This window comes from Bradyrhizobium sp. I71, from assembly GCF_022354745.1.
Classification (GTDB): domain Bacteria; phylum Pseudomonadota; class Alphaproteobacteria; order Rhizobiales; family Xanthobacteraceae; genus Bradyrhizobium; species Bradyrhizobium liaoningense.
Genome location: NZ_CP059398.1, coordinates 5,146,839 through 5,601,342, shown reverse-complemented (window position 1 = coordinate 5,601,342; position 454,504 = coordinate 5,146,839). Strand labels below are relative to the sequence as shown.

Below are 454,504 nucleotides of genomic sequence, written 5' to 3'. Positions count from 1 at the left end.
TGCCGACGGTGCCGAGGGCGTCGGCTACACCTACACGGTCGGGCGCAATGGCGGCGCGACTGCGGATATCCTTGCACGCGAGATTGCGCCGCTGGTCGAAGGGCGCGAGGCCGACGACACCGAAGCGATCTGGCATCATGTCTGGTGGGCGCTGCATTATGGCGGCCGCGGCGGGCCGACGGTGCTGGCGCTCTCCGCGCTCGACATCGCGCTGTGGGACCTGAAGGCGCGGCGCGCCAAGCTGCCGCTGTTCCGCCTGCTCGGCGGCTTCGATGCGGGCGTGCCGTGCTATGCCGGCGGCATCGACCTCGATCTCTCCGTCGATGCACTGCTCAAGCAGACCGACGGCAATCTCGCCAAGGGCTTTCGCGCCATCAAGATGAAGGTCGGCCGGCCCGACCTGAAATCCGACGTCGCGAAGGTCTCCGCGATGCGACAGCATCTCGGCGACGGCTTTCCGCTGATGGTGGACGCGAACATGAAATGGACGGTCGAGGAAGCGATCCGGGCCGCCCGCGCATTCGTTCCCTATGACCTCACCTGGCTCGAGGAGCCGATCATCCCCGACGACGTCGCGGGACACGTGCGCATCATGCAGGCCGGCGGCGTGCCGATCGCGGCAGGCGAGAATCTGCGCTCGCTGTGGGAGTTCAAGAACTACATCGCATCAGGCGCGGTGTCCTATCCCGAGCCCGACGTCACCAATTGCGGTGGCGTCAGCACCTTCATGAAGATCGCCCGGCTGGCGGAAGCGTTCAACCTGCCCGTCACCAGCCACGGCGCGCACGACATCACCGTGCATCTGCTCGCGGCCTGCCCGAACCGCTCCTATCTGGAGGCGCACGGCTTCGGGCTCGACAAATATATCGAGCATCCGCTGGTGCTGCAGGATGGTAAGGCGCTCGCGCCTGATAGGCCCGGCCACGGCATCAACTTCGACTGGGCGGGGCTGGCGAAGCTGATGGCTTAGAGAGATGCGACAACAAGCGAGGTGCGCCCCCTCTCCCGCTTGCGGGAGAGGGTTGGGGAGAGGGTGTCTCCGCAGTGAGACTCCCAATGACGATCCAGCCCTCTCCCGGCCTCTCCCGCAAGCGGGAGAGGTGAAGTGGAGCACTTCGGCACTGTTGGTGCCCCCGCGATCGCCGATCTGCACGCGAGGCATTCCAAGGCGCGTGATGCATGGCGCGGATAATCCGTTATGGTGTCGACAACCGACACCTTGCGAGAGAGCGTTGCCTTGACACCCGAGTTGCACCAGAAACTGACCGAATGGCGTCGGCACCTCCACGCCCACCCGGAGCTGTCGCTCCAGGAAAAAGCCACCGCCGCCTTCGTGCAGGACAGGCTCAGCGAACTCGACATTCCCTTCGAGGCTGGTATTGGCGGGCACGGCATCGTCGCGACGTTGACGCGGGGCCACGCACGAAGCCGGGTCGGCCTGCGCGCCGACATGGATGCGCTGCCGATCACCGAGGACACCGGCCTGCCCTATGCCTCAAAGACGCCCGGCGTGATGCATGCCTGCGGCCATGACGGCCACACCGCCGCGCTGCTGGGCGCGGCCGCGGTGCTCGCCACCGATACCAGCTGGAGCGGCACGGTCGATTTCATCTTCCAGCCTGCGGAGGAGGGCTTTGGCGGCTCGCGCGCGATGGTCGCGGCCGGGCTGTTCGACCGCTTTCCGATGGAGCGGGTGTTCGGCTTCCACAACTGGCCGGGCCTTGCCGCCGGCACCATCGCGGTGCACGACGGCGTCGTCATGGCCTCCGGCGGGCGCATCACCATCACCATCGAGGGCCATGCCGGACATGCCGGCATGCCGCATCTGACGCGCGACCCGGTGGTGGCGGCGGGGCATTTGATCGTGGCGCTGCAATCGATCGCATCGCGCAGCGTCGATCCGCTCGACACTGCCGTGCTGTCGCTGTGCACGATCGAAGGCGGCACCGCGCCGAACCAGATCGCCGGGCGCGTCACCATCCGCGGCACGCTGCGCTACCATCGCGAGGCGGTCAAGGACACCATCCTCGACGGCATCGAGCGCACCTGCGCGGGGATTGCGACCAGCTTCGGCGTCAAGGTCACGCCCGAGATCGTCTGGGGTGTGGGCGTCGTGATCAACTCGCCGGCCGAAGCGGAGCTCGCGCGCATCGCTGCGGAGAAGGTGCAGGCGCCGGTGCGGCGCGACCTCGCGCCGAGCATGGCCGGCGAGGATTTTGCCCATTATCTGCAGCAGCGGCCGGGCGCCTTCGTCTGGATCGGCAATGGCGCGTTGCGCGACGGCGCAGAGCTGCACGGGCCGCGCTACGATTTCAACGATGAGATCCTGCCCGTGGCGTCGAGCTGGATGGCTGAGGTCGCCAAGGCGGCGCTGGCCTCGAACTGATCCACGCGCGCCCGCCACGCCGACAGCAACATATCTCGCGCACGAACGTTGCCTCCAACAAGGCGCGGCCTCCCGCTGCGCCCAACGGATGGCAGATCGATGGCGCGCGTTCTGATCGGAACCTCCGGCTGGCACTACGCCTCCTGGCGGGGCCCGTTCTTTCCCGAGGGCGTGACGCTGAAGCAGCAGCTGCGCTACTATGCCGGGCAGTTCGACACCACGGAGCTGAACGGAGTATTCTACCGCACGCCGACGCCGGAGGCGGTGAAGGGCTGGCGCGAGCAGACCGGCCGCGACTTCGTGTTCGCCTGGAAGGCCTCCAAGTTCATCACGCACTGGAAGCGGCTGTCGGACCGCTCCGTCAACAGCCTCGAGCTGCTGGAGGACCGCATCTCGCGGCTCGGCGGCAAGGCCGGCCCGATCCTGTTCCAGCTGCCGCCGCAATTCGAGGCCAACGCGGACCGGCTCGCCTCCTTCTTCAAGCTGTTGTCGCGAAAGCGGCGTTACAGTTTCGAGTTTCGCCATCCGAGCTGGTATCAGCCGCGCATCCTGCGGATGCTGGCCGACGAGAACATCTCGCTGTGCCTGTCCGACCATCACGATGCGCCGGCGCCGTGGAAGCGCACGGCGGATTTCGTCTATGTGCGCGGACACGGGCCCGGCGGGCGCTATCACGGCCACTACACCAAGGCCACGCTGGGGCAATGGGCGAAGCGCATCAAGTCCTGGAAGCGGCAGGGCTGCGACGTCTACGTCTATTTCGACAACGACCAGAAGAGCGCAGCGCCGGCCGATGCGCTGGCGCTGAAGCAGCTGCTGTGACGCTAGATGATGCCGCCTTGCCGAAGCGCGGCGATCGCGGCCTCGTCATAGCCGAGCTCCGTCAGAACGACATCGGTGTGCTCGCCGAGCGTCGGCGGGCGGTTCACGATTTCGCCCGGCGTTTCCGACAGGCGCACCGCGGCGCGCGCGACCGGTGCCTGCTTCGGCAGGCCCGGATAATCGACGTCCTGCATGAAGCCGGCGGCGCGGATGTGCGGATGATCCAGCGCCTGCTGCGGTGAGAGCACGGGGCCGGTCGGAATCATGGCCTGGCCCAGCGCATCGACGGCCTCCTGCGTGGTGCGCTCGGCGCACCAGCGCGCCATCCGCTCGCTGATGATGCGCCCGTTGTTGCCGCGGCTGATATCGTCGGCGAAGCGCGGATCGTTCAGCCAAAACGCCTCCTCGCCCATCAGCCTGGCCCAGCGCTTGAACAGCGGATGCCCCGTCACCTGGCACAGCACCCAGCCGTCCCTGGTGCGGTAGATGTCGGCGGGAGCCGCGGTCTGGCCGAGATTGCCGGTGGGTACGCGGTTGACGTTGATGACGGCCTGCTCGATCAGTGTCGCATTGGTGAAGGACAAAGCGGTTGCAAGCAGCGCGCCCTCGACGATCTGCCCGCGTCCGGATTTGCCGCGCTCGATCAGGGCGGCCAGCGTGCCGAACGCGCAGTGCAGCGCGGTGCCGAAATCGACCCAGTTCACCGCGGCCCGGTACGGCGGATCGCCCGCGCCCGTCATGTAGACCGCGCCCGACATCACCTGCCCGACGCCATCGAAGCCGACGCGGTCGGACCAGGGACCCGGCCCGCCGAACGCGGTGGCCGTGGTGAGGATGATGTCCGGCTTGATCGCCTTCAGGGACTCGTAGTCAAGCTTCATCGCACGTAACGTCTGCGGCGGCAGATTGGCGACCACGACGTCCGCGGTCGCGACCAGGCGGCGCATCACCTCCTGCCCTTCGGCCTTCATCGGATCGAGCGTGATGCACTTCTTGTTGCGATTGACCTGGAGAAACAGCGCGCCCTCACCGCCTTCACCCACCGGCGCCACGAAACGGTCCTCGCTGCCGTCGCGCTTCTCGACGCGGATGACCTCGGCCCCGAACTCCGCCAGCAGGGTGGCGCAATAGGGCCCGGCGATATAGCGCCCGAAATCGAGCACGCGCACGCCCTCCAGAACTCCTCCCATCGGCTTCTTCCCCAGCGTTTTGCTCAGATTACAGGGAATGATTGCCGCGGCAAGATGGCGCCGGCGCTCAGGCCTCGCGGTAGTCCAGCAGGACGAACCCGACCAGAATGAAGGCGACCGGCCAGATCCACGCCGCGACGCTGCGGACGCGACCGTCTAGCCGCAATTCGAGCCACCGCGCCCAGCCCGCGGCGATCCCGCACAGCGCAAGCGGCGTGTGGCTCATCTCGATCAGGAGCTGGTCCTTGATGTTGGCGATGGCATGGGAATGCGTGAGCAGGAGCGCGCCGCCGAGCGCGGTCGTCAGGGGAAACACCAAGGCCGCGCGGCCGGCCTTGTCGCCGCGCAGCCGCACGCGCCATTCGAACAGTCCGAATACTGCGATCAGCAGCACGAAGATGCGGTGCTGCGCCACCTCGGGATCGCGCAACGATTCGAAGAATCCGGCCGGCCCGAGCGGCCAGGCCTGCTCGTCGGCGCGGAGGAACAGGAAGGCCGCCATGCCGAGAAACAGCAGCGGCCAATGCCTCGCCCAGCGGCCCCAGCGAAAACGCTCGATCAAAGCGAGCAGGCCGATCAGCACCACGAAGACGCCGGCCCAGTGATGATTGTACTCGGACCAGGCGATGTCCTCGGCGTTGCGCGGCAGGATCGTGCCTTCGCCGGGAACGTAGGCGGCCGGTGCGCTGCTGCGCCCGGCATCGGCCAGGGTGATCCTGGCCTGGAGCTGCGCGATGGTCAGCTTGTCGTAGTCCGGGCTGGTCAGGCGCGGCGGCCATTGCGGCGTGGCGCGCTCGACGATCTCCTGCCAGCTCAGTCGGTCGCGCGACAGATCGACGCCGGGCGGTAGCGACGTCAGCGACGCAGCCGCGAGCAGAACGGTGAGACCGATGCCGACCTCGACCTCGGCGAAGCGCTTGAGGCGGAGGATCCGCGTTGCGGGATCCCGCCGCAGCCGCTCGACCAAGAGATAATTGCCCGCGCCAAGCGCGAGCAGCATCAGCAGCAACCCAATCTTGGCGAGGATCATGACGCCATAGGCGGTGCCGTAGATCGCCTCGATCGAGCCGATGTAATCGAAAGCCATGAGGAGGCCGCCGCCGACGATGGCCGCGACTGCGGCCATGGACATCAGCGAGTAGCGCCGTGCGATGAGGCGCCAGTCGGAGGGCTCCTTGCAGCCGTTCAGCGCGATCAGGAAATAGGGAAGCCCGCCGATCCAGATCGCTGCGCCCAGCATGTGGCCGGCATCGGACAGGAGCAGCGGCCAGCTGAGGACCGGCCGGCTCGCCGCGTGGGTCAGCCGGGTCTGCATCGCGAGCGCGAGCAGCGCAAGCGCGAGGAGTGCCAGGGATCGCGGGCCCTGCGCGCGTCCATTTGCCAGCATGGCGAGGCCGAATGCGCTCGCCGCAATGATGAGACCGGCCCGGGCGAAATCGGCACTGATCGCCTCGCGCCACGACACCTGAAGCGTCCCGACCAGCGCGGCGGCATTGAGACCCAGCGAAGCGATGGTGAGGAGCGCCCAGGCGAAGGCGCTGACCTTCAACACCGTCAGGCATTTCTCCTCGATCGTGAGACCGAACACCGACAGCTGCGGCTGCAACGGCCACCACAACAGCATCTGAAAGGCAAGACCGCCGAGCGTGAAGGCTTGGGCGATCAGGATCAGGCCGCGCAGAACGACCGACAGATAGCCGAAGATGTCGAGAAACAGGTACAAGGCGAGGTCAATGAACGATGAACGGAATGTCGCCGCGCGTGATGTGTCCGTCGACGCTCAGCACCTGCCAGCGCAGGCGCCATGCGCCGCCGGAAAGCCGCGTCGCCTCGGCCTTGAGCTCGTCGGCCGGCGCATTGGCCGCGGGCGTCAGCGCCTGCGTGGCGCCGTTCGGCGCCAGCAGCGTCAGCTTGGAACGGGCGCGATCGATCCGGCTGTTGAAATGCAGGCTAATCGCGACGGCGTCCCCCGAGACGGTCGCACCGGCCGCCGGCGAGGACGACACGATGATGGCGTGTGCCGAGGCTGCATTTGGGTCGGCAAGACACCAGATGGCGGATAGAAGGATCGCGATTCGAACGAATACGCGCATGGTTGGTCACTCGCTGTCGGCAGCCGTCCCGCCACCGCACCGCCCCCCGGCGCGTGGTCCGTGCCTATGTTGGAACCGCGGCGCAGTTCGCCAAGGGCGCGCGAGCGCCGGGCCGGTTACAATCGGCGGAAAAGGATCGGCTGTTGCCGCTGCGACACACCGGCCGCGGCAAAATGCCGATGCGGGAGTCACGCGTCGAGCCAAGCACGGAGGCTGAAGTCGACGCGACCTTCTGCATGGCGTCCGCCAGGAAGCAGCCGATCTCGGTGTCGCCATTGGCGGAGATGGTGCCGACCTGGGCGATCTCATCGTTGGAGGTGATCTTCTTGGCGTGCGACTTGATCGGAGACGATCGCGTCCACCGCAAGGTGAGCGCGGCGGACGGCGCAGCGACGGACGCGGAACGGCCGCTCCGGCCGGTGGAGTGATGGCGTTATCGCGGGCGCGGCTCTCACCGCGTCAAGCATGTGAGGGATCAGGCTGGGCGCCAAGACCGGCTGGAGCTGTAGTCGTTCGACGCCGGACGATTCCCTTCGCTCAACATCTTGCCAGTGGCAATGTTGACGAAGTGCAGCGAGCCGCAAGCGGGACATCGGACGGAGACGTGCGCATCCGCGGCGTCGGAGATTGCGCCGGAAAGCCAGTGCTGCACGTTCATGCCAGTGCGCGGGCACTTGAAGATGATGTTGCGCTCCATGTTGACAATATGCGTCCGCCGCGCCGGCATTGAAATTGCGGACCAATACTTAGGCAACTGTCCTGGACGGATCCACACGGGAACGGCGAGGATATCGCGCAGCGCTGGCGCGCAAGTCGCCAATCGAGAGCGGTCAGTCGTGCGTTTCCGACCAAGCCGACTTACGCAAGCATACGTAAGGAGATTGCCTTACGAATCCTCCCGAAATGTCCGGGCACGATGCGCTGGCGTATTGGACCTCCATCAGAGATCGTGCTGCGCAATCGTCGGCACCTCAGGGACATGAACGCCTGATCGCGCCTTTGAGCTGGATCAAGGCATGTTGGTGACCCTGATTGTAGCGTCATGACGGCATCGGGAACGCTTGCTGAGGTACCGTTGCCGGAGGAAGCGAAGTTCGGATTTTCAGGCATTCCGGGCGGCGCCTTCATAGACAGGTACAGAAAACCGCGAGCATGGAGCAGGCCGGAGCGCGGCTCCGCCGGAGAGTTCGATGGAACGAAAGTCGGCAACGCGGGTTTGTTGGACGGGCTCGGACCCTGAATGGAAGAACCAAGCGAACAATCGGCCTCGGCGCTCCCATGGAGCCCGGGGCCGATTTTCGTCGAACCCTTGGGATCGTCCGGGCAAAGGAGTACGCTGATCAGGAGAGCCGACATGCTTACCGACACTCACACCGACGATCTCACCGCGGTCGTGCGCTACGCACTGGAGACGACCCGTGCGACGACTGTTTGCCCCTTCCACCGCGACGTGATCGTCCGCATCGGAGATGACGCTGCCGAGAGCCACGCCTTCGAACGCGTGAAGCGAATGGCCCGAAGTGACGGCACGAAATGGGAGAAAGAAACTCTCAGGACGGAGATTGGCCGCCAGCTCGGAGCAGCCGCCGACGGATGCTGCCCCAAATGCGATCCGACGGCCCCGGGGCGTTGAGCCCGGCGCGAGTGGAAGGGATCAGGCGGATGGAACTGGTTCTTATCCTGAACAGTGCGCGCAGCTCTATCCAGAGGCCAGAATTCCCGTGAAGCCGACAAAGCCCCCTGCCTCCATCATCCGCGGGGGATCCCGGACGGATACTCCGTCAGCGGATGAAGGCGATGATTGTCGGCTTTCGCCATCGGCCGAGAGGCGTCAGGTCATCGACGAGTACGCCGACAATTTGAGGAAGATCATCCGCAGACTTCTTGGAAGGCTGAATTGATCCCGCTCGGGCGCTTCGCGCCGAGGCACCAAATTCGAATTGACCGTCCGCTGCTTCTCTCGACCCTGTTCGCTGCGCCTCTTCCTGACAAGATCCGGTGGCGGGAACGCGAAAGCTTGATTCAGCGCAAGGGCCTGGAACAGGAGCCTGATAATAAAGGGCGAAGCTGACAGGGAATGCTCGGATGACGCTAAAACATTGGTGCGTGGTTTTCGCGATTTCGGCGGGTGCGGTCACATCCGCGATTGCTCAGTCCGACTTTCCGCCGTCCGCGAGCGCGAAACAGGAGGTCCCTCGCCTCGTCGAGGTCATGAGCATGGCGCAGCTTGAGCATCTCAAGCTGTGGTATGCAGGCAAGGCGAAGAATTGGGACCTGGCCGCGTATGAGCTCAGGCAGCTGACGAATAGCCTGGCCGAAGCAGCCGTCTTCTATCCGGCGGTGCCCATCAGCAACGTGACCACGATGAGGGAGCCGCTGGTCTCGGTCGCCGACGCGATCGCGGCGGGAGATGATCGCAAGTTCGTCGCTTCCATGCGCGCGCTGACCGACGGCTGCAACGCCTGCCACACCGCGATGGGCCGCGGCTTCGTGACCATCGCCGTTCCGACCGGCGGGCAACCGCCTGCCAACCAGATATTCTCGCCATCGGCGAACAGCCGGAAGAAATGATGCGCCGAAGCAGCGCCTGAAGCGCGATGAGATCCGGATGAATCGTCATCACGCTTCAGGTCATCATTGAGCATGGTCTATTCGGAAAACCGCTGCACACTTTTCCGGATCATGCTCCGGCTCAGAACATCAGCACGAGAGGGTGACATGCCGGCAGCCAGCTTTGCGCTCAGTCGCGCCCCCAGCAGGAACATCGAGCGCTATCACCGCTTGCTGAAGACGCGTCTCACCGATGTCGAGCGCAACTACATCGAATGGCGCCTGTCGCACGAGCAGGCCGCCCTCGCCGCCGTCGAGCGGCCGCATCACGATGGTTCTCACGCAGACGCAGGTCGTGCTGTGTCCGTCTATTAGGAATGCGAGGCGCGGTCGGTCCAGGGCGTCGGGTGCGCGCGGCTCTCGGCTTTCGTGGCCGCGGCTCGCCTCTCCCCGACGGACCACAGCCCGTGTCACCCCGAAACCGGATTGAGCTGCGTCAACCCAGGGATCGAGCAGCCTCTTACCCTCGCCTAGCCCAGATGTCAGTGACCGGCGAGCCCTTCCAATGATCGCGCAATCCATTCCGGCGGAAGCTTTTACTGCCGAGTTCTGGCAAACACCAAAGGACGAGCTCTGCCGCGCGCTCGGCTCAGGTCCGGAAGGCCTGACACAAACCGAAGCGAAACGAAGGCAAGCAATCTTCGGAGCAAACCGCGCTGACGCCTCCCAAAGCCGGTCAGCCCTGCGCAAGCTGGGCCAACGCCTCTGGAATCCCTTGGTTGCGATGCTGCTGGCAGCTGCGCTCGTATCCGGGCTGAGCGGCGACGTCGGCAGTTTTGCCATCATCGCGGCCGTGCTGTCCCTGTCCATCACGCTCGATATCGTTCAGGAGCATCGCGCCGAGCGGACGGCCGAAGCGTTGCGGGAATCCGTCGCCATTCAGGCCGACGTCATCAGGGACGGCAGGGACATGACCGTTTCGGTGACGGCTCTCGTCCCCGGGGACGTCGTGAAGCTCCGCATCGGCGATCTGATACCGGCCGATGGCATCGTCCTCGATGCCCAGGAATTGCATGTCAATGAAGCCCTGATGACGGGCGAGCCGTTTCCGGCCTTCAAGACGGACGCTCCTTGCGCGGCGGCATTGCCGGCGGACGCCACGAACGCCCTGTTCGCAGGCACCAGCACCGTGGGCGGAAGCGGCAGGATGCTGGTCGTGAAGACCGGTGGCCGGACGCGCTTCGGCGCGATCGCCTCGGCAATGGCCGCCGACGCACCGCCGACGGCTCTCGAGGAAGGCGTCCGAAGGCTCGGAGTGCTGATCCTTCGACTGACGCTCTTTCTCACCCTCTTTGTGCTGATGACTCATCTCGTCGCGCATCGTCCCGCAATGGAGTCCTTCCTCTTCGCCGTCGCACTCGCCGTCGGCCTGACGCCAGAATTGCTGCCCATGGTGATGACGGTCACCCTCGCCCGCGGCGCGCTGCGCATGGCGAGGCGAAAAGTCATCGTCAAGCGATTGTCCGCCATTCACGACCTGGGCGCGATGGACACGCTTTGCGTCGACAAGACCGGCACGTTGACGGAAGCCAGGATCACGCTGGAGTCGCATATCGATCCGCAGGATCGGTCCAGTGATCGCGTCCTGAGCTTCGCGCGCCTGAACAGCACGTTCCAGGCCGGGGTCAGAAGTCCTCTCGACGACGCGATCCTGTCAGCGGGCCGCGATGGCGCGGACGGCTGGGTCCGGCTTTCGGAAGTCCCGTTCGACTTCGAGCGGAGGTGCTTGTCCGTTCTCGCCGCACGGCACGACGAGCACATGCTAATCGCAAAGGGAGCTCCGGAATCCATCCTGGCCCGCTGCGCTGCCGTGGAGATCGATGGCCTGGCCCATCCGCTCGACGCCGCGTGGCAACAGAAAATGGCAGACATCCAGGCTCGATATGCCCGCGACGGCTTCCGGCTTCTTGCCGTCGCGATCAGGTCCATTCCGGTTGGGCAACGGACGATTGCCGTCGGTGACGAGACCTGTCTGACCATGCTCGGCTTCTGCGTCTTCGCCGATCCGCCGAAGCAGGATGCGGCCTCGGCGATTGAAGCGCTCACCTCGCTCGGCGTGACGATAAAGATCCTCTCGGGTGACCATGACGCCGTGGTCTCCCATGTCGCGCGAGCGGTCGGTCTTCCCTCGGGACGAGTCATGACCGGAGCCGAGATCTCCGAGCTCACCGATGCCGCGCTCGTCGCCCGGGTCGATGACGTCGATCTGTTTGCCCGGATCGACCCCGATCAGAAGCGGCGGATCATTGTCGCACTCCGGCGCCGCAATCACGTCGTCGGTTTCATGGGAGACGGCGTCAATGATGCGCCGGCGATCCACGCAGCACATGTCGGCATATCCGTCACGGGCGCGACCGAGGTCGCCCGCGCTGCCGCCGACATGATCCTGGTGACTCCCGACCTGTCAGTGCTTGCGGCCGGCGTGCGCGAGGGCCGCAGAACCTTTGCCAACATCCTGAAATATGTCCGAATGGGAACGAGCTCGAATTTCGGCAACATGCTTTCGATGGCCCTGGCGTCGATCGTTCTTCCATTCCTGCCGTTGCTGCCGCTGCAGATCCTGCTGAACAATCTGATCTACGATCTCTCCGAAATCGGAATCCCGTTCGACGAGGTCGACCGCGAAGACGTGGCCCAGCCCGAAACGTGGAACATGGCCGGCATCATGCGTTTCTCCATCATCATGGGAATGGCGTCTTCCCTGTTCGATGCGATCACCTTCGTCGTTCTCCTCGAGGTGTTCGAGGCGGATGCAGCACTGTTTCAAACCGGATGGTTCGTGGAATCGATCTGCACCCAGATCCTGGTCATCTTCGTCATCCGGTCTCGCCGCATGCCATGGCGCGCGAACCGCCCCCACAACATCCTGATCGCGACGTCTATCGGCGCCCTTCTCGCCGGGCTGGCGCTTGCGCTTGGTCCGTGGCGCGGGCTGTTCGGCTTTACCGCGCTTTCCGGAGGAATACTGGCGGCGATCATTGCCATCGCAGCCGCCTATCTGATCTCGGCGAACGCCGCCAAGCGCCTCGCAATCCCGGAGCCTTGACACTCGAGACGATCGAACGGGTTCGACGCCGTGCGTGAAGGCGACAGCGCGCCGTCTGGCCCGCATCCAGCTGGAAGCAAGGCAACCCTACTTTGGCGGCTGAAGACCGCGAGAGTTGATCCATTCGTCGAGGTGAGCCGTGACGTCGGCCTGACGAACCTTCGCGCGCAGGTCGTCCCGCTCGCGGCCGGGCTTCAGCCTGGCGGCCTGCTTACGGAGCTGTTCGGCCCACGCCGAAAGGCGGTCCTGAAACGATACGGTTTGCTTGATCTGATGCGGCTTCACGGTGCTTCGCCCCTCCCAGGCACCTTCCGTTCAGCACCTGTTGGGCGAGGGACACGAGCACTCCGACCCGGCGCTTTGACTTAAGCTAGAAGCCGAACGGCCTGCGGCTTTGCGCCAAATCAATGAGGCGGCCGAATTCCGCGATCTGGAGCAGCTATCGGCTCAGGCAGAGAGAGCCGCACCACATCGCATTACCGGTGCTCAGGTCGCGTCTCCATAAATTCGTTCGCGGTGAACTTCCCGGCCGCTCTCGTCGATGACGACGATCTGGAGCGCGGGATGGCCTTTCGGTTTCTCTCTGCGCACCTTGTCGGCGAGGTTCTTGCTGTGTGCGATGGCGGCACCATCACTTACAAGCTCCAGTCCTGACTTGTCCCGGACGGGCACGCCGTCCTTGATATCGAAGTAGTAGGTTGGCATCGGCTCATTCCCGCAGCCCACACAGCTTGGCTGAAATCATCATCCAGAAAAAAAGCCGCCGAGATGCGGTGGGATGGACTCAGCGGCGACTTGAAGACGTAACCGTGGGGTCGTGTTACGCAAGCCAAGCATTAATGAGCCCGCGCATCCCGGGCTTGATCCGGATCAAGCCCGATTGGCCGCGACATCTGTTTCGCGACCTCGATTGCCATCCAGAAGATCATGTACATCCTGGATGGGCTGCGCCTTCGCCTTCAACTACTATAATACCGCAACGACCCACCTGCCCAAAGAGGTTTATCTTCCCCGCCTGCCCCTGCGGTGGTACTATCGGGTGGGAGCGTGCCATGCACCACTACATCGCTCGGGCGAATGTTGACCATTACATCGCGCTGTTGACCGGCGCCGATCTCATGCCTGACCGCCGGAGCGCGATCACCAAGATGCTGATCACCGAGGTGGACGAGCTCGAACATGATCTGGAGCAACTCGAGTTCTTCGAAAATCGAGCCGCAGCCGGACGCAAACGCGTAGAACACGTCGCACATCAGCGCGACGGTTTGGCTTTCGGGACGCTCGAACGGCGGCACGGAGAAGAGCTGCTGGTGAACGTCGAGAATCTTCAAACTCTCCTGGAAGATACGTGTCATCGCCTGCGCCGGAAGATCCACTCGCGCGGCGTTTGATCGCATCGGTAGGCTTGACGCGCGCTCCTGCAAAGCGAGCCGCAGCCGTTGATGCGGGCCGCGATCACGCGGCGACCGGCTTGCTCTCCTCGCTGCGCTGGCCGAGCAGCGGCGCGAACTGCTCGGACGTCACCGTTTCGTTCGCGATCAACAGCTCTACACCGGCATCCAGGTCACCACGCCGGCGCTGCAGGATGTCCCGGGCACGGCGGTCCCCCTCCTCGATCAGGTTGCGGACGGCGAGATCGATCTCGCGGCCCGTTGCCTCGGCAGCCCCGACGATCTTGTCCTGGGCCGCCCCGAGAAACGCCTGCGGCTTGGGCGCGTAGGTGCGTTGCCCCACCGTCTCGTCCATGCCGTACTTGGTCACCATTTCGATCGCGACTTCGGTCGCACGCTGAAGATCGTCGGCGGCGCCGGTGGAGATCGCACCGTCGAAGATCAGGCGCTCCGATGCGCGCCCCCCCCATCAGCACCGCGATGCGGTTCTTGAGCTCCTCGATCGTCAGCAGGAATCTGTCCTCGGTCGGACGCTGGATGGTGTATCCCAGTGCGCCGATCCCGCGCGGAATGATCGAGACCTTCTGCACCGGGTCGACGCCGGGCAGGCTGGCCGCGACGAGGGCATGGCCCATCTCGTGATAGGCAACCCTGCGCCGTTCGTCCTTGCTGAGCACCCTGCTCTTCTTCTCGATGCCGGCGACGATCCGCTCGATCGCCGTGACGAAATCGTCGAACGTGACCTCCTCACCGCTCCGTCTGGTCGCGGCGATCGCGGCTTCGTTGATGAGGTTTGCGAGGTCGGCGCCGGTAAAGCCGGTCGTGAGTCCCGCCACCTTGTCGAGGTCGACGTCGTTGCCCATGCGGATCTTGCGGACATGGACCTTGAGAATGGCAACGCGCCCGTTCTTGTCCGGCCGGTCAACCAGAACCTGGCGGTCGAACCGGCCCGCGCGCAGCAGCGCGGGATCCAGGATCTCGGGGCGATTGGTGGCCGCCAGCAGGATGACGCCGGCGCTCGGGTCAAAGCCGTCAAGCTCGGACAGGAGCTGGTTCAGGGTCTGCTCCTTCTCGTCGTAGCCTCCGAACGACAGCGGCCCGCGGCTGCGTCCCAGCGCGTCGAGCTCGTCGACGAAGATGATGCAAGGTGCCGCCTTTCGGGCCTGCTCGAACAGATCCCGGACGCGCGCTGCGCCGACACCAACGAACATCTCCACGAATTCCGAGCCCGAGATCGAGAAGAACGGAACGCCGGCCTCTCCCGCCACGGCGCGGGCCAGCAGCGTCTTTCCCGTTCCCGGCGGTCCGACCAGCAATATTCCCTTGGGCACATGCGCCCCCAGGCGGCCATAGCTCTTGGGGTCCTTGAGAAAAGAAACGACTTCCTGAAGCTCGAACTTCGCCTCGTCCACTCCGGCTACGTCCGCGAAGGTGACCTTGATGTCCTTTTCGACATAGACCTTTGCGCGCGACTTGCCGATCGCCATCAGCCCGCCCAAGCCCTGACCGCCGCCCATGCGACGGCCGATCCAGAACCAGATCACGAAGAAGGCGATGACCGGAAAGATCCAGGACAGCAAGCTCTGCAGCCCGCCGGCACTGGGGACACCGGTCACACTCACGCCTTTTGCCGCGAGCTTTTCGGCCAAAGCCATATCGACGCGCGCGGTGATGAATGCGGACTTGCCGCTCGGAAGCGGTTCTTTCAATTTCCCCTGAATCATGTCCGAGCCGACGGACACCTCGGCAAGCTTGTCCTGCGCCAGCAGCTGCTCGAATTGACTGTAGGGAATGGTTTCGACTGAATTGTACGTCGTGAGACCGAACTGCAGCACGACGAGCAGCAGGCCACCTGCCAAGATGGCGGCCATGACCAGGGCCTGCTTCCGTGAAACTTGATCGGACTCCACTCTGCTTCTCCCATCGCCGTCGGCTGCGCTGTGAATGGTAATGGGGGAGCGGCGGCCTCTGCTTGATTCAGGTCAACGCGGTGGCCCCGTTGCCGGGCCGGCGAACTCGACGGGACTGAAAGAACATGTCGACGCTTGCGCCGGAGTCCCAGCGTTCACTGCTGCGCAATCCGGCCGTCGACCACCTCGATGATGCGGTCGCAGCGACGCGCGAGGTCCAGATTATGTGTGACGAGCAGGAAGCTCGTGCCGCTCTCCCGATTGACCCGTCGCATCAGTTCGAAGACGGCATCGGCCGACTTCGAATCGAGATTGCCGGTCGGCTCGTCCGCCAGCACGAGATCCGGATTCATCGCGAGCGCCCTGGCCACGGCCACCCGCTGCTGCTGGCCGCCCGACATGTTGTTGGCGAGATTGTTTCCGAATCTCTCGAGACCGACCTCGGCGAGGAGATGATCGGCCCGGGCCGCGATCTCCGCGCTCGGAAATCCGCGATCCGCGAGCATCGGCATCATGATGTTTTCGCGCGCGGTGAAGGCAGAGATCAGCAAATGATGCTGAAACACGAAGCCGATGGTGTGGCCTCTGAGATGCGTGAGTTCGTTGTCGTCCAGCAGCCCGGTGTCGCGCCCCTTGATGAGGAGCCGGCCGGACGTCGGCCGATCGAGCAGACCGACGATGTTGAGCAGCGTGCTCTTGCCGGAGCCTGACGGACCCATCAAGGCCAGGAACTCCCCATGGCCGAGTTCGAGATCGATGTCGTGCAATACCTCGACCTCCGATGGCAGGCCCACATTGTAGGTCTTGCAGACGCGCTCGAGCCTCAGGATCTCGTCAGCCACGGATCGCTACCACCGGATCGAGTTTCGCGGCGCGCACCGCCGGCGCTGTCGCAGCCAACAGGCCGGTGACCGTGGCCAGCACCGCCGTGTAGATGAAGAGATTTCGCTCCAGGATCAACGGAAAGAACTCGCTTCCATCCGCCTGACGGGCGACAGCGTGCCAATAGATCAGCGCAAGGGCGCCCATCGTCGCGCCGAACAGCGAGCCGACAAAGCCGAGCAGACCACCCTGGAGCAGGAACACCCGCAGGATCTGGCCGCGCGAGGTGCCCATTGCCCTGAGGATGCCGATCTCCCTGGAGCGCTGGATCACCGACACGATGAGCACCGCGGCAATGCCAAAGGCCACAGACAGGCCCACGAACACACGGATCAAGGTGTTCGTGTAGATCTGCGCCCGGACGGCGGTGTAGAACTGCGCGTTGGTGGCGATCCAGCTATCGGCCTCGACGGCCGTCGCGGCCTGGATCCGCTTGGCGATGGTTTCGGCCGCGTAGATGTCCTTGATCGTCATGTCGATGGTGGTGACGCCGCCGATCATGCCGAGCAGAGACTGTCCCGTCCGCAGTGCGATGAAGGCCACCCGCTGATTGGCGCCCTTGTTGCCGAAATCGACCAGGCCGGAGATCGTCAGCACCCGGTTGGCGGAGCTTGCCGCCTGGAGGTTCAGCTTGTCGCCCACGGTGGCGCCGAGATTCTTGGCGAGCTCGGTGCCGATGATGATGTCCTCGCTGGTCAGCCGCGCGCTGCCGGCGACGATGTAGTCCGGCACCCTGACGATGTCGAAATAGGTGTCCGGCTCGATTCCGGTCAGCGTCACCGCCCGGTTGGCGTCGCCGCGGATCGCCAGCGCGGATCCGGTGATGGTGGGCGAGACCGCGGTGACTTCGGGCATCGCCAGCATCTGGACTCGGATCTTCGGCCACTGGTCGATCGAGATCACCCGCTGGCTCGGCCGCTGCACCACCGCGTCCTCGATCTCGCCGGCGGCGTTGCGCAAAGGGCGCGCGACCTGATCCGGCGTGAGGAGCTGGATCTGAGGCTGCGAGGTCAGCACGCGCTTGATGAAATTCGCCTCCATCCCCGCGAGCATCGCCGACATGAAGACAATGACGCCAACGCCGATCGAAATGCCGCCGATGATGAAGGCGGTCTGCAATCTCCCCTCACGCAGGAAGCGCACGGCAGCGATCCACTCAAATGGAAGCCAGCGATTCATGGCCGGACGGGCCGCAAGCGCTGCCCGGTCACGACGCCGGAGCTTTGCGGAATCGCGACATCACCGGCTTCGAGCCCCTCGACGATCTCGATGTTGCTGTTGCCGCGCAGGCCGAGCTTCACCGGACGCTTGACCGCACGACCGCCCTCCACGGTCAGGACCCAGGGCTGTCCGGAGAGAACGTCATGGACCGAGCGGACGGGAAGCACCTTCGCATTGTCCTTCGCGGCAACCTGGATGTCGACCGAGACGGTCATGTCCTGGCGCAGGTCGTCGGATGGCTCCACCACCGTCAGCTTCACCTGGACGGTCGCGCGGGAAATGTCGATGCCCGGATTGATGTAGGAGACCTTTGCGGCGAAACGCCGGTCCGGGTAGGCATCCGCGGAGGCCAGCGCGCTCTGTCCGAGCGCGAGCTTGCCGAGATTGCGCTCGTCGATCTGCAAGACCAGCTGCAGGTCACCCGACGGCGCCAGCACCAGGAGCGCTTTCCCAGCCTGCACCACGGTGCCTCGCTCGACGTTCCGGGTGATGAGAACGCCGTCGCGAGGGGCCACGATCGTCGCATAGCCCAGGCGGGAGTCCGCCGTGTCCAGATTGGCGCGCGCCTGGTTGAGCTGCGTCTGCGCCATGACATAGTCGCTGCCGCCGGGGCTTGCCGTATAGACCTGGAACTCCGCCGCGCGCTTCACGGCGCGCGCGACGTCGAGCGTCTTCTGCGCGTCATCCAAGGCCGCCCTCGTCGCGTAGCCATTGCGTTCGAGCTGCGCCGTGCGGTCATAGGTCTGCTGGGCGTTCAGAAGCGTCGCTTGTGCTTGTGTCAGAGCCTCCTTCGCGGAAGGCAGCGTCAGCTCCTCGAGCTGCCTGATCCGGGCTTCGGCCTGGGCTACCGCCCCCTGCGCCTGGATCACGCTCGCTTTGAGTTCCCGTGCCTCCAGCGAGATCAGCGGCTGCCCCTTGCTGACCTTCTCGCCTTCCTGCACCAGCACGTCCGCAACCGTGCCGGTAATCTGGCTGCCGATCTCGACGCGGTACGGTGTCTCGACATGCCCGCTCGCCACCACCGTCTCGATCAATCGCCCGCGCGCGACCTGGTCGACCACAACGGCAGGTCCGAACAGGATACGGACTCCCTGCCAGGCACCAAGGGCGAGCAGAACGAGGATCGCGAGCACGAACCATTTGTGAGCGAGGACTCCCGACCACGCCGACGCGGCGGAGAGCCGGCTCATATGCTCCTGCTTGGGAACAGATAGTGTTTGCTCGTCCATGACTCTGCGCTGTTGCGAATTCCCCCGAACTGAATACCGCACCGCACCGGTTCCAGATTGCGCCAGGTCAACGCGCTGCCAGCAAATGCGCGACGTCGGAATGGGAATTGACCAGCGCCGGGACCGCATCAGGCATGATCATCCTATGACCTGCCGACACACCCGATCTCGCACGCGATGCTCCCGAGTTTGAGCGAAATCAACCAGTACGCGATGCGCCATGACTATTCTTTCCGGCGACCGGGATGGTCAAGCTCGATGGAGACAATGATCATGGCAACCGAAACCAAGCTTCCTGTCACCAAGACATCCACCGCACCTGCAGCCGCCGGCGAGGCATGGCAACCGTTCCAGGCGCTGAGAAACGAAATCGACCAGATCTTCGACGATTTCGGCAACGGCTTCTGGAAACGGCCGTTCCGCTCGCTCGCACGGCTGGAGCGCGACCTGTCCAAGAACTTCGATGCGCCGGCCGTCGACGTCGCCGAAAGCGACAAGGCCTACGAGATCACGGCTGAGCTTCCCGGCCTCGACGAGAAGAACATCGACGTCAAGCTCGTCAACGGAGGTCTCACCATCAAAGGCGAGAAGAAGGAAGAGACCGAAGAGAAGAAGAAGGACTACTACGTCTCCGAGCGCCGTTACGGCTCGTTCGAGCGCTACTTCGCGCTCCCCGACGGGGTCAACACCGACAAGATCGAGGCGACGTTCAAGAACGGCGTGCTCAAGGTCGTCCTTCCCAAGACCGAAGAAGCCCAGAAGCCGGCCAAGACCATCAGTGTGAAGGCCGCCTGACGGCCGCCGACGCGAGGCTGCGGCCGCCGCAGCCTCGCCTCACCCAGGACATTCGCCAGCGAATTCGAGGACACACCATGCGCGCGCATCATATCATGACGAAGGACGTCGTTGCCGTAACGCCGCACACGACGATCGAGGAGGCGGCCAAGATCATGCTCCGAATGCACATCAGCGGCCTGCCCGTCATCGACGATGTCGGCAATCTCGTCGGCGTGGTCTCGGAAAGCGACTTCCTCCGCCGTAGCGAGATCGGCACCGGCCGCAGGCACGCCGCCTGGCTGAAGTTCTTCATGGGACCAGGACGCGCGGCCGCCGAGTTCGTTCACGAGCGAGGCCGCAAGGTCGAGGACGTGATGACGAAGCAGGTCGTCGCGGTGGAGGAAGACACGGATCTGGCCGAACTGGTCGACCTGATGGAGAAGAACGACATCAAGCGCGTCCCCGTGATGCGGGGCAAGACGCTCGTCGGGATCGTCACGAGGTCGAACCTGCTGCAGGCCGTGGCGAGCCTCTTGCACGAAATTCCCGATCCGACCGCCGATGACGAGCACGTTCGCGAGCGCATCACGCGCGCGGTCAACGCCACGGACTGGCGTCCGATCGGCTTCGAGGTGAATGTCCGCAATGGCGTCGTGCATCTGCACGGCCTCGTCACCACCGACGAGGCGCGTCGGGCCGCAATCGTTGCCGCCGAGAGCACCGCCGGGGTCAAGGAAGTTCACGACCATCTCTGCTTCGTCGACACCTATAGCGGGTTCTATGTGGAATCGCCCGAAGACATGAAGGCCGCCGGCTGAACTCCCTGCAAATCGAGGCTGCCATGCTCGGATGGTTCGTTCGGATTCTCTTCGCCATAGCAGCGCCGATCACGGCGCTGTTCGTGGCACGTGACGCGCTGAACTTCGGCTTGATCCAGACAATCGTGACCATGTTGCTCGTGACTGCCCTGGTCGGGCTGGTCGCAGCCTATACCGGGCGGGACCGACAGGCCCCGCGCTAGCTGCCGACGCGACACGGTGGCCGGGGCCCCTGAAGCCACCGCCGACCGGCTCGCCCGCTCCTGCCGAACCGATGCGCGAAGCCGCCCGATGGCACCGGCAAGGCACAGCAAAGGTAACGCGGTGGGCCGGTACTCCGGGAGTGCAGGTGTTCGCCGTGTGGCTCCGGACATCACCTTAGGTGAAGCTCCCAAATTTCGGCCGGACAGTTTATCCGCTAGTAAGGGTTTGTCAGCACGCACCGGCGAGGCGCCTGCAAATGAACCACTCGATCTACACTGCGGACAGGACAACGCATCTGAAAGTGGCCGTTACCGGATTGCTGGCCGGCATCGCCGTCGTAGCGACCACGCTGACCGTGCACTTGGCCCAGCCCGAATTGAGCTTGCAGAAGGCGAAGACTCTGGCCGTTCACCAGGCACGTCCGATGCACGCACTGACCGAAATAGCCCAACGCTAGTCGAGATCGGGCTGTTGGAGGATATTCAGATGACCAACGAAGCAATCAAGGCGCTGATGATATTCGCGATGTATGGCATCCTCGAACTCGCGCTCTATTTTTCGTCGATGGCCAGATCTGCCAAGCAATCGGTGCGTTCGACACCCGGCCGGACTGGGAATCCCGATTTCACCCGTCCCGTGGCGGAGGACTAGGTCGATCCACGCGGTCGCCCGTCGCGAGACCGCGGCGTCAGGGACGATCGTCACAATGGTTCGTCATCGCGCGTGGATGGCTCTGCCTGCAGCGAGACGAAGTCACCGCCGCCGTAATCGTCCTCCGGATCGGCGCTGGTCGACTGAAGGCACAGGCGGTCATCGACGCCGCGAACGCCTGGAGCGTTCTCGCAGGCCACGATCGCCGCCCGGCGGGCGTTGTCGCCCTTGACGACGCCGTGCAGCGTCACCACGCCATCCCTGACGCTCACGTTCAAGCCGACGGGCTGCCAGGGCATCCCGGCCATGGCCGCAAGGACCGTACGGCGGATCTGATTGTCGTCTTCCGAATAGCCGGGTGCGCCGGTCAGCGGACCGGCAACGGCGGACAGGAAGTCGGACCGTGTGATGATGCCGACGACGCGATCGTTGCGCATCACCGGAACGTGGTTGAGGTCTCGACGCTCCATCAGATCGGCAATCTCCTCGAGGGGAGTATCCTCCTTGGTCGTCGCCGGATCTCGCGTCATCACCTGCTCGACCTTGCGCCCGTGCTCCTTGATGAATTCGCGCGCGATTCGGTCGGTTCCGAGCAGGACGGTCAGCAGCCGGCTACGCTTGTGCTCGGTTTCGAGCTCCGCCCGCCTGAGGAAATCGCTTTCGCAAATGATGCCAACGAGCTTTCCCGCCGCATCCGTGACCGGCAGTCCACTGATGTGGTGAGCGAGCATGACCCTGATGGCATCGGCGATGGAAGCCTCGGGCCGAATAGTCATCACCCGCCGGGACATGATCTGGTGCGCGCGCATGTCTTAACTCCAGAGAACTCACAGGTAGTTGCCGCCCCCAACAGGGTCTTGATCGAGATCAACCGCCCGGCCGCGATCGAGTACCGCAGGCTCGGACCTGACCAGGCGATCCCGAACCCGCAGCTCGCGGAGTACCAGATCGACGAGGTCGCGGCGTATCTCGAAATGTTGAGAGCCGGCCCGCTGCGCCAGAACCCGTCCCGCTCCACTCGCGCGTTGCTTGCCCGGCGGTTGATCTCGGTCAAGCCAGGAAGGGGAAAGAGCAGCATTGTGGACTAAACACGATCTGAACTGCGCCATCGCAAGGCAGGCACATGACGACGACAGACCGAGCCGCTCCTCCACCTCAGACGCGCGTGCCGGCAGCGAATCCGCAACGCTTCGGTCTCGTTCATGTCGATTTTGCCACGCAGAAGCGAACCCCGAAAGCGTCGGCGAACTGGTACTCGGATCTCATCCGGTCGGCGCGAAGATCGCAGATTGCCACAGACCGTGCGGGGGCTCGACGACGTGACGGAAACGCCCGGCGCGAGGGCCGCCTCCACGGTCCCCAGCTAGGCCGATGAGCGGGATTCTCACGATCACGCCCAATCCGGCGGTCGACGTGTCGACAGCGGTGGACAGGATCGTTCCTGTTGCCAAGCTGCGCGGCATCGGGCAGCGTCGCGATCCCGGCGGCGGCGGCATCAACGTTGCGCGCGTGGTCAAGCGCCTCGGCGGCAATGCCACCGCGCTGTATCCGGTGGGCGGCCTCACGGGAGGCCTGCTGCGTCAACTGCTGGACAAGGGGGGCGTCGAAAGCCTGACCTTTCCGATCGCGGGCGAGACCCGGCAAGACTTCTTCGTCCGCGAGATCGGCACGGGCCAGCCCTATCGCTTCATCCTGCCAGGGCCGCCTCTTGCCGAGGACGAATGGCAGAGATGCCTTGCCCTGCTGTCGGCGCTGCAGCCGTTTCCCAGCTTCGTGGTTGCCAGCGGAAGCCTGCCGGCAGGGGTGCCCGACGACTTCTATGCAAGGGTCGCCAGGATCGTCAAACAGCGCGGCGCCAAGATGATTCTTGATACCTCGGGTCAGGCCCTTGTTGCTGCGGTGGCGGAAGGGGTCGAACTGGTCAAGCCGAACCTGCGGGAGATGCGCGAGCTGGTCGGCCACGAGCCGTCTGATTCCGCCGAATGGGAAGCCGCCGCCGGAACGCTGGTGCGCAGCGGCAAAGCGGCGATGGTCGCGCTTACGATGGGACATCTCGGCGCCGCGCTGGTGACGAGCGACCGCGTGTGGCGCGCCAAACCTCTGGCGATCGTGCCCGTCGGCGCCGTTGGTGCAGGTGACAGTTTTCTCGGCGCGCTGGTTTACGGGCTGGCATCTGGAGCCAGCCTCGAACACTGCTTTCGACAAGCGGTCGCCGCCGGCGCCGCCGCCCTGCTCAATCCCGGCACAGAACTCTGCCGGCCCGACGACATCAAGCGTCTCGCCGAGCAGGTCATTCTCTCTACGGCAATTTGACCGAGCCAGTCGGAAGCGCCGGAGCGACGACATCCAATCGGCAATGCGGCATGTGCTGCGCACTTGATCTTTCGCAAGCCGACGGCGTGGAGATGCGCGAAAGTTGTCGCCATTCAGACCCAATTTGCAGCGCGGGAGAATGCGCGATGGACGCATCGAGCTACATTCGCTGGTTCAGGGACATACGTCTCGCCGACGTGCCGCTGGTCGGAGGCAAGACGGCATCCCTGGGCGAATTGTATTCGGCGCTGACGCCGGAGGGCGTCAAGGTCCCGAACGGCTTTGCGCTGACCGCGGCCGCGTATCGGGACGCCCTGACCGAGGCGGGCGCATGGGACAAGCTCGGCCGGCTCCTCGCCGGGCTGGACAAGCGGCGGATCGCCGATCTTGCCCGCCGCGCCGCCGCCGCGCGCGCGATCGTTTACGCGGCGACCGACCGGGAGGATCTGCGCCATCAGGTCAGACAGGCGTATCGGCAGCTGGAGCAGGAATACGGACGCAACGTCGCGGTCGCGGTCCGCAGCTCGGCCACGGCCGAGGACCTTCCGACCGCAAGCTTTGCCGGTCAGCACGACAGCTTTCTCAACATCCGGGGCGCAGACGGGCTGATGGAGGCCTGCCGCCGCTGCTTTGCTTCACTGTTCACGGATCGTGCGATCTCCTATCGGATCGACAATGGCTTCGATCACTTCAAGGTCGCGCTGTCGGTTGCCGTGATGAAGATGGTCCGCTCGGATCTCGCGGCAAGCGGCGTCACCTTCACGCTCGATACCGAGACCGGGTTTCGCGACGTCGTATTCGTGACCGGCGTCTACGGACTCGGTGAAAATATCGTGCAGGGTGTCGTCGACCCCGATGAATTCTACGTTCACAAGCCGACGTTCAATGCCGGCTTCCGCGCGGTTCTGTCGCGCCGCCTGGGATCGAAGGCAAAGCGGATGGTCTACGGCCGCGGGCACAATACGACCCGGAACGTAGCAACGCCGGCGAATGCGCGCCGGCAATTCTGTATCAATGACGACGAAGTCCTGACGCTGGCCGAATGCGCGATGCTCGTCGAGAAGCACTACTCGCAAAAGTCCGGCAAGCCGACCCCGATGGACGTGGAATGGGCCAAGGACGGCAAGGACGGTTCGCTCTACATCATCCAGGCCCGGCCCGAGACGGTCGCCTCGCGGCGGAAGCCGGAGGCGCTCGAGAACTATGTCCTGAAATCGTCCGGGACGGCGCTGGCCGAAGGCCGCGCCGTCGGGGAAAAGATCGCGACAGGACGCATCCGACTGATCAGGAACGAGCGGGATCTCCAGAAATTCCGTCCGGGCGAGGTGCTTGTCGCGACGGCCACGCGCCCGGACTGGGAGCCCGTCATGAAGCTCGCCGCCGCGATCGTGACCGATCATGGCGGCCGGACCTGCCATGCCGCCATCATCGCACGCGAGCTCGGGGTGCCCGCGGTGGTCGGAACAGGCGGTTTCAGCAAGAGAGCCAAGACGGGCGTGGCGGTGACGGTATCCTGCGCGGAAGGTGATATCGGCCACGTCTTCGAGGGGACCCTGCCATACGAGGTCGAACGGACCGCGGCCGAAAGCGTGCAGAAGCCGCGCACCGAAATCATGGTGAACCTCGGCAATCCCGAGGTCGCGTTCAAGACCGCATCCCTGCCGAGCGATGGCGTTGGCCTCGCGCGCATGGAATTCATCATCAACCAGCATATCGGAATCCATCCGATGGCGCTCGCCTGCCCCGACAAGGTGACCTCAGCGCGGGACCGGCGGAAGATCAAGCTGCTGACCGCACGCCACAAGCAACCGTCCGAATTCTTCGTCGAGCGGCTTTCGGAGGGCGTCGGCACCATCGCCGCGGCATTCTATCCCCGGCCGGTGATCGTGCGCCTCTCCGACTTCAAGACCAATGAATATGCGAACCTCCTCGGCGGCGCCGATTTCGAACCTCACGAGGAGAACCCGATGCTCGGCTTTCGGGGCGCCGCGCGCTACGCGCACCCTGCCTATGCGCAGGGTTTTGCGCTGGAATGCGCTGCATTGAAGCGGGTGCGCGAGGCGATGGGCCTCACCAATCTCAAGATCATGATTCCGTTCTGCCGGCGTGTCGAGGAGGCGCGCAAGGTCATTGCAGCCATGGCAAGTCATGGCCTCAAGCGAGGCGAGAGCGGCCTGGAGATATTCATGATGTGCGAGATCCCGAACAACGTCATCCTGATCGACCAGTTCGCGCAATTGTTCGACGGCTTCTCCATCGGCTCCAATGACCTCACCCAGCTGACGCTCGGCGTCGACCGGGACTCCGAGATCGTCGCCTTCGACTTCGACGAGCGCGATCCCGGCATGCTGCAGATGCTGTCGATGGCCGTGCTTGGCGCCAAGCGCAACCGGCGCCACGTCGGCATCTGTGGCGAGGCTCCCGCCAACTATCCGGAGATCGCGAAATACCTGGCTGAGCTCGGGATCGATTCGATCAGCGTGAATCCGTCGAGCGTGTTGCGGACCATCGAGATCGTCCGCACCGCAGAGCGCGACAGTGGGGAAGGCCGGCGGGCTGTGGGCTAAAGCATGATCCGGAAAAGTGCGCAGCGTTTTCCCTCACGACAAACGCGGAACGCGTTTGCGCGAAGATCACGCTAAAGCGTGATGGGATCAGGTTGGATTGCTACAAACGAAGGTGCACTCCCTCTCCCGCTTGCGGGAGAGGGTCGGGGAGAGGGTGTTTCCGCAATGGGACAATCCCCAAGAGGAGAAAGCCCTCACCCGGCGCACGGGACGAAGCTTCGCTTCGCCCGGACGCGCCGACCTCTCCCGCAAGCGGGAGAGGTGAACGAGCCGCCGCCGCAATCGATTCAACCTAAAGCCATTCCGATTTAAAACTTAAAACAACAGCCCAAAGCGCGATGACGATTCATCCTGATCGCATCGCGCCTTAGCAGCGCTTGTTCCTGCGATGTACGCCAAGCGCCTCACGCACCTCGTCGTCCTCGAGGGCATCCCTGATCGCGCGGTCGGCCGGCCTGGTCTCCAGCACCGGCGCGCTCCGATCCGGCGCGGGGACCTCCGCCTTTCGCTCGGCCGCGCCCTTCTTCGCCGCCTGGCCATCCTGGTCCATTGCACACTCTCCTGGGACGTGGACGTCAGTGCGACATCAGCAGGCAGACCGGCGCGTGCCGCAGAAGGCTCTGCGTCATGCCGCCGAAAACCCACTCGCCCAACCGGCTGTGCCCGTAGCCTCCGGTCACGATGAGGTCGGCGCCGACATCGGCGGCCAGCCGAACGAGGTAGCCCGCGTCAGGCTCCGCCGTATGCACGCGCACCTCGTGCTGGCAGCTCACGCCGTGACGCTGAAGATATCTGGTCACGTCCCGCACCCGGTCTCGCGCCGCATCCTGTTCGCTCGACGTGCAGATTTCGGCGACCGTGACCTGCGAGGCCCGGGTCAGAAATGGCAGCGCGTCCCGAACGGCCAGGCGCGACTCCCGGGCATCCTTCCAGCCGACCACGATCCGATCGCCCGAAAATCGGGTGACGCCGTCCGGCACCGAGAGGATCGGACGGCCCAGCCGCAACATCGCTCCCGCCGCATCGAGGTGGCGGGAGTAGTTCGGCTTCAGCTGGCTGCGCCTCACCACGACGAGATCCGCCGCCCTGGACTGCTCGACCAGGAACTCGGTCGGGAAACCGATCGTCCAGCGCCATTCCACCTTTTCATGCGGCAGGCGAACGATGCGCCTGAACCACGCCTCCTTGTCCGACAACGTTGCGCGTATGCGCTCGAGATCCTCCGCACTCGTCTGTTCGATGATCACGCCTTCGGCGACGAACGGTGGATCGATTGCGATGGCCGAGACGCCGAGCAGGGCGGCTTCAAAGCCGTTCGCGACCGCCTCGGCGACGGCAATCTGCCCTTCGTCCTGCTGCTCGGCATCGACGTAGACCATGACGCTGGCAAGAGACATGTCATTGCTCCATTGCTCGAATGGAACCTTTATCCCGCGTTTCCCAATCGTCCCGTTGACGCAAATCAAGCGGTCCACCCGCTCCCTGGTCCCGATCAATCCCTTCGGCACGAAAGGCGGCAAGATGCCGAGAACCAGCTCCCGCTCGAGACGTGTCAGATCAAGCGTGTGCGATCATCGCGTGCTCCGGCTCCGAGGCGACCTTGATGGCGATCAAGAGGCGCGCACCCGCCACAGCGTCGCGGCAAGCAGGAGATAGGCGGCGCAAGTCCACATCGCCTGCCAGTTCGCCGGCCCTTCGTTGAACCCCACATAGACCGCCGCTCCGACAAACACGCCCGCAAACAGCGTCTCCGCCACAGGACGGCTTCCCTTCCCGGGTGGATTGAGCAATGTGACGGTCGCGAGAGGTAACGCCGCCATGGTGAGAGCCGCAAAAGGAAAGTCGATAAAGCGCGGGTCGAACACAAGCCCGAGCGCGGTGGCCGTACCGATCACGGCCGTTCCGATCAGGGCCAACCCGTGCATGGTCACGAGCATCGACTCCGTCCGATAGCCTTTGGGGCCGAGCAATTCCTGACAACTGGGCAGTGGGCGCCCCGACATCAGGGCGTTGGCACCGAGCACCGGCGAAACCGTGGCGGCCACCAGCAGAGAGCTCCACAGGAGCCAGCCACCCATTCCGATACTTTCAAAGAACACCTTCTGGGCGGCCACGCCAAACAGGATTCCGGCTGTCGTCGCCGATATTGCGACCCCAAACCATGAAGCAAGGCCAGCGCGCCCGGGCTTACGACGCGAGGTCAACCACGCCGCGCCGAAGACCAGCGTCGCCAGCGCAATTCCACTGCACATTTGCAGCTTCCAGAGCGGAAAGTTGCTGACGGGAATGCCGGCAGGATATTTGAGCACGCGCTCCTCGCCTCCGAACAGACCCCATGATCCGCCGACCGTGCCCTCGATCTCTCGCTTCCAGGATTCGTCATAGGCTTCGAACAGGTTGACGCGGAAATGCTCGCGTCGGGCAAGGTCGAGGACCTCCGAGACCACCCGAGCCTGATTGACAGGGGACGGCAACGCCGATTCCCGCATCCGTCCCTGGCTCGGCCAACCTATTTCTCCGATCAGGATTTCCTTGCCCGGAAAAGCCGCCGCGACCTGTCGGCGTATTGCGTCGGCGTGCGTAACAGCGGATTCCGCTGGGATTGGCACGTTCTCCCAATAGGGCAGGATATGAATCGTGACGAAATCGACGACGTCATAGAGTTCACGATTGCTCAGCCAGAATTCCCAGACGTCGGCATAGGTCACGGGGACACTGACCTGCGCCTTCACCGAGCGGATCGTGTCGGCGAGATCGGATACAGTTATGTCCTTGCGCAGCAGCGTCTCGTTGCCGACCACGAGCGCGATCACGGTCTCGGGATATTCCCTGGCGAGGCGTATCGCCGTCGAGATCTGCGTTCGGTTCTTCTGCTGGTCCTTGTCGAGGAAAATGCCCTGGATGACCTTCAGCCCCGCTCTGGCCGCAAGTTCGGGGATCTGGTCAAGACCAAGATCGTTCGCATAGGTCCGGATGCAGTCGGTTATCTCCGCCAGCTGGGCAAGATCCTCCGCGATCTGCTCCCGCGATACCTGCGTCGCAGGCGAAAGTGACGTCTGATGGTTGCGGAATGGAGCGTATGAGATGCACTGGACCTTGTCGTTCGGATCGATGGGTGCGCGCACCAGATGGACTGGAGTCCCCAACCACCACCACACGACGGCGATGGCGCCCAGCGATATCAGGAAGAGCGCAAGCGAAACGCGGACAGCATCCCGGGGTCTTGCGGCAGGCGCGACGTGACTGGCTTCCCCGCTTGGCGAGAGCAACAGCCTGGAGAACCAGCTTGCTTTCCGAGGATAGACCAACTGATCACACGTGAGATGCCGCTTTTCACCTGCCGCCATGTCGCGGACGCGCCGCATTGCTTCAGTTGCGCGCCTGCGATCGCGACTGCATGAGAAGCAAGGGGATCATGCAATTGAACTTGTTCGACGGTCGCTCCCGAAGGAATTATAGGATCGCTCGCATTTCCACAAGCCGGTTGATTCTGGCCAATTCCGGTGCGGCGAACGCACGGCCCGTAATGGATGGGCCCATACGGTGCATAGTAACGTCCCGCAGGATAGGAGACCGGGGCCGGATAGTAGGGATATGGGCCCAATAAAGCCTCCCACGGCGGCTCCTGTCAGCATGCCAACGGCAAAACCGCCGATCACCCCCGCGGAGATGCCGCCCCCTGGACTGGCACGGATCACGCGACGGACGACCGATCGAAATGAGACATGACGATTGCCGGGCTGCGATGCGCGCCCGTCATCTCAGAGAGATCGTGATGCGGCTGAGATTGGCGGCGAATTCCACCCCAGCCTTGGGTCCCTGCAGCACCATCGTGACGCCCTTGTCGTTCCGGAGATGGACGCCATTGACGCCGCCGACCAGAGCGGCGCCGCCACCGACAGAACTGTAGGTGCCGGCGAAGTCGCCGATGTGGCGAATTCCTGACGCCCAACCATCGAGCCGACCGACCGTCGCACCAGCGGTGATGCCCAGGCTGACGCCAGTCATGCGGAACGGATAGTTGCGGCCACGATAGGTCAAAACGCCGCTGCCGGCGCCACCACCGACCAGCAGGCCCGCCTTCACGATCTTGACGCGCACCTGACCGGATGCCTGGGCAAGCGAAGGCGTCACCGGCACTGAAACTGCCAGCAGCGCCAGCGCCGCCAGACGAATGACGAACGCTCGCCGTGCAGGGCGCATGTGGTCAAGGCTTGGCAGCATCGACTTTCTTCCAGGTCTGGTCGGGATCGAACAGCGTGGTGCGCTGCGCGACGAACTCCGTCCGCCTGCCGAGGTCCTTCTGGTAGACGGTGCCGGCGTGATTGACCAGGAAGGTCATGACGCCGGAATTTCCGTACTCCGCAGGCCAGGCGATCAACGCAAAGCCACCGATCATCTTGCCCTTGACCACGTAGTTGAGCGCGCCGCCCGGCGCATCGGACCCCTGCCCTTTGAGGATACGGAAGTAATAGCCGTGATACGGCGCCGACTTCTCACCAGCCTTGTAGCCTTCGGCCGAGGCCTGTGCCGCCAGCGCGCCAAGCGGGCTCGGGTCGCTGTCGTCCCACCAGAACAACCCATCCTTCTTGCCGGCCGTGGAGACAATGCGTTGCGCGTAGACGCCTGCGCCCTCGCCGCGATCCTTGTCGGCATATTCGTTCTGGGCATCGACATAGGCGAGACAAGTCTGGATCGCATCGAGCTCGTTGCGGCCGATACGGCGACGAAGCACCTCGATGCGTCCTTCGTCGGTGTCGAACTCCCAGCCCGTTCTGGTGTTGACGAGCGGAATCGGGAACGGGAAGTCCTCGGGTCCGAGCATCAGCGTGGCCTTCTTGTTGCCCTCCGCCTTGATCGCATGCTTGGAGTCATACATGGAGACGAAGCGTGCACGGATATCGGCATCGGCGACCTCGTCTCCGGACGAGACGATGTCGGCCGCCGATCTGCCGAGGACCTTCAGGATCTCACGCGGACCACTCTTGATCGCGGCTGCGAGCGCGGACCCCGCCTCCTCAGGCGTCCGGTAGGATTGCTGTGCCAGGCCCGCGGTGCACATCAGCGCGAGCGCCATGACGCTCGGCAGAACAGCGCGACGACATGATTTCAGACCGATCATGGCGTCACCTCCGCCGGGATCGTTGCGCCGGCGGCGAGCCAGTCGCGGTAGGTGCGGAATTTCAGGCCGAGCTTCTCGTAATGGACCCGCAGATACCCGTCGCTGCCGCGCATGACGGCGTTCGGCATGATCTGCTCGACCTCCTGCGCCATGACGCCGACATAAGCCTTGTCGCTGCCGATATAGCTGAAGCGATAGTAGCCGAGCCCATTGCCGAGATGGCCGAGCAGGACGACATCATGCTTCAGCGCGATGTCGGAACGCCGGCCGCCGCCGCCACCACCGCGGCCGCCTCCTCCGCCTCCGCCGCGGAAGCCGCCGCCACCCCCCATCGACATTCCGCCGCCACCACGGCCGGCCATGCTCGGTCCGCCTCCGCCGCGCGGCATGCTCGCCATGCTGGATCGACCGCGCGCTGACGCCGCGGCCGCCGACCGCCCGGACGAGACGTTCATGGCGCCGCCACGATTGCCACCACCGCCGCGGTTTGCCGCACCGCCACCGGCGCGGTTCGCCGCCTTGGCGCGATCGCCGCCACCTTTGGCACGATTGCCGGCACCTTTGGCACGATCGCTTGCGCCCGCGCGATCGCCGCCACCGGGACGATCTCGCGTACCGGCACCGGCGCGATCCCCTGCTCCCTGACGATCGCCGCGATCGCCCGCACGGTCACCTGCACGGTCACCCGCGCGGTCACCCGCGCGATCTCCAGCACCCTGATTGGGACGCAGCACCTGATTGCCATCGCGGCCGCGGAAATCCATCCGGTCCGACGCGCCGGCCTTGATATTGTTGTTGCCAAAACGCTGCGACACGTTCGCGTTGTTGTAGCGCACGCCCTGACGATGCGTCGGATTATGCTGCCAGCCGGCGTTGATGTTGGTGGCCCGGTGATTGACGTAGACGTTGCGATTGCCCCAATTGCAGCCGCCTCCCCAATAATTGCCCCAGCGTCCGATCGCCCAGGCCGTACCGAACGCGAGACCCGCGGCGATTACGCCGGCGCCGATATACGACGGATATCCGAAGTAATAGGGAGGATACTCCGCATAGGGCCACGACCCATAGACCGTTGCCGGATCATAATACGGAACGTAGATCGCTTCGGGATCCGCCGACTGAATCACGACGACCTGCTTGTTCTCCTGGGTCTGAACGCTGACCTTCTGCTGCTTCGTCGTAACAAGCTTCTTGTTGTCATAGGCCTTGGTACGCAGGCGCTGGATCGCGTCCATCACGTCCGGCTGCTGGGCGAGGAACGCATCGCCCAGATTCTTGGTCCAATCGATCTTGTCGCTCATCATGGCGAGAACGTCCGCCGTGCTCGCGAGCGCCTTGACACTGTCGTCCCAGGGCTGCTTGTCGACCTCGGTTTTCAATGCATCGCCCTTCAGTGACTTGCGCTCCTTGAGCCATCGGTCTGCCTGCACCACCTCAAGTGGGTAGGTGGAGGCGGCCAGCACGTTTGCGAGCAGATCGTCCGGGTAAAGAGCGATCGGTGCCACGAGAGCTTCGATCTGCTCGGGCTTCAGCAGTTCCGCGGACGCCGCGGCCGGGCTCGCCGGTTGCATCGCCGGGGCCGCCGGCTTGTCAGACGTCTGCGCGAACGTTGCGACGGGTGTCGCCATAAGCATCATGAGCGCAATCAGGGTCTTGCCGCTACGAAACATCGCATCCTCCATCGTCGAGGCAAGTGTCAGCATCGGTGCGCCAAGCCGGCCTTCGTTGACAAAGATCAAAGAAACCGCGCGCATGCGATTTGCTGCGATGCGCCCGTCGACAGTTCGGCGACCGACGGTCAATGCGCGATGGGCAGCCGGATCGTGAACAGCGCACCGCGCGATGGCTGGTTCTCGGCAACGATCTTGCCGCCGTGGGCTTCAACGATGGTCCTGACGATGGCAAGGCCCATGCCCATGCCTTGCGGCTTGGTGCTGAAGAACGGGTTGAAGATATTCTTCACGTCCGCGGGAGCAATTCCCGGCCCGCTGTCGCCGATCCGGATCTCCGCAAACGCATCGGACTGGGCCGTTGCCACATTGATCTCCCGCTCCGTCGCACCGGCCTGCGAGATCGCGTCGATCGCGTTGATGATCAGGTTGAGAATGACCTGCTGCAGCTGAATGGGATCGCCCTTGACCCGCAGCACGCTGGCGGATGGCGCAAACTTCAGGGCAATTCGGCGCCCATCGCTGACAGCGGACAACAGCCTGATTGCCTCGCCCACCGTGTCGTTGAGGTCGATGTTGGCGATCTCGAACGGCGTCTTCTTCAGGATGCTGCGCAGCCTGCGGATCACCTCGCTGGCCCGCTGATCGTCGCGCCGGATATCGGCGAGAATTTCTCCGATTTCCGCCAGATTGGGCGACTCGCTCTTCAACATCAGCTCCGCCGTCTCGGTATTCGTCAGGATCGACCCCAACGGCTGATTCAGCTCGTGGGCGATCGACGTGGTCAGCTCCCCTGCCGCCGCGTACCGGTTGACGTGGGCCAGCTCCGCAAGACGCTGCCGGGACTCGACCTCGGCCACGAGCCGCCGGCGTCGCTCGTAAAGCAGGCCGCCGATCAGACCCGCCTGGATCAGGATGACGGCGGCGAGCATTGCGATCTGCCAGCGGTACGTCTCCCAAAGGCCAGCCTGCCGAAACAGAACCTCGCTTCCAGCGGGCAGGTCGCTCTCGCTGATGCCCCAGCGCTGCATTTCACGCCAATCGTATTTCGGAGACCCCAACTGGAGGGGCTCGAATTTCATCGTGCCTGGTCTCTCGCCGGCCAGGATGCGGATCACGGCATCGACCGTCTTCGTGGTGGTCGCGCCGATCGAATGCATCGGCCCGCCGACCGTATAGCCGTTGAAAAACGGCTCCTGGTAGGAAAATATCGGAGCGTTGGCGACGGCGCGAAGGCTGCGCAGGGCGAGATCGCTTTCATGGACAATGCCGGCCCCGTCGACCGACATCAAGCCCCAGAACAGAACGGTGTGCGGCGGAAGCACCGATGCTCTCCTCAGAATCTCGTCGAACGACAGTTCATTGTACCAGACGAAGGCCACGCGCCCTTCGAAAGGTGTCGTCTCGCGCTTGATCTCGTCGAGCCAGAACTTTTCCAGGCGAGAAGCGCCGATCACGACAGCGATCGTCTTCGTGTCCGGCAGGACCTTGAGGACGCCGTTGAAGGCAGCCGAGAAGTTGTTCTGGACGGAGATCACGGTGTCGTTGTCGGTCAAGTCCGCGCGGTTCACCAGCCGCTCTTCGACCACGGTCAGAACCATCGGCGTATCGGGAAAAAGCTGATCGCGATATTTCTGGGCAAATCGCGCAGCCGGCGCCCCGATGCTAACAACAACATCTGGAGGTACGCCCGCGTAGAGGGAGCGAAGATAGTTGACGAACGGCTCTTCCGGCCCGGGGTTGTTGAACCGTGCCGTCAGCAGGGTGTGCTCCTGGACGTCGAGCGGCCACTGCGCCTGCTGCTCCAGCACGGCCTTGATGCTTAGCGCATACTCGCTCCATGGGCGAAAGTCTCGCCCGAAGGAATGCAGCAACAAGATCCGTTTGGGCGCGCTGCGCTCGGCCCCCATCGCCGGCGCGGCGACGACGACCAGAAAGGCGACCAGGCAAGCGGCGAGACACGCGGCCCGGCCGGACGAGGCGCCTGCAGCACTGGGGACACGTCCGCTCATGCTCTCTTTCGGCGGCCACAATGATCGAACGGCTCTCATCAAAGCACAATTCGAGCACGGCCGCACGGAAGAAGCGTCTCGCCCTGCCGGGTGTTGTCAGCAGCGCGTCACGACCCGGCCATAGGCATCGACGACCTGCACGCAGGAGGAGCCGTAGTAGGCACCGGCAGCAACTCCCGCCGCTCCTACGGCGACCGCGCGGCGTGTGGTTCTCCGGGCAACACCGGCATAGCTCATGGGAGTCAACGGGCGCCCGACCCTCGCCTGGGCCTCGGCAAAGAACCTTCCTTCGATGAGGCCGTTTGTTTCATTCGAGGACAATCCGGCGCTGAAGGCGGTTACCCCTGCGGCAAACAGGATGACTTTTCGAAGCGCGATCATTTCTTTACTCCTGTCGGTGTACCAGCGGGAAGCTCGTCGAAATCTGCAATTGCGGCACCCTCCAGATCGACCTTGGTGGCGCCCGCCGGCGCAACGAATGCGAAGGCATCGGCGTTCAGAGCGTCAGTCTTCCAATCCTTGATCCGGAGCGTGTATTGCGGCGCCCCGGCGAGTGTTTTGCTGGTGATGACGTATTTGTGCGGCACGGGCTTGGCTCCGGCCTCGATCCAGATCTGCCAGTCCGTGTCCGGCGTGCGGAACGCAAGATGCTCGCACTCGACGCCATCGACGACACCCTGCCCGATATGCTTGCCCTCGATGACGGTGGCCATCAGTTCGTCGAACGTATTGGAGAGCAGCAGGTCGGCGCCCGGCATCCCGGCGCCGGAACGCGCCTGAAGCGCGTCGATCATCTTGTCGATGGTCCCGGGCGCGTCTGCCTGAACATAGCTCTTGGCATTGTTGCCATAGATCGAGATCAGCTTTCCGTCATAGACCAGCTCGACATCGGCATAACCGCCGGTGCGCCTGACCCGGAGCTTGTCCGGGCGGCTCATCTTGATCTCGCCGGAGCTCGCGAACTGGATCTTCTGGAGTTCGGGCGTGATGATCTCGATGTCGCTGTCGAAGGACGCGGACAGCGTCTTCTGACCGGCGAGATGGTCCGACATCGACTTGAGAATCTTGGCCGGATCGTCCGCGTGCGCCCGGATGCCAGGAGCGACCACAACCGTCGCCGCTCCGAGCATCGCGTAGATCGTCTTGTGAACACGTCTGTTGGATTTCATGTCTATCCTCCCGGGGATGAACGGCACTTGACGCCTACGCGCACGCAGTTGCTTGACATGCATCAAGCCTGCGCGACCGCTTGCTCAATTGAACGGGCAGCGATGATAGATGATCTCCATGTCCGCCATTCCCGGAAACAGCCGGGCGATGCTGTTCGCATCGAGCTGCTTCAGGCTGAACTGAACACTGGACAGCATGATGTCCGTCGCGCAGGACGCGACCAGGTTGACATTTGGACCATCGTCCTTTCGTGCCTTGACCGTGCACCGCGCGAACTTGCCGATCAGCTGCCTGCCATCGACGATGAAGCCGCCGCCGTAGACTTCGGACATGTCCGTGAAGCCGAGCTTCCCGCCTTCGCGAGTGAACACCTTGTCGCATTGATCCGCGCTGCTCGCCCAGGCGCCGTTCAGCTCGACGGCCCCCGCGCCACTGGCTGATGCGAACAAGGCGCCGAGCGATAGCGCTGCCGCGGCGACCAGCGCGCTCACATCATGCATGCATATATTCGTCATCAGTGACCGCCCCCGAACACCAGCGTCTTGAATGGCAGCAGCAAAGCCTGGATGCGCAGCAGCAAGGCATGCACGAACCCGATGCCGTCGATGACATGGAGTGCGATCTTGCGGCCGGTCGACGTCTTGGGGTCGACGATCTCGTCGTGATTGCTGGTGTAGGCATTGACGATGCAGCTGCTGCCGGCCGTCACCCCATCGAGACCGCCTTTGAAAAGCGGGTCGAGGAACACGAGAATGGTGCCGGGTTTGGCAAGGTTCTGCGCCTCGATGAGTTGCTCGCCGGACCGGAACTGACCCGCTGCGATGTAGTCCTGAACGGACGTCACCACCAGAGGGATGATTACCCATGGCTTCGAGATGCAGGTCGCCTCGGCGACCATCCCCTCCCGCATGATGCCGGACTCGATCTGGCCGAATCCGGCCTGCAACTTGGCCTGACCGGCCCCCTCGGGAATGAGGATACCGGCCGGCCGCATCAACTGATTGACCACGTCGCCGGAGCGAATGAGGAATTGTTCAACGCGTCCGTCGACGCCGGCGCGAACGAAGGTCTTGTCCAGGTCAACCTGAGCCTCGGCCTGCGCGGCTTGAGCGCTCGCCTTCTCCGCCGGCAAGAGCGTCGAGACCCGCAAGGCCGCCGACTGCAACGTGGCCGTCGCCGCGTCAATTCCCGCCTGCCGCTGATCGACCATGACCTGCAGCTTCTCGATATCGCGCTGCGGCACGATGCCGGGATTTCGGCGCTGCAGCTCGATCTTGACGTCCAATTCGTCCTTTGCCTGCTGATAGTTGGCCTTTGCTTCCCCAAGCTGCGCTTCAGCCTTGGCCACGTCGGACTTCGCGGTCTCCAGTGAGGCATCGATTTCCGCGACCTTGCGCGTGGCGGTTTCGAGCGCGGCTTTCTGCTTCGAACTGTCCAGCGTGAACAGGACGTCGCCCTTCTTCACCGCCGCGCTGTAGCCGAAATTGACGTCGACCACGCGCCCCGAGCCCTCGGGCAGGATCGGGACGGTCCGGAACAACAGCGCCGCGTTCTGGGTCGCCGGATGGAAGAAGAAGACGCTCGTGATCAACGCCACCGTCAGCATCAGGCAGCCGGTGATGCCCCATCTGAGCTCGTACCAGACGGAGAAGAGCGTGATCTCTTTGCCGAACCGCTTGCCCTGCACGAAACGCCGATAGAGATAGTCCGGAAGAATCGTCAAGAGCGAGCAGATGGTAAGCTCAAGCATGGCTGGGTACCTTGCTGCTGGATGCCGCCGGATGCAGTTCCTGGGGCCGTGTTTCCGTCGAAGGCGTATCAACGGCGGTCACCCGATCGTCGTCGCTCGGCGACGCACCGTCCGCGATCCGCTCGACCGATCCTGCGATGCTGCGCAAGGGCGTCCCAAAATCCGGAAGCTCGATCATCGCGAGCACCAACGCCGCAATCCAGTAGAGATGCTCGTGCGTGAACAGCGCGATCAAGGCCAGCACCGCCACAATCTCGAACTGCAGCTTCTGCGTCTTGTGGGCCATGCGCTCGGGCAGGCTGTGCAGATACAAGTAAAACAGCCCGACGCTGAAAACTGCGCCGATCAAGAATAGCCCGGTCACTACCATCAGCCAGTCGGTCTCACCGGGCGCAACAATGTAGAAGGGCAGATGATGCGGGCCCATCGGGTGCAGCTGCTCGCTCAACATTCCCTCCTGACCGGGACGGCGTGTCCCCGAACTGCGCAGAGAGTGACGGCGCCGGCCCCGAATTGCTTGATTTGCATCAAGGGAATGCACTTCGCCCCGCCTAGCCTCGATCTCCGGAACAAACCAGCAATCAGGAGCCGCCGCCATGCCAGGCATTGACGATCTCATTCCCAGTGCAACGCAGATCCGGAAGGAAGCCGCGCTGAAGGAGGCCGAGAAGGCGGAGCAGTATGTCCGCCTCGCCGCCGCCGCCGAGGCCGAGAAGCAGGCCCTGATCGAGCGGCTGACCAAACCATCCGGGAAGTCGGAGGAGGAGAAGATCAAGCTCGCCTCGACCGTCATTCAGCGTGCGGTGCGAAACGGCCTCACGGAAGTTCAGGTCTATCGCTTTCCCAACACGCTGTGCACGGACAAGGGACGCGCCATCAACCAGATGGAGCCCGGCTGGGAGAACACGCTGACCGGCATTCCGAAGGAGATCTTCCAGCTCTGGACGGATTATCTGAAGCCGCGCGGCTATCGCATCGCCTACCAGATCATCGATTTCCCGGGTGGCATGCCGGGAGACATCGGCGTGACCATCTCCTGGGGAGACGAGTAGCGATTTCCTGAGGCCGTCGGAGCAGACGTTACGAAGAGGGACGCATGGCAAAGAACGAACCTGCGGAACGAATGAAGCGCAAGGATTATGAGAAGCAGCTCCAAAAGCTTCAGGTCGAGCTGTGCCAGCTGCAGGACTTCGTGAAGGCGACCAAGCTGCGGGTCATCGTCCTCTTCGAGGGCAGAGATGCCGCCGGCAAGGGCGGCACGATCAAGGCCATCACGGAGAAGGTCAGTCCGCGGGTGTTTCGCGTCGTCGCGCTTCCGGCGCCGTCCGATCGGGAAAAGACGCAGCTCTTCTTCCAGCGCTATATGGAACAGTTTCCCGCCGGCGGTGAGATCGTGATCTTCGACCGGAGCTGGTACAATCGCGCTGGGGTCGAATATGTCATGGGCTTCTGCACGCCCAGGGAGCACGACCGGTTTCTGACCCTCTGTCCCCAAATGGAAAAATACGTGATCGACGGCGGAATTATCCTGGTCAAGATCTGGCTCGAGGTCGGAATGGACGAGCAGGAACGCCGTTTCAGGGCCAGGATCGATGATCCAGTACGACAATGGAAGCTGAGCCCGATGGATCTCGAATCCTATCGTCGCTGGTACGATTATTCGCGGGCCCGCGATCTCATGCTCAAGCGGACCAGTACGAAACACGCGCCATGGTACATCATCCGCTCCGACGACAAGCGCCGGGCACGGTTGAACTGCATCGCGCATTTGCTGAAGGCAATCCCCTACAAGCGGATCAAGAAGGACAAGGTCAAGCTGCCGCGACGCTCCGATAAGGGGCGCTACAATGACCAGGCGGGCTTGCGCGGAATGAACTTCGTCGCCGAGCGATATTGACCGCAGCGACACTCAACGAACATCCTGCCCCTCGGCAGACGATCCTCCGAGCGGCGCGATCACGCATCCCGACTGGACCGGCATCTCTGCCGGCCCGCATTTCAAGCGATACGAAGTCGGATCGGTCAGTATCTTGCCACCGGCTGGGACATGGGGCCGAACCGGTAGTTGATGCGCAAGGTGACCATATCCACGTCCTGGCTGATCCGATTTATCGCCCCCGCAACGATCGGATTTGCGACCGAGAACGAGTTGTTCGCGTCACCCATGAACAGGTGGTCGTATTCGATGCCTGCCGACCAATTCGGAGCAAAGCCATACTCGAAGCCGACGCCCACGACGCCACCCCATCGGGTCGAGCTCGCGGAGGCGACGCTAACTCCTGCCGCGTTGAATACGTCGAAGGTATTGCCGGTGACGGCCGCGCCTCCCTTGACGTACAGCAGGGCGGCGTTCCAGGCGTAGCCGATCTGGCCGGTCAACAAGCCGATGCCGTCGGTCCTGGTGCGGGTGGAGAAGGCCGGGTTGATCAAGCTGGTGCGTGAACTGCTGAGGTCGGCCCAATCGCCCTGGCCTTCAAGGCCGAACACGAATTGACCGGCTTGCCAGCGATAACCGAGCTGGCCGCCGATGACACCTCCAGACCGGTCCCGACAGCCGTCGGCGACCACGCCTCCGGGCGTCACGAAATCCCAGCAATTATGGCTTTGACCCCAGCCGCCATTGGCGCCGATATAGAAGCCGGTCCAGTTGTAGACCGGAGCCATGACGGGGAGCGGTGCTGCCTTGACGGCCATATCTGCCGCAGACGCGGGCGCCACACCCAACAATGCCAGCACCCCAGCCGTGACCAAAAAATACGTCTTCATCTAAGTCTCCCTGCTCATCGCTGGTCCGTTCGGATTTGAACGACGGTTGATTTTTTCAATGCGCGCTTCCAATTCACGACAGTACGTACGTCGTCCCGCTGACCATGTATCAAAATGGCCACACGCGGGAAAAAACGGCAAATCGATCGTTTAGACGTCCGTGCGGATGATGTTGCCGGCCTGCTCGTCGCCTTCGAGCCCAGGCCAGAGTGCAAGCACGTCGCACCGCCGAGGTTAGACGAAGCGCTCCTGCTGAACTCGCAGCTCCACTCGCCCAGCTCCGCATGAAGCGGGCTGCCCTCGCGGACAAGCCGCTGCCGCTCCAGCTTATCCGGTGCCTTCGCTATCAGGATCGAGGATCCCTCGATCCTGTCCGTCTTCAATCCAATGCGAGATTTCGCTGGAGGGAATCAATCGTCTCGGGATCGATGGGTTGATCGTGCCGGCGTAGACGATCAGCCCCTCGTTGGATTTGGCTCGCGCAAAGTTCTTGGCTTGCGTCTCCGTTTCAAACGTTCTGGTCTCCCGCGGGCTTCGCCTTTTGGGCAGAGCACCGCGCTTGTGAACTTCAAAAGTGACGTACCAGGTGAAGACCATTGGCTGCCCCAGGCTGCATTGCCGCCGCGCCAAGCTGGCCGTAAGTCGAGCCCTCAGGTTGATCCGCATCAATTGTCAGCACGGCTGCCATGATGCGAGATCTTCAGACTGCCGATCGGATTCTACGTCCCCTCATATATCCATCGACCTGGAGTGCCCGAGGGCATGCATTGCATGCCGGCAAGTTCAAGCGTGCAGAGCACAGCGCGCAATGCGTGACGGCGGGTGATCAGTTTTTTGTTCTACGTCAATCCCAGCCTGCACAAGAGGAATAGCGTGACAATTGATCAGCCTTAGAAAGGAGATCAATCATGTCACGTAAAATCATTACCTGCCTCGCCGCATCGGCGATTATGGGAATAAGCTGCATTGCGATGGTTTCAACTGACGCATTTGCACGCGCCGGACGCGGCGCCGCGGGCGTCGGACGCCCAGGGGTTGGCGTTGGCGCTCCCGGTGTTGGCGTCACCCGGGCACCTGTACGCCGCGGAGTGGCGGTCGGCGTCGGGGCGGCTGCGGTCGGAGCCGCCGCGACCGGAGCCTATGTACGTTGCGGATACGCACCATACCCGCCTTGCTACTAGACTACGCTCACAGGCCTGTCCCCGATTGAGGGGACCGGCCTGCCGCCGATACCGCGGCACTCAGCGTGATTGGGAGATCGGCATCACCCCTCAATCGACACGCATATGGCATTTTCTTCAGATCCGGGCGGGGACGAAGGAGCCAAGATGCCCCTGGCACGGTACTTTCTCTTTGTCGGCGCAGGCTTGTTTGCGCTGCTGCTCGTCTCCAGCGCATACTTTGCGAGATCGCAGGTCACAGACAGCGCGGAGGACACCTCGCCCGTCATCCGCATTCACTCCGATCGGAAATGGCCGGAGCGCATCGTTTTTGATACGAGCGCCCCGCTAGTCATTCCTCCACAAGTCTCGAGCAAGGCCGGCGTCGCTGCGCCGGCATTGGCCGCCGACATGCCTGCCACGGCGCGGGACGCAATGGCGCTGTTGCCTCCGCCGAACGCGATCCAGCTACCGCCTGCGCAGAAGGTGCGAGACACAAAGCCGCAACGTAACCGCAAAATTGCGCACAGGCGTACGATGCCGCCCGCGTTTCAGGTCGCGCGGCAATGGAGATTTTTCGAGGGATTCGGCAATGGCTTCTGATGAACTCGATCGAGACTCATGAGACGCCACCGCTCGCTCCAGTCGTAAATCGTCAGAAAGATGGATCCATGCAACGCATCCCACCGCGCAGGAGGACGGGCCACGCATCGACGCGGCCCGTCGTCCCGCTCATTTCAGGCGAATGGTGACACCGCCCACGGCAGCCGAGACCTCCGCGCCGATTTTCGGGCCGCTCAGCTGCAGGATGACGCCGTTCGCGTTCTGCAGCTGAACCGCGCCGGCTCCCGCGGCAACCGCCCCGCCCGCTCCGCCTACGGCATAGGAGCCTTCGATCGAAGCGGGGCCCCTCAGGTTGAGAGCGCGGCCGACCAGCTTGGTGGTCGAGGCGCCGATCGTGAAGCCGACGCTCATGCCCGACACCGTGAAGGGATATCTCTTGCCCCGAAGCAGCAGAACTCCCTCGCCGCCCCCGACGCCGACGATGAAGCCACCCTTGGTGAAGACGACCGAAACCTCGCCGGTCTCGGCACGCGACGGCGTGCTGAATCCGACGACGCCGGTGAGGGAGGCGATCAGGGCCGCATAGATGACAGGCTTTCTCATGGTTTCATTCCTCTTGGAGTTTGACGCCGGACTATTGGGCGAGCAGCATCGCGAAGTAGCCGAACACGGTAAGCAGGATGCCGGAGACCGCATAGGCGACCGGGAATCCGATCCAGGGCACCGTGCTCTGGATTTCAACCGCCGCTTCACGACATGGCCCGGAATGCGACCGGGCGCCGGCAACGCCGCCCATCAGCACGGCCGGGTTGATCTTGAAGACGTGGAAGCCGATCGCCCAGACGACGAAGGGCGGGATCGTGCAGGCGATGAAGCCGGCAACGAAGATCTTCAGGGCAACCGCACCGGTGAGCTGCGCCAGCAGCCCGGCACCGGCGTTGACACCGACGATCGCGACGAAGACGACGAGGCCGAGATCCTCCAGCACGTTGCGCGCCGCGTTCGGCGTGTTGCCGAAGAAGCGCAGCCGCGAGACCAGGGAGGAGACGATCACGCCCGAAAGCAACAGGCCGCCTGCATTGCCGAGGCCGATCTTGGCGCCAAAGGCCGGAAATTCGATCATGCCGATCAGGAAGCCGATGATCATGCCGACGGCGAGCGTCAGCAGATCGGTCGAGGTGTTGGTCCGCGCAATGCGTCCCCACATCTCGCCGAGTTCGTTGACGGCAGACTTGAGGCCAACCACCGAAACGATGTCCATCCGCTGCAATTCGGTCTTGAGACCGGCGGCAAGCGGCACACCACCGCGCTCGACCTTGGTGACCTGCAGCTGGCCGGCGATCGCCGTGTCGCGGAAGGATTCAAAGGTGCGCCCGACCATCTCCTTGTTCGTGACAAGAATGTCCGCCTGATCCATGGGAATGCCCAGCGCCGTAGTGTCAGCGACCTCAGGCCCGATCAGGCCCATCTTGTCGGTGAGATGCTCCGTCGAGCCGCCGAGTGCGACGACATCGCCCTTTTGCAGCACCAACTCGGGATCGGCTCCCTGTGGCTCGCCGCCGCGAGCCACGTTGACGATGCGGTATTCCGGATGGATCGAGCGGAATTTGGCGATGCTCATGCCGACCTGCGCCGGATTTTCCAGTCGATAAGCACGCAGGCCGAACTGGCGATAACCGGTCAGGCCTCCTCCCTCGAGATCCTTGACGCCGAAGTCCTTCTCGTACTTTTTTGCCGCCGCCTTGGCGTCGACGCCCCACCAGCGCGGCAGGTATTTGCAGATCAGGATGATGCCGACCGTGCCCCAGATATAGGTGATACCGTAGGATAGCGCGATCATGCCCGTCGCGTCCTCGGGCTTCATGCCATCAGGAAGCCTGACGACACCCGAGGTGATGGCCTGTTCAGCCGAGCCGATCGCAGCCGACATGGTCTGCGAACCCGCCAACATGCCGCCAGCGGCGCCGGTCGGGAGATCGAAAAGCTTCGCGAATATGACGACCAGCGCGAGGCCCAGAACGCTCGACACCACCGCCAGGAACACGAATTTGATGCCGTCGCCCCTCAAACTGTTGACAAAGGATGGCCCGACTCGCAAGCCGACACCGTACATGAAGAGGTAGTAGAACAAGCTCTTGGTGAAGTTGTTAAGCTCGAGCTTGACGCCGTAGCTCGAAGACCAGACCGCGAGCCCCGCGCCTACCACGATGGCACCGGCGACCATGCCGAGGCCATAGCCCTTGATGCTGACCCGACCGATGTAGACGGCGAGCCCGACGACAAAGAACAGCAGCAGATAGGGATTCTGCTGCAAGAACGTGAAAAAGCCCTGCATGATCGTCCCCTCTTATGACGCGGCCTTGAGCTTCGACGGAGCGGCCGGCTTCGGTCGGCCCAGCTTCGCCAACGCTTCGGTGCGGACGAGCTTCAGCCCCTCCTTGGCGTCGTAGCCGTGGATCTCCTTCACATCGAGCTTGCGCATGAAGTCGATGGTTTCCTGCGTGATGACCTGGCCCGGCACCATGATCGGGAAGCCCGGCGGATACGGGATCACGAAATTGGCGGAGACGAGCTCGGGCCCGGCCTTCAGCCGCCGGTCGATCTCGGGATCGTCGAGGCGGATATGCTCGCACCCCGCCACATCATAGGCGGCATAGAAGCCGGTGCGGATGTCGCCCTCGTTCGTCCTGGTGCCGGCATCGCCGCGGAAGCTCGGGTGGAAATGCGAGAAGTTCGGCAAGTCAGGCACGTCGGTCATCAAGCTCTTGACCCGCGCTTCGAAAGTCTTCTTCGCGTTGGCGCCGCCTTGCGCGAGCCCGCGATCGACCTCGCCCGCGATCTCGGCGAGGACTCGGATCAGATGCGCGACGTCGCTGCGGGTGTTGTTGATGTTGGACTGGACCAGCACCGAGTTGCGTGAGGTCTTGTTGACCTGGATGTTGTACTCGTTGGCGAGGATGCCCTTGAACTGGGTGCCGTCGTAGCCCGCCGTGCCGCATACCAGCGTCATCCGGGTCGGATCGAGGCAGAACTCGTCCTCGTCGAAGCTCTTCAGAGAATTTACCCAGTTGACGCCCGGTGCGAGATAGTCGGTGAAGCCGCTCTGGCGGTATTGCGCCGGCACCATGGCGTCGGCGCCGAGGATGCGGAAATATTTCGACAGCAGCGGGTTGTTGTTGACGGCATGGCGAATGGCGAGCGCGATTTCCATCGCGTTGGCGACGAGGCCGTAGCCCTCCAGCTCCATCTGCCGCCGCGAGATGTCGAGGCTAGCGATGAGCTGCTGGTTCGGACTGGTGGAGGCATGGGTAAAGACGGCCTCCTTGAACTGCTGCTCGACCGTGTGGAATTCGACGTCCTTGACCGAGAGCATGGAGCCCTGCCGGATCGCCGACATCGATTTGTGGGTCGAGTTGGTCTGATAGACGCGCAACCGGATCTGGCGCGGATCGGGAATCAGCCGCGTCTTGAGCAGCACCTCGTCCGACGGGCTCTTGCCGAGCTCGGCCTGTTGTTTCTCATAGGCCGCGACCGACTTCGGATCATGCATCCAGGCCTCGATCTCGTTGGCAGCCCCCATGGCTGTGCGCCGGCGCAGGAAGGGCGAGAAGCGCGCGAAGCCGAACCAGGCTTCGTCCCACAGGAAGATCAGGTCGGGCTTGATGGCCAGGCATTCCTCCATGACACGCCGGGTGTTGTAGATGTGGCCGTCGAAGGTGCAGTTCGTGAGGTCCAGCATCTTGACCCGCTCGAGCCGGCCGTCGGCCCTGGCGCTGAGCAGCGCCTGCTTGATCGTCTTCAACGGCACGGCGCCGTACATCGAATATTCCGTCATCGGGAAGGCTTCGACATAGAGCGGCTGTGCGCCTGCGAGCACCATTCCGTAGTGGTGCGATTTGTGGCAGTTGCGGTCGACGATCGCGATGTCGCCCGGCGCGAGCAACGCCTGCACCGCCATCTTGTTCGAGGTCGAGGTCCCGTTGGTCACGAAGAAGACGCGGTCGGCGCCGAGCGCGCGGGCGGCCTTCTCCTGCGCCTTCTTGATGTTGCCGGTCGGCTCCAGCATGCTGTCGAGGCCGCCGGTGGTGGCGCTGCTCTCGGCCAGGAACAGGTTCGGGCCGTAGAACTCGCCCATGTCGCGGATCCAGTCCGACTTGAAGATGGATTTGCCGCGGGCGATCGGCAGCGCATGGAACGTCCCGATCGGGCGTTGTGCGTATTTCTTGAGATTGTCGAAGAACGGCGTGTCGTAGCGATCCTGGATGCCTTCGAGGATCGACAGATGCAGCTCGAGCAGTTCCTCGACCGAATAGAAGATGCGGCGGATGACGCTGGCTTCGGGATTTCCGGCCAGCTCCTCGACGTCGCGATTCGAGATCATGTACAGGTCGAGCTCGGGCCTGACGCGCTTGATGATCTGTGCAAGCCGCAGCGCGGAGGCATCGGACTCGTCGTTGAGGCCAGCCGACGCCGTGATCGAACGGAGCACCGGCGCATTGTGCCGCGAGCGCAGGCCAAACCCCTCGTTGATGATGACGGCCCCGATGTTGGGGTTGAGCATCGTCGCGCAGAAGGCGTCTTCGAGGCTACCGACGATGACCGGCTCATAGATGAAGGCATCGACCGGGCGCCGCAGCTTGCGCCATTCGGCAGCGAGCGCCGGCCAGTGGCCGGGAGACAGCCCGGTGACGATCAGCGTCTCGAAATAGGGCCTGCGCGTCGTATGCGCACCGAAGGTCGGTGGGACCAGCTCGGGCACATCGCCGTCGCCCTCGTCCTTCGCGCTCCAGTCGCCGGAATGCTGGCGGAAGGATCGCGTCGCCAACGCCTGGGTGATCCGTGTCGCAAGGGCAAGCGAGGTTGCCCCATCGCCGGCCGCCGCTGCTTCGCGTAGCGCCCCCATCAATTGCAGGCCGGGATAGCCGTGAAACTCCTCCGTGACCGAGAGATCGGCCAGCGCCGCATCGTATTTCGCGCGGTCGCCGCCGCGGGCCCACGCTTTGGCAGCATCCACCAGATCACGCCAATCGTCAGCCCGTGCACCGGGCCCCGAAAAGAACTGATCAATGCGCTTCTGCGTGGGCTTGGCGTCCTTCGACATATGTATCTCCCGATTATTATCGGTTCGCGTGGAAGGTGATGATGGACCGTGGACGGCGGGGGGCCCGCTCCTTTGATCCAAATCAACGGTCGCGAGATATCGGAGACGCGCTGGTGACTTCTCGCTCGGACGCTTCGCGCTGCAGCAGAGGCTATTTGACTTGAGAGTCACCGAGGACGCTGTCGAGCGATCGCAGCCACTGCGAGCTGTCGGTCTTCTCCGCGAGCCCCTCCGCCTGCAGCAGGTCGCGCAATTGCGCATGAGCGCCAACAATGCAGAAGGCGATGCGACGGGAGGCGAGCTCGTCATGGAGATCCCGCAGCATGCGCGCGCCAGCCAGATCGATGTAGGGCGATGCGGAGAGGTCGCAGGCCACCAGCCTGATGTCGGACGACTTGTGAAGGGCTTCGAGGACCACCGCCAGGATGGTTTCGGCATTGATGTAGAGGAGCGACGCCTCAGGACGGAACGCAATGACGCCAACGAGCGGCTCGACGCCGTCGTGCCTGGCGTTGTCGGAATAGCGTCCGGTTCCCGGAAGCCTGCCGAGGAATGCAATGTTCGGCTGCGATGCGCGGGCCAGCAGGAGGAAGATCGATGCAATCGACGCAAGCAGGACACCCTGCAGGATGCCGAGCAGCAGCACGGCCACGAGCGCAATCGCCGCAGCATAGAAGTCGAGCCTGCTGACCTTCCACATCCGCAGCAGGGCCTGGACGTCCACCAACCGATACACTGCGGCAAAGACGATGGCGGCCAAGACGGCCTTCGGCAGATTCGTCAGAAGTCCCGTGAAGAACAGCAGGCACAGCGCCAGCGCGATCGAGCAGATCAGCAGGGCCAGTGGCGTGCGCGCCCCCGCGTTGTCGTTCACAGCGGATTGCGACAGCCCGCCGGCGACGGGATAGCCGTGACCACAAGCCGCAGCGAGATTCGCGGCCCCTAACCCCAGGAATTCCTGCCGCACGTCCAGTGCGTAGCCATGTTTGGCCGCGAAGCTGCGAGCAGCCGAGACGCCCTCAATGTAGGCCAGCAGCACGCAGCCTGCGGCGAGCGGAAAGAGATCGTCAAACTGCAGGAGACCAAACGTCGGCAGAGCCAGTGTCGGCAATCCCTCGGGGATCTTTCCAGTCACCGGTACGCCGGCGGCCGGAAGGGAGAGCAGCGTGGCAGCGAGGATCGACAGCGCGACGATCGTGATGCCGACAGGCTTTCCCGGCAAAAGCCGTTCGCCAAGCAGCAAAAGCGCGAGCGCCACCGCGCCGATCGTCACGATGAGAAGGTTGGTGTCGCCGATCTGCGCGACGAGTCGCAACGCACGATCGAAGAAATTATGCCCACCGCCCGCGACGCCGAACAGGCTCGGCAATTGGCTCATGATGATGGTGAGCCCGGCGCCGGCCTTGAAGCCAACCAGTATGCTGTCGCTGACCAGGCGGACGAGGACGCTGAGCTTGAACAGCCAGCAGACGAAGCACAGGACCGCGACCGCAAAAGCCGCAAGACTGGCGATCTGCGCGTATCGCACCGCGTCCCCGCCGGCGAGCACCCCGACCGTGGAGGCAATCATCAGCGAAATCGCCGAAGTCGGACCGATTGCGAGCTGCCGCGACGACCCGAGCAGCGCATAGCCGATACCGCCGAGCATGTAGCCATAGATGCCAACCTGCGGCGCCAGGCCGGCGAGCGTCGCATAGGCCAGCGATACGGGAATCGCGTACGCGGCCAGCGTTATGCCGGCCACTGCGTCCGATGCCAGCCATTCGCCACGATAGGCAACAAGCCAGCCGGAGACTGGGAAGAATCGCGACCATCCCACGGGTCGGTCGGGCGGCGAGTTCATGCGGGCACCTCGCTCCGTTCGATTTCGCAGCGCAACAGGATGATCAGCAGAGCGGTCACGGGAATGCCAAGCGCGAGATCGGGAATGCCTTTGGTCGCAAAGGCCCCGACGGCCGCGCCCACGCCGAAGGCGACGCAAAGCGCGGCAAATATGCCGGAGCGTCGCAGCGGCCCGGGCGGACCGCCACCCGAAAGAGCCATGAGAACGCCTTCAATGGCCTGGCGCATGTTGCCGGTGATCATCACCGAGCTGTAGGCCACGCCCTCGACCTTGGTAAAAGCGGCCGTCTGCATCGCAGCAACGAACGAGATTCCGAGCGTGCCAGCGAGATCCGGCAGGCGGTTGTGCAGGATGCCGATCGTCACCAGCAGCAGGATCTCGAGGAGTGAGCTGATGGCGCTGATGCGCTGTCCGATGACGCCGCGAAGCCAGGTCACCAGCAGAATGCCGACTGCAAATGCGAGAATTGGCGGCACGAAATGAAGCGCATCATCCCAATTCCCGGCCGAACCATGGACCCATAGCAGAACGAGGTTTGCCGTCTGGGCATTCGCCATCACGCCATGGATGATCCAGGTGTAGGCGTCGAGATAGCCGCCAACGAAAGCCAGCAGCAGCGCGATCGACACCGTCTCGTCGCGGCGCAGCGAAGGACTGGCGGTATTCGTCAGGCTCATGTTCGTGGCGTGGTTCGTCGCGGGTGCATTGGACCATCAAGAGTGGTCCCGCCCGCGAAAGGGTTGACTTGGATCAACCATCCCGGCCGCTTGCGAGCCCAGCTTGGCCCGCCACGAGGCGCCGGGATCCACGACGATGAACGCAGTCAGGGGAATCATTTCAACTGCGCCGGAGATCTTTCTGCTATTGTCGATGGCGCTCGGGACCATTCTCGGCCGCCTCAAAATTCGCGAATTCTCCCTCGGCACGACGGCGTGCACGCTGATCGTGGCGGTGCTGATCGGTCAGCTCGGCACCTTCACGTTCCCCTCCGTGCTCAGGATCGTGCTGTTCAGCCTGTTCGTGTTCACCATCGGCTATCGGTCCGGGCCTGAGTTCTTCGCCTCTCTGAGCGTCCGAACGCTGGCACAGGTCGCGCTCGCGCTGGTGCTCGGGGGCACCGGCCTGATCGTCGTGCTCGTCTTCGCCTTCAGCTTCGGTCTCGATCCCGGCACGGCGTCGGGACTTGCCGCCGGCGCATTGACGCAGTCCTCGGTGATCGGCACGGCCTCGGGTGCGCTGGCCCAGCTCGGACTTCCCAAGGACGTGCTGGAGCATCAGGAGGCGAATATCGCTGCCGGCTATGCCGTCACCTATGTGCTGGGCTATATTCTCACGCTGATATACGTCCCGCTGCTTGCACCGAAGGTGATGGGGATCGACCTGAAGGTCGAGGCGAAGAAGCTCGAGGCTGAACTCTCCGGCGGCGAACCACCCAAGACAGAGAACCTGCACTATCGCAAATTCCAGGCCCGCGCCTATCGCGTTGCCGCAGCCGCAGGCCGCACCGTCAAGGCGATCGAAGAAGAGATCGGCAGCCGCACCGTCGTCGAACGCATCGTACGCCAGGGCGCCGATATCGAGCCGCATCTGGATACTGTGCTCGAAGCCGGTGACGACATCGTCATTGCCGGGCGAACGGCCGCCATCGTCGCCGCTCGCCCCATCATCGGGACCGAGATCGATGCCGATGAGATTCTCAAGGCGATACCGGGCAACGTGGTCGACGTCCTGGTCGACAACCGCAAGCTCCACGGCCGTTCCCTCCAGGAGGTCGCCGATCGCCTTGGCAACGACGCACGCGGCGTCTTTCTGCGCGCGCTGACCCGCATGGGCCGCGAGGTTCCCTTGAGCCCCGACACACGGCTCTATGTCGGCGACGTCATGACGATGGTCGGTACCACCCGCAACATCGAGCGCGCCGCCGCCCAGGTCGGACAGATCGTGCGCTCCGGCGACCGCACCGATATCGCATTCCTCGCGGCCGGGATCGCCGCAGGTCTGCTCGCGGGGCTGATCAGCTTCAAGGTCGGCGGCATCGCGCTGACGCTCGGCGGCGGCGGCGGCGCGCTGATCGCGGGCCTCGTCTGCGGCTGGTTGCGCTCGCGCCGGCCAACCATCGGCGCCATGCCGCCGGCCGCGCAGCAGACCCTGAGCGACTTCGGCCTCGGTGGGTTCATCGCGGCAATCGGCCTTGCGAATGGACACGCTGCCTGGCTCGCGATCCAGGAGCACGGCGTGATGCTGGTCGGCATGGGCCTCGTCGTCACACTGGTTCCACTGATCGTCGCGACCCTGTTTGCCTATCACGTGCTTGGCATGAATCCGGTCATCACCTGCGGAGCGCTCGCCGGAGCCATGACGGTCGATGCGGCCGTGACGGGATGCTGCGAAGTTGCCGAAAGTCAGACGCCGGTGCTCGGCGTGGCCGTTCCCTATGCGGTCGGCAACGTCGTTCTGACCGTGCTCGGACCGATCATCGTGGCCTGCACGTTCACCGGGTGAGGACACACGCATGAAGTCTCGCCGTCATCAAAGCGTTCGACTGCTCCTGAAAACGTTGCTGCTCCTGGCCTGCATCGCGGCGCCAGCCCGGGCAGACGATCAAGCCGCTTCACGCCGTATCCAGGAAGAGGTCTGGGCGCTGCCGCTGCCGCTGCCGACCTTCGCCTACGTGGTGCGCCCAATCGGTGACGGTCCGTTTCCGCTCGTCATCATGAACCATGGCGTGTCGCTCAATCCGACGGAGCGCAGCTTCTTTCCGCTGGTGGAATTCCGGGATGCTGCCAAATGGTTCGCCATGCGCGGCCATTTCGTCGTCGCACCGGTCGGTACCGGTTATGGCGCCTCCGCCATCGACATCCCGGAGCGCGCGCTGTACGGCCCGTTCTTCGCCAAGATCGGCAAGTGCAGCAACCCCAGCTTCCGCTCCGCCGGCATGGCGGTCGCACAGGCCGACCTGTGGATCATCGACCACATGGTCGCCGACAAGCGCATCATGCCCAAGGACGTCATCGTCGTCGGGCAATCCGCAGGCGGCTGGGGGTCTATCGCCTTGTCCAGTCTCAATCCGCCTCAGGTCAGGGCGATCATCACCTTTGCGGCCGGCCGCGGCGGCCGTGTCGACGGCAAGCCGAACAACAACTGCGCGCCCGACAAGCTGGTCGAAGCAACCCGCGAATTCGGTCGCACCTCGCGTATACCGATGCTCTGGATCTATATCGAGAACGATACGTTTTTCGGCCCCGCATTGTCGAAGCGCATGCACGATGCATTCACCGCCTCAGGCGGCAGCGCGGAATATCACCTGATGCCGCCGTTCGGCAACGAGGGCCACTTCTTCATAGGATCGCCGGACGCAATCCCGATCTGGTCGCCGCTCGTCGCGAAGTTTCTCGAGGCTCGACGATAGCCGAATTGCCATGTTTGGAGACACGGCCATGATCACCGCGCGTTACTGCCTGTCGGCCTGGCTGATTGCAATCATCGTCACGACGGCGCCGGTTGTGGAGGCGGTCGCGCGCGAAAAGCCGCGCGCGGCCAAGCCTGCGGAAGTCGCACCCCGGGGCCAGCGCGAGGCAAAGGACATCACGTATGGAAGCTGGCGCAAGCTGTGCTTCAAGGCAGCTGGAGCTCCGACGCTGTGCCGGACCTCGATTACCGGCACCTTTCCAACCGGTCAGATAGCCGTCCGTGTGGACTTGATCGAGCGCGACGGCGACCGCAACGGGCGCCTGCAAGTGTTCGTGCCCGTCGGCATGTTCTTGCAGCACCCTGTCAAGCTCACGGTCGATCAGGGCAATTCCTATCATGTGCCCTACACCTGGTGCCTCAGCAACGCCTGCATCGCGGCGGATGTCGCAGACCCAAGGATCATCAGAGACATGGAAGCGGGAAAGGCTCTCCTGTTGGAAGTGGTCGATTCCAATCTGCTGTCGCTGACGACTTCGCTGCCGCTGGCGCAGTTCGGCTCTGTCCACAAGGGGGCTCCGGCGCAGATGCTCGAGCAGGACATCGACGAATGAAACGGCGAACCCACCGAACATCGTCCCTGTACCGTCAGGCATCGAGCTGCGCCAGCGCTTTGCGATCCAGAAGCACGAGCTGGCGCTGCGTCTGCCCGTCAAACCGCAGCATGTTGTCATCACGCAGGATCGAGAGAGCGCGCGATACCGTCTCGAGCGTCAATCCAAGATAGTCAGCGATGTCGCGGCGGCTCATCGGCAAGCTCATCACGTCTGGATGATCCTGTCGCCGATCCATTTCCAGAAGGAATGCGGCCACCTTCTCGACGGACGTCTTCCGGCCCAGGAGAAGCATGTGGTTCTCCGCGTGCTGAAGATTGCGCGTGACGAGGGTGAGCAGGCTTGCCTGGCCCTCCTCCTGGTGCTCGATCCTGTCGAGCAAGTGTCGCCGGCTCGTGATGCGAACCTTGGTCTGAATGACTGCTTCTGCGGTGAAACGATGAACCGCGCCGTTCTCCAGCCCGAACAGGTCGCCCGGAAGATGGAACGAGTTGATCTGCCGGCGGCCATCGCAGAGCAGTTTGTAGGTCCGGATCGCACCAGACACGATCTGGTAGACGTACCCGGCCTCCTCGCCCTCTCCAAAGACTTCCGTTCCCCTCCGATAAGTGAACTCGCTGCAAAAGACCTGTTCGCCGGCGAGGGCCGCCAATTGCCCGTCATTGGCAGGACGGCTCACTGTCCTGGTCCTGATCAACATTGCAGAACTCCCTACAAATTGAATTGGCAGTGAATTCGGGAACTTTAGGCAATAGCATACGAGCGCATTTGATCTAGCTCAACTCCAAGCGGTGGCTACGTGATTGCCCGCGGCGAGCGAGGACGGGCACCAGGAGTTCGAAAGGCCATGTGCTGCTCTGCGCCACCATGGGGGGAAGTTTGCGCAATTGGGCCCTACGCCCTTCTTATATAGGTTGGTGGTCGAGCCATGTTGGTCGGCATCAAGCCGCCACAGGGTCTTGTCGACGGATTTGGCTCATTTCGCCCTGCGACGTGACGGCGCAGGCGGCGGCACATAGCGCTGCCAGATGGTCCCGTTGTCGAACTGGATCGTCATGCCGTCAGGCGTATAAACAGCGCTTATGTCGTAAGCATCGATCCAGATGCGGCTCGCTGGCGAGTACCAGTCCGGCCATGCGCGCGACGGCACGCCCGCCTCGGTGGTGAGATTGAGCTCGGGTCCGTTCTGCGTAACGTGGGCCGGCAAATCACCACGGCACATCTGGACGCATGTGTAAGTGCCGGTAAGGTCAACCGATTGGGCGAGCGCCGCGCCGGACGTCAGCGCAGCAGCCATGCCAGTGACCATCAATAAGCGTTTCATACCTCATCTCCCTGCATAGGCGATTGCTCCCAATGAGAAGCAGACTTCAATATCCAGCGCCACGGATGATGGGGTTGATCCGCGTCAACCGACACCCCCAATTCGGGATGAAGAGGCAATCGCTGGCCGCTAGTCTGCCGCCGACCAGGCGCTATGGATGGGGTCGATTAGCGCCTTTGCCGCGAAAGGCTTGGTCAGATAGGCAATACATCCGGACTCGATTGCGGCCGTGCGGCTCGAATGGTTGTCGTTGCCGGTGATATAGATGACCGGTGCCGCAACGCCATGCTCAGCAAGCCTGCGGCGCAACTCGATCCCGGAGGCATCGTCCAGATTGATGTCGATGATGATGCATGCTGCCTCGCCGCAGCCGCCATGGCCGAGCAGCGCATGTGCCGAGTCGAACAGCAGCACAGTGAAGCCGTGCGCGCGCAGAAGGCGCTTGATGCTCATGCGCATCGACGCGTCGTCGTCGACGACAAGAACAGGCTTGCACGAGGACAAGTTCGGCGGTCCTTCCAGGTATTGGCTGGCGTCAGTTTGCCGGACGATTTGGATCCAGTCGGACAACAAGCCCGACTGCAGCCCGCGCATCCGGACTACAGCATACCCTTGCCGAGCTTTGAAATAGTCCTTGTGTGCAGGTTGCTTGGTGAAGACCCGCCGGAACCACAGGCGTCGTCAGCCGGGCCGGTTGGCTTCGGGATCCAGTACGCCCAGCCGCTCCGCCATCGACACAAGTTCCGCCAGAGACTGCACCTGCATTTTCTCCATCACCTGATGGCGATGGGCCTTTACGGTGCGTTCGGCGGTGCCGAGTTCGTGGGCAATTTGCTTGTTGATCTTGCCGCGCACGATCAATTCGAACACCTGGCGTTCGCGCGGCGTCAGTGACTTCAGCCGCATCTGGAGCAAACTGAGCTTCGTGCGCTGGATGTGGTCGGCCTGCTGGCGGATCAAGGCACGCGCGAGCGCATCGAGCAGCTGTTCCGACGAGACGGGCTTGGTGAGAAAATCTTCGGCTCCGGCTTTAATGGCGCGCACGGTCGTCGCCGTATCGGCGTAGCCTGTCACGAACACGATCGGGAGCGTGGACCCGAGCCCGGTGAGGTGGCTCTGCAGCTGGGGACCGGAGAGCCCGGGTATCTGCACATCGAGCAAGATGCATCCGGGGCCATCGCCGTCCGGCAGCCGCTCGAGCAGGTCCTGGGCCGATGAATAGGTGGCGACCTCATAACCAGCGAGCTTCAGCCGGCGCTCGACGGCCGTGCGGAAGGAGGCGTCGTCGTCTACCACGTGAACCAAGCCGGGCATTTGACCTCCTGGGGGGGTCCGCAACCTTCAAATGCGCAACAAAAGCAACCAAAGAAAAATGCGCCTGAGGCAATTCATGTCGTGCAACGTATTCCGCCCTGCCCCTTGGTACAATGACCTGAGAGACAATGGCTTATAACACGGCCTTCATCGTACACCAATCGTCCGGGAAACAGCGAGGCGCTCCCGGCAGCGAAATAATCTCAGCGACGAACCAGTCAAGCGACCAGAGGAGGCGGTCCATGTTTGTGCGTATCGCAACCGACCGGTCCCCGCGCCCCAATTCTCTCCGTGACTTCGGAATGACCAGCGATCCGAATACGATCGTCAGTCTAACCGAATTCACCTACAAGAAGGGCACTGAAGTCTACGGGGAGAAAGAGCCGGCCGAGTACGTCTATCAGGTCAAGGTTGGTGCAGTGCGAAGTTACAAGCTGCTGACCGACGGCCGGCGCCAGATCGGCGCGTTTCACCTCCCGGGCGACATTTTCGGCCTCGAGAATGGCGGAGCTCATCGCTTCACGGCGGAAGCCATCATCGACACCACCGTTCACCTGATCAGGCGTCAAAGTCTTGAATTGGTGGCGAAGAGCGACGTCATGGTCGCCAAGAACCTGTTTCGCATGACCACCGCCAATCTCCATCATGCCGAGGACCACATGCTGCTCCTGGGCCGCAAGACGTCGCTTGAGCGGGTTGCAGCCTTCTTGCTCGAGATGGATAAGCGCCTGACCGCCGCGGGCGTTATCGCGCTGCCGATGTCGCGGCGCGACATTGCGGATTACCTCGGCCTGACGCTGGAGACGGTGTCCCGCGCTTTGTCGCGGCTGCACGAATTGGGCGTTCTCGGCTTCGTCGGCAATACCCAACGGCAGATCGTGCTGCAAGACCGGGCGAAGCTTGCCAGCCTCGACCTCCAGAGCTGAAGCCGAGAGTCGTTGGCAACCTACGCCGTGATCATGCAGCCAACCGTACTCGGCGGTTGATTTCAATCAACGAAAGACGACGGCTTCACCGTCCAGGTAGCAAGGTCGGAATACTTCGAACGCGAAGTACGACATTTCAGGGAGGGATTCATGCGATCGCGCAACTCATTTTCGGCCTCGTTCACGTTGGCCTCCTTGGCCATCGGGACAACGGTGGCATTTTCGAGCTTGATGGCGACGACCCGGCCGGCCGGAGCCGTCGTTTACTGCCAGTACGTGGATTATCCGCCGAGTTGCGTCGCGAGAGCCGGGGTCGTTCTACGACCGCGCCCGATCGCCCGCGAAGCAGTGCGACCTGGAACCCCGGCGAACCGAGGGGGCCCCGTCAATCGAGCTGGCCGTCGCTGAAACCGACGAGTCGTCCTCGTTCGCTCGCATCAGGAGCTAAGAGATGTCACGCATGATCTGGATTGTCATCGGCGGCACCATGCTCGCCGCTGTACCCGCGGTTGCACAGGTCGAACTGAAGACCTACGCGAATGCGGACGGCTATATCGACGTCCAGGCGCTGACCTGTGCTCAATTGGCCAACACCTTCCAGGAGGACGCGGACTACCTGATGGTCTGGTACAGCGGCTGGTACAACGGTCTTGGCAAGAAGCATCTGATGCGCGTCGACCGCACCAAGGCGCTCGAGCACGAGATCATCGTCCATTGCAAGGCAAATCCCGGCAAGAAAGTCATCCAGGCGATCGACGTTGTCTTCAACGATTACCGGGCCCGCGAAGGGATCAAGCTGAAGCGATAGATCAGTCGCGGATCTCGAGCGCCGCCAGGTGCTTGACGGTCTTGCGCAGAACCTCGAACAATACGGCGGTCGACCAGCCGAACAACAGGATGCCGTTCATCGCAGTCATGGGGCCCAGCAGGCGGCGCGCCTCGACCGGCGTGATGTCGCCATAGCCGAGCGTGGTGTAGTTGACGAAGGCAAAATAGACCAAGTCACTCCCGGCAGGCGCCACGCCGGCCATCAGGTAAGCCGCCGACCAGACGACGCTCTCCAAAGTATGCGCCACCATCAGAACGGCGGCGGTGACGACCATCACGGCCATCAGGTGCAGTCTCGGCCATACCGTATGTCGCAGCCCGGCCGAACGGGCGATCCCGATCGCGCCGACCGTGACCAGCGCGTGGATCATGATGTTCATCAGGCTGACAATGGTGCCAAGCAGGAATTGAAGCACCATTGTCCCTCCTCCCCGCGTGCCCGGTCGCCAGGCTTGCCCGCCCCGATGGCGTGAGCGCACTTCAACCTTGCTTACCCGGCTTCCGGTCGAGGCGCAGCCGTTGAGCTCTCATGCGCTTGATCTCTTCGTGAAGCGCTTCGGTCTTCTCGTCCTGCCGCTCAGTCCTTGACTTCGTCTGCTCTTCGCCGCGCAGCTTGTCGAGCGCCTTCTCGACGGAAAGCTTTCTGGTTTCAGCCATGCGCATCCTCCATTGAACAATTGCTATTGCGCCAATCCTCCGAACCAGGCGCCGAAATAGCCGGCATAAAGCGCCGGCAGCTCCAGATTCATGGAATGACCCATCCGGGGTACGGTCACGAGCCGGCAGTCCGGCATCGCCGCCGCCATGCTTTCGAGATCCGCCGGCGGTATCCACCCGTCCTGCTCGCCCCAGAGCACGAGATGCGGATGCTGGATTTCCGGCATGCGGCGCTCCAGCTCCCGGCTTTCCTTTTCCCGGTTGAGGTTGACCGGCGTGCCGATCCAGATGCCCTCGGAGACGCCAAAAGTCTGCTCAATGATGCGATCGAACAGCGCCGGGATCTCGCCGAGGCCCTCGCGGAATCGCGGGATCGCGTTCGGCGCAAGGCTTTCAGGCACGAACAGCGAGGATGCCGCGGTGGCCATCACCGTCCGCGTCAGCTGCTTGCTCGCCATCATCGCCCGGAAAAGGCCGATCTGATCGGCATTGAAGGACATTCCGAGCGGCGTGACCGGGTCGAGCGCAAACACCCGCCCGAACCGCTGCGGCTGCATCAGCAGCATCCTTGCGGCGATGATGCCGCCGGTCGAGTGGGTCGCGAGATGGCAAAATCCGACGCCCAGCGCATCCAGTGCCGCCAGCATGTCGTGCGCATGCTGCTGCATCGAGTAGTTGGCATAGTCGGCCGCGGGTTTCGGCCGATCGCTGTCGCCGCAGCCGCGCCAGTCGATTCCGATCACGCGCAGTCCGCTCGGAAACATCGGCGCAGCGAGCTCGATCCAGTCCTTGCTGGCGAGATTGCCGTGGATGAAGACGACGGTGACATCGCCTTGGCCCCACTCTCGCCAGCCCAACCGGACCTCACCCGCCTCAACCGTTGACATGGTCCGGCCTATTTGTTCAGGCCGGCCGTCGGTGCGGCGCCCGGTGGAGTCGGCGCCACCGGCAAGGCCGAGACGGCCGAACCTTTGATCATCCGATCCGTACCGAGCGGCGATGACGTATCGACCGTTCCCTTGATCACGAAGTCCACCACGTCGACCGGGAATTCCACCGGATTGTCGGTGTGGATGAAGTGACCGGTCTCCGGATAGATCTTGAGGATCGGCCGGTTGCCCGCACTGGTCATGCGCGACATGAACGGCGTGATGACGTCGCGTCCGAGGTCCGTCAAGCCGTTGAACGCCGGCGTCGGGATGAACGGCTCCTTGTCGCCGAAGGAGATGAAGATCGGCGCCTTGATCTGGGCCACCCGCTGGTAGAGGTTCTTCGGGTCATCCTGCTGCAGCTCGGACCCTATCGAATAGATGTCGTAAATGAAGACGTTGGCCCATTGCTCGAGCTCCTTCGGGTTGCCCTTGATGAGCCCGACGCGCTGCTCCGTGTGGAAGCGGGCATATTCGCTGTCGCTGTAGAAATAGCCGCTCTTCGCCGCCGACACGGCGTTGGTCTCCGGATCACGCTTCTTGAAATAGAAGAAGTCGCGGACACTCTGCTCCGGGCGTCCGACCTCCGCGGCAAGGATGCCGGTCGGACCCCAGGTTTCCTTCCACTTGTCGAAATCATGATCGAACACCTGATCGAACAGGCGCGCCTTCTTGTCCTTGGCGATCGTGATGTCGCGCGGATACTCTTCAAGGCCCGAGGGTGCTTCGAGCGCAAGGCCCAGGACGGCGTCCGGCCACGTGAGCGCATAGCCCATGACGACCTGGCCGCCGAGCGAATGACCGAGGTAATAGGCCTTCTTGACGCCGAGCTGATTGACCACGAGATCGTACACGGCCTCGCGCATGTCCTGCATCGTCCGCGCCGGGCTCTTGTCGAGATTACCGGGACCGGACATGCCGTAGTGCGGCAGGTCCGGCACGATCACGCGCAGGCCGCTACGCAGGGCATATTGCATGACGTTACCGTAGTGCCCGCCGAACGCGCCTTTGCCATGAATGATGACGAGCACCTTTGGATCCTTATCGGTGCCCGCGTACTCGTCCATGTAGCCGATCTGCCAGGACGTGCCCCGCTTGTCTTTCGTGGTCGCGTATTTGACAGGATAAGGGTAGGTCACAAAGTCCTTCCAGAACGACTTGTCCGGATCGATGTTCGCGGCCACGCCGGGCGCGCGATAATTCTTGTCGACGTATTTCTGCGCGCGGTCGAGGCTCGCCACGTCGTCCATGAAGGCGACGAACTTCGGATCGTGCTTGCGGTGGTTGACGATCGAGAACACGCCGTAATGGGCGACCGGGCTCTCCTCGGAGATCAGCTGGGCCCCCGGCACGCGATCGACGGCGCGCTCGGCAAGCTTGAAGTTCAGCCAGCCATCGTTGGTGATGTGCATCACCATCGTGCGCGCCTGAATGCGGCCCAGATAGGGATTGACGTTGTGAATCTCACCCACCCTGTTGCGCCAGACGAGATCGACCGCGTCGTAGAGCTTGGCGCGCGTGATCACGCTGCTGGCGGCCTTCTCGTTCGGCGGGTCCCAGTAGAATACTTCCGGCTGCACGGCCGCAAAGCTCTGCGTCGTGCGGAAAGCGAAGTCGTAGCCGGTCAGGCCGAGCACCGACCAGCCGAAGGCGATGCCGGGAATCGGGTGCTTCTCTTTCGGCAGCTTGTAGTAATCGCCTTTGGTCTGCTGCCACACCGGATCGGCCTCGATCGCGGCGGTCATGAGCTGGAAGGTCCAGTTGCCGACGGGGTCCTCGGAATCCGACTGGGTGGTGCCGCCGATCGGCATCAAGCCGCCCATGAACTCCGGATGCATGACGCCCCAGACATAGGTCTGCGTGCCTCCCATCGAGACGCCGGTGACCAAGGCAGCGCGGGCGATCTTCAAGCCGTCCCGCAGCATGCGGTAGTTCGCCTGGACCATGTCGTAGTAGCTGTATTGCGGAAACTTGATGCCGAGACCATCGGACGGTTTGCTCGCACCCCAGGTGCCAAGCGGATCGACCATGACGACATAGTAGCGATTGGTATCGATTGGCCGGCCCGGCCCGATGATCGGCACGCCACCCGACAAGGCAGCACCCTTGACCCACTGCTCGTACATGTCCGTCGAATCGCCGGAATAGTACGAGTTGATGATCACGGCATTGGTGATCTCCCCGGCAGCATTGCGCCGCGGCGTGCCGACGGCGATGTAGGCCGAGTGCAGCTTGCCCGCCCCGAGCGACTCCAGCGTCACGCCGCCTTCGCCACCATTCTCCCATTTCGACGGATCGGACAGATCGTACTTGCCGCCGAGGCGAAAGTTCGGGATCTCGACCGTCTTCTTCAGCTCATCATGCTGCATCTGCGACGAGCGGCGGCTGTAGGGCTGCGCGACCGCCAACGCGGTCCCCACCAACAGCAACAGCAGACTCACACAGCAATGCCGAATGAAATTCTTTCCGGCCATGGCGGCTTCCTCCTGGCAATTTTGTCAAAAGGCTAGGTACGCGATCGTGGCCGACCCTTGATCTAACTCAATGGATCGCTGTCTTCGTGGACGAGCATTGTGGTTGCCATCCATCTGGTCCGGACCTCGCAATGCCCTTTCTCAGTCACGGCTCGTATCGCATCCGCTATGAGCTTGACGGGCCAGCGAACGCTCCCGCCTATGTGCTGGTCAACGGGCTTACACAATATGCCGCGCTCTGGGCCGCGTATCGTGAAGCCCTGGTTGCGCGGCAATTCCGCGTCGCGACGTTCGACCTGCTCGGCCAGGGGGAGTCCGACAAGCCCGCTCTCTTCATCAGCCAGGATGATCAGGTGGCGGCGCTTCATCTCCTGGTCGACGAACTCGGCGACGGACCCATTTTTCTCGCCGGTATCAGCTTCGGCGGCCTGATCGCGCTACGCTACGCGATCGAGCACGGCGAGCGGCTGGCCGGGCTGGCGCCGATGAGCTGCTTCGCGGAGCTTCCGCCGCAACTGTTCCTGCTTGGCAACGCACTCCGCACCGGGCTGATCCTGGGCGGCACCAGCTACCTGCAGGATTTGTTGCTGCCAATGAACGTCTCCGATCAATGGCTAGGGCCTGTACTGGACAAGCTCGACAGCGTGAAACGGCAGGGCTGGCTGGTCAACGACGTCTTCGCGTTGCAAAACTTGATGGAGTCCTTCCTCGACTTCCGTCCGCTGACGCCGCAACTGTCGTCGATCACCCTGCCGACCATGATCCTGAACGGCGAGTTCGACTTCCTGACGCCCCGCGCAGTCCATGAGACCCTGCGCGCCGAGATTCCGAACAGCGCGCTCGTGATCATCCAGCGCGCCTATCACGCCTTCACACTGGAGAAGCCGGCGCTGACCGCAGACCTGCTCGCCCGCTTCGCCGAGGGCGTGCTGGCCGGCCACTGGCAGGGCAACAAGGCTGTCTGGATCGCGCCGGAAGAGGCCGGCGGTGAGCTCATTGCGTTTCCCGCCGGCTACGATCATCTGCGTGCCATTCCCGTGCAGGGACCGGCCACATGAGCGAATTCCTTGGACCGCTCGACCCGCAAGGCCGTGTGCCGCCGCAGCAGCAGACTCGCGTCGCCGCGTTCTTGACCTCCGCCCATGGCGCGTTGGCGCGGCAGTTCGCGTTCGCGCTGCCCGCAAAGCTCGTGTCCGCCTGGCAGACCGAATTGAACGCGCAGGTCTACCATGAGGCGGAGATCGTCTCCCTGCTGCTTCGGGCGACGTCCTGGGTCCCAGACCTTGCGCTGGGGTACCTATCGATGTCCTGGGAGACGGCATGGTTTCCGCAACCAGCCGAAGGCATTCCGGATCAGCCGCTGGCGCGGGCAGTCGGCCTGGCAACACTCGCGCATGCCGTGCATGCCGGCATAAGGCCGGCAGCTTTGCTCCCGAGGGAAGCCAATGCCGACGATCCCTTCGTCATGGCCTTGCGGCGCATCGAACTGGAGAGCGGCAGGCTGCTGCAGGCGCAAATCCTGTTTCTGAAAGGACCGGAACTACTGCCCCATCGCGACGCTGTCAGCGCTACGCTCGAACATCGCCACGTCGAGATTCGCAAGCTATGGACCAGCGCGCTCCAAGGCGTCGGCATCGCGGTCCACGAATCATGAGAAGCCTTGACGCAGATCAAGGGACCGGGATGAACGCAAAGCGAGCATTCCACCCTCGCTTCCTTGATCTCTGCCGACTGGAGTTGGAACCATGAGGGCCGTTTCCATCGAAGAAGCCGTCGCGATGATCCCGGCGGGCGCAAGCATCATGGTCGGGGGCTTCATGGGGGTCGGCACGCCGTTGCGTCTGCTCGACGAGCTCGTCCGGCAACGAAAGGCAGGGCTCTCCATCATCAGCAACGACGCTGCGTTGCCCGGCAAGGGGGTCGGGAAGCTGTTCGATGCGGAACTGGTCTCGCGTCTCACCGCGACCCATATCGGCCTCAATCCGAAGGCGCAGCAACAGATGCTGGCCAAGCAAATCGCAGTCGATTTGATTCCACAGGGCACCTTCGTCGAGCGCATCCGCGCAGGCGGGTGCGGTCTCGGTGGCGTCCTCACGCCGACCGGCGTCGGCACGCTGGTCGCGGAGGGCAAGCGCCAGATCGAAGTCGACGGAAAACCGTTCCTGCTCGAGACCGCATTGCGGGCGCAGTTCGCGCTCGTGCACGCTTTTCTCGCCGATTACCTCGGCAATCTCTCCTATGCGCTGACCGCGCGCAACTTCAATCCGGTCATGGCGATGGCGGCGGACACCGTGATCGTGACGGCGGAACACATCGTGCCCGTTGGCGTCATCGCGCCCGACCACGTCGTGACGCCGGCGCCGCTGGTCGACTATCTCATTACCAACCCAAACGGGTGAAGCCATGGACGCACAGGAGATCATCGCCCGACGCGTCGCCAGGGAGCTCAGAAGCGGCGACCTCGTCAATCTCGGCATCGGCATTCCGACGCTCGTCGCCAACTACGTCCCGGCGGGGCTGAGCGTGTTCTTTCAGTCGGAAAATGGATTGATCGGCACGGGCCCGATTCCGGAGCAAGGGTTGGAGCACCCTCTTCTGACCGACGCCGGCGGCCGCCCGATCAGCGCGCTGCCGGGGGCCAGCACCTTCGACAGCGCGATGTCGTTCGGACTGATCCGCGGCGGCCACGTCGATGTCACCGTGCTCGGCGGGCTCCAGGTCGATGCACACGGACTTCTCGCCAACTGGATGATCCCCGGCAAGATGGTTCCGGGCATGGGCGGCGCGATGGACCTCGTCAGCGGCGCCAAGCGGGTCATCGTCGCCATGCAGCACGCTGCGAAAGGCAAGTCCAAGATCGTCGCCAAATGCACGCTGCCGTTGACGTCGGTCCGGCCGGTGCAGCTGGTCGTGACAGACATGGCGGTGATCGGCTTTCCTGACGGCAAGGCCACATTGCTGGAGATTGCTCCCGGCATCAGCGTGGGCGAGGTCATGGCGGTGACGGACGCCGAACTCGTCGTGCCCGACGACATCCCGGAAATGAAGATCTGAGCAGGCCACCATCATGCGCATATTCAGCAACTTCGACGAGATCAAATCCGCGGTCGGTACCGAGATCGGCGTCAGCGACTGGATCGAGGTGACGCAGGATCGCATCAACCAGTTCGCCGAGGCGACTTGCGACGAGCAGTGGATCCACGTCGATCAGGAGCGCGCCAGGAGGGAAGCGCCAGGCGGCACCACCATCGCGCACGGCCTGCTGTCCCTGTCGCTCGCGCCTCTTTTCATTCGTTCGGTGATGGGCCTGAAGGGCCTGCGCAACACCCTGAACTACGGCGCGGATCGAATCCGATATCTTGCCCCCGTCCCCGCCGGATCGAGGCTGCGCGGGCGGATCACGGTCGCCGAAGCCGAGGACGTGCCGCCGGACGGCCTGCGCGTCAACTATCATCTCGTCATCGAGATCGAGGGCGGCAAGAAGCCGGCCTGCGTCGCCGAGCTGATCGCGCTGCATTATCGCTAGGTGTGCAGCCACGGCTGGGCTGCCGCAATCCGGAGGATGCCGTCAATAGGCTCGTGGATATCGCGGGTATCCCCCACGGGGGAAAGCCTGAGCGAAGTACGGGTTTATCACGCATGTGGCGGCTCGACCGAATGCTGAAGCCTGACACTGCGGCAGCGATGTGTAGCTGCAATCGATCCATTCGCCTCCGCCCAAGGACCCTTCATAGACCTTCATGCATACGGCGTAGCGGGGATCGTAGGTTTGTGCCTGCGCCGGCACGAAATGGATCGCGAGCAGAAACAGGCTCAACCCAAGCGCACGCACCTGAACCTCCTCCGTCAATCAGTCGATGATGTGATAGCCGCCGTCGATATAGAGAACGCCGCCGGTGATCAGCTTGGCCCCGTCGAGCGCCAGGAACGCCGTGGCATTGCCGACGTCCTCGATGCTGACGAGACTGCGGGTCGGCGCGGTGGACTGCGCCTTGTCCATGAGATCATCGAATTCCGGGATGCCCGATGCCGCGCGCGTGGCGAGCGGGCCCGGTGAGATCGCGTGAACACGGATGCCCTTCGGACCGAGTTCGGCCGCAATGTAGCGGACCGCCGCTTCAAGCGCGGCCTTGGCCACCCCCATCACGTTGTAGTTCTTCACGACCATCTGGCTGCCGTAATAGGTCATCGTGAACATCGTGCCGCCGTTCTTCATCAGCGGCTCGGCGAGATGCGCCATCCGCATGAACGACCAGCAGGAGACATCCATCGTCTTCAGGAAACCGTCGCGCCCGACATCCACAACGCGGCCGTGCAGCGCCTCCTTCGGCGAAAATGCAATCGAATGCAGCAGGAAATCGAGTTGCCCCCACTCGCTTGCAATCCGCTCGAACACCTGTTCGGTCTGGCCTTCCACCATGACGTCCAGCGGCATGAAGATCGGCGCTTCCAGCGCATGCGCGAGCGGTTCGACATGCTTCTTGGCACGGTCATTGAGGTAGGTGACGGCGAGCTCCGCCCCGAGGGCGCGAAACGCCCTTGCGCAGCCCCAGGCGATGGATTGGTCGTTGGCGATGCCGACGATGAGGCCTTTTTTACCCTTCAGGGCAACCTTGGTATCCGGGAACACGGGGATCATGACGCCCTCTCTTGTCTGGAGTTGCTTGATGGCTGCTTCATCAGCAGCGACAGCGTGTGCTGCGCGATCATCAGTTCCTCGTCGGTCGGTACGACATAGACGGGGATACGACTCTCGGCACGCGATATCAGCCGCGAATTGCGAGAATTGCCGGCGTGGTCGAGGCTGACACCGAGCCATCCGAGCTGCTCGACCACACGGGCGCGAATCGTCGCGGAATTCTCGCCAATGCCGGCAGTGAAGACGAAGGCGTCCAAACCTTGCAATGCGGCCGCGAGCATGCCGGCATTGAGGCAGATCCGATGCACGAAATAGTCGATCGCCAGCTTGGCCTTGGCGTCGTCGCTGGCCTCGAGCTCCCGCATGTCGTTGCTGACGCCCGAGAGTCCCTTCAGTCCGCAATCGCGATAGAGAAAGTCCTGAACGTTCGATGCCGACATGCCCTTCTCGGAGATGAGATAGAGCACGACACCGGGGTCGAGCTGGCCGGGCCGCGTGCCCATCGGCAGCCCGTCCAACGCCGTGAAGCCCATGGTGCTTTCGACGCTTCGTCCCTCGTTGAGCGCGCACATCGAGGCGCCGCTACCCAGATGAGCCACGATGACCCGCCGGTTCGCGATGTCGGGCGCAATCTGCGGCAGGGCCTTCGCGACATATTCGTAAGACAGCCCGTGGAAACCATAGCGGCGCACCCCCTCGGCATGGAGCTGATGCGGGATCGCGTAGTGATCGGCGACCGCGCTGTGCGTTCGATGAAAGGCGGTATCGAAGCAGGCCACCTGCGGCAAGCTCGGGAAGCCGGCAAGGATCGACCGGATCGGCGCCAGATTGTGCGGCTGGTGCAGTGGTGCGAGATTGACGAAGCGTTCCAGGCGGGCGACAATGCCGTGATCGATCGATACCGGCCGGTCAAAGTCCGGGCCGCCATGCACGACGCGGTGTCCGACCGCGATCGGGTGGATGCGAAGCTCGTCCCGCAACCAGCTCCCGGCGATCTCCATCGCCGCCGGAACGTCCGCGACGGCCTCGATCGGATACGCTCGCTCGGCCAGCGTCTCACCGTTCGCACCACTCGCCCGCAACCGTGGTCGGCTGGCAATGCCGTCGATCTGGCCCTTGATCTGCCGGCGAAGGATACCCTCTCCCTCGACAGAAAAGATCTGGAACTTGACGCTCGAGGAACCTGCGTTGACGACGAGGATCGTATCCATCGCGGTCACGCAGCGACTGTCGGCGCATGTTGGCGCCGGGCGTTGGCATAGAGCGACGCCACCGCGCAGGACGCCATGCGCGCACGGGGCGTGTCTGCCCGGGACGTCAGCACGACCGGCACCCGGGCGCCGAGCACGATGCCGGCGCCGTCGGCCTTGGCGAAGTAGGCGAGATTCTTCGCCAGCATGTTGCCGGCTTCGAGATCGGGAACGACGAGGATCTGGGCTCGCCCGGCAACTTCGGACTTGATGCCCTTGATCCGTGCCGCCTCGGGATCGATGGCGTTGTCGAAGGCCAGCGGCCCGTCGAGCACGCCGCCACTGATCTGGCCGCGGTCGGCCATCTTGCACAGGGCGGCCGCCTCGATCGTCGATGGGATCTTTGATGTCACGGTTTCCACGGCCGACAGGATCGCCACGCGCGGCGATTTTCCAAAGCCGGCCTGGTTGTACAGATCAATGGCGTTCTGGATGATGTCCCGCTTGGCATCGAGATCGGGAAAGATGTTGATGGCGGCGTCGGTGACGAGCAGCGTGTCGGCATAGGCCGGAACATCCATCACGAAGACGTGGCTGATACGGCGGTCGGTGCGCAGGCCGCCCACTTTGGCCGTGATGGCGCGCATGAGTTCGTCGGTATGCAGGCTACCTTTCATCAGCATCTCGCCCCTGCCTGCATGGATCAGCTCGACGCTCCTGGACGCGGCCTCCTCGCTATGCGCGGCATCGACGATCTCGAAGCCGGAGATATCGAGATCGTGCCTGCCCGCCGTCTCCCTGATCTTTCTCTCGGGTCCGACCAGGATCGGTCGGATGATCCCGGCTTGCGCGCTATCGACGGCTCCGCGCAACGAGGTTTCATCGCAAGGATGCACCACCACGGTCGGCACCGGCGGCACGGCCTTCGCTGCCGCAATCAAGCGATCGTACTTGCTGGGAGACTGCGCTGGCCTCGTATCGGCTGACATGATCTCGCTCCCGCCTCTTCCATGAACGCCTAAGATGCTTTCGCCTTTGGGTCGAAAGGGGTAATGTTTGACGTTCCCCCTTCCGCCTCGACGCCGAACAGCGCGGCAATACGCTGCAGGCGGCTTGCACGCTCGCCGGTGATTTCGCCGCTCGCGGAAAGGACCTCGCGGATCATTGTGAATGCCGCGAGTCGTTGCGCGACATCTTCTGGAAGCATCTTCGGGATCGCGGCCAGGGCGCCTTGCTGGTCGAGCAACAGCATGAAGAACTGCTCGCGCACCAGCATCTTGAACTCGGGCAGCGTCAAACGCGAACCGCCGGCATCGCGGCGTATCTGACGCAGCGCCTCGATGCTCCGCTCGTCGACCATTCCGCGGGCCGAGCCGATATAGAGCAGGCCGCGAATGGCGGCTTCACGAAGACCGCCCTCGCCCACCCTGGACTTCAGTTCGGCGATTCGCTTCTCGAGCATTGTCCGGTGCTCCGCCGACATCTCGCGCTTGCGCGAAGACTCCCAGTTCGGATCGATCCCGACCGCCGCCTGAAGTGCAGGCGAGCCATAGACATTGAGGAAGATCGTCTCGCTCAGGGCTTCCTGTGCGTCGCGCCAGCTATCCAGCGCATGAACGATCTGCTTGGACATCTGCTCCTGGAAGGCCAGGAACGGATTGTCCTTTGCCACAGGCTTGCGTTTTTCCTCGATCTCCTCGGCGGCCGTCTTCACGGCGCCCATCCAGGGATTCCGGCTGCTGAGGACCTCGTACTGCAATCGCAGCGGATGCAGGTTGCGCATGGTCTCCGCCATCTGTGGCGTGACCATCTTCTTGATCCAGGGCTGCACGAACTTCCGGTACGCCGCGAGATTCATCTCGGAGACGCGTTTTGCGGCCGCAAAGCGCCGCTCGTCCTCGGGCGAATTGCCGCCCATGGCGCGGATATCGTCGAGCGTTCGCGCCTCGCAGCGCATCACCCATTGTCCAACGACGAGATCGGAACTCGTGGTCTCCTCACCCTTGGCCTCGAACGTCGCTTCATAAAGTCCAGGCGGCAGGATATCGATCAGGTCGATGTTGCTGGAGAACTCCGCATGCTCCTTCTTCGCGACGCCGCCGGAGACGAAGATGCCGAGGTGCCCGATGCTTTCGTGAACGGTGTAGACGATGGTTTGTCCATATGCCCTGATCTCGTTGACGTCTGCATAGCAATCGAGAATCCAGTCCAGTGCCTGCTGCGGCGGCGTGACATTGTCGCCCTTGGAGCAGAACACCACGATCGGCGACCTGATATTGCGCAGATCGACCTTCTGCCCGTCCGACATCTCGATCTTGCCGGCCGCGAGATTGTTGCCGATGAAGAGCTCATCGACGATGAACTGGATCTCCTCGGCGTTCAGGTTGACGTGCCCACCCCACCAGCGCTCGAAATCCAGGTAGCGATCGGCCTCGGTATCGACCTTGGAATAGACGTTGTATTGCTTGGTCCAGAGCGTGTTGGATGGATTCTGGTTCTCGAAGTTCTGCACCAGCCAGGCGCCATCGAACTTTCCGGCGCCGAGATCGCTGGTCAATGCAGTCAGCCAGCTCCCTCCCAACAGGCCGCCGGAATAACGCATCGGATATTTGCCGTGCACACCGGCCCAGTAAGCGAGCGGCGCGCCGGCGATGATCAATGGCCCGAATAATTCAGGCCGCAGCGACGCCAGGATCATGACGGCCCAGCCGGCCTGGCAATTGCCGATCACGCAGGGCTTGCCGTCGGCTTTCGGATGCAGGCTGATGACCTTCTCGATGAACAGCGCCTCGGCGCGAGCGATGCGCTCGATGGTCTGCCCCGGCATCGGCTCCGGCAGAAAGCCGATGAAGTAGCAGGGATGCCCCGCTTTCATGGCAACGCCGATCTCGCTGTCCGCCTTGAAGCCGCCGATTCCCGGACCGTGTCCCGCGCGCGGATCGACCACGATGAACGGCCGCCGTTCGAGATCGATCTCGACCCCCTTGGGTGGAATGATGCGCACCAGCGCGTAGTTGACGGGCTCGTCGAGCTTGCGCCCATCGATGATCAGTTCAGCGGCATATTGGAGGACATGCGGCGCCGTCTGCGCGACGTGCTCGCGATACTGGTCGCCGCGCTGGCGCATGATGTCCAGAAACAACACGCTCCGCTGCCCTGCATCGACCATGTATTCGACGGCCGCGGCGACGACCCCGGACAGGGGACCACCCGGCAGGTTCAAGTTTTCCATCGTCATGTCCCGATCTCGCTGTCGTACGCATTCAGAAGGCGCTTCCGCGAGGCGCCACCGTTGATTTAAGTCAACGTTCGACGACGGACGGCAGTTGGGCGGCGTCCGTCTTGATCCAGGCGACCGCAAGCTCCCAGGCGACCGACAGGATGATGGGGCCGATGAAGAGACCGATGATTCCATGCCCCAGCGTTCCGCCGATCACGCCGATCAGGATGACGAGTGTCGGCGTGGTCAAGCCGCGTCCCATCACCAGGGGCTTCAAGACGTTGTCGAGGATGCTGACGATTCCGAGGAAGAAGGTCAGCAGCAATGCGGTGGTGACGTCCTTGTCGGTCCAGATCCAGACGATCACGGGAATCATGACGAGAGCTGCGCCGACCTGCACGATCGAGAGCAGCAGGACCAGAACCGCCAGCAGGCCGGCGATCGGGATGCCCGCGAGCTTGAAGCCGATACCGGCCAGCAGCGCCTGGACCACCGCGATACCGATCACGCCTTGGGATACCGCTCGAATGGTCGCTCCCGCCAAATCCAGGAAATGCTCGCTCTGCTCGGGCACGATCCGCGCGAGAAAGCCTCGGCCCGCGGCCACGAGCTGCTGGCCATAGGGAAGCATGACGCCAGCGACGACGACCGAGAGCAGGAACTTGACGGCTCCCACGCCAGCATCACCCACCAGACCGAGCAGCGTGCCGGCGAACGGCTTCAGATAAGGCGCGACTTGCTGCAGGGCCGAGCGAAGATTCGTTGAGGCCTGCTCCCACAGCTCGTAAAGCTGCGCTCCGATCAGCGGCCAGGTCTTGAGGGCCTGCGGCGGCAATGGAATTGTCAGTTCACCCGCGGCCAGCTCGGCGGCGAAGTCCTTGATGCCATCCGCCGCACCCATGCCGAGCCAGGCCGCAGGGCCGATGAAGATGGCGAGATTGATTGCGGTGAAGATGGCCGCCGCGAGCTTTGGGCGCCCGCCCAAAGCGTTGGCGAGCAGGACGAAGGCGGGATGGAGCGCGACCGCAAGCACGAGGGCCCAGACCAGTATGGTCACGAACGGGCGGACCAGGTAGAATGTCCAGAAGATCAACAGAGCGAGCAATCCAAGGCGCATCAACAGCTGGATTGTGTCTTCGCCGGTGAGGCGTTGAAGGAGTGTCCTCATGACCGCCCCTCTCCGCCATCTCGATGGAGACAGATGCTGATGCTCACCAGGAGACCCCGGAACAGAAGGACGACACCGCTCCAGTCAATGTAGGAATTCCCGAGGGGAAGAACCGCGGCGATGTGAAATCCGCCGCAAGCGAGCCACCCCGGCGTGAGACCGGTGTAGGCTACTGCAGCGACGCGTGGCGCCCGCAACCTCACGCGCGTCAATCCTGAGGAGCCGGCGCTCATGATGCCGCCCGCCCCTGTCCCCCGAGGCTGATCGGGTCGTTCTCCTCCTGGCGATGAGACAGGCCGAGGCCCTGTCGATCCTCGATGCGGGCCGCGGCGCGATCCTCCGGATCGAAGCCGGACCGTTCGATTCCGGAATCCAGATGACCGAGATAGGCGTGGACCGTTCGTGCGCGCTCGCTGTCGACGCATTCGGCAAGTTCGACGAGGGCCGATCGAAGGCGACGCATCACCTGGATGGACGTCGATCCGAACTGCCGGATCTCGTCGAATGCGAGTGCGAGGTAATCCTCCCATGTCGGCATTCGATAGATCACCCTCGGAATGCCGTCCTCGTCGAACGCCCGACAGGCTTCCAGATCGCATTTGGCCAGCCGGCGCAGAAGGTCTTCGATCTGGTCGATGGCCTGAACGGCCGTCGTCGGATCGTTGATGGCTGGAGACAGGGCCTTGATGGCGATATCGACCAGCAGGCGCATGGCATATTTCGGATCCTGCTCGAATGTCCGCTGGTCGCCAAGATGGATGGACGCGCGCAGCTGGCTCTCGAACCCGGCGCTGGCCGCACCGCGAACACGCAGGATTACGGTGCCTTCAAGCAGGGTATCGCCGACGGCGCACTCCAGCACGACGAGGCCGTCCATCCGGCGGCCAAGCCCGACCAGCTTCGCAACATCGATCGAGGTCACCGATTGCGGGTTTCCGACGTGCCGGATGGCTAGCGCCGGTACCTCGGAGTGCCGTGGGGCGGGACCTGCGCTTGCTGCGGTCGACGACTGCACTTCTTGATATGTGCTTGCGATGACCTCCCTTCCGGAATCGCCCAGCGACTGCAGCACGCGTGTGATCTGAAGGTTGTTCAGGCGCTGGACCAGCTGTGCAAGCATCAAGACGCTCGCCATCAGCATGGCACCGACAATCATTGCGGACAACAAAGGAACGCCTTGAGTGCCTTGGCGATCCACCCAGGCCAGCGTCGCAAGACTGTACATGAAAGTCGCGACGAACATGCCCAGCGAGTGAAACAGCAGCCGGTCGCGCGCGAACCAGACCACCAGCCGCGGCGAGTAGACGATGGCATTGAACTGAACGAGCACAAAGGCGATCGAGAAGACGATGCCGGTCAACGCCATCATGCCGGAAGCGACGGCCGAGAGGTACGCCTGGGCAGATGATGTCGAGAGATCAAGACCAGACGCCAGGAACCTGGCTTCCAGCCGCGGCACCAACAAGCCTGCGACGATGCTCGCAGCGGCATAGAGGGATGGTATCAGCCAGAGCTGCATTCCGCGTCGTCTCCATGGCTCAGCGCCAGGAGGGCTTGTCGCCCCTGTTGGCCACGATCAGCATCGGCGCGGATACCTCCGGTTCGTTGATCTCGATCAATGGTCGGGATGCAGTCGGCAGATCGATGGCCCCTGCGAGTTGACAGAATGGGAAATCACGCAGGCGGTGGCGCTCTGCGCCGCTGAACAAACAAGCTCTCGATTCTATTGGTGCCGCGGGATACCGATCGAATGACTGCGCCAATGATGACGTCGATCCCGGCCTGGCGAAGAGACCGGGCGCAGACGCCCGCCAATTCGGCTCATCGGAGCGAGCAACGAGACCGTTTCGCCCCGCTCGGTGCGCCGAGGCAACGCGTCGCCGGAATTCGCGCAGCACATCCTCGGCGAAGCCGTACGTGAGTTGATAGGATCCGGATTTGCGAAAGCGCATCCCGATGTGAGCGCCACATCGCGATGACCGCGTTCCAGCTTGAACGGGGGCGAGCTTCATTCCGCGGAAGCATGCGCGGCAGTGATGCGTCGCAGGGCCATGCCGCGGCTCCCCGCGAGTGATGTCAGGCGGGCGGGCGATCTGGCTGGGGCGGGAGGGATCGAACCTCCGAATGGCGGAATCAAAATCCGCTGCCTTACCGCTTGGCTACGCCCCACCAGGCGACTGACGGAATGGCGGAAGATCGGGCTACCGCGGATTCTCTCCAGTCGCAGCCGGTCTATAGGGAGCGGGGCGGCATTTCAACCGTCTGGAGGGGCAAAATACCGCAGGCCCGGGATCGGCCGCGCTTGATGCTCTATGGACCCGAACCGGCTCCGTTTCCGGCCGGCCCCTGCCCACCTTCCGACCATTGAGACTGCCTCCGTTTCGTGAGAATACGGCGTCGATATTTGTCCCCCGGGAGTGAGCCATGACCTACCGCGCGCCGATTTCTGACATGCTGCTGTCGCTCAACCATGGCGCGGGCCTCAAGGCCGCCGTGGAGGCCGGCCATTACGGCGATTTCGACGCCGATCTCGCGGCCGCCGTGCTGGAGGAAGCCGGCAAATTCGCTTCGGACGTGCTGGCGCCGCTCAACAAGGTCGGCGACGAGCACGGCATCAAGCTGAGCGACGGCGAGGTCAGGACCGCACCCGGCTGGCCGGATGCCTACAAGCGCTGGACCGAGGGAGGCTGGAACGCGGTGTCCGGCCCGGAAGATTTCGGCGGCCAGGGCCTGCCGCTCGCGATCAACGCCGCCTGCACCGAGATCTGGAGCGCCGCCAACGTCGCCTTCGGCCTCTGCCCGCTGCTGACCGCCTCGGCGATCGAGGCGCTGGACACGCATGGCAGCGACGAGCTGAAAAGAATCTATCTCGGAAAACTCGTCTCCGGCGAATGGACCGGCACGATGCAGCTGACCGAGCCGCAGGCCGGCTCCGACGTCGGCGCGTTGCGCACCCGGGCTGATCGGCAGGCCGACGGCACCTATCGCATCAAGGGGACCAAGATCTTCATCACCTATGGCGAGCACGACATGACCGACAACATCGTGCATTTCGTGCTGGCGCGTCTGCCGGACGCGCCCGCCGGCACCAAGGGCATCTCGCTCTTTCTCGTCCCCAAGTTCATGGTGAATGCCGACGGATCGCTGGGTCAGCGCAACGACATCTACGCCTCCGGCGTCGAACACAAGCTCGGCATGCACGCCTCCCCGACCTGCACCATGACCATGGGCGATCACGGCGGCGCCATCGGCTTCTTGATCGGCGAAGAGAACCAGGGCATGCGCTGCATGTTCACGATGATGAACCAGGCCCGCCTCGGCGTCGGCCTCGAGGGCGTCGGCGTTGCCGACCGCGCCTACCAGCAGGCCTTGTCGTATGCGCAGGAACGCAAGCAGGGCCGCGCCGTCGGCAAGAAGGGCGACGGCTCCGATGCGATCTTCGTGCATCCCGACGTCAAGCGCATGCTGATGCGGATGCGGGCGCAGACCGCGGCCGCGCGCACCATCTGCTATGCGACCGCCGTTGCGATCGACGTCTCGACGCGCGCCAAGGACCCGAAGGTGCGCGCCGATGCGGCAGCACGCGCGGCGCTGCTCACGCCAATGGCCAAGGCCTATTCCACCGACATCGGCAACGAGGTCGCCTATCTCGGCGTGCAGGTGCATGGCGGCATGGGCTTCATCGAGGAGACCGGCGCGGCTCAGCACTACCGCGATGCCCGCATCACCGCGATCTACGAGGGCACCAACGGCATCCAGGCGATCGATCTCGTCACGCGCAAGCTCGCAGCCCATGGCGGCGCGTCGGTGTGGGCGCTGCTCGACGAGCTCGCAGCGACCGTCAGCCAGGTCGAGGCCTCCAACGATCCCGGCTTCGGCACCACGGGTGCAAAGCTGCGCGAGGCGCTGAACGCCTTGGGGCGCACCAGCAAATGGCTGCTGGAGCGCGTTGCCTCCGCACCGAACGAGGCGCTCGCCGGTGCGACGCCCTATCTGCAGCAGTTCGGCGCCACGCTGGGCGGCTGCCTGCTCGCTTCCGAGGCGCTCGCCGCCAAGGCCGACGGCAATTCGGACGCTGCGCGCTACGTCACGCTGGCGCGCTTCTTTGCCGAGAACATCACGGTGCAGGCCGGCGCACTCGAGCGCACGGTCACGGAAAGCGCGGAATCGGTCGCGGCGGCGGATGCGGTGCTGCTGGGGTAAGTCGGATCGGCTCGCCACGACCTCGAATGTCTTGCGCGAGCCTTCCCGTTAGCCTGGCCTTAGCTTGCGGAGATTCGGGCTGCGCTCTTCCCCGGCCGCCACAGCACGATGCCCGTCGCGACGAGATCGAGCACGACGCACAGCGCGAACGCGGTGGTGTAATTGCCCGTCAAGCTCCGCACGACACCGACGATGCCCGGGCCAAAGGCGCTGACGACACCGCTGATCGAAGTGCCCAACCCCATCGCGGCGGCAAAGGCGGTAGAGCCGATCTCGCGCTGGATGATCAAGGGCGGGAACGTGATCATGTTGCCGATCGAGAAGCCGTAGACGGCGCAGCAGGCCAGCAGCACGGTCGGACTCGTGCTTTGGAGAAGCACGAACAACGCCGCCGCCTGGCTCGTCATCGACGCAGCGCAGGCGAGACGCGGGTCGAGCCGGTCGACGAACAGGCCAAGCGACAGGCGCCCGACCACCGCCATCGCCGCCATGATGGTGACCGCGAGCCCTGCCGCGGAGCGGCCGATCAGCGGTTCGAGAAACGTCACCTGGTGGATGATGAAGCCCATCTGCGCCAGCAGCGCCATCGCGATCGGCAGCACCATGGTCCAGAACGCCGCGTTGGCGAGCAGCGCCTTGCGGGAATGGCCCGGCGCGGCCGCGCCGCCAGCGGTCCGGCCTCCGTCCGATGCCGGTGACATCCGTGCCGGCCAGCCGATGAAGGTCACGACCACCGGCAACAGCAGCACCATCATCGCGAGCGTGACCGCCAACATGGCGGAACGGAAGCCGATGCTGCCGGTCAGCGACAGCAGCAGCGGGACGAGGATGATGCCGCCGCAGGTCGCGCCGTTGAAGGCAAGGCTGAGCGCGAGCCCGCGGCGCCGCTCGAACCAGGAATTGAGCACGGTCGCGATCACCACGGTCCCCATGCCGGTCCAGCCGACCGACATCAGCGCATAGGCGAGATAGAGCTGCCAAGGCGTCTGCATCAACGCCAGCAGCACGGTCGAAGCGCCGAGCGCCGTCAGGCCGCTCAGGATCAGCGAGCGCAGCCCGATGCGCTCGAGCAGATCGTCGGTGAAGATTACGAGGACGGAGCTCAGGAGAAACGAGAAAGTACTTGCCGCGGAGACCAGCGTGCCCGGCCAGCCGTGGGCGCGCTGAAGCTCGGCAAGATAGACGCCCTGGCCGTAGAGACCGAAGCCGAACATGAAGAAGGCCATCAGGAAGCAGGCCAGCACGACACGCCAGCCGCGATAGTGCAGCGAGGATTCGTCAATCCGGGTTGCGGCAATCATCAATCGGGCGGTCGGCCATGGAACGGCGCGAGATCATGCACCACAACCAAAGGTTATTCAAATGAAACATTGTAGCCAATTGTTGCGACACGCGACGGCAGCGGGTACCATGCATCAAAATTATCGGACGTCGGCGTCGAAAAGGTTGAGCGGCGCATTGGCACGCCTGCGAGATGATGCAGGCTGATGCTTCGCAAGACCCGCGAGCGTCGCGGCGCGCGATATCCGCTGCATGATCATCGCCGCCGGCTCCAGCGACTTTACCGCCGACATCAAGGATTTCATACGTCTCGACACGCGTGTTCACGACAAAGCATCGTGAAATCTTCGCGCGCTGCGTCTAGTCTTGTCCCATGCGATACGTCTTCCTGATCCTGACCGTCCTCGCCGCCGTCCCTGCCTCGGCCCAAACCGTCGTTCCAGTCGAGCTGCGCGTGCTCGCGATCAACGATTTCCACGGCAATCTGCGCCCGCCACCGGGCGGCATCCGCATCAATGACCCTGAGGACAAGACCAAGAAGGTGACGGTGGCGGCCGGCGGCGCCGAGTACATGGCGACGCTGGTGAAGCAGCTGCGCGAGGGGCACAAGAACACCATCTTCGTCGCCGCCGGCGATCTGATTGGCGCGAGCCCCTTCCTGTCGGCGATGTTCCACGACGAGCCTTCGATCGAGTCGCTCTCGATGATGGGCCTTGCGATCAGCTCGGTCGGCAATCACGAATTCGACGAGGGCAAAACCGAGCTCTTGCGAATGCAGAACGGCGGCTGCCATCCCGTCGACGGCTGCCAGGGACCGCATCCCTTCACGGGCGCCAAATTCCGCTATCTCGCGGCTTCCACCATCGAGACCACGACCGGCAAGAGCGTGCTGCCGCCCTACGAGATCAGGGAATTCGACGGCGTTCCCGTCGCCTTCATCGGGCTGACCTTGAGGGAGACCGCCGGCATCGTCTCGCCATCGGGCATTGCCGGGCTCGAATTCCGCGACGAGGCCGAGACGGTGAACGCGCTCGTGCCGCAGCTGAAGGCGCGTGGCGTCGAAGCGATCGTGGTGTTGATCCATCAGGGCGGCGAGCCCGCCGGCGACTACAATGAATGTCCGGGCATTGCGGGGCCGATCGTCGACATCGTCCACAAATTCGATCGTGCCGTCGACGTCGTGGTCAGCGGCCACACCCACCGCGCCTATGTCTGCGATATCGACGGGCGCCTCGTCACCAGCGGCGACAAATACGGCACGCTGGTCACCGCAATCGACCTCAAGCTCGATCCCGCAACCCGCGACATCGTCAGCGCCAAAGCCGAGAATGTGATCGTCGCCAACGCTTCGCTGGCCAAGGATCCCGAGCAGACCGCATTGATCGACGCCTACGACAAGCTGTCTGCGCCGATCGCCAACCGGCCGGCCGGCTCGGTGACGCAGACGCTGTCGCGCGTGCCGAACGAGGCCGGCGAAAGCCCGCTCGGCAATATCATTGCCGACGCGCAATTGCTCGCAACCCGCGACGCGAAGGATGGCAGCGCTGTCATCGCGCTGACCAATCCCGGCGGCATCCGCACCGACATCGTTCCAAGGGAAAATGGCGCGATAACGTTCGGCGATGTCTTCGCCAGCCAGCCGTTCCGCAACCGGCTCGTCACCATGACGCTGACGGGCAGCCAGCTCAAGGACATGCTCGAGCAGCAATGGCTCGATCCGAAGCGACCGCGGATTCTCCAGGTCTCGAACGGCTTCAGCTATACTTGGGATGCATCGAAGCCATTCGGCGAGCGCGTCATCCCCGCCAAGATGACGCTCAACGGCAGGCTGATCGAACCTGGAAACGGCTACCGCGTCACGCTCAACGACTACCTCGCCGTCGGCGGAGACGGCTTTAGCGTCGCAAAACAAGGCACGGCGCCGCAATATGGCGGCTACGACGCGGACGCGCTGTTCGCCTTCTTCCGGGCACACGGGCCGGTCGGTCCGCTGCCGCCGACCCGCATCCTGCGCGTGAATTGATCCGGATCAAACCGCCGGCGCTTTGCCATTCCCGGCCAAGCGCTTAGATTGGGTTTTGCATTGCGTTTTGGCGCTGGATGCGCCAACGACGTCAAAAGTCCGCATCCCATGAGGCCGACCTGATGAGCACGCTTCTCCTTTCCCACAAGGCCTGCCTCGACCATGTCACGCCGCCGGGACACCCTGAGAGGCCGGATCGTCTGCGCGCGGTGGAAGAAGCGCTGTCGCAAGAGCGTTTCCAGTTCCTGGTGCGAGAGGAGGCGCCGGAGGGCGACCTCGATCTCGTCACGCTGTGCCACAACGAGCATTACGTCACCGAGCTGCGCCACATCGCCCCGTCCAGCGGGCAGATCTATATCGACGGCGATACCTCGATGTCGCCGGGCACATGGGAGGCCGTGATGCGCGGCGTCGGCGGCGCAGTCGCGGCGACCGAGGCGGTGATGGCGGGCGAGCACCGCAACGCCTTCGTCGCGATCCGCCCACCCGGTCATCACGCCGAGATCGGCAAGCCGATGGGCTTCTGCTTCTTCGACAACGTCGCCATCGCGGCGCGCCACGCACAGCGCAAATACGGCATCAAGCGCGCGGCCATCGTCGATTTCGACGTGCATCACGGCAACGGCACGCAGGACATTTTCTGGTCGGACCCGACCGTGATGTACTGCTCGACGCACCAGATGCCGCTGTTTCCAGGCACCGGCGCTAAGAGCGAGCGCGGCGATCACGACACCATCGTCAACGCGCCTCTCGCTTCCGAAGACGGCGGGCCGGAATTCCGATCCGCGTTCGAGAACCTGATCCTGCCGCAGCTCGAAAAATTCAGCCCCGAGCTGGTGGTCATCTCCGCCGGCTTCGACGCGCATTACCGCGACCCGCTGGCCTCGCTGAACCTGCGCGCCGAGGACTATGCCTGGGTGACGCGCAAGCTGATGGACCTCGCCGACAAGACCGCAGGCGGCCGCGTTGTTTCGGTGCTCGAGGGCGGCTATGACCTGCAAGGACTGAAAGAATCTGTTACGGCGCATGTCGGCGCCTTGATGGGCGCCTGACGACGCCCGCCACATTAAGCCCGCAAAACCCGCCTTCACTGTAAGGCAAGCGAATCGGGCAATCGGAAACGGATATGGCCGAAAATACTCAAGTCGACGTCTCCCGGCTCACCTTCGAGCGCGCGATCGAGGAACTCGAAACGATCGTGAAGCGGCTCGAAGACGGCAAGGTCCCGCTCGAAGAATCCGTGACGATCTATGAACGCGGCGAGGCCCTGAAGCGGCGCTGCGAGGAGTTGCTGCGTCAGGCCGAGGCGCGCGTCGACAAGATCACCACCGATGCCAGCGGCCAGGCCACCGGCACCGCGCCGCTCGACGTCCAGTAAGTCAGCCGGGAACTTTCCCCGCTCGGTCGCCTGACGACCGGCGGCCCGCAAAAACGTCTTCGCGGGGCGTGGTTCCTGTGTCGCTTTCACGATCGCGCGGGGCTGTTCCACCGAACACCGCGGTTTCGGGCGGGCGGGCCAATGCCAAACCCTTTCGGGATTCGGCCGCCGAGGGCAAAAAAGCTCTCCGTCAGGTGAAAAAAGCCTGCCGCGGAACCCAGCAAGGCCGGAACCCCTCATCCCGGGCCAGGGTTAACCAATCCGGCCCGCAAGTTGCACCTGCATACCACTCATCGGTGCGGCGGGTTGGCTTTGGCCCAAGCTTTGGTGTAAAGCTGCGCGGAGTGTGGCTTTTTGCAAGCCTTGCTTAGGCACCGATTGCCGAAGACAAGCGCTTCAAACTGCTAATGAAATTGGCTTGGGACTGGCGAAGCCGATCTGAGTGACAGGGATCACAGAGACTGAACCGGAGCGCACTTAAGCTTACCTAAGCTTGAAGACGGGGCCTTGCCCCATGCAGGTGGCTCCGACGGTTTGAGGACTCGCGCTGCGCCGATATTGTGCAAACCCATCGCGCACCGGAATGACCTTCCGGCGCTGACAAATTGGAAATCGCCGTGAACGCATACAGTAAGACGCCGCTTCTCGACACCATCCGGACGCCGGAAGACCTGCGCAAGCTCAAGGTCGAGCAGGTTCGCCAGGTCGCCGACGAGCTGCGGCAGGAGACCATCGATGCCGTCTCGGTGACCGGCGGTCATTTCGGCGCGGGCCTCGGCGTGGTCGAGCTCACCACCGCGATCCATTACGTGTTCGACACGCCGCGCGACCGGCTGATCTGGGACGTCGGCCATCAGGCCTATCCGCACAAGATCCTCACCGGCCGGCGCGACCGCATCCGCACCCTGCGCACCGGCGGCGGCCTGTCCGGCTTCACCAAGCGCAGCGAAAGCGACTACGATCCGTTCGGCGCGGCGCATTCCTCGACCTCGATCTCCGCCGGCCTCGGCATGGCCGTGGCGCGCGACCTCTCCGGCGGCACCAACAACGTTATCGCCGTGATCGGTGACGGCGCGATGTCGGCCGGCATGGCCTATGAGGCCATGAACAATGCGGGTGCGATGAACTCGCGCCTGATCGTCATCCTCAACGACAACGACATGTCGATCGCCCCGCCGGTCGGCGCCATGAGCGCCTATCTGTCGCGGCTCTATTCCGGCAAGACCTATCGCACGCTGCGCGATGCGGCCAAGCAGATCAACAAGCGGCTGCCCAAGATCCTCGCCAACCGCGCCAATCGCGTCGAGGAATATTCCCGCGGCTTCATGATGGACGGCGGCACGCTGTTCGAGGAGCTCGGCTTCTACTATGTCGGCCCGATCGACGGCCACAACCTCGACCATCTTCTGCCGGTGCTCAAGAACGTCCGCGACATGGAAGAAGGCCCGATCCTGGTCCACGTCGTGACGCAGAAGGGCAAGGGCTACGGCCCGGCGGAAGCGTCCGCCGACAAGTACCACGCCGTCGTGAAGTTCGACGTCGCGACCGGCACCCAGGCCAAGGCCAAGCCGAATGCGCCGGCCTACCAGAACGTGTTCGGCCAGAGCCTCGTCAAGGAAGCGCAGAAGGACGACAAGATCGTCGCCATCACCGCGGCGATGCCGTCGGGCACCGGCGTCGACATCTTCAACAAGGCCTTCCCCGACCGCACCTTCGACGTCGGCATTGCCGAGCAGCACGCGGTGACCTTTGCCGCCGGTCTTGCGACCGAAGGCTACAAGCCGTTCTGCGCGATCTACTCGACCTTCCTGCAGCGCGGCTACGACCAGATCGTGCATGACGTCGCGATCCAGAGCCTGCCCGTCCGCTTCGCGATCGACCGCGCCGGCCTCGTCGGCGCCGACGGCGCGACCCATGCCGGCTCGTTCGACAACGCCTATCTCGGCTGCCTGCCCAACATGGTGATCATGGCGGCGGCGGATGAGGCCGAGCTCGTGCACATGGTGGCGACCCAGGTCGCGATCGACGACCGTCCGAGCTCGCTGCGCTATCCGCGCGGCGAAGGCCGCGGCGTCGAGATGCCTGACGTCGGCGTTCCGCTCGAGATCGGCAAGGGCCGTGTGATCCGTCAGGGCAGCAAGATCGCCCTGCTCTCCTTCGGCACGCGCCTCGCCGAATGCGAGAAGGCCGCCGACGAGCTTGCCGCCCACGGCCTCTCGACCACGATCGCCGATGCTCGCTTCATGAAGCCGCTGGATACCGAGCTGGTGCTCAAGCTCGCCCGCGACCATGAGATCCTGATCACGATCGAGGAAGGCTCGGTCGGCGGCTTCGGCTCGCATGTCGCGCAATTCCTGACCGACCAGGGCGTGCTCGACAGCGGCATGGTCAAGTTCCGCTCGATGGTGCTGCCCGACGTGTTCCAGGATCACGACACGCCCGCCGCGATGTACGCCCGCGCCGGCCTCGACGCCAAGGGCATCGTCGCCAAGGTGTTCGAGGCGCTCGGCAAGGACGTCAAGGCCGAGACGGTGAAGTTGGCCTGATAGTCATACGGGCGCTGATCCCCACCTCTCCCAAAGGGAGAGGTGTTGCACCGCGCTCGGCGTTCGGCAGGTTCGTCTCATGAAGATCTACCTGGCAGGTCCCGACGTTTTCCTGCCGGACGCGGTCGAGATCGGCCGGCGCAAGGTCGATATCTGCGCGGCTCACGGATTGACCGGCCTCTATCCGCTCGACAACGCCATCGACCTCGCCGCGCCCGACGCCTCGCGACAGATCTTTTGCGGCAACGAGGCAATGATGGACGAGGCGGTTGCCATCATTGCCAACCTCACCCCGTTCCGCGGCGCCGGCGCCGATCCCGGTACCGTCTACGAGCTCGGCTACATGGCCGGCCGCAGCAAATTCTGTCTCGCCTATTCCAATGACGGCGCAGCCTATGCCGACCGTGTCGGCCGTTTCATGGACGTCACCACGGAGGACGGCCGGCTGGTCGATGCACAGGGGCTGATAGTCGAGGACTTTGGCCTCGTCGACAATCTCATGATGATCCATGCGCTGGAGCTGCGCGGCTGCCCGCTGGTAACTCCGGCCACGATGCCGATCGACGTCTGGCACGACCTCGCCGCGTTCGAGGCTTGCGTCCGGATGGCGGCCGCGCGATTGATCGCTACATAAGCTCTTCAGTCGTCTTTCGGAGATTCGATGCCCCCTCCCCGCAAGCGCGCGGATGTCCTGCTGGTCGAGCGCGGCCTGTTCGAGAGCCGGGCGCGGGCGCGCGCGGCGATCGAAGCCGGGCTCGTCACGGCCGACGACAAGCAGGTTTCAAAGCCGTCGGAGACGATCGCCGAAGACGCGATGATCCAGGCCGAGCCGGCACATCCCTACGTCTCCCGCGGCGGCGTCAAGCTCGCCGGGGCGCTGGAGCGCTACCCGATTGAAATCGAGGACCATGTCTGCCTCGACGTCGGCGCCTCCACCGGCGGCTTCACCGAGGTGCTGCTGGCGAACGGTGCGAGCCTGGTGTTCGCGATCGATGTCGGCAGCAGCCAGCTGCATCCCTCGCTGCGCGATCATCCCAGGATCGTGTCGATGGAAGAGACCGATATCCGCAGCTATGAGGGCAAGCGCCTGCCGGCGCGGCCCGATGTCGTCGTGATCGACGTCAGCTTCATCTCGCTAAAGGCGGTGCTGCCGGTGGCGCTGTCGCTGGCGGCCGCGCCGATGAGCCTGCTGGCGCTGATCAAGCCGCAATTCGAGGCGGACCGGAAGCACAACAAGAAGGGGATCATCCGCGATCCCGCCGTGCACCAGGAGATCTGCGGCGATATAGCCGCCTTTGCCGCTTCGCTCGGCTGCACCGACATCGAGATATTCCCCTCGCCGATCACCGGCGGCGACGGCAATGTCGAATTCTTCCTGGGCGCGCGCCGTGGTTGAGCGCGTCAAGATCGATCATGTCGGCCATCGCGGCGACGGCGTCTGCCTCGAGGCCGGCGAAGCCATCTATGTGCCCTATACGATCGGCGGCGAGACCGTCGAGGTCGATCACGTCCCGGGCCATCATCCCGATCGCCGCAAGCTGCTCGCGGTCGATGTCGCAAGCCCCGAGCGCATCGAACCGTTCTGCCCGCATTTCGGCGTCTGCGGCGGCTGCGCGATCCAGCATTGGGCGACTGAGCCGTATCGCGCCTGGAAACGCAACATCGTGGTGGAAACGCTGGCGCAGGCCGGCATTGATTGCGAGGTGGCGCCGCTGGTCGACGCCCATGGCGCCGGGCGCAGGCGCATCACGCTGCACGGCCGGTTCGGCACGCATGACATCCTCAAGGTCGGGTTCTCCGCCACGAGCTCGCACGACGTCATCCCGATCCATCGCTGCCCCATCCTCGATCCCGGACTCGACGGCGCGCTCGACGCGGCCTGGGCGCTGGCCGAGCCGCTGACGTCCAGGATGCCGGTGACGAAGCCGCTCGACATCCAGGTCACCGCGACCGCCAACGGCCTCGATGTCGACGTGCGCGGCTCCGGCCCGCTGCCGACCCCGCTGGTCACGGCGCTGTCGCGCGTCGCCGAGCAGCATCGCCTGGCGCGGCTGACGCGGCACGGCGAATTGGTGCTGCAGCGCCTGCCGCCGACGGTGAAGATGGGCCGCGCGGAGGTGACGCTGCCACCGGGCTCGTTCCTGCAGGCGACGGTGGCGGGCGAAGAGGCACTCGCCGCACTGGTCGCCGAGCGCATCGGCAAGGCCAAGGAGGTCGCCGATCTCTTCTGCGGCGTCGGCCCGTTCGCCCTGCGGCTTGCCGAGAAGGCCCGCGTCACGGCCTATGACAGCGACGCCGGCGCCGTCGCGGCCCTCGCGAAGGCCGCGCGCACACCGGGCCTGAAACCGATCAAGGCCGAGCCGCGCGATCTGTTCCGCCGCCCGCTGGTGCCGCCGGAGCTGCGCGACTTCGACGCGGTGGTGTTCGACCCGCCGCGCCAGGGCGCGCAGGCGCAGGCGTTGAAGCTCGCCGCGAGCAAGGTGCCCGTCGTGATCGCGGTGTCCTGCAACGCCGCGACCTTCGCCCGCGACGCGCGGCTGCTGATCGACGGCGGCTATCGGCTGGAGGCGGTGGTGCCGGTCGATCAGTTCCGCCACACCTCGCATGTGGAGCTGGTGGCGCGGTTTGCGCGATAGGCTGCGAAATCCGCATCGAGCCGACAACCTTGATACCAGTCAATCGCTCTGCCCTCCGCTGCCGCTAAAAGTGTTCCGCGCCACGAGATGCGGAGCGGACGTTCGTGCTTGACCGACGACAATTCATCGCGACCGCGCTGGGGCTCTCCGCGGCGACCATCACCAGCCCCTCTGCCGCAGCGGCGGCGAAGACCTATGACGAGGAGGTAAAATCGTCACGAGCTCCGCTGCAAACCGTGCCGAGGGATCGTGAGCTCGTGCGCTTTGCCACCCTCGCGGCCAACAGCCACAACACCCAGCCGTGGATATTCTCGGTCCGCGGCAACGTCATCGCGATTGCGCCTGACTTCACACGCCGCTGTCCGGCCGTCGATCCGGACGATCATCATCTGTTCGTCAGTCTCGGCTGTGCCGCCGAAAATCTCATCCTCGCCGCGTCCACGCTGGGCTGGCACGCCGATGCCGCCGTCGACGGCGACCGCATCGTGATCACGCTCGAGGAGGCCCCACAGGGCACATCGGCATTGGCGGCCGCGATTCCGATCAGGCAATGCACCCGTGCTGCGTTCGACGGCAGGCCGGCCGCACCGGAGACATTGCGTCGGCTCGAGGATGCCTGTCGCGAACCCAACGTCGCGGCGATCCTGATGACCGAACGCACCGCGATCGCCGGGGTCACCGACTACGTACTCGAAGGCAACTCGGCGCAAATGCGCGACAAGGCCTTCATGCGCGAACTCGTCAGCTGGATTCGCTTCAACGAGGCGGAGGCACTCGCGACCTTGGACGGGCTATTCTCGCCCGCGTCCGGAAACCCCTCGCTGCCCTCGTGGGTGGCACGGCCGCTTCTCAAGCTCTTCTTCACCGAGAGCGGAGAAAACAAGAAATATCGCGAAGAGCTCGACAGCTCTGCCGGCGTCGTCGTGCTCGCTGCCGATCGCAGCGACAAGTCGCACTGGATCGCCGTCGGCCGCGCCTGCCAGCGCTTCGGATTGCAGGCGACCGCGCTGGGACTCAAATATTCCTTCATCAACCAGCCGGTCGAGGTGGCGGCGCTGAGGCAGCAATTCGGGGCCTCACTCGGCCTCGGCGAACGGCGTCCCGATATAGTGATGCGTTTCGGAACCGGTCCAGACCTGCCGAGATCGCTGCGGCGTCCGCCGGAGCTGGTGATGCAATCCTAGAGCCCGATGAGATCTGGACGTATCGTCAGCTCGCTTTGGATCTTTGTTCAAGCATGATCTTTTCAGAAAGCCGCTTTGTCATGTTCTAGCGCCGAAGGCCGCCCAGCGCAGGAGACTCGCCAGGCAGCATCGACGAGTTGATGTCACTGTCCACGAGTCCCGATTGCTGCTGGATGAACCCGGCCCCAAACGACAGGCTGAGGTTGGAGGTCGGCTTGAATTCGACACCCGCAAACCCGCCATAGCCGGGCGCAGCGCTGGAGGTGAGCGGCGCCAGCGAGCTGCCAATGCCGTTGCCGAACTTCAGCGTGTCGAAACCGGCAAAGAACGTGACGGGCATGCCACCCGGAGTCTTCATGTTATAGCCGAACTGCGTGCTGTCATAAGAGAGCGCGCTGAAATTGCCGATCGCGCCCACCTGACTGAAGCCGCTCAAACCAAGATTGCCGCGTTGGCTGCCGACGAAGAAACCGTTCGCAGAGCTGGTGCGCCAATCGGCATCGCCGGCATTGAAGCTCGCGAAGTTGCCGTAGCTGTCGGAGCTCTGGCCGGCACCACCGCCGAGGCCGAAAGGTCCGCCGGGAATCCAATATCTCAGCGGCGCGACTTGCGCATGAACCGGCTCTCCGCCGAGGCAGAGCACTGCGAGAGCTGCAAGAGCACATGAAAGTGCAAGCTTGAACATTCAGATTACCGTCAACAATTTCGCAAACTATACTCCGCGAACATCATCAATGCCAGCGGAGCGACGGCGCCGGTGTCACGGCTGCAGGTCTCCCCGGGGAACTGCACCTGATGCCGCACAATCCCTTACTCACCCGCCTGACGTCCGTTCTTGCCGAGGTGCCGGGCGTTCAGGCCGTCGTGCTCGGCGGCTCACGCGCGCGGGGCAGCGCGCATCCCTCCTCCGACTACGACATCGGGCTGTATTGTTCTAGCGCGGGCCCGCTCGATACGGACCGGCTCCTGACTGCCGTGACGGAAATCGCCGACGATCCCGGCGCTGCGACCGTGACGAGGTATGACGAATGGGGGCCGTGGATCGTCGGAGGCGCGTGGCTGTCGGTCGAGGGACAAAAGGTCGATCTGCTGTACCGTCACGCCGACAACGTCGAGCGAGTCATGATGGACTGCCGAAACGGTACAGTCCTCATGGCCTACCAGCCCGGCCATCCACACGGCTTCTGCTCGGCAATCTGGATGGGCGAGATCGCATATTGTCAGCCTCTGCACGATCCGAAAGGCCTGATCGCGCGTCTCAAAACAATCGCGCTCCCCTATCCGGAGGACCTGGGCCGCGCCTTGTTGCGGCGCTTTCAATGGGAAATCCTGTTCAGCATCGACAATGCGGAACTGGCGACAGCTCGCAACGAGCGGACCCACGTCGCGGGCTGCGTCTACAGAGCGCTCGCGTGCATCGCGCAGGTGCTGTTCGCACTGAACCGTCGATATCTCATCAACGAAAAGGGGGCACTCATCGAGACGGCCCGCTTGCCACTGACGATTCCCCATCTGGTGGAACAGTCCGACGAAATCTGGCGGCTGATCGGGAATGGCGGCTTGGCACAGGCCTGCGCGATCCTGCGGCAGGTCGATCACCAATTGAAGGCGCTGATACGATCCGGCGGAACGACGCTGTGAACGGCTATGCCGTCTTGTCGACGGAGGACGACGAATCCGCCGGTGGATACTTCGTCACCGGCACCACGAAGGATTTCGTGCCGACCTGGTAGATGACCTTGCCGTTCTTGCCGTCGTCGGTCGCGATCTGCGTCTGTCCGAACATGATGACGTTCTGGTAGACGATGCCAGTGCCCTGGCGGGTGACGCCGTCGGTGGTGACGCTGACCTGCGCTTCCTTGCCGTTGACCGAGAGCACCTTGAAGCTCGCGCTCTTGCCGTTGTCGCTGGAATAGCCACCCCAGCTTCCCATGAGACGGCTGTCGGAAGCCGGCGGCTCCTGCTTCTCCAAATTCGCGGTCTGCTTGCCAACGCCGCCGACCGAGAACAGCAGCACCATACTCTTACCGTCCTTGGTGCCGACCGTGACTCCGCCAAAGGTGATGAGCGTGCCCTTGACCTCGCCAAAGCCGCGCTCGGTGCGACCGTTATGCGTGTACTCGACCTGCGCCCGGGCACCACGGATGTTCACGACCTTGAAGCCGACGGGCTGGTTGTTGCCCACCCAATTGCCCTTCCAGTCACCGACCAGAGCACTCTGGCGATACATCCGCTCGTTGGCGGGCGAAATCTGGTTGGTGCTCGATGTGACGATGGCCATGGCTTGCTCAAAGGCAGGTTGGAAAAACCCGCTTTCGTTCGCTCCAGCAATGTCGGGATGCCGGCTGGAAACGGAAGGAAACAGTCTGATTAGGGCCATGCACCGGTTAATGGGCAGTTAAGTTCAACTTCCGGTTGGGATGGGCAAAAGGTCTCAGCCGGGACGTTAACGTCCCCAGCGGTCGGACCAGATCTTCTCGCCAATCAGGCAGTTGACGCGCGGCTCCTTGTCGGCAACGCGCATCACGGGGCGCTCCGGCGTGCGGCCGGCGACTTCCATCAGCAGCTTGGTGCGGATCGCTTCCTTGAACTTGTCGCGATCCTTGATCGTGATGACGAAGGAGCCGGGACCTCCGATGACGCAGTCCTCATAGTATAAATCGAGATTGTCGATATCCATGGTCGAGTAGGACGGCTCCTTGACCATGATCGGCAGGCCGTTGATGACGATGCCCTTCTCCAGGGCGGCATCGCGCGCCACCGTGACCGGACCGCCATTGTTGTTGGGACCGTCGCCGGAAATGTCGATGACGCGGCGCAAGCCCCGATAGGGATCCTCATCGAACAGCGGCATCGCGAACGTGATCGCACCGGAGATCGAGGTGCGCGAGGCGCGCCGGATCGGCGTTTTCATGATCTCGGCGGCGACCGCGTCCGCCGTCTCCGGTCCGTCGACCAGGCGCCAGGGGATGATCATCTTCTGGTCGCTGGAGGCCGCCCACTCGAAATAGGTCACCGCGATCCGGCCGTTCGGGCCTAACTTCAGCGCCTGCAGGAACTCCTTCGACTGGATTGCCTGCGCATAGCCCTCGCGCTGGACCGCGAGCTCGTCCATGTCCATGGAGTAGGATACGTCGACCGCGAGGATCAGTTCGACGTCGACCATCTGCGCGTCCTTGTCGGCCGCCAGCCGCTGCGATTGCGATCGACTCTCGGGCGATTCGAATTTGGGTCCCGGTGCCGCGATGCCCGCGACGTCCCCTCCGGCAAACATGCCGGCTAACAGCACAGCCCCGATCGAGAACAGCAAACGCATCGCAGTCTCCCGTCGTATGACGCGATGGTGACATGCAATTGCCTTGCCGCAAAGGCCGAAGATCGCTTGCGCTTCACATTCGAGTTAAGAATTTGCGTGCCAGCGCGAAACTGCCGCCGTGTCGCCGCGCTTGCGTCGCCGGAACACGCGCGATCACAGGATTCGTCAATCCGGGGCGGCTCGAACAGCCGAAGCGGTAATGGTGAGATTCTCAGGCGCGCAAGGGGCGCGCCGGAGTTCTCGCTTCGCGAGCCCTGGAATGGCGGCGGCGAGCCTGGAGTGTACGCTCGCCCACTTGTCCGGCACGATTTCCATGCTAGGGTTGGTCGCACAGATGGGGATGGAGTCCCCCGACAACCGCCCGGCGGTCGATGACCGTGCTTGGCTGATGACTCCTGCTCGAGGAGAGGCAATCTCAAGGCCTCTGCCTTTGGCGGGAGCATGGACATACCCGCCGATGGCGGGTTTTTTGTTGCCTTGTAACGAAGGCCAGCCGGAGAAGGCCAGGAGAAGACGACGACGTGACGATGCCGACACCGAATGCTGCGCGCACGACGCTGCCCAGAGGGATCTGGGTGCTCGGCTTCGTCTCGATGCTGATGGACATCTCCTCCGAGATGATCCATGCGCTGCTGCCGATCTATCTCGTCACCGTGCTCGGCGCCTCCACGCTCACCGTCGGGTTCATCGAAGGCATTGCGGAGGCCACCGCCTCGATCACGAAGATCTTCTCCGGTGCGCTGTCGGACTGGCTCGGTCGCCGCAAGCTGCTCGCCGCGCTTGGCTACGGGCTGGCCGCCTTCACCAAGCCGCTATTCCCGCTTGCGCCCAGCGTCGAATGGCTGGTGGCGGCGCGCTTCATCGACCGCGTCGGAAAGGGCATTCGCGGCGCGCCGCGCGATGCGCTGATCGCCGATATCGCCCCGGTCGGCCTGCGCGGCGCGAGTTTCGGGCTGCGGCAATCGCTCGACACGATCGGGGCCTTCGTCGGGCCGCTCGCAGCGATCGGCCTGATGTGGTGGACGGTCGATAATTTTACGATCGTGTTCTGGGTGGCAGTGCTGCCGGCGTTCCTGTCGTTTGGACTGATCGCCTTCGCTGTGAACGAGCCTGAGCCCGACCCGAGCCGGGGGCCTGCGAAGAATCCGCTCAATCTCGCCGCAATGCGGCAGCTTGGAGCGGTGTACTGGCGCGTCGTCGCGATCGGAATCGTCTTCACGCTCGCGCGCTTCAGTGAGGCCTTCCTGATTTTGCGCGCACAGAACATCGGACTCAGCGCCATGTGGGTGCCGGCGGTGCTGGTGCTGATGAACATCGTCTATGCCCTGTCGGCCTATCCGGCCGGCGTGCTGTCGGACCGGATCGGCAGGACCGGCCTGCTCGCACTCGGTCTGGTCTTCCTCGCCGGCGCCGACCTCGCGCTGGCGCTGCTGCCGAATCTGGCCGGCCTCGCGCTCGGGGTCGTGCTGTGGGGGCTGCATATGGGACTGACGCAAGGGCTGCTCTCGGCCCTCGTCGCCGACGCTGCGCCACCGAGCCTGCGCGGCACCGCATTCGGCTATTTCAACCTTTTCACCGGGCTTGCCCTGCTGGCCGCGAGCGTGATCGCCGGCGCACTTTGGGACGCATATGGTCCCCAAGGCACGTTCCTCGCAGGGCTCGGCTTCGCGCTGGTCTCGCTCGTCGGGCTGCTCACGGTCGGCAACGGGCTGGCGGCGGCCAAGGACGAATAATGCAGGTCACAAACCAGGGAACGAGACGTTGAACATCCATTACATTCTGGCTGTAGCCGCCGGCGGAGCGCTCGGCGCGGTCGTGCGCTACCTCGTTGCAATCGGTTCGGGCCGCGCTTTCGGCACCGACTTTCCTTGGGGCACCCTGATCATCAACGTGACGGGATCATTCCTGATCGGCATCTTCGCTGCGCTGTTCGCGACGAGATGGAACCTGCCGCAGACCGCCCGGATATTCTTGACGGTGGGGATTTGTGGCGGATACACCACATTCTCGACGTTCTCGCTGGATGCCTGGTATCTGATCGAGCGCGGTCAGACCGTCGCCTCGGCCGTCTACATGATTGCATCGGTGGTGCTGTCCGTGGGGGCGCTGATCGCCGCAATGCAGTTTGTTCGCGCTCTTCCGTAGGGCGCAGCGCAACCGGCGCATCCCTGCCCGTCTGCAACGACATGATGGCGGCGCACCGACCACCTTGGAGAAGCCCGGGCGCCTGCAATATGATGAGAGGGCTGGAGCTCATCAGGGCCGGGTTTCAGGAAACGATGAACGACACCGTCACCAAGCCGAAAACCAGGACAAAGACCAAGGTCGAGCGGCCGCGGCTGCACAAGGTCATCCTGATCAACGACGACTACACGCCGCGCGAGTTCGTCACCATGGTGCTGAAGGCCGAATTCCGCATGACGGAGGATCAGGCCTACAAGGTGATGATCACCGCGCACAAGCTGGGTGCCTGCGTCGTCGCGGTGTTCACCAAGGATGTTGCCGAGACCAAGGCGACGCGCGCCACCGACGCCGGCCGCGCCAAGGGCTATCCGCTGCTGTTCACGACCGAGCCGGAGGAATAGGACGCGGTCTTCCACTTCGGATCAATTTTACCGATCCGCGCTACCGCAGCTTCAATCTCCTGTGTCACCACGGCGACATGACAGTCGCACTGCGCAAACGGCTCGACCTCAGGCCGGCCCGCCCCGAGACCTCTTTCGGTCCGTTCAGGCTGCTGCACGCCCTGCCCTGGCTGATCCTTGCAGCGGCAATGCGGGTGATCGCATTTGGCGGCGGCGCGATCGCCTTGCCGGCAATTGTCGTCGCGGACATTTCGGTGCTGCTGGCCTTCTTTGCCACGGCACATCAATCGATCGAGGCGGCCGGAGGCCAATCCTCCCTCGGTGAGTTGACGCTCGGCGAACAGTTGAAGCTGTCCTTCTCGGTTCTGTGGCGGATCGCCTTGGTGATGATCGCGGCCGCGCTCGGCACCGCAGCCGCGGGCCACGTCGCGTTTGCGCCTCACCTGATGGCCGGCCTCGATGGCGTTGCTTTCGACCAGTTCACGCATCTCGGGCGATTCTGGAGCGCGTTGATCGCGACGTTGGTGCTCCTCATGATCGTCCATGCCGAGCGCAATGACGGCAAGATCGCATTGTTCGCCGCCATCGGTGAGTTCGCGCGGCGCGGCGTGTGGCTCGGCGTCAGCGTGATCGTGCTCGGTGTCATCAACGTCGCCCTCGCCTATGGGCAGGAAGCGGTGCGCAGCGCGATCTGGAACTTCTGGCAGACCTCGTCGGCGACACAGTTCACCAAGAACCTGGTCTACTTCGTGTTCATCTTCAGCTTCGCGATGCTGAGGCTGTGGATCACTCTGAGGATCATAACTCTGGGCCTGAAGCAGTCATATCTTCGCGGCAGCTAAAGCGCGATGCGATTGGGACGAATGCTGCACATGCGCTGTCCGCTAGGCCATGATCGCCGGCGCTTCATCCGAAATCCCGTACACACGCTGCGCCTTCGAAAATCCCGCAATCGGAAATTCACCGAGCTCCTGCCAATCGTGCCGGCAGACATTGGCAAAGCCTTCCGAGGCCACGATCGTGCGGCCGAGCCGGCTCGCGATCTTCTCCAGCCGCGCGGCGAGATTGACGGCAGGGCCGATGCAGGTGAAGTCGAGGCGGTTGCCGCCGCCGATATTGCCATAGAGAATGTTGCCGACGTGGAGCGCGACGCCGAAGCGGAAACGTTCGACGGCGTCGCCGACCGGAAAGGCGAGCGCCTCGACACTGGCGCGGGACTCGCGCGCCGCCTCCAGCACCTGCGTGCAGACATGCGCGGCATCGCCGACATATTCGTCGATCGGAAACACCGCGAGCAAGCCGTCGCCCATGAACTTCAAAACCTCGCCGCCATGTGCGAGGATCGCGCTGACCTGGCAGTCGAAATAACCGTTGAGGATCTCGACCACGGTCTCGGCCGGCAGCCGGTCCGACAGCGCAGTGAAGCCGCGCAGGTCCGAGAGCCAGATAGCCGCCTGCATGGTGTCGGTATGACCACGGCGGATCTGGCCGCCGAGGATGCGTGCGCCGGCGCGATTACCGACATAAGTGTCGAGCAGCATCTCCGCGGTGCGGCGCAGGGTGATGATCTCGCTGACACGCGCGAGCGGCGCGATGATGGCCCGGATCGACGCGATGTCGTCGTCGCTGAAGCCGCCGGGACGCCGCGTGATCCAGCTCGTCGCGTGGATGGAGCCATCGAGAAACGGCAGCGGCATCGCAATATAGTCGGTCGCACCCTCGGCGCGCATGTCGTCGAGAAACGGAAAGCGCTTACCATCGGGATCGTTCGCGCGCCCCCTGACCTCCAGCCCCTGCTCGAACACGATGCGGAGGGGGCTGCGGGCAAATTCGGGAGTCTCCAGGATCTCGAAGGCGACGCTGCCGATTTCGAACTCCTGCCCTTGCCGCCAGATGAAGTTGCGGCCGAAGACTTCGGGATGCAGCGTGCGGATGAAGATTCCGAACCGCCACACCGGCAGGCCGACCGCGACCAGACGTTCGCAGAATTCGGTGATCATCTCGGCCGGCTCAACCGACCAGGCGCCGTCGATCAGCCAGTTGCAGACGCGCTGGAGCTCGGAATTGTTCATGGCCCATTTGCGGATGAAGTGGTGGGCCCGTCAAGCTGCGCGGTGGGTTAGTCCGGCGACATCAACGTCCAACCTGCCCGCGATCTCGCAGGAGGTGATCGGCCAGCACACACGCCATCATGGCTTCGCCGACGGGAACGGCGCGGATGCCGACGCAGGGGTCGTGGCGGCCCTTGGTGAAAATCTCGGTATCAGTGCCCTTGCGATCGACGGTGAGACGCGGCTGCAGGATCGACGAGGTCGGCTTCACTGCGAAGCGAACCACTACCGGCTGTCCGGTGGAGATGCCGCCCAGCACGCCGCCGGCATGGTTGGACAGGAAGCGCGTGCCGTCATTGCCGGTGCGCATCTCGTCCGCGTTCTCCTCGCCGGTGAGCTCGGCCGCGCCAAAGCCGGCGCCGATCTCGACGCCCTTCACAGCGTTGATGCTCATCATCGCGGCCGCGAGATCGGAATCGAGCTTGGCATAGATAGGCGCGCCGAGACCTGCCGGCACGCCGTCGGCGACGACCTCGATCACCGCGCCGATCGAGGATCCGCTCTTGCGGATGCCGTCGAGATAGGTCTCGAAGAATGCGGCCTTGTCCTTGTCGGGACAGAAGAAGGGATTCTTGGCGATCTCGTCCCAATCCCACTTGTCGCGATCGATCTTGTGCGGGCCGATCTGCACCAGCGCGCCGCGCACCCTCACATCGGGCAGGACTTTTCGCGCGATCGCGCCGGCGGCAACGCGCATCGCGGTCTCGCGTGCGGAGGAGCGGCCGCCGCCGCGATAGTCGCGCAGGCCGTACTTGGCCTCATAGGTGAAGTCGGCATGGCCCGGACGAAACTTGTCCTTGATCTCGGAATAGTCCTTGGAGCGCTGGTCGGTGTTCTCGATCAGGAGTCCGATCGGCGTGCCCGTCGTCACCTGTACGCCGGTCTCCGGATGCGCCATCACGCCGGACAGGATTTTCACCTGATCCGGCTCCTGACGCTGCGTGGTGAAGCGCGACTGGCCCGGCCGCCGGCGATCGAGATCACGCTGGATGTCGGCCTCGGTGAGCGGGATCATGGGCGGGCAGCCGTCGACCACGCAGCCGATCGCCACCCCGTGGCTCTCGCCGAAGGTGGTGACGCGGAACATGTGGCCGAAGGTGTTGAAGGACATCGCTGCTCGCTGGCTCGTAAGTCAGTGCTGACTTGTGGTAGCGCCCGGGAACACGGCATTCAACCCCGTTCCCCGTCATTCCGGGTTCGCCGCTCGGGCGAACCCGGAATGACGGTGAGGAGCCTAGCTAAACTTCTCCAGCCGGCCGTCGCGGAACACGTAGACTGCGCCCTGCTCGATAAAGAGCTCCGCAGCGCTGCCAGGGGTCTCGATGCCCAGGGCCACCATCAGGGCCCGGCAGGTGCCGCCATGGGCGACGGCCACCGTATCGACAAGAAGCGACTCATACCAGTCGAGCATGCGCAGCTGCACGGCCGCGTAGGTCTCCCCGCCCGCGGGCGCGACGGTCCATTTGTCGGCGAGGCGCCTCGCATAGACGTCCGGATCGGAGGCTTCGCTCTCGGCCAGCGTCAGCCCCTCCCAGACGCCGTAGCCGATCTCACGCAGGCGATCGTCGAGCGAATAGTCCGAAGCCGGCAATTCAAGCTTCTCGCGCGCGAGTTCCATGGTCTGCCGCGCACGGCCGAGCGGGCTCGACACGTAAGGCAGCGCCGCCCTGTCCCTGCCCTCGCGCCTGAACAGATCGGCCAGAATGCTGGCCGCCTGCACGGCCTGGGCCCGGCCACGCGCATTCAGCGGGACGTCCTTGGTGCCCTGGAGTCGCCCGAGCGCGTTCCACTCGGTCTCGCCATGGCGGAGGAAGTAGATCGTGGGCACGGGCATTCCGGCTCAGGGCTAGTCCTTCCCGCCCAGCGAGATGTCCGGCGCATCCGGCCGTTTCATGCCGAGCACATGATAGCCGGAATCGACGTGATGCACCTCGCCGGTGACGCCGCGCGAGAGATCGGAGAGGAAGTACAGCGCGCTGCCGCCGACGTCTTCGGTCGAGACGTTGCGCCGCATCGGCGCGTTGTATTCGTTCCACTTCAGGATATAGCGGAAGTCGCCGATGCCGGATGCCGCGAGCGTCTTGATCGGTCCCGCCGAGATGGCGTTGACGCGAATGTTCTTCTCGCCGAGATCGGCGGCGAGATAGCGCACGCTGGCCTCCAGCGCCGCCTTGGCGACGCCCATCACGTTGTAATGCGGCATCCATTTCTCGGCACCGTAGTAGCTGAGCGTGATGAGCGAGCCGCCATCCGTCATCAGCTTCTCGGCGCGCTGCGCCACCGCGGTGAACGAATAGCAGGAGATCAGCATCGACTTCGAAAAATTCTCCTGCGTCGTGTCGACGTAGCGACCGTCGAGCTGCTCGCCATAGGCGATCGCGTGCACCAGGAAATCGATCTTGCCCCACTTCTCCTTCAGCACCGCGAAGGCAGCGTCGATGGTCGCGGCATCCGTGACGTCACAATGGCCGAGCACGAGACCGCCGATCTCGGCGGCAAGCGGCTCGACGCGCTTCTTCAGCGCATCGCCCTGATAGGTGAAGGCGAGCTCGGCGCCGGCCGCGTGGCATGCCTTGGCGATGCCCCAGGCGATCGAGCGGTTGTTGGCAACACCGAGGATCACCCCGCGCTTGCCTTGCATCAGACCTGAATTCTGCGCCATTTTTGAACGTCCCGTCGAACTCTCGCTGAGGTCTGGAGGTACACCAGCCCTCCCCTGCGGTACAGCCCTAATACGCGGCGTTAACGCTGTTTCGAGTGCCGGAATAGCCGTTCCGCTCGGGTGTTATGATCGTTGAGGCGCTCGCGCCGAACGCTGGGACTTCAAGACCGCAATGAACGCGTTTCGCCAGAGTGTGGAAGTCATGATCCCGGCGTTGCGCCGCTACGCCCGCGCGCTCACGCGCGATGCGGATGCGGCCGACGATCTGGTGCAGGATACATTGGTGCGCGCGCTGCGTTCGGAACGCCTGTTTCTCGGCGGCGACGTCAGGAGCTGGCTCTATACGATCCTGACCAACCTCAACAAGAACCGGCGGCGCTCACTGGCAAGGCGGCCGCAATTCATGCCGCTGACGGAGAACAACCCGGATGCCAGCGGGACCGAGGCCGAAGGACGTGACATCGAGAAGGCGCTGGCCACCCTCGTCGAGGAACAGCGTTCGGTGCTGCTCCTGGTGATGCTGGAAGGCATGAGCTATCGCGAGGTCGCCGACATCCAGGGCGTGCCGATCGGCACCGTGATGTCGCGCCTGGCACGCGCACGGGCCCACGTTAAAGCCTCGCTGGAGGGTGAGCGCCCGGCGCTCAGGCGGGTGAAATGAGGACAGCGATGCATTGCACATCGTCCGCCCGCAGCCTGCCGAGGACGCGAGCGAAGTTGAGCCACGAACGATTTTTTGGGCCGCAGAGCCAGAGACGACCGATATGAACGACCGCAATATCCCGGTGACCGAAGACGAGCTGCACGCCTATGTCGACGGCGAGCTGCCGGCGGAACGTCGCGCCGACGTCGAAGCCTGGCTCGCCGCCCACCCTGACGATGCCGAGCGGGTCCAATCCTGGCGGAGCATGGCCGAGATGCTGCACGCCCGCTACGATTCCGTCGCGCAGGAGCCGGTGCCGGCACGGCTGGAGCTGGAGCGGCTCGAACGCCGCCCGCGGCAATGGCTCTATGGCGCCGCCGCGGCCGTGCTGGTTGCTTTCGTTGCCGGCGGCACGGCCGGCTGGGTGGCACATGGCGCCGCCAACGCGCCCTCCACGTTCCAGAGCCTTACGGCAGACGCGCTCGATGCCCACCGCCTCTACGTCGTCGAGGTCCGCCATCCCGTCGAAGTCGGCGGCAACGAGCGTGACCATCTCCAGGCCTGGCTGACCCGGCGCTGCGGCTGGACGGTGTTCGCTCCGAACCTGGAGGCGAGCGGGCTGAAGCTTGTCGGCGGCCGGCTTCTGCCCGGGCCGAGCGGTCCGGCGTCGTTCCTGATGTATGAGGGCGCCTCGGGTGAGCGGTACACGATTTACACCGCCAAGACCGAGAATGGTGCGACGCAGATGCGCTACGCCAGAACGGACAAGGACGGAGCGCTGTTCTGGGCCGAACGCGGCGTCGGCTATGTCGTCAGCGGCGGCGGCGATCGCGAGCGGCTGACCAAGGTGGCGCAGGCCGTGTACGATCAGGCAGAGAAGAACGGCACCTGACAGCAGCGCCATGGCCGAAGCCACGCTCTCGACGTGCTTCGCGACGCGGATGCCTCGATTCCGTCATTGAAAATTTGGAATCAAGACATCGGCGCGTCTCATTATCGCACCGGATGATCACGCGAAAATGAGCAGCGTTCGATCCGCCGATCGACGCGGGCGGCCTCGATTGGGGCTTTTGGTACCGCGCTGGTCCCCCTCTCGAGGCCGCACCTTATGCACGGCTGCCCCGCCGGACAGCCGACATGTCTTGAAGCCAGCGTCGAAGCGCGCTGCGCTTCAGACCCAAGTTGAGCATCATCCTTTCGGGAGAGAATGCTCCGATCGTCGAGGTGGCCTCGGATAGCGCCCTAGCCGAGCCCGCTACGCGGATTGTAGGGGTGGTGGTCCCGCCACTTCTCCATCAATGCTTCGAGCTCGGCGTCGTTCCCGTCCGGTAGCATAATCCTGATGGTCACGAAGAGATCCCCGGTTCCACCAGATTTCGGCAAGCCCTTGCCCTTGAGGCGGAAGGTCCGGCCGCTGGAGGTGTTCTTCGGGACCGAAAGCTCCACGGCATTGCCGAGGGTGGGCACGCGGACCTTGCCGCCGAGCACCGCCTCATACAACGTCACCGGCAGGTCGATCCTGAGGTCGGCGCCCTCGACCTTGAAGAACGGGTGCGGCGCGATGTTGATGGTGATCAGGAGATCGCCGGGCGGATGGCCTTGCGCGCTCTCGCCCTGCCCCCGGAGCCGAATCTGCTGGCCCTCGGTGACGCCGGCCGGAATCTTGACGTTGAGCTCCTTGCCCGTCGGCAGCCGGACGCGCTTCTCGCCACCCTTGGCCGACTCTTCCAGCGAGACGGACATGGCGACATTCACATCGAGATCGAGCCCAATGCCGCCGGTATCGAATTCGAACTGGGCGCCGCCACCGGCCCCAGGCCGGGCGCCGCGCACCCCGCCGCCGAACATGCTGTTGAGGATATCCTCGAACGCGCCGCCGCCCGGGCCGCCACCCGCACCGCCGCTACGGAACGTATAGCTTTCGAACCCGCCGGGACCCGCGCGGCCGCGCGGCCCCCCGCCGCCAGGAAAACCCTGGAAGCGCGGCTTGCCCTCGGCATCAATCTCGCCGCGGTCAAACTGCTTGCGCTTGTCCTCGTCGCCGAGGATCTCGTTGGCCGAGTTGATCTCGGCGAAGCGCTCGGCGGCCTTCGGATCACCCTTGTTGCTGTCCGGATGATGCTTCTTGGCCAGCTTGCGATAGGCGCTCTTGATCGCGGCAGCGCTGGCGCTCCGCGGCACCCCCAAGACCTCATAGGGGTCGCGCATTCGTCACGTCTCCTTCAAGAAATCGAATTGTTCAAAGGGCTCCCCGCCCCACCTGCGGATCATGTGGGAAGAGAGTGGCATTTTTGCAACTAGCAGCGTGGTGAACTTAGCTCCGCCACGGCTTTAGCGTATGAATCTCCCAACGGCCACGGCTCCTTTGGCAGCCGGCGCCCTGAAGCCAGCTTTCGGTGGTGCCGTTGACATAGCTCGCCAGGAAGTCGCGGCATCTGCGTCCGTCCTCGGCGGCATAGGACTGGGCGATCGGCGTCACCGAGCCGCGCGCCCCGGTCTCCGGATTCTCCCAGTGCTGGCTGGAATCCTTGTCGCCCTTGCTGAGGACGTCGGAGGCGGCATTGCGCGCGAAGGCGAGATCGGTCTCGGTGGGCGCCGCGTCTCTCGCCGGCCGCGCGATCGAGCCGGTGAGATCGCTGTCGTCAGTCTTGGCGTAGGCACTCGTGTCATTGCGGGAGAAGCTGCAGCCGCCGGTGCCGAGCCCGATCAGAATCATCGTCACGACGAGGCCGGAGGGCCGGATCGCCGATAGGCCAACGTGATCCCATGCCCTATATAGGGCGGTAGCGGACAAGGACGCATTTTGGGCCGCGGGACGCAACTCGGACTCCAGACATGACCGACACGACCTCGATGAAACACCAGACACCCTTAACATCCGGTGATTTCACCGCCGCCGACGAGCCATTTGCGCTGTTCGAGGCCTGGCTGAACGAGGCGACCAAGAGCGAGCCGAACGATCCGAATGCCATGGCGCTCGCAACCGTCGACCCTGACGGGCTGCCGGACGTCCGCATGGTGCTGATGAAGGGCTTCGATACCGAGGGTTTCGTCTTCTACAGCCACATCGCCAGCCAGAAGGGCCGCGAACTCGCCGCAAATCCTAAGGCAGCGTTACTGTTTCACTGGAAGTCGCTGCGCCGTCAGGTCCGCATCCGCGGCAACGTGACGCCGGTGACCGACGCCGAGGCCGACGCCTATTTCGCCACCCGCCCCAAGCAGGCCCAGATCGGCGCCTGGGCGAGCAAGCAGTCGCAAGAGCTTGAGAGCCGCTTCGCCTTCGAGCAGGCCATCGCCAAGGTTGCGGCCAGATATGTCATCGGCGAAGTGCCGCGGCCGCAGGGCTGGAGCGGCTGGCGTATCACGCCGCTGCGGATCGAATTCTGGCACGACCGCCCGTTCCGCCTGCACGACCGCATCGAATTTCGCCGTGACGCCGCCGGCCAGCCGTGGTCCAAGACGCGGATGTATCCTTGAGCCTTGATCTTAGCCTTGATCTTTAGCCTTGATTTTAGCCTTGGGCCGAACTGAAAGATGTCCATGCCGCATTCGTCCAATGCGCCGCGCCGCACGCTGCTCCTGACCGGAGCAAGCCGCGGCATCGGCCACGCCACCGTGATCCGCTTTTCCTCGGCGGGATGGCGCGTCATCACCTGCTCGCGGCATCCTTTCCCGGAGGACTGCCCGTGGGACGCGGGGCCCGAGGACCACATTCAAGTCGACCTCGGCGATCCCAAGGACACTGCGCGCGCGATCTCCGATATCCGCAACCGGCTGGAGGGCGGCACGCTGCATGCGCTGGTCAACAACGCCGCGATCTCGCCGAAGGGCCCGGGCGGCTCCCGGCTCGGCTCGGTCGACACCGACCTCGACACCTGGACGCATGTCTTCCATGTCAACTTCTTCGCGCCGATCATGATGGCACGCGGGCTGATCGAGGAATTGAAGGCGGCCAAGGGCTCGGTCGTGAACGTCACCTCGATCGCGGGCTCGCGCGTGCACCCCTTCGCGGGCGCCGCCTACGCCACCTCGAAGGCGGCGCTCGCCTCGCTGACGCGCGAGATGGCGTCCGATTTCGGCCGCATCGGCGTCCGCGTCAACGCGATCGCGCCGGGCGAGATCGATACCTCGATCCTGTCGCCGGGCACCGAGAAGATCGTCGAGCAGCAGATCCCGATGCACCGCCTCGGCACGCCCGACGAGGTCGCCAAGATCATCTACGTGCTGTGCACGGACACAAGCTCTTACGTCAACGGCGCCGAAATCCACATCAACGGCGGCCAGCACGTGTAGGCGTCACTGTCATTGCGAGCGCAGCGAAGCAATCCAGAATCTTTCCGTGGAAAGACTCTGGATTGCTTCGTCGCAAGAGCTCCTCGCAATGACGGAATTGGAACCAGCGTTCGGGAAGCAAGGCGATCCAGACAACGCCGCCGCAAGGCCTGGATCGCCCTTACCTTCCGTTCCTCAATCGAGTCGAATCCGACGCGACCTCTCGCGCGGCCGCGGAGCGGCCGTGCTGAATGCAGTCGAGCAGTCGTCGTCGTTCTCACCATCGAGCAGCGGAGCACCACAGTGCCGGCACATGCGTGCCGACATCGACGGCGCCTTGCCGCTCGCCAGGACCTGGCGATAGTTCGCCAGATCGATGACGTTGCGGGGCGTCGTTATGTGTTTCTCAACCATGGCTGTTCCTCGCGGCTACGCACTGCTTATCGCAGACAAGTTTCGCGCAAACGTTCAGTCCACCGCTCAAATTTTACCGGAGGAATTGCGGCACGGCGCGGACATCACGGCACCGCCTCAATCCCGATCTATTCTGCGACACGTTCTACTGTGTCTCCGCGAGCGGCGTAAGGTCTCGGTAGGTATCTTCGCTCGAGCACGACTCCTACAGCCACTTCTTCCATTTGAAGATCCAGTACGGGACGACCGCGGCGACCAGCATCATCACCAGCGCCATCGGATACCCGTGCACCCATTCGAGTTCCGGCATCACCTTGAAGTTCATGCCGTAGACCGAAGCGATCAGCGTCGGCGGCATCAGGACGACGGCCATCACCGAGAACAGCTTGATGATGTTGTTCTGCTCGAGATTGACGACGCCGAGCATGGCGTCGAGCACGAAGGTGATCTTGTTGGAGAGATAGGAGGCGTGGTCGGTCAACGAGGCGACGTCGCGCTGCATGGTCTTGAGCTGCTCGCGCATGTCCTTCGACCATTTCACGCCCTCGACCACCGCGGACAGGAACGTCACGACGCGACCGATCGACACCAGACTCTCGCGAACCTTCGAGGTCAAATCACCCTTGCGGCCGATCGAGATCAGGATCTGGGAGTACCTCTTTGCCTGCCCGTGGCGCGCGCTCTCGGGCTCGAAGATGTCGTGCGAGACCTGATCGATCTCGGCGCCGCAACGCTCCAGAATATCGGCGCAGCGGTCGATCACCGCATCCAGCAGCTCCATCAGCACCATCTCGCCCGTGACGGAAGGCGTGCAGGAGCGAGAGAGCTTGGCCTCGACCAGCGCGAACGGCTTCGGCTGGTCATATCGCACCGTCACCAGGCGGTGGTCGCCGAGGATGAAGGTCACCGCCGTGGTCCGGGGCATGTCGGTATCGGAATGGCACATCAGCGTCGCAGTCATGTAGCGCGCGCCGTTCTCCATATAGAGGCGGCTGGAGATCTCGATCTCCTGCATATCTTCCCGGGTCGGGATGGCGATGCCCGCGAGCCGCTCCACGGCTTTGTCCTCGGCCGCGCTCGGATTGACGAGGTCGATCCAGACGGCGTTCTCCGGCACGGCCGCAAGATCCTCGATGACCGCCTTCTTGAGGGCGGACTCGGAGGGAACAAACACCGAAAACATGAAAAGCTCCAGAGATCCTGCGACAGCCAGCCCTTAGCGCGATTCTGGCAGGTTCACGATGACAACTACATTAACGGAGCGTTTGGACTTGCGGCGACCCGAGGCTCAACTGTGGCACGGAATCGACAGTTTGCCGCATCTCGCCGAAAAAACCGCACAACACCGCAAAATTTGCGGCAGAAAAGCCACAGCTAGGATCTCGTAGCGCGGGAAAAGACCTTCAGAGCTGGAATTGTGGCGGATTTCAACGATAATGGGCTTAACGGAGTCGAGGAACTTGGGCGCCAAGCTCAAGCCTTCCGTGCGGTATTGTTTTGATTGGAACCAAACCATGTCGTCGCTGAAAGTTATGTTTGGGATTTTTGCCGCCGGCCTGATGCTGTCGGGCTGCATGCAGGCCACTCACTATGAGGCGACCGACACCAAGGCCTTCAAGCCGAAGGACAAGGAACTGCTCGCCAAGGTCAAATACGAGAACACCCCGGTCGCAGAGCCGTTCCGCCGCGCCATCGTCGAATACCACCGCAAGGAATCGCCGGGCTCGATCGTGGTCGATTCCGACAACCATTACCTCTATTACGTGCTGGATGGCGGCAAGGCGATCCGCTACGGCATCACCGTTGGCGAAGAAGCCATGGCCTGGTCGGGCATCGCCAAGGTGGGCAGCAAGACCGAGTGGCCGGCCTGGCACCCCACCCCCGGCGAAATTTCGCGTCTGGGCGTACCGACCTATGTCGCCCCCGGCCCGGACAATCCGATGGGCTCCCGCGCGCTGTACCTCTATTCGGGGGGCAAGGACACGCTGTTCCGCATCCACGGCACCAACCAGCCGGAATATATCGGCGCCTCGATCTCGTCAGGCTGCATCCGCCTGACCAACGAGGACGCGATCGATCTCTATGATCGCGTCAAGGTTGGCACCCTCGTCGTGGTGCTCGAGCCCAAGCACGGCGACTCGCCGTACAATTCGCGATTGGCGCTCGGCAACAGCCAAACCGGCCAAGCGGCCAGCTACTGATCGTCTCCGACCTTTGGAAAACAAAAGGCGCCGGTTTCACCGGCGCTTTTTTGTTGCCTGCCTGGACGATTGAGACTTCTTGGCGGGAAGCGATTTCTCTTCAGGTGAAGACGATTTCTCCGCCGGCTCGTCGTCAGCACCTTCCTTCGCCTCAGGCTTGGCCGCGACCTCGCGCGGCGGCGCCTCCTCGGGACGTTCCGCCGGCAGGAGCGGGGCGACCTGCGGCAGAGGATCCCAGACGTTCCACTGGCAGATGCGATAGTCGTTGCGGCGCTGCGCCAGATCGAGATGGATGTGGTCCTCATGGTACCAGTCCGAGCCAGGACCGAGCACGGTGGAAAAGCGCGCGCAGACCGAGTGCAGCACGCGCTCGCGAACGTCGCGCGACAGGGTGCGGTCCGTGAGGCCGATCGACTGCCCATTGACAAGCTTGATGGCGCGGATGTCGATGGCATTGGCCTTGCCGTGCTCGGACAGCAGCGCGCCAGCGACGCGGTTGCGACCGCGACACTCGAAGGAATCGAAATTGTCGAGGTCGCTGATGGGCGAGCCGAGGCTGGCGGCCAGCGGCACCATGTCCTTGCGCAGCCAATCGGCGATCGCGGACGCCATGGTGCAGCGAAGGATGGCCGCCGGCTTGACCGTCACCTTGCGCTTGTCCGGCAGCACGACGGCTTCCAGCCGCACCAGATCCTCACCGCCGCAGGCGCCGGGGCCGCGGATGTCCGGGATCGAGGGCGCGATCGCAATATCCTCTGTCAGCGCGAGGCGGCAGGCTGAGGCCTGTTTCTGGGGTGACGGCGCAGCCTCGGCAGGCTTGTCGGCGCTCGGCTGGTCTGGAGACGACTTTCCCCCTGCCTCCGGCGGGGCCTCGTCCGAGGCCTTGCTCGGTGCCTTGGGAGCCTCTTCGGGGCGCGGTCTTGGCAGCGGAATCTTGGCGGCATGAGCGGCAGCGCGCGGCCGTGGTGTACCAAGGCCGAAGATATCGAATGGCGCAGGATATTTCCGTGCCTCTGCGCTCTCGGCAGGCACGAGCAGCAGCCCGAGCGCGGCGGTAACCATTGCCGCGCCGACGGACATATAGCCGCGACAAGACCATTTGCGGCGAAAGTCCGGCACGCTAAAAGTCATGACAAGTCTTTGGCCCAATGCTGAGAGCGACAACGCGCCCAGCGACTTTTCGGAGGAACGTCGGAATGCTTGGTTTGATGCAAGATTGGCCCCTGCTCTGCCACCGGATCATCGAACACGCCGCCAGGATTCATGGCAAGCAGGAGGTGGTCACACGCTCGGTCGAGGGACCGATCCACCGCACCACCTACGCCGAGATCCACAAGCGCGCGCTCAAGGTCTCGCAGATGCTGGAGCGCGACGGTATCAAGCTCGGCGACCGGGTCGCAACGATCGCCTGGAACACCTGGCGCCATCTCGAGGTCTGGTACGGCATCATGGGGATCGGTGCCATCTGCCACACGGTCAATCCTCGCCTTTTCCCGGAGCAGATCGCCTGGATCATCAATCATGCGCAGGACCGCATCGTGATGACCGACATCACCTTCGTTCCGATCCTGGAGAAGATCGCCGACAAGCTGCCGAGCGTGGAGCGCTACGTCGTGCTCACCGACAAGGCGCATATGCCGGAGACCACGCTGAAGAACGTGGTCGCCTACGAGGACTGGATCGCCGAGGCCGACGGCAAATTCAAGTGGAAGGAGTTCGACGAGAACACGGCAGCCGCGATGTGTTACACCTCCGGCACGACCGGCGATCCCAAGGGTGTGCTGTATTCGCATCGCTCCAACGTGTTGCACGCGCTGATGGCCAACAATGTCGACGCGCTCGGCACCAGCGCGTCCGAGACAATGCTGCCGGTGGTTCCGCTGTTCCATGCCAACAGCTGGGGCATCGCCTTTTCCGCGCCCTCGCAGGGCACCAAGCTGGTCATGCCCGGCGCCAAGCTTGACGGCGCCTCGGTCTATGAGCTGCTCTCGACCGAGAAGGTGACGCACACCGCCGGCGTCCCGACGGTGTGGCTGATGCTGCTCCAGCACATGACCGCCAACAATCTCAAGCTGCCGGATCTGAAGATGGTGATCTGCGGCGGCTCGGCGATGCCGCGCTCGATGATCAAGGCCTTCCTCGACATGGGCTCCCACGTCCGTCACGCCTGGGGCATGACCGAGATGAGCCCGATCGGCAGCGTCGCGGCGCTGAAGCCGCCGTTCCAGAATGCCACCGGAGAGCCGCTGCTCGACGTGCTCCAGATGCAGGGTTATGCGCCCTTCGCCGTGCAGATGAAGATCACCGACGATGCCGGCAAGGAGCTGCCTTGGGACGGCAAGACGTTCGGCCGGCTCAAGGTCTCCGGTCCCGCGGTGGCCAAGGCCTATTACCGCGTCGACACCAACATCCTCGACGAGGAAGGCTTCTTCGACACCGGCGACGTCTCGACGATCGACGAGGACGGCTACATGCGGATCACCGACCGCTCCAAGGACGTGATCAAGTCCGGCGGCGAGTGGATCTCCTCGATCGACCTCGAAAACCTCGCAGTCGGCCATCCGGCCGTGGCGGAGGCCGCCGTGATCGGCGTATTCCATCCCAAATGGGATGAGCGGCCGCTCTTGATCGTACAGCTCAAGCAGGGCCAGCAGGCCACACGCGAGGACATCCTGAAGTTCATGGACGGCAAGATCGCCAAATGGTGGATGCCCGACGACGTCGCCTTCGTCGAAGGTATTCCACATACGGCCACCGGCAAGATCCTGAAGACGGCGCTGCGCGACCAGTTCAAGGATTATCGCTTCCCGAACGCGGCGGCTTAGCGCGCGAAGCCACGCTCCGTCATTCCGGGGTGGTCCGGAGGACCAGACCTCAGGTGCGCAATTGCGCACCGGGGAATCCAGAGATTCCGGGCTCGATGCCGTTGGCATCATCCCGGAATGACGGGCCAGTAACAGTCCGGTCTCCCTTGAATTTGCTCTCGGGCCGTGGTCTCAACGGCGTATCGTCGCGCCAGATCGGCCGGCGCCGCCCTCACATCCGGCAGAGCTCACCCGATGGCCCGCAGGTTTTCCGCTCCCTACCAGTCGGAGCCCGTGTCCAGCCTGGCGAGCTGGGCGCGCAATCTGGCCGTGTTCGCGGTGGTGGCGGTGGTGGTGTCGGTCATCGTCGTCCGCTTCGATTTCCTGGAGCCGAAGCCGGCGCTTGCGACTTTCTTCGGCGGGCTCGCGATATCAGGCCTCTCGATCTTGTTCGGGCTCGCGGGCTTTGCCGCGATCTGGCAGAACGGCTCGCGGGGCATGGCGCGCATCCTGCTCGCCTTCCTGATCGACGGGGCAATCCTCGCCTATCCCGCCTATCTCGGCCTGCAATATCGCAAGCTGCCGTCGATCTACGACATCACCACCGACCCGATCGATCCGCCGCGCTTCGACGCGATGGCGCGGCTGCGCACCGGCGAGGGCACCAACACCGCGGTCTATGCCGGCCTCTACTCGGCGGAGCAGCAGCGCCGCTTCTATCCCGAAATCGTGCCCGTCGAGCTCGAGATTTCCGTCGACCGCGCCTATGCGATCGCGCTCCAGCTCGTGCACAAGCGCAAATGGATCGTCATCGACGAGCGCGCGCCGCAGCCGCCGCGCCGCATCGGCCGCATCGAGGCGGTGGCGCGCACGCCGATCATGGGTTTTCGCGAGGACGTTTCGATAAGGGTCGTGCCGGATGGCGATGATTCCCGGGTCGACATGCGCTCCGCTTCGCGCAATTTCGACAGCGATCTCGGCAGCAACGCCGCGCGCATCAAGAAGTTCATCGACGATCTCAACACCGCCGCCGATGCCGACGCGCTCAAGCCGGTGAAGAAGACGCCGGTCGCGCCGCCCAAGGCGCCGGCGAAGACGGTGAAAAAATAGCGAATTGGCGAGTGGCGAATAGCGAATGGAGAAACACAATTCGCCACTCCCTATTCGCCATTCGCCCCTAGGCCAGCCGATACGTCCCGCCGATCACGGGATCGCCATCGGTCGCGACCACGCCGCGTGCGACCAGGTCTTCGAGGTGCGCCAGCACGGAGTAGCCGGCGGCCGTCGTCAGCCTCGGATCGATACCGATATAGATCGCGCGGACCATCGTCGGGATGTCGGTCTCGCCCTTGGCGAGGCGGTGCAGGATCGAGGCCTCACGCGCCTTGCGGTGACGGATCAGGAAGCGCACGAAGCGCTGACCCTCGGGGATCTCAGGGCCGTGGCCCGAGAAATAGAGATCCTCCTCGCGTGCCGCGAGCCGGTCCAGCGAATCCATGTAGTCGATCATCGAGCCGTCGGGCGGCGCCACAATGGAGGTCGACCAGCCCATCACATGATCGCCGACGAAGTTGAACTTTCGCTCGGGCCAGGCGAATGCCAGATGATTGGCCGTGTGGCCCGGCGTCGCCACGGCCTCGAGCCGCCAGCCGTCGCCTTCGACGACGTCGCCATGTGCGAGGTTGACGTCTGGCGCAAAATCGCGGTCGACGCCGGATTCCGGATTGTGCTTCTCGCTCTCGAAACGCGGGCGCGAGGCGCGATGGGGGCCTTCGGCATAGACCGGCGCACCTGTCGCCTGCTTGATGCGCGCGGTGTTCGGCGAATGGTCGCGATGGGTGTGGGTGACGAAGATATGGCTCACCGTCTCGCCGCGCACGGCATCGAGCAGCGCAACCGCATGCGCCTCATCGTCCGGACCGGGATCGATGATGGCAACATTGCCCTTGCCCACGATGTAACTGACCGTGCCGGTGAAGGTGAACGGGCTCGGATTGTTGCAGAGCACGCGCCGCACGCCGGGGCGGACCTCCTCGACGATGCCGGGCTTCAGCGGAAAGTTGCGGTTGAACGGGACGTCGTCATTGTCGGACATGGCTTGCTCATATCTTGCTGACTTCGTCATGCCCGGCCTTGTGCCGGGCATCCACGTTCGTCGCTTGGGCCAGAACGTGGATGGCCGGGACGAGCCCGGCCATGACGGAGTTTTTGGCGAGTTCTCTTGCCTACCACCCCTAGCCGCTTTGGCTCAGAAAAACGCCTGGATGCCCGTGATCGCACGGCCCAGGATCAGGGCGTGGACGTCGTGGGTGCCCTCATAGGTGTTGACCGTCTCGAGGTTATGGACGTGGCGCATCACGTGGTACTCGATCGAGATGCCGTTGCCGCCGTGCATGTCGCGGGCGGTGCGGGCGATATCGAGGGCCTTGCCGCAATTGTTGCGCTTGACGATCGAGATCATCTCGGGCGCGAACTTGCCCTCGTCCATCAGGCGGCCGACGCGCAAGGAGGCTTGCAGGCCCAGCGCGATCTCGGTCTCCATGTCGGCGAGCTTCTTCTGCACCAGCTGGGTCGCGGCGAGCGGCTTGCCGAACTGCTTGCGGTCGAGCGTGTACTGGCGGGCGCGATGCATGCAGTCCTCGGCGGCCCCCAACGCACCCCAGGAGATGCCGTAGCGAGCGCGGTTGAGGCAGCCGAACGGGCCCTTCAGGCCGGAGACGTTGGGCAGCAGGGCGTCTTCCGGAACCACGACGCCGTCCATCACGACTTCGCCGGTGATCGAGGCGCGCAGGGACAGCTTGCCCCCGATCTTCGGCGCCGACAGACCCTTCATGCCCTTCTCCAGCACGAAGCCGCGGATCTGGTTGTCGTGCGCGGCCGACTTGGCCCAGACCACGAACACGTCGGCGATCGGCGCGTTCGAGATCCACATCTTGCTGCCGGTGAGGCGATAGCCGTCCGAAACCTTCTCCGCGCGGGTCTTCATACCAGCGGGATCGGAGCCGGCGTCAGGCTCCGTCAGGCCGAAGCAGCCGACCCACTCGCCGCTGGCGAGCTTCGGCAGGTACTTCTTGCGCTGGTTCTCGTCGCCATAGGCGTAGATCGGGTACATCACCAGCGAGGACTGCACCGAGTTCATCGAGCGATAGCCGGAATCGACCCGCTCGATCTCGCGTGCGACGAGGCCATAGGCGACGTAGCTCGCATTCGCGCAACCATATTCCTCGGGTAGCGTGATGCCGATCAGGCCGAGCTCGCCCATCTCATTGAAGATCTCGCGGTCGGTCTTCTCTTCGAGATAGGCCTTGGCGACCCGCGGCAGCAGCTTGTCCTGGGCGTAGGCGCGGGCGGTGTCCCGCACCATGCGCTCGTCTTCGGTCAGCTGCTCGTCGAGCAGGAATGGATCGTCCCACTGGAAAGAAGCCGCAGCCGGCTTGTCCTTGGCCTGAGGGCGCACGCTCATGAAACGTCCTTTCGCGTCTGGTTCCGTCAATAATTGCCCGACAAACTAAAGCGCCGCGGCAACAAGTTCAATTGCATCCTGGTTTCGGTCATTCCGGCTCGCGCCACGGCCTGAACCTGGAAACGTTCTGGTCAGCTTTCGAGCTGCTCGTTGGCGACGATCTCGATGCCGAAGCCCGACAGACCCTTGTAGTCGTGCACCGAGGAGGTGAGATGCCGGATCGAGGTGACGCCGAGGTCGCGCAGGATCTGCGCGCCGACACCGACCTCGCGCCACTGGCGGTTGCGGTCGGCCTCCGTCGACGACTCGTCCGGCAGCGGCGCCACGGGGACGCCGGCCGCGCCATCGCGCAGGTAAACCAGCACGCCACGGCCCGATTTCTTGAAATGCTCGAGCACCGCCGCCATGCGCTTGTGACCGGTGAAGGTGTCCTTGACGATGTTCGGCTTGTGGAAACGCGTCAGCACGTTCTTGCCGTCGCCGACGCCGTTATAGACGAAGGCGACGTGAGCGATGGAATCGAACGGCGAGCGGTAGGCATAGCCCTGCAAGGGACCGATCGGGCTCTCGGTGACGAAGGTCGAGACCCGCTCGATCAGTTTTTCGCGCGCCTGGCGGTAAGCGATCATATCCGCGATGGTGACGTGCTTGAGCTTGTGCTGGGCGGCGAAGCGGGCGACCTGTTCGCCCTTCATCACGCTGCCGTCGTCGTTCATGAGCTCGCTGATGACGCCGACCGGCGGCAGGCCCGAGAGCTTGCAGAGGTCCACGGCAGCCTCGGTATGGCCGGAGCGCAGCAGCACGCCGCCATCCTTGGCGATCAGCGGGAAGATGTGGCCGGGCCGGGCGAAGTCGTTGGCGCCGACATTGGGATTGGCGAGCGCGCGGCAGCACGAGGCGCGCTCCTCGGCGGAGATGCCGGTGCCGCCATCGGGCTTGTAGTCGATCGAGACCGTGAACGCGGTGGTGTGCGCGGAATCGTTGTGGGCGACCATCGGATCGAGCCGCAGGCGGCGCGCATCCTCGGTCGTCACGGGCGCGCAGACGATGCCGGAGGTATGGCGGATGATGAAGGCCATCTTGTCGGCGGTGCAGAGCGAGGCTGCGACGATCAGATCGCCCTCGCCCTCGCGGTCCTCGTCGTCGGTGACGACCACGAGCTCACCCCGGGCAAAGGCCTGCAAGACTTCCTGGACGGTATCGGGCATTCCCAATCTCTATCGGTTATGGGCCGGAGGCTCAGCCGGACGCCTTAGCTGGACTTGGCCCTGGATGCTAGTGTCCTGGACGCAACCGCATATGCCCCGGGGCAGGCCCGTCCACGCGGTTTCAGGCTTGCACCGAAGATACCAGGGATATAGGCGCGCAGGGCCCGCAAGGAAGGCGGCCGGACGCCGTCAGGGCAGCACCTCGCGCCGCTCGCCGAGCCGCTGATCGAGTTCGGCCCGCTTGTCGGCGAGCAGGCCGGCCTGGGCGGCTTCGATCACGGTAAACAACTCATGGGCGTCGCTGAGCCTGGTCACGGTGACGTAGCTGGCGCCGGCCTCGTAGAGCGCCCCGACGTCGGCCAGGAGGTCGGCCGTGGCGACGATCAGCGCGGTCGGATTGAGCGCGCGCACGTGGCGGACCAGCTTCTCGTTGGTGGCGCCCTTCAGCAGCGAATCCGGCACGCTGAGGATGATCATCTCGGACTTGCCGATGCCGGCATGGAGCAGCGTATCGACATTGCTGATGTCGCCGTAGATCACGTGCAGGCCGCGCGAAAGCAGGGTCTGGTACACATTGGGGTTGAAGTCGACCACCGTGATCTGCTCCAGCAGCACCGGCGCCTGCCGCTCGATCTCGGCCAGCAGCGCGCTCGCGGCGCGGAAAAAGCCGAGGATGACGACGCGGCGGGCCTCGCCATGGCCGCCCTCGTGCCCGTCCTCGGCATGGCCGCTGCCGTGATCGAGGTCGCGCAGGCCGATCCGCTTCAGGGGACCGATCGCCCAGCGGGTGATCTCGTCGCTGCGGGTCATCACGAAGGTCGAGAGCACCGCCAGCACCACGAAGGCGAAGGAGGCGGCATTTGCCGTCTCCGCGGCGATATGGTGGTCGGCGATACCGGTCTGGATCACCACCAGCGAGAACTCGGAGATCTGCGCGAGGTTCAGCGCCGGCAACAGGCTGGCGCGCAAGCCCTGCTTCATCAGGTAGAGCGGGGTGAAGGTGGTGACGAGGCGGCTCACCACCGTGAACGCCGCGATCATCAAGGCAAGTCCGATCACCGAGAGGCCGGGCACGGGGATGGTCATCCCCAGCGCGACGAAGAACAGCGTGATGAAGAAGTCGCGCAGCGTGGTGACCTTGGCGGTCACGTCGAGGGCGTAAGGGAAGGTCGAGAGCGACACGCCGGCAATCAGCGCACCCATCTCGCGCGACAGCGAGAGCCGCTCGGCGGTCTCGGCAACGAGGAAGCACCAGGCCAGCGCGCCGAGCAGGATCAACTCGGGCCGCCGGGCGATCTGATGGAACAGGCGCGGCAGCACATAGCGGCTGACCAGAAGCGCGGCGGCAACCAGGACCGCGACGCGACCGATCGAGAGCAGGATGACGCTGACCTGCAGATTGGCCAGGCTCGGCTGCACTGCCAGGAAGAGAATCGCGAAGATGTCCTGGAGCACCAGGACGCCGAGGGTGATGCGGCCCGGCAGCGTGTCGAGCTCGCGTTTCTCATAGAGCACCTTGACGATGATGACGGTGCTGGACAGCGCGCAGGCGACGCAGAGATAGACCGCATCGAAATGCCCGCCGCCGAGCGACAGGCCAATGCCGACGAAGAACAGGCCCCCGAGCAGACAGCCGCCGAGCAGCTGACTGCCCGCCGCGAACAGGATCACCCGCCCTGCCCGCACGATCTTCTTCAGGTCGATTTCGAGCCCAATCATGAACAGCATGAAGATCAGGCCGAGCTCGGAGATGACGCTGATCGATTCCTGCGAATGGACCCAGCCGGCGCCGAATGGACCTATGCAGAAGCCGGCGATAAGGTAGGCCAGGATTAGCGGTTGCCGGGAGAAATGGGCGAGCAGGCCCAGCATCCAGGCAAACAGGATAGAGAGAGTGATGTCGCGAATGAGCTCGTGCATGCCAAATTGGTCCGTTTTGCCGCACCCTAGAGGCGGGTTGCGGTGCGGCAAGCGAGCAATTCGTCACATGCTGAGAGCGCTCGTCGCAGCCATGCTGCTAGGTCCCCTCGCCTTTGCCGATTCGCTCGCCGCGCAATCCAAGGTCAATATCGAACAAAACTTTGCCGATTCGCTCACCGCTCTACCGAAGGAGGACCTCGCCGTTTCCGGTGGGTTCTACGTGCCCGCCTATTCCAGCGTCGCGATGAGCCAGGGCAAGCTGCGCGTCGACTTCTCGGTGACCTTGAGCGTGCACAACGCCTCCGAGACCCAGCCGCTGGTCGTCAAACGCATCGCCTATTTCGACACCGCAGGCAAGCAGGTTGAGAGCTATCTGAACGCGCCGGTCGCGCTGAAGCCGCTCGCCACCGTCTCGATCTTCATTCCGACCGATGACGTGCGCGGCGGGACCGGGGCCAACTTCCTGGTCGACTGGGCCGCCACGGGCGAGATCGCCGAGCCGGTGGTCGAGGCCCTGATGGTTGGCGGCATCGCCAATGCGCATTACGCTTTCATCAGCCAAGGCCGCCCGACCAGGACGGCCGGCAAGAAGTAAGGCGGCCGGTGCAAAGCCGCCGCTCAACAAGAACAAAACGAGGAACGCCCCATGACGTCCAGCTTCGATTTCGCACCCCTGTTTCCGGCAGGGCTGCCGGCCCCCGCTGCGCGCTGGACGGGCCTTGCCAAATACAGCTTCGTCGGCGGCAACAATGATTCCGAACAGGTGCCGCTCGACGAGCTGATCGAAGCGACCAACGCGGTGCTGCGGCGCGAGGGCCGCTCGCTCGCCACCTACGGGCTGGCCCATGGCCCCCAGGGCTACCTGCCCTTGCGCGAATTCCTGGTGACGAAACTCAAGCGCGATGCCGGCATCACCTGCACGGTGGACGACCTGCTGATCGTCTCCGGCTCGCTCCAGGCGCTGGATCTCGTCAATGCCACGCTGCTGGCGCGCGGCGACACCGTGATCTTCGAGCAGGATAGCTATCAGGGCTCGCTGAACCGCCTGGCGCGGCTCGGTGTCAATGTCGTCGGCATTCCCCTCGACAAGGAGGGCATGCGCATGGACGCGCTGGCGACGACGCTGGCCGACCTGAAGAGCCGCGGCATCCGCCCGAAATACATCTACACAATTCCAACGGTGCAGAACCCCACCGGCAGCATCATGCCCGAGAGCCGGCGCGCCGAACTGGTGCGGCTCGCGGCCGAATACGGCGTCCCCATCTTCGAGGACGATTGCTATGCCGACCTCGTGTGGTCAGGGCAGCGGCCGCCGGCGATCTACGCGATGAGCCCGAACGGCGGCGTGATCCATATCGGCTCGTTCTCGAAGTCGATCGCGCCAGCGCTGCGCGTCGGCTTCATCGTCGCGCCCTGGGAGGTGATGTCGCGGATGCTGTCGCTGAAGACGGATGCCGGCTCCGGCGCGCTCGAGCAGATGGTGCTCGCCACCTATTGCAAGCCGCATTTTGCAACCCACGTGCCGGCCCTGACGAAGGCCTTGCGCACCAAGCTCGACACGCTGATGGAAGCGCTCAACGAGCAGTTCGGCACGGCGGCCGAGTTCGAGGAGCCCAAGGGCGGAATCTTCCTGTGGGTGAAGCTGCCCGACCAGGTCGATACGCTGAAGCTGTACCAAGCCGCGCTCGCCGCCGGCGTCTCGATCAATCCGGGGCCGGAATGGTCGACCAACAAGAGCCATTCCAGCTCGCGGCTGCGGCTGTGCTTTGCAAGCCCCACGCATCAGCAGATCCGCGAGGGCGTCGCCGTGCTGGCCGAGGTCTGCCGCAAGGAATTCGGCGTGCCGGCCCGCAGCGCCAATGTGGAGAAGCGGGCCTGAAGCTGCTGCCTCACGCCCCGACGTGGAATTCCACGTTGACCTGGCCGCTCCCGGAGGATGGAAAATAGTCGCAAAGCTGCTCGGCGGCGCCGCGGTAGTCATACCAGCCCAGCGCGGCGAACAGCATGATGGTGTCGGCCATGCCGCCTTCGCCGTTGCACTTGGTGGCGTAGTCCGGAAGCATGTCGAGGAATTCGCGATAGCGGCGGCTCTGCCACAGCTCGAGCACGCGCAGGTCGACCTGACGATTGAACTCGCTGGCGACCGACGTCCACGCCTCGGGGCCGAGCTTCTTGTTCGGCCAAAGCCGGTGCGAGAGCGACCCGCTGGCGAGGACGGCGACCCGTTCATCGGATTCATCGATTGCGCGGCGAGTGGCTTCACCGAGGATCCGGCTCTCCTCGAACGAGGTGAACAGGGGCGAGGCGACCGAGACCACCTTCGCAAAACCGTCCGGGTTCATGTAGTGCATCGGCACGATCGTGCCGTATTCGAGCCCGAGGCTGGCCACCTGGTGGGCGGTGACGTTGAGACCCGCATCTGCCGCCCTGCCCGCGATTGCCTCGGCGAGGCGCGTATCACCCGGCAGATCGTAGCGCAGATCCTGGATCATCTGCGGCGCCTCGTGGCTCGTGAACGAGCCGCGATGCTGCGCATTGGCATTGACGTGGTAGCCGAAATTGGAGAGCCAGTGGGTATCGAACACCACGAAGCAGGTGACGCCGCGCTCTCTCGCCCGCCGGCCGAGCTCGCGCAAGGAGCTGACCGCCGGCTCGCGCGCGGCACGCAGCGGGCTGCCGGGCTGCTCCGACAGCATCAGTGATGGAACATGGGTGACCTTGGCCGCGAGTACGAGCTGCCCCATGGCCGTCACCTCGAAGCGTCAGGCCGCCTGCGGCTGACTGCTGTGGATCGCGGAGGCGAGCCTCAGCAACAGGACGATCGAGACGTTGCCCTTGCCGGCCTCGATCTGGGCGATATAGCGCTCGGAGATTCCGGAGCGGCGGGCCAGCTCGCGGCGCGAGAGGTCGCAGCGCATGCGCGAGGACCGTAAGCGATCGCCCAGCTCGGTCAGAAACGCCGCTTCGGAATAAGGCGGTACGGCGCAGCTCCCCGGCAGCACTTCGCCCGCAAAATCCACGACTTGATTCAGCATTGGTCTATCCACGTTCGCCTTCGGGAATGCCATCCTACCCTCGAAATGCCCTGCCTCATTGACGCGGATCAAATTCGCGAGCGATCGCCGGCCGCCGTGGAACCGCCGCCGGCGCGATGCTACACTTTGGAAGTCTTCGAGGCGGGGTTTTTCAGGACATGATGCGACGTTTGGACCGCTGGATCGCGGCTGTAGTGCTGTGGGTTGCGTTCACCTCCATGGCCGGTGCCGAGACGCTGGCCGCGACCGTCGAGCAATGGGGCCTGCTCGGCTCGTGGGCGGTCGACTGCGCGGCCCGGCCGGACCGCGACAAGGGCGCGCTCCTGACCTACGAGATCAGGAAGGATGGCCGGGTGATGTACCGGCGCAATTTCGGCGAAGCCAAAGACGAGAACGAGGTGGTGTCGGCCACAGTCAATGCCGAGGGCCTGCTCGACGTGATGGTGTTCTTCCCCTCGCTGCATCAGACGCGCGAATTCGGGCTCCTGCTGCAGAAGGACGGAAGTCTGCGCGCGATCTACAATCGCAGCGAGCGCGGCGAGTACACGATCAAAGACGGCAAGTACGTCGCCACCGGCGCACCAACGCCCGCGCAGCAACGCTGCGATTAGCCGTCATTCCCAGGCATGATCTGATCGGAAACCGCCGCACACTTTGCCCTGACGCGGCTCTTTGAGTCCGGATCATGCTCACCTGAACATCCATTCAGAATTCTCTCCCCGTTCCTCCGGAACGTTCGCGTGGATACACGGTTTAGATGTGCATTCATTTGGAGAAGGACATCATGAAGAAGCTTGGTTATGTGGTTGCAGCTCTCGGTGCGCTCGTGATCGCGGCGCCGACGCTGGCAAGCGCAGAGACGGTGGTGATCAAGCGCGGTCATCATCATCACGGTCCGCACGGCGCCCGCGCCGAATATCGTATGCATCACCATGACCGCGGCTGGCATCGCCACCATCGCGGAGACCGAGTGGTCGTGATCAAGCGCAGCCACCGCCACCATCACTGGGACTAATGCGCAACGCAAATGAAAATGGCCCCTCACGGGGCCATTTCTGTTGCCCAAGCACGCGAGCTAATCCCACGCCGGCGCGAAGCCGGGATTGACGCAGCGCCTGTCCTTCGACAGCGCGGCGATTTTCTTGCGGTCGGAATCGTCGAGCGTGATCTTCAGCGCGTCGAGATTGGCCTGTTGGCTCTCGCGGCGCGAGGCCTTCGGGATTGCGGCGACGCCGTTCTGGTCGAGCAGCCATTTCAACGCGACCTGCGCGGCGGTCGCGTCGTGCCTGGCGCCGATCTCGGCCAGCACCGGATCCGAGGCGATGCGCCCCTGCGCCAGCGGACAATAAGCGACGAGCGGAATCGACTTGGCCTGGAGATAGGCCAGCACCTTCGATTGATCGAGCATGGCGTGATATTCGACCTGGTTGCAGGCGATCGGCGCCTTGATGTCCTCGACCGCGACCTTGAGCAGCGCCGTGGTGAAATTGGCAACGCCGATGGCCCGCGTGCGCCCCTCCTCCTTGAGCTTCATCAGCGTCTCGAACACCGCGCCCCAGTTCGCAGCCTTCGACGGCCAATGCACGAGATAGAGATCGACATGGTCGAGCCTGAGCTTCTTCAGGCTGGCATCGAACGCACGCCGGATCGCGTCAGGGGCGAGGTTCTCGTGCCAGACTTTCGTGGTGACGTGCAGTTCGCCGCGCGGCACGCGGGACGACGCGATGGCCGAGCCGATCGGCTCCTCATTGGCATACATCTCGGCAGTATCGATGTGGCGATAGCCGATCGACAGCGCGCTCTCGACTGCGGCGCGGCAGGCATCGCCCTGCATGCGGAAGGTACCGAGGCCGAGCTTGGGCAAGCTGATGCCCTGCGTTCTCAGATGGTCCATGAAGCAGCTCCTGACGCATTTCAGCCCGCAGGATAGCCGCGGGAGCAGACTTTTCGGTGATGAAGAGTGGGTGGCGGGATAGCCACCATAGCGCGGGAGGCGTGGCGCGGCCAGTCAAGATCGGGTTAGCGGCCTACGAATGCTCTGCGATCAATGCCGGACGCGCTTGCGGCTGCGGATCGATCTCAACCGACCAGAGGTCGCGATTTTCCACATCCTTCAAGGTCACCGTCATCACACCGCTACGGCCATCGATGTCGACCCTGCCGAAGAACTGCAGTCCGAAACATGGCGCGAGGTTCTCGCCCTGCGCTGCACTGCAGCCCTGCTGATACATCGCGACCGGGCCAAAGGTGTCGTCGAGCTCGCCAGGCCCCCAGCTGCCGGCATGCAACGGACCGGAGACGAACTCCCAGAACGGCTCGAAATCCTGGAACTGCGCTTTGTTCGGGTCGTAGTAGTGCGCAGCGGTGTAGTGCATGTCGGCGGTGAGCCAGACGATGTTGCGGATGCCGGCGCGCTTGATGGAAGAGAGCAGATCGGCGATCTCGTGCTCGCGCCGGTCGGGCGGCCCGTTGCCGAGCGCGACGGCGTCCAGGCTGATCAGGCCGATCGGCAAGTCGGCCGCGATGACCTTCCAGGTTGCGCGCGAGGCGGCGAGCTCCCGCTTGAGCCAGGCGAGCTGCTCGGTTCCGAGGATCCAGCCGCGATGGTCGTCGCCCTTGTTCCAGGTCTCGTCGCGAAAACTGCGCATGTCGATCATGAAGACGTCGAGCAGCGGGCCGTAGCCGATCTTGCGATAGACCCGGCCCTGCCGCGCGCCGATGTCGCGGATCGGCATGAAGTCGAAGAAGGCGCGGCGGGCGCGCGCAACCAGCCGCGGCGTGCCGTCGTCCTCGCATCCGGCCTCGTCATAGCTGCCGGTCGGCGACCAGTCGTTGGTGACCTCATGATCGTCCCATTGCGCGAACATCGGCACCTCGGCGTGGAAGGCACGGAAGTGTTCGTCGAGGTGGTTGTATTTGTAATTGCCGCGGAACTGCGCCAGGGTATGCGCGACGTCGGACTTTTCCTCGGTCACGACATTGCGCCAGGTCTCGCCGTTCGGCAGTTTCAACTCGGAAGGAATCGGGCAGTCGGCATAGATGTGGTCGCCGGAGTGGATGAAGAAATCTGGCCGGTTGTCGAGCATGGTCCGATAGCTGCGATAGCCGCCGCGCGAGACGTCGATGCCCCAGCCCTGCCCCGCGGTATCGCCGGACCACAGGAACGATATCGACTGGCCCGCAATCGGCGCCGTGCGGAAATGGCCGAGCCGGCTTTCGCCGGCGACACCAGTGGCAATGTCGTCGAAGCACACGCGGTAGAAGATATCCTGGCCCGGTGGCAGATCGGTCAGCAGCAGTTTTGAGGTGAGATCGGCGTCCGGCAATGCATCACTGGAAGCCGACGCAATGATCGTTTTGAAGCTCTCGACGGTCGAGCACTCCACCTGCATCCGCGCAGGCCGGTCGGCGCGCGCCCAGATCACGGCCGAGCCCTCCGAGACGTCGCCGGACTGGATCCCGCCCGCGATCTGCGGGCGGTCGGCGGCACGACTGATGGAGGGCTTCGCAAGCGAGGCGACCGCGAGGCTGGAGGCGGAGCGGACCAGGAACTGCCGCCGGGTCCATGCGCGCGGAGCGCGGAGCGTTGCCATTCAGGAAACCTTCGTCGAATCACGACGGAAGGTGCCTGCGCTCCTTAACTTCCAGCTTACGGTTTCTTGACTCCGCGCCTACGGTTTTGCGACGCGGCGATGACGGCTTTGGCCTCGACTAACGCTTCCAGTTGCAGATACCGCCGGAGCGGCATGGCCAGGTCTGGATGCGGGTATCCATTGCCTGCGCGTCGAGCGGATTGCCGTGGCGGCGCGCAAGCTTCGCACGGGCCGCGCCGCGCGCCTGTGCGCTCCTGGTATGAGCGGCCTTTGGCTCGGCAACACGAACGCGCTCGGCAGCAACCTTCTTCGGCACGTCGACAGGCTCAACTCGAGCCTGCGCCTCGTTGCCGCCGCGCGCTTCGAGTGCCACCGGCGCGAAGCGCGTCTCCGGCCCGAGACGCTTCGGCGACAGGACGGCCTTGGAGAGATTGAGGCCGAGATATTCGCCGGGCTTGTAGTCGTCAGCGCGCGCAATGCCGCCCCCTGCGATCACAAGGGCAAAGGCAATTGCGAAGGGAACGTTTTTCAGGACCACGGACGCCTCCTGAAATTGATTCATTAAAGGGGTAATTTACCCCTATTTAGGAGGCGTCGCGCGCAATTCCAGCGGTCCAATGCCGCCGTGGTTAAGAAGTTTGACGGTGTCAGGCGACCTTTCGCGCCGCTCCCGTCCCGTCCAGGAACCCGATCAGACGGCTGCGGATGATGGTCTCCGCCTCTGCCATGATGCGATCGATCAGCTCCTTGCAGGACGGGATGTCGTGGATCAGGCCGGCGACCATGCCGCAGCTCCAGGCGCCGGCGTCCATCTGGCCGTCCAGCATGATCCTGGGATAGACGCCCGCGACCTGATCATGGATGTCGTCGATCGTGAGCTTGTCGCCCTTCTCGCGCTCGATCTCGAGCAGGCGGTCGACATTGGCGTTCTTCAGCACGCGCTCGGTGTTGCGCAAGCTCCGCATGATCAGGCGGGTGTCGAGCTCGGTCGCCGCGACGAGCGCATTCTTCACGTTCTGATGCACCGGAGCTTCCTTGGTGGCGATGAAACGTGTGCCCATGTTCATGCCCGCCGCGCCCAGCGCGAGCGCCGCGACCAGGCTGCGTCCATCGGCCATGCCGCCGGAGGCGACGAACGGAATCTTCAGCTCTTCCGCCGCGCGCGGCAGCAGGATCATGTTGGGAATGTCGTCCTCGCCGGGATGTCCGCCACACTCGAAGCCGTCGACGCTGACGGCATCGCAGCCGATGCGTTCGGCTTTCAGGGAGTGGCGGACCGAGGTGCATTTGTGGATGACCTTGATGCCGGCCGCCTTCAGGGCCGGCATGTAGGCTTCCGGGCTGCGGCCTGCGGTCTCCACCGCCTTGATGCCACCTTCGACGATGGCCGCAATGTACTCGGGATAGGGCGGCGCCGAGAAGGTCGGCAGGAAGGTGAGGTTCACGCCGAACGGCTTGTCGGTCAAGTCGCGGCAGCGCGCGATCTCCTTCGCGAGCAATTCCGGCGTCTTCTGCGTGAGACCGGTGATGATGCCGAGCCCGCCGGCATTGGAGACGGCGGCGGCCAGTTCGGCAAAGCCGACGAAATGCATGCCGCCCTGAATGATGGGGTGCTCGATGCCGAACAGTTCGGTGATCGCGGTCTTCACTTAAGTACCTCCCGGAATTTGCTTGATGTTGAGATCAGTCTAGCCGGACTTTTGCACCGCGGTCACCATTTCTCTCCGAACGGGCGGATATCCATCTCGAAGGTCCAGGCGCTCTTCGGCTGCTGGTAGAGCTGCCAATAGGCGTTCGCGACCGACGACGGCGGCATCAACAGATCGGGATTGTCGAGCGCATTCGGCCCGAGTGCTTCGAGCCTGCGCTGCCGCACCCATTCGGTGTCGACCCCGGAATCGATGATGAGATGGGCGACGTGGATGTTCTCCGGCCCGAGCTCGCGCGCCATCGCCTGCGCCACCGCGCGCAGGCCGAACTTGGCGCTGGCGAAGGCGGCATAGCCGCTGCCGCCGCGCAAGGAGGCGGTGGCGCCAGTGAAGAAGATGTTGCCGCCGCCGCGCGGCAGCATGAGCCGCGCCGCCTCGCGCCCCGCAAGGAAGCCGGAATAGCAGGCCATCTCCCACACTTTCCGGAACACGCGCTCGGTGGTGTCGAGGATCGGAAAGTTGACGTTGGCGCCGACATTGAAGATGCAGACTTCCAGCGGCGCGTGCTTGTCGGCGTCATCGAGGAAGGCGATGACTTCATCCTCCTTCCGCGCATCGAGCGAGCGCGCGTGGATGTCACCGCCGGCGGCTTCGATATCTTGCACCAATGGCGCGAGCTTGTCGCCATTGCGGCGGCCGGCGAAGATCGAGAACCCCTCGGCGGCAAACTTCCTGGCGATTTCGGAGCCGATGAAATCGCCGGCCCCGATGACGGCCGCTGTGGCGTTTCGCTTGGGCAAGGTCACCTCCTCCGGTGAGCCGCTATGGGCATGCGGCGGGCAGTGTACCGAATATTATAGTTCTGAAATAGAACTATCACACTCAAGGGAATATTGGTAGTATTGTTTCGATAATGCATTGACTCTTCATGTCAGTTCCTTTTTTAGACTGACTGTCGCCGGAGACCGCACCATGAAGTGGGACACGCTGGACGAAGAGCCCTGTTCGCTATCCCGCGCCTTCTCACCCCACCGCCTGGTCCCGCCCCGGCCCCGCATGCACATGCACCTGCTTGGCGTGCAGCGGCTCGCCGCATTCCGAGCACACCATCACGGGATCGAACAGCTTGACGGGATCGAACAGCTTGCCGCAGATATTGTGCTCGAGCAGCAGCGGCCGGCCGCGCTCGTCGCCCCGCCCTGCAACAGCAGCGCTGTCATTCGTGATCGCGCGGCTCAAAGGAGCAGCCCGGCACCCATGGACGCCGCGCTTGCTCACTAGGTTGCCATGGGGCACACGCACCTTCAGTGCGTCTTCGCCTCGTGCCACTTCTCGAGATCGGGTTTGACCTTGTCCGATCCCTGCTCCTTCTCGGGGTTACCCTTCCAGGGCTTGTCCGTCTGTCGATGCGAACCCCAGTCGTTCTGCTGCCGGGGATCGTCGTTGGGCCGTTCCTTGCTCATCGATCTCACTTTCCTGAAACGTCAAGCGAAGGGGACGCCGTAATAGGAGTTGATACCACGCACGGCGGCGTCATCACCCCAGTTCCAATCGCTTCGTGAGCCATATTTGGGCGCGCCTTCCAGCTCCTTGGTGGTGATGCCGGTGACATAACCGCCAAGCTCTGTGTCGTATTTCAGCGACTGCCAAGGCAACGGATAGTGGTCGTTGCCCAGTCCCAGGAATCCACCAAAGCCGAGCACGGCGTAGGACACCTGGCCACTGATCTTGTCGATCATCACGCGTTCGATCGAGCCGATCCGGTTGCGATCGGCGCCATAGACCGATGTTCCCTCGACCTTGTCGCTGCCGATCAAACGGCCCGTCTCACTGCGATCCAGTTCGTCTTGGTTCAACATCGCAATTCTCCACTCGGCCACGTGCAAAACCAACCGGATAGGCACGGGATCGTTCCGGTGCATGTTCCGCGAGCGGTCAGGAACATCGCACCAAACGAGCCGTTCTCTGAGTTTCACGCACCTGACAAAACAAGGGCCACACCCAATGTCCCAGACCGTCTCCGACTTCATCGTCCAGCGTCTGCATCAATGGGGCGTGCGCCACATCTTCGGCTATCCCGGCGACGGCATCAACGGCGTGTTCGGTGCGATGAACCGGGCCGGCGGCAACATCGGCTTCGTGCAGGCGCGGCATGAGGAAATGGCAGCGTTCATGGCGACCGCCTACGCAAAGTTCTCGGGCGAGCTCGGCGTCTGCATTGCGACCTCCGGCCCCGGCGCCTCGCATCTCGTCACCGGGCTCTACGATGCGCTGCTCGATCACCAGCCGGTGCTGGCGATTGTCGGCCAGCAGTCGCGCAACGCCCTCGGCGGCCACTATCAGCAGGAACTCGATCTTCTCTCGATGTTCAAGGACGTTGCCGGCGCCTACGTCATGCAGGCATCCTCGCCTGCGCAAGTGCGGCACCTGATCGACCGGGCGGTGCGGATTGCGCTGGCGCGGCGGACTCCGACCGTGATCATCCTGCCCAACGACCTGCAGGAGGAGCCTTACGAGGATCCGCCCCGTGAACACGGCACGCTGCATTCCGGCATTGGCTACAGCCCACCCAGCATCACGCCGCGTGAGGCCGATCTCGACCGCGCCGCGGAGGTGCTCAACGCCGGCAAGAAGGTCGCGATGCTCGTCGGCGCTGGCGCGCTTCACGCCACCGACGAGGTGATCGCGGTTGCCGAGCGGCTGTCGGCCGGCTGCGCCAAGGCACTGCTCGGCAAGGCCGCGCTGCCCGACGACCTGCCGTGGGTCACAGGCTCGATCGGCCTGCTCGGCACCGAGCCCAGCTACAACATGATGATGGAGTGCGACACGCTGCTGATGGTCGGCTCGGCCTTTCCCTACGCCGAATTCCTGCCCAAGGAAGGCAGCGCGCGCGGCGTTCAGATCGATATCGACGCCAGCATGCTGTCGATCCGCTTTCCCATGGAGGTCGGTCTCGTCGGCGACGCCGCCGAGACGCTGCGCGCATTGCTGCCGCGACTCGCGCCCAAGGCTGACGACGCCTGGCGCCGCGGCATTGAGGACGATGCTGCGAGATGGTGGAAGACGCTGGACGACCGCGCACATCAACCCGCGGCGCCCGTCAACCCGCAGCTCGTCGCCTGGGAACTGTCCCCGCGCCTGCCCGACCGCGCCATCATCACCAGCGATTCCGGCTCGTGTGCCAACTGGTTCGCGCGGGACCTGAAGATGCGGCGCGGCATGACGGCTTCGCTGTCCGGCGGTCTCGCCTCGATGGGCGCCGCGGTTCCCTATGCGCTCGCCGCGAAATACGCCCAGCCGGACCGGCCGGTGATCGCGCTGGTCGGCGATGGCGCGATGCAGATGAACAACATGGCCGAACTGATCACGGCTGCGAAATACTGGCGCACGTGGCGGGATCCGCGCTTCATCGTCTGCGTCTTCAACAACGAAGACCTCAACCAGGTCACCTGGGAGCAACGCATCATCAACGGTGATCCCAAATTCGAGGCTTCGCAGCGCATTCCCGATGTCTCCTATTCGCGCTTCGCCGAGCTGATCGGCCTCACCGGCATCTTCGTCGACAGCCCACAGCTGCTCGGCCCGGCCTGGGAGCAGGCGCTGGGGAGCGAGATGCCGGTGGTGCTGGAGGTGAAAACCGATCCCGAGGTGCCGCCGCTGCCGCCGCACATCACGCTCCAGCAGGCGAAGAATTTCTCGCTCGCCTTGATGAAGGGCGATCCGAACGAGAGCGGGATGATCAAGGGTGCGGCGCGCCAGATGTTCGAATCGATCCTGCCCGGGAAGCAATGAGGTGAACAATGAGTGACTTCCGCGACATCCAGCACGGCGTCAACGATCCGGTCGGAGGCCTCGACGTCAAGCGGCAGATCAACGACAACCGCACGCCGCATGAGCGGGCGCAGCACCACGCGGACGTACGCGCTGATGCGACCCCCACGCCGGCGGAGCCTTTCCTTCCGGAGCGGCTGCGGCGAAAGGCGACCGATCCGCTCAATCCGCGGACCGGTCGCCGTCCTGCGGGCCGGTGATTAGGAACCTCGGCTGTTGCGACGTGTTGGTCGGCGCACATTCGCCGGCAAACGGCCGCGCGACTTATCGGAGGGATCTGACCATGAAGCGAACCATCATCGCACTTGCCTGCGTGGCTCTCGCGGGCCCCGCGCTCGCCCAGTCGCTCGGCGAGAAGACCGGCGTCAACTCGGCGCTCGGCGTCGCGCCATCCACTGCCGACTTCGTCAAGCAGGTGGCGATCAGCGACATGTTCGAGATCGAATCGAGCAAGCTCGCCCAGCAAAAGGGCAACGCGCAGGAAAAGAGCTTCGCCCAACAGATGGTGACCGATCACACCAAGACCAGCACCGAGCTCAAGGGGCTTGTCAACGACAGCAAGGTGCAGGCGACGCTACCGACCGCGCTCGACAGCTCCCATCAGAGCAAGCTCGACAAGCTCAAGAACGCCTCCGGCAAGGACTTCAGCTCGGACTACAATTCCTATCAGGTCAGCGCCCATGAGGATGCCGTCTCCCTGTTCGAACGCTATGCCAAGGGCGGCGACAATGCCGCGCTCAAGGATTGGGCCGGCAAGACCCTGCCGGCACTGAAGCACCACCTCGACATGGCCAAGGAGCTCGGCAAGGCGCCGAGCGTCGGTCAAACCAAGTAACGCATTGCTGAAGGACGCCGGCGCGTCCGGCGTCCTTCGCTTGGCAACGACGACCGTCTCCGCGCATTGAGGTTCGAACATCGCGGAGAGCATGATGTCGAACCACGGCAAAACCTCGCTGTCCCGCCGGCACGTCGTCCACGCCGCGAGCGCGACACTCGCGGCGGCTTCGCTGGCGTCCTCAGCAGCGCAAGGAAACGCTGCAATGCCGTCGCGCCCGGACCGATCTGGACGCCGCTTCAGGTCTCCGGCGCTGCCACGATGGACAAGCTCAAAAAATTCGGCGGCATGACACCGCTCGGCCGTCCCGGCCAGCCTGTCGAGCTCGCGTCGATCTACGTGCAGCTTGCCGCCGCCGATGCAAGCTATGCGACGGGACAGGTCTTTGGCGCCGCCGGCGGCTCCGGACAACCGTAGTTGCGGCGCGGCGGGCTAAGGCCCCGTGAGAGTTCAGGAACCTTCCTTGTCTCCGGGCTTTACAAAACTGTCATGGAGGAAAACTCGCCGGCGGACCGATGGCGCTCGTAACAGTGAAACCCACCCGGATCGATACGGCGATCGCCGACGAGATTGCACGCAATACCAACTCAGGCCTCGAGCATGCCGCCCAGGCAATGACCTGGGGCGCCGACGAGCATGTGCTGCTCGCGCTCGCTGCTGCCGGATGGCTCTACACCTGCCTCCGGCATCCGCAGCGGCGTCCCGTTGCCGATCACGTCCTGGTGGTATCGCTGGTGACGGCGATAGTGCCGCATGTCTTGAAATCCGTATTCGACCAGACGAGGCCTGACCGGCTGACCGTGAGCGGCCACCGGCACGGTATTCCTTATTCGGGACGCCCCCACGACGCGTTTCCCTCCGGTCACGCCGTGCATATGGGCGCCCTCGCCTCGGCGGCCAGCCTGTTGCCGCCGGCCTCGCGCCGCGTGGCACGCTCGCTCGCCGTGGCGTTGTCGCTGACGCGCGTGGCGCTGCTGGCGCACTGGATCAGCGACGTGGTGGCAGGCTTCACGCTCGGCATCGTCGTCGAGCGACTGGTCAGGCGGTTCACGCTGGCGAAATCACCGCAGCAGCGGACCGAAGCCTCGCGGGTACGGCCATGACGGAATATCTCGTGCGCTTCGTCGCCGGCGGGCTGATCGTATCCATCTTCGCAATCCTCGGTGACATGCTACGGCCAAAGAGCTTTGCCGGGCTTCTCGGCGCAGCTCCGTCGGTCGCGCTGGCCACCCTTGGCATCGCCGTGGTCCAGCACGGCCCGCAATATGCCGCGGCCGCGAGCTGGACGATGATCTATGGCGCCATCGCGCTCGCCTGCTACAGCCTCGTCGTCTGCCATCTCCTGATGAGGATCCGTCTCGGCGCGCTCCCCGCGACGGTCCTTGCATTTGTCGTATGGCTCGGGGTTGCCTTCGGTCTGCTCGCGGGTTTGGGAGGTGCCGCCTGATGCTGGTGAAGCTGTCGTCATCGGCACTGAAACAGACGCGGTGGTACGAATACGCCGTTCGCTTCCTGCTCGGCGGCTGCGCGACGGTGCTCGCGGGAGTTATCGGCTCGCATTTCGGCGTTTCTGTCGGCGGGCTCTTTCTTGCACTTCCGGCCATCTTCTGTGCCAGCGCGACGCTGATCGAAAGCCACGAGCGTCACGCCAAGGAGAAGGCCGGGCTGAACGGGCGGCGTCGCGGACAGAAGGCCGCAGCGCTCGATGCCGCAGGCGCAGCACTCGGCGGCATCGGCCTCGCGGCGTTCGCTGTCGTCTTCCATGCCACCGTCGGTACAAGCGTCGCACTCGGTTTCATCGCCGCGTTGACGGTCTGGGCCAGCGTTTCCGTGACGGCCTGGTGGCTCAGGCGCAAGCTTCGCATCGTCTCGCACAGTCGCGGTACCCACTCGCCATCGGCGGAGGGCTCCCGCTTCGTGAAGCCCTGAACTAGCCCGCTTTCGCCGTCGTCGACGTCTGCGATTGCGGCGGCTGGAGCCCCGGGCTGTTGGCCCAGCGCTCGACCTGATCGATGATCTTCTGGTGGCTTGGCCGCACTGGCTTGGACGCTTCCTTGGACGCTTCCGGCTCTTCGGAAAGCTTGCGAGGTAACGTGACTTCGTCCGTCATGGCCTCTCCTCCCTTTCGAGAAGAATGCGCCATGGCAGGATATGTTTCCAAAATTAACTTATTGATTTTACTGTGTATTTTTACTCATTGAGAGACTTTGCCGACTCTGGCGGAACTCCCGCCAGCTTTGTTCGTTGAGTAAACTACTCAACTTACTCAATTTGCGTGATCGCCATGAACGACCTTCGCGCCGAGCGCCTTCAGGTCATGCTCTCGCCGGAAGAGTTGGCCGCCATCGACGATTTCCGGTTCAAGCACCGAATGCCGACGCGGGCGGCCGCAGTCCGCGAACTCCTCAGGTTCGGACTGACCGCCGTCGGCGTCGATGCCGCCGTGGGCGTGAAGTCAAGCAGCTTTGGCGTGCTCGGTCGCGGACCTGACGGACATACTCAGGGAGATCCAGAGAGCGGCACCAGCGGCTGACGCACGCACAGAAGGCCCTCTGCCCATAGGAAACGGCCCTGGCACGGTGGGTGCCAGGGCCGTCCTTGGAGATTGCTTCCGGCGCACCGGGGGCATGACAACCGAAAGCAATCCGTCGACTCTTCCCGCGGGGATTCGTTCCTCGTGAAAATTAACCTGTCGCGTCGCTAGAGCCGTCCGGCATCACGCCGGAGCCTGGCGTCTTGCTATTGTCATTCAGCTTGGGATCGCGCGTCGCTTCACGCGAAGGCGAACCTTTCGGGTTCGTCTTGTGCACGGACTGTGCACGCTCCTTGTCACGCGGCTGCTCCTCCCCGCGCTTGTCCTTGACGATGCCTTGGTCGGAATGGGCCATGGTGGGGTTCTCGCTTGTTCTGGTGTCTCGGAACGCCTACGCACCGCGGCGTCGAATGTTCCGGTACAGCGCTAACTGCGCACCGCGTGGATCGCGGCAGATGCGTTCTCGAGATGCACCTGCCGCAACGTCGTCACCGTCGCGAACGCGACCGAGACGCCAAAGGCGAGAATGAGGGAAAGAAGAGCCAGACGTGGAGCCATCGCCAAAACCTCCTTCTGAACTGGAAATCGACGCGATCGAATGTTCCCGGATGATCGCAAATCGGTCGCTTGCCTTCCGTGAGCGGTCTCACACGCAGATTCGCGAGAACGAGCGGCTCACGCCTTCCGCTTTGGAGGAGCGCGGACCGCAACGGGCGGGACTTCGCCGTCGAGCCAATCCTGCTCGTTGGCGAGCGCCGTCCAGGCGTCGGCCATGCGCGAATAGCGCTTATGGGCGGGTTGTCCCTCGGCTCGCTCGGCAAGCTGAAGACAATTGTCGGCGTTATCCCTGAAGATGTCAGACTGTTTCATGTGGAGGACGTGGGGACGGAACTCTCGCGCCGCAACCCGCTTACCGGATCGTAATGGTCAGGGAACTTCGCAAGCCGTTCATCATTGATACCGATGCGAGTTCTTGCCGTCCTCATCCTGGCGTTCATCAACACTGCGGCGCTTGCCGACAGCACCGGCGAGCGAAAGCCCGGCGAACGGTCACCGACCGCGATCGAGGTTATCAGCGGCGTCTACAATTTCAGCCGATTTCAACAGGGTCTTCTCGAGAATACCGACCTCAAGGGCAATGCAGAAGTCAAGAACCTCGCTGCCCTGCGCGCCGAGGAAGCGGCCAAGCGCGACAAGAGCCTGAAGAAGGTCCAGGAGGCCATTGGCGCAGAGCCGCGCGTCGGCAAGGCAACATCCTCGACTGCGAGCCTGGTCGAGCCCGAGATGTCGGATGGCCCGACCTACGTCAGGAGCTTCTATGCCGCGCAGATTCCCGAATATGAATCGGTCATCGGACTGCTCGAGCGCTATCTGAAGGCGCCCGACAATGCAGCGCTCGCAGCGTTCGCGCGCGAACAGCTCCCGATGTTGCGCTCGCAAGTCAGGGACGCCGAGCGTACCATGGCGGACAAGTAGCCGTTTCTACTTGTCGTTAGGATGACGTTGCTGGCTCTGCGGCCGTACGGTGCGATCACTCTCCGGCATCTTGTCCCGACCCGCATCGCCATTGTCATCCTTGCCGCCCGAAGATGACGTGCCGCTGCCGCTTGGATTCGACTGGCTGGCCGTTCCGGTGGTCGGTGTTTCCGCCCGCGGGCTGGCGGAGCTTGCGGCGGGATCGCCAGTCACGGCGCCGCGCCCGCTGGGCGCACCGCCCTGTGCCAGAGCCGATCCCGCGGCAAAACACAGTAATGGCGATGACGGCGAGTCCTGCTTTCATATCCGTTCTCCCTGGGTCTCTCGGCGGGTTAACCTTAGGGCTCGGTGCTCCGTTCCGAAGGATGGAATGCCGGGCAAGGGACGAGCAGAGCGGCGGCTCCCACGAGGGCATCCTTCTGGGCGTGGAACCAATTCGGCGGATCATTGTTAATTCCGTCGGGCTGAGCAAAGCGGGTTCCAATTCCTCGCGCCGCACCTTGGCGCTTGATTTCGAATTTGGCTGACGCTCTATTTCATTTCGACCAAACGCGTCGTGCCGCGGATTCGGCGAACGCCTGCGGGGGAATCAGTATGAGCGACCTCGATCCCGGAACTGCATCAGGCTCCGGTCGTCGCGTTCCAAAGCCCAAAACCAACGGTACGTCGGAGACGGATTCCCGGGCGGAACTGTTGCTCGCCTTGCAGGCCATGCGCAGCGGTGACTTTTCGGTGCGCATGAGCGGCGACTACCTCGGTATCGACGGCAAGATCGCCGACACTCTCAACGAAATCATCGCCGCCAACCAGCGCATGGCGCAGCAGCTCGAGCTGGTCGGCCAGGTGGTGGGCCGCGAGGGCAAGACCCGCCAGCGCGTCAAGTTCGGCCTCGCCTCAGGCTCCTGGGCCGACATGGAAGGTTCGGTCAACACGCTGATCGACGACCTGCTGTGGCCGACGCGCGAGGTGACGCGCGCGGTCGCCGCCGTCGCACAAGGTGACCTGCTCCAGACCGTCAAGCTCGACGTCGATGGCCGTCCGCTCGGCGGCGAGTTTTTGCAGTCGGCGAACATCGTCAACACCATGATCAAGCAGCTCGGCGTGTTCACCTCCGAGGTGACGCGCGTGGCGCGCGAGGTCGGCACCGAGGGCAAGCTCGGTGGTCAGGCCCAGGTGCCCGAGGTGACCGGCGTCTGGAAGGACCTGACCGAGAGCGTCAACTCGATGGCGAACAACCTGACCAACCAGGTTCGCAACATCGCCGAGGTGACGATCGCGGTCGCCAACGGCGATTTGTCGAAGAAGATCACGGTCGACGTCCGCGGCGAGATCCTGCAGCTCAAGGAAGCCATCAACACGATGGTGGACCAGCTCCGCTCCTTCGCCTCGGAAGTGACGCGCGTCGCGCGCGAGGTCGGCACCGACGGCAAGCTCGGCGGCCAGGCGATCGTGCCGGGCGTCGCCGGCACCTGGAAGGACCTGACCGACAGCGTCAACGCGATGTGCGGCAACCTGACCGCACAGGTGCGCAACATCGCCAACGTGACGACCGCCGTGGCGCGCGGCGACTTGTCGCGCAAGATCACGGTGGACGTGCGCGGCGAGATCCTGGAGCTGAAGGACACCATCAACACGATGGTGGACCAGCTCAACTCGTTCGCCTCGGAAGTGACGCGCGTCGCGCGCGAGGTCGGCACCGAGGGCAAGCTCGGCGGCCAGGCCCAGGTGCCCGGCGTGGCCGGCACCTGGAAGGACCTCACCGACAACGTCAACTTCATGGCCTCGAATTTGACGGCGCAGGTCCGCAACATCGCCGACGTCGCCACCGCGATCGCCAGCGGCGACCTGTCGAAGAAGATCACGGTGAACGTCTCCGGCGAGATCCTTCAGCTGAAGGAGACGCTCAACACCATGGTCGACCAGCTCAACGCCTTTGCCGGCGAGGTCACGCGCGTCGCGCGCGAGGTCGGCACCGAAGGGCGGCTCGGCGGCCAGGCCAACGTGCTCGGCGTCGCCGGCACCTGGAAAGACCTCACCGAGAGCGTCAACTCGATGGCCTCCAACCTGACTGCGCAGGTCCGCAACATCGCGGAGGTGACGACGGCGGTCGCCGGTGGCGACCTGTCGAAGAAGATCACCGTGGACGTGCGTGGCGAAATTCTGGAGCTGAAAGATACCATCAACACCATGGTGGACCAGCTCAACGCCTTCGCCGGCGAAGTGACGCGCGTGGCGCGCGAGGTCGGCACCGAAGGCAAGCTCGGCGGACAGGCCGTCGTGCGCGGCGTCGGCGGCACCTGGAAGGACCTCACCGACAGCGTCAACTCGATGGCCTCGAACCTCACCGGCCAGGTCCGCAACATCGCCGAGGTCGCAACAGCGGTCGCCAAGGGCGATCTGTCGAAGAAGATCACGGTGAACGTGTCGGGCGAGATCCTTCAGCTGAAGGAAACGCTGAACACGATGGTCGACCAGCTCAACGCCTTTGCCGGCGAGGTCACGCGCGTCGCGCGCGAGGTCGGCACCGACGGCAAGCTCGGCGGCCAGGCCGGCGTGCCCGGCGTTGCCGGCACCTGGAAGGACTTGACCGACAGCGTGAACTCGATGGCGGGCAACCTGACCGCCCAGGTCCGCAACATCGCCGAAGTGGCGACCGCGATCGCCGGCGGCGACCTGTCGCGCAAGATCACCGTCGACGTGCGCGGCGAGATCCTTCAGCTCAAGGACACGCTGAACACGATGGTCGACCAGCTCAACCGCTTCGCGGGCGAGGTGACGCGCGTGGCGCGCGAGGTCGGCACCGAAGGGCGCCTCGGCGGTCAGGCCAACGTACCCGGCGTCGCCGGCACCTGGAAGGATCTCACCGACAGCGTCAATTCGATGGCGGGCAACCTCACCGCCCAGGTCCGCAACATCGCCGAAGTGACGACCGCCGTGGCGCGCGGCGACTTGTCCCGCAAGATCACCGTGGACGTGAAGGGCGAAATCCTCGAGCTGAAGAACACCATCAACACCATGGTGGACCAGCTCAACGCCTTCGCCGGCGAGGTCACGCGCGTGGCGCGCGAGGTCGGCACCGAAGGCAAGCTCGGCGGACAGGCCGAAGTTCCCGGCGTCGCCGGCACCTGGAAGGACCTCACGGACAACGTCAACTTCATGGCCTCGAACCTGACGGCCCAGGTCCGCAACATCGCCGAGGTCGCGACCGCGATCGCCGGCGGCGACCTCTCGAAGAAGATCACGGTGGACGTGCGCGGCGAGATCCTTCTCCTGAAGGACACGCTGAACACCATGGTCGAGCAGCTCCGCTCCTTCGCCGCCGAAGTCACGCGCGTGGCGCGTGAGGTCGGCACCGAAGGCCGGCTCGGCGGTCAGGCCGTCGTGCCCGGCGTCGGCGGCACCTGGAAGGACCTCACCGACAACGTCAACCTCCTGGCGGCGAACCTCACCACGCAGGTCCGCAACATCGCCGAAGTGACCACCGCCGTGGCGCGCGGCGACCTCTCCCGCAAGATCACCGTCGATGTCAAAGGCGAAATCCTCGAGCTCAAGAACACCATCAACACCATGGTGGACCAGCTCAACGCCTTCGCCGGCGAAGTGACGCGCGTGGCGCGCGAGGTCGGCACCGAGGGCAAGCTCGGCGGCCAGGCGCAGGTGCCAGGCGTCGCCGGCACCTGGAAGGACCTCACCGACACCGTGAACTTCATGGCGGCCAACCTCACCGAGCAGGTGCGCGGCATCGTCAAGGTCGTCACGGCCGTCGCCAACGGGGATCTGAAGCAGAATCTCACCGTCAAATCGAAGGGCGAGGTCGCGGCCCTCGCCGACACCATCAACAACATGACCGAGACGCTCGCGACCTTCGCCGACCAGGTGACGTCGGTTGCGCGCGAGGTGGGCGTCGAAGGCCGGCTCGGCGGCCAGGCCAACGTGCCGGGCGCCGCCGGCACCTGGAAGGATCTCACCGGCAACGTGAACCTTCTGGCTGCCAACCTCACCTCTCAGGTGCGCGCCATCGCGGAAGTGGCGACCGCCGTGACCAAGGGCGACCTGACGCGATCGATCCAGGTCGACGCCCGCGGCGAAGTCGCGGAGCTGAAAGACAACATCAACACGATGATCACTAATCTCCGTCTGACGACGGACGTGAACACCGAGCAGGACTGGCTGAAGACCAACCTCGCCAAGTTCACCAACATGCTCCAGGGCCAGCGCGATCTCACCACCGTCGGCCGGCTGCTGCTCACCGAGCTGTCGCCGCTGGTCAACGCCCATACCGGCGTGATCTACCAGGTCGAGAACGAGGACAACTCCCAGCTGCTGCTGCTCGCATCCTACGCCAGCGACGGCATCTATCCCTATCAGCGCGTGCTCCAGTTCGGCGAAGGCCTGATCGGCCAGTGCGCCCTCGACAAGCGGCCGCGCATGGTCTCGGACATTCCGTCCGACGTGGTGCCGATCAACTCGGCGCTGTTCCGCGTCGCACCGAAAAACCTCGTCGTGCTGCCGGTCCTGTTCGAAGGCCAGGTCAAGGCCGTGATCGAGCTCGCCTCCCTCGTCTCCTTCACGACGTCGCAGATGACGTTCCTGGAACAGCTCACCGACTCCATCGGCATCGTTCTGAACTCGATCGAGGCGACGATGCAGACCGAAGGCCTGCTCAAGCAGTCGCAGCAGCTCGCCGGCGAGCTGCAGACCCAGCAGCGCGAATTGCAGCAGACCAACGACCAGCTCGAGCAGAAGGCGCAGCAGCTCGCCGAACGCAACGTCGAGGTGGAACGCAAGAACCAGGAGATCGAGCAGGCTCGCCGCGCGCTCGAGGAGAAGGCGACCGAGCTTGCGCTGACCTCGAAATACAAGTCCGAGTTCCTCGCCAACATGAGCCACGAGCTGCGCACGCCGCTGAATTCGATCCTGATCCTCGGACAGCAGCTCAGCGACAACCCGGACGGCAACCTTTCGGCCAAGCAGGTCGAATTTGCCCGCACCATCCACGGCGCCGGCACCGACCTGCTCAACCTCATCAGCGACATTCTCGATCTCTCCAAGATCGAGTCCGGCACGGTCACGGTCGACGCCGAGGAGATCCTGACCGCGAACCTGCTCGAGACAGTCGGCCGCCCGTTCCGGCACGAGGCGGACAACCGCAATCTGTCGTTCAAGATCGACGTCGATCCGAACCTGCCACGCAGCATCGTCACCGACTCCAAGCGCCTGCAACAGGTCCTGAAGAACCTGCTCTCCAACGCCTTCAAGTTCACCGCCGAAGGCGAAGTGCGCCTGAAGGTCGCCGGCGCGATCGGCGGCTGGGGGACGGATCACCCGGTGCTGAACTCCGCGCCGGCCGTGATCGCGTTCGAAGTGTCCGATACCGGCATCGGCATTCCCCTGGAGAAGCAGAAGCTGATCTTCGAGGCGTTCCAGCAGGCGGATGCCGGCACCAGCCGGAAATACGGCGGCACCGGCCTCGGGCTGGCGATCAGCCGCGAACTCGCGAGCCTGCTCGGAGGCGAGATCCATCTCCGCAGCACACCGGGCAAGGGCTCGTCCTTCACGCTCTATCTGCCCTTGAAATATTCCGGCCCGACGCTCGCGCCGCGGGCCGCGCCGGCGCCGCAGCAATACAGCCAGCCGCCTGCGCTGCAGCCGGCCGCGCCGGAGCAGCAGCGCGTCATCGAGCAGCTTCCCGACGACCGCTTGAACCTCGAGCCTGGCGACAGCATCCTCCTGATCGTCGAGGACGACCCGCATTACGCGCGTGTGCTGGTCGACCTCGCGCGCGACAAGGGATTCAAGGTTCTGGTCGCTGCACGGGGCGCGGAGGCGCTGGAGCTCGCCAAACAATATCAGCCGAGAGCAGTCTCGCTCGACGTGTTCCTGCCCGACATGCTCGGCTGGACCGTGCTGAGCCAGCTCAAGCACAATCCGTTGACCCGCCACATCCCCGTGCAGATCATCACGCTCGACGAGGACCGCCAGCATGCGCTGGCGCGGGGCGCGTTCTCATTCGTCAACAAGCCGACCACGCCTGAAGGCGTCTCAGCCGCGCTGACGCAAATCAAGGAATATGCGCGGCCGCGGCGCAAGCGGCTGCTGATCGTCGAGGACAACGAGGCCGAGCAGCTTTCGATCCGCGAGCTGCTGTACCATGACGACATCGAGATCGTGTCGACGGCCACCGGCGCGGAGGCACTTTCGACGCTGCGCGAGCAGCCGTGTGACTGCGTGGTGCTCGATCTCCGGCTGCCCGACATGAGCGGCTTCGAGGTGCTGGACCAGATCCGCAACGACGAGCGACTGTCGAACATCCCGGTCGTGGTCTTCACCGGCCGCGAGCTTTCGGCGGAGGAGGACGCGGAACTCCACACCATGGCGCGCAGCATCGTGGTCAAGGGCGTGGAATCGCCGGAACGCCTGCTCGACGAAACCGCGCTGTTCCTGCACCGCGTGATCACGGAGCTGCCGATCGAGAAGCAGCGTATGCTGGAGAAGCTGAACAGTTCCGACGAGGACTTGATCGGCAAGACCGCCCTGCTCGTCGACGACGACGCCCGCAACATATTCGCCCTGTCGAGTGTGCTGGAACGGCGCGGCATGAAAGTGCTGACGGCGACGACCGGCAGCGAGGCTGTGACACTGGTCGAATCCAATCCGGAGATCGCGATCGTGCTGATGGACATCATGATGCCGCAGATGGATGGCTATCAGACCATCGGCGTGATCCGCGAGAACCCGGCCTTCGCCCGTCTTCCGATCATCGCGCTGACCGCCAAGGCGATGAAGGGCGACCGGGAGAAATGCCTCGAAGCCGGCGCGTCCGATTATCTCGCCAAGCCGGTCAACACCGACCAATTGCTGCTTGCGATCCGCATGTGGCTGCACCGCTGAGTTGGGCCCGCATATGGACCAGGAAAAGGTCAACATCCTGCTCGTCGACGATCAGCCGGCCAAGCTGCTCGCCTATGAGGTGATCCTGAAGGATCTCGGCGAGAACCTCGTGATCGCCTCCTCGGGGCGCGAGGCGCTGGAGGTGCTGCTCAAGACCGAGATCGCAGTGATCCTGGTCGATGTCTGCATGCCCGAGCTCGACGGCTTCGAGCTCGCCGCGATGATCCGCGAGCATCCGCGTTTCCAGAAGACCGCCATGATCTTCATCTCGGCCATCCAGGTCAGCGACATCGACCGGTTGCGCGGCTATGAGATGGGCGCGGTCGACTACGTGCCGGTGCCGGTCGTGCCGGAGGTGCTGCGCGCGAAGATCAAGGTATTTGCCGAGCTCTACCGCAAGACGCGCGAACTCGAACGGCTGAACCACGAGCTCGAGGACCGCGTCCGCGCACGCACCGCGGAACTGGAGAGCTCCACCGCGAAGCTGCGCGAGAGCGAGCAGCGGCGCAGCATGGCGATCGCTGCCGGCAAGATGGGATCCTGGGACTGGGACTGGATCAGCGGCGATTGGATGTGGGACGAGGGGCAATACCGCATCTTCGGCGTCGGCCCCGAGAGCTTCGAGGTCAATCCGGCCAACGTCCAGGCGCTTTTGCATCCCGATGACGTCGATCAGTTGCGCAAGGCGATCGCCGAATTCAACAAGGGCACGCGCGCCTATGAAACGGAGTTCCGCATCGTGCGGCCCGACGGCGAGGTGCGCTGGTGCGTCGGCACGGCGGCGGCGACGGTCGACGAGAGCGGGCGCGTGGTGCGCGTCAGCGGCGTCACCGTCGATATTACCGAGCGCAAGCGCGCCGAGGAGCGGCAGAATCTCCTGGCGCGGGAAGTCGATCATCGCGCCAAGAACGCGCTGGCGCTGGCGCAATCGATCGTGCGCCTCACCCGGGCGGACGAGGTCAAGGACTATGTCAACGCCGTCGAGGGACGCATCAATGCACTGGCGCGCGTGCACACCATCCTGTCGCTGTCGAGCTGGGAGGGCGCCGAGCTCTCGAGGCTGATCGACGAGGAGCTTGCGCCCTATTCGCTCGGCGACCAGATCAGATTGGCCGGTCCCGAAGTTCAGTTGCTGCCGGCGACGGCCCAGACGCTTGCGCTCGCGCTCCACGAGCTCTTCACCAACTCGGCCAAGTATGGCGCACTCTCGACTCGATCGGGGCGGCTTGCAATCGATTGGCAGGTCGAGGACGAGCTGCTCACGCTGAGCTGGGAGGAATCCGGCGGTCCGCTGGTCATGGCACCGAAATCTCGCGGCTTCGGAACGCGAAGCCTGCTTGCGAGCGTCGAGTCCCAGCTTGGCGGACAGGCGCAGTTCGATTGGCGCGCCGAAGGTCTGTTGTGCCGCCTGGAGGTGCCGCTGACGCGCAGGACGGCCACCGCCGGACCCGGCAAGTTCGACACCGGCGGCTCCGCAGAATTGCAGCGCGCATCCGGTTAACCGGACACTGCGCTCGTCATGCGCTGGGCCATCCGCGGTTCGCGCGGAACCCGCCCTTCCAGCCAGGCTTCCGTCCGGGCGAGATCGCGCAGGGCCCTGGCGTAGCGGCGCGCCGCGCTTCGCTCTGCTCCGCGCGGGAGCCTGCGGGCCTTGCGCAGGATGTCCGCAGCCGCGTTGCGATAGGCCAGCGAGCGGTAAAGAAAGACGACCTTACCCATATCCATGTTCCCGTTTTGATGGCACTCATCCTCGCAAGCCCGGCATGAACGTCGGATGAAGCGGGCGATGACAATTATTTCAACCGAATGGAACCGGACAAGCACGCGGGTGTTTGCATGCCAATTCGGGATGCACTCCCATGCGCACGAAGAAGTCGTCTGAGCTGATCTCTGCCAGCGGACTTATCAAGCTGATGACGCATGCAATGATGGGCGCGGCCCTCGGCCTCACCTTCAGCCTCATGCTCGTCCTGTCCAATCCAGCCGTGGCCAACCTGCTCAATAACGGCGGAAGCCAGGCCATTCTGGTCTTCACTCTCACCTTGGTGACGACGTTCGCGATCGGTGCGACGCTCACCGGCGTCGTGTTCATCATTGAGGAGGACAAGCAATCTTGAAGCGCGCGTGACCCGCGGGAGATGCTTTGTCGGGAACTCCTGCGGCGAAGAGCGGTTGGCTGCCTGCGTCAAATTAACTCAGGGAGTTTCCCGCATGAAGACGACCAAACTCGCTCTCGCCGTAATGTTGGCAACCGGCCTTGCCGCCGCGCCGTTCGCCGTGCAGGCCAAGTCACACAAGGCCAAGCATGGATCCTCGATGTCATCGTCGCAGACCACCGGCGCCAACACCAAGTCTTCCAAGGGCGCTGATCCTTCCGGCCAAGGCGGCTCCGGCCCCGGCTCCGATCAGGGCGGTACCATGACGAACAAAGGCGGCATGACCAACACCAAATAGGCCACTCCCTGGAAATCCATCGAGGGCCCCGCCCGTTGCGGGGCCCTTTCTCTTGGGACTCGGGCGCAGTTTCAAATCCGGTGCGCGTCCAGCTCCTCCTCCGCCGCGCTCCCTGATCAGCGGGGCCCGCTCGCGCGCACGGGATTGCCCGTCTTCGCGGGACGAAGGCGCACCCGGTCGCGGACGTCAGGCAGAACGTCGCTGCCGCCAGCTGCCTTCCATTCGCCGATCAGGAGGTTGATTCTCCGGCGCAGATCCATCTGCGCCAGGGCCCTTTCCGTGCAGTCGCAGCCGCGCTCGACGAGATCGCGCACCGACGCCTCGACGTCGGCCATTTCGAGCCTCAAGACTCTGATTTTACGTCGAATTTCATTAATTCTGTTGTCCATGGCTTGTTAGAACAAAATAAGAACATATAGTCAAGTCACGATTTCAGAACGGAGAATGCAGATGCAGGTTCAAGGTAAATACGACGCCAGGGTTTTTCTCGGCGAGCAGATGACGCGGGCGCAGGGTCTCAGGCTGAAGCGGCTGAGCGATGAGGCCTATCAACCCGCCCAATTTGCACGGGACCTGTCCTTCGGTGAGGCTGCACGGCGCATCCAGGCGCTGGAGGCGGAGATCGAATTGGCGAACTCCTTCTAGCTGCGCCGCGCACCTGCACGTTGTGTACGCGCTGCCGGAACCATGGCGGAGCCGAACGGTTCTCCTCGCCAAGGGAGAGCATGGATGGCACGCAAGGCAAAGAAACGTCGCTACTCACGCAGCTCCGGCAGCGATGTCGAAAGCGAGATGCGGCGCTACAAAAAGGGTACCGCGAAGAGCGGGCGCGGGGGACGCGGCGGCCGCGTGAAGAGCCGCAAGCAGGCAATCGCGATCGGACTGTCGAAGGCGCGCAAGAAGGGCAAGAAGGTCCCGAAGAAGGCATCGAAGCGGAAGAGTGCCAAGAAGACGTCGAGAAAATCGTCTAAGTCAAGCAAGTCGTCAAAGAAGTCGTCGAAGCGCAAATCCAGCAAACGCTGACGCTGACCTGTCTCAGATCATGCTGCCCGGCATGAAGCAGCGGATCGAAATCCCGAACGCCGTCTTCACCGGCCACACCATGGTGCGGCCGGCCCGGTTTGGCTCGGTGATGACGGCTTCGTCCGGCACATCTATCCACTGCCCGTCCAGACGCACGCGGTAACGCCCGTTGTGCGACTCCCAGTCGGGATCGGCGACGGCAAATCCATCCGCATCCGAGCAGCACGGGCCGAGCTGGCTGCGCAGACTGTCGAACCATGGTTTCAGGGGGGAGTTCGCGTAGCGGCCGTCGTCACGCCCGAGCGCGTTTCCGCCCCAGAGCACCAATGACGCTACGAACAGTGTACTCCTCCGCGAGAGCTTCAATCGAACCATGTCGGCACCGATCAAATGCGAACCGCCGGCAAGTTCCACAAAGCAGCGGCAGGCTCGAAGTTCCACGACTGCAACCCACCTTTGCGACTCCCTTGCCGCAGCGGTGCTGGAACTGTGATGAGCGAACACGGCTTTTTCGGACGAACTGCGTCACCATTCCTGTGGTTAACGAGAATGTTATCAATAACCCAACGGGAATTTCGAGGCTGAACGGGAAAGGCGGCCCGAGGGCCGCCTTTTTTGATCTGCGTCGCTCGATGCGCGCGTCTCTACGCGAGCGGAACTGCGACGAATCTCGTCGCCTCCGCGCTTTTGACCTGCAACAGCACGCTGCGCTTGCCCGACGATTTGGCCTGCGCCAGCTCCGAACGGACGTCGCCGACATTGGCAACGGCCTTGCCGCCGACATTGAGGATGACGTCGCCGGTCTGAATGCCGCGCTGTGCCGCCGGCCCTTGCGGATCGACCTCGGTGACGACGACACCCTTCTGGCCCGCGCCCTGGACGTCACCTGCCGGCGCCAGGCTGAGGCCGAGGCGCGGCGTGCCGGCATTCGGCTGCCCTCTGCCCTCGTCGGCATTGCCATTTCCTTTGGCTTGCCGCTCGTTCGGCAGCTCGCCGAGCGCCAGGGTCACCGTTTTGCTGTCGCCCTTGCGGAAGACGTCGAGCTTCACGGACGTGCCCGGCGCCAAGGTGGCGATGGTGCGGGCGAGGTCGCGGGAGTCCTTGATCGTGGTGCCGTTGACGGCGGTGATGACGTCCCCCGCCTCGATGCCGGCCTTCGCCGCCGGGCTGCCATCCTGCGGATTGTCGACGATCGCCCCGCGCGCCTCCTTGAGGCCGAGGCTGTCGGCAATATCCGATGTCACGGGCTGCACCTGCACGCCGAGCCAGCCTCGGGTGACCACACCCTTATCCTTCAATTGCGCGACGACGAGCTTGGCGGTCGAGGCCGGAATGTCGAAGCCGATGCCGACCGAGCCGCCCGAGGGCGAGAAGATCGCAGTGTTCACGCCGATCACGTTGCCGTTCATGTCGAAGGCCGGGCCGCCGGAATTGCCCTTGTTGATGGGCGCATCGATCTGGATGAAATCGTCATAGGGACCATTGCCGATATCACGGCCGCTGGCCGAGACGATGCCCGCGGTCACAGTGCCGCCAAGACCAAAGGGATTGCCGACCGCGACCACCCAGTCGCCGATGCGCGGCTTCTGGTCGGAGAATTTGACGAACGGAAAGTCCTTCTTGCCATCGACCTTGATCAGCGCGAGATCGGTCTTCGGATCGGTGCCGACGACTTTCGCAGTGTAGGTCGTGCCGTCATCCATCGTCACCTGGACGGACTCGGCGTGGTCGACGACGTGGTTGTTGGTCACGGCATAACCGTCGGCGGAAATGAAGAAGCCGGAGCCTTCGCCCGTGATCATCTGATGGCGCTGGCGCGGCATGCCGTTCATGCCGCCCGGGGAGCGGAAGCCGAACTGTCGCGAGAACTGGTCGAACGGCGTATTCTCGTCCGAATCCATCCGGTTCTGCTGCAGCATCGCGGTCTTGTCGTTGTTCTGGTCGATCTTCACCCGCACCGAGATCACCGCGGGTTTGACCTTGCTGACCAGATCGCCGAAGCCCGGCGGCGTCGCGGCGGCTTCCGCAGCCTGAGCCGGCGCAATGAAGGAGTTCGTACCGAACGGCGCAGAGCCTGGCGCCATTGACAGGGCGGCCACGCCCAGCGCGGCCACGGTGCCGAGCAGCACGAGCCGGCGCGGCCTCAAGATCTTGCGGGACGTGGTGGTGTCGGAATTGACGCGATCGTTCATGTCGAAATATCCATGTTGAGCTGATGTCGCCTTGCCCTCAACATGGTCGCTGCCACCTTACGGCGTCCCGTCCATCCGATTAAATCTCGGCAAAGAACGGGAGAGCGGGCGCAGCAGGCAGATCGCCGCCGCCCATTTGATGCAGCTCAACACGGGCGCTTCGCGCAGTGAAAAACTGCGCTCATGAGGTCCACCGGAGGCGCGCCATGTACAAAGACATTCTCGTCCACATTCCCACCGAACGTCCCATGCGGCCCGCGATCGAGGGCTCGATCTCGCTCGCGTCGTATCTCAACGCCCATCTCGACGCGGTCGCGGTCGGCTATGTCGCAACCAGTGCAGCTTACGTGATGGAGGGCGGCGCGGCGGTGGCGGCCGTGTTCGAACTGGAGCGCGAGCGGGCCGTGGAGCGGGCCGAGGCCGCGCTCGCGGTGTTCAGGAGCGAAGCGGCGAACGCCGGCATCTCCTACGCCTGCCACGCGCTCGGCGCGATCCCGGCGGATGCAGCCGTCTCGCTCGGCGAGATGGCGCGCCTGCACGATCTCAACATCGTGCTCCAGCCGGATCCGACGCAAGGCGCGTTTGACAACGACGTGCCAGGCGAGATCCTGTTTCAGGCGGGCGGCCCGGTGCTGTTCCTGCCCTACACCTTCCGTGGAGCCTTCAAGGCGAACCGGATCGGCATCTGCTGGGACGGCAGCCGCCTCGCTGCCCGTGCCGTGCGCGACGCAGCGACGTTCCTGGCGCGCGCCGCAGAGATCGTGATCATCACCATCAACGAGGCCGACGCCGTCTCCGGCGAGGCTTCAGCGAGCAGTCTGGCAAAACATCTCGGCCGGCGCGGACTGCCGACCCGCACGGTCAGCCTGTCGGCAGCGCGCGCCGACATTCAGCCGACCATCCTGTCGCTGGCGGCCGACGAGAGCCTCGATCTCCTGGTGATGGGCGGCTACGGCCATTCGCGGTTGCAGGAGCGCGTTCTCGGGGGCGTCACCCGCGCCATGCTGGAAGCCATGACAGTGCCGACGCTGATGTCGCATTGAGGCGAGCCGGCTTGGCGCCATTACGCCGCGACGGGAGCCTGCCAGGGCGGGGGCGCAGCAGTGTTGTCCCCGTCGCGTTGCACATTGCAGGCGTCGAAATGCGCCTTGAGTTCGACTTCGGCGAGGTGTTCGAAATGTTCGGCCTGGCCGAGGAGTTCCCAGGTCTGGAGCGGCCGGTAGGCTGCCTGCTGACGACAGAGGGACGCCAGCGCCCGGTAGCGACGTACGTTCTCCATGAGACCCTCCCTCGCATCTGCCGAGGTTATTGCCTTAGTTTACGTCAGGCCGATGGCGATTGTGCAAAAGATTTGCTGCGCCCCCTCGCCTAATCTCGGCTCGTTCTTGGGAAATGCGTAGGCGGGTCAAAGTTCCAAATTGCGCCCAGGAGCGCTCGGCCTTCTCTAGACTACCGGCTACGGCCTCCATCGCTTGCGCGCATCCGCTGCGCAGAACTGTTTTGCAGGTGCGGAACTCGGCCGGCCTCGGCGGCGGCGCGAATGGCCGCGATATTGGCGGCATATTCGGCCGCGCCCCTGCCACGAAACACGGCGGAACCCGCGACCAGCGTGTCGGCGCCCGCTGCAGTCACGGCAGCGGCATTGTCGCGCGTGACGCCGCCATCGACTTCAAGACGGATCGGCCGCTCGCCGATCATGGCCCTAATCCGCCTGATCTTCTCGATCTGCGACCCGATGAATGATTGGCCACCAAAGCCTGGATTGACCGTCATCACCAGCACGAGATCTATACGGTCGAGCACATATTCGATCGTCGCCTCCGGCGTCGACGGACAAAGGCTGACGCCAGCCTTCCTGCCGAGCGAGCGGATCGCCTGGAGCGAGCGGTCGAGATGCGGGCCGGCTTCGGCGTGCACCGTGATGAGGTCCGCTCCGGCTTTCGCGAACGCCTCGAGATAGGGATCGGTCGGCGCGATCATCAGATGCACGTCGAAGACCTTGTTCGTCAACGGCCGGATCGCCTTGATGACGTCAGCACCGAAACTGATGTTCGGCACGAAATGCCCGTCCATGACGTCGCAATGGATCCAATCGGCGCCGGCGGTGTCGATGGCCGCGACCTCCTCGCCGAGACGTGCGAAATCCGCAGCCAGAATCGAGGGCGCAATGACGATCTCTCCGGTCATGGCTTTGCACTCCGCGCATCGGCGCCGCCGCTGAAGACGCGGCTCGCAAGGACGTCCGCGGGATCAATGGTTTCGAGGTCGGCGACATCGAGCATGCGGTCGAGATCGGACACCAGGCGATCGGCCTGCCGCAGACGAATGCGGTCGACGGCGTTGCGGATCGAACGGGCGTTGGAGAAAAACGGCTGGGTCCGGCGAAATTCGATATACTTCTCGAAAGCCTCGCGCGCGGCCGCCGAGAAGCGATAGCCGCGCTCCTTCAGCATCAGCTCGGCGATCACGAGCAGCTCGGCTTCCCCATAGTCAGGAAATTCGATGTGGTGCGCGATGCGCGAGCGGAAGCCGGGATTGGAGGCGAAGAAGCTCGTCATCCGCTCGCCATAGCCGGCAAGGATCACCACGAGGTCTTCGCGCTGGTTCTCCATCACCTGGAGCAGGATCTCGATGGCTTCCTGACCGTAGTCGCGCTCGTTGTCGGGCCGATGCAGGTAATAGGCTTCGTCGATGAACAACACGCCGCCCATCGCCTTCTTCAGGATCTCCTTGGTCTTCGGCGCGGTGTGGCCGATATACTGGCCGACGAGGTCGTCGCGCGTCACGGAGATCACCTGCCCGCGCCGCACGAAGCCGAGGCCGTACAGGATCTTGGCCATGCGTAGCGCCACGGTCGTCTTGCCGGTGCCGGGATTGCCCGTGAAGGACATGTGCAGCGTCGGCGGCGCGGAGGCCAGTCCCGCCCGCTGCCGGATGCGTTCGACCAGCAGCAGCGAGGCGATCTGGCGCACGCGGTCCTTCACCGGCTTGAGCCCGATCAGCTCCTGATCGAGCTGTTGCAGCGTATCGGTGATCCCGGCCGCTTCGGCCTCCTTGCGAAGATCGAAACGAGTCTCGTTCTGTTCGGTCGTCGTTGCATGGGGAACATCGAGCATCGGCACCTCGAAGAAAAGAGCTTCGCCGCCGGGAGCGGCGAAGCAGTGGTCCGCCAAGGATGCGGAGCAGGGAGAGCTCCGCGCGGAGGAGGATGGCTATTGAGCGGCGTGGGCGGCCGGCTTGCGCATCGTGGTGTAACGGATCGCGCGGCCGCCGACTTCCTGCCGCACCAGTTCGAACTCCGCCTCTTGCGGCGGCCGGTTGACGAGGAAGGAGATCCGCACCGATTCCCAGCCATGGCCGGAATCGAAGCCGCTGATGCGGATGTAGCGGTCGCCGTACACCCTGCGGCATTCGGCGAGCTCCATCATCACGCCGGCGGCGTCCTGAAGGTCGAACATCGGCAGCCCCCACATCTCCCAATAGGTGTTGCGGGGATGCGGATCGTCGGTGAACTCGATATTCACCGCCCAACCCTTGGTCAGACAATATTGCACCTGCTTGGTGATCTGATCGTCGGTGAGATCGGGCAGGAACGAGAAGCAGCCTTGAGTCAGCTTCATGTCAAATCTCCTCAAACGGTTTCGAGCGCGGTCGGCACGAAGTCCGGCGTGTCGGTGGATTCATAATTGAAGGTAACGTCCTTCCAGACTTCGAGCGCCGCCTTCAGCGGCGTGCAGGTCTCGGCCGCCCTGGCCAGGATCTCCGGGCCCTCGTGGACGTAGTCGCGGCCCTCGTTGCGAGCGAGGATCATGGCTTCCAGCGCCACGCGGTTGGCGATCGCGCCGGCGGCAATGCCCATGGGATGGCCGATGGTGCCGCCGCCGAATTGCAGCACCACGTCTTCGCCCAGGAGATCGAGCAGCTGATGCATCTGGCCGGCATGGATGCCGCCGGAAGCAACCGGCATCATTTTGTTGAGGCTCGCCCAGGACTGGTCGAAGAACAGGCCGTGCTCGAGCTTGGCCGGATTGAAGTCCTCGCGGCAGACGTCGTAATAGCCGCGCGTGGTATTGGGGTCGCCTTCGAGCTTGCCGACCACCGTGCCGGCATGGATGTGGTCGACGCCGGCAAGCCGCATCCACTTGGCGATGACACGGAACGACACGCCATGGCTCTTCTGCCGCGTATAGGTCGAATGCCCGGCGCGGTGCAGATGCAGGATCATGTCGTTGCGCCGCGCCCATTTGGCCATCGACTGGATCGCGGTGTAACCGATCACGAGGTCGATCATGACGATGCAGGAGCCGAGCTCCTTGGCGAACTCAGCGCGCTCGTACATGTCCTCCATCGTGCCCGCGGTGATGTTCAGGTACGTGCCCTTCACTTCGCCGGAGGCGGCCTGCGCGCGGTTCACGGCTTCCATGCAATAGAGGAAACGATCGCGCCAATGCATGAAGGGCTGCGAGTTGATGTTCTCGTCGTCCTTGGTGAAATCGAGCCCGCCCTTCAGCGCCTCATAGACCACGCGGCCGTAATTGCGCCCGGATAGACCGAGCTTGGGCTTCACCGTTGCGCCCAGCAGCGGCCGGCCGAACTTGTCGAGCCGCTCGCGCTCGACCACGATGCCGGTCGCCGGCCCCTGGAACGTCTTCACATAGGCGACGGGGAAGCGCATGTCCTCCAGGCGCAGCGCCTTCAGCGGCTTGAAGCCGAACACATTGCCGATGATCGAGGCCGAGAGGTTCGCGATCGAACCCGGCTCGAACAGGTCGAGGTCATAGGCGATATAGGCGAAATACGAGCCGGGCGAGCCCGGGACCGGATCGACGCGATAGCACTTGGCGCGATATTTCTCCGCAGCGGTGAGGCGATCGGTCCACACCACGGTCCAGGTGGCGGTCGAGGATTCGCCGGCCACCGCAGCAGAGGCCTCGATCGGATCGACGCCCTCCTGGGGCGTGACGCGAAACAGCGCGATGACATCCGTGTCCTTTGGCGTGTAGTCGGGCTCCCAATAGCCCATGCGCTTGTATTCCATCACGCCGGAGCGATAGCGCTCTTTGCCGCGGACCGTGCCTGCATGTGCGTTCATGTCTCTCTCCTGCTCTTTTCTCTGCTCTTTCCGATTGACTAGGCCGCCACGGACTCGCGGGCGTCGACGCGCGGATCGAGCTCGCCGGCGCGGTAGCGCCGCGCCATCTCGCTCATCGGGACCGCCTTGATCCTGCTCGCATGGCCCGCGGTGCCGAACTGCTCGAAGCGCTCGCGGCAAAGCTCGCGCATCGCATCCATCGCCGGTTTGAGGAACTTGCGCGGGTCGAACTCACTGCGGCTTTGCGCCGCCACCTTGCGAAACACCGCAGTCATAGCCAGCCGACAGTCGGTGTCGATATTGACCTTGCGCACGCCGCTTTTGATGCCGCGGACGATCTCGTCCACCGGCACGCCCCAGGTCTGCGGCATCTCGCCGCCGAACTGGTTGAACATGTCCTGGAGCGACTGCGGCACCGAGGAAGAGCCGTGCATGACCAGATGGGTGTTCGGCAGCCGACGATGGATCTCCTCGACCACGCGCATCGCCAGGATGTCACCATCGGGCTTGCGGCTGAACTTGTAGGCGCCGTGGGAAGTGCCCATCGCGATCGCCAGGGCGTCGACCTTCGTTGCGCGGACGAAATCGACGGCCTGGTCGGGATCCGTCAAGAGCTGATCGTGGCTGACCTTGCCCTCGACACCGTGGCCGTCTTCCTGCTCGCCGCCGCCGTGCTCCAGCGAGCCGAGCACGCCGAGCTCGCCTTCGACGGAAGCGCCGACCCAATGGGCGAGATCGACGACGCGCCGGGTGATCGCGACATTGTAGTCATAGTCGGCCGCCGTCTTTGCGTCGGCCTTGAGCGAGCCGTCCATCATCACCGATGTGAAGCCGTGGGCGATGGCCGAGGCGCAGGTCGCCTCGTCATTGCCGTGGTCCTGGTGCATGCAGAGCGGGATGTCCGGATAGGTCCGCTCCAGTGCGTCGATCATGTGCGAGAGCATAAGATCGCCGGCATAGCTGCGCGCGCCGCGCGAGGCCTGGATGATCACCGGCGCGTCGACCTCGGCCGCCGCCTGCATGATCGCGATGCCCTGCTCCATATTGTTGATGTTGAATGCCGGCACCGCGTAGCCGTGGCTGGCCGCGTGATCGAGCAGTTGGCGAAGGGTGATACGAGCCACGATTGATCCTCCTTATCGACTCTTGCGGGCGATCGCCCGGCGGGCGGCTTCTGCAATGCTTTGCGGCGTGATGCCGAACTCGCGGTACAGCACCGGCGCGGGCGCCGAGGCACCGAAGCCGCGCATGCCGACGAACTCGCCGTCGGCACCGATCCAGCGTGGCCAGTCGCCCAGCACCGCCGCCTCGATGCCGACGCGCGGCGCGGTGCCGAGCACGGAGGCGCGGTAGTCTTCCGGCTCCTCCTCGAACAGCGCGAAGCAGGGTGCGGAGACGACGGCCGCTCGGATGTGCTCGGTCGCGAGCAGGCGGGCGGCTTCCAAGGCGATCGAGACTTCCGAGCCGGTTGCCATCAATGTCACGTCGCGGCCGCCGTCCGGGGAGACAACGAGGTAGGCACCGCGCGCGACGCGGTTCTTGCCGCGAGCATCGCTGCGGAAGGTCGGCAAGGCCTGCCGCGACAGGCACAGCACGGACGGGCGATGCTCCGCCGTAAGCGCACAGTCCCAGGCCTCCAGCGTTTCCACGGCATCAGCCGGCCGGAACACGAGCAGGTTGGGAATGACGCGCAACGCCGCGAGATGCTCGACCGGCTGGTGCGTCGGGCCATCCTCTCCTAGTCCGATGGAGTCGTGCGTCATCACATGGATCACGCGCAGCCGCATCAGGGTCGCAAGCCGGATCGCCGGCCGGCTGTAGTCGGAAAACGCGAGGAACGTGCCGCCATACGGGATGAAGCCGCCATGCAATGCGAGACCGTTCATCGCAGCCGCCATGCCGTGCTCGCGAATGCCGTAGTGGATGTAGTCGCCGGTGAACGCACCGCGCTTGACCGGAGCCTGCGCCTTGGCATGCGTCAGGTTCGAATGAGTGAGGTCCGCGGAGCCGCCGACCAGACCGGGGATGGTCCCGGCGATACCGTCGAGCACCTGTTGCGAGGCCTGCCGTGTCGCGAGCTTCGGACGCTCGGATGCGAAGCGTTCACGCAATTTCGCCGCAGCCAGCGCATAGACGGCGGGCAGAGCCACGGCCTTGCCCTCGACGAACAGATCGCGCTGCTCGGGCGTTGCGCTTTCATAGCGATCGAGCCAGGCGAGACGGTCGACCTGTCCGCGCTGCCCGATCATCCGCCAGGCCTTCTGAATCGGGATCGGCACGACGAAGGGCTGATAGTCCCAGCCAAGCGTCCGCCGCGCCGCTGCCGTCTGGTCGGTGCCGAGCGGCGCGCCATGCGCCTTCTCGGTGCCCTGCCGTTCCGGCGCGCCATAGCCGATGATGGTGCGGCAGGCGATCAGCGACGGCTTTGCGGTCTCCCGCTCCTCGGCGATGGCCTGCGCAATCGCTTCGGGATCGTGCCCGTCGATGCTGCGCACCGACCAGCCGGAGGCGGCGAAACGCGCGAGCTGATCGTCGGACGTGGCCAGCGAGGTCGGGCCGTCGATGGAGATGCCGTTGTCGTCGAACAGGACGATCAGTCGGCCGAGCCCGAGATGGCCGGCAAGCGAGATCGCCTCCTGGCTGATGCCTTCCATCAGGCAGCCGTCGCCCGCGACGACGTAGGTGAAGTGGTCGACAAGGCCGTCGCCATGCCGTGCATTGGCCATCCGCTCGGCGAGCGCCATGCCGACAGCGGTCGCGATGCCCTGCCCCAGCGGCCCCGTCGTGGTCTCGACACCAGGCGTATGGCCATATTCGGGATGACCCGGCGTCTTCGAGCCCCATTGCCTGAAGGCCTTGATGTCGTCGAGGCTGACGTCGCCGCCGGTCAGATGCAGCAGCGCGTAAAGCAGCATCGAACCGTGGCCCGCCGAGAGCACGAAGCGGTCGCGGTCGGGCCAGTTCGGATGCGCCGAGTCGAATTTCAGAAAGCGCGAGAACAGCACGGTCGCGACATCGGCCATGCCCATGGGCAGCCCGGGATGGCCGGACTGCGAGGTCTCGATGGCGTCCACCGCGAGGAAGCGGACAGCGTTGGCGAGATCGTGGTGCGTGACCGCCGTGAGGTCGGCTTCGGCGTGGACGGAGATGTTCATCGGATTCTCTCCTCGTTCACTTCAGGTTTCGCTTGCGCTCGATCAGCTGCATGATCAGCGGCGTCAGGATCAGCTGCATCGCGAGGTCGAGCTTCGCGCCCGGACACACGATCGAGTTCGCGCGGGACATCCAGCTTTGCGGCAGCATCGAGAGCAGATAGGGGAAGTCGATGCCGCGCGGGTTCTTGAAGCGGATCACGACCATCGATTCGTCCGGCGTCGGAATCCAGCGCGCGACGAACGGGTTGGAGGTGTCCACCGTCGGCACGCGCTGGAAGTTGATGTCGGTCTCGGTGAATTGCGGGCAGATGTAGTGGATGTAGTCCGGCATCCGCCGCAGGATGGTGTCGGTGACGGCCTCGGTGGAATAGCCCCGCGCGCTGCGGTCGCGGTGCAGCTTCTGGATCCATTCGAGATTGATGACGGGCACGACGCCGATCTTCAGATCCGCATAGCGCGCGACATTCACCTTGTCCGTGACTACGGCGCCGTGCAGGCCCTCGTAGAACAGCAGGTCTGAATTCTCCGGCAGCCCCTTCCAGTCGGTGAAGGTGCCGGGCGCAGCGCCGTGCAGCGCGGATTCCTCGGCGTCGTGGACGTAGTGCCGCGTCACCGCCGTGCCGGTCTCGCCGTAATCGCGGAACGCACGCTCCAGCTCCTCGAACAAATTGGTCTCGGGGCTGAAATGGCTGAAGTGCTTGTTGCCGCGCTCGGCCTCCTTGGCCATCTGCGCGCGCATCTCGGCGCGGTCGTAGCGATGGAAGGCGTCGCCCTCGATATAGGCGGCGTTGACCTTCTCGCGGAAGAAGATCTGCTCGAAGGTCTTCTTGACCGAGGTGGTGCCGGCGCCGGAGGAGCCGGTGATGGAGATGATCGGATGCTTCCTGGACATGGCGCGCCTCGCTCAGAGCCGGAAGAAGCCGCGGCGCGCGAACAGCGGCGCGGAGACGCTGGCAACCAGCAGCGGATCGCAATGCAGCTCCTCGACCCGCCGGACCTCGTTGCTCGAGCCCATGATCAGCGGGACGCGCTGGTGCAGGCTCTGCGCAGACAGTTCGAGGATGCGCTCGCGCCCGGTCGAGGCAGAGCCGCCGGCCTGCTCGATGATCATGGCCATCGGATGCGCCTCGTAGGTGAGGCGCAGGCGGCCGTCGCCATAGCCGGGGCGCGCATCGGAAGGATACAGGAACACGCCGCCGCGGGTGAGAATGCGATAGGCTTCCGCGACCAGCGAGCCGATCCAGCGCATGTTGAAATCGTGGTTGGCCGGCCCGTCGACGCCGGCGAGGCACTCGTCGACGAAGGCGCGCACCGGCGGATCCCAGTGCCGGCGATTCGATGCGTTGATCGCGAACTCCTCGCAGGCCTCCGGGATCTGCACCACGCTGCGCGCGAGGCGGAAACAGCCGGATTTGCGGTCGAGCATGAAGATGTCGACGCCGTCGCCGAGCGTCAGCACCAGCGAGGTCTGCGGACCGTAAGTGACGAAGCCGGCAGCGAGCTGCGCCGAGCCGCGCTGATGGAAGGCGAGCGAGAGATCATCGGGCGCCGGCAGGATCGAGAAGATCGTGCCGACGGTCATGTTGATGTCGATGTTGGAGGAGCCGTCGAGGGGATCGATCGCGATGCAGATGCGCCCCTGACGGTCGACGATCTGGGCCTCGCGCATCTCCTCCGACGCCAGCGCCGCGATCGGCAGCCGGCTGAGGCAGCGGCGCAGGATCGCATCGGCCTGGACGTCGAGATCGCGCTGGAGATCGCCATCGCTGTTGCGGCCCGTGGTCAGGCCCGAGGCGTCGGCGAGATCGCCGGATGCGATGAGATCGGCGATCTCGATCGCCGCTGCCGCGATGGCATCCACCGCGCCCGCCACCGCCAGCGCGTGGGGTGCGGTCTCTGAATACCGTTGAAGGTGGTCGTCCAGCCTGAGTTGCCCGGTCATCTGCGTCCATCCCCTCTGTCGGCGCCGCATCCAGTTTCCTCCCCGCTGGAGGTCGGTGCGATCAGTCCCGGCATCAGGAGATTGACAGGGGCGGCTTAATAAGGAAAATTTCTATTCATAATGAGCCTCAAAGAATTTTCTTATAATGGCCCCGGCCATGCGGCGGCCCAGCTCCGGCATCTGACGATCCGGCAGCTGCGCTCGCTCGCGGCGCTCTCGGCCAAGGGCAGCGTGACGGCGGCATCCAGCCATCTCGGGCTGACCCAGCCGGCGGTGACCCAGCAGCTCCGGCAGCTTCAGGACCTGGCCGGCCTGCCGCTGGTGCAGCGGACCGGCGACGGCATGCTGCTGACGGAAGCGGGCAAGGAGGTGCTGGCGCTGGCCGAGCGGGTCGAGGCCGCCATCACGGATTGCCAGGGCGCGCTCGACCTGCTCGCGGGGCGGACCGGCGGCACGGTGAAGCTCGGTGCGGTCTCGACCGCGAAATACTTCGTGCCGCATGCGATCGCGGCGTTCTCCAAGCGCTACCCCAAGATCGAGATCAAGCTGACCATCGGCAATCGCGAGGAGATCCGCGAGGCCATGCACGGCTACGACCTCGACTTCGCGGTGATGGGTCGGCCACCGGCCGACGTCACCGTCGACGTCCGCCAGCTCGGGCGCAATCCGCACATCATCGTCGCGCGCAAGGGCCACTGGTTGGAGAAGGATTCCGGCCTCAACCTCACCGACCTCGTGCACGAGACCTTCCTCACCCGTGAGCCCGGCTCGGGGACGCGGACGCTGATGGAGGGCCTGTTCCAGAAGTCGGATCTCGAGCCGGTCATCGGCATGGAGATGAGCAGCAACGAGACCATCAAGCAGGCGGTCATCGCCGGGCTCGGCATCGCCTTCATCTCGGCCCACACCGTGGCGCATGAGCTCGCCGAGGGCCGGCTCGTCGTGCTCGACGTCGCCGGCCTGCCGATCGTCCGGCAATGGTACGTGATCCGCCGCAGCGACAAGGTGCTGCTGCCGCCCGCGCAGGCGATGTTCGATTTTCTGGGCTCGGAAGGATCGAATTATCTGCCCGACGTGCCCGAACTCGGCGGGCGATAGCCGGCCGGCGCTCAGCTCATCAGCTTCATGGCGACGGTCGCCGCCAGCACCACGATGATCTGGAGCAGACGCTCGGTCGTGAAGATGCGGTTGAAGGTGGTCATCGCTTGCCCGGGCCGACGTGAAGGAGATCTCGATCGGCCCGTTGCTAGCACACAAGGATGCGGAGACAACTCCGTAATTGTCCCGTGGGTGATCGCACCTTCGGCGAGCCGGTTGCCGGCCGCGCCGATGACTGGCGATCAGGCCGCGAGCGGGGCGGTGCAGTCCGTGCGCGCCGCGAAATAGGCCTCCAGCTCCGACAGCGCCCGCGCTTCCCAATCCCTCGCCTGCTCCAGCAGCGACCAGCTCTGGCCCGGGCGGAATGCGGCGGTCTGGCGATAGAGCGATGCGATGCCGCGATAGCGGCGCACGTTCTCCAAGATGGCGTGACCGTTCATGTCCGAAAACTCCCTCGTCATTCCCGCGGGAGAAACTGCGGCCAAATCTTTTTCGAAAAGTTAGCGGCGCGCGGCAAGTTCGCGGATGGTTGCCGGACTGTTGCACGTCCGCAACGCGCACGGTCCTGCCCGGCCGATTTATTGCGGATTCGTTGCCGCGCTCTCGCCCGAAGGCTTCAGCCCGCTGCGGCTGACGATCGTCATCGTCTCGCGGCAGAGATCGGCAAGGCCGATCAGCAGCACGGCCAGGAGGCAGAACAGGTTGATGGAATCGGCGTTCGCGCTGGTCAGCGTGGTGAACTGGAAGAAGGGCGGTATGAACGCCCACCACACCAGCGGAATCGTAAGCAGCGCGGCGAATGCCGCCGCCGGTGCGCCCGCCACCAGCGCCAGCACGAACAGGCTGGGCAGGAACGCAGCGAAATAGAGCTTCGCGCCGAGCGCGACGCAGATGCCCTGAAGCACGGCCGACATGGCGACGACGGCTAGCCCGAGCAGAAACGCCTGCCACGACCATGGCCGTACCCGCGGTACGCCAAACAGCCCCGCACGCCTCATCCGCCTCTCCCTGCCGCCCATTAACTTGGTGCGTTTGTGGCAAAAATACTCCAACCGCCGGCAGGCCGCGAGATGGAAATTGGAGCGCCGCAAGCTTCATCAGGCGCCGGACGGATTCTTGTCCGAGGCTGGTTAACGCGCGCATCGTCCGAGCGCGCCCCGCAACTACTCGGTGGCCGCATAAAGCAGGCCGGCGACGGGCAGGGCAAGGCCAATGGCCGATGCGAGTGCCCAGCCGCCTTGCGCGAAGGCGAAGGCTCCGACCGCGGAGCCGGCCGCGCCGGCTGCGAAGAACGTCGCCATGTAGAGGCCGTTGAGGCGGCTGCGGTGCTCGTGCCCGAGCGCGAAGATGGCGCGGAAGCCGAGCACGACGTTGCCCTGGACACCGATATCGATGGCGATCGCGGCCACCACCAGACAGGAAAGGTTCAGCATCGAGCCGGGCGCGCCGACATAGGTCACGAGGAAGCCGCCGGCCGCGAGCAGCATCGCGACCAGCGTCGCGATGCGGCTATGGCCGTGATCGGCGAGGCGTCCGGCGATCGGTGCGGCGAACACGCCGGCGACGCCGGCCAGCGCAAACAGCGCGATGCCGCGCTGGGAGAAGCCGAACTCGCCGGCGAGCTGGAGCGGCGCCACCGTCCAGAACAGGGTGAAGGCGCCGAACAGGCTCGCCTGATAGAGCGCGCGGCGCCGCAGCAGCGGCGTGGCCCGCACCAGATGCGGCATCGACAGCAGCAATTCGCCGTAGTGCATCCGCGTCACCGGCTTGCGCTTCGGCAGCGTCATCCAGAGCGCGACCGCGAGCACGATCATCAGCGCTGCGGAGCAGAAGAACACCGCGTGCCACGACAGGGCCGCGGTGACGAAGCTCGACACCGGACGCGCCAGCATGATGCCGAGCATCAGGCCGGTCGAGACGTTGCCGACGACGCGGCCGCGGATGGCTGCTGGCGCCAGGTGCGCCGCATAGGGAATGATGATCTGCACGGCCACCGAGCCGAGGCCGATGAACAGCGCGGCGATCAGGAACGGCAGCGCATGGGTGGCGAACGCGGCGGCGAGCAGCGCGGCCGCACCAAGCGTGATCACCGAGCAGATCAGGGCGCGGTTCTCGACGAGATCGCCGAGCGGCACGATCAGCAGCAGCCCGGTGCCGTAGCCGATCTGCGTCATGGTGACGATCAGTCCCGCCGCGGCATGCGACAGGCCGAGCGCGGCGCTGATCGGGGCGATCAGCGGCTGCGCATAGTAGATGTTGGCGGCGACCATGCCACAGGCCGCGGCGAGCACGAAGGTCAGGCGCTGCGACACCGCATCCGGCCCGGGCGCGGTCTCGATCGTGGCATTCATCGTCATTCGCATAGACTCCAGATAATATATAGGGAATGACCATTCCCTATTATGACAAAAAATTCAGGCGAGCAGCTTCATGGCGACGCCGACAAGGCGCTCCCCGTCGAGCGGCAGGCGCGCCTTGCCGACGACGCGCATCCCCTGCGTGATGCAGAGCATCAGCCGTGCGGTGTCGTCGGCTGCGACATGGCGAGGGATCGAGCCGTCGGCCTGCCCCGCGCGGATGAGGCCGGCGATGAAATCTTCGTTGGTCGCAAGCTGCGTGCTGACGCGGGCCGCGACCATCGCGTCGTGCGCGGACAGTTCGACGGCGCTGCCGACCACGAGGCAGCCGCGCCGTCCCTCGATTCCGTGGGAGTGCTCGACATAGGACAGCAGCACGTTGCGGATCTGCTCACGGCCGTTTGCGCCCCGCGCCGCCGCGCTGCGGGTCTGCTCCTGGCGCAGCGCCGTGTAGCGCTCGAAGGCGGCGAGGAACACCGCATGCTTGTCGCGAAACGCCTTGTACACGCTTCCGGTGGCGAGCCGCATCGCCGCGGTGAGGTCGCCGATCGAGGTGGCATGGTAGCCCCGCTCGCGAAACACGCGCACGGCGCGGTCGAGCGCGGTATCCATGTCGAACTCCCGGGGACGACCGGGACGACGGGCAGACTGAGATCGGCGGGCAGTCTTTTGCATCGCGGCATAATAGGGAATGATTGTTCCCGAATAAAGACACGTGGTTGTGAGCGGGTCGAGGGGGGGAGGATTCGAAGGTTCTGACGAAGCGGCTCTCACTCGTGTCCCGGACAAGCTGCAACGCGACAGCGTTGCGGCGCAGCGCCAGGACCCAGAGCCACACGGTACGACAACAACGATATGGGCCCCGGCTCTGCAGCGCACCGTCGAAGGGACGCTGCGCTGCGTCCGGGGCACGAGAGTGGAGTATGGCGCACGCTCTCTCCTCCGCGTCATTGCGAGGAGCCCTTGCGACGAAGCAATCCAGAGTCTCTCCGAGGAGAGATTCTGGATTGCTTCGTTCCGCTCGCAATGACGGAGTACGACGCAACAGCACGCTCTTCCACTACATCTCGCTTGCCGACGCGCCTTCGCATTCTCGCGGCGCTTTTCGCCCGAGCTTTGCTGGTCTCGCCACCCTCATGAAGCCAAGAGGGCACAGGGAAGGCCGGGTGCCGGCCGGCACCCGCGGTCCGCTGCGCGAAATGCACACGCAGGAAGAACCGCACAGCAGCATACAGGTGTAGCCAATCACTCGGCCTTCCCTGCGCGATGGTCGGACGGCTTATGCCGTGCTCTCCCGGGAGCCGAACTTTCCTTCTGGCCTCCCTCGCCCCGCGAATTGGATGATGCAGTCTGCCCGGTTGGGCTCGCTCGCACCTTCGCGGAAGCTTGACCGTAGCAACGACGGCCAGGACCACACGGTTTTGCCGTACGCACGGCCCGCCATTCGCCGCAGTCTTTCCAGCCCTGTCGACGGAGCCGGAAACTTGCAAGACGAGACGAAGCCTGACAGCGCCGCTCGTCCGCACGCGGGTCTCGAGCTCACAGGGACTACCCGCCCTGCCCGCCCCATCTCGTGCCGACGTTGCCGCGTCCACCGCAAGCCCGGCTCGCGATCAAGACGACACCGAGATCGCCCCTCTTGGATGAGCCGGGATGGGCAACACATACGCCATTTCCGAATTTCGGTAAAGCGGAATATTTTCGTAGGGGGGATTGACAGAGAGCGACACAGCCGCCGCTCCGTCATCCTGAGGTGCGAGACATGGGACGCCATGCGTCGCATGTCGAGCCTCGAAGGATGAGCGGCCACAGTCGGGCCGTCGCCCTTCGAGGCTCGCCGAAGAGGCGAGCGCCTCAGGGTGACGGTGGTGCAGATGGCGTAGCCCGGATGCAGCGACAGCATCATCCGGGGCATCGCGAGATGCCGGGCGAGCGGCCCCGGATTGCGCTTCGCTCCATGTGGGCTACGAGAGTCATTCCTTCCGCGGCACCGGCGTCCCATCCGCCATCGTCGTCACGCCCTTCCGTTCCACGATCAGCCCGTAGGCCTGCGGCTGGCGGTGGACATCGAAATTGAAAGTGGTGCGCTTATAGGAGTTGCAGAGATCGAGATCGCAGCGCGCCAGCGCGATCTCGTCACCCTTGGTGGTGCAGGCCGCCATGATCTCGCCGGAGGGCGCAATGATGCAGCTGCCGCCGATGTGGTCGACGCCCTCCTCGATGCCGGCCTTGGCGACGCCGACCACGAAGGTGCCGTTCTGATAGGCGCCGGCCTGCATCACCAGATGATTGTGGAACAGCGAGAGATCGTCATGCTCGGGCGCGGGCGGATTGTGCACCGGCGTGTTGTAGCCGATCAGCACCATCTCGACGCCCTGCAGGCCCATGACCCGATAGGTCTCGCTCCAGCGGCGATCGTTGCAGATCGCCATGCCCATCACGCCGCCGAAGGCATCCGTCACGCCGAAGCCGCTGCCCGGCTCGAAGTAGCGCTTCTCCAGATGCTGAAACTCGCGCCACGGCTCGTGCTCGGCATGGCCCGGCAGATGGACCTTGCGATACTTCAGGACGATCGCGCCGCTCTTGTCGACGAGAATGGAGGTGTTGTAGCGCCTGACAATTCCGGCCTCGACCGTCAGCTCGGCATAGCCGAGGCAAAAGCCGATCCCGAGCTCGCGCGCCAGATCGAACAGCGCCTGCGTTTCGGGGCCCGGCATCTCGCGCTCGAAGAAACTGTCGATCTCGGCCTGATCCTCAAAATACCAGCGTGGAAAGAACGTGGTCAGCGCCAGCTCGGGGTAGACGATCAGATCGCAGCCGCAAGCCCGAGCCTGGCGCATCAAGGCCATCAGCCGCGCCATCACCGCGGTCCTGGTCTCGCTCCTCGCGATCGGGCCGAGCTGGCCGGCTGCAATCGTCACAAATCTCGCCACGCGTCATTCCTTCGTTTTTCCGGGTGCGGCGGGCTTGAGCCTGCGCCGCACGCATAGGCCGCTTCGGCCCATCATCCTGATGGCACAATCAAATTCCGTGCCTGCGGGTATCATCTTGCGGCGCCAGGCGAGTGCGCGCCGAAACTCAGGGAATTTCGTTGCCGATCTGCAACGGTTCCCCGCGATCTGAAGCCGGACAAAACAAACTCCCATTCCGGCCACGAACCGCTCTCACAAGGCCGTGAGACTATCAGGGGAACGACGATGCGTGCACAACGCGTTTGGAAAGTGAATGGGGCGGCCAGCATCGGGCAGCTTCAATCGAGACTGGACGATCTGAACAAGCGTCTCGGCCAGCTCGAAAACCAGCAGCCGGATAGCGGGACGCTGGAAGAGCTGAGAGCGATCGCGCTCAGCCTGTCGCGCGAGATCGACGACATCCGCTGCGCCGAGGCGACGGCGGCCCTGAGCGAGCTGTTGCGGAAGTAGCGGACGCCCGCGATTCGCATCGCGCGCAGGGAACTAAGTTCCGCCGCCGCCATTTCCATGCAGAGCATGGAGCAAGATCATGACCAGGCACCTGACGCGAGCCGATCCCGCGCGCGCCGTGGCTGGCACGGTATTCATGCAGGTCCTGTGCGCGGCGACGGCCTTCACCGTCGCGGCATTTCGCGCTGCGAGGGATTTGGCATGACATCGGACCCCGAGGAGTCGGTGCGGCTGCAAGGCTACGGCGAGATGACGTTGCGCACGGCCGTCGAGACGCTGATGCTGCTCGCACCGCGCGAACGATACGAAGCCGCGGTCTTCCGCGTCCGCGACGGCGTGCGCCTCGCGCAAAGCGAGATCGCCGAGCTCGCATCAAGCTGGGGCATCGAGCCGGCGCCCAAGGTGCGATCGCCGAGACCGGTCCCCGAGCAGCACTGGCAAGACATCGTTCGCGGCATGGTGCGCGAGGCCCCGCTGCCGTCGCTGATGGTGGCGTTTCTGGTGGGGATGCTGGTGGCGCGGAGGTAGTCCTCTTCGAGCGACAGCGAAACTCTCTCAGCGCAGCCGATCCATCCCGAAAAATACCCGGCCGTCGCAACGGCCGGGTACTCACTAGTTGCCTTATCAGTGGTGCATGTTCTTTGCACGGGCCGGGGGCAGCAGCACCGTGTCGATGACGTGGATGACGCCGTTCGAGGCCTCGATGTCCGGCTGGATGACGTGCGCGTCGTTGACGCGGACACCGAGGCTTCCGTCGACGTTGAGGGACTGGCCTCCGACGGTTGCCACTTTCAGCGATTTGCCGGCGACGTCGGCAGCCTTCACGCGGCCCGGAATGACGTGATACTTCAGGACCGCCGCGAGCTTTGCCTTGTTCTTCAACAGCGATTCGACCGTTCCGGGCGGCAGCTTGGCGAAGGCTGCATCGTTGGGCGCGAACACCGTGAACGGGCCCTTGCTCTTGAGCGTCTTCACCAGACCGGCGGCTTTCACGGCCGTCACCAGCGTGGTGAACGACCCCGCGGAAACAGCGGTGTCCACGATGTCGGCAGCGCGCGCCACGGATGGACCAAGCAGGGCAGCGACCATGGCCGCTCCGGCCACGAACGAACGAATTGCAGGCGTCATCAGGTTCTCCAAAAATATGATTCAATCCATGTCGACGCGATGGCTGCACCCGACATGGCGCATCCATCGTGCGATCAGTTGCGATCGGCCTCTACGAAACGAAGCCTCGCGACGGTTGGATCACTGCCCTTATCAAATATCCGCTGGGTCACGTCGAAACGTTGCAAGGCGCTCGGACGACCCCGTTGTATCCAGCCCCCGCGTCCTAGTGCCGCGCTCGCCCTTCACCGTGGCGCACGAACTTCTGACTCTTGATCTGCGGATGAAGGACTCAGCATCTGCGGATGAAGGACTCAGCTCAGCGCCTTGGTGCCGAAGGAACGGCATGGCAGCCGAAGTTCGAGCACATCCCGCGGGCGAGATCGCCCCGGTCTCTCCTACGCATCTGGAAGTGACGCTCGCAATTTCAGGAGCCAGCAGCGCGATCGTCGAGCGGCGTGCGCACGGCCGCATCCAGAGAACTTGAAGCAAGAAACGTCCGTGGGAAGACTGCTCGTCGAACAGCTCAGCATCGGGCGCCTTGAAGACACGTGCCAGCTCTTGGTGAAGCAAGAAGTGTCAGTCGCGGAGGTCGCTTCTGCTTGCAGCTTTTCGTCCCAGACGAACGGGCGTCTCGTCTACCGGCCTGTTCTCATGTTCCAGCAGCGACCACTCCGTGGGGCAGCTCGTACGGGAGAAGTCTGACGCGCCAAGCCATGCCCGCGCAACAGGCCGCCCCTGCCCCGCCAAATCGGCCGTGGACCCGCCCCGAAGATCGTTGCTAAAAGGCGCCCACGAGGCGCTGGCGGCCGGTCTGCCAAGCCTCTGGAAAACGTCGACTTTTGGAAGAATGGTCGGAGTGGCAGGATTCGAACCTGCGACCCCTGCGTCCCGAACGCAGTGCTCTACCGGGCTGAGCCACACTCCGACAAGAAGGCGGCTTATAGCGTCGGGTTTGACGCACTGCAAGCGGCCGAGCCGAGGAATTTTGCCCTAGTGAAAACGGGACTTGAAACGCTGATTTTACCGGCCGGCGAGGCCGGCGCGGAAGCTGCCGCCAGGGCCTTGGCCGCCGGCGGGCTGGTCGCGTTTCCGACCGAGACGGTCTACGGACTTGGGGCGGACGCTGCCAATGCCACGGCGATCGCCCATCTCTATGCCGCCAAGGGGCGGCCGGCGTTCAATCCGCTGATCGCGCATGTCGCCGATATCGCGGCCGCGCTGCGGATCGGGCGGTTCGACGCCCGCGCGCTGAAGCTCGCGGAGGCGTTCTGGCCGGGGCCGCTGACGCTGGTGGTGCCGAAGACGGAAGGCTGCCCGGTGGCGGATCTTGCCACCGCGGGTCTCGATACCGTCGCGATCCGCATCCCCGCCCACAAGGTGGCGCAGGCGATCCTGCGCGCGTTCGGCGGCGCCGTGGTGGCGCCGTCGGCCAACATCTCCGGCCACGTCTCGCCGACGCTGGCCGCCCATGTCGAGAGCGACCTCGCGGGGCGGATCGACCTGATCGTCGACGGCGGGCCTGTTACGGTCGGGGTCGAATCGACCATCGTCGGCTGCTTCGAGATGCCGATGCTGCTCCGCCCCGGCGGACTGTCACGCGAGCGGATCGAGGCGGTGCTGGGCGCGCCGCTGGCGCGGCCGCCGATGCAGGCCGAAAGCGATGACAGCCAGCCGCTGGCCCCGGGCATGCTGGCCTCGCACTACGCGCCGCGCGCCCATGTGCGGCTCAATGCGCGCGACGTCGCGCCGGGCGAAGCGCTGCTGGCGTTCGGCCCCGCGCGGCTGCCGGGCGTCGATGCTGCTGCGGCCGTCATGAATCTGTCGCCCACGGGCGATCTCGATGAAGCCGCCGCCAATCTGTTCGGCTATCTTCGTAGCCTCGATGCCCGGGCGCCACGCGCGATCGCGGTGATGGCGATCCCCGAACAAGGACTTGGCGAAGCCATCAATGACCGGCTGCGCCGGGCTGCGGTTGCCAGATAAGAAGCTTGAGAAGAGACACGAGAATGAACGTCGATCAATCCGCCACCCCGCCGCTTGCGCCCGAGCTGATCGCCCAATTCCGCAAGATCGTCGGCGACCGCCACGCCATCACCGATGCGACCGACATCGAGCCTTACGTCACCGAGGAGCGCAACCTGTTCCACGGCCGCTCGCCGCTGGTGCTGCGCCCGGGCTCGACCGCGGAAGTCTCGGACATCTGCAAGCTCGCCTCCGCGCACAACATCGCGCTGGTGCCGCAGGGCGGCAACACCGGGCTCGTCGGCGGGCAGACGCCGCACAATGGCGAAGTGGTGGTGTCGCTGCGCCGGCTCGACAAGATCCGCGAGGTCGACACCGCCTCCAACACCATGACCTGCGAGGCCGGCGTGGTGCTGCAGATCGCGCAAGCGAAGGCGGCGGAGGTGGACCGGCTGTTTCCGCTCTCGCTCGGCGCCGAGGGAAGCTGCACCATCGGCGGCAATCTCTCGACCAATGCCGGCGGCACCGCGGCGCTCGCCTATGGCGTTGCGCGCGAGATGGCGCTGGGCCTCGAGGTGGTGCTCGCCGACGGGCGCGTGCTCAACCTGCTGTCGAAGCTGAAGAAGGACAACACCGGCTACAATCTGCACAACCTCTTCATCGGCGCCGAAGGCACGCTCGGCATCATCACGGCGGCGACGCTGAAACTGTTCCCGAAGCCGCGGGCGGTGGAAACCGCCTTCGTCGGGCTGAAATCGCCGGCGGCGGCGCTCAAGCTGCTGACGATCGCGCAGGGCGAGGCCGCCAATGCGCTGACGAGCTTCGAGCTGCTGTCGGAGATGGCGGTGGATTTCTCGGTGCGGCACGGCATCGACGTGCGCGATCCGCTTGAGGCGAAGCATCCCTGGTACGTGCTGATGGAATTGTCCTCGCCGGGCGAGGATGCCCGCACGCCGCTGGAGACGATTCTCGCCCGCGCCATGGAGGAGGAGATCGTCGACGACGCGGTGATCGCGGCCAACCTCACCCAGCGCGGTGCGTTCTGGAAGCTGCGCGACGAGATGTCCGCGGCGCAGAAGCCTGAGGGCGGCTCGATCAAGCACGACATCTCCGTGCCCGTCGCGGCCGTGCCCGCCTTCATCGCCGAGGCCGATGCCGCGGTGGTGAAGCTGATCCCCGGCGCGCGGCCGGTGCCGTTCGGCCATCTCGGCGACGGCAATCTGCACTACAATGTCAGCCAGCCGATCGGCGCCAACACCGCGGATTTCCTGGCGCGCTGGCACGATGTGAACGCCGTGGTGTTCGAGATCGTGCTGCGCATGGGCGGCTCGATCTCGGCCGAGCATGGCATCGGCGTGCTCAAGCGCGACGAGCTGCCGGAGGTGAAGGACAAGACCGCGATCGAGCTGATGCGCTCCATCAAGGCGATGCTCGATCCGCTCGGCATCATGAATCCGGGGAAGGTGCTGTGAGCGTGCCCCCTGCTGCGCTCGCGATCAGCGCGATCGCGGATGCCGATGTCGAGAAGGTCGTCGCGCTGTGGCAGCGCTGCGGCCTGACGCGGCCCTGGAACGATCCGCAGGCCGACATCGCGCTGGCGCGGCGGCGCGACAATTCCACCGTGCTGATCGGCCGCGACAACGGCGCGATCGTCGCCACCGTGATGGTCGGCCATGACGGCCATCGCGGCTGGGTCTACTACGTCGCGGTCGATCCCGACTGCCGGAAGCGCGGCCATGGCCGTGTCATCATGGCGGCCGCGGAGGACTGGCTGCGCGCTGCCGGAATTCCAAAACTGCAGCTCCTGGTCCGCCGCGAGAATGCGCAGGCCAATGCATTCTACGGATCGCTGGGCTTCGAGCTATCCACCTCCGTGATGTTCCAGAAGTGGCTCGACGGCCGCGCGACCACGCCAAGCAACTGAGATCGAGCCATGACCATTTCCGATCGTGTCCGCATCAAGGACGTTCGCCTGCTCTCGGACAACTGGACGCCGCTGAAGAACACGACCCTCGAATACCGGCGCGCCAATGGCGAGTGGCAGACGCAGCACCGCGAGACCTATGAGCGCGACAACGCCGCCGCCGTGCTGCCCTACAACCGCGCCCGGCGCACGGTGATCCTGGTGCGCCAGTTCCGCCTGCCGGCGTTCATCCGCGGCTACGACGATCTCCTGATCGAGGCGGCCGCCGGCGTGCTGGATAACGCCGAGCCCGAGGCGCGCATCCGCGCCGAGGCCGAGGAGGAAACCGGCTATCGCCTGCACGACGTGCACAAGGTGTTCGAGGCCTTCATGAGCCCCGGCGCCATCACCGAGAAGCTGCATTTCTTCGTCGCCGAGTACGAGCCTTCGATGCGGGTCAGCGACGGCGGCGGCCTCGAGCACGAGGGCGAGGACATCGAGGTGCTGGAGCTCGGCATCGACGAGGCACTTGCGATGATCGCCGACGGCCGCATCATCGACGCCAAGGCGATCATGCTGCTGCAATACGCGGCGCTGCATCTGTTCAGGTAGGTGCATCTGTCCGCGCGTACGGTGCAGACCCTTCTCCCCTTGTGGGAGAAGGTGGCGCGAAGCGCCGGATGAGGGGTATCTGTCCACGAGCTCTCTGAGAGTTGGACTCGCAGAGCCAGACCCCTCACCCGTCTCGCCGCTCACGCGGCGAGCCACCCTCTCCCACAAGGCCCACAAGGGGAGAGGGAAAGCGCAACACTGGCCCCAGCTTGATTTGCAATTCTGTCCTGCGTCGCCCCGCCCCCCGTTGAGCAACCCCGAAACTATCTCTAGTCTGGTCCCAACCAAGAACCAGGAGACGCGCCCATGTCCGCTCCGCGCGACGACGAATTCGGCTTTGCGCCCGACTGCGACTCCCCCGTCCCCTATATGCAGCGGACGCGGGACTATTACGCGGCGATCGGCTACACCACGCCGTATCGCTGGGCGCATCACACCGCGTCGCCGTTCCAGCCGCTGAAGAAGCCGCTGGCGCAGTCGCGCGTCACCATCATCACGACGGCTGCGCCATACGATCCGGCCAAGGGCGACCAGGGGCCTGGCGCGGCGTACAATGGCAGCGCGAAATTCTACGAGGTCTATGACGGCGACACGTCGAAACAGCACGACCTTCGCATCTCGCACATCGGCTACGACCGCAAGCACACCAGCGCCACCGACAGCGGCACCTGGTTTCCGCTGCCACAGCTCTTGAAGGCCAGCGCCGCAGGACGGATCGGCGAAGTCGCTCCGCGCTTCTTCGGCGCGCCGACCAACCGCAGCCATCGCGTCACGCTCGATACCGACGCGCCGGAGATCCTGGCGCGCTGCCTCACTGATGCGGTCGACGTCGCCGTGCTGGTGCCGAACTGCCCGGTCTGTCATCAGACCACCGCTCTGGTGGCGCGGCACCTGGAGCGGAACGGCATTGCGACCGTGATCATGGGCTGCGCCAAGGACATCATCGAGCACGCGGCCGTGCCGCGCTTTCTGTTCAGCGACTTCCCGCTCGGCAATTCCGCCGGCAAGCCGCATGACCTCGCCTCGCAGGCGCAGACGCTCGAGCTGGCGCTCAAGCTGCTGGAGACCGCAAGCGGTCCGCAGACCACCATGCAGTCGCCGCTGCGCTGGAGCGAGGACGCCGCCTGGAAGCTCGACTACAACAACGTTGCGCAGCTCTCCCCTGAAGAGCTGGCGCGGCGCCGCGCCGAGTTCGACAAGCAGAAGGAGATCGCGCGCGGCAACCGCGCCGCCTGACGTCCTCCGACAACAACAAATAAAGGGGAGAGCGACGTGACGCGACCGTTCGAGGGCGTGAAGATCCTGGACTTCACGCAAGTGCTGGCCGGCCCCTATGCGAGCTACCAGCTCGCGCTGCTGGGGGCCGAAATCATCAAGGTCGAGCGGCGCGAGGGCGAGGACATGCGCCGCACGCCGCTTTCCCGTGAATGGGCCGAGCGCGGCCTGGCGCCGGCGTTCCAGGCCGTCAACGGCAACAAGCGCAGCCTGACGCTCGATCTGCAGAAGCCGGAGGCGATCGCGATCGTGACGAAGCTCGCGAGCCAGGTCGACGTCGTCATGGAGAATTTTCGCCCGGGCGTGATGGACAAGCTCGGCATCGGCTACGAGGCGCTGTCCGCGATCAATCCCAGGCTGGTCTATTGCGCGGTCTCCGGCTTCGGCCAGACCGGCCCGGACCGCCTGCGGCCCGGCTATGACGGCAAGATGCAGGCGCTGTCGGGCATCATGGCCATCACCGGCCACCCCGAAACGGGACCGACCCGCGCCGGCTTTGCCGTATGCGATGTGCTGTCGGGCGCGACGGCGGCATTCGGCGTCTCGAGCGCGCTCTACCAGCGCGACCGCACCGGCAAGGGCCAGCTCATCGACGTCTCGATGCTGGAGGCGACGCTGGCATTTCTGTCGGGCCAGGTCGCGGACTGGTCGGTCGCCGGCCATCGCCAGACACTTTCGGGCAACCAGGCGGTGAGCCGCAGGACCACGGCCAACCTGTTCAAATGCGGCGACGGCCATATCCTGCTCGCCGTCAACAACGAGAAGCAGTACCGCGCGCTGATGAGCGCGCTCGGCCGCGAGGACACGCTGAGCGACCCGCGCTTCACCGACTGGTTTTCGCGCAACGAGAACGAGCCCGCGCTCCGCGCCATCATCGAGGAGGCGCTCGCGGCAAGGCCGGCGCGCGAATGGGAGACGATTCTGGAAGATGCCGGTGCGCCCTGCGCCAGCATCTGGAAGGTCGAGGAGGTGATCGACCATCCGCAAGTGAAGGCGCGCGGAGCGATCCAGGAGCTCGACACGCCCTATGGCCGCCTTCGTTTCGCCGGCAGTGGGTTCAAGCTCGCGCATGGCGGCGGCAGGCTGGACCGGATGGCGCCGGAGCTGGGCGCGGATACGGATGCGGTGCTCGGCGAGCTGGGGTTTGATGCGGGGGAGATCGCGGAGTTGCGGGCAAGAGAGGTCGTGTAGGCCGTCACACACTCCGCTGCCGCAGCTAGAACAACGAGCCCTGCCCGTCATCTGACGAGGCAGCAGCAACCTTCCGCACCGCCTTCCTGGGCTTCACAGCCTCCGCCTCCGCTTCCATCTCCTCCACGCTGATCGGCAAGAGCAGTTGCTCGTCGTCATTGGCGACGCGGTTGACGCGGGTGGAAACGGGGTGCCAGGCGAATTCGCCGATGCGCGGAGCCTTCATCAGCGGCAGGATCGCGTCGACTTCGTCGCCTTTGATGTCGAGCCAGCGCTCGAAATCGCGCGGGCTGATGGTGACGGGAACGCGGTCATGCAGCGCGGCGAGGTCCTCACCCGCCGCCGCGGTGACGATCGCGACCGTGTCGAGCTCCTCGCCGTTCGGCCCGACCCAGGTTTCGAACACCGCGGCAAAGCCGAGCGGCTCGCCGTCGGCGCGGTGGATGAAGAACGGCTGCTTGCGGCCGCCTTCCGTCTTCCACTCGTAATAGCCATCGGCCGGAATCAGGCCGCGCCGGCGGCGAATCGCCTTCTTGAAGGCGGGCTTCTCCAGCACCGTCTCGGCGCGGGCGTTGATCAGGAGCGTGAATCCGCGGGGATCCTTGACCCAGCCCGGCAGCAGACCCCAGCGCATCAGCCGGAAATGGCGCGCGCCGTTCTCGACCAACACGACCGGAATCGGTTGTGTCGGGGCGACATTGTACCGGGGCGGGAAATTCGGCTGCTCGACATAGCCGAACAATTGCCGCAAAGCCGCGGGGGCTGAAGTTATGACGAAGCGTCCACACATGCCTGCGCGTCTATATAAGGTCCGTTCAGGTCCTTTTAACCCCGAATGCTAACACTGCGGCAGATGAGCTCAACGGCCTCCCGACCCGCGCGGACGCATGTACAGACGGGCCCCGAGGCCGAGGCCTGGGCCGAGCGCCTGCGCGTGGCCAATATCAACCCGCGGACCGGGCTTGCCACCGACTATCTCAACCATTTCAATGAAGCCGTGATGCTGCTCGAAATGGTCCCGGACATGCCGGAATGCGCCGACGACTTCCTGACCTGGACGCCGCTGTCCTATGCCGAGCATTTCACAGCGTCGAATTTCAAGGCGCGGGATTTGGCCATCGAGGCCTATGAGAAGGCCGATCCCAACGTGCGCGCCCAGTTCGACCACATCACGGACACCATGACATCGATCCTGACCGCAGTCGGCTCGGCCATGCGCGAAGTCGAGAAGGACACCACCCGCGTCCGCCTCGCCGAGCAGGCCACCCTCTGGGTCAAGCCGCTGATCGCGGCTTGCGGCGGCATCATCAATGGCGGCGCGGAAGCGGACGTCGACACCATCATGGCGAATTCGGCCGGATAGGTGGCGAGATTGGCCGCGGTCGTCCAGCCCACCCATCCCCAGCTCGCGGTCAGCGCAGCCATCTTCCGCGGCGGCAAGGTGCTGCTGGTCCGACGCGCCCGTTCGCCTGCCAGGGGGTTCTATTCGCTTCCCGGCGGCCGGGTCGAATTCGGCGAATCGCTGCATCAGGCCCTGAGCCGCGAGGTTGACGAAGAGACCGGCCTTCGTATCGAGATCATTGGCCTCGCCGGCTGGCGCGAGGTGCTGCCGGCCGCGGCCGGCGCCGGCCATTACCTGATCATGTCCTTTGCCGCCCGCTGGGCGGCCGGGGAACCGGCCTTGAACGATGAGCTCGACGATTACCGCTGGATCGCGCCGGACGCCCTGGCGAGCCTCGGCGACCTCAAGCTGACCGGCGGGCTGGAGGAGGTCATCCAGTCCGCCGCCCGGCTGATCCAGGCATAGGCGGCTCCGCCTTGCTTCCCTGGGCTCGACGGGGCATACAGCCCGCCGATGTCCACGCGATTTTTGGCCATTTTCGCCCTGATTCTCGCCTGCGCCGCCGGGTCCGCCCGGGCCCAGGACGTGGCGGCGCCGTTTGACGGCGAATTGCAGCGGCTGGCCGAGATCCTCGGCGGCCTGCACTATCTGCGCGGCATCTGCGGATCCAACGAGGGCAACAAATGGCGCAACGAGATGCAGGCGCTGATCGATGCCGAAACCCCCTCAGGGGAGCGCCGCACCCGCATGATCGCCGGTTTCAACCGCGGCTATAACGGCTTTCAGCAGACCTATCGGAGCTGCACGCCGGCCGCGACGGTGGCGATCCGCCGCTACATCGAGGAAGGCTCGAAGATCTCGCGCGACCTGACGGCACGCTACGCGAACTGACCCCTCTTCGTCATTCCGGGACGCGAGAAAACGCCTTGCGGGACCCCTGTCATCGAGTTTGTGCACAGCCGTTAACCGTTCTTAAAGATGTGGCCTAGCGGTCATTAACGACCGTGCTACACCTCTCGCACAGCGCATCGCCGTGGATCGCGCCCCAGCCCTGACCGAGTTTCATGAGCCAGCCGATTTCCTACGCCCGCGCGCCGCTGCCCGATCACGAGCAGAAACAGGCTGCCCTCAGCTATCTCAACGAGGCCTGGGCCGAGGCGCGCCATGACGGCGTCGACGGCGATTGCCTGGCGCAGGCGAGCCTGTTCGCGGCACTGGCCGAGCTGGTCGGCACCTATGGCGAGGACGCGGTGGCGAAGTTCGTCGAGGGCTTTCCCGGCCGCATTCGCAACGGCGAATTCTCGGTCGGCATCTCCAGGCAGTAAGCCTGTCGAAAATGACCCCGCCACCGGGCGGGGCCAGTCGACGGATGAATGACTCTGCGAAAAGCATCGCGAAGTCTGCCGCCTTTATCGCACGGAAGCTGTTTGCTCCCGACAAGCATTAATCTCACACTGGCCGGGAATATTCCCGGACGCATCGGGATTGCGTTCAATCCGTCTCAATCGGCAGCGACGGATCCCTCGCCCACTCGCCCATGGAGGCATCGTAGAGCGTCAGCTTGTCGTAGCCGAGCTGCGCCAGCATGAGCAGATCGATTGTCGCCGAGATGCCGCCGCCGCAATACAGGATGACATCCTTGTCTCGCGTGACGCCTTGGGCGGCGAATTTCGCTTCTGCGTCTGCGAGCGTCGTCAGGGTCCTGTCGGGATTGACGAGGGTTGCCGCCGATACGTTGACGCTGCCGGGAACGCGGCCGGGCCGGCCATAGCGGCTCGGTTCGAGGCCGGAATGAAACTGCGGTCCGAGAGCATTGACGATCACGGTCGAGGGATCGCCGATCCGCGACATCACCGTGGCCTTGTCGACGAAGCAGCCCGTGCGCGGCGTCGCCTTGAAGGTCGTCGCCGGATATCCCTTCGGTGCGCCTGTCTCGATCGGCCGCCCCTCCTCCTTCCACTTGTCGAAACCGCCGTCGAGTACAAGCGCATCGACCCCGAGCGAGCGCAGCATCCACCAGAACCGCGTCGACCACATCATCGTGCCGATGCTGTAGAGCACGATGGTCTTGGATGCGTCGGCGCCGTGGCGGCCGAAGGCGGCCTCCAACTGGGCCACACCAGGCATCATGAAGAACTGTTGCGACGAGGTGTCGGAGAATTCGCCTTGCAGGTCGAGGAAATCGGCGCCGGGGATGTGGCCGGCTGCAAAGGACTTGTTGCCTGGCACCGCGCGATAAGGCACGTCGCTGCCGGGTGGGACAGGCTCATTGTAGGTCGTGCAATCGTAGAGGCGGAGGTTGGGATCGGCGAGTATGGCGGCGAGTCGGTGGGTGGTGATGAGGGGGGATGGCTGGGACATCGGAATGCACTCCCGTTCGAGAGGAAATGTAGACCCATCCCCTCGTCATTGCGAGCGTAGCGAAGCAATCCAGGCTGCCGTCGCGGGGAGATTCTGGATTGTTTCGCTGCGCTCGCAATGACGGGTGGGGAAGCAATTCGCTCCCCGCACAGCCCCTACGCCTTCAGCGTCTCCAGAAACCGCACCGGCTCGCCCTGCGAGGCCGTCACGAGCTCGCCCTGCCACATCACGCGGCGGCCGCGGATGAAGGTGCCGACGGGCCAGCCGGTGACGCGGACACCGTCATAAGGCGTCCAGCCGGCCTTGGACGCGACCCATTTGTTGGTGATGGTCTCGCTGCGCTTCAAATCGACGATGGTGAAGTCGGCATCGTAGCCGGCGGCGATTCGCCCCTTGCACGCGATGTTGTAGAGGCGCGCGGGACCAGCGCTGGTGAGGTCGACGAATCTCGCCAGCGACAGCCGGCCGGCGTTGACGTGATCGAGCATGATCGGCACCAGCGTCTGCACGCCGGTCATGCCGGAGGGCGAGGCCGGATAGGTCTTCGACTTCTCCTCGAGCGTATGCGGGGCGTGGTCGGAGCCGAGCACGTCGATGATGCCCTGCTCGATGCCGCGCCAGATGCCGGCGCGATGATCGGCCCCGCGCACCGGCGGGTTCATCTGCGCGAGCGTGCCCAGCCGCTCGTAGCATTCGGGCGCGACCAGCGTGAGGTGATGCGGCGTCGCTTCGCAGGAGGCGACATCCTTGTGGTCGCGCAGGAACTCGATCTCTTCCTTGGTCGAGATGTGCAGCACGTGAATGCGCTTGCCCGTCTCGTGCGCGAGCTTGACCAGTCGCTGCGTCGCCATCAGCGCCGCGGTCTCGTCGCGCCAGACCGGATGCGAGCGCGCATCGCCCTCGATGCGCTGCGGTTTGCGCTCGTTGAGCCGATACTCGTCCTCGGCATGGAAGGCCGCACGACGGCGGATCACCTGGAAGATGCGGCGCAGGCTTTCGTCGTCCTCCACCAGCAGCGCACCGGTCGAGGAGCCGATGAACACCTTGACGCCGGCGCAGCCGGGTGCGCGCTCGAGCACCGGCAGGTCCTGCACGTTCTCGCGGGTGCCGCCGATGAAGAAGGCGAAATCGCAATGCATGCGGTGATTGGCCCGCTTCACCTTGTCGGTGAATTCGGCCTCCGTCACCGTCAGCGGCGCCGTGTTCGGCATTTCGAACACGGCGGTGACTCCGCCCATCACGGCGCTGCGCGAGCCGGTCTCGAGGTCTTCCTTGTGCTCCAGCCCGGGCTCGCGGAAATGCACCTGCGTGTCCATCACGCCGGGCAGGATGTGCAGGCCCTTGCAGTCGATCACCTCCGCGGCGCTGCCTTGCGACAGCGGCCCCAGCTCGGCGATGCGGCCGCCCGTGATGCCGATGTCGCGAACAGCCTCGCCGTCCTGGTTGACCACGGTGCCGCCCTTGAGGATCACATCGAAACGCTGGCTCATGGCTGAGGGCCTCTCTCGTCCCCAAGCGCAGGGCTCGAGGTCTTGTCGTTTATGCGTTGCGGGCTTACGTTCCGGAGCAACATGTCGCAAGAGATTTTCGCATGAAATCGGCGTTTCTTCCCGACCGGGGCGTGCTCAAGGTCGCGGGCGAGGATGCGCGCAACTTCCTCAACGGCCTGGTCACGACCGACGTCGACAGGCTGAAACCGGGCCTGGGGCGATTCGGCGCGCTGCTGACGCCACAGGGCAAGATCATCGTGGATTTCCTGATCACGGAGGTGCCCGCGGGTCACGGCGGCGGGTTCCTGATCGACTGCCCGAAACCGCTGGCAGATAGCCTCGCCACCAAGCTGAAATTCTACAAGCTGCGGGCCAAGGTCACGGTGGACAACCTTTCCGACGATCTCGGCGTGCTTGCGGCCTGGGACGGCCAGCCCGCCGCCCAGCCGGACCTCGCCTTCGTCGATCCGCGGAACGACGGGCTCGGCTACCGCATCCTGATCCCGGAAAATCTCAAGCAGAAGCTGTCCGACCTGATCGGTGCCCAGCTGGTCGATGCGGCCGAGTACGAGGCGCACCGCATCGCGCTCGGCGTGCCCCGCGGCGGGCTCGATTTCATGTACAGCGATGCGTTCCCGCACGAGACCAACATGGATCGTCTCGCCGGCGTCGATTTCGACAAGGGCTGCTACGTCGGCCAGGAGGTCGTCTCGCGCATGCAGCATCGCGGCACTGCACGCACGCGCAGCGTGAAGGTGCTGCTCGACGGTGCGTCACCCGAGCCGGGCACGACCATTCTTGCCGGCGACAAGCCGGTCGGCACCATCGGCTCGACCGCCGGCGGCAAGGGCATTGCCCTCGTTCGCATCGACCGCGTTGCCGAAGCGCTCGACGCGGGCCAGCCGCTCACCGCCGGTGGGCTGCCGCTCACGCTCGCTGAACCAGACGTCGTTCGAATTCCAGCCAAGCAGCCCATCGCATGAGCCGTGCCGCCCGCCTGCATCCCGACGGCCTGAAACGGTGTCCCTGGCCTGGCGAAGATCCGCTTTACGTCGCCTATCACGACACCGAATGGGGCGTGCCGGAATATGACGACCGCGCACTGTACGAGAAGCTGATGCTCGACGGCTTCCAGGCCGGCCTGTCCTGGATCACGATCCTGCGCAAACGCGACAATTTCCGCAAAGCCTTCGACGATTTCCAGCCGGAGAAGATCGCGCGCTACAACGCGAAGAAGGTCCATGCGCTGATGAACGATGCCGGCATCGTGCGCAACAAGGCCAAGATCGATGGCGCGATCCTGAGCGCGAAATCCTATCTCGACATCATGGAGAAAGGCCCGGGCTTCTCGAAGCTGCTGTGGGACTTCATGGACGGAAGGCCGCTGGTCAACCAGTTCAAGACCACCGCGAGCGTGCCCGCCTCGACGCCGCTGTCGGTGCAGATCTCCAAGGAGCTGTCCTCGCGCGGCTTCAAGTTCGTCGGCCCGACCATCGTCTATGCCTTCATGCAGGCGACCGGCATGGTCAACGATCATCTCGTCGACTGCCACTGTCACGCCGCCTGCGGCAAGACGCAGCGCAAGCCGCGCCTCAAGGCCAGATGACGGCGAAGAAGACCGCGCGCGATGCGCAGTCCCGCGCCTGGCAGCGCATGCTGTCGGGCCGGCGGCTCGATCTGCTCGATCCCTCCCCGCTCGACATCGAGATCGCCGACATCGCGCACGGCCTTGCCCGCGTCGCGCGCTGGAATGGGCAGACCATCGGCGCGCATATCTTCTCGGTCGCGCAGCATACGCTGCTGGTAGAAACCGTGCTGCGGCACGAGATGCCGCGGGCCGACCAGCGCATGCGGCTGGCAGCCCTGCTGCACGATGCGCCGGAATATGTGATCGGCGACATGATCTCGCCGTTCAAGGCCGTGCTCGACGGCCATTACAAGGCGGTCGAGAAGCGCCTCCTCGGCGCCATCCATATCCGCTTCGGCCTGCCGCCGGTGCTGCCCGACGAGATCACGCAAGCCATCAAGGCCGCCGATCGCGGCGCAGCCTACCTCGAGGCAACCGAGCTCGCCGGCTTCAGCGAGAGCGAGGCCAGGCGCCTGTTCGGCAAGGATCCCGGCCTGTCCGACAGCGTCCGGCGCGACTACATGACGCCCTGGACGGCGGCACGGGCCGAGAAGCAGTTCCTGGAGCGGTTTGGCGCCGTGTTTGCGTAGGTGCTGCAGGGTGGGCAAAGGCGAGCTGCGCCGTGCCCGCCATCCTTTCGCTTTTGCGACGGAAGCGGCGCGCACGCTTCCGCCTTCGCTCTTCGAGCTACGGCGGACATGTCGCTTTGCCCACACTCCAATGGCTGGCTATAATCGGCGCCAAAAAGGTCTCCCATGATCCACGTCTGTTCCCTCGCCGCGCTTCCCGAAACTGTCCGCATCACCGGCGCCAGCCATGTGCTGACGGTGATGGCCAATGTCGAGCAGGTGGCACGTCCGGTGTCGGTGCTGCCAGCCAACCATCTCAAGGTGTCGATGGATGACATCACCGAGGAGATGGACGGTTTCGTCGCACCATCGGAGGCGCATATCGAGCAGGTGCTGAACTTCGTGCGCGGCTGGGATCGCGGTGCACCGCTGGTGGTGCATTGCTATGCCGGCATCAGCCGCTCCACCGCCAGCGCGTTTGCAGCGGTATGCGCGCTCAATCCGAATCGCGACGAGATCGAGATCGCGCGGAAGATCCGCGCGGCCTCGCCGATCGCCTCGCCGAACCGGCGCATCGTCGGCCTCGCCGACCGCGCACTCGGGCGCAACGGCCGCATGCTGCGCGCGCTCGACGAGATGGGCCCGGGCGCGATGATGGTGGAAGGCCGCCCCTTCGTGATCGAGCTCGAATGAGAATTACGCGCCACAACGCAGGTGAGCCCCCTCTCCCGCTTGCGGGAGAGGGTTGGGGAGAGGGTGCGTCCTCATCGGGACACTCCCGGCGTGGAGGCAACCCTCTCCCGGCGCTACGCGCCGACCTCTCCCGCAGGCGGGAGAGGTTGCAGCGCCCCCGCGGAGAGACCGACTCAATCAACCAACAAGCCGTTTTCACAGCACCTGCGATCCCGGCCGCATGAGCGACACGCAGCTGACGCCGATCGAGATTGGCCTCACCGCCGCAATCGTTGCGATCGAGAACCACGAGCCGCTGATCCTGACCGCGCCAGGTGCCGACGGGCTTGCCGGCCTGCCGTTCGGCCCGTTCGACGCGGTGAGCCATCGCACCTTCGAGATCGGCCTGCGCGCCTGGGTCGAGCAGCAGGCGGGCCTGCGGCTCGGCTATGTCGAGCAGCTCTACACCTTCGGCGATCGCGGCCGCCATGCCGAGGCCGGCGACACCGGCGCGCATATGGTGTCGATCGGCTATCTCGCACTGACGCGCCCTGTGGACGGCGAGCTCGCCGCAAACGCGGCGAGCTTCGCGCCATGGTATCGCTTCTTCCCCTGGGAAGACTGGCGCGAGGAGCCGCCGGGGATCATCGCCCGCGACATCATCCCGGCGCTGACGAAGTGGGCCGAGGAGGAGACGCCGGAGACGACGCGCGCGCTGCCGCGGAAGGATCGCGTGCGGTTCTATTTCGGGCTCGACGGCGCGCCCTGGGATGAGGAACGCGTGCTCGACCGCTACGAGCTGCTGTACGAGGCCGGGCTGATCGAGGAGGCGCGGCGCGATGGCCGCCCCGCGGCATTGGCGCGCAAGACGCTTCCCCCGCTCGGGACCTCGATGCGGTTCGACCACCGCCGGATTCTCGCCACGGCCATCGCGCGGCTGCGCGCAAAGCTGAAGTATCGCCCTGTCGTCTTTGAACTTTTGCCAGCTGAATTCACACTTACCGAACTGCAGCACACGGTGGAGGCGATCTCCGGCCGGCATCTGCACAAGCAGAATTTCCGTCGCCTGGTCGAAATGGAAGCCCTGGTCGAACCGACCGGCGTCATGTCGACACAGACGGGCGGACGGCCGGCGGCGCTCTATCGCTTCCGCCGCGACGTGCTCCAGGAGCGGCCCGCGCCGGGCTTGCGCGTGCGCTCCCGGCGCTAGATCCTGATATTTGGGGTACCGGCCCCTGCCCGCCGGTTGCCTGGAGGCTTCATGTTCGACGGCCCGTTCGACGTCTTTGCGCTGATCATTGCGATCATCGCCTTCCTGATCGCGATCAAGGCGTCCAGCCAGGCCGCCGAGCTGCGCCGCCGGCTGAGCTCGCTCGAAGAGATGTTGTACGCGCAGCGGCAGGTGCAGCCGCCGCCGTTGATGCCCGCGCCGGTAGAGACTGAGGCGCCCGCAACAGCGCCGGCAGAGCCGCCGCCGCTTGCGCCCGAGCCCGAGCCTGCGCCGCCTCCGCCGGCCGCCGCAGATGTTTCGCCGCCCCCACTCGAAGCCGGCCTTGAAGCCGGCGCACCACCGCCGCTGCTCGCGCCGGCGCCCGGTTTCGAGGAGCGGCTCGGCACCCGCTGGGTGGTGTGGATCGGCGGGCTCGCGCTCGCGCTCGGCGGCTTCTTCATGGTGCGCTATTCGATCGAGGCCGGCCTCCTCGGCCCCGGCGTGCGCGTGTTCCTCGGCGGATTGTTCGCCGTCGCGCTGCTCGGCGCCGGCGAATGGACGCGGCGCAAGGAGGCCATATCGAGCATCCAGGCGCTGCCGATCGCCAACATCCCCGCGATCCTCACCGCGGCCGGCACGGCGGTGGCGTTCGCCACCATCTATGCCGCTTACGCGCTCTACGGCTTCCTCGTGCCCGCAACCGCCTTCGTGCTGCTCGGCCTCGTCGCGCTCGGCACGCTTGCCGCCGCGCTGTTGCACGGCCCGGCGCTCGCCGGCCTCGGCGTGGTCGGCGCCTTCGTGACACCGATCCTCGTCTCCAGCGGCAAGCCGGACTATTGGGCGCTTTACATCTATCTTGCGATCGTCACCGCCGCGAGCTTTGGTCTCGCCCGTATCCGGCTTTGGCGCTGGCTTGCAGTCACGACAATCGTGTTCGCCGTGCTCTGGATCTTCCCCGGTCTCGACGCCGCCGAACTGCAGGTCGCGCCGCACGCCTTCCATGTCATCGCCGGCTTCGTGCTGGCCGCGCTGCTCGTCGTCTGCGGCTTCATGTTCGGACCCGGCATCGAGGATGGCGAGATCGAGCCGGTCTCGTCGAGCGCGCTCGGCGCCTATCTGTTCGGCGCGATGCTGATTGTGCTGTCGAGCGCGCACGCCGATCTGGCGTTGATCGCCTTCACGCTGCTGGTCGCGGGAACGCTGTTCGTCGCCTGGCGTGCGCTGGCGGCCACGGGCGCCCTGGGTGCGGCCGCGGCGACCGTCTTCATCGTCTTCGCCGAATGGGCGGTGCGCGCCAATCCCGATATGCTGGTGCTGCCGGGCGGCCCCATGCCCGGCATCGGACCGACAGCGACCGACGGCGCGGTGACGCTGCACCTGGTCACGGCCGCGATCTTCGCCGCCGGCTTCGGCATCGCCGGCTTCCTGGCACAGGGCCGGTCGAATTCGGCGATCATTCCGGTGGTGTGGTCGGCGGCCGGCGTCGCGACGCCGATCGCGATCCTGGTCGCGCTCTACGCGCGTATCGCTCATCTCGACCGCTCGATCCCGTTCGCGATCCTGGCGGTGCTGCTTGCCACCGCCTTCGGCGCTGCAACCGAGGCGCTCACACGCCGCGAGACCCGGCCGGGCGTCGCGATCTCCACGGCCCTGTTCGCGACCGGCACGCTCGGCGCACTCGCGCTGGCGCTGACCTTCGCGCTGGAGAAGGGCTGGCTGACGATCGCGCTGGCGCTGATGTCGCTCGGCACGGCCTGGATCTCGATGCAGCGGCCGATTCCGTTCCTGCGCTGGCTTGCCGCGATCTTCGCGGCGCTCGTCACCGCGCGCATCGCCTACGATCCTCGCATCGTCGGCGACGCCGTCGGCACCACGCCGATTCTGAACTGGCTGCTGTGGGGCTACGGCCTGCCGGCCCTTTCGTTCTGGGCCGCGAGCGTCTTCCTGCGCCGCCGCGCCGACGATGCGCCGCTGCGCATGGTCGAGGCCGCCGCGATCCTGTTCACCGCGCTGCTCGCCTTCATGGAGATCCGGCACTTTGCGACCGGCGGCCGCATGACCGCGGCCCCCTCGCTGCTCGAATTCGCGCTGCAGGCCTGTATCACGCTGGCGATGGCGATCGGGCTGGAGCGGTTGCGGCTGCGCAGCCGCAGCATCGTGCACAATGTCGGCGCGGTGGTGCTGACCGCGATTGCCGGACTCGTCAGCGTGTTCGGTCTGTTGATCCTGGAGAATCCGCTGCTGTGGCACACCGACGTCGGCGGCGCCGTCTTCAACCTGCTGCTGCTGGGCTACGCGCTGCCGGCCGTGCTGATGCTGCTGCTGTCCTATGCGGTGGTCGGCGAGCGTGGCAAGGTCTACGCCAATACGATTGCGGGCGGCGCGCTCGTGTTCGCGCTCGCTTATGTCACGCTGGAGATCCGCCGCTTCTATCACGGGCCGATCCTGTCCACAGGACCGACCACGGGCGCCGAGCAATACACCTATTCGATCGGCTGGCTCGCTTTCGGCGTGGTGCTGCTCGGCGTCGGCATCCTCGTCAACTCGGAACGGGCGCGGCTGGCGTCTGCCGCCGTCATCGCGCTGACGATCCTCAAGGCCTTCGTCATCGACATGTCGACGCTGACGGGCGTCTACCGCGCGCTCTCGTTCATGTGCCTCGGCGTGGTGCTGGTCGCGATCGGCTGGCTGTACCAACGCATCCTGTTCCGGCGGCAGGTTACACCGCCGCCGGCCGCGCCGCAGACGGGCAGTTGAGGATCAGGCCGCGCGGACCGATTCCAGGAACTGCGCGACTTCGACCTTCAGGCGGGTGCTGTCGGTCGCCAGCGACTTCGCCGCCGACAGCACTTCGCCCGAGGCCGAGCCGGTCTCGATCGCACCGCGCTGCACGTCGGTGACGTTGGAGGAGACCTGCTGGGTGCCGAGCGCGGCCTGATGAACGTTGCGCGAAATCTCCTGCGTGGCCGCGCCCTGCTCCTCGACGGCAGCAGCGATGGCCGAGGACACCTCCGACAGCCGCTCGATGGTGCCGCCGATCTCCTGGATGGCGTTGACGGATTCCTGCGTCGCGGCCTGGATGCCCGAAACCTGCGCGCCGATTTCACCGGTCGCTTTCGCAGTCTGCTCGGCGAGTGCCTTGACCTCGGAGGCGACGACGGCAAAGCCGCGGCCGGCCTCGCCGGCGCGCGCCGCTTCGATGGTCGCGTTCAGCGCGAGGAGGTTGGTCTGGCCCGCGATGGTGTTGATGAGCTCGACAACGTCGCCGATGCGGGAGGCCGCCTGCGACAGCGCGTTGACGCGTTCGTTGGTCCGCGCCGCCTGCTCGACGGCTTCCGCAGCCATCCGCGCCGAATCCTGCACGCGGCGGCTGATCTCGGTGATGGAGGACGACAGCTCCTCTGAGGCGGACGCCACCGCCTGCACATTGGTGGAAGCTTCCTCCGAGGCGGCCGCAACGACGGTCGCGAGCTCCTGGCCGCGCTGCGCCGTGCCGCTCAGCGTGGCCGCGGAGGCCTCGAGCTCGGTCGAGGCCGATGACACGGTCTCGACGACCTCGCCGATCATGACCTCGAAATTGCGGGTGATGGCATCGACGCGGCGGCCACGCTCGATCTTGGCCTCGGCGTCGCGCGCCGCCGCCTCGTCGGCGGCCTTCTTGGCGATCAACGCGTCCTTGAAGATCTGGAGCGCATCCGCCATCGAGCCGATCTCCGTCTTCTCGCCGCGATGCGGCACCTCGGCCGAGAGGTCGCCTTCGCCGAGCGACTGCATCGGACGGATGATCGAGGCGATGCCACGAGACACGTCGCGCACGAGATAGTAGGCGGCAGCGATCGCGATCGCGACGGCTGCAACGATGATGCCGACGAGCACGCGGAAGATGGTGGCGTAGCTGTCGGCCGCCTCCTTGGTTTCAGCCTCGGCGCCGCTGTTGTTGAGCTCGATGCTCTTCAGGAGCAGGGGATCGGCCGCCTGAGCCATCTTCGCAACCTTGGTCTGCAACAGCTCGTTGGCATCTGTCGGGAAGCGGCCGGTGCTCTTGCGCGACAGCGCCATCGTCTCCTGAACGCCGTTCAGGTATTCGGCCCAGGCCTTGGTCCACTGCTCATAGATCGCGCGTTCCTGCGGCAAGGTGATCAGGCCTTCATAGACCTTGCGCGTCTTCTCGATGCGCTCGCGTAGCGGAGCCATGCGTTTCTCGGCGGCATCCTTGCCTTCGATGCTCTCCTGCATCAGGTGGAGTCGCAGGACGACGCGCAGCTCGTTGATGTCGGCGCGCATCGAGCCGAGCGCACGCACGCTCGGCAGCCAGCTCTCCGCGATCTCGACCGTATGGGCGTTGATGTTCTGCATCGTGCCGATCGCCATCACGCCGACGCCGGCAAGCGAGAGCACGAGGACCGACAGCACGGTCAGCAGCTTGAATACGATCGACAATTTCGACATCACGACAATCCCGACAGTAGCCAGCAACGCGCGAATCACCTGCGCCGCAGTCGTCGCGACGGACGACAGGGCGGAAGTCAGTTCAACAATGCTGGCTGGTTCTTGTCCCGAGAGATTGCGCCCATAATCGCAAACAGGCGTTAACAGGAACCTACGTAAAACTACGGTTCGCGCCCGTGATCGCCGTTCACTGCAACCCGTCTGTTGCAGCCGCATGGAGCAATGCGGATGCGGCTTGATGCGCGGCATCATTCGAAAAGGCCGGCGGATTCCTCCGAGGCGGACCGCGAGCGTCAGGCCGCGCGCACGGTACCCAGGAACTTTCCGACCTCCAGCTTCAGCCGGTTGCTGTCACCGGACAGCGATTGCGCCGCCGCCAACACCTGCGAGGACGCCGAGCCGGTCTCGCTCGCGCCGTGCTGCACATTGATGATGTTGGACGACACCTGATGGGTGCCCGCCGCCGCCTGCTGCACGTTGCGGGAAATCTCCTGCGTTGCGGCGCCCTGCTCTTCGACCGCGGCTGCGATGGTCGAGGAGATCTCCGACAGCCTCTCGATGGTATGGCTGATGTCCTTGATCGCGCCGACCGAATGCTCGGTGGCGGTCTGGATGCTGGCGATCTGCTGGCCGATCTCGCCGGTCGCCTTCGCGGTCTGCTCGGCAAGCGCCTTGACCTCGGAGGCGACGACGGCAAAGCCGCGGCCCGCCTCGCCGGCGCGCGCGGCCTCGATGGTTGCATTGAGCGCCAGGAGATTGGTCTGGCCGGCGATGGTGTTGATCAGTTCGACCACGTCGCCGATCCGCGCCGCGGCAGCGGAAAGCTCGCCGACGCGATCTGTGGTGGTGCGGGCCTGGTTCACCGCATCGCTCGCGACGCGAGCCGATTCCTGCACCTGCCGGCTGATCTCGGTGATCGACGACGACAGCTCTTCGGTCGCCGACGCCACCGACTGCACATTGGTGGAGGCTTCCTCGGAGGCGGCAGCAACCATGGTGGTGAGCTCCTGTCCACGCGCCGCAGTCGACGTCAGCGTCGACGCGGAAGCTTCCAGTTCGGTCGAGGCCGAGGAGACGGTATCGACGATCTCACCGATCGCGGCCTCGAAGCTGTCCGCGAGCTTGTGCATCTCGGCCTTGCGCTGCGCGGCCGCAATCTGGTCCTGCCTGATCTTGGCTTCGGCCTCCTCCCGCGCCTTCTGTTCCGACACGATCTTGAACTTTTCGACGGCCGCAGCGACGCCGCCGACCTCATCCTTGCGGCCGAGACCGGGCAGCACCACTGAGAGATCGCCGCCGGCGAGCTTGTCCATGGCAACCGTGAGCGCGCGGATCGGCCGCGCGATGGTCACGAACGACATCAGCCAGGAGCCGACGAGGACGAGCATGGCAAGTGTACCAACCAGCATCGCGAGTTGCTCGCTCGATTTCATTTGCACGGCGGCCGCGGCATTTTTCTCGTCGGATTTGTGTCTTGCGTAGTCGGCAATCTGACCGATCAGCACATCGAGCTCGCCGGCGATCGGCAGGGTAACCTCGCGTGCGATGCGAACGACGTCTTCATTGAGCTTCGCAGCACGCGCCGGCCCGTCTGCACCGTTGGCGGCCAAGGCTTCGCCGCGCACGCCCGCGATCTGCTGCGCCGCCTTTGCGTAGTTCGCGGCCAGCGATCTCAGTTTCTCCATGCGAGCGCGATTCTCGGCCTCTTGAGAAAGCTTCAGCATCTGATCGACCAGCAGGTTCGCCGATTTCTGCTGGTCGCCCAGGCTCTGGGTGGCCTTTTGAATGTCGGCCGAGCTATTGGCGAGACGAAGGTCGCGTACGGCGAGCTGCATGCCGCGAACCGCCACCTCGGCCTTAACTGCGTCGCGCGCGATCTGCTGCTGCGCAAGCGCGCTCTGGCTGCTCTCCCGGATGCTCGCATTGCCGAGCATCTGACTTGCGATCATGGCGCCAACCAGGAGGACCCCTAGTGCAGACGCAATCGCCAGCTTGGTCCCGATCTTCAGATTCTGAACAAGGCTCAACATGGGCATGTTTCCCCCGAAGGAAATGCGCAACCGAGTCATTGTCGGCCGCCCCGGGCATTGACTGCGCCGTTGCACAAAAATTGAGCGCCTCACGTTCCGATTTGGTTAACGGAATCCCTCGCAGAAATACTCACTTTCTTCGCCAAATGATTGAAGCCGAAGGGAAACGATCTCGTCATAGTTGTAAATTGCAGCTTGAGATCGGAGCTATGACGCTTTGCATCCGACGGTTTCTCCGACCAGACTGATTCGAAAGACCGGCTTCTTGCTCTCGTCGAGCAGCTCCATGCACCACTCGGCGTTCGGCTTCAGGCCGCGTGCGATGCTGCCGAGCAGATTGGCGCAGACTTCAGTCATTTCGGTCCAGGCGGCTGCACGATCCTCGAACTCGTACGGCTGGTCGGCGGCGCCGGAATAGCGACCGGTGCTGATGCGGAAGAAGTATAGCGACATCGTTGGACCCTTGATCGGGCCGCCCCCGGCCGCACGCAAACTGGGGCGCGAACAGCTACCAACGCATGAAAGCCGTCGTCCGTATGATTACGGCGCCGCGTCTTCATGTTCGATAGACGTCTTCAACGAGAAAGCGTGCAAGCCGATGGCGCGCGACCGTCTCACTGGGTCGAGCGGCGCAGCTCCAGCGGGGCTTCGGCCTTCGCGGGCTCCGACTTGATTTCCGCCTTCGCCGGCTCGAGCCGGTTGCTCTCGACACGCGGGGTCTCGACGCGCGCGGCGACCTCGGTGTTCGAGACGGCAACCGAACCGGTGTGCTCCGGCTTGTGCAGCGAGCGCGGGCGCGCTGCAGCGCGGGCCATCAGCATTTGGTTGCCGCCCTGGTGACGGAAGTCGCAATAGGCGAAGCCCATGCCCGACACCGAGCCCCGGAAGCTGCGATCGTCGGTCTTTTCCAGGTTGAAACAGGGCTCGAAGGGGATGCCCTTGATCGAGGCGCAGACGTTCTGGCCGCGGATCTGGAGCGTATTGCCGGGAAGTCGGAGATGCTTGACCGGGCCTGCTCCCGAGAACTGCACCGCACCGGCGGCGCCGAGATCGTCGAGGATGCGGCCTGCGCCGCGGGTGCCGTCGAAGCAGGTGAAGGCGAACACCTTGCCGGCTACGAAGCGGCGCGCCTCGTCGGCGTTCATGCTTCCAGCAATGGCGGGCGCAAACGTTGCTGCCGCCGTGACAGCCCCCAACACAATACGCGCAAGCATGCTCAACTCCGAACCCAACCCCCGCAGCGGGCGATGCCTCTATCTCTTTACCCGCTGCTTACCATACGAACCAAGGCAACATTGGAGCAGCTTGGTTGGTAAAGTCTAAACGCCGTTAGCCAATTTTAACCACGATGCGGCCCCGGACTTGGCCGGCAAGGATTTTCGCGCCCCACTCCGAAACCTCATCGAGCGAAATTTCCTTAGTGATTTCAGATAGTTTCTCCCGGTCCAGATCGGACGCGAGGCGTTGCCAGGCTGCCTTCCTCGGCTCAATCGTGCACATCACGGAATCGATGCCGAGAAGGCACACTCCGCGCAAAATAAACGGCGCGACCGAGGACGGCAGGTCCATGCCCGCCGCCAGGCCGCAAGCTGCAATCGCTCCGCCGTACTTCGTCATCGAGAGCAGGTTGGCGAGGGTGGTCGAGCCGACGCTGTCGACGCCGCCAGCCCAGCGCTCCTTGGCGAGGGGTTTTGCCGGTGCGGACAATTCGTTGCGGTCGATGACTTCGGCTGCTCCCAGATGTTTCAGATAGTCGGCCTCGGAGGCCCGGCCGGTTGAGGCGATGACGTGGTAGCCGAGCTTCGAGAGCACGGCGATCGCAACCGAACCGACTCCGCCGGCCGCCCCCGTCACCACCACCGGGCCGCTCTTCGGCGAGAGACCGTGCTTCTCGAGCGCCAGCACAGCGAGCATCGCAGTGAAGCCGGCGGTGCCGATCGCCATGGCGTCGCGCGCCGACAGGCCATGCGGCAAGGGGACCAGCCAGTCGCCCTTCACCCGCGCCTTCTCGGCATAGGCGCCGAGGTGGGTCTCGCCCATGCCCCATCCGGTGCAGACCACCTTGTCGCCCGCCTTCCACTGGGGATGCGAGGAGGCTTCGACGGTGCCGGCGAAGTCGATGCCGGCGATCATCGGGAAGCGGCGCACCACCGGCGCCTTGCCTGTGAGCGCAAGGCCGTCCTTGTAGTTCAGCGTCGACCACTCCACACGGACGGTAACGTCACCGTCCATCAGCTCAGCTTCGTCGAACTGCGTGAGCTGGGCGGTGGTGCCCTTGTCCGCCTTGTCGATCCGGATCGCCTTGAATGTGGCCACGACTTCACTCCCTGACTTGTTTCAGGGATTGTTTAGCCGATCAGGCAGGCTGTGCAACCGCCCGCTCGACAGGTTTCTCCACAATCGGAAGATTGATCAGCGCGGAAAGCACGCCGAACAGGATCGAGAGCCACCAGATCGGCGTGTAGGAACCGAACCGCTCGAATACGATGCCCCCTAGCCAGACACCGAGGAAGCCGCCGACCTGATGGCTGACGAAGGCGAAGCCGTAGAGCGTCGCGAGCCAGCGCGTGCCGAACATCAGCGCGACCAGTGCCGAGGTGGGCGGCACCGTCGACAGCCAGGTCAGGCCGGAGATCGCGCCAAACGCGATCGCCGAGAACGGCGTGATCGGGAACGCGATGAAGGCGAGGGTCGCAAGCGCACGGGTGAAGTAGATGGTCGAGAGGATGTAGCGCTTGGGCAGATAGTTCTGGAGATAGCCGACGCTGAGCGAACCGATGATGTTGAACAGGCCGATCGCCGCGATCACCCAGCCACCGGTTTGCGTCGAGATGCCGCTATCGACCAGAAAGGCCGGCAGATGCACGGTGATGAAGGCGAGCTGGAAGCCGCAGGTGAAGAAGCCGAGCACCAGGAGCACGTAGGAGCGGTGGCCGAAGGCCTCCGCAAGCGCCCTGGTGAAGGTCTGCTCATCCGCAGGCGCCGTGTTGGCCGTGCTTGCGACAGGCGGCGTCGACAGCGCCAGCGACAGCGGGATGATCAGCAGCATCAGGAAGCCGAACACGGAGAGCGCCTGCTGCCAGCCGAAATTATCGATCAACGCGACGCCAATCGGTGCGAACAGGAACTGCCCGAACGACCCCGCCGCCGTGCCGGCACCGAGCGCAAGGCCGCGCTTCTCGGCCGGCAACAGCTTGCTGAACGCCGACAGCACCAGATTGAACGAGCAGCCGGCAAGACCAAAGCCGATCATAACGCCGGCGCCGATGTCGAGCGAGAGCGGCGTCGAGGAGTAGCGCATCAAGATCAGGCCGCCGGCATAGAGCAGGGCGCCGACGCACATCACCCGGAACAGGCCGAAGCGATCCGCGACCGCGCCGGCGAGCGGCTGGCCCAGCCCCCACAACAGATTCTGCACGGCAATCGCGAGGCCAAACACGTCGCGGCCCCAGCTGAATTCGTGACTCATCGGCTGCACGAAGAAACCGAGCGCCGAGCGCGGACCGAAGCCGAGCATGCCGATCGCACAACCGCAGAGAATGATGACGGCCGGGGTGCGCCAGTTGGAGGAACGTGAGGCCGGAGCGAGTTCGCCGATCTGTGTCGACATGGTCTTCCTCGTCTGTCGTTGGCGAATCCGCGATCAGCAGCCGCGGGAGAGCCCGTTTAATGCATCTGCATGAAGATCCCAAGTCAAAAAGATTGCCAAGCCAAAGACGATTGCATTCCACGAGGAGCTGCCGCGGGAGCATTGCGTTTCAATGCTGACTCGCCCCACGCCGCAGCCGCGAACTGACGGGAATGTGTGCGGCAGGGCCTAGCGGCCCGTATCGGAGCATGCTATCTTCGATTTACTCAGATTGAGCATATTTAGGGCAACCTGCTCTGACCGGCCTCTCGGCCGGATTTCTCAGGCCCCATATATTCTCAATTTGAGCATAATAACCATGCCTGGGAGGCTTCAATGCCGATCACTGGAATTTACGGCCCCGACGATTTTGCCAACCGGCCGCAGGGCCACCTCATCACCCCTCCCCGCGCCGCGCCGGTGCCCGCGGGACCGACGTGGCCAATGCCGTCACTGGAATGGACGCCAGGGGTCGAACGCGCCACCGCCCCGCTCTACGAGCGCGTGAAGCACGTGATCCCGCCGATCGAATGGCCGCTGATGGCACCGACCATCAACGCGATCAACGAGCTGAAGCGCGCGCGGGGCGCGGTGATCCTCGCCCACAACTACCAGGCCCCGGAGATCTTCCATTGCGTGGCCGATATCGGCGGCGACTCGCTCCAGCTCGCGGTCGAAGCCACCAAGGTGAAGGCAGGCATCATCGTCCAGTGCGGCGTGCACTTCATGGCGGAGACCTCGAAGCTGCTCAATCCGGACAAGACCGTTTTGATCCCGGACTCGCGCGCGGGCTGCTCGCTTGCCGCCAGCATCACCGGCGCGGATGTCCGGCTGCTCCGGGAGAAATTTCCGGGCGTGCCCGTCGTTGCTTACGTCAACACCTCGGCAGAGGTGAAGGCGGAGGTCGATATCTGCTGCACGTCATCGAACGCGGTGCAGGTGGTCGAGAGTCTGGGCGCTCGAAGCGTGATCTTCCTGCCCGACCGATACCTCGCTACCTATGTGGCTTCGAAGACCGACGTGAAGATCATCGCCTGGAAAGGCGCCTGCGAGGTGCATGAGCGCTTCACGGGCGAGGAGCTGCGGACCTTTCGCGAGGCCGATCCGTCCGTCCAGATCATCGCGCATCCGGAGTGCCCGCCGGACGTGCTGGCGGAAGCCGACTTCACCGGTTCGACCGCGCACATGATCAACTGGGTGCGCGCGAAGCGGCCGCGGCGCCTCGTCATGATCACCGAATGCTCGATGGCCGACAATGTGCGGGCCGAGCTTCCCGAAGTGGAGATGCTGCGGCCCTGCAATCTCTGCCCGCACATGAAGCGCATCACGCTCGCCAACATCCTGGAGAGCCTGCTGACGCTTCGCGAGGAGGTGACGATCGATCCCGCGCTTGCCGAACGCGCGCGGCGCTCGGTCGAGCGCATGATCAATCTGAAGAACTGAGAGCACGGCATGCAGCACAAGGTCCACGACCTCACCCGCAGCACCGACGACGTCGTCATCGTCGGCGGCGGCCTTGCCGGACTGTTCTGCGCGCTGAAGCTTGCGCCGCGACCGGTGACGCTGATCTCGGCGGCACCGCTCGGACAGGGCGCGTCGTCTGCATGGGCGCAAGGCGGCATCGCCGCGGCGGTGGCCGAAGGCGACACGCCGGAGGCACATGCCGCCGATACCGTCGCGGTCGGCGGCGGCCTTGTCGATGAAGCCGTCGCACTCGGGATCGCGCGCGAGGCGGCGCCGCGCATCCATGACCTTCTCGCCTACGGGGTGCCGTTCGACCGCGATCTCGAAGGCAGGCTTGCCGTCGGACGGGAAGCTGCGCATTCCGCGCGGCGCATCGTGCATGTGCGCGGCGATGGCGCTGGCGCCGCGATCATCGCGGCGCTGAGCGAAGCCGTGCGGCGAACGCCCTCGATCCGCCTGATAGAAGGCTTTGTCGCCGAAGCCCTGCTGACCGAGGACGGCGCCGTCACCGGCCTTCAATTGCGCGAGGCCGGCAATCCCGCTGCACGGCCGGCCGTGCTCGCTTCACGCGCGATCGTGCTTGCGACCGGCGGAATCGGCCATCTCTATGGCGTCACCACCAATCCGCTCGAGGCCAGCGGCTCCGGCCTTGCCATCGCAGCCCGCGCCGGCGCCGTGATTGCCGATCCCGAATTCGTGCAGTTCCACCCCACCGCCATCATGGTCGGCCGCGACCCGGCGCCGCTCGCCACCGAAGCCTTGCGTGGCGAAGGCGCAACGCTGATCAACGGCAACGGCGAGCGATTCATGAGGGCATGCCACCCGCTCGCCGAGCTCGCACCACGCGACATCGTGGCCCGCGGCGTCTTCACCGAGATCGCGGCCGGGCGCGGCGCCTTCCTCGATGCGCGGCAGGCGCTGGGCGCACGCTTCGCCGAGAAATTTCCGACCGTGCATGCGAGCTGCATCGCCGCCGGCATCGATCCCGCGGCGCAACCGATACCGATTGCGCCGGCCGCACACTACCACATGGGCGGCATCGCGGTGGACATGCGCGGCCGCAGCTCGATCGACGGGCTCTGGGCCGGCGGCGAAGTGTCCTCGACCGGTGCGCATGGCGCCAACCGGCTCGCCTCCAACTCGCTGCTGGAGGCCGTCGTCTATGCCGCACGCATTGCCGACGACATCGCCGGCCGCCTTGTGCCCTCGCCCGGCCGCCTTCCCGACGCGTTGGTGATGCCGCGCGCCGGCACGCCGGATGCGGTAGCGGTGAAGCGGTTGCGCGCGATGATGAGCGCACATGTCGGCGTGATCCGCGACGGTGACGGGCTTGCGGACGCCGTGCGCCACTTCGCCATGCTCGAACGCGAGGCCGGAGACATCGCCCTTCGCAACATGGCGACTTCGGCCCTGCTCGTCGCGGCTGCGGCCTGGACGCGGCGCGAGAGCCGCGGCGCGCATTTCCGTTCCGATCATCCCGCTGACGCTCCCGGACCGGCTCGGAGAACGATGACCACGCTCGTCGCGATGCGCGAGGTCGCGGAGAGCCTGAACGAGCGTCCGCTGCCGCGCATCGCGCAATCCATGATCGCCTGAAGGAGGCCCCATGATTACCCCGACCTCACTGCTCTATCTCGACGCCTTTCTCTCTCCGCTCGCGATCGACGAGGCCGTGCAGCGCGCGCTCGACGAGGACCTCGGCCGCGCTGGCGACATCACCTCGCTTGCGACGATCCCGGAAGCGACGAGGGCGCAGGCGATCCTCGTCGCGCGCCAGTCCGGCGTGATCGCCGGATTGCCGTTGGCGCTCGCGACCCTGCAGAAGCTGTCGCCCGACATCGAGTTGCGTGCGCATGTTCGCGACGCCGCGCGGGTTGCCCGCGGCCAGCATGTGCTGACGATCTCGGGCCCCGCGCGCGCCATTCTCACGGCCGAGCGAACCGCGCTGAACTTCGTCGGCCGCCTGTCCGGCATAGCCACGCTCACGGCGGACTATGTCGCTCGCACCGAAGGCACGAAGATGCGCATCTGCTGCACCCGAAAAACCACGCCTGGATTGCGCGCACTTGAGAAATACGCGGTGCGCTGCGGCGGCGGCTTCAACCATCGCTTCGGGCTCGACGACGCCATCCTGATCAAGGACAACCACATTGCGGTCGCCGGCGGCATCCGTCCGGTGCTGGAGCGCGCCCGTGCCCACGCGGGCCATCTCGTCAAGATCGAGATCGAGGTCGATACGCTGGCACAACTGCGCGAGGTGCTCGACAGCGGGATGGCCGACGCGGTGCTGCTCGACAACATGGACCTTGCGATGCTGCGCGAGGCGGTGCGGATCAACGAAGGCCGCCTCGAACTGGAGGCGTCCGGCGGCGTCACGCTGGATTCGATCGCCGCGATTGCGGCGACCGGTGTCGATTATGCGTCGGCGGGCGCGCTGACGCATTCGGCGCCGAACTTCGATTGTGCGCTGGATATCGAGGCGTGATTGGCACTCTAACGCCTCCACAACGTCATGGCCGGGCTTGTCCCGGCCATCCACGCCTTGCCACAGCACGGAGAACGTGGATGCCCGGGACAAAGCCCGGGCATGACGACCTCTTTTTTGAACGGCTACCTGCGCTCGCTCGCACCCATCTCGGCCGAGCTCTTGGCCTCCTGCGCGAGTTCGGCGGACAGCGCGGCGGTCTGGGCCGGGGTGCCCCAGCTCGGCTCCTCGCTGCCGTCGCCCCAGTTGCGCGGGCGATAGAAGGTGTGCACGCCGGTCTTGTACAGCTTCTTCATCTCGGCGACCCAGGACGGGCGGACCCAATAGGCGTGGTAGTGCGTGGACTTGCCGACCTCGGGCAGCCAGATCTGGCCGTCGAGCATCGCCTTGGAGATCTTCTTGGCCCGCTCCCACATTTCGGGCTCGCGGATCACGTCCGGATTGTTGTCGCAGGCGAAGGTGAACTGGCAGGCGAAATGACGGTACTTGTTCTGGTAGACCACGCCGCACACGGTTTCGGGATACTTGCCGGAGAACACGCGGTTCATCACCACCTGCGCCACCGCCATCTGGCCGCGCACGGCCTCGCCGCGGGATTCGAAATAGACGGCTTCGGCGAGGCATTTCTCCGATTTCGCGCGCGACTTGTCGTCGAGCGCGAGCCGCTCCGCCGGCGATCTGGCGCGCTGGTTGTCGGCGTTGACCTCGCCCTTCGGCGCAACGCTCTCGCCGCCTTCGACCTCCTTGGCAATCTCCGCCGATGGCGGCGACAGCGAAGCCGTCACCTTCATGTCGGGATCGGGCATCACGATCAGCGGCTCGGCGCCCGGCTGCCAGCTCTCGATGGGCTCGAGATTGCCGCCGAGCGATGAGCTGCCGAAGAACAGGCTCGAGGTCTTGACGGCGAAGGGCTCGCGCGCCGGTGCCGGCGCGGCGGGAGCCCGCTTCAACGCCTCCAGTGGCGCCGTCGCGAGCGCGCGCGCAGCGTCGCTGGCCTGCGGCGGATTGGAGTATTGCGGCAGCGGCGGCGCGCGCAACGCCTCCTGGAGCTCGGGATCGAGCACGGCTGCGGATTCCGGCGACATCGCCTGCGGCAACTCGGCGGTCTTGGCGCCGAACACCGAGCGGTTCGACGTCGCGGGATCTTCCTCGGCCGGCGCCGCAGCAGGTGCGACCGTCTCGGGAGCCTGCGTCGGCGCGACGGTTGCGAGGCGATCACCCTTCAGGGAGCGATCGACTTTGGGAAAGTCGGAGGCCTGGTAGCGCGGCGGCGCCTGAAGCGCAGGATTGCGGCTGATCGCGCCGGTGACGTCGCGGCCGTCGAGGCTCGCGAGCCGAACCATCGCGCTCTGCGGAGCGGAGGTGCCGATGGGCCGCGAGAAGCTGTAGGTCGCAAGCTGGATCGAGGACGCAGCGGAAAACACCTGCTTCTGCCACCGCTCGGCGACGCCGGGCTGGCGCGCCAGCAGGGAGGCAATGTCCTGATAGCCGGTCTCTCTCGGCATCAATGCGAAGATGCAGAGACCGATGCCGAAGGACGCGAACCGCGCGCCCTTCGGATGGTTACGCAACACTGACATCGATACGCTCACGCTACGCTTACGCTCGTCTGATCGAACTCAGTACATCCGTGCAATTCGATCCTTATCGTAAGTATCTAATTTAGGTTGCCGGGGCGTTAATCCGCGTGGCGCATACGGCACACTCAAGCGAACAGAGGGGTTTTCACGTGGCGATGTCGCGCATTGGTAAATGCGGCCTCACGCGAAGCGGTAAACGTCCGGTCAACGCGCATGGTGAAGGAACTCTTGCGCATGCGTATCATTACGGGACGCGTGATGAGTTCCCGGTGCTAGCATTTGCACACAGCGCCTCCACGCCACAGCGGTCATGCCCGCGAAGGCGGGGCATCCAGTACGCCGTGGCGTTTCGATTCAACCACTGCTGTCTCGGAGTACTGGATCGCCCGGTCAAGCCGGGCGATGACAGCGGAGTGTGTGGCGAACACGTCCCACGAACTCGTCATTGCGAGCGCAGCGAAGCAATCCAGAATCCCTCCGCTGAAAGACTCTGGATTGCTTCGCTGCGCTCGCAATGACGGCGTGGCGAGAACGGCGTCAAAAATGAAAGAGTCGTCCGTGAAGAACTCTGTCCTCAGGCTGGAACGGTCTGAGGCGCGGCAGTTAGAGCCGAGAGGATTTGGCGCAACAAAAGCCTGAGCCAGCGGATGAGGCGTCGGAAGTTGTAGCCAGCGGCGGCGAGGACGGCGTTGGCGGCATCGCCGCGACGGAACCAGAGATAATTGCGGCCCATGCGGTGCTCGGCTTTGAGATGGCCGATGACGGGCTCGACAGCGGCCCTGCGACGCAATTCGCGTTTGATGCTGGGTGTCACTCCTCGCTTCTGGCCGGAGATGAAGACCCTGAACCTGTAATCGGGCGGCGCGTTGTGGCCGCGATATCCCTTGTCGGCGAGGAGGCGCGCGATGGTGTTGCCGATCAGCGCCTCCATGTCCGGGATCACGGTGGCCAGCGTGTGACCGTCATAGGGATTGCCGGGCAGCGCCTTCACATGAGTGACGAACTGGCCGCCTTTGGCGTGGCCGATCGTGGTGGCGACGGAGACTTTGACGCCGAACTCGTAAGGCTTGTGAGCCTTACCCTTGCCGATGCACTCGACCTCCGGCGCGTGCAGGGAATAGACCTTCGGCCCCCGTTGACGCTGCTGCTGCTCGCGTACGCGCCGCGCCAGCAACAGCAATTTGGCGAACGCCGCTTCGAGCCCACCATTGCCCTCGATCTTGCGGCCGATGTCGCGGATCACGCGGCCCAGATAGGTTCGCAGCGTCTTGAGCGCCCGGTTGGCGCGCTTGAACTGCTTGGCGTGGGCATGGCGCTGGTGCTTGATCAGGGCGAACTTGCCTACCCGCGCATAGGACTGCCGCAAAGCCACCCCATGGCGCTGCGCCAGCCGCACCAGCTTCTCGCGCGCCCGGTTCAGAAGCTTTGCATCGGTGGGAAACGTCACGTTCTTGGGCTGAACCGTGGTGTCGACGATCACCCGCGACAGCTCCGACGGCTTGATTGCCTTGGTCCTGACGGCAACCGACAGGCTCTCCTGGATCAGTGCCGCCAGCCGTTCCTCACCCATGCGGTTGCGCCAGCGCGTCAGCGACGAGCGATCGAACACCAGCCGGTGCTGGAAGAACTCCTCGCCGCAGAAATGTTGGTAATAGGGGTTCTCGACCCACCGCTCGCACAGAACTTCGTCGGACAGGTCGTAGGTGTGCTTGAGGATCGCCAGCCCCGCCATCAGGCGCGTCGGCAGCGGCGGCCGGCCGGGGTCGTCGTCGTAAACCTCGCCGAACCGCTGTTCCAGAAAGCCCCAGTCCACGGTGCGCGATAGCGTCACCAGCGGATGCCTCATGTCGATGATCTGATCGAGCCGGGAGCGGAAAAGATCCTGCTCCCCCGTCTCGCGACGCTCTGGTGGCCGCATCGAATTCCCCGCCAATGCCGGTTCTTGGGCGAGTGAATCACAAATCAAGTTTGCAAGGAATCCCGCTCCAAAGCCCCGCTTTCCGGCAAATGCCGTTACCGCAAAATGCCGTTTCCTGATTCCAAATCAACGACTTGGGAATTCTTCACAGACGACGAAAGAGGCGGGGTCTTGGCCCCGCCTCTCTCTTTCCGGCATTTTAGTTCTGCTTATGCCTGGCTGGCGACGGCCTTGCCGAGCGCGGCTTGCGCCGCTGCGAGCCGGGCGATCGGCACGCGGTAGGGCGAGCACGAGACGTAGTTGAGACCGATGTGGTGACAGAAGGCGACGGAGGCGGGATCGCCGCCATGCTCGCCACAGATGCCGACCTTGAGCTTCGGGCGCGTCTTGCGGCCGCGCGCGACGCCGATCTTGACGAGTTCGCCGACGCCTTCCTGATCCAGGGAGATGAAGGGATCGATCGGGAGGATGCCCTTGGACACGTAGGTCCCGAGAAAGCTCGCCGCATCGTCGCGGCTGATGCCGTAGGTGGTCTGGGTGAGATCGTTGGTGCCGAACGAGAAGAATTCGGCGCTCTCGGCGATCTCGGCCGCAAGCAGGCAGGCGCGCGGCAACTCGATCATGGTGCCGACCTGATAGGCGAGCTTGGTGTTGTTGTCGCGCATCACGGCCTGTGCGGTGGCGTCGATGCGCGCCTTGACGAGGTCGAGCTCCATCTTGGTCGCGATCAGCGGCACCATCACCTCGAGGCCGACGGCCTTGCCGGTGCGCTTTTCGGCCTCGACCGCGGCCTCGAAGATCGCACGCGCCTGCATCTCGGCGATCTCCGGATAGGCGATCGCGATACGGCAGCCGCGGAAGCCGAGCATCGGATTGAACTCCGAGAGCTCGCGCGCGCGGTCGGCCAGGCGCCGCGGATCGGTATTCATGGCGCGCGCCACTTCCTCGACCTCGGCGTGGGTGTGCGGCAGGAACTCGTGCAGCGGCGGATCGAGCAGGCGGATCGTGACGGGCAGGCCCTTCATGATCTCGAACAACTCGACGAAGTCGGCGCGCTGCATCGGCAGCAGTTTCGCGAGCGCGGCACGACGCGACTGCTCATCCTCGGAGAGAATCATCTCGCGCACCGTGCGGATGCGCGTCTCCTCAAAGAACATGTGCTCGGTGCGGCAGAGGCCGATGCCTTCCGCGCCGAACTTGATCGCGGTGCGCGCATCGTCCGGGGTATCGCCATTGACGCGCACGCCGATCTTGCGGACCTGGTCGGCCCAGTTCATCAGCGTGCCGAACTCACCGGAGAGCTCCGGCTCGATCATCGGCATGCGGCCGGCGAGCACCTGACCGAGCGAGCCGTCGATGGTGATGACGTCGCCGGTCTTGAAGGTGCGGGAGCCGATGCTCATGGTGCCGCGGCCGTAGTCGACGCGGATGGTACCGCAGCCGGAGACGCAGGGCTTGCCCATGCCGCGCGCGACGACCGCCGCATGCGAGGTCATGCCGCCGCGGGTGGTCAAAATGCCTTCGGCGGCGTGCATGCCATGGATGTCTTCCGGGCTGGTCTCGATGCGAACCAGAATCACCTTGCGTCCGTCGGCCTGAAGCTTGGCCGCTTCATCCGAGGAGAACACGATCTCGCCGGAGGCCGCGCCGGGCGAGGCCGGCAGGCCGGTCGCGATCACGTCGCGCTTGGCGTCGGGATCGATGGCCGGGTGCAAGAGCTGATCGAGCGAGGCCGGATCGATCCGCATCACCGCTTCCTTCTTCGAGATCAGGCCTTCATTGGCGAGCTCGACTGCGATGCGCAGCGCCGCTTTCGCGGTGCGCTTGCCGCCGCGGGTCTGGAGCATCCAGAGCTTGCCCTGCTCGACCGTGAACTCCATGTCCTGCATGTCGCGGTAGTGCTTCTCGAGCAGCGTGTAGATCCGCGTCAGTTCCTTGAAGGCCTCCGGCATCGCCGATTCCATCGATGCCTTGTCGGAGCCCGACTCCTTCCGCGCCTCCTCGGTGATGTCCTGCGGCGTGCGGATGCCCGCCACCACGTCCTCGCCCTGCGCGTTGATCAGGAACTCGCCGTAGAGCTTGCTCTCGCCGGTCGAGGGGTTGCGGGTGAAGGCAACGCCGGTCGCCGAGGTCTCGCCCATGTTGCCGAACACCATGGCCTGCACGTTGACCGCGGTGCCCCAGGATTCCGGAATGTCGTGCAGCTTGCGGTAGGTCACCGCGCGCGCGTTCATCCAGGAGGAAAACACCGCGCCGATCGCGCCCCAGAGCTGGTCGTGCGGATCCTGCGGGAAGTCCTTGCCGGTCTCGCGCGCGACCGCGTCCTTGTACTTGCCGACCAGTTCGACCCAGTCGTCGGCGGATAGGTCCGTGTCGAGCGTGTAGCCCTGCGTGTCCTTGAAGGTGTCGAGGATTTCCTCGAAGTGATGATGCTCGAAGCCGAGCACCACGTCGGAATACATGGTGATGAAGCGGCGATAGCTGTCAAAGGCGAAGCGGCGGTCACCCGACAATTCGGCCAGCGCTTCCACGGTCTGGTCGTTGAGGCCGAGATTGAGCACGGTGTCCATCATGCCCGGCATCGAGGCGCGCGCGCCGGAGCGCACGGAGACGAGCAGCGGGTTCTTGGCGTCGCCGAAGATCTTGCCGGTCAACTTGCCGACATAGTCGAGCGCCTTCTCAACCTGCGACTGCAACTCCTTCGGGTAGGTCTTGTCGTGTGCGTAGAAATAGGTGCAGACCGAGGTCGGGATGGTGAAGCCGGGAGGCACCGGCAGGCCGAGATTGGCCATTTCGGCGAGGTTGGCGCCCTTGCCGCCGAGCAGGTCGCGCATCTCCGAGCGGCCCTCGGCCTTGCCGTCACCGAATGTGAACACCCATTTGCCGGCCTTGGCCGCGGCTGGCGCCGCCTTGGCGGGCGCAGCCTTCTTCGGTGCGGGCTTCGCGGCGACCTTCGGCAGAGCCGCCTTGGTCACGGCCTTGGCCGCCGGCTTGGCTGCGGGCTTTGCAGCGGGCTTGGCAGCGGATTTGGCGACCGGCTTCGGCGCGCTTTTGGCCAGCGTCTTGCGGGCCGGCGGCGCGGCCTTCGCGACGGCAGAGGACTTTGATTTCGCTGGCATTTTCTTAGGCTTCGAGGCGGCTTTGGCCATAGCTTGCACACAACCTGCGAGAGGAATGGGAAATCGCGGGCCTTACACCATTTTGGGCGGGCCCGCGCAAGTCGGACAGTTCCGAAAAGTGACGCCTAGAAGCGGAGCCACTTCAGGAGCCCGAGCCCGATCGCGCCGTTGACGATGAGGAAGATCGCGACGATGAGGTTGAGGAGTCGCGGCATGATCAGGATGAGCACGCCCGCAATCAACGACAGGATCGGCGAAATGTGGGCGACGGTGATGTGCATGAACTATCTTTCTGTGGAGGTGAGGCGAATCGCGCGCGGATCATAGCCGGCCCGGTTCCGGGAGTAGAGATGCGCAGGACGCGCTGCGAGTTCCGTCCTTCGCGAAAACTGCCCGAAATTGCCGCGAATGCGGCAGGCCTTTTCCCGGAACATTGCCATGAGGCACGCATTGGCAACCGGTCGCGCCACTGGCGCGTCCGGAAAAACACGTCGAAGGAGTTGTCCATGCGGAACAGGATTCTTGCTCTTGCAGCGCTCGCGGCCGCGACCGGCTCGCCCCTTGCGGCGCAGGCGCAAAGCGGTGTCACCGTCGGACGCGCGCCCGCCGTGGTCGACAGCGCCCCGACCATAGCGGCCGACCAGCGGCCGGCCTTCCGCGAATATGTCGTCGAGCAACGTGTGCCGCCCTTCCGGATTACGGATCGCGTGGTGGTCGGCACCACCTTACCCGAAAGCGGCGTCACTTATTATGACGTGCCGCAACGTTTCGGCGCCACCACCTATCGCTACACCGTCGTGAACGGCGAGACCGTTCTGGTCGAGCCGCGCTCGCGCCGCATCGTCGAGGTGCTGGACTGATCGGCTAACAGAAATCGACTAGATGTCCGGCGCGCCATATCAGGCTGGCGCGAGCAGTTTGAAGCGGACATCAGGCCCCGCCCGGTCCTTCCCCCCGCCGGGTGGGGCACTTTTTTACGCGCTCTGTCACTCCTGTATCCCGGACGCGGCGCACTGCGCTGCGTCCGGGGCACGAGAGCCGCAATATCCGCGCCTCAATCCTGGATCTTCGAGAAATCCGCCACCGCCCGCGTGGCGCTGCGGATCTCGTTGAGCAGCCTCAGGCGGTTCTCGCGCACCTTCGCATCGTCGTCATTAACGCGAACCTTGTCGAAGAACGCATCGACCGGCGGACGAAGTTTCGCCATCGCACTCATGGCGGCAGCGAAGTCCTCCCTGGCGACGGCGGCGCTTGCTTCCGCCTTCACCTCGCCGATCGCTTTCGCCAGCGCCTTCTCCTCGTCGAGGCTGTAGAGCGCGGCGTCAGGCGCACCGTCGAAGCTGCGTTTGTCCTTCTTCTCCTCGATCGAGAGGATGTTGCTGGCACGCTTGGTGCCGGCGAGCAGGTTCTTGCCGTCGTCGGACTCGAGGAATTTGCCGAGCGCCTCGACGCGGCGGACGATCATCAGCAGGTCGTCCTGGCCACCGAGCGCGAACACGGCGTCGACAAGATCATGCCGCGCGCCCTGCTCGCGGAGCTGGACCTTGAGGCGGTCGGCAAAGAAGGCGAGCAGCTCGCTCGGAAGCTTCTGCGCATCGGCGGGCTTCAACGATAGGCCGGCGAGCGCCGACGCCGCCACCTTCATCAACGACAGACGCAGCGCATTCTCCGCGATCAGCCGGATCACACCCAGCGCCGCGCGACGCAGCGCATACGGGTCCTTGCTGCCGGTCGGCTTTTCGTCGATCGCCCAAAACCCAACCAGCGTATCGATCTTGTCGGCAAGTGCGACGGCCACGCTCACCGGATCGGTCGGCACACGATCGGCCGGGCCCTGCGGCTTGTAATGCTCCTCGCAGGCGGCGGCGACGGAAGCGTCCTCGCCCTGGGCCAGAGCGTAGTACTTGCCCATCAGACCCTGCACCTCCGGAAACTCACCGACGACTTCGGTCAGCAGATCCGCCTTGGCCAGATGCGCGGCACGCGTCGTCTTGCCGACATCGGCGCCGACCAGCGGTGCGATCTCCGCGGCAAGGCGCTCGATGCGCTTGATGCGCTCGGCCTGGGTGCCGAGCTTCTCGTGGAACACGATCTGCTCGAACTTCGGCAGCCGATCCTCGAGCTTGGTCTTCAGGTCCGTTTCGTAGAAGAACTTCGCATCCGACAGCCGCGCGCGGATGACGCGCTCGTTGCCGGCGATGATGGTCGCACCACCGTCGGTCGCCTCGATGTTGGCGACCAGGATGAACTTGTTGGCGAGCTTGCCCGTCTTGGGGTCGCGCACCACGAAGCACTTCTGGTTGTTGCGGATGGTGGCGCGGATCACCTCGGCCGGCGTCGCCAGGAACTCCGGCTCGAACGAGCCCATCAGCACGACCGGCCATTCGACGAGGCCCGCGACCTCGTCGAGCAGGTTCTGGTCCTCGACGAGTTCGAAGCCCTGCGCGAACGCCAACTGCTTGGCGTCGGTGAGGATCGCATCCTTGCGGCGCTCGGGGTCGAGCACGACCTTGGCGTCGAGCAATTTTGCTTCGTAGTCCTCGAAGCGGCGCACGGAAATAGACGCGGGCGCAAGGAAGCGATGGCCGTAGGTCGTCTGGCCGGCTTCGATGCCATCCACCGAAAACTTCACGACATCCGGCTCTTCGGTCTCGAGTCCGAACGTCGCGGTAATCGCGTGCAGCGGGCGCACCCAGTTGAGCGAGCCGGGTTTTCCGGAACGCGCGCCCCAGCGCATCGATTTCGGCCAGGGGAAGGTGCGGATGATGACGGGGAGGATGTCCGCGAGCACGTCGATCGCATCGCGACCGGGCTTCTCGATCAATCCGATGTAGAAATCGCCCTTGGGGTCGCGCTGGATCTTGGCCTCGTCCAGCGACTTCAGACCGGTCGCCTTCAGGAAGCCCTGCACGGCCGCATCGGGCGCGCCGATTTTGGGGCCGCGGCGTTCGGTCTTGAGGTCGGGCTGGCGCGCCGGGATGCCGTGCACGGTGAGCGCGAGGCGGCGCGGCGTCGCGAAGGCTTTCGCGCCCTCGTAGACGAGACCTTCGGCGACGAGCTTGTCGGTGACCATGCGGCGCAGATCGTCAGCCGCCTTGGCCTGCATGCGCGCGGGAATCTCTTCCGAGAACAGTTCAAGCAAAAGATCGGGCATCAGGCCGCTCCGCCCGCTTCAGTGTGGATCCAGGCCTCGCCGCAGGCCTTGGCCAGCTCACGCACGCGAAGAATGTAGCTCTGCCGCTCCGTCACGGAGATCACGCCGCGCGCATCGAGCAGATTGAAGACATGGCTCGCCTTGATGCACTGGTCGTAGGCCGGTAGCGCCATCAGATGCTGCTTCCGATTGCCGCCTTCGCGCCAGCCGGCGTCGAGATATTTCCGGCAGGCCGCTTCCGCCATCTTGAACTGCTCGAACAGCATCGCGGTGTCGGCATGTTCGAAATTGTGCCGCGAATATTCCTGCTCGGCTTGCAGGAAGACATCGCCATAGGTGACCTTGGCGTCACCCTCGCGGCCGTTGAAGTTGAGGTCGTAGACGCGGTCGACGCCCTGCACATACATCGCGAGGCGCTCGAGGCCATAGGTGAGCTCACCTGCGACCGGCGCGCATTCGAAGCCTGCGACCTGCTGGAAATAAGTGAACTGACTGACCTCCATGCCGTCGCACCAGCACTCCCAGCCCAAACCCCAGGCGCCCAGCGTGGGGCTCTCCCAATCGTCCTCGACGAAGCGGATGTCGTGCACGGCGGAATCGATGCCGATCGCGGCAAGCGACTTCAGGTACAGATCCTGAAGATTCGGCGGCGACGGCTTCATGATCACCTGGAACTGGTAGTAGTGCTGCATCCGGTTCGGGTTCTCGCCGTAACGGCCGTCCTTGGGCCGTCGCGAGGGCTGCACATAGGCCGCATTCCAGGGCTTTGGCCCGAGCGCGCGCAGGGTGGTCGCCGGATGGAAGGTGCCCGCGCCCATCTCCATGTCGTAGGGCTGCAGGATCACGCAGCCCTGCTCGGCCCAGAACCGCTGGAGCGCGAGGATGAAGCCCTGGAACGAGCGTTCCGGGCGCATATGGGCGGGCAATGAGGCGTCCATCGTCAGATCGGGCTCTCGCGGGGGGTTTTGAATCGCGCGGGACCGTATCGACGGCGGGGATGGGAATCAAGGCGAAGGGGGCCGGAAAGCGGCCCTGTACTCCGTCATGGCCGGGCTTGTCCCGGCCATCCACGCCTTGTGTAACCGCACGAGAACGCGGATGCCCGGGACAAGCCCGGGCATGACGACTGTGGCAGCTAGCCCGGACGATAAGCTCCGGTCACGGGGTCACGCTTCAGCGTCTGGATATCCCCCATGCGGGCGGTTTCGGCGACGCGCGACAGGCGCATCTCCTCCAGCTCCTGGTTGATCCGGACAGCGGTCTTGTAGGCCCAGCGGACCACGGCAAGCCCGCCCAGGACGCCCGCGAAAGCGACGAACGGCGGCATCGGTCGATCCTCGTCTAGTGCTCAGCCCCCACCTGCATTGTTGCGCAGATGGGCCAGCGCCGCAATTGGCGCGGCCCGGGCCAAATGGCGCTGCCTAGAACCCGAATTTCGCCCAGATCGCCCGTGTCTCGACCGCCGAGATCAGCTCGTCCGGCAAGCCGGCCATTGATTCCAGGGCTGAAAGCTGCCCCGCGCCGGGCGATTTCCGCCCCAAAAGACCGGAGAGCAGCCCGGTCGGCTGCGCGATCACGGGGGTGAGAACCTTCTCGCCATAGCGGGCACGAAGAGTTGAGCGGAGATCGCCGATGCCGTCGGCGAGCCCCAGCGCGATGGCACTGTCGCCAGCCCAGTATTCGCCCGTGAACAGGGTCTCGTCCGCTCCCTTCAGCCGTGCGCCGCGGCTGTCCTTGACCAGCGAGATGAAGATCCGGTGGATCTCGCGCTGGATCGCCTTCAGCTTGGCGACGTCATCGGGGTTTTCGGGAAGGAACGGGTCGAGCATCGCCTTGTGTTCGCCGGCCGTATAGAGGCGCCGCTCGATGCCGAGCCGCCTGATCGCCTCCTGGAAACCAAAACTGCCGCCGACCACGCCGATCGAGCCGAGGATCGAGGACGGATCGCAGATGATCTCGTCGCCGGCACAGGCGATCATGTAGCCACCAGACGCCGCGACGTCCTCGACGAACACGAGCACCGGCAGCTTCTTCTCCGCCGCGAGCTGCTTGATGCGCAAGTAGATCTGACGCGACTGCACTGGCGAGCCGCCGGGCGAATTGATCACCAGCGCCACGGCCTTGGCGTGCCGATACGAAAACGCGCGCTCGAGCACCCGCGCGATGCCGGCAAGCGTCAGCCCGGGGCGCAGCGGCGTCACCGCACCGATCACCCCTGACAGCCGCACCACCGGCACCACTGGGGTACCCGGTCGAAAGCGTGCCGGCAGATATTGCATGAGCTTGTCGGCCAGGCCGGAACTCTCACGATCGTTCAATTGTTCGGCCATGTCGTTACCTCTGATTAACCATTTCTTATCACGCGACTGTCATTGGAAGTGCCCGGAACGTGCTTTGCAGTTTTCCCGTTGGAAGGCTGCAATGAGGCAGCGGAGAACACCATGAAAATCTATCTTCTGATGCTGCTGATCGGCGCGCTGTTCATGGCGATCCGCCTCACGTCCCCGCAAGAGCAGCAGTCGGAATCGCTTCCCCGGTAAGCCCTCACGGTTCCACCAGCGGCAACGCCGCTCTCCCTTCCAGAATCTCCGTCACCTCGCTTTTGGACAAGCGCGACTCGTCGTTGAGCATGAGGCCCGGCAGCAATCGCGTCGGGGCCCGGCCACCCTTCACCGCACGCACCAGCACGCGGATCGCGGGCCGCCCGGCCTCGCCGTGAACCGGCAGGATCGAGAGACTGCCGAAACCGCGTGACAGCGCTGCCAGGACATCGGCGATTCCATCTGCACGCCAGATCAGGGTCAGCACACCATTGGATCGGAGGATACGGCGCGCTGCATGCACCCACGCATGCAAGGTCTCTTCCGTCGCCACATGCGCGCTGTGACGCGCCCGGTCCGGCGAGCCGCGATGCCGGGCCGGATCGTTGAAGGGCGGATTCATCAACACCACGTCGACGCTTTCGGGCGACAGCCCGTTTGACGCAAAGGCCTGCGGCTCGCCCGTGACGTCGAGCACGATCGTCTCGGCGGCAATCGCATTCGCCGCCGCGTTGCTGCGCGCGAGCTCGGCCAGCTCGGGATCGATCTCGACCAGACTGAGCCTGATGCCCGCGACGCGGCGGGCCAGCGCCAGACCGGCCGTACCGACACCGGCGCCGAAATCGACCACGCGGTCCCCCGCCAGGGCGTCGGTCGCCGCTGCAAGCAGGATGGCGTCATGCCCGGCGCGATGGCCGGATCGCTTCTGCTTCAACCGCAATTGCCCGCCGAGAAAGGCGTCCTCGGTAATATCTGCGGCCTCAATCATCGCCGCGCAGTTCGTGGCTGAGGCCGGCTTCGGTGAGGAGAGCCCTGGCTTCCTGGACGTCGTCCTCATGGACCAGGATCCGCCGCGGCAATATGCCGAGCGAGCCCTCGATGATGCTCATGTTCTGGTCCAGCACCAGATGATGGATGTTGGCACCGTCGAGCAGCGCGCCGATCGCCGACACCAGCACCATGTCATTGGTCCGAACCAGTTCGCGCAAAACGCAGATCTCCTGCCTGAAAGGGGGGCATGCGGCAAATGTCAATGGTTCCGAGGTCTTGCCGCATCCGCCGCCAGTTTCTATTGTCTTTCCATCAGAATAGCCCTTCCGGGGCAAATATTGGAGACCGGCGTGGCCGTCATCGTACCTTTCGAAACTCCCGGCGCGTCGATCGAAGAGCTGGTTGCCCTTGTCGCCCCTGACATGGAGCGCGTCAACGCCACGATTCTGTCGCGGACCGGCTCCGAGGTGACCATGATCCCCGAGGTCGCCAATCACCTGATCTCCTCCGGGGGCAAACGCCTGCGCCCGATGCTGACGCTCGCCATGGCCAACTTGGCCGGCTATACCGGCGACGGCCATATCAAGCTCGCGGCCTCGGTCGAGTTCATGCATACCGCCACCCTGCTCCACGACGACGTCGTCGACGAGAGCGAGATGCGCCGCGGCAAGCTGTCGGCGCGCATGCTCTGGGGCAACGAGGCGAGCGTGCTGGTCGGCGACTTCCTGCTCGGCCAGGCCTTCCGCATGATGGTCGAGGTCGGATCGCTCCGCGCGCTCGACATCCTCTCCGCGGCCGCCGCCACCATCGCCGAGGGCGAGGTGATGCAGCTGGCCGCCGCCAAGAACACCGCGACCACCGAGGACGAATATCTCGCCGTGATCCGCGGCAAGACCGCCGAATTGTTCGCCGCCGCCTGCGAGGTCGGCCCCGTCATCGCCAACCGGCCGAAGGCGGAGCAGACCGCCTGCCGCTCGGTCGGCATGAATCTCGGCATCGCCTTCCAGCTCGTCGACGACGTGCTCGACTATGGCGGCAAGAGCGCCAAGCTCGGCAAGAACACCGGCGACGATTTCCGCGAGGGCAAGATCACGCTGCCGGTCGTGCTGGCCTTCCGCCGCGGCAACGACACCGAGCGCGCCTTCTGGATTCGCGCGCTGGAGCGCGGCGAGATCGGCGACGGCGATCTCGACCACGCCATCGGCCTGATGAACAAGCACCGCGCGCTCGAGGATACGCTGAGCCGCGCCCAGCACTACGGCGCCATGGCCGTCGACGCGCTCGCGCTGTTCCCGCCCTCGCCGATGAAGAGCGCGCTGGAGCAGGTCGTGGCGTTCTGTTTGGCAAGGTCGCACTGAGCCGCTGACGCTCTTTCCGCTTCCACTGAAGCGGAATGGCTTTAGGTTGAATCGATCGCCGCGGGCCGTTCACCTCTCTCGCTTGTGGGAGAGGTCGGCGCGTCCGGGCGAAGCGAAGCTTCGTCCCGTGCGCCGGGCGAGGGCTTGCTCCTCTTGGGGATTGTCCCATTTGGGATACACCCTCTCCCCAGCCCTCTCCCGCAAGCGGGAGAGGGAGTGCACCTCCGTCGTTGTAGCAATCAAGCTTCATCCCAGCACGCACCATCGTCATTGCGAGCGCAGCGAAGCAATCCAGACTGTCTCCGCGGACGGAATCTGGATTGCATCGCTGCGCTCGCAATGACGGTGAGGGTGGCGCACCGCCATCGTTCGCAAAGTCGAGTTCGACCTGTGCGATAGCGTCGCGGTCTCGCGGCCGTCTTCATCCTATACATCGCGGCCCACCTGTTACTTGCATTTTGAAAGTTACTACCCTAGTCTCCTGCATATGCAGCCAAAATCTCCCTCCATCCAGGAATGCCCCGTCGGCCGCGCCGTGGAGACCGTCGGCGAATGGTGGAGCATCCTGATCCTGCGCGATGCGTTTCAGGGCGCGACGAAGTTCGACGAATTCGCGCAAAGCCTCGGAATCGCGCCGAACATCCTGTCGCGGCGTCTCGCCCATCTCACCGCGAGCGGCATGTTCGCCCGGCGCCGCTACAACGAACGTCCGCCGCGCTACGAATACGTGCTGACGGACAAGGCGCGGGATTTCTTTCCGGTCATCGTCGCGCTGCTCGCCTGGGGTAACAAGCATCTCGCGCCGAGGGGCGAATCCATCCTGCTCGCGAACCGGAGCGACGTTCGCCCGCTCGATCCGATCGTGGTCGATGCCGCCGACATGCGCCCGATCACGCTCGCCAATGCGGTCGTCATCGCGGGGCCCCGCGCCAGCCGCGGGATGCGCGCGCGGCTCGCTTCGCTCAAGGCCATGAACCCGGCCGTTGCGCCGGCTGGAGACTGACATGCGTCGTATCGTCGTGACCGGCATGGGCGCGGTGTCGCCGCTCGGCTGTGGGGTCGAATTGTCGTGGCGGCGGCTGCTCGCCGGCCAAAGCGGGCTGCGTCCTCTGCCCGATTGGGCGCAGGCACTGCCGGCGCGCATCGCCGGTCTCGTGCCCGACAACGCCGATGATGCCGATGGCGGCTTCGATCCCGCGCAGGCCGCCGCGCCAAAAGACCAGCGCAAGATGGACCGCTTCATCCTGTTCGCGCTGCTGGCCACTGCAGAAGCGGTCGCACAGGCCAAATGGATGCCGCAGGACGCAAACGCGCTGGAGCGCACCGCGACGATCATCGCCTCCGGCATCGGCGGCTTTCCGGCGATGGCGGAGGCGGTCCGCATCACCGAGAAGCGCGGTGCGCGCCGGCTCTCGCCGTTCACGGTCCCTTCGTTCCTCGCCAATCTCGCCGCCGGCCAGGTCTCGATCAAATACGGCTACAAGGGCGCGCTGGGCACGCCGGTCACGGCCTGTGCCGCCGGCGTGCAGGCGATCGGCGATGCCGCCCGAATGATCCGCGCCGGCGAGGCCGATGTCGCGATCTGCGGCGGTGCAGAGGCCTGCATCGACATCGTCAGCCTCGGCGGCTTTGCCGCGGCCCGCGCGCTGTCGAGCGGCTTCAACGACGAACCCGCGCGCGCCTCGCGCCCGTTCGATCGGGACCGCGACGGCTTCGTGATGGGTGAAGGCGCCGGCATCCTGGTGATCGAGGCGCTGGAACATGCACTGGCGCGCGGCGCGACGCCGATCGCGGAGATCGTCGGCTACGGCACGACCGCGGACGCCTATCACATGACCTCGGGTCCGCCCAATGGCGACGGTGCCCGCCGCGCCATGGAGATCGCGCTTCGGCAGGCGAAGCTCGAGCCTGCGGATCTGCAGCACCTGAACGCGCATGCGACGTCGACGCCGGCCGGCGACGAGAGCGAGCTCGGCGCGATCGCCGCGCTGTTCGGCCGCAACCGCGGCATTGCCGTGAGCGCGACCAAATCGGCCACCGGGCACCTGCTCGGCGCCGCTGGCGGGCTGGAGGCGATCTTCACCGTGCTCGCTTTGCGCGACCAGATCGCACCGCCGACGCTCAATCTCGAAAATCCGGATCCCGGCGCCGAAGGCATCGACATCGTTGCCGGCGCAGCGAGAGCGATGGCGATGCAGAGCGCCATCTCCAACGGGTTCGGGTTCGGCGGAGTGAATGCCAGCGTGATCTTCCGCCGGATGGGCTGAGCGAGAGGCCTTGCAATCGCCGCTCGCTCCGCTACGAAAACAGGATGACCGAAACGAATTTCTGGCTGTTCCTGGCCGCAGCTTGCCTCATTGCCGCCGTTCCGGGCCCCGGCATTTTCTACGTCGCGGCACGAACCCTGTCGGAGGGACGCGCCAGTGGCCTGGCGTCGACCGCAGGCACGGCGCTCGGCGGGCTCGTTCATGTCGTCGCAGGCAGCCTCGGCATCTCCGCGATCATCCTGGCCAGCGCGGAACTGTTTGCCGTCGTGAAATTCATCGGCGCGCTCTATTTGGTCTGGCTCGGAATCAAGACGTTTCGCAGCGCCGGCCGCGCGCTGTCGCTCAAGAGCGCGGCAGTCGGCGACAAGCACGCCTTCCGCGACGGCGTGCTGGTCGAGGCCCTGAACCCAAAGACCGCGGCGTTCTTCCTCGCCTTCATTCCGCAGTTCCTCGATCCCTCGGGATCGAGCCCGACGCTGCAATTCATTGTGCTGGGTGCGATCTCGGTGACGCTGAACACGCTCGCCGATGTCGTGGTGGTGCTGATGGCATCCGCGACACGCACGCAGCTGATCGGACGGCGGCAGCTGATGCGACGTCTCACGCAGGGCTCCGGCGTCTTCATCGCCAGCCTCGGCCTCTCGCTCGCGCTGGCGCGGCGGCCGGTGAATGGATAGCGCCACGATGCTCGCCCCGCAAAGCCGCTTCCATGAATCGCACGGCCTGCGGCTGCATTACGCCGACTGGGGCAATGAGAGCGCGCCACCACTCATCCTGGTCCATGGCGGCCGCGATCATTGCCGCAGCTGGGATCACATTGCCCGGTCGTTGCAGCCGCATTTTCACGTGCTCGCGCCCGACCTGCGCGGCCACGGCGATTCCGACTGGACCCGAGGCGGCAGCTACGCGCTGACGGAATATGTCTACGATCTCTCCCAGCTCGTCCGCAATATCGCAGCGCCTCAGGTCACTCTCATCGGCCATTCGATGGGCGGCATGGTGAGCCTGATCTTTTCGGGCTCATTCCCCGAGCAGGTCTCGAAGCTCGTGATCCTCGACGGCGTGACCATGTTGCCGGATACGCCAAAACCGCCGGCGCATGAGCGCATCGGCAAATGGGTCGGCCAGCTCGACAAGCTGCACGACCGCACGCCGCGCCGCTATGCCACCCTCGAGGAGGCCGCCGCGCAGATGATGCTTCACAACAAACGGCTATCCCGCGACCTCGCCCTGCATCTCGCCACGCATGGCGCGCGGCAGAACGAGGACGGCACCTACAGCTGGAAATTCGATCCCTACCAGCGCGCCGCTGCGCCGCACCGGCTCTGGCCCGACGATCACATCGAGCTGTGGTCGCGCATCATTTGTCCGACGCTGCTGCTCAATGCCGGTGAAAGCTTTCTCGCCGGCGCCAGGGCCGCAGGCCTGGAACGGTACTTCCCGCAGGCGCGCATCGAGACCATCGCGGGCGCAGGACATTGGCTGCAGCACGACAAGCCGCAGCAGGTGTTGGGTGAGATCCGAAGGTTTCTCGGGCTGGCTGAGGACCACGGCTAGCTCAACTGCCGTACCTAGCTCAATGTCCCCGCATGCACCCACCAGCCGTGGTGGTCGCGCCGGATCTTCTCGGCGGCGGCATGGGCTTCGGCCCGCGCGCCGTAGATCGCAAAGCATGTCGCGCCGGAGCCGGACATGCGGGCGAGCTTGACGCCGGCGGAGGTGCGCAAGGCTTCCAGCACCTCGCCGATGACAGGCTCGATGCGCAGCGCAGGCGCTTCAAGGTCGTTGGCGACGGTTTCCAGAACCTCGACCCAATCGGAAATAGAGGCGCCCTCCCCGGGCCAGGCCGGAGCGCGGATGACGTCGGTGACGCCGACCAGAAGCTCGCCGTTGCGCAGCCCCAGTGCCTGGAACACGTCCTTGGTCGCGACCGGCACGCGCGGATTGACCATGACGCAGGGCATGCTCGGCAGCGCGAGCGGCAACAGCTGCTCGCCGACGCCGGTCATGTCGCAGGCGCGCGAAATGAGGCACACCGGCACGTCGGCGCCGGTCGCGAGTGCGACCTTCTGAACGCGGGGATCATCGAGCGACAAATCGTTGAGACGCGCCAGGAGCCGCAGCGCCGCCGCGGCATCGGCCGAACCGCCGCCGATGCCCGCCGCAACGGGAAGCACCTTGTCGAGCGCGAACGCGCCCAGCTTCAGGCCGGGCACCGCCTCGGCCAGAAGCTTGGCGGCCTTGAGCACGAGATTGTCGGACGTCTCGCCGCAGGCGTCCGCCAGCGGCCCGGTGGTGGTGAGCTTCAGCTCGCTGCCCGGCTCCAGCGTCAGCCGGTCGGCGCAATCGGCGAATGCCACCACGCTTTCGAGATCATGATAGCCGTCGGCACGACGGCCGACGACGCGAAGGCTCAAATTGACCTTCGCCCGCCCCTCTTCAATCAACGCCGACATCGGCGACACGCCCCCAAACAAAACCTCAGCCGCCGTTGCCGTCGTCCTTCTTCTTCTCGGCCTGAGCCGCGGAAGAGTTCGAATTGTCGTCGGCGAGACCGTTGGCGATCTTGGCCTCGATCTTCGGAAGTTCTTCCGGCTCGGGCTTGAGATCGCGGGCATGCGACCACTGGAATTTTGCCTCCAGCGTGCGGCCGACGCGCCAATAGGCGTCGCCGAGATGGTCGTTGATGGTGGGATCCTCGGGCTTGAGATCGATCGCGCGCTCGAGGTTCTTCACCGCCTCTTCGTAGTTGCCGATACGGTAATAGGCCCAGCCGAGGGAATCGACGATGTAGCCGTCGTCGGGACGCTGCTCGACGGCACGCTTGATCATCTTCATGCCTTCGTCGAGATTCACGCCCTGGTCGATCCAGGAATAGCCGAGATAGTTGAGGACGTGCGGCTGGTCGGGCTGAAGCTCCAGCGCCTTCTTCATGTCGGCCTCGGCCTTGGCCCACTGCTTGGAGCGCTCCTCGCAGATGCCACGATAATAGTACCAGACGCTGTTGGCCTTGTCGTTGCCGGGCTGCAGCACGTCGATTCCTTGCGAATAGGTCGCGCCGCAATCCCCGAACCGCTTGCGACCGCGCTCGATATTGCCGAGCGCCATGATGGCTTCGAGGTCCTTGGGGTCCTCTGACGTGACGCCCTTGAGGATCTTGATCGCCTCGTCGGTGCGGTCGGCGGTGTCGAGATCAATGGCGAGCTGTATCTGCGCATTGCGCTTGAGCGGCGAGGTCGCGGGCACGCGCTCATAGACCTTGATCGCCATCTTCGGCCGCTTCACCGATTCATAGAGATCGGCGAGCGACAGCAGCGCCAGCGGATGGGTCGGCTGGAGGTAGAGCGAGAGCTGGAGATAGACCAGCGCCAGATCCTCGCCGCCGCGGCGGGTCAGCGTGGCGCCGATGCCGTAGAGCGCTTCAGCGGCGCCGGCCTGCGCGGAATCGACGAGTGGCGGCATCTTCTTGCCGGCCTTGGTCTCGCGCAGGCCCTCCTGGATCAGCGGATGACGGGCGAGCTTCTTGTCGAAGGCCTGGTACACGGTGGTCGCGGCGGCGGAATCCTTGTTGCGCGAGAGCCAGCGCGCATAGGCCTCGGTCACGCGCAGCATGGAATCGTCGAGCTTGTAGGCGCGCTCGAAGCGGGTGCCGGCGTCCTTCTCCCTGCCGGAGAGCTCCAGGATCATGCCGGCGTGAAGATCCTTGAACAGCGGATACCATTCCGGGCCGGCCAGCTTGTCGATGGTGGCGACGCCACCCTTGGCATCGCCGGCACCATAAGCGGCCCAGCCCGACAGCAGCGTGGCGACGAGATCGGTGATCGGGCCGCGGATCGACTGGTTGATGTTGGTCTGCGCGGCCGCATACTTCTTCAGCTTGAGATCATGCACGCCGACGACGAGACGCGCGACGCGGTTGGTCTTGTCGATGGTGAGGATCCGCTCGGCGAGCTTGACCGCCTCCTCGAGGTCGCCGTCGGCGACCGACGAGATGAAGGCACGGTCGAGCAGCTCGTTGTTCTTGGGATCGGTCCGGAGCGCCGAACGGTAGAATGCGGCGGCGGAGGCCGCGTCACGCTCGACGCTGGCGTGGCGGGCGGCGAGATAGCTGCCGGCACCGGTCAGCGATTTCAGATCGTTTCGGGTCGGAAACTGCGCCGCCGTGTTCTCCGGGTGGTCCGGCGTCTGCGCCAGGACCGCACCGGGGGCCGCCACGATCGCGGTGCCCATGAGGGCGATGGCGGCAGCAGTCCGGCGGATGAAACGATTTGAAAACATCAGGGGCTCGCCTTGAGTTGGTAGTGCCTGGGTTTGCAACAGGGGGCCGTATCGCATGCGAACGCGGCCGGTGGCATAGGGACCCGGAACCGTCGGGCCGACAATGCCGCTTTTGGCGCTTCGCCGCAAGGATTCGGGCCGGACGTTCTCCCCGCCGCATGCCCCAAATCGGCCAGGCGAATCCGCCAAGAGCGCCCCAAGACGCCGCTACTGTGGCCTTATCGTGACCGCGGCGCGTGGCCGCAGCCGGGTCCTCACGCGAACGTGCGCCAGATCACCAGACCTGCCCTTACATCGCCTCGTAGTTCGGGCCGCCGCCGCCCTCGGGCGGAACCCAGGTGATGTTGCCATTGGGGTCCTTCACATCGCAGGTTTTGCAGTGGACGCAGTTTTGGGCGTTGATCTGGAAGCGCGGGCCTGAGCCCTCCTCGATCCATTCATAGACGCCGGCCGGGCAATAGCGGTTCGAAGGACCGGCGAAGACGTCATGTTCGGAGGTCTTCTGGAGGTTCATGTCCGTGACCTTCAGATGGACCGGCTGGTCCTCCTCATGATTGGTGTTGGACAGGAACACCGAGGACAGCTTGTCGAAGGAGATCTTGCCGTCCGGCTTCGGGTAGTTCTTCGGGGTGTGGCTCTTCGCCGGTTCGAGCGTGGCGCGGTCGGGCTTGGCATGAGACTGCGTGCCGAACAGCGAGGCGCCGAACAGCGTGTTGCACCACATGTCGAAGCCGCCCAGCGCGACGCCAAGCACGGTGCCGAACTTCGACCACAGCGGCTTGACGTTGCGGACCAGGAACAAATCCTTGCCGACGGACGACGTGCGCCAGGCATTCTCGTATTCGACGAGTTCGTCATTGGCGCGATCGGCGGCAATCGCGGCTGCGACGTGCTCGGCGGCGAGCATGCCGGTGCCCATCGCATTGTGCACGCCCTTGATGCGCGGCACGTTGACGAAGCCTGCCGCGCAGCCGATCAGCGCGCCGCCGGGGAAGCTGAGCTTCGGCACTGACTGGTAGCCGCCCTCGGTGATCGCGCGCGCGCCGTAAGCGAGCCGCTTGGCGCCCTCGAAGGTGCTGCGGACCGCGGGATGAGTCTTGAAGCGCTGGAATTCGTCGAACGGGGACAGGTAGGGATCGTCGTAGTTGAGATGGACGACGAAGCCGACGGCGACGAGATTGTCGTCATAATGATAGAGGAACGAGCCACCGCCGGTCTTCATGTCGAGCGGCCAGCCGAACGAATGCTGGATCAGGCCCTTCTGGTGCTTGGCGGGATCGATCTGCCAGACTTCCTTGAGGCCGATGCCGAACTTCGGCGGCTCGCTTTTGGCGTCCAGGGCGAATTTGCCGATGAGCTGCTTGGTCAGGCTGCCTCGGGCGCCTTCGGCGAAGAGGGTGTACTTACCGAGCAATTCCATGCCGCGGGTAAAAGAGTCCTTCGGCTTGCCGTCGCGGCCGATGCCCATGTCTCCGGTGGCGATGCCCTTGACCTTGCCGTCCTCGTCATAAAGCACTTCGGTCGCCGCAAAGCCCGGATAGATCTCGACGCCGAGCGCCTCGGCCTTGCGCGCCAGCCAGCGGCAGACATTGCCGAGCGAGCCGATGTAGCAGTGATGATTGTCCATCAGCGGCGGCATCAGAAAATTCGGCAGCTTGATCGCGCCGCCGGCCGTCATCCAGTAGAAGCGGTCGTCCTTGACCTGCGTCTTCAGCGGGCAGTCGGCATCCTCGCGCCAGTCCGGGACCAGCTTGTCGAGCCCGGCCGGGTCGATCACCGCGCCCGAGAGAATATGCGCGCCGACCTCGGAGCCCTTCTCCACCACGACCACGTTGAGATCGGCGTTGAGCTGCTTCAGCCGGATCGCAGCGGACAGACCGGAGGGGCCGGCGCCGACGATGACGACGTCGAATTCCATGGATTCGCGCGGGGGAAGTTCTTCGGTGCTCATCTGATCTCAGCCCTTGAGACGGTCCTCGGTCGTTTGCGCCCTCTTGTTTCCGATTTTTCCGGGTAGGACAACCATGGAAATGCGTTTCGTCGGGGTGCAAGGCCGTCCAAGGTGATATAAAAGTCAGACTTTCCCATGATCCCCGAACCCGCACCCACCGTCCGAGAGCTGCTCGCCTTCTATCTGGAGGCCGGTGTCGACTGCGCGCTTGCGGAGGAACCGATAGATCGCCTGGCGGAAATCGATCCTCCGCCGCCCAGCCCGCGCACGGCGCCGGTCGAGGCACCGCGGCCGGTCGCCGCGCCCGCGGTCATGCGCGGCGAGGCCGCGCCTGCACCGGACGCCGCCATCGCCTCGGCACGCGAGGCCGCGCGCACAGCGCCGACGCTGGAGGCACTGCGCGAGCTGATGCAGGGCTTCGAAGGCTGCGCGCTGAAGCACACCGCAACGCGGCTGGTGTTCGCCGACGGCAATCCACAGGCGCGCATCATGTTCGTCGGCGAAGCGCCGGGCCGCGACGAGGACATTGAGGGGCTGCCTTTCGTCGGACGCAGCGGCAAGCTGCTCGACCTCATGATCGGCGCGATCGGGCTCAACCGCACCACCGCCTACATCGCGAACGTCATTCCCTGGCGACCGCCCGGCAACCGCACGCCGACGCCGCAGGAAACGCAGATCTGCCTGCCCTTCATCCAGCGCCATATCGAGCTCGTGAACCCGGACGTGCTGGTGACGCTCGGCAATCCCTCGACGCAGACTCTGCTCGGAACGCGCGAAGGCATCATGCGCACCCGCGGCCGCTGGTTCGATTACGATACCGGCGGGCGCACCATCCGCGCGTTGCCGACGTTTCACCCGGCCTATCTCCTGCGCTCGCCATCCTACAAGCGATTGGCCTGGCAGGATCTGCGATCGATCGCAAAGGTGTTGGCGGGTTGATGCTCTCGTGTCCCGGACGCGGTGCGGCACGTAGTGACGCTCCGCAGAGCCGGGACCCAAAGAGCACCACGTACCGTGCGGCAAGATAGGCCCCGGCTCTGCAGCGCATCACTTCGTGCTGCGCTGCGTCCGGGGCACGACAGTCACGTCCCCTTCGGCCGCACGATGGCCCAGCCGATGCGGAGCAGCTGCTGGCGGCCGGTCACCAGCCATTCGAAGGCGCGCGGGACTTCCGGCACGATGCCGGGGAAGCGCTTGAGGATGTCCGGCGGCGGGGTGCCGGCGGTATCGGACGCGCGCCAGACCACGACGCCCCCGGTCTCGCTGAATTTTGCCTGATTCATCCACGGCGTGCGCGCAGGATCGGCATCGATGAACAGATGCGGCCGGCCGGAATGCAGCGCGATCAGGCTGGCGAGTTGCGTCTCGCCGGCGACGGCACGCAGGCGATGGTTGGTGCGACGGGCAAAGCTCTCGTCGAAGAAGTCCGAGATTGAGCGCGCCGGCATCGAGGTCGCAATTTCGTTGGCGCCGGTCCAGGGCAGGAACAGGACGGCGAGCACCACGCCGGCGGCGGGCGCGATGATGGCCGCAGCCCATACCATGCGCAGCATCCGCGTGCGGCGCATCGCGATGAGATCGCCGGCCGCAACGACCACGGCAAGCCCGGGCATGACCAGCACGACGCCGGCGCCGCCGACGACGGAGTCGAGCCCGAGCAGGCCGGAGATCAGCACCGCGCCGAGCGGCGGAGCCAGCGCGAAGAAATACACGAAGTTGCGCGCGAGCGGCTCGACCGACGGGCGGTAGATGATCGGCGGTTCCTCGCCCTTGCCGTCGAACAACCCGGTGTTGAGGAAGGTCAGCGCCGGGATCGCGGCAGCCCCCAGCACGAGTCCGCCGAACAGCCAGGCCGCATGCAGCGCGCGGGCGCTGAGCTCGGCGACTTGCGGCAAGGCCGGCATCGTCAACGTCTCGGCCCGCATCAGCCACACCGCATAGGGCAGCGCCAGCACGGCGACGACGATCAATGCAAAGAGCGGATCGAGCCCGCGCAGCGTCCGCCGGCCGCCGGCGGTCGAGACCGCGAAGACGACGATCAGCAGGAGGAAAAAGATCGCCGCCGGTGTCGTCAGCAGCAAGAGGCCCGCTTCGATCGACCAGGCGAACCAGGCGTTGCCGCGGCGCTGGCCGATGATCTGCCAGGAATGCAGCAGCAAGAGCGCCCAGAGCGGCCGCGCCAGCACCAGGGGGCCGAAGTCGAGCGCAGGCGAGGAGAAGGCCAGCACTGTCATCGTCAGCAGCACGGCGAGCACCGCCTGCTGCGAGCCGACCACGGCACGGGAGAGATGATAGAGCGCGATGAAGGTCGCGATCTCGCAGAGCTGGGCGAGGACATAGACGCCCAGCATGTGGCCGCCTGCGGCGCGATAGGCGATGTCGGCGAGCCAGATCGGCAGCGGCGGGCCGAGATCTGTGCCGACCTGGTATTCGCGTCCGAAAGCCAGCAGCGTCGCGAGGGTGCCGGGCGGGCTGCGGTAGAACACCAGCGCCACGAACAGCCACATCAAAGCCTGGAGCAGCACGGCAATCCACACGATCAGCCGCGGCCGGGCGCGAATGAGCTCGATGACCAGGGAGGTAAACCGCATGCAACGTCCGAATGATGCAGCCAGTCCAGCCGGCCCTATTCGCTCACGAATACTTTGATAAGGGGCACCGCGCGTCGTGGCAACTTCGGTCTGCTCCCTCTCCCCGTTCTTACGGACTGAGGCACAAGCACATCTGAGCACACCTGCGCTACCGATCGTCATGCCGGGGCTTGTCCCGCCTGCGCGGCCGAAGTTGCTCCGGCGCGGCGAAGGCCCGGGCATCCACGTTCTTCGGACGCTGTGGGGTCGATTTAGAGATTTGCCGAGACGTCGATCTCGACGGCCGCGTCCACTTGCACCTCGATCTCTGTCACCGCGAACAGATCCCGCACCGGCTCGACGGTCCACGGCATGTGCTTGGCGCGGGCGGCGGCGACGGGGGCGAAGAAGCTGCGGTGGTGGATGGACGGGCCCAGCCGGTCGAGCGCCTCGAGATGTTCGGGGACGGCGTAGCCCTTGTGCTGCTCGAAGCCGTAGCCGGGGCAGTCCTGCGCCAGCGCGCACATCAGCCGGTCGCGCGTCACCTTGGCGACGATGGATGCCGCAGCGATCGACAGCACGATACCGTCACCGCCGATCACGGCCTCGCAATCGCATTCGGTGTCGAGTCGGTCGCGGCCGTCGACGAAGACGTGCCTCGGCGTCTCGGGCAGTGCCACCACGGCGCGCTTCAGCGCCCACAGCGAGGCACGCAGGATGTTGTCGCGGTCGATCCGCGAGGGCGAGGCGACGGCGACCGAGACCTGCGCGGTGGCGCAGATCTTGTCGAACAGCTTCTCGCGCTCCTCGGCAGTCAGCCGCTTCGAATCATCGATGCCGCGCGGGATGCGATCGGGATCGAGGATCACAGCCGCCGCCACCACGGGACCGGCCAGCGGGCCGCGGCCGGCCTCGTCGCAGCCGGCAACCGGCCAGACGCCGCGCTTGATCAGCGCGCGCTCGCGGCGGAAGCTGGGGGGAGCAATGGCAATGATGCCTTTCTTGCCGGCAGGAACCTTCGAAGCCTTGACTGCAGATGTTTTGGCCGCAGGCGTCTTGGCCGACGCAGCCTTCTTCGCAGCCTGCTTTTGTGGCGCGTCTTTGGCTGGGTTCTTGGCGGACTTGTCCCGAATCATGGCCGGGATCGTGCGCAAGGGGCTTCGCCGGCGCAACCGGGAACCCAGGATATTCCCACTATTCAGGCCGTCCTAATCCGCCAGATGCCCGTCGGTCCTCGCCCACCTCGATACCGGGCGCGACCACGACCTCCCAAGGATGGCCGTCGGGGTCGGTGAAATAGCCGGAATAGCCGCCGTAGTCGGTCTCGTGCGCCGCCTTCAGCGAGCTGGCTCCCTTCCCGATGGCGAAGGCCAGCACCGCATCGACCTCCTCACGCGTCCGGCAGTTCCATGCGAGCGTCATGCCGCGAAAAGTCGACGGCCTCGGCGCATCCTGCAAGGTCGCATTTGCCGCGAGCTGATCCCACGGATACAGGGCGAGCACCGGACCGCCGGTATCGTAGAAGGCGACGGCCTCGCCGGTTGCCTTCAGCCGGCGCGAGAAGCCGAGTGCATCGTAAAAGGCGATGCTGGCGCGGATGTCGCTCACGCCAAGCGTGACGACGGTGAGCCTCGGCACCGGCGCCGCCAATTCCTGACTCATGCCATGCCTCTTCCACCTTCCCGTCAGAACAGGCTGAGCTGATCGCCGTTCCGCTTCGGCCGCGCAAAGTGATCCGTGGTCAGCTTGGAGCGCCGCTTGTTGAGGCCGAGCCTGTCGCAGGCGATCTCGAAGCGGCGGCCGATGGTCCAGGCCATCGGGCCGGTGCCCTTCATCCGCTCGCCCCATTTCGCATCGTAGTCGCGCCCGCCACGCATGTCGCGAATCAGGGTGAAGACGTGGCGATAGCGGTCCGGATAGTTCGCCATCAGCCATTCGCGGAAGAGATCGCGGACCTCCAACGGCAGCCGCAGCAGCACATAGGAGGCTTCCTTGACGCCGGCATGGGCGGCGGCATCGAGGATGCGCTCGATCTCGGAATCGTTCAGCGCGGGGATCACGGGCGCGACCATCACCGTGGTCGGAATGCCGGCCTCCGAGAGCCGCTTGAGCGCCTCCAGCCGCTTCGGCGGCGTCGCGGCGCGCGGCTCCATGGTGCGCGCGAGCTTCGGATCGAGCGAGGTGACCGAAATCGCGACCTTGGCGAGGTTGCGCTTGGCCATCCGTGCCAGAATGTCGATGTCGCGCACCACAAGCGCCGATTTGGTGACGATGCCGACCGGATGGCTGGCGCGTTCCAGCACCTCGAGGATTCCGCGCATGATCTTTCGCTCGCGCTCGATCGGCTGGTAGGGATCGGTGTTGGTGCCGATCGCGATCATCCTGGGTTCGTAGCCGGGGGCGGCGAGCTCCTTCTCGAGCAGCGCCGGCGCCTCGGGCTTCACGAACAGCTTCGACTCGAAATCCAGCCCCGGCGAGAGGCCGAGATAGGCATGCGTCGGTCGGGCGAAGCAGTAGACGCAGCCGTGCTCGCAGCCGCGATAGGGATTGATCGAGCGGTCGAAGCCGATGTCCGGGGAATCGTTGCGGGTGATCACCTTGCGCGAGGTGTCGACACCGATACTGGTCTTGAACGGCGGCAGCTCTTCCAGGCTCTGCCAGCCGTCATCGAAAGCGACGCGCGCCTCGGCCTCGTAGCGGCCGCTGGCATTGGATTGCGCGCCCCGCCCTCGCCTTCGCGCACGATCGATGGCGACGCCAAGCTCGGGGAAATCTGAAGGCGCACCCGCCGGCTCGGAGGGCGCCGTGACCGGCGGGTGCTTGAGAGCATGAGAGGATGCTGGACTCATGCGATCAAGATAGCACGCACACGGAACAAATCAAGAACACAAACAAAAAACGTGAAAACAACCCCATGCAAAGTAGCCGCCCAAATTTCGGGCGCGCGGCTTTGACCTCACGCAATACGCCCGTCACGGCGATCTCGTTTGATCCCGCACAGGGATCGATCGTGCCGGAACAAAGTTGGTGACATCGCTGGGTGAAAGCCGAAGGAACATGACAATTCAACAAAAAACGGCCGCCGCGACCGGCGACCTCGATCTGCTCGATCGCTATTGGCGCGCCGCCAACTACCTCTCGGTCGGGCAAATCTACCTGCTCGACAATCCGTTGCTGCGCGAGCCGTTGCGGCCCGAGCACATCAAGCCGCGTTTGCTCGGCCATTGGGGCACCACGCCCGGCCTGAACTTCATCTATGCCCATCTCAATCGCGTGATCCGCGCGCTGGACCTCAGCATCATCTATGTCTGCGGCCCCGGCCATGGCGGCCCCGGCATGGTCGCCAACACCTATCTCGAAGGCAGCTACAGCGAGATCTATCCTGACATCGCGCGCGATGCGGACGGATTGCGCAAGCTATTCAGGCAGTTCTCCTTCCCCGGAGGCATTCCGAGCCACGCGGCGCCGGAAACGCCGGGCTCGATCCACGAAGGCGGCGAGCTCGGCTACGCGCTGGTGCACGCCTATGGCGCGGCATTCGACAATCCTGATCTGATCGTCGCATGCGTGGTCGGCGACGGCGAGGCCGAGACCGGCCCTCTCGCCGCGTCCTGGCACTCGAACAAGTTCCTGAACCCGGCGCATGACGGCGCCGTGCTGCCGATCCTGCATCTCAACGGCTACAAGATCGCAAATCCCACCGTGCTCGGACGGATGGGAGATGCGGAGATCCGCGATCTCTTCCGTGGGTTCGGCCACGAGCCGCTGTTCGTCGCCGGCGAGGATCCCAGATTGATGCACCGTGCCATGGCGGATGCGCTCGATGTCGCACTCGCCAGCATCCGCTCGATCCAGCTGCACGCCCGCGACGGGCGGACGAGCGTCGAGCGGCCGCGCTGGCCGATGATCGTGCTGCGCAGCCCGAAGGGCTGGACCGGCCCGAAGGAAGTCGACGGCAAGAAGGTCGAGGGCTTTTGGCGCGCGCATCAAGTGCCGGTCGCCGGCTGCCGCGAAAACCCGGCGCACCTGAAAGTGCTCGAAGACTGGATGCGCAGCTACGAGCCGGAAAAACTGTTCGACGCGAACGGCGCGCTCGCTCCCGAGCTTCAGGCGCTCGCACCTGAAGGTGTCAGGCGCATGGGCGCCAATCCTCACGCCAATGGCGGACTCCTGAAGAAAGAGCTGAAGCTGCCCGACTTCCGCAGCTTCGCAGTCGAGGTGCCGCAGCCGGGCGGCACCATCGCCGAAGCGACGCGCGAGCTCGGCAAATTCCTGCGCGACGTCATCCGCCTCAATGCACAACAGCGCAATTTCCGCATCATGGGGCCCGACGAGACCGCGTCGAACCGGCTAGATGCCGTGTTCGAGGCCACCGAGCGCGTCTGGATGGAGCCGATCGAATCCTACGACGTGCACCTCGCCCAGGACGGCCGCGTGATGGAGGTGTTGAGCGAGCATCTCTGCCAGGGCTGGCTCGAGGGTTATCTGCTCACGGGACGGCACGGCTTCTTCTCCTGCTACGAGGCCTTCATCCACATCGTGGATTCCATGTTCAACCAGCATGCCAAATGGCTGAAGGTCACGCGCGACCTGCCGTGGCGGCGCCCGATCGCCTCGCTCAACTATCTCCTGACCTCGCATGTCTGGCGCCAGGACCATAACGGCTTCAGCCATCAGGATCCCGGATTCGTCGATCTCGTCGCCAACAAGAAGGCGGACATCGTCCGCATCTATTTCCCGCCGGATGCCAACACGCTGTTGTGGATCGCCGATCACTGCCTGCGCACCTACAACCGCATCAACGTCATCGTCGCCGGCAAGCAGCCGGCGCCGCAATGGCTCTCGATGCGGGACGCGGCGACGCATTGCGATGCCGGGATCGGCATCTGGACCTGGGCCGGAACGGAGGATGGAACGGGCGAGCCCGACGTGGTGATGGCCTGCGCCGGCGACGTGCCGACGCTGGAAACGCTCGCCGCCGTCGACCTCTTGCGCAAGGCGCTGCCCGACTTGAAGATCCGCGTCGTCAACGTCGTCGACCTCATGACGCTGCAACCCAGGGAGCAGCACCCGCACGGCCTCTCCAGCCGCGACTTCGACGGGCTGTTCACGTCGGACAAGCCCGTGATCTTCGCCTATCACGGCTATCCCTATCTCATTCATCGGCTGACCTATAACCGCACCAACCATGCCGGCATGCATGTGCGCGGCTTTGCCGAGGAAGGCACCACGACGACGCCGTTCGACATGGTCGTGCTCAACGGGCTCGACCGCTATCATCTCGCGATCGAGGCAATCGAACGCGTACCGGGTCTGGCGACCAAGGCCGCACATGTGAAGCAGCGGTTCCGCGACAAACTGATCGAACACTCCCGCTATATCCGCGAGCATGGCGAGGACATGCCTGAGATCCGCAACTGGGTCTGGCCGAACAGTGCCGGCGGCGACACGCCGGCCGAAGCCGGCGACTAGCCATGCCGGACACGATCCTCGTCCTCAACTCGGGATCGTCGAGCATCAAGTTCGGCCTGTTCGATATCTCGGCGGCTGAGCCCACCCTGCTCTGCAAGGGCCTGCTCGACGAGCACGAGGCAAGACCCCGGCTCGTGGTGAAGGGCACCGCGGGCGAAGACCTGTTCGAGACACGAAGCGACGCGCCGGACGCCGCCGGCGGCCATCTGTTCGCCGACGTGCTCGGCTTCATCGAGGACCGGTTCGGCGAACGCAGCCTGCGCGCCGTCGGTCACCGCATCGTTCACGGCGGGCCGGATTATTCCGGCCCGGTCGCGCTGACGGACGACATCACCGCGAAGCTGGAGGCATTGACGCCATTGGCGCCGTTGCACCAGCCGCGCTGCCTTGCGCCGGTTCGCACGTTCGCGGCGATCCGGCCCGAGCTGACGCAGATCGCGTGCTTCGACACCGCCTTCCACCACGGCCTCGCGCCGCCGGCGAGCCGCTTCGCCATTCCCGGGCGCTTCGAGGCGCGTGGTGTCAGGCGCTACGGCTTCCACGGCCTCTCGTTCGAATATGTCGCGGGACGCCTGGCCGAGATCGCGCCGGAGCTTGCAGCCGGGCGCACAATCATCGCGCATCTCGGCAACGGCGCCAGCCTCTGCGCATTGCACGATGGCCGCAGCATCGACACGACCATGGGGCTGACGCCGCTCGACGGCCTCGTGATGGGCACACGCTGCGGCACGATCGATCCCGGCGTGCTGCTCTATCTGCAGCAACACGAGAACATGTCGGTCGAGGAGGTCCAGCAGCTGCTCTATCACGAGTCAGGCCTCTTCGGCGTCTCCGGCATCTCCGCGGACATGCGCACGCTGCTGGCGAGCGGCGAGGTTGCGGCGCGAGAGGCGGTCGATCTCTTCAGCTTCCGCGCGGCGCAGGCTGTCGCGATGATGGCGACCACGCTCGGCGGCCTGGACTGCCTGGTCTTCACCGGCGGCATCGGCGAGCACGCCAAGGAGGTCCGCGGCGCGATCGGCGAGCGTCTCGCATGGATGGGCGTGCGCATCGATGCCGCCAGCAACGACGCGGTGCGCGGGCGCATCAACGGCAGCGACAGCACCGTCGATGTCTTCGTCATCCCGACCAATGAAGAGATGACGATCGCGCGCCATTGCGCGGCTTTGATCCGTGGACGCCACGTCACGTGACAATTTTATGAATGATCTGCCGCAATGCTGCCGCCGCGGTTTCGCGGCAAAGAGAGCGCATCATCCTGGTTGCGGACAGATCATGAAGACCCACATCATCGAAGAGCTCGGACAAGGCAGCATCCTGTTGCCCGCGCTGGTGGCGGAAGGGCTCGCCGCCAACGACCGCATCAAGGTGCGGATGAGCGCATTGCAGGCGGCGGCCCAGCATGCGCAGGAGCCTGACCGGCCCGCGAATGACCTCGCCGTCGAAAGTCAGACTGCAGGCATCGCCCCCGCGGGGATCGCGGCGCTGATCGGCGGCGCCCGTCTGATCGGACAGGGCCGGCTCGCGGCCCCCGATCTTGCGGAGCTGATGCAGGAGATTGCGGACGATGCAGCGACCATGATCCGCGCCGTCGGCGCCGGCGCGGTGAGCGAAGGCGAAAGGGCGCAGGCGCGGCTCAACGCGATCCGCACAGCCGGCCTGCTCGATGCCACCGGCGAGATCGAGATGTCCCGCATCTCGCGTCTGACCGGCGTGGCCGACGCAGGCAGCGACAGCCTGCATCGCCTCGTCATGGACCTGCACAAGCAGCTCAACAGGCTTGCAGCGAGCTGCTCGGAAGAAGCGCTCGACGGCGCCCATGTCTTCGGCCTGCACAGCGAGGACCGGCCGGCCGTCGCGGCCTTCATGAAGGGCCTGAACGCGACGCGGGGTCTCAAGTTCAACCATCCAGGCCTCGACACCATGGCTACGCGCGCCGGCGGCCGGCTGCTGATCCAGAACGACATCGGCACCACGGACGCCCATGTCGTCGTGATCGCGGTGAAGAATAACGCGGTCACCGTCACCTACACCGACGTGCATCTGGCGCGAGCAAAATTCTTCATCTCGCTGTTCGACGCGTTCGAGGTGACCTGGAGCGGCCTTGATCGTCACACAGCGGCCGGCCTCGGCGAAGACAATTCATTCTATCTCGTCACCGGGCAGCACCAGGCCGACCACGCCGCCGATCGCAACGATTTCCTCGCCGCGCTCGGTGCCGCACTGGTTTTCCTGATCGACTGGAACAAGGCGCGCAAGCTGCTCAGGACCTGGGTCGCCAAGGATGACGCGGCACGCATCCTCGAATGGGCTGCGCGTCAGCGGATCGGCCATCGCGGCTTCCTCGAGCTCGGCGGCAACGATCTGCTGGGCTCTGCTGTCCGGAACGCCGCCCCCACACGGATCGGCTTCGGCGAGCGGCTCGACCAGGCGCTCGGCCGCAACGCTGCGATCGATTTTCTGAAGGCATCTCTGCGCGCCTCCACCGAGGCACTGCTTGCGGGCCGCTCGGTCAGGACGGTGCGCGACCAGATCGAAGCCGACCTGATGCGGCACCTCGATCGCGTCGACGGGACGCTGCTGGCAGCCGTGCTGCGCCAGATCGGCCTCGCCCACGATCTCGTCGCGGCGATCTCGCGCCATATTGCCGCGCTGCGCGCGAACCAGCCCGTCGACGGCAAGCTGTTGACGCAACGCTGCGGCGCGATCGAGCAGAAGGCCGACAGAATCGCGATCGAGAGCCGCAACGAGGTCGACCGCCTCAATGCCCGCCCGCTGATCGGACAATTGATCGATCGCGCCGAGGAAGCCGTCGACGAACTGGAGCAGGCCGCATTCATCGCAGCACTGATGCCGGAAAGGACCGATCCATCCCTGCTGGTGTCGCTGGTCGAGCTTTGCACAGTGGCCGAGACCGCGACCGAAGTGGCCGCGAGCGGCGTCGCGGCTGCGATCGACGTCCCGGAAGGACGGCGCGCAGATTCCGAGGACGCGCTCTCCGCCGTGACCCGCCTGATCGACGCCGAGCACACCGCCGACAGCCGCGAACGCGCGATCACTGCGCTGGTCTTCCGCGGCGGCTTCGACGTCGCGACCTCGCTGTCGGTGATCGAGCTCGCCCGCGCCGTCGAGCGTGCCACCGACCGCTTCGCCGCCTTCGGCCATCTGCTCCGCCGTCACATCATGATCGACCTCGCAGCTTGAGGAAGCCCCCATGCATATCGTCCGTATCGGCGCTGAAGCCGCCGAATTGCGCCCTGCCGAGGAAATCGGCGCCAAAGCCGCCAATCTCGCCCGCATGGCGGCGCTGGGCCTGCCGGTACCGCCTGCCTTCGTGCTCCCGGTCAAGCTCTGCGCCGACATCATCGCCGGCCATGCGCACGCCACGCGATACCTGCGCGATGGCTTGAAGGAGGGAATCTCGTTCCTGGAGAGCGCCACCGGAAAGCGCTTCGGGGACCGCCGGCAGCCGCTCCTGGTGTCGGTGCGCTCGGGGGCGGCGCGATCGATGCCGGGCATGCTCGACACCGTTCTCAACGTCGGCTGCACGCTAGACGCCGTGCACGGCCTGATCCGTGCGACCGGCCGGCCGCGGCTCGCCTGGGATTGCCGCCGCCGTTTCCTGGAGAGCTTTGGCGAGACCGTGCTCGAGCTCGACCCGGCCGCCTTTGCCGCCTGCATCTCGGAACTCGTCGCAGCCGAAGACGTCGGCAGCGACCGTGAACTCGACAGCGAAGCGCTCGAGCGGCTCGCCAGCCGCGAGCAGGCGCTGGTCGAAGATCGCGCCGATGCCCCGCTGGAGGACGCCTTCGCGCAGCTGGAGGCGGCGGCCCAGGCGGTTTATCGCTCCTGGATGAGCGAACGTGCACTGACGTATCGAAGCCTCCAGCACCTCGAAGCGCTCGAGGGTACCGCCGTGACCGTGCAGGCGATGGTCTTCGGCAATGGCGGTCTTGCCTCCGGCGCGGGCGTGGCATTCTCGCGCGATCCGTCCACGGGCGCGCGGCGTCCGATGATCGACCTCGTACTCGATGCGCAGGGCGAAGACGTGGTTTCCGGAAGACGCACACCTGATACGGCCGAGGCGATCGCCCGCGAGCTGCCGAAGCTCGAATCGGAACTCGGCGATATCCTGAGGCGACTCGAGCACGCGTTCGCAGACGTCCAGGACGTCGAGTTCACGGTCGAGAACGGCCGGCTCTGGATCCTCCAGACCCGCACCGCCAAGCGCACGCCGCGGGCCGCCGCCAGAATCGCGATCGACCTCGTGCATGAAGGCCTGATTTCGAAGGACGAGGCCTTGGAGCGGATTGCGGAGATCGACCTCGCCTCGCTCACCGAGACCAGGTTGGTTGCTCCGGGCAGGCCAGCTGTGACCGGCATCGGCGCCTCCGGCGGCATCGGGATCGGACGCGCGGCGTTCTCGTCCGAAAGCGCCCAGCGCCTCTCGGCGGCGGGCGAGCCGGTCATCCTGCTGCGTCCCGATACCAGCACCGCCGACGTCGCGGGTTTCGCGCTGGCTGCCGGCATCGTCACATCGGTCGGTGCGCGCACCTCGCATGCGGCGCTCGTAGCACGCCAGATGGGCAAGCCTTGCGTGGTCGGCTGCCGCGAGTTGAAGATCGATCCCGTCGCGAAGCGGGCCCAGCTCGCCCAAGTCAGCTTTGCCGAAGGCGAGTGGGTGACGATCGAGGGCGATGCCGGAGAGCTCTATTTCGGACGCTGCGAGACGATCCGGACACGGCCCGAAGCCGAGCTTGCCGAGATCGCCACGTGGCAGGCGCAATCCGGCCAACATGGCAGGCACGCCGCCGCGCCTTGAAGCGCGATGAGATTCGGATGAATCGCCGTCGCGCTTTAGGTTTTCCGGAAAATCGCTTCGCACTTTTCCAGATCATGCTTTAGTGACCGCGGCCGGTCAGGAGCTGGAAACTCCCCATCGCGACCTCGATCAGGATCAGCACCACGACAGCAATCTCCAGGCGGAGCGAGCGCTGGGTGTCGATGATGTCGGTGAGCGCGTTGGCGGTCTCCGACACCGCGGCAAGCTTGCGCTCGAGCGTGTCGAGGCGCTCCTTCAGCTCGTACTCGTCCTCCAGGCGCGAATAGAGACGATCGAGCTCGGGCTTCTCCCAGAGCACGTCGGGCTTCTCGGCAATGGCGACGCGGCCGGCGACCCGCTGCTGCACCAGCAGTGCGTTGCCGATCAATTGCAGGATGCCCTTGCGCCGTTGTGGCGTGCGGCCGTGTTCGGCGAGCTCCCGTGCAAACGGCTCGATCACGTCGAAGACCCCGGCAACGCGCCGCTCGTCGCGCGCCAGCGACGTGCTCTTGGCGAGCGCATCCGCAACCAGCAGCAGCCGGTCGTCGGAGAATTTGGCAAGGCAGATCGGCCCGCCCGGCTGGATCGCCTCGGCAGCCTCGTCGTGGCAGAGCTGCGCCTGCGCGATCTCCTCCTCGTAGGGGCTGAACTCTCCGGTCACCCGCGATTTCAGGGTGTCGACGAGAACCTTCTCTTCCGACGGAAGCAGCCCGATGAGGACCACGACGCCGTAGCGAAAGATCACGGCAAGGCCGGCATGGACGCGGAAGGCGGCCGGCGTCGAGGACACCAGGGTTCCGATCTCCAGGTTGGAAGCATTGATGCGGTCGCCCAGCATCAGCGCCCGGATCCGCAGGGTAGGCGCGGCCTGCTTCGGCGAGAGCGGCGCCGCGCCGACGGCGATTTGATCGGCGTTCATATCAGGCCTCTCCTGCGCGTAAGATCACACATTTCATTCGACCTTTCCTGCAAGCTGCATCCTCAGCTGCGAGGGAGCGAGTGCCGGCGCAGCGACAATGCCGCCATGAAGCCCCGGATTAATACTGTCGGGCGGGGCTTGTGCCGAAACAATCGGCAATATTACCAGCCCGCGCAGGACACTTTTGGCTGCAATGACTGGCGACGGTTTACCATCGCATGCCGCGGCACCGCCGGAAAGTTGCACTCGGCCACGCTACGGGTTTATGACAACGTCATGCAGCGCTACGCTTCTCCCGAAGTGCGGACATTGAAGCCTCAATCATGCTGAGCGTCATCATTCCGACCGAAGGTGTCGAGCAGACGGCGGTCGCAACCCTGGCCGCGCTGGTCCCCGGCGCCGCCGCGGGCGTCATCCGGGAAGTCCTTCTGGTCGACCGCACTCGCAACGGCGTCATCGAGCGCGTTGCCGACGTCGCAGGCTGCCGCTTCATCGCGTTCGAGGGACACTCGCAAGGCGCCGCGCTCGCCGCCGGCGCGCTCCAGGCCCGATCGCCCTGGCTGATGTTCCTTCCCGCAGGCGCCGTGCTGGAAACCGGCTGGATCGAGGAAACCAGCCAGTTCATCCAGGCGGTCGCAAATAGCGGCCGGGATCGCGCGGCCGTGTTCCGCTATGCACGCTCGCCTTACGCAAGTACCACCTTCCGCGACATCGTCTGGACCGTCGCACGCAAGCTCGGCGGTCCGCTCGGCGATCAGGGCCTGTTGATCGCGCGTGATCATTACGACCGGATCGGGGGCTACCCGCCCCAGGCCCGCCATTCCGAGGCACGGCTGCTCCGGCGGCTAGGCCGGTCCTCCCGGACCATGCTGCGCAGCCGGATCGTCATGGTCGCCTGAGCCGCTCCAGATACTTGCCAACGTCAAATAATTAATTGACAATGGCAAATATCAGAGTGATCCCATGCCGTCCCAATCTTCACCATCAATCCCAGCGACCGAACGGGTCGCCGACGACCAGATCGCGGCGGTCCGCGCCTTCAACCGCTTCTATACCCGCAAGCTTGGCGTGCTCGACCAGCACCTTGGAAAGAGCCCGTTTTCGCTCAGCGAGGCCCGGGTGCTCTATGAACTCGCACATCGCGACGAGCTAGCGGCGAAGGAGATCGGAAACGAGCTTGGTCTCGACCCCGGCTATCTCAGCCGCATCATCCAGAGCTTCGACGAAAAGGGGCTGATCACGCGAAGGCCCCTGCCCGCAGATCGCAGGCAATACCAGCTCAGCCTCACCACCAAGGGCCGCCAGGCTTTCGCCAAGCTGAACCTGAGCTCGCAAAACGAGGTTGCCGCAATGCTGGCCCGACTTTCGGCCAGCGATGCAACGCGGCTCACCCAGGCCATGGCGACCATTGAAGCGGTGCTGGAGCCGCATCACAGCCAGCCCGCGGCTTTCATGCTGCGCAGCCATCGTGTCGGCGACATGGGCTGGGTCGTCTCCCGACAGGGCGCCGCTTATGCCGCGGACTACAACTGGGACATCAGCTACGAGGCACTGGTCGCCGAGATCTGCGCACAGTTCATCAGGAACTACGACGCCACGCGCGAGCACTGCTGGATCGCGGAAGCGGACGGCGAGCCGGTCGGCTCGATCTTTCTGGTCAAGGCCACGGACGAGATCGCCAAGTTGCGCCTGTTGCTGGTGGAGAAGAAGGCACGGGGCCTCGGTGTCGGCCGCGCGCTGGTCGAGCAATGTATCCAGGGCGCGCGCGAGCGGGGCTACAGCAAGATGACGCTGTGGACGCAGAGCATCCTGGTTGCCGCACGCGGCATCTATCAAAGTGCAGGTTTCAGGCTCGTCGCCACCGAGCCGCATCGCAGCTTCGGGCAGGATCTTGTTGGGGAGATCTGGGAACGGGATCTATGAGCTTGCTGCCGGCGAAATGCGCATCGGGGCGAGATGCGCATTGATGTGCCCTCTCCCCTTGTGGGAGAGGGCGTCTCCGCTGGCTGACACGGATTCGCTTGGGTGAGGGGTATGCCTCCGCGAGCGTCAGTGCATGTGGATAGCACCCCTCATCCGGCGCTTCGCGCCACCTTCTTCTACAAGGGGAGAAGGGAAGAAGTCCGTGCCTCGATCAACTGGACATCATCCGCACAACCCGCCTACACCGTCGCGCCTTGCGCCTTCGGCCGGCGCAGGTGCTCGTCCAATCGCGGCATGATCTCGACGAAATTGCAGGGGCGCGTGCGGTAGTCGAGCTGGGCTGCGAGGATGCCGTCCCAGCCATCGCGGCAGGCGCCGGGCGAGCCAGGGAGACAGAAGATGTAGGTCGCGCCGGCGACGCCCGCGGTGGCGCGGCTCTGGATCGTCGATGTGCCGATCTTGGCATGGCTCAGCATGTGGAACGCGATCGAGAAACCGTCCATGCGCTTCTCGAACAGCGGCTCGATCGCCTCCGGCGTGACGTCGCGTCCCGTAAAGCCGGTGCCGCCGGTGGTGATGACGACGTCGACGCCGCCATCTGCAATCCAGCGGCGGATGACGGCGCGGATCGCCTCGACATCGTCGGTGACGATCTCGCGCGCGGCGAGATGATGACCCGCCGCGGTGAGGCGATCGACCAATGTCTGGCCGGACTTGTCATCCGCAAGCACGCGCGTGTCGGACACCGTGAGCACCGCGATGTTGAGCGGGATGAACTGCTTGGTTTCGTCGATGGAAGCCACGACTTCACTCCTGTTTCCCCAACCTCCGCCGTCATCCTGAGGTGCGCGCCCTGCGATGCACTTGCATCGCAGGGCGAGCCCCGAAGGATGGGCCAGGGGCTCGTCCTCCTTCGAGGCTCGCCGAAGAGGCGAGCACCTCAGGATGACGCCACTACTTCTGAATCCTAAGATGCACAATCACGCATCATAATTCGTGCTGCGTCGGGGCACGAACTCGTGACTACAACGCTCCCGCGCCGAACGTGTTGCAGGCCTGGACCGTGCCCTGCTGGTAGCCGGTCATGAACCATTGCTTGCGTTGCGCCGCCGAGCCGTGGGTGAAGGAGTCCGGCACGACGCGGCCCGTCGACTGGCGCTGCAGCGTATCGTCGCCGATCGCGCTCGCCGTGGTCAGCGCAGCCTCGATGTCGCCGGGCTCCAGGAAGTTCGGACGCTTCTTCGCCTCGCGGTTGACCCAGACGCCGGACAGGCAGTCGGCTTGCAACTCCACCTTCACCTGGAGCGCATTCGCCTCGGCCTTCGAGCCGACCTGCTGCTGGAGCCGCGTTACGCGCGGAATGATGCCGAGCAGGTTCTGGATGTGATGGCCGGCTTCATGCGCGATGATGTATGCCGTCGTGAAATTGCACGCCGACTTGCCGGCGCAGCCGCGAAAGCGTGTCTCGACTTCGCGGAAGAAGGCGGTGTCGAGGAAGATGGTCCGGTCGGGCGGACAATAGAACGGCCCCATCGCCGACTGCGCCATGCCGCAGCGCCCGCCGTTGGTGGCGTTGCGGAACAGCACGATCTTCGGACCCGTGTAGGACTGGCCGCTGGCCTGGAAGATCTCGCTCCAGCGATCGTCGATCTCGCCGAGAATGCCGGAGATCATGCTGCCCATCTCGTCGGTCGGCGCGCCGCGCTTGCCCGAGGACGCCTGGCGATCGGTCTGGTAGGTCGGCGCATGGCCGCCGCCGGTCAGAATCTCGGCGCCGCCGATCAGGATGCGTGGATCGATGCCAAAGGCGTAACCGACCAGACCGAGGATAATGATGGTACCGATGCCGAGCCCGCCGCCGCCGATCGGCAGGCCGAACCCGCCTCCTCCGCCGCCGCCAAAGCCACCACCTTCGTCGCGACGATCCTCGATGTCGTCGCTGCGGCGGAAGTCATCGTAACGCATGGCGGCTTTCCCTCGGGGGTCCCTGATTCAGTTTCGACGGCGCACAAGTATGCGAGAAGCTCAACGCGCCACACACGTAAAATTTCCGTTGCCTTTATCAATATCGTGGCCGGCAAAAATTGCCTAGTGCGACAGCATGTCGATGCCAGCAATTTTTTCCGAGGGTCGAGCAATTTTTTCCGAGAGAAATTTGCGGCCTTCTTGCGGCCATGATTGCTGCAGCGAGCCGAGCAAACGCGAAATACACTGTAAAACACGGCGAATGCGCACAACCACGTTCGCACAACCGGCAAGGCGAGGGCTGCTCACGAAAGCGGCGGGTTAAGTCGTTTTTTACTTTGCCCCTTCAATGTAACGGCCAGTCGGTTGTTTGGTCCCGCGTCGCCGACAGCGTCGCCTGAGTCAGAGTTCTTGAGTCATGGTAGAGTCGCGTCGCGGGGCGTCTGCAAGGGCGCCCCGCACAAATTTCGAGTCTCCTTCGCATCGCATCATTCTCGGCGATTGCGTCGCCGAAATGTCGAAGCTTCAGGCTGGTTCGGTCGACCTGGTGTTCGCCGACCCGCCCTACAACCTCCAGCTCAAGGGCGATCTCAAGCGCCCCGACGAATCCCATGTCGATGCCGTCAACGACGACTGGGACAAGTTCGATTCGTTCGCCGCCTATGACGATTTCACCCGCGCCTGGCTGCTTGCCGCCCGCCGCGCGATGAAGCCATCGGCGACGATCTGGGTGATCGGCTCCTATCACAACATCTTCCGCGTCGGCGCGATCATGCAGGACCTCGGCTTCTGGCTCCTGAACGACATCGTCTGGCGCAAGTCGAACCCGATGCCGAATTTCCGCGGCCGCCGCTTCACCAACGCGCACGAGACCATGATCTGGGCCGCGCGCGACGAGAAGGCCAAGGGCTATACGTTCAACTACGAGGCGCTGAAGGCCGCCAACGAGGATGTGCAGGCGCGGTCCGACTGGCTGATCCCGCTCTGCACCGGCGAAGAGCGCCTCAAGGGCTCGGACGGCAAGAAGGTGCATCCGACGCAGAAGCCGGAAGGCCTGCTCGCGCGCGTGCTGCTGTCGTCATCCAAGCCCGGCGATCTCGTGATCGATCCCTTCAACGGCACCGGCACCACCGGCGCGGTCGCCAAGCGCCTCGGCCGCTCCTATATCGGCTTCGAGCGCGACAAGACCTACGCCAGGGCGGCCGAGGCGCGCATCGCCGCGGTCGAGCCGCTGCCGGAAGAGAGCCTCGCCCCGTTCATGACCGCGCGCGAAGCGCCGCGGGTGGCGTTCTCCGAGCTGATCGAGCGCGGCATGATCATGCCCGGCACGAAACTGTTCGACGCCAAGAAGAAGCTGGGCGCGCTGGTCCGTGCCGACGGCGCCATCATGCTGGGCGACAAGGTCGGCTCGATCCACCGCATCGGCGCCGTGGCGCAAGGCGCGCAGGCCTGCAACGGCTGGACCTTCTGGCACGTCGAGACCAAGAAGGGTCTCAAGCTGATCGACGAGCTGCGCGCCGAGATCCGCGCCGGCATGGCGGCGGAGTAGTCGCTTCCGATCTCGTTGGGTGGGCAAAGACGCAAAGCGCCGTGCCCACCATCTCCCCCGGAGACACGGATTTCGTGGGCACGCCTCGCTTTGGCCACCCTACGGCGCCTTGAACATCGCCTTCACGAGGACTAGACTCCCCCGATCAGCCCCGTCCTGACCGGTTGGGCTCCATGCGACGACATTCCGAGACATTGCTGCTGGTGCCGCTGCTGCCGATCTTCCTGGTCGGCATGTTTCCGATGTTCCTGATCGCGCTGTTGGGATTTTTCGGGCTCGCGCTGTTCGGCATGCTCGTGATTTGCGTCGGGCTCGCCAGCAGCAACGAGGCGCACGACAATTTCAACCACGACGTCATCGTCCACGGCTACGCGCGCGGGCCGGAGCGCGCGGCGCGAGCCTCCGACATGCATCTGGCCGCGCGGCTCGGGCTGCGGCTGGAGGCCGTGGGCGCGGCCATGGTCATTACGGCGGCAATCGGCCTTTGTTACGCCGCTTGACCTGCGCACCGCGCAGACACCGCCCGGCAAACTCGCCGGTTGCTCTCCCGCAGCGGGTTCAGGCAAGACAAGGTCCGCCTAACCACGCCGCGTTCGCGCGCGCAACAGACACCGAGGAGATGCTCGATGCTCAGATTCTATTTCAACGGATCGCCGAATCCGACCAAGGTTGCGCTGCTTCTGGAGGAGTCCGGACTGGCCTTCGAGCCGGTCAAGATCGACACCCGCAAGGGCGAGCAGTTCGCGTCCGAATTTCTGAAGATCAATCCGAACGGCAAGGTGCCGGCCATCGACGACAACGGCACGATCGTGTTCGACTCGAACGCCATCCTGCTCTATCTCGCCGAGAAGACCGGCAAATTCCTGCCCTCGAACCGCGCCGAATTGCTGTCCTGGCTGATGTTCGTGGCGACCGGCGTCGGGCCGTATTCGGGTCAGGCCGTCCACTTCAAGCATTTCGCGCCGAAGGACCAGAACCACGACTACGCCCATAATCGCTACCAGTACGAGACCGATCGCCACTACAGGATTCTCGACGGTCACCTCGAAGGCCGCCGCTACATGGTCGGCGACAGCTATTCGATCGTCGACATGGCACTGTGGGGCTGGGCGCGGATGGTGCCGTTCAAGCTCGGCGATGACGCCTTCGCGCGATACCCGAACGTGAAGCGGCTCGTCGACGAGATCTCGGCGCGGCCCGCGGCGGCGCGCGCCATCGCCCTGAAGGACAAGTTCACCTTCAAGGCCGAGATGGACGACGAGGCGCGCAGCAACATGTTCAAGCACATGACGACCAAGGTGGCCTGATCGCGCCGCTCCTCGAGGCCACGCGCATGCGCGTGGCCTTTTGCGTTTGAGATTTTAGGCGGCGTGGACCGAGCTCAGGAACTTGGCCACTTCGAGCTTGAGGCGGTTGCTGTCGGCCGAGAGCGAGCGTGCCGCCGAAAGCACCTGCGAGGACGCCGAGCCGGTCTCGGAGGCGCCGCGCTGCACGTCGCCGATGTTGGACGACACCAGCTGGGTGCCGTGGGCCGCCTGCTGGACGTTGCGCGAGATCTCCTGCGTCGCAGCGCCCTGCTGCTCCACGGCGGCGGCGACCGTCGACGAAATTTCCGACAGCCGCTCGATGGTGCCGCTGATCTCCTTGATCGAGCCGACCGACTCCTCCGTCGCGGCCTGTATGCCGGAGACCTGCTGGGCGATCTCGCCGGTGGCCTTCGCAGTCTGCTCGGCCAGCGCCTTGACCTCGGAGGCGACCACCGCAAAGCCGCGGCCGGCTTCGCCCGCACGTGCCGCCTCGATGGTGGCGTTCAGCGCCAGCAGGTTGGTCTGGCCGGCGATGGTGCTGATCAGCTCGACCACGTCGCCGATCCGCGCGGCGGCCTTGGAGAGCGCGCCGACGCGCTCGTTGGTCCGGCTCGCCTGACCAACGGCCTCGGTGGCGATGCGGGCGGATTCCTGAACCTGGCGGGCAATCTCGGATACCGAGGAGGAGAGCTCCTCGGTCGCCGAGGCGACCGCCTGCACATTGGCCGAGGCCTCCTGCGAGGCGCTGGCGACCTCCGTTGACAGGTCCTGGGCGCGCGCCGCGGTCGTGGTCAGAGTACCTGCAGAGGCTTCGAGCTCGCTCGACGCCGACGACACCGTGTTGACGATCTCACCGACCGCCTGCTCGAACTGATCGGCAAGCCTCGCCATGTCGGCCTTGCGGTTCTCGGCCTGCCGCGCCTCGAGCTCGGCCTGCTCGGAGCGCATGCGCTCGGTCTCGATCATGTTGTCCTTGAACACCTGGATCGCCTTGGCCATGTCGCCGATCTCGTCGGCCCTGCCGCGGCCGGGAATCTCGACATCGAGATTGCCGCCGGCAAGCCGCCCCATCGCACCTGTCATCGAGGTCAGGGGACCGACGATGCTGCGGGCGATCAGGAAGGCGACGATGCCGCCGAACAAAATGGCGAGACCGCCGGCGATCTCCTGAACGGTCGTCGTTCCGGCGATCACGGCTTCGGCGATGGCGCGCGATGCCTGGTAGTCCTGCTTCAGCGTCGTTTCCGCCACCTTGAGCTTGCCGATGCTGTCGACGATGAGGGGCGCGAGGTTCTTATGGTAGATCTCGTCCGCCTGAAGCATCGCTGCCGAGGTGGTCTCGAATGCCGATTTGTAGATTCCGAGCGCGGTCTTCACCGGCGCCAGCGTGGCTCGCAACTCCGCCGCCTGCGGGCTCTTTTCGAGTGCCGCGAGCCGTTGCGCTGCCCTGTCGACGCTCGCCCTGAAGGTCGCAGGGCCCTGCGTATCGCGAAGGGCCAGAAAACGCCAGTTTGCGATCCTCACGAGCAGGATTCGCGATTCGAGATCGGCGACGAGGGCCGCGGTATCTTCGTCGACGGCGGCGCGCGCCACGTCGACAAGCTTGCCCGTCTTGACGGCGAGATCCTCCCCGCTCGGCAGCAGCGTCGCCTTGCCCGTTCTCGCCTCGTTGACGGCGTCTCCGAGATTGTCACGCAGGCGTCGCATTTTGGCGATGTCGTCGATCAGGCCGTTGTAGAGCGTTCTCCGCTCCTCCGAGAGCGTGCGCTTCGCCTCGGCCTGCAACAGTGTGATCGCGGCAGTTTCCCGCTCCTGGGCCTCCTTCATCGCAGGCTCGTTCGCATCGTAGACGTAGCGCAGATTGGCGCGCTGGATCGCCTGAAGATGGGTGGACATCTCCAGCACCCGCGCCGTGCTGTCCGAGAGCGCGGATTGTCTTGCGACCTGATCCTGCACGTCCTGCAAATTCCAGACGGCAACCACGGCCATCACGAGACCGACCGCCACCAGGGCCATGAAACCTGCGTACAGGCGTCCCCTGATCCGCAAACGAAACTTCGGCATTCCCACTGTCCATCCAGATGATGTGAATTCGAGGGGCCGAACAACTCCGGCGATCGTCACGGCCACCCTGACAGCCGCACGTCGCGTCCTGGCGACCCACGCTGCACCGCGACACAATGGGGGACACTTGTTAATTGAACCTTCCAATTGTTCGCGCGCGCCGGTTCGGGCCCGCGCCAAATCTGCTGATTTTATCGGCAGCTATGCAAAGCCGCATGCGAATCCGCCGGGGCATGCAGGACTCCGCATGCAGTCCGTAACGGATGCTTATCGGGCGCCCGCCTGCTGCAATTTGCCGAGCGCGTTCTCGACCACTTCCAGAGTGTAAGGTTTCTGGACCACCGGCGCCGACGCCAGTTGCTCCGGGAGCGGCGCGCGCTCGCCATAGCCGGTCGCGAAGATGAAGGGCACCCCGATCTCCTTGAGCTTCTGAGCCACCTTGATGCTGCTCTCGCTGCCGAGGTTGAGGTCGAGCAGGGCAAAGCTCGGCCGGGTGCGCTCGATCGACCGCAGCGCCTGATCGACGGTCGCGGCGGTGTCGACGTGGCGGGCGCCGAGATCGAGCAGGATGACCTCCGCCGCCATGGCGATGATCAGATTGTCCTCGACGATTAATGCCGTGTCGGAAATCCTGGGTCGGGCGGACTGCTGCTCCTCGACGCGCATGGCGGCTCCTGCGATGGACGGTACCAATTCGACGAAATTGGGGGGAATCACGAACTTCGCCTGCACGCCCAACAGGTCGAAGCGGATCTCGGCATCGCCCTTGAGGTCGAACGGCACCGATCGCTCGATGATCGTGGTGCCAAAGCCGCGCCGCGACGGCGGCTGCACCGGCGGACCGCCGCTCTCCTTCCATTCGATGACGAGGCTGGAGGATGGGTCAAGACGCCAGACCACTTCGACACTGCCGGTGGAATCGGCAAGTGCGCCGTATTTGGCGGAATTGGTCATCATCTCATGCACGACGAGCGCCAGCGTGGCGAACGCCTTTGGATCGAGCGCGACGTCCGGACCGCCCATCTTCACCCGTTCCGCGCGCGCACCAAGATAGGCGCCGGCCTCGGACTCGACCAAGGTGCGGAGCGCGACCGGGGCCCAGTTCAGGTTTGTGATCTGGTCGTGGGCGCGCGCCAGCGCCTGGATGCGGCCGCCGAGCACGCCGGCGAACTCCTCGACGCTGGTCGCGGTGTCCTTGCTCTGCGCCACCAGGGCGCGCACGAGGCTCAGGATGTTGCGGACGCGGTGATTGAGCTCGGCGATCATTAACTCCTGCCGCTCCTGCGCCCCGCGGCGCTCGCGCGCGGCGAGGTCGGACAGTTGCAGGATCACCTCGAGCAGCGTGACGCGCAGGCTCTCGGCGATGCGGATGTCGGCCGCGGACCACGGCTTCGACTGTCCTGCCACCGTTTCCTGCCAGAGCTCGAAGCTCTTGCGCGGCGTCAGGCGCGGCCCGTGCGGACCTTCGTCGTAGACCTTGTTGGGATCGACCGCCCACTTGACCGAGCGCGTCACCTCGCGCCGGAAGAAGATCAGGCAGTCGCGCGGGGTGCGCGAGATCGGGATGGCGAGAAAGCCAGCCGCGCGGTCACGGAAGGCCTGGCCGGCGGCATAGACTTTGGCGATCTCGGCGGTCGCGAAAATCCGCCCCGGCGAAGTCCGGTTGATGAAGGCGACGAGATCCTTCACCTCGTCTTCGGTCGGCGTCTCGCCCTCAAGCGCGATCTTGTTGTCGGACCAGACCGCGACGCCGTCGCACTCGACCATCTTGCGGTAGTCACCAAGGAAATCGACGATCGCACGGCGGCTGTGCTCGTGGGAAGCCGCGATCTCGATCAGTCGCTCCTGGACCTGATGAGCGCGGGCCTCATAGGCGACGTCGCCCTCGCGCTCGCGGCCCTCCACGATCCAGGAGAACATCTGCCCGAACAGCTCGGAGGCCGTACGCTTGTCGAACGAAATATAGCGCGGCGAATAATGATGGCAGGCAAACAGACCCCACAGCTTGCCATCGCGCAGGATCGACACCGACATGGAGGCGGCAACGCCCATGTTGCGCAGATATTCGATGTGGATCGGCGAGACCGAGCGCAGCACGCTCATCGAAAGATCGAGCAGCCCTGCGTTGTGCGTAGCCGTCGACACCAGCGCGGCCGGCCCGGCATTGACGTCGGCGATGATGCGCAGCCAGTTGCGCTGGTAGAGGGTCCGCGCCTGCCTTGGAATGTCCGATGCCGGATAGCGCAGGCCGAGGAAGGATTCGAGCCCCGCCTCCACGGTCTCGGCGATCACCTCGCCTGATCCGTCCGGATGAAACTGATAGACCATGACCCGGTCGAAGCCGGTCAGCACCTTGAGCTGGCGCGCCGCCTCCCGCGCCAGATCGGCCATGCCGCGCGTCTTGCGGATCCTCTCGAGCATCAAGCGCACGAGTTCGCCCGAATTGACGCCGGGCTCGTGCGCGCTCGGCTCCGCCTCGATGATCAGATAAACGCCGGAAAGATGAATCGAGAGATCGAAGGGCGGCCTGCCTGGCTGCAGCTCCACGCCGAACAGGCGTTCCGTCGCGTCCGGACCACCGAGATGATCAACGCGTCCGCGGATCGTTTCGACCGCCGTCGCAGAGACGACGCTCGACAGCGGCTGCTGGAGCAGGTCGGCAACATCCGTCCCAAGGAAGCTCCCTACGTTGTTCGATGCCATGCAGATCGTGAAATCCGACAGCACAGCCAGCAGGAAGCCAAACGGCTGCACGCTGCCGGGAATGTGAATCGGCTCGCGGTCGCAATTGGTGAGATTGACCGCCTCGTTCATGCCCGGTCCGCCGCCCGCTCGAATGCGTCGAAAGCAATGCGAGCGAAATCGATGATCTCGTCCTCGTCCCCCGGCTCTTCGCTTGCGAGCTTCATCAGAAAGCTCTGCCAGAGCCGCTTGCCCGCGCCATGGCGGAGATAGGTGGTGGCTTCACTGATGCGCGAATCGCCCGCGTCCGCGACTGTCTTCAGCAGGAACTTCGCGCCGAGCCGCGAGCCCTCCAGCACATACATCGTGCCCAGCACCCCGCTGCGCGTCAGCCGCGGCACCGACACTGTCGACGCCGCGCTCGGGCCTAGGCGTCCAAGATCAACCGCAATCGCAGCGCTGCGCGACCGTTCGGGCCAGTCCGGAAACATGCGCTCCACGCCCGCCTCGACGAGCGCGGCTTCGAGCGGAAGAAGAGCTCCGGCGCTGGCCTGAAGAAAGCGGCGATAGCCGGCGAGCCCGCCGAGATCGAATGCGGAAAGCCGGGTGTCGAGCGCGCGGTGCGCAGCCGAGGTCGCTTCTCTCAGTCGTTCGCGGAGTCCGGAGAAGCTGCAGCCCACCTGTGTCGAAACGTGCGAAGCCCCAGCCAGCATGAAATTCCCGGAAATGCAGGTTGCCGGGGCGCGATCGCTCCCGAGCGAAGGGAACGCCGGCGGAAACCGAAGGTTCCGCCGGGCTCGGAAGGAAATAGAGGCGCCTCCGCTCTATTTCCGCCGGACAGGTTTTCTCAGCTCGTACGCAATCTCCGACCGCGTCATTCCGCAATCCAGAAGTTCCCGCTCGCTCATGGCGGCGAGCTGGCCGTGTAACCGCGTGCGCTCTCGCCGGAGCCGGATGAACTCCGCCAGCTTTCGCCAGACCCACACGACCCTCGCAGACGGGAACGAATGGCGCCAGCCGGCAGGCCAGATGGTGCTCAAGCCGTTAGCCCGCGACCCTCGCGACCGTTTGTGGAAACGGACCGAGCGCCCTCTCGGTCAGGATCGAGTCGCAGTACTCGCGGATCTCCTTGATCTTGCCGTCCGCGAGGCGAAACACCAGGCAATAGTCGTTGTCGTAGCGCACGCCTTCGGGCGTGACGTTGTCGCCCTTGGCTTCCACGACGACGATGTCGCCGTCGGCGATGAAGCGGTGAGCGATTGTCCGCGTCCGGTCGCGCAGGCGTGTCCGCACATAGCCGTGCAGGTCGTTGAGGATCGCCTCCTTGCCTGAAAAGGTGCGGGACCAGGAATATTGCCCGGTCACGACCCATTTGGCGTCGTCGGCAAGACTGGCGGTGAACAAGGCGCGGTCGCGCGCGGCCGGATCGGGATTGGCGGCGGCGGCAAAGATATCCTGCATCAGTTTCTTGTTGGCGGCTGCGCTCATGGCGGCATCTCCGTGGTGTGACATCCCGAAGATCATCACCGGCCGATCAGCATTCTTCAAATCGATAGTCTATATGATATATATTCGCCTTATGAATTTGAATTCGCTTGACCTCAATCTGCTGACCGCGCTCGATGCGCTGCTGCGCGAGGCCAATGTCAGCCGCGCCGCGCTGCGGCTCGGGCTGTCGCAGCCGGCGGCAAGCCACGCGCTCCAGCGCCTGCGCGACATTTTTGGCGATCCGCTGCTGGTACGCACCGGCGCGCGGATGGAGCTGACGCCACGGGCCCTGGCGCTGCGCGCCCCGCTGGCGCAGGCGCTGGACCAGGTGCGCGGGCTGTTCGTGCCCGACGATTTCGACGCCGCGCGCAGCGAGCGGCAATTCCGCCTGATGATGCCGGATCTCGCGGTCGAGCTGTTGATGCCGCGCTTCATGGAGAAGGTGACGCAGGCCGCGCCCAACGTCCGCATCGACGTCGTGCCGTGGCGGGGATCAGCGATCTTCCATGCCGAATTCGCCCGCACCATCGACCTCGTGATCTCGATCGGAAACGCCTTCAAGGGTTTTCACCGCCAGCTGCTCTATACCGACAGCGACGCATTGGCGGTGCGGCGCGGCCATCCGATAGGCGCGAAGTTGAAGCGGCGCGAGACGTTCCTGGCTGCGCGCCATGTCGGCGTGATCATCCGCGGCGGTGCCGAGGACCTGATCGACCCCTGGCTGCGAGCCAAGGGCATCGAGCGGCATATCTCGCTGGTGGTGTCAGGCTATCTCGAGGCGCTGCACGTCGCCGCCCGCACCGACCTCGTCGCCTTCGTGCCGCGCCGGCTGATCGCGGCGCTGTCGAAGCAGCTCGGCCTCATCACGGTGACGCCGCCGCTCGACCCCGGGATCGACGAGCAGTTCATGTTCCATCCGACCCGCGCGCAGATGGACCCCGGCTCGATCTGGCTGCGAAGGCTGATGCTGGAGACCGGGCGGGAGCTGGAGAAGCGGCGCGCCGGTTAGGATGCCCCCTCACCGAACACGGTGTCGTCCCGGACAAGCGCGCCTCTAAGCGCGCGCCGATCCGGGACTGATAGCCACAGGGAGATGTTTGGCGAAGACCGGTCATTCGGGACTTCAACCGATCGCAATCGACAGATTCCACAGTATGGATCCCGGATCAGCGCTCGCTAGGCTCGCTTGTCCGGGACGACGGCGGAATATGACGCCGAACCTTACGCCTTCTGTGCCGCCATCACCTTGCTCACCGCGGGGCGGTCGGACATGCGCTTGAAGTGATCGGCGATCTTCGGCGTCGCATTGATGTCGACGCTGTCGCCTTCGAGCCAGGTCGAGAGCGTGTAGAGATAGGGATCGCAAATCGTGAACTGCTCGCCCATGACCCAGGGTCCCCGAAACATCTTCTGCTCGATGAGCTTGAAGCAGGCCGCCATGGTCTTCGGGACCATTGCCTTCATGTCGGCGAACGAGCTCTCCTGCGTCGCCCAGCGCGCACCGCGCATCTTGTGAGCGTGGTTGATGTGCACGGTCGAGCAGAGATAGGAGTTGAACGACTGCACCTCGGCAAAGTCGAAGGGATCGTCGAGCGGTGCGAGCTTCGCCTTGGGGAAGGTCTGCGCGATGTAAGCCAGCATCGCCGGCGTCTCGGTCAGGACGCCGCGGTCGGTGACCAGCGCCGGCACGCGGCCCTTCGGGTTGATCGCGAGATAGTCCGGGCTGTTCTGCTGGTTGTCCTTGAAGCTCAGCCGCTCGGCCGTGTAGTCGGCGCCGGCTTCTTCCAGGGTGATGTAGGTGGCGAGCGCGCAGGTGCCGGTGGCGTAGTAGAGCTTGAGCATGTCGGACCTCATGGGAAAACCGAAAATTAACGACTGTCGGGCCCGACGTCCATAGCACAACATCCTCTTCGCAGTTGCCCACCGCCATCCGGCTGTGCCAAGAGGCCCTACGATAGGGAGGGGTTCTCATGACGGTACTCATCGCCGGTGGCGGCATCGGCGGGCTGACACTTGCGCTCAGCCTGCACGGAATCGGCGTTCCCGCAAAAGTGTTCGAGAGCGTCGCGGAACTGAAGCCGCTCGGCGTCGGCATCAACGTGCTGCCGCATGCGGTGCGCGAGCTGATCGAGCTCGGCTTGATGGACAAGTTGGACGCCAGCGGCGTGCGGACGCGCGAGCTCGCATATTTCTCCAAGCACGGCAAGCCGATCTGGAGCGAGCCCCGCGGACTGGAAGCCGGGTACAAATGGCCGCAATTCTCGATCCACCGCGGCACGCTGCAGCAGCTCCTGCTCGACACCGCGATCGAGCGGCTCGGCCGCGACAACATCCTCACCAGCCACCATCTGACCGGCTGGACCGAGACGGCGGACGGCGTGCGCGCCGAATTCATCGACAAGGCGACCGGCAAAGCCGCAGGGACCTACGACGGCGCGATTCTGATCGCCGCCGACGGCATCCATTCCGCCGTGCGCGAAAAGCTCTATCCGGGCGAAGGCCCGCCGATCTGGAACGGCCGCATCCTCTGGCGCGGCGTGACACCCGCGAAGGCCTTCCTCAGCGGCCGCACCATGATCATGGCGGGGCACGAGATCCTGAAATTCGTCTGCTATCCGATCAGCAAGGCGCCGGATGCGGCGGGCAACCATCAGATCAACTGGGTCGCCGAGCGCCACATGCCCCCGACCTATCAGTGGCGGCGCGAGGACTATAACCGCACCGCGCGGCTGGAAGAGTTTTTGCCCTGGTTCGAAAACTGGAAGTTCGACTGGCTCGACGTGCCCGGGCTGATCAAGAACTGCCCGCATGCCTATGAATATCCGCTGGTCGACCGCGATCCGGTGTCGCAGTGGACCTTCGGCCGCGTTACGCTGATGGGCGATGCCGCGCATCCGATGTATCCGATCGGCTCGAACGGCGCCTCGCAGGCGATCCTCGATGCCCGCGTCATCACCCGCGAGATTCTCGCGCATGGGCCGACGAGCGCCGCCCTGCTCGCCTACGAGGCCGAGCGGAGGCCCGCGACCACCGACCTCGTCCTGCTCAACCGCAAGAACGGCCCCGAGCAGGTGATGCAGCTCGTCGAGGAGCGCGCGCCCGACGGCTTTGAGGTCGTCACCGACGTCTTGTCCCAGCAGGAGCTGGAAGGCATCGCCGCGAACTACAAGCGCGTCGCGGGATTTCAGGTCGACGCGCTGAATGCGAAGCCGCCGATCGTGAGCGCGGGTGCGCGCGCGAGGGCGTGATGCTCTCGCACGAGGCGAGATGCCCGTTGATGTGCCCTCGCCCCTTGCGGGAGAGGGCAGCGATGCCGGTAGACGCGGGCTCACTCGGGCGAGGGGTATCTCTCCGCGAGTCCAACTCGCAGTTTAGACTCGCGGAGAGAAACCCCTCATCCGGCGCGTCGCGCCACCTTCTCCCACAAGGGGAGAAGGATGAGCAGTGCGCAACACCAAACTATTTCCCCACCACCCTCGCCGCCTCCAGCAGCCGCTCGCTCGCGCTGGCCGTCGCCAGCAGGGTGCCGTCCTCTGCCATCAGCTTGGCTTCGACGAAGGCTATCGTCTTGCCGAGCTGCGTCACCCTCGCCTCGCCGATGATCGGCCCGGGCCTGGCTGGGGCCAGAAAGTTCACGGTCATGCTGATGGTGGTGGTGTAGAGCCGGCCCTCGCTCATCACCAGCACGGCCGGGCCCATCGTGTCGTCGAGCATGGCCGAGAGCATGCCGCCCTGGATGAAACCCGCGGGGTTGCAGAACTCCGGCTTGCCGTCGAAACCGAGCTTGATCCAGCCCTCCTGCGGGCGGGCATCGAGCAGGCGCCATCCCAGCAGCTCGGCACAGGGTGGTCTTCGGAAGTTGTCGAGCGCGGTCTTGACCATGCGAGATCTCCTGTTGCCCGCTGGTACCGCAAGGCTGCTGACAGCCTGTTGTCAGCAGGGTGGGGTCCTAGAAACCCAATCCATGCGCGATGACCTTGCGCATGACGTTGGGCAGCGCTTCGCCGGCCAGGGTTGCGATCGGCACCCAGCGCATGCCCTCGGGCGCGCGGGTGCGGGCTTCCACCTTCGCGGTGTAGACCACCAGCTCCAGCGGGAAATGCGTGAAGACGTGGGTGACGACGCCCACCTTGCGCTGCCAGCGCGACAGCCCCTTCAGCTCCGGTGCCTGCTGCTTCGCCGCCGCATCGTCCTGGCCGGCCAGCCAGTCCGAGCCCGGCACTTCCGTCATGCCGCCGAGCAGCCCCTTGTCGGGCCTCGAGCGGACGAGCAGCTCGTCGCCGCGCGTGACCACGAAAGCCGCGCCCCGCCGCAGCGTCCCGCTCTTCTTCGGCGCCTTGCGCGGAAAGGTCTCCTGCGTGCCCTGCGCACGCGCGATGCAATCCTCGCTCAGCGGGCACAGCGCACAGGCCGGCTTCTTCGGCGTGCAGATCGAGGCGCCAAGATCCATCAGCGCCTGCGCGCTGTCCCCCGCGCGAGACGTCTCGTCGCCGGCGCGAGAATCCACCAGCAGCGTCGCGGCCAGCTGCTGGATCAGCGGCTTGGCCTGCGGCAGCTCCTCCTCGACCGCGAACAGGCGCGACACCACCCGCTCGATATTGCCGTCGACCGGCATGGTGCGGCGGTCGAAGGCGATCGCAGCGATCGCCGCCGCCGTGTAGGGCCCGATCCCCGGCAGCGCGCGCAAGCCCTCCTCCGTATCGGGAAAGACGCCGTCATGCTCGCGCGTCACCGCGACCGCGCAAGCATGGAGGTTTCGCGCGCGCGAGTAATAGCCGAGCCCCGCCCACATCCGCAACACGTCGTCCTGGGAAGCCCGCCCCAGCGCCGCGACATCCGGCCAGCGCGCGACGAATTTTTCGAAATAGGGGCCGACCGCCTTCACTGTGGTCTGCTGGAGCATGATCTCCGACAGCCAGACGCGATAGGGGTCCGATGTCTCACCGGGGGCCGCGCGCCAGGGCAGGCGACGACGGTGGCGGTCGTACCAGGCGAGCAGCAATGCAGGGCGAGCCGGCGAGCTCGCCGTCGCGCTCCGTTCCTTCTTGCGCGCGGTCGGGGAGGACATTCGCCTTTTCTAGAGGAGGATTCCGCCTGTGGCCAGCGAGACCAGACCATTGCGGACTATAACGCCTTGCGTTATACACAATCATGATCCAGAGCTTCGCCAACTCCGAGACGGAGTCGATCTGGTCCGGGCGGCGAAGTCGAAAATTGCCGCCTGACATTCAAAACGCAGCCTTGCGCAAACTGCGCTTGCTGAATCAAGCGCGGGTGCTGGCCGATCTCAGGGTTCCCCCGGGCAACCGGCTCGAAGCCCTGAAAGCCGACCGCCAAGGACAGCACTCGATCCGGATCAACGATCAGTGGCGCATCTGTTTTGTCTGGGATGCCGGAGGACCGAGAGATGTCGAAATCGTCGACTACCACGCCTAGGAACGGGCTGCTCCGCAATCCCCATCCGGGCGAGATCCTGCTGGAGGAGTTCCTGAAACCGATGGATCTCAGCCAGAACGCGCTAGCGCGCGCCGTTCGCGTGCCGCCGCGGCGGATCAACGAGATCGTCCTCGGCAAACGCGACATCACCGCGGACACCGACCTGCGGCTCGCCCGCTATTTCGGTCTGTCGGAGGGCTTTTTCCTGGGGCTCCAGATGGATTACGACCTGATGCAGCGACGGCGCGAGATCGACCGCGACCTCAAGGCCATCCGGCCCCGCGCGGCAGCCTAGTTTGGTCCCATGTCCAAATTCCCTCCCAAGCCCGGTCCCATCAGCGCCAAGCCGCTCGGCATCCTGCTCGACGACGTCTTCGCCGAGGCCTATGCCAAGCAGGGTTTTGCCGCGCGCGAGCTGGTGACCCGGTGGGCGCAGATCGCGGGGCCGGAGATCGCGGCCCACGCCGAGCCGCTCAAGATGCAATGGCCGCGCCCGGTGGAGGGCCAGCCGCAGGAGCCGGCCACCCTGGTGCTGCGGGTCGAGGGACCGATGGCGCTGGAGATCCAGCACTCCGCCGATGTCATCCTGGAGCGGGTCAACCGCTTCTTCGGCTGGAATGCGGTCGGCAAGCTCGCCTTCCGCCAGGCTCCTCTGTCGCGCGCCCAGCGCCGGGTGCGGCCCGGCCCTCCGGACCCCAAGAGCGTCGCCAAGGTGGCGGAGAGCCTGGGCGGCATTGAAGATGACGAGCTCAAGTCGGCACTGGCCCGGCTCGGGGCCGCCATCAAGCGAAATTGAGCCTCATTCCGCCGCCAAACTGGACCCGTCCGTGCGGCCCGCCATTGCCTCAATCGACGTTTCAAGCTAGCGACAGGCCGTCCGGGCGGGAACCTCGGACGAACCTTACCAATCCCGGGAGCCGACCTTGATCATCACCCGCCGCGCCTTCACCACGATGCTGTCGCTGACCGGGCTTGCCGCGCTCACCGGGCTCCCGCCGCTGCGGTTCGTCTCCGAGGCCATGATCCCTGAAGCCATGGCGCAGTCCGCCGCCGATGTCGCCAAGCCCGTGTCCCTGCCCGACATGGCGCTCGGGCCGAACGATGCCGCCGTCACTATCACCGAATACGCCTCGATGACCTGCCCGCACTGCGCCGCCTTCAACGAGCAGGTGTTCCCGAAGATCAAGAAGGAATACATCGACACAGGCAAGGTGCGTTATATCTTCCGCGAGTTTCCGCTCGACATCAAAGCTGCCGCCGGATCGATGCTGTCGCGCTGCATCGCCAATGGCGACGCGCAGAAATATTTCGCGGTCACCGACATGCTGTTCCGCCAGCAGAACGACTGGGTGCTGAAGAACACCACAGAGACCTTGACGCGGATCGGCAAGCAGGCCGGTCTCACCCAGCAGCAGGTCGAGGCCTGCCTGAAGGACCAGGCGCTGCTCGACAAGATCGCCGCTGACCAGAAATATGCCAGCGACGTGCTGAAGGTCGATTCGACGCCGACCTTCTTCATCAACGGCGAGAAGATCAAGGGCGAGGCCTCGTTCGAGGAATTCGCCAAGAAGATCAATCCGCTGCTCAAGAGCTGATTCGCACGCGACAATCCTGATTCGCGCATCTCAAGCCGCATTCTTCCCGACACAAATCCCTTGGGAAAAGCGGCTTTCGCTGGTTGCCCTCGCGGCGCACCGCGGCCATTGTCCAGCCGCATGAGCCGCCTCGCGCGACTCACCCAGACAGCGACATTGCCTTCCATGGTATTGTCCCGGCAGGGAGATTCGCGCCTGCCAACAGAGATGCGTGTTTATGAAAATCACCCGCCTGCGCCTTCACGGCTTCAAGTCCTTCGTTGAGCCCACGGACTTCGTCATCGAGCCCGGCCTGACCGGCGTGGTCGGTCCCAACGGTTGCGGCAAGTCGAATCTCGTCGAAGCGCTGCGCTGGGCGATGGGCGAGACCTCGTACAAATCGCTGCGCGCCGCCGACATGGACGCGGTGATCTTCGCCGGCTCCGGCAACCGTCCCGCGCGCAACCACGCCGAAGTGACGATGACGATCGACAATGCCGATCGTACCGCGCCGGCGGCGATGAACGACAGCCAGCTTCTGGAAGTCTCCCGCCGCATCGAGCGCGAGGCCGGCTCGGTCTACCGCATCAACGGCCGCGACGTGCGCGCCCGCGACGTACAGATCCTGTTCGCGGACGCCGCCACCGGCGCGCGCTCGCCGGCGCTCGTCCACCAGGGCAAGATCGGCGAGATCATCCAGGCCAAGCCGGAACAGCGCCGCCGCGTGCTGGAAGACGCCGCCGGCGTCGCCGGCCTGCACGCCCGCCGTCACGAGGCCGAGCTGCGGCTCAAGGCGGCCGAAACCAACCTCACCCGCGTCGAGGACGTGATCGGCCAGCTCTCCGGCCAGATGGAAGGCCTGAAGAAGCAGGCCCGCCAGGCGGTGCGCTATCGCGAGGTCGCCGCCAAGGTCCGCAAGGCCGAAGCCACGCTGTACCATCTGCGCTGGATCGGCGCGCATGCCGACGTCAACGAGTCCGGACAGACCCACGATCTCGCGGTGCGCGAGATGGCCGAGCGCACCCAGCACCAGGCCGAAGCCGCCCGCATCCAGGCGATCCGCGCCGCCGAAATGCCGGCGCTGCGCGACGCCGAGGCACGCGCCGCAGCCGGGCTCCAGCGCCTGACCAATGCCCGCGAGCAGCTCGACCGCGAGGAAGAGCGCGCCAAGGAGCGCGTCGCCGAGCTCGAGCGGCGCCTCGCGCAGTTCGAAGGCGACATCTCCCGCGCCCAGCAGCAGACCATGGACGCCGACGTCGCCCTGCAGCGGCTCGACGCAGAAGACGCCGAGCTGAAGGAAGAGATCAAGTCGCGCGTCGAGAAGCGCTCCGGCGTCGACGAACGCGTCGCCGAAGCCGAGGCGGTGCTGACCGAAACCGAGCAGAAGTTCGCCGAGCTCACCACCGCGCTCGCCGACCTCACCGCCAAGCGCAACCAGCTCGAGGCCAACGTCCGCACGCACCGCGACAAGCTCGCCCGGCTCGACCAGGAAATCGCGAATGTGGCGGCCGAAGAGCAGAAGCTTGCGCAGGAGACCGGCGGCTTCGGCGATCTCGACGAGCTGACCGCTCTGGTCGAGACCGCGGAGCAGACGCTGGCCGCTTCGGAAGCCGCCGCCCAAGCGAGCGAGGCCGCGCACGTGGCTGCGCGCCAGACGCTGGATTCCTCCCGCTCGCCGCTGGTCGAGGCCGACAAGCGCGTGCAGCGGCTCGAGACCGAGGCGCGCACGATCTCCAAGATCGTCAATGGCGAGACCAAGAATCTGTGGCCGCCGATCATCGACGGCATCAACGTCGACAAGGGCTTTGAAAAGGCGATCGGCGCCGCGCTCGGCGACGATCTCGATGCGCCGATCGACCCGTCGGCGCCGATGCGCTGGACCAATGTCGGACACACCGAAGGCGATCCGGCGCTGCCCGAAGGCGTCGTGCCGCTCGCCAATCACGTGCAGGCGCCGGCCGAGCTGGCGCGCCGCCTGGCGCAGATCGGCGTGGTGCCGCGCGAGCGCGGCGCGGAGCTGGTCTCGCAGCTCAAGACCGGCCAGCGGCTGGTCTCGCCCGAGGGCGACGTCTGGCGCTGGGACGGCTTTGTCGCCGCGGCTCACGCCCCGACCGGTGCCGCCCGCCGCCTTGCCGAGCGCGCCCGCCTCGTCGATATCGAGAACGAGCTGGAGCAGGCCCGCATCGACGCGCAGATCAAGCGGCAGGCGCTGGAGAACGCCGAGTCCGAGCTGCAGATGGCGGCCAGCACGGAAGGCGCTTCGCGCGAAGCCTGGCGCGCCGCGCAGCGCGAGCTCAATGTCGCGCGCGAGCGCCATGCCACCGCCGAGCGCGAGATCAGCCGCCACGCCGCGCGCAAGGCGACATTGTCGGAAGCGCACAGCCGTCTCGCCGCCGACCGCGCCGAAGCCGAGGCCGCCTACGAATACGCCGAAGCCGGCATCTCCGAGCTGCCGTCGAGCGAGGACACCGAAACGCGTCTCGCCGCCGTCCGCAGCGACATCGAAGGCCATCGCCGCATGGCCGCCCAGGTCCGCGCCGAGGCGCAGGCGCTGGCACGCGAAGCCGAGCTCGCCGACCGCCGCGTGCAGGCGATCCTCGCCGAGCGCACCGAGTGGCAGAACCGCAAGGAGAGCGCGGCTTCCCACATCGACACCATCCAGGCCCGCATCGCCGAGCTCACGATCGAGCGCAGCGAGCTCGAGAACGCGCCGGCCGTGTTCGCGGAGAAGCGCAGCGCGCTGATCACCGAGATCGAGTACGCCGAGAACGACCGCCGCATGGCCGCCGACGCGCTCGCTACCGCCGAAAGCGCGATGGCAGAGACCGATCGCGTCGCCAAGCTGACGCTCGAGGCACTGTCGAGCTCCCGCGAGGCCACTGCCCGCGCCGAGGAGCGCATGGAGGGTGCGCGGCGCCGGCTGGAGGATGTCGAGCGCGAGATCCGCGACATGCTCGAGGTCGAGCCGCAGGCGGTCGCCGGCCTTGCCGAGATCGAGCCAGGCGCCGAGCTGCCCCCGCTGCACGACATCGAGGAAGACCTCGAAAAGATGCGGCGTGACCGCGAGCGGCTGGGCGCGGTCAACCTGCGCGCCGAGGAGGAGCTGCGCGAGGTCGAAACCCAGCACACCGGCCTCGTCACCGAGCGGGACGACCTCGTCGAAGCCATCAAGCGGCTGCGCCAGGGCATCCAGAGCCTCAACAAAGAGGCGCGCGAGCGGCTCCTGACCTCGTTCGAGGTCGTCAACAACCACTTCAAGCGGCTGTTCGTCGAGCTGTTCGGCGGCGGCGAGGCCGCGCTGCATCTGATCGAGAGCGACGACCCGCTGGAAGCCGGTCTCGAAATCATCGCCAAGCCGCCGGGCAAGAAGCCGCAGACGCTGTCGCTGCTCTCGGGCGGCGAGCAGGCGCTGACCGCAATGGCGCTGATCTTCGCGGTGTTCCTCACCAACCCCTCGCCGATCTGCGTGCTGGACGAAGTCGACGCGCCGCTCGACGACCACAACGTCGAACGGTACTGCAACCTGCTGCACGAGATGACCAGCTCGACCGACACGCGCTTCATCATCATCACGCACAACCCGATCACGATGGCGCGGATGAACCGCCTGTTCGGCGTCACCATGGCCGAGCGCGGCGTCTCGCAGCTGGTGTCGGTCAGCCTCGCCGAGGCCGTGGACATTCTCGATCAGAATGTGGCGTGAGGCTGCTCTCGTCCTCCACCCATTGACGTCATCATCCGCGAAGGCGGATGATCCAGTACGCCGTGACATCTCGGTTTACGGCACTGTTTCGGAGTACTGGATGCCCCGCCTTCGCGGGGCATGACCGCGGATGATGATCGCCCCCACCCTCCCCGCTGAACTCAAAGCCGCCCTCGACGGCAAGCTGCAAGGCTTCTCCCGCACCGACGCGGCACAGCGGTCGCAGAAGATCTCGACCACCTATCGCGCCGGCGGCGGCTCCGGCGCGATCAAGTCGGAGGCCGATGCCCTCGCCTACGCGCTGGCGCGCATGCCGGCGACCTATGCGGCGGTGGCTGCGAGCCTGAATGCGCTCGCCGAGATCGCGCCCGACTTCGCCCCGGAAACGCTGCTCGACGTCGGCGCGGGCCCGGGCACCGCGAGCTGGGCGGCCGCGGAGGCGTTTCCGTCGCTGCAGGATTTCACGCTGCTCGACGCCAATGCCACGCTGAGCCGGCTCGCGCTCGAGCTGGCACGCGGCAGCTCGCGATTGGCGGAGTGCCGCTATTTGCCCGGCGATGCCGGCGGAAACCTTGCAGAGGTCTCGCAAGCCGATCTTGTCATCGCCAGCTACGTCATCGGCGAACTCGGTGAGACCGAGCAGCGCGCGCTCACCGAGGCCATGTGGGCCAAGGCGCGCCACGCGCTGGTCGTGATCGAGCCCGGCACGCCCGCCGGCTACGCCCGCATTCTCGCACTGCGCCAGCAGCTGATCGCGGCCGGCGCCTACGTCGCCGCGCCCTGCCCGCACGAAAGGTCGTGCCCGCTCATTGCGCCCGATTGGTGCCATTTCAGCCAGCGCCTGCCGCGCTCGCAGGCGCACCGCCAGATCAAGGGTGCCGAGGTGCCGTTCGAGGACGAGCGCTTCATCTACGTCGCCTTGACCCGCGCGCAGCCCAATACGCGCGCGGCGCGCGTGCTGGCCCCGCCGGATGTCGGCAAGGCCGAGATCACGGCAAAGCTCTGCAGCCAGGGCGGCGTTGAACTTGCGAAGGTGCCCCGCCGCGACAAGACCGCCTATGCACGTGCCCGGCGCTGGCGCTGGGGTGATGCCGTCATTGCCGAAAGTTAACCCTGTCAAGGGCTTTCACCTTGAACTCGGATGGCTCCCGATCCGACGAAGTCTAACCTCCCCTCTGCGTCGGGCTCTCATCCTGCGCCAATTTGGTCTACCCTAAGCGCTCGTCTTCTTCCCTCTTCAGGAGTTCTCCATGTCGACCGGCTGGATCGTTCTCGGCGTCATCGTCGTCCTCGTGCTGTTCGCCTTCAGCGCCTATAACCGCCTGGTGGCGCTGAGCCAGCGCGTCGGCCAGGCCTTTGCCGATATCGACGTGCAGCTCAAGCAGCGTCACGACCTGGTCCCGAACCTGGTCGAGACCGTGAAGGGCTACGCCTCGCACGAGCGCGGCACGCTCGATGACGTCATCAAGGCGCGCAATTCGGCGATGTCGGCGCAGGGACCGGCCCAGGTGTCCGCGGCCGAGAACCAGCTGTCCGGCGCGCTCGGCCGGCTGATCGCGCTGTCGGAGGCCTATCCCGACCTCAAGGCCAACGCCAATTTCCAGCAGCTCGCCAGCGAGCTCTCCGACCTCGAGAACAAGATCGCGGCCAGCCGCCGTTTCTTCAACAGCGCGGTCCAGGAATACAACACCGGCATCCAGCAGCTGCCCGCCGCCCTGTTCGCCGGCATGTTCGGCTTCACCAAGAAGGACTTCTTCGATCTCGGCGCCAGCCGTACCGAGGTCGAGACCGTACCTCAGGTGAAGTTCTGATCGTCTGACATGTCCATTGTTTTTCTCCGTCATTCCGAGGGGTCGCAAAGCGACGAACCATGTTGCGCAGTTGCGCACCAGGGAATCTCGAGGTTCCGGGTTCACGCCTTCGGCGTGCCCCGGAACGACGGACACTGACAAAGGCGCGTCATGGCCGCGTATGGTCTCTACACGCACATCGCCTCGAACAAGTTTCGTTCGATGCTGCTGCTTGCCGGCCTGTTCATGCTGGTCTACGTGCTGGTCTATGCCGGCGCACTGGTTGCCGAGGTCGTCATCAACGGCAATGGCACGGTCGCCTACTATCTGAGCCGCGCCTTCACCGACCTGCTCAAGGCCGCACCGTTCGCGACGATCGCGGCGGCGCTCTGGACCGTGATCGCCTATTTCTTCCACCAGTCGATGATCGATGCCGTGACCGGCGGCCACGATGTGACCCGGCAGGAGGAGCCGCGGCTCTACAATCTGCTGGAAAACCTCTGCATCTCGCGCGGCATCACCATGCCGAAGCTGAAGATCATGGAGAGCCCGGCCCTGAACGCGTTCGCGACCGGCCTCAATCCGCGGCAATACTCCATCACCGTCACCACCGGTCTCCTCGCCGCGCTGAACGACAAGGAGATCGAGGCGGTGCTGGGCCACGAGCTGACCCACATCAAGAACGGCGACGTGCAGCTCATGGTCGTCGCCGTCATCATTGCCGGCGTGGTCGGATTCTTCGGAGAGTTGTTCTTCCGCCTGTTCACGAACTTCAACTGGAGCTCCGGGGGCTCGGGGTCCTCCTCGTCCCGGTCGTCCTCGTCATCGAGCGACAGCAAGAGCTCCGGCGGCGGCGCGGTGATCGTGATCATCATCGCGATCGTGCTGATCGTGGTGGCCTGGCTGCTGTCCCAGGTGGTGAAGCTCGCACTGTCGCGGTCGCGCGAATTTCTCGCCGACGCGGGCTCCGTCGAGCTGACGAAAGATCCTGATGCGATGATCTCGGCGTTGCGCAAGATCGAAGGCCGCGGCGAGCTGCCTGGCGCGACCTCGGCGGTGATGGAGCTCTGCGTCGACAATCCACGCGAGGGCTTTGCCGATTTGTTCGCGACCCATCCCTCGGTGCAGTCCCGGGTCGATGCGCTGGTCAAGTTCGCCGGCGGCCACGACCCCGGTCCGCTGCCAGACCCCGCAGAAGAGACGGATCCCCCCGAGACGGAACAACCCGAGGCACAAGCCAACCCGCAGGATGCGCAGCCGCCGCCGCACGGGCCGTGGAACGACGCAGGCAACCCGGCTGGACCACCACCCGTGCCGGCTCCAGGCCCCTCAGGAGCTCCGGCGGGCAATGCGATCGGACCTTGGGGCCGCCATTGAGCGCGTGATTTACCGCTACACGCGGCGGTTTTCCGGGTGATCCGGAAAAACCACTGGAATTGCCGCAACTGCGGCCCAAGGAATTGAATTCTCCCTTGTTTCTGCCATGTTCGCGCCCAACAGCAGACTCGGGACATCGATCTGGGGCCCGGCCGATTGCGACCTCGCGATCGGGGGCGCGCGTTAGGGGACAGCAATGGCAAAGCCGGCAGTGGTTGTGGTGGGCGCGGACAAGGGCGGGGTCGGCAAGACCACGGTGTCGCGGACCTTGCTCGATTATTTCTCAGCCAACAACGTGCCGACCCGGGCGTTCGACACGGAGTCCCCGCGCGGAACCCTGAAGCGCTTCCACCCTGATATCACCGAGATCGTCGACATGACGACGACGGCGGACCAGATGAAGATCTTCGACACGCTCAATGCGGTGAGCCCGTCGGTGACCGTGATCGACGTCCGCGCCGGCCTGCTCTCGCCGGCCCTCGCCTCGCTGCGCGACATCGGCTTCCTCGATGCCGCCAAGGCCGGGCAGATCACCTTTGCCGTGTTCCACATCCTGGGCCCCTCGATCGCCTCGCTGGAGGAGATCGCCGAGACCGCGGGCTTCATGAGCGGCGCGAAATATTTCCTGGTGAAGAACTTCATCAACGACACCCAGTTCTTCCAGTGGGACCAGGCGACCTACAATTCCTATTTCCACCGCATCAAGGACGCGACCGAGCTGACCATCCCCAAGCTCAACGAAATGGCCTATGAGCAGGTCGAGGTCTCCTCCGTCCCGTTCCTGAAATTCGTCGCCAACAAGGGCATCAACGACGAGGCCGCCAACTACTCCTTCGTGCTGCGCGGCTATGTCCGGCACTGGCTGGCCAATGTCTGGAGCGAGTTCGACCGCATCCGGCTGACCGACATCGTCGGTTCGAAGCCCGCGACCCGCAACAGCGAAAAATAGTTGCGCAGTCCGGGCGGATACGGCTGGATTGGGTGGTGAGTTGGCCTGATATAGCTGCCGATGCCCGCGACACCCGTCTACATCATCTGTTCGCCCCGCCCGCAGGTCGGCAAGACCCTGCTGGCGCGGCTCCTCAGCGAATTCCTGCTGCTCAAGAACGGCAACGTGGCGGCCTTCGACGTCAACCTGAAGGAGCCGTCGCTGCTCGACTATCTGCCGAAGGTCACGGAAACCGCGGACGTGATCGACACCTACGGCAAGATGCAGCTGATGGACCGCGTCATCCTCGATGACGGCGTCGCCAAAGTGATCGACCTCGGCTTCCACGCGTTCGACGAGTTCTTCAAGATGACCGACGAGATCGGCCTGTTGAAGGAGGCGGCGCGCCGCCATGTCGCACCGCAGATCCTGTTCGTCGCCGACACCGACCGCGCCTCGGCCCGCGCCCATGAGATGCTGCGCGGGCAGATTCCGCGCATGAACCTGATCACTGTGGACAACGAATATGTCGTGCGCGGCGAGTTGCCGCCCGCGATGGAAGGCGGCCGGCTGTTCCGCCTGCCCGCGCTGCCCGGCTTCCTCAAGACCTATATCGACCGGCTGAGCTTCTCGTTCACCGGCTATCTGCGCCAGGAAAAGGACGCCTCGACTGAGCTGCACCAGTGGACCCGGCGGAACTACATCGCCTTCCGGGAACTCGAGCTCAGCCTGATCCTGCAGCGGTCCTGATCGCAATCCATCCGGGCGTATCCTCCGCCCGTCCCGCTCAATGCCCCTCGAACGTCATCAGCGTGCGCACCGGCACGTCCATGGCGCGCAGCTTGGCGGCGCCGCCGAGCTCGGGCAGGTCGATGATGAAGCAGGCGGCGACGACGTTGGCCCCGATCTGACGCAGCAGCTTCACCGCGCCCTCGGCGGTGCCGCCGGTGGCGATGAGGTCGTCGACCAGGATGACGCGTTCACCTGGCTGGATCGCGTCGACATGCATCTCCATCTCGTCGATGCCGTATTCCAGGGAATAGGCGATGCGCACGGTGGTGTGCGGCAGCTTGCCCTTCTTGCGGATCGGCACGAAGCCGGCCGAAAGCTGGTGCGCCACCGCGCCACCGATGATGAAGCCGCGCGCCTCCATGCCGGCGACCTTGTCGATCTTGTTGCCGGCCCAGGGATTGACGAGTTCGTCCACCGCGCGGCGGAACGCGCGCGCGTCCGCGAGCAGGGTCGTGATGTCGCGGAACATGATGCCCGGCTTGGGATAGTCGGGGATGGTGCGGACGCTCGCCTTGATGTCGTGGTCAAAAGTCATTCGTTTCTCGTTTCGTTGTCATTCCGGGGCGGCTCGAAGGGCCGAACTCCGGTGCGCAATTGCGCACCTGAGAACCTCGAGATTCCGGGTTGGATGCTGCGCATCGCCCCGGAATGACGAGCATGAAGCATGCACTCAATTCGCCCCCGCTTCCAGCCGGAAGGCATTTTCGACAATACGCAAGCCCACCTCGCCGCCGAGCGACATCAGCGATTCCGGATGAAATTGCACGCCCGCCACCGGCAGGGTCTTGTGCTCGAGCGCCATGGCGACGCCGTCCTCGGTGCTGGCGGTGACAGACAACACCTCCGGCATGCTGTCGCGCTCGACATAGAGCGAGTGATAGCGGCCGATGACGATCTCGTTCGGCAAATTGCGCATCAAGCGCCCGCCGCGCACCTGGACCCGCGACGGTCGGCCGTGGGCGGGATGGGTGAGCTGGCCGAGCTCGCCGCCAAAATATTCACCGATCGCCTGCACGCCGAGGCAGACGCCGAATACCGGCAGCTTGTTCTCCAGCGCCGCATCGATGGTCTTCTTGATCCCGAAATCTTCGGGCCTGCCGGGGCCCGGCGACAGCACCAGCAAATCCCACATCTTCTGCTTGAGCATGTCGAGCGCATGCACATAGCGCACCACGGTGACGCTGGCGCCGACCTGGCGGAAATAGTCGGCGAGCATGTGCACGAAGCTGTCGTCGTGGTCGATCAGCAGCACCTGCTTGCCCGAGCCGGTGGCATCGGGTGCAAAGGTCGACAGCGGCTTTGGCGGATCGCCGCGCAGCGCCTGGAACAGCGCCGCAGCCTTGACTTGGCACTCGCGGTCCTCCGCGGCAGGATCGGAATCGAACAGGCAGGTGGCGCCGACGCGCACCTCGGCAAGCCCATCTTTCATGCGGATGGTGCGGATGGTGAGGCCGGTGTTGATGCTGCCGTCGAAATTCACCGCGCCGATCGCCCCCGCATACCAGCGCCGCGGCGAGCGCTCGTGATCCTCGACGAACTGCATCGCCCAGAGCTTTGGCGCGCCTGTAACGGTCACCGCCCAGGCATGGGTGAGGAAAGCGTCGAGCGCGTCGAAGCCGGGGCGAAGCATGCCCTCGACATGATCGACGGTGTGGAACAGCTTTGAGTAAGTCTCGATCTGGCGGCGCGCCAGCACCTTGATCGTGCCCGGCACGCAGACGCGCGCCTTGTCGTTGCGATCGACGTCGGTGCACATGTTGAGCTCGAACTCGTCCTTTTCCGAGTTCAGCAGCTGGCGGATCTGCTCGGCATCGCCGATCGCGTCGGCGCCGCGCGCGATCGTGCCCGAGATCGGGCAGGTCTCGACCCGGCGACCGTCCGAGCGCACGAACATTTCCGGCGAAGCCGAGACCAGAAACTCTCCCTCTCCGAGATTCATCAGCGCGCCATAGGGCGACGGGTTGATGACGCAGAGCCGCTGGAACACTTCGGCCGGCGAGCGGTCGCAAGGCTCGGCGAAGAGCTGCCCCGGCACGGCTTCGAACAGATCGCCCCGCGCGAAGGCCGCGCGCGCGGTCTCGACGGTGGCCTGATATTCGCCAGGCGCGTGATCGGCGAAGCCCTGGCGCGGCGTCTTCAAGTACGGGCTGTCGGCGGTCTCGCGCGGCAGGCCCTCGGTGGATTTGCCGTTCCATGCGAAGTCGTACGAGAGCACCACGCCGCGCCCGGTGGCGCGGTCATAGGCCAGCAGGCGATCGGGCACATAGAGCACGATGTCGCGCTGGTCGGCCTCGCGCGGGCGCTTCTGCACGAGATCCTCGATCTGGAAGACGAGGTCGTAGGCGAAGGCGCCGAACAGGCCGAGCAGCCCGTCATCATTGGCGTAGAAGGCGGCGACGAGATCACGCACCAGCGACATCACGCTGGCGCGCCGCGTGCGCTGGTCCTCCTCGACCGGCGCATCGCCGCGGATGATGTGGCCGGCAAGGCGCGTGGCCGACTTCTCGGAGATCACCACGCAGGGCTCGCGCAGCACGTCGCCGAGGAAGGCGATCAGCACCTGCCCGCGGTCGTTCAGCGCTTCCAGCTTGAAATTGACGCCCACAGTCTCGAGCTTGAGCGGCGGGTCGGAGAAGCCGAGATCGAAGCTCTCATAGCGGCCCGGCACGGTCGTGCCCGAGGACAGCACCACGCCGCGGCGGCGGTCGAGTAGGTTGACGAGGTCGTCGAGCCTGTTGGCGCCGCCGGTAAACTGCTCCGCCACGCGCGTGATCGCAAGACCCGCGCGGGTCACATAGTCGCTTCGGGCCGGGAGGGCAAAGACGGTCCTGTTCATGGGGTCCTCTTACGAAACTTGCCGAGGGAACGCCACACAGGACAAACGATCAGGCCGCCGCGCTGTGCTGGCGACCTCAGACGATTTGGGAAAGGAAAATCGCACCGGCCACCTCTTCAGGAGGTGCGCCACCAAAGACGGGCTGGGCGGACGGCGGTGCTCATGGGCGGATACTCACCATGGCGGACGGACGACGTCAAGAGCCGCTTGTTGGGAGCCGAGTTGCCGACTATTGCACGCCGGGGTCAGGCTGACGGCCGAACTTGCGCCTCTTCCGATCCCATTTCAGGATCGAAAAGTCGTCGCACTGCATGCATGTCAAGACGACGATGCTGCTGTCCTTTCCCTTCTGCAAGGCACCGAATTGACGGTCCTCGCGCACCGCGCTCACAAAGCGGATATTCGGCGTCCCAACGGTCGGCTGGTCCAGGATCAGGATGAACCTGCCCTTCGGACCTGCGCATTCCTGGAAGACGCCGACCAACGCGACCTGTCTGGTGGCCGTCCCGTCGAACTGGCCTTCGATCGCGAAGGACAGTTTACTCTCCTCCATCGCATCCGTGCCGTCCTCGAAGAGCAAGTCCCTGGGAATGAGGTCCTTGCGGAATTCGGTCGCCTTGCACCAGTTCTTGCGGATCTGGTTCGCCGGAATGCCGCGAACCTCGGTCGTGAACGGATGGAAATCCGCAATGAGCCACCAGGCCTCCTTCTTGGGATCGCCGTGCAGCGTCACGAAAGCCTGCTGCGCCATTGCGTGAGTCGCCGCCCCCAGGAGCAGGCCGACAGCGGCCACGCTCGTTCGCACGATCCGGCCAACGAGGCGGTGCGAGAAAGACGAGGTCGACATGCCGGCTGCCTTCTTTCGCATCATCCCAGATGCTTCCGGAAAAACTCCGTCGCCCTGCCCCAGGCGAGCTCGGCGGCTTCGCGGTCGTGCACGGCCTGGCGCTGCTCGTTGACGAAGGCGTGCTCGGCATCATAGCGGAACAGCTCCAGCGACTTGCCGGCGGCCTTCATGGCCTTTTCGAAGCCATTGACCAGCTCCGGCGTGCACCAATCGTCCTTGTTGGCGAAGTGAGCCTGGAGCGGGATACTGACGTCGGCGGGCTTGGCCGCCTGCTCGGGCGGAATGCCGTAGAACACGACACCGGCCGCGAGCTCCGGAATCTTGGTCGCGCCGATGATGGTCACGGCGCCGCCGAGGCAGAAGCCGGTCAGGCCGACCTTGGCGCCGTTGCGCGCAAGATATTGCGCGGCGCCACGCACCGTCTGCGTCGTCGCGTCCATGAAGTCGAGGGAGCTCATCTCCTTGTTGGCGGAATCGGTGTCGTGATAGGGCACGACCTTCCCCTTGTAGAGATCGGGCGCCAGCGCGTCGAAGCCGGCCAGCGCAAAGCGGTCGCACAGGCCCTTGATCTGGTCCGACAGCCCCCACCATTCCTGGATCACGACCACGCCCGGCGCGTTGCCGCGCGCCGCATTGGCGAGATAGCCCGAGGCGTCCTTGCCGTCCGGTCGCTTGAAGGTGATGGCGGTTCCCATGGTGTCCTCCGGTGATTGGGGAGCGGTTGGCGGTATTTTGGCGGGTGCGGACGCGTGAAGCAATCCTCACTCGCGTCATTCCGGGACGGTGCGCAGCACCGAACCCTGAATCTCCAGATTCCGGGTTCGCGCTATCGCGCGGCCCGGAATGACCACTCAACAAAAAGCCCCCTCACGGGGGCTCTTTCTTTTCTCGTTCGTCTTGCACCGCTCAGTGCGAGGCGGCCCAGACCTTCTTCTTGGTGAAATACATCAGGCCCGCGAAGATGATCAGGAACACGAAGACCTGGAAGCCGAGGCGCTTGCGCGCTTCCATGTGCGGCTCGGCCGTCCACATCAGGAACGTGGTGACGTCCTTGGCGTACTGGGCGACCGTGGCCGGCGAGCCGTCGTCATAGGTCACCTGGCCGTCGCTGAGCGGCTTCGGCATCTTGATGGCATGGCCCGGGAAGTACCTGTTGAAGTAGGAGCCCTCCGGGATGGTGACGCCCTCCGGCACCTTGTCCTCATAGCCCTGGAGCAGCGCGGCGACATAGTCAGGCCCCTGCTCCTGATACTGGGTGAAGGCGTCGAAGATGAACCAGGGGAAGCCGCGCTTGTAGGAGCGCGCCTTGGTAATCAGGGACAGGTCGGGCGGCGCCGCACCACCGTTCGCCGCACGCGCAGCCTGCTCGTTCGGGAATGGCGAGGGGAAATAGTCCGCCGGCCGGCCCGGCCGCTCGAACATGTCACCCGCATCGTTCGGACCGTCCTTGACCTTGTACTCGGACGCAAACGCCGACGCCTGCGCCACCGAATAGCCGGGCCCGCCGGCCTCGGCGAGGTTGCGGAAGGCGACGTAGGACAAGCCGTGGCAACTGGAGCAGACCTCCTTGTAGACCTTCAGGCCACGCTGCAGCGCCCCGCGGTCAAACGTCCCGAAAGGGCCCGAGAACGACCATTTGTTGCCGGGCGGCGTATCGCTGCCTTCAGATGCTTTCGCGCTGTCGATCGAGCCCGCGAACAACGAACCGGCGAGCGCCAGCACGATCGCGGTCGAGACCATCGGCGTCGACCTGCTCCCGGTCTTGGCCAGCACTGCATCCGAGATCGAGTTCGGCACCGGCCGCGGCTTCTCGATGCGCGCGAGCAGCGGCAGCACGATCAGGAAGTAGGCGAAGTAGCAGACCGTCAGGACCCGGCCGGCAATGACGTAGATGCCCTCCGGCGGCTGTGCACCGAGATAGCCGAGCAGGATGCAGACCGCGACGAAGATCCAGAAGAACTGCTTGGCGAGCGGACGGTACTTCGACGACCTGGTCTTGGCGCCGTCGAGCCAGGGCAGGAAGCACAGGATGATGATCGCCCCGAACATCGCGATGACGCCAGCGAGCTTGTCCGGAATCGAGCGCAGGATCGCGTAGAACGGCAGGTAATACCATTCCGGCACGATGTGCGGCGGCGTCACGCCCGGGTTCGCCGGAATGTAGTTGTCGGCGTCGCCGAGATAGTTCGGCATGTAGAAGATGAACCAGGCGTACAGCAGCAGGAAGCAGGCGACGCCGAACATGTCCTTGATGGTGGCATGCGGCGTGAACGGCACCGTGTCCTTTTCCGTCTTCGGCTCGACGCCGTCAGGATTGTTCTGGCCGGCGACGTGCAGCGCCCAGACGTGGAGCACGACGACGCCCGCGATCACGAAGGGCAGCAGATAGTGCAGCGAGAAGAAGCGGTTCAGCGTCGGGTTGCCGACCGAATAGCCACCCCACAGCAGCGTCACGATGCTCTCGCCGACATAGGGAATGGCCGAGAACAGATTGGTGATGACGGTGGCGCCCCAGAAGCTCATCTGGCCCCAGGGCAGCACGTAGCCCATGAAGCCGGTCGCCATCATCAGGAGGTAGATGATGACGCCGAGGATCCACAGCACCTCGCGCGGCTCCTTGTACGAGCCGTAGTAGAGACCGCGGAACATATGGACGTAGACGGCGACGAAGAACATCGAGGCACCGACCGCGTGCATGTTGCGCAGCAGCCAGCCGTAGTTCACGTCGCGGACGATCAGCTCGACCGACTTGAAGGCGAGGTCGGCATTCGGCGTGTAGTGCATCGCCAGAATCACGCCGGTCAGGATCTGTATCCCCAGCATGAAGGAGAGGATGGCACCGAAGGTCCACCAGTAGTTCAGGTTGCGAGGGGTGGGATAGGCGACGAAGGAGGAGTGGATGAGACCAAAGATCGGCAGACGCCGCTCGATCCATTGCAGGGCCGGATTGCTCGGCTGGTAGTCGGATGGTCCGCTCATGATGCGATCCTGAGGAAATAGTACGACGAGACGGCGCGAAGCTTCGGACGAAAGTCCGAAGCTCAGCCGATCTGGATTTTGGTGTCGGAAACGAACTGGTACGGCGGCACGGCCAGGTTCGAGGGCGCAGGGCCCTGGCGGATGCGGCCGGACGTATCGTAAACCGAACCATGGCAGGGGCAGAAGAACCCGTCGTAACTGCCTTCATGAGCGATCGGGATGCAGCCGAGATGGGTGCAGATGCCGATCACGACCAGCCATTGATCGTGACCGGACTTGACCCGGGCCTCGTCGGTCTGCGGATCGGGCAGGCTCGCCACGTTGACGGCGCGCGCTTCCTCGATCTGCTTCTTGGTGCGGTGGCTGATGTAGATCGGCTTGCCGCGCCAGAACACCTTGATGTCCTGGCCCTCGGCGATCGGGCTGAGATCGACCTCGATCGGCGCACCGGCGGCGATGGTCGAGGCGTCAGGATTCATTTGGGAGATGAAGGGCCAGAGCGCAGCCGCGCCCCCTACTGCTGCAGCTGCCCCCGTTGCAACGAATAAGAAATCACGGCGTGTCGGATGGTCCGCCGAAGACGCTGTCGTCACGATTCCAACCCTTTCTTCTTGTGCTACCGGTGGAACCGCTCCGAGGGGCGCCCAAGAGGTCCCCGGAAAGGCTGCCGGCGCCCGCGGCCCCCCGCGGCGGCAGAACTTCGCTTGTCCACCTCTAAACGGGTGAAACAGCAGTCCAGAATCGTTCTATTGGCACCCTTGCCGGGCGAGCGCAAGCCCGCTAACGGCGTGGGAGCGTGCCATGCACGAATTCCCGGGCGGGCGATGTTTTATTGAGACATTCCCGCCCGCATCGACCCCCGACACAGCTCATGCAGATAGCGCTTTTTCAGCCTGACATCGCTCAGAACACCGGCACGATTCTCAGGCTTTGCGCCTGTCTGGGCATGGACGCCCATATCATCGAACCTGCGGGCTTCCCCGTCTCCGACCGCTTGTTCCGCCGGGCGGGAATGGATTACCTCGACCATGTCCGGCTGACCCGCCACGACTCCTGGTCGAAATTCGAGGACTGGCGCGCGGCACAGGGCTACCGGCTGCTGCTGTTCACCACCAAGGCTGCGACCGACTACCGCGATTTTCATTACCAGAGGTCGGACATCCTGCTATTCGGACGCGAGAGCGCCGGCGTCACCGACGCGGTGGTGGAGGCCGCCGATGCGCGGCTGGTGATCCCGATCGAGGCGGGGCTGCGGTCGCTCAATGTGGCGATGAGCGCGGCCATGGCCGCAGGCGAGGCGCTGCGGCAGATCCGGAACCCGCAAGTCTGACAGGTTGAGGAGAGACGATTGAGTTACGCGGTCAAGGAGATCTTCCTGACCCTGCAAGGCGAAGGCGCCCATGCCGGGCGTGCGTCCGTGTTCTGCCGTTTTGCCGGCTGCAATCTCTGGAGCGGCCGCGAGGCCGACCGCGCCGACGCGACCTGCAAGTTCTGCGACACCGATTTCGTCGGCACCGATGGCACCCTCGGCGGCCGTTATGCTTCGGCCGTGGAACTCGCGGACACCATTGCCGCGCAATGGACCGCCTCAGGCGGCAATCGCTACGTGGTGCTGACCGGCGGCGAGCCGCTGCTCCAGGTCGATGCCGAGCTGATCGAAGCGCTCCACGCCCGCGGCTTCGAGATCGGCGTCGAGACCAACGGCACGATCCCTGCGCCGATGGGACTCGACTGGATCTGCGTCAGCCCCAAGGGCGGCAGCGAGCTGGTCCTCCGCCAGGGGCACGAGCTGAAGCTGGTCTATCCCCAGGCGCTGGCCGAGCCCGAGGCCTTCGAAGCCCTCGCCTTCGAGCGCTTCTCGCTGCAGCCGATGGATGGGCCCGAGGTCATCAGGAACACCGCGCAGGCGATCGACTACTGCCTGCGCCATCCGCAATGGCGGCTCAGCGTGCAGACGCATAAATCGCTCGGCATCAGATAGGACGCGACCGGGAATGCAGATGGACGCCTCAACGATAGACGACCGCAAGGCCCGCGCCCGCGCCTGGTTCGAGCGATTGCGCGACGACATCTGCGCGAGCTTCGAGCGGCTGGAGGACGACGCACCGCCACGCCTCTATCCCGGCGAAGCCGGCCGCTTCAAGCGCACGCCCTGGGAACGCACCGATCATACCGGCGCGGCCGGCGGCGGCGGGGTGATGTCGATGATGCATGGCCGCCTGTTCGAGAAGGTCGGGGTGCACTGCTCGACCGTGCACGGCGAGTTCGCGCCCGAATTTCGTGCACAGATCCCGGGTGCCGCGGAAGACCCGAAGTTCTGGGCCTCCGGCATCTCGCTGATCGCGCATATGCGCAATCCGAACGTGCCCGCCGTGCACATGAACACCCGCTTCGTCGTCACCACCAAGGCCTGGTTCGGCGGCGGCGCCGACCTCACGCCGGTGCTGGAGCGAAGGCGGACGCAGGAGGATGCCGACACGATCGCCTTCCATGCCGCGATGAAACAGGCCTGTGCGCAGCCGGACGGCGTTGCCGACTACGACAAGTACAAGAGGTGGTGCGATGAGTATTTCTACCTGCCGCACCGCAAAGAGGCGCGCGGCATCGGCGGCATCTTCTACGACTGGCACGACAGCGGCGACTGGGACGCCGACCTCGCCTTCACCCAGGATGTCGGCCGCGCCTTCCTGAAGATCTATCCTGAGATCGTGCGGCGCAATTTCGCGACAAGCTGGACCGCGGAGGATCGCGAGGAGCAACTGATCCGGCGCGGCCGCTATGTCGAGTTCAACCTGCTCTACGACCGCGGCACCATCTTCGGGCTCAAGACCGGCGGCAATGTGGATTCCATCCTGTCGTCGCTGCCCCCGGAGGTGAAGTGGCCATGACCACGATGAAGCTCGCCGTGAGGCCGCTGCCGCGCGCCATGCTGATCGACATGGACGACACCATCCTGTCGGCCTATGGCCGGCCGGAGATCGCCTGGAACACGATCGCGAACGAGTTTGCCGAGGAGCTTGCGCCGCTGCCGCCGGCCGAGGTCGCAACCGCGGTGCTGGCTTTCGCGCGAAACTTCTGGGCGAACGCGGAAGCGGCGTGGCGGATGAAGCTCGCCGAGGCGCGGCACCTGACGGTCAAGGGCGGCTTTGCCGCGCTTGCGGCGGCCGGCCATCGCGCCCTGCCCGACGATCTCGCCGTTCGCCTCGCCGACCGCTTCACCGCCTATCGCGAGGAGGAGATGTTCGTGTTTCCCGGTGCGCACGAGGCGATCGACCAGTTCAAGGCGCTCGGCATCAAGCTCGCGCTGGTCACCAACGGCGCCGCGGACATGCAGCGCGCCAAGGTCGAGCGCTTCGAGCTGGCGCACCGCTTCCACCACATCCAGATCGAAGGCGAGCACGGCTTCGGCAAGCCCGAGGAGCGCGCCTATCTGCACGCCATGCAGGCGCTCGGCGTCACCGCCGAGGAGACCTGGATGATCGGCGACAACCTCGAATGGGAAGTCGTGACGCCGCAGCGTCTCGGCATCTACTCGATCTGGATGGACGTGCATGGCGACGGCCTGCCCGAAGGCTCGACGGTCAAGCCCGACCGCATCATCCGCTCGCTCGGCGAGCTGCTGCCTGACCAGGCGTAACCAGGCAAACCAAAAACTGCGAAAACAACCCCATGCACAGTAGCCGGCTGCTGCAAAATCAATGACTTGCGGATTTAGCGAAATCCGCTTTGACCCGTCGGGCAAAACAGGGGTATGATGTCATCGTCGACATCTCGGCAGTGGTGCGCTTTCAAACGGCCGCCCCCATTTGACCGGACCGATCGGCGCGGAAACTGGAGGCCGGCCGCCAACCGCCGACGGTGGCGCAGGTGAGAGCGGACGAGGTGCTCTGCCTCCGGATGGGCATGGAAGACGATCCGTTCCGCGGGACGCTGCCGCTGGCTGCGCCTCGCCGGGGTCGCCTTCGCACCAACTATTCCGCAGTGTATCTCGCAGTCAGTGAATGACCGTGCAAGCTCGCCGAGAACACCACGATAGCCTTTGGCGACAGCTCGGCCTGCAGCTTTCCCGTCATCATGTTGGGATTGGCCGGCGCAAGCGGAACGGTGACCGTCTTGCCACCATCCTGAATCGTTGCGCGTCCCCGCATATCCTTCGTCGAAAGGGGCGATCCATCGTCGTCTCCGACATAAAAGACTATGTCCGTCCCCTTGCTGACAAATTCGATCGGATGCCCTTGCGATTTGACGACGGGGCCGCCGTTGCTGCCCTTCGTCTGCGCCGCGGCAACGTCCGGCGTAGCGAGGATCACAGCCATCATGGCCAGGAAGATGTATGTTCTCATTGTTGGCTCCTCGATGGTGTTCTGCGCGAATCAGTAGGCTTCCGCGGGGGTGAACGTTGCGACATGTCCGGCCACCAGCCGCGCCAGCGGCTGCTTGCCGAACATCAGAAACAGAATCGGGGTCACGACGGTGTCGAGGATTGTGGCACTGAGCAGGCCGCCGAAGATTGTCACGGCCACGGGATGCAGGATTTCCCGGCCCGGCTCGCTCGCACCGATCAAGAGCGGCGTAAGCGCCAGTCCTGCGCAAAGCGCCGTCATCAAAACGGGGCTCAGGCGTTCCATGCTGCCTCGAAGGACAAGCCCGGTCCCGAAACGCTCGCCTTCATCAATGGCAAGATTGATGTAATGGGAGATCTTCAAGATCCCGTTTCGCGCCGAGATGCCGGCAAGCGTGATGAAGCCGATCATCGACGCCACCGACAGAGGCTGGCCGGATATCTTCAGCGCCGCAACGCTGCCGATCAGGGCCAGCGGTATGCCGCCCATGATGATCAGCGACAGCGCGGTTGATCTGTACCGACTGTAGAGGACGGTGAAGATCATCGTCAGCGACGCCAGCGACAGAATGCCGATTCGCCACGATGCCTCCTGCTGGGCCTGAAAGGCGCCTTCGAGGTTGGTCGTGTAGCCTTGCGGAAAATCAAGCTCGCGGACCGCCATCTGAATGTCCGCAGCGATATCGGCGATGTCGCGACGTCCATCTCCGTTGCCATAGACAACGATCCTGCGCTGGGTCCCCTCCCGCTGAATCTGGTTCGGCCCGTCTGTCTCGACGACTTCGGCCAAAGCGCTCAGCGGAACGAATTCCAGGCCGGTCGGGATGAGCAGATTTTGCAGTCCCGTCGTCGAACGGTCTTGCTCCGACAGACGCATCACGACGTCGAAACGGCGATTGCCATCGACGATCTGGGAGACCTTTCGGCCATTGGACAGCGCGTCGAGCGCCTGGGTGATCGCGGCCGGCGTCAGGCCATGAAGTGCGGCGCGAGCATGGTCGACCTGAACCCGCACTTGCGGAATGAGCACCTGTTTTTCGACCTGGAGATCGACCAGACCGGGAATCGACGATAGTCGTTGGCGCACCGTTTCGGACAGCCGGCGCAACATCTCGATGTCCTGCCCGAAGATCTTGAGCACGATCTGGGCACGAATACCCGACTGGAGATGATCCACGCGGTGGCTGATCGGCTGTCCGATGGCTACCGACGCCGGCAGTGCGGACAGGGCCTCCCGGATGCTCGCATAGATATCCGCCTTCTGCCGTCTGGACGGAACGAGATCGACATCGACCTCGCTGAAGTGCACGCCTTCGGCGTGCTCATCGAGCTCCGCGCGGCCGGTGCGGCGGCCGACCGATTTCACTTCGGGCACCCTTGCGAGCAATTGTTCCGCCAGCAGCCCAAGACGGTTCGATTCCGCGAGCGAAATGCCGGGATTGTACTGCAGCGACAGGACCAGCGTCCCTTCGTTGAAGGGGGGCAGAAAACTGCGGGGCATCTGGCTCGCGCCGTAGCCGGCCACCACGACCGCCGCCGCGACGGAGCCGAGGACCAGGCCGCGCTGCTCGAACGCCCATCCGAGCACCCGCCGATTGGCCTGCTTCAGCTTGGTGACGATCAGGCCCTCGCGGCCGGCGGAGCGAGCTCGTCCCGAAAGCAGATAGTAGGACAGAACCGGCGTTACGGTGATCGATGTCAGCAGTGAAGCAAGGATCGAGACCACATAGGCCACGCCAAGCGGAGTAAACAGCCGCCCTTCGATACCCGGAAGGGCGAACAGCGGCACGAAGACGAGAACGATGATCATGGTTGCATAGACGATGCCGGAACGAACCTCCTGGCTTGCCCCGGAGATCACCTCCAGAACAGGACGCGGCGTGCTCGACGCGGCGTTCTCCCGCAAGCGCCGCAGGATGTTTTCAACATCCACCACGGCATCGTCGACCAGTTCGCCGATCGCGATGGCGAGACCGCCAAGTGTCATGGTGTTGATCGTGAGGCCGAAGGCGCGGAACACCAGGACTGTCACGAGGATCGATATCGGAATGGCCGTCAGCGAAACGAACGCTGCGCGTCCATTCATCAGGAAGACGAACAGGACCACGGCGACGACGATGGCCGCCTCGGCCAGAACCCGCTCGACATTGCCTATCGACGTCTCGATGAACGTGGCCTGACGGAATTGCACGTTGGTGACGTTGATCCCCCCGTGCATGGTGCGTTGCAGCTCCCGGAGCGAGGCTTCGATGTTGCGCGTCAATGCCACGGTATCGGCTGCCGGCTGCTTCATGACGCTGACGATGACGGCGGGCTTGCCGTTGTAACCGGCGTCACCCCGCTTGGTGCGCGCTGCAAAATCCACGGAAGCGACCTGCTTCAACAGGACCGGCTGCTCGCTGCGGGTGACGACGACAGTGTTGCCGAGATCCTCGATGCGCCTGCTGAGTCCGACATTGCGGATCAGATATTCGCGGCCATGCTGGTCAATGAAGCCACCGGCGCTGTTGGTACCGAACTTTGCCACCGCCTGCTCGATCTGCTCGTGGGTGACGCCGAGCGCCTGCATCGTCGCAACGTTCGGCGTCACGCGATACTGGCGGACGTCGCCGCCGATGGGTATCACCTGGGCGACGCCGGGAATGGCGAGAAGCTGAGGCCTGACGACAAAGTCGGCGATCTCGCGCACTTCCATGGGCGAAGCCGTGCCATCGCTCATCAGCGCGATCAGCATGATCTCGCCCATGATCGACGTCACCGGGCCCATCTGGGGATTGACCGAAGACGGCAATTGATCGCGGATCAGTGCCAGCCGCTCCGAGACGAACTGCCGCGCGCGGTAGACGTCGACGCCCCAGTCGAACTCGACATAGACGACCGATAGACCGACGCCCGAGACCGAGCGGACCCGGATGACGCCGGGCATGCCGTTCATTGAGGTCTCGATCGGGAACGTCACCAACTGTTCGACCTCCTGGGGCGCCAGTCCCTCTGCTTCGGTCAGGATGTTCACGGTCGGGCGGTTGATGTCCGGCAGGACGTCGACGGACACGCCCGGCAGGACAAACAGGCCGTAGCCAACCAACACGGCGGCTACCGCCAGCACGAACAGGCGATTGCGCAAACTTGTCTGGACGATGAGCTTGAACATGATCGCTCTACCGGATCTGGTTGATGAGGTCGGTGCCGCGAACGACGATGCGCTCGCCCTCGTTGATGCCGGCCGCCACAATCACGCGCGCCGCGTCGACCGGCAGCACGCGAGCGGGTTTCGGCTCAAAGCGCTCAGGCGCGGTGTGCAGCCAGACGATATTCTCACCGTTGCTGCTCCGAACGACCGCGTTGCGCGGAAAGATCAGGCCAGCCACGGGTGCGCCGCTCTGGACCATCACGTTCAGCGGCTGACCGATGTTGAGGCCCGCCGGCGGCTCCGACATCGCAAACTGAACGACGGATGCATGCTGGCGGAGGGCCCGGCTCGTTCCGACGAAGGTCAGCGCAATCTGCTGCCCGTTAGGGGTCATAGCCGTTGCGGCTTCAGGCTGCTTCAAACCGAGATCGTCATATGCCAATGCCTCGACCCAAAGGCTGCCGGGGTCCGCGATCTGAAACAGGACGTCTTGCGGCTGAACAACCTGCCCCGGCACGACCTTGGCGGACGTGATGATGCCGTCGGTCGATGCGCGCAGCTCCTCAAACCCGGTGCGGGAGTTTCGGACGGTTTCGCGGCGCGCCCGCAGGCCCTCCAATTCGCTTTCGAGGTCGTTGACCTGCCCTTGCGGCACCGCGCCGCGCTCGGCCAGCGGCCTCAGACGCCGCAGCTTGTTCTCCGTGACTGCCATCAACTGTTCGATCTCGCCGACCTTCTCGAGGATCGTCGTGCGGTCCGCGACCGGCAGATGCGGCTCGATCTGGATGAGCAGATCGCCCTTGCGGACGTTCTGTCCGATGCGAGGTATGTCGCCATTGCCCAGAACGACGCGGCCCCCGTAGACGCTTTGCACGATGCTACTGCGGTTCGGGTCGGCAATGACGCGGCCGATCAGCGTGGCAGCGGGTCGAATTGTCTGCGGCTCCGCCGCAGCGGTCCGCACATCGAGCAACCGCTGCGTCGGCTTGGCCGCGAAGACGGTGCCGTCTTGCAGGCGCCGCGGGGCGTCGCTCAACGCGGGAGCATCCGGCGGATTTGGTTGTGTTGCGTTCGTCCGACCCTCGCCGAGCATGATGGCGGCGAGGATGACGAACGCTCCTGCCATCGCGGCGGAAATGGGAGCGGCCGTGCTGCGGCCGCCTCGCCACCAATGAGCGAAGAGAAGGCCGAGTCCCAAGACAGCAAGCGCGGAGGCGGCGACGGCGGTTCGACTTGGGAAAAACCAGCCATGCTCGTGCTTCTGTTCCGGGGGCCGGGCATCGCCGGCACGCGTCGGCACGAGCGAGTCCACCAGCAGATCATTTCCCTTGCTGGCACTGATCGAGAAGATGACTTCAACCGATTCCTGCGGTGTGCCATTCGGGATCGTGGCGGTGTGAACTCCGTTCTGGCTCGGAGCCTCGATCGGGGCGGCGTCGCCGATCATGACTTGCAAGGTAGCGTCCGAAACCGGTTCGTTCGTAACGGCATCGTCAATGAAGACGGAAAGCTTGCCGTCCTTCAGGATGCCGACGATCTCATAAAGGTCGGAGCGCGCGGCTACCCTCGGATAGGCTGATGACACAATCGCCGGATTGTCGGCATCGCCGTGATCGTGGCCTTCATGGGCAAGAGCGCCTGAGACACCAAAGAACAGGCTCGCCAGGCAGACAAACCCGGCCAGCCAAAGGGTTGCGAGCCGCCCTCTCGGGCAGCGCTGATTCATGAACATGGAGAATTCCTTCAGGCAAGCGAAAGGGCGGCGGCCAAAGGGCCGCCCCGACTACGCGATGCTGAAGGTACTTGGTGGCCGGATGAGTGCTTCAGGACTCACCCCGACAATGGCGCGCGCAAAAGGAAATTCGACAGCGCCGAGCACTTTGAAGGAACTCAGCAGGTGAATGGCCTGCGGTGAGGCGATCGAGGGACCAAACATGTCCCAAAGCACGCTTGGAGTGCCCTCGTCGTCATGATCGGGCCCATCATGTACGTGACCTTCCGCGTCGTCGTCCGCGTGAGAATGCACGTGGCCTGCCAACTGATCGTGGAAATGCAGGGAACCGCCCAGCATAACGGAAGGCATCGGCATGGCGCCAGCTGCCGCCTTCACCCGCGAGACCGAAATCAGGGCCACCTGGAGCACAAATGCCCCCATCGCCAGGAACATGGCCGTTCTGGCGAGTTGACGAAGACGTTGGACCACACCGTGCTGCACGGCAAAAGGCTAGATGATCCTGCCTGCGACTTCAAGGCGACGTTCCGCGCAGAAGCATCGCATGAAAGGTGCTGCAGGCAAGCTTCTCCGCTCGCATCGACGACCTGCCGCCGCCCGACATCCGACAGCCCGCGACCCACACTTGACGGGCAATCCGGCTCGCTGAAGCGCAGGCAAGTCCGGCCTTCATACCGGTGGGCTCGAAGACGCTCGAACCACTCGCGGACTATTGGAAGGCACGCGCATTCTTGCGGCGGAGCGGCGCCATTTTCGCACGCACCCGCTCGACCAGGATCCCCTGACGGCACGCTGCTCACGAAGTACAATCTCGATTGCGCCTCCGAAGCCAATCTTCCGCAGTCCAAGCGGGCGATCTACAACGGCGGCGATCCCGGACGCCTCAGCGAGGAACACTGCAACGACCCCACGCCCAATGGGATGAAATCCTGCGTCGATCTCTGTGCCAGGCGGGCGGACGGCGCGATCGATCCGTTACCGCGACGCGCCCGCGGAATTTGCCGGAACGCGCAGCCGGCGTGATCGGCATGTCATGACGGCCTGTTAGCCTCACGGCCGATCAACCCGAAAGGACAATCCATGGAATTGAAAGCCGGCGATGTGGTGATGCTGAAATCCGGCGGCCAGCCGCTGACCGTCGCGGAGGTGAAGGCGGACGAGGTGCTGTGCCTGTGGATGGGCATGGAAGGCGACCTGTTCCGCGAGACGCTGCCGCTGGCCGTGCTCGTGCAGGTGGAAGAGGATGATGATGAGGAGGAGGACGACGACGAGGAGGAGTAGGCGCGCCTGACACGGCATCCTCGTTGGAACGGAGCGTTCCGCTGCGACGCTCCGCTTCTCTGCCAACAGCAGTGCAGCAGAGGACATCGCTCGATGTCGCAGGAGGGCCGGAAGCGGACATCGCTGATCTGAGCCTGCAAGCGTGTCCGGCCCGAGCCTCACCTTCCTTTCCGATTCAGTATGATGCAGCTCGCGCCAAGTGCAGCGCGGCTTCGATACCGCCATCCAAGATCTGCTGCGCTTCGGCAACGTCGGGCACGGCCCGCGCAAACTGTAGCGTGCTCACCATGAGGCTGAAGATTGCCATCGCCCGGCGGTGGTTCGCCGCGGAATCTGCGCCGGGTAGCTCAGGGCGGCTTTGATCCCCGTTCGGTAAGAGCAAACCAATTTTTTCCGCCTACATTGAACTGCCTGGCGAACTCCTATTCGCAAGATGCCTCGCGGTTAGCGCACGCGCTCAATGCAGTCGGGATTGATGATTGCCACGAGCCAAGAGGACATGGAGCGCCTCAACAACGACGTGACCAGCATTATCAGGCAATATATCGCGCAACGTCATTGAACCCTCTACACGACATGCAAACCATAGCGCACCCGCGGTAAGCGTTACATGCCTCACTTTCCGGACCTCGACGAGGTGGGCGGACACTTCGCTGATGGGCCATTTTCGGACTCATGCAGTGCAGCAAAATGCCTTTACTTGATCGTCTCATCGGCGGTCGTGCCCAACGTTCTCGTATCGTCAGTCACGCGGCTTAAGTCTCGCGGCTCCCAACGTCACTGAGGTACTTTTCGTACTCTGCTCGCGAGAGCAGATTGCCTTCTCGCTCGACGCGAGCGCGGTCCTTCGCGGGTACACGCCCGAACAGCTCAGGTCTTGATATCGGCCCACCGGTTTTAGCCAGTAACGATGTGCCGAGATACGGCAGCGTTACTGTCTCTTGCGAACCCTGAACCAAAATCAATCGATGAAGACAAACCTTCATCGAGATTGCATTGGGGTTCGCTCCCAAAGGTCACTCGATACATGCCTCTTGGACATTTTACATCGCTAAGGAGGTAGTCCCATGCCGATCGTTCAATTCACTCGCTTCAAAACCGACAAGCCCGAGGAAATGACCAAGGTTGTCGGGCGGGCGAAGAAAATCTTCGAAAAACACGGCGCCGAATTTCTTCGGCTGTCCCGTTTCCACACTGGCCATTGGGCAGGAGAGTTGCTGGTTGCGACGCGCTACGCCAATTGGGAGGTCTACGGCAAAGTGCAGGAGGCCGTGGCAAAGGACCCGGAGTTCGCGCAGGTGATGGCTGACGGATTGAAGATTGCCGAACTACAGGGCCGTAACATTGCTGTTAGCATCGATCTCTAGTCCGGGCGCCACCCGGCGACAAAGAGCGCGGAGGCCGCTGGACATATTGCCAGCGGCCTTTTTTCAATCTTGGGCGCCCTCGCCGACCAATGTCCGCTTCGGGTCCAAAAGCGGTAGTAGAGGCGAAGTCAGCCCCGCGTCCGGTTCACCACTGACAGCCGACGTGAAGATGGGCGCCTCGTGGTTCGGCTTGGGGGCCATGACGGGACTCCCTGCACCGCAGCAACACGGCGCCTCTACTCGATCACCTCATCGGCGCGGACGAGTAGCGAGGGCGGCACGGTGAGGCCGAGCGCCTTGGCGGTCTTCATGTTGATGACCAGCTCGAATTTCGTCGGTTGCTCTACCGGTAGGTCGGCAGGCTTGGTGCCTTTGAGTATCCTGTCGACGAGACTGCCTGCACGGCGGAACAGATCGGCTGTATCCGCGCCGTAGACGGACAATCCGCCATTGGCGTAGACTTGAAACAAGTAGTTTGCGGGCAGACGATGTTTCGCGGCGAGTGCGATTATTCGCGGAGCCTCGACATAGGTGAGCGGATCACCGAAATCAATTATCGCATCGGCATTTTGGGCAGAGGCCGAAGCAAAGGCGCTGTCGAGTTCCTCGGCCGTGGCCGCTTCAACTGTCAGCAGCTCTATGCCGAGCCTCCGCGCCATGTTGCGTGTCTCTTCCACCAGGTAGAGCATTGGGTTCTTTGGATTGATCAAGATCGCGATTTTCGAGGCGCCGGGCACGAGCTCGCGAAGGATCTCGACACGCTTTCCGAAGAAATCTTCAGGCACGTTGGTGGTAATACCCGTTATGTTGCCACCCGGTCGCGATAGACTTTGCACGAGGCCGAGGCGGACGGGATCAGCCACGGCCACGAATACGATCGGAATGGTGGCGGTTGCCGATTTCAGGGCTAAGGCGGCTGGAGGTCCCGCCGCGACTAGTACATCGGGATTGAGAGCCAGCAGGTCGGCAACTGAAGCTGGCAATCGATCGGGAGGATGAGAGAAGCGGAATTCGATAATCAGGTTTCCATCCGCCCAGCCGTAGCGTCGAAGCCCATCAAGGAATACACGCTCGGCTGGATTAAGGGCCTGCCCGCTCCCATCACCTATGGCAAGAAAGCCGATGCGACGAGGCTTCCTCTGCGCCCACAAACGCCGAGGCGAAACGAGCAACACAGCAGTCGCCGCTATGAACTTCCGCCGCTTCATTTGATCCTCATCAGATGTTGAGGACGCCGGGCGCGAGAGTATCACGTCTTGATAGTGGTCGCACTCACTGCGGGCATAGGGTCGCAGCTCCGCTAGGGTCACAAGTGGCGGCTGTGGTGAAACCACTCCCGCGATCGGACTACCGCCGACATGACGGTGGGCGCCTCGTTGTTCAGCCAGGATCCACCAGCTGATCCATCAAAGCTGCACACGCGACGGCCATCTGATCCGCGCCTTCGGCGCCGGAAAGCGCGCGTGCCTGCTTCGCAGCAGGGCAAGCGGCGAGATCTAAGACGGTTGCGAGCTCCGGCGCGCTGACTGGTGCAGACTACCGCTGCAATAGACGGCCGACCTGTCAGCCTCCAGCAATTCGATGGCGCATCGGATCATCGAAAGGCTGAGCGCGTCCATTCCCGGCGATATCAATCGGCGGAACTGTTCGATCTCATTGTCGATCTGGTCGCACTTGTTGCACATGTGCATCCCGCGGCGTGCAGGCGGGAGCAACGAGCTCTCAGTCACCCATAGCAGCCCAGGAATTCGAAAAGGTGATGGAGCTTAAAGCCGATCTCCCGGCGGCGTTCCGCGAGAGCCGTATGAAAATCGCTTCCGGCCTCCAGACGTTGCATCGGGCGGCTTGCCGACGCACGCAAAAACGCCGCCCGCTTGAAATAAAGCGCAGGCGGCGTCCTTCCAGCCCCGGGAGGGTGAGAGTAAAATCCCGACAAGAGTTAGTCGCCGCGTTGCGCGCCAAGGTTCATCACATCGGGCCATGGCGCGACCTAAAAAGCGATGTGATCAGGATGAATCGTCATCGCGCTCCAGGCTATCGTTTGAGCAAGATCCCTTTCGCAGAACCGATGCACACGTCTCCGGATCATGCTGCAAATCTCAACCTGGCGGCTGCAGTCCCGGCGAGGTCAGCCACTTGTTGACCTCTCCGGCGGCATCGATCTGCCGGGCTTTTCGCAAAAGCTCGGTGCGGCGGATGCCAAGGGGCATCCCTTTGGCCTGCTGACGAAGGTTGAGTGCCTCTTGCGCCAGGCGGTATTCGAATGTCGATGTTGGTTCCGGGGATCGGCGAGCCGACATGTTTGATGCTCCGCTGCGGGGTTGAGCGGGAGCGCAACTCGCGTTCACACCACCGGTAAATGCTGCGGGCCGCTCGGCGGTAGCGAGACAATGCTCCCTTATCTGCTGGATAGCGAGCGCTTTGTTTCGCGTCGCGCGGGAACCCATCTGCAGATGCACGGGTTTGCCGCTATTGAATCAATTCTCGTCGCTTGAAGTCTCGTTTGAACGATCGACCCGGACCTCTCTAAATTCCGTGGGCCCATCAAGCAGGTGCTGCTTTCTCGTCGATTGGTCCTTCGAGCTCGCGGAACCGTCGGCCCTGTCGTCCAGTGCCGCACCGGCCAGATGAACCGCGCGCTTTCGTTGGCGAAGCACGCGGCTCCCCTTCGCATCTTCTTTCGTCATCCAGCTGGCCCTCTGAATTGGAGCGCGACGTTCAGAAGCGCGCCGCGGTCGGTGCCACTCAGCAATCGCGGCAAATATTCTTCAGCTTCGCGGCGGTTCGGGCTTCTTCGGCGAGAAACGGGTCCTTGTAGCCGGACGACGAATCGACGGTAGTTTTGGCGGGCCGCCCCGTTTTTGGAGGAAAAGCCGCATCGTAACAGGAGAGGCGCGCGTTGGCGCTTTCGATCGCACGGCAGTTCGGCTCCGCGGCAAGAGCTGCAGGCGTGGATGTGCCCAGCGCCGATGCCAGCAAAAGCGCCGCGATCCATGTGCCTAGTCGAGCCATCTTCATGCTGAACACTCCATCGCTATTTGGTTCCGCTCGCCCAAACGGGGCGCTCGCCGGTCCAGGCCGGTAGAGCATCCCATTCGGACCAGCGCATCCTGCGCTCCTCGCCTCCGACCCTGACGAAAACAAAGGGAGCATCGTCCCGACCGGTTTTCGAACCCACGAAAATCGCCGGAACGCCGTAGGCATCCCTGATCACTGCTGTATTTGCCATTCCCGCCTCCTGTCTCGGTTCACGCCCTGGCTCGAGTCCTTGCTTGAAAGCGGCTCCCATTGAACGGACCTGCCGCTCATAGAACGGCCACGATCGCGATCAGCAACACGAGGAAGATCGGCACCAACAGCGGTGGCACCAGCCACTCACGAATATCGAATTTGACCTGATTGGACATCTGACCGCCTTCTTTCGGGTGGAGGCGGGAGCGCAAAGCTCTCAGTCACCGATAACAGCCACGACGCGTGCGGTGATGCCGGCTGTGTAGCACCCCACTCACCAACTAGCGAGGCCAATCTTGGCGATGGTCGATTGCGACAGGGGTTGCTTCGAGTGACGTTGCGCCCACTGCAACAGGCAATCTCCTGGCTTCCGGTGAACTTGATCGAACGCCAGGTTCCACCCCTGGCAATGCATGTTGCCGCTCTCTACCCGGCTAAGAACGTGCTCCGGGCTCGCTCAGCGAAAAGCGCATGCGAAGCAAGGTCTCTCTTGCTTCATTCGTGACGACCATTTGCCATTCCAGCCCGTTGGGATATTTCGGCGCCAGATCTCTCAGGCAATGTCCTGCCATGGTGATCGCCTGCATACGCATGTCCTCCCAGGAGGAACAAAGGGTTCCTTCTTCATCAACGATGAGCTTGCCGTCCATGACCGTGAAGAAGTAACGCGTGCTGGCCATGTTCGCTCCCTTTCCATCAGGCGGGAGCGCACGCATCTCTCAGCCACTGAACGCCTGGGGTTCACTGCGCAGTGATGGTTGTAAACTAGGCCAGAGCATCTTCGTTCGAAAGAGAATAGAAGCTGGCTCCCGACGACAGTCAGCACGCGCGGAGCGGGTGGCGATTCCATGTGGGCGTCCGTTGGGAGCTGCAACGACCAGTTCCTCCTTGGGTCAAGCAGGAAAGTGACAGCCAATCAGACCCTTTTCGGCGTCATCTCCAGAGACGTATCAGCGTCGAGATGGCGATGCTAGATTTCCTGCTCCTGCCCAATAGGAGGACCACATGCCCGATAGCGTCTACAAGGTCATTGAACTGGTCGGTACCAGCACGGACTCATGGGAGAAGGCAGCCGCCAATGCGGTCGAACGAGCTGCAAAATCTCTCCGAGATCTTCGAGTTGCAGAGGTCGTCAAGCTCGATATGCAACTGGATGACAAGGGGAAGATCGAGGCCTATCGCGCCAAGCTCAACGTATCGTTTAAGTTCGAGGGCTCCTGAGCCTCGGCACCTCGCCCCCACTTGCGGGGCGAGGATGGCTCATTGGAAAGGACGCGTTGCGCGGCGCCCGGCCGGACGATGTCGCCCGTATCGAAAGTTGCCCTAGTCCGACCGGGACGATATGCTTTGATGCGAGGGGCGTGTGGCGCGTGGTGGCCCCATGTATATGGTCATTCGCAAGTACATCAGGGTTCGTTCGGTCGCGGACGCCGCGCGTCGCGCCAAGAGCGGCGTCGGTGAGATCCTGAGGCAATCGCAGGGATTCAGATCCTACCATGTGATGGACGCGGGCGACGGTGTCGGTATCGCCGTGATGATATTTGATGACCGCGAAAGCGCCAACGCAGCGAACGCCAAGATACTTGCGTTTGTTCAGGCGAGTCTGCATGACCTCGATCTTGGGGTTCCCGAAGTCACCACCGGCGAGGTCTTGGTGGACATAGAGCAAAATGGGCTTCGGGTTTGAAGTAGCCCCAAACGTCACAGTTGCGTGGTGGGTGCGGCCGTTGCTCGCGTAATCGACCTGATGTCATCCTCGCGCCCGCAACGATCGCGCCCTGGACATACGCGCACCGCCCGGCGGGAATATTCGACGGCGCGTGCTTTTCGAGGAGCAGCAACGACATGAAGCAACACACCTCCGAAGCATCTTCCACCACAGCGAACGGCTGGACACCACTCATGCTCATGGGCGTCGTGATGCCGCCCCGGGATCCCGATGAAGACGAGGAGGACGAAGACGACGATGAGGAAGGTGATGCTGACGAACCGGCGGTCGTGCGCGAGCCCGACGAAGACTAGACTAGCCCGCGTCCGGCAGTCGGCGCTATAATGTCTCTCATGAGCTGGGATGCAAAAGACATAGCGCTTCTCAAGAGGCTCTGGTTCGAAGGACAGAGCGCGGCGCAGATTGCGCGCCGTCTCGGCTGCAGTCGCAACGCGGTCTGCGGCATGCTGACCCGTCTTGGCCTGAAGCGCGGCCATAAGTCGCCCACGGCACGGCCCAAGATAAGGCCGGCCCCGAAGCTGAGGCCGTCGTCGGCCCCCTGCCCCCGTCCGGTCACACAGAAGGTGTCGTCAAGGACAACGGAGAGGCAGCAGCCCAAGGAATTCAGCAGGCAGCAGCTTTACGCCATTCTGGCTGAAGCGGTCAGAAACACCGGCTAAGCGACACACCACGAGCGTCCTTGCGCTCCGTGAGTGTCTTGGCCCAGCTCGATGGGTTCGGCCGTCCGTATCTTCCCAAGCCTTCGTCGGCTTCGGGCCGCGGGTGAGCCCGTCAGCAAGCCAATGCATCTCGTCTTCAGGCGAATAGGAAGTCGTTTGCTGTGAGCGAACCTGCGAAGTTGTGCAGAGTCACTTGATCCGCTCCCGCGGTGACGAGGGTGTCAGTTCCGGATTGGGTGATGACCAGATCGTCGAATGAGTGCACGCCCGCCACATTGCTGAACTTGATCTGATCATGCTGGTTTTGGCTGAAGTCTTCGATAGTGTTCTGGGTCCCGACTGTCGCCGGGCCATCGTCCTTGAACACGAACAGATCTCGGCCGCCATCAGCGTCGCCTAGCAACAATCCGTCACCCCACATCGCATTGCTGACTGTCCCGCCGGGGGCCGCGGTTCCCGCGAACAAGATATCGTCGCCGCCTTCGGCGCAGCCGGACATCGATTCCGCATCACCAAAGAGAATGTTGCTCGCCGAGCCAGTGCCGAAGTTGCTGCCGCCGACAAGAGTATCGTCGCCGCCCTCGGCGCAGCCGGACATGGATTTCGCGTCACCGAGAAGAATGTTGCTCGTCGAGCCAGGACCGAAGCTGTCGCCGCCTGCGAAGGCGTCGTTGCCGCCCTGAGCGCGGCCGGACATGTCGCCGCCCGCGTCGCCGTAGAAGGTGGTGGAGCCTGTAAGGGAGCTGTTGCCGCCCGTGAAGGTGTCATCGCCGCCCCGAGCACGGCCCAACATGTCGCCGCCGGCATCTCCGTAGAATGTGTTGATCGAGTCGTTGCCTCCGCTGAAAATGTCGTTGCCGCCCCAAGCATGGCCGGCCATGTTGCCCCCCGCATCGCCATAGAACGTGTGAGAGGAGAGGACGCCGCCGGTGAAGCTGTCGTTGCCACCCTGAGCATGGTCGGACATGCTGCCGCCCGCATCGCCGTAAAAAGCGTTGGAGGCCTTGCTGGAGCCCGTGAAGGCGTCGCCCCCGCCCTGAGCGTGGCCTGACATGTTGCCGCCCGCATCGCCATAGAAAGTGTTGGATGAGGGAACAGGGAAGTCGATGGTGCCCGCGAAGATATCGTCGCCGCCCTGAGCACAGCCGGACATGTCGCCGCCCGCATCGCCATAGAAAGTGTTGAAGGAGAAGGCGCCGCCGGTGAAGGTATCGTTACCGCCCCGAGCGTGGCCCGACATGTTGCCGCCCGCATCGCCATAGGAAACGTTGGAGGTGAAGGCGCCGCCCGTGAAAGTGTCGTTGCCGCCCCGAGCATGGCCGGACATGCTGCCGCCCGCATCGCCGTAGAAAGTATTGATGCCGCCACCGCTGCCGCCCGTGAAGGTATCGTCGCCGCCACGAGCATGGCCGGACATGTCGCCGCCCGCATCGCCATAGAAAGTGTTGGTAGCGGGGCCGGTTCCGCTGAAAATGTCGTTACCACCCTTACTGTGATCGGACATATCATCGCCCGCGTCGCCGTAAGCGGTGTTGCTCGGTGAAGCGAACGTGAAGGTATCGTCGCCGCCACGAGCAAGATCGAACATGCCGCCGGCCGCATCACCGTAGAAGGTGTAGTGGATGAGGGCGCCCTCCGCAAACGAGGGTCCCGTAAAGGTGTCGTTGCCGCCCCTCGAAGAATCGAACATGCTGCCGCCAGCATCCCCGATCAGAATAGTTTTGGTTGGATCACCCGCGAGGACGTCATCGGTGCCCCATTGATGATTGGTCAGATCACCAGGGGTAAATGGAACGCGCTTAAACTTGAACATGGCAAGTTCCCCGCGATTCAGATTACCACCTCAGAACGCGCATGATGCTCAAATCGGAGCGGGATTATTGACGAAGGTCAACTCGCGGGGGCGTCTCCGCAATTCCATCCGCGCTAGAGCGTTCTCCAGCGAATTACATCCCGGCTCGCTCGAAGGATAAAGCGTCTCCGTTCCGATCCATCGGGGCGGAAACCGCTTCAGGCCAACCAAGCGGCCGAGGACGGCCAAGCCGGGCGGCTTCCGGCTTGTGCTCGGGGCCGACGTCTGCGGGTACGATGGTCCGGTGCGAACGCCAACTGAACCGGCGTCATCTACGCGACGAGCTGTCTCGCCGCGGCCGAGATCATCACCAGCCCGCCCGTGATGACCGCGACGTCCAGGATCGCGGCGTGGATGTGCACCGGCATCCGTTCGACGACGGCCTTTGCGAGAAATGCGCCGGGGATTGCGATGCCGCCGATCAAAAGTGCGAAGGCGAGCACCTGCGCCGTCACGGCGCCGGCGAGGCCGAACACCGAGATCTTGATGAGGCCGGTGCCGAGCGAGATCATCGCATCGGTCGCGATCACGGCGGCGCCTTCGAGCCCCGTGGCCATCAGGAGCGACAGCAGGATCACGCCGGAGCCCGAGGTGCCGCCGACCAGCACGCCGTAGCCGACGGAGCCGGCGGCGAGGCCAGTGTCGCCGATCCGCACGCTGCGCCGACGCAGCACGCGGCGCAGCGGCACGCTCAGGATCAGCATGGTGCCGATCACGAGCGCCGCGCCCGCACTGGTCAGGCGCGTATAGCCGTAGGCGCCGAGCGCCGTCGTCAGTGCCGCGCAGGCGAGCACGATCAGCGCGCGGCGGCGGTCGGCGTAGCGCAGATAAGCGATGGCGCGGCTGAGATTGGTGAACATCGCGGAGATCGCGATGATCGGCACCACGGGCTCGGCGCCGACCAGCGGCACCAGCACCAGCGGCATCAGGGCGCCGGTGCCGTAGCCGGCAAGACCACCGATGATCGAAGCAAACAACGCCATCGTTGCCACCAGCAGGAGCTGCAGAAGCGAGATGTCAGCGAAGCCTGAGACGATGGTCAATTTTTCTGATCGCGGCTAATTCGAGCCGCAGCCTGATCTGCGATGGAAGCGAGCACGGCCTCGTCTAGTGGAGAATCCGCGGCAAGGCAACCGCCGAGGCACGCGGCGGCCGAACCGGCCGCCGCGTCCGGCGTCATGCGGCGAACCGGCCCGCCCTGATGACGGGGGTGAACCGCGGGCGGCCCTTGGCGCCGCCTTTGGCCATCGTCGCCGGCACCGAGGCGTCGGATCGAAAGGCGTCGCAGGCCGCTTCGTCCCGCCAGTCGATCAGGACGATCACCCTGTCCGAGCCATCCGATGCGAACAGCACTTCGGCCCCGAGGCTCCCATGCGCCTCCCGCTTGCTGCGGCCGTCCGTTGCGAAGATGGAAAGAAAGCGCGCGAGATCCTCGATCTCGACTTCGGCAATGGTCGTGTACATCGCTTGCCCTCTCACAGCGGCGCGCGCGTCATGCGGGACAGCGGCAGATTGAGGCTGAAGGACGAGATCACCGGGTCGGTCACGCCGAAGGCGGCGAGACGCGGCCGATGCTTGACCACATAGGCTGCGGCAGCTTCCGGCGTCTCGAACAGATAGACGCCCCCCGCGCGGCCCGCACTGCGGTTCTCGACCCAGAGCTTCCAGATCAGCCCGGGCTGGGCCGCGATGTCGTCCGCAAGATCGCGGCAGGCGATTTGAAGATCTTCGCCCCACGGCCCATCGAACGCGAAGTCGAATTGCAGCAATGTCCTCATGTGGTACCTCTTGTTCGCAATCGCCCGATCGGGCTCGCGCAGCGGTCTATGTCGCCGTCACGTTTGCGAGAATTCACCGTCTGGTAGGATCGATGCTGACTGGGAGTGTGGGATAGGCCATGGATACGCTGAGCAGCATGCGTGTTTTCGTGCGGGTGGTTGAGCTCGGCGGCTTCAACGCGGCGGCGCGCGCCTGCGCGATGTCGGCCGCGATGGTGGCCAAGCATGTCGGTCATCTCGAGGAGCGCACCGGAGCCCGGCTGCTGGACAGAACCACCCGGTCGGTCCGGCCGACGCCGGAGGGGCAACTCTATCTCGACAAGGTGCTCGCGATCCTCGAAGCCGTCGACGAGGCGGAGGGCACCGTGGGGGCTGAGAACCGGGAGTCGCGTGGGACGCTCCGCGTGACGGCGCCGGTCGAGCTCGGCCAGGACCACCTGGCGCCGCTGCTCGTCGATTTCATGTCGCGGCATCCCGGCATTGCCGTCGTCGCCGACCTGACGAACCGCCCGGTGGATCTCGTGCAGGAAGGCTTCGACATGGCGATCCGGGTCGCGCCGTCGCTCGACACCGCGCTGATAGGACGCAAGCTCGCGACGACCCACTTCCACGTCGTGGCAAGCGCGGACTTCCTGGCCCGACACGGCGTTCCCGACACGCCCGAGATGCTCTCGGCCTTGCCCGCGCTGACCTTCTCGCAGCCCGCACCTCGTCTCGATTGGTCCTGGCGCCGGCGTGAGATGCAGGGGAAGGTCAGGATGACCGCCCGGCTCGCCTCGACCAGCGCCGATACGTTGCGCAAGGCGGCGGTGGCGGGGCTTGGCGTCTCGTGGCTTCCGTCATTTGTCTGCGGCAGGGACATCGAGGCGGGCCTGCTGGTCCCGATCCTGGAGGATTGCGACTGGGGCAGCCTCGGCGTGCATGTCCTGTACCCGCATCGGCGTTTCGTACCGAGCCGGCTCCGCCTCTTCATCGACTTTCTTGCAGAGAGCCTCGGTGACGATCCCTCGGGCGACCCGTGGGCGCCCCGGTCGGACCGAAGCGTTATGCGTGCAGGAAGGCGGTCGGCCTAAAGCGGAATGGCTTTAGTTGAATCGATCGCCGCGGGCCTTTCACCTCTCTTCCGCTTGCGGAAGAGGTCGGCGCGAAGCGCCGGGAGAGAGAGTGCACCTCCGTCGTTGTAGCAATCAAGATTCATCACCGCGGGGGCTCGGCACCGAAGGTCACGTTTTCTGATCGCGGCGGATTCGCGCCACAGCTTGATCGGCGATGGAAGCGAGCGCGGCTTCCTCCAGCGGAAAATCCGCCGCGAGCCAGGCGTCCTCGGCGAGCGTCAACACATGTCCGAGCGCGGGTCCTTCGGACAGACCGCGCGCGATGAAGTCGGCGGCCTTGAGCGGAAATTTCGGTGCGGTCCAGCGCTGCGGCAGCTCGGCGAGCGCCCGCCAGCGCGACGAGGCGACGTCGCCGCCGTTCCTCGCCCAGCCCAGCAAGACGCGATCGTGATAGCGCTCGGCACCGAGCCGGTAGAGCAGCCGCCGTGCATCGGCTTCATCCTTGGTGGCCAGGCGCCACCAGCGGTGCCCCATCGAATCCAGCGCCTTGGTTTCGGCGTTGGAGAGACGCAAGCGCACGGCAACGCGCTTGGCGTCTTCGGTGACGGCGACCGACAGCGCGGCCAGGCGTCGCGTGCTGCTTGGCGCGAGCCCGAGCTCGCGCTCGATCGCGATCATCGTCGCCAGGGGGCCCGTATAGACGACGCCGATCAGCGCCTGCAGCAATCCGCCCTCGGCCATTGCCAACACCGCCGCGGCTGCGCCGCCGGCCACCAGCAATTTCAGCATCTCCATGCGCACCCGCTCGGCCGAGAGGCTAGCCAGGCCCGCGCGCCCGCGGATGCAGGCGAGATAGCCGTCGCGGTCGGGCTCGCCGGCACCAAAAGCGGCATGGATGCGGAAGAAGCGCAGGATGCGCAAATAGTCCTCGGCGATGCGCTGGTCGGGATCGCCGATGAAGCGCACGCGGCGGGCTCTCGCATCGGCGATGCCGCCGACATAGTCGTACACGACACCATCAGCATCGACCGACAAGCCGTTCATGGTGAAGTCGCGCCGCTCGGCATCCTTCACCCAGTCGCGGCCGAACGCGACCCTGGCCTTGCGGCCGAAGGTCTCGGTGTCCTCGCGCAGCGTGGTGACTTCATAGGGGTGTCCGTCGATCACCAGCGTGACGGTGCCGTGGTCGATGCCGGTCGGCACGCCCTTGATGCCGGCGGACGCGGCACGCCGCATCACCTCGTCCGGCAGCGCCGTGGTCGCGATGTCGATGTCGCCAGGCAAGAGACCGAGCAGCGCATTGCGGACGGCGCCGCCGACCACACGCGCCTCCTCGCCGTCGGTGGCGAGCAGTTGCAGGACACGCGCGGTCCCGCCTGCGGTCAGCCAGGGCGCATGGGCAAGCAGCGGCTCCGCGCTCATCGGTCGGCCCCTATTTTTCCGTGCCCGGCACGAGCTTGCCGTTCTCGACATGGGCGGGAACGTAGGTCGAATCCGGCGGCGCGCCGGAGAAATGCGCAAGACCGATCAGGCCCGCGATGACGAGCACGATCGCCACCAGCGCGAGACGCGCGACGATCGCGACCGGCCAGGAGGATCGCGCGAACAGGCCGGACCGCGTTGCGGCCAGGAACAGCGCATAGACGGCAAAGGGGATGAGGAAGATTCCGATCTCGGTCAGAATCGTCCGGATCATGATGAATAGATCCGCTCATACAGCACACGCAACATTCCGGCCGTCGCACCCCAGATGTAGCGTTCCGCGAACGGCATCGCGTAATAGGATCGCGCCATGCCACGGAATTCCTTGCTGTGCACCTGGTGGTTCACCGGATCCATCAGGAAGGATAGCGGCACCTCGAACGCATCATCAACCTCGGAATGGTTGATGGTGAGCGAAAATCCGGGCCTGACCCTCGCGACCGTCGGCAGGATGCGGAAGCCGAAGGCGGTGCCGTAGAGATCGAGATAGCCGAGCGGCTCGACGAAGTCTCTGGACAGCCCGACCTCCTCCTCTGCCTCGCGCAGCGCCGCATCCAGCGGGGAGGAATCGGTCGCATCGATCTTGCCGCCGGGAAACGCGATCTGGCCGGCATGGTCGTTGAGATGGGCCGAGCGCTGCGTCAGCAGGATGGTGGGCTCGGGATGGTCGACCACCGCGATCAGGACCGCCGCCGGCCGCACCGGCTGCTCGCGCGCGATGATCTCGAGCATCTTGTCGGTGCCGGGATCGCCCGAGGCCGGGATGATGTTCGGATCGTACAGGCCCGGCGGCACGTCGAAGCCTAGCTTCGCCCGCGAACGGGCGAAGAAATCCTCGGCTCCCATCGCGACGGGCGCGTTCGTCAGGATAGGCTTGTTCAAATTCAAAGCGCGGCCCTCACCTGCTCCGCATCGGCCATGGCGAAGAACTCGCCGGCCGACTCGACGCCGAACATCGGCTGGCCATCGACCATCCGCTCCTCGCCCATGTCAACCAGATCGTAATAGAGCGCCCTTGTGACCTTGGCCCAGAGATCGGCGCGGACGTGCAAGTAGGGTGTCAGCCCGCCATCCGGTGCCTGCTCGAAACGCAGCCGGTGCGCGGCATCGCAGGTGACCCAGTCATCGACATTGGTGCGGAAGCGCAGCACGCGATTGCTGCCCTCGCCGTCCTTCTGCATCTCGACCGCCATGAACGGCGCATCGTCGACGCGGATGCCGACCTTCTCCACGGGCGTGACCAGGAAATGCTTGTCGCCCTCGCGCTTGAGGATGGTCGAAAACAGGCGGACCAGGGCAGGACGTCCGATTGGCGTTCCCAAGTAGAACCAAGTACCATCGGACGCGATTCGGATGTCGAGATCGCCGCAAAACGGCGGATTCCACAGATGCACCGGAGGCAGACCCTTTTTGGCGCCTTCGGCATTGGCAGCGCTTTTGGCGGCCGCAGTCAGCCCCTCGAGACCGCGATCGGCGCTCTGCCCTTGGTTCGCCATGGTTTGCCCTGACTCTGTGATTGGCACGATTGGTGCAGGTCTACGTTGTACTCGGGTGTGCGGTTCCATCCGGAATAGTCCGGTGTGGAGGTCGCCACTTCGTGATGCCGTACATACCCCGAAGCCGATAAGGTGGGGATAGGTTAATTCAACGAATACATGGCCTTCCTGCAAGTCTAGCATAGGGCCCATGACGTGACGTGATGACCCGACGTGACGTGGTGACGTGACGATGCAGGCAAGCCGCGTGGCAGGCTGAAGGAGCGAGCGAATGGCGGAGAGTGTCGAGAAACTCGAGGACGGGATCGTCCGTTCGGCCGAGCAGGTGTCGAGCCAGATTCGCGCCGCAAAGGAAGCGATCGCCTCCGTCATCTTCGGCCAGGATCGCGTGATCGAGAACACGCTGGTCACCATTCTCTCCGGCGGCCATGCGCTCCTGATCGGCGTGCCGGGCCTCGCCAAGACCAAGCTGGTGGAGACGCTCGGCGTCACGCTCGGTCTCGACGCCAAGCGCATCCAGTTCACCCCCGATCTGATGCCGTCCGACATTCTCGGCGCCGAGGTGCTGGACGAGAGCACCGCGGGCAAGCGCGCCTTCCGCTTCATCGCCGGTCCCGTGTTCGCGCAGCTGCTGATGGCCGACGAGATCAACCGCGCCAGCCCGCGCACCCAGTCGGCGCTCTTGCAGGCGATGCAGGAGCAGCACATCACCGTTGCCGGCGCGCGACACGATCTGCCCAAGCCGTTCCACGTGCTCGCGACGCAGAACCCGCTGGAGCAGGAAGGCACCTATCCGCTGCCCGAAGCCCAGCTCGACCGCTTCCTGATGGAGATCGACGTCGACTATCCCGATCGCGATGCGGAGCGCCGCATCCTGTTCGAGACCACCGGCGCGGAGGAGACGCTGGCCAGGGGCTCGATGACCGCGGATGCGCTGATCACCGCGCAGCGGCTGATCCGGCGCCTGCCGGTCGGCGATTCCGTCGTGGAGGCGATCCTGTCGCTGGTACGCTCGGCCCGCCCGGGTCCGGACGCCGGCGAAGCCGGCAAGTTCATCGCCTGGGGACCCGGCCCGCGCGCCAGCCAATCGCTGATGCTGGCCGTACGCGCACGTGCGCTGATCGACGGGCGCCTCGCGCCCTCGGTCGACGACGTGCTCGACCTCGCCGAACCCGTGCTGAAGCACCGCATGGCGCTGACGTTCCAGGCGCGCGCCGAAGGCCGCACGATTCCGGACGTGATCCGGCAATTGAAGACACGGATCGGTTGATGGCAGCGGAGAACGGGCGCGCAGCGAAGGAAACACTGGCGATCCGACGTGCCGATGGCGAAAGTCGCACGCTCGCCGCTTCGCTGCCGCGTCTGGTGCTCGAGGCCCGCCGCATCGCTGCCAACGTCATCCACGGCCTGCATGGAAGGCGCCGCGCCGGCGCCGGCGAAAATTTCTGGCAGTACCGCCGCTTCGTCTCCGGCGAGCCGTCGCAGAATGTCGACTGGCGCCGCTCGGCGCGTGACGACCATCTCTATGTCCGCGAGCTCGAATGGGAAGCCTCGCACACGGTCTGGATCTGGCCTGACCGCTCGCCCTCGATGGCGTTCGCCTCGAAGACCGCGCGCGAATCCAAGCTCGAGCGGACCCTGATCGTCGCCTTCGCGCTGGCCGAGCTGCTCGTCTCCGGCGGCGAGCGCGTCGGCATTCCCGGGCTGATGGCGCCGACCGCGAGCCGCAGCGTCATCGACAGGATGGCGCAGGCGATGCTGCATGACGATGCCGACCGGCTGAGCCTGCCGCCGTCCTTCGTGCCCGCGGCGCTGGCCGAGATCATCGTGCTGTCGGATTTCTGGTCGCCGATCTCCGAGATCAGGACGATGCTTGCAGGGCTCTCCAGCTCCGGCGCGCACGGCACGATGGTGCAGGTCGTCGATCCCGCCGAGGAGTCGTTTCCCTATTCCGGCCGCGTCGAGTTCGTCGAGCCCGAAGGCTTTGGCGTGATCACCGCCGGTCGCGCCGAGAGCTGGGCGCAGGACTATACCGCGCGGCTCGCCCTGCATCGCGACCAGATCCGCGCCGAGACCAACAAGCTGGACTGGCTGTTCACGACGCACGCGACCGACCGCTCGGCCGCCGAGCTGCTGCTGTTCCTGCATGCCGGCATGCAGGTGAGCAAGTCGGGCGCCCGCACCACGACGATCAAGGTGGGGCCGGCCGCATGATGGGATTGCCGCTCGCCTTCACCCAACCGCTGCTCCTGATCGGCCTCGTCAGCCTGCCCGTGCTGTGGTGGCTGCTCCGCGTGATGCCGCCGCGGCCGCGCCGCATCGAGTTTCCGCCGACGCGCCTACTGTTCGACATCGCCCCCAGGGAGGAGACGCCCTCGCGGACGCCGTGGTGGCTGACGGCGCTCCGCCTGCTCGCCGCCGCGCTGGTGATCTTCGCCGCCGCCGGCCCGATCTGGAATCCGCAGACAGGCGCCGCCGGCAGCAGGGCGCCGCTGATGATCATGTTCGACGACGGCTGGAGCGCCGCATCGCACTGGGACGTCAGGATCAGGACCGCCGACGAGCTGATCGCCAATGCCGACAACGACGGCCGCGCCATCGCTCTGGTGCCGCTGTCGGAGCCGAACCGCGACATCACGCTGATGCCGGCGGGTGCGGCGCGCGTGGCGCTGCGGCAACTCGCGCCGAAGCCCTATTCGATCGATCGCGTCGAGACGCTGGCCGCGGTCGACCGTTTCCTCAAAGTCACAGGCGACTGCGAGATCGCCTGGCTCTCCGACGGCATCGACACCGGCCGCGGCGAAGACTTCGTGCAGGGCCTCGGCAAGACCATCGGCGATCGCAGCCTGACCGTGTTCGAAGGCGGCACCTCCTCGCCGCTGGCGCTGGTCGCGGCCGAGAACGCCGCGGCGAAGATGACGGTGAAGGTGCTGCGCACCGACAGCGGCATCGCGGTCGGCACCGTGCGCGCACTCGACCAGAAGGCCTCGCCGATCGGAGAAGCGCGCTATTCGTTCGGCCCGCAGGACAAGGAGACCGAAGCCGCGTTCGATCTGCCGGTCGAGCTGCGCAACGACATCACCCGGCTCGAAATATCCGGCGAGCGCTCGGCCGGCGCGGTGCAGCTGCTCGACAAGCGCTGGCGCCGCCGCGCCATCGGCATCGTCTCGGGCTCGACCAGCGAGACCGCGCAGCCGCTGCTGGCGCCGACCTTCTATCTCACCCGCGCGCTGGCGCCGTTCGCCGACGTCCGGCTCGCCGACAAGGGCTCGCCGCAGCAGGGCATCACACAATTTTTGGACCAGAAGCTGCCGATGATCATCCTCGCCGATGTCGGCACCATCTCCCCCGAACTCCGCGAGCGCCTCAATGCCTGGGTCGACCAGGGCGGCGTGCTGGTGCGGTTCGCCGGCCCCCGGCTGGCGCAGGCCGAGGACGACCTCGTGCCGGTCAAGCTGCGCAAGGGCGGTCGGACGCTCGGCGGCAGCCTGACCTGGGAGAAGCCCCAGCATCTGGCCTCCTTCGCGGCCGACGGCCCCTTTGCCGGCGTCGTGGTCCCCAAGGACGTCACGGTGAGTCGCCAGGTGCTGGCCGAGCCCGACGCCGTGCTCGCCACCAAGAGCTGGGCCTCGCTGGAAGACGGCACGCCGCTGGTGACCGGCGAGCATCGCGGCAAGGGGCTCGTCAGCCTGTTCCACGTCAGCGCCGACATGCGCTGGTCGGACCTGCCGATGTCGGGCACCTTCGTCGAAATGCTGCGGCGGGTGGTCGACATGTCGGGCTACACCGCCAAGCCCGGCGCCGGCGTTGCCAGCGAGGCGACCGCCGAGACGGTGGCGCCGCTGCACATCCTCGACGGTTTCGGCGCGTTCGGCCCGCCGCCGGCGACCGCAAAACCGCTGCCTGCCGATTATCGCGATCGGGCCACACCCGATCATCCGCCGGGCTTCTATGGTCCGGCAGAAGGACCGCTTGCCGTGAACACGCTTGCTGCCGCCGACCGCATCGCGGCCCTGAACACCGCGAGCCTGCGCGCCCGGCACGCCACCTACACCAATGCCGAACCGCGGGATCTGCGCGGCTGGCTGCTGTCCACCGCGCTCGCGCTGTTCCTGGTCGACGCCCTCATCGTCGCGGTGCTCGGCGGCGGGATTGCCGCGCTGCTGCGCCGCCGCGCCGCGCCGGCAATGATCGTGTTCGCACTGGCGCTCGCAGGCCTGATGTCGTTTGCGCCGACGCCGGCGCGCGCCGACGGCGCCGCGGACGAGTTCGCGATGAAGGCGGTATCGCAGACGCGACTCGCCTATGTCGTGACGGGCAATGCCGACGTCGATTCCATCGTCAAGGCGGGGATGAACGGGCTGACGCTGTTCCTGGCCCAGCGCACCGCGCTCGAGGCCGGCGATCCCGTCGGCATCGACCCGGCGCGCGACGAGCTCGCCTTCTTCCCGCTGATCTACTGGCCGATCGTGCCGGGCGCACCGAAGCCGCCGCAGGACGCCATCAACAAGATCGACGCCTACATGAAGCAGGGCGGCACCGTGCTGTTCGACACCCGCGACGCGATCGAGGCGCCGCCCGGCGCGAACGGGGCGTCGCAGACCCCGGGCATGCAGACGCTGCGCGAGATACTCTCCTCGCTCGACGTGCCCGAGCTCGAGCCCGTGCCGCGCGAGCACGTGCTGACCAAGACCTTCTATCTGCTGCGCGATTTCCCCGGCCGCTTCACCGCCGGCCAGACCTGGGTCGAGACGCTGCCGCGCGAAGAGGACGAAGACAGCGCGCAACGGCCGGCGCGCGGCGGCGACGGCGTCTCGCCGATCATCATCACATCGAACGATCTCGCCGGCGCCTGGGCGGTGCGGCCCGACGGACAAGCCATGCTGCCGGTGACCGGCGGCGACGCCCGCCAGCGCGAATTCGCCTACCGCGCCGGCGCCAATATCGTGATGTACACGCTGACCGGCAACTACAAGGCCGACCAGGTGCACGCTCCGGCGCTGATCGAACGGCTGGGGCAATGATGCGAATGTTGAATCGCGACATCCGCAAGAACGAAGCCGTCATGGCCGGGCATAGCCGCCCGAAGGACGGCGTCGCTTCGCTCGCCTACGTCCCGGCCATCCACGCCTTGCCACGCGGCATGAAGAACGTGGATGCCCGGGACAAGCCCGGGCATGACGATGCCGAGAGAGTGACGCCATGAACTACGGCATCGCATTCACGCCACTTGTTCCCGCGATCGTGCTGTGGCTCGCGCTCGCCGCGATCGTCGTCATCGCGCTCGTGCTGCTGCTGGCACGCGCACGCGGCGCCGCGGTGCGCGTGGCCGCGCTGGCGCTGGTCCTGCTGGCGCTCGCCAATCCCTCCTTCACCCGCGAGGACCGCGATCCCCTCACCTCGGTGGCAGCCGTCGTCGTCGACAAGAGTCCGAGCCAGAATTTCGGCAACCGCAACCGTGAAGCCGCCCAGGCGCAGGAAGCGCTGGTCGACAGCCTGAAGAAGATCAAGGGCCTCGAAGTCCGCGTCGTCGAGGCCGGACAGGCCGACGGCGAGACCGACGGCACGAAACTGTTCGGCGCCCTCGCCTCGGCATTGGCGGACGTGCCGGTCGACCGCGTCGCCGGCGCGTTCCTGATCACCGACGGCCGCGTCCACGACATCCCGGCGAACGCCGCCGCGCTCGGTTTCCAGGCGCCGGTGCACGCGCTGGTCACGGGGCAGAAGGACGAGCGCGACCGCCGCATCGCGATCACGGCGGCACCGCGCTTCGGCATCGTCGGGCAGACCCAGACCATCAACTACCGCCTCGACGACCAGGGCGTCTCCGGCGAGCGCGCCAGGGTCACGATCCGCCGGGACGGCGAGGTCATCAACGAGCGCACGCTGGGAAGCGGCCAGAGCGCCAGCGTCGACGTCGACATCAAGCACGCCGGTCCGAACATCGTCGAGATCGAGGCCTCGCCGCTCGAACGCGAATTGACGCCGGTGAACAACCGCGCCGTCGTCGCCATCGACGGCGTGCGCGACAAGCTGCGCGTGCTCCTGGTCTCGGGCGAGCCGCATTCGGGCGAGCGCACCTGGCGCAATCTGCTCAAGTCCGACGCCAGCGTCGACCTCGTCCACTTCACCATCCTGCGCCCACCGGAGAAGCAGGACGGCACGCCGATCAACGAATTGTCGCTGATCGCGTTTCCGACGCGCGAGCTGTTCCAGCAGAAGATCAACGAATTCCAGCTGATCATCTTCGACCGCTACGCCCGCCAAGGCGTGCTGCCGATCGCCTATTTCGACAACATCGCGCGCTATGTCCGCTCGGGCGGCGCGGTGCTGGTCTCAGCCGGGCCCGACTACGCCTCCAACACCAGCATCTGGCGCACGCCGCTGGATTCGGTGCTGCCGGCCGAGCCGGTCGGCGTGACGGAAAAGCCGTTCTATGCGCATCTGTCCGACATCGGCAAACGCCATCCGGTCACGCGCGGGCTGGAGGGCTCCGCCAGCGAACCGCCGCGCTGGAGCCGGTTCTTCCGCACCGTCGACACCCGCAATGCGGTGAACCCGCCTGTCATGACCGGCGTCGACGGCAAGCCGCTTCTGTTCCTGTCGCGCTTCGGCGAGGGCCGCGTCGCGCTGCTGCTCTCCGACCACATCTGGCTGTGGGCGCGCGGCTATGAGGGCGGCGGACCGCATCTCGACCTGCTCAGGCGGATGTCGCACTGGCTGATGAAGCAGCCTGATCTGGACGAGGAAGCGCTGCGGCTCCAGGTGCAGGGCAAGGACCTCGTCGTGGTGCGCCAGACCATGGCGGACAGCGTCCAGCCGGTGAGCGTGACCTCGCCATCGGGCGTGTCGCACGACTTGACGCTGGCGGCTGCCGATCCCGGCGAGTGGCGCGCCAGCCTGCCGGCGAACGAGCTCGGCCTGTGGCAGGCCACCGACGGCACGCTGAAGGCGCTGATCAATGTCGGCCCGACCAATCCGAAGGAGTTTTCGGAAGTCACCTCCACGGTCGATACGCTGAAGCCGCTGACGCAGGCAACGGGCGGCGACGCCGTGCGCGTGGCCAATGGCTCCAGCGTCGAGCTGCCGCGCATCCTGCCGGTGCGCTCAGCCAGCGTCTTCCATGGCGACGGCTGGATGGGCGTGCGGATGCGCGACGCCAGCGTGGTGAAGGGCGTCGGCGTGCTGCCGATCTTCTCCGGCCTGGTCGGCCTGTTGCTGCTGCTCGGCGCGTTCGCCGCGACCTGGGTCCGCGAAGGGCGCTAGTTGCCCGAACGACACATCGGACAGGCCGACTGCATGCGCAGCCCCGGCTCGCCGTTGACATCTGCAGACCGATCGAGCGATGTTACATTATAACGTCGCGACATCAGGGAATTGATGCCCCGCGACGTGGGGGTGGCGTTTCCAGATGAAGTGGTTCCGGTCGAATATCAGGCACGGCGCCCGGCTCGCGTTGTTCGCGATGCTGGTGCAGTTCGCGCTGACATTCGGCCACAGCCACTGGTTCGCACAGGCCGCGCCCCTCGCCCAATCCTCGCTGCAGCAGACCGACGGCTTCAAGGGCGTTGCCGCGATCGACCGCGCCGCGGTCCAGAAGCAATCGCCGGCCAGCCCCGACCGCGAGCATCAGGGCGAAGACAATTGTGCGATCTGCGCCATCATTGCGATGGCAGGCACCGTCGTCTCGGCCACGCCGCCCGTGCTGCTGCTGCCGCAGGCGATCGAGCTGCTCCACCGCACCCTCGATGCCGAATTCGTTCATCTGAAATCGGCCGGCACGGCATTCCAGCCCCGCGCCCCTCCCGCGTCCTGACTTCCAACGCTTGATCACGCCCAGCCTCGCCGCTTTCAGGCGAATGCCTGGGAGAAGTTGAAGTCGAATTCCGTCGCGCCGCGACGGCAGGCCGCCTCCGATCAGCAAACCATCATCCGGACGGCGCCTGACTGGAATCAGGACCATGTCATTCAAATCGCGACGCGCGCAACGTCTTGGCGGAGCAAGCCTGCTCCTGCTCGGCGCTGCCGCCACGCCCGCCTTCGCTCAAGAGCCGGCCCAAGACAGATCATCGACGGAAATCCCCGCCGTCACCGTGACGGCGCCGAGCCCGATCGTGCGCAGAGCGGTGGTGCCGTCCCGCAACGCAGGCCGCGGCACGCGGACCGCGCGGGTGCGCAGCCGCGAGCAAACGGCTGAAGCAACGCCTGCGGCTCCCGCGCCCGCCGCGCCTCAGCCGGGCGTGCTGCCAATCGTGACCAACCAGTTTGCCACCGTCACCGTGGTGCCGAACGAGGAGATCCGCCGCGAGGGCGGCGGCCAGCTCGGCGATCTCCTGTTCTCCAAGCCCGGCATCACCGGATCGAGCTTCGCGCCCGGCGCATCCAGCCGGCCCATCATCAGGGGTCTCGACGTCAACCGCGTCGGCATCGTCGAGAACGGCACCAATGCCGGCGGCGCCTCCGACCTCGGCGAGGATCATTTCGTCCCGATCGATCCGCTCGCGACCAACCAGGTCGAAGTGGTGCGCGGGCCGGCGGCACTGCGTTACGGCTCGACCTCGATCGGCGGCGTGGTCAGCGCCACCAACAACCGGATTCCGGATGCGCTGCCCTCCTGCGCGCCATCGTTCCAGAGCTACGGCCTGCCGACCAAGGCCCCGCTCGCGAGCGCCGCGACCGCGCCTTGCGTCACCGCCGAGACGCGCACCGCGTTCAGCTCGGTCGATCGCGGCGTCGAGAGCGGCGTGCTGCTCGATACCGGCGGAGGCAATTTTGCGTTCCATGCCGACGCCTATGGCCGCACCACCTCGGACTATTACATCCCGAGCTATCCCTATCTGACCGACCAGTCGCGTCCCGTGAACGGCCGCCAGCCCAACTCGGCGACGCGCTCGGACGGCGCCTCGATCGGCGGCTCCTACTTCTTCCAGGGCGGCTATATCGGCGCGTCGATCACGCAGAACGACTCGCTCTACCATATCCCCGGCATCGACGGCGCCGACCACAACACTCGGATCGACGCGCACCAGACCAAGATCAACGTCAAGGGCGAGTACCACCCCGACGCGGCCGCGATCGACGCGATCCGCTTCTGGGCCGGCGCGACCGACTACCGGCACAACGAGATCGGTCTTGCCGATCCCGCCGACCTCAACACCGACGGCATCAGGCAGACCTTCACCAACAAGGAGCAGGAGATCCGCACCGAGGTGCAGCTGATGCCGTTCAACGCGCGCTTCGCCGAGGTAACGACGGCGCTGGGCTTCCAGGTCGGCCATCAGGAACTGAGCGCGCCGAGCCCGGACAATCCCGGCACGCTGTTCAACGGCCTGTGGGACCCGAACAACAGCACGCGCGTTGCCGGCTACGCCTTCAACGAGTTCAAGTTCACGGAGGCCACGCGAGCGCAGATCGCCGGGCGCATCGAGCACGTCGAGCTGCACGGCACGACGCCGAACTTCCCGGCGGACTACCTGCCCGACGGCACGCCGCAGGCGCCGATCGCGCGCAATCCGTCCTTCACGCCGAAGAGCGGCAGCATCGGCCTGTTGCAGGACCTGCCGGGCGACATGGTCGGCAGCATCACCGCGCAATATGTCGAGCGCGCGCCGAAGGCGGCCGAGCTGTTTTCCCGCGGCGGTCATGACGCGACGGCGACGTTCGACATCGGCAACCCGAACCTCACCATCGAGACCGCGAAATCGGTCGAGCTCGGGGTGCGCAGGGCGACGGGGCCGTTCCGCTTCGAGGCGACCGTCTACTACACGCATTTCGATAATTTCATCTATCGCCGCCTCACCGGGGTCATGTGCGACGACGACTTCGCCTCCTGCGGTGCGCCCGACGGCGAACTGAACCAGGCGGTCTACTCGCAGCGGAACGCGAACTTCCGCGGCGGCGAATTCCAGTCGCAGCTCGACGTCGGCGCCTTCCAGGGCGGCATCTGGGGCATCGAGAACCAGTTCGACTTCGTCCGCGCCACCTTCAGCGACGGCACCAACGTGCCGCGGATTCCGCCCATGCGCATGGGCGGCGGTGTGTTCTGGCGCGACGACAACTGGCTGATGCGGATCAACCTGTTGCATGCCTTCGCGCAGAACAACGTGGCCGAGATCGCGGAAACGCCGACGGCGGGCTACAATCTGTTGAAGGCCGAGGTCAGCTACAAGACCAAGCTCAAGCCGAATCCGTTCGGCGCGCGCGAGATGCTGGTCGGCCTCCTCGGCAACAACCTGCTCAACGAGAACATCCGCAACTCGGTGTCCTACACCAAGGACGAGGTGCTGCTGCCGGGCATCGGCGTGCGGGCGTTCGCGAACTTCAAGTTCTAGCGCTGATCAGGCCATGAATTGTGCGGGAGGGGCTATCCCTCCCGCGTGAGCGGAATACAGAACCTCGATCATGCTCTAGTTGGCAACGAAGTGCGCGTGGCGAAGGCCCTTGTGATGGCCGTCGGCCGGCGGCTTTCCTGCAATCAACGCAATGCCAACGGCCAAGCCGATCGTTGCCGCCAGCAGTCTGACCAGAGAAGGACGCATTCCATCCTCGACATTGCGGCGCCAACAACGTGGCGCAGACATCGTCGGCGCGAACATGGGTTCTGCTTTGCCAAACTAAGCAGCGAAACTATGACGGAAAGGGAGACTATCGTTCTGGTTGCATATCGATGAAACACAATTCTATTAAACGTTTCAGATTTGCGACCGAAGCGCACAATTTTCGAGCAACGTGACGCGACATTCACCGCGCGTGTTTGATTGCCGGTGTTCCACCATTTGTCACCCGGTCGGGTGACGCTGCGTTGCTTCGCAGTCGTTAGCATCACAAGCACCGAGCCCGATATTCGGCTCGACCTCGTGAATTGGTTCACACGCATTGTTCTGCCGCGCGGGTAGGGTCATCGGAGATCGATACCCGCGATTGCCACCAAAGTCTTGCTGTCGGAGGTTTTCATGCCGCCTGTCGATCCAAAGGCAGCTTCCGCTTTCTCCGTCGTCAGATCATTTCCAGCAATTCCCACGGCCTGTCTGGGAATCTTCGCCGTCGCGCTTGCCATCTCGTCGAGTGCGACGAAAGCAGCTTGCTGGGTCGTGCTGCTGTCCGCGCTGGTTTCGAGTATCGCAGGCTTCGCATTCTCGCCGATCGCCGGCGCCTTCCTCTTCCATAGCTTGAGCGAGCCGATCACGATCGTCCGGATTCTCCTGGTGGCTTCGATCGCCCAACAAGTCTACTGCGTCTGGCGCCTTCGTGAATCGATCGAGATGCGCCGGTGCGCTCCCTACCTCTTCGGCAGCATCTTGACGTTGCCCATCGGCCTTCATCTCCTCTGCAACACTTCGGCGTCCACCTTGCTGCCGATGTTGGGAGCTTTGTTGATCACCTATGGCGCCTTCACGGCACTGAAGCCGACTCTGCGGTCCGGGAAAAATCCCTTGTGGGGACGCATCACGGTTGGCGCGCTGGGCGGCATTACCGGAGGCCTTGCAGCATTTCCTGCCGCTTTCGTTTCGATGTGGTGCCATGTCCAAGGTTTCGACAAGCACCGCGCCCGCGCAATCATCCAGCCCTTCATCCTGGTCAACCAGCTGCTGTCGCTGTCCTTGCTGATGGTCTTGCGGCCGTCAGAGGTGATGCCGCTCGGCCTCCTCTTCTATGCAGCCCCCGCCGTGCTCGGCGCCTATGTCGGGCTGATGATCTTCAACCGCGTCGATACCGCCACGTTCAACCGCATCGTGGGCCTGCTGCTGATGGCTGCCGGGATCGGTTTTGTCAGGCCCCTCTGAAGGTTCGGAGCATCCCATGCAGAAATCCCCGCAGGATCTCCCCCAGTCAGACCGCCCCGTGGTGCGCAAATGGCGGCTTGCGGTCGTCAGCTTCTATGGATCGCTGCTGGTCGTCATGCTGATGCTGGCGCTGACGAGCAGTCATGATGTTCAAATTGCAGGCACGAGCGAGCCTCTCCCGTCTCTGAAGAAGTAGAAGGGCTCGTCTGGCGCATCCCGGATCGCAATAATGGAACGCATCCTCGATTTGATATACGAGGCCGCCGGCCAACAAGACCTCTGGCCTGCCGTTCTCACCGCTATCGCCGACCTCACAGGAAGCGAAGGCGGGGTATTGTTCGGACAATCGGTCACGGCCGAGCAGGTCTACTTCGATTTCAACGGCCGCTTGAACCAGCAATGCAGTCAAGTCTACCAGGAACGCCATATGCAGAATGCCTGGTCTGAGGCTATGGAGGACAAGCCGATCGGGCAAGTGGTCCTGTCGGACGAAGTGGTGCCGCTGCGCGAGCTCGAGAAATCGGTCTTCTACGACGAGGTCCTCAGGCCGCAAGGCATCGGACACAACGCGATGATTGCGCTGGCAGCGAAGGACGACTTCCGTGTGGCCTTCAACATCTGCCGCAGCAGGCGCCGCGGCGAATTCGACGCAGCCGGCCGTAAGCACATCGAAATGCTGGCTCCCCATCTGCGGAGATCCGTCACATTGGGATTTCGTCTGACCGGGTATCACGCATTGAGGAGAGCCGCGTTCGACGTGATCGATCAACTGGCGGACGGCGTCGTCGTCATGGGTCCCAGGGCACATGTCGTCTTTGCGAACCAGACGTCCTGTTCGCTGGAAGCGGAAGGGACGCTCAAGCTCAGGCCTTCGATGGCAACCTGGTCAGCCCCGCATTCGAGACGCCTCGCAAACCTTGTCCGGTCGACATTGGCCGGCGGAGCCGGCGGAACGATGAGTGTTCCCGCGGTGGAGGGGACGCGGCTTCTGACTATTGTCGTCGTGGGACTGCGCAGCGAAGAAGTCGGGATGCTCGGTGGGGCCTTCATCCGCAACGCGGCCTGCGCCGCCTTCGTGATCGATCCCTCTCGAAGAGGAACGGCGAGTTCGCAGCAATTGACCGACGCATATGGCTTGACCAGGGCGGAAGCGCGCGTGGCAGTTGCAGCGTCCTGCGGCGGGACGACATCCGAAGCAGCCGTCATGCTGGGACTGTCCGCCAATACGGTCAAAACGCATCTCAGGCGAGTCTTTGCCAAAACCGACACGAGAGGTCAGGCTGAGCTTGCCGCACTTCTCGCGACGATAGGTGTCGTCAGATCCCCTGGCGAAGCCTCGTAGCCAGGATCGAGCGGAGCGAGAGCCGGGACTTGTCCGCCTGGCCCTGGATTGCGCTTTCCGCCTTCGCCCTTCGAGCTACGGCGGACGCTCCATCCGGGCGTGGAGCTGCGGCTGCAGCTACCCCCGCGCCTTGCTCCAGTCGGGGCCGACCGGGCCCGACACGCCCTCGAAGGCGCCGTCGACGAGCTCGAACACCAGGATGCGGGCGGCATCGACAGGGCCCGGCATGGTGACGCGGCCCTTGGGGACCGGCTTGAAACCGACGCGGCTGTAATAGGGTTCGTCGCCGACCAGCAGCACGAGCCGGTGGCCTTTCGCTTTCGCATCCTTCAGCGCGCGCTCCATCAACGCACGGCCGACGCCGCGGCCGCGGAACGGCGGCTCGACGGTGAGCGGACCGAGCAGCAGCGCGGGCGTGTCGCCGATCAGGATCGGCAACTGCCTGACCGAGCCGACCAGCAGCGTGCCGATGCGGGCGGTGAAGGACAGTTCGAGCAGATGGTCGACGTGCTCGCGAATCCGGTAGGCGCTCAGCACGAAGCGGCCGGGACCGAAGGTACGTTCGTGCAGCCGCTCGATCGCCTGAGCGTCGCCGGCGGCTTCGGGAAGGATGGTCAGTGAGAGGTCGGTCATGTCATCCGGCGGAGTAGCATCTGCGAATGCGGAGGTCTACGGGCGTGGCACCCACCTCAGTCCCGTTTCAACGCAGGCTGGGACAGGTAGGCCAGCATCTTCATCTCTCGCCGCCCTCGCGTGACCGTGTCGAGCACGAGCCCGGACGAGACCGACAGCAGGACCATGATCATCAGGCCCATCGACAGCACGGCGGTGGGCAGGCGCGGCACAAGGCCGGTTTCGATGAAGGTCATCACGATCGGGATCGCGAGGATGATCGAGACCAGCGCCAGCAGGATTCCGATGTTGCCCGCGAGGATCGCATGACAGATCAGACCGAAAGCGGGTTTGGCAATCTTCATCCGGTTTTCCGTGGCGGCGGTCGAGCCGGTTACTAGCACAGGCCGCCCTCAGCGCCACGTCGCAATCAAGGGCCGGTCGTCGAGCACTTCCGCGATCCGCAGCCGCGTGCCGGGCGTGGTGCCCTCGGGCAGCGCGGTGATCGCGAAGAACCCGCATTCGACGATCTCGCGGTTGGGCGCGGGCAGGCGGTCCTGCCTGAATTGCCTGACGACGTAGACAGCGACGTGGTCGCGGCGGGAGACGTGGCTGTTGAGGAAGACGCCGTGCAGCATGGCCTCTCCGGTGAGATCGATTTCGCCCTCCTCCTTGAGCTCGCGCCGCATCGCCTGCTCCATGGTCTCGCCGTGGTCGACGCCGCCGCCAGGCAGATACCAGCCGCTGACGTAGCTGTGCCTGACGAGGAAGACCCGATCCTCGGCATCCAGCACCACGGCGCGGACGCCGAGCGTCATGCCGCGGACGAGCAGGAAGTAGGCGTGGAAGAGCCGCCGCAGCAGCGGCTCGGCTTTCCGTCGGACGCGGTTCAGACTTTCTCCCATCAGACTTCCCTGCCGCCCCGTTTCAGGCCCTGCTTGCGCGCCGGGCGCGACCTTGCCATTACGGTAGAGCAATAGCGAGGCAATCGCGCGTCATGACTCCCAACACGCTGGCTCCCTTCACGCTCGCCCATCTGTCCGACCCGCATCTGCCGCCTTTGCCGAAGCCGCGGCTGATCGAGCTCGCGGGCAAGCGCGCGCTCGGCTATGTCAACTGGACGCGCAACCGCCACAAATACCAGCGCCGCGAGGTTCTCGACGCACTCGTCGCCGATATGAGGGCGCAGGCGCCCGACCACGTCGCGGTGACGGGCGATCTCGTCAACCTCGCGCTGGAGGCGGAATTCGCGCCGGCCCTCGCCTGGCTCGAGAGCGTCGGCCCGCCTGAGCGCGTGACCGCGATTCCCGGCAACCACGACGCCTATGTCCGTGCCACCTTTCATCGTTTCGGCGAGACGTTTGCGCCCTATCTTGCCGGCGACGACGGCCGCATCGGCTTTCCGTCCGTGCGCCGGCGCGGACCGCTTGCGCTGATCAGCCTGTCCACGGCGGTACCGACCCTGCCGCTGATGGCGACGGGCACGCTCGGGCCCGATCAGCTCGCCTCGCTCGAACAGGTGCTCGAACGGCTCGCGGCGGAGGACGTCTTCCGCGTGCTGCTGGTGCATCATCCGCTGAAATCCGATGCCCGCCAGAAGCGGATGACGGACGCGCCCGCCCTGCTGGCGCTGCTCAAGCGCCATGGCGTCGAGCTGATCCTGCACGGGCACGACCACGTTCATTCGACGATATGGGTCGAAGGTCCCAACGGAAACATTCCCGCGCTCGGCGTTCCCTCGGCCTCCGCACTCGCGCACGGACGCTACCCGGCGGCGGCGTATAATCTGCTGACGATCGAGAAGGACAATGCCGGCTGGCGCTGCGAGCAGACGGTGCGGAGCCTGGGGGCTGGATTTCAGATCGGGCAGATCAAGCATGCGAGGTTGATTTAGTTCACCGTCATTCCGGGGCGGCTCGAAGAGCCGAACTCCGGTGCGCCCTTGCGCACCTGAGAATCTCGAGATTCCGGGTTCATGCTTCGCATGCCCCGGAATGACGAAAGAGAAAAATTCACCAGCTCCGCAGGGCGGCCAGCACCGCGACCCCGAACAACGCCGCGGCGCCGAGCACGAACCCGAACACGAACGGCCAGAGCCGCGAGCGGCGTGGCGGCGCGGTGGCAGGTGCTTGCGGTTCGGGCGGGACCACCATCGCACGCTCGCGCTCGACCATGCGGCGCGCGACATAGTCGGTGACGGCCTCGACGATCACAGCGGTGTCGTGCGATTCGGCGAGGACGATGCGGCCGAAACGGGTGTCCTGGACGAAGCGGTACATCCGCTTGTCGCGCCCCATCACGATGTGGGCGACGACGTCGATCCAGAGTCTCGGCGTATCGCCCTGGCTGATGCCGCGGTCGAACAGGTCGATCTGATCAGGCACCTGCGCGAACAGGGGATCGAGCGCGTCATTGAGGATCTCGAGCCGCGCCACCTCGGCGTCCCTGAGATCGACGACGACGCCGGTCCGGTCGGCGGCCTCGATCCGTGCGCGCAGCAGTGCATCGCGCAGCCGCACCGGGCGCGGCTGGCCGGGATGGATCCCGCTGGTCTCGGGCTCTGACATGGTCGGCCTCGTCCTCGACTTTCCTGCATTAACCTATCAGCAACCATCCCCTCCGCAAAGGCCCACAATTCCAGATACTTACAGCGCCCACAGCCGTTTCACCTGTACCAAAAGCAGACGATCCCACCCAGGCAGAGCCTGGATGGGACCATCCGTCCTTGGACGTCTTCTTGGTTCAGGTCGGCAGCTGATCAGGCGGCCGGAGCGCGCTGCGGCTCTTCCACGATCGAGAAGCGGACGCCGGCCTTGTGGCGGCTCTCTTCCGACACCTCGCGCCAGCAGTCCTCAGCCTCCTTGCGGGACTTGAACGGACCTTTGACCTGGGCCGAGCCTTCCACGAGCTTGTGGAAGTTCATCGAACCGAACTCGCCGCCGATCACCCAGAAATTGCTGCCTTTGGTCATTGTCAGTCTCCTATCGAGAGTAGCGTGGTTCGTTAGCCGAACTGGTTCATCGTGTTGTGGGCGCCACCCGCCTTCAGGGCTGCCTCGCCGGCGAAGTACTCCTTGTGGTCGTCGCCGATGTCGGAGCCGGCCATGTTCTGATGCTTCACGCAGGCGATGCCCTGACGGATCTCGGCGCGCTGGACGTTCTTGACGTAGCCGAGCATGCCCTGCTCGCCGAAATACTCCCTGGCCAGATTGTCGGTCGAGAGCGCTGCCGTGTGATAGGTCGGCAACGTGATCAGGTGGTGGAAGATGCCGGCGCGCTTGGCCGAATCCGCCTGGAAGGTGCGGATGCGCTCGTCGGCTTCCTTGGCCAGCGGCGTGTCGTCGTACTCCGCCTTCATCAGCTCGGCACGGTTGTACTTGCTGACGTCCTTGCCGGCCTCCTTCCAGGCATCGAAGACCTGCCAACGGAAGTTGAGGGTCCAGTTGAACGAGGGCGAGTTGTTGTAGGCCAGCTTCGCGTTCGGAACCACCTTGCGGATGCGGTCGACCATCTTCGCGATCTGCTCGATATGCGGCTTCTCCGTCTCGATCCAGAGCAGGTCGGCGCCGTTCTGCAGCGAGGTGATGCAGTCCAGCACGCAGCGGTCTTCGCCGGTGCCCGGACGGAACTGGTAGAGGTTGGAGGGCAGCCGCTTCGGACGCATCATCTTGCCGTTGCGGTTGATGATGACGTCGCCGTTCCTGGCGTTCTCCGCCGTGACTTCCTCGCAATCCAGGAAGCTGTTGTACTGGTCGCCGATGTCGCCGGGCTTGTGGCTGACGGCGATCTGCTGCGTCAGGCCGGCACCGAGCGAGTCGGTGCGGGTCACGATGACGCCGTCTTCGACGCCGAGCTCGAGGAAGGCGTGGCGGCAGGCACGGATCTTCGCCAGGAAGACCTCATGCGGCACGGTGACCTTGCCGTCCTGGTGGCCGCACTGCTTCTCGTCCGAGACCTGGTTCTCGATCTGCAGCGCACAGGCGCCCGCCTCGATCATCTTCCTGGCGAGCAGATAGGTCGCCTCGGCATTGCCGAAGCCGGCGTCGATGTCTGCGATGACGGGCACGACATGAGTCTGGAAGTTGTCGATCTTCTCGATCAGCTCCTTCTCACGGGTCTTGTCGCCTTCCTTGCGCGCCTTGTCGAGGGCGCGGAAGATGTCGTTCAGCTCGCGCGAATCCGCCTGGCGCAGGAAGGTGTAGAGCTCTTCGATCAGCGCCGGCACCGAGGTCTTCTCGTGCATCGACTGGTCGGGCAGCGGACCGAACTCGGAGCGCAGCGCGGCGATCATCCAGCCCGAGAGATAGAGGTAGGTGCGATCGGTCTTGCCGAAGTGCTTCTTGACCGAGATCAGCTTCTGCTGGGCGATGAAGCCGTGCCAGCAGCCGAGCGACTGGGTGTACTTGGTGGGGTCGCCGTCATAGGCGGCCATGTCCGCGCGCATCAAGGCCGCGGTGTAGCGGGCGACGTCGAGACCGGTCTTGAAACGGTTCTGCAGGCGCATGCGCGCGACGGCCTCGGCCGTCACCCCGTTCCATGTCGGCTGGGTCTCAAGGAGCGCCTGGGCTGCCTCGACCTCGCTCTGATAGGAGGCCGGACGCAGGAGGGGGCTGATGCCGCGGGGCTGGTAGTTCATGGACCTGATCCTTTCGCTGACGATGGCGATGGCTGGCCATCGACATTCTTGACAGTGCATTGCGAGATGCGTGTCAGGAGCTAAACGCGAAAACGGAAAATTCGGATAGAGGGCTTGTTTCCGATTGGTGATGTCATGTAACATCAGAACATGTAATAGATGTTATTTTGTAAATTTTGTAAATCAATAGGTCAGAAGACCTGACCTTGATGAGTCCGGAGATCTGAGACATGCCCGCCGTTTCCGGCAAGAAACTCTTCGTCGGCCCGCGTTTCCGGAGGATCCGGCAGCAATTGGGGCTGTCGCAGACCCAGATCGCCGAGGGCCTCGGGATCTCGCCGAGCTATGTCAACCTGATCGAGCGCAACCAGCGCCCGGTGACCGCGCAAATCCTGCTGCGCCTTGCCGAGACCTATGACCTCGACCTGCGCGACCTCGCCACCGCCGACGAGGACCGCTTCTTCGCCGAGCTCAACGAGATCTTCTCCGATCCCTTGTTCCGCCAGATCGACCTGCCCAAGCAGGAGCTACGCGACCTCGCCGAGCTCTGTCCCGGCGTCACCCACGCGCTGCAGCGGCTCTACGCCGCCTATACCGAGGCGCGCCAAGGCGAGACGCTGGCCGCCGCGCAAATGGCCGACCGCGACGTCGGCACGCGCTATGAGGCCAATCCGGTCGAGCGCGTGCGCGAGCTGATCGAGGCCAACCGCAACTATTTCCCGGAGCTCGAGCAGGCCGCAGAGACTCTGCGCGATGAGCTGAACGTGCCGGCCGAAGGGCTGTATGCGGCGCTCGCCGCGCGCCTGCGTGAAAAGCATTCGATCCAGACCCGCATCATGCCGGTCGACGTCATGCGCGAGACGCTGCGGCGCTTCGACCGGCATCGCCGCCAGCTCCTGATCTCGGAGCTGGTCGACCCGCCCGGCCGCGCGTTCCAGCTCGCCTTTCAGCTCGGCCTCGGCGAATGCGCGCAAGCCCTGGAGACCATCGTCGGCCGCGCCGGCCCGCTGGACGACGCGCCGCGCCGCCTGTTCCGCATCACCCTCGCCAATTACTTCGCAGCGGCGGTGATGATGCCGTACCCGGCCTTCCTTGCCGCAGCCGAAGCGCTCAACTACGATATCCACGTGCTGGCGCAGCGCTTCAATTCCGGCTTCGAGCAGGTCTGCCACCGCCTCACCACCCTGCAGAGGCCGAACGCGCGCGGCATTCCGTTCTTCCTGCTCCGCGTCGACAATGCCGGCAACGTCTCGAAGCGCTTCTCCTCCGGCACCTTCCCGTTCTCGAAATTCGGCGGTACCTGCCCGCTGTGGAACGTGCACTCGACCTTCGACACGCCGGACCGCCTGCTCAAGCAGGTGATCGAGCTGCCCGACGGCACGCGCTATTTCTCGATCGCGCAGATGGTGCGCCGCCCCGTCGCGCCGCACCCGCTGCCGCAGCCGCGCTTCGCCATCGGCCTCGGCTGCGAGATCCGTCACGCCGCACGCCTGACCTATGCCGCCGGCATCGACCTGGAGAAAACCGAAGGCACGCCGATCGGCGTCAACTGCCGCCTCTGCGAGCGCGAAAACTGCGCCCAGCGCGCCGAGCCCCCGATCACGCGCACGCTGATCCTGGACGAGACGACGAGAAGGGTGTCGAGCTTTGCGTTCTCGAATGCGCGGGAGCTGTGAGGGCATTTAGCTCTCGTGTCCCGGACGCGCTGCAGCGCTCTTGCGCTGCTGCGCAGAGCCGGGACCCAGCGAGCCACGCACGCCGCACCATGGGCCCCGGCTCTGCAGCGCACCGCCGAAGAGGCGCTGCGCTGCGTCCGGGGCACGAGACTGCCGCACTTCACGCCAGCGTATGCACGATCACCGGCCCCGCCACGGCGCGCGCGTCGCCGGCCAGCAGCGGGCCCAGATTCTTCTCGATCCAGGCGATCGCGCGCCGGTTCGCCTCCTCGGCCTGCTCGAACTTGTCGAAGATCGAGATCGCGGTGACCGTGTCGTCGCCGGCATAGACGACGTAGTAGGCGCGGAAACCATCGACGTCGCTGATGATCGGAACGGCGCCGTCCTTGATGCGGCGCGCCAGCTCTTCCGCGCTTCCGCTCTTCGCCTTGGCCTGACGGATGGCGGCATACATGGCATCCTCCTCCGGCTATCTGGACTTTGGGCCCGTGACCCGGAGCCGATGATACGCCGATGCAGGCCGCCGATCCACGCTTGGTTAACTCCGCGCTAATCCGCCTGCGCGATCTGCAACGAGGGATTAAGCACGCCTCAACATCGGCGCCTTAGTCTCGCCCCACTCACGTTTCGCAGACAACGGCGGCCCATTCTGCCGGGCGAAACGACATCAGGGGGCTTCATCATGCGCATTGCGTTGCTGCTGACCGTAACCATCGTCGGCGCGCTCTTCGCCAATCCATCTCATGCGGGGTCGCTCGATGCCGACGCAGCGCCGTCGTTGCCGCCGGGCTTCCAGGGCTACCGCGGCTACATGTTCGACCTGTCGGAGAACTCCGACCGCAAGGACGTCGACAAGCTCACCGACAATCTGAAGCAGCAGATCGACGCCGTCGAAGCGGCCGGCCTGTCGCCGCGCGTGCTGCGCTTCTTCCGCACCGTGCCGATCATCGCGAGCGAGCTCGCCTGCCTCGACGAGGGCGCCGCGACCGCCTGCTACGGCCGCGTCGCTCCCAATGTCGAGCGCCGCGTGCCGCGGACGCTGACGGTGTGGGACCACGACAAGCAGCGCTGGACCAATCCGAACGCCGTCGACCTCGCGGTCGACTCGGGGCTCGGCGTGATCATGCTGCGGCCGGACATGATGCGCTACGAAAAGGAGGCCGTGCTGCTGCACGAGCTTCTCCATGCCTATCACGCGCGGCTGCTGCCGGACGGCTACGCCAACAAGGGCGTGATCGCCTATTACGCGCTGGCCAAATCCAAGGACATGTTGCCCAAGGAAGCCTATGCGATGAAGAATCCCATGGAATTCTTTGCGGTGACCGCCAGCATCTTCCTGGCCGGAAAAAGCGAATTCCACGACCCGAAGTCGCGCGAGGCGCTCAAGGAGAAGATGCCGGACTATTACAAGTACCTGGTCGGCGTGTTCGGCTTCGACCCCGAGCCCGCGGCGTCGAACGGCCCGGTGGCCTCGCTGAAGTAAGGCAGACATCGCGTCTCCCCAAGCAAGCCAGCCAAAGAGCCGCGCAATTGCGCGGCTTTTTTGCTTCGCAAGCTGGAAGCTGCGGATGACGCGCCGGCGGGAATTGCCAAGGCGGGGCCCGATCTGCATAGTCCCGCCGCATCGATACCGTTTTTCGAAGAGGATGAGAGAACATGGCGGACGCAGACCTGGATGTCGTGATCCGGCAACTGGCCAGACAGCTGCATACGGGCCTGATGACCCGCGCCAAGGAGCGGCGGGATCGCTTCAACGGCCTTGCGGCCAAGGCCAAGGGCAAGGAGACCGGCGAGCGCTTCAAGATGATGGCCAAGGCCACCATGGAGCAGGCCACCGCCGCCGCCAAGCGCCTCCAGATGTCCGCCGACAACGTCGCCGACAGCTACGCGCGATCGATGCGCCTGGCCGCCAGCACGCCGATTGCGGTGAAGGTGGAAAAGAAGGCGAAGGACAAGCCCGAGAAGAAGGCCAAGACGAAGAAGGTGAAGGCCAAGAAGGCGAAATAACCCACTTACCGCTGCGGCGCGGAGACCTGGGTCGGCTCGGCGCTGGCGAGCTCGGCGAGCTTGGCGCGCGCTGCCTCTCGCGCGGCCCCGTTCTTGCCGGCGGGCAGCGCCAGCGCGGCCTCGAAATCGGCGCGGGCATCGTCGGCCTGACCGTGGGCGAGGAACGCGAGGCCGCGATCGAGACGGGCCTGCGCGTCGGAGGGGTCGAGGCGGACCGCCGTGTTGAAGCTCAGGATGGCCCGATCGAGATCGCCCATGGCGGCGAGCGCAAGACCGCGCTGGTGATAGGGTGCGGCGAGCTTGGGATCATGCGCGATCGCCTCGTCATAATCCGCAATGGCGCGCTCCAGATCGCCGTTCAGCCGACGGGCCGTCGCCCGGTCGCGATAGAGCGAGCCGCGGTTGGGATTGAGATGGATGGCCTCGTCGAAATCGGCGATCGCCCGCCTGAAGTCGCCGTGACGCAGCGCGATCCGCCCGCGCCCCGCATAGGCGAAAGCGATCAGCGAGCCGCGAAGCGGCGAGAAGCCGATCACGGCCGAGCAGATGTCGGGATCGTCCTCGTCGCCGCAATTGACGACCATGTGCGTGGACAGGCCGACGAGCACGCAAAGAACGATCAGCAAGAGTACGGCAGCTCTGGTCATCTTCGACGGTGGCCGGAAGCGGGCCGGCCACGCATCCCCTTTCGAAGGAATGGTCACGTCGAGGTGTTAACACCGGCCAGGATGACCCTATGTGCGCCAGATCACAAAGCCGCAAATCCTCACCGGTTCCGTTAGCTAGCCCCAGGGACCGCGAGAAGGACCGCGGGAAGAACCACGTGACGAGGAGCGGCCCCAGGGACCGCGCCGCGGGTAGTTCTCGTTGGCCCCGACCGACGGCGCCGCCTGCCCGCCGAGCTCGGAGGCGAGCTGTTGGAGGGCGGCGACACGGTTCTGGGTCGAGGGGTGGGTCGCGAACAGATTGTCCACGCCGTGGCCCGACAGCGGATTGATGATGAACATGTGCGCGGTCGCGGGATTCCGCTCGGCCTCGTAGTTCGGCACCTGATGCGCGGCGCCCTCGATCTTGACCAGCGCCGAGGCCAGCCACATCGGCTGTCCGACGATGCGCGCGCCGAGATTGTCGGCGGCGTATTCGCGTGTGCGGCTGATCGCCATCTGCACCAGCATGGCGCCGAGCGGAGCGAGGATCATCATCAGGATCGAGCCGACGATGCCCAGACCATTGTTGTTCTCGCGATTGCCGCCGAAGAACATGCCGAACTGGGCCAGCATGGAGATCGCGCCCGCGATGGTCGCCGTGATGGTCATCAGAAGTGTGTCATGGTGCTTGATGTGCGCGAGCTCGTGCGCGATCACGCCGGCGAGCTCCTCGCGGCTGAGCTGGTTCATCAGGCCGGTGGTGACGGCAACTGCGGCGTTCTCCGGGTTGCGGCCGGTCGCGAACGCGTTGGGCTGCACCTCGTCCATCACGAACACGCGCGGCATCGGCAGGCCGGCGCGCCCGGCAAGCTCGGCGACGAGGCCGACCAGCTCCGGCGCGGTCGAACGGTCGACCTCATGGGCGCCGTACATCGACAGCACCATGCGGTCGGAGTTCCAGTAGGTGAAGAGATTGGTCGCGGCGGCAATGACGAGCGCGATCATGGCGCCCGAGGCGCCGCCGATCAGATAGCCCACGCCCATGAACAGGGCGGTGAGACCTGCGAGCAGCATTGCGGTACGAAAATAGTTCATGGCCGTCTCCCGAGACCGGCCGCGGGCGAACCTCCGGCCGGCGTCCACGAGGTATGAATGCGGCGGGAGACCGCAAGGTTCGTGCGTCGCCCCGCCGCACACCTCTGGCGGAGGGCCAGTCTTTCGGCCCTCGTTAAAGCTTGACGGGGATTTGCGCGAAAACATGCGCGGACGCTTAGCAACCTGGAAAGCGCAATTTCGGATTGAGCCATAGCAACCCGGCACGCAGCACAGTTCCGGCGCATTGACCCCCTCTCGTCGGCATTCCGTCCGCAAGGTGACCATCATGATGGACCGCTCGCGCGCTGCCTCCGTCGATCCCGCACCTGCCCCAGTCCCTGCCCCTGTCCCTGCCCCCTCCCCTGACCAGAAGACTGATGCGAAAGGCTTGCAGGAGGCGCTGCACGAGCAGCTGTTCGCCAATGACGAGCCCAGCCACGCGCCGGACGGGCAGACGGCGCCGGAATCCGGACGTCGCTGGTCGTATCTGCGGCGCGGTGCCAAGATCGCCATCGGGCTCGCCATCGTCGCCGTGTTCGGCTGGCTGCCGCTGCGCGCGATCTGGGAGAATTCGAGCGTCGAGGCGGTGCTGAATTCCCGCCTCGTCACGTTGCGCACGCCCATCGGTGGGCGCGTCGCGGCCGCCCAGCGCGTCACCGACCAGACCGAGCTGGATGCCGGAACCGTCGTCCTGCGCGTCGTCAACTCGCGCGGCGATCGCACCCTGCTCGACGATCTCCGGCGGCAGAAATCGCGCCTGGAGAACGAGCGGCCGAGTCTTGCCGCCAAGCTTGCCTCGGCGCAGGCCGCGCAAAAGGACTTGGCGCGGCAGGCCGCGCAATTCCGTGACGGACGCGTGCTCCAGCTCGAAGCCCGCATCGCCGAGATCCAGACCTCGATCGAGGCGGCGGCGGCGCGGCGCGAGGAGGCCAGCGCCGCCGTCGAGCGCGCCTCGTCGCTGGCCAGATCCGGCAATATCTCGACCGTCGAGCTGTCGCGGCTGACGCGCGAGCTCTCCGTGTCACAGCAGACCGAGCTCGGCGCGCGCAAGCGGCTGGATGCCGCCAGGGTCGAGCTCGCCGCGGCGCAGAACGGCTCGTTCCTCGGCGACAGCTATAACGACCGGCCGAGCTCGGTGCAGCGCGAAGAGGAGATGCGTCAGCGCGCCGGCGACCTCGAAGCCGATCTCGCCCGCACCGACACCGACATCGCCTGGCTTGCCAACGAGATCATCGTCGAGGAGGTCCGCTTCGCCGATCTGTCCGAAGCCAACATCACGACACCCGTCGCGGGGCGCGTCTGGGAGATGATGACCTCGCCCGGCGAGGACGTACAGGCCGGCCAGCCCCTGCTCAAGGTGCTCGATTGCAGCGGAACCGTCATCACCGCCAACGTCACCGAGGCCGTCTACAACCGCCTGCAGCTCGGCGATCGCGCGACCTTCGAGCCGAATGACGGCGGCGAGCCGATCTTCGGCACCGTGGTCAATCTGACCGGCGCCGCCGGCGCACCCGCCAATCTCGCCATCAATCCGGATGCGCTGAGCAAGGAGCCCTATCGCGTGACCGTGGCATCGCGCGATGCCGCGGCCCGCGCCTGCACCGTCGGGCGCACCGGTCGCGTCGTGTTTGCACGGCGCGAGACCGCGCCGTGATGACAGCGCTGACGCCCGGCCTGATCGCGCTCGGCGCCTTCATGGCGATCGTGCCGCTGCTCAGGCGCGACAGCACGATGGCGCGCTCGTTCCTGACCATCGTGTCGGTGGCCCTACTGCTGCGTTATCTCTATTGGCGTGTCACGTCGACGCTGCCGCCGCCGCATCTGACCCTCGATGCCATGGTCGGCTACCCATTCCTGCTGCTGGAAGCGGCCTCGCTCGTCGCGGTCGCGTTATCGCTGCTGTTCCTGAGCCGGACGCTCGACCGCACCGGCGCAGCGAGGGTCGATGGCCGCGCCACCGATCCGAGCGCGCCATTGATCGACGTCTTCATCTGCACCTACAACGAGGAACGGTCGATCCTCGAACGCACCATCATCGGCGCGACCGGCATGGCCTACGGCCACTACCGCGTCTGGGTCCTGGACGACGGACGGCGGCCCTGGCTGCGGCGCCTTTCGGGCGAGCTCGGCTGCCACTATCTCACGCGGCACCACAACCTCCACGCCAAGGCCGGCAACATCAACCATGCACTCAGGCATGTCGGCACGCTGCCGGAGCGGCCGGAATTCGTCGCCATTCTCGATGCGGACTTCGTGCCGCGGCCCGATTTCCTTGCGCGTACCATCTCGCTCATGGACGATGAGTCGGTCGGCGTGGTGCAGACGCCGCAGCACTTCATCAATCCAGATCCGATCCAGACCAACCTTGCCGCGACCGATGTCTGGCCCGACGAGCAGCGCTTCTTCTTCGACATCCTGCTGCCGGCCAAGGACGCCTGGGGCGTCGCGTTTTGCTGCGGCACCTCGTCCCTCATTCGCTATGCCGGCCTGATGCAGATCGGCGGATTTCCGACCGATTCGGTGACCGAGGACTACCTGGTCACGCTGCGTCTCAAGGAATGCGGCCTCAACACGATCTATCTCAACGAGCGCCTGACCATCGGGCTCGCGCCGGAGGGGCTGAAGGAATACATCACCCAGCGTGCCCGCTGGTGCCTCGGCTTGATGCAGATCGTGCGCGGTCGCAGCGGACCGCTGTCGCGGGACTCGAAGCTGTCCTTCATCGACCGGCTCTCGCTGACCGACGCCTTCATGAGCTGGTCGGCGGTGTATGCGTCGAAGGTGGCTGGCCTCGTCGTGCCCTGGTTGTTCCTGCTGTTCGGCATCAAGGCGGTTCAGGCCGACCTCACCGAGCTGTTGCGCTTCTTTCTGCCTTTCTATGTCTGGCATAGTCTCAGCATGGCCTGGCTGTCGCGCGGCCGCTCGCTCGCGATGATGACGGACGTCTCGCAGCTCATCGCGGCGCCTGCGGTGCTCCAGGCGGTGGCGGCCGGCCTGCTGAAGCCGACAGGACACAAGTTCAAGGTCACCGCGAAAGGCGGCGACCGCAACAGCCGATTCGTCGAATGGCCGCTGCTGCGGCTCTATGGCGGCGCGCTCGTCATCACGCTCGCAGCCATCGCCTATGCCTTCATCCTGCACCTGCGCGGCGAGAACATCGCCTATGGCGGACTGGCGCTGGCCTGGAGCCTCTACAACGCGGTCATCCTCACCGTGGTCTGCTTCGTCTGCATCGAGCAGCCGCGCAAGCGAAAGGCGGAGCGGTTCAGCCGCAATGAGACCGTTCTGCTGCGCCACGATGGCAGGTCGCATCTCGCGCGGCTCGCCGACATCTCCATCACGGGCGCGCGCCTGATCGATCCCGATCCGCCGGCGCCGGGCAGCACGATCGAATGCCGCATCTACGGCCGCCCGATCGCGGCCATCGTGGTGCGGCGGACCGCGGACGGATTCGCCGTGCGGTTCGAGGAAGGCATGGACACGCGCGTGCACGCGATCAGGGCATTCTATGCCGGCGAGTATGTTCGCGCCTTTCAGGGAGTGAGGGCGCTCCCGGTCGGGAAAGCGCTGCTGATGCGGCTGTTCGGCTAGGCCGACGCAGTATCACCCGCATTCCCTCTGCTGGCGGAGCATCGAAAGGATGGCTTGAGGCCGTCACTTCACCTAAACTTCGGGCGAATCCACGCCCGCCCTTTCCCCGCCGGAACTCCCATGGTCCAGACCCGATTTCTGATCGCGGCCGTCACGCTTTTCGCGTGCACCGCCACCGCTTCCGCCCAGATGCTTCCACCTCCCGCCAGGCCCGTAGCGCCCAAGGCCCCCTCGCCACGCGCAGCCTCGTGTCACAATGGCGCGAGCTTCGATCGCTTCCTCGCCGACGTGAAGCAACAGGCGGTGGCTGCCGGCGTGTCGCAGCACACGATCGCGGAGGCTTCACCGTATCTCGTCTACGACCAGGGCATCGTCAACCGCGACCGTGGCCAGCGCGTGTTCGGCCAGCTCTTCACCGAATTCGCCGGCCGCATGGCCGCGCCCTATCGCATGCAGAACGGACAGCAGCATATCAAGCGATACGCCGCGGCCTTTGCACGCGCCGAAAAGGAATATGGCGTGCCACCGGCCGTGATCGCCGCATTCTGGGGCCTCGAAAGCGACTTCGGTGCCAACATGGGCAATCTGCCGACGCTGAAATCGCTGGTGTCGCTCGCCTATGACTGCCGCCGCTCGGAGATGTTCGTGGGCGAGACCATCGCCGCGCTGAAGATCATCGACCGCGGCGATCTGCATCCCGATGAAATGATCGGCTCCTGGGCCGGCGAGCTCGGGCAGACGCAGTTCCTGCCCGTGCACTATGTCAACTACGCGGTCGACTATGACGGCGACGGACGGCGCGACCTGTTGCGGTCGCCAGCCGACGTGATCGGCTCGACCGCGAACTACATCGCAAACGGACTGAAGTGGCGGCGCGGCGAGCCGTGGCTGGAGGAGATCAAGGTGCCGGCCAACCTGCCGTGGGAGAAGACCGATCTCACGGTGCGCGAGCCGCGCTCGACATGGGCGCAGCTGGGCGTCACCTATCCCGACGGACGGCCGCTGCCGAATGACAATCTTGCGGCGTCCGTGCTGCTGCCGATGGGCCGCTTTGGTCCGGCCTTCCTCGCCTATCCGAATTTCGCGGCCTACACCGAATGGAACAACTCGCTGATCTATTCGACCACCGCGGGCTATCTCGCCTCGCGCATCGCCGGCGCCGCGCCGATGCGCAAGCCCTCCGCGCCGGTGGCGCAGCTGCCGTTCAACGAGCTGAAGGAATTGCAGCAGCTGCTTGCGCGCGCCGGCTACAATGTCGGCAAGGTCGACGGCGTGCTGGGCCAGCAGAGCCGCACTGCCGTGAAGGCGATGCAGATCAAGTTCGGCCTGCCGGCCGATTCCTGGCCGACGGCGGAGTTGCTCGCCCGCATGCGTGGCGGCACGGCGCAGGCGCAGCCGGCGGGGATTGTCAGATAGACAATCTCTCCGTAGTCATTCCCCGCGACGGGGCTACGCCAAGGCTTCGCCGCAGTTAAGGTCCAGGAGGCGCCGAAGCTTTAGCGAAGGCGGCAGGCGGGGAATCGAGTACGCCGCGGCCTGTCGATTCAGTCACTGCCGTCTCGGCGTACTGGATCGCCCGCCTGCGCGGGCGATGACGGCGGAGAGTGACGAAGTAGAATTTTCGCATCGCACAAGCCGCGCTCTGCGATTGTATTTTTCCATGAGGCTCCCATGTGAGTGGCTCAGGTTTTCTCCTGAGATTTCCCATCATTGAAGCGAGCATCACATGTCCTTCTACGACGCCGTCGTCCCCGCCTATCTGCAGATGCTGAACAGCGTGACCGGGCTGCTCACCAAGGCCGAGGCGCATTGCGCGGCGAAAAAGATCGATCCCGGCGTCCTGCTCGGCTCGCGCCTCTTCCCGGACATGTTGCCGTTGTCGAGGCAGGTCCAGCTCGTCAGCGATTTCGCCGCCAAGGGCTGCGCCCGGCTCACTCACAGCGAAGTGCCCACGACGCCCGACACCGAGACCAGCTTCGCGGAATTGAAGCAGCGGCTGGCGAAGACGATCGACTACGTCAAGTCGTTCAAGCCCGAGCAGTTCGAAGGCGCCGATGCCAGGGACGTTACCTTCCCGGCCGGCCCGGACAAATCCATCACCATGAAGGGACAGCAATTCCTGAGCTCGTTCTCGCTGCCGAACTTCTATTTCCACGCCGCGACCGCCCACGGCATCCTGCGCCACAACGGCGTCGAAATCGGCAAGCGCGATTTCATGGGCACGAACTGACTTGCCGGATCGCACGGCCGCGACGGCGGGATTCTGCTGTCGTGGCCGGAATTGCACATGAATTATGCTACGCGGGCGCTGCCGCGCAGCTCACCTGCACTTTCCGTATGGCTCTTCCCTTGCGCCTGATGCCGCGATGCACAAGTGTTCGGGACCTCTCACCGCCTGGAAGCATTTCCCATGAGCCGTTCGACTAAATTGTTCGAGACCTACAAGCTCGGCCCCATCACGCTGGCCAATCGCCTCGTGATGGCGCCGCTGACGCGCAACCGTGCCGTGCCCGGCACGTTCGTGCCAGGCCCGCTTGCTGCCGATTACTATGGCCAGAGGGCCTCTGCAGGGCTTCTGATCACCGAAGCGAGCCAGATCTCGCAGCAGGGCCAGGGCTACCAGGACACGCCCGGCATCTACAACAAGGACCAGGTCGCCGGCTGGCGCAAGGTCACCGACCGCGTGCATGCGCGCGGCGGCAAGATCTTCATCCAGCTCTGGCATGTCGGCCGCATCTCGCATGTCGACCTTCAGGCGAGTGGCGCCGCCCCGGTCGCGCCGAGTGCGATCCGCGCCAAGGGCAAAACCTTTGTGAATGGCGGTTTTGCCGACGTCTCCGAGCCGCGCGCACTCGAACTCTCCGAAATCCCGGGGATTATCGACGACTTCAAGCGCGCGGCGAAGAATGCGCTCGAGGCCGGCTTCGACGGCGTCGAGATCCACGGCGCCAACGGCTACCTGCTCGACCAGTTCGCGAAAGACGGCGCCAACAAGCGCACGGATGCTTACGGTGGCTCGATCGAGAACCGCGCGCGTCTGATGCTTGAGGTCTCCAAGGCGGTCGCCGCCGAGGCCGGCGCGGACCGCACCGGCATCCGCATCTCGCCGGTGACGCCGGCCAACGACATCTCCGACAGCAATCCGCAGCCGCTGTTCGATCACATCGTCGACGGGCTCAACGCGCTCAAGCTGGTCTATCTCCACGTCGTCGAAGGCGCCACCGGCGGGCCGCGCGACATCGCGCCGTTCGACTATGCGTCCTTGCGCAAGCGCTTCTCCGGCGCCTACGTCGCCAACAACGGCTATGATTTCGCGCTCGCGACCAAGGTGCTGGACGCGAACGCGGCCGATCTCATCGCCTTCGGCAAGCCGTTCATCTCCAACCCCGACCTCGTCGAACGGCTGAAGCAGGGCGCGCCTCTGAACGACTGGGACAAGAACACCTTCTACGGCGGCGGCGCCAAGGGATACACGGACTACCCGACGCTGGCGGCCGAGCCGGCGGAGTAGATCGCCCATCAATGTTGCGGGGCGTCACCAAAGCATGATCCGGAAACGTGCGCAGCGGTTTTCCGAAGAGACCATGCTTAAACAACAACCCAAGGCGTGATGGCGATTCATCCTGATCGCATCGCGCTTTGGCGCCCCTCGGATGTCGAAATCCTGGTTCCGGGCTCGATGCTTCGCATCGACCCGGAATGACTTCGCCGCCCTTATGCCGAGGCGCGCGTCTCGGCTTCGCCGGCCACCATGCGCTCGACGATGCGTCGCATGCGCTGCGGGGCGGCGTCGATGGCGAGCCGGATGCATTTGACGTTGGGACGCGCCTGCGCAACCTGTTCGATGCGCTCCAGTATCTCTTTGTCCTCGTTGAAGGCGATACGGAAATCGCCGTGCAGGCGCTGATCCACGTCGGCGTCGTCCAGCGCGAAATTGCGCACGTGCAGCCAGTGGTCGATACAGACATTGTCGTCGACCGGCGTGATGAAATGGCAGGCGAAGATGCGCAGCCCCTTGCCGCGGTCCGCCGGATCGGCAATCGCACCGGCATCCGCGCTGCCGAAATCGATCACCGCGATGCAGGGCGCGACATAGTCGTAGTAATGCCAGCGATCCACATTGCCGCTGAAATTGCCGTACTTGGCGAACAGCGGGATCGGCGGCGCATTCCGGATCCAGCGCCATACCAGCACGCCACGATCACCGTAGGTGTGCTCCACCGGGATCTCTTCGCTCGCCGAGTTGCCGAGCGTCGACAGGTGCACGAAGCTGACATGGGCGGGGTCGCAGAGATTGTCGGCGAGATTGAGATAGTTGGTTTCGATCCGCAGGGCGTCGCCCTCCGCGGCATGCCAGCCCGCCTCGCCGAACTGCGGCAGGTCATAGATCAGCGATGGATCGGCCAGCGCGGGATCGCCGGGCCAGATCCAGACCAGGCCCATCTTTTCCCTGAGCGGATAGGAGGGCACCCGCGCGTTCTGCGGAATCACGGGCTGGCCGGGAATCCGGACACAACGTCCGTCGGCGCCGAAGGTCATGCCATGATAGCCGCATTCGATGGCGTCGCCCTTCAGCTTGCCCATCGACAAGGGCGCCAAACGATGCGGACAGGCGTCGTCGAGCGCAATGACCTGGCCGGCCTCGCCCCGGTACACGACGAGGTCCATGCCGAGAATGCGGTGTCGCGCGAGGGAACGCGTCACGTTGCGCGACCATGTGAGCGGATACCAGGTGTTTCGCGGCGCGAGCAGTTTCATGGCAGCTCCTAGTCCTTCCTAGTTCTTCAGCTTGGCCAACACTTCGGCGTCGGCGGGCTGATAGTCCGCGCCGTCGACATAGCGCCAGTCGGTCATCACGCCCTGGCCGTCCCGCACCGCGAGCTTGCCGACATAGACTCCCATGGTGGATTGGTGGTCGATCGCCCGGAAGGAGATCGGACCTACCGGCGTGTCGACCTTGAGATGCTCCATCGCCTTGATCAGATCGTCGGTCCTGGTCGAGCCGGCCGTCTCGATCGCCTTTGCCAGCACCAGCGTGTTGGCGTAGCCGATCAGCGCGCCGATGTTCGGAGGCTCCTTGAAACGCGCAACATAGGCTTTCAGGAACGAGTCGTGAGCCGGGGTCTTGATCTCGCTCCAGGGATACCCGGTGACCACCCAGCCGGGAGGCGCCTCATCCTTCAGCGGCGCGAGATATTCGGGCTCGCCGGACAGGATGCTGACGACGGCGCGCTTGGCGAACACATTGCGGGTCGTGCCTTCGCGCACGAATTTCGTGAGATCGGCCCCGAACGTCGCGTTGAAGATGGCATCGGGCTGCTCCGCCATCATCGCCTGCACCACTGCGCCCGCGTCGATCTTGCCGAGCGGCGGCCACTGCTCGGAGACGAATTCCACGTCGGGCTTCAATCGCTTCAATTCGCGCTTGAAGCTGGCCACGGCGGCCTGACCGAACTCGTAGTTGGGCGCAATCGTCGCCCAGCGTCGCGCGGGGAACTTGGCCGCCTCCTTTGCCAGGATGGAGGCTTGCGTATACGTGCTCGGCCGCAGCCTGAACGTATAGCGACTGCCCTTCTCCCAGATGAGCGCATCGGTCAGCGGCTGCGACGCGAGGAAGAATATCCGCTTCTGCTTGGCGAAATCGGCGACGGCGAGGCCGACATGGGAGAGGATCGTGCCCGTCAGGAGATCGACCTGCTCGCCATCGACGAGCTGACCGGCGGCGGTGATGGCCACGTCGGGCTTGCCGGCATCGTCACGGGCGATGATTTCGAGCTTGCGGCCGAGCACGCCGCCTTTGCCATTGATCTCGTCGCGCGCGAGCTCCCAGCCCTGGCGATAGCCGCGGGTCCCGACCGGGAGCGCCGAGTAGCTCGATATTTCGCCGATCTTGATCGGCGGCGGCTCGGCCGCCCACCCCGCGCCGCAGGTCAGGGCCAGGGCCAGGGCCAGTCCAACGAACTTCGCAACAGCCGAAATGCGCACAGCAGCCTCCCTTCATTGGGATCAGCGAATGTATGTAGTACTTACTACATAGCGAATACTAGGCGATGTTGGTTGTCAATGACGAAGAAAAGGCGGGGCTTGCCAAAAAAGCGGCAGGCCCCATCCTGCTGGTTGTGATTCCCCTGGGATAGGCGATGGCCAACAATACAGAGCTGCCAGCCCGCACACTGGCCGGCCCCCGTCTCAAGCGGCCGGCCAAGCGGAAAAAGGCCTCAACGGTGCGACGGACGCGAGCGCCCGATCAGACCCGCGAGGCGATTCTGCGCGCGGCCGTCGCCGAGTTTGCCCGCGAGGGCTATGGCGGCGCGCGAGTCGATCGCATCAGCAAGGCCGCCAAGAGCAACGACCGGATGCTCTATTACTATTTCAAGAGCAAGGAGAAGCTCTTTCACCAGGTCATCGAGCATTGCTATGCCGACCTGGTCGCTTCGGAAGAGGCGCTCGATCTCGATTTTTCCAACCCGCGCCAGGCGCTCGCGGCGCTGGTCGCCTTCAACTGGAACTACTACTGGGCGCACCCGGAGCTGTTGAGCATTCTCGCCACGGAGAATCTGTTCAAGGGCCGTCACGTCAAGAACAACATCCGCCGCAGCTTCTCCAATACCCAGCTGGGCATGCTGGATCGCGTGCTCCAGAGCGGCATCGAACGGCGCGAGTTCAGGCCGGACTGCGACCGCTTCCACCTTTATCTGTCGATCCTGTCGCTGACCTATTTCTACCGCGCCAACCTCTACACGCTGTCGAGCTATACGCAGATCGACCTCGCGGACGAGGAACGGCGGAGGACATGGCTCCTGCATGTGCAGACGATGATCGAGGATCTGGTGCGGCGGAAGGAGTGACGGGGTTGCAGCCGCTTCGCTGCGCCCGCAACGACGAGTGAGGGTAGTGCGCACGAAAAAAGGCCGGGATCGCTCCCGGCCTTTCGTTCGTGATGATGCGCTCTGCGCGAGGTCTACTTCGCTTCCGCGCGCTTGGGCGGGGTTGCCGGCCACGACTTGATCAGCGTGTCGTAGTCGACCGTCTCGCCCTTCGGCTTCTCGTTCGCGAGCTTGCGCTGGGGCGCGATGGTGCCGTCCTTCTCGGCCTTGGCGAACCAGTACTCCGGCTTCTCCTTCTTGTGGAGCTTCGGACCGCAGGCACCCTGCACGCCGGACTTCTCCAGGCGCTCCATGACCGAGTCCTGGGCCGCGGCGAGCGCGTCCATCGCCTGCTGCGGGGTCTTCGCACCGGACGAGGCGTCGCCGATGTTCTGCCACCAGAGCTGTGCGAGCTTCGGGTAGTCGGGCACGTTGTTGCCGGTCGGGGTCCACTGCACGCGCGCGGGCGAGCGGTAGAACTCGATCAGGCCGCCGAGCTTCGGCGCACGCTCGGTGAACGACTTGTCCCAGATGTCGGACTCACGGATGAAGGTGAGACCGACATGGCTCTTCTTCAAGCTCACCGACTTGGAGACGATGAACTGGAGATAGAGCCAGGCTGCCTTGCGGCGATCCGCCGGGGTCGATTTCAACAGCGTCAGCGATCCGGCGTCCTGGTAGCCGAGCTTCATGCCTTCCTTCCAGTACGAGCCGTGCGGCGATGGAGCCATACGCCATTTCGGCGTACCGTCCGCGTTCATCACGGCGATGCCCGGCTTCACCATGTCTGCGGTGAAGGCGGTGTACCAGAACATCTGCTGGGCGATGTTGCCCTGCGCCGGCACCGGACCCGACTCGGAGAAGGTCATGCCCTGGGCCTGCGGCGGCGCGTACTTCTTCATCCACTCGAGGTATTTGGTGATCGAGTAGACCGCCGCCGGACCGTTGGTGTCGCCACCACGCTCGACGGAAGAGCCGACCGGACGGCAGCCCTCCATGCGGATGCCCCATTCGTCGACCGGCAGACCGTTCGGAATGCCCTTGTCGCCATTGCCGGCCATCGACAGCCAGGCGTCGGTGAAGCGCCAGCCGAGCGAGGGGTCTTTCTTGCCATAGTCCATATGGCCATAGACCTTGACGCCGTTGATCTCCTTGACGTCGTTGGTGAAGAACTCGGCAATGTCCTCATAGGCGGACCAGTTCACGGGCACGCCGAGCTCGTAGCCATACTTAGCCTTGAACTTGGCCTTGTAGTCGGGGTTGGTGAACCAGTCGTAGCGGAACCAATAGAGGTTGGCGAACTGCTGGTCGGGCAGCTGATAGAGCTTGCCGTCCGGCCCGGTGCCGAACGACTTGCCGATGAAGTCGTTGACGTCGAGCATGGGGTCGGTGACGTCCTTGCCCTCACCGGTCATGTAGTCCGACAGCGCGATGGTCTGGCCGTAGCGGAAGTGGGTGCCGATCAGGTCGGAATCGTTGATCCAGCCGTCATAGACGTTCTTGCCGGACTGCATCTGGGTCTGCAGCTTCTCGACGACGTCACCTTCCTGGATGAGGTCGTGCTTGAGCTTGATGCCGGTGAGTTCGGAGAACGCTTTCGCCAGCGTCTGCGCCTCGTATTCGTGGGTCGTGATGGTCTCGGAGACGACGTTGATCTCCATGCCCTTGAAGGGCTCGGCGGCCTTGGCGAACCACTCCAGCTCCTTCTTCTGGTCTTCCTTCGACAGCGTCGAGGGCTGGAATTCCGCGATCCATTTCTGGATCACGGCCTCGTCGGCGGCGCGGACCGGCGCCGAGACCGCAAGCGACACCGCAACGATCGCGGCGGCGCTGGACATGGTCAAAAAGCTATTCTTGGTCAATGGACCTTTCCTTCTCCTAAACTGTCGCATGTTATTCCTCCGTTGCAGCGACAAACTCTTATACAGGCCCGGGTTGGTCCCGGATCTGGCCGTCCCTTCGCCAGTTTCAGACCGTGCGGAAGATGAGCACGGCCGTGACCAGCGAAATTCCGCTTGCGAGCCACAGGCTCGAAATCTCGAAACCCTCCTCTCCGATCGGCAGCGTGGCGATGGTATCGGTGCCGACGAGACCGATCCACGCGAGGTGGATGACGGCGGCGGCGATCAGCGAGATGAACAGGCGATCGCCGCGCGTGGTCGGGATGCGCAGCACGCCGACGCGCTCGGCCTCGGGATAGGCCGCGGCGAGCCAGGTCATCACGGCCAGCGTGCAGGCGAGCGCGACGAAGAAGATCGCGGTCGGCAGCGTCCAGGCCATCCATGCGATAGACTCCATGGCTGCCTCCTTACACGCGGCCGAGCGCGAAACCGCGCGCGATATAGTTGCGGACGAACCAGATCACCAGCGCACCCGGAATGATGGTGAGCACGCCGGCGGCGGCGAGCAGGCCCCAGTCCATGCCGGCCGCCGACACCGTGCGCGTCATGATCGCGGCGATCGGCTTGGCCGACACCGAGGTTAGCGTGCGCGCGAGCAGGAGCTCGACCCAGGAGAACATGAAGCAGAAGAAGGCGGCGACGCCGATGCCGCTGGCGATCAGCGGTACCAGGATCTTGATGAAGAAGCGCGGGAAGGAATAGCCGTCGAGGAAGGCGGTCTCGTCGATCTCGCGCGGCACGCCGGAGACGAAGCCTTCGAGGATCCACACCGCCAGCGGCACGTTGAAGATGCAGTGCGCCAGCGCCACCGCCCACGGCGTATCGAACAGGCCGATCGCCGAATAGAGGTTGAAGAACGGCAGCGCATAGACCGCAGCCGGCGCCATGCGGTTCGACAGCAGCCAGAAGAACAAATGCTTGTCGCCGAGGAAGCGGTAGCGCGAGAAAGCGTAAGCCGCCGGCAAGGCCACCGAGATCGAGATGATGGTGTTGAGGATGACGTATTGGAGCGAGTTGATGTAGCCGGAGTACCAGCTCTCGTCCGTGAAGATACGCTTGTAGTGCTGCAGGGTCGGGGTGTGCGGCCACAGCGTCATCGTCGAGACGATCTCGCTGTTGGTCTTGAAGCTCATGTTGACGAGCCAGTAGATCGGCAGCAGCAGGAAGACCAGGAACAGCCCCATGATGAGGCGGCGGCCGGGGATCGAATGCATCAGGCCACTCCTTCCTTCGGCTTGAGTGCGGGCACTGGCTTGAGCGCGGCCGAAGGCTTGGGCTCCACCGCCGGCTCGCTCGAAGCCTGGACTTTGCGTTCGACGCCGGCATTGGTCATCACGGTGTAGAAGATCCAGCAGACGATCAGGATGATGAGGTTGTAGACCAGCGACAGCGCGGCGGCCTTGCCGAGATCGAACTGGCCGAGCGCGATCTTGACGAGCTCGATCGACACGAAGGTCGTCGAGTTGCCCGGCCCGCCGCCGGTGACGACGAACGGCTCGGTGTAGATCATGAAGCTGTCCATGAAGCGCAACAGCACCGCAATCAGCAGCACGCGGTTCATCTTCGGCAGCTGGATCGCCTTGAATACGGCCCAGCGCGAGGCGCCGTCGATCTGCGCGGCCTGGTAATAGGCCTCGGGAATCGACTTCAGGCCGGCATAGCACAGCAGCGCGACGAGGCTGGTCCAGTGCCAAACGTCCATCACGATGACGGTGACCCAGGCATCGAACTCGTTGGCGACGTAGTTGTAGTCGATGCCGATGGCGTTGAGGGTATAGCCGAGCAGGCCGATGTCGGGCCGGCCGAAAATCTGCCAGATCGTGCCGACCACGTTCCAGGGAATCAGCAGCGGCAGCGCGAGGATGATCAGGCAGGCCGCGACCGTCCAGCCCTCGCGCGGCATCGACAGCGCGACGACGATGCCGAGCGGCACCTCGATCGCGAGGATCACCAGCGAGAAGAACAGGTTGCGGCCGAGCGAGGCGAGGAAGCGCCCGCCGAGATCGGTCGAGGGATCGAGCAGCTCCTTGAACCAGCCGACGCCGTTCCAGAAGAACTGGTTGTTGCCGAACGTGTCCTGCATCGAATAGTTCACCACCGTCATCAGCGGCAGCACCGCCGAGAAGGCGACGACCAGGAACACCGGCAGCACCAGGAACCAGGCTTTTTGGTTGACGGTCTTGTCCATCAGGCGGCTCCTTCCACCAGAAGGCTGTCGGCATAGACGTGCACGTGCGACGGATCGAATTTCAGCCCGGCGGTGCCGTCGGCGCTGGTGAACCCCGCCGGTGCTCGCGCGGCCAGCTTCGCGTCGCCGACGCGCACGCGCGCGAAACGGATGCGGCCGAGATCGTCGATGCGCTCGATCCTGGCGGTGAGCAGGCCCGGCGCGGGCGCAACGACCTCCACGAATTCGGGACGGACGCCGATCTCGATCTTGGCGGCCGAGGGCAGACTGTCGTAGCTGCGATCGAGCGCGATGACGTGGCCGCCGATCTTGGCCTCGCGCCCCCGCACCTCCGCCGGCAGGATGTTCATGCCGGGCGAGCCGATGAAATAGCCGACGAAGGTGTGCGCCGGCTTGTCGAACAGTTCGGCGGGCGTGCCGCTCTGCACGACGCGGCCGTCGTGCATGACGACGACGGTGTCGGCGAAGGTCAACGCTTCGGTCTGGTCGTGAGTGACGTAGATCATCGTGAGATCGAGCTCACGATGCAGCGCTTTCAGCTTGGAGCGGAGCTGCCATTTCAGCTCGGGATCGATCACCGTCAGCGGCTCGTCGAACAGCACGGCGGCGACGTCCGAGCGGACGAGGCCGCGGCCGAGCGAGATCTTCTGCTTGGCATCGGCGGTGAGTCGGGTGGCCTTGCGGTTCAGATAAGGTTCGAGGTCGAGCAGACGGCCGATCTCGGCGACGCGCTTGTCGATCTCGGCCTTCGGCACGCCGCGGTTCTTGAGCGGGAACGCCAGGTTCTGCCCCACCGTCATGGTGTCGTAGATCACCGGAAACTGGAACACCTGGGCGATATTCCGCTTCTGGGTCGACAGCGGCGTGATGTCCTTACCGTCGAACAGGATTTTCCCGCGCGACGGCGTGATGATGCCGGAGATGACGTTGAGAAGCGTGGTCTTGCCGCAACCGCTCGGGCCGAGCAGCGCATAGGCGCCGCCCTGCCGCCACGTCATGGTGACGGGCTTGAGCGCAAAGCTCTCCGGGGCGGCGTCGTTGCCGCCGTAGGAATGGGCGAGATCGACGAGGTCAATGCGGGCCATGGCGCACCTCCCTCAAGAACCAGGTGCCGCGACGAGGCGGCCAGCCGCATCGAACACGAACACATCATTCGGGTCGAGCACGGCGTCGAGCGTCTGGCCCGGCTCGAATTCGTGCACGCCGTGCAGCACCGCCACCCAGTTCGAGCCATCGCGGGTCAAATGCACGAAACTCTCCGAACCGGTGATCTCGGTCACCGTGACAGTGGCATGGAAGGCATGGCGGTCGGCCTCGCCATTGGCGAGCGCGAGCTGATGCGCGCGAAAGCCGACGCGATAGGCGCCGTCAGCCAGCGACGAATACAGCCCCGAGGCCGGTGACGCGATGCCCCCGGCATATTGCACGGAGCCATTCTTCTTCTCGATGCCGACGAGGTTGAGCGGCGGATCGGAAAAGACCTGCGCGACGCGCAAGGTCTGCGGCCGGCGGTAGACGCTGGCGGTCTCGCCCATCTGCAGCGCCTGGCCTTCCCACATGCACACCGTGTTGCCGCCGAGCAGCAGCGCCTCGGTCGGCTCGGTGGTGGCATAGACGAAGATCGCGCCCGAGGCCTCGAAGATGCGCGGCAATTCGGCGCGCAGCTCCTCGCGCAGCTTGTAGTCGAGATTGGCGAGCGGCTCGTCGAGCAGGACGAGATCGGCGCCCTTGACCAGCGCCCGTGCGATCGCCGTGCGCTGCTGCTGGCCGCCGGAAAGTTGCAGGGGGGTGCGCTTCAGGAACGGCTCGAGCCGCAGCAGTTTTGCCGCTTCCGCCACGCGCGCCTCGATCTCGTCGCGTGGCTTGCCCTGCACGCGCAGAGGCGAGGCAATGTTCTCGTAGACCGTGAGCGAGGGGTAGTTGATGAACTGCTGATAGACCATCGCGACCGAGCGCTGGCGCACGTCGACGCCGGTGACGTCCTTGCCGTTGACCAGCACCTTGCCCGTGGTCGGCTTGTCGAGACCGGCGAGCAGCCGCATGATAGAAGTCTTGCCCGACAGCGTCGGCCCGAGCAGGACGTTGAGCGTACCGCTCTCGAGCGTCAGGGAGACGTCGCGGATGTGCTCGACACCCTCGACGGTCCGGGTCACGTGATCCAGTGTCACGGTCATGAGCGTCCTCCCGCTTCCAGCAGGGGACTTTGCGGCACGGCGTGGGTCCTGATCCAGTCGTCGAGCGTCGCAATCTCGTCGGCAGATAGTCGCAGGCCGAGCTTGGAACGGCGCCAGACCACGTCCTCGGCGGTGACGGCCCATTCATTGGCCATGAGATAGCGGACCTCGCGCTCGGTCAGGGTCGCGCCGAAGGCCTGGCCGAGATCGGCCAATGATCTCGCATCGCCGAGCAGCTTCATCGCCCGCGTGCCATAGGCGCGCGCGAGCCGCCTTGCATGCTCATGGCTGAGGAAGGGATAGCCGCGCTGGAGCTCGGCGATCAGCCCGTCGATGTCCGACACATCCATGTCGCCGCCGGGCAGCGGCCATTTGCCGGTCCAGCCCTCGCGCGCTTTCGCGCTGCGAAGATAGGGCGCAAGGCGTTCCAGGGCCTCTTCGGCGAGCCTTCGATAGGTCGTGATCTTGCCGCCATAGATCGACAGCAGCGGCACGCCGCCGGGCGTGTCGAGCTCGAACACGTAGTCGCGTGTCGCGGCCTTGGCTTCGCTTGCGCCGTCGTCGTAGAGCGGCCGCACGCCGGAATAGGTCCAGACCACGTCATCCGGCGTGACCGGCTTGGCGAGATATTCGCTCGCCGCGGTGCAGAGATACTGGATCTCCTCGACCGTCGCCTTCACCTTGGCGGGATCGCCGTCATAATCGCGGTCTGTGGTGCCGATCAGCGTGAAATCGTCCTGGTACGGGATGACGAAGATGATGCGGCCATCGGCATTCTGGAACATGTAGGCACGGTCGTGATCGTAGAGTTTCTTCACGACGATATGTGAGCCCTGCACCAGGCGGACTTTTGCCTTCGCATTGACGCCGGCGCCGCGGCCGAGCACGTCCTCGACCCAGGGACCGCCGGCATTGACCAGTGCACGCGCCCGGACCTGCGAGCGCTCGCCGGTCAGCGTATTGACCATGCTGACCGTCCAGAGGCCGCCGGACTGGCGAATCTCGGTGGCGCGGGTGCGGGTCCGGATCTCGGCGCCCTTGTCGGCGGCATCGCGCGCGTTGAGCACGACGAGGCGGGCGTCGTCGACGAAACAGTCGGAATATTCGAATGCGCGGGCATAGCGATTCGGGATCAGCGGCTTGCCGACCTCGTCGCGCCTCAGATCGACCGAGCGCGTGGCGGGCAGCAGATGCCGGCCGCCGATGTGGTCATAGAGGAAGAGGCCCAAGCGCAGCAGCCAGGCCGGGCGCAGGCCGGCATGGTGCGGCAGGACGAAACGCAGGGGACGGATGATATGGGGCGCGATCCCCCACAGGATCTCGCGCTCGATCAGCGCCTCGCGGACCAGGCGAAACTCGTAATATTCGAGATAGCGCAGGCCGCCATGCACCAGCTTGGTCGACCAGGACGACGTCCCGCTCGCCAGATCGTTCATTTCGCACAGGAAAACCGTGTTGCCGCGGCCCACCGCGTCGCGCGCGATGCCGCAGCCGTTAACACCGCCTCCAATGATGGCGAGATCGAAAATACGCTCCAACAGACGCATCCCCCGGGCGACCGCTCGTTCCGTCAAGCGGCTACTTTCGCTTTTGATTAGATCACACCGAAAAGCGAAAGCAAGATGAAAGAGAAGCGAAAGGAAGCGAAAGCAGAACTTTTTGGTGGGCAATGGGCTGAAGAAATCAGCAATTTCGAAGCCAATTCCCGAGGCAGCGCCGCCCTTGATCGGTCGGCATCACAGAACTATAGTCATAATAGTCATATTGGTTCTCTCGCGCATGGTCGACCGAAACACTGCACCCGATCCGCTTCCGGCTGATGACATCTGGACACTCGCCAACGCCAAGGCACGGCTGTCCGAGGTGGTCGACCGCGCTCAAGCTGGCCCTCAGATCATCACCCGGCACGGCAAACCAAATGCAGTGGTCGTTTCCGCTGAGGAATGGGCACGGAAGACCGCACGCAAAGGCACGCTCGCCGACTTCCTGCTGGCTTCGCCGTTGCGCGGCACTGACCTCGAGCTTGAACGCATGCGGGATGAACCGCGCAACGAGATGCCGTGAACCTGCTCCTCGACACCAATGTGCTGTCGGAGGTTCGTCGGCCGGCGCCTTCCCCGAAAGTCCTGGCGTGGCTCGATACAATCGATGAGGACCGCGCGTTCATCAGCGTCGCCTCGATTGCCGAGCTCCGCCGCGGCATCGCTCTGCTGGACGACGCCCGGCGGCGCACGGCCTTAGCAGCTTGGCTCGTCCATGATCTGCCAGCGCGATTTGCAGGGCGCATCCTGCCGATCGACCATGCTGTGGCTGAACGATGGGGCGACCTGATGGCGCAGAGCCGCCGCACTGGTGTTGCACTGTCCGTCATGGACGGCTTCTTTGCAGCCAGCGCGCTCGTCAGCAACCTCACGCTCGTCACACGCAACGTGAAGGATTTTACGGCCTTCGGCGTCCCGCTGCACAATCCGTGGGGCGACGCCTAGGGGCTATCGCAGCCGCACCACCGGCGCGGCTTCAGGCACCGCATCCTGGGCGTCGGCCGGCGCATCGTCGATGTCCGCGTCCTTCGGCATCGCCGCGACCACTTCGATGCCCTTGCTGTGGCAGATGGTGGCGAGGCGCTCGGGGAGTTCCTGGTCGGTGACGAAGGTCTGGATCTGGGTGATGTGGGCGATCCGCACCGGCGCGCTGCGGCGAAGCTTGGTGGAATCGGCGACCAGCATGACGCTGCGGGCATTGGCGATGATGGCCTGCGCCACCTGCACCTCGCGATAGTCGAAGTCGAGCAGCGCCCCCTCCTCGTCGATCGCGGACGCGCCGATGATGGCATAGTCGACCTTGAACTGGCCGATCAGCTGCGTCGCGGTCGAGCCGACCACTGCGCCGTCGGCGCGCCGCACCGTGCCCCCCGCGACCACCACCTCGATGCGGGGATGGCGGTAGAGCAGCATGGCGACGTTGAGATTGTTGGTGATGACGAGCAGGTCCTCGTGCGAGGTCAGCGCGCTCGCGACCTCCTCCGTCGTGGTGCCGATGTTGATGAACAGCGAGCAGCCGTTCGGGATCAGCGAGGCGGCCGCCGCGCCGATCGCCTTCTTCTCGTCGGCGGCGACGAAGCGGCGCGCCTCATAGGCGAGGTTTTCGACGCCGGAGGCGATGATGGCGCCGCCATGGATGCGGGTCAGCGATCTCCGCTCGCAGAGGTCGTTGAGATCCTTGCGGATGGTCTGCGCCGAGACTTCGAAGCGACGCGCGAGCTCCTCGACCATGACGCGGCCCGAAGCGCGCGCGATGTTGAGGATTTCGGCTTGGCGATGGGTCAGTCCGGTCACGGCAACGGCCTCAAATCAGAGTGATGCATGGTGCGGCGGTTCGCGCCTTCGGTCAATGCGCGCGCCGATCACGGTTAACGGATGAAGGGCCCTCACCACGCCATTTCTTACCAAGTCATGGCGTTCGCAAGACGCGCGAGCAGCGCCGGATCGTCGAAGGCGCTGGCAGAAGTGACCGCGCCTGATGCAACCAGGTCGGCATGGCTGAGGCTGGTCCGGATGCCGACGGTCGGAATTCCGGCCGCCGTGGCGGATTGCACGCCGGTGCGGGAATCCTCGAATGCGATCGAGGTTTCCGGCCTCGCCCCGACCAAACGCAGCCCTTCCTGATAGGGCAGCGGATGCGGCTTGCCGTGCGGCAGCTCGGCGCCGATCACGAGCGCCTTGAAGCGATGGGTGATGCCGAGACCGGACAGCAGCAGCTCGGCGTTGAGGCGCGGCGCATTGGTCACGGCGACCATGGGGATGCCGGCGCTGTCGGCCCGGTCGAGCAGCGCCATCAGGCCCGGCAGCGGTGCGATCTGTCCGGTCACGAGCGTGCGGAAGACCTCCTCCTTCTCATCGAGGATCATGGCCCGCTGTTCCGGCGCCTCGTCGGGCAGAAAGCGCTCGCCGATCGCGACATTGGCGAAACCTTGCAGCTCCCTGGAGAAGCGCGCGTGATCGAAGACATGGCCGCGAGGTCCGAGCACCTGGTTGAAAGCCTTCAAGTGCAACGGATCGGTGTCGGCGAGCGTGCCGTCGATGTCGAACAACAACGCCCTGCCCATCGCATTGTAGTTGGCCTCGATCATTTCTGTACTTTCCCAAATGCGCGACGCATCGATGCGCGAGACGTATCAATACGGCCCCGATCGCGCAATTGCGCATTCACATGACGACAATGCGACACTCGACAAAGTCGCGCGCGGCTGCAACACTTGGTGCAAGATCAAAAAGGAGGAAACGATGACGATCAACCGACGCGATCTGGCTCTCTCCACTCTCGCCGTCTCCGCGCTTGCGTTCGCCACGCCGGCGCTCGCCGCTTCGGCGGACGAGGAAGCCGTGGCGAAGAAGGTCGAGGCCTTCCGCCTTGCCCAGATCGCGGCTGATCCGAAAGCGCTCGCCGCGCTGTGCTGGGACGATCTCAGCTACAGCCATTCCAGCGGCAAGGTCGAGGACAAGGCGACCTTCATCGCCAACGCCACCGACGGCAAATCGAAATTCCTGTCGATCGAATACAAGGACCCCACCATCAAGGTGGTCGGCCCCGCAGCGATCGTGCGTTTCCACTGGCTGGGCGAGCAGGAGATGACGGCCGACGGGAAAAAAGTATCGACCAACCTTCACATCCTGATGAACTGGCAGAAGCAGGGCGACGAGTGGAAGCTGCTGTCGCGAGCTGCGACGAAGTTGTAATGGCGTATTAACTTAACCCTCTCCCCTTGTGGAAGAGGTGGCGCGCCGCGATAGCGGCGAGACGGGTGAGGGGTTGCTATCAACGAGCAAACCCTCTCGCGATTTCGCGGATGCATACCCCTCATCCGGCGCTTCGCGCCACCTTCTCCCACAAGGGAGAAGGGAGGACAGATGTGTGCTCGGCAAAAAATTCCGGCCTCGCGCTTTGCGCGCCCCGGAATGACGGCGCTTACGCCGCCTCCTTCACGTCGCCGTTAACCAGCTTGCGCGCGGCGCGTTCGGCTTCGCGGGCGTTGCGGAAGAGCTGGCCTTCGAGACGGTTGAAGCGGTGGGACGAGGCGAAGAAGCAATAGCCTCCTTGAGAGCGAACGACGATGCCTGCGGTCTGCGAATTGACTTCAATGATGTAGCTGTCCGGCATGGTCCGTGGATCCCTCAGTGCGGGCAAATAACGACACTCATGCCCAAAGGTTCCCAGGCATTTGAGGCCGCTTCCACCCCGAATCGACACGCAATTGAGTACGCCGGGACCTCATCCGTTTTATGACTGGTTCTTGGCGAAGCCGCGACGAGGATGACTCACCCGCGCCGCGTTTTGCAGCGATTGCCACGTCTCGCAGGATGAGGCAGAGCGTCGCGCGCGATTACGTCGCGATCGGCGGATCATTTCGCTGGATCGCCTGCGGACGGCCGTGGTCGTCAATCGAGACGTAGGTGAAATTGCCGTCGGTGACGAGGAACGGATGAAGCTCCTTGCGCCGCAATGCCCAGGCCTCGAGATGCACCGTCAGCGAGGTGCGCCCGACGCGCACGAGATTGGCGTAGACCGAGACGAGATCACCGACATAGACCGCTTTGCGAAAATTCATCGCCTCGATCGCGACCGTCACGGTGCGCGACCTCGCAGCCTTCGAGGCGAACACGCCGCCGCCGACGTCCATCTGGCTCAGGAGCCAGCCGCCGAAGATGTCGCCGTTGGCGTTCGTGTCGGCCGGCATCGCCAGCGTGCGGATGCAGAGATCGCCGCTCGGCCCGGTCGTCGCTTGTTCGCTCATATCGCTCTCACGTGAAACTGTCCCAGCCCGGATCAGGCGCAAAGCGCGCGCCGAATCGCTCGGCCAGCGCGCGCAATGTCGACACCACGTCGTCCACGCCACGCGTGCGCGCATAGTTCAGCGGGCCGCCGCGGAACGGCGCGTAGCCGGTGCCGAAGATCATGGCGCCATCGACCGCATCGGCATCTTCGACGATGCCTTCGCGAAGCGCCGCAATGCAGACGTTGGACATCGGCAGCACGAGGCGGTCGATCATCTGGTCGTTGACCCTCGGGCCGGTTTCGGGAAGCGGCGCCTTCTCCGCCTTGCCGTCCTTCCAGGTGTAGAAACCCTTGCCGGTTTTGCGCCCGAGCTCGCCCCTGGCGACCTTCTCGCGCAGCCAGGCCGGCGTCGGCGGCAGCAGATCGCCGAACTTGGTCCGCAGCATGTCGCCGACGTCGAGGCAGATGTCGAGCCCGACCTGATCGGCGAGCTCGATCGGCCCCATCGGCATCCCGAACTGCTCGGCCGCAGCGTCGATCAGGCGCTGGTCGGTCTTCTCGTCCAGCATCACCATCGCTTCCAGCATGTACGGCGTCAGCGCGCGGTTGACGAGGAAGCCGGGCGAGCTCTTCACGGCGAGCGGCAGGCGGTCGATCGCGCCGACAAAGGCGAACGCGTCCTTCAGCACCTGCGGATCGTTGCCGTCATGACTGACGACCTCGACCAACTGCAACCGCGACACCGGATTGAAGAAATGCAGGCCGACCAGCCGCTCCGGACGCGCCAGAGTGGTGCGCAAGTCCTGAAGCGGAATGCTCGACGTGTTGGTCGCAAGGATCGCACCCGGCTTCATCCGCGGCTCGAGGCCGGCATAGACCTTCTGCTTCAGCTCGAGCTTCTCGGGCACCGCTTCGATGATGAGATCGGCGTTGCGGACGCCCTCCCCGTCGATGTCGGGGACGAGGCGATCGAGCGCGTCACGCACCTCGGTCGGCTTGCGGATGATCTTGCCGTAGAGCTCGGCTGCGCGCTTCACCGCACCCGCGATCGGCTCCGCCTTCATGTCGGCGAGCGAGACGCGCAGCCCCTGCCCCGCACACCAGGCGGCGATGTCGCCGCCCATCGCGCCGGCGCCGATGACATGGACGTGCCTGACCGCATTGCCGCTGCCTGCGGCCTTCTTCATCTGCTCGCGCAGGAAGAACACGCGGATCAAATTCTGCGCGGTCGGCGTCACCATCAATTTGGCGAAGGAAGTCTGCTCCGCCTTCAGCATCGCGGCCTTGCTGCCGCCATGGGTCTCCCAGAGATCGATCAGCGCGTAAGGCGCGGGATAATGCTCGCGGGATGCGGCCTTCGCCGCCTCCGCGCGCATGCGCCTGGCCAGCAGGCCACGCACCGGCCCGAGATTGGCCGCGCGCGCGAGCAGACCGGGCCTGGCCCGCTTCAGCCGGCCGAACAGCGCATCCTTCACCGCGCCGTGGACGTGGCGCTCCTGCGTCACGGTATCGACGAGGCCGAGCGCCCTGGCGCGGCGCGCATCGATGGTGCGGCCGGTCAGCATCAGCGCCATCGACTGGGTCGGATTGACCAGCGCGGTGAACCGCGCCGTGCCACCGAGGCCGGGGTGCAGGCCAAGCATCACCTCAGGGAAGCCGAAGCGCGCACCGTCGATGGCGATGCGCGCCTGGCAGGCGAGCGCGACCTCGAGCCCGCCGCCGAGACAGAAGCCGTGGATGACCGCGACCGTCGGCAGCCTCAAGGCTTCCAGGTGGTCGACCACCGCATGCGCGGCGCGGATGCGCGTCTCGACCATGGCGGGATCAGAGGCGCCGCGGAATTCGTTGACGTCGGCTCCGGCGATGAAGCCGGAGGGTTTGGCCGAACGGATCACGAGGCCGGCCGGACGCTCGGTCTCGATCGCGGCAAGAACGGCGTCGAACTCCTCCATCACATCGGAGGACAGGGTGTTGGCGCTCGCATCAGTGCGATCGAACAGCAGCCAGGCAACACCATCGGCGTCACGCGTCAGCTTGAAATGCTTGTATGGACTGTCCGCCGCGGGCGGAGGCCCGAGCGTCAGGACGCGGTCGCCCAGCGCGGTCAAGATCTTCGAATCCATGGTCACACCGCCTCGATCAGCATGGCGCCGCCGAGCCCGCCGCCGATGCATTCGGTGGCAACGCCACGCCGTGTGCCGAGCCGCTTCATGGCGTTGACGAGATGCAGCACGATGCGGTTGCCGGACGTGCCGACGGGATGGCCGAGCGAAATCGCGCCGCCGTCGACGTTGAGCCTGTCACGGTCGATCTCGCCGGCCGCGCCGTCCAGCCCAAGAATCTCGCGGCAGAATTTGTCGTCGTTCCAGGCGGCGAGGCAGCCGAGCACCTGCGTCGCAAAGGCCTCGTTCAGCTCCCAGGTCTCGACATCCTTGATCGTGAGATTGTTGCGCGTGAGCAGCGGCGTCGCCGACATCACGGGCCCGAGGCCCATGATGCTGGGATCGAGCGCGGCCCAGTTGCTGTCGACGATGACGGCCTTCGGCGTCAGCCCGTGCTTTGCGACCGCGGCGTCGGACGCCAGGATCACCCAGGAGGCACCGTCGGTGATCTGCGAAGAATTGCCGGCGGTGACCTGTCCCCAGGGGCGCTCGAACACCGGCCGGAGCTTTGCCAGCGTATCGACCGTCGAATCCGGACGCACGCCGTCGTCATGGTCGAAGAACTTGCCGTCGCGGGAGAACGCGGTCTCGACCTCGCCGTTGAGAAAACCGGCGCCCTGCGCATGCGCAAGGCGGCGATGGCTCTCGGCGGCATAGGCATCGGACTGCGCGCGCGTGATGCCGAAGAGATGGCCGACCACTTCCGCGGTCTGGCCCATGTTCAGCTCGGTGATGGGATCGGTCAACCCGCGCTCGAGGCCGATAATCGGCTTGAGATAGCGCGGCCGCAGCTTGAAGGCCGCCGCGAGCTTGGCGGCAACGCCCTTGGCGGTGGCGAGGCCGGCGAACCAGCGTACGCCGGAATTCGGCCAGACCAGCGGCGCGTGGCTGAGCGCCTCGGTGCCGCCGGCGAGGATCATGTCGGCATGACCCTCGCGGATGTAGCGGTAGGCGGTGTCGATCGACTGCATGCCGGAGCCGCAATTGATCTGCACGGTGAAGGCGACCATGTCCTCGCCCATACCGAGCCGGAGCGCGGCGACACGGGCCGGGTTCATCTCGTCCGCGATCACGTTGACGCAGCCGAGGATGAGCTGATCGAAAGCGTCAGGCGAAAACGGCTGGCGCGCCAGGAGCGGCCGGCCGCACTGCACGGCGAGATCGACCGGCGTGAACGGACCGGGCCCAGAACGCGCCTTCAGGAACGGCGTCCTGCTGCCGTCGACGATGAAAACCGGTCGTGCCATCAGCTCGCCGCCCTCTGTTCACCGAGTTCCTGGAAGAACTGATGCACATTGACGGTTTTCTTGTAAATCGGCGACAGCGCCTCGGGCGCAAAATCGTCGACCTCTATCACTTTTGTGACGGCTTCGCGGGCTGCGGCGAGCTGCTCGCCCTCAGCCTGCGTGATCACGCCCTTGGCGACCGCTTCCTTCCAGTCGCGGATCTGCGCGGCGCGGAGGCGCCTGGCGATGGCGTCCGTGCTGGCGACCAACTCGAACGCGCGCTCCAGCCGGGCAAAACCGCCGTCGTCATCGACCCGGGCCAGATCCGGCGTGAGGCGCTCGCGTGCCGCCGACGGCTCCAGCGCGATGCCAGCGCATTGGTGCACGACGCTGTCGGAGGGTCCGAGCACGCGCGCACCGAACGGCTGGACCACGAGCCTGAGGAAGCCCGCGACGAAGCGGTTGGGCAGATTGGCGAGGATCTCGGCGAGCCGGTTCTCGATGGTCCGAAAGCCCGTCGCCATGCACCATTCCAGCGCAGCAAAATCCTCCTTCTGCCGGCCCTCGTCCTGCCAGCGCTTCAGCGCGGCCGAGAGCAGATAGAGCTCGGACAGGATGTCGCCGAAGCGGGCCGACAGCATCTCCTTGCGCTTGAGCGCGCCGCCGAGCGTCAGCAGCGCCATGTCGGCGCAGAGCGCAAAGGCCGCGGAGTAGCGCGAGAGCTGTCGATAGAATGGCGTCGCATCGCCCGCATCGGGCGCCGGCGCGAATGCGCCAAAGGTCCAGCTGCGGCCCAAGGCGCGGAACAGGGTCCGGAAACTATGGCCGACATGCTTCCAGAACGCCTTGTCGAACGCGGTAAGGCCGCGCTCGCGGTCTGAATCGGCGAGCGCATTCATCTCGTCGAGCAGATAGGGGTGCGCGCGGATGGCACCTTGCCCGAACACGATGAGGTTGCGGGTCAGGATGTTGGCGCCCTCGACCGTGATGCCGACCGGCACGGCGCGGTGCAGATTGCCGAGATAGTTTTGCGGCCCGTCGATCACGGCCTTGCCGCCATGGATGTCCATGGCGTCATCGATGGCGGTGCGCATCCGCTCGGTCGCATGCAGCTTCATGATGCCGGAAATGACGGCGGGATGAATGCCGGCATTCAGCGCAGCACAGGTCAGCCGCCGTGCCGCGTCGAGCTGGTAAGCGGTCGCAACGATGCGCGCGAGCGGCTCCTCGACACCTTCGAACTTGGAGATGGAGATGCCGAACTGCTCGCGGATGCGGGCATAGGCGCCGGTGGTGCGCGCCGCATAGGCGGCACCCGCGGCAGAGAGCGACGGCAGCGAGATGCCACGGCCGGCGGCCAGCGCCGTCATCAGCATCTTCCAGCCCTGGCCCAGCCGCTCCTTGCCGCCGATGACATAGTCGAGCGGGATGAAGACGTCGCGTCCCCAATTCGGACCGTTCTGGAACACCTGCATCGATGGCAGATGGCGCTGGCCGATCTCGACGCCGGGCAGGTTGGTCGGGATCAGCGCCACGGTGATACCGAGCTCTTCTTGATCGCCGACCAGACGATCCGGGTCGTAAGCCTTGAAGGCAAGGCCCAGCAGCGTCGCGACGGGGCCTAGCGTGATGTAGCGCTTGTGCCAGTTGAGCCTGAGGCCGACGGTCTCGCGGCCCTCGAACTCGCCCTTGCAGATGATGCCGGTGTCGACCATCGAGGCGGCATCTGAGCCGGCTTCGGGGCTGGTGAGCCCGAAGCAGGGAATGTCGCGGCCGTCGGCGAGGCGTGGCAGCCAGCGTTCCTGCTGCTCCCTGGTACCGAAGCGCATCAGGAGCTCGCCCGGGCCGAGTGAGTTCGGCACCATCACGGTGACGGCCGCCGCGATCGAGCGGGTCGAGATCTTGCGCACCACTTCCGAATGCGCGTAAGGCGAGAAGCCGAGGCCGCCGAACTCCTTCGGGATGATCATGCCGAAGAATTTCTCGCGCTTGACGAAATGCCAGACATCCTGCGGCAGGTCGCGCCACTCCCAGAAGATCTTCCACTCGTCGAGCATGGCGCAGAGCTCGTCGACGGGACCGTTCAGGAAGGCCCGTTCCTCATCGGTCAGCCTCGCCTGCGGCACCTTCAGCAGCTTCGACCAATCAGGGTTGCCGGTGAAGAGATCGGCATCCCACCAGACGTCACCCGCCTCCAGGGCCTCGCGCTCGGTCTCGGACATCGCCGGCAGCACGCCGCGCGCCCAGGAAAAGATCGGCTTCGTGATGGTGTCGCGGCGGAAGCTCATGGCAGACCTCATGATCGGCGCGTTTCGCGGGTATTTTAGCGGAAAGTGGGTGGCGGATGTGAAGACTTCGGCTGCGACATTGACGCGGCCGGGCGGCCCCGGACCATAACGGCCGGGGTGCGGGGGCGGTTCCGGGAGGGGTAATGGGGGTAGAATGTCATTCCGGGGCACGCGAAGCGTGAGCCCGGAATCCATCGTGCGGCAGCGTCGGTGGATGAATGGATTCCGGGCTCGACGCTACGCGTCGCCCCGGAATGACATGTGGAGAGAGAAGCGCCGGCCTAATCCGGCCGGATCATCTCGAACATGTTTTCCGGCTTGATCTCGAAATAGTCGCCGCGGCGGCCGGCGCGGACGATCGGGCGGGCGGCGGCGGTCTGGTAGACGCCGTCCTTGATCATGGCCTTGTCGATGTGCACGGCGACGACCTCCCCTAACGTCAGCCAGGCGTCGGCCTCCTTGCCGTCGGCGCCCTTGAGGCGGACGATGTCGGACACCTTGCACTCGAAGGCGACGGGGCTCTCGCCCACCCGCGGCACGTTGACGAGCTTGCCGGGCACGGCGGTGAGCCCCGCAAGCTTGAACTCGTCGACCTCCGGCGCGACATGCGCCGCGGTCGCGTTCATGTGCTTGGCCAGGTCCATCGTGGCCAGATTCCAGACGAACTCGCCGGTCTGCTGCATGTTCTCGACCGTGTCCTTCCAGTTGGTGGAGGAGAAGCCGATGATCGGCGGCACGTAACAGAACGCGTTGAAGAAGCTGTAGGGCGCGAGGTTGACGTGGCCCTTGGTATCGCGGGAGGAGATCCAGCCGATCGGCCGCGGCGCGATGATGGCGTTGAAGGGATCGTGCTTGAGGCCGTGGCCCTTGGAGGGCTCATAGAAATAAAGGTCTTTGTCGGTCACGCGGGTGCTTCCTTTTCGTCATTGCGAGCGCAGCGAAGCAATCCAGAATCCCTCCCCGGAGACAGTCTGGATTGCTTCGCTGCGCTCGCAATGACGGAGTTTGTTGGTCCGTCCTGGCCGCTTCCAGCCGGTCAGCCCGGGGGCGGCCGGCTGCTTATAGAGGGAAACTCGCCGCCCCGTCAGTGGCGCGGCGACAGACCCGCGATGACGAAATCGATCATCTGGTCGATGGTCGGGCCCGGCTTGGTGGCACACTGGGCGATCATCTGGGGGTGGAAGAACCGCATCATCGCGGTGCAGGCGCACAGCGAGGCCAGCTGCAGGTCCGGCGCCTCGAACTCGCCGGAGGCGACGCCTTGCGCGATCATCTGTCCGACCACGCCGGCGATACACTCCATATGGTTGACGCAGACCTGCCAGTCCTCCTGCATCGCGATCTCGACCATCTCGTGCAACTTGTTGTCGCCGACATAGCGCTCGGTGTTCATGCGGTGGATGGTGGTGAGCAGATCGCGGAAGCGCTCCCTGACCGGACCGGGCTGTGCGACGATCCGCCGGGCCTCGAGCTCGACCTCGCCCATGAGCGAGCGGGCCACCGCCTGATGAATCGCTTTCTTCGATTCGAAGAAGCGATAGACGTTGGCGGGGCTCATCCGGAGCTCCTTGGCGATATCCCCGACCGTGGTCTTCTGGTAGCCGATTTGGCGGAACAGCCGCTCAGCCACCTCGAGAATACGATCCCGGGTCTCGCCTTCGATATGTTCCGCAACCAGTGTCATTTGTCAGGACTCGTCCGCCAGCACTTCATCTCACTTATTCAGCCGCTTCAGCAAGCGGAATAGCTGAATGCTCATCGCTCCCATGCTGCGGCGCGGCAGGCTGTTCGGGGATACCTGCCTCATCCAGGCTCTTCCTGAACCACAGGGCGTAGAGGCCCGGCAGATACAGGAGCGTGAGGAAGGTCGCGACGAACAGGCCGCCCATGATGGTGATCGCCATCGGGCCCCAGAAGGCCGAGCGTGACAGCGGGATCATGGCGAGGATGGCGGCGAGCGCCGTCAGCACCACGGGCCGGGCGCGGCGGACGGTGGCTTCCACGATCGCCTCGCGCCGAGGCAGGCCGTGCGAGACGTCGGTCTCGATCTGGTCGACCAGGATGACCGTGTTGCGCATGATCATGCCGGCGAGCGCGATCAGGCCGAGCAGCGCCACGAAGCCGAACGGGGCATTGGCGACGTTGAGGCCGAGCGAGGCGCCGACGATGCCGAGCGGCGCGGTCAGGAACACCAGGATCAGGCGCGAGAAGCTCTGAAGCTGGATCATCAGCAGCGTCAGCATCACCATGACCATCACCGGGAAGAGGATGAAGATCGAGGCGTTGCCCTTGGCGGATTCCTCGAACGCCCCGCCCGCCTCGATCCGGTAGGCCGGCTCGAGGTGGTCCGTGATCGCCTTCAGCTTCGGCGTGATCTGGTTGGTGACGTCGGGCGCCTGCACGCCGTCGACGACGTCGGAGCGCACGGTGATCGCCATGTCGCGGTTACGCCGCCACATGATCGGTTCCTCATGGGCATACTCGATCTTGGCGATCTGCTGCAGCGGCACGGCAACGCCATTGCGCGAGGTGATGGTGAGATCACCGACACCGCCGAGGTCGAGGCGTTCGGACGGGATCGCGCGGGCGACCACGCCGACCTTCTCGATGCCGTCGCGCACGGTCGTGACCTGCGAACCCGAGATCAGCATCGCCAGCGCCTGCGAGACGTCCTGCGGGGTCAGGCCCATGGCACGGGCACGATCCTGGTCAACGACGAGCTTGAGGTAAGGCGATTGCTCGTTCCAGTCGAGCTGGACGTCCTTGACGCTCTTGTTCTGCCGCATCACGTCGCGGACCTGGTAGGCGATCTCGCGCACCTTGTTGGCGTCGGGGCCGATGACGCGGAACTGGACGGGGAAGCCGACCGGTGGACCGAAGTTGAAGCGGTCGACGCGCACGCGCGCCTCGGTCAGGAAGCCTTCGGCAGCTGCGTTCTCGATCTTCGCCTTGATGCGCTCGCGCGCCTCGACGCCCTTGGCGACGATGACGATCTCGGCGAAGGCCTCGTTCGGAAGCTGCGGATTGAGGCCGAGCCAGAAGCGCGGCGAGCCTTGGCCGACATAGGAGGTATAGGTCTCGATGTCCTTGTCGTCCTTCAGCAGCGTTTCGGCCTTCTTCACCGCCTTCTCGGTGACGTTGAAGGCGGTGCCTTCGGGCAGGCGCAACTGGAGGAACAGCTCGGGCCGCTCCGACAGCGGGAAGAACTGCTGCTGCACATGGCCGAAGCCGACGATCGAGGCGACGAAGACGACGACGGTGGCAACCACCACGGTGATGCGGTGATTGACGCACCATTGCACGATGGCACGCAGGCCGCGGTACATGCGGGTCTCGTAGACCGCGTGCGGATCGTGGTTGTGGTGCGCCTTCATGTCCGGGAGCAGCTTGACGCCGATATAGGGCGTGAAGATCACCGCCACGAACCAGGAGGCGACCAGCGCGATCGCCACGATCCAGAAGATGCTGCCGGCATATTCGCCGACCGCGGAATTGGCAAAGCCGATGGGGAGGAAGCCGGCAGCCGTGACCAGCGTTCCCGTGAGCATCGGGAACGCAGTCGATTCCCAGGCAAAGGACGCCGCGCGCATGCGGTCCCAGCCCTGCTCCATCTTCACCACCATCATCTCGACCGCGATGATGGCGTCGTCGACGAGCAGGCCGAGCGCGATGATCAGCGCGCCGAGCGTGATGCGGTGCAGATCGAGCGACATCGTGTTCATGACGATGAAGACGATGCCGAGCACCAGCGGCACCGACAAGGCGACCACGATGCCGGTGCGCCAGCCGAGTGCCAGGAACGAGACGAACAGCACGATGACGAGCGCTTCCATGAAGGAATGCACGAACTCGCCGACGGCGTGCTCGACCACCTTGGGCTGGTCGGCGATCAGCTTGACGTCGATGCCCTGCGGCACGGCCTTCATGAACTCGTTGGTCGCCTTCTCGACCTCCTTGCCGAGATCGAGAATGTTGGCGCCCTTGGCGGTGACGACGCCGATGCCGATCGCGGGCTTGCCCTCCTGGCGCACGACGAAGCTCGGCGGATCGACAAAGCCATGGGTGACGGTGGCGATATCGCCGAGGCGGAACACGCGGCCGTTGCTCTCGACCGGCGTTTCGGCGACGGCCTTGGCACCGTCGAGTGCGCCGGTGACGCGCAGCGGCACGCGCTGCGACGAGGTCTCGACCGTGCCGGCCGGCGTCACGTTGTTCTGCTTGGCGAGCGAATCGAACAGCGCCTGCGGCGTGATGCCGAGGGTGGCGAGCTTGGCGTGGGAGAACTCGACGAAGATGCGCTCGTCCTGATTGCCGTAGACGTCGACCTTGGTCACGCCGGGCACCTTCAGGAGGCGCTGACGAAAACCTTCCGAGACCTTCTTCAGCTGGGCATAGTCGGCGCCGTCGCCGGTCATCATGTACAGGATGGAATCGACGTCGGAGAACTCGTCGTTGACGACGGGCCCGAGGATGCCGGACGGCAGCTGGCCCTGCACGTCGACCAGCTTCTTGCGCAAGAGGTAGAAGAGATAAGGCACGTCCTTCGGCGGCGTGTTGTCGCGGAACGTAACCTGGAGCGCGGTGAAGCCGGGCTTGGAATAGGTCTGCACCTTCTCGAAATAGGGCAGCTCCTGGATCTTCTTCTCGATGGGGTCGGCGACCTGGGTCTGCATCTCCTGCGCGGTCGCGCCCGGCCACATCACGGAGACGTTGACCACCTTCACCGTGAAGAAAGGATCCTCGGCGCGGCCGAGCTTCTCATAGGAGAAGAAGCCGGCGACGCCGAGCACGATCATCAGGAAGAGAACCAGCGTCGGATGACTGACGGCCCAGGCCGAAAGGTTGAAGCGCTTCATCGCTCTCTCCGCAAAGAAGATCCAGTTGCAAATACGACAGCCGCTCTATCACCCCGTCATCGCGAGGCAGCGAAGCAATCCAGGGGGCTGGGCAGGTTCTGGATCGCTTCGCCGCTTCAGCCTTTGCTTAGGGACAAAGGCCGAAACTCTCCTCGCAAGGACGAACTCGTAAACAAACCTAGAAAGACAGGGACGACACGATCCGCACCCGCTGGCCCGGATCGAGTTTCTGCACACCGAGGGTGACGATCTTGGCGCCCTCTTCGACGCCACTGGTGATGATCACGTCGTTGCTCTCGTAGGACTTCACCGTGACCGGCTTCAAAGTGAGCGCACCGTTGTCGTCGACGACGTAGAAGGACGGCTTGCCGCCTTCATTGAACAGTGCCGACAGCGGCAGCCGCGCGACGCGCTCGGTCGCGGCGTCCGACAGCGTCAGCGTCGCGGTCATGCCGAGCGCGACCTTGTCGTCGGCCTCGGGCAGCGAGAACTTTGCCAGATAGGTGCGCGTGGCCGGGTCGGCCGCCGGCGCGATCTCGCGCAGCTTGGCCGCATACTTCTTGTTCGGCTCGGACCAAAGAGTGACGCTGGCGACGCCCGACTTGGCGCGTCCGACCAGCGTCTCAGGGATCGCGACGACCGCTTCCTTCTCGGCAAAGCGGGCGACACGGATCGAGGCCTGGCCCGCGGCAACCACCTGGCCGGGCTCGATCAGCGTTGCGGTGACGACGCCTCGGGCGTCGGCGTTGAGCGTCGCGTAGGAAAGGGAATTCTTGGTCAGTTCGACCGAGCGCTCGGCCCGGTTCAGGCGCGCGCGGGCCTCGTCGGCGGCGGCGCGGCTCGAATCCAGTTGCGCATCGGTGGTCCAGCCCTTGGCCTTCAGGTCCTTGGCGCGCTGCTCGGCGGCGGCGGCCTGGGCCAGCACACCGGTCGCGGCAGTCTGCTCGGCGACGGCCTGCTCGGCCTGGAGCTTCAGGTCGATCTCGTCAAGGGTGGCCAATGGCTGGCCGACTTCGACGGTCTGGCCGACCTCGACCAGGCGCTTGGCAACCTTGCCGGCGACGCGGAAGCCGAGATCGCTCTCGATCCGCGGCCTGATGGTGCCGACGAAGCTGCGCTCCGGCGTCTCGGCACTATAATGCGCGGTCGCAACCAAAACCGGCCGCGGCGGCTCGGCCTTCTCGGCGACAGTATCATTGCACCCGGCCAGGGCTGCGGCCATCAGAGCCAGCGACACACCCGCCAAGAGCTTGGAATAGCTGGATAATACCGACCGGACGAACATCGAAGGACACTCCTGCATCTCGATTTGAGGAATGTCGACTAATCACTGACGAAAGTCAATAATCGTCAGTCATCAGGAAAGCGTGATCGTTAAGCGGTGGTAAGGGTTGGGGGGGGGGCCATGTTGCGAAGGTGCGATTGTAGGGCGGGCAAAGCGGAGCGTGCCCACCAATCCGATCAGCGCAGGGAAAGATGGTGGGCACGGCGCGCAAGGGGCGCGCCTTTGCCAACCCTACTAATTGACGCCCTTACCGCCCCTGCTCGGCAAACTCGTGCTTGCTGTCGTGGCCGCCGACGAAGACCAGCAAGCCGGCGATCAGGGGCAGCACGGCGAGGACGAGCAAACCGGTCGAGGTCTGGCCGGTGGCTTCCTTGACCCAGCCGATCAAATAGGGCCCGCCGAAACCGGCGAGATTGCCGATCGAGTTGATCAGGGCGATGGCGCCGGCCGCCGCGGTGCCGGAGAGCCAGGCGGTCGGCAACGTCCAGAACACGCCGAAGCAGCAGAACACGCCGATCGCGGCGACCGTCAGCGCCACCATCGTCAGGGTGGGATCGGTGAGAGAGGAGGAGATGCCGAGGGCAACGGCTGTGAGCAGCAGCGGGGCGCCGACATGCATGACGCGCTCGCGGCTCGCATCCGAATGCCGCGCCCACAGGACCATGGCGATGGTGCCGAACAAATACGGGATCGCGGTGACGAAGCCGGTCTGCGCGTTGGTGAGGCCGAACGCCTTGACGATCTGCGGCAGCCAGAACTGCATGCCATAGAGCGCGCCGACGAAGCCGAAATAGATCAGGCTGAGTGCAATCACCTTCTGTGACGACAGCGCCTCGCCCAGCGAGAAGTGCTTCACTGCCTGCTTTGCCGCGATCTCCGAGTCGAGCTTGGCCTTCAGCCAGGCCTTCTGCTCGGCCGAGAGCCAGTCCGCCTTCTCCGGTCTGTCGGTGAGATAGAACCAGGTGACGATGCCGAGCAGCACGGAAGGAATGCCCTCGATGATGAACAGCCACTGCCAGCCCTTCAGCCCCATCATGCCGTCGAGCCCGAGCAGCAGGCCCGAGATCGGCGCGCCGATCACGGTCGAGACCGGAACGGCGATGGCGAAGGCCGCGAGGAAGCGGGCGCGATATTGGGCCGGATACCAGTAGGTGAGATAGAGGATGATGCCTGGGAAGAAGCCGGCCTCGGCGACGCCGAGCAGGAAGCGCAGGACGTAGAAGCTCGTCACGCCGCTGACCATTGCCATCAGTGCCGAGATGATGCCCCAGGTCACCATGATGCGGGCGATCCAGCGGCTCGCGCCGAATTTTTCCAGCGCAAGGTTGCTCGGCACCTCGAAGATGAAATAGCCGATGAAGAAGATGCCGGCGCCCCAGGAGAAGATCAGCGGGGTGAACTTCAGCTCCGCATTCATGGTCAGCGCGGCAAAGCCGAGATTGACGCGGTCGAGATAGGAGAAGAAGTAGGCCAGCACCAGGAACGGAATCAGGCGCCAGGAGATGGCGCGGATGGTCGAGGTCTCGATGTCGCTCTTGCTGGCGCTCTTGGCTCCGCCGACAGAACCGGCATAGGTGGTCTGGCTCATGGCTTCCCCCCGGGGTTGTTGCTTTTCTAGGGCTGAGTGGCGGTTTTGAGCATCGCGGGCAAAGAGTCAATGGAACGAGCAATGCGCGGGGCGCAGCCGGATCAACCTGTTGCGCCGGTCCTGACATCGCTGATCCGCGCCGGCCTCACCGCGATGGTGATCGTCTGCGGGTTGTCGCTGCGCTGGTACGGCTTTCCGCTCGGGCTTCCGGCCTTCGTGGTGAAATATGGCGGCTCGCTCTTGTGGGCCACGATGGTGTTCTTGCTGGTCGGGGTTGTGCTGCCACGCCTCACGCGGACGCAGATTGCGGCCATCGCGGTGGCGATTGCGGTCATCGTGGAATTCTCCCGCCTGGTGCACACGCCATGGCTCGATGCGTTCCGGCTGACAGCGGCCGGCGCGCTGCTGCTCGGTCGCATATTCTCGCTGTGGAATCTGGTCGCCTACCTCGCCGGTATCGTCGTCGGCATCTGGCTCGACAGCCGCGTCGCGAGAAACCGGATTCAGCCCCAGCCAAACACGCTCAATTCGTAACAGGCCGCGTCGACCCGCGAATGATCAGTTCCGTCGGCACGGTGAGACCACGGCCGCGCTCGATCTCATCGCCGCGCATACGCTCCAGCAGCATGGTCGCGGCATGGCGGCCCATCGCCGCGAGATCCCACGCAATCGCCGTAATGGGCGGCGTATGCAGTTCGGCGAGATCCGAATCGCTGCCGGCCACCACCGAAATCCCGTCCCCGACCGCGATGCCCATCGTTCGCAGCGCTCTCAGGCAACCGCCGAGCATATCCATCGCCGCGACGAAGAGCGCCGTCGGGGGATCGGCAAGGCTCATCAGCGACGCCGTCGCCCGATAGGCTTCTTCACTCGAGAGCACATTGTCGCGCAGCAGCCTCGGATCCGGCACGACGCCCGCCGCCGCATAGGCCTCACGAAGTCCCTCGAGGCGGCTGCGCGACGGGAAGGCCTTGGTGTCGCCGACAAGCACGGCAATTCGCCGGTGCCCAAGGCCGAGCAGATGGCTCGTCGCAAGGCGCGCGCCCTGGCGATGATCGGCTGTGACGCGATCCAGTGCCTCGATACGATCCCGGTCGATGAGCAGGACCGGCATCGGCGCCTCCGACAGCGCTTCGCGCACGTCGCGATGCTGCTCATCGCTCAGCGTCATCATCACGCCATCCACCCGGCGCCTGCGGAAAGCACTCAACAGGGCGATCTCGACTTCGGGACGATTGGTCGTGCTCGCCAGCAGCAAGGTGTATCCGGCCTCACGCAGGACCGCTTCGGCCTCCTTGATGAACAGCGCGAAGCGCGGGATGTCGAAATCACGAATGGCGCAGGCGACGAGCCGCGACCGGCCCGCGCGCATGCTCTGGGCCGTGACGTCGACCTCATAGCCGAGATGCGCCATGGCCCTTTCGACGCGCTCGCGCAGCTCTCTGGTCACCGTGGGATGATCGTTGAGCACACGAGATACCGTGCCGACCGCGACGCCAGCCTCCCGGGCGACGTCCCTGACCTTCACGGTTTGCGATCGGCGAATCTGCGCTGGCATAGAATCATATGAACCGGTTCACGACTTCTGGCAAGGTCGTCCCATCGAGGTTTGCTATATAATTGAACAATTTGCTCAACAATTGTTTCCGGCGATCGTCCCGCAAATGAACCGGTTCATTGACTTCGACGTCGAACTCAGCACAATGGCGGCGGTGGGAAGTCGCGCGAGGAGACCTCGCCCTCCATCGGAATCGGACCGGTCGGATACAGGAGACAGCTCAGCCATGCAGCAGCCCAAGATCGCCTTCGTTGGATTTGGCGAGGCCGCGCAATGCTTCGCAAAGCATCTCGCGACCCAGACCCGAGCACGGATCGTCGCATTCTGTCAGGGCAAGACGAACGCGCCGCCCTACTCTCGGGCTTTTCGCGCGGTGGCGGCCGATTGTGGCGTCACGCTCGCCGACCGGCTCGAGGACCTCACGGACGCGGACGTGATCTTTTCCGCCGTCGTCGTTGCCGTCGCGGCTGAGACGGGTGAGGCCATTTCGAAGATCATCCGTCCCGGCTGTCTCGTGGTGGACATCAACGCTGCGACCCCGCGAACGAAGAACCGTGTCGCCGAAGCCGTCGAGGCGCGCGGCGGCCTGTTCGCGGACGCGAACCTGATGGGCTCCGTCGATCTCTATGGTGCCGCGGTCACGCTCTACACGTCCGGCAGCGGTGCCGAGCGCTTCGCCGACATCTTCAAACCACTCGGCTTCCGCATCGAGGTGGCTGGTCCCGAAGCCGGGACCGCAGCGGCCGTGAAAATGTTGCGGAGCGTGGTGACGAAAGGCATGGAGGCGCTGCTGGTCGAAGCTCTGACCGCCGCAACGCTTGCCGGCGTGCGCGATGAAACCATGCGCGGGATCTGCACGTCGATGGATGCCACCACGTTCAGCAAGTTCCTGGACATGTGCGTCCGCTCCGACGTCCTTCATGCCGAGCGCCGGGCGGTGGAGATGGATGGCGTGGCGGCGGGCCTGCGGGAACTGGGATTCGACCCCGTGATGACGACTGCCACGACCGAGCGCCTGAGAGTCTCCGCGCGACTGGGGCTGCGCGACGAGTTCGCGCGACGTTCGGACTATTCCGCCGCCGAGGTGCTGGACCGGTATGCGTACGTGCTGTCCGGTCCTGGGGGCCGCGAGACTCGCACGCACTCAGGGATTCATCCTAATCGCATCGCGCTTTAGACAGGGGAATGATGACGGCTCACTCCGTGAGCTGAAACCGTTCGAAGCGATCGAGCTCTTCCTCGATCACACGCTTGAGCTCCTTGCGCCCCGCGGTCTTCCTCCCCTGCCCGACCCAGGTCCATTTCTGCATCAAGAGCTTCTTCGCCTGCCGGTCGGTCTTGAGATCGAGCGCGGCGACGATCTCGTCGCCGACCAGCACGGGCAGCGCGAAGTAGCCGAGCTTGCGCTTGGCCTTCGGCACGTAGGCTTCGAACAGATGGTTGTAGCCGAAGATGAGATTGGTGCGCTTGCGCTGGATGATCAGGGGATCGAACGGCGAAAGAATGTGGACGAGATCGGGCGGCGGCCCTTCGCCGCCCGCCTCCAGCGCTGCGGGCGAGGCCCAATGCTCCTGCTTGCCGGCGCCCTCGAGCGTAACAGGCACGAGCTCGCCGCGGCGGACGCGCGAGGCGATCAGGCGCGCGACCGGCTTCTTGCTCGGCGCGTCGAGATGGCAGATCGAATCGAGACTGACCACGCCCTGCGCGCGCAGCGCGCGGTCGAGCAGATAGGCCGTGATCTCCCTTGCCGATGCCGGCCTCGGCAGCTTGTCCCAGCCGAAATGACGGTTCATCAGCTCATAGGTCTTGAGCATGCCCTGGCGCTCGCTGATGGTGACGGCGCCGGTATAGAAGGCGAGTTGCAACGCGCGCTTCGACGGCTTGCGGCTCTGCCAGAGGTGCTCCTTTTCGACGAGCACGTCGTCCTCGATGTCGCGGATCGTCAGCGGGCCGGCGCGCAGCAGTCGCATCACCTTGCGCGTGTCGGCCGGCTTCACCGAGCCGAACCATCTGTGTCCCTCGCGCCGGTGCTCGCGCATCGCCGGCAGGAAGAACCGGAAGTCGGCGGCCGGCACGTAGGAGAGCGCGTGGGTCCAGTATTCGAACACGCTCTTGTCGACGCTGTGGGCCTGGCGAAGATCGGCGCGACGGTAGGACGGGATCCTGCTGAACAGGATATGGTGATGGCAGCGCTCGATGACGTTGATGGTGTCGATCTGCACATAGCCGAGATGAGCAGTCGCGTCGGCGACGGCCTGCGCGCCCTCCCCGAACGGCTCGCGCACGTCGAGCCGCTGGGCACGCAGCCAGATCTGCCGGGCCTGTTTGGTCGAGAGCGGAAGTGGTTTCGGGGCGCGGGGCATTGCGGAATGCAATGTAGCCGGATTCGCCGCGAGGCAAGAAGCAGGGACACGAAAAAGCCGCGCTGCCATCTGCTGCCAGCGCGGCCATCACGTCCGGGATTGCGGGAGCCTACTTCATCGCCATCGCCTTCTCGGCGCTCATATAATGCTTGCAGGCGCCGCGCATGTTGCCCTTGCTCATGTCGGAATTGGCCGCGGCCATCGACTTCCTCGCTGCGATCTTGCCCGGCGTGTCTTCGCCGCCCATCCCGGCAACGAGCTTGGCCATATTTGCACTGGTGCACGCCATCTTGGCGGCGGATGCGGGGGACAGCGCAAGCGCCACGAATGCCGTCGCGAGCAACAGGGTCTTCATCAATCTTCTCCTCCAGGAAAGGCAGCCGGCCTGATGCCGGCCACCACAACTGCCATTCTTCAACGGCAAGTTTTTCAGGGAGAAGACATTTCGTTGCCGCATTGCCGAATCAGCCCGCTCTCGGCGTGCGGCTTTTGGGCGCTCCCCCGACGCTCTTTCGACGATCAGGAACGGGGATTTCCGGGGTTCCCAGTCCCGCCCCAAGCCGCAGACGATCGAACCAGATCAGAGCCGCGGGCAATTTCGAATGTGAGGAAGATCACATCGAGGCTTTTGAACCTCCCCTAGGCTCGCAGTATCAAATCGCCATCAGGCGTAGCAGCGAGGATTCGACAATGACCCGTTTTGATAAGTCTTTTGCATTGAAGGCGATTACTCTTACCGCAGCCCTGTCGATGACGGCGGGCCTGGCCCTGGCCGGCGACAGCAATGTCTCCACCGACAAAATCATCGATGCACTGAAGCCCAAGCCGGCAACCCGCGGCCTGTCCGTCGGTCCGCAGGCCGACACGACCGCGCAAGCCAAGGAAGCGACCTTCCTGAACACGGTGCGCAACCGCTCGACCAGGTCGCTCTCGACCGGCGAGCGCGAGCAGATCGCCGAGCTCGCGGCGACCAAGCCGAAGATCGATCTGGAGATCCAGTTCGACTACAACTCGGCCGACATCGCCAAGACGTCGCTGGCATCGGTGCAGGCGCTCGGCAAGGCGCTGTCCGATCCGGCGCTGAAGGGCTCGACCTTCGTGGTCGCCGGTCACACCGACGCGACCGGCGGCGAAGAGTACAATCAAGGGCTCTCCGAACGGCGCGCCGACACCATCAAGAAATACCTGATGCAGAACTACGGCCTCAACGGCACCGATCTGGTCACCGTCGGCTACGGCGAGACCAAGCTGAAGGATGCCGCCAACGGCACCGACCCGATCAACCGCCGCGTCCAGGTCGTGAACATGGACACCAAGACCGCAGCGAAGTAACACGCGATCGTCGCGCAAGAGACACGCCGCCTGCCCCAGCCCGGCAGGCGGCGATGTCATATCCAGCTTTGAAACAGCATCAGGCGGCCGAAGGTTCGCATGGACGTGCCGATGAAGGCTGCGGAAATCGGCAGCATGACCGCAAAGCCGGCCGCAGCGACGCCGACATAGGCCCACAGCAGCCAGCGCGGCAGCCCCTCCCGGCGCAGCACATAGACCAGCGCCAGCGACGCCGCGGTCGCGGCCGGCAGGTAGTAGTAGATGAAGCCCAGGGTACGCGGCAGCAACGCCCAGGCGAGCCAGGGACCGAAATAGAATGCCGCGATCAGGAATGCATCCCACCGCCGCGCCAGGATGAAATCCCGCAACACGATGACCAGCGCGAGCAGAGCCGGCCAGAGCACCAGCGGATTGCCGAGAAAGACGATCGCAGCGACGTTGTCATCTCCCGTCTTGTCGAACAGGAACCACACCGGGCGCGCGAGCAATGGCCAGGACGGCCATGCGCTCATATAGGTGTGGCCGGCGATGGCCGTCGTGGTGTTGTCGGCGAAGATCCGCCGCTGCGCCTCGATCAAATCCGGCAGCGACACGCCATGGAGCGGGACGAAAGCGGCAAGGTAGGTCACCATCGGCAAGACGGCGAAGCAGAGCGCGACATGATGCAGCCTCAAGCCGGGCCACAGCTCCGGCCGATACCAGTCCTCCGGCCTCGCGTCGGCGAACCGCGTATGCCAGCCCTGCATCAGGCGGATCACCGCAACGATGCCGATGCAGACGCCAAGCGGAAACAGGCCGCTCCATTTGCAGGCCGCAGCAAGTCCGAACAGAGCTCCTGCCGCGGAAAAAAAGGCATGCGGCCGCTCTCCTCGAAAGCCATGCATGAAGGCCGCGGTCGCAAGCAGGCCGAAGCCGAGTGCAAAAACGTCGAGCATCGCGATGCGAGCCTGCACGTACAGCATCTGGTTGAGCGCCGCAATCAGCGCCGCGGCGATCGCGGGCCCTTGCGCGGAAAACAGCGCGAGCCCGCACAGATAGATTGCAACGATCGCCAACGCGCCGAACAACGTCGCGGGGTAGCGCCAGCCAAGCGCGTTGTCGCCGAAGGTTGCGATCGATGCCGCGATCAGCTCCTTGGCCAGCGGCGGATGCATCGGATTGAGCATCGGCTGCGACATCACGGGCGCCAGCATCTGCCGCGCCGCCGGCACGTAATGCACCTCGTCGAAGACGAATTTCTCCGGCGTGGTGAGACCGATCAGCAGCGCCAGATGAGCAAGCAGGAAAATCGCGACAGCAATCACTGCGCTCCGCGACAGTTTTGGAACTGCGAACGCCTCGAGTGGCTGCTGTTGAGATATCTTGCGTGGCAAATTTGCGTCACCGCGGACAAAAACAAGGATCGTCGTTTTCATTGAACGCATTCTGCCGCAACTGTCACTAAGCATAGCGCACGTCCCGCGCCGCTTGTGATAATTTCGCCACATCGCAAGCGAGCGCGATCCGGTACGATCAGGGACATATCGATCGGTTGCGAAATGAATTTGCGTTTTTGGCTTTTCTCCATCCTCTCGTCGGCCGCATTGTGCGCCGGCTCCAGCGCGCAGGCGCAGACTCGCGTCGGCGAAGCCGTCGTGATCCAGAACGAGGTCGTGCGCGTGGCCGCGACCACGACGCCGATCAATGTCGGCGACAGCATGCTGCGCGACGAGACCGTGCGCACCGGCGCCGACAGCGCGGCGCGTTTCGTGATGGCCGACAGCACCAATCTGTCGCTCGGCCCGAGTGCCACGCTGAAGCTCGACCGCACCGTCTTCAACGACGAGCGCAGCTATCGCGACGTCGCGATCCGCATGACCACCGGCGCCTTCCGCTTCGTCACCGGGCGTTCCGACAAGGCCGCCTACAAGATCACGACGCCGCTTGCGACCATCGGTGTGCGCGGCACCACGCTCGACATTCTCTCGCAACGCGGGCGCTCCGTGGTCGTGCTTCAGGACGGCGCGGCCAGCGTCTGCACCAAGAGCTCCCAGTGCGTGCAGCTCACCCAGCCAGGCGACACCGCGATCATCACCTCGACCGGCGGCAAGGTGAGCATCGCCAAGTCCAATACGCCGCCCTGGACGTTTGCCGCCAATTGCGCCGCGAGTGCCGGACTGTGCGCGGTCAACCAGTACGCCGGCGCCTCGCCGACCATCATGCCCGCCGTCCAGGACGACGGCATGCTGTGCGGGCGCTGACGATGACGAAATATCGCTTCCGGCGCCTCATCCTCATCGGCGTGCTGACCGCATTGGCCGCGTTTGCGCTTGTCGCCTCGGGGGCCCGCCCGGCGGCTGCGCAGGCGTCGGAGTGCGGGTCCGAGTGCGGCGAGCCGACGCCTTATCCGTCGCCGACCTACACGCCCTCGCCAGCGCCCTCCCCGAGTCCTACGCCTTCACCAAGCCCTGCGCCCTCACCGTCGCCGAGCCCGTATCCTTCCCCCAGCCCATATCCGTCGCCGAGCCCGACACCAACCGGCGCGGCTTCCAGCGGCAATTCGATCGGCGGCCTCGCCAACCAGCGCTTCAACCAGATGATCACCAACCGGGTGCTCGGCACGGTGCTGCTCGGCGTCAACGAGCAGATCAATTGCGGCGACTGCATCAGCGCATTCGGCTCGGCCGGCTCGTTTTCGGCCGGCATCCACGGCCGCAAGGCGCTGACCAACAATCTGTCGCTGCTCGCCGGCATCGCCTACACGCATTACGACGAGGGCGGCTACAAGATCACGAGCGCACCGATCGGCGCTTTCGCGTTGCGCTATGACTTTACCGATTGGGGCTCGTCGCGGCCGTTCTTCGACGTCGGCACGATCCTGACGCCATGGGAGAAGGCGCGCTACACGCGCAGCTACGACACCAGCCTCGGCCCGGTGAGCGTGACCAGCTCGACCAACGCCTCGAACTACGCCGTCTACGGTCGCGCCGGCTGGATAAGCCGCCTCTCGCCGCGCGACGAGGTCGCGGCCTCGATCGAGGTCTGGCAGCTCTGGCAGCGCGTCTCCGGCTATAGCGACAGTACGGTGGCCTTCAATCCATTCGACGCCAGCATCGCTGATGGCACCGACCGCACCAGCCTCGTCAAGATCGGCGGCCAGTGGACGCATCTCTTCGGCAGCAACATCGAGACAAACATCAATGGCGGCTGGGTGCAGTCGTTTGCGAGTCACAGCGGCATCGTCGCCACCGTGACCGGCAACGGCACGGTGGTGCCGACCATGGGCAACCAGGGCTGGTTCGAATATGGCGGCCGCCTCGGCTTCCGCGTGCAGAAGGGCTGGATCGTGGATCTCTTCGCCAACGGCACGCTCGGCCCGCAGCCGGTGGGCAACACCATCCACGGCGGCGTCGGGCTGCGGATCAATTATTAGGACGGAGATCTCGCCCCAAATTCCGCTGTCATGTCCCGCGAAGGCGGGACATCCAGTACGTCGCGGCTTCTCCGTATCTCACGCCGCCGGCTTGCCCTCGAAGGCCTGACGCAGGACGGCCACGTCGAGCTTGACCATCTTCATCATGGCCTGCATCGCGCGCGCGGCCGCTGCCTTGTCCGGGCTCGACAGGAACTCGAACATCACTTTCGGCACCACCTGCCAGGCCACGCCCCAGCGATCCCGGAGCCAGCCGCACTGCTCTTCCTTGCCGCCATGGGCGAGGAACGCGTTCCAGACGCTGTCGACCTGGGCCTGGTCGTCGCAATGGATCATCAGCGAGATCGCGTGGGTGTATTCCATCTTCATCCCGCCATTGAGCGCGACCAGCGGCTGTCCGGCCACCGTGAACTCGACGACGAGCACGGAGCCCTCCTTGCCGGAGGGGCCGTCCGAAACGTTGCGCTGGACGTGCGTGATCTCCGAGTTCGGAACGAGCGAGACGTAGAATTTGGCGGCGTCCTCGGCATCGCCGTTGAACCACATGCAGGGCACGAGCTTGGACATCGTGAATGCTCCTCTTCAGATCTTCCGGGCTCGGATCAGGCGTTCGCCATCTCGGGCTGCAGGGGGGCGGCCGCGAGATCCATCCAGTTCACACCCCACATATGGCCGTCGGGATCCTCGAAGCTGCGGCCGTACATGAAGCTGTATTCGTCCTTCGGGCTGGGATCGGCCACGCCGCCTGCCGCCGCGGCCTTGCCGACGATATCGTCGACGTCGCTGCGACTGTCCGCGGACAGGCAGAGCAACACCTGGTTCGAGGTCCTGGCATCCGCGATCGGCTTTGGTGTGAACTGGCGGAATTTGTCGTGGGTCAGCAGCATGGCGAAAATGGTCTCGGAAAAGACCATGCAGCTCGCGGTCTCGTCGCTGAATTGCGGGTTCTTGACCGCACCGACCGCCTCATAAAAGGCGGTCGCGCGCTTGAGGTCGGTCACCGGCAGGTTGACGAAGATCATCTTGGGCATCGGAAGCTCCTCGGGTGGGGTTCTGCCCAAGGACGGACGGCCAGGCCGCCATCCGACACCGCTTCCGGCTAATTTTTCGGGCCCCGATCTGCGGGGTTCTGTCGCACCGAACCCCGCGCGCCGGGCAGCCTTACTTCTTCTCGTTGGGATCGCGGTGCACCGGGTCGATCCAGAGCACGGTCTCGGGCTTCTCCACCGGCTCGATGTCGAGATTGATCGCCACCGCCTCGCCGTCGCTGCGCACCAGCACGCATTCCAGCACCTCGTCCGGGCTGGCGTTGATCTCCTGGTGCGGCACGTAGGGCGGGACGAAAATGAAGTCGCCGGGGCCGGCTTCCGCGGTGAACTGCAGGCTCTCGCCCCAGCGCATCCGCGCCTTCCCCTTCACCACATAGATGACGCTTTCGAGATGGCCGTGATGATGCGCGCCGGTCTTGGCATCCGGCTTGATGCTGACCGTGCCCGCCCACAATTTCTGCGCGCCGACGCGTGCGAAATTGATGGCGGCCGCGCGGTCCATGCCGGCCGTCGAGGGCACGTTGGTGTCGAGCTGGTTGCCCGGAATGACGCGCACGCCGTCATGCTTCCAGCGATCATGATCGTGGTCATGGTGGGAATGCGAGTGGTCATGGCCGGTCATGGGAACTTGCCTTCTGTTGGTTCGTGCGCGGCAAACTAACCCAAAGCCGCAGCCGCAAGCCATACTAAAAATGGAACCCTCGTAGCCGCTCGGCGTTGTCATTGCGAGCAAACCGAGAGGAGAATTTCATGGGCAGCACCACCGACAAGATCAAGGGCACCGCGAACGAGGCGATCGGCAAGGCCAAGCAGGGCATCGGCGAAGCCACCGGGTCCGATCGCATGAAGGGCGAAGGCGTGGTCCAGGAAGTGAAGGGCAAGGGCCAGCAGGCCATGGGCGACGCCAAGGATGCCGCGAAGGATGCCATGGATCGCGCTGCGGCCGCGGCAAAACGCGCGGCCGAGTGACGGCCCGGCAATCTGAATGCGAAAAGACCGGCCGAAAGGCCGGTCTTTTTGTTTTGTCTTGCTCGCTACGTCATGGCCGGGCTTGTCCCGGCCATGACGACGTCCGGCTACGCCGTCACTTCACCGCGAGCAATTCCACGTCGAACATCAGGGTCGCGTTCGGCGGAATCACGCCGCCGGCGCCGCGCGCGCCATAGCCGAGCTGCGGCGGGATGATCAGCGTGCGCTTGCCGCCGACCTTCATCGAGGCAACGCCCTCGTCCCAGCCGGCGATGACGCGGCCCTTGCCGATCGGGAATTCGAACGGCTCCTTGCGATCGACCGAGGAGTCGAATTTCTTGCCCTTCTGGCCGTTCTCATAGAGCCAGCCGGTATAGTGCATCACGCAGATCTGACCGGGCTGCGGCGAGGCACCGGTGCCGACGGTGGAGTCGATGATCTGCAAGCCTGAAGCTGTGGTCATGGTCTTTCCTGCGGTCTGGGCCGAGGCCGTGGTGGAAACGAAATCGGACACGCCACCAATCACGGTGATCGCGAATGCCGACACGATAGCGAGGAGCATGCGCTGAAAACGCTGCATAGGGCACCTTCCATTTGAGGCGGGAGGTGTCTAACCCAACGACGTCGCCGTTTCCACCCCTCAGACCTCGATATTTTCCAGCCGTACCGGCAGCTTGCGGATGCGCTGGCCGGTGGCGTGATAGATCGCGTTGCAGATCGCGGCGTTGGTGCCGACATTGGCAAGCTCGCCGAGCCCCTTTGCGCCCACCGGATTGATGTGATCGTCCTGCTCGGAGAGCATGATGACCTCGACGCTGGGCACATCGGCATTCACGGGCACGAGATAGTCGGCGAGATTGTCGTTGACGTAGCGCGCATTGCGCTCGTCGATCTCGGTGGCCTCCAGCAGCGCCGAGGACATGCCCCAGATCAGCCCGCCGATCAGCTGGCTGCGCGCGGTGCGCGGATTCATGATCCTGCCTGCAGCGAACGCGCCGACCAGCCGGGGGCAACGGATCTCGTGCGTGAAGCGGTTGACGCGGACCTCGACGAACTCGGCGCCGAAGGCGTAGGCGATCTTGTCCTTCATCTGATGGCCGCCGACGAGCCGAGGCTGCCCGGCATGCATGGCCCTGAACGAGTCCGGCGGTGCGCCCTCCGGCTTCCACTCGCCATATTCCTCGACGACGCCGACGCTAAGCGCATCGAATGCCTTCTCGATATCGAGCGGGCGGTCGCTCTTCGCCGCCTGGGTCGACGGTGCCGGGCTGATGCCGACAGTTTCCTTGGCCTTGTCGGCGAGGCTGTCGCTCGGCCTCACCGCCTTGAACAGGCGTTGCCGGATCTGATCGCACACCATCATCACCACGGAGCAGGTGCTGGCGGTCGAGTTGGAGCCGCCGGCAACCGGCGCGGGCGGCAGGTCGCTGTCGCCGATGAAGACCGCCACTTTTTCAAGCGGCACGCCGAGCCGCTCGGCCGCCGTCTGGGCGATGACGGTATAGGCGCCGGTGCCGATCTCGTGGCCGGCGATCTCGACACGGGTGCGGCCATCGCGCTGGAGGCGCACGCGCGCGGCGGACGGCGCCATCTGCGTCGGATAGCAGGTGGCGGCACAGCCGTAACCGACCAGCCAATCGCCTTCCGACATCGATCTTGCCTGCGGCGAGCGCTGCGACCAGCCGAACGCCTTGGCGGCTTCGTCGAAGCACGCCATCAGCGACCGCGACGTGTAGGGCTTGCCGCCAATGGGCTCGGTGGTGGTGTCGTTGATGCGACGGAGCTCGACCGGATCCATGTTGAGCTTCACGGCGAGCTCGTCCATCGCGCTTTCCAGCGCGAACAGATACGGCACCTCCGGCGGCGAGCGCATGAAACCGGGCGTGTTACGGTCGGCGCGCACGATCGACACCAGGCTTTCGACATTCGGGCACGCATAGAGCCGCGTCGTGGTCTTGGTGCCGCCGACACAATAGGCGTCGGGGCGCGAGGAGATTTCGGCTCCCTCATGCCTCAAGGCGACCAGCTTGCCATCCCGGCTCGCACCGAGCTTGATCTCGTGCCGCGTCTCGGCGCGGTAGGTCGCGATGGTAAAGCCCTGGTCGCGGGTCGGGACCAGCTTGACCGGGCGGTTCAGGCGCTTGGCAATGCCGGCGATGATGGCGGTGCGCGGCGTCATCGAGCCGCGCGAACCAAAACCGCCGCCGACATAGGGATTGACCACGCGCACCTTGTCGGCGTCGATGCCGAGCTGCTCGGCCACGCCGTTCTTCAGGCCATAGACATACTGACTCCCCTCGTAGATGACGAGATTGTCGCCCATCCAGACGCAGCTGGTCGTAAACAGCTCCATCGGATTGTGGTGCTGCGTCGGCGTGTCGTAAGAAGCGGTGAGCTTGATCTCGGCCGCATCGAAGGCCTTGGCGAAGTCGCCGACCTCGGGATCTTCCTTGAACTGGCCGTTCTGTCCCTTTGCGGCTGCCGTGGTCGTTCCCGGCGATTCGAAGCTCGCACTCGGTGCCGTCGCCGTATAGCTGACTTTGACGCGATTGGCGGCCTCGCGCGCGGCCTCATAGCTCTCCGCGATGACCACAGCGATGATCTGGCCGTCATGCGCGATCTCGGCCGAGGTCAGCGGCTGGATCGTGGTGCCGGCATAGCCGCCATTGCTGAAGAGTTTCGGTTCCTTCAGCCTCGGGGCGTTCTCGTGCGTAATGATGTCGATCACGCCGCGGACGCTTCTAGCGTCATCGAGTTCGAAGCGGTCGATGCGCCCCCTGGCGATGGCGCTGGTGACCAGGAACGCGTAGGCCGGATTGTCCAGCGGCATGTCGGAGGCGTAGGTCGCACGCCCCGTGACCTTTGCGGCGGCATCGTAGCGCGGCACGGACTGCCCCATATTCGCCTTGGGCGCGGGAGCTGCAACGGTCATGGTCAGATCTCCATCGTTACGGCCTGCTGGAGCGCGCGTGCCACCACACGCCTTCCGAGCGCAATCTTGAAGCTGTTGTGCCGGCGGCCTCGGGCGTCCGCAAAGGCGGCATCGGCCACACGCCGTGCCAGCGCTTCGTCGAACTTCTGCCCCTTCAATAGCGCCTCCGCCTCGCGCGCCCGCCATGGCACGGTGGCGACACCGCCGAGCGCGACGCGCGCGTCCCTGATCGTGCCGTCCTGCACGTCGAGCGCGATCGCAGCCGAGGACAGCGCGAATTCGTAGGATTGCCGGTCACGCGCCTTGAGATACACCGAACGGGGCCACCGGCCTTGGATCGAGAAGGCCGAGATCAGCTCCCCGGGCTGAAGCGTGGTCTCGATGTCGGGCGTGCTGCCCGGCGCCTTGTGAAGCTGCGCGAAGGGCATGCTGCGCGCGCCGGCCTTGCCGGTGATCTCGACCACGGCATCGAGCGCGATCAGCGCCTGCGCGAAATCTCCGGGATAGGTCGCGATGCACTGGTCGGAGACGCCGAGCACCGCATGCATGCGATTGACGCCGTCCATCGCGGCACAGCCGGAGCCGGGATTGCGCTTGTTGCAGTTCTCATAGGAGACATCGCGAAAGTAGTTGCAACGCGTCCGCTGCATCACGTTGCCGCCGAGCGTCGCCATGTTGCGCAGCTGGGCGCTGGCGGCGAGCTTCAGCGAATCCGCGATCACCGGATAGCTGCGCTGGATCTCGCCATGTCCGGCCACGTCGGACATCTTTGCGAGCGCGCCGAGCCGCAAGGCCTCGCTGCCTGCCTCGATCGCCGACCAGGCGTGGGCCAGCGGATTGATGTCGATGATCGCGGTCGGCCGCATCACGTCGAGCTTCATCAGATCGATCAGCGTGGTGCCGCCGGCAAGCGGCTGTGCCACCGCCTTCGTCAGCGGATTGTTGGCGGCCGCGGCGGCGCCGAGCACCCGCACGGCGATATCGGGGTCTGATGCTCTCTGATACGAAAACGGTCGCATGCGCCTAGCCTTTCATGATCTCGGGTGCGGCCTGCTTCACGGCAGCGACGATGTTGGGATAGGCGGCGCAGCGGCAGATGTTGCCGCTCATATACTCGCGGATGTCGGCCTCGCTCCCCGCATGTCCCTCCTTCACGCAGGCCACGGCGGACATGATCTGGCCGGGCGTGCAGTAGCCGCACTGGAATGCGTCGTTGTCGACGAAGGCCTGCTGCATGGGATGCAGGCGGTCGTCGGTGGCGAGGCCCTCGATCGTCGTGATCTCCTGCCCTTCGGCTGCGAGCGCCAGCGTCAGGCACGACAACACGCGGCGATCATCGATCAGCACCGTGCAGGCGCCGCACTGGCCGTGGTCGCAACCCTTCTTGCTGCCGGTGAGCTTGAGATGTTCACGCAGCGCATCGAGCACCGTGGTGCGCGCATCGATGCTCAGGCGCTTGTCCTTGCCGTTGACGTGCAGCGTGACCTCGACGGGAAGCAAGAGATCCTGCGCGACAGGGGCAGTCGCATCCTGCGCAACCACACGCGCCGTCATCGGAGTCAGCGCACTTCCGGCAGCGCCGGCCATGAAGGCGCGCCGATCGAATGATGTTCTGGAACTTGATTTGTTGGACATGGGCCGGCCTCCGCCGCGATCTGAAAAGCAGCGCACGCCTGCACTGCTCATCGCCCCTTAACCTGGAGCAATGAGTGCAGTTCCGAACGAGAAAGGGCGGCGCGGCAAATGCCGCGCCCGCCCTTCGTCAACTTTTCCTGATCTGCCGCGCGGAACCCCGCGCGAGCTCAATAGCCGAGGGCGCAGCCGTCCTTGCGCGGATCGGAGCCACCGGTGAGCGTGCCCTTGTCCCAGTCGATCCAGATCGCCTGGGCGCCGCCGAGCGGGCCGACCACGCTGGTGGTCTTGTGGCCAAGCTTCTTCAAGCCTTCGACGATCGCAGCCGGCACGCCGTCCTCGAGTTGATATTGGCCCTCGTAGTGCAGGCCGCGCGGCATGTCGATCGCCTCCTGCACGTCGCAGCCATAGTCGAGGATGTTGGTCAAGACATGGGTCTGGCCGGTCGGCTGATACTGTCCGCCCATCACGGCGAACGGCATCACGGAGCGTCCACCCTTGGTGAGCAGGCCCGGCATGATCGTATGCAGCGGGCGCTTGCCGCCTTCGATGCAGTTGGGATGGCCGGGCTGGATGCGGAAGCCGCCGGCGCGGTTCTGGAACAAGACGCCGGTCTTGTTCGAGACGATGGCGGAACCAAAGGAATGCGCGATCGAGTTGATGAACGAGCAGACGTTGCGGTCCTTGTCCACGACCGTGATGTAGATGGTCGAGGGGTTCATCGGCGGCGCGACATTCGGCAGGTCGAGCATGCCGTCCATGCGGATCTTGCTGATGTACTCGTCGGCAAAGCCCTTCTCGAGCATCGCGGCGACGTTGATCTTCATGTGCTCGGGAGAGGCGACGTGCATCTCGCGGTTCATGTAGGCGATGCGGGCGGCTTCCGCCTCGAGATGGAAACGCTCGACGCTGACGGGCGCGTACTTGGTCAGATCGAAGCGCGACAGGATGTTGAGCATCAGGAGCGCGGTGACGCCCGGGCCGTTCGGCGGGCACTGCCAGAAGTCATAGCCCTTGTACATGGTGCCGATCGGCGTCGTTACCTCTGTGGTATGCGCGGCGAAATCGTCGAGCGTGTGCAGGCCGCCGATTGCCCTGAGGGTCTCGACCATGTCTTCCGCGATCGGCCCCTTGTAGAAGGCGTCGCGGCCGTCCTTGGCGATCGCGCGCAGGGTCTTGCCGAGCTCGGCCTGGCGAATGACGTCGCCGGCCACCGGCGGCTTGCCGCCCGGCAGCAGGTAGCGCACGGTGTTGGTGCCATTCTTCAGCTTCTCGAACTGGTTCTTCCAGTCGAAGGCGATGCGGGGCGCAACGACGTAGCCTTCCTCGGCCGCCTTGATCGCGGGCTGAAGCAGCCGGTCGAAACCGAACTTGCCGTGGTCGCGCAGAACCGTCGCGAAGGCATCGATCACGCCGGGGATCGAGACCGCATGCGCCGAGGTCAGCGGCACGGAGTTGATCTTGCGCTCGAGATACCAGTCGGCGTTCGCCGCCTTGGGCGCCCTGCCGGAGCCGTTATAGGCGATGATCTTACCCTCGCCGCGCGGCTGGATCAGCGCAAAACAGTCCCCGCCGATGCCGGTCGATTGCGGCTCGATCACGCCGAGCAGGGCAGAGGCGGCAACGGCCGCGTCCACCGCGGTGCCGCCATCGCGCAGCACCTCGATCGCCGCGAGCGAGGCTTGCGGATGCGAGGTCGCAACCATCGCGTTGGTGGCATGGACCGTGGACCTGCCGGGGAAATGGAAGTTTCTCATCGAATTTCTTGCTCTCTTGGCCGTCGGCGCGAGTGGCGCGCCATCTCGAAAACCGCGTCTACATGACACATTCCGGCCCGGCGGGGCAATGCTGGCATACCAGGAAAATGGCTGCCATCTGCTGGGCGTATGGAGTTGTCGACGCCGGCAGCCATGGGTTTTCCGGATGGCTGCCGCCTGCTAAACGAGCCGCCATGTCTGATCCGATTTCGGCCACCAAGGTCGCGGCCTTCTATCAATTCGTCGCCCTCCCCGACTACCGCGAGCTGCGCGAGCCGTTGCGCGCCTTCTGCGCTGGTCTCGCGCTGAAGGGCAGCGTGCTGCTGGCGCAGGAGGGCATCAACGGCACGATCGCCGGAGCGCCGGAGGCGATCGATCGCTTCGCCCACGAACTCGCACACGGCGACATGTTCGGCGGCAGGCTCAACAATCTCGAATTGAAATTCTCGACCGCGGAAGCGATGCCGTTCGGGCGGCTCAAGGTGCGGCTGAAGAAGGAGATCGTCACGCTCGGTGACGAGGCTGCCGATCCGAGCCGCCAGGTCGGCACCTATGTCGATGCCACCGAGTGGAATGCGCTGATTGCGAGGCCCGACACGCTGCTGCTCGACACCCGCAACGCCTTCGAAGTGGCCATGGGGACGTTCGAGGGCGCGGTCGACCCCGGCATCAAGAGCTTTGGCCAGTTCAAGGACTTTGCCGCGATTGAGCTTGATCCGGCCAAACACCGCAGGATTGCGATGTTCTGCACCGGCGGCATTCGCTGCGAGAAGGCGAGCGCGCATCTGCTCGCGCGCGGCTTTGCCGAGGTCTATCACCTCAAAGGCGGCATCCTCAAATATCTCGAGGAGGTACCCGAGGCGGAGAGCCGCTGGCGCGGCGAATGCTTCGTGTTCGACGAGCGCGTGGCGCTCGGCCACGGTTTGCGAGAACTTGGCTTGCGCGAACGGGAGAAGGGGCACGGCCGTGACGAATGAGATCAAGACGCTGAGCGAGCGCATCGACACGCTGGAGACGCGCCTTGCCTACCAGGACGACACGATCGAGACGTTGAACCAGACCATCACCGCACAGTGGAAACAGATCGATTCGCTGACGCGGCAGATCGCGCAGCTCAACGACCGGCTCCAGGAGGCCGAGGCAAATGCGCCGGGGCCCGCCAACGAGCGTCCGCCGCATTATTGATCGGTGTTACTGGCCGGACGCCTTGGGCAGCAAGTTCAGGTTCATGACCTCGCCGGACATCACCAGGCGGTCGCGGCCTGCGTCCTTGGCGGCGTAGAGCGCCCGGTCGGCAGCTTCGACCAGCGAGGCCACTCCCGCCGTGCGCTCCAGCGCCGGCCGGCAGGTCGCGCCGCCGACCGAAGCGGTGACGCATCCGGCCGGCAGGTTGGTGCTATGAACGAGGCCGGCCTCGTGAATGGCACTGCGGATCCGCTCGCCGATCCGGGCGCAGCCGGCGGTGTCGATGTTCGGCAGCAGCACGGCGAACTCCTCGCCGCCATAGCGAGCCGCCAGATCACCGGCGCGCTGCGTCTCGGCCGCGATGATCTTTGCGACCAGACGCAGGCAGGCATCGCCGGCGGGATGGCCGTATTCATCGTTGTAGGCCTTGAAGTGGTCGACGTCGATCATCAGCAAAGCGAGGCTGGAGCGGTCGCGATAGGCGCGCGCCCACTCCTCCTTCAACCGCTCGTCGAAGCGGCGACGATTGGCAAGGCCGGTGAGGCTGTCCTCGATCGCAAGCGTCTCCAGCCTGGTCTCCAGCCTCTTCTGCTCGGTGATGTCGCGCGAGATCGCGACGACGCCATCGACGTTGCCGTTGCCCTTGCGTGTCACCCGCATGGTCGATTCGAGCCAGACTTCGCCGTTCTGCCGGTGCGCGTTGCGGTAGGTGAAACGCGCCTCCTCCTTCTCGCCGCGCTTCATGGCGTCGACGATCGCCTGGACCTCCGGCAGATCCTCCGGATTGATGCCGGCAAGAGCCGGCGTGCCGATCAGCTGATTGGGGCGCCAGCCGACGACGCGGACCGACGAGGGCGAGACATAGCGCAGCCGCTCGTCGAGCCCGACGCGCGTCACCATGTCGCTAGAGCCTTCGGCGAGCAGGCGGAAATGCACCTCCTTCTCGGCCAGCGCGACGGCCATGCGCTGGCCCCGGTGCAACTGCCGCACCAGCACGCCGCCGATGGCCGCGATCAGCATCACCAGGGCGAGCACGTAGAGCATGCGGGAGATCGCCGCGGCGCGCCAGGGCGCGAGCAACTCGTCCCTGTCGACCGTGGCAACCAGAAGGAGCGGAAAACGGCTGCTGCGATTGAAGAAGCTGACGCGTTCGGCACCGTCCAGCGGCGACTTGAAGTGATAGGCGCCGCTCGGCCGCTGCAGGCCCGGCTCGCGAAAAAAAGGCGTGTCGGCGACGCTACGTCCGACGAACGTTTCGTTGTTTGGATTGCGCGCGAGGATCATGCCGTCGCCATGCGTCAGCGTCACGGAGCTGTTGCGGCCGATCTCGAACTGCTCGTAGAAATGCGAAAGATATCTGGAGCTGATGGTCGCGAGCACCACGCCGCCGAAGCTGCCGTCCGGCTTGTTGAAGCGGCGTGACAGGGGGACGACCCATTCGCCATCGAGCAGGCTTTTCACGGGACTGCCGACATAGGCCTCGCGCTTCGGCGAGAGCTGGTGATATCGGAAGAACGCATCATCGCTGAGGGTCGAGCCGATCTTGCCGGGCGAGGTCAGCCAGTTGCCCTGATCGTCGATGATGTCGAGGCCGTGGATGCGCGTGAACGCCTTTTTGCGCGCCTCCAGGACGTTTCCAATCTTGGCGACCGTGGCTGGTGCAGTGCCGTCCATCTCCAGACGGCTGACCACGCCGACCACGCCGGAGTCCAGGAGATCGAGACTGTCCTCGGCATGCTGGGTCAGCGAACGTGCGACGTTCGCCATCTCGGTTTCGGCGCCCTTGAGCACCGCCTCGCGTGCCGCCCACTCGCGCCAACTGCTGCCGCCGAGGATGATCGCGCAGGTCAGCACGACAAAGGCCGCCGCGCGCAGCGGCAGGCGGCTCCATCCAGCTCGTTGGGTAACGGCGCTCACGCGGCAAGGTCCTCCGATTGATCGGAAACTCTGCCGCTTCTGTTATCGAATTCTGAACCCGCTACCGGAATGCGCGGCGATTCGAGCCGCTTCCAGTAGTCCTACGGACGCAACAATCGGCGCATTGCTAACAAGGCATTAGCGACCCTGCCGGAATCCGGCGCGCCCGACGCTGCTAGCTGAAGATGGCCTTAACCTTGTCCCAGAGCGAGGGATGGTCGGCATCCGCATCGGCTTTCGAGGGCGTCGGCTGCGCGGCGCTCACGGGATCGGAAGCCGGGAACGTATCCTGCAGCCCGGCGTCGAGCTTGGCGTTGCGGTCGGCAGCGAGCGCCTCGCGCGGGTCTTCGGCATGCTTGTCGTGCGGCGCGGGATTGAATGTCTCAGCCATGATCTCCTCCATGGGCTGATCAACGCGGTCCGATCGCGCTGGTTCCCCTGTTCCGCTGAGGGCTGGGGGTGTATCAGGAACCATAACCTTCTGCAGGATCATTCGTGCCCCAGTCTCCGACGAAACCTTTCATCGACGTGCTCTTCGGCCAGCGCCAGACCATCCCGCCGCTGTGGATGATGCGCCAGGCCGGGCGCTACCTTCCGGAATATCGCGAGGTGCGCGCCAAGGCAGGCGGCTTCCTCGATCTCTGCTTCAACCCGGAGCTTGCCGCCGAGGTGACGCTGCAACCGATCCGCAGGTTCGGCTTCGATGCGGCGATCATCTTCTCCGACATTCTGGTGATCCCCTATGCGCTCGGACGCTCGGTGCGGTTCGAGGTCGGCGAGGGCCCGCGGCTCGAGCCGCTGGACGATCCAGCCAAGGTCGCGACGCTGGCGTCGCGCGCCGACCTGGGCAAGCTCGCGCCGGTGTTCGAGGCGCTGAAGATCGTGCGCGGCGCGCTCGATCCCAAGGTCGCGCTGATCGGTTTTTGCGGCGCGCCCTGGACGGTTGCGACCTACATGGTCGCCGGCCACGGCACGCCGGACCAGGCGCCGGCGCGGATGATGGCCTACCGGCATCCGGAGGCGTTTGCGAAGATCATCGACGTGCTGGTCGACAGCTCGATCGAATATCTGTTGGCACAGCTCGCCGCCGGTGCCGACGCGCTACAGATCTTCGACACCTGGGCCGGCGTGCTGCCGCCCGCCGAGTTCGCGCGCTGGTCGACCGAGCCGACGCGGCGCATCGTGGAGGGCGTGAGGGCCAAGGTGCCGGACGCGAAGATCATCGGCTTCCCCCGCGGGGCCGGCGCACTGCTGCCCGGCTATGTCGAGGCAACCGGCGTCAGTGCGGTCAGCATCGACTGGACCGCGGAGCCGGCCTTCATCCGCGAGCGCGTGCAAAGCAAGGTCGCCGTGCAGGGCAATCTCGATCCGCTGGTGCTGATCACAGGCGGTGCCGCGCTCGACCGCGCGGTCGACGATGTGCTGGCCAATTTTGCGCAAGGACGGCTGATCTTCAATCTCGGCCACGGCATCCAGCCGGAAACGCCGATCGCCCATGTCGAGCAGATGATCAAGCGCGTGCGGGGTTGAACGGCGGGCGGACTCTCCGCATCGTCATGGCCGGGCTTGTCCCGGCCATCCACGCCTAACCAAGCGGTACCAAGAACGTGGATGCCCGGGACGAGCCCGGGCATGACAACCTCATGTGATCGCGCTCCAACAAAAACCGCGAAAACAACCCCATGCACAGTAGACAAGTCATTGAAAACCTTGGGCTGGCATGGCTCGTCCCGCGCGTTTGAAACGTCGGGCAAGACAGGCGCAGAACGACGTGACCACCGATGGTGATCTCGGCCGGACTCAGCGCGGCCGGCTGCGCTCGATGATCTCAGCCGCCCCCTTCGCCAGCAGATCCAATCCCACGGCACGCCCGAGCTCACGGGGGCGGTTGGCGGGGCCCGCGCGCGAGGCTTCGATGATGGTGTTGCCGGAGAGATCGAGCACGGAGGCGGTGAGCGACATCTGATCGCCCGTGATGGTCGAGAACCCCGCGACCGGTGAATTGCAGTGGCCGTTGAGCACCCACAGCACCTCGCGCTCGGCATCGGCCGAGGCGTGCGCGGAGGGATCGTCGATCGATGACAGGATCTGCCGCGTCTGCCAGTCCTGCGCCGCGCATTCGACGGCGACGATGCCCTGCCCCGCCGCCGGCAGCATCTCCGCCGCGGTGAACTCATAGGCGATGCGGTTCGCCAGACCAACGCGATCGAGGCCGGAACGCGCCATGATCAGCGCATCGGCAGGCCCGACCGCGCCGCCATCCGGCAGGCGCTGCTTCTCGCCATTGTCGAGCTTGCGCACGCGCGTGTCGGCGGCCCCGCGGAAGTGGATGACCTCGACATCGGGAAACAACCGCCGCGCATAGGCCGCTCGGCGCACCGCGTTCGTGCCGATCTTGAAGCCCTTGCCGCGAGACTGGCGCAGCGCCTCCAGGGTCACGCCGTCGCGCAGCACCAGCGCATCGCTCGGCGGATCGCGCGACAGCGTGGCGCCGATGACGAGGCCGGGCGTATCCTCGTTCCCCGGCATGTCCTTCAGCGAATGCATCGCTGCCTGGAGCTCGCCCGACAACACGGCAGCGCGGATCTGCGCCACGAAGGCGCCGCCCTTGCCGCCATGCGGCAAGAGCTTGCTGGTCTGGTCGAGATCGCCCGTGGTGTCGAACTTGACGATCTCGACATCGAGACCAGGCACGGCGGCTGTCAGGCGGCGCGCGATTTCTTCCGTCTGTGCCAGCGCCATGGCGCTCTTGCGTGTGCCGATCCTGAGTCGTGTAGCCAAGTCGTTCTCCATCCCGGACGCGCGCTCAGCGCGCATCCTCCAATATCATGTCGGAGGCCTTTTCGGCGATCATGATGATCGGCGCGTTGGTGTTCCCCGAGACGAGATCGGGCATGATCGAGCCGTCGACGACGCGAAGGCCTTCGAGGCCCCTCACCTTCAGCCGCTGATCGACCACCGCGAGCGCGTCGTTGCCCATACGACAGGTCGAGGTCGGATGATAGATGGTGCTGCCGCGCTCGCGGCAATAATCCAGTATCTCCGCGTCCGTCGATACCTTCGCCCCGGGATCGTACTCGCTGACCACGAACGGCTTCAGCGCCGGCGCGTTCAGGATCTTGCGCAGGATCTTCAGACCCTCGACGTTGGTGGTGCGGTCGGTCTCGGTCGACATGTAGTTGATGCGGATCTCCGGCGGCACGGTCGGGTCGGCGCTCTTGATGCGCAAGGTCCCGCGGCTCTCGGGCCGGAGCTGGCACACTGACGCCGTGAAGCCGGAGAAATCGTGCAGCTTCTCGCCCATCTTGTCGGTCGAGAACGGCAGGAAGTGGACCTGGATGTCGGGCGAGGCGAGCCGCGGGCTGGTCTTGAAGAACGCGCCCGCCGTGCCGGCCGCAATCGTCAGCCAGCCCTTGCGGAACAGCGCGTAGCGTGCGCCGGCCATGGTGCGGCGAAGCGGATGATTGACGGTGTCGTTCAGCGTGATCTTCTGCGAGCAGCGCATCACGATGCGGACCTGCATGTGGTCCTGGAGATCGCGCCCGACGCCGGCTGCGTCCAGCACCACATCGATGCCGTGCTTTCGCAGGAGATCGGCAGGACCGACGCCGGAGAGCTGGAGCAGCTGCGGCGAGTTGTAGGCGCCGCTCGACAGCACGATCTCCTTCCGCGCCCGCACGCGGCGCAACGCCGCGCCTTGCCGATATTCGACGCCGACCGCGCGGCGCCCTTCGAACAGGACACGCTGGCCGAGCGCGGACGTCTCGATCTTCAGATTGCTGCGCGTCTTGGCGGGTCCGAGATAGGCCACCGCCGTCGAGGCACGCCGGCCGTTGCGCGTCGTGGTCTGGAACAGGCCGACGCCCTCCTGCGTGGCGCCGTTGAAGTCGGGATTGTAGGGCAGACCGGTCTCGACCGCGGCGTCGATGAAGGCTTTCGACAGCGGATCGGTCACGATCATGTTGGACACCGGCAGCGGACCGCCCGTGCCGTGATACTGATCCGCGCCGCGCGACTGGTTCTCGGCCTTCTTGAAATACGGCAGCACGTCGTCGTAACCCCAGCCGGTGTTGCCGAGCTGACGCCAGCGGTCATAGTCCTCGTGCTGGCCGCGGACATAGAGCAGGCCGTTGATCGAGCTCGAGCCGCCCAGCGTCTTGCCGCGCGGCTGGAACACCTGGCGCCCCTTCAGCTCGGGCTCCGGCTCGGTCTGGTACATCCAGTTGACCGTCTTCTCCTTGAACAGCTTGCCGTAGCCGAGCGGGACGTGGATCCAGATGTTGGAATCCTTCGGGCCGGCCTCGAGCAGCAGCACGCTGTGCTTGCCGCTCGCGGAGAGCCTGTTGGCGAGCACGCAGCCGGCGGAGCCGGCGCCGACGATGACGTAGTCGAATTCGGGATCGGACGGCGCGAGGGAGGAATTTGCGTTCATGCGCTACTGTTCTTCTTGTTGGTGTGGGCGTTTCCGTCGTTCACTTAGCACAATCATTCGCGCACGCGCAGCGCCTCGACCAGCGACTTGAACGCACGGGCGTATTCCGCGCCTGCCCTTGCGATGTCAGCGCGTCCGGCGCAGGCGACCGCGGCTTCCGTGACTGCGCCAAGCAGCAGCCGCGCCAGCGGCTCGACCGGCTGGCGGGCGATCAGGCCGGCCTCCATGGCAGCCGCAATCGCGCGCGGCAGCTTGCCGCCAAAATGCCTGGCGTCGATCTCGCGCCAGCGTTCCCAGCCGAGTACGGCGGGGCCGTCGCGCAAAATGATCTGGCTGGTCGGGCCCTTCGCGGTCGCCGCAAAGTAATGCTGGGTGCCGGCGACCATTGCGGCGAGGACGTCCTTCTCGGCCCGTGCGGTGCGGTCGATCTCGGCAACGAGATCGCGCGAGACCTGGTCGAACACGGCTTCGAACACCGCCTCCTTGGTCTTGAAGTGATGATAGACCGCGCCCTTGGCGACGGCAGCTGCCTCGGCGATCTCGTCCATGGTGGTGGCGGCAAAGCCATGCGTCCCGAACAGACGGCGCGCCGCCGTCAGGATCGCCTCCGAAGTCGCCGCCCGTCGCTCCGCCTGTTTCGCCATCACTCTCGTCTGAGAACGCCTCTCCCGCTCGGAAGAGGCGTTCTGTGTTCTCGGCTCGGATCGATTCAACTCACTCTCGCTTTAATCCAATTGAACGCAGGCAACCAGTTGACTTTTCGACCACCGGTCGGTATTTACCGACTATCAGTCGGTTTTTTCCGGGAGGCACGCTATGCCGAGCCGCGATGTCGTCGAAGCCTTCGCACAGCGGCTGGAAGCCGGGGACTTCGTCGGTGCCATCGAACAGTTCTGCACGCCCGATGCCGTGACCTACGAGAACAACGCCACCCCGACGGTCGGGCGCGACAAGCTCGTCGCCAAGGAGCGCGGCGTGCTGGCGGCGTCCAGGGAGGTCAAGGCCGTCCGCATCGGACCGAGCCTGATCGAAGGCGACCATGTCGCAACCCGCTGGCGCTTCAGCTTCACCAATGCCGAAGGCGTCACGCGGACGCTGGACGAGATCGCGTGGCAGACCTGGCGAGGCGACAAGCTGGTCGAGGAGCGGTTCTACTACGATCCGAAGCAGCTCGGACGCTGACGCGAGGCACACATCAGCACGGACGGCGGTGTTGACGCCCGGACCGGAGGCTGGAGATCACCCTGAGCTCGGTGCGCGGCGATTCCTGTGCGGGGCTTGTCATTTAAGGACCGATCGGTCTATATATCCGCATGAGGCAAAACACCCCAGCGCCGTTGCCCCGTGGCCGGCCGCGAAGTTTCGACATGGACGCCGCTGTCGAACGCGCGATGGATGTGTTCTGGTCGCGCGGCTATCACGCCACGGCGCTGCCCGATCTCCTTCGTGCGACCAGGCTGTCGCGGGGCAGCCTCTACGCCGCTTTCGGCGGCAAGCATTCGCTCTTCTTGCGCGCGCTTGATCGTTACATCGCGGATGCCTTGGCGCGGATGGATGTCGAATTCGATCCCCGAAACGACCCGGTCGACGGCCTGCGGGCCTACCTGGCCGGCTACGTCGATCGCACCAGCGGGAGCAACGGCCGGCGCGGATGCCTCCTGGTGGCCACGGCCATGGAATTGGCTGGCGGGGATGCCGAAGTCGGTCGACGCGTTGCGGGCTTCTTCAAGGCGATGGAGGCCAAAGTGACCAATGCACTGTCCCGCGCGAAAGCGGCGGGCAGGTTGGCCGATGGTGTCGAGCCAGCAACGGCCGCCCGGGTTCTCATCTGTTTCGTTGAAGGGCTGCGCGTGGTCGGCAAGACGGCACCGGCACGGACGACATCGCAGGCCGCCGTCGACGCTCTCATCGGCCGTTTCGTCAGGTAAGGACACCGCAACGCTTCCGCTGATGCCGGGCTTATATTTGGACTGATCGGTCTTGAAAGGGACGTGCGCCATGTCTGCCATCCAGATCGTCTGCGCGGTCGCCGTTCCCCTGATCTGGGGTTATCAGTTCGTGGCCATCAAAGTGGGCGTTGCGGAGTTTCCACCGCTCTTCTTCCTCGCACTGCGCTTTCTGGCCATTACGCTGCTGCTTGTTCCGTTCGTCGACAGGCCCACGCGTCGGCAGCTCGGCCCTGTCGCGGCCATTTCGCTTTTCCTTGGTGGGCTGAATTTCGGGCTCTTCTATGTGGGCCTTGGGCTCGGCTCGGGAAGCATGTCGGCGGTCGCGTACCAACTCGCCACGCCCTTCACCGTCCTGCTGGCCTGGCCGCTGCTCGCGGAGAGGCCGTCACTCGCCACCTGTGCCGGAGTGCTGCTTGCATTCGTCGGCGTGACCGTGCTGGCAGCGGAGCCGGGCCAGTCCGCCAACCCGCTTCCGCTGCTGCTTGTGGTTGGAGCAGCTTTCGCCTTCGCGGTATCCAACGTGTTGACGAAACGCTATGGCCCCTTTGATCCCTTGATGCTGATGGGATGGTCGTCGCTGCTCACGGTGCCGCAGGTCATGTTGATGTCGTTGCTGCTGGAATATGGACAGGCGGCGAGCCTCGTGACGGCAGGCGAACGGGGCTGGCTGGCGCTTGCCTACACGGTCTTCATCGGCGGAATCATTGGGTTTGGCCTCTGGTTTTGGCTGATCGCCCGTTGCTCGATGGTTCGCGTCGCGCCCTTCGGTCTGCTGCTTCCTGTATTTGCCTTGCTTTCGAGCGTTGTCTTCCTTGGCGAACGCATGACGCCGAAGCTGATCATCGGCGGGTTGCTCGCGATTTCCGGGGTCGGCATCACACAAGTAAGGCCGCGCGCTCGCTCAATTTAACCCCGGACGCCCCCTCACGGTGACCTGCGGGGCTTCGCGGCCAGGGTGAAGCGAACCTCGCCCGAGCCGCTTGCGCACGAGTTCAACAGGATGCGAGCACGGCGCCCTCGCCGCGCGTTGTATCGATTTTGTTATCGATACCGTGAATTGAACACGCAGATGTGGTCACGCTGGTCGTGGCAAACGGGGATAATTCATAGTTCGTCAAAGGTTTGCAACGAATTCTCCTGATCGAGCCGGACAACGGCCGGTGCTGCTAGGCTATCGCATGCGGACTCAAACGACCAACTATGTCGCACGGCTGTTCGCCGGCGATCTGTCGGCCTTTGGCGGTCCCGCAACCGACGAGGTCGTGGCCGGGCATATCCGGGCCGAACAGATGTCGCTCGTGCTCGGCTATTCGGTCGGCATCATGCTCGCCAATGCCTGCAACGCCATCGTTCTCGCCATCGCACTGTGGCAGTCGCCGGCCAAGATCCCGGCCCTGATCTGGGCGGTCACCGTCGCCGGCGCCGCGATCGCTTTCGGGCTGCAATCGCGCGCGTCACGCCGCATCACCAAGCCGCAATTCGTCTCTCGTCGTGCCATGCACCGGCTGGTGCGCAATGCCTTCATCCTCGGCGCCGCCTGGGGCATCGTCCCGGTCGCTTTCTTCGCCGACGCTTCGACCGGCGGCCAGCTCGTCATCACCTGCCTGTGCTCGGGCATGCTGGCCGGCGGCGCACTGGCCTTCGCCACCATCCCGATCGCGGCCATCGCTTTCACGGCCCCCATCTTCGTCGGGATCGCCATCTGCCTCAGCAGGAACGGCGACCTGGCCTTCCTGCTGATCGCCTTTCTCGTCGTGGTCTATGGCAGCGTCCTCTTGCGCGGCGTGTTCGTCAATTCGTTCTCGTTCGCGCGGCGCGTGATGCGGCAGATCGAAGCCGAGCGCACGGTGCGGCTGGATCCCCTCACCCATCTGCCCAACCGCGTCGCCTTCAATGAAACGCTCGATGCGGCTCTCAAACGGCTGGCGTTGTCGGGGGAGGAATTCGCGGTGCTGCTGCTCGACCTGGACCGCTTCAAGGAGGTCAACGACCAGTTGGGTCATCCCGCCGGCGACGAATTCCTGGTCCAGGTTGCAAGCCGCCTGCAACGCTGCACGCGCGCGGCCGAGCACGTCGCGCGCATCGGCGGCGACGAGTTCGCGCTGGTCATGGCCAATCTGGCGCGGCCGGAGGATGCGCTCGAAATCGCCGAGCGCTTCGTCGCGGCCTTCACCGAACCATTCCAGATCGAGGGCCGCCAGATCGTCGGCGCGACCAGCGTCGGCATCGTGCTGGCGCCACGCGACGGAAACACCGCGCTCGACATCATGAAAAACGCCGACACGGCGCTCTACCGCGCCAAGAAGGCGGGGCCGGGCACGGTGTGCTTCTTCGAACAAGCCGACGACAGGCTGTCCCGCGACCGCAAGGCGCTGCAATCAGACCTCGAAGGTGCGATCGCGCGAAACGAGCTGTTCCTGGTGTTCCAGCCATTCCTCGATCTCGACACCAACCGGATCACCGGCCTGGAGGCGCTGCTGCGCTGGCAGCATCCTTCGCGCGGGCTGGTGCCGCCAAGCGAGTTCATCCCGATCGCGGAGGAGACCGGGCTGATCCACGAGATCGGCGAATGGGTCATCCGCCGCGCCTGCGCAAGTGTTGCCGAGTGGCCGGAAGACATCAGGGTCGCCGTCAATTTCTCGGCAGCGCAATTTCACAACACAGGCATCCTCCAGATCATCGTACAGGCGCTCGCCGATGCCAAGATCGCCCCGCACCGGCTCGAGATCGAGATCACGGAATCGATGCTGCTGTCGAAATACGGTTCGGCCGCGACGGTCCTGAACGCGCTGCTGGAGCTCGGCGTCACGGTGGCGCTGGACGATTTCGGCACCGGCTTTTCCTCGCTGACCTACCTGCGCAAGCTGCCGTTCAGCCGCATCAAGATCGACCAGTCCTTCATCCGCGACATGCTGGTGCAGCCGGACTGCGCCGCAATCGTCAAATCGGTGATCGGGCTCGCGCGCGATTTGCGGATCGGCGTGGTGGCGGAGGGTGTCGAGACTGCCGACCAGCTCGAATGTCTGCGCCAGATCAGTTGCGACGAGGTGCAGGGGTATCTGATCAGCCGGCCGGTGTCGGCCAATGGCGTGCTGGCGTTGCTGAATACGAAGAAGTATCGGGCGACTTACGCGGCGTAGGTCGCCGCAGAGAAACTCCCCAAGAGGAAAGAGCCCTCACCCGGCGCTTCGCGCCGACCTCTCCCGCACGCGGGAGAGGTGGAGCGGCACTGGCCGTTGCTCATACACACTCCCGAGAGGAAGAAGGTGCGCTCCCTCCCCCGCTTGCGGGGGAGGGCCGGGGAGAGAGTTGTCTCCGCAGAGGGATTCCCCCAGAGGACAGAGCCCTCACCCGGCGCGCGGGACGATGCTGCGCATCGCCCGGACGCGCCGACCTCTCCCGCAAGCGGGAGAGGTCGAGACCGCGGCGCCGTCCATTGCGCCTCCTAACGGAATCTCGCCCCGGGCTCGATCATACCGCATCCGCGCGCAGCAGCGTGTCCACCGTGATGGTGCCGCGGGCGCGGGAAACGCAGGCGCAGATCTTCTGGTTGCTGTGCTTCTGGTGGTCGCTGAAGAAGACGTCGCGGTGGTCGATCTCGCCGTCGACCTCGACCACGTCGATGGCGCACAGGCCGCATTCGCCGCGCTTGCAGTCGAACATCACGTCATGGCCGCTGGCGTTGAGCACGTCCAGCATCGAGCGCTCGCGCGGGATTTCGAGCTCGATGTTCGAGTCCTTCAATCGCACGCGAAACGTTTCGGTCGGCAGCGTGCCGCTGGAGCCGAAGGTCTCGTAGCGGAGATCGGGGAGCGCATGGCCGGCGCCGATCCAGGCATGGCGTGTGGCGTCCAGCAGCCGCATCGGGCCGCAGAACAGCGCCAGCGTTGCTTGCGGCAATGAGGCGAACAGCGCGTCGAGATCGAGCCGCCTGCCTTCGTCGCTCGCATGGACGACGAGGCGATCACCAAGCATTGCGGCGAGCTCGTCGAGATAGGCGGCCTCGCGGCGCGAGCGCACCGCATAGTGCAGCATGACATCCGACCCGCGGCGCGCCAGCGCCTGCGCCGCGCCGAGGATCGGGGTGATGCCGATGCCGCCGGCGATCAGGCAATAGTTCTGCCGCGTCCAGTCCACGGCGAGCAGCGAGGCGGGCTGCGTGATGTCGAGCCGCGCGCCCGGCTGCAGGGACCACATGTAACGGGAGCCGCCGCGGGAATCCTCGGCGCGGCGCACCGCAATTCTGAATCCATGCGACGAGGCCTCGCCGACCAGCGAATAGGACCGCGTCTCCGGCTGGCCATCGATGGTCACGCTGACATTGATGTGGCTGCCGACCGGATAGGCCGTGACGTCGAGCTGATCCGGCCTGATCAGGAATTCGCGGATGCCGGGTGCGAGGTCGCGGGTCGCGACGAGCGTTGCAGGAATCCAGGTTTCGATGAAGCGCATGGTGACTGCCCTCAATCGGTTGCGGTCTTGATCAGCGCGAGCGCCGGCAAGAGGTCGAGATGGGTCCGGTTGCGCAGCGCGAGCCGCAAGTTTCGCACCGCGAGCCGCGCATGCTCGCGCATGACGGCCTCGGCGCGCGCGCCTTCGCGGTTCTCGATGGCGTCGATCACGACGCGATGGTGCTCCTGCCCGATGATCAGGATCTGCTGCGCCTCCGGCAGCGCCGACTGCGCCATCACGAAGCCGCTCGGGGACGCAAACGGCAGCGCCGAGGCGCGGTCGATCTGGCGGATCAGCGGCGGGCTGCGCGACAGTTCCGTGAGCACGGCGTGGAAGCGCGCGTTCAGCGTGACATAGGACGAGAAGGCATCGACCGAGATCGGCACCTGCCGCAGAAGCTCGTCGATCGCCGCAAGACATTCCTTCAGCGGCTCCAGCTCGCGCGCGGAAACACCGCGTTCGGCCGCGAAGCGCGCGGCCAAGCCTTCCAGCGTGCCGCGCAGCTCGATGGAGTCGGAAATGTCGCGCTCCGAAAACGCCTTCACCATGAAGCCGCCGGAGGGAATCGCCTCCAGCAGGCCCTCCTCTTCCAGCCGCACCAGCGCCATGCGCACCGGGGTGCGCGAGGCGCCGGTGGTCTCCACCGCCTGAAGCTCGGAGATGCGCTCGCCCGGGCGCAACGCGCCCGACAGGATCTGGTCGCGCAGTGCCAGCTGCGCCTTCACGGTCTGCGAGACGGAGCGGTCGACTTCACGCTCGGCCATGGCCTACTCCGCGGCCTGGAGGTGTTGCGGCGCATTCTCCCTGGCAATCATCTTGTCGATCAGCTTGCGCGACCACATCGCGCCAGCGTCGATGTTGAGATTGTAAAAGATGCGATCGGGGTTCTCGTCCATCGCGCGCTGCTGCGCTTCCAGAATCAGCTCGTCCTCGCGAAAGATGCCGGAGACGCCCTCGCGGATCTCGGTGGTGATGCGCTGCTCGCCGAGGCGGTAGTTGCGGACGAACGCCCAGAAATAATGGCAGGTCTTCTCGGTCTCCGGCGTGATGGTGTTGAGCACGAAGCCGTTGACGCCCTGCGAGCGGTCGCCTTCCGGCGCGCCGCTGCCGGCCGGCGCGACGCCGACGTCGATCGCGATGGTGCAGGGGGCCTCGAAGCGGATGATCTGCCAGCGATCGACGAGGCCGGGCTTGCCAAGCTGCCTGGCCCAGAACGGCGGCGGCTCGATGTTCCGCATCCAGCGCGTCACGGTCACCGTCTTCTCGCCATGGGTGACGTCGAACGGAGCCTCGGCGACCGCGTCATTGCCGATGGAGGAGCCGTGCACGAAAGTCTCGTGGGTGAGGTCCATGAGATTGTCGAGCACGAGGCGGTAGTCGCAATTGACGTGGATGGTCTTGCCGTCGCCCGCCCAGGCCGGATCGTGATTCCAGTGCATGTCCGGCACCAGCGCGGGATCGGCGAGCGCGGGATCGCCCATCCAGAGCCAGATGTAGCGGTGACGCTCGACCACGGGATAAGCGCGCACGCAGGCCGACGGATTGATGGTTTCCTGCGAAGGCATGAAGGTGCAGCGCCCCTGCGCATTGTACTTCAGGCCGTGATAGCCGCAGACGACGGTGTCGCCTTCGAGCCGGCCCTTGGACAGCGGGACAAGGCGATGCCAGCAGGCATCCTCCAGCGCGGCCACCGAGCCGTCAGCCTTGCGGTACATCACGACATGCTTGCCGCAGATCGTCCGCGGCAGCAGCACCGGCTTCACCTCGGCGTCCCAGGCGGCGGCGTACCAGGCATTCATGGGGAAGGGTTTGGTCATCGGTCTCGCTCCCACGGCTTATGAATACGTTATGTATACAATATCAGCGGAGGATGGGCCACTCAAGACCGAAACTACCTTACCAAATTACCTTTAATGAGTATCCGGTATACAGCCTCACCGCATGAGGTCTGCGAGCGTAGGCACTAGCGCCTCCACAGCGTCATGGCCGGGCATGTCCCGGCCATCCACGCGTTGCCACGCGGTACGAAGAACGTGGATGCCCGGGACAAGCCCGGGCATGACGACCTATCGTGAACGCATGTGATCTTGTTCTGCTCTTAGGGCAGCTACGCCCCGAACACCTTCGCCAGCCCCGCCTTCGCCTCTTCCTGAATCCGCTTCAGGTGCTCGGTGCTGCGGAAGCTTTCGGCGTAGATCTTGTAGACGTCCTCCGTCCCCGACGGCCGCGCGGCGAACCAGCCATAGTCGGTCTCCACCTTGATGCCGCCGAACGGCTGTCCGTTGCCGGGCGCCTTGCTGAGCGTCGCGCGAACCGGATCGCCGGCGAGATCCTTCAGGCCGAGTTGCTCGGGCGTGACGGACTTCAGGATGTTCTTCTGCGGCCCGGTCGCGGCGACGTCGATGCGCGCGTAATGGGACATGCCGAACTCTGCGGTGAGGTCGCCAAAGATCTGGCTGGGATCGCGGCCGGTCTTCGCCATGATCTCGGCAGCTAACAGGCCGAGAATGATGCCGTCCTTGTCGGTGGTCCACACCGTGCCATCGCGACGCAGGAACGAGGCGCCTGCACTCTCCTCGCCGCCGAAGCCGAAGCCGCCGGTGAGGAGGCCGTCGACGAACCATTTGAAGCCGACCGGCGTCTCCACCAGTTTGCGGCCGAGCCTTTTCGCGACGCGATCAATGATCGAGCTCGACACCACGGTCTTGCCGATCGCGGCATCCTTGCCCCAGTGCGGGCGGTGCGCGAACAGATAGGAGATCGCGGTCGCCAGATAATGGTTCGGATTCATCAGGCCGCCGGTGCGCGTGACGATGCCGTGACGATCGGCATCGGTGTCGTTGGCAAACGCGACGTCGAAGCGGTCGCGCATCCCGATCAGGCTCGCCATGGCGTAGGGCGAGGAGCAGTCCATGCGGATCTTGCCGTCCCAGTCCACCGTCATGAAGCGGAAGGTGGGGTCGATCGCCTCGTTCACCACCGTGGCCTTCAGGCCGTAGCGCTCGATGATCGGATGCCAGTAATGCACGGCGGCACCGCCGAGCGGATCGATGCCGATGGTGACGCCGGCGGATTTGACGAGGTCGAGATCGACGACATTGCCGAGATCGGCGACGTAAGGGGTGATGAAGTCGCAGGCGTGGACGTTCGCGGACTTGCGCGCCTTGGCATAGTCGATGCGCTTCACGCCCTTGAGGCCGTCGGCCAGGTACGCGTTGGCGTGCTTCTCGACGACACCGGTCACATCGGTGTCAGCGGGGCCGCCATGCGGCGGATTGTATTTGTAGCCGCCGTCCTCCGGCGGATTGTGCGAGGGAGTGATGACGACGCCGTCGGCGAGGCCGCTGGCGCGGCCCTTGTTGTAGGTGAGGATGGCGTGCGAGATGACGGGCGTCGGCGTGTAGCCGCCGTCCTTGTCGATCATGACATCGACGCCATTGGCGGCGAACACCTCGATGGCGCTGACGAGCGCCGGCTCGGCCAGCGCGTGGGTGTCGATGCCGATGAAGAGCGGGCCCGTCAGCCCCTTGTCTCGCCTGTAGTCACAAATGGCCTGCGTGGTCGCGAGGATGTGCCCTTCGTTGAACGTGTTCTTGAACGAGGTGCCGCGATGGCCCGAGGTGCCGAACGCCACGCGCTGGGCCGGATCCGATGCGTCGGGCTTGCCGGCGAAATATTGCGTCACCAGCCGCGGAATATTGGTGAGCGCGTCCGGCGAGGCCTGCTTGCCCGCCGCGGGATGAACATCAGCCACTGAAATATCCTCGTCATGTCGTCACGGAAATAGCGGGACACCATAGCATCGGCCGCGCTCCCGCCAAGGCCACAACACGCGCGAAGGGGAAGGCGTTCCCTGGGGCGTGACGGTGGACGTCCCGTCACGGATCAGGGCGCCCGCGCGGCAGTGACCGCGCGCCAATGGCCGGTTTGTTAACTCCGGCGCTCTATGACAAACCCATGCTGCGGGATCGGGCACGGTTCAGTCTGGGCGCGACGTGGAGACACGTGGCGGTCGCGCTGCTGTTGTCGGCCCCGATCGGCGCACATGCGAGTGACGGCGATAGCGACGGGCCGCGCACGACGTCGACGATTTCCAGCGCCGGGACCGAGCTCGGCGCCGGCGAGACGCCGTCATCCCGGGCCATGATCCGGAAGATCATCGAGAGAGAAACCGCAAAGACCAATTTGCCGGCCGATATCGCCGAAGCGGTCGTCTTTGTCGAAAGCGGCTATAACCCGGCGGTCATCGGCAGCGTTGGCGAAATCGGCGTGATGCAGGTGCGGCCCGAGACGGCGGCGATGCTGGGATTCCGCGGAAGCAATGCGGAACTCGCTGAATTGGACGTCAATATCCATTACGGAGTGCTTTATCTCAGCCGGGCCTGGCGCCTGGCGGGCGGGGACCTCTGCCGCGCGCTGATGAAGTACCGGGCAGGTCATGGCGAAGAAGAGATGACCGCGCGGTCGCAGGTCTATTGCAACCGAGCCCGCAACCGTCTCCTCGCCATGAACGCGATGCCGGCAGGGACCGAAGCTGCGGCTGCCCCCGATACGGCGCCCCCGATCGCTGCTGCGGCTCCGGCAAAACCGGCGAGCCGCCCGAAGATGCCGGTGCAGCCCACAACGGTCTATGCCCGCTATCGTCAGGGCACCGCGGCCGCCAGCCGCGCCTATTGGGCCGCACACGAGGCCCGGATCAGCCAGATCAAGGCGCGCATCGGAGCCAGATGGAAGCGCGTCGCATCGCGTTGACGGCGAGCCGGCGGGTCCTTGGCGCCGCTCACGGAGCGCAAGCTGTAGTCCATGCCGGTGCCGGTCGCGACCAGCGCCGCGGCCAGATCGAATTCGGCGCGCGTCGGCGCCATCGGCTTGCCCCGCCGCGAGCTCCGCATCTACTGTGTGTCGCAAAAGTGCGTACCTGGAGGTCGCGTCATGGAGGTCATACTGCTCGGCACCGGTGGCCCGCGCCCGGACCCGCACCGCATGGCGACCACCACGCTGATCAGGCTCGGCGACGAGAACATCCTGTTCGACGCAGGCCGCGGCGTCGTGGTGCAGCTCAGCAAGGCCGGCGTACCGCTCGGCGCCATCAACACCGTCTTTCTCACGCACCATCACTTCGACCACATCGGCGACCTCTATGATGTGATGCTGAATTCATGGATGCACGGGCGCAAGGACGAGCTGCGCATCTATGGACCGCCGGATACCGAGCGGCTGGTCAATACGCTGGTCACGCAGGTCTACGACAAGGACATCGCCTGGCGCGATCAAGGTGAGCCGAGCTTCGGCGGCTGGAAGCCTGTCGTCGCAACGGACATCGTGCCGGGCCCCGTTCGCGACACCGGCCGCTGGAAGCTCAGCGCCGAACTCGTCTCGCACGGCGACGGCCTCGGCATGTCGCCCGCGTTTCTCCAGCGCTGGATGTGTCTCGGCTACCGCTTCGAAGCGGAGGGCAAGGTCGTTGCGATTTCCGGCGACACCGTCCCCTGCCCCGGGCTCGAGCGACTGGCCGAGGGAGCCGACCTGCTCGTCCAGTGCTGCTTCCTCGCAACGCCCGAGATCAACAACGAGCACCTCCGCCGGCTTGCGAAATACACGATCGCTTGCGGCGACACGGTCGGCAAGGTCGCGGCCAAGGCCAGCGTCAGGAAGCTGGCGCTGACCCACCACCGGCCGCGCACCGACGACACCATGCTGAAGGCGCTGCTTGACGATGTGCGGCAGGACTATTCGGGGCCGGTCGTGCTCGGCGAGGATCTCACGCGGATCGAGGTCTGAGGCCCGTCGATCAGCCCGCCCTCCGGCCTCAGGACGATCCGACCTCGATCCGGAACGACAATTGCTCTTGCGCCTCCGGCGCAATGTGCATCAGGCCGGGCTTGTCGGTGAACTCGCCGTCGAAGCCCGCGGGACTGGCATGGCCGCGCCACGGCTCGATGCAGAGGAACGGCGCACCTGACGGTTTCGACCAGACGCCGAGTTCGCGGAAGCCGCGCTTGATGTCAGTTCCCTGATAACAGGGAATTGTGTAGGGACAGTGCCTTGGTAAGCAGCCCGCGACCGTTGCAAAAGGACTGAAAGTGCCTGCGAATCCTGGCTTTCGCGGCAGCGGAACGGCGAAGACACAACAGGGAAATATCGAATGTGATCAGGGATCGGCGCGCTCCTGAGAGGGAAACCCTACGCAATGAAGAAAGGCCCGGGAAGCCTTCAGCCCCGGTTCAGCTCACTCGTCTGAGGGGGCTGAGCCGCGCTCATTTGCCCCGTCTCACGGCCTCAGACGGATGGTATCGACGCGGCGACAGGGAGTAAGGCGCACTCTCGGGAAGACAAATTGAGGCCCGCAATTGCCAAGAAGAGACGCAGAGCAAGAGTTACCTGCTGTAAAGCCTCGGTCCGGATACTCACTCCCCACCACGGTCGGTGATCGTGGTCCACAGCCGAAGCTGGTTCGGCATCTGAATTCGAACCCAGCGATAGGGCACATTCGTCCACGGCTTAATCACCGGCGTCAGATTGTCGAGAACAAGGTCGACGGTTCGGGTACGCACGACGAGAACGAGGTGATGCTTTCCCCAACCCGTCACGACCTCGCTCAGCAGAAGCGCGGCTGAAGGCCAGCCTCGATCGAGCAGTTCGTGGCGCTTGGTCACTGCGTAATCATTGCAATCGCCACGATCCGGATTGATCAGCCAAGCTTCGACGCCCAAGCTCAGTTCCGGCTCGTCCGGAACAATGCTGCGGTTGACGGTTTGATTGATCTGCTTGAGAATTGCCCAGCGTTCCCCAGTCAGGCGAACCAGACCTCCGCGAAACATCGGCCGTGCGCGACATTCGTCGGCATAGCGCAGGCAAAACATCGTGTAGCCCATCGGCGGCAGCGTCGGCGTCTCAAACCGCACGTGACGCGGGGTTGCCAACCGCAGTTCCATCGGCATGTCCAGCTGCCCCGCATTGACGGTCTCAAGCCCGACGATCAGCCCCGCAATCGCCCGCGCAGCCTTTGCAAGAAAGGGTGCATGTTGTGCCTCCCACCTGTCTGTCGGGGGCAGACGCAAGGCGCAATGGTTGGAATACCTTGCCGCGCCGACCTTTTCACCTAACAGTTGCTCCAGTTGCGCTTTGCGTCGCGAACAACTCTTGGCAATTTGAGGTTTTATAGCTTGGCCTAACACTTCTGACGGCAAAGGGTTCCTGAGGAAGTAGCAGGGGTCCTGTCGACTTGACGCATTTCAAATTTTCAAATTTCAGACTTGGCCGACCCAGGAACGTCGGAGCCCGCGCAAGCTCGTGCTCGACGGCGGTCAGAGGGTCTCATTCCTTCGGTTCGGCCGCGAGGCGTCGAGCGTACCTTTGGATGGTTCGGCAGATGTCGTCGCCTCTCCAAAGACTTCGAAGGCTCTGCCGCCACCGAGCTAGCCTAGTTGCTCGCCGTCCAACTGAGGCTCCTAACTCGCCGCTTGGCCAGACCCTGAAAACGCCTGCGCTTTTTGAGTCAGGCTCTCAGGATGAGGCGACCTCAATTCGGAACGACAAGCGCTCCTCCGCGCCGGCTGGGATATGCATCAGGCCGGGCTTGTCGCTGAACTCGCTGTCAAAACCGGCCGGACTGGCATAGCCGCGCCAGGGCTCGATGCAGAGAAAGGGAGCACCTGACGGTTTCGACCAGACGCCAAGCTCACGAAAGCCGTGCCAGGACATTTTCAGCCAAGGCCCGCTGGATGCGCCCGGGACGGCCGCATAACGCACCGAATTGCTGTCGATGCGGTCGAAGATGATGGCGTCATCGACGAACAGGGATTCGGACAGGGGAAGCACCGTGCCGCTGACCGGACTCGGCTCCGTTGCCGCGCGCAACAAGCCGCCGTCGAGACGGCGGACGGGACATGGCTCCGCCCTCGCGAAGGTCAGCGCATAGTCCTCTTTGGGCACGCCGGGCTGCAGTGGCCAGTTGAACGCGGGATGGCCACCGAGCGAAGCTGGCAATGTCTCCTTGCCGGTGTTGGCGATCGTGAGCGAGAGATCGAGACCGGCGGCGTCGATCGCATAGGTGGCCGTCAGGCGGAATGTGAACGGATAGAGCGCGCGCGTCGTCTCGCTGTCTTCGAGCACCAGCACGCAACGGCTCTCGCCGCGCTCCGCCCACGCGAAGCGGCTATCGCGCGCAAAGCCGTGCTGGGTCATCCGATACGTCTTGCCCCGGTGCCGCAATTCGTCGTTGGCGAGGCGCCCGACGATCGGAAACAGCAGCGGCGCGTGGCGCGGCCATTCCGGCCCCGCCTGCCAAACGAATTCGATGCCGCTGTCGGCCTTCAGCGAGCACAGCTCGGCACCGTGCGCCTTGATGGTCGCCGTGAGGGAGCCGCTGCGGAGAGAATAGGTATCGTTGGGCATGGCGACAGATCTCTAGGCATTTCGGCTTGTTTCACCCGCCTCCGACTGGGATAACGCAACTCATCCTTCGCCAGAGCCTATGGGCGCGATAAAATTGGGTTCGTTTTGCCAATTTTGCGCTCGCCCTTGAACTGCATCATCTCCTCGCTTCCGCGCTGTGAAGTAGACCGGCCGCTCGACGGCGTTGCCGATAGGCTCGACGTTCATAGCGCTCCAATGCCGCCAGGCGCCGCACCTCTTCGTGAGATGGAGATTGCAGATCCAGCTTTGCGATTAGCCCGCTCCGAACAGCTGCAACCCTCTGCAACTGGCATTGGGCTTGCGCCATTTCGAGCGCCGCGAGCATTTGCGCATGACTCGCGACCTCGGGCATCAGAAATTCCATGAACTCAAACGCCAGCGAGTCTGCCGGCGTATCCGCAGTCGCAGGAATAGACAGACCATGGCGCAAGGCATTGCGGCTTGACTTGAGACGCCCGGCCAAGGTCTTCGGCCCTGTGCTTCGTTTAGCATTCTCTCGGTTCGCCTTGATCTGCTTTTCAGTGGCCATGATTACGGATGTCTCGCTCACCGACAATTTTGGCTTTAGCCTCTTGGCAAGAGCCTAACCGGTCCAGATTGTGCTGACCTCCGTCCAGATCCACCTCCGCCTTCACCCCCCGGCAAGACCGGGACTGGCTCATGGGATGAAGATCGACTTCCTCGTTCATAGTCGCTGTGAGCTTTCTGGAAGCGCCAGCTTCACCACGATGATGCACGTCAAAATCCACGTTGCCTGTTGTTTCGCCCCTTTGGCAAGACCCGTGGGGACTCGGATGGTGCGAATTTGCATCGCCACATGTTTCTGATTTCACCCCTTGGGAAGACCGGCGCCGCCTCATTTCCTTTTGCAGCTTTCGGCGCGTGCATTCGCGTGACGATACCATCCCCTCAAGCATTTTGATGGCATCGCTGTTGTTCTGCGCTGAGCGGGCGAGCACCTCTGCTTCCCCGATTTTATAGGTCGCGAGCTGAGATCGCACTTCTTCCCTTTCTTGCTTACTCGCGCTGAAATAATTATTCGCCTCGCGCGCGGCCATATTAACCGACTTCAATCGACCGTCACCCGGGATTATCTCAGTCACAAACTGCTCCACTGCAGTTCGCTGACCTGCCCATATAACGGCGTTGGTGGCACGTCGATAAACACGCTCTTCCCAGAGCTTTGTGACAAGGTCGTTGATTTCGATCCAATCCAAGAAGCTCGCGGGCTGGTGCTCATCGATGGCCGCGGAGACCATGTTCCAATAGAGCTTGGGGTCTTCACCCTCGAGCAGAACCGGCTCGACGAACAATCCAACGATATGATCTGGGATCTTGGCGGCCAACACGTGCGCAGCCCTATTCTGCGCTTCGACTGGTACTCTCATTGTTACTCCGACTACGCGGCCCGTCGGATCAGACGATACTATGATTCGCGTATTTCCGAACCGCTGATGCGCGATTTAAAATTTCTGCGTTAATTCTGATTAAGGACCAAGTCAGCTGGCCTGCTGAAAGGCAGATGGTGGCTTATAAGAGATTGATGCGGGCACTTGAGTCAATACTATGGAAGGGACAATGCGATACGCGGGCGCGCTGGCTTAGGAACGCTTTTGTGATCTAAGCATTTGGGAGCCATGATGCTCGATGCCGCGAACGCACTCAATCTCTGGGCATACAGCGAGACATTAAGCAGGCCGAGAATTAAGGAGGTCGAGAATGGGTATGTCGCGCGTCCGGGCACCGAAGTCGATCGAGCCGAAATAAAGATCCCGGCGGCAAATGGAAGCTCCGTCGCAGCGTGGCGATCGTGCCTTTAGCCGGTTACTTGGCCCGGCGCGCATGCGCTGACGGCGATTAAAGGCTGATGTCCAGAGAACAACCTGCATCTCGCCTGCCGTATCGACGATGCTCTCCCAAGCGGCGGCGTCCTATCAGGCATTTCAACCTGGTGCAAATGGCAATTGGCGTATTGAAGCGGCCGTTGCGGCACTTCCGACCATCGACACTTCGTGAACTAAGGCTGATTGACGGGGCCTTCGCGAAGGCGGATCGACGAAGTTGGGTTGCAAGGAGTTCAGGTCCCGCAACAACGATGTCGCCGTCTCGCCTGCGCCTAGTTCGGCATCGTCGATCTGCACACAGGTTGATGCTGATAGCAGCACGGGACTACAGCGTGCGTCCTGATCACGTTAAGATTTGGAAGGCTAGATCCCGGCGCATGCCGGCGTGTCGTAGATCTTCGAGTTAGCAACCGATGTGCCGCAGGTGGGTGAAGCGTAGTTCTGCGCGATCAAGGAAGACCGCGTATCAACTACGGCCTTTCTTTTGAGGAACGAGCAACTGATCAGGCGTCGTCTTCAACGCACGAGCCAAGCGAGCTAGGACAACGATGGTACAATTGCGAGTGCCACGCTCTACTTGACTAACGTAAGTCCTGTCTAACCCGGCCTCTAAAGCTAAAGTCTCTTGGGACAATCCCAGCCTTTGGCGCGCTCTCCGCACCGCCAACGCGACTACTGCGATGATACCTGTTTCATCTTCCATGCCTCAACAAGGCCAATGTGACGACTCTGAGTCTACGGACTATGAATCTCATTTTTGTTGCGGCCTTGATGACTATCGTCTACAATTCCCTCCTTACCAGCAAGGAACGAGGGAATGCCCAGCACTGTTTCTGTCTCGCCCGCATCTCAAGAAGGTCATTCTCCACGAACGAGTTTCGTTTCTTCCCACGAATTGGTCAGTTCCTCCGGAACGCGGCTCAACGCCGGGAGGAGTAGACGACGCGCACAGGAGAGCAGGCTGGAATGTGCTCCGCCTCCGAACTCGATACGCTTCTTTCGACGTCGTGCGGGCCTGTCCCTTGAGAAAGTCGGCAAATTGATCGGGGTGACCCGTGAAACTATTCGGCGCCTGGAAGAGCGCGACACCTGGCTCGATGCAGAACGCGCGTTTGAAATAGGCTTGATCCTCGGCGTCCCGAAGGAAGCTCTGGGATTCAGCTATGCGCAAGATGCCTACGGATGGGCAGCAAGGGTGCTTCCTGTCGTCGGATCTATCGGTGACGGCGATGAAGTGATGTTCGAGCAGACTAGTCGCTGCCGCGCGGGCGCCGCTCACCTTCCTGCTGGTTCGGTCGCACTGGAAATAAGACACGGCAAGATGCGGGGCTGGCTGCTGGTCTATAATGAAAGAAGCTTGGAGCCGATGACTGCCGATGTTTTAAGCCGACAAGGCGCTAACGAGTACTTCATCTCGCATATCACCGACGGAACAACTTGGTGGAGACACATTTCGCCGGCCGCCGAACAAAGGCTTTTCCACCTTACCTCGCGCCATCTTGATGCAATCCACGACGTTCAAATCGAATGGGTCGCCAAGATCGTCGCTATCCAAACAGCGTCATTCGAACTTCCAACGCGCGAACAGCTCAGCGACGTTGGCAGTCAATGAAACGCCATCGAACTTTCTAATAAGCCCATCAGGAGTGATGCTTAGCATGACCAACAGTGAAAGCAGGCCGCCCGGGCTCAGGGTTGTGAGCGAAAACGCTGCTCGCGACATAGAGATCCTACATGCAAAACAGCAAGCAATGAGCCATTTGGCCGATCTTGCTGCAGCCGTGCTTAGAACGATAGCTGGAAGCGGATCGGCTGCACCTATCATGCCAATCGTTTTCAGGTTGATCAGTGCTCAGCGGAAGCTCGAGTCCCTAAGCGGGTCCTTTCTTGCGGCTGACGACGAAAAGCAAGCGCTTGGGCTTCCAGACGTAGATCTACATCGAGGGGAAGCGGATTCGCAGTATCGTGAATTTGAGTATGCAGTAGGCATGGAGAAGATCGTAAATGGAGCGCTTCGCCGAGCGGCGCACCAACTGCTGAAAGAGCGCGAGCACTTCGGCGGAAAGTATTCGACGCTAACAATCGAAGACGGAATCAAGCTCATCGTCAGGGCGACCGCGCCTTCGGAAACGCGAAAGCAGAAAAGACGTAAACCAATTGTCTTGTAAAGATCGGGTTGTTTGCAACCGATCGTATTGTCCAAACACTATGTGATTTGGTCTGCTCCACGCCGGACAAGACCAGCGAGTGGGCAGGAAATATGGCGATGTTCTAGCGGACCGGCTTACGCAATCGAACTCCCGCGCCTCCACCATTCTCGTCGATAAACTCCACGCCAGCCTCCTCGAGCGCCTTTCTTATGGCGCGGTCGTTGGCGGCCGTCAGGGCGGTCGCGCCTTCCGCAATCTCTGCTCTTCGGACGGTATTCGCCCCTAAAGCAGAAGATCGCGCCAATTCTTCCGCACTCCACCTCAGAAGGGCTCGGGCTGCGCGAATTTGAGCCGCAAGAAGTGGTGGGAGATCGTTCTTGACATTTTTTACCATATGGGTTAATTTATATCATCTGATATATTTTTATCATACCTCTCGACATGGAGGATCAGATGGATACGCGAGTCCACAAGAAATTGCACCCCAATCGCCGCATTTGCATTGGCGGATCCGATGCCCGAATCATCATGGGAGACGATCAAGACAAGCTAGTCAGACTCTGGCGCGAGAAGCGCGGCGAAGCCCTGCCCGTCGACCTGACCAACGACTTTATGATCCAACTTGGCAGCATCACTCAGGAGCTCAACCGGACCTGGTACGAACGCACGAGCGGCCACACAGTCGGTGACGTGCACCGAAAGGTCAGGCATCCAGTCCACAAGTGGATGGGGGCAACTTTGGATGGTCGCGTTCAGCAGACAGGCGCATTGTACGAAGCCAAGTTCATGCTGCCCTGGAATTTCTCCGGAAAAACCGCCGCAGACGAATTTATGGCCCAGCTTCAACACAACATGTGGGTTGTCGCGGCCTGCTCGGCTGTGCTGTCGATCATCACCGGTGGCGGAAAATGGGCGGAGATCACGGTTCATGCGGACCCGCTGTACCAGCACCTTCTCCTGACAGCAGAAAAGAAGTTCTGGCGCTGCGTGCAGACCGGGGAGCCACCCATCCTATTCAATATCGAGACCCCACGGCCAAGGTTGGAAGCCGTCAAGGTCATCGACATTTCGAGCTCCAATGGATGGGCGCAGCTGGCGGCCACCCATCTCCGCACGCAAGATGCAGATCATGAGCACGTAAGCGCGCAGGCCGACTTGAAGAAGGTCGAAGCAAAATCCGCGGAGGCGCCCCGTGCATCAGTCCAGTGAGCGCATTGGAGCCATCGCGGCGGCTCTTGCAAGAGCCCAGGCTGAAATCACAAACCCTCAGAAGACCCTGACAGCGGTGATCCGCTCGCCGTTTCCTCGGGAGGATGACCGCGCCTTCCGCAATGCTTCTCTAGCTTCGGGTCTAGACATCGTCCGCAAGACCCTCAGCCAGCACGAGATTGCGACCCTTCAGACCACACGCATCGAGCCCACGACCGGCCAGATCCACCTCACCACCTTGCTTGCCCACGCCTCGGGAGAGTGGATTTCCTCAGACCTTCCGGTTTGCGCCAGCAAGGAAGTCGAAGCACCACACCGTATGGGAGCGGCGCTGACCTATGTCCGCCGCTATGCTCTATTTGCGTTGGTCGGGATCTCTAGCGAAGACGATCTCGATGCTCCCGACGTCACCACGGGCCCCCCGGCCGCGGCCGAGCCGCCCGTCCAGCCTGGCGGGCGAGGCGAGCCTTCCCAGGATATCCTAAATCGACCGCTCGTCCTTCCGCCTGAACACTCCCCCGAGCTTCCGTATCGGCTTCTCGGCGAGCTGGGTTATCAAAAAGGCACTGAGGGGCTGCCTGCCTGGGCCAAAGAATGCCCGCCTCTCAAGAACACCCTACAGGATGCGGGCGCCCGCATTCTGGAGAACGCCTATCAGACGAGATTAGAGCGATCCGCCAATCTTACCGATCATTACGGCGCAGGGCCCTCTCCCATGCCGGCCGCTCCATCTGCAATCAACCACCGGCCCTTGGCGGCATCCAGCGGGGGCGGCCTACCACGAGCTCGCCTCGGGCCGGACCATGCCGGCCTCGCGTTTCCAAAGGACCCTCCGCGACACCGAAGCAAGGAGCACCTTGCTTTTGTCCGCAGCCAGGGTTGCCTTGTTTGTCAGAAGACGCCTGCCGACGCCCATCATCTCAAGTTCGCCCAGCCACGAACATTGGGGCGAAAAGTCAGCGACGAATTCACGGTGCCCCTTTGCCGGTCGCACCATCAATCGCTTCATCGAAACGGCGATGAGCGAGCCTGGTGGACAAACCTGCAGATTGCTCCGCTACCGATTGCCAAGGAGCTGTGGGAGGGCAGTCCCGTGCATATGAAGGACCAAACGCTTCAATCTGTTGCCCGCCTGCAGCGACCATCGGAGGTGCAATAGCAAAAAATGCTTCTATCGATCGGCGCCTCAACAGTTGGTCGGCGGGTTTACCGCCGCCGTTGTCATGGCTCCGCTCCACAGACGTTGTTGCTTGATGTCGACTGTATGGGGACCCCAGTGCGAGTACAGCCTTTAAATCTTGGCGTCGGTGCAAGCGAGGCGAGATGAATTGCGAAACTACGAAATCTCATTGAACGATGACGTAGCGGTTTGACATGCAGGCCCGGCCCAGTAGCATCGGGATGCGCAACTCCCAGTTTCGCCCGAAGGTCGCGGGCCCGGGATTCCCCAGAGCCGCAAGGGTCGGCAGCCGAGGCGTTACGGAACAGCCTTCTCCTCAAGGACCTGGCAACGAACCGATGATCAAAGTCTGAGCAATCATCCGCACGCCGACCGGCGACAAAGCGGAGCAGGATCTCACACTTCTCGTCGCTCTGAACCGCCCCGGGTTTGCCGGAGGCTCCAACTCCTGAGAGGATGGAGCCATGACAAGCAAGACGACGAACAGGTTTTCACGCGAGGTCCGGGCCCGTGCGGTTCGGATGGTTCTGGATCACGCCAGCGAGCACCCGTCGCGCTGGGCGGCGGTGACCTCGATTGCCACCAAGATCGGCGGCACGCCGCAGACGCTGCATGACTGGGTCAAGAAGGCGGAAGTCGACAACGGGCAGCGGGCCGGCGTCCCGACCGAGATGGCCGAGAAGCTGAGGGCCCTGGAACGGGAGAACCGTGAGCTTCGGCAGGCCGACGAGATCCTGCGCAAGGCAAGCGCCTATTTTGCGATGGCGGAGCTCGACCGCCGGTCCAAGCCATGATCGCCTTCATCGACGATCATCGTGGGGCGCACGGGGTCGAGCCAATTTGCAAGGTCTTGCCGATCGCCCCCTCGACCTACCACGCCCATGTCGCCAGGCGGCGCGATCCCGCCAGGCTGTCGGAGCGCGCCAGGCAGGACGCTGCCCTGAAGATCGAGGTTCGGCGCGTGTTCGATCAGAACTTCTCCGTCTATGGCGTGCGCAAGGTCTGGCGACAGCTCAAGCGCGAAGGCTTCGATGTGGCCCGTTGCGCGGTGTCGCGGCTGATGCGGGACATGGGTTTGCAAGGGGTCATCCGCGGCAAGCCCGTCAAGACCACGATCAGCGACAAGGCGGCGTCGTGCCCGCTGGATCACGTCAACCGTCAGTTCAAAGCAGCCAAGCCCAACGTGCTTTGGCTCTCCGACTTCACCTATGTAGCGACCTGGACCGGCTTCGTCTACGCCGCCTTTGTCATCGACGCCTATGCCCGCAGGATCGTGGGCTGGCGGGCCGCGCGCACGGCGCATGCAGGCTTCGTGCTCGATGCGCTGGAGCAGGCCCTACACGATCGACGGCCGGTCCATCGCGGCGGGCTCGTGCACCACAGCGACAGGGGCAGCCGAGGCGGATTCAAACGGTCGTCGCAATACCGATTGTTTTCACTCATGACAGTAATTCGTCAAGCGCTTCTGCCGGCGTTTTCCAGCCCATTCTCTTTCTGGGTCGGGCATTGAGGGCCGCTGCTACAGTGGATATCTCGTCGGCGCTGTGGATGCTCAGGTCTGTGCCTTTCGGAAAGTATTGCCGCAACAACCCGTTGGTGTTCTCGTTAGTGCCGCGCTGCCAAGGGCTTTGCGGATCGCAGAAGTAGACTTGGATGCCCGCATCGATCTTGAGGCGGTCGTGCTGAGCCGGCTCCTTGATCCCAAGTCAGCGTGCGACGTAGTTCTTCGGGCAAATTGGTGATGGTGCGCGAGAGCGCGTCACGCACGGCTTCCGCCCCGTGTCCCGCAAGCGCAGGTCCGTTCTTCTTGCGCGGAGATGCGTCATGCCCCGCTAACCGGGGAAGGTGCAATAGCATTGCGAAGCGCGTCGTGCGTTCGACCAACGTGCCGATCGCCGAACTGCCAAGACCGAGGATGAGGTCTCCCTCCCAATGTCCCGGCACGGCTCGATCGGCCGCTTCAGCCGGGCGCTCACTGATCGTGATCTCCGGCGAGACAAAGCCCTTGCCGCGCCTGCGTACGCGCCCCCTGGGCACGCGCAACACGCGTCCGGTTCGCAAGCAGGCCGTCAGTTCGCTGCGCAGTACACCGCGGCCCCGAATGAAGAGAGCCTGATAGATGGCTTCGTGGCTGATGCGCATCGTCTTGTCGTCCGGGAAGTCGATCGGCAAGCGTCGGGCAAGCTGCTCAGGGCTCCATGCTTTGGCCCATCGTCGATCCTTTCGCCGGCCATGCCGGCGGCCGTTCCACCGAACGGGGGCCAGCAATACAACCTCCGCTCGGGGCTACGACCCTGCCGGCAAGTCTCTCCTCCACATAAGTGCGCAAGGCTGCGTTGGGCGCAAGCTTGGTCCGGCTTGGGCCGGCGGGCAGATCGGTCTGCATGCCATTGGGCAGTTGTTGCCTGATAATCCAACCCGCCGCCGCGGGTGGCCGCGTTCCGCCGCAATTCACGGGGAGACCGTCGAAGCAGCCCGTCCCAAGCGGCGCCCAATCTCCCGTATGGAATGGCCCTGCACCTTTAAAAGGGCGATTTCCTCGCGTTTAGCCAACGAAAGGTAGCGCCCGGAGAGAGGCTTGACCGAAGATCTGGACATCGCTGGTGGCATGCCGCCCGCCTTTCGGAACAATCTGCTTCCGACAGGTTGCGATAATCCGGCCTCAAACGCAGCATCTTCGCTGCTCTGCCCTGTGGCAATCGCCCTCCAAAATCTATTCTGTTCATCGCGTCCGGCCGCAGACGGCCGGCCTGGCGATGGCAATGGCGCTCGTCCTGACCGCGCCGAACGTCGACTTAAACAGCATACAAACTCGGTCGGCCTGAAGGCCCTTGTCTGGGACAAGGTCCTTTTCGCTCAGGCGATTGCGAAGCTCCAACACCGGCTATACGGTTAAGGTCTAGACCAGCATGGAAGGGGGCATGAAAATAGTCACCGCGGCCTTGATTGGGATGTTCGCACCGCGCTTTGCATGCACAGGATCAGAACCGGAAGAGCCTGATCAGAAGGCCGACAATTGCGCCTGCTCAATCCGCGTCGAAGACAACCGGCCCCATACAATGACCGATATTCTCTGCTCCGCTGCAATCCGCCGCTTGACGAGATCGCTTCCGACATCAGGCGCGGCGACCCACGGTGCGATCGATACGAGGATTGACAGGTTTCATTCCTCATAGGGTTAACTATGTACCTCATGGGGAAGCCCACCACTGAGGCGGAAATGGATCGAGCCAATCCATGTTGTTGTCGTTCCCAGGCAGTTGCAATTGCGGGTTCACCTCTTCGCTCGGGAGCATCGCGATGAGGGCTCCATCCGTCTTCGGTGACACGGACGGAACCGGAGTTTTCCTGCTGGGGTCACTCATCAGTGGTGCTGCGGCCGCTCAGTCGATCGGCTAGTATAAAAAATAGAATGAAGCAAAGCATTTTGAGCCAGCCGGTGACATTGCAAAGGGCGCAATCGTCGTCTTGCTGGATGAGGATAGTTTGTTCACTCTCGCTTCGGCAACCACACTGCGACTCTGTGTGGGGCAAAGCCTTGTCTGAGCAGCTTCGGACAAAAGAGAGCCCGGTATCGAGAATAGTCATTTCGACCTCCCGCCGCACCCACTGAAGTTTATCTTATTCCCGCGATCCGTCGCTGACTTGCGGTTTCTCAACTCTTGAGCGCAGCGCAGCATGATGGCATTGGGGCGCTGGAACGTAAGCGTCGTTCTCAGGCCACGGCTTTGAGGGATTGCGCGCGATAGGCCCAGGGCAGCAGCTGATCGATCTCGCTATTCGGATGACCCTTGACGATCCTGGTAAGAGCGTCGGTAGCAGGCAAGCGGATCGACGTCGTTCAGCTTACAGGTTTCGACCAGAGAGGCGATGATGGCCCAGTGCTGGGCGCCGCCGTCGGAGCCTGCGAACAGCGCATTCTTCCGGTTCAGCGTAATCGGGCGGATGGATCGCTCGACGGCGTTGTTGTCGAGCTCGATGCGGCCATCATCGATGAAGCACGTCAGCCCCTCCCAGCGTGAGAGCGCATAACGGACGGCATCGGCCAGCTTGCCCTTTTGACTGATCAGCGCCAGCTTGGCGCGGAGCCACCGCTCGAAGGCTTCCGCCAGCGGCCGGCTTTTCTGTTGTCGAACAAGACGACGCTCCTCCGCGCTGCGGCCGCGGATGTCTTTCTCGATGGCATAGAGCTCGGCAATATGCTTAAGCGCCTCGCTCGCAATGGGCGCGGGACCGGGGGTGGCCAGTTCGTAGAAGTTACGCCGCATGTGCGACCAGCAGAATGCAAGCTGAACATTGCCACGGTCGGCGAGCCTGCCTTAGCCAGCATAGCCGTCAACCTGGAGGATCCCCTTGAAGCCTGCCAGATGGGCGATTGGTCGGTCGGCTTTGCGATCGGGGGCATAGACGTAGGCGACGCCCGGCGGATCGACGCCGCCCCATGGCCGATCGTCCGCCGTATAGGCCCAGAGCTGACCGGTCTTGGTGCGCCCACGGCCGGGATCGAGCACCGGCATCGTCGTCTCGTCGGCGAACAGCTTTGGCCGTTGCCTGAGCTTGCCGAGGAGGCGCTCATGCAGGGGACGAAGATGGAAGGCTGCCTGTCCTACCCAGTCCGCCAACGTCGAACGATCGAGCTCAATGCCCTGGCGGGCGTAAATCTGCGCCTGCCGGTAGAGCGGCAGGTGATCGGCATATTTGGAGACCAGGACCTGGGCGACCGTGGCTTCGGTAGGCAACCCGCCCTCGATCAGCCTGGCCGGGGCCGCCGCCTGCATGACGCCGTCCTCGCAAGCCCGGCAGGCGTATTTGGGACGCCGGGTGACAAGAATCCGGAACTGCGCCGGGACCAGGTCCAGCCGCTCGCTTCTTTCCTCGCCAATCCGATGCAACTCGCCCTGGCAACAGGGGCAGAACTTATGGTCGATATCGACGACGACCTCGATCCGCGGCAGGTGCGCCGGCAGGGCACCACGGTTGCCGCGGCGCTTGCGACCCCGCGCCTCAGGGTGCGCTGACGTCATGCGCTGTCTCGCTGTACGCGGCGACCTGCTCGACGTCTTCCAGGCCCAGCAACATCTGATCTTCGGGCAACGTCTCTGCCCGCCGGCCAAACCGATGCCGTTGCAATTCCTTGATGATCTGACGCAGCCGCTCGCTCTCGCATCGCTCGGCGAGCAGCATCGCTTTTAGCGTCTCGGGATCGTCAGGCAGGGCTTCGTTCACACCCAATTCAGAGCATATTCGCCGTCATCTGGCGACGCGCTCGACGCCCCTGATTCACTTCGCCGCGGCGCTGCCAACAACTATCCGGCTTGCGTTGGCGCCGGCGTCTCCCGTACCTCGTGGACACGCCGCCAGTCGAGCCCTTCCAACAGTGCCGACAATTGCGCCGCCGACAGACGCATTACGCCGTCCTCGATTTTTGGCCAGCGGAAGATCCCATCCTCGAGCCGTTTGGCGAACAGGCACAGACCCGTTCCGTCCCAGAACACCAGTTTGATCCGGTCAGCCCGCTTGGCCCGGAACACATAGACAGCACCCGAGAATGGTCAGCCCCCATGCTCTCGCGCACCAAGGTCGCAAGCCCCTCCATTCCCTTGCGGAAGTCTACCGGCTTGGTCGCCCCCATCACCCGGACCGCACCCGACGGACCGATCACCGGCTCGCCTCAGCGCCTGGACGATCGACGCGATCATCGTTGGGTCCGCACCACGACCGGCCCGGATCGTGATGCCGTTGACTTCGATCTCGATGATCCCGCTATCTGCCTTGCGCACCACTTTGCGCTCCGGGCGAGCAGCGGGCGCCGGCACCACGGCGTCCACCAACGCCGGCACAAACTGAACTTCGTCCTCTTCGGAATGACCGCCTGCCGCTTCTCGCAATTGGCGGCGCCAACCAAACAATTGCTGAGGCGACAATCCATGCCGTCGGGCCACCGAACACACCGAGTCGCCATTCGCCACGATCTCCGCGACGATCCGTGCATTGTCCTCGTCGCTCCACTTCCGCCGACGACCGGCTCCAGTGAAGACTTCAAGCCGCCGTACCGGCTCCGTGATAAGCAGTATGCACTGTGTCCATTCTAAGCCTAACGGTCGAAACCGATCCGCAGACTCGCAGATCACACCGTCATCCGGTAGGTGGCCGCTGAACAGCGCCTACGCTGGAACTCTTGATAGGTGCATTTCTCAAGATAGCGGGTTCGCGAGTAAAACGTGTAGCTTCTAGTCGCCTCGGGAGCTTTTCGGTGATGACTTCATCTGCGCGTGCTTTCTTCGCTCCCAGCGCATCAGCATTTGACCGAGCTCGCCCTGCGGCTGAACTTTGTTATTTCGGTTCGCTGGAGGAGCACTTAGCCGGTTGGGTTGAGTGTAAGGGGCCCATACTCGGGCTTCGGCTCGGCGCCGACGAGATACGATATCTCTGGTCAGATAACCGGCCGCAAAGGATGCCGACACCATTGCCAACAAGACGCAAACTGCTAGCACGCAAGCAACCTCGATGATCGGCGTGGCAGACTTGCGGGCGAAGGTTAGCCGCTTTCTATTCCGCCAACTTGACAACCCTCAAAATGCTCGACCCGCGATGATACTTTTCTTTGAAAGCCTTGCTAGACCGGCTCGCAGGACGTCAATGGGAAATGAGCTGGCTCCAGGACGATAAGTGGAATTTCTGCCTGACAACGGCGATAGTCGCCGTGAACAGGAGAACCCATGAGCAGACGACCCCGCCGGAACCACTCACCGGCCTTCAAGGCGAAGGTTGCTCTGGCCGCCGTCAAGGGCGATCGGACGATAGCCGAACTGGCCGAACATTTCGATGTTCACCCCAATCAGATCACGGCCTGGAAATCGCAGCTTGAGGGCAGCGCTTCCGAGGTTTTCGGATCTGGAAGTGTGACGCCCGCCGCGCCGGCCGTCGACGTGAAGTCGCTGCACGCCAAGATCGGCGAACTGACGCTGGAGAACGATTTTTTAGAAGGCGCGCTCACCAAGGCGGGATTGCTGAGCGCAAAGCGATGATCGACCGCGAGCACGATTTGTCGATCACGAAGCAAGCGGAAGTCTTGCAGATCAGCCGTGGCAGTGTCTATTACCTGCCGCGCCCGGTGTCGGATGCCGATCCCGCGATCATGCGGCGTCTCGATCGGCTGCATCTGGAGTTTCCTTTCGCCGGTTCGCGGATGCTGAGAGGCCTGCTGGCTGCCGATGGGTGCAAGAGCGGCCGCCGGCATGTCAAAACCCTGATGCGGCGGATGGGGATAGAAGCGCTCTATCGCCGTCCCCGGACCACGAAGCCGGAGCCCGGCCACAAGATCTATCCGTACCTGCTGCGCGGCATGGAGATCACGCGTCCGAACCAGGTCTGGGCGATGGACATCACTTACATCCCGATGGCGCGCGGCTTCGTGTACCTCGCTGTCGTGCTCGATTTGGCTACCCGACGAGTATTGTCGTGGCGGTTGTCGATCACGATGGAAGCGGCCTTCTGCGTCGAGACCCTGGAGGATGCCTTGGCGCGGCACGGCCGGCCTGACGTCTTCAATACCAACCAGGGTTCGCAGTTCACCGGTGCGGCCTTCACCGCCGTGCTCGCCGGCCACGGCATCGCCATCAGCATGGACGGCAAAGGGGCTTGGCGGGACAACGTGTTCGTCGAGCGGCTGTGGCGCAGCGTCAAGTACGAGGAGGTGTATCTGCGGGCGTACGAGACCGTCAGCGAGGCGCGCGACTCGATTGGCCGATATCTCGACTTCTACAATCGCCGCCGTCCCCATTCGAGCCTTGACGGCAGCACACCGGATCAAGCTTACTTCACCCCGCTGCCGCTCCGCTTGGCAGCCTAACCCGGCAGAGGCTCCACTTATCAACGCGGAGGTTCTGTTCAGACAGCCGGGACCAGCTCAAAAGGCAGCTTCCAATGGGAAAAGCAGCTTCCAATGAACTGCGGAAAATCAGAGCGCTGTTCTTCGTATATTTGAGCGCTGGGAGCGCCCTGATAGCGATGGCAATGTTGGCCGCACCATTCTTCCTTCAATCCATGCAGACGTTGACAATGAAGGCAGTGATTCTGGCGGGCTGCCCAGCCTTGTTGCTTTCAATCCTGTCATGGTTTTGGCATTTGCAGGCGTTGCAAATTGTGTCTGAGGTTGAAGACTGAGCTGTTGAGACCTCAGTTCGCTGCCTCAGGGCTTCGCAGGTCCGCCTACGATGGTCTGAGACGCGCCGTCCCAAGGACGCTTACCATTGACATCGCGGTCCCAGGCCCGAGGGCCGTTCTTTTCTTTCGCTTCGTCTGCCTTTTCCTTCGCGCGATCAGCTTTAATCTGATCGCGAGAGGACAGGCCGTTCGCGCTGGTCTCAGGAGCCGGCGTCTGAGCGGCGGCCGCGGTGAAAGACAAAAGGGTGAGCAGCATGATGGTGAGGGGATGTTTCATCCCTGCCAGTAGCACCTTCAAGGGCGCGTGTCCGATTTTACTTGTCCGCTCCGTTGCTCCCGCTCGCTGCCTTCAGCGAAAGCAGACCAGCGCTCGTATCGAAGGCAGCCACTAGCGCCACTGGCGGGGCGTTGGTGGCCGGAGCCGCTGCGAGCGACGAAATGACAGCGAGACCCGAACGCAATTTCCGCTACACCAGGGCTCTTCAGGCGACCCCGGCCCCGAGCCAACCGTTCCAATCGGAAGACCGTTGGACGCGTGGCCCGCGCCTGCATTGCGGAGCGCCTGGTCCTTTGGCGAGCAGGATGCGGACACGACTTCGGCTTTGGCCGAAACGTTCAGGACAGCAACATAAAGGGCTGAAAAGCCAATAACTGTTTTTGCCCACATAGAGAAGATCTATGTGAGATTGGCACAGCCCGAGTTGACGCATCTCAACTTCGACGATCCTTCGGGCCCACGATGCTCTCTGTAAATGGAACGGCTGCTTGTCGGCTTTATCCACTCCCTTCAAGCGGAGCCAGTTCGCATCGTCGATCGTCTACCTCCGCCATTTCCTAGTTTTGAGATTTCGTCGCGCGTCTGTGCCGTTCTGAATCAACCGTGCCTCCTGGCGCCAACATCGCCATCGCCCCGCTGATTCCGCGCTGATTCCCTTCTTGTAAATCGGCGCGTCCTTTGACCCCCAATCGGCGCCCAAGGCTGACCCCACCCCATGCATCGTAAGTGTCTCGACTCATTCTCGATTCTGCCGCCGCACTGGGGTCCGTTGGAAGCCGAAAGGGGTCAATATTCGGAGCCGAAACACAATCTGGGGCCGGGCGGGCGGATTCCGGACTGAGCCATCCGGACCGACTCAATCCCTGCCGCCAGATAGCTCCTTTGGTCTCCCAAGGAGCCGCTGAACTTGGCGTATGTCAAAGCCACTTAAGATGCGAACCGGTCTCATCGCTGCATCAGTCGTCCCGCGTGCCTTGGAGGCGCTACCCACCCAAGCCACGCCATGTAAGCTGCTTCATAGATAACGCCTGCAGCCAATCCGCAGTATATTGTGCGAAATTGAGCTGCTGCCGGTTTGATGGACACCGGGTTAAGCTAATCCCACCTTGCGCTCGAACTCAACCGGGCTGAGATAGCCGATGGTCGAGTGCCTGCGGGTCGTGTTGTAAAACCTCTCGATGTAGTCGAACACATCGGCTCGCGCCTCGTCTCTGGTGCTGTAGATTTTGTTGGCGGTGCGTTCGGTCTTGAGCGAGGAGAAGAAGCTCTCCATCGCCGCATTGTCCCAGACGTTGCCGGAACGGCTCATGCTGCAGACGATGCCATGGTCGGCCATCAGGCTCTGGAACTGCTCGCTTGTGTATTGGCTGCCCTGATCCGAGTGGTGCAACAGCGCATCCGGCTTACCCCGCCGCCAGACGGCCATCAGCAGCGCATCGGTCACCAACTGAGCCGTCATGCCGGCGTTCATCGACCAACCCACCACCCGGCGCGAGAACAGGTCGATCACCGCCGCCACATAGAGCCATCCCTCGGCTGTCCAGAGATAAGTGAAGTCAGCGATCCACTTCTGGTTCGGCCGTTCGGCCGCAAACTGTCGGTCCAGCAGGTTCGTCGGCATCGTCTCCAGCTGCCGATCACCGCTGTCCTTCGGCAAGCGCCGCCGGCGCGGCCGTGCCCGCAGGCCCTGTAGGCGCATCAGTCGTTCGATCTGGTGCAGGCCACAGTCCACCCCGTCGGCAAGCAGATCACGCCACACCCGGCGCGCACCATAGGTGCGGTCGCTGGCCATGAAGCTGGCCTTGACCTTGCCACCGAGCTCTTCGTCGCTGCGGGATCTGGCGCTGGGAGAGCGGTTCAGCCAGGCATGGAAGCCCGACCGCGACACCCCCAACGCATCGCATAGCCATGCCACCGGCCAGATCGCCCGGTGCTTCGCGATGAAGCCGAACTTCATGTCGCTTCCTTCGCGAAGTAGGCAGCGGCCTTCCTAAGAAACAGCCGGATTGGCGTCCCCCGGAATGGCCTGCAACAGGAAGCCTAGCGATTTGGCCCTCCGCTGAAGGTTGGCGACGACGCGGCTGCGATATTGTTGCTCATATTGGGTGGCACCCGGATCCCTGTAGCTCATGCCGTACCGGAGCGTGTTGTAGAATAAAACCGCAATCTTGCGGGCGGTCGCCGTTACGGCCTTCGACTTACCTGCCCGTGAGGACAGCCGACGATAGAATGCTCCCAGCGCTGTATCACTTCGACCGACCGTTGTGGCCGCCAACCGCAACAGCGCGGCTGCCCGACTGGAGGATCGTCGCGTACGCGAAGACAGCACTTTGCCGCCGGAGATCTTGTTGCCCGGTGCGAGGCAGAGCCAGGAGGTGAAGTGCTTGGCGGTCGGCCATGCCCTCAGATCTGTGCCGCACTCGCCGATGAGCTTCAAGGCGAGCGACGGACCCAACCCATGGATCTCGGTTAGATCGACGCCGAGCACACCATACAGCGCGGTCCTGACATCGAACGTGGGTGTGTTGACCTGCTTGGTCTTTACGCGTGGCCTGGGTAACTTTCTGCCCGGTTTTGTCCCTCTGTTGCCCAACGCAGCGATCAAGACTTCGAGCTTGCGATCGCAGTCCAGCATCTTCGCCTGGTAGACGTCGTAGAGTTCCAGCGATTGGGTCAGGGCGAAGACATGTTCATGTCGGTTGTTGCCCACCAGTGCGGCGCGGATCGTCTCTATGGAAGAATGGCAGCGTGCATCCCGGTAGGTCGCCAACACGTCGGGATTGCGTTCGCCCGCAACAATAGCTCGGATGATCCGCATGCCAGTCGCACCCGTGATATCCGAGACCACGTGATGGAGCTGCAGGTTCATCTCCATCAGGGCCTTCTGCATATGCTGGATATGGGCAGCGGCATATTCCACCAACCGCTCCCGCTGGCGCAAATAGGCGCGCAGGGTTGCAATCTCGGCATCAGGTCTGAAGCTGCCGCGTAACAGGCCATAGGAATGAAGCTGGCGCAACCATGCCGCATCGCTGACATCGCTTTTGCGCCCGGGCACGTTCTTTGCGTAGCGAGCGTTGACCAGAATGACCTCAAACCCGCGCTGCTCCAGAATCTCGTACACCGGGATCCAATAGACCCCGGTGGATTCCATCGCGACACTCGTCACGCCGCAGGCCTTAAACCAGTCTGCCAGATGATGCAGGTCTTCTGTGAATGTGCCGAACGTGCGCACCGGCATATCAGTGCAGGCTGGGTTCACCGCAGCCATGTGCATCTTTGATCCGATGTCGATGGCGGCCGCGCCGACATTGACCGGCTTCAGCTCCGGGCGGTCACCAGTCGTCCTCTTGGGCATAAGCGGGTCCTCCATTTAATGATGGGCAGGAGGGTCTGGGTTATGCCAATCGTCATCTTCCTAATCGGGATCGCCGCCGGAGCAGCGTCACCACTCCCAAGTCCGCATGCACCCATGGACCACGTTTTTTAACGGGGATTCTGCCTCCAATAAGCTGACGGCCGCTACCCTCCCAGCCAAGAAGATAGCACAAGGCTGTTTCTACCCCGCGCAGGCGCGCCACAACGCTGGACAGTTTTTTAGGATGTCCCGCTCCGCCTTCTGCTTGGCGACCTCGCGCCGCAGCCGCTCGATTTCCAATTGCTCAGGCTTCATCTGCCCGTGGCCGGGGAAAGCCTGCACAGGGTCGGAGCCGAACTCCTTCACCCATTTGCGCAGCACGTTCTCATGGACGCCCAGGTCGCGGCCGGCTTGCGCCACCGACACCCCGCGTTCCCTGACCAGCTTGACCGCCTCAATCTTGAACTCGCGACTGAACTTCCGTCTCTGCATCGCTCACCTCCGGCTTCATGAAACACCTAATCTTGGTGTCCATCAAACCGGCAGCAGCTCATCTGCTGTCCGCTCGGCTTCATGTGGGTGCTGTCCAGCCCCAAAGTCGAGCTAAGACAAAGTCGGCGACCGGCATGAGTTCTGATCTATGTGCATGGAGGTCTTCCGGTCTTATAACCAGAAGAGAGCCTTCTGTTACGATGATGTCGGCGTGTGATACGTCTCTAATGATGAACACGTCGCCTTTGATCGTTCCTCCCGGAATATCCGGATCGCTTCCATCCAGGTGCAGGAAGTGCTCGAGCTGTTCCGGTTCGAAGTCATAGGTCAGTTCTTCGCGAAGTTCACGTCTCGTGCAGGCCAAGTATGTTGCGTCCTCAGGCTCGCGGTGCCCGCCGAACAATGAGATCTTCCCGGGGTGAAGTATGTGTGGGAAGAGATCGCGTCGTTGTAGAAGCAGAGCTCCGTCGGCATCAAAAATGACGGCTACGCCAATTTCTCTGTGACCCACGTTTTCTCTCCCGGTTGACGCTCCGAGAGATAATATTAGCGGCGAGCTGCCGCTCTCGATAGTACCAGGCCCGCTTGTTCGGGTTCGCCTGTCCACTCCCTTCAAGGAGGTGGGTTCTCTGGTAGTCCGGGTCCTCCAGGAGAACGCTCAGCTTTCCACCACTTAGGACGTCTGCTTAGCATAGCTCGCATATCGGTCCATCTGATTGGCTAAACGAAGCCAACTGTTGGCCATATCTCTGAGCATCCTGCTTTCGGTGCCGTCCCGCGCGGCCTGCGACAAACGATGAAACTCTGCTGATTGCTCTCTGCAATATTTTGCGGTCTGCATGAATTACTCCGAAACTGAAGGACTTCCAGAAAAAGCTTCCGGGCACCGCCGGCAAAAAAAATCGATCGAAAAAGCGCTTTAATGAAACCTAGATCGCCCGCGAGTTCAAGCTCCACAAAGTGCAGGGTAGCAGCGGGTTTATTGCGGTGCAATGACAGCGCTTCGGCGCTTTAGCCGCCCACTCCCTCGGAGGTAACGGCTCGCTCCCTTCAGGGCGATGCCCACCAACCATCAGGAAATGGGGGCAGCAAAGCCCATTCGACTTGGTTGTCGTTTGCCGGTGGCCGAAATCGACCCTTCGTCTCCGCTTGGTGGAGCACAGAGATGAAACGAAGTGGGAGGATTTGAGGTTCATATCGGCCCGGAGCCCCTTTGCTTTGGTCGCTCAATAGTCCCCCGCATTCGCATCGAATAGTCGATGGAAATTCGAAAGAGCTCACCTCGTTCCCATCGGCCGGCTCTTCGGAAGCGGTCGTGACTTCCTAGCAACACGATGTGTTCCTAAGCCCGTCCACTCCCTTCAAGTCTCTGAACCAACTTCCGTCTACCTCGCTTTCCGTGGAGCACCCTGAACGACCGCATTCCCTCAGACGGAGAACGACCATAACGACGGAAGCTTCCGCCGCAGGCGCTGCTGCGCCTATCGAAACCCCGACCCAGCAGGAGGCCGCGCCCCGACACCGATCTCGAACGAGGCGCCGGCGGAAACGCCTACCGATGCGCCGAAGGAGGTGCCGTCGACGCGCGATGCCGCGGCGAAGATCGAGGCCCGCGAGGCGGTCAAAGTGATCCGGCCAAGGATCCCAACAAAGGAGCGGATCTCACGCGCGGTACCGACGGCAAGTTTGCGCCGAAGCATGGCAAGCCCACGGATCCGGCGGCGGACAAGCCAGTGCCGGGTGGAGAGCAGTAGGCCGCGGCCAAGCCGGAACGGCAAGTCGATCCTGCTGCGGCCAAACCCAGTGCCCAAGTTCCCCTGCGCCAGAAGCCAGGCGGACCGCCGCGCCCGAGCGGTTCTCCAACGACGCCAAGGCCGTCTGGGACACCGCTCCGGAGCCGGTCAAGGCTGAGGTGGACCGAATGCACCGCGAGATGATGCAGGGCATCGAGAAGTACCGCATCAGCGCCGAAAGCTTCGAGCAGATCAAGCGCTTCGGCGACATGGGGAAGGCCTCGGGCAGGCAGCTCGAGCACGTCGTCTACGCGCATGTGAACATGGAGAAGCGTTGCGGGGCCAACAGACCTCTCGGCCGAACGACCTCCTGCCCGTAAGATCGATCCGTTCAGACCGTCCTTGGAAGCCCGCTCTCATCTTCATGCTGGCCATACGATGGGTGCACAGAACAGGCCCCGCCGCTCAATTTCCGCGCGGAGTTGCTCGGCGCGCTGACGCGCCGCATCGCCGACCAATTGCGTGCCGCGCGATAAGTCTAGGTTCACCTCGTTCCGGATGCCTTCATACATACGCATCAGAAAATGGTCAGAAAGATCGCTATAATCATCCATGCAATCAACCCACGCTTTCAAAAAAGCAGCCAAGCGATCAGGCTCCAGCTTATCCAACCGATAGCGAAAATCGACACGACCATGGCTCCGCCGGCGATGCCGAAGGACAATATTGGCATCGGTCCGCACTGGACCATCGCTCTTGGAGATCGCTTGTTCGGTCCCATCAAGCATTTCGTCCCCGCCACGGGAGTTCCATACTGCATGGCTTCTTCAGCGGCAAAAGAGCAATGACATTAACCTCACTGGTCAACGTTAAGACGACCCCAGATCTGGCTCACCCTTAGACCCCTCAAGCCTCTGAGTTCGAGAGGGGGTCCTGCGACTTCGACGAAATCACGTACGCCCTCCGTCGCCCATCGCTGTGGGCCAGAGAAGTGACGCTGGTTCGCTGCAGGCTAAGCTTTCGGCTCAACTTTGGCGCCGGTCTGCAGGTGGAAAGGGCGGCGTTAGCTGGCCTTGGAATCGTTTAACTGGATCGTTAAATTCACCCGATTTTGTCTGACGGTGCTTCTACGAACGTCGTGGTTCTTCGGTTGGCAATACGGTGATCGAGTCAGCAATCGAGCTCGCGGTGATGATGGGAGACGAAGTCGTGGGTATAGCGAACCGAAGGAGTCGATAGCCTATGGAGACATGTCTGGTTCTGGACGGGCTATCGCATCAGCGAACCTCGCTTGCCGACGGTATCGCCGCGCTCGAGCGGTTAGCTGAATTTGGACCACGCGACTGGGCTCGCATCAGAGTCCAACAACTGCGGCTGCCGGACACGACAACGGTATGGCTCGTGGCCCTAAACTTTGAAATCACAATGCCTGCAAAGCGAACCGTCGTGCCGCTCTCTACCGCAACAGACTTTCGCTGCAGCGAATTGGGCGTTCTCTTGAAGGAACAGCCTCTTGAGCTTCTGCAAGATGCGATGGTCCAGTTTGATGGCAGCGTCACGTTGTCTAACGGTCGAAGGCTAATGGCCGTCTATCTCCGTCCGGCCAAACTTGCCTACGAGCTAACTACGCTCGAAGAACAAATCGTGCATGTCGCGCTCGCGAGACTCAAGGAAGGTGCAGAATACTATCGAAATCTGAGAGAATATCTACCAGATGATCTGAAGGCAGATTTTCCGCCTCAGATCATGCTCGACTATACGAAGCTTGCGCAAGATCCGCCCGATGCACGCGACTTTCCGAAGCTCAAGGTCATTCAAGCTGAGTACCAAGCGCTCGTTCCAGATGACGCGCCACCAAGCCTTAACCATCGCGACCGGGCGCCTATGTCTATGCGCCCGACCGCAAGACCGACCGACCGATCGCTCATCTGGCAGGCCACCCCCGGTCCTGCGCCCATTGCAAGCGAGGCGCTCAAGCATATCGCCGAGTTCTATGCCATCGAGAAGGACATCCGCGGCCGCAGCGCCGAGGAACGTCGTCTCGTTCGACAACAGAAAAGCTGACCGCTGGCGGAAGCCTTCGAGCTGTGGCTCCGCGCAAAGCTCCCGTTGATCAGCCAAAAGGGCAAGTTGGCAGACGCCATCCGCTATGCGCTCTCACGCTGGGATGGCCTGACGCGCTTCATCGATAATGGCCGTATCGAGCTCGACAATAACGCCGTCGAGCGCTCGATCCGTCCGATCACGTTGAACCGTAAAAATGCGCTGTTCGCAGGCTCCGACGGCGGCGCCGAACATTGGGCCATCATCGCCTCCCTGGTCGAAACCTGTAAGCCGAACGACGCCGATCCGCTCGCTTACCTGACCGATAGCCTCACCAGGATTGTCAACGGCCATCCAAACAGTGACATCGATCAGCTGCTTCCGTGGGCTTATTGCCGTCACGACATCAAAGCCGTGGCCTGAGAACGACGCTTACACCTGAGTGTGGCGGTCACAGGTCAATCTCGGCAGACCCGCGCTACCCCATCTCGGAGTAGGCGCGCTGAAGTCGGTCTTCGCATGCCGCTTGGTTGAAAGAGAGCTTCTTCTGCTCGATGAATCGATTCAGATATCAAGCGTGAAGATGCCAGGTGCGATCGATACGATGATCGTCAATAGAAATTGCTTGTTCGCAGATATTAGCCTGACGGTTCACTGGCTAAGGAAGCTTTGTAGTCGTCAACCCCTGCAACAAAATGTAACACGCAGAAGTGCCAAATAACCCTGCCGTCCAGTTTTTGCTGCTAGGCGTATTTTATCTTTGTACGCGAGCTCGCGCGACGACTTCAGGGAATTCGACTGCAAATGCGGTGCATGTTTTCAGTTGGACTCTTCGCGATGACGATTTTGTCCGCGGGGGGGTGCTCCATGATGCCCAGTTCGGGGCCCGAGGACCACCTCGTTAAAGGCCATACCACGCAAGCCGGACCGGACTACGGGCTCGTGAAGCTCACCCCGACAGTGCTCGACCTGTTGAAGGAATATGGGCCGGGCGCCATCTCTGCGGCATTCCCCGACCGGCGACCGGCGCCGAGCATTAAATTCGGGGTCGGCGACGTTGTGGCTGTGACGATCTTTGAAGCCGCGGCTGGAGGCTTGTTCATCCCGGCTGAGGCTGGCACCCGATCCGGCAATTTTGTGTCGTTGCCAAACCAGAATATCGACTCGGCTGGGTACATCTCGGTGCCCTATGCAGGAGCCGTCAAAGCTGCTGGACGGACGCCAAGTGAAATTCAGCAGGACATCGTAAAGACTCTCGCCGATAGGGCCATTGAGCCGCAGGTGGTGGTGTCTCTGGCGACGCAGAACACGTCATTGGTCAGCGTGCTCGGCGAAGTTAATACGCCAAGTCGTCTTGCCTCCAATGCAGCCGGCGAACGCATCCTTGACGTCATTTCCCGCGCCGGAGGTCCAAAGGGCCAAGGCTACGAGACTTGGGTGACGCTGGAACGCGCAGGCAAACGGGCCACGGTTCCGTTCGGCGCACTGGTCTATCAACCGGCCAACAATATTTGGGTGCATCCAGGAGACACCATTTATGTCTACCGCGAACCGCAGATTTTCCTCGCTTTCGGTGCCTCCGGATCACAAGGGCAGTTCACGTTCGACATGTGGAAAATCAATATGGCTCAGGCGATGGCCAAGGCAGGCGGATTGCTTGACACCCAGGCTGAGCCGGCCGGCGTCTATGTCTACCGGCGCGAACCACGCGAACTTGCAGAAAGGTTGGGTATCGACTGCTCCAAGTTCGTGGGGGCATTGGTACCGGTGGTCTATAATGTCGATTTCCGGGATCCGGGTGGGTTCTTTCTGGCAAGTAAGTTTGACATGCGGGACAAAGACGTGTTGTTCGCCGCGAACGCGGCTACTGTCGACACCGCAAAGTTCTTGGAATTCGTCCGTGTCGTGATTGGCACTGCCAACGACACGATAGTCGCCGCAGACAACGCCCAGACTTTAAAGATCGACTTGCGTCAGTGATTCTAGCGAGCTTGGTGGGCAAACCTGCAGATTGCTCCCTTACCGATTGCAAAGGAACTTTGGGAAGCGAGCCCCGCGCATGTGGCGGAAGGCGCGCAAAACGCCGCCCCCTGTTAGCCCCCCCGCCGGAGACGCCGCGGCAATGAAAGCGCAACTCAACCGGGTTCAGAGGCAAGCGGGCACCATGCCTAACGAGGTCGAGGCGCTGTGCCCAAAGCCTCACCTTCTCCCAGGAGAAGGCATCGATCATTATCACGCTGTCCAGGCTGCGATCTTCCGAGATATTGATCCTTGAGCGGCGATCGAGTGGCAGCTAACTGTCGACATCGTTGAACTGTCCTGGGAGATGCAGCGATACCGGCTATTGCGCCAGAGGCTGCTCAACGCCTATCGTCGGAACGCAATCCAAACCACTCTTCGTCGCATCGACGTAGCCGGCATCGCGCCTGACCTTCAGGATCTTACCGTCAGAAACGCTTTGGATTGGCAACTTGACCCTTCCGCTGCTCTAGACATCGAGGCTCGACTCCAATCCCACGGCTTCGATCAACATGCTCGCACCAGCGAGGTTATTCAAGCGCGAGAAGACTTGTCGCACTTCGAGACGCTTCTGAACGCAGCAGCTCCGACGCCTCCTATTTCTGATCAAGACCATGAGACGTCACGAGCGGACTCGAACTTTGGAAGGCTGCAAATATCTCAAAGCACTTGCAAACGAGACAGAGCATGAATGCGCAAGCTAAAGAACTGATTATCAAGGAGTTGCTCGATGAGATTCAACAGAATCTAAGAAGCGCCAAAAAATCCGTGATGGCTGCGAAAGCTTGCACCGACGCAGGAAGCATATCGCAAGCCGTCCAAGTCTCCATGGAGCTCGACCAAACGATCTATGATCTCGGTCGTCTTCACGATGCAGTCACTTTGCTAGGGAGATCGCCGAAAGTCGGCCGAACATAGAGGATGCCGAGCTCAGTGTATCACCTCTTGGACACGAGCGTGCGAGAGCTTATCCCATCATGAACCCAAATGCGCCCCCAAATGCGCCCGAGCGGACCTCCGCCCGACACTCTCGTAGGTGAAGCCGGTGGCTTCCATGTCCTCCGGGCGGTAGATGTTGCGCAAGTCGACGACGACGGGCTGCGCCATGGTCTGCTTCAACCGATCGAAATCGAGCGCGCGGAACTGCACCCATTCGGTGACGATGACGAGCCCATCCGCGCCTTCCGCGCAGGAATAAGCGTCCTCGCAGTAGGTGATGCTGGGCAGCTCACTTTTTGCCTGCTCCATGCCGACGGGATCGAACGCCTTGACGGTCGCACCCATGTCGATCAGGCCTGTCACCAGCGGGATCGACGGCGCGTCGCGCATGTCGTCGGTATCGGGCTTGAAGGTGAGGCCGAGCACGGCGATGGTCTTGCCGCGCAGCGAACCGCCGAGCGCCTGGCTCACTTTCCGCGCCATCGCGCGCTTGCGGTTCTCGTTGACCGCCAGCACGGATTCGACGATGCGCAAGGATACGTCGTGGTCCTGCGCGATCTTGATCAAGGCCTTGGTGTCCTTCGGGAAGCAAGAGCCGCCGAAGCCTGGGCCTGCATGCAGGAATTTTGTGCCGATGCGGTTGTCCAGGCCGATGCCGCGCGCGACCTCCTGGACATTGGCGCCGGCTTTTTCCGAGAGATCGGCGATCTCGTTGATGAAGGTGATCTTGGTCGCCAGGAACGCGTTGGCGGCGTATTTGATCATCTCGGCGGTGCGGCGCTCGGTGAACATCAGCGGCGCCTGGTTCAGCGACAGCGGGCGGTAGATATCGCCCATCACCTTGCGGCCGCGCTCGTCCGAGGTGCCGACCACGATGCGGTCGGGGAATTTGAAATCGCGGATCGCCGCGCCCTCGCGCAGGAACTCGGGGTTCGAGGCGACGACGACGTCGGCCGCAGGGTTCGTCTCGCGGATGATGCGCTCGACCTCGTCGCCGGTGCCGACCGGCACAGTCGACTTGGTCACCACGACGGTGAAGCCGGTGAGCGCCTGCGCGATCTCGCGGGCGGCGGCGTAGACGTAGGACAGGTCGGCGTGGCCATCGCCGCGGCGCGAGGGTGTGCCGACCGCGATGAACACGGCATCAGCATCCGCGACCGGCTTGGTGAGATCGGTGGTGAAGTCCAGCCGCTTGGCCTTGACGTTGGTCGCGACCAGCTCGTCGAGGCCGGGCTCGTAGATCGGGATCTCACCGCGATGGAGCGCCGCGATCTTCTTCTCGTCCTTGTCGACGCAGGTGACGTCGTGGCCGAAATCCGCAAAGCAGGCTCCGGAAACCAGTCCCACATAACCCGTGCCGATCATCGCGATGCGCATGAGAGTTCTTTCCGCTGAAACCCGATGTTCCTGTGAACACCCTAGACCATTTCTTTATTCGGCCGCACGCTCAACATTAGGGCAAACTGTCCCGCGAACCGAATAAATCTTAACCGCAACACGTGACAATCAGCGCCGACATTTCGTCAAACGCACGACATGCAATTGATGCATTCTGCATATGCGATATACGCGGCATATCCGCGTTTCAAGCCGTCGTGAAGCGACGTCGTCGTGCGCCAGCCGAGCTTTGCAAGGCGGTTGAGGTGCCATCGGGACGCCAGCATAGCCGTCAACCTGGAGGATCCCCTTGAAGCCTGCCAGATGGGCGATTGGTCGGTCGGCTTTGCGATCGGGGGCATAGACGTAGGCGACGCCCGGCGGATCGACGCCGCCCCATGGCCGATCGTCCGCCGTATAGGCCCAGAGCTGACCGGTCTTGGTGCGCCCACGGCCGGGATCGAGCACCGGCATCGTCGTCTCGTCGGCGAACAGCTTTGGCCGTTGCCTGAGCTTGCCGAGGAGGCGCTCATGCAGGGGACGAAGATGGAAGGCTGCCTGTCCTACCCAGTCCGCCAACGTCGAACGATCGAGCTCAATGCCCTGGCGGGCGTAAATCTGCGCCTGCCGGTAGAGCGGCAGGTGATCGGCATATTTGGAGACCAGGACCTGGGCGACCGTGGCTTCGGTAGGCAACCCGCCCTCGATCAGCCTGGCCGGGGCCGCCGCCTGCATGACGCCGTCCTCGCAAGCCCGGCAGGCGTATTTGGGACGCCGGGTGACAAGAATCCGGAACTGCGCCGGGACCAGGTCCAGCCGCTCGCTTCTTTCCTCGCCAATCCGATGCAACTCGCCCTGGCAACAGGGGCAGAACTTATGGTCGATATCGACGACGACCTCGATCCGCGGCAGGTGCGCCGGCAGGGCACCACGGTTGCCGCGGCGCTTGCGACCCCGCGCCTCAGGGTGCGCTGACGTCATGCGCTGTCTCGCTGTACGCGGCGACCTGCTCGACGTCTTCCAGGCCCAGCAACATCTGATCTTCGGGCAACGTCTCTGCCCGCCGGCCAAACCGATGCCGTTGCAATTCCTTGATGATCTGACGCAGCCGCTCGCTCTCGCATCGCTCGGCGAGCAGCATCGCTTTTAGCGTCTCGGGATCGTCAGGCAGGGCTTCGTTCACACCCAATTCAGAGCATATTCGCCGTCATCTGGCGACGCGCTCGACGCCCCTGATTCACTTCGCCGCGGCGCTGCCAACAACTATCCGGCTTGCGTTGGCGCCGGCGTCTCCCGTACCTCGTGGACACGCCGCCAGTCGAGCCCTTCCAACAGTGCCGACAATTGCGCCGCCGACAGACGCATTACGCCGTCCTCGATTTTTGGCCAGCGGAAGATCCCATCCTCGAGCCGTTTGGCGAACAGGCACAGACCCGTTCCGTCCCAGAACACCAGTTTGATCCGGTCAGCCCGCTTGGCCCGGAACACATAGACAGCACCCGAGAATGGTCAGCCCCCATGCTCTCGCGCACCAAGGTCGCAAGCCCCTCCATTCCCTTGCGGAAGTCTACCGGCTTGGTCGCCCCCATCACCCGGACCGCACCCGACGGACCGATCACCGGCTCGCCTCAGCGCCTGGACGATCGACGCGATCATCGTTGGGTCCGCACCACGACCGGCCCGGATCGTGATGCCGTTGACTTCGATCTCGATGATCCCGCTATCTGCCTTGCGCACCACTTTGCGCTCCGGGCGAGCAGCGGGCGCCGGCACCACGGCGTCCACCAACGCCGGCACAAACTGAACTTCGTCCTCTTCGGAATGACCGCCTGCCGCTTCTCGCAATTGGCGGCGCCAACCAAACAATTGCTGAGGCGACAATCCATGCCGTCGGGCCACCGAACACACCGAGTCGCCATTCGCCACGATCTCCGCGACGATCCGTGCATTGTCCTCGTCGCTCCACTTCCGCCGACGACCGGCTCCAGTGAAGACTTCAAGCCGCCGTACCGGCTCCGTGATAAGCAGTATGCACTGTGTCCATTCTAAGCCTAACGGTCGAAACCGATCCGCAGACTCGCAGATCACACCGTCATCCGGTAGGTGGCCGCTGAACAGCGCCTACGGCGCTGTGAAAGCGCGAAGGACAATCACACTCCGCGCGTGGTCCGGAGATTCCGAAGCATGGTGGTCGTCTCGTGAAAGATGTATTGCGGCCGGCCGGATGCTCCGAGCGACCGTCCGACAGCACGTTCAGCATGCGTTCCACCGGCATTGCCGCAAATGGCGCCAATTGCGCGCGAGCTCGCATCGATGAACAGCACCGACATCCGTGCTTCTACGGGTGTTCCCGCGCGCGATAACCGAAGCGCGACGAGCGTTGCTTCGCATCAAGTCGCGCGACGGCTCGTTCACTGAACAGGAACTCACCATCGAGAAAATCAGTGCTCGCAATTTTAGTCAATCAAGAACCCGTCTTTAAAGCGAGCCGCGGATCATCACACCCAACAACAAGCATTCAACCGGGGTGTCATGTCTTCTCAATCATCACCGCAGTTTGTCACCAGAACCGCGACCTCCACTGCAGCGTTCATCGACTCGATCGGCGTGAATACTCACATCGCATTCGATAACTCGCCTTACGTTAACATCGACAAGGTGTCGACAGCGTTAGACTATCTGGGCATTCAGAACATCCGCGACAATCTGTACACAACGACGCTCGCATCGAATAGCTTCTCCGTTCTGGCTGCGCAGGGGTACAAGTTTGACTTTGTGGCCACTCCTTCTCGTGACTCGACCATCGACGTGAGTAAGTTCATCGCTGCGCTGGATACCTATGCCAGCCAGTATCCGGGAAGTATCTCCGCTATCGAAGGGCCAAACGAGGTTAACATCTGGCAGATAAGCTACAACGGGGTCATCTCGATAGCCTCCGGCGCAGAAGTTCAGAAACAGATATTCACTGCGGTTAACGCTGACAATCTGCTCAAGGACATTCCGGTCTACAACGTTTCCATCGGCTCGACCGACAGCAGCCAATTCCAACAACTCGGCAACTTGTCGGGCTACACCGATTATGCCAACGAGCACGCCTACGTCATGTCGACGACCCCCGTTTCGAACGGTCTCGATTATCTGTTGTCTTTCGCTCAGATCAGCGCTCCCGGAAAGCCTACCGTCATTACAGAGGCCGGCTACAACACGCTGACGAGCTATTGGTACAACGGCGTCAACGAAGCGGTTCAAGCCAAGTACACGCTGAACACGCTCATGGACGCCTACCAGAAGGGGGTTTCGCACACCTATCTCTACGAGTTGCTCGATGAACCAAATCTCGGCGCGGATAACAAGGAGAGCTATTTCGGTCTGTTCCATTCCGATGGCTCTCCGAAGCCCGTTGCGACCGCCATCCATAATCTCACGCAAATCCTTCGGGACAGCGGCCAGAACGCGAGCGGCGCATCGGGCAGCCTCACTTACGCGTTGTCAGGCGCGCCCGCGATGTCGCACGACATGGTGTTCGCCAAGAGCAACGGCAGCGTGGATCTCGTGCTCTGGGCTGAGCCGGTGCTGTGGAATCAGAACGCGCACAGTGAGGTGAAAGCGACGGCTTCGATTGTGACGGTCACCCTCGACAAGACCGTCTCGCTGGTGAAGGTCTACGACCCCATCGTAAGCAGCAATCCGATTGCAACCTACGCCAATGTTGGCAGCATCCAGGTCAGCATTTCGGACCATCCGCTGGTGATCGAGGTCACGCCAGTGATCAAGAATATAGCGGCAGCACCTGCCCCGCTCCCATCCACCACAACGAGCACTTATGTCGGCGGCGTACTCGCGAGCGAAACGATCACCTACTCCGACGGTTCCAAAGATGTGTCCGACATTAAAGTCTACACTGCGGGCGAACTGACGCGGGAGACGATCCTTCATACCGACGGTTCGAAGGACATTTACCTCTACAACATCAAGAATCAAAGCTACGTCTCCGAACACGACGTTTTCAACGCGTCAGGGGTCCTCACTTCGTCCATCCGCACGCATGGCGACGGCACCTTCGACTATGTGTACAGCCTCGCGGCCGATGGGACAAAGACGACCGACAAGTACAATTCGGCGGGATTTCTTCTCTCCGAGACGGTTTTCCGCGCCGACGGTTCGTCAGACGTGAAGACGTACACCAACGGAGTTATCACGAACCAGACGGTGAAGTACGCATCCGGTCCCGTGGGCTCGATCGTCAGTACCTACGCGGGCGGAACACTCGCCAGCGAGGTCATCAAATACGCCGTCGGCTCTGCTGATGCGTTCGAGATTAAGACCTATACCAACGGCGTGCTGACTAAGGACGACATTGTTCACGCTGACAATTCGGAGGATGTCTACTATTACAACGTCCAGAATAAGGACTACGTAGCAGGGCACGACACCTACAACTCGGCGAGAGTTCTCACTTCGTCGGTGCGCACGCACGCTGATGGAACATTAGGCTACTCGTACACACTCGCCGCTGACGGCACGAAAACGACGGACGTCTACGACGCGGCGGGCAGCTTGGCTTCGGACACAATTGTCCGCCCGAACGGCTTCTCCGACGTCAAGATCTATTCAAAGGGCGTGCTGACCGGCGAGACTATCAAATTTGCGCCGGGAGGACCCGACCTCAGCGAGGTCAAGATTTACAGCGCCGGCATTCTCACTTCGGACACGATCGTGCATGCCGACAAGTCGAAGGACATCTACCTGTCCGGCATTCAGAACAAGTCCTACGTCGCCGAGCACGACGTCTACAACGCAGCAGGCGTCCTCACCTCCGTTGTCCGCAGCCACGCGGACGGCTCGCTGGACTATACCTACACTCTGAGCTCGGACGGCACGAAGATCACCGACGTGTACAACGCATCGGGTGCGCTGGTCTCCGACAGCGTCGTCCGCGCCAACGGCTGGTCCGAGGTGAAGACCTATGCGAACGGGCAGCTGAGCAGCGACGTCGTGAGATACGCCCCAGGATCGGCCGACCTCATCGACAGCAAGACCTATACCGCCGGTGTGCTCACCAACGAAACGATCGTCCACGCCAGCAAGGCCAAGGACGTGTTCGACTGGAACGTCACGGGCAAGAGCTACGTCGCGGACCATTTCGTGTATGACGCGGCCGGCCGGATGGTCAACGCCGAGTTCACCAATGTCGACGGCTCGCACAGCCAGACGGCCTATCTCGCCGGCGTCGCCCTGACCTCGACCAAGAGCGTATCGGACACGCTCACGGCCGCGAGCGCCGGCGGCGACACCTTCATCTTCAAGCCGAACTCCGGCAACGACACCATCATCGGTTTCCATGCCGGAGACGGCGCGAACCACGACACGATCGTGCTCGACAACTCCGTGGTCCACGACTTCAGCCAGCTCGTGATGCAGCAGATCGGCCGCGACACGCTGATCAAGCTGGATGCCCAGGATTCGATCCTGGTCAAGAACGTGCTGCCCTCGGCTCTGACGAGCGCCGACTTCCACTTCGTCCAGCACGACTGGACGCTAAGCTGAGGTCCGGGAACAAGCCCGCCGCGCCGCACGCCGCCAAGCGGGCCTTGGCCTGTTCAGGAAGCGGCGAGCGAGGCCGCGCCGGACTTGAATGCGACGGCCCTGCTCCGCAGGATGCGACGGACTGGCTCGTCGAAATAATAGTAGGCGATGTGCGCCGCGCACACCGATCCAACCGCGGCGACGATCACGATCAGCGGCTGCGGCAGATGCAGCCGCGGCGCGATCACGAAGACCAGCGCGAGGCAGATCGGGCGGTGAATCCCGTAGAGCGGATATGATATGGCGCCGAGCCATTCGAGCAGCGCCTGTCCGGAGGTCCCGTCCGCACGCGCACCGAGCAGCGTAAGCAGCGGAAAGACCACGAGGATGCAGATCATGTCGTATCCGACGCCTCCGATGTTCGGGACCGAGAACAGGATCAGCAGCGCGGCGAGCAGCAGCCATGGATTGATGCCGGAGATCCAGTCCAGCCGCTTCTCCGCATAGAGGTTGTGCACCAGGAGACCCGCGCTGAAGCCGACGATGACGCGCAACGTGCCCAGCCAGAACTGGTCGATGAGGCCGCCGCCGTCGATTCGGTCGTATTGCGGAAAGAGGCAGAGTCCCAGAACGGCCGCGATCCCGAACAGCAGGCCAGGCGACACCCGCACGAAGAACCGCGCCCAGGTCAGGTTCGCGATCATCTCGAAGAAGATGGACCAGAACGGCGTGTTCAGCGGATAGATTCCGCCGCCGAGCGCGCTCGGCCAAAAATAGAAAGGAATGAGAAACAGGTTCAGCGCAAATGCGATGCCGACATCGGGCGCGCTGAACAGGGGATTCTTCGTGAGGGTCGCGAGGAAGAGGTAGTAGAGCGCGCCGAGGACCATTCCGAGCAGGATGATCGGGTAGAGCCTGATGACCCGCTGCACCAGGAAATCCCTGAACGACATACTCTCCATCAGGCGCCGGCCATAGGCGTGCGCCATCACAAATCCGCTCAGACAGAAGAAGAAGTCGACGGCGAGATAGCCGTGTGTGAAGAACCAGCGTTGCTCGATCCAGTTGCCGAGGTGCAAGAACAACACGGAAATGGCAGCGACCCCGCGCATGCCGTCAAGTGTGTGAAGCTTTTCTGACACGAGAGGGCTGCTCACTCGCATTGCTGAAGGTTGCTGATCGATGTCGCGAGGAAAGCCAACCAAATGAAGCGCTTTTAAGGACAGCACCGGCATTGCTGCGCAGCGCATTCAGCGTGGCACGCGCAGTTCCGTGCGAGCGATGCGGATGTGAGCAATGTGCAAAAACAATTGGCCGCACGTGATCGAGAGCAACGCATGTTCGATGTCGAATTGCCCAAATCGAATGCGCCGAGCAAAAGCTTCAATATGCGCGTTCTGCGCGTGCTGCACATCGTCGCAGCTTTTGTTTCGATCACGCAAACGTTCGTTCGGAAATTTCGCAGCGCCGTCGGCGCGCCGGACGAAGCGGTCGATGATGGCGCGGGTCGTGGTGGATGCGCGAAAGGCAGCTAACCTAAGATTCCAAAAGAACGCGGCTTATGGTAATATAATACTTCAAATTTGATCTGCCCCTCTTCACCTTCAGGCGGATTGTCGGTATGGCGCTCGTGGAGTTGACGCGGGTTCCCTTTTGTCCGGCCGGGAGCCGCAGAGCGGGTTTTTGTCACGTCAGTTTCATACCGATCGATTGAGACGCGGGGCGCATCCATCCGCGCGAAGATGCAGGAGCCACCGCAAGCGCCATCGCTTTGGGCAAAGGTGTTTTCGTGTTTGGTCGTCTCAGAGGCCTCAACGGGCGGATGCCGCCGGATCCCTCCGTCTGGCATCCATGGCGGTTATTGCTGCCCCCCCGGGACCCCGAGGGATTTCTCGTCATCGGATCGGTCTGGCGGCGCAGGGTCGGAGCTGCCTGGGAATACAAGACGAGAACGACTTCCGTCCTGGCGAAAATTTACGAGCGCGAGCGCCCCGACTCTCTCGATCAATGGCACAATTGGAACTTGCTGGGTTGGCCGAAGCGGTCGGTCGAGGGCCGTTTTCTGCTCGGCAGGGTGTGGCGCCGGCGGCGCGACGGCAAATGGGAATACCGGGAGCGATCCGACGAGACGGATCGCATTCCCGGCGATTGGTAATGACAGGCAGAACATGCGGGAACGGCATCCTCTTATGAAGACATCGCGAATGGCAGTGGCGGCGATGGCACTGCTCACATCTGTCGTAGCCGGCGGCCTGCCGGCGGCCGTGGCGGGACCGAGCCCGGAGGTCGCGCGCAAGTGCATGCGCTTCTCTTACATTGCCTATCCCTACAAGCGGCCCGGCTCGGTCAAGATGAGCGGCGACCGGCAATCTTATTTCCGGGACTGCATGGCCAAGGAAGGCAACGTGCCGGAACCGACACCGCCCAAAGAGTCCTGACGGGGCCCGCGCCTGCCGTCAGCCCTCACTTGCCGGCGTCATCGACCTTGCCGTTGTTGGCGACGCATTTGTTGAAGTAGGCCTGCTGGTCGCGGCCGGAGCCCTTGGCGCTGCCGGCGGCGGGATTGCCGGGCTCGCGCGGCGGGAATTGCTTGGTGGTAAGAGCCTTGCAGGTCCTCGCCAGCTGGGCGTCGATCGCCGAGGCAGGCTCGGGGACCAGGACCACGGCAAGGCCGGCCGCGACAAGCATGGCGGCGCCGAATCGCGTTCTCGCATACATTATTATCTCTCCTGACGCGGGCGGAGCTGAAAGCGCCACCCGCCTCTTTGAAAAAGGGACGGCAAACTGACATTCTATGCATTCCCGGCCATTGTTGCATCCCGATGTGCACGACGACCTCGGCCGCCTGAGGCCTGGACGAGGCAAACTGGACCGACATGAGCTTGAGAGACCTGGAACCCACCGATGAAGGCACGATCGAGCCGGCTTCCACCGAAGTCCAGTTCGCGCTGGTCATCGCGCGCATGCTGGAGACGGTGAAGAGCCATCCCGAGCAGATGCGCCAGCTCGTCTATGATCTGGCCCGCTACAAGCTCCAGGAGCAATTCACCCACGCCGACGCCAAGGAGGTGCGGCGGTCGAAGCAGGCGCTGGAAGCGGCCATCCGCGGCGTCGAAGAGTTTTCGCGCCAGCAGGTCGACCTGCCGCCGCCGGCCGATGCCCCCGCCCTAGCCGCACCCGAGCCGCCGCGGCGCCAGGTGCGGGGGGGGGAGCGCGCGCCGGCGACGACGATGCCCGCCGACATCGAGATCAGCCGCGCCTCTCCGCTGGCGCGTCACGCGCTCTGGTCGGTGATGGGACGCACCGCGGCGCTGTTGCTGGTCGTCGGCCTCGTCGTGGTCGCCGTGCAGCAGCGCGAGCGGCTGGCATCGCTCGCCGGATATGTTGCGCGCGGCGAGCGGCAGGTGGCTGCGGCACCGCCGCCCGCGGCGCCTGCCGTCCCGGTCGCGCCCGTCGTCCCCGACAAGCCGAAGCCCATGCGGCCAACCGATTACGGCGTCTATGCGCTGGTCGACGACAAGGAGCTCTCCGAGCTGCATCTGCTGCCCGGCCGCGCGCCCGACGCGCGGGTCGCGGTCTCGGCGGCGTTCAAGATTCCCGAACAGGCCGGCCTGCCGAGCGGGCGCCCCAAGTTCATCGTGTTCCGGCGGGAAGCTGCGACCAACGTGCCGGAACGCGTCGAGGTCCGCGTCGTCGCCAAGATCGCGCGGGAGTTCTCGGCCGAGGCGACGGCGAAGAAGCCCGATGCCGGCGACGATGCCTGGGTGATCCGCAGCTTCTCCTATCCGTTCCGTGCCTCGCCGCTCCCGGACACGTCGGAAATGTACGAGCTGCACAGCGAGGATCCCGCACTCGAGCTGCCGCCCGGCGGCTACGCGCTGATCCTAAAGTCGCAGTCTTATTACTTCAGCGTCAAAGGCGAGGTGCGCGATCCCCGCCAATGCATCGAGCGGATCGTCGCCGCCAACGGCACGTTCTACACCGATTGCAAGAAGCCGTAGGTGCAAGACGCCGCAGGACGGGAACTTCCCGCGCTCTTCCCAAAGGCGGGTTCCGGTCTTACCTCATGAGGTGAGCGCTCGCTTTGCGCGTTCACTGGAGGACATCATGCGCGTTAAATCCATTGTGATCGTTGCCGCGACCCTTGCGCTGGCCGCGCCGGCCTTGGCGCAGCAAAAGGCGAATCGGCCGCAGGGCAATCCCTCGACCCAGTCGCGAACGCCCGTGGCCACCCAGCCGAGCAACAATCCGTTCAGCAATCCGATCGGACAGGGCGTGCCGCCTGCGGCATCCGCCAATCCCAATCAGAACAGCAACCGGACCTATCGCTGACGGCCGCGCGCGGCGGGCCGCTTTTGCCCACCGTCGGCGCACACGTCAGCACGCCGAGTTGCGGGCGCGCGCAGAGCTCAAGACAGCGCCCAGATGATGCCGCCGCGCAACGCCATGCCGAGTGCATAGAGCCAGCCGAGCATCGCGATCGACACCGTCGAGCCGTACAGCAGCGCGACTGCGCGATCCGCCCATATCTCCCGCCGTTGAGATTGCACGTTCAACGCGTCGGAGACGAGCTGGTCGGACGAAGAAGAAGCATGCATGGCAGCGTTCCGCAAGACGGAGGGAATTGAGCTGCGCGACTGTTGCCCGAGACTGGCGTTGAGAATGTGACCTGCTTCGCAACAGATTGACAAATTCTTCTCGGCTCGTGAAATCTATTGTGAAGTGATGTCGACCTCGATCAGCGATGTTCCGCCGACATGCAGCGACGCGCCGGCGATTTCGATCTTGAATGAATCGGTTCCCTGCGCATCCGCGCTGGCAAAATAGCGAAAAGCCGGCCCCTGAATCACCAGCCGTCCTGATTTCGGCGGCTCGATGATCTTGATGTTGTCGATCATGATCGTCGACCAGCGCAATCCCTGTATGCACTCAGCGCCGGGCTTGATCTTGAACGACCAGCGCACGGTCTCCGATTTCAGCGTGAACGGCTGCGGACGCAGGATGCAAGTTCCTCCCGCCATGGCGGGTTGCGGGGACGCGCACAGCACGAGGGCTGCGGCTGCGATCGCGTGCTTCATGGGGCCGCCGCCTTCAGGAGTGATAGGTCCGGTACCACGCCACGAAGCGCGCGATGCCGTCCTCGATCGAGGTCGAGGGACGAAAATCGATCTCGCGCGCGAGATCGTCGATGTCGGCATAGGTCGCGGGAACATCGCCGGCCTGCATCGGCAGCAGTTCCTTCTGCGCAATGCTGCCCAATTCCTTCTCCAGAAGCGCCACGATCTTGTTCAGCTCTTCCGGCTGGTTGTTACCGATGTTGTAGACGCGCCAAGGCGCGCTGCTCGAACCCGGATCGGGCGCGGCGCCGGCGGGCTTGGACACCCCCTTGGGCAGCCCCTGCGGCGGATGCTCGAGCAGCTTGACGACCGCCTTGGCGACGTCGTCGACGAAGGTGAAGTCGCGGCGCATGTCGCCGCCGTTGAACAGCTTGATCGGCCGGCCCTCGACGATCGCCTTGGTGAAGGCGTAGATCGCCATGTCCGGCCGGCCCCAGGGACCGTAGACCGTGAAGAAGCGCAAGCCGGTCGCCGGCAGGCGATAAAGATGGCTGTAGGCATGGGCCATCAGCTCGTTCGCCTTCTTCGTCGCCGCATAGAGGCTGACGGGATGGTCGACATTGTCGTGGACCGAGAACGGCATCTTGGTATTGGCGCCGTACACCGAGGAGGAGGACGCGTACAGCAGGTGCCGGCAGCCATGGTGCCGGCAGCCCTCGAGCACGTTCATGAAGCCTTCGAGATTGGAATCGACATAGGCGCGCGGATTATCGATGGAGTAGCGCACGCCGGCCTGGGCGGCGAGATGGACCACCCGCGCGAAGCGATGCTCCTCGAACAGACGCGCCATCCCGGCGCGATCGGCAAGGTCGAGCTTGACGAAGGAAAAGTTCGGATCGTTCTTGAGGTCGTTCAGCCGCGCCTCTTTCAGCGCCGGATCGTAATAATCGTTGAGATTGTCGAGCCCGACCACGGGCACGCCGGCCTGGAGCAGGATCTGCGCAACATGGAAGCCGATGAAACCGGCAGCGCCGGTGACCAGAACGGCGGAAGATTCAGCTTTGTCCATTCACCCTGTCCAATTCGATGCGCCGCAGGCGCAAGGCGGCGGCATAGAACAGCGACATGACAAAACTTGTCAATGCGCCCGCGTTCGGAATGGTGAAACCGCTCGTCTTAATCGGTTTTCGCCGAAGCTCTTGTTCCATACGGCAAAATAGTATTCCCTAGCGGCCGATTTCGATTTCCGTCCTGCTCATTGCTCTTGCCGCTGCCGTCCGCCTCCAGCGCCGACGTGTTGTAACACTTGTCGTTTATGCCTGTTTGCCGCCTCAAGAGGGCGCCGAACGTCACAGCTCGCTTCCGCGATCGGGACCGGCATTGCGCGCCCCGACCGACTTCCGCCTCAACTACGGGAAACACTGCACGAGATCGTTCATTTTGGTTCACCGAACACAGCAATCGGAGGCTTAGAAATGAAGGCCCAGGTCCTGTCAATCGCCGACAAGCTGATCAAGAGAACGGCGGAGAATCTCCCGTTCTACAAGAAGCGAGGTGACAGTTTCGACGTCATCGAGATTGCTTTCCTGAAGGCCGCTCTCCAGAGCGCCGATTACTACGAGCAGCGCCTGTTCACGGCTGCAATGTTCAATTCTGATCTCGATCTGCTCACGCATTCGCTGCGGACCGCGCCGGCCGACGGCCTCATCCTCGAATTCGGCGTCGCCAGCGGGCGCACGATCACGCATGTCGCCAAGCAATGCCCGGGCAGGCAGGTCTACGGCTTCGATTCATTCGAGGGCCTGCCCGAGGACTGGCGAAGCGGATATCTGAAGGGACGTTTCGCCGGCGAGCTGCCGCCGGTGCCGGCCAACGTCACGCTGATCAAGGGCTGGTTCAACGAGACCCTGCCCGACTTCCTCGCCGGGCATCCGGACAAGGTCTCGCTGCTGCACGTCGATTGCGATCTCTATTCCTCGACCAAGTGCATCCTCGACCTGCTCACCGACCGGATCGGCAGCGGCACTGTGATCGTGTTCGACGAATTCTGGAATTACCCGGGCTGGCAGGACCACGAGATCAAGGCCTTCGACGAGTTCAAGGCCAGGACCGGCCTCACCGCAAAACCGCTCGGCTTCGTCCGCAGCCACCAGCAGGTGGCGTTCGTGGTGGTGTAGGAAGCCGCCGTCGAGCGAAGATTAAGAGAAACGAATTGAGCAGTGACTGAGGCCTTACGGGCCGACGTCACTGCTGGGCGCCGCAGGCCTCGGACGGTATCCAAAGCCCCCCGATCCTGCCACGTTAGGGATGCCTGCGTTTCGTGCGGCCATTAACCAAAATTGCCGCTTGCGGTCACTTCACCTTTAGGTAAGTGTCTGCTTGTTTCAATTTGTGGCAGATTTTATGAAGTACGTTAGCGTTGCCGACCGCATGGCCGGCCAGTCAACCGGCTGGGACTATCTCCACATCTGTCTCGCGATCTTCGTCGTCTTCATGCACTCCTTCCGGATCACGCAGGGAGATTGGATCGCCGACGCAATGTCGAATTCAATCTTCCGCGGATTGTTCAATTCGATCTTGCCGGTTTTCTTTGCCTTGAGCGGCTTCCTTGTCGCTGGCAGCCTCGAGCGCAACACGCTGCCAACCTTTCTGGCCTTGCGCGGTCTCCGGATTCTTCCTGCCCTGGCCGTCGAAATAACTCTCTCGGCGCTCATCATCGGCCCGCTATTCACCGAATTCACCTTGCGTGAGTATTTTTCGGATCCTTCCTTTGGTCTGAGCCCCGCAAACTCCTCCAAGAATGGGTAGAGTCCGTCACCTCTGAGGAGATGGACCATGAAGCCAAGTCGGTTCACGGAAGAGCAGATCATCGGGATTTTGCGGGAGCAGGAGGCGGGTGTGGCGACGGCTGATGTCTGCCGCAAACACGGGATCTCGAGCGCAACGTTCTACAAATGGAAGGCCAAGTACGGTGGCCTGGAGGTATCCGATGCCAAGCGGCTGAAGGCATTGGAGGACGAGAACGCCAAGCTGAAGAAGCTCCTGGCCGAGGCGATGCTCGACAACGCCATGCTCAAGGACGTTGCGTCAAAAAAATGGTGACGCCCGCCGCGAGGCGAGAGGCCGTCGCTCATCTGCGGACCACCTTCGAGGTGAGCGAACGGCGGGCGTGCAAAGCCTTGGGGGTAGACCGCGCATCGGTGCGCTATCGCAGCGGGCGAGCCGATGATGCGGCCGTACGCACCCGCCTGCGCGAGCTGGCGGCGATCCGCCGCCGGTTCGGCTACCGTCGTCTGCTGGTGCTGATGCGCCGCGAGGGGCTGGTCATGAACCAAAAGAAGTTTCGACGTCTGTATCGCGAGGAACGGCTGCAAGTCCGCCGGCGTGGCGGCCGTAAACGGGCGCTCGGCACCAGGGCGCCAATGGCGATCCCGCAAGGCGCCAACCAGCGCTGGAGTCTCGACTTTCTGTCGGATGCGTTCGCCGATGGCCGACGGTTCCGGATTCTGGCTGTGGTCGACGACTTCACCCGCGAATGCCTGGCGCTCGTCGCCGATACTTCGCTGCCGGGCCTGCGGGTCACACGCGAGCTCGATGTCATCATTGCCTGGCGCGGCCGGCCAGCGATGTGCCTGTCCGACAACGGCACTGAGCTGACCGGAATGGCCGTGCTGCGCTTCAGCCAAGAGAGGCAGATCGAGTGGCACTACATCGCGCCCGGCAAACCGACCCAGAATGCCTTCATCGAGAGCTTTAACGCCCGCCTGCGCGATGAACTCCTCAATGAGACGCTGTTCACTTCGCTCGCACAGGCGCGAGCCGTGCTGGCGGCCTGGAAAGACGACTACAACAACGCCCGGCCGCACAGCGCCCTGGGCAACCTCACGCCGACCGAATACGCCAAACGCAACGCTCTTGGGCCGCAACGGGACGGGACGGGACGCTGCGCTATGCCGAGGGCTCCGCGCCCCGCCCCGTTGCTTCACCGAGCCCCTTGGGCTCATATTCAACCGGGACTCTTTCCATTGCTGGATGAAGCGAGGGGCTCAGACCACGTACATTGGCCTTTCCTTTGAAAGCTTGGCCTATCTTGCAGCATTCCCATTGACCTATTGCACCATCTTCTTCGGATTGGTGCGGCTGCCGAAGCCAGAGCTCATTTCGCGCGGCGATTACTCTTATGGAATATATCTCTACAGCTTCCCAATTGCTCAGGCCCACATCGCCCTGTTCCCGCAATTGAAGGGACACGATCTGCTGCTGATCCTCCTTTCGGGCATCAGCTCCTGCGTATTTGCCGCACTATCGTGGCACCTGATCGAGGAGAGAATGCTGGCACTTAAGCAACATCTGCCAGTCGGCTGGTTTCCTACATCATCGAGAGTGAATCTCGGTGGCAACCGGCAGACAGAGCCCTTGCTAGCCCCGATTCCGATGGACAAGGCCGGTCAGAATGATCGTCATCACTGATCCTCCCCTCCCATCGGTTGGAACAGACGGAGCGCTGTCTCGCTACCAACGATCTACAACCATAGAGCGACGTATCGGGGAGCCTTGGGTTCACGGCCCAATCGGAGCGCGCAAACAGGGGGCTAACCTGGGCTGGGCGGGATAGAAATCTAGAGCTAACAAATTAGGGCTATATAATACCTCTTATCCAAATTTCTTCCGTAATTTCCTACGCTTGCCTGCCGCCGCGGATGGCGCATGCTTTCGGATAAGGCTGGGGGAGGATGTTTATTTATGCTGTTTCGCAGGCTCGCCGCTTCGGCGGCTGCAACGCACGCAACGATTGCGGTTTCGGTTTCGGGCCGCCACTCTTCGCGTAAAGCAATGCTTGGCTGGCGACATGACAAGGGTACGAGACAGTACACCGGTTTGAGATTCCGCCGTGCTTGATCTGCTGAGGCGGATTTACGATCGCGAACCGCCTGCTTGTCCGACGGAGTGGCATCGTTGGCGCGTTTTCATTCCCGTGCAGGACCCGGAAGGACATTGGGTGTTCGGCCGAATATGGCGAAAGAAGACGCTCGATGGCCGATGGCTATACAAGGAGCGCCCCGAGCTCCCCGATGACTTCATCGACCGAGCGATTTAAGACGAGCGACTTAGAACGAGCTGGGATTTTTGGTCAGATGTTTGGAATTGTCGCAGCCATATTGTGGGCTTCAATACTCTCTCTCGTTGTGGCGCTCTTCATTCATAATCGCAGGCAGCAAAGTCGGCTTACTTCGAAGCAGCGCAAAGACCAAGACTACAACGACGACGAATCCATGCGCATCTGGTGACGCGCTAGGGACCCGACGACGCCGAACTTACCTCTTTTCAGCGAATTGCCATCGCTTGCGAGCGACTTGGAAGGAGCGCGTCATCGTTACGACACCATTCCAGTCCATGAACTCCTGAGTGGGAAGAGTCCGGCGGCAACACAGCCAACGAAGAAGAGTAACAATGGCTGACAACCGAGACGTGTCGCAACGAGACACAGCCGAATTTCGCAATTTGATGCGAACAAGGACTTCAACATTTGAACTATGCGCTTCGTCGCCTCGCTTACGACATGGTTGACTGCTGAACAGGCAGCGCTTGCTCATTAACGACGCTTTCAGCTAATTGATTTCCTTGAGAAATTGGAATATTTCTGACACAGTCCGCTGCTAAGATGACTGCCACTTGGCGAAGCAAGACGGTTGGGCGCCTCAGAGGTCTTGCATTGAGATGCGGTGAGTTTGCAGCCCGTTTCGCTATTGCTGAGAGACAGAAATGCCGTCCAGCCTCAGATTGACACCTCTTGAGATTCGCCAATCCGCGACCCAATCGGTCGATCTGTTCGCCGTCGTATCTCCCGCGGTCGCACTGGCATTCGGTTTCTTCTCCCAATTCAATGTCATGACATCGACGTTCGGCCTGCCGTTCATGCGGCTGACCGATGCGCTGATGTTCCTGTTTCTGCCGGTGCTGTTTATCGTCATCGGGCTAGGCCGAACGGTGCGCGACGGCCTGCTGTATTTTGTCTTGCTCTGCGTCATCGTTGCCGCATCCCTGCTCGGAAAGACGGGCGTGCAGCAGGGCGACATCTACATGACACTGATCTTCTTCCTGACATCCGTGTTCGCATTCTTTCTGGTCGAGGCTGCGCAAGACGAACGCGTCCTGACCTGGCTTGCCGGCGGCATCCTGCTCGGGCTCATCCCTTCGGTCGGCGTTTTGTTCCTTCAGGCGGGCGGTGCGGCAGGCCTTGCGGGCATCGGCCTCGGTGTTCCGATCGACGAGTCGACGTCGCCGATGGCCGCCGCCTTTGCCAAGACGAAATTCGGCGGCATGTGGATCCACGGCAACGAGGCCGGCCATGTCTATGCCGTGGCCACCGCGTCAGCACTCTATCTGGCGTTTCGGTTCCGGCAGCCGATGATCTACATCGGCTATTACGCACTTCTCGTTGCGACATTCGCAGTGACGCTCAATCGCTCGGGCCTGATCGCTCCGACGATCGCGCTGATCTATCTCTACGCCCGACAAGGCAATCTATCGCTCTATGTGGGAAGCGCGGCCCTCGCCGTGATTGGGCTCGTCGTCCTTTCGTCGCTGCCGAATGCTCCCGGGCTCGACACGCTGTTCGACAGCGTTCAAACAAGATTCGTCGAGGACAGTCATACCGATCAGAACATATTCGAACGGGTGATGTCCAACATCCAGGGCTTCCAGGTCGCCTTGGAGAATCCGCTCGGGATTGGCTACAACGACCGCATCGCGGCGATGGGCGAGAAAACTACAACGGGCATCGTCTCGGTTCACAACGGCTATCTCTCGCTCTCCTATCAGAGCGGTCTTGCGGTGAGCGTGCTCTACGTCATCGCCTGCATCTACTTGTTCATCAATCGCCAGACAGTACCGATTTTCTATCTGGCCACGTCAGCGTTTACAGCTACCTCCATGTGTTTCGAAGAGCTCAGCATCAACCAGTTCTTCATCTTCTCCGTTGCGCTGACGACGGCGGCGGCCTGGCTGCACTATGCGAAGTCGGCTCAAAGGAAGTCCGCGAAGCAATCCAAATTCGCGCTGCGCCCGTTTGCGCCGCGCAAGCTGCCGCAATAGCGATCGCATCATCCATGGCACCGCTTCAGTTCGCTCGTTCGCAAGCCTGTCCGTGCAACGTGCGGGCAGTCGGGGCCGTCCATCGCGACGTCAGCTGTATCCATCTCTGGAAGTGAGACCAACATCATGACTGACGCAGGGCTGGGGGACAGTGAACGATTGCAGGCGTTGCAGGCGCTTCGTGCGGTGGCTGCAGCGCTGATCGTCTTCCTGCACGCGGAGGAACTGGTCCGGCTTCACGCCGAGGCACATGGCAACAGCTTCACCCTGTTCAAGACGCTCCCGCTCGGCGCGGGCGTCGACCTGTTCTTCGTGATCTCCGGTTTCGTCATCGTCTTCGCGTCCCGGAAGCTGTTCGCGACGCCAGGCGGATGGCTGGAATTCATGCGGCGCCGGCTGATACGGATCGTGCCGCTCTACTGGACCGCCCTGACGCTGCGCCTGCTCGTGCTCGCCACTGGCGCAGCCATCGGCGCAAAGGCATTCCCCGATCTCACCGCCATCGTGACGTCGTATCTGTTCATTCCGCACGACTCGCTGGGGTTTGGACCGGAATACCCCTTCCCGATTCTCGATCTCGGCTGGACGCTCAATTTCGAGATGTTCTTCTACGTGCTGTTCGCCTGTTTCATCGCCCTGCCGCGCGAGCGGGCCGTGGCGATGGTGGTCGCGGCCCTCGCCGGGGGCGTCGTGCTGGCCACCATCTTCCAGCCCGAAGCGGTGACGCTGCGGTTCTGGCTCCAGCCGATCACCTGGGAGTTCGCATTCGGCGCGCTGATCGCGACCGCGTTCATGCGCGGGGTGGTGCTGCCGGCGCCGGTACGCATCGCGATGATCCTTGCCGCCCTGCTGATCTGGCTCGTGCCGGTCTCCTGGCTGGGTCACTCGACCGGGCCCGGCTTCTACGGCTGGCCCCGCCTCGCGATCTGGGGCACCGGCGCCATCCTGATTGTCGCCGCCGCGGTGCTGGGGCCGGTGAGCTTCCGCTCGGCCTGGTCGCAACTGCTCGCGCGGCTCGGCGATTCGTCCTACGCGCTCTACTTGCTGCACCCTTTCGTCTTCATTCCGGTCAAGGCCGTGCTGGCCAAGGTCGCGATGCCTCAATTGCTCTATTGGCCGCTGGTGCTGGCGACGACCGCCCTCGCGATCGCCTGCGCCGCGGCTTTCCATGCCTATGTCGAGAACCCCGTCGTGCTCTGTTTGCGGCGAATGACCTCGCAGCGGAAGGTCCTGCCACGAAACGACCTTATCAATGATGGAAAGGAGCTCGCCACGATCGTGCCGACACCTCGGCATGACGAATTTGCGACATGAGAGCGGCCGTGTGACGACAGCGAGCGTGACGACAGCGAGAACGATCTTCTCAATCCAGATCATGCGCGGCATCGCCGCGCTGTTCGTCGTCATCGGGCACGGCCAGGGCATGGCGCGCGAGCTCGCCGCGGCGACCGGCAAGTCGTTCACGACATGGGCGCCCGTTCCCTGGGGCGTCGGCGTCGACCTGTTCTTCGTGATCTCCGGCTTCATCATCTTCTATTCGAGCGCGAAGTACGAAAGCGACGCGCAGCCGCGGCGCGCGTTTTACGCCCACCGGATCGCGCGGCTGGTGCCGCTGTACTGGACCGCCACGGCGCTGTTCATCGCGCTGGTCGCGACCAAGAAGGCGCTGGGCTTCGCTCAGGCCGATGCCTTCCCCTCGGCCCGCGAGATCATCGCATCGCTGCTGTTCCTGCCGCTCGACGGTACCGGCAGCAACGGCCTCGCCTTTCCGGTCTACGATCTCGGCTGGACCCTCAACTACGAAATGTACTTCTACACGCTGTTCGCGCTGTGCCTGACCTCGTCGTATCTTCGCTCGGCCGCGCGCGTGCTGAGCTGCCTCGCCGGCATCCTGCTGCTCGGCGCGCTGCTCGGGATCGACGTGCTGCCGTTCGCGTTCTGGCGCCAGCCGATCGTGCTCGAATTCGCCTGCGGCATCCTCATCGCGGTGGCGCTGCGCCGGGGCGTGTCGCTGCCGGGACCCGTGCGCATCGCGCTGATCGCGGCCGGCGCCGTGCTGATCGTGTGGCTGCCGTTCGGACAGCCCGAGGCCGTGAGCGGCACCTATCTGAACGGATGGAGCCGGTTCTACACGCTCGGCCTGCCCGCCGCGCTGGTGATCGCGGGCGCCGCGCTCGGCCCGGATATCCGCAAGACGGTGCTGTCGGCGCTCCCGCTCGAGGTCGGCGACGCCTCCTACTCGCTCTACCTGCTGCACCCCTTCGTCGGCTTCGTCGTCTCGATGGCGTACCGCCGCATCGGCGCGGTACAGGCGCTGCCGCTGCCGCTGGTCGTCGGCATCATAATCGTCGTCGCCGCGATCGTCGCAATCCTGTCGTACCGGCTGTTCGAGCGGCCCTCGGCCCGCATCGTCTCGCAATGGCTGATGCCGGGCGCGGTGAAATCCGCAGCACGCGTGGAGCCTCGCGCGCAATAGTTCCGCAGGCCGCTGCCGCGCCTGCGGTTCCGCTGGAACTGCACGGGTGATCGGCGCCGATCGATGCTGCACTTCTGCCATCGCAGTGCACTCAAGCTGCCGCACTCTTCGTCTTACCTTCCCGCAGTGACCAACTGCAGACGGAGTGCGGTGTGATCAACCGAATCCTCATGCTGGAGCCCAACGACACGATCGGTTCGGTTCTCGCGCGCAATCGCGGCAAGGGGCCGAGCTTCGACGTGCTTCGCCTGCTGCTTGCCGTTGCGATTTTCCTCGTCCACGCGCGATGGGTCGCGGGCATGGCCGAGGTGAGCGCGGTGGGCAATGCGGTGACGACGGGCGCGCCGGCAGCACCCGTGGCTCCCGTCCCGACCGACGCTGCGGTTCATCGCGGGATGCTGACATTGCCACTGATGAAGTCGCTGGTGCCGGCCTTCTTCGCCCTGAGCGGCTTCCTGGTTCTCGGCAGTGCGCTCCGCCTGCAGGCGACGTCGACGTTCCTGGCGCACCGGAGCCTGCGCATCTTTCCCGCGCTCGCGGTGGAGGTGATCTTCTGCGCGCTGCTGCTCGGGCCGATGCTCACGACGCTACCGCTGCACCAATATTCCTCGGAGCCGCTGCTGTTCCGCTATTTCGGCAATGCGCTCGGCCTCGTCACCTATCATCTGCCGGGCGTGTTCGAGCAGAACCCCGTCGCCGGCGTCGTCAATGCCAGCCTCTGGACGCTTCCGTCCGAGTTCTACTGCTATGTGATCATCGCAGCCCTGCTGCTGACCAAGACCGCCTACAGCCGCTCGTTCTTCGCTATCGGGCTGCTCGCGATCACCCTGAGCCTCGCCTTCGCCCATTTCCTGTTCGGCATCTCGGCGCCGACGACGGGGCATTATCCCGCGCATGTCGTCGTCTATTATTTCTTCGTCGGCACGCTGCTCTATCACTACCGCGACCACATCCCGGTCAATATCGGGCTGTTCCTGGCCTGCATGGTGCTGGCCTATGTCGGCCTCGCCTTGGACCATCTCGCCTATCTGGCGCCGATCCCGCTGACCTATTGCACCATCTTCTTCGGGCTGGCACGGCTGCCGAAACCGGCCTTCGTCTCGCGCGGCGACTATTCCTATGGGATCTACCTCTACAGCTTTCCCATCGCCCAGGCCTATATGGCGCTGATCCCCGAGCTGAAAGGGCATGACGGGCTGCTGATCACGCTCGCCGGCGTCAGCTCCTGCGTGTTCGCGGCGCTGTCGTGGCACCTGATCGAGCGGCGAACGCTCGAGCTCAAGCAGCATCTGCCGCAGAGGTGGTTTCCGGTGACGTTGCGCGCAACGGGCTGAACCGCCCCGTCCGTCAGCGTTCGAGCTCGGACGACACCGGCTGCGCGTTGAACGGACGCAGCGCGTCCTGCGCGACCACCTTCACCGGCACCATCGCCTCGGCGCCACGCGACAGCCGCCGGCGCACGACCTTGCCGAGCGCGATGAACGGCTCCTCGACCAGCACGAAGGTGATCGCCGAGGTGACGAAGGCGAGGCCCATGACTAGCACCAGCAGCAGGGTGGAATGGAACAAGTCGGCCGGCTTTCCGATCAGCGCGACCGCGACCCACAGCGCGATGCCGTGGAACAGATATAGGCCGTAGCTGATCTGGCCGGTGTAGACGAAGGCGCGCGAGCCGAACAGGCGCAGGCGCAGCGCGAACAGAAACAGCGCCAGCGCGCCGATGGTGGATATGAAGACCGAAACCGGCGACAGCCCCGGCGCGTAGCCGCCGAGCATCTGCCGGGCGACGCAGACGAACACCATCACGATGACGAACAAGATCGGGCCCGAGGCCGGCAGACGGAAGCCGTCCTTGCCCTGGGCGAGACGGACGCTGTGCCCGACGATCATCGCGAAGATGAACGATGCGGTGTACATGAGATCGGCGAGCGCCCGCGCAAACCGCATTCCGGGCGCGAGCGCGAGGACGGTCGCCAGCACGATGATCGCGGCGGCGGCGGCAAACATCACCAGCCGCATCCGGCTCGCCGACTGCAGGGCTCCGACCAGGAAGAGCGCGACGCAGAGGAAATAGAAGAAGTGCTCGATCAGCAGCGTCCAGTAGGGATAGAGGATGTTCTCGAACCCCAGCAGCATCTGGAACATCGTGAGGTTTGCAACCGTCTGCGGCAGCGTCGGCATCTTATTGCCAAGCGCGGCGGTGACGAGCAGCGCGAGGGCGATCGAGGTCCAGTACAGCGGGTAGAGGCGGAAGAAGCGTCCTGCCGCGAAGCTCGCAACGGGGCGCGGTTGCCGCTCGATGCTGCTCGGGATCAGGAAGCCGCTGATGAAGAAGAACACGATCACGCCAAACCGGCCGAAATTGACGTCGTTGGCGAAAATATAGGCGAGCGGCTCGGCCATCGTCGCGGCCGGCTTGTTGAGCGGCGTGAATTCGAGGCAGTGCTGGACGATCACCGCCGTCGCGGCAATTCCGCGCAACCCATCGATGGTCTGAGATCTCTGTGCTGCCATGAGTTGCATTCCGAAGCCACGAAACCAGAGCAAGTTTTATACCGGCAGCGCGCCCGCCCGGACACGATTTGATTGCGTTTACCTTACCTCAGCGAGCACGGCCCGCATATCGCCGCAGGTCTTGTCGATATGAAAGCGCCGTGCGGCGGATATGCGGCCAGCCGCGGCCAAACGCGCGGCAAGATCCGGATCGGCCAGCAGGCGCGAGATCGCCGCGGCAAGGGCCGCCGGATCATCGGGAGACACCAGCAGCCCGTCCTCGCCCTCGGTGACGATCTCGTTGACGCCGCCGCCGCTCGTTGCGATCACGGGCCGGCCCGCGAGCATGCCCTCGACCACGACGCGGCCGAACGGTTCGGCATGCGTCGAGGTGTGCACCACGATGTCGACGCCGGCCATCAGGGCGGCGACGTCCTTCTGGAAGCCGGCAAAGCACACTCGCCCCTCGAGCCCTTCCGTCCGCACCATCTGGCGCAGCTCGACCTCATAGGCGTCCTGGCCGAACATCGCACTACCGACGATCAGCGCCTGCACATCCGGCACGCCGCGTAGCGCCTTCAGGAGCACGTGCTGGCCCTTCCACGGCGTCAGGCGCCCGAACAGCCCCACCACCGGTCCGTCCTTCAGGCCGAAGCGGCGGCGCAACGCCGCACCGGTCTCCGCGTCGCCTTGCGGGTGCGCGGCCGGATCGAAGCCGCAATAGACGATCCGCACGCGATCGGCCTTGCCGCCCGCCGCGACGAAAGCCTCGGCGCTTGCCCTCGAATTGGCGACCACGCGCGCTGCAAACAGATTGGCGAACAGCACCGCGGCGCGGCGTGTGTTGCGGCTGAATGCGGGGTCAGTGATGATGTCGTGAAGCACCCAGACCAGCGGCCGCCGCGCCAGCCGCGTGGCGAGGGCCGAGACGAACAGCGCCTTCTGCGAATTGGCGCAGACGACATCGTAATCCTTCGCGGCCCGCGCCAGCGCGCGCGCAAGCGTGACGACGCCGCCGGCAACGCTGACCAGCTTGAGCGCAGACGCCTCGCGCCGCACCGTCAACACGCTGCTGCCGCCCGACAACACGACCGGCTTGCACCCTGCCGCCGCGAGATCCTGCACTATCGTTCCGTCGGCGAAGAAGCCGCCGTTCCAGCCCGCCGGCCCATGCGTGATGAGATCCAGCATGAACAGCTCGGCGCCGCCCTTCTCGGCGGTCTGACTCACGAACAGCGCAGTCTCGGTGGTCTCTTGCCGCTTCATGTCGGACGCGCGGCTCCGCCGTCGGCCCGCCGCAACGCCCGGCGAAACACGTCCTCGTACTGACGCGCCGCCTTGTCCCAGGAGAACCGCGCCAGATTGTCGAGGCCGGCCTGCACCAGCTGCTCCCGCAGGCCCGGCGTCGACAGCAGGCTGCGCAAGGCTTCGGCAAGCGCGCGCGGGTCTTTGGGATCAAACGTGAGCGCACCGCTGCCCGCAACCTCCGGCGTCGCCGAGCGGTCGGAGCAGACCACGGGACAATGCAGTCCCTGGGCCTCCAGCACCGGAAGACAGAACCCCTCGTAGAGCGAGGGAACGCACAGACACACCGCCCCGCGATAGAGGCGCGACAGGGTTGCATCGTCGAGCCCCTTGAGCCGCTCGAGACGCACCTTCGAGCCGAGCGCGGCCAGCGTGCCGGCGATCGTCTCGTCCGCGTCGCTGCCGACATGCACCAGCGCGACATCGGGGAAACTCTCGTGCAGCATCGCCATCGCCTGCGCCAGCACTTTGAAGTTCTTGTTGAGCGTGGCGTTGCCGACCGCCAGAACGTAACGGCCGGAGACCGGCGGCGGCACCGCGTCGGCGGACAGCGGCGCAAGCGTGGCCGCGGAATGGATGGTCGAAATGCGGTCGGCGCTGGACGGATAGTAGTGCACGAGGTCGCGCCGCGTGGCGTCCGACACCGTGACGATCTCGCTGTGGCCCGCAACCATCAGGCGATAGATGATGTCGGTGGTGAACGCCTCGCGCTTGCTCACCTGCTGCGGCAGCGTGCGGAAATAGAGATCGTGCACCACCATCACCCGCGCCTTGCCTCCGGCCGGAGCCCCGAACGGATCGATATTGACGAGCAGATCGATCCCCATGCGTCGGCACAGAAGCTGCATCATGACGGTCTGCAGGATGACGTCGAGGACCATGATGCGCGGACGCTCGACCTTGAGAACCTCAAGGTTGGACGCGATCAGCGAAGGCGGCAGCTCTGAGCGATCCCACGGCGAACGAAGGATATAGTCGAATTCATGATTTTTCAGCAGCGCCTCGACCAGGCAGAACGCCATCCGCGCCACGCCCGATGGCTTACCTCCGAATTGACTCGGCATATTGATCAGCACGCGAGTCATAGAGGCTCAGGACAACATTCTCAATTCGGGCATGACCATTTTCGCCTTAATCATACTGCCAGCAAATACCTGTAACGTCTACATTTATTCACAAAGTCCGCCTACAGAGTGTCAGATCAAAATCGACCGGATTTCCTATAGACTACGATTGATGCGGATTCTTCATATCAGCTCCCTTTACCATCCGGATCAGATCGGTGGCGCAGAGGTCATGGTCGAGCTCCTCGCGGAGACGCAGGCCGCTGCCGGCCATTCCGTGGCGGTCGCCTGCATCTCGCGGCACGAGGAGCCGCCGGGCCTGCGCAACGGCGTGACGATCTACCGAACCGGCTTTGCCACGCCCTATTTCATCCTGGACCGCGACAAGCAATCCCGGCTGAACCGGCTCCACTATCGTCTCGCCGCCAAGATCAACCGCGAAGCGATGCGCAGGTTTGACGCTGCGATCGCCGACTTCAAGCCGGACGTGGTCAACACGCATTCGCTATCCGAACTGCCGCCGCAGATCTGGACCGTCGCCAAGCGGCGCGGCGTGACCGTCGTTCACACCATCCATGACTACAAGAGCATCTGCAGCAAGGGCTCGATGTTCAGAGATGGCAAGGCGTGCAACGCCCAGCATCTGAAATGCCGGCTGATCTCCCATCCGCACTATCAGCACCAGGTCTCCGTCGATGCGATCACCGGCGTCGGCACCGAGATTCTGGAACGTCATCTCGACGCGGGACTGTTTGGGCACGTGCCCTCGGCGCTTCGCCGCGTGATCTTCAATCCGATCGAGCCTCCCGCCGTCCCCCGCAATCGCCAACGCGCAAGCGGGAGCGACATCGTGTTCGGCTGCCTTGGCCGCATCGAACCGTCCAAGGGCGTCGACACGCTGCTGGATGCGTGCAGGTTGCTGCCCGCCACCGGCTGGAAGCTGATCGTGGCGGGCCGCGCCACCGACGGCATCGCACCGTATCAGGCGCGCGCCGTGGGGCTGCCGGTGGACTTCGCCGGCTTCGTCCAGCGCGATGTGTTCTTCGACCAGATCGATTGCCTGGTGGTGCCGGCCGTTTGGCCAGAAGCCTTCGGCAGGACGGTTGCGGAAGCGCTGATGCGCGGACTTCCCGTAATCGGCTCGCGCATCGCGGGGATCACAGAACAGATCGGCGACGAGGCGCAATGGCTGTTTTCACCGGGCGACGCACGCGCGCTCGCAGAGCGCATGAAGGCCGTCCTGGACGATCCCGGCCGCCTGCTGCAAAAGACCAAGGCGATGGACCAGATCGCCTCGCGCGTCTCGCCCGAGGATATCACCCGACGCTATCTCGACCTTTATCGATCCGCGCTTCAGTAATCCGAGACATAGGAACCCCACCTCAATGCGCATCCTGCATGTGAGTTCGCTCTATCCGCCCCATATCGTCGGCGGCGCCGAGAAATCCGTGGCCCTGCTTTCCGAACAGCTCGTCTCGATGGGGCACGACGTCGCAGCCGTGTGCATCGAGCGCGAAGGCGTGCCGAAGACGATGCAAAACGGGGTCGCCGTCTATCGAATGCCGCATCACAATACGTTCTGGCTCGAGGACTGGCCGGGCCATTCGCGTGGCGAGCGTCTCTGGCAGAAGATGCGCCAGCAATGGAACACCGCGATCGAGGCGGAATTCGACCGCATCCTGGACGACTTCAAGCCGGACATCATGAATTCGCATTCGATGGTCGACATCTCGACCCTGATCTGGCGCGCCGCGCACAAGCGCGGAATTCCCATCGTTCACACCTGCCGGGACTACGATCTCTTGTGCGGCAACGCTGCGATGTTCCGGCGCGGCGAGAATTGCAGCCACTGGCATCTCGGCTGCCGCATCGTCAATGTTTCGAAGCTCTGGACCAGCAAATGGGTCGACGCGGCCGTCGCCGTCGGCGCCGCGACACTGCAGGTTCACGTCGATCATGGCTTCTTCGCTCACCTGCCCCCGGAGCGGCGGCGCGTGATCTGGAACGGCGCGATCGTACCCGAGCAGGCCGCGCGCGCCCGCGATTCGTTCGACCGCAGCCACCAGCCGATGACGTTCGGATATCTCGGCCGCATCAACATCGAGAAGGGCGTCGGAACGCTGATCGATGCGTTCCGCCGCATCGGTGCGGGCAACTGGCGCGTCAAGATCGCCGGCCAGGCCCCCGATACGCTCGATGAGTTCAAGAAGCAGGCAGCGGGCTTGCCGATCGAGTTCGTCGGCTGGGTCGACCCATTCGATTTCTTCCGCGAACTCGACGCGCTGATCGTTCCCTCGATCTGGGCCGAACCGTTACCGCGAACCATTCTGGAATCCTACGCGATCGGCGTGCCCGTCATCGGAGCTCGCTCCGGCGGCATTCCGGACCTGATCGGCGCCGACAACTCCGCCTGGCTGTTCGAACCGGGCAACGACGCCGATCTCGCTAGCAAGGTCGAGCAGGCGATCCGCATGGGCCGAGCTGCGCTGCCCGGCCGCGATGCGTTCAACACGGTGTTCAACGAGACACGGCCGCCGCGCGTGGCCGAGAAGTATCTCGACCTCTACCGCGAGGTGCTGGCGCTGCGCGCCCCGCACGCCCGATCCGCTTGAGAAGCTGCGACAGTCCGGCGAATCAAGCCTCAGGCGCGCCGCCGGACCGAACCGCCAACGCGATCGTCTTTTCGAACAGCGTCAGAGCCCGCGCGCAGGCCTGATCCATGTTGTAATATGCGTAGTCGCCCAGCCGCCCGGCGAACCACACCTTGCCATCGAGCTTGCGCGCCTCCTCCTGATAAGGACGAAGCGCCTCGGTGGTCTCCGGCATAGGGATTGGGTAATACGGCTCGTTCTTGCCGCGCTCGTACGCCTGCGGGTATTCGGTGATGGTGATGGTGTCGCGGGCCTTTTGACCGGTCAGATGCTTTTGTTCGGTCGTCCGGGTAAAATCGAATTCATTGGGATAGTTGAGCGTTCCCGTTTCCTGCACGAACTCGACGTCATGCGTACGCTGCTCGAAGCGAATGCTGCGATAGGGCAACGTGCCGAACGAATAATCGAAGAATTCGTCGATCGGTCCGGTGAAGATGATGCGGTCGGCGCGCACCGTGTCCTTGACGTCCGTCCATTCGGTCCGCGTCGCCACCTCGATCAAGGGATGCTTGAGCATCCGCTTGAACAACTCGGTGTAGCCGTGCAGCGGCATTGCCTGATAGGTGTCCTGGAAATAGCGGTCGTCGCGGCTGACCGCGACGGGCACGCGCGCGGTCACGCCCGGATCGAGGGCCTCCGGACCCATGCCCCACTGCTTACGGGTGTAGGAGTCGAATACATTATTGTAGATGTAGTCGCCCAGGAATTTCAGGTCGCCGGCGCCGGCCTCGCGCAGCTTCAGGATCGGCACCTTCTTGCCATAGCCGAAATTGTCGATGAGCGCCTGCACCATCGAGTCGGCCATGCGGGGCGGAAACAGCGCATAGATCGAATTCAGGTTGAACGGAATCGGAACCTGCTTGCCCTCGACCATGCCGAGCACGCGATGATAGTAGGGGCGCCACTCGGTGAAGCGGCTGAGATAGGCCCATACCTTCGCACTGTTCGTGTGAAAGATATGCGGTCCGTATTGATGGATCAGGATGCCGTTCTTTGCCGGCGAGTCGTAGGCATTGCCGGCGATGTGGTCCCGGCGATCGGCCAGCAGAACCTTCTGCCCGAGCTCGGTCGCGATGCGCTCGGCAAGGGTCGCGCCCGAGAAGCCGGCACCGACGATCAACCAGTCATAGGCCAGCTTCCGACGCTTGGCCGTGACGCTCGCACGCGAACGGGAGACTTGAGATTTTCTTGGCATTTAGGACTCAACGGATGTCTTGCAATGAACGAGGGCGGATTGAAACTCAGCCTGCCAGGCGGCGTCCAGGGCGCCACGCGACGGCCTCATGACATAGAGATCGAACATGCCGTCGAGTCCCCAGACGATCGTCATGAAACCTTCTACAACGGCGCCGCGCGCCATGTTGCGCAGAGCGGTCTTGATCATGTCCTTGGCGGCATATTTCACGCCGAGATGTCGGCACAGATTGAAGGTGCGGTTGCGATAGAAATACACCTCGCGCCCCTTGCTCGGAACGCGCGTCGGCCCGAAGCGCGTCTGCACCATCGTCGTCTTCGGTTGCGGATGCCGGTGCCGCGCCGCGACCACCGTCGCGACTCGATGTCCCCGGCGGATGAAGCGGCGCATGAGCTCGACCTCGTCGCCCCACAGGAACATCTCATTGCGCATCGGGCCGATCGCGTTCGCTGCCGCGCATCGCACGAGCGTCCCATTGAAGGGATTGGCCATGTCGAACAGCAGACCACCGATCGCAGCCGCCTCCGCGTCGGCCACCGTGAAGATCGAGGGACCCTGGTACCCGGGCGTCTCCTTGATGAGCCCGAAGGCGAGCTGGGTCGGATCGGCTTGGGATACGACCAGCGAGTTGGCCAGAGCGAGGCCGGATTTGTCGAGCGCCGCCTCGAGCACCTCGAGCGCGCCGGCATCGGGCATGCCGTCATCGTCGAACAGCCAGACCGCGTCGAAGCCATTGGCGGCTGCGAGATCAATCGCCATACGGAATCCGCCAGCGCCCCCGAGATTGGTCCCGGTGTGGATCGCCGTCACCCTGGGATCGCTCAGGCCGTCGAGATAGGCGCGGGTTCCATCGGTGGACGCGTTGTTGATGACGAACACTCGATCGGGCGCGCGGCTTTGGCCCAATGCGGCCGCCAGCGCCCCCTTGAGCAATTCGACGCGATTGAAAGTGACGAGCGCGCACGCGATGCGCATCATGCAACTCCCTGTTCAGATACGACGGTCGTATTGGCGGCCCGCTCGCTGATCAACTCCCGCCAATAGGGCAGAAGCTGATTGCGCATCAGGACGAAGGTCGCCAGCACGACCGCTCCATAGAGAAGCGACAGACCCAGCCACGACCACAACGCATCGACATGCAGCGGCCTGGCGAGTTCGACGGCCACAAGGCCGGCGATTGCTGCCGACACGCCCGGACACAGCGAAATCAGAATCTTCCGAAACCTCAACTTGGCCTTCCTCACCGCAATGCCCAGGAACCACGCCGCGATGAAGAAGCCGGTCAACACATAGGCCTTTACCAGAGCCATGAGGCCGAACGGAAGAGATACCACAAAGACGATTAACGTCAGCCCGCTGCCGATCACCCCGGTCCAGAACTGGAGCTTGGCTTCGCCCTTGGCGAGCAGGATCACGCCATTATAGGCGGCTATCGCCTGCACGGCCCCGAGCGGCGCCAGCCAGGATACGATGGACGGAATCGAATGCCATTTCGGCGACATGAACGTGGTCAGGGGGTACTGCAACCCAAACACGAAATACCCCATCGCCGGGAAGCTCAATGCCGCGGTAATGGCGCAGGTCGCACAAACCGTGCGCTCGAAATGGCTGGGCTCGTTGCGGTAGCGGCTGAGCGTTGCGAGCAGCACCGAGCTTGCAGGCCACGCAATGATCATTAGGGGCACCAGCATGAACTGGTAGGCCAGCCCGAACAGGCCGACTTCGGCAGCCCCGAGCCAGACTCCGATGAGGACGTTCTGACCGTTGCGCGCCGCGAAGGTGAGGATGTTGGCAAGCATGACCCAGCCGCCGAACGACAACATGGGCCCGAGCGTCTTCCACACCCAGTTCAAGACGAACGCGTCGCGTGCGAAATAGAGGAAGAACACCATACGCAGGGCCTGCATGAGGCCGTTGTAGAGCACAAGCGCCCAGATGCCGGCTCCCTGGAAGACTGCAACGACGCTCACCAGCGCCGAGAACGTGACTGCCGCGCCTTCAACACGGGCTATCAGGGGGTAGTTGAGCTGACGCTCAAGCAAGGCGCGCGGTGGCGTGGCGACGATGGACAGAACCACGATGCCGGACATGGCCATCATGATCGGCTGCAAGCCCGCAAGCCCCGTTGCCGACTGAATCGAGAACGAGGCCATCGCCAGAACGGCCGCGCAGGCGGCACCCGCCGTCAGCACCAGCGTCACGACGCCGCCCGCCTGCTGCCGCGTCAGGTCAGGATGCCGGACGATCGAGCTTGACAGGCCAAGATCGGTCAACATCGAGATGAAGGTGATGAACGGCAGGGTGAACACGACGAGGCCGTACTCGCTCGGCGAGACGAAGCCGGCAAGGACGATATTCATCAGGAACTGGATAGCTGACCGGAACAGGTTGAGGCCGCCCATCGAGGCGATGTTCTTCAGCAGCATCGGCCTATCCACGCCCCGGAAGCAAAACGACGACTCAAAGGCTGATCTCCACGGCGGTCAATTGATCACTGGCGGTCAGCGCAAAGCCTCCTGCCGACTTCTCGAGCGCACGCTTGGCAAGCGTTCCGTTATCCTGGAACTGATAGGCCGTCGCCGCGCGCGCCACCGGGGTCACCGCAAGCGAGACGTCCCGCGTCACCGGCGGCCGCATCGCACGGGCATTCGGATCCCAGCCGGGGACGCCGAGCCACACGAAAACGACCTGAACGCCGTCGCCGCGGGCAAAAGCGACACTCCATACGTCCTGGGTATTTCCGGTTATGGAGAACTGGACCTTTGCAGCAGGCTTACCGCCCCCTGCCGGTCGGTTGAGCAAGCCGAGAAGTTGCTTGACCGCGCCGAATGACGGTTTCGGCGTGCCGTCGAAACCGATCAGTCCGAAATGCGACTCCTTGTCGGCCGGACCGTTGTTGTTGCTGTCGATCAGCTCGTAAATGTAGCTTCGCTTCGCCCCGCTCATGAAATTCCAGAGCAGAAGACGCGGCAGATAGCGCGTCTTGATCTCCTCCGAGACCGGGAGATGTCCGGTCGTCGTCTGAAGAGCCGTGTGATAGCCTGTCTCCGAGACCAGCACCGGTTTCTTGCCGGCAAATCGTTCCGAAGCCGCGACAAACCCGCTGAGCGCGCCCGGCCCCTTCGTCTCGGGATGCTCCATGCCAGGATAGGGATGGATGTTGACCCAGTCGACGGCGTCCGAAATGTCCTCGGCCAGCGGCACGCTCTTCTGGATGTAGCTCGGCGAGGCAACGACGATGTTGCGCAACTTTGGGTTGCCCTTGACGGCAGCAAACAACGCGCGCTGATGCTCGGCCGAAATCGCGGGATTCATGTTCGGCTTGCGCGCCAGGTCGGACTCGTTGCCCCCCTCGAAGATCTCGACCCCCTGATCACACCAGTCGTAGACGTCCTGAAGCCGCCGCGTCGGCATGAACAGAAAGCCGTTGACGGGATCTGCGCAAACCAGGTCGAACCGACAGCCCGCCGCCACGAGCGCGCGTACGCGCTTGTAGAAGTCGTAGTCGCGATTCACATAGCTCGCAAAGATCGCATCGTCCCGGACATGAACGATCCCGATCTCCTTCAGCAGAGGGATGACGGTGGCCGCGTTCCCGTACAGGCTCTTCCTGTTGCTGAGGTGCACGCACACGCCGACGCTCTCGACAAAGTCGGCGGCCGGGAACATCCTCGGAGCAGCGCCCTGCCCGAACACCGGACTGCCCGTCGCCGTCATCAACAGGGATGCAGTCGACAGCAAGAAAGACCTTCGGTGCATCATCGCTTCCGTTTGCACTGCGCTGAGTGACTTGCCCGGCCGTGCGGCCGAACCCGATCAACTCCCGGCATCGCCAGTTTCGAACTCAATCTACATTCCTTTGCACGCCATGAGGACGATCAATGGCGGCAAGGGATCGGCCGCCATCGCAGATCCAGCGGCGAGCCCGTGACCGCGGTGGATACCTCCATCTCGATATCCAAATCGGCGCCGCCCCGCCAGCAAGCTCGATGCGTTCAGGCCCTCTTCTCGCGGGCGCGCTTGACCAGCGACGTCGTGCTGTGGCCCTCGAGGATATCGACGAGCACGACCTCCCCGCCATAAGCCGCCACCACGTCGTGACCGACCACCTGCTCGCGGGTGTAGTCTCCGCCCTTGATCAGAACGCTCGGCTTGATCCGCGTAATGAGCTCGAGCGGCGTGTCTTCCTCGAACAGCACGACCAGGTCAACCGCCTCGAGCGCGGCGAGCACCTCGGCGCGCGACCTCTCCTCCTGGACCGGACGTTCCGGCCCCTTCAGGCGACGCACCGAAGCATCGCTGTTGAGGCCCACGATCAGCCGGTCGCACGCGGCGCGCGCCTGCGTCAGCACCCGGACATGCCCGGGATGCAGAATGTCGAAGCAGCCGTTGGTGAAGCCGACCCGCTGTCCTTCCTTGCGCCATTCCGCGATCTGGGCTTCGAGCATCGGGGTGCTGGCGGCAATCTTCTCCTCCGCGGTGAGCGAAGCGGGAGGCAGTATCTTTCGCCGGAGCTCGTCCAGCGAGACCGTGGCGGTGCCCGGCTTTCCGACGGCAACGGCGGCCGCAGCCGCCGCGCAACGCAATGCCTGCTCGAAGTCCGCCTTGGCCGCGAGGGCGACCGCCAGCATGGCCGCAACCGTGTCGCCCGCGCCGGAAACGTCGCGCACCTTGGTCGGCTGTGCAGGAACGTGGATCAGATTGCCGTCGCGATGCGCCAGCGTCATGCCGTGCTCGCTCCGCGTCACCAGGATCGCTTCGGCATCCGCCGAGCGCAGCGCCTCGAGCGAAGCTTCCGCGATGTCGTCGCCGGAGTGGATGCGCCGGCGAGTCGCTTCGCTGAATTCCTTCTGGTTCGGGGTCAGCAGCGTAGCACCGCGATAGAGCGCCCAATTGGCATTCTTGGGATCCACGATGACGCGCTTGCCAAGCTTGCGAGCCTCATCGATGATGTGACGAACGACGCGTGCCGTGAGCACGCCCTTGGCGTAGTCCGAGAGCAGCACGATGTCGGCCCGCGGGAGCGCGGAGACCGCGGCCTCGATTAGCTTCGTCTCGACCTCCTCAGACGCGGGAGCGGCGAGCTCCCAATCGGCCCGGAGCATGTGAGTCGAGAAATGCTCCGAGACGTATCGCGCCTTGCGCGTCGTCGGCCGATCCGGATCGACGACCAGCAATTGCTCGATCTGCTTCTCTCGCGCGAGCTCTGTCCGCAGGATCCTGCCGGTGACGTCCTCGCCGATGAGGCTGACGAAGATGCACTTGGCACCGAGCGAGGTGATGTTGCGCGCGACGTTGCCCGCACCGCCGACGTTCATCTGGCTCCGCCGGACCGCAAGCACGGGTGTGGGAGCCTCGGGCGACACGCGGGACACCTCGCCATAGACGAATTCATCGAGCATCAGGTCGCCAACGCACAGGATGGTCTGACGGGGGATGGCGATCGAGAGCGCATCAAAGTCGAACATGTGAAACCCTGTATCCTACTTGCGGTGAGCGATCGGAGAACCAAACAGCGTGACGAAATCATGACCCGATTGCGTCATGCGGGAGTGTCGGTCCATTCGAACGAGCTACGTGGTCGTTTCAACTGAAAGAACGACATTCGTATGAAACGCCGATAACGGACCGGAACGGCGACGGCGACGGCGCGACAGGAACTTCGTCTGCGCCAAGGATCTGCGCCAAGTCGCGATGACTAGCACGAGATTGCACGGCCAACCTGCTCATCACTGCTTCCTTTTATAGCAATCCAAGACAAAACGCCGAAAAATTCGGCTTCCTGACGCTGCCGGACCAACTTCGAGCTCATCACGAAGCAAGAGTTGGGCCTGCATTCCCGAGATATCCGAACGAGGTGCACCCGACCCGCCCCGCTCTTGAAAATGATCCATCGAAATGTCGCAATCGGCGCCAAACGAGGGCGCATATGTGTTTATTCTCTCACAAACGACGACAAATCCAGCATTAACTCGATCATTGCTTAGTCGTAGAGAGTCTTTGACCGGCTTGGAACGATCGCGCTATAGAGGCCGCATGGCGCCGTTCTCGTTCGATCGAAGCCGCCGCTTTCGTTAATCATCGGGCGGCCGGCAAATCAGGCAGATACCGGTCCGAATAACAACCAACGACGGATGATGCGCGTTGTCACAAGATCGCATTGCTCTCCACTTTCAAAGCTCGTACGCCGGGATGTCCAAAGCGGTCCAAAGCCCAGACCTGCTCGCCACCCTGCACGCCATCTCCGACGAGATCGCAACCGCGCTGAAGCGGGGCAACAAGTTGCTGCTCGCCGGTAACGGCGGAAGTGCGGCCGACGCCCAGCACATCGCCGCGGAGATCGTCGGACGCTACAAGCTCGAACGCTCGGCCTGGGCTGCGCTCGCGCTGACGACGGATACGTCCGCCCTGACGGCGATCGCAAACGATTACGGCTACGAGGACGTGTTCGCGCGCCAGGTCCAGGGACTTGGTCAACGCGGCGACGTGTTTGTCGGCCTGACGACGTCCGGACGCTCTCCCAACATTCTCGCGGCGTTGAAGGTTGCGCGCGAGAAGGGCCTCGTGACCGTGGGATTCACCGGCGCCAAGGGCGAGAGCATGCGCGCGTTCTGCGACCACATCCTGATCGCGCCGACGGAAGACACTCCAGTCATTCAGCAGATTCATCTGATGTCGGCCCACGGGATCTGTGACCAGGTCGAACACAAGCTCGTCAAAGATCAGCCGTCCGCCTAGCCGAACCGATCGCGGACCGACCCCGGCGGCCCTTGTCAGGCAATCGCCCCACAGGCCGCGAACCATCGAGCGCCGCGCCCGGAGCGGGCACGATGGTGATCGATCCCGAAACCGTCTGCGTCAGGCGCTCTCTCTCAAATCCATCCGCTCGCGCAGACAGGCGAGAACCTCCTCGACGCTGAGCAGGTGCATGCACGAGTCGAAATCCTCGGGGTACTCGAAGCCGAGATTGAGGAATGCGGTTTTGCCGCCCTTCGGGCTGATCGCGCGCGCGCGCTTGCTGAGCGGTCCCCACCGCACCGGATTCGTCGGGCCATGCAGCGCGACCGTGGGCAAATCGAGCGCGGCGGCCAGATGCATGATTCCCGTGTTGACGCTAACCACGCAGGCGCTCGCCTCCAGGAGAGCGGCCGTTTCGTCGATCGAGTATTTGCCGGCAACACTGATGACGCGCCCCGGCGGCACATCGATGCCTGCAACCAGTTCTCTGGACGTCTCGGCATCAGCGGGACCGCCGGTAAACACGACGTCGAAGTCTCGTCGCACGAGAGCCCGCGCCAACGCCTGCCAATGACCGATCGGCCACTCGCGCATCTCCTTCTTGAAGCCCGATGCCCAGGGATGGAAGACGACATATTGACCGGACCACTCGCTGCGGATCTTGCATCGCGCCGCCTCCGAAGGCTGCATGCGCGGCCAGGAGGGACGCTCCGCTCCCACGACGCTGAGCAGATTCGCGTAGTTTTCGAATTCGTGAATCTGATCGGAGTGCTTGACCGTGGCATCGAACGCGAAATGACGGTGTTGCCCGCGGGTCTCGAATCCGAGGGTGAATTTTGCGCCGGACAGACGTGACAGCAGCGCGCCGATGCGAGGCCACGCGGTGAAATCGATCAGGATGTCCTGCTTCTGACGACGCAGCAGCCGCACCGAACGCAGCGGATCGGAGATCGGAAGGATAGTGAGCTGATCGCAAGGCGGCAGCAGCGGTGCTATGCCGCTATTGGCGCGCGACGTGAACAGAGATATCGAAGCCCCCGGAAAGGCTTTTCTGAGAACCGGCACTGCCGGCCCAACGGAGAGGATCGTGTCGCCGATTGCACCGAGGGCGATCAGGCCGATGTTCGATACCCGCTGGGGCACTCTGCTCTTCGGCGTGACGAGGGACAGGGCTGCGACCGCCGGAATTCCGATATAGCGGTCCCACTTTCTGAGATCAGCTCTGCCCCGCTCCTGATGCTTCATTTCTCTTAATCACTCTTGCCCGTTGGCCGTCACGGAGATTAATCCCGATAACGTTTGCCCCTACAATGCAGTGCAGCATTTAGGCTTAAAATTGACAGATTGCATGACTTTGCTGGTTATAAGGAAGGCTCAAATTGCATAGATTCAAGTCAGTTCAATGTTCTCGCGTGGCGGCCAGGGCAGGCCTGCTCAGCGCCGTTCTCGTGGGTTTGGTTCAGGCTGGCCCCGCGTCGGCCCAAACCGGGCAACGCCCGGTGCTCGGAGCTCCGCCGGTCGTCGGCGGCACCGGGGGACTCGCATTTCCTGACAAAGACGACAAGAACCGGTTCGGAACCTCGCCTAATCAGCACAAGACGGCCACGGGACAACCCTGCGTAGATGTCCACGGGATGCTCAGACCGCAGATTGTCAATCCGAACATCACCGAACACGTGTTGATCATCGCTAACAGCTGCAGTTACCCGATCAGCCTCAAGGCGTGCTATTATCAATCGACCACTTGCCTTAAGACAACGATTGCCGGCTATGGAAAGCGTCAGCAGACGCTGGGATTTTCCGCCGACAAGGATTTTCGCTTCTCGTACACCGAGGATTTCAACTAGACCGGCCTGATCTGCAATGATCACCGCGTACATCGCTTGTTCCTCCGAATGCTCCACCATACTTCTTTGTTTATCATTTGCCTGGTTGCGCTCTTGTTCCATCCCCTGAACTCGACCGACTCCTGTGCCGATCCGAGTCTCGTGGTCGTGGAGCTTACCGGACCGCGAGACATTTCGCTTGCCGGAGCGTTGGTCGCGTCCAAGGAAGGCTTCTTCGCGCAGCAGGGACTCTCGATCAGATTTTCGCCCCATCAAGAGCGCGATAGCAGGTCCGACGACGGCTCGACTGTCATCGTTCGTTTGCAAAATGCCCACGACTTCCTGCTCGCCCGGGCGGCTGGCGCCCCTCTCGTAGCCATTGCAGGCAACTACGTTGACAGTTCCGTCACACTCTTTTTTCGTCGCGATCGGAACATCCACTCGGCGCAGGATCTTGCGGGCAAGTCGATCGGCTACGATCCGAATTCGGATACCGGCCTGATCTTCGAATGGTTTCTCGCCAAGAACTCGGTCTCCAGATCAACCATGGCCGAACGGCAGCTCGATCCCGGACTGCAGGGATTGCTGGACAACTCCATCGACGTCGTGCTCGGCCATTCAGGGCTCGACAGCCTCGCGCTCGAGAAGGCCGGGATCGACTATGGCACCCTCGATCCCCGCGCCTACGGCGTTCATGCGCTGGGCACCGTATACGTCGCGAGCGAAGCCAACCTGCGGCAAAGGCCGGAGACGCTGGTGCGTTTCCTGCGGGCCCTCATCGCGGGATGGGACTACGCCTACAACCATCCCGACCAGACCGTCGCACTGCTGGCATCGCCCACGGACAGCGATGCGCAACGCAATGCGCTGAAACGTGCCCTGCAACAGCAACGAGAGTATCAAAGGCCGGGCGGCGTTCGCTTTGGCGAGGCGCTACGCAGCCGCTGGAGCGACCTTTACACCTTTATGTCGCAGCGCCGCTTGATCCGCACTCCGATTGACTTGTCCAAGGCCACCGATACAAAGCTGCTAACCGAAGCCTATCGCGTCCGGCTCGGACCGACGAGCACGGCAGAGTGACAGTCTCAAGCCAGAGGTTTCGAATGAAATTCCGTATCCTTGCCGCTGCAGTATTGACGATCCTTCAAACGGCCAGCGCGGTCGCGGGCTGCTATTGCAATTGTGCCGAGGGCCAGATGCAGCCCGTATGCACGAACTCCTATGACGTGCCGCCGATCTGCCCCGCAACTCCGTGTGCGCGGCCGACGACCCCGCGTCTCAGCCCGCCGCCGCTCGCCGGTAGCCGCTCGACCTGCCGCGAGCAGCAGGTTTGCGACGCCTTCCAGCGATGCCAGTGGAAAGTTATGTGCAAAAATGATC

Annotated in this window: 429 protein-coding genes, 2 tRNA genes, 15 pseudogenes, 1 riboswitch and 1 other annotated feature (1 of these 448 running past the window's edge); of the genes and pseudogenes, 202 read left to right on the top strand and 244 right to left on the bottom strand. The window is 64.2% G+C overall.

From position 1 onward, the window contains the following. From FJV43_RS27020 to FJV43_RS27010, 3 genes are all read left to right on the top strand, one after another. Positions 1-970, top strand: the 3' portion of a protein-coding gene (locus FJV43_RS27020; RefSeq protein WP_239622072.1) for a mandelate racemase/muconate lactonizing enzyme family protein. 119 nt of this gene lie to the left of the window's left edge; 970 of the gene's 1,089 nt are visible here — the last part of the coding sequence; its start codon lies off the left edge, out of view; its stop codon occupies positions 968-970. A gap of 267 nt (positions 971-1,237) precedes the next feature. Beyond that, the gene (locus FJV43_RS27015; RefSeq protein WP_345946206.1) at positions 1,238-2,386 is read left to right on the top strand and encodes an amidohydrolase; all 1,149 of its coding nucleotides are present in this window, start codon (positions 1,238-1,240) and stop codon (positions 2,384-2,386) included. Between the two features lie 99 nt (positions 2,387-2,485). Next, on the top strand, positions 2,486-3,208 hold the full coding sequence (locus FJV43_RS27010) for a DUF72 domain-containing protein (protein ID WP_239622070.1): 723 nt from the start codon (positions 2,486-2,488) through the stop codon (positions 3,206-3,208). Positions 3,209-3,210: 2 nt separating this feature from the next. Here the strand turns inward: FJV43_RS27010 and FJV43_RS27005 are convergent, their stop codons facing one another. From FJV43_RS27005 to FJV43_RS26995, 3 genes are all read right to left on the bottom strand, one after another. Further along, the gene (locus FJV43_RS27005; protein WP_239622069.1) at positions 3,211-4,398 is read right to left on the bottom strand and encodes a CoA transferase; all 1,188 of its coding nucleotides are present in this window, start codon (positions 4,396-4,398) and stop codon (positions 3,211-3,213) included. Between the two features lie 67 nt (positions 4,399-4,465). Continuing rightward, on the bottom strand, positions 4,466-6,121 hold the full coding sequence (locus FJV43_RS27000) for a CopD family protein (protein ID WP_239622068.1): 1,656 nt from the start codon (positions 6,119-6,121) through the stop codon (positions 4,466-4,468). A gap of 7 nt (positions 6,122-6,128) precedes the next feature. Then, positions 6,129-6,491 carry a copper resistance CopC family protein gene (locus FJV43_RS26995; protein WP_061878327.1) on the bottom strand — a complete coding sequence of 121 codons (363 nt, stop codon included), beginning with the start codon at positions 6,489-6,491 and terminating at the stop codon, positions 6,129-6,131. A gap of 143 nt (positions 6,492-6,634) precedes the next feature. Here FJV43_RS26995 and FJV43_RS26990 point away from each other — a divergent pair, with 143 nt between their 5' ends. Continuing rightward, a complete protein-coding gene (locus FJV43_RS26990; RefSeq protein ID WP_239622067.1) occupies positions 6,635-6,919 on the top strand; it encodes a hypothetical protein in 285 nt (94 codons plus the stop codon). A 47-nt stretch (positions 6,920-6,966) separates the two neighbouring features. Here the strand turns inward: FJV43_RS26990 and FJV43_RS26985 are convergent, their stop codons facing one another. Beyond that, on the bottom strand, positions 6,967-7,188 hold the full coding sequence (locus FJV43_RS26985; protein ID WP_239622066.1) for a hypothetical protein: 222 nt from the start codon (positions 7,186-7,188) through the stop codon (positions 6,967-6,969). A 657-nt stretch (positions 7,189-7,845) separates the two neighbouring features. Between FJV43_RS26985 and FJV43_RS26980 the strand changes: the two genes are divergently transcribed. The 4 genes from FJV43_RS26980 to mgtA all read left to right on the top strand — a co-directional run bounded on the left by FJV43_RS26980 (position 7,846) and on the right by mgtA (position 12,147). Further along, on the top strand, positions 7,846-8,124 hold the full coding sequence (locus FJV43_RS26980) for a hypothetical protein (RefSeq protein WP_239622065.1): 279 nt from the start codon (positions 7,846-7,848) through the stop codon (positions 8,122-8,124). Positions 8,125-8,702: 578 nt separating this feature from the next. After that, entirely contained in the window at positions 8,703-9,062 is a 360-nt protein-coding gene (locus tag FJV43_RS26975; RefSeq protein WP_239622064.1) for a hypothetical protein, read from the top strand. Positions 9,063-9,209: 147 nt separating this feature from the next. Further along, complete coding sequence (locus FJV43_RS26970; RefSeq protein WP_239622063.1) at positions 9,210-9,416, top strand: hypothetical protein; 207 nt, start codon at positions 9,210-9,212, stop codon at positions 9,414-9,416. Between the two features lie 190 nt (positions 9,417-9,606). Further along, complete coding sequence (gene mgtA / locus FJV43_RS26965; protein WP_239622062.1) at positions 9,607-12,147, top strand: magnesium-translocating P-type ATPase; 2,541 nt, start codon at positions 9,607-9,609, stop codon at positions 12,145-12,147. Between the two features lie 87 nt (positions 12,148-12,234). Here mgtA and FJV43_RS26960 read toward each other — a convergent pair whose 3' ends face one another. Both FJV43_RS26960 and FJV43_RS26955 read right to left on the bottom strand, forming a co-directional pair. Next, positions 12,235-12,432 (bottom strand): hypothetical protein, encoded by a 198-nt coding sequence (locus FJV43_RS26960; RefSeq protein WP_239622061.1) that lies wholly within the window; start codon positions 12,430-12,432, stop codon positions 12,235-12,237. Positions 12,433-12,633: 201 nt separating this feature from the next. Continuing rightward, positions 12,634-12,852, bottom strand: coding sequence for a hypothetical protein (locus FJV43_RS26955; protein WP_239622060.1), 219 nt, complete (start codon positions 12,850-12,852; stop codon positions 12,634-12,636). Positions 12,853-13,199: 347 nt separating this feature from the next. Here FJV43_RS26955 and FJV43_RS26950 point away from each other — a divergent pair, with 347 nt between their 5' ends. After that, positions 13,200-13,538, top strand: coding sequence for a hypothetical protein (locus FJV43_RS26950; RefSeq protein ID WP_239622059.1), 339 nt, complete (start codon positions 13,200-13,202; stop codon positions 13,536-13,538). A 64-nt stretch (positions 13,539-13,602) separates the two neighbouring features. On the opposite strand, the pseudogene ftsH reads toward FJV43_RS26950, so the two are convergent. The 4 genes and pseudogenes from ftsH to FJV43_RS26930 form a co-directional block, all read right to left on the bottom strand. Next, positions 13,603-15,448 (bottom strand): annotated as a pseudogene (gene ftsH / locus FJV43_RS26945) (ATP-dependent zinc metalloprotease FtsH). Positions 15,449-15,603: 155 nt separating this feature from the next. Then, positions 15,604-16,290, bottom strand: coding sequence for an ABC transporter ATP-binding protein (locus FJV43_RS26940; protein ID WP_239622058.1), 687 nt, complete (start codon positions 16,288-16,290; stop codon positions 15,604-15,606). After that, a complete protein-coding gene (locus tag FJV43_RS26935) occupies positions 16,283-17,509 on the bottom strand; it encodes an FtsX-like permease family protein (RefSeq protein WP_239622057.1) in 1,227 nt (408 codons plus the stop codon). The genes FJV43_RS26940 and FJV43_RS26935 overlap by 8 nt, the downstream gene beginning before the upstream one ends. After that, positions 17,506-18,741, bottom strand: a complete 1,236-nt coding sequence (locus FJV43_RS26930) for an efflux RND transporter periplasmic adaptor subunit (protein ID WP_239622056.1) — start codon at positions 18,739-18,741, stop codon at positions 17,506-17,508. The genes FJV43_RS26935 and FJV43_RS26930 overlap by 4 nt, the downstream gene beginning before the upstream one ends. A gap of 312 nt (positions 18,742-19,053) precedes the next feature. On the opposite strand from FJV43_RS26930, the gene FJV43_RS26925 reads away from it, so the two are divergent. The 5 genes from FJV43_RS26925 to FJV43_RS26905 all read left to right on the top strand — a co-directional run bounded on the left by FJV43_RS26925 (position 19,054) and on the right by FJV43_RS26905 (position 21,230). Continuing rightward, a complete protein-coding gene (locus FJV43_RS26925) occupies positions 19,054-19,575 on the top strand; it encodes an Hsp20/alpha crystallin family protein (RefSeq protein WP_239622055.1) in 522 nt (173 codons plus the stop codon). Positions 19,576-19,652: 77 nt separating this feature from the next. Further along, positions 19,653-20,375: a CBS domain-containing protein gene (locus tag FJV43_RS26920; protein ID WP_239622054.1), complete on the top strand. Its 723-nt coding sequence runs from the start codon at positions 19,653-19,655 to the stop codon at positions 20,373-20,375. 23 nt (positions 20,376-20,398) lie between these two features. Next, on the top strand, positions 20,399-20,578 hold the full coding sequence (locus FJV43_RS26915) for a hypothetical protein (protein WP_239622053.1): 180 nt from the start codon (positions 20,399-20,401) through the stop codon (positions 20,576-20,578). A gap of 257 nt (positions 20,579-20,835) precedes the next feature. Beyond that, the gene (locus FJV43_RS26910; RefSeq protein WP_239622052.1) at positions 20,836-21,036 is read left to right on the top strand and encodes a hypothetical protein; all 201 of its coding nucleotides are present in this window, start codon (positions 20,836-20,838) and stop codon (positions 21,034-21,036) included. Between the two features lie 29 nt (positions 21,037-21,065). Continuing rightward, on the top strand, positions 21,066-21,230 hold the full coding sequence (locus tag FJV43_RS26905) for a hypothetical protein (protein ID WP_239622051.1): 165 nt from the start codon (positions 21,066-21,068) through the stop codon (positions 21,228-21,230). 50 nt (positions 21,231-21,280) lie between these two features. Here FJV43_RS26905 and FJV43_RS26900 read toward each other — a convergent pair whose 3' ends face one another. After that, positions 21,281-22,039 (bottom strand): CBS domain-containing protein, encoded by a 759-nt coding sequence (locus FJV43_RS26900; RefSeq protein ID WP_239622050.1) that lies wholly within the window; start codon positions 22,037-22,039, stop codon positions 21,281-21,283. Positions 22,040-22,087: 48 nt separating this feature from the next. On the opposite strand from FJV43_RS26900, the gene FJV43_RS26895 reads away from it, so the two are divergent. From FJV43_RS26895 to ppsA, 4 genes are all read left to right on the top strand, one after another. Beyond that, on the top strand, positions 22,088-22,318 hold the full coding sequence (locus FJV43_RS26895) for a hypothetical protein (protein WP_239622049.1): 231 nt from the start codon (positions 22,088-22,090) through the stop codon (positions 22,316-22,318). A 35-nt stretch (positions 22,319-22,353) separates the two neighbouring features. Further along, positions 22,354-22,605, top strand: a complete 252-nt coding sequence (locus FJV43_RS26890; protein WP_345946103.1) for a family 1 glycosylhydrolase — start codon at positions 22,354-22,356, stop codon at positions 22,603-22,605. Then, complete coding sequence (locus FJV43_RS26885; RefSeq protein ID WP_239622048.1) at positions 22,602-23,543, top strand: 1-phosphofructokinase family hexose kinase; 942 nt, start codon at positions 22,602-22,604, stop codon at positions 23,541-23,543. Before FJV43_RS26890 ends, FJV43_RS26885 begins: the two co-directional genes overlap by 4 nt. 146 nt (positions 23,544-23,689) lie before the next feature. Then, positions 23,690-26,110 (top strand): phosphoenolpyruvate synthase, encoded by a 2,421-nt coding sequence (gene ppsA, locus FJV43_RS26880; protein WP_239622047.1) that lies wholly within the window; start codon positions 23,690-23,692, stop codon positions 26,108-26,110. A 367-nt stretch (positions 26,111-26,477) separates the two neighbouring features. On the opposite strand, the gene FJV43_RS26875 is transcribed toward ppsA, so the two are convergent. From FJV43_RS26875 to FJV43_RS26820, 12 genes are all read right to left on the bottom strand, one after another. Beyond that, positions 26,478-26,660: a hypothetical protein gene (locus tag FJV43_RS26875; RefSeq protein ID WP_239622046.1), complete on the bottom strand. Its 183-nt coding sequence runs from the start codon at positions 26,658-26,660 to the stop codon at positions 26,478-26,480. A gap of 25 nt (positions 26,661-26,685) precedes the next feature. After that, entirely contained in the window at positions 26,686-27,507 is an 822-nt protein-coding gene (locus tag FJV43_RS26870) for a universal stress protein (RefSeq protein WP_239622045.1), read from the bottom strand. A 213-nt stretch (positions 27,508-27,720) separates the two neighbouring features. After that, positions 27,721-29,475 (bottom strand): beta-(1-6) glucans synthase, encoded by a 1,755-nt coding sequence (locus FJV43_RS26865; protein WP_239622044.1) that lies wholly within the window; start codon positions 29,473-29,475, stop codon positions 27,721-27,723. 391 nt (positions 29,476-29,866) lie between these two features. Then, positions 29,867-30,334 carry a hypothetical protein gene (locus FJV43_RS26860; RefSeq protein WP_239622043.1) on the bottom strand — a complete coding sequence of 156 codons (468 nt, stop codon included), beginning with the start codon at positions 30,332-30,334 and terminating at the stop codon, positions 29,867-29,869. Continuing rightward, positions 30,318-31,232: a DUF2950 domain-containing protein gene (locus FJV43_RS26855; protein WP_239622042.1), complete on the bottom strand. Its 915-nt coding sequence runs from the start codon at positions 31,230-31,232 to the stop codon at positions 30,318-30,320. The genes FJV43_RS26860 and FJV43_RS26855 overlap by 17 nt, the downstream gene beginning before the upstream one ends. Further along, the gene (locus FJV43_RS26850) at positions 31,229-32,902 is read right to left on the bottom strand and encodes a DUF3300 domain-containing protein (protein WP_239629619.1); all 1,674 of its coding nucleotides are present in this window, start codon (positions 32,900-32,902) and stop codon (positions 31,229-31,231) included. Before FJV43_RS26850 ends, FJV43_RS26855 begins: the two co-directional genes overlap by 4 nt. Before the next feature lie 128 nt (positions 32,903-33,030). Then, a complete protein-coding gene (locus tag FJV43_RS26845) occupies positions 33,031-34,914 on the bottom strand; it encodes a HAMP domain-containing sensor histidine kinase (RefSeq protein ID WP_239622041.1) in 1,884 nt (627 codons plus the stop codon). 96 nt (positions 34,915-35,010) lie between these two features. Continuing rightward, complete coding sequence (locus tag FJV43_RS26840) at positions 35,011-35,295, bottom strand: hypothetical protein (RefSeq protein WP_061878346.1); 285 nt, start codon at positions 35,293-35,295, stop codon at positions 35,011-35,013. Beyond that, positions 35,292-36,083: a DUF2092 domain-containing protein gene (locus tag FJV43_RS26835; protein WP_239622040.1), complete on the bottom strand. Its 792-nt coding sequence runs from the start codon at positions 36,081-36,083 to the stop codon at positions 35,292-35,294. The genes FJV43_RS26840 and FJV43_RS26835 overlap by 4 nt, the downstream gene beginning before the upstream one ends. A gap of 84 nt (positions 36,084-36,167) precedes the next feature. Further along, on the bottom strand, positions 36,168-36,584 hold the full coding sequence (locus tag FJV43_RS26830; protein ID WP_239622039.1) for a hypothetical protein: 417 nt from the start codon (positions 36,582-36,584) through the stop codon (positions 36,168-36,170). Positions 36,585-36,598: 14 nt separating this feature from the next. Then, a complete protein-coding gene (locus FJV43_RS26825; RefSeq protein WP_239622038.1) occupies positions 36,599-37,834 on the bottom strand; it encodes a biotin/lipoyl-binding protein in 1,236 nt (411 codons plus the stop codon). After that, the gene (locus FJV43_RS26820; protein WP_239622037.1) at positions 37,827-38,282 is read right to left on the bottom strand and encodes a hypothetical protein; all 456 of its coding nucleotides are present in this window, start codon (positions 38,280-38,282) and stop codon (positions 37,827-37,829) included. The genes FJV43_RS26825 and FJV43_RS26820 overlap by 8 nt, the downstream gene beginning before the upstream one ends. A gap of 148 nt (positions 38,283-38,430) precedes the next feature. Here FJV43_RS26820 and FJV43_RS26815 point away from each other — a divergent pair, with 148 nt between their 5' ends. Beyond that, positions 38,431-38,886, top strand: a complete 456-nt coding sequence (locus FJV43_RS26815; protein ID WP_131866622.1) for a hypothetical protein — start codon at positions 38,431-38,433, stop codon at positions 38,884-38,886. A gap of 44 nt (positions 38,887-38,930) precedes the next feature. Next, positions 38,931-39,731 carry a polyphosphate kinase 2 gene (gene ppk2, locus FJV43_RS26810; RefSeq protein WP_239622036.1) on the top strand — a complete coding sequence of 267 codons (801 nt, stop codon included), beginning with the start codon at positions 38,931-38,933 and terminating at the stop codon, positions 39,729-39,731. A 125-nt stretch (positions 39,732-39,856) separates the two neighbouring features. Here the strand turns inward: ppk2 and FJV43_RS26805 are convergent, their stop codons facing one another. After that, on the bottom strand, positions 39,857-40,600 hold the full coding sequence (locus tag FJV43_RS26805) for an outer membrane beta-barrel protein (RefSeq protein WP_239622035.1): 744 nt from the start codon (positions 40,598-40,600) through the stop codon (positions 39,857-39,859). Between the two features lie 327 nt (positions 40,601-40,927). Then, positions 40,928-41,197 (bottom strand): hypothetical protein, encoded by a 270-nt coding sequence (locus FJV43_RS26800; RefSeq protein ID WP_239622034.1) that lies wholly within the window; start codon positions 41,195-41,197, stop codon positions 40,928-40,930. A gap of 731 nt (positions 41,198-41,928) precedes the next feature. On the opposite strand from FJV43_RS26800, the gene FJV43_RS26795 reads away from it, so the two are divergent. Beyond that, entirely contained in the window at positions 41,929-42,363 is a 435-nt protein-coding gene (locus FJV43_RS26795; protein WP_239622033.1) for a hypothetical protein, read from the top strand. Between the two features lie 129 nt (positions 42,364-42,492). Here FJV43_RS26795 and FJV43_RS26790 read toward each other — a convergent pair whose 3' ends face one another. The 5 genes from FJV43_RS26790 to FJV43_RS26770 all read right to left on the bottom strand — a co-directional run bounded on the left by FJV43_RS26790 (position 42,493) and on the right by FJV43_RS26770 (position 49,945). Next, positions 42,493-42,927 (bottom strand): hypothetical protein, encoded by a 435-nt coding sequence (locus FJV43_RS26790; RefSeq protein WP_239622032.1) that lies wholly within the window; start codon positions 42,925-42,927, stop codon positions 42,493-42,495. Between the two features lie 31 nt (positions 42,928-42,958). Then, entirely contained in the window at positions 42,959-44,659 is a 1,701-nt protein-coding gene (locus tag FJV43_RS26785; RefSeq protein WP_239622031.1) for a transporter, read from the bottom strand. A gap of 12 nt (positions 44,660-44,671) precedes the next feature. After that, positions 44,672-47,425 carry a decarboxylase gene (locus FJV43_RS26780; RefSeq protein WP_239622030.1) on the bottom strand — a complete coding sequence of 918 codons (2,754 nt, stop codon included), beginning with the start codon at positions 47,423-47,425 and terminating at the stop codon, positions 44,672-44,674. Positions 47,426-47,576: 151 nt separating this feature from the next. After that, positions 47,577-49,268, bottom strand: coding sequence for a SulP family inorganic anion transporter (locus tag FJV43_RS26775; protein ID WP_239622029.1), 1,692 nt, complete (start codon positions 49,266-49,268; stop codon positions 47,577-47,579). Beyond that, positions 49,265-49,945: a YoaK family protein gene (locus FJV43_RS26770; protein ID WP_239622028.1), complete on the bottom strand. Its 681-nt coding sequence runs from the start codon at positions 49,943-49,945 to the stop codon at positions 49,265-49,267. Before FJV43_RS26770 ends, FJV43_RS26775 begins: the two co-directional genes overlap by 4 nt. Before the next feature lie 136 nt (positions 49,946-50,081). Between FJV43_RS26770 and FJV43_RS26765 the strand changes: the two genes are divergently transcribed. From FJV43_RS26765 to FJV43_RS26755, 3 genes are read left to right on the top strand one after another with little or no spacing between them, the layout of a single operon-like run. Beyond that, a complete protein-coding gene (locus FJV43_RS26765; protein ID WP_239622027.1) occupies positions 50,082-51,770 on the top strand; it encodes a TrkA C-terminal domain-containing protein in 1,689 nt (562 codons plus the stop codon). A gap of 10 nt (positions 51,771-51,780) precedes the next feature. Beyond that, positions 51,781-52,677 carry a dienelactone hydrolase gene (locus tag FJV43_RS26760; protein ID WP_239622026.1) on the top strand — a complete coding sequence of 299 codons (897 nt, stop codon included), beginning with the start codon at positions 51,781-51,783 and terminating at the stop codon, positions 52,675-52,677. Positions 52,678-52,705: 28 nt separating this feature from the next. Beyond that, positions 52,706-53,290 carry an invasion associated locus B family protein gene (locus FJV43_RS26755; RefSeq protein ID WP_239622025.1) on the top strand — a complete coding sequence of 195 codons (585 nt, stop codon included), beginning with the start codon at positions 52,706-52,708 and terminating at the stop codon, positions 53,288-53,290. A 34-nt stretch (positions 53,291-53,324) separates the two neighbouring features. On the opposite strand, the gene FJV43_RS26750 is transcribed toward FJV43_RS26755, so the two are convergent. The 4 genes from FJV43_RS26750 to FJV43_RS26735 form a co-directional block, all read right to left on the bottom strand. Continuing rightward, a complete protein-coding gene (locus FJV43_RS26750) occupies positions 53,325-53,990 on the bottom strand; it encodes a helix-turn-helix domain-containing protein (protein WP_239622024.1) in 666 nt (221 codons plus the stop codon). A gap of 276 nt (positions 53,991-54,266) precedes the next feature. After that, complete coding sequence (locus FJV43_RS26745) at positions 54,267-54,614, bottom strand: hypothetical protein (RefSeq protein WP_239622023.1); 348 nt, start codon at positions 54,612-54,614, stop codon at positions 54,267-54,269. Between the two features lie 129 nt (positions 54,615-54,743). Next, the gene (locus FJV43_RS26740; protein WP_345946102.1) at positions 54,744-55,208 is read right to left on the bottom strand and encodes a response regulator; all 465 of its coding nucleotides are present in this window, start codon (positions 55,206-55,208) and stop codon (positions 54,744-54,746) included. Between the two features lie 87 nt (positions 55,209-55,295). Beyond that, positions 55,296-55,928, bottom strand: coding sequence for a response regulator (locus FJV43_RS26735; RefSeq protein WP_239622022.1), 633 nt, complete (start codon positions 55,926-55,928; stop codon positions 55,296-55,298). A 242-nt stretch (positions 55,929-56,170) separates the two neighbouring features. Between FJV43_RS26735 and FJV43_RS26730 the strand changes: the two genes are divergently transcribed. Together FJV43_RS26730 and FJV43_RS26725 are read left to right on the top strand one after the other, a co-directional pair. Continuing rightward, a complete protein-coding gene (locus FJV43_RS26730; RefSeq protein ID WP_239629615.1) occupies positions 56,171-56,854 on the top strand; it encodes a helix-turn-helix domain-containing protein in 684 nt (227 codons plus the stop codon). 451 nt (positions 56,855-57,305) lie between these two features. Next, the gene (locus FJV43_RS26725; RefSeq protein WP_239622021.1) at positions 57,306-57,662 is read left to right on the top strand and encodes an HdeA/HdeB family chaperone; all 357 of its coding nucleotides are present in this window, start codon (positions 57,306-57,308) and stop codon (positions 57,660-57,662) included. Between the two features lies 1 nt (position 57,663). Here the strand turns inward: FJV43_RS26725 and FJV43_RS26720 are convergent, their stop codons facing one another. The 4 genes from FJV43_RS26720 to FJV43_RS26705 form a co-directional block, all read right to left on the bottom strand. Beyond that, on the bottom strand, positions 57,664-58,101 hold the full coding sequence (locus FJV43_RS26720; protein WP_239622020.1) for a potassium channel family protein: 438 nt from the start codon (positions 58,099-58,101) through the stop codon (positions 57,664-57,666). Positions 58,102-58,162: 61 nt separating this feature from the next. Next, positions 58,163-58,339: a hypothetical protein gene (locus tag FJV43_RS26715; RefSeq protein ID WP_239622019.1), complete on the bottom strand. Its 177-nt coding sequence runs from the start codon at positions 58,337-58,339 to the stop codon at positions 58,163-58,165. Between the two features lie 23 nt (positions 58,340-58,362). After that, complete coding sequence (locus FJV43_RS26710) at positions 58,363-59,226, bottom strand: alpha/beta hydrolase (RefSeq protein WP_239622018.1); 864 nt, start codon at positions 59,224-59,226, stop codon at positions 58,363-58,365. An 8-nt stretch (positions 59,227-59,234) separates the two neighbouring features. Beyond that, positions 59,235-61,742: an alpha/beta hydrolase gene (locus FJV43_RS26705; protein WP_239622017.1), complete on the bottom strand. Its 2,508-nt coding sequence runs from the start codon at positions 61,740-61,742 to the stop codon at positions 59,235-59,237. Positions 61,743-61,873: 131 nt separating this feature from the next. Here FJV43_RS26705 and FJV43_RS26700 point away from each other — a divergent pair, with 131 nt between their 5' ends. The 5 genes from FJV43_RS26700 (at position 61,874) to FJV43_RS26680 (ending at position 65,268) form a co-directional block, all read left to right on the top strand. Continuing rightward, complete coding sequence (locus FJV43_RS26700; protein WP_239622016.1) at positions 61,874-62,800, top strand: alpha/beta hydrolase; 927 nt, start codon at positions 61,874-61,876, stop codon at positions 62,798-62,800. Continuing rightward, entirely contained in the window at positions 62,797-63,396 is a 600-nt protein-coding gene (locus FJV43_RS26695) for a hypothetical protein (RefSeq protein ID WP_239622015.1), read from the top strand. Before FJV43_RS26700 ends, FJV43_RS26695 begins: the two co-directional genes overlap by 4 nt. A 91-nt stretch (positions 63,397-63,487) precedes the next feature. Then, on the top strand, positions 63,488-64,141 hold the full coding sequence (locus FJV43_RS26690) for a CoA transferase subunit A (protein ID WP_239622014.1): 654 nt from the start codon (positions 63,488-63,490) through the stop codon (positions 64,139-64,141). A gap of 4 nt (positions 64,142-64,145) precedes the next feature. After that, positions 64,146-64,796 carry a 3-oxoacid CoA-transferase subunit B gene (locus tag FJV43_RS26685; protein ID WP_239622013.1) on the top strand — a complete coding sequence of 217 codons (651 nt, stop codon included), beginning with the start codon at positions 64,146-64,148 and terminating at the stop codon, positions 64,794-64,796. A 13-nt stretch (positions 64,797-64,809) separates the two neighbouring features. Beyond that, complete coding sequence (locus FJV43_RS26680) at positions 64,810-65,268, top strand: MaoC family dehydratase (RefSeq protein WP_239622012.1); 459 nt, start codon at positions 64,810-64,812, stop codon at positions 65,266-65,268. Between the two features lie 42 nt (positions 65,269-65,310). Here FJV43_RS26680 and FJV43_RS26675 read toward each other — a convergent pair whose 3' ends face one another. The 8 genes from FJV43_RS26675 to FJV43_RS26640 all read right to left on the bottom strand — a co-directional run bounded on the left by FJV43_RS26675 (position 65,311) and on the right by FJV43_RS26640 (position 74,128). Continuing rightward, positions 65,311-65,574 (bottom strand): DUF3551 domain-containing protein, encoded by a 264-nt coding sequence (locus FJV43_RS26675; RefSeq protein ID WP_239622011.1) that lies wholly within the window; start codon positions 65,572-65,574, stop codon positions 65,311-65,313. 18 nt (positions 65,575-65,592) lie between these two features. Further along, positions 65,593-66,381 carry an enoyl-ACP reductase FabI gene (fabI, locus tag FJV43_RS26670; protein WP_239622010.1) on the bottom strand — a complete coding sequence of 263 codons (789 nt, stop codon included), beginning with the start codon at positions 66,379-66,381 and terminating at the stop codon, positions 65,593-65,595. Then, the gene (locus FJV43_RS26665; RefSeq protein ID WP_239622009.1) at positions 66,378-67,592 is read right to left on the bottom strand and encodes an acetate/propionate family kinase; all 1,215 of its coding nucleotides are present in this window, start codon (positions 67,590-67,592) and stop codon (positions 66,378-66,380) included. Before FJV43_RS26665 ends, fabI (FJV43_RS26670) begins: the two co-directional genes overlap by 4 nt. A 5-nt stretch (positions 67,593-67,597) precedes the next feature. Continuing rightward, positions 67,598-68,560 carry a phosphate acetyltransferase gene (locus FJV43_RS26660; RefSeq protein WP_239622008.1) on the bottom strand — a complete coding sequence of 321 codons (963 nt, stop codon included), beginning with the start codon at positions 68,558-68,560 and terminating at the stop codon, positions 67,598-67,600. 29 nt (positions 68,561-68,589) lie between these two features. After that, complete coding sequence (locus tag FJV43_RS26655) at positions 68,590-70,809, bottom strand: DUF3141 domain-containing protein (RefSeq protein ID WP_239622007.1); 2,220 nt, start codon at positions 70,807-70,809, stop codon at positions 68,590-68,592. A gap of 64 nt (positions 70,810-70,873) precedes the next feature. Beyond that, positions 70,874-71,959 carry an AI-2E family transporter gene (locus FJV43_RS26650; protein ID WP_239622006.1) on the bottom strand — a complete coding sequence of 362 codons (1,086 nt, stop codon included), beginning with the start codon at positions 71,957-71,959 and terminating at the stop codon, positions 70,874-70,876. A gap of 229 nt (positions 71,960-72,188) precedes the next feature. Then, positions 72,189-73,478 (bottom strand): DUF2254 domain-containing protein, encoded by a 1,290-nt coding sequence (locus FJV43_RS26645; RefSeq protein WP_239622005.1) that lies wholly within the window; start codon positions 73,476-73,478, stop codon positions 72,189-72,191. Positions 73,479-74,053: 575 nt separating this feature from the next. Continuing rightward, positions 74,054-74,128, bottom strand: a tRNA-Gln gene (locus FJV43_RS26640). A gap of 255 nt (positions 74,129-74,383) precedes the next feature. Between FJV43_RS26640 and FJV43_RS26635 the strand changes: the two genes are divergently transcribed. Continuing rightward, complete coding sequence (locus FJV43_RS26635) at positions 74,384-76,162, top strand: acyl-CoA dehydrogenase (RefSeq protein WP_239622004.1); 1,779 nt, start codon at positions 74,384-74,386, stop codon at positions 76,160-76,162. A gap of 59 nt (positions 76,163-76,221) precedes the next feature. Here the strand turns inward: FJV43_RS26635 and FJV43_RS26630 are convergent, their stop codons facing one another. Beyond that, positions 76,222-77,463: an MFS transporter gene (locus FJV43_RS26630; RefSeq protein WP_239622003.1), complete on the bottom strand. Its 1,242-nt coding sequence runs from the start codon at positions 77,461-77,463 to the stop codon at positions 76,222-76,224. A 353-nt stretch (positions 77,464-77,816) separates the two neighbouring features. Here FJV43_RS26630 and FJV43_RS26625 point away from each other — a divergent pair, with 353 nt between their 5' ends. The 8 genes from FJV43_RS26625 to FJV43_RS26590 all read left to right on the top strand — a co-directional run bounded on the left by FJV43_RS26625 (position 77,817) and on the right by FJV43_RS26590 (position 87,210). After that, on the top strand, positions 77,817-79,466 hold the full coding sequence (locus tag FJV43_RS26625; protein WP_239622002.1) for a bifunctional metallophosphatase/5'-nucleotidase: 1,650 nt from the start codon (positions 77,817-77,819) through the stop codon (positions 79,464-79,466). 122 nt (positions 79,467-79,588) lie between these two features. Next, entirely contained in the window at positions 79,589-80,518 is a 930-nt protein-coding gene (locus FJV43_RS26620) for a histone deacetylase family protein (protein ID WP_239622001.1), read from the top strand. Between the two features lie 74 nt (positions 80,519-80,592). Continuing rightward, the gene (locus tag FJV43_RS26615; RefSeq protein ID WP_008132970.1) at positions 80,593-80,844 is read left to right on the top strand and encodes an exodeoxyribonuclease VII small subunit; all 252 of its coding nucleotides are present in this window, start codon (positions 80,593-80,595) and stop codon (positions 80,842-80,844) included. 617 nt (positions 80,845-81,461) lie between these two features. Further along, a complete protein-coding gene (gene dxs / locus FJV43_RS26610; protein WP_239622000.1) occupies positions 81,462-83,390 on the top strand; it encodes a 1-deoxy-D-xylulose-5-phosphate synthase in 1,929 nt (642 codons plus the stop codon). 79 nt (positions 83,391-83,469) lie between these two features. Then, positions 83,470-84,024 (top strand): nucleoside 2-deoxyribosyltransferase, encoded by a 555-nt coding sequence (locus tag FJV43_RS26605; RefSeq protein ID WP_239621999.1) that lies wholly within the window; start codon positions 83,470-83,472, stop codon positions 84,022-84,024. A 27-nt stretch (positions 84,025-84,051) separates the two neighbouring features. Continuing rightward, complete coding sequence (locus FJV43_RS26600) at positions 84,052-84,786, top strand: TlyA family RNA methyltransferase (protein WP_239621998.1); 735 nt, start codon at positions 84,052-84,054, stop codon at positions 84,784-84,786. Next, entirely contained in the window at positions 84,779-86,026 is a 1,248-nt protein-coding gene (locus FJV43_RS26595; protein ID WP_239629613.1) for a methyltransferase, read from the top strand. Before FJV43_RS26600 ends, FJV43_RS26595 begins: the two co-directional genes overlap by 8 nt. 104 nt (positions 86,027-86,130) lie before the next feature. Beyond that, positions 86,131-87,210 (top strand): Tat pathway signal protein, encoded by a 1,080-nt coding sequence (locus tag FJV43_RS26590; RefSeq protein WP_239621997.1) that lies wholly within the window; start codon positions 86,131-86,133, stop codon positions 87,208-87,210. Between the two features lie 85 nt (positions 87,211-87,295). Here FJV43_RS26590 and FJV43_RS26585 read toward each other — a convergent pair whose 3' ends face one another. After that, positions 87,296-87,895, bottom strand: coding sequence for a hypothetical protein (locus tag FJV43_RS26585; RefSeq protein WP_239621996.1), 600 nt, complete (start codon positions 87,893-87,895; stop codon positions 87,296-87,298). 110 nt (positions 87,896-88,005) lie between these two features. Here FJV43_RS26585 and FJV43_RS26580 point away from each other — a divergent pair, with 110 nt between their 5' ends. After that, on the top strand, positions 88,006-88,851 hold the full coding sequence (locus tag FJV43_RS26580; RefSeq protein ID WP_239621995.1) for a nucleotidyltransferase domain-containing protein: 846 nt from the start codon (positions 88,006-88,008) through the stop codon (positions 88,849-88,851). A 4-nt stretch (positions 88,852-88,855) separates the two neighbouring features. Here FJV43_RS26580 and FJV43_RS26575 read toward each other — a convergent pair whose 3' ends face one another. Both FJV43_RS26575 and FJV43_RS26570 read right to left on the bottom strand, forming a co-directional pair. Continuing rightward, positions 88,856-89,491 carry a hypothetical protein gene (locus FJV43_RS26575; RefSeq protein WP_239621994.1) on the bottom strand — a complete coding sequence of 212 codons (636 nt, stop codon included), beginning with the start codon at positions 89,489-89,491 and terminating at the stop codon, positions 88,856-88,858. 165 nt (positions 89,492-89,656) lie between these two features. Further along, positions 89,657-90,526: a DUF1194 domain-containing protein gene (locus FJV43_RS26570; RefSeq protein ID WP_239621993.1), complete on the bottom strand. Its 870-nt coding sequence runs from the start codon at positions 90,524-90,526 to the stop codon at positions 89,657-89,659. Positions 90,527-90,853: 327 nt separating this feature from the next. Continuing rightward, a riboswitch (Fluoride riboswitch) is annotated at positions 90,854-90,931 on the top strand. Between the two features lie 122 nt (positions 90,932-91,053). On the opposite strand from FJV43_RS26570, the gene FJV43_RS26565 reads away from it, so the two are divergent. The 4 genes from FJV43_RS26565 to FJV43_RS26550 all read left to right on the top strand — a co-directional run bounded on the left by FJV43_RS26565 (position 91,054) and on the right by FJV43_RS26550 (position 93,953). Next, a complete protein-coding gene (locus FJV43_RS26565; RefSeq protein ID WP_239629611.1) occupies positions 91,054-92,259 on the top strand; it encodes an MFS transporter in 1,206 nt (401 codons plus the stop codon). Positions 92,260-92,287: 28 nt separating this feature from the next. Continuing rightward, entirely contained in the window at positions 92,288-92,671 is a 384-nt protein-coding gene (crcB, locus tag FJV43_RS26560) for a fluoride efflux transporter CrcB (RefSeq protein WP_239621992.1), read from the top strand. A gap of 134 nt (positions 92,672-92,805) precedes the next feature. Beyond that, complete coding sequence (clpS, locus tag FJV43_RS26555; RefSeq protein ID WP_061878702.1) at positions 92,806-93,111, top strand: ATP-dependent Clp protease adapter ClpS; 306 nt, start codon at positions 92,806-92,808, stop codon at positions 93,109-93,111. 77 nt (positions 93,112-93,188) lie between these two features. Further along, positions 93,189-93,953 (top strand): hypothetical protein, encoded by a 765-nt coding sequence (locus tag FJV43_RS26550; protein ID WP_239621991.1) that lies wholly within the window; start codon positions 93,189-93,191, stop codon positions 93,951-93,953. Positions 93,954-93,995: 42 nt separating this feature from the next. Here FJV43_RS26550 and FJV43_RS26545 read toward each other — a convergent pair whose 3' ends face one another. From FJV43_RS26545 to fabI (FJV43_RS26530), 4 genes are all read right to left on the bottom strand, one after another. Beyond that, on the bottom strand, positions 93,996-95,183 hold the full coding sequence (locus FJV43_RS26545; protein ID WP_239621990.1) for an adenylate/guanylate cyclase domain-containing protein: 1,188 nt from the start codon (positions 95,181-95,183) through the stop codon (positions 93,996-93,998). Between the two features lie 61 nt (positions 95,184-95,244). Continuing rightward, on the bottom strand, positions 95,245-96,333 hold the full coding sequence (gene aroC, locus FJV43_RS26540; RefSeq protein ID WP_239621989.1) for a chorismate synthase: 1,089 nt from the start codon (positions 96,331-96,333) through the stop codon (positions 95,245-95,247). Positions 96,334-96,456: 123 nt separating this feature from the next. Next, positions 96,457-97,056 carry a histidine phosphatase family protein gene (locus FJV43_RS26535; RefSeq protein ID WP_239621988.1) on the bottom strand — a complete coding sequence of 200 codons (600 nt, stop codon included), beginning with the start codon at positions 97,054-97,056 and terminating at the stop codon, positions 96,457-96,459. Between the two features lie 12 nt (positions 97,057-97,068). Further along, on the bottom strand, positions 97,069-97,884 hold the full coding sequence (gene fabI, locus FJV43_RS26530) for an enoyl-ACP reductase FabI (protein WP_028180364.1): 816 nt from the start codon (positions 97,882-97,884) through the stop codon (positions 97,069-97,071). A 172-nt stretch (positions 97,885-98,056) separates the two neighbouring features. On the opposite strand from fabI (FJV43_RS26530), the gene FJV43_RS26525 reads away from it, so the two are divergent. Both FJV43_RS26525 and FJV43_RS26520 read left to right on the top strand, forming a co-directional pair. After that, positions 98,057-98,545, top strand: coding sequence for a sigma-70 family RNA polymerase sigma factor (locus tag FJV43_RS26525; RefSeq protein WP_028180365.1), 489 nt, complete (start codon positions 98,057-98,059; stop codon positions 98,543-98,545). A gap of 103 nt (positions 98,546-98,648) precedes the next feature. Beyond that, positions 98,649-99,419 carry an anti-sigma factor gene (locus tag FJV43_RS26520; RefSeq protein ID WP_239621987.1) on the top strand — a complete coding sequence of 257 codons (771 nt, stop codon included), beginning with the start codon at positions 98,649-98,651 and terminating at the stop codon, positions 99,417-99,419. A gap of 350 nt (positions 99,420-99,769) precedes the next feature. Here the strand turns inward: FJV43_RS26520 and FJV43_RS26515 are convergent, their stop codons facing one another. Both FJV43_RS26515 and FJV43_RS26510 read right to left on the bottom strand, forming a co-directional pair. Next, positions 99,770-100,735: a J domain-containing protein gene (locus tag FJV43_RS26515; protein ID WP_239621986.1), complete on the bottom strand. Its 966-nt coding sequence runs from the start codon at positions 100,733-100,735 to the stop codon at positions 99,770-99,772. Positions 100,736-100,841: 106 nt separating this feature from the next. Then, a complete protein-coding gene (locus FJV43_RS26510; protein WP_345946205.1) occupies positions 100,842-101,243 on the bottom strand; it encodes an RT0821/Lpp0805 family surface protein in 402 nt (133 codons plus the stop codon). A 119-nt stretch (positions 101,244-101,362) separates the two neighbouring features. On the opposite strand from FJV43_RS26510, the gene pdxH reads away from it, so the two are divergent. Next, complete coding sequence (pdxH, locus tag FJV43_RS26505; protein WP_239621984.1) at positions 101,363-102,004, top strand: pyridoxamine 5'-phosphate oxidase; 642 nt, start codon at positions 101,363-101,365, stop codon at positions 102,002-102,004. 63 nt (positions 102,005-102,067) lie between these two features. Then, positions 102,068-102,820 (top strand): SDR family oxidoreductase, encoded by a 753-nt coding sequence (locus FJV43_RS26500; RefSeq protein WP_239629609.1) that lies wholly within the window; start codon positions 102,068-102,070, stop codon positions 102,818-102,820. Between the two features lie 174 nt (positions 102,821-102,994). Here the strand turns inward: FJV43_RS26500 and FJV43_RS26495 are convergent, their stop codons facing one another. Together FJV43_RS26495 and FJV43_RS26490 are read right to left on the bottom strand one after the other, a co-directional pair. Beyond that, positions 102,995-103,213, bottom strand: a complete 219-nt coding sequence (locus tag FJV43_RS26495) for a hypothetical protein (RefSeq protein WP_239621983.1) — start codon at positions 103,211-103,213, stop codon at positions 102,995-102,997. A 205-nt stretch (positions 103,214-103,418) separates the two neighbouring features. Next, positions 103,419-104,396, bottom strand: a complete 978-nt coding sequence (locus FJV43_RS26490) for a magnesium transporter CorA family protein (RefSeq protein WP_239621982.1) — start codon at positions 104,394-104,396, stop codon at positions 103,419-103,421. 331 nt (positions 104,397-104,727) lie between these two features. Between FJV43_RS26490 and FJV43_RS26485 the strand changes: the two genes are divergently transcribed. Next, the gene (locus tag FJV43_RS26485; protein ID WP_239621981.1) at positions 104,728-105,414 is read left to right on the top strand and encodes a L,D-transpeptidase; all 687 of its coding nucleotides are present in this window, start codon (positions 104,728-104,730) and stop codon (positions 105,412-105,414) included. Positions 105,415-105,450: 36 nt separating this feature from the next. Here the strand turns inward: FJV43_RS26485 and FJV43_RS26480 are convergent, their stop codons facing one another. Next, positions 105,451-106,545, bottom strand: coding sequence for an extensin family protein (locus FJV43_RS26480; RefSeq protein WP_239621980.1), 1,095 nt, complete (start codon positions 106,543-106,545; stop codon positions 105,451-105,453). Between the two features lie 65 nt (positions 106,546-106,610). Between FJV43_RS26480 and FJV43_RS26475 the strand changes: the two genes are divergently transcribed. Beyond that, complete coding sequence (locus tag FJV43_RS26475) at positions 106,611-108,239, top strand: fatty-acid--CoA ligase (RefSeq protein WP_239621979.1); 1,629 nt, start codon at positions 106,611-106,613, stop codon at positions 108,237-108,239. Positions 108,240-108,473: 234 nt separating this feature from the next. Next, complete coding sequence (locus FJV43_RS26470) at positions 108,474-109,328, top strand: DUF1499 domain-containing protein (RefSeq protein ID WP_239621978.1); 855 nt, start codon at positions 108,474-108,476, stop codon at positions 109,326-109,328. A 67-nt stretch (positions 109,329-109,395) separates the two neighbouring features. Here the strand turns inward: FJV43_RS26470 and FJV43_RS26465 are convergent, their stop codons facing one another. The 4 genes from FJV43_RS26465 to FJV43_RS26450 all read right to left on the bottom strand — a co-directional run bounded on the left by FJV43_RS26465 (position 109,396) and on the right by FJV43_RS26450 (position 114,809). Then, on the bottom strand, positions 109,396-110,313 hold the full coding sequence (locus tag FJV43_RS26465; RefSeq protein ID WP_239621977.1) for an MBL fold metallo-hydrolase: 918 nt from the start codon (positions 110,311-110,313) through the stop codon (positions 109,396-109,398). 153 nt (positions 110,314-110,466) lie between these two features. Next, positions 110,467-111,681: an acyl-CoA dehydrogenase gene (locus tag FJV43_RS26460; protein ID WP_239621976.1), complete on the bottom strand. Its 1,215-nt coding sequence runs from the start codon at positions 111,679-111,681 to the stop codon at positions 110,467-110,469. Between the two features lie 131 nt (positions 111,682-111,812). Next, a complete protein-coding gene (gene ribB / locus FJV43_RS26455) occupies positions 111,813-112,889 on the bottom strand; it encodes a 3,4-dihydroxy-2-butanone-4-phosphate synthase (RefSeq protein WP_239621975.1) in 1,077 nt (358 codons plus the stop codon). Between the two features lie 189 nt (positions 112,890-113,078). Further along, complete coding sequence (locus FJV43_RS26450; RefSeq protein ID WP_239621974.1) at positions 113,079-114,809, bottom strand: cation:proton antiporter; 1,731 nt, start codon at positions 114,807-114,809, stop codon at positions 113,079-113,081. 91 nt (positions 114,810-114,900) lie between these two features. Here FJV43_RS26450 and FJV43_RS26445 point away from each other — a divergent pair, with 91 nt between their 5' ends. Next, positions 114,901-115,404 carry a DUF3124 domain-containing protein gene (locus tag FJV43_RS26445; protein WP_239629608.1) on the top strand — a complete coding sequence of 168 codons (504 nt, stop codon included), beginning with the start codon at positions 114,901-114,903 and terminating at the stop codon, positions 115,402-115,404. 51 nt (positions 115,405-115,455) lie between these two features. Next, on the top strand, positions 115,456-116,688 hold the full coding sequence (locus tag FJV43_RS26440) for a PLP-dependent aminotransferase family protein (RefSeq protein WP_239621973.1): 1,233 nt from the start codon (positions 115,456-115,458) through the stop codon (positions 116,686-116,688). 10 nt (positions 116,689-116,698) lie between these two features. Here the strand turns inward: FJV43_RS26440 and hpaD are convergent, their stop codons facing one another. Both hpaD and FJV43_RS26430 read right to left on the bottom strand, forming a co-directional pair. After that, positions 116,699-117,553 (bottom strand): 3,4-dihydroxyphenylacetate 2,3-dioxygenase, encoded by an 855-nt coding sequence (gene hpaD / locus FJV43_RS26435; protein ID WP_239621972.1) that lies wholly within the window; start codon positions 117,551-117,553, stop codon positions 116,699-116,701. 18 nt (positions 117,554-117,571) lie between these two features. Continuing rightward, positions 117,572-117,844: a helix-turn-helix domain-containing protein gene (locus FJV43_RS26430; protein ID WP_239621971.1), complete on the bottom strand. Its 273-nt coding sequence runs from the start codon at positions 117,842-117,844 to the stop codon at positions 117,572-117,574. 158 nt (positions 117,845-118,002) lie between these two features. Between FJV43_RS26430 and FJV43_RS26425 the strand changes: the two genes are divergently transcribed. Both FJV43_RS26425 and FJV43_RS26420 read left to right on the top strand, forming a co-directional pair. Then, positions 118,003-118,455, top strand: coding sequence for a hypothetical protein (locus FJV43_RS26425; RefSeq protein ID WP_239621970.1), 453 nt, complete (start codon positions 118,003-118,005; stop codon positions 118,453-118,455). 173 nt (positions 118,456-118,628) lie between these two features. Next, positions 118,629-118,859 carry a hypothetical protein gene (locus tag FJV43_RS26420; RefSeq protein ID WP_061878705.1) on the top strand — a complete coding sequence of 77 codons (231 nt, stop codon included), beginning with the start codon at positions 118,629-118,631 and terminating at the stop codon, positions 118,857-118,859. 60 nt (positions 118,860-118,919) lie between these two features. Here the strand turns inward: FJV43_RS26420 and FJV43_RS26415 are convergent, their stop codons facing one another. From FJV43_RS26415 to FJV43_RS26380, 8 genes are all read right to left on the bottom strand, one after another. Further along, positions 118,920-119,738 carry an aldo/keto reductase gene (locus tag FJV43_RS26415; RefSeq protein WP_239621969.1) on the bottom strand — a complete coding sequence of 273 codons (819 nt, stop codon included), beginning with the start codon at positions 119,736-119,738 and terminating at the stop codon, positions 118,920-118,922. Positions 119,739-119,871: 133 nt separating this feature from the next. After that, the gene (locus tag FJV43_RS26410; protein WP_239621968.1) at positions 119,872-121,437 is read right to left on the bottom strand and encodes an alkaline phosphatase D family protein; all 1,566 of its coding nucleotides are present in this window, start codon (positions 121,435-121,437) and stop codon (positions 119,872-119,874) included. Positions 121,438-121,555: 118 nt separating this feature from the next. Next, positions 121,556-121,975, bottom strand: coding sequence for a hypothetical protein (locus tag FJV43_RS26405; protein WP_239621967.1), 420 nt, complete (start codon positions 121,973-121,975; stop codon positions 121,556-121,558). 109 nt (positions 121,976-122,084) lie between these two features. After that, positions 122,085-123,086 (bottom strand): nitronate monooxygenase family protein, encoded by a 1,002-nt coding sequence (locus FJV43_RS26400; protein WP_239621966.1) that lies wholly within the window; start codon positions 123,084-123,086, stop codon positions 122,085-122,087. Positions 123,087-123,148: 62 nt separating this feature from the next. After that, positions 123,149-123,886, bottom strand: a complete 738-nt coding sequence (locus FJV43_RS26395) for an SDR family oxidoreductase (RefSeq protein WP_239621965.1) — start codon at positions 123,884-123,886, stop codon at positions 123,149-123,151. A 223-nt stretch (positions 123,887-124,109) separates the two neighbouring features. Next, positions 124,110-124,325 (bottom strand): hypothetical protein, encoded by a 216-nt coding sequence (locus FJV43_RS26390; RefSeq protein WP_239629842.1) that lies wholly within the window; start codon positions 124,323-124,325, stop codon positions 124,110-124,112. Positions 124,326-124,390: 65 nt separating this feature from the next. Beyond that, complete coding sequence (locus FJV43_RS26385; RefSeq protein ID WP_239621964.1) at positions 124,391-124,549, bottom strand: hypothetical protein; 159 nt, start codon at positions 124,547-124,549, stop codon at positions 124,391-124,393. Positions 124,550-124,570: 21 nt separating this feature from the next. Beyond that, the gene (locus tag FJV43_RS26380; protein WP_239621963.1) at positions 124,571-124,945 is read right to left on the bottom strand and encodes a PRC-barrel domain-containing protein; all 375 of its coding nucleotides are present in this window, start codon (positions 124,943-124,945) and stop codon (positions 124,571-124,573) included. 145 nt (positions 124,946-125,090) lie between these two features. Here FJV43_RS26380 and FJV43_RS26375 point away from each other — a divergent pair, with 145 nt between their 5' ends. The 7 genes and pseudogenes from FJV43_RS26375 to FJV43_RS26345 all read left to right on the top strand — a co-directional run bounded on the left by FJV43_RS26375 (position 125,091) and on the right by FJV43_RS26345 (position 129,681). After that, on the top strand, positions 125,091-126,878 hold the full coding sequence (locus tag FJV43_RS26375) for a thiamine pyrophosphate-requiring protein (protein WP_239621962.1): 1,788 nt from the start codon (positions 125,091-125,093) through the stop codon (positions 126,876-126,878). An 8-nt stretch (positions 126,879-126,886) separates the two neighbouring features. Continuing rightward, the gene (locus FJV43_RS26370; protein ID WP_061878420.1) at positions 126,887-127,117 is read left to right on the top strand and encodes a hypothetical protein; all 231 of its coding nucleotides are present in this window, start codon (positions 126,887-126,889) and stop codon (positions 127,115-127,117) included. A gap of 83 nt (positions 127,118-127,200) precedes the next feature. Further along, positions 127,201-127,752 carry a DUF4142 domain-containing protein gene (locus FJV43_RS26365; protein WP_239621961.1) on the top strand — a complete coding sequence of 184 codons (552 nt, stop codon included), beginning with the start codon at positions 127,201-127,203 and terminating at the stop codon, positions 127,750-127,752. A gap of 204 nt (positions 127,753-127,956) precedes the next feature. After that, a pseudogene (locus FJV43_RS26360) lies at positions 127,957-128,169 on the top strand (SDR family oxidoreductase); the annotation flags it as partial. A 98-nt stretch (positions 128,170-128,267) separates the two neighbouring features. Further along, on the top strand, positions 128,268-128,855 hold the full coding sequence (locus FJV43_RS26355) for a phosphatase PAP2 family protein (RefSeq protein WP_239621960.1): 588 nt from the start codon (positions 128,268-128,270) through the stop codon (positions 128,853-128,855). After that, positions 128,852-129,199, top strand: a complete 348-nt coding sequence (locus tag FJV43_RS26350) for a DUF3147 family protein (protein ID WP_239621959.1) — start codon at positions 128,852-128,854, stop codon at positions 129,197-129,199. Before FJV43_RS26355 ends, FJV43_RS26350 begins: the two co-directional genes overlap by 4 nt. Further along, the gene (locus FJV43_RS26345; RefSeq protein ID WP_239621958.1) at positions 129,199-129,681 is read left to right on the top strand and encodes a hypothetical protein; all 483 of its coding nucleotides are present in this window, start codon (positions 129,199-129,201) and stop codon (positions 129,679-129,681) included. Before FJV43_RS26350 ends, FJV43_RS26345 begins: the two co-directional genes overlap by 1 nt. A 1-nt stretch (position 129,682) precedes the next feature. Here FJV43_RS26345 and FJV43_RS26340 read toward each other — a convergent pair whose 3' ends face one another. Then, positions 129,683-129,862 (bottom strand): hypothetical protein, encoded by a 180-nt coding sequence (locus FJV43_RS26340; RefSeq protein WP_239621957.1) that lies wholly within the window; start codon positions 129,860-129,862, stop codon positions 129,683-129,685. Positions 129,863-130,036: 174 nt separating this feature from the next. Here FJV43_RS26340 and FJV43_RS26335 point away from each other — a divergent pair, with 174 nt between their 5' ends. Then, positions 130,037-130,285: a hypothetical protein gene (locus FJV43_RS26335; RefSeq protein ID WP_239621956.1), complete on the top strand. Its 249-nt coding sequence runs from the start codon at positions 130,037-130,039 to the stop codon at positions 130,283-130,285. Positions 130,286-130,436: 151 nt separating this feature from the next. Here FJV43_RS26335 and FJV43_RS26330 read toward each other — a convergent pair whose 3' ends face one another. From FJV43_RS26330 to FJV43_RS26325, 3 genes are all read right to left on the bottom strand, one after another. Then, on the bottom strand, positions 130,437-130,640 hold the full coding sequence (locus FJV43_RS26330; RefSeq protein ID WP_131866421.1) for a hypothetical protein: 204 nt from the start codon (positions 130,638-130,640) through the stop codon (positions 130,437-130,439). Positions 130,641-130,711: 71 nt separating this feature from the next. Continuing rightward, positions 130,712-130,843 (bottom strand): hypothetical protein, encoded by a 132-nt coding sequence (locus FJV43_RS37195; RefSeq protein WP_256456330.1) that lies wholly within the window; start codon positions 130,841-130,843, stop codon positions 130,712-130,714. 117 nt (positions 130,844-130,960) lie between these two features. After that, complete coding sequence (locus FJV43_RS26325; RefSeq protein ID WP_131866419.1) at positions 130,961-131,155, bottom strand: hypothetical protein; 195 nt, start codon at positions 131,153-131,155, stop codon at positions 130,961-130,963. A 93-nt stretch (positions 131,156-131,248) separates the two neighbouring features. Between FJV43_RS26325 and FJV43_RS26320 the strand changes: the two genes are divergently transcribed. The 3 genes from FJV43_RS26320 (at position 131,249) to FJV43_RS26310 (ending at position 140,153) form a co-directional block, all read left to right on the top strand. Continuing rightward, positions 131,249-131,761 (top strand): DUF4142 domain-containing protein, encoded by a 513-nt coding sequence (locus FJV43_RS26320; RefSeq protein WP_239621955.1) that lies wholly within the window; start codon positions 131,249-131,251, stop codon positions 131,759-131,761. 594 nt (positions 131,762-132,355) lie between these two features. Then, positions 132,356-138,652: a HAMP domain-containing protein gene (locus FJV43_RS26315; RefSeq protein ID WP_239621954.1), complete on the top strand. Its 6,297-nt coding sequence runs from the start codon at positions 132,356-132,358 to the stop codon at positions 138,650-138,652. Positions 138,653-138,665: 13 nt separating this feature from the next. Then, positions 138,666-140,153 carry an HWE histidine kinase domain-containing protein gene (locus FJV43_RS26310; RefSeq protein ID WP_239621953.1) on the top strand — a complete coding sequence of 496 codons (1,488 nt, stop codon included), beginning with the start codon at positions 138,666-138,668 and terminating at the stop codon, positions 140,151-140,153. Here the strand turns inward: FJV43_RS26310 and FJV43_RS26305 are convergent. After that, a complete protein-coding gene (locus FJV43_RS26305; RefSeq protein WP_239621952.1) occupies positions 140,150-140,371 on the bottom strand; it encodes a hypothetical protein in 222 nt (73 codons plus the stop codon). The two genes, FJV43_RS26310 and FJV43_RS26305, sit on opposite strands and share 4 nt — an antisense overlap. A 140-nt stretch (positions 140,372-140,511) precedes the next feature. Between FJV43_RS26305 and FJV43_RS26300 the strand changes: the two genes are divergently transcribed. Together FJV43_RS26300 and FJV43_RS26295 are read left to right on the top strand one after the other, a co-directional pair. Further along, positions 140,512-140,769, top strand: a complete 258-nt coding sequence (locus tag FJV43_RS26300; RefSeq protein ID WP_239621951.1) for a hypothetical protein — start codon at positions 140,512-140,514, stop codon at positions 140,767-140,769. A 94-nt stretch (positions 140,770-140,863) separates the two neighbouring features. After that, positions 140,864-141,106 carry a hypothetical protein gene (locus tag FJV43_RS26295; protein ID WP_028176958.1) on the top strand — a complete coding sequence of 81 codons (243 nt, stop codon included), beginning with the start codon at positions 140,864-140,866 and terminating at the stop codon, positions 141,104-141,106. Positions 141,107-141,222: 116 nt separating this feature from the next. Here FJV43_RS26295 and FJV43_RS26290 read toward each other — a convergent pair whose 3' ends face one another. Continuing rightward, the gene (locus tag FJV43_RS26290; protein ID WP_239621950.1) at positions 141,223-141,441 is read right to left on the bottom strand and encodes a hypothetical protein; all 219 of its coding nucleotides are present in this window, start codon (positions 141,439-141,441) and stop codon (positions 141,223-141,225) included. 115 nt (positions 141,442-141,556) lie between these two features. On the opposite strand from FJV43_RS26290, the gene FJV43_RS26285 reads away from it, so the two are divergent. Together FJV43_RS26285 and FJV43_RS26280 are read left to right on the top strand one after the other, a co-directional pair. Further along, positions 141,557-141,751, top strand: coding sequence for a DUF3072 domain-containing protein (locus FJV43_RS26285; protein WP_239621949.1), 195 nt, complete (start codon positions 141,557-141,559; stop codon positions 141,749-141,751). Between the two features lie 84 nt (positions 141,752-141,835). After that, a complete protein-coding gene (locus FJV43_RS26280) occupies positions 141,836-142,129 on the top strand; it encodes a DUF6496 domain-containing protein (protein ID WP_028176955.1) in 294 nt (97 codons plus the stop codon). Between the two features lie 12 nt (positions 142,130-142,141). Here the strand turns inward: FJV43_RS26280 and FJV43_RS26275 are convergent, their stop codons facing one another. Next, complete coding sequence (locus tag FJV43_RS26275; RefSeq protein WP_239621948.1) at positions 142,142-142,519, bottom strand: hypothetical protein; 378 nt, start codon at positions 142,517-142,519, stop codon at positions 142,142-142,144. A 254-nt stretch (positions 142,520-142,773) separates the two neighbouring features. Further along, the gene (locus tag FJV43_RS26270; RefSeq protein ID WP_239621947.1) at positions 142,774-144,321 is read right to left on the bottom strand and encodes a Do family serine endopeptidase; all 1,548 of its coding nucleotides are present in this window, start codon (positions 144,319-144,321) and stop codon (positions 142,774-142,776) included. A 206-nt stretch (positions 144,322-144,527) separates the two neighbouring features. Here FJV43_RS26270 and FJV43_RS26265 point away from each other — a divergent pair, with 206 nt between their 5' ends. Then, positions 144,528-145,364, top strand: coding sequence for a universal stress protein (locus FJV43_RS26265; RefSeq protein ID WP_239621946.1), 837 nt, complete (start codon positions 144,528-144,530; stop codon positions 145,362-145,364). A gap of 20 nt (positions 145,365-145,384) precedes the next feature. On the opposite strand, the gene FJV43_RS26260 is transcribed toward FJV43_RS26265, so the two are convergent. The 9 genes from FJV43_RS26260 to FJV43_RS26220 all read right to left on the bottom strand — a co-directional run bounded on the left by FJV43_RS26260 (position 145,385) and on the right by FJV43_RS26220 (position 154,510). After that, complete coding sequence (locus FJV43_RS26260) at positions 145,385-145,600, bottom strand: hypothetical protein (RefSeq protein ID WP_131866399.1); 216 nt, start codon at positions 145,598-145,600, stop codon at positions 145,385-145,387. Positions 145,601-145,770: 170 nt separating this feature from the next. After that, the gene (gene rpe / locus FJV43_RS26255; RefSeq protein WP_239621945.1) at positions 145,771-146,508 is read right to left on the bottom strand and encodes a ribulose-phosphate 3-epimerase; all 738 of its coding nucleotides are present in this window, start codon (positions 146,506-146,508) and stop codon (positions 145,771-145,773) included. Continuing rightward, entirely contained in the window at positions 146,505-147,437 is a 933-nt protein-coding gene (cbbX, locus tag FJV43_RS26250; protein ID WP_239621944.1) for a CbbX protein, read from the bottom strand. Before cbbX ends, rpe begins: the two co-directional genes overlap by 4 nt. Before the next feature lie 96 nt (positions 147,438-147,533). Then, complete coding sequence (locus FJV43_RS26245) at positions 147,534-147,941, bottom strand: ribulose bisphosphate carboxylase small subunit (protein WP_239621943.1); 408 nt, start codon at positions 147,939-147,941, stop codon at positions 147,534-147,536. A gap of 11 nt (positions 147,942-147,952) precedes the next feature. Then, positions 147,953-149,413: a form I ribulose bisphosphate carboxylase large subunit gene (locus tag FJV43_RS26240; RefSeq protein ID WP_239621942.1), complete on the bottom strand. Its 1,461-nt coding sequence runs from the start codon at positions 149,411-149,413 to the stop codon at positions 147,953-147,955. 38 nt (positions 149,414-149,451) lie between these two features. After that, the gene (gene fba, locus FJV43_RS26235) at positions 149,452-150,537 is read right to left on the bottom strand and encodes a class II fructose-bisphosphate aldolase (protein WP_239621941.1); all 1,086 of its coding nucleotides are present in this window, start codon (positions 150,535-150,537) and stop codon (positions 149,452-149,454) included. A 12-nt stretch (positions 150,538-150,549) separates the two neighbouring features. Then, positions 150,550-152,568 (bottom strand): transketolase, encoded by a 2,019-nt coding sequence (tkt, locus tag FJV43_RS26230; RefSeq protein WP_239621940.1) that lies wholly within the window; start codon positions 152,566-152,568, stop codon positions 150,550-150,552. A gap of 16 nt (positions 152,569-152,584) precedes the next feature. Beyond that, a complete protein-coding gene (locus FJV43_RS26225; RefSeq protein ID WP_239621939.1) occupies positions 152,585-153,460 on the bottom strand; it encodes a phosphoribulokinase in 876 nt (291 codons plus the stop codon). Positions 153,461-153,472: 12 nt separating this feature from the next. After that, a complete protein-coding gene (locus tag FJV43_RS26220) occupies positions 153,473-154,510 on the bottom strand; it encodes a class 1 fructose-bisphosphatase (protein ID WP_239621938.1) in 1,038 nt (345 codons plus the stop codon). A gap of 120 nt (positions 154,511-154,630) precedes the next feature. On the opposite strand from FJV43_RS26220, the gene FJV43_RS26215 reads away from it, so the two are divergent. After that, entirely contained in the window at positions 154,631-155,608 is a 978-nt protein-coding gene (locus tag FJV43_RS26215) for a LysR family transcriptional regulator (protein WP_239621937.1), read from the top strand. Between the two features lie 242 nt (positions 155,609-155,850). On the opposite strand, the gene FJV43_RS26210 is transcribed toward FJV43_RS26215, so the two are convergent. The 5 genes from FJV43_RS26210 to FJV43_RS26190 form a co-directional block, all read right to left on the bottom strand. After that, positions 155,851-156,048: a hypothetical protein gene (locus FJV43_RS26210; RefSeq protein ID WP_239621936.1), complete on the bottom strand. Its 198-nt coding sequence runs from the start codon at positions 156,046-156,048 to the stop codon at positions 155,851-155,853. A 138-nt stretch (positions 156,049-156,186) separates the two neighbouring features. Then, positions 156,187-156,606 (bottom strand): DUF4118 domain-containing protein, encoded by a 420-nt coding sequence (locus tag FJV43_RS26205; RefSeq protein ID WP_239621935.1) that lies wholly within the window; start codon positions 156,604-156,606, stop codon positions 156,187-156,189. Between the two features lie 165 nt (positions 156,607-156,771). Continuing rightward, positions 156,772-157,965, bottom strand: coding sequence for an MFS transporter (locus tag FJV43_RS26200; protein ID WP_239621934.1), 1,194 nt, complete (start codon positions 157,963-157,965; stop codon positions 156,772-156,774). Positions 157,966-158,022: 57 nt separating this feature from the next. Beyond that, positions 158,023-158,640, bottom strand: a complete 618-nt coding sequence (locus FJV43_RS26195; protein ID WP_239621933.1) for a TetR/AcrR family transcriptional regulator — start codon at positions 158,638-158,640, stop codon at positions 158,023-158,025. A gap of 1,298 nt (positions 158,641-159,938) precedes the next feature. Then, positions 159,939-160,898, bottom strand: a complete 960-nt coding sequence (locus tag FJV43_RS26190; RefSeq protein ID WP_239621932.1) for an N-carbamoyl-D-amino-acid hydrolase — start codon at positions 160,896-160,898, stop codon at positions 159,939-159,941. Between the two features lie 264 nt (positions 160,899-161,162). Here FJV43_RS26190 and FJV43_RS26185 point away from each other — a divergent pair, with 264 nt between their 5' ends. From FJV43_RS26185 to FJV43_RS26180, 3 genes are all read left to right on the top strand, one after another. Continuing rightward, entirely contained in the window at positions 161,163-161,387 is a 225-nt protein-coding gene (locus FJV43_RS26185) for a hypothetical protein (protein ID WP_239621931.1), read from the top strand. A 79-nt stretch (positions 161,388-161,466) separates the two neighbouring features. Then, positions 161,467-161,592 (top strand): hypothetical protein, encoded by a 126-nt coding sequence (locus FJV43_RS37190; RefSeq protein WP_256456317.1) that lies wholly within the window; start codon positions 161,467-161,469, stop codon positions 161,590-161,592. Beyond that, complete coding sequence (locus FJV43_RS26180) at positions 161,589-161,915, top strand: hypothetical protein (RefSeq protein ID WP_239621930.1); 327 nt, start codon at positions 161,589-161,591, stop codon at positions 161,913-161,915. The genes FJV43_RS37190 and FJV43_RS26180 overlap by 4 nt, the downstream gene beginning before the upstream one ends. 96 nt (positions 161,916-162,011) lie before the next feature. On the opposite strand, the gene FJV43_RS26175 is transcribed toward FJV43_RS26180, so the two are convergent. Together FJV43_RS26175 and FJV43_RS26170 are read right to left on the bottom strand one after the other, a co-directional pair. Further along, positions 162,012-162,476, bottom strand: a complete 465-nt coding sequence (locus FJV43_RS26175) for a fasciclin domain-containing protein (protein WP_345946204.1) — start codon at positions 162,474-162,476, stop codon at positions 162,012-162,014. Between the two features lie 869 nt (positions 162,477-163,345). Continuing rightward, a tRNA-Pro gene (locus tag FJV43_RS26170) sits at positions 163,346-163,422 on the bottom strand. A 68-nt stretch (positions 163,423-163,490) separates the two neighbouring features. Between FJV43_RS26170 and FJV43_RS26165 the strand changes: the two genes are divergently transcribed. The 6 genes from FJV43_RS26165 (at position 163,491) to FJV43_RS26140 (ending at position 169,440) form a co-directional block, all read left to right on the top strand. Continuing rightward, a complete protein-coding gene (locus FJV43_RS26165) occupies positions 163,491-164,480 on the top strand; it encodes an L-threonylcarbamoyladenylate synthase (RefSeq protein ID WP_239621928.1) in 990 nt (329 codons plus the stop codon). Between the two features lie 23 nt (positions 164,481-164,503). Beyond that, the gene (locus FJV43_RS26160) at positions 164,504-165,931 is read left to right on the top strand and encodes an FAD-binding oxidoreductase (protein ID WP_239621927.1); all 1,428 of its coding nucleotides are present in this window, start codon (positions 164,504-164,506) and stop codon (positions 165,929-165,931) included. A gap of 2 nt (positions 165,932-165,933) precedes the next feature. Further along, positions 165,934-166,383: a GNAT family acetyltransferase gene (locus tag FJV43_RS26155; RefSeq protein WP_239629606.1), complete on the top strand. Its 450-nt coding sequence runs from the start codon at positions 165,934-165,936 to the stop codon at positions 166,381-166,383. A gap of 9 nt (positions 166,384-166,392) precedes the next feature. After that, positions 166,393-166,974, top strand: a complete 582-nt coding sequence (locus FJV43_RS26150; protein ID WP_239621926.1) for an NUDIX domain-containing protein — start codon at positions 166,393-166,395, stop codon at positions 166,972-166,974. Positions 166,975-167,280: 306 nt separating this feature from the next. Then, the gene (locus FJV43_RS26145) at positions 167,281-168,210 is read left to right on the top strand and encodes a glycine reductase (RefSeq protein ID WP_239621925.1); all 930 of its coding nucleotides are present in this window, start codon (positions 167,281-167,283) and stop codon (positions 168,208-168,210) included. Between the two features lie 36 nt (positions 168,211-168,246). Further along, positions 168,247-169,440 carry a CoA transferase gene (locus FJV43_RS26140; RefSeq protein WP_239621924.1) on the top strand — a complete coding sequence of 398 codons (1,194 nt, stop codon included), beginning with the start codon at positions 168,247-168,249 and terminating at the stop codon, positions 169,438-169,440. Between the two features lie 25 nt (positions 169,441-169,465). Here FJV43_RS26140 and FJV43_RS26135 read toward each other — a convergent pair whose 3' ends face one another. Next, the gene (locus tag FJV43_RS26135; protein ID WP_239621923.1) at positions 169,466-170,230 is read right to left on the bottom strand and encodes an SOS response-associated peptidase; all 765 of its coding nucleotides are present in this window, start codon (positions 170,228-170,230) and stop codon (positions 169,466-169,468) included. A gap of 63 nt (positions 170,231-170,293) precedes the next feature. Here FJV43_RS26135 and FJV43_RS26130 point away from each other — a divergent pair, with 63 nt between their 5' ends. The 4 genes from FJV43_RS26130 to FJV43_RS26115 all read left to right on the top strand — a co-directional run bounded on the left by FJV43_RS26130 (position 170,294) and on the right by FJV43_RS26115 (position 172,107). After that, positions 170,294-170,803 (top strand): hypothetical protein, encoded by a 510-nt coding sequence (locus FJV43_RS26130; protein ID WP_239621922.1) that lies wholly within the window; start codon positions 170,294-170,296, stop codon positions 170,801-170,803. Positions 170,804-170,812: 9 nt separating this feature from the next. After that, entirely contained in the window at positions 170,813-171,247 is a 435-nt protein-coding gene (locus tag FJV43_RS26125) for an NUDIX hydrolase (protein WP_239621921.1), read from the top strand. A gap of 48 nt (positions 171,248-171,295) precedes the next feature. After that, on the top strand, positions 171,296-171,673 hold the full coding sequence (locus tag FJV43_RS26120; protein WP_239621920.1) for a TIGR02301 family protein: 378 nt from the start codon (positions 171,296-171,298) through the stop codon (positions 171,671-171,673). 173 nt (positions 171,674-171,846) lie between these two features. After that, on the top strand, positions 171,847-172,107 hold the full coding sequence (locus tag FJV43_RS26115; RefSeq protein ID WP_028176925.1) for a hypothetical protein: 261 nt from the start codon (positions 171,847-171,849) through the stop codon (positions 172,105-172,107). A gap of 166 nt (positions 172,108-172,273) precedes the next feature. On the opposite strand, the gene FJV43_RS26110 is transcribed toward FJV43_RS26115, so the two are convergent. Both FJV43_RS26110 and FJV43_RS26105 read right to left on the bottom strand, forming a co-directional pair. Then, positions 172,274-173,143: a sulfurtransferase gene (locus FJV43_RS26110; RefSeq protein ID WP_239621919.1), complete on the bottom strand. Its 870-nt coding sequence runs from the start codon at positions 173,141-173,143 to the stop codon at positions 172,274-172,276. A 155-nt stretch (positions 173,144-173,298) separates the two neighbouring features. Continuing rightward, positions 173,299-174,633 (bottom strand): dihydroorotase, encoded by a 1,335-nt coding sequence (locus FJV43_RS26105; RefSeq protein WP_028181848.1) that lies wholly within the window; start codon positions 174,631-174,633, stop codon positions 173,299-173,301. A gap of 101 nt (positions 174,634-174,734) precedes the next feature. On the opposite strand from FJV43_RS26105, the gene FJV43_RS26100 reads away from it, so the two are divergent. The 6 genes from FJV43_RS26100 (at position 174,735) to FJV43_RS26075 (ending at position 181,468) form a co-directional block, all read left to right on the top strand. Next, positions 174,735-175,616 carry a folate-binding protein gene (locus tag FJV43_RS26100; protein WP_239621918.1) on the top strand — a complete coding sequence of 294 codons (882 nt, stop codon included), beginning with the start codon at positions 174,735-174,737 and terminating at the stop codon, positions 175,614-175,616. Beyond that, the gene (locus FJV43_RS26095) at positions 175,613-176,239 is read left to right on the top strand and encodes a DNA-3-methyladenine glycosylase I (protein WP_239621917.1); all 627 of its coding nucleotides are present in this window, start codon (positions 175,613-175,615) and stop codon (positions 176,237-176,239) included. Before FJV43_RS26100 ends, FJV43_RS26095 begins: the two co-directional genes overlap by 4 nt. Then, positions 176,236-176,850: an HD family hydrolase gene (locus FJV43_RS26090; RefSeq protein ID WP_131866349.1), complete on the top strand. Its 615-nt coding sequence runs from the start codon at positions 176,236-176,238 to the stop codon at positions 176,848-176,850. The genes FJV43_RS26095 and FJV43_RS26090 overlap by 4 nt, the downstream gene beginning before the upstream one ends. 165 nt (positions 176,851-177,015) lie before the next feature. After that, complete coding sequence (locus FJV43_RS26085) at positions 177,016-177,522, top strand: protein tyrosine phosphatase (protein WP_131866347.1); 507 nt, start codon at positions 177,016-177,018, stop codon at positions 177,520-177,522. A 220-nt stretch (positions 177,523-177,742) separates the two neighbouring features. Further along, positions 177,743-178,711 carry an NAD regulator gene (locus FJV43_RS26080; RefSeq protein WP_194389164.1) on the top strand — a complete coding sequence of 323 codons (969 nt, stop codon included), beginning with the start codon at positions 177,743-177,745 and terminating at the stop codon, positions 178,709-178,711. 51 nt (positions 178,712-178,762) lie between these two features. Next, a complete protein-coding gene (locus tag FJV43_RS26075; protein ID WP_239621916.1) occupies positions 178,763-181,468 on the top strand; it encodes a DUF2339 domain-containing protein in 2,706 nt (901 codons plus the stop codon). Between the two features lie 3 nt (positions 181,469-181,471). Here the strand turns inward: FJV43_RS26075 and FJV43_RS26070 are convergent, their stop codons facing one another. The 6 genes from FJV43_RS26070 to FJV43_RS26045 all read right to left on the bottom strand — a co-directional run bounded on the left by FJV43_RS26070 (position 181,472) and on the right by FJV43_RS26045 (position 188,800). Then, positions 181,472-183,160, bottom strand: coding sequence for a methyl-accepting chemotaxis protein (locus FJV43_RS26070; protein ID WP_239621915.1), 1,689 nt, complete (start codon positions 183,158-183,160; stop codon positions 181,472-181,474). Between the two features lie 293 nt (positions 183,161-183,453). Further along, positions 183,454-185,190, bottom strand: coding sequence for a methyl-accepting chemotaxis protein (locus FJV43_RS26065; protein ID WP_239621914.1), 1,737 nt, complete (start codon positions 185,188-185,190; stop codon positions 183,454-183,456). Positions 185,191-185,397: 207 nt separating this feature from the next. Next, positions 185,398-185,643 (bottom strand): hypothetical protein, encoded by a 246-nt coding sequence (locus FJV43_RS26060; protein WP_239621913.1) that lies wholly within the window; start codon positions 185,641-185,643, stop codon positions 185,398-185,400. 161 nt (positions 185,644-185,804) lie between these two features. Further along, entirely contained in the window at positions 185,805-186,404 is a 600-nt protein-coding gene (locus tag FJV43_RS26055; protein WP_239621912.1) for a hypothetical protein, read from the bottom strand. Between the two features lie 115 nt (positions 186,405-186,519). Continuing rightward, positions 186,520-187,506 carry an MDR family oxidoreductase gene (locus FJV43_RS26050; RefSeq protein ID WP_239621911.1) on the bottom strand — a complete coding sequence of 329 codons (987 nt, stop codon included), beginning with the start codon at positions 187,504-187,506 and terminating at the stop codon, positions 186,520-186,522. A gap of 40 nt (positions 187,507-187,546) precedes the next feature. Further along, positions 187,547-188,800, bottom strand: a complete 1,254-nt coding sequence (locus FJV43_RS26045; protein WP_194389171.1) for an MFS transporter — start codon at positions 188,798-188,800, stop codon at positions 187,547-187,549. Positions 188,801-189,154: 354 nt separating this feature from the next. On the opposite strand from FJV43_RS26045, the gene nadA reads away from it, so the two are divergent. Genes nadA through nadC form a run of 3 tightly spaced genes read left to right on the top strand, consistent with a single transcriptional unit; the run spans position 189,155 to position 192,767 of the window. Continuing rightward, positions 189,155-190,261 carry a quinolinate synthase NadA gene (nadA, locus tag FJV43_RS26040; protein WP_239621910.1) on the top strand — a complete coding sequence of 369 codons (1,107 nt, stop codon included), beginning with the start codon at positions 189,155-189,157 and terminating at the stop codon, positions 190,259-190,261. Positions 190,262-190,270: 9 nt separating this feature from the next. Beyond that, on the top strand, positions 190,271-191,878 hold the full coding sequence (locus FJV43_RS26035) for an L-aspartate oxidase (protein ID WP_239621909.1): 1,608 nt from the start codon (positions 190,271-190,273) through the stop codon (positions 191,876-191,878). 10 nt (positions 191,879-191,888) lie between these two features. Continuing rightward, positions 191,889-192,767 (top strand): carboxylating nicotinate-nucleotide diphosphorylase, encoded by an 879-nt coding sequence (nadC, locus tag FJV43_RS26030; protein ID WP_239621908.1) that lies wholly within the window; start codon positions 191,889-191,891, stop codon positions 192,765-192,767. Between the two features lie 125 nt (positions 192,768-192,892). On the opposite strand, the gene FJV43_RS26025 is transcribed toward nadC, so the two are convergent. The 4 genes from FJV43_RS26025 to FJV43_RS26010 all read right to left on the bottom strand — a co-directional run bounded on the left by FJV43_RS26025 (position 192,893) and on the right by FJV43_RS26010 (position 199,665). After that, positions 192,893-194,347 carry a cell wall hydrolase gene (locus FJV43_RS26025; protein WP_239621907.1) on the bottom strand — a complete coding sequence of 485 codons (1,455 nt, stop codon included), beginning with the start codon at positions 194,345-194,347 and terminating at the stop codon, positions 192,893-192,895. Positions 194,348-194,921: 574 nt separating this feature from the next. Beyond that, complete coding sequence (locus FJV43_RS26020; RefSeq protein WP_239620637.1) at positions 194,922-196,265, bottom strand: IS5 family transposase; 1,344 nt, start codon at positions 196,263-196,265, stop codon at positions 194,922-194,924. Between the two features lie 209 nt (positions 196,266-196,474). Beyond that, complete coding sequence (gene ppdK / locus FJV43_RS26015; RefSeq protein WP_239621906.1) at positions 196,475-199,414, bottom strand: pyruvate, phosphate dikinase; 2,940 nt, start codon at positions 199,412-199,414, stop codon at positions 196,475-196,477. A 95-nt stretch (positions 199,415-199,509) separates the two neighbouring features. Continuing rightward, positions 199,510-199,665: a DUF3096 domain-containing protein gene (locus tag FJV43_RS26010; protein WP_008562090.1), complete on the bottom strand. Its 156-nt coding sequence runs from the start codon at positions 199,663-199,665 to the stop codon at positions 199,510-199,512. A gap of 225 nt (positions 199,666-199,890) precedes the next feature. On the opposite strand from FJV43_RS26010, the gene FJV43_RS26005 reads away from it, so the two are divergent. Further along, positions 199,891-200,244, top strand: coding sequence for a DUF1236 domain-containing protein (locus FJV43_RS26005; protein WP_239621905.1), 354 nt, complete (start codon positions 199,891-199,893; stop codon positions 200,242-200,244). A 194-nt stretch (positions 200,245-200,438) separates the two neighbouring features. Here FJV43_RS26005 and glyS read toward each other — a convergent pair whose 3' ends face one another. The 6 genes from glyS to FJV43_RS25975 all read right to left on the bottom strand — a co-directional run bounded on the left by glyS (position 200,439) and on the right by FJV43_RS25975 (position 206,067). Further along, positions 200,439-202,538: a glycine--tRNA ligase subunit beta gene (gene glyS, locus FJV43_RS26000; RefSeq protein ID WP_239621904.1), complete on the bottom strand. Its 2,100-nt coding sequence runs from the start codon at positions 202,536-202,538 to the stop codon at positions 200,439-200,441. After that, complete coding sequence (locus tag FJV43_RS25995) at positions 202,538-203,476, bottom strand: glycine--tRNA ligase subunit alpha (protein ID WP_239621903.1); 939 nt, start codon at positions 203,474-203,476, stop codon at positions 202,538-202,540. Before FJV43_RS25995 ends, glyS begins: the two co-directional genes overlap by 1 nt. 197 nt (positions 203,477-203,673) lie before the next feature. Continuing rightward, on the bottom strand, positions 203,674-203,865 hold the full coding sequence (locus tag FJV43_RS25990; RefSeq protein ID WP_074122886.1) for a hypothetical protein: 192 nt from the start codon (positions 203,863-203,865) through the stop codon (positions 203,674-203,676). Between the two features lie 94 nt (positions 203,866-203,959). After that, entirely contained in the window at positions 203,960-204,868 is a 909-nt protein-coding gene (locus FJV43_RS25985; RefSeq protein ID WP_239621902.1) for a S49 family peptidase, read from the bottom strand. 214 nt (positions 204,869-205,082) lie between these two features. Further along, positions 205,083-205,847, bottom strand: coding sequence for a methyltransferase (locus FJV43_RS25980; protein WP_239621901.1), 765 nt, complete (start codon positions 205,845-205,847; stop codon positions 205,083-205,085). Further along, complete coding sequence (locus FJV43_RS25975; protein ID WP_028178667.1) at positions 205,840-206,067, bottom strand: DUF2007 domain-containing protein; 228 nt, start codon at positions 206,065-206,067, stop codon at positions 205,840-205,842. The genes FJV43_RS25980 and FJV43_RS25975 overlap by 8 nt, the downstream gene beginning before the upstream one ends. A gap of 132 nt (positions 206,068-206,199) precedes the next feature. On the opposite strand from FJV43_RS25975, the gene FJV43_RS25970 reads away from it, so the two are divergent. The 5 genes from FJV43_RS25970 to FJV43_RS25950 all read left to right on the top strand — a co-directional run bounded on the left by FJV43_RS25970 (position 206,200) and on the right by FJV43_RS25950 (position 211,031). Then, complete coding sequence (locus FJV43_RS25970) at positions 206,200-207,207, top strand: polyprenyl synthetase family protein (protein ID WP_131866317.1); 1,008 nt, start codon at positions 206,200-206,202, stop codon at positions 207,205-207,207. A 487-nt stretch (positions 207,208-207,694) separates the two neighbouring features. Continuing rightward, complete coding sequence (locus tag FJV43_RS25965; protein WP_239621900.1) at positions 207,695-208,210, top strand: helix-turn-helix domain-containing protein; 516 nt, start codon at positions 207,695-207,697, stop codon at positions 208,208-208,210. Position 208,211: 1 nt separating this feature from the next. Beyond that, positions 208,212-209,474, top strand: coding sequence for a beta-ketoacyl-ACP synthase II (fabF, locus tag FJV43_RS25960; RefSeq protein WP_239621899.1), 1,263 nt, complete (start codon positions 208,212-208,214; stop codon positions 209,472-209,474). Positions 209,475-209,518: 44 nt separating this feature from the next. Next, positions 209,519-210,151: a LysE family translocator gene (locus tag FJV43_RS25955; protein ID WP_239621898.1), complete on the top strand. Its 633-nt coding sequence runs from the start codon at positions 209,519-209,521 to the stop codon at positions 210,149-210,151. A gap of 7 nt (positions 210,152-210,158) precedes the next feature. Further along, positions 210,159-211,031 carry an alpha/beta hydrolase gene (locus FJV43_RS25950; protein ID WP_239629603.1) on the top strand — a complete coding sequence of 291 codons (873 nt, stop codon included), beginning with the start codon at positions 210,159-210,161 and terminating at the stop codon, positions 211,029-211,031. Positions 211,032-211,045: 14 nt separating this feature from the next. Here FJV43_RS25950 and FJV43_RS25945 read toward each other — a convergent pair whose 3' ends face one another. The 3 genes from FJV43_RS25945 to FJV43_RS25935 form a co-directional block, all read right to left on the bottom strand. Next, the gene (locus tag FJV43_RS25945) at positions 211,046-211,930 is read right to left on the bottom strand and encodes a 4-(cytidine 5'-diphospho)-2-C-methyl-D-erythritol kinase (protein WP_239621897.1); all 885 of its coding nucleotides are present in this window, start codon (positions 211,928-211,930) and stop codon (positions 211,046-211,048) included. A gap of 25 nt (positions 211,931-211,955) precedes the next feature. Next, complete coding sequence (locus tag FJV43_RS25940; RefSeq protein ID WP_239621896.1) at positions 211,956-213,752, bottom strand: tetratricopeptide repeat protein; 1,797 nt, start codon at positions 213,750-213,752, stop codon at positions 211,956-211,958. 289 nt (positions 213,753-214,041) lie between these two features. Next, a complete protein-coding gene (locus FJV43_RS25935; RefSeq protein WP_239621895.1) occupies positions 214,042-215,703 on the bottom strand; it encodes an electron transfer flavoprotein-ubiquinone oxidoreductase in 1,662 nt (553 codons plus the stop codon). A gap of 135 nt (positions 215,704-215,838) precedes the next feature. Here FJV43_RS25935 and FJV43_RS25930 point away from each other — a divergent pair, with 135 nt between their 5' ends. Continuing rightward, positions 215,839-216,642, top strand: a complete 804-nt coding sequence (locus FJV43_RS25930) for a uracil-DNA glycosylase (protein ID WP_239621894.1) — start codon at positions 215,839-215,841, stop codon at positions 216,640-216,642. 143 nt (positions 216,643-216,785) lie between these two features. Here the strand turns inward: FJV43_RS25930 and FJV43_RS25925 are convergent, their stop codons facing one another. From FJV43_RS25925 to FJV43_RS25910, 4 genes are all read right to left on the bottom strand, one after another. Beyond that, positions 216,786-218,294: a glycosyltransferase family 39 protein gene (locus FJV43_RS25925; RefSeq protein ID WP_239621893.1), complete on the bottom strand. Its 1,509-nt coding sequence runs from the start codon at positions 218,292-218,294 to the stop codon at positions 216,786-216,788. Positions 218,295-218,545: 251 nt separating this feature from the next. Continuing rightward, positions 218,546-219,409: a ribonuclease HII gene (locus tag FJV43_RS25920; protein ID WP_239621892.1), complete on the bottom strand. Its 864-nt coding sequence runs from the start codon at positions 219,407-219,409 to the stop codon at positions 218,546-218,548. Between the two features lie 58 nt (positions 219,410-219,467). After that, positions 219,468-219,935: a VOC family protein gene (locus FJV43_RS25915; RefSeq protein ID WP_239621891.1), complete on the bottom strand. Its 468-nt coding sequence runs from the start codon at positions 219,933-219,935 to the stop codon at positions 219,468-219,470. Positions 219,936-219,958: 23 nt separating this feature from the next. Continuing rightward, positions 219,959-221,122 (bottom strand): PA0069 family radical SAM protein, encoded by a 1,164-nt coding sequence (locus tag FJV43_RS25910; protein ID WP_239621890.1) that lies wholly within the window; start codon positions 221,120-221,122, stop codon positions 219,959-219,961. A gap of 208 nt (positions 221,123-221,330) precedes the next feature. Here FJV43_RS25910 and FJV43_RS25905 point away from each other — a divergent pair, with 208 nt between their 5' ends. From FJV43_RS25905 to FJV43_RS25890, 4 genes are all read left to right on the top strand, one after another. After that, positions 221,331-223,745: a phosphoketolase family protein gene (locus FJV43_RS25905; RefSeq protein WP_239621889.1), complete on the top strand. Its 2,415-nt coding sequence runs from the start codon at positions 221,331-221,333 to the stop codon at positions 223,743-223,745. Between the two features lie 2 nt (positions 223,746-223,747). Continuing rightward, positions 223,748-224,938, top strand: a complete 1,191-nt coding sequence (locus tag FJV43_RS25900; protein ID WP_239621888.1) for an acetate/propionate family kinase — start codon at positions 223,748-223,750, stop codon at positions 224,936-224,938. Between the two features lie 82 nt (positions 224,939-225,020). Beyond that, positions 225,021-226,949, top strand: coding sequence for a hypothetical protein (locus FJV43_RS25895; protein ID WP_239621887.1), 1,929 nt, complete (start codon positions 225,021-225,023; stop codon positions 226,947-226,949). A gap of 10 nt (positions 226,950-226,959) precedes the next feature. Next, entirely contained in the window at positions 226,960-228,567 is a 1,608-nt protein-coding gene (locus FJV43_RS25890; protein WP_239621886.1) for a PEP/pyruvate-binding domain-containing protein, read from the top strand. A 79-nt stretch (positions 228,568-228,646) separates the two neighbouring features. Here the strand turns inward: FJV43_RS25890 and FJV43_RS25885 are convergent, their stop codons facing one another. Further along, positions 228,647-229,486: an RMD1 family protein gene (locus tag FJV43_RS25885; protein ID WP_239621885.1), complete on the bottom strand. Its 840-nt coding sequence runs from the start codon at positions 229,484-229,486 to the stop codon at positions 228,647-228,649. 323 nt (positions 229,487-229,809) lie between these two features. Here FJV43_RS25885 and FJV43_RS25880 point away from each other — a divergent pair, with 323 nt between their 5' ends. After that, on the top strand, positions 229,810-230,385 hold the full coding sequence (locus FJV43_RS25880; protein WP_239621884.1) for a glycosyl transferase: 576 nt from the start codon (positions 229,810-229,812) through the stop codon (positions 230,383-230,385). 64 nt (positions 230,386-230,449) lie between these two features. Beyond that, on the top strand, positions 230,450-231,409 hold the full coding sequence (locus FJV43_RS25875) for a helix-turn-helix domain-containing GNAT family N-acetyltransferase (RefSeq protein ID WP_239621883.1): 960 nt from the start codon (positions 230,450-230,452) through the stop codon (positions 231,407-231,409). A 239-nt stretch (positions 231,410-231,648) separates the two neighbouring features. On the opposite strand, the gene moaB is transcribed toward FJV43_RS25875, so the two are convergent. After that, positions 231,649-232,212 (bottom strand): molybdenum cofactor biosynthesis protein B, encoded by a 564-nt coding sequence (gene moaB, locus FJV43_RS25870; RefSeq protein ID WP_239621882.1) that lies wholly within the window; start codon positions 232,210-232,212, stop codon positions 231,649-231,651. Between the two features lie 220 nt (positions 232,213-232,432). Beyond that, positions 232,433-233,374: a neutral zinc metallopeptidase gene (locus FJV43_RS25865; protein ID WP_239621881.1), complete on the bottom strand. Its 942-nt coding sequence runs from the start codon at positions 233,372-233,374 to the stop codon at positions 232,433-232,435. Between the two features lie 418 nt (positions 233,375-233,792). Between FJV43_RS25865 and FJV43_RS25860 the strand changes: the two genes are divergently transcribed. The 3 genes from FJV43_RS25860 (at position 233,793) to FJV43_RS25850 (ending at position 236,230) form a co-directional block, all read left to right on the top strand. Next, positions 233,793-234,923, top strand: a complete 1,131-nt coding sequence (locus FJV43_RS25860) for a site-specific DNA-methyltransferase (protein ID WP_275973686.1) — start codon at positions 233,793-233,795, stop codon at positions 234,921-234,923. A 173-nt stretch (positions 234,924-235,096) separates the two neighbouring features. Beyond that, entirely contained in the window at positions 235,097-235,423 is a 327-nt protein-coding gene (locus tag FJV43_RS25855; protein WP_239621879.1) for a hypothetical protein, read from the top strand. A 126-nt stretch (positions 235,424-235,549) separates the two neighbouring features. Continuing rightward, positions 235,550-236,230 carry a glutathione S-transferase N-terminal domain-containing protein gene (locus FJV43_RS25850; protein WP_239621878.1) on the top strand — a complete coding sequence of 227 codons (681 nt, stop codon included), beginning with the start codon at positions 235,550-235,552 and terminating at the stop codon, positions 236,228-236,230. Between the two features lie 54 nt (positions 236,231-236,284). Here the strand turns inward: FJV43_RS25850 and FJV43_RS25845 are convergent, their stop codons facing one another. The 4 genes from FJV43_RS25845 to FJV43_RS25830 all read right to left on the bottom strand — a co-directional run bounded on the left by FJV43_RS25845 (position 236,285) and on the right by FJV43_RS25830 (position 242,464). Continuing rightward, a complete protein-coding gene (locus tag FJV43_RS25845) occupies positions 236,285-238,294 on the bottom strand; it encodes a methyl-accepting chemotaxis protein (RefSeq protein ID WP_239621877.1) in 2,010 nt (669 codons plus the stop codon). Positions 238,295-238,561: 267 nt separating this feature from the next. Next, positions 238,562-241,108: an HWE histidine kinase domain-containing protein gene (locus FJV43_RS25840; protein WP_239621876.1), complete on the bottom strand. Its 2,547-nt coding sequence runs from the start codon at positions 241,106-241,108 to the stop codon at positions 238,562-238,564. Continuing rightward, complete coding sequence (locus tag FJV43_RS25835) at positions 241,105-241,689, bottom strand: biliverdin-producing heme oxygenase (protein WP_239621875.1); 585 nt, start codon at positions 241,687-241,689, stop codon at positions 241,105-241,107. Before FJV43_RS25835 ends, FJV43_RS25840 begins: the two co-directional genes overlap by 4 nt. Positions 241,690-242,020: 331 nt before the next feature. Then, positions 242,021-242,464, bottom strand: coding sequence for a nuclear transport factor 2 family protein (locus FJV43_RS25830; RefSeq protein WP_239621874.1), 444 nt, complete (start codon positions 242,462-242,464; stop codon positions 242,021-242,023). Positions 242,465-242,555: 91 nt separating this feature from the next. Here FJV43_RS25830 and FJV43_RS25825 point away from each other — a divergent pair, with 91 nt between their 5' ends. Continuing rightward, complete coding sequence (locus FJV43_RS25825) at positions 242,556-243,473, top strand: LysR family transcriptional regulator (RefSeq protein ID WP_239621873.1); 918 nt, start codon at positions 242,556-242,558, stop codon at positions 243,471-243,473. 212 nt (positions 243,474-243,685) lie between these two features. Here the strand turns inward: FJV43_RS25825 and FJV43_RS25820 are convergent, their stop codons facing one another. Then, positions 243,686-244,306 carry a glutathione S-transferase family protein gene (locus tag FJV43_RS25820; protein WP_239621872.1) on the bottom strand — a complete coding sequence of 207 codons (621 nt, stop codon included), beginning with the start codon at positions 244,304-244,306 and terminating at the stop codon, positions 243,686-243,688. Between the two features lie 128 nt (positions 244,307-244,434). Between FJV43_RS25820 and FJV43_RS25815 the strand changes: the two genes are divergently transcribed. After that, on the top strand, positions 244,435-245,712 hold the full coding sequence (locus tag FJV43_RS25815) for a flavin-dependent oxidoreductase (protein ID WP_239621871.1): 1,278 nt from the start codon (positions 244,435-244,437) through the stop codon (positions 245,710-245,712). 211 nt (positions 245,713-245,923) lie between these two features. Here the strand turns inward: FJV43_RS25815 and FJV43_RS25810 are convergent, their stop codons facing one another. Both FJV43_RS25810 and mutY read right to left on the bottom strand, forming a co-directional pair. Continuing rightward, positions 245,924-246,346: a PaaI family thioesterase gene (locus FJV43_RS25810; RefSeq protein ID WP_239621870.1), complete on the bottom strand. Its 423-nt coding sequence runs from the start codon at positions 246,344-246,346 to the stop codon at positions 245,924-245,926. 67 nt (positions 246,347-246,413) lie between these two features. After that, positions 246,414-247,532, bottom strand: a complete 1,119-nt coding sequence (mutY, locus tag FJV43_RS25805) for an A/G-specific adenine glycosylase (protein WP_239621869.1) — start codon at positions 247,530-247,532, stop codon at positions 246,414-246,416. A gap of 83 nt (positions 247,533-247,615) precedes the next feature. Between mutY and FJV43_RS25800 the strand changes: the two genes are divergently transcribed. The 10 genes from FJV43_RS25800 (at position 247,616) to FJV43_RS25755 (ending at position 258,022) form a co-directional block, all read left to right on the top strand. Next, complete coding sequence (locus FJV43_RS25800) at positions 247,616-247,900, top strand: type II toxin-antitoxin system RelE/ParE family toxin (RefSeq protein WP_239621868.1); 285 nt, start codon at positions 247,616-247,618, stop codon at positions 247,898-247,900. Next, on the top strand, positions 247,872-248,195 hold the full coding sequence (locus FJV43_RS25795; protein WP_028179397.1) for a HigA family addiction module antitoxin: 324 nt from the start codon (positions 247,872-247,874) through the stop codon (positions 248,193-248,195). Before FJV43_RS25800 ends, FJV43_RS25795 begins: the two co-directional genes overlap by 29 nt. Before the next feature lie 9 nt (positions 248,196-248,204). Continuing rightward, positions 248,205-248,696: a DciA family protein gene (locus FJV43_RS25790; RefSeq protein WP_194389215.1), complete on the top strand. Its 492-nt coding sequence runs from the start codon at positions 248,205-248,207 to the stop codon at positions 248,694-248,696. A gap of 127 nt (positions 248,697-248,823) precedes the next feature. Further along, complete coding sequence (locus FJV43_RS25785) at positions 248,824-249,495, top strand: DsbA family protein (protein WP_239621867.1); 672 nt, start codon at positions 248,824-248,826, stop codon at positions 249,493-249,495. A 217-nt stretch (positions 249,496-249,712) separates the two neighbouring features. Beyond that, positions 249,713-253,177: a chromosome segregation protein SMC gene (gene smc, locus FJV43_RS25780; protein ID WP_239621866.1), complete on the top strand. Its 3,465-nt coding sequence runs from the start codon at positions 249,713-249,715 to the stop codon at positions 253,175-253,177. A 130-nt stretch (positions 253,178-253,307) separates the two neighbouring features. Continuing rightward, entirely contained in the window at positions 253,308-254,288 is a 981-nt protein-coding gene (locus FJV43_RS25775; RefSeq protein ID WP_239621865.1) for a small ribosomal subunit Rsm22 family protein, read from the top strand. 139 nt (positions 254,289-254,427) lie between these two features. Continuing rightward, the gene (locus FJV43_RS25770) at positions 254,428-254,988 is read left to right on the top strand and encodes a LemA family protein (RefSeq protein WP_239621864.1); all 561 of its coding nucleotides are present in this window, start codon (positions 254,428-254,430) and stop codon (positions 254,986-254,988) included. A gap of 150 nt (positions 254,989-255,138) precedes the next feature. Next, complete coding sequence (locus FJV43_RS25765; protein WP_239621863.1) at positions 255,139-256,344, top strand: M48 family metallopeptidase; 1,206 nt, start codon at positions 255,139-255,141, stop codon at positions 256,342-256,344. Between the two features lie 196 nt (positions 256,345-256,540). Then, positions 256,541-257,293, top strand: a complete 753-nt coding sequence (locus tag FJV43_RS25760) for a hypothetical protein (RefSeq protein ID WP_239621862.1) — start codon at positions 256,541-256,543, stop codon at positions 257,291-257,293. A gap of 60 nt (positions 257,294-257,353) precedes the next feature. Beyond that, entirely contained in the window at positions 257,354-258,022 is a 669-nt protein-coding gene (locus FJV43_RS25755) for a hypothetical protein (protein ID WP_239621861.1), read from the top strand. 37 nt (positions 258,023-258,059) lie between these two features. Here the strand turns inward: FJV43_RS25755 and FJV43_RS25750 are convergent, their stop codons facing one another. The 6 genes from FJV43_RS25750 to petA all read right to left on the bottom strand — a co-directional run bounded on the left by FJV43_RS25750 (position 258,060) and on the right by petA (position 265,319). Beyond that, positions 258,060-258,599, bottom strand: a complete 540-nt coding sequence (locus tag FJV43_RS25750) for an adenine phosphoribosyltransferase (RefSeq protein ID WP_018323310.1) — start codon at positions 258,597-258,599, stop codon at positions 258,060-258,062. Positions 258,600-258,734: 135 nt separating this feature from the next. Continuing rightward, on the bottom strand, positions 258,735-260,900 hold the full coding sequence (locus FJV43_RS25745; protein ID WP_239621860.1) for an anthranilate synthase component I: 2,166 nt from the start codon (positions 260,898-260,900) through the stop codon (positions 258,735-258,737). A gap of 229 nt (positions 260,901-261,129) precedes the next feature. Then, on the bottom strand, positions 261,130-261,771 hold the full coding sequence (locus tag FJV43_RS25740) for a hypothetical protein (RefSeq protein ID WP_239621859.1): 642 nt from the start codon (positions 261,769-261,771) through the stop codon (positions 261,130-261,132). Continuing rightward, complete coding sequence (locus FJV43_RS25735) at positions 261,768-262,442, bottom strand: dienelactone hydrolase family protein (RefSeq protein WP_239621858.1); 675 nt, start codon at positions 262,440-262,442, stop codon at positions 261,768-261,770. Before FJV43_RS25735 ends, FJV43_RS25740 begins: the two co-directional genes overlap by 4 nt. Before the next feature lie 211 nt (positions 262,443-262,653). Further along, entirely contained in the window at positions 262,654-264,726 is a 2,073-nt protein-coding gene (fbcH, locus tag FJV43_RS25730; RefSeq protein ID WP_239621857.1) for a cytochrome b/c1, read from the bottom strand. A gap of 62 nt (positions 264,727-264,788) precedes the next feature. Next, on the bottom strand, positions 264,789-265,319 hold the full coding sequence (gene petA, locus FJV43_RS25725) for a ubiquinol-cytochrome c reductase iron-sulfur subunit (protein WP_061878522.1): 531 nt from the start codon (positions 265,317-265,319) through the stop codon (positions 264,789-264,791). Between the two features lie 278 nt (positions 265,320-265,597). Between petA and FJV43_RS25720 the strand changes: the two genes are divergently transcribed. The 4 genes from FJV43_RS25720 to FJV43_RS25705 are packed head-to-tail and all read left to right on the top strand — an operon-like array spanning position 265,598 to position 268,363. Next, on the top strand, positions 265,598-266,056 hold the full coding sequence (locus FJV43_RS25720; protein ID WP_061878523.1) for a tRNA (cytidine(34)-2'-O)-methyltransferase: 459 nt from the start codon (positions 265,598-265,600) through the stop codon (positions 266,054-266,056). 18 nt (positions 266,057-266,074) lie between these two features. Beyond that, positions 266,075-266,707 carry a 7-carboxy-7-deazaguanine synthase gene (queE, locus tag FJV43_RS25715; protein ID WP_239621856.1) on the top strand — a complete coding sequence of 211 codons (633 nt, stop codon included), beginning with the start codon at positions 266,075-266,077 and terminating at the stop codon, positions 266,705-266,707. 19 nt (positions 266,708-266,726) lie between these two features. After that, on the top strand, positions 266,727-267,614 hold the full coding sequence (hemF, locus tag FJV43_RS25710; RefSeq protein ID WP_239621855.1) for an oxygen-dependent coproporphyrinogen oxidase: 888 nt from the start codon (positions 266,727-266,729) through the stop codon (positions 267,612-267,614). After that, complete coding sequence (locus FJV43_RS25705) at positions 267,611-268,363, top strand: HAD family hydrolase (RefSeq protein WP_239621854.1); 753 nt, start codon at positions 267,611-267,613, stop codon at positions 268,361-268,363. The genes hemF and FJV43_RS25705 overlap by 4 nt, the downstream gene beginning before the upstream one ends. A gap of 334 nt (positions 268,364-268,697) precedes the next feature. On the opposite strand, the gene FJV43_RS25700 is transcribed toward FJV43_RS25705, so the two are convergent. From FJV43_RS25700 to FJV43_RS25685, 4 genes are read right to left on the bottom strand one after another with little or no spacing between them, the layout of a single operon-like run. Then, complete coding sequence (locus FJV43_RS25700) at positions 268,698-269,069, bottom strand: hypothetical protein (RefSeq protein WP_239621853.1); 372 nt, start codon at positions 269,067-269,069, stop codon at positions 268,698-268,700. Between the two features lie 30 nt (positions 269,070-269,099). Continuing rightward, a complete protein-coding gene (locus FJV43_RS25695; protein WP_239629602.1) occupies positions 269,100-272,219 on the bottom strand; it encodes an efflux RND transporter permease subunit in 3,120 nt (1,039 codons plus the stop codon). Positions 272,220-272,226: 7 nt separating this feature from the next. Beyond that, entirely contained in the window at positions 272,227-273,930 is a 1,704-nt protein-coding gene (locus FJV43_RS25690; RefSeq protein WP_239621852.1) for an HlyD family efflux transporter periplasmic adaptor subunit, read from the bottom strand. Between the two features lie 51 nt (positions 273,931-273,981). Then, complete coding sequence (locus tag FJV43_RS25685; RefSeq protein WP_239621851.1) at positions 273,982-274,365, bottom strand: hypothetical protein; 384 nt, start codon at positions 274,363-274,365, stop codon at positions 273,982-273,984. A 645-nt stretch (positions 274,366-275,010) separates the two neighbouring features. On the opposite strand from FJV43_RS25685, the gene FJV43_RS25680 reads away from it, so the two are divergent. After that, entirely contained in the window at positions 275,011-275,211 is a 201-nt protein-coding gene (locus tag FJV43_RS25680; RefSeq protein ID WP_239621850.1) for a DUF2158 domain-containing protein, read from the top strand. A 1,067-nt stretch (positions 275,212-276,278) separates the two neighbouring features. Beyond that, positions 276,279-276,578 (top strand): hypothetical protein, encoded by a 300-nt coding sequence (locus FJV43_RS25675; protein ID WP_183240544.1) that lies wholly within the window; start codon positions 276,279-276,281, stop codon positions 276,576-276,578. Between the two features lie 236 nt (positions 276,579-276,814). Here the strand turns inward: FJV43_RS25675 and FJV43_RS25670 are convergent, their stop codons facing one another. The 4 genes from FJV43_RS25670 to FJV43_RS25655 all read right to left on the bottom strand — a co-directional run bounded on the left by FJV43_RS25670 (position 276,815) and on the right by FJV43_RS25655 (position 280,489). After that, on the bottom strand, positions 276,815-277,786 hold the full coding sequence (locus FJV43_RS25670) for an ABC transporter substrate-binding protein (RefSeq protein ID WP_239621849.1): 972 nt from the start codon (positions 277,784-277,786) through the stop codon (positions 276,815-276,817). 891 nt (positions 277,787-278,677) lie between these two features. After that, positions 278,678-278,878: a hypothetical protein gene (locus FJV43_RS25665; RefSeq protein WP_239621848.1), complete on the bottom strand. Its 201-nt coding sequence runs from the start codon at positions 278,876-278,878 to the stop codon at positions 278,678-278,680. A 445-nt stretch (positions 278,879-279,323) separates the two neighbouring features. Further along, positions 279,324-279,596 carry a type VI secretion protein gene (locus FJV43_RS25660; protein ID WP_239621847.1) on the bottom strand — a complete coding sequence of 91 codons (273 nt, stop codon included), beginning with the start codon at positions 279,594-279,596 and terminating at the stop codon, positions 279,324-279,326. A gap of 647 nt (positions 279,597-280,243) precedes the next feature. Further along, on the bottom strand, positions 280,244-280,489 hold the full coding sequence (locus FJV43_RS25655) for a hypothetical protein (RefSeq protein WP_239621846.1): 246 nt from the start codon (positions 280,487-280,489) through the stop codon (positions 280,244-280,246). A 325-nt stretch (positions 280,490-280,814) separates the two neighbouring features. On the opposite strand from FJV43_RS25655, the gene FJV43_RS25650 reads away from it, so the two are divergent. The 4 genes from FJV43_RS25650 to FJV43_RS25635 all read left to right on the top strand — a co-directional run bounded on the left by FJV43_RS25650 (position 280,815) and on the right by FJV43_RS25635 (position 282,197). After that, on the top strand, positions 280,815-281,030 hold the full coding sequence (locus tag FJV43_RS25650) for a dodecin family protein (protein ID WP_028182326.1): 216 nt from the start codon (positions 280,815-280,817) through the stop codon (positions 281,028-281,030). Between the two features lie 160 nt (positions 281,031-281,190). Further along, positions 281,191-281,496 (top strand): hypothetical protein, encoded by a 306-nt coding sequence (locus tag FJV43_RS25645; RefSeq protein ID WP_239621845.1) that lies wholly within the window; start codon positions 281,191-281,193, stop codon positions 281,494-281,496. A gap of 158 nt (positions 281,497-281,654) precedes the next feature. Then, positions 281,655-281,831, top strand: a complete 177-nt coding sequence (locus FJV43_RS25640; protein ID WP_239621844.1) for a hypothetical protein — start codon at positions 281,655-281,657, stop codon at positions 281,829-281,831. A 30-nt stretch (positions 281,832-281,861) separates the two neighbouring features. Further along, on the top strand, positions 281,862-282,197 hold the full coding sequence (locus FJV43_RS25635; protein ID WP_345946101.1) for a GcrA family cell cycle regulator: 336 nt from the start codon (positions 281,862-281,864) through the stop codon (positions 282,195-282,197). A 136-nt stretch (positions 282,198-282,333) separates the two neighbouring features. Here the strand turns inward: FJV43_RS25635 and FJV43_RS25630 are convergent, their stop codons facing one another. The 4 genes from FJV43_RS25630 to FJV43_RS25615 form a co-directional block, all read right to left on the bottom strand. Then, positions 282,334-284,010 (bottom strand): hypothetical protein, encoded by a 1,677-nt coding sequence (locus FJV43_RS25630; RefSeq protein WP_239621842.1) that lies wholly within the window; start codon positions 284,008-284,010, stop codon positions 282,334-282,336. Positions 284,011-284,321: 311 nt separating this feature from the next. Then, complete coding sequence (locus tag FJV43_RS25625) at positions 284,322-285,092, bottom strand: sulfite exporter TauE/SafE family protein (protein ID WP_239621841.1); 771 nt, start codon at positions 285,090-285,092, stop codon at positions 284,322-284,324. Between the two features lie 133 nt (positions 285,093-285,225). Beyond that, the gene (locus FJV43_RS25620; RefSeq protein WP_061029095.1) at positions 285,226-285,513 is read right to left on the bottom strand and encodes an antibiotic biosynthesis monooxygenase; all 288 of its coding nucleotides are present in this window, start codon (positions 285,511-285,513) and stop codon (positions 285,226-285,228) included. An 11-nt stretch (positions 285,514-285,524) separates the two neighbouring features. After that, complete coding sequence (locus tag FJV43_RS25615) at positions 285,525-285,827, bottom strand: monooxygenase (protein ID WP_239621840.1); 303 nt, start codon at positions 285,825-285,827, stop codon at positions 285,525-285,527. 119 nt (positions 285,828-285,946) lie between these two features. Here FJV43_RS25615 and FJV43_RS25610 point away from each other — a divergent pair, with 119 nt between their 5' ends. Continuing rightward, positions 285,947-286,900 (top strand): LysR family transcriptional regulator, encoded by a 954-nt coding sequence (locus FJV43_RS25610; protein WP_239621839.1) that lies wholly within the window; start codon positions 285,947-285,949, stop codon positions 286,898-286,900. Positions 286,901-287,050: 150 nt separating this feature from the next. On the opposite strand, the gene FJV43_RS25605 is transcribed toward FJV43_RS25610, so the two are convergent. From FJV43_RS25605 to FJV43_RS25590, 4 genes are read right to left on the bottom strand one after another with little or no spacing between them, the layout of a single operon-like run. After that, positions 287,051-288,304 carry a CCA tRNA nucleotidyltransferase gene (locus FJV43_RS25605; protein ID WP_239621838.1) on the bottom strand — a complete coding sequence of 418 codons (1,254 nt, stop codon included), beginning with the start codon at positions 288,302-288,304 and terminating at the stop codon, positions 287,051-287,053. A 10-nt stretch (positions 288,305-288,314) separates the two neighbouring features. Beyond that, entirely contained in the window at positions 288,315-288,578 is a 264-nt protein-coding gene (locus tag FJV43_RS25600; RefSeq protein ID WP_239621837.1) for a DUF6111 family protein, read from the bottom strand. Beyond that, positions 288,575-289,246 carry a CoA pyrophosphatase gene (locus FJV43_RS25595; RefSeq protein ID WP_239621836.1) on the bottom strand — a complete coding sequence of 224 codons (672 nt, stop codon included), beginning with the start codon at positions 289,244-289,246 and terminating at the stop codon, positions 288,575-288,577. Before FJV43_RS25595 ends, FJV43_RS25600 begins: the two co-directional genes overlap by 4 nt. Positions 289,247-289,248: 2 nt before the next feature. Further along, positions 289,249-289,860, bottom strand: a complete 612-nt coding sequence (locus tag FJV43_RS25590; protein WP_239621835.1) for a DUF1285 domain-containing protein — start codon at positions 289,858-289,860, stop codon at positions 289,249-289,251. Positions 289,861-290,131: 271 nt separating this feature from the next. Between FJV43_RS25590 and FJV43_RS25585 the strand changes: the two genes are divergently transcribed. From FJV43_RS25585 to FJV43_RS25555, 7 genes are all read left to right on the top strand, one after another. After that, positions 290,132-291,130, top strand: coding sequence for a MoxR family ATPase (locus FJV43_RS25585; RefSeq protein WP_028181301.1), 999 nt, complete (start codon positions 290,132-290,134; stop codon positions 291,128-291,130). Beyond that, positions 291,130-292,074 (top strand): DUF58 domain-containing protein, encoded by a 945-nt coding sequence (locus FJV43_RS25580; protein WP_239621834.1) that lies wholly within the window; start codon positions 291,130-291,132, stop codon positions 292,072-292,074. Before FJV43_RS25585 ends, FJV43_RS25580 begins: the two co-directional genes overlap by 1 nt. Next, positions 292,071-294,884: a DUF4159 domain-containing protein gene (locus tag FJV43_RS25575; protein ID WP_239621833.1), complete on the top strand. Its 2,814-nt coding sequence runs from the start codon at positions 292,071-292,073 to the stop codon at positions 294,882-294,884. The genes FJV43_RS25580 and FJV43_RS25575 overlap by 4 nt, the downstream gene beginning before the upstream one ends. Beyond that, the gene (locus FJV43_RS25570; RefSeq protein WP_239621832.1) at positions 294,881-295,066 is read left to right on the top strand and encodes a hypothetical protein; all 186 of its coding nucleotides are present in this window, start codon (positions 294,881-294,883) and stop codon (positions 295,064-295,066) included. Before FJV43_RS25575 ends, FJV43_RS25570 begins: the two co-directional genes overlap by 4 nt. Further along, complete coding sequence (locus FJV43_RS25565; RefSeq protein ID WP_239621831.1) at positions 295,063-297,126, top strand: hypothetical protein; 2,064 nt, start codon at positions 295,063-295,065, stop codon at positions 297,124-297,126. Before FJV43_RS25570 ends, FJV43_RS25565 begins: the two co-directional genes overlap by 4 nt. Positions 297,127-297,271: 145 nt before the next feature. After that, positions 297,272-297,676 carry a DUF2946 family protein gene (locus FJV43_RS25560; protein WP_239621830.1) on the top strand — a complete coding sequence of 135 codons (405 nt, stop codon included), beginning with the start codon at positions 297,272-297,274 and terminating at the stop codon, positions 297,674-297,676. Between the two features lie 145 nt (positions 297,677-297,821). After that, positions 297,822-300,191 carry a TonB-dependent receptor gene (locus FJV43_RS25555; RefSeq protein WP_239621829.1) on the top strand — a complete coding sequence of 790 codons (2,370 nt, stop codon included), beginning with the start codon at positions 297,822-297,824 and terminating at the stop codon, positions 300,189-300,191. A gap of 75 nt (positions 300,192-300,266) precedes the next feature. Here FJV43_RS25555 and FJV43_RS25550 read toward each other — a convergent pair whose 3' ends face one another. Together FJV43_RS25550 and FJV43_RS25545 are read right to left on the bottom strand one after the other, a co-directional pair. Next, the gene (locus FJV43_RS25550) at positions 300,267-300,455 is read right to left on the bottom strand and encodes a hypothetical protein (protein WP_239621828.1); all 189 of its coding nucleotides are present in this window, start codon (positions 300,453-300,455) and stop codon (positions 300,267-300,269) included. Positions 300,456-300,757: 302 nt separating this feature from the next. Beyond that, positions 300,758-301,045, bottom strand: a complete 288-nt coding sequence (locus FJV43_RS25545) for a hypothetical protein (RefSeq protein ID WP_239629841.1) — start codon at positions 301,043-301,045, stop codon at positions 300,758-300,760. Here FJV43_RS25545 and FJV43_RS25540 point away from each other — a divergent pair. Genes FJV43_RS25540 through FJV43_RS25530 form a run of 3 tightly spaced genes read left to right on the top strand, consistent with a single transcriptional unit; the run spans position 300,951 to position 302,985 of the window. Then, positions 300,951-301,643, top strand: coding sequence for a sulfite exporter TauE/SafE family protein (locus tag FJV43_RS25540; protein WP_239621827.1), 693 nt, complete (start codon positions 300,951-300,953; stop codon positions 301,641-301,643). The two genes, FJV43_RS25545 and FJV43_RS25540, sit on opposite strands and share 95 nt — an antisense overlap. Positions 301,644-301,659: 16 nt before the next feature. After that, a complete protein-coding gene (locus tag FJV43_RS25535) occupies positions 301,660-301,839 on the top strand; it encodes a hypothetical protein (protein WP_239621826.1) in 180 nt (59 codons plus the stop codon). Between the two features lie 33 nt (positions 301,840-301,872). Then, entirely contained in the window at positions 301,873-302,985 is a 1,113-nt protein-coding gene (locus FJV43_RS25530) for a LuxR C-terminal-related transcriptional regulator (RefSeq protein WP_239621825.1), read from the top strand. Positions 302,986-303,102: 117 nt separating this feature from the next. Here FJV43_RS25530 and FJV43_RS25525 read toward each other — a convergent pair whose 3' ends face one another. From FJV43_RS25525 to FJV43_RS25515, 3 genes and pseudogenes are all read right to left on the bottom strand, one after another. Beyond that, entirely contained in the window at positions 303,103-303,618 is a 516-nt protein-coding gene (locus FJV43_RS25525) for an N-acetyltransferase (RefSeq protein WP_028180219.1), read from the bottom strand. Between the two features lie 56 nt (positions 303,619-303,674). Beyond that, a pseudogene (locus FJV43_RS25520) lies at positions 303,675-303,905 on the bottom strand (glycosyl transferase); the annotation flags it as partial. A 105-nt stretch (positions 303,906-304,010) separates the two neighbouring features. Then, a complete protein-coding gene (locus FJV43_RS25515) occupies positions 304,011-304,502 on the bottom strand; it encodes an NUDIX domain-containing protein (RefSeq protein ID WP_239621824.1) in 492 nt (163 codons plus the stop codon). Positions 304,503-304,609: 107 nt separating this feature from the next. Here FJV43_RS25515 and FJV43_RS25510 point away from each other — a divergent pair, with 107 nt between their 5' ends. After that, entirely contained in the window at positions 304,610-305,491 is an 882-nt protein-coding gene (locus FJV43_RS25510) for a metallophosphoesterase (protein WP_239629600.1), read from the top strand. A 118-nt stretch (positions 305,492-305,609) separates the two neighbouring features. On the opposite strand, the gene FJV43_RS25505 is transcribed toward FJV43_RS25510, so the two are convergent. The 3 genes from FJV43_RS25505 to FJV43_RS25495 all read right to left on the bottom strand — a co-directional run bounded on the left by FJV43_RS25505 (position 305,610) and on the right by FJV43_RS25495 (position 308,232). After that, positions 305,610-306,164, bottom strand: coding sequence for a hypothetical protein (locus tag FJV43_RS25505; protein WP_239621823.1), 555 nt, complete (start codon positions 306,162-306,164; stop codon positions 305,610-305,612). A gap of 191 nt (positions 306,165-306,355) precedes the next feature. Next, the gene (locus FJV43_RS25500) at positions 306,356-306,568 is read right to left on the bottom strand and encodes a hypothetical protein (protein WP_027575539.1); all 213 of its coding nucleotides are present in this window, start codon (positions 306,566-306,568) and stop codon (positions 306,356-306,358) included. A 32-nt stretch (positions 306,569-306,600) separates the two neighbouring features. Beyond that, entirely contained in the window at positions 306,601-308,232 is a 1,632-nt protein-coding gene (locus tag FJV43_RS25495; protein ID WP_239621822.1) for an isocitrate lyase, read from the bottom strand. A 230-nt stretch (positions 308,233-308,462) separates the two neighbouring features. On the opposite strand from FJV43_RS25495, the gene FJV43_RS25490 reads away from it, so the two are divergent. Further along, the gene (locus FJV43_RS25490) at positions 308,463-309,908 is read left to right on the top strand and encodes an XRE family transcriptional regulator (RefSeq protein ID WP_239621821.1); all 1,446 of its coding nucleotides are present in this window, start codon (positions 308,463-308,465) and stop codon (positions 309,906-309,908) included. Between the two features lie 160 nt (positions 309,909-310,068). Here FJV43_RS25490 and FJV43_RS25485 read toward each other — a convergent pair whose 3' ends face one another. Further along, on the bottom strand, positions 310,069-310,362 hold the full coding sequence (locus tag FJV43_RS25485; RefSeq protein WP_035676462.1) for an antibiotic biosynthesis monooxygenase: 294 nt from the start codon (positions 310,360-310,362) through the stop codon (positions 310,069-310,071). 228 nt (positions 310,363-310,590) lie between these two features. On the opposite strand from FJV43_RS25485, the gene FJV43_RS25480 reads away from it, so the two are divergent. Further along, positions 310,591-311,391 carry a hypothetical protein gene (locus FJV43_RS25480; RefSeq protein WP_239621820.1) on the top strand — a complete coding sequence of 267 codons (801 nt, stop codon included), beginning with the start codon at positions 310,591-310,593 and terminating at the stop codon, positions 311,389-311,391. Positions 311,392-311,564: 173 nt separating this feature from the next. After that, positions 311,565-311,915 (top strand): hypothetical protein, encoded by a 351-nt coding sequence (locus FJV43_RS25475; RefSeq protein ID WP_239621819.1) that lies wholly within the window; start codon positions 311,565-311,567, stop codon positions 311,913-311,915. 5 nt (positions 311,916-311,920) lie between these two features. On the opposite strand, the gene FJV43_RS25470 is transcribed toward FJV43_RS25475, so the two are convergent. Together FJV43_RS25470 and htpX are read right to left on the bottom strand one after the other, a co-directional pair. Beyond that, on the bottom strand, positions 311,921-312,562 hold the full coding sequence (locus tag FJV43_RS25470; RefSeq protein ID WP_239621818.1) for a tetratricopeptide repeat protein: 642 nt from the start codon (positions 312,560-312,562) through the stop codon (positions 311,921-311,923). Between the two features lie 135 nt (positions 312,563-312,697). After that, entirely contained in the window at positions 312,698-313,657 is a 960-nt protein-coding gene (htpX, locus tag FJV43_RS25465) for a zinc metalloprotease HtpX (protein WP_239621817.1), read from the bottom strand. Between the two features lie 286 nt (positions 313,658-313,943). On the opposite strand from htpX, the gene FJV43_RS25460 reads away from it, so the two are divergent. The 5 genes from FJV43_RS25460 (at position 313,944) to FJV43_RS25440 (ending at position 320,759) form a co-directional block, all read left to right on the top strand. After that, on the top strand, positions 313,944-315,311 hold the full coding sequence (locus FJV43_RS25460; RefSeq protein ID WP_239621816.1) for an HlyD family secretion protein: 1,368 nt from the start codon (positions 313,944-313,946) through the stop codon (positions 315,309-315,311). Continuing rightward, positions 315,311-317,248 carry a glycosyltransferase gene (locus tag FJV43_RS25455; protein ID WP_239629598.1) on the top strand — a complete coding sequence of 646 codons (1,938 nt, stop codon included), beginning with the start codon at positions 315,311-315,313 and terminating at the stop codon, positions 317,246-317,248. Before FJV43_RS25460 ends, FJV43_RS25455 begins: the two co-directional genes overlap by 1 nt. Before the next feature lie 120 nt (positions 317,249-317,368). After that, complete coding sequence (locus tag FJV43_RS25450) at positions 317,369-318,664, top strand: lytic murein transglycosylase (protein ID WP_239621815.1); 1,296 nt, start codon at positions 317,369-317,371, stop codon at positions 318,662-318,664. Positions 318,665-318,974: 310 nt separating this feature from the next. Continuing rightward, positions 318,975-319,478, top strand: coding sequence for a DUF1993 domain-containing protein (locus tag FJV43_RS25445; RefSeq protein ID WP_124163322.1), 504 nt, complete (start codon positions 318,975-318,977; stop codon positions 319,476-319,478). A 180-nt stretch (positions 319,479-319,658) separates the two neighbouring features. After that, positions 319,659-320,759 (top strand): alkene reductase, encoded by a 1,101-nt coding sequence (locus tag FJV43_RS25440; RefSeq protein ID WP_239621814.1) that lies wholly within the window; start codon positions 319,659-319,661, stop codon positions 320,757-320,759. Between the two features lie 203 nt (positions 320,760-320,962). Here the strand turns inward: FJV43_RS25440 and FJV43_RS25435 are convergent, their stop codons facing one another. Together FJV43_RS25435 and FJV43_RS25430 are read right to left on the bottom strand one after the other, a co-directional pair. After that, positions 320,963-322,006: an aromatic ring-hydroxylating dioxygenase subunit alpha gene (locus FJV43_RS25435; RefSeq protein ID WP_239621813.1), complete on the bottom strand. Its 1,044-nt coding sequence runs from the start codon at positions 322,004-322,006 to the stop codon at positions 320,963-320,965. Between the two features lie 18 nt (positions 322,007-322,024). Continuing rightward, on the bottom strand, positions 322,025-323,200 hold the full coding sequence (locus FJV43_RS25430) for an ABC transporter substrate-binding protein (protein ID WP_239629596.1): 1,176 nt from the start codon (positions 323,198-323,200) through the stop codon (positions 322,025-322,027). A gap of 188 nt (positions 323,201-323,388) precedes the next feature. On the opposite strand from FJV43_RS25430, the gene FJV43_RS25425 reads away from it, so the two are divergent. After that, the gene (locus tag FJV43_RS25425) at positions 323,389-324,096 is read left to right on the top strand and encodes a TetR/AcrR family transcriptional regulator (protein ID WP_239621812.1); all 708 of its coding nucleotides are present in this window, start codon (positions 323,389-323,391) and stop codon (positions 324,094-324,096) included. 113 nt (positions 324,097-324,209) lie between these two features. Here the strand turns inward: FJV43_RS25425 and FJV43_RS25420 are convergent, their stop codons facing one another. From FJV43_RS25420 to glpD, 7 genes are all read right to left on the bottom strand, one after another. After that, positions 324,210-325,952, bottom strand: coding sequence for an ABC transporter substrate-binding protein (locus FJV43_RS25420; protein ID WP_239629594.1), 1,743 nt, complete (start codon positions 325,950-325,952; stop codon positions 324,210-324,212). 130 nt (positions 325,953-326,082) lie between these two features. Continuing rightward, positions 326,083-326,412, bottom strand: coding sequence for a DUF2160 domain-containing protein (locus FJV43_RS25415; protein ID WP_239621811.1), 330 nt, complete (start codon positions 326,410-326,412; stop codon positions 326,083-326,085). 10 nt (positions 326,413-326,422) lie between these two features. Further along, positions 326,423-327,229, bottom strand: coding sequence for a carbohydrate ABC transporter permease (locus FJV43_RS25410; protein ID WP_061029224.1), 807 nt, complete (start codon positions 327,227-327,229; stop codon positions 326,423-326,425). Next, complete coding sequence (locus FJV43_RS25405) at positions 327,229-328,203, bottom strand: sugar ABC transporter permease (RefSeq protein ID WP_239621810.1); 975 nt, start codon at positions 328,201-328,203, stop codon at positions 327,229-327,231. Before FJV43_RS25405 ends, FJV43_RS25410 begins: the two co-directional genes overlap by 1 nt. Further along, positions 328,203-329,288, bottom strand: coding sequence for an ABC transporter ATP-binding protein (locus FJV43_RS25400; RefSeq protein WP_239621809.1), 1,086 nt, complete (start codon positions 329,286-329,288; stop codon positions 328,203-328,205). Before FJV43_RS25400 ends, FJV43_RS25405 begins: the two co-directional genes overlap by 1 nt. 12 nt (positions 329,289-329,300) lie before the next feature. Then, a complete protein-coding gene (locus FJV43_RS25395; RefSeq protein WP_239621808.1) occupies positions 329,301-330,377 on the bottom strand; it encodes an ABC transporter ATP-binding protein in 1,077 nt (358 codons plus the stop codon). Continuing rightward, entirely contained in the window at positions 330,374-331,924 is a 1,551-nt protein-coding gene (glpD, locus tag FJV43_RS25390) for a glycerol-3-phosphate dehydrogenase (protein ID WP_239621807.1), read from the bottom strand. Before glpD ends, FJV43_RS25395 begins: the two co-directional genes overlap by 4 nt. Before the next feature lie 232 nt (positions 331,925-332,156). On the opposite strand from glpD, the gene FJV43_RS25385 reads away from it, so the two are divergent. Then, positions 332,157-332,441, top strand: a complete 285-nt coding sequence (locus tag FJV43_RS25385) for a type II toxin-antitoxin system Phd/YefM family antitoxin (RefSeq protein ID WP_239621806.1) — start codon at positions 332,157-332,159, stop codon at positions 332,439-332,441. Next, positions 332,438-332,863, top strand: a complete 426-nt coding sequence (locus FJV43_RS25380) for a type II toxin-antitoxin system VapC family toxin (RefSeq protein ID WP_239621805.1) — start codon at positions 332,438-332,440, stop codon at positions 332,861-332,863. Before FJV43_RS25385 ends, FJV43_RS25380 begins: the two co-directional genes overlap by 4 nt. Before the next feature lie 3 nt (positions 332,864-332,866). Here FJV43_RS25380 and FJV43_RS25375 read toward each other — a convergent pair whose 3' ends face one another. Together FJV43_RS25375 and FJV43_RS25370 are read right to left on the bottom strand one after the other, a co-directional pair. Beyond that, complete coding sequence (locus FJV43_RS25375) at positions 332,867-333,712, bottom strand: DeoR/GlpR family DNA-binding transcription regulator (protein WP_126260507.1); 846 nt, start codon at positions 333,710-333,712, stop codon at positions 332,867-332,869. Between the two features lie 107 nt (positions 333,713-333,819). Then, complete coding sequence (locus tag FJV43_RS25370; RefSeq protein ID WP_239621804.1) at positions 333,820-334,506, bottom strand: HAD-IA family hydrolase; 687 nt, start codon at positions 334,504-334,506, stop codon at positions 333,820-333,822. Between the two features lie 154 nt (positions 334,507-334,660). Between FJV43_RS25370 and FJV43_RS25365 the strand changes: the two genes are divergently transcribed. After that, entirely contained in the window at positions 334,661-335,113 is a 453-nt protein-coding gene (locus FJV43_RS25365; protein ID WP_239621803.1) for a nuclear transport factor 2 family protein, read from the top strand. 229 nt (positions 335,114-335,342) lie between these two features. On the opposite strand, the gene FJV43_RS25360 is transcribed toward FJV43_RS25365, so the two are convergent. The 10 genes from FJV43_RS25360 to FJV43_RS25315 all read right to left on the bottom strand — a co-directional run bounded on the left by FJV43_RS25360 (position 335,343) and on the right by FJV43_RS25315 (position 349,554). Further along, positions 335,343-335,534, bottom strand: a complete 192-nt coding sequence (locus tag FJV43_RS25360; protein ID WP_024341426.1) for a hypothetical protein — start codon at positions 335,532-335,534, stop codon at positions 335,343-335,345. Positions 335,535-335,757: 223 nt separating this feature from the next. Next, positions 335,758-336,168: an acyl-CoA thioesterase gene (locus tag FJV43_RS25355; RefSeq protein WP_239621802.1), complete on the bottom strand. Its 411-nt coding sequence runs from the start codon at positions 336,166-336,168 to the stop codon at positions 335,758-335,760. Between the two features lie 7 nt (positions 336,169-336,175). Further along, positions 336,176-338,272: a 3-hydroxyacyl-CoA dehydrogenase NAD-binding domain-containing protein gene (locus tag FJV43_RS25350; protein ID WP_239621801.1), complete on the bottom strand. Its 2,097-nt coding sequence runs from the start codon at positions 338,270-338,272 to the stop codon at positions 336,176-336,178. A gap of 2 nt (positions 338,273-338,274) precedes the next feature. Next, a complete protein-coding gene (locus FJV43_RS25345) occupies positions 338,275-339,558 on the bottom strand; it encodes an acetyl-CoA C-acetyltransferase (protein WP_239621800.1) in 1,284 nt (427 codons plus the stop codon). Beyond that, entirely contained in the window at positions 339,558-341,825 is a 2,268-nt protein-coding gene (locus FJV43_RS25340; protein WP_239621799.1) for an acyl-CoA dehydrogenase, read from the bottom strand. The genes FJV43_RS25345 and FJV43_RS25340 overlap by 1 nt, the downstream gene beginning before the upstream one ends. A gap of 281 nt (positions 341,826-342,106) precedes the next feature. Further along, the gene (locus FJV43_RS25335; protein WP_239621798.1) at positions 342,107-342,730 is read right to left on the bottom strand and encodes a flavin reductase family protein; all 624 of its coding nucleotides are present in this window, start codon (positions 342,728-342,730) and stop codon (positions 342,107-342,109) included. Between the two features lie 179 nt (positions 342,731-342,909). Continuing rightward, a complete protein-coding gene (locus FJV43_RS25330; protein WP_239621797.1) occupies positions 342,910-343,509 on the bottom strand; it encodes a TetR/AcrR family transcriptional regulator in 600 nt (199 codons plus the stop codon). 34 nt (positions 343,510-343,543) lie between these two features. Beyond that, positions 343,544-346,681 (bottom strand): efflux RND transporter permease subunit, encoded by a 3,138-nt coding sequence (locus FJV43_RS25325; protein ID WP_239621796.1) that lies wholly within the window; start codon positions 346,679-346,681, stop codon positions 343,544-343,546. Positions 346,682-346,859: 178 nt separating this feature from the next. Next, a complete protein-coding gene (locus FJV43_RS25320; protein ID WP_239621795.1) occupies positions 346,860-347,966 on the bottom strand; it encodes an efflux RND transporter periplasmic adaptor subunit in 1,107 nt (368 codons plus the stop codon). A gap of 247 nt (positions 347,967-348,213) precedes the next feature. Continuing rightward, positions 348,214-349,554 carry an MFS transporter gene (locus FJV43_RS25315; protein WP_239621794.1) on the bottom strand — a complete coding sequence of 447 codons (1,341 nt, stop codon included), beginning with the start codon at positions 349,552-349,554 and terminating at the stop codon, positions 348,214-348,216. Between the two features lie 81 nt (positions 349,555-349,635). Between FJV43_RS25315 and FJV43_RS25310 the strand changes: the two genes are divergently transcribed. Next, a complete protein-coding gene (locus FJV43_RS25310) occupies positions 349,636-350,088 on the top strand; it encodes a DUF2809 domain-containing protein (RefSeq protein WP_239621793.1) in 453 nt (150 codons plus the stop codon). On the opposite strand, the gene FJV43_RS25305 is transcribed toward FJV43_RS25310, so the two are convergent. Then, entirely contained in the window at positions 350,078-351,112 is a 1,035-nt protein-coding gene (locus tag FJV43_RS25305) for a substrate-binding domain-containing protein (RefSeq protein WP_239621792.1), read from the bottom strand. The two genes, FJV43_RS25310 and FJV43_RS25305, sit on opposite strands and share 11 nt — an antisense overlap. Before the next feature lie 226 nt (positions 351,113-351,338). Here FJV43_RS25305 and FJV43_RS25300 point away from each other — a divergent pair, with 226 nt between their 5' ends. Next, complete coding sequence (locus tag FJV43_RS25300; RefSeq protein WP_239621791.1) at positions 351,339-352,289, top strand: DUF1932 domain-containing protein; 951 nt, start codon at positions 351,339-351,341, stop codon at positions 352,287-352,289. 19 nt (positions 352,290-352,308) lie between these two features. On the opposite strand, the gene FJV43_RS25295 is transcribed toward FJV43_RS25300, so the two are convergent. Both FJV43_RS25295 and FJV43_RS25290 read right to left on the bottom strand, forming a co-directional pair. Continuing rightward, positions 352,309-353,475 carry a crosslink repair DNA glycosylase YcaQ family protein gene (locus FJV43_RS25295; RefSeq protein WP_239621790.1) on the bottom strand — a complete coding sequence of 389 codons (1,167 nt, stop codon included), beginning with the start codon at positions 353,473-353,475 and terminating at the stop codon, positions 352,309-352,311. A gap of 109 nt (positions 353,476-353,584) precedes the next feature. Next, complete coding sequence (locus FJV43_RS25290) at positions 353,585-353,830, bottom strand: hypothetical protein (RefSeq protein WP_131866094.1); 246 nt, start codon at positions 353,828-353,830, stop codon at positions 353,585-353,587. Between the two features lie 335 nt (positions 353,831-354,165). Between FJV43_RS25290 and FJV43_RS25285 the strand changes: the two genes are divergently transcribed. After that, positions 354,166-354,807 (top strand): OmpA family protein, encoded by a 642-nt coding sequence (locus FJV43_RS25285; protein ID WP_239621789.1) that lies wholly within the window; start codon positions 354,166-354,168, stop codon positions 354,805-354,807. Positions 354,808-354,863: 56 nt separating this feature from the next. Here FJV43_RS25285 and FJV43_RS25280 read toward each other — a convergent pair whose 3' ends face one another. Beyond that, positions 354,864-356,294, bottom strand: coding sequence for a phospholipid carrier-dependent glycosyltransferase (locus tag FJV43_RS25280; RefSeq protein ID WP_239621788.1), 1,431 nt, complete (start codon positions 356,292-356,294; stop codon positions 354,864-354,866). Positions 356,295-356,345: 51 nt separating this feature from the next. Between FJV43_RS25280 and FJV43_RS25275 the strand changes: the two genes are divergently transcribed. Beyond that, positions 356,346-357,047: a FecR domain-containing protein gene (locus FJV43_RS25275; RefSeq protein ID WP_239621787.1), complete on the top strand. Its 702-nt coding sequence runs from the start codon at positions 356,346-356,348 to the stop codon at positions 357,045-357,047. A 2-nt stretch (positions 357,048-357,049) separates the two neighbouring features. After that, positions 357,050-358,219: a hypothetical protein gene (locus FJV43_RS25270; protein WP_239621786.1), complete on the top strand. Its 1,170-nt coding sequence runs from the start codon at positions 357,050-357,052 to the stop codon at positions 358,217-358,219. 78 nt (positions 358,220-358,297) lie between these two features. Here FJV43_RS25270 and FJV43_RS25265 read toward each other — a convergent pair whose 3' ends face one another. The 3 genes from FJV43_RS25265 to FJV43_RS25255 all read right to left on the bottom strand — a co-directional run bounded on the left by FJV43_RS25265 (position 358,298) and on the right by FJV43_RS25255 (position 359,890). Continuing rightward, positions 358,298-358,786: a VOC family protein gene (locus tag FJV43_RS25265; RefSeq protein ID WP_239621785.1), complete on the bottom strand. Its 489-nt coding sequence runs from the start codon at positions 358,784-358,786 to the stop codon at positions 358,298-358,300. A 35-nt stretch (positions 358,787-358,821) separates the two neighbouring features. Further along, on the bottom strand, positions 358,822-359,250 hold the full coding sequence (locus FJV43_RS25260) for a VOC family protein (protein WP_239621784.1): 429 nt from the start codon (positions 359,248-359,250) through the stop codon (positions 358,822-358,824). A 130-nt stretch (positions 359,251-359,380) separates the two neighbouring features. Next, positions 359,381-359,890, bottom strand: coding sequence for a cupin domain-containing protein (locus tag FJV43_RS25255; protein WP_024341406.1), 510 nt, complete (start codon positions 359,888-359,890; stop codon positions 359,381-359,383). Between the two features lie 128 nt (positions 359,891-360,018). Between FJV43_RS25255 and FJV43_RS25250 the strand changes: the two genes are divergently transcribed. Then, a complete protein-coding gene (locus tag FJV43_RS25250; protein WP_239621783.1) occupies positions 360,019-360,237 on the top strand; it encodes a CsbD family protein in 219 nt (72 codons plus the stop codon). Positions 360,238-360,352: 115 nt separating this feature from the next. Here the strand turns inward: FJV43_RS25250 and FJV43_RS25245 are convergent, their stop codons facing one another. From FJV43_RS25245 to ggt, 5 genes are all read right to left on the bottom strand, one after another. Next, on the bottom strand, positions 360,353-360,817 hold the full coding sequence (locus FJV43_RS25245; protein WP_239621782.1) for an FKBP-type peptidyl-prolyl cis-trans isomerase: 465 nt from the start codon (positions 360,815-360,817) through the stop codon (positions 360,353-360,355). Positions 360,818-360,877: 60 nt separating this feature from the next. Continuing rightward, positions 360,878-363,169, bottom strand: coding sequence for a xanthine dehydrogenase family protein molybdopterin-binding subunit (locus FJV43_RS25240; protein ID WP_239621781.1), 2,292 nt, complete (start codon positions 363,167-363,169; stop codon positions 360,878-360,880). Positions 363,170-363,171: 2 nt separating this feature from the next. Further along, positions 363,172-364,188 carry a xanthine dehydrogenase family protein subunit M gene (locus FJV43_RS25235; protein WP_239621780.1) on the bottom strand — a complete coding sequence of 339 codons (1,017 nt, stop codon included), beginning with the start codon at positions 364,186-364,188 and terminating at the stop codon, positions 363,172-363,174. Positions 364,189-364,192: 4 nt separating this feature from the next. Further along, positions 364,193-364,804, bottom strand: coding sequence for a (2Fe-2S)-binding protein (locus FJV43_RS25230; RefSeq protein ID WP_239621779.1), 612 nt, complete (start codon positions 364,802-364,804; stop codon positions 364,193-364,195). Between the two features lie 167 nt (positions 364,805-364,971). Beyond that, positions 364,972-366,558, bottom strand: a complete 1,587-nt coding sequence (gene ggt, locus FJV43_RS25225) for a gamma-glutamyltransferase (RefSeq protein ID WP_239621778.1) — start codon at positions 366,556-366,558, stop codon at positions 364,972-364,974. Positions 366,559-366,752: 194 nt separating this feature from the next. On the opposite strand from ggt, the gene FJV43_RS25220 reads away from it, so the two are divergent. Both FJV43_RS25220 and FJV43_RS25215 read left to right on the top strand, forming a co-directional pair. Next, on the top strand, positions 366,753-367,535 hold the full coding sequence (locus FJV43_RS25220) for a rhodanese-related sulfurtransferase (protein WP_239621777.1): 783 nt from the start codon (positions 366,753-366,755) through the stop codon (positions 367,533-367,535). Next, complete coding sequence (locus FJV43_RS25215; RefSeq protein WP_239621776.1) at positions 367,525-367,743, top strand: SlyX family protein; 219 nt, start codon at positions 367,525-367,527, stop codon at positions 367,741-367,743. Before FJV43_RS25220 ends, FJV43_RS25215 begins: the two co-directional genes overlap by 11 nt. 6 nt (positions 367,744-367,749) lie before the next feature. On the opposite strand, the gene FJV43_RS25210 is transcribed toward FJV43_RS25215, so the two are convergent. Further along, positions 367,750-369,660, bottom strand: a complete 1,911-nt coding sequence (locus FJV43_RS25210) for a diguanylate cyclase (protein ID WP_239621775.1) — start codon at positions 369,658-369,660, stop codon at positions 367,750-367,752. Between the two features lie 175 nt (positions 369,661-369,835). Then, positions 369,836-370,051, bottom strand: a complete 216-nt coding sequence (locus FJV43_RS25205) for a hypothetical protein (protein ID WP_239621774.1) — start codon at positions 370,049-370,051, stop codon at positions 369,836-369,838. 104 nt (positions 370,052-370,155) lie between these two features. On the opposite strand from FJV43_RS25205, the gene hemE reads away from it, so the two are divergent. Next, positions 370,156-371,190 (top strand): uroporphyrinogen decarboxylase, encoded by a 1,035-nt coding sequence (gene hemE / locus FJV43_RS25200; protein ID WP_239621773.1) that lies wholly within the window; start codon positions 370,156-370,158, stop codon positions 371,188-371,190. Positions 371,191-371,460: 270 nt separating this feature from the next. On the opposite strand, the gene hemC is transcribed toward hemE, so the two are convergent. The 3 genes from hemC to FJV43_RS25185 are packed head-to-tail and all read right to left on the bottom strand — an operon-like array spanning position 371,461 to position 374,736. Further along, the gene (hemC, locus tag FJV43_RS25195; RefSeq protein ID WP_239621772.1) at positions 371,461-372,441 is read right to left on the bottom strand and encodes a hydroxymethylbilane synthase; all 981 of its coding nucleotides are present in this window, start codon (positions 372,439-372,441) and stop codon (positions 371,461-371,463) included. 25 nt (positions 372,442-372,466) lie between these two features. After that, entirely contained in the window at positions 372,467-374,092 is a 1,626-nt protein-coding gene (locus tag FJV43_RS25190) for a choline dehydrogenase (RefSeq protein WP_239621771.1), read from the bottom strand. 53 nt (positions 374,093-374,145) lie between these two features. Next, complete coding sequence (locus FJV43_RS25185; protein ID WP_239621770.1) at positions 374,146-374,736, bottom strand: TetR/AcrR family transcriptional regulator; 591 nt, start codon at positions 374,734-374,736, stop codon at positions 374,146-374,148. A gap of 172 nt (positions 374,737-374,908) precedes the next feature. Between FJV43_RS25185 and FJV43_RS25180 the strand changes: the two genes are divergently transcribed. From FJV43_RS25180 to FJV43_RS25165, 4 genes are all read left to right on the top strand, one after another. Next, entirely contained in the window at positions 374,909-375,274 is a 366-nt protein-coding gene (locus FJV43_RS25180; protein ID WP_239621769.1) for a nuclear transport factor 2 family protein, read from the top strand. Positions 375,275-375,459: 185 nt separating this feature from the next. After that, positions 375,460-376,020, top strand: a complete 561-nt coding sequence (locus tag FJV43_RS25175) for a TetR/AcrR family transcriptional regulator (RefSeq protein ID WP_239621768.1) — start codon at positions 375,460-375,462, stop codon at positions 376,018-376,020. A 70-nt stretch (positions 376,021-376,090) separates the two neighbouring features. Further along, positions 376,091-376,951: an EamA family transporter gene (locus tag FJV43_RS25170; protein WP_197967405.1), complete on the top strand. Its 861-nt coding sequence runs from the start codon at positions 376,091-376,093 to the stop codon at positions 376,949-376,951. A gap of 268 nt (positions 376,952-377,219) precedes the next feature. Beyond that, on the top strand, positions 377,220-379,181 hold the full coding sequence (locus FJV43_RS25165; protein WP_239621767.1) for an EAL domain-containing protein: 1,962 nt from the start codon (positions 377,220-377,222) through the stop codon (positions 379,179-379,181). Positions 379,182-379,512: 331 nt separating this feature from the next. On the opposite strand, the gene FJV43_RS25160 is transcribed toward FJV43_RS25165, so the two are convergent. The 4 genes from FJV43_RS25160 to pgm form a co-directional block, all read right to left on the bottom strand. Beyond that, positions 379,513-380,493 (bottom strand): PDR/VanB family oxidoreductase, encoded by a 981-nt coding sequence (locus FJV43_RS25160; protein ID WP_239621766.1) that lies wholly within the window; start codon positions 380,491-380,493, stop codon positions 379,513-379,515. A gap of 11 nt (positions 380,494-380,504) precedes the next feature. After that, on the bottom strand, positions 380,505-381,257 hold the full coding sequence (locus FJV43_RS25155) for a GntR family transcriptional regulator (RefSeq protein ID WP_131866054.1): 753 nt from the start codon (positions 381,255-381,257) through the stop codon (positions 380,505-380,507). Positions 381,258-381,260: 3 nt separating this feature from the next. Then, a complete protein-coding gene (locus FJV43_RS25150) occupies positions 381,261-382,310 on the bottom strand; it encodes an aromatic ring-hydroxylating dioxygenase subunit alpha (RefSeq protein WP_239621765.1) in 1,050 nt (349 codons plus the stop codon). A 290-nt stretch (positions 382,311-382,600) separates the two neighbouring features. Then, positions 382,601-384,247, bottom strand: a complete 1,647-nt coding sequence (gene pgm, locus FJV43_RS25145) for a phosphoglucomutase (alpha-D-glucose-1,6-bisphosphate-dependent) (RefSeq protein WP_239621764.1) — start codon at positions 384,245-384,247, stop codon at positions 382,601-382,603. Between the two features lie 203 nt (positions 384,248-384,450). Here pgm and FJV43_RS25140 point away from each other — a divergent pair, with 203 nt between their 5' ends. Together FJV43_RS25140 and FJV43_RS25135 are read left to right on the top strand one after the other, a co-directional pair. Then, positions 384,451-385,245, top strand: a complete 795-nt coding sequence (locus FJV43_RS25140) for a transglycosylase SLT domain-containing protein (RefSeq protein ID WP_239621763.1) — start codon at positions 384,451-384,453, stop codon at positions 385,243-385,245. Between the two features lie 180 nt (positions 385,246-385,425). Further along, entirely contained in the window at positions 385,426-386,274 is an 849-nt protein-coding gene (locus FJV43_RS25135) for an MBL fold metallo-hydrolase (protein WP_239621762.1), read from the top strand. A gap of 28 nt (positions 386,275-386,302) precedes the next feature. On the opposite strand, the pseudogene FJV43_RS25130 reads toward FJV43_RS25135, so the two are convergent. The 6 genes and pseudogenes from FJV43_RS25130 to FJV43_RS25105 form a co-directional block, all read right to left on the bottom strand. Further along, a pseudogene (locus FJV43_RS25130) lies at positions 386,303-386,491 on the bottom strand (aldose 1-epimerase family protein); the annotation flags it as partial. 409 nt (positions 386,492-386,900) lie between these two features. Next, the gene (locus tag FJV43_RS25125; RefSeq protein ID WP_345946100.1) at positions 386,901-387,683 is read right to left on the bottom strand and encodes a transglutaminase-like cysteine peptidase; all 783 of its coding nucleotides are present in this window, start codon (positions 387,681-387,683) and stop codon (positions 386,901-386,903) included. Between the two features lie 316 nt (positions 387,684-387,999). Beyond that, a complete protein-coding gene (locus tag FJV43_RS25120) occupies positions 388,000-388,890 on the bottom strand; it encodes an aldose 1-epimerase family protein (RefSeq protein ID WP_239621761.1) in 891 nt (296 codons plus the stop codon). Between the two features lie 136 nt (positions 388,891-389,026). Next, complete coding sequence (locus tag FJV43_RS25115; RefSeq protein ID WP_239621760.1) at positions 389,027-389,440, bottom strand: hypothetical protein; 414 nt, start codon at positions 389,438-389,440, stop codon at positions 389,027-389,029. Beyond that, positions 389,430-390,257, bottom strand: coding sequence for a hypothetical protein (locus FJV43_RS25110; RefSeq protein ID WP_239621759.1), 828 nt, complete (start codon positions 390,255-390,257; stop codon positions 389,430-389,432). The genes FJV43_RS25115 and FJV43_RS25110 overlap by 11 nt, the downstream gene beginning before the upstream one ends. Before the next feature lie 964 nt (positions 390,258-391,221). Further along, positions 391,222-391,458, bottom strand: a complete 237-nt coding sequence (locus FJV43_RS25105) for a helix-turn-helix transcriptional regulator (protein WP_239621758.1) — start codon at positions 391,456-391,458, stop codon at positions 391,222-391,224. A gap of 345 nt (positions 391,459-391,803) precedes the next feature. Between FJV43_RS25105 and FJV43_RS25100 the strand changes: the two genes are divergently transcribed. The 5 genes and pseudogenes from FJV43_RS25100 to FJV43_RS25075 form a co-directional block, all read left to right on the top strand. After that, positions 391,804-392,367 (top strand): ATP-dependent Clp protease proteolytic subunit, encoded by a 564-nt coding sequence (locus FJV43_RS25100; protein WP_239629590.1) that lies wholly within the window; start codon positions 391,804-391,806, stop codon positions 392,365-392,367. Between the two features lie 46 nt (positions 392,368-392,413). Further along, a complete protein-coding gene (locus FJV43_RS25095) occupies positions 392,414-392,923 on the top strand; it encodes a hypothetical protein (protein WP_239621757.1) in 510 nt (169 codons plus the stop codon). 435 nt (positions 392,924-393,358) lie between these two features. Further along, positions 393,359-394,114, top strand: a complete 756-nt coding sequence (locus FJV43_RS25085) for a YqaJ viral recombinase family protein (RefSeq protein ID WP_239621755.1) — start codon at positions 393,359-393,361, stop codon at positions 394,112-394,114. Continuing rightward, the gene (locus tag FJV43_RS25080; protein WP_239621754.1) at positions 394,098-395,273 is read left to right on the top strand and encodes an ERF family protein; all 1,176 of its coding nucleotides are present in this window, start codon (positions 394,098-394,100) and stop codon (positions 395,271-395,273) included. Before FJV43_RS25085 ends, FJV43_RS25080 begins: the two co-directional genes overlap by 17 nt. Before the next feature lie 485 nt (positions 395,274-395,758). Then, positions 395,759-396,687, top strand: a pseudogene (locus tag FJV43_RS25075) (IS3 family transposase); the annotation flags it as partial. Beyond that, positions 396,043-396,159 (top strand) — a sequence feature (AL1L pseudoknot). Its footprint overlaps the pseudogene before it by 117 nt. A 46-nt stretch (positions 396,688-396,733) precedes the next feature. Here FJV43_RS25075 and FJV43_RS25070 read toward each other — a convergent pair. Then, positions 396,734-397,892: pseudogene (locus tag FJV43_RS25070) on the bottom strand (IS30 family transposase). On the opposite strand from FJV43_RS25070, the gene FJV43_RS25065 reads away from it, so the two are divergent. Then, positions 397,873-398,190: a hypothetical protein gene (locus FJV43_RS25065; RefSeq protein ID WP_239629839.1), complete on the top strand. Its 318-nt coding sequence runs from the start codon at positions 397,873-397,875 to the stop codon at positions 398,188-398,190. The pseudogene FJV43_RS25070 and the gene FJV43_RS25065 overlap by 20 nt on opposite strands. 461 nt (positions 398,191-398,651) lie before the next feature. Here FJV43_RS25065 and FJV43_RS25060 read toward each other — a convergent pair whose 3' ends face one another. From FJV43_RS25060 to FJV43_RS25045, 4 genes and pseudogenes are all read right to left on the bottom strand, one after another. Further along, positions 398,652-398,882 (bottom strand): hypothetical protein, encoded by a 231-nt coding sequence (locus FJV43_RS25060; RefSeq protein ID WP_239621753.1) that lies wholly within the window; start codon positions 398,880-398,882, stop codon positions 398,652-398,654. A 127-nt stretch (positions 398,883-399,009) separates the two neighbouring features. Then, a pseudogene (locus FJV43_RS25055) lies at positions 399,010-400,478 on the bottom strand (IS66 family transposase). Positions 400,479-400,600: 122 nt separating this feature from the next. Next, positions 400,601-400,956 (bottom strand): annotated as a pseudogene (gene tnpB / locus FJV43_RS25050) (IS66 family insertion sequence element accessory protein TnpB). Positions 400,957-401,203: 247 nt separating this feature from the next. Continuing rightward, positions 401,204-401,263 (bottom strand): annotated as a pseudogene (locus FJV43_RS25045) (IS66 family insertion sequence element accessory protein TnpB); the annotation flags it as partial. Positions 401,264-402,013: 750 nt separating this feature from the next. On the opposite strand from FJV43_RS25045, the gene FJV43_RS25035 reads away from it, so the two are divergent. Together FJV43_RS25035 and FJV43_RS25030 are read left to right on the top strand one after the other, a co-directional pair. Beyond that, a protein-coding gene (locus tag FJV43_RS25035; protein ID WP_239621751.1) for an IS3 family transposase occupies positions 402,014-403,146 on the top strand; the annotation gives its coding sequence in 2 pieces (ribosomal slippage) (positions 402,014-402,269 and positions 402,269-403,146; 1,134 coding nt in all). A gap of 74 nt (positions 403,147-403,220) precedes the next feature. Next, a complete protein-coding gene (locus FJV43_RS25030) occupies positions 403,221-403,460 on the top strand; it encodes a hypothetical protein (protein ID WP_239621750.1) in 240 nt (79 codons plus the stop codon). A 25-nt stretch (positions 403,461-403,485) separates the two neighbouring features. Here FJV43_RS25030 and FJV43_RS25025 read toward each other — a convergent pair whose 3' ends face one another. The 5 genes and pseudogenes from FJV43_RS25025 to FJV43_RS25005 form a co-directional block, all read right to left on the bottom strand. Then, entirely contained in the window at positions 403,486-403,758 is a 273-nt protein-coding gene (locus FJV43_RS25025; protein WP_239621749.1) for a hypothetical protein, read from the bottom strand. Between the two features lie 1,069 nt (positions 403,759-404,827). After that, a pseudogene (locus FJV43_RS25020) lies at positions 404,828-405,727 on the bottom strand (IS3 family transposase); the annotation flags it as partial. Then, positions 405,728-407,095, bottom strand: a complete 1,368-nt coding sequence (locus FJV43_RS25015) for an IS110 family transposase (protein ID WP_239621748.1) — start codon at positions 407,093-407,095, stop codon at positions 405,728-405,730. Between the two features lie 237 nt (positions 407,096-407,332). Then, positions 407,333-407,587, bottom strand: a pseudogene (locus FJV43_RS25010) (transposase); the annotation flags it as partial. A gap of 79 nt (positions 407,588-407,666) precedes the next feature. Further along, entirely contained in the window at positions 407,667-408,098 is a 432-nt protein-coding gene (locus FJV43_RS25005) for an NUDIX domain-containing protein (RefSeq protein ID WP_239621747.1), read from the bottom strand. Positions 408,099-409,508: 1,410 nt separating this feature from the next. Here FJV43_RS25005 and FJV43_RS25000 point away from each other — a divergent pair. After that, on the top strand, positions 409,509-409,700 hold the full coding sequence (locus FJV43_RS25000) for a hypothetical protein (protein ID WP_239621746.1): 192 nt from the start codon (positions 409,509-409,511) through the stop codon (positions 409,698-409,700). A gap of 42 nt (positions 409,701-409,742) precedes the next feature. On the opposite strand, the gene FJV43_RS24995 is transcribed toward FJV43_RS25000, so the two are convergent. After that, entirely contained in the window at positions 409,743-410,108 is a 366-nt protein-coding gene (locus tag FJV43_RS24995; protein ID WP_239621745.1) for a hypothetical protein, read from the bottom strand. Positions 410,109-411,200: 1,092 nt separating this feature from the next. On the opposite strand from FJV43_RS24995, the pseudogene FJV43_RS24990 reads away from it, so the two are divergent. The 3 genes and pseudogenes from FJV43_RS24990 to FJV43_RS24980 all read left to right on the top strand — a co-directional run. Next, positions 411,201-411,786, top strand: a pseudogene (locus FJV43_RS24990) (transposase); the annotation flags it as partial. Between the two features lie 444 nt (positions 411,787-412,230). Next, the gene (locus tag FJV43_RS24985) at positions 412,231-413,343 is read left to right on the top strand and encodes a polysaccharide biosynthesis/export family protein (RefSeq protein ID WP_239621744.1); all 1,113 of its coding nucleotides are present in this window, start codon (positions 412,231-412,233) and stop codon (positions 413,341-413,343) included. A 726-nt stretch (positions 413,344-414,069) separates the two neighbouring features. After that, positions 414,070-414,300, top strand: a complete 231-nt coding sequence (locus FJV43_RS24980) for a hypothetical protein (protein WP_239621743.1) — start codon at positions 414,070-414,072, stop codon at positions 414,298-414,300. A gap of 57 nt (positions 414,301-414,357) precedes the next feature. Here the strand turns inward: FJV43_RS24980 and FJV43_RS24975 are convergent, their stop codons facing one another. From FJV43_RS24975 to FJV43_RS24960, 4 genes and pseudogenes are all read right to left on the bottom strand, one after another. Further along, on the bottom strand, positions 414,358-415,698 hold the full coding sequence (locus FJV43_RS24975) for a UDP-glucose/GDP-mannose dehydrogenase family protein (protein ID WP_239621742.1): 1,341 nt from the start codon (positions 415,696-415,698) through the stop codon (positions 414,358-414,360). A 279-nt stretch (positions 415,699-415,977) separates the two neighbouring features. Continuing rightward, positions 415,978-416,839: pseudogene (locus tag FJV43_RS24970) on the bottom strand (IS66 family transposase); the annotation flags it as partial. Between the two features lie 122 nt (positions 416,840-416,961). Then, positions 416,962-417,317: pseudogene (tnpB, locus tag FJV43_RS24965) on the bottom strand (IS66 family insertion sequence element accessory protein TnpB). Between the two features lie 247 nt (positions 417,318-417,564). Further along, positions 417,565-417,624: pseudogene (locus FJV43_RS24960) on the bottom strand (IS66 family insertion sequence element accessory protein TnpB); the annotation flags it as partial. 606 nt (positions 417,625-418,230) lie between these two features. Here FJV43_RS24960 and FJV43_RS24955 point away from each other — a divergent pair. Continuing rightward, a complete protein-coding gene (locus FJV43_RS24955) occupies positions 418,231-421,245 on the top strand; it encodes a hypothetical protein (protein WP_239621741.1) in 3,015 nt (1,004 codons plus the stop codon). Between the two features lie 53 nt (positions 421,246-421,298). Here the strand turns inward: FJV43_RS24955 and FJV43_RS24950 are convergent, their stop codons facing one another. Further along, positions 421,299-422,366, bottom strand: coding sequence for an acyltransferase (locus FJV43_RS24950; RefSeq protein ID WP_239621740.1), 1,068 nt, complete (start codon positions 422,364-422,366; stop codon positions 421,299-421,301). A gap of 195 nt (positions 422,367-422,561) precedes the next feature. On the opposite strand from FJV43_RS24950, the gene FJV43_RS24945 reads away from it, so the two are divergent. Continuing rightward, positions 422,562-422,759 (top strand): hypothetical protein, encoded by a 198-nt coding sequence (locus tag FJV43_RS24945; protein WP_239621739.1) that lies wholly within the window; start codon positions 422,562-422,564, stop codon positions 422,757-422,759. A 669-nt stretch (positions 422,760-423,428) separates the two neighbouring features. Then, positions 423,429-423,662 (top strand): hypothetical protein, encoded by a 234-nt coding sequence (locus tag FJV43_RS24940; protein ID WP_239621738.1) that lies wholly within the window; start codon positions 423,429-423,431, stop codon positions 423,660-423,662. 25 nt (positions 423,663-423,687) lie between these two features. Here FJV43_RS24940 and FJV43_RS24935 read toward each other — a convergent pair whose 3' ends face one another. Continuing rightward, positions 423,688-423,942 (bottom strand): hypothetical protein, encoded by a 255-nt coding sequence (locus tag FJV43_RS24935; RefSeq protein WP_239621737.1) that lies wholly within the window; start codon positions 423,940-423,942, stop codon positions 423,688-423,690. Between the two features lie 158 nt (positions 423,943-424,100). On the opposite strand from FJV43_RS24935, the gene FJV43_RS24930 reads away from it, so the two are divergent. Both FJV43_RS24930 and FJV43_RS24925 read left to right on the top strand, forming a co-directional pair. Then, a complete protein-coding gene (locus tag FJV43_RS24930) occupies positions 424,101-425,225 on the top strand; it encodes a hypothetical protein (protein WP_239621736.1) in 1,125 nt (374 codons plus the stop codon). A gap of 106 nt (positions 425,226-425,331) precedes the next feature. Then, positions 425,332-425,556 carry a hypothetical protein gene (locus FJV43_RS24925; RefSeq protein ID WP_239621735.1) on the top strand — a complete coding sequence of 75 codons (225 nt, stop codon included), beginning with the start codon at positions 425,332-425,334 and terminating at the stop codon, positions 425,554-425,556. Between the two features lie 77 nt (positions 425,557-425,633). On the opposite strand, the gene FJV43_RS24920 is transcribed toward FJV43_RS24925, so the two are convergent. The 4 genes from FJV43_RS24920 to FJV43_RS24905 all read right to left on the bottom strand — a co-directional run bounded on the left by FJV43_RS24920 (position 425,634) and on the right by FJV43_RS24905 (position 427,489). Continuing rightward, complete coding sequence (locus tag FJV43_RS24920) at positions 425,634-425,822, bottom strand: hypothetical protein (RefSeq protein ID WP_239621734.1); 189 nt, start codon at positions 425,820-425,822, stop codon at positions 425,634-425,636. Positions 425,823-425,936: 114 nt separating this feature from the next. Continuing rightward, the gene (locus tag FJV43_RS24915; protein WP_239621733.1) at positions 425,937-426,302 is read right to left on the bottom strand and encodes a hypothetical protein; all 366 of its coding nucleotides are present in this window, start codon (positions 426,300-426,302) and stop codon (positions 425,937-425,939) included. 13 nt (positions 426,303-426,315) lie between these two features. Beyond that, positions 426,316-427,350: an NAD-dependent epimerase gene (locus tag FJV43_RS24910; protein WP_239621732.1), complete on the bottom strand. Its 1,035-nt coding sequence runs from the start codon at positions 427,348-427,350 to the stop codon at positions 426,316-426,318. Beyond that, positions 427,337-427,489, bottom strand: coding sequence for a hypothetical protein (locus FJV43_RS24905; RefSeq protein WP_239621731.1), 153 nt, complete (start codon positions 427,487-427,489; stop codon positions 427,337-427,339). Before FJV43_RS24905 ends, FJV43_RS24910 begins: the two co-directional genes overlap by 14 nt. Positions 427,490-427,756: 267 nt before the next feature. Here FJV43_RS24905 and FJV43_RS24900 point away from each other — a divergent pair, with 267 nt between their 5' ends. The 8 genes from FJV43_RS24900 (at position 427,757) to FJV43_RS24865 (ending at position 437,186) form a co-directional block, all read left to right on the top strand. Next, positions 427,757-428,458 carry a TylF/MycF/NovP-related O-methyltransferase gene (locus FJV43_RS24900; RefSeq protein ID WP_239621730.1) on the top strand — a complete coding sequence of 234 codons (702 nt, stop codon included), beginning with the start codon at positions 427,757-427,759 and terminating at the stop codon, positions 428,456-428,458. A gap of 226 nt (positions 428,459-428,684) precedes the next feature. Next, the gene (locus tag FJV43_RS24895; protein WP_239621729.1) at positions 428,685-429,089 is read left to right on the top strand and encodes an acyltransferase family protein; all 405 of its coding nucleotides are present in this window, start codon (positions 428,685-428,687) and stop codon (positions 429,087-429,089) included. A gap of 27 nt (positions 429,090-429,116) precedes the next feature. Further along, positions 429,117-430,357 (top strand): IS3 family transposase gene (locus FJV43_RS24890; protein WP_239621728.1). Its coding sequence is split into 2 segments (ribosomal slippage): positions 429,117-429,369 and positions 429,369-430,357, totalling 1,242 coding nucleotides; the frame shifts between segments, so codons are not numbered across the junction. Between the two features lie 4 nt (positions 430,358-430,361). Then, a complete protein-coding gene (locus FJV43_RS24885) occupies positions 430,362-430,751 on the top strand; it encodes a hypothetical protein (protein WP_239621727.1) in 390 nt (129 codons plus the stop codon). Positions 430,752-432,170: 1,419 nt separating this feature from the next. Next, on the top strand, positions 432,171-433,376 hold the full coding sequence (locus FJV43_RS24880) for an O-antigen ligase family protein (RefSeq protein WP_239621726.1): 1,206 nt from the start codon (positions 432,171-432,173) through the stop codon (positions 433,374-433,376). Positions 433,377-433,502: 126 nt separating this feature from the next. After that, positions 433,503-434,690, top strand: coding sequence for an acyltransferase (locus FJV43_RS24875; protein ID WP_239621725.1), 1,188 nt, complete (start codon positions 433,503-433,505; stop codon positions 434,688-434,690). 25 nt (positions 434,691-434,715) lie between these two features. Continuing rightward, entirely contained in the window at positions 434,716-435,852 is a 1,137-nt protein-coding gene (locus tag FJV43_RS24870; RefSeq protein WP_239621724.1) for an acyltransferase, read from the top strand. A 152-nt stretch (positions 435,853-436,004) separates the two neighbouring features. Further along, positions 436,005-437,186 carry an acyltransferase gene (locus FJV43_RS24865; RefSeq protein ID WP_239621723.1) on the top strand — a complete coding sequence of 394 codons (1,182 nt, stop codon included), beginning with the start codon at positions 436,005-436,007 and terminating at the stop codon, positions 437,184-437,186. A gap of 13 nt (positions 437,187-437,199) precedes the next feature. Here FJV43_RS24865 and FJV43_RS24860 read toward each other — a convergent pair whose 3' ends face one another. The 3 genes from FJV43_RS24860 to FJV43_RS24850 form a co-directional block, all read right to left on the bottom strand. After that, the gene (locus FJV43_RS24860) at positions 437,200-438,366 is read right to left on the bottom strand and encodes an acyltransferase (RefSeq protein WP_239621722.1); all 1,167 of its coding nucleotides are present in this window, start codon (positions 438,364-438,366) and stop codon (positions 437,200-437,202) included. 78 nt (positions 438,367-438,444) lie between these two features. Beyond that, on the bottom strand, positions 438,445-439,611 hold the full coding sequence (locus FJV43_RS24855) for a glycosyltransferase family 4 protein (RefSeq protein ID WP_239621721.1): 1,167 nt from the start codon (positions 439,609-439,611) through the stop codon (positions 438,445-438,447). Next, positions 439,608-440,714, bottom strand: a complete 1,107-nt coding sequence (locus FJV43_RS24850; RefSeq protein WP_239621720.1) for a glycosyltransferase family 1 protein — start codon at positions 440,712-440,714, stop codon at positions 439,608-439,610. The genes FJV43_RS24855 and FJV43_RS24850 overlap by 4 nt, the downstream gene beginning before the upstream one ends. A gap of 52 nt (positions 440,715-440,766) precedes the next feature. On the opposite strand from FJV43_RS24850, the gene FJV43_RS24845 reads away from it, so the two are divergent. Continuing rightward, positions 440,767-442,074, top strand: a complete 1,308-nt coding sequence (locus FJV43_RS24845) for a glycosyltransferase family 4 protein (protein WP_239621719.1) — start codon at positions 440,767-440,769, stop codon at positions 442,072-442,074. A 25-nt stretch (positions 442,075-442,099) separates the two neighbouring features. Then, positions 442,100-443,326 (top strand): glycosyltransferase family 4 protein, encoded by a 1,227-nt coding sequence (locus tag FJV43_RS24840; protein WP_239621718.1) that lies wholly within the window; start codon positions 442,100-442,102, stop codon positions 443,324-443,326. Between the two features lie 22 nt (positions 443,327-443,348). Here FJV43_RS24840 and glf read toward each other — a convergent pair whose 3' ends face one another. From glf to rfaE1, 5 genes are all read right to left on the bottom strand, one after another. Continuing rightward, entirely contained in the window at positions 443,349-444,560 is a 1,212-nt protein-coding gene (gene glf, locus FJV43_RS24835) for a UDP-galactopyranose mutase (protein WP_239621717.1), read from the bottom strand. After that, positions 444,561-445,538 (bottom strand): glycosyltransferase, encoded by a 978-nt coding sequence (locus tag FJV43_RS24830; RefSeq protein ID WP_239621716.1) that lies wholly within the window; start codon positions 445,536-445,538, stop codon positions 444,561-444,563. It lies immediately after the preceding gene. Then, positions 445,535-446,986, bottom strand: a complete 1,452-nt coding sequence (locus FJV43_RS24825) for an oligosaccharide flippase family protein (protein ID WP_239621715.1) — start codon at positions 446,984-446,986, stop codon at positions 445,535-445,537. Before FJV43_RS24825 ends, FJV43_RS24830 begins: the two co-directional genes overlap by 4 nt. A 34-nt stretch (positions 446,987-447,020) precedes the next feature. Further along, entirely contained in the window at positions 447,021-448,301 is a 1,281-nt protein-coding gene (locus tag FJV43_RS24820; RefSeq protein ID WP_239621714.1) for a hypothetical protein, read from the bottom strand. A gap of 254 nt (positions 448,302-448,555) precedes the next feature. Continuing rightward, positions 448,556-450,028, bottom strand: a complete 1,473-nt coding sequence (gene rfaE1, locus FJV43_RS24815; protein ID WP_239621713.1) for a D-glycero-beta-D-manno-heptose-7-phosphate kinase — start codon at positions 450,026-450,028, stop codon at positions 448,556-448,558. A 676-nt stretch (positions 450,029-450,704) separates the two neighbouring features. Between rfaE1 and FJV43_RS24810 the strand changes: the two genes are divergently transcribed. Next, complete coding sequence (locus tag FJV43_RS24810; RefSeq protein ID WP_239621712.1) at positions 450,705-451,298, top strand: D-sedoheptulose 7-phosphate isomerase; 594 nt, start codon at positions 450,705-450,707, stop codon at positions 451,296-451,298. A 120-nt stretch (positions 451,299-451,418) separates the two neighbouring features. Here FJV43_RS24810 and FJV43_RS24805 read toward each other — a convergent pair whose 3' ends face one another. Continuing rightward, the gene (locus tag FJV43_RS24805; RefSeq protein ID WP_239621711.1) at positions 451,419-452,543 is read right to left on the bottom strand and encodes a glycosyltransferase family 9 protein; all 1,125 of its coding nucleotides are present in this window, start codon (positions 452,541-452,543) and stop codon (positions 451,419-451,421) included. A 167-nt stretch (positions 452,544-452,710) separates the two neighbouring features. Between FJV43_RS24805 and FJV43_RS24800 the strand changes: the two genes are divergently transcribed. Next, positions 452,711-453,145 (top strand): hypothetical protein, encoded by a 435-nt coding sequence (locus tag FJV43_RS24800; RefSeq protein ID WP_239621710.1) that lies wholly within the window; start codon positions 452,711-452,713, stop codon positions 453,143-453,145. A 93-nt stretch (positions 453,146-453,238) separates the two neighbouring features. Then, positions 453,239-454,204 (top strand): ABC transporter substrate-binding protein, encoded by a 966-nt coding sequence (locus tag FJV43_RS24795; protein ID WP_239621709.1) that lies wholly within the window; start codon positions 453,239-453,241, stop codon positions 454,202-454,204. Positions 454,205-454,504: the final 300 nt, after the last annotated feature.

Coding starts and splice junctions, on each gene's coding strand:
- FJV43_RS27010 (WP_239622070.1), top strand. CDS start 2,486: ATGGCGCGCGTTCTGATCGGAACCTCCGGCTGGCACTACGCCTCCTGG.
- FJV43_RS27005 (WP_239622069.1), bottom strand. CDS start 4,398: ATGGGAGGAGTTCTGGAGGGCGTGCGCGTGCTCGATTTCGGGCGCTAT.
- FJV43_RS26995 (WP_061878327.1), bottom strand. CDS start 6,491: ATGCGCGTATTCGTTCGAATCGCGATCCTTCTATCCGCCATCTGGTGT.
- FJV43_RS26985 (WP_239622066.1), bottom strand. CDS start 7,188: ATGGAGCGCAACATCATCTTCAAGTGCCCGCGCACTGGCATGAACGTG.
- FJV43_RS26980 (WP_239622065.1), top strand. CDS start 7,846: ATGCTTACCGACACTCACACCGACGATCTCACCGCGGTCGTGCGCTAC.
- FJV43_RS26975 (WP_239622064.1), top strand. CDS start 8,703: ATGAGCATGGCGCAGCTTGAGCATCTCAAGCTGTGGTATGCAGGCAAG.
- FJV43_RS26970 (WP_239622063.1), top strand. CDS start 9,210: ATGCCGGCAGCCAGCTTTGCGCTCAGTCGCGCCCCCAGCAGGAACATC.
- mgtA (WP_239622062.1), top strand. CDS start 9,607: ATGATCGCGCAATCCATTCCGGCGGAAGCTTTTACTGCCGAGTTCTGG.
- FJV43_RS26955 (WP_239622060.1), bottom strand. CDS start 12,852: ATGCCAACCTACTACTTCGATATCAAGGACGGCGTGCCCGTCCGGGAC.
- FJV43_RS26950 (WP_239622059.1), top strand. CDS start 13,200: ATGCACCACTACATCGCTCGGGCGAATGTTGACCATTACATCGCGCTG.
- FJV43_RS26935 (WP_239622057.1), bottom strand. CDS start 17,509: ATGAATCGCTGGCTTCCATTTGAGTGGATCGCTGCCGTGCGCTTCCTG.
- FJV43_RS26930 (WP_239622056.1), bottom strand. CDS start 18,741: ATGAGCCGGCTCTCCGCCGCGTCGGCGTGGTCGGGAGTCCTCGCTCAC.
- FJV43_RS26925 (WP_239622055.1), top strand. CDS start 19,054: ATGGCAACCGAAACCAAGCTTCCTGTCACCAAGACATCCACCGCACCT.
- FJV43_RS26920 (WP_239622054.1), top strand. CDS start 19,653: ATGCGCGCGCATCATATCATGACGAAGGACGTCGTTGCCGTAACGCCG.
- FJV43_RS26915 (WP_239622053.1), top strand. CDS start 20,399: ATGCTCGGATGGTTCGTTCGGATTCTCTTCGCCATAGCAGCGCCGATC.
- FJV43_RS26910 (WP_239622052.1), top strand. CDS start 20,836: ATGAACCACTCGATCTACACTGCGGACAGGACAACGCATCTGAAAGTG.
- FJV43_RS26905 (WP_239622051.1), top strand. CDS start 21,066: ATGACCAACGAAGCAATCAAGGCGCTGATGATATTCGCGATGTATGGC.
- FJV43_RS26900 (WP_239622050.1), bottom strand. CDS start 22,039: ATGCGCGCGCACCAGATCATGTCCCGGCGGGTGATGACTATTCGGCCC.
- FJV43_RS26890 (WP_345946103.1), top strand. CDS start 22,354: ATGACGACGACAGACCGAGCCGCTCCTCCACCTCAGACGCGCGTGCCG.
- FJV43_RS26885 (WP_239622048.1), top strand. CDS start 22,602: ATGAGCGGGATTCTCACGATCACGCCCAATCCGGCGGTCGACGTGTCG.
- ppsA (WP_239622047.1), top strand. CDS start 23,690: ATGGACGCATCGAGCTACATTCGCTGGTTCAGGGACATACGTCTCGCC.
- FJV43_RS26875 (WP_239622046.1), bottom strand. CDS start 26,660: ATGGACCAGGATGGCCAGGCGGCGAAGAAGGGCGCGGCCGAGCGAAAG.
- FJV43_RS26870 (WP_239622045.1), bottom strand. CDS start 27,507: ATGTCTCTTGCCAGCGTCATGGTCTACGTCGATGCCGAGCAGCAGGAC.
- FJV43_RS26865 (WP_239622044.1), bottom strand. CDS start 29,475: ATGCGGCGCGTCCGCGACATGGCGGCAGGTGAAAAGCGGCATCTCACG.
- FJV43_RS26860 (WP_239622043.1), bottom strand. CDS start 30,334: ATGCTGCCAAGCCTTGACCACATGCGCCCTGCACGGCGAGCGTTCGTC.
- FJV43_RS26855 (WP_239622042.1), bottom strand. CDS start 31,232: ATGATCGGTCTGAAATCATGTCGTCGCGCTGTTCTGCCGAGCGTCATG.
- FJV43_RS26850 (WP_239629619.1), bottom strand. CDS start 32,902: ATGTTTCGTAGCGGCAAGACCCTGATTGCGCTCATGATGCTTATGGCG.
- FJV43_RS26845 (WP_239622041.1), bottom strand. CDS start 34,914: ATGAGCGGACGTGTCCCCAGTGCTGCAGGCGCCTCGTCCGGCCGGGCC.
- FJV43_RS26840 (WP_061878346.1), bottom strand. CDS start 35,295: ATGATCGCGCTTCGAAAAGTCATCCTGTTTGCCGCAGGGGTAACCGCC.
- FJV43_RS26835 (WP_239622040.1), bottom strand. CDS start 36,083: ATGAAATCCAACAGACGTGTTCACAAGACGATCTACGCGATGCTCGGA.
- FJV43_RS26830 (WP_239622039.1), bottom strand. CDS start 36,584: ATGCATGATGTGAGCGCGCTGGTCGCCGCGGCAGCGCTATCGCTCGGC.
- FJV43_RS26825 (WP_239622038.1), bottom strand. CDS start 37,834: ATGCTTGAGCTTACCATCTGCTCGCTCTTGACGATTCTTCCGGACTAT.
- FJV43_RS26815 (WP_131866622.1), top strand. CDS start 38,431: ATGCCAGGCATTGACGATCTCATTCCCAGTGCAACGCAGATCCGGAAG.
- ppk2 (WP_239622036.1), top strand. CDS start 38,931: ATGGCAAAGAACGAACCTGCGGAACGAATGAAGCGCAAGGATTATGAG.
- FJV43_RS26805 (WP_239622035.1), bottom strand. CDS start 40,600: ATGAAGACGTATTTTTTGGTCACGGCTGGGGTGCTGGCATTGTTGGGT.
- FJV43_RS26800 (WP_239622034.1), bottom strand. CDS start 41,197: ATGGTCTTCACCTGGTACGTCACTTTTGAAGTTCACAAGCGCGGTGCT.
- FJV43_RS26795 (WP_239622033.1), top strand. CDS start 41,929: ATGCCCCTGGCACGGTACTTTCTCTTTGTCGGCGCAGGCTTGTTTGCG.
- FJV43_RS26790 (WP_239622032.1), bottom strand. CDS start 42,927: ATGAGAAAGCCTGTCATCTATGCGGCCCTGATCGCCTCCCTCACCGGC.
- FJV43_RS26785 (WP_239622031.1), bottom strand. CDS start 44,659: ATGCAGGGCTTTTTCACGTTCTTGCAGCAGAATCCCTATCTGCTGCTG.
- FJV43_RS26780 (WP_239622030.1), bottom strand. CDS start 47,425: ATGTCGAAGGACGCCAAGCCCACGCAGAAGCGCATTGATCAGTTCTTT.
- FJV43_RS26775 (WP_239622029.1), bottom strand. CDS start 49,268: ATGAACTCGCCGCCCGACCGACCCGTGGGATGGTCGCGATTCTTCCCA.
- FJV43_RS26770 (WP_239622028.1), bottom strand. CDS start 49,945: ATGAGCCTGACGAATACCGCCAGTCCTTCGCTGCGCCGCGACGAGACG.
- FJV43_RS26765 (WP_239622027.1), top strand. CDS start 50,082: ATGAACGCAGTCAGGGGAATCATTTCAACTGCGCCGGAGATCTTTCTG.
- FJV43_RS26760 (WP_239622026.1), top strand. CDS start 51,781: ATGAAGTCTCGCCGTCATCAAAGCGTTCGACTGCTCCTGAAAACGTTG.
- FJV43_RS26755 (WP_239622025.1), top strand. CDS start 52,706: ATGATCACCGCGCGTTACTGCCTGTCGGCCTGGCTGATTGCAATCATC.
- FJV43_RS26750 (WP_239622024.1), bottom strand. CDS start 53,990: ATGTTGATCAGGACCAGGACAGTGAGCCGTCCTGCCAATGACGGGCAA.
- FJV43_RS26745 (WP_239622023.1), bottom strand. CDS start 54,614: ATGAAACGCTTATTGATGGTCACTGGCATGGCTGCTGCGCTGACGTCC.
- FJV43_RS26740 (WP_345946102.1), bottom strand. CDS start 55,208: ATGCGCGGGCTGCAGTCGGGCTTGTTGTCCGACTGGATCCAAATCGTC.
- FJV43_RS26735 (WP_239622022.1), bottom strand. CDS start 55,928: ATGCCCGGCTTGGTTCACGTGGTAGACGACGACGCCTCCTTCCGCACG.
- FJV43_RS26730 (WP_239629615.1), top strand. CDS start 56,171: ATGTTTGTGCGTATCGCAACCGACCGGTCCCCGCGCCCCAATTCTCTC.
- FJV43_RS26725 (WP_239622021.1), top strand. CDS start 57,306: ATGTCACGCATGATCTGGATTGTCATCGGCGGCACCATGCTCGCCGCT.
- FJV43_RS26720 (WP_239622020.1), bottom strand. CDS start 58,101: ATGGTGCTTCAATTCCTGCTTGGCACCATTGTCAGCCTGATGAACATC.
- FJV43_RS26715 (WP_239622019.1), bottom strand. CDS start 58,339: ATGGCTGAAACCAGAAAGCTTTCCGTCGAGAAGGCGCTCGACAAGCTG.
- FJV43_RS26710 (WP_239622018.1), bottom strand. CDS start 59,226: ATGTCAACGGTTGAGGCGGGTGAGGTCCGGTTGGGCTGGCGAGAGTGG.
- FJV43_RS26705 (WP_239622017.1), bottom strand. CDS start 61,742: ATGGCCGGAAAGAATTTCATTCGGCATTGCTGTGTGAGTCTGCTGTTG.
- FJV43_RS26700 (WP_239622016.1), top strand. CDS start 61,874: ATGCCCTTTCTCAGTCACGGCTCGTATCGCATCCGCTATGAGCTTGAC.
- FJV43_RS26695 (WP_239622015.1), top strand. CDS start 62,797: ATGAGCGAATTCCTTGGACCGCTCGACCCGCAAGGCCGTGTGCCGCCG.
- FJV43_RS26690 (WP_239622014.1), top strand. CDS start 63,488: ATGAGGGCCGTTTCCATCGAAGAAGCCGTCGCGATGATCCCGGCGGGC.
- FJV43_RS26685 (WP_239622013.1), top strand. CDS start 64,146: ATGGACGCACAGGAGATCATCGCCCGACGCGTCGCCAGGGAGCTCAGA.
- FJV43_RS26680 (WP_239622012.1), top strand. CDS start 64,810: ATGCGCATATTCAGCAACTTCGACGAGATCAAATCCGCGGTCGGTACC.
- fabI (WP_239622010.1), bottom strand. CDS start 66,381: ATGATCCCCGTGTTCCCGGATACCAAGGTTGCCCTGAAGGGTAAAAAA.
- FJV43_RS26665 (WP_239622009.1), bottom strand. CDS start 67,592: ATGGATACGATCCTCGTCGTCAACGCAGGTTCCTCGAGCGTCAAGTTC.
- FJV43_RS26660 (WP_239622008.1), bottom strand. CDS start 68,560: ATGTCAGCCGATACGAGGCCAGCGCAGTCTCCCAGCAAGTACGATCGC.
- FJV43_RS26655 (WP_239622007.1), bottom strand. CDS start 70,809: ATGACGATGGAAAACTTGAACCTGCCGGGTGGTCCCCTGTCCGGGGTC.
- FJV43_RS26650 (WP_239622006.1), bottom strand. CDS start 71,959: ATGAGGACACTCCTTCAACGCCTCACCGGCGAAGACACAATCCAGCTG.
- FJV43_RS26645 (WP_239622005.1), bottom strand. CDS start 73,478: ATGCAGCTCTGGCTGATACCATCCCTCTATGCCGCTGCGAGCATCGTC.
- FJV43_RS26635 (WP_239622004.1), top strand. CDS start 74,384: ATGACCTACCGCGCGCCGATTTCTGACATGCTGCTGTCGCTCAACCAT.
- FJV43_RS26630 (WP_239622003.1), bottom strand. CDS start 77,463: ATGATTGCCGCAACCCGGATTGACGAATCCTCGCTGCACTATCGCGGC.
- FJV43_RS26625 (WP_239622002.1), top strand. CDS start 77,817: ATGCGATACGTCTTCCTGATCCTGACCGTCCTCGCCGCCGTCCCTGCC.
- FJV43_RS26620 (WP_239622001.1), top strand. CDS start 79,589: ATGAGCACGCTTCTCCTTTCCCACAAGGCCTGCCTCGACCATGTCACG.
- FJV43_RS26615 (WP_008132970.1), top strand. CDS start 80,593: ATGGCCGAAAATACTCAAGTCGACGTCTCCCGGCTCACCTTCGAGCGC.
- FJV43_RS26605 (WP_239621999.1), top strand. CDS start 83,470: ATGAAGATCTACCTGGCAGGTCCCGACGTTTTCCTGCCGGACGCGGTC.
- FJV43_RS26600 (WP_239621998.1), top strand. CDS start 84,052: ATGCCCCCTCCCCGCAAGCGCGCGGATGTCCTGCTGGTCGAGCGCGGC.
- FJV43_RS26585 (WP_239621996.1), bottom strand. CDS start 87,895: ATGTTCAAGCTTGCACTTTCATGTGCTCTTGCAGCTCTCGCAGTGCTC.
- FJV43_RS26580 (WP_239621995.1), top strand. CDS start 88,006: ATGCCGCACAATCCCTTACTCACCCGCCTGACGTCCGTTCTTGCCGAG.
- FJV43_RS26575 (WP_239621994.1), bottom strand. CDS start 89,491: ATGGCCATCGTCACATCGAGCACCAACCAGATTTCGCCCGCCAACGAG.
- FJV43_RS26570 (WP_239621993.1), bottom strand. CDS start 90,526: ATGCGTTTGCTGTTCTCGATCGGGGCTGTGCTGTTAGCCGGCATGTTT.
- FJV43_RS26565 (WP_239629611.1), top strand. CDS start 91,054: ATGCCGACACCGAATGCTGCGCGCACGACGCTGCCCAGAGGGATCTGG.
- clpS (WP_061878702.1), top strand. CDS start 92,806: ATGAACGACACCGTCACCAAGCCGAAAACCAGGACAAAGACCAAGGTC.
- FJV43_RS26550 (WP_239621991.1), top strand. CDS start 93,189: ATGACAGTCGCACTGCGCAAACGGCTCGACCTCAGGCCGGCCCGCCCC.
- FJV43_RS26545 (WP_239621990.1), bottom strand. CDS start 95,183: ATGAACAATTCCGAGCTCCAGCGCGTCTGCAACTGGCTGATCGACGGC.
- aroC (WP_239621989.1), bottom strand. CDS start 96,333: ATGTCCTTCAACACCTTCGGCCACATGTTCCGCGTCACCACCTTCGGC.
- FJV43_RS26535 (WP_239621988.1), bottom strand. CDS start 97,056: ATGCCCGTGCCCACGATCTACTTCCTCCGCCATGGCGAGACCGAGTGG.
- fabI (WP_028180364.1), bottom strand. CDS start 97,884: ATGGCGCAGAATTCAGGTCTGATGCAAGGCAAGCGCGGGGTGATCCTC.
- FJV43_RS26525 (WP_028180365.1), top strand. CDS start 98,057: ATGAACGCGTTTCGCCAGAGTGTGGAAGTCATGATCCCGGCGTTGCGC.
- FJV43_RS26520 (WP_239621987.1), top strand. CDS start 98,649: ATGAACGACCGCAATATCCCGGTGACCGAAGACGAGCTGCACGCCTAT.
- FJV43_RS26515 (WP_239621986.1), bottom strand. CDS start 100,735: ATGCGCGACCCCTATGAGGTCTTGGGGGTGCCGCGGAGCGCCAGCGCT.
- FJV43_RS26510 (WP_345946205.1), bottom strand. CDS start 101,243: ATGATTCTGATCGGGCTCGGCACCGGCGGCTGCAGCTTCTCCCGCAAT.
- pdxH (WP_239621984.1), top strand. CDS start 101,363: ATGACCGACACGACCTCGATGAAACACCAGACACCCTTAACATCCGGT.
- FJV43_RS26500 (WP_239629609.1), top strand. CDS start 102,068: ATGCCGCATTCGTCCAATGCGCCGCGCCGCACGCTGCTCCTGACCGGA.
- FJV43_RS26495 (WP_239621983.1), bottom strand. CDS start 103,213: ATGGTTGAGAAACACATAACGACGCCCCGCAACGTCATCGATCTGGCG.
- FJV43_RS26490 (WP_239621982.1), bottom strand. CDS start 104,396: ATGTTTTCGGTGTTTGTTCCCTCCGAGTCCGCCCTCAAGAAGGCGGTC.
- FJV43_RS26485 (WP_239621981.1), top strand. CDS start 104,728: ATGTCGTCGCTGAAAGTTATGTTTGGGATTTTTGCCGCCGGCCTGATG.
- FJV43_RS26480 (WP_239621980.1), bottom strand. CDS start 106,545: ATGACTTTTAGCGTGCCGGACTTTCGCCGCAAATGGTCTTGTCGCGGC.
- FJV43_RS26475 (WP_239621979.1), top strand. CDS start 106,611: ATGCTTGGTTTGATGCAAGATTGGCCCCTGCTCTGCCACCGGATCATC.
- FJV43_RS26470 (WP_239621978.1), top strand. CDS start 108,474: ATGGCCCGCAGGTTTTCCGCTCCCTACCAGTCGGAGCCCGTGTCCAGC.
- FJV43_RS26465 (WP_239621977.1), bottom strand. CDS start 110,313: ATGTCCGACAATGACGACGTCCCGTTCAACCGCAACTTTCCGCTGAAG.
- FJV43_RS26460 (WP_239621976.1), bottom strand. CDS start 111,681: ATGAGCGTGCGCCCTCAGGCCAAGGACAAGCCGGCTGCGGCTTCTTTC.
- ribB (WP_239621975.1), bottom strand. CDS start 112,889: ATGCCCGATACCGTCCAGGAAGTCTTGCAGGCCTTTGCCCGGGGTGAG.
- FJV43_RS26450 (WP_239621974.1), bottom strand. CDS start 114,809: ATGCACGAGCTCATTCGCGACATCACTCTCTCTATCCTGTTTGCCTGG.
- FJV43_RS26445 (WP_239629608.1), top strand. CDS start 114,901: ATGCTGCTAGGTCCCCTCGCCTTTGCCGATTCGCTCGCCGCGCAATCC.
- FJV43_RS26440 (WP_239621973.1), top strand. CDS start 115,456: ATGACGTCCAGCTTCGATTTCGCACCCCTGTTTCCGGCAGGGCTGCCG.
- hpaD (WP_239621972.1), bottom strand. CDS start 117,553: ATGGGGCAGCTCGTACTCGCGGCCAAGGTCACCCATGTTCCATCACTG.
- FJV43_RS26430 (WP_239621971.1), bottom strand. CDS start 117,844: ATGCTGAATCAAGTCGTGGATTTTGCGGGCGAAGTGCTGCCGGGGAGC.
- FJV43_RS26425 (WP_239621970.1), top strand. CDS start 118,003: ATGATGCGACGTTTGGACCGCTGGATCGCGGCTGTAGTGCTGTGGGTT.
- FJV43_RS26420 (WP_061878705.1), top strand. CDS start 118,629: ATGAAGAAGCTTGGTTATGTGGTTGCAGCTCTCGGTGCGCTCGTGATC.
- FJV43_RS26415 (WP_239621969.1), bottom strand. CDS start 119,738: ATGGACCATCTGAGAACGCAGGGCATCAGCTTGCCCAAGCTCGGCCTC.
- FJV43_RS26410 (WP_239621968.1), bottom strand. CDS start 121,437: ATGGCAACGCTCCGCGCTCCGCGCGCATGGACCCGGCGGCAGTTCCTG.
- FJV43_RS26385 (WP_239621964.1), bottom strand. CDS start 124,549: ATGAGCAAGGAACGGCCCAACGACGATCCCCGGCAGCAGAACGACTGG.
- FJV43_RS26380 (WP_239621963.1), bottom strand. CDS start 124,945: ATGTTGAACCAAGACGAACTGGATCGCAGTGAGACGGGCCGTTTGATC.
- FJV43_RS26375 (WP_239621962.1), top strand. CDS start 125,091: ATGTCCCAGACCGTCTCCGACTTCATCGTCCAGCGTCTGCATCAATGG.
- FJV43_RS26370 (WP_061878420.1), top strand. CDS start 126,887: ATGAGTGACTTCCGCGACATCCAGCACGGCGTCAACGATCCGGTCGGA.
- FJV43_RS26365 (WP_239621961.1), top strand. CDS start 127,201: ATGAAGCGAACCATCATCGCACTTGCCTGCGTGGCTCTCGCGGGCCCC.
- FJV43_RS26355 (WP_239621960.1), top strand. CDS start 128,268: ATGGCGCTCGTAACAGTGAAACCCACCCGGATCGATACGGCGATCGCC.
- FJV43_RS26350 (WP_239621959.1), top strand. CDS start 128,852: ATGACGGAATATCTCGTGCGCTTCGTCGCCGGCGGGCTGATCGTATCC.
- FJV43_RS26345 (WP_239621958.1), top strand. CDS start 129,199: ATGCTGGTGAAGCTGTCGTCATCGGCACTGAAACAGACGCGGTGGTAC.
- FJV43_RS26340 (WP_239621957.1), bottom strand. CDS start 129,862: ATGACGGACGAAGTCACGTTACCTCGCAAGCTTTCCGAAGAGCCGGAA.
- FJV43_RS26335 (WP_239621956.1), top strand. CDS start 130,037: ATGAACGACCTTCGCGCCGAGCGCCTTCAGGTCATGCTCTCGCCGGAA.
- FJV43_RS26330 (WP_131866421.1), bottom strand. CDS start 130,640: ATGGCCCATTCCGACCAAGGCATCGTCAAGGACAAGCGCGGGGAGGAG.
- FJV43_RS37195 (WP_256456330.1), bottom strand. CDS start 130,843: ATGGCTCCACGTCTGGCTCTTCTTTCCCTCATTCTCGCCTTTGGCGTC.
- FJV43_RS26325 (WP_131866419.1), bottom strand. CDS start 131,155: ATGAAACAGTCTGACATCTTCAGGGATAACGCCGACAATTGTCTTCAG.
- FJV43_RS26320 (WP_239621955.1), top strand. CDS start 131,249: ATGCGAGTTCTTGCCGTCCTCATCCTGGCGTTCATCAACACTGCGGCG.
- FJV43_RS26315 (WP_239621954.1), top strand. CDS start 132,356: ATGAGCGACCTCGATCCCGGAACTGCATCAGGCTCCGGTCGTCGCGTT.
- FJV43_RS26310 (WP_239621953.1), top strand. CDS start 138,666: ATGGACCAGGAAAAGGTCAACATCCTGCTCGTCGACGATCAGCCGGCC.
- FJV43_RS26305 (WP_239621952.1), bottom strand. CDS start 140,371: ATGGGTAAGGTCGTCTTTCTTTACCGCTCGCTGGCCTATCGCAACGCG.
- FJV43_RS26300 (WP_239621951.1), top strand. CDS start 140,512: ATGCGCACGAAGAAGTCGTCTGAGCTGATCTCTGCCAGCGGACTTATC.
- FJV43_RS26295 (WP_028176958.1), top strand. CDS start 140,864: ATGAAGACGACCAAACTCGCTCTCGCCGTAATGTTGGCAACCGGCCTT.
- FJV43_RS26290 (WP_239621950.1), bottom strand. CDS start 141,441: ATGGCCGACGTCGAGGCGTCGGTGCGCGATCTCGTCGAGCGCGGCTGC.
- FJV43_RS26285 (WP_239621949.1), top strand. CDS start 141,557: ATGCAGGTTCAAGGTAAATACGACGCCAGGGTTTTTCTCGGCGAGCAG.
- FJV43_RS26280 (WP_028176955.1), top strand. CDS start 141,836: ATGGCACGCAAGGCAAAGAAACGTCGCTACTCACGCAGCTCCGGCAGC.
- FJV43_RS26270 (WP_239621947.1), bottom strand. CDS start 144,321: ATGAACGATCGCGTCAATTCCGACACCACCACGTCCCGCAAGATCTTG.
- FJV43_RS26265 (WP_239621946.1), top strand. CDS start 144,528: ATGTACAAAGACATTCTCGTCCACATTCCCACCGAACGTCCCATGCGG.
- FJV43_RS26260 (WP_131866399.1), bottom strand. CDS start 145,600: ATGGAGAACGTACGTCGCTACCGGGCGCTGGCGTCCCTCTGTCGTCAG.
- rpe (WP_239621945.1), bottom strand. CDS start 146,508: ATGACCGGAGAGATCGTCATTGCGCCCTCGATTCTGGCTGCGGATTTC.
- cbbX (WP_239621944.1), bottom strand. CDS start 147,437: ATGCTCGATGTTCCCCATGCAACGACGACCGAACAGAACGAGACTCGT.
- FJV43_RS26245 (WP_239621943.1), bottom strand. CDS start 147,941: ATGAAGCTGACTCAAGGCTGCTTCTCGTTCCTGCCCGATCTCACCGAC.
- FJV43_RS26240 (WP_239621942.1), bottom strand. CDS start 149,413: ATGAACGCACATGCAGGCACGGTCCGCGGCAAAGAGCGCTATCGCTCC.
- tkt (WP_239621940.1), bottom strand. CDS start 152,568: ATGAACATCTCCGTCCACGCCGAAGCCGACCTCACGGCGGTCACGCAC.
- FJV43_RS26225 (WP_239621939.1), bottom strand. CDS start 153,460: ATGTCCAGGAAGCATCCGATCATCTCCATCACCGGCTCCTCCGGCGCC.
- FJV43_RS26220 (WP_239621938.1), bottom strand. CDS start 154,510: ATGACCGGGCAACTCAGGCTGGACGACCACCTTCAACGGTATTCAGAG.
- FJV43_RS26215 (WP_239621937.1), top strand. CDS start 154,631: ATGAGCCTCAAAGAATTTTCTTATAATGGCCCCGGCCATGCGGCGGCC.
- FJV43_RS26210 (WP_239621936.1), bottom strand. CDS start 156,048: ATGAACGGTCACGCCATCTTGGAGAACGTGCGCCGCTATCGCGGCATC.
- FJV43_RS26205 (WP_239621935.1), bottom strand. CDS start 156,606: ATGAGGCGTGCGGGGCTGTTTGGCGTACCGCGGGTACGGCCATGGTCG.
- FJV43_RS26200 (WP_239621934.1), bottom strand. CDS start 157,965: ATGACGATGAATGCCACGATCGAGACCGCGCCCGGGCCGGATGCGGTG.
- FJV43_RS26195 (WP_239621933.1), bottom strand. CDS start 158,640: ATGCAAAAGACTGCCCGCCGATCTCAGTCTGCCCGTCGTCCCGGTCGT.
- FJV43_RS26185 (WP_239621931.1), top strand. CDS start 161,163: ATGCGTGCACAACGCGTTTGGAAAGTGAATGGGGCGGCCAGCATCGGG.
- FJV43_RS37190 (WP_256456317.1), top strand. CDS start 161,467: ATGACCAGGCACCTGACGCGAGCCGATCCCGCGCGCGCCGTGGCTGGC.
- FJV43_RS26180 (WP_239621930.1), top strand. CDS start 161,589: ATGACATCGGACCCCGAGGAGTCGGTGCGGCTGCAAGGCTACGGCGAG.
- FJV43_RS26175 (WP_345946204.1), bottom strand. CDS start 162,476: ATGGTCGCTGCCCTGCTTGGTCCATCCGTGGCGCGCGCTGCCGACATC.
- FJV43_RS26160 (WP_239621927.1), top strand. CDS start 164,504: ATGAACGTCGATCAATCCGCCACCCCGCCGCTTGCGCCCGAGCTGATC.
- FJV43_RS26150 (WP_239621926.1), top strand. CDS start 166,393: ATGACCATTTCCGATCGTGTCCGCATCAAGGACGTTCGCCTGCTCTCG.
- FJV43_RS26145 (WP_239621925.1), top strand. CDS start 167,281: ATGTCCGCTCCGCGCGACGACGAATTCGGCTTTGCGCCCGACTGCGAC.
- FJV43_RS26135 (WP_239621923.1), bottom strand. CDS start 170,230: ATGTGTGGACGCTTCGTCATAACTTCAGCCCCCGCGGCTTTGCGGCAA.
- FJV43_RS26130 (WP_239621922.1), top strand. CDS start 170,294: ATGAGCTCAACGGCCTCCCGACCCGCGCGGACGCATGTACAGACGGGC.
- FJV43_RS26120 (WP_239621920.1), top strand. CDS start 171,296: ATGTCCACGCGATTTTTGGCCATTTTCGCCCTGATTCTCGCCTGCGCC.
- FJV43_RS26115 (WP_028176925.1), top strand. CDS start 171,847: ATGAGCCAGCCGATTTCCTACGCCCGCGCGCCGCTGCCCGATCACGAG.
- FJV43_RS26110 (WP_239621919.1), bottom strand. CDS start 173,143: ATGTCCCAGCCATCCCCCCTCATCACCACCCACCGACTCGCCGCCATA.
- FJV43_RS26105 (WP_028181848.1), bottom strand. CDS start 174,633: ATGAGCCAGCGTTTCGATGTGATCCTCAAGGGCGGCACCGTGGTCAAC.
- FJV43_RS26100 (WP_239621918.1), top strand. CDS start 174,735: ATGAAATCGGCGTTTCTTCCCGACCGGGGCGTGCTCAAGGTCGCGGGC.
- FJV43_RS26095 (WP_239621917.1), top strand. CDS start 175,613: ATGAGCCGTGCCGCCCGCCTGCATCCCGACGGCCTGAAACGGTGTCCC.
- FJV43_RS26090 (WP_131866349.1), top strand. CDS start 176,236: ATGACGGCGAAGAAGACCGCGCGCGATGCGCAGTCCCGCGCCTGGCAG.
- FJV43_RS26085 (WP_131866347.1), top strand. CDS start 177,016: ATGATCCACGTCTGTTCCCTCGCCGCGCTTCCCGAAACTGTCCGCATC.
- FJV43_RS26080 (WP_194389164.1), top strand. CDS start 177,743: ATGAGCGACACGCAGCTGACGCCGATCGAGATTGGCCTCACCGCCGCA.
- FJV43_RS26075 (WP_239621916.1), top strand. CDS start 178,763: ATGTTCGACGGCCCGTTCGACGTCTTTGCGCTGATCATTGCGATCATC.
- FJV43_RS26070 (WP_239621915.1), bottom strand. CDS start 183,160: ATGTCGAAATTGTCGATCGTATTCAAGCTGCTGACCGTGCTGTCGGTC.
- FJV43_RS26065 (WP_239621914.1), bottom strand. CDS start 185,190: ATGTTGAGCCTTGTTCAGAATCTGAAGATCGGGACCAAGCTGGCGATT.
- FJV43_RS26060 (WP_239621913.1), bottom strand. CDS start 185,643: ATGTCGCTATACTTCTTCCGCATCAGCACCGGTCGCTATTCCGGCGCC.
- FJV43_RS26055 (WP_239621912.1), bottom strand. CDS start 186,404: ATGCTTGCGCGTATTGTGTTGGGGGCTGTCACGGCGGCAGCAACGTTT.
- FJV43_RS26045 (WP_194389171.1), bottom strand. CDS start 188,800: ATGTCGACACAGATCGGCGAACTCGCTCCGGCCTCACGTTCCTCCAAC.
- nadA (WP_239621910.1), top strand. CDS start 189,155: ATGCCGATCACTGGAATTTACGGCCCCGACGATTTTGCCAACCGGCCG.
- FJV43_RS26035 (WP_239621909.1), top strand. CDS start 190,271: ATGCAGCACAAGGTCCACGACCTCACCCGCAGCACCGACGACGTCGTC.
- nadC (WP_239621908.1), top strand. CDS start 191,889: ATGATTACCCCGACCTCACTGCTCTATCTCGACGCCTTTCTCTCTCCG.
- FJV43_RS26025 (WP_239621907.1), bottom strand. CDS start 194,347: ATGTCAGTGTTGCGTAACCATCCGAAGGGCGCGCGGTTCGCGTCCTTC.
- FJV43_RS26020 (WP_239620637.1), bottom strand. CDS start 196,265: ATGCGGCCACCAGAGCGTCGCGAGACGGGGGAGCAGGATCTTTTCCGC.
- ppdK (WP_239621906.1), bottom strand. CDS start 199,414: ATGGCCAAAGCCGCCTCGAAGCCTAAGAAAATGCCAGCGAAATCAAAG.
- FJV43_RS26010 (WP_008562090.1), bottom strand. CDS start 199,665: ATGCACATCACCGTCGCCCACATTTCGCCGATCCTGTCGTTGATTGCG.
- FJV43_RS26005 (WP_239621905.1), top strand. CDS start 199,891: ATGCGGAACAGGATTCTTGCTCTTGCAGCGCTCGCGGCCGCGACCGGC.
- glyS (WP_239621904.1), bottom strand. CDS start 202,538: ATGCCCGATCTTTTGCTTGAACTGTTCTCGGAAGAGATTCCCGCGCGC.
- FJV43_RS25995 (WP_239621903.1), bottom strand. CDS start 203,476: ATGGACGCCTCATTGCCCGCCCATATGCGCCCGGAACGCTCGTTCCAG.
- FJV43_RS25990 (WP_074122886.1), bottom strand. CDS start 203,865: ATGCCGCCGTTCGTCGCTTTCGCGGGCGTCCTGGGCGGGCTTGCCGTG.
- FJV43_RS25985 (WP_239621902.1), bottom strand. CDS start 204,868: ATGGCCGAACAATTGAACGATCGTGAGAGTTCCGGCCTGGCCGACAAG.
- FJV43_RS25980 (WP_239621901.1), bottom strand. CDS start 205,847: ATGATTGAGGCCGCAGATATTACCGAGGACGCCTTTCTCGGCGGGCAA.
- FJV43_RS25965 (WP_239621900.1), top strand. CDS start 207,695: ATGCAGCCAAAATCTCCCTCCATCCAGGAATGCCCCGTCGGCCGCGCC.
- fabF (WP_239621899.1), top strand. CDS start 208,212: ATGCGTCGTATCGTCGTGACCGGCATGGGCGCGGTGTCGCCGCTCGGC.
- FJV43_RS25955 (WP_239621898.1), top strand. CDS start 209,519: ATGACCGAAACGAATTTCTGGCTGTTCCTGGCCGCAGCTTGCCTCATT.
- FJV43_RS25950 (WP_239629603.1), top strand. CDS start 210,159: ATGCTCGCCCCGCAAAGCCGCTTCCATGAATCGCACGGCCTGCGGCTG.
- FJV43_RS25945 (WP_239621897.1), bottom strand. CDS start 211,930: ATGTCGGCGTTGATTGAAGAGGGGCGGGCGAAGGTCAATTTGAGCCTT.
- FJV43_RS25940 (WP_239621896.1), bottom strand. CDS start 213,752: ATGTTTTCAAATCGTTTCATCCGCCGGACTGCTGCCGCCATCGCCCTC.
- FJV43_RS25935 (WP_239621895.1), bottom strand. CDS start 215,703: ATGAGCACCGAAGAACTTCCCCCGCGCGAATCCATGGAATTCGACGTC.
- FJV43_RS25930 (WP_239621894.1), top strand. CDS start 215,839: ATGATCCCCGAACCCGCACCCACCGTCCGAGAGCTGCTCGCCTTCTAT.
- FJV43_RS25925 (WP_239621893.1), bottom strand. CDS start 218,294: ATGCGGTTTACCTCCCTGGTCATCGAGCTCATTCGCGCCCGGCCGCGG.
- FJV43_RS25920 (WP_239621892.1), bottom strand. CDS start 219,409: ATGATTCGGGACAAGTCCGCCAAGAACCCAGCCAAAGACGCGCCACAA.
- FJV43_RS25915 (WP_239621891.1), bottom strand. CDS start 219,935: ATGAGTCAGGAATTGGCGGCGCCGGTGCCGAGGCTCACCGTCGTCACG.
- FJV43_RS25910 (WP_239621890.1), bottom strand. CDS start 221,122: ATGAGTCCAGCATCCTCTCATGCTCTCAAGCACCCGCCGGTCACGGCG.
- FJV43_RS25905 (WP_239621889.1), top strand. CDS start 221,331: ATGACAATTCAACAAAAAACGGCCGCCGCGACCGGCGACCTCGATCTG.
- FJV43_RS25900 (WP_239621888.1), top strand. CDS start 223,748: ATGCCGGACACGATCCTCGTCCTCAACTCGGGATCGTCGAGCATCAAG.
- FJV43_RS25895 (WP_239621887.1), top strand. CDS start 225,021: ATGAAGACCCACATCATCGAAGAGCTCGGACAAGGCAGCATCCTGTTG.
- FJV43_RS25890 (WP_239621886.1), top strand. CDS start 226,960: ATGCATATCGTCCGTATCGGCGCTGAAGCCGCCGAATTGCGCCCTGCC.
- FJV43_RS25885 (WP_239621885.1), bottom strand. CDS start 229,486: ATGAACGCCGATCAAATCGCCGTCGGCGCGGCGCCGCTCTCGCCGAAG.
- FJV43_RS25880 (WP_239621884.1), top strand. CDS start 229,810: ATGCTGAGCGTCATCATTCCGACCGAAGGTGTCGAGCAGACGGCGGTC.
- FJV43_RS25875 (WP_239621883.1), top strand. CDS start 230,450: ATGCCGTCCCAATCTTCACCATCAATCCCAGCGACCGAACGGGTCGCC.
- FJV43_RS25865 (WP_239621881.1), bottom strand. CDS start 233,374: ATGCGTTACGATGACTTCCGCCGCAGCGACGACATCGAGGATCGTCGC.
- FJV43_RS25860 (WP_275973686.1), top strand. CDS start 233,793: ATGGTAGAGTCGCGTCGCGGGGCGTCTGCAAGGGCGCCCCGCACAAAT.
- FJV43_RS25855 (WP_239621879.1), top strand. CDS start 235,097: ATGCGACGACATTCCGAGACATTGCTGCTGGTGCCGCTGCTGCCGATC.
- FJV43_RS25850 (WP_239621878.1), top strand. CDS start 235,550: ATGCTCAGATTCTATTTCAACGGATCGCCGAATCCGACCAAGGTTGCG.
- FJV43_RS25845 (WP_239621877.1), bottom strand. CDS start 238,294: ATGCCGAAGTTTCGTTTGCGGATCAGGGGACGCCTGTACGCAGGTTTC.
- FJV43_RS25840 (WP_239621876.1), bottom strand. CDS start 241,108: ATGAACGAGGCGGTCAATCTCACCAATTGCGACCGCGAGCCGATTCAC.
- FJV43_RS25835 (WP_239621875.1), bottom strand. CDS start 241,689: ATGCTGGCTGGGGCTTCGCACGTTTCGACACAGGTGGGCTGCAGCTTC.
- FJV43_RS25830 (WP_239621874.1), bottom strand. CDS start 242,464: ATGAGCGCAGCCGCCAACAAGAAACTGATGCAGGATATCTTTGCCGCC.
- FJV43_RS25825 (WP_239621873.1), top strand. CDS start 242,556: ATGAATTTGAATTCGCTTGACCTCAATCTGCTGACCGCGCTCGATGCG.
- FJV43_RS25820 (WP_239621872.1), bottom strand. CDS start 244,306: ATGCTCAAGCTCTACTACGCCACCGGCACCTGCGCGCTCGCCACCTAC.
- FJV43_RS25815 (WP_239621871.1), top strand. CDS start 244,435: ATGACGGTACTCATCGCCGGTGGCGGCATCGGCGGGCTGACACTTGCG.
- FJV43_RS25810 (WP_239621870.1), bottom strand. CDS start 246,346: ATGGTCAAGACCGCGCTCGACAACTTCCGAAGACCACCCTGTGCCGAG.
- mutY (WP_239621869.1), bottom strand. CDS start 247,532: ATGTCCTCCCCGACCGCGCGCAAGAAGGAACGGAGCGCGACGGCGAGC.
- FJV43_RS25800 (WP_239621868.1), top strand. CDS start 247,616: ATGATCCAGAGCTTCGCCAACTCCGAGACGGAGTCGATCTGGTCCGGG.
- FJV43_RS25795 (WP_028179397.1), top strand. CDS start 247,872: ATGTCGAAATCGTCGACTACCACGCCTAGGAACGGGCTGCTCCGCAAT.
- FJV43_RS25790 (WP_194389215.1), top strand. CDS start 248,205: ATGTCCAAATTCCCTCCCAAGCCCGGTCCCATCAGCGCCAAGCCGCTC.
- smc (WP_239621866.1), top strand. CDS start 249,713: ATGAAAATCACCCGCCTGCGCCTTCACGGCTTCAAGTCCTTCGTTGAG.
- FJV43_RS25775 (WP_239621865.1), top strand. CDS start 253,308: ATGATGATCGCCCCCACCCTCCCCGCTGAACTCAAAGCCGCCCTCGAC.
- FJV43_RS25770 (WP_239621864.1), top strand. CDS start 254,428: ATGTCGACCGGCTGGATCGTTCTCGGCGTCATCGTCGTCCTCGTGCTG.
- FJV43_RS25765 (WP_239621863.1), top strand. CDS start 255,139: ATGGCCGCGTATGGTCTCTACACGCACATCGCCTCGAACAAGTTTCGT.
- FJV43_RS25760 (WP_239621862.1), top strand. CDS start 256,541: ATGGCAAAGCCGGCAGTGGTTGTGGTGGGCGCGGACAAGGGCGGGGTC.
- FJV43_RS25755 (WP_239621861.1), top strand. CDS start 257,354: ATGCCCGCGACACCCGTCTACATCATCTGTTCGCCCCGCCCGCAGGTC.
- FJV43_RS25750 (WP_018323310.1), bottom strand. CDS start 258,599: ATGACTTTTGACCACGACATCAAGGCGAGCGTCCGCACCATCCCCGAC.
- FJV43_RS25745 (WP_239621860.1), bottom strand. CDS start 260,900: ATGAACAGGACCGTCTTTGCCCTCCCGGCCCGAAGCGACTATGTGACC.
- FJV43_RS25740 (WP_239621859.1), bottom strand. CDS start 261,771: ATGATGCGAAAGAAGGCAGCCGGCATGTCGACCTCGTCTTTCTCGCAC.
- FJV43_RS25735 (WP_239621858.1), bottom strand. CDS start 262,442: ATGGGAACCGCCATCACCTTCAAGCGACCGGACGGCAAGGACGCCTCG.
- fbcH (WP_239621857.1), bottom strand. CDS start 264,726: ATGAGCGGACCATCCGACTACCAGCCGAGCAATCCGGCCCTGCAATGG.
- FJV43_RS25720 (WP_061878523.1), top strand. CDS start 265,598: ATGCAGATAGCGCTTTTTCAGCCTGACATCGCTCAGAACACCGGCACG.
- hemF (WP_239621855.1), top strand. CDS start 266,727: ATGGACGCCTCAACGATAGACGACCGCAAGGCCCGCGCCCGCGCCTGG.
- FJV43_RS25705 (WP_239621854.1), top strand. CDS start 267,611: ATGACCACGATGAAGCTCGCCGTGAGGCCGCTGCCGCGCGCCATGCTG.
- FJV43_RS25700 (WP_239621853.1), bottom strand. CDS start 269,069: ATGAGAACATACATCTTCCTGGCCATGATGGCTGTGATCCTCGCTACG.
- FJV43_RS25695 (WP_239629602.1), bottom strand. CDS start 272,219: ATGTTCAAGCTCATCGTCCAGACAAGTTTGCGCAATCGCCTGTTCGTG.
- FJV43_RS25690 (WP_239621852.1), bottom strand. CDS start 273,930: ATGTTCATGAATCAGCGCTGCCCGAGAGGGCGGCTCGCAACCCTTTGG.
- FJV43_RS25685 (WP_239621851.1), bottom strand. CDS start 274,365: ATGTTCCTGGCGATGGGGGCATTTGTGCTCCAGGTGGCCCTGATTTCG.
- FJV43_RS25680 (WP_239621850.1), top strand. CDS start 275,011: ATGGAATTGAAAGCCGGCGATGTGGTGATGCTGAAATCCGGCGGCCAG.
- FJV43_RS25675 (WP_183240544.1), top strand. CDS start 276,279: ATGCCGATCGTTCAATTCACTCGCTTCAAAACCGACAAGCCCGAGGAA.
- FJV43_RS25670 (WP_239621849.1), bottom strand. CDS start 277,786: ATGAAGCGGCGGAAGTTCATAGCGGCGACTGCTGTGTTGCTCGTTTCG.
- FJV43_RS25665 (WP_239621848.1), bottom strand. CDS start 278,878: ATGTCGGCTCGCCGATCCCCGGAACCAACATCGACATTCGAATACCGC.
- FJV43_RS25660 (WP_239621847.1), bottom strand. CDS start 279,596: ATGAAGATGGCTCGACTAGGCACATGGATCGCGGCGCTTTTGCTGGCA.
- FJV43_RS25655 (WP_239621846.1), bottom strand. CDS start 280,489: ATGGCCAGCACGCGTTACTTCTTCACGGTCATGGACGGCAAGCTCATC.
- FJV43_RS25650 (WP_028182326.1), top strand. CDS start 280,815: ATGCCCGATAGCGTCTACAAGGTCATTGAACTGGTCGGTACCAGCACG.
- FJV43_RS25645 (WP_239621845.1), top strand. CDS start 281,191: ATGTATATGGTCATTCGCAAGTACATCAGGGTTCGTTCGGTCGCGGAC.
- FJV43_RS25640 (WP_239621844.1), top strand. CDS start 281,655: ATGAAGCAACACACCTCCGAAGCATCTTCCACCACAGCGAACGGCTGG.
- FJV43_RS25635 (WP_345946101.1), top strand. CDS start 281,862: ATGTCTCTCATGAGCTGGGATGCAAAAGACATAGCGCTTCTCAAGAGG.
- FJV43_RS25630 (WP_239621842.1), bottom strand. CDS start 284,010: ATGTTCAAGTTTAAGCGCGTTCCATTTACCCCTGGTGATCTGACCAAT.
- FJV43_RS25620 (WP_061029095.1), bottom strand. CDS start 285,513: ATGTACACGACCATTGCCGAAGTCGAGATCGAGGATCTCGCGCGCTTT.
- FJV43_RS25615 (WP_239621840.1), bottom strand. CDS start 285,827: ATGAGGACATTGCTGCAATTCGACTTCGCGTTCGATGGGCCGTGGGGC.
- FJV43_RS25610 (WP_239621839.1), top strand. CDS start 285,947: ATGGATACGCTGAGCAGCATGCGTGTTTTCGTGCGGGTGGTTGAGCTC.
- FJV43_RS25605 (WP_239621838.1), bottom strand. CDS start 288,304: ATGAGCGCGGAGCCGCTGCTTGCCCATGCGCCCTGGCTGACCGCAGGC.
- FJV43_RS25600 (WP_239621837.1), bottom strand. CDS start 288,578: ATGATCCGGACGATTCTGACCGAGATCGGAATCTTCCTCATCCCCTTT.
- FJV43_RS25590 (WP_239621835.1), bottom strand. CDS start 289,860: ATGGCGAACCAAGGGCAGAGCGCCGATCGCGGTCTCGAGGGGCTGACT.
- FJV43_RS25585 (WP_028181301.1), top strand. CDS start 290,132: ATGGCGGAGAGTGTCGAGAAACTCGAGGACGGGATCGTCCGTTCGGCC.
- FJV43_RS25580 (WP_239621834.1), top strand. CDS start 291,130: ATGGCAGCGGAGAACGGGCGCGCAGCGAAGGAAACACTGGCGATCCGA.
- FJV43_RS25575 (WP_239621833.1), top strand. CDS start 292,071: ATGATGGGATTGCCGCTCGCCTTCACCCAACCGCTGCTCCTGATCGGC.
- FJV43_RS25570 (WP_239621832.1), top strand. CDS start 294,881: ATGATGCGAATGTTGAATCGCGACATCCGCAAGAACGAAGCCGTCATG.
- FJV43_RS25565 (WP_239621831.1), top strand. CDS start 295,063: ATGAACTACGGCATCGCATTCACGCCACTTGTTCCCGCGATCGTGCTG.
- FJV43_RS25560 (WP_239621830.1), top strand. CDS start 297,272: ATGAAGTGGTTCCGGTCGAATATCAGGCACGGCGCCCGGCTCGCGTTG.
- FJV43_RS25555 (WP_239621829.1), top strand. CDS start 297,822: ATGTCATTCAAATCGCGACGCGCGCAACGTCTTGGCGGAGCAAGCCTG.
- FJV43_RS25550 (WP_239621828.1), bottom strand. CDS start 300,455: ATGTTCGCGCCGACGATGTCTGCGCCACGTTGTTGGCGCCGCAATGTC.
- FJV43_RS25535 (WP_239621826.1), top strand. CDS start 301,660: ATGCAGAAATCCCCGCAGGATCTCCCCCAGTCAGACCGCCCCGTGGTG.
- FJV43_RS25530 (WP_239621825.1), top strand. CDS start 301,873: ATGGAACGCATCCTCGATTTGATATACGAGGCCGCCGGCCAACAAGAC.
- FJV43_RS25525 (WP_028180219.1), bottom strand. CDS start 303,618: ATGACCGACCTCTCACTGACCATCCTTCCCGAAGCCGCCGGCGACGCT.
- FJV43_RS25515 (WP_239621824.1), bottom strand. CDS start 304,502: ATGGGAGAAAGTCTGAACCGCGTCCGACGGAAAGCCGAGCCGCTGCTG.
- FJV43_RS25505 (WP_239621823.1), bottom strand. CDS start 306,164: ATGTCAGAGCCCGAGACCAGCGGGATCCATCCCGGCCAGCCGCGCCCG.
- FJV43_RS25500 (WP_027575539.1), bottom strand. CDS start 306,568: ATGACCAAAGGCAGCAATTTCTGGGTGATCGGCGGCGAGTTCGGTTCG.
- FJV43_RS25495 (WP_239621822.1), bottom strand. CDS start 308,232: ATGAACTACCAGCCCCGCGGCATCAGCCCCCTCCTGCGTCCGGCCTCC.
- FJV43_RS25490 (WP_239621821.1), top strand. CDS start 308,463: ATGCCCGCCGTTTCCGGCAAGAAACTCTTCGTCGGCCCGCGTTTCCGG.
- FJV43_RS25485 (WP_035676462.1), bottom strand. CDS start 310,362: ATGTATGCCGCCATCCGTCAGGCCAAGGCGAAGAGCGGAAGCGCGGAA.
- FJV43_RS25480 (WP_239621820.1), top strand. CDS start 310,591: ATGCGCATTGCGTTGCTGCTGACCGTAACCATCGTCGGCGCGCTCTTC.
- FJV43_RS25475 (WP_239621819.1), top strand. CDS start 311,565: ATGGCGGACGCAGACCTGGATGTCGTGATCCGGCAACTGGCCAGACAG.
- FJV43_RS25470 (WP_239621818.1), bottom strand. CDS start 312,562: ATGACCAGAGCTGCCGTACTCTTGCTGATCGTTCTTTGCGTGCTCGTC.
- htpX (WP_239621817.1), bottom strand. CDS start 313,657: ATGAACTATTTTCGTACCGCAATGCTGCTCGCAGGTCTCACCGCCCTG.
- FJV43_RS25460 (WP_239621816.1), top strand. CDS start 313,944: ATGATGGACCGCTCGCGCGCTGCCTCCGTCGATCCCGCACCTGCCCCA.
- FJV43_RS25455 (WP_239629598.1), top strand. CDS start 315,311: ATGACAGCGCTGACGCCCGGCCTGATCGCGCTCGGCGCCTTCATGGCG.
- FJV43_RS25450 (WP_239621815.1), top strand. CDS start 317,369: ATGGTCCAGACCCGATTTCTGATCGCGGCCGTCACGCTTTTCGCGTGC.
- FJV43_RS25445 (WP_124163322.1), top strand. CDS start 318,975: ATGTCCTTCTACGACGCCGTCGTCCCCGCCTATCTGCAGATGCTGAAC.
- FJV43_RS25440 (WP_239621814.1), top strand. CDS start 319,659: ATGAGCCGTTCGACTAAATTGTTCGAGACCTACAAGCTCGGCCCCATC.
- FJV43_RS25435 (WP_239621813.1), bottom strand. CDS start 322,006: ATGAAACTGCTCGCGCCGCGAAACACCTGGTATCCGCTCACATGGTCG.
- FJV43_RS25425 (WP_239621812.1), top strand. CDS start 323,389: ATGGCCAACAATACAGAGCTGCCAGCCCGCACACTGGCCGGCCCCCGT.
- FJV43_RS25420 (WP_239629594.1), bottom strand. CDS start 325,952: ATGTCCAGCGCCGCCGCGATCGTTGCGGTGTCGCTTGCGGTCTCGGCG.
- FJV43_RS25415 (WP_239621811.1), bottom strand. CDS start 326,412: ATGGAGTCTATCGCATGGATGGCCTGGACGCTGCCGACCGCGATCTTC.
- FJV43_RS25410 (WP_061029224.1), bottom strand. CDS start 327,229: ATGCATTCGATCCCCGGCCGCCGCCTCATCATGGGGCTGTTCCTGGTC.
- FJV43_RS25405 (WP_239621810.1), bottom strand. CDS start 328,203: ATGGACAAGACCGTCAACCAAAAAGCCTGGTTCCTGGTGCTGCCGGTG.
- FJV43_RS25400 (WP_239621809.1), bottom strand. CDS start 329,288: ATGGCCCGCATTGACCTCGTCGATCTCGCCCATTCCTACGGCGGCAAC.
- FJV43_RS25395 (WP_239621808.1), bottom strand. CDS start 330,377: ATGACCGTGACACTGGATCACGTGACCCGGACCGTCGAGGGTGTCGAG.
- glpD (WP_239621807.1), bottom strand. CDS start 331,924: ATGCGTCTGTTGGAGCGTATTTTCGATCTCGCCATCATTGGAGGCGGT.
- FJV43_RS25385 (WP_239621806.1), top strand. CDS start 332,157: ATGGTCGACCGAAACACTGCACCCGATCCGCTTCCGGCTGATGACATC.
- FJV43_RS25370 (WP_239621804.1), bottom strand. CDS start 334,506: ATGATCGAGGCCAACTACAATGCGATGGGCAGGGCGTTGTTGTTCGAC.
- FJV43_RS25365 (WP_239621803.1), top strand. CDS start 334,661: ATGACGATCAACCGACGCGATCTGGCTCTCTCCACTCTCGCCGTCTCC.
- FJV43_RS25360 (WP_024341426.1), bottom strand. CDS start 335,534: ATGCCGGACAGCTACATCATTGAAGTCAATTCGCAGACCGCAGGCATC.
- FJV43_RS25355 (WP_239621802.1), bottom strand. CDS start 336,168: ATGAGCGAACAAGCGACGACCGGGCCGAGCGGCGATCTCTGCATCCGC.
- FJV43_RS25350 (WP_239621801.1), bottom strand. CDS start 338,272: ATGGATTCGAAGATCTTGACCGCGCTGGGCGACCGCGTCCTGACGCTC.
- FJV43_RS25345 (WP_239621800.1), bottom strand. CDS start 339,558: ATGGCACGACCGGTTTTCATCGTCGACGGCAGCAGGACGCCGTTCCTG.
- FJV43_RS25340 (WP_239621799.1), bottom strand. CDS start 341,825: ATGAGCTTCCGCCGCGACACCATCACGAAGCCGATCTTTTCCTGGGCG.
- FJV43_RS25330 (WP_239621797.1), bottom strand. CDS start 343,509: ATGACACTGGTTGCGGAACATATCGAAGGCGAGACCCGGGATCGTATT.
- FJV43_RS25325 (WP_239621796.1), bottom strand. CDS start 346,681: ATGAAGCGCTTCAACCTTTCGGCCTGGGCCGTCAGTCATCCGACGCTG.
- FJV43_RS25320 (WP_239621795.1), bottom strand. CDS start 347,966: ATGTTCGTCCGGTCGGTATTATCCAGCTATTCCAAGCTCTTGGCGGGT.
- FJV43_RS25315 (WP_239621794.1), bottom strand. CDS start 349,554: ATGAGCCAGACCACCTATGCCGGTTCTGTCGGCGGAGCCAAGAGCGCC.
- FJV43_RS25310 (WP_239621793.1), top strand. CDS start 349,636: ATGCGCGGGGCGCAGCCGGATCAACCTGTTGCGCCGGTCCTGACATCG.
- FJV43_RS25305 (WP_239621792.1), bottom strand. CDS start 351,112: ATGCCAGCGCAGATTCGCCGATCGCAAACCGTGAAGGTCAGGGACGTC.
- FJV43_RS25300 (WP_239621791.1), top strand. CDS start 351,339: ATGCAGCAGCCCAAGATCGCCTTCGTTGGATTTGGCGAGGCCGCGCAA.
- FJV43_RS25295 (WP_239621790.1), bottom strand. CDS start 353,475: ATGCCCCGCGCCCCGAAACCACTTCCGCTCTCGACCAAACAGGCCCGG.
- FJV43_RS25290 (WP_131866094.1), bottom strand. CDS start 353,830: ATGAAGACCCTGTTGCTCGCGACGGCATTCGTGGCGCTTGCGCTGTCC.
- FJV43_RS25285 (WP_239621789.1), top strand. CDS start 354,166: ATGACCCGTTTTGATAAGTCTTTTGCATTGAAGGCGATTACTCTTACC.
- FJV43_RS25280 (WP_239621788.1), bottom strand. CDS start 356,294: ATGTGGCGAAATTATCACAAGCGGCGCGGGACGTGCGCTATGCTTAGT.
- FJV43_RS25275 (WP_239621787.1), top strand. CDS start 356,346: ATGAATTTGCGTTTTTGGCTTTTCTCCATCCTCTCGTCGGCCGCATTG.
- FJV43_RS25270 (WP_239621786.1), top strand. CDS start 357,050: ATGACGAAATATCGCTTCCGGCGCCTCATCCTCATCGGCGTGCTGACC.
- FJV43_RS25265 (WP_239621785.1), bottom strand. CDS start 358,786: ATGTCCAAGCTCGTGCCCTGCATGTGGTTCAACGGCGATGCCGAGGAC.
- FJV43_RS25260 (WP_239621784.1), bottom strand. CDS start 359,250: ATGCCCAAGATGATCTTCGTCAACCTGCCGGTGACCGACCTCAAGCGC.
- FJV43_RS25255 (WP_024341406.1), bottom strand. CDS start 359,890: ATGACCGGCCATGACCACTCGCATTCCCACCATGACCACGATCATGAT.
- FJV43_RS25250 (WP_239621783.1), top strand. CDS start 360,019: ATGGGCAGCACCACCGACAAGATCAAGGGCACCGCGAACGAGGCGATC.
- FJV43_RS25245 (WP_239621782.1), bottom strand. CDS start 360,817: ATGCAGCGTTTTCAGCGCATGCTCCTCGCTATCGTGTCGGCATTCGCG.
- FJV43_RS25240 (WP_239621781.1), bottom strand. CDS start 363,169: ATGACCGTTGCAGCTCCCGCGCCCAAGGCGAATATGGGGCAGTCCGTG.
- FJV43_RS25235 (WP_239621780.1), bottom strand. CDS start 364,188: ATGCGACCGTTTTCGTATCAGAGAGCATCAGACCCCGATATCGCCGTG.
- FJV43_RS25230 (WP_239621779.1), bottom strand. CDS start 364,804: ATGTCCAACAAATCAAGTTCCAGAACATCATTCGATCGGCGCGCCTTC.
- ggt (WP_239621778.1), bottom strand. CDS start 366,558: ATGAGAAACTTCCATTTCCCCGGCAGGTCCACGGTCCATGCCACCAAC.
- FJV43_RS25220 (WP_239621777.1), top strand. CDS start 366,753: ATGTCTGATCCGATTTCGGCCACCAAGGTCGCGGCCTTCTATCAATTC.
- FJV43_RS25205 (WP_239621774.1), bottom strand. CDS start 370,051: ATGGCTGAGACATTCAATCCCGCGCCGCACGACAAGCATGCCGAAGAC.
- FJV43_RS25190 (WP_239621771.1), bottom strand. CDS start 374,092: ATGAACGCAAATTCCTCCCTCGCGCCGTCCGATCCCGAATTCGACTAC.
- FJV43_RS25185 (WP_239621770.1), bottom strand. CDS start 374,736: ATGGCGAAACAGGCGGAGCGACGGGCGGCGACTTCGGAGGCGATCCTG.
- FJV43_RS25180 (WP_239621769.1), top strand. CDS start 374,909: ATGCCGAGCCGCGATGTCGTCGAAGCCTTCGCACAGCGGCTGGAAGCC.
- FJV43_RS25175 (WP_239621768.1), top strand. CDS start 375,460: ATGGACGCCGCTGTCGAACGCGCGATGGATGTGTTCTGGTCGCGCGGC.
- FJV43_RS25170 (WP_197967405.1), top strand. CDS start 376,091: ATGTCTGCCATCCAGATCGTCTGCGCGGTCGCCGTTCCCCTGATCTGG.
- FJV43_RS25165 (WP_239621767.1), top strand. CDS start 377,220: ATGCGGACTCAAACGACCAACTATGTCGCACGGCTGTTCGCCGGCGAT.
- FJV43_RS25160 (WP_239621766.1), bottom strand. CDS start 380,493: ATGCGCTTCATCGAAACCTGGATTCCTGCAACGCTCGTCGCGACCCGC.
- FJV43_RS25155 (WP_131866054.1), bottom strand. CDS start 381,257: ATGGCCGAGCGTGAAGTCGACCGCTCCGTCTCGCAGACCGTGAAGGCG.
- FJV43_RS25150 (WP_239621765.1), bottom strand. CDS start 382,310: ATGACCAAACCCTTCCCCATGAATGCCTGGTACGCCGCCGCCTGGGAC.
- FJV43_RS25140 (WP_239621763.1), top strand. CDS start 384,451: ATGCTGCGGGATCGGGCACGGTTCAGTCTGGGCGCGACGTGGAGACAC.
- FJV43_RS25135 (WP_239621762.1), top strand. CDS start 385,426: ATGGAGGTCATACTGCTCGGCACCGGTGGCCCGCGCCCGGACCCGCAC.
- FJV43_RS25120 (WP_239621761.1), bottom strand. CDS start 388,890: ATGCCCAACGATACCTATTCTCTCCGCAGCGGCTCCCTCACGGCGACC.
- FJV43_RS25115 (WP_239621760.1), bottom strand. CDS start 389,440: ATGGCCACTGAAAAGCAGATCAAGGCGAACCGAGAGAATGCTAAACGA.
- FJV43_RS25105 (WP_239621758.1), bottom strand. CDS start 391,458: ATGGAAGATGAAACAGGTATCATCGCAGTAGTCGCGTTGGCGGTGCGG.
- FJV43_RS25095 (WP_239621757.1), top strand. CDS start 392,414: ATGACCAACAGTGAAAGCAGGCCGCCCGGGCTCAGGGTTGTGAGCGAA.
- FJV43_RS25085 (WP_239621755.1), top strand. CDS start 393,359: ATGGATACGCGAGTCCACAAGAAATTGCACCCCAATCGCCGCATTTGC.
- FJV43_RS25060 (WP_239621753.1), bottom strand. CDS start 398,882: ATGACTATTCTCGATACCGGGCTCTCTTTTGTCCGAAGCTGCTCAGAC.
- FJV43_RS25030 (WP_239621750.1), top strand. CDS start 403,221: ATGGGAAAAGCAGCTTCCAATGAACTGCGGAAAATCAGAGCGCTGTTC.
- FJV43_RS25015 (WP_239621748.1), bottom strand. CDS start 407,095: ATGCCCAAGAGGACGACTGGTGACCGCCCGGAGCTGAAGCCGGTCAAT.
- FJV43_RS25000 (WP_239621746.1), top strand. CDS start 409,509: ATGCACCGCGAGATGATGCAGGGCATCGAGAAGTACCGCATCAGCGCC.
- FJV43_RS24995 (WP_239621745.1), bottom strand. CDS start 410,108: ATGCTTGATGGGACCGAACAAGCGATCTCCAAGAGCGATGGTCCAGTG.
- FJV43_RS24985 (WP_239621744.1), top strand. CDS start 412,231: ATGATGCCCAGTTCGGGGCCCGAGGACCACCTCGTTAAAGGCCATACC.
- FJV43_RS24980 (WP_239621743.1), top strand. CDS start 414,070: ATGAATGCGCAAGCTAAAGAACTGATTATCAAGGAGTTGCTCGATGAG.
- FJV43_RS24975 (WP_239621742.1), bottom strand. CDS start 415,698: ATGCGCATCGCGATGATCGGCACGGGTTATGTGGGACTGGTTTCCGGA.
- FJV43_RS24955 (WP_239621741.1), top strand. CDS start 418,231: ATGTCTTCTCAATCATCACCGCAGTTTGTCACCAGAACCGCGACCTCC.
- FJV43_RS24945 (WP_239621739.1), top strand. CDS start 422,562: ATGTTCGATGTCGAATTGCCCAAATCGAATGCGCCGAGCAAAAGCTTC.
- FJV43_RS24940 (WP_239621738.1), top strand. CDS start 423,429: ATGGCAGTGGCGGCGATGGCACTGCTCACATCTGTCGTAGCCGGCGGC.
- FJV43_RS24935 (WP_239621737.1), bottom strand. CDS start 423,942: ATGTATGCGAGAACGCGATTCGGCGCCGCCATGCTTGTCGCGGCCGGC.
- FJV43_RS24930 (WP_239621736.1), top strand. CDS start 424,101: ATGAGCTTGAGAGACCTGGAACCCACCGATGAAGGCACGATCGAGCCG.
- FJV43_RS24925 (WP_239621735.1), top strand. CDS start 425,332: ATGCGCGTTAAATCCATTGTGATCGTTGCCGCGACCCTTGCGCTGGCC.
- FJV43_RS24920 (WP_239621734.1), bottom strand. CDS start 425,822: ATGCATGCTTCTTCTTCGTCCGACCAGCTCGTCTCCGACGCGTTGAAC.
- FJV43_RS24915 (WP_239621733.1), bottom strand. CDS start 426,302: ATGAAGCACGCGATCGCAGCCGCAGCCCTCGTGCTGTGCGCGTCCCCG.
- FJV43_RS24910 (WP_239621732.1), bottom strand. CDS start 427,350: ATGGACAAAGCTGAATCTTCCGCCGTTCTGGTCACCGGCGCTGCCGGT.
- FJV43_RS24905 (WP_239621731.1), bottom strand. CDS start 427,489: ATGGAACAAGAGCTTCGGCGAAAACCGATTAAGACGAGCGGTTTCACC.
- FJV43_RS24900 (WP_239621730.1), top strand. CDS start 427,757: ATGAAGGCCCAGGTCCTGTCAATCGCCGACAAGCTGATCAAGAGAACG.
- FJV43_RS24895 (WP_239621729.1), top strand. CDS start 428,685: ATGAAGTACGTTAGCGTTGCCGACCGCATGGCCGGCCAGTCAACCGGC.
- FJV43_RS24880 (WP_239621726.1), top strand. CDS start 432,171: ATGACATCGACGTTCGGCCTGCCGTTCATGCGGCTGACCGATGCGCTG.
- FJV43_RS24875 (WP_239621725.1), top strand. CDS start 433,503: ATGACTGACGCAGGGCTGGGGGACAGTGAACGATTGCAGGCGTTGCAG.
- FJV43_RS24860 (WP_239621722.1), bottom strand. CDS start 438,366: ATGGCAGCACAGAGATCTCAGACCATCGATGGGTTGCGCGGAATTGCC.
- FJV43_RS24855 (WP_239621721.1), bottom strand. CDS start 439,611: ATGAAGCGGCAAGAGACCACCGAGACTGCGCTGTTCGTGAGTCAGACC.
- FJV43_RS24850 (WP_239621720.1), bottom strand. CDS start 440,714: ATGCCGAGTCAATTCGGAGGTAAGCCATCGGGCGTGGCGCGGATGGCG.
- FJV43_RS24845 (WP_239621719.1), top strand. CDS start 440,767: ATGACCATTTTCGCCTTAATCATACTGCCAGCAAATACCTGTAACGTC.
- FJV43_RS24840 (WP_239621718.1), top strand. CDS start 442,100: ATGCGCATCCTGCATGTGAGTTCGCTCTATCCGCCCCATATCGTCGGC.
- glf (WP_239621717.1), bottom strand. CDS start 444,560: ATGCCAAGAAAATCTCAAGTCTCCCGTTCGCGTGCGAGCGTCACGGCC.
- FJV43_RS24830 (WP_239621716.1), bottom strand. CDS start 445,538: ATGATGCGCATCGCGTGCGCGCTCGTCACTTTCAATCGCGTCGAATTG.
- FJV43_RS24825 (WP_239621715.1), bottom strand. CDS start 446,986: ATGCTGCTGAAGAACATCGCCTCGATGGGCGGCCTCAACCTGTTCCGG.
- rfaE1 (WP_239621713.1), bottom strand. CDS start 450,028: ATGTTCGACTTTGATGCGCTCTCGATCGCCATCCCCCGTCAGACCATC.
- FJV43_RS24805 (WP_239621711.1), bottom strand. CDS start 452,543: ATGAAGCATCAGGAGCGGGGCAGAGCTGATCTCAGAAAGTGGGACCGC.